At 58.0% G+C, this 457439-nt stretch carries 435 protein-coding genes, 2 tRNA genes and 3 pseudogenes (2 of these 440 only partly in view); 213 read left to right on the top strand and 227 right to left on the bottom strand.

Going from position 1 to position 457439, the window contains the following annotated elements:
- Together metH and ACHZBF_RS16800 are read left to right on the top strand one after the other, a co-directional pair.
- Positions 1 to 1526 carry the final stretch of a methionine synthase gene (gene metH, locus ACHZBF_RS16795; RefSeq protein ID WP_321529074.1) on the top strand. 2182 nt of this gene lie to the left of the window's left edge, so 1526 of the gene's 3708 nt are visible here — the last part of the coding sequence; the start codon falls outside the window, past its left edge; its stop codon occupies positions 1524 to 1526.
- 263 nt (positions 1527 to 1789) lie between these two features.
- Positions 1790 to 2254 carry a peroxiredoxin gene (locus ACHZBF_RS16800; protein ID WP_029132287.1) on the top strand — a complete coding sequence of 155 codons (465 nt, stop codon included), beginning with the start codon at positions 1790 to 1792 and terminating at the stop codon, positions 2252 to 2254.
- Here the strand turns inward: ACHZBF_RS16800 and ACHZBF_RS16805 are convergent.
- Positions 2246 to 2938 carry a pseudouridine synthase gene (locus ACHZBF_RS16805; RefSeq protein WP_335342984.1) on the bottom strand — a complete coding sequence of 231 codons (693 nt, stop codon included), beginning with the start codon at positions 2936 to 2938 and terminating at the stop codon, positions 2246 to 2248. The genes ACHZBF_RS16800 and ACHZBF_RS16805 overlap by 9 nt on opposite strands.
- A gap of 79 nt (positions 2939 to 3017) precedes the next feature.
- Here ACHZBF_RS16805 and ACHZBF_RS16810 point away from each other — a divergent pair, with 79 nt between their 5' ends.
- The 9 genes from ACHZBF_RS16810 (at position 3018) to ACHZBF_RS16850 (ending at position 11105) form a co-directional block, all read left to right on the top strand.
- A complete protein-coding gene (locus tag ACHZBF_RS16810; RefSeq protein WP_273440240.1) occupies positions 3018 to 5345 on the top strand; it encodes an ATP-binding response regulator in 2328 nt (775 codons plus the stop codon).
- A 73-nt stretch (positions 5346 to 5418) separates the two neighbouring features.
- Positions 5419 to 6297, top strand: a complete 879-nt coding sequence (locus ACHZBF_RS16815) for a response regulator (protein ID WP_321529075.1) — start codon at positions 5419 to 5421, stop codon at positions 6295 to 6297.
- Positions 6298 to 6316: 19 nt separating this feature from the next.
- Positions 6317 to 6655, top strand: a complete 339-nt coding sequence (locus ACHZBF_RS16820; RefSeq protein ID WP_029132284.1) for an ArsR/SmtB family transcription factor — start codon at positions 6317 to 6319, stop codon at positions 6653 to 6655.
- Positions 6656 to 6708: 53 nt separating this feature from the next.
- The gene (gene zapE, locus ACHZBF_RS16825) at positions 6709 to 7812 is read left to right on the top strand and encodes a cell division protein ZapE (protein WP_321529076.1); all 1104 of its coding nucleotides are present in this window, start codon (positions 6709 to 6711) and stop codon (positions 7810 to 7812) included.
- Positions 7809 to 8009, top strand: a complete 201-nt coding sequence (locus tag ACHZBF_RS16830) for a SlyX family protein (protein WP_321529077.1) — start codon at positions 7809 to 7811, stop codon at positions 8007 to 8009. Before zapE ends, ACHZBF_RS16830 begins: the two co-directional genes overlap by 4 nt.
- A gap of 325 nt (positions 8010 to 8334) precedes the next feature.
- Positions 8335 to 8553, top strand: a complete 219-nt coding sequence (locus ACHZBF_RS16835; protein ID WP_029132281.1) for a hypothetical protein — start codon at positions 8335 to 8337, stop codon at positions 8551 to 8553.
- Positions 8554 to 8556: 3 nt separating this feature from the next.
- Positions 8557 to 9756, top strand: coding sequence for a DUF2325 domain-containing protein (locus tag ACHZBF_RS16840; protein WP_029132280.1), 1200 nt, complete (start codon positions 8557 to 8559; stop codon positions 9754 to 9756).
- On the top strand, positions 9746 to 9910 hold the full coding sequence (locus ACHZBF_RS16845; protein WP_157606703.1) for a hypothetical protein: 165 nt from the start codon (positions 9746 to 9748) through the stop codon (positions 9908 to 9910). Before ACHZBF_RS16840 ends, ACHZBF_RS16845 begins: the two co-directional genes overlap by 11 nt.
- Before the next feature lie 103 nt (positions 9911 to 10013).
- Positions 10014 to 11105: an Opr family porin gene (locus ACHZBF_RS16850; protein WP_321529078.1), complete on the top strand. Its 1092-nt coding sequence runs from the start codon at positions 10014 to 10016 to the stop codon at positions 11103 to 11105.
- A 228-nt stretch (positions 11106 to 11333) separates the two neighbouring features.
- Here ACHZBF_RS16850 and hemE read toward each other — a convergent pair whose 3' ends face one another.
- The 15 genes from hemE to ACHZBF_RS16925 form a co-directional block, all read right to left on the bottom strand.
- The gene (hemE, locus tag ACHZBF_RS16855; RefSeq protein WP_321529079.1) at positions 11334 to 12431 is read right to left on the bottom strand and encodes a uroporphyrinogen decarboxylase; all 1098 of its coding nucleotides are present in this window, start codon (positions 12429 to 12431) and stop codon (positions 11334 to 11336) included.
- A gap of 152 nt (positions 12432 to 12583) precedes the next feature.
- Positions 12584 to 13108 carry an iron transporter gene (locus ACHZBF_RS16860; RefSeq protein WP_273440251.1) on the bottom strand — a complete coding sequence of 175 codons (525 nt, stop codon included), beginning with the start codon at positions 13106 to 13108 and terminating at the stop codon, positions 12584 to 12586.
- A gap of 85 nt (positions 13109 to 13193) precedes the next feature.
- The gene (locus ACHZBF_RS16865) at positions 13194 to 14654 is read right to left on the bottom strand and encodes a 4Fe-4S binding protein (RefSeq protein WP_321529080.1); all 1461 of its coding nucleotides are present in this window, start codon (positions 14652 to 14654) and stop codon (positions 13194 to 13196) included.
- Complete coding sequence (locus ACHZBF_RS16870; protein WP_273440253.1) at positions 14651 to 15835, bottom strand: FTR1 family iron permease; 1185 nt, start codon at positions 15833 to 15835, stop codon at positions 14651 to 14653. The genes ACHZBF_RS16865 and ACHZBF_RS16870 overlap by 4 nt, the downstream gene beginning before the upstream one ends.
- Positions 15832 to 16242 carry a hypothetical protein gene (locus tag ACHZBF_RS16875; protein ID WP_321529081.1) on the bottom strand — a complete coding sequence of 137 codons (411 nt, stop codon included), beginning with the start codon at positions 16240 to 16242 and terminating at the stop codon, positions 15832 to 15834. The genes ACHZBF_RS16870 and ACHZBF_RS16875 overlap by 4 nt, the downstream gene beginning before the upstream one ends.
- A gap of 345 nt (positions 16243 to 16587) precedes the next feature.
- Positions 16588 to 18039 carry a glutamate synthase subunit beta gene (locus ACHZBF_RS16880; protein WP_029132274.1) on the bottom strand — a complete coding sequence of 484 codons (1452 nt, stop codon included), beginning with the start codon at positions 18037 to 18039 and terminating at the stop codon, positions 16588 to 16590.
- A 2-nt stretch (positions 18040 to 18041) separates the two neighbouring features.
- Positions 18042 to 22682: a glutamate synthase large subunit gene (gene gltB / locus ACHZBF_RS16885; protein ID WP_321529082.1), complete on the bottom strand. Its 4641-nt coding sequence runs from the start codon at positions 22680 to 22682 to the stop codon at positions 18042 to 18044.
- Positions 22683 to 22929: 247 nt separating this feature from the next.
- The gene (locus tag ACHZBF_RS16890; protein WP_321529083.1) at positions 22930 to 24696 is read right to left on the bottom strand and encodes an AAA family ATPase; all 1767 of its coding nucleotides are present in this window, start codon (positions 24694 to 24696) and stop codon (positions 22930 to 22932) included.
- Positions 24671 to 25771 (bottom strand): 3-dehydroquinate synthase, encoded by a 1101-nt coding sequence (gene aroB / locus ACHZBF_RS16895; RefSeq protein WP_273440257.1) that lies wholly within the window; start codon positions 25769 to 25771, stop codon positions 24671 to 24673. The genes ACHZBF_RS16890 and aroB overlap by 26 nt, the downstream gene beginning before the upstream one ends.
- Positions 25772 to 26005: 234 nt before the next feature.
- Positions 26006 to 26524 (bottom strand): shikimate kinase AroK, encoded by a 519-nt coding sequence (gene aroK / locus ACHZBF_RS16900; protein WP_273440258.1) that lies wholly within the window; start codon positions 26522 to 26524, stop codon positions 26006 to 26008.
- A 183-nt stretch (positions 26525 to 26707) separates the two neighbouring features.
- Positions 26708 to 28894, bottom strand: coding sequence for a type IV pilus secretin PilQ (gene pilQ / locus ACHZBF_RS16905; RefSeq protein WP_321529084.1), 2187 nt, complete (start codon positions 28892 to 28894; stop codon positions 26708 to 26710).
- A gap of 7 nt (positions 28895 to 28901) precedes the next feature.
- Positions 28902 to 29435 (bottom strand): pilus assembly protein PilP, encoded by a 534-nt coding sequence (locus tag ACHZBF_RS16910; protein WP_157606702.1) that lies wholly within the window; start codon positions 29433 to 29435, stop codon positions 28902 to 28904.
- Positions 29435 to 30019, bottom strand: coding sequence for a type IV pilus inner membrane component PilO (locus tag ACHZBF_RS16915; protein ID WP_029132267.1), 585 nt, complete (start codon positions 30017 to 30019; stop codon positions 29435 to 29437). Before ACHZBF_RS16915 ends, ACHZBF_RS16910 begins: the two co-directional genes overlap by 1 nt.
- Entirely contained in the window at positions 30016 to 30573 is a 558-nt protein-coding gene (locus ACHZBF_RS16920) for a PilN domain-containing protein (protein WP_029132266.1), read from the bottom strand. Before ACHZBF_RS16920 ends, ACHZBF_RS16915 begins: the two co-directional genes overlap by 4 nt.
- A gap of 1 nt (position 30574) precedes the next feature.
- Entirely contained in the window at positions 30575 to 31651 is a 1077-nt protein-coding gene (locus ACHZBF_RS16925) for a pilus assembly protein PilM (RefSeq protein ID WP_029132265.1), read from the bottom strand.
- A gap of 226 nt (positions 31652 to 31877) precedes the next feature.
- Between ACHZBF_RS16925 and ACHZBF_RS16930 the strand changes: the two genes are divergently transcribed.
- Together ACHZBF_RS16930 and ACHZBF_RS16935 are read left to right on the top strand one after the other, a co-directional pair.
- Positions 31878 to 34262 (top strand): penicillin-binding protein 1A, encoded by a 2385-nt coding sequence (locus tag ACHZBF_RS16930; protein WP_321529085.1) that lies wholly within the window; start codon positions 31878 to 31880, stop codon positions 34260 to 34262.
- A gap of 15 nt (positions 34263 to 34277) precedes the next feature.
- Complete coding sequence (locus ACHZBF_RS16935) at positions 34278 to 34883, top strand: hypothetical protein (protein WP_273440263.1); 606 nt, start codon at positions 34278 to 34280, stop codon at positions 34881 to 34883.
- Here ACHZBF_RS16935 and ACHZBF_RS16940 read toward each other — a convergent pair.
- The 4 genes from ACHZBF_RS16940 to hemW all read right to left on the bottom strand — a co-directional run bounded on the left by ACHZBF_RS16940 (position 34880) and on the right by hemW (position 38632).
- Positions 34880 to 36175, bottom strand: coding sequence for a citrate synthase (locus tag ACHZBF_RS16940; RefSeq protein WP_029132263.1), 1296 nt, complete (start codon positions 36173 to 36175; stop codon positions 34880 to 34882). The genes ACHZBF_RS16935 and ACHZBF_RS16940 overlap by 4 nt on opposite strands.
- Positions 36176 to 36659: 484 nt before the next feature.
- Positions 36660 to 36863: a 50S ribosomal protein L31 gene (rpmE, locus tag ACHZBF_RS16945; protein ID WP_029132262.1), complete on the bottom strand. Its 204-nt coding sequence runs from the start codon at positions 36861 to 36863 to the stop codon at positions 36660 to 36662.
- Positions 36864 to 36962: 99 nt separating this feature from the next.
- Complete coding sequence (locus ACHZBF_RS16950; RefSeq protein ID WP_037374633.1) at positions 36963 to 37331, bottom strand: DUF3135 domain-containing protein; 369 nt, start codon at positions 37329 to 37331, stop codon at positions 36963 to 36965.
- 137 nt (positions 37332 to 37468) lie between these two features.
- Positions 37469 to 38632, bottom strand: coding sequence for a radical SAM family heme chaperone HemW (gene hemW / locus ACHZBF_RS16955; RefSeq protein ID WP_321529086.1), 1164 nt, complete (start codon positions 38630 to 38632; stop codon positions 37469 to 37471).
- 130 nt (positions 38633 to 38762) lie between these two features.
- Between hemW and ACHZBF_RS16960 the strand changes: the two genes are divergently transcribed.
- Positions 38763 to 39953 (top strand): amino acid aminotransferase, encoded by a 1191-nt coding sequence (locus tag ACHZBF_RS16960; protein WP_288102843.1) that lies wholly within the window; start codon positions 38763 to 38765, stop codon positions 39951 to 39953.
- Between the two features lie 86 nt (positions 39954 to 40039).
- On the opposite strand, the gene mdh is transcribed toward ACHZBF_RS16960, so the two are convergent.
- Positions 40040 to 40972, bottom strand: coding sequence for a malate dehydrogenase (mdh, locus tag ACHZBF_RS16965; protein ID WP_029132259.1), 933 nt, complete (start codon positions 40970 to 40972; stop codon positions 40040 to 40042).
- Between the two features lie 294 nt (positions 40973 to 41266).
- On the opposite strand from mdh, the gene ACHZBF_RS16970 reads away from it, so the two are divergent.
- Both ACHZBF_RS16970 and ACHZBF_RS16975 read left to right on the top strand, forming a co-directional pair.
- Positions 41267 to 43555 (top strand): NADP-dependent malic enzyme, encoded by a 2289-nt coding sequence (locus ACHZBF_RS16970; RefSeq protein ID WP_321529087.1) that lies wholly within the window; start codon positions 41267 to 41269, stop codon positions 43553 to 43555.
- A 280-nt stretch (positions 43556 to 43835) separates the two neighbouring features.
- The gene (locus ACHZBF_RS16975) at positions 43836 to 44909 is read left to right on the top strand and encodes a TRAP transporter substrate-binding protein (protein WP_321529088.1); all 1074 of its coding nucleotides are present in this window, start codon (positions 43836 to 43838) and stop codon (positions 44907 to 44909) included.
- Between the two features lie 80 nt (positions 44910 to 44989).
- On the opposite strand, the gene ACHZBF_RS16980 is transcribed toward ACHZBF_RS16975, so the two are convergent.
- Entirely contained in the window at positions 44990 to 46369 is a 1380-nt protein-coding gene (locus ACHZBF_RS16980) for a TRAP transporter large permease (RefSeq protein ID WP_321529089.1), read from the bottom strand.
- The gene (locus ACHZBF_RS16985) at positions 46366 to 46920 is read right to left on the bottom strand and encodes a TRAP transporter small permease subunit (RefSeq protein WP_321529090.1); all 555 of its coding nucleotides are present in this window, start codon (positions 46918 to 46920) and stop codon (positions 46366 to 46368) included. The genes ACHZBF_RS16980 and ACHZBF_RS16985 overlap by 4 nt, the downstream gene beginning before the upstream one ends.
- A 200-nt stretch (positions 46921 to 47120) precedes the next feature.
- Between ACHZBF_RS16985 and ACHZBF_RS16990 the strand changes: the two genes are divergently transcribed.
- The 4 genes from ACHZBF_RS16990 (at position 47121) to ACHZBF_RS17005 (ending at position 50323) form a co-directional block, all read left to right on the top strand.
- On the top strand, positions 47121 to 48509 hold the full coding sequence (locus ACHZBF_RS16990; RefSeq protein ID WP_321529091.1) for an FAD-binding oxidoreductase: 1389 nt from the start codon (positions 47121 to 47123) through the stop codon (positions 48507 to 48509).
- 8 nt (positions 48510 to 48517) lie between these two features.
- Complete coding sequence (locus tag ACHZBF_RS16995; protein ID WP_321529092.1) at positions 48518 to 49156, top strand: alanyl-tRNA editing protein; 639 nt, start codon at positions 48518 to 48520, stop codon at positions 49154 to 49156.
- 8 nt (positions 49157 to 49164) lie between these two features.
- Positions 49165 to 49833 carry a pseudouridine synthase gene (locus ACHZBF_RS17000; protein ID WP_321529093.1) on the top strand — a complete coding sequence of 223 codons (669 nt, stop codon included), beginning with the start codon at positions 49165 to 49167 and terminating at the stop codon, positions 49831 to 49833.
- Between the two features lie 109 nt (positions 49834 to 49942).
- Complete coding sequence (locus tag ACHZBF_RS17005) at positions 49943 to 50323, top strand: response regulator (RefSeq protein WP_321529094.1); 381 nt, start codon at positions 49943 to 49945, stop codon at positions 50321 to 50323.
- Positions 50324 to 50338: 15 nt separating this feature from the next.
- Here ACHZBF_RS17005 and uvrD read toward each other — a convergent pair whose 3' ends face one another.
- From uvrD to ACHZBF_RS17020, 3 genes are all read right to left on the bottom strand, one after another.
- Positions 50339 to 52504, bottom strand: coding sequence for a DNA helicase II (gene uvrD, locus ACHZBF_RS17010; RefSeq protein ID WP_029132250.1), 2166 nt, complete (start codon positions 52502 to 52504; stop codon positions 50339 to 50341).
- A gap of 417 nt (positions 52505 to 52921) precedes the next feature.
- Positions 52922 to 54487, bottom strand: a complete 1566-nt coding sequence (locus tag ACHZBF_RS17015) for an AMP-binding protein (protein WP_321529095.1) — start codon at positions 54485 to 54487, stop codon at positions 52922 to 52924.
- A 172-nt stretch (positions 54488 to 54659) separates the two neighbouring features.
- Positions 54660 to 55211 carry a hypothetical protein gene (locus ACHZBF_RS17020; protein ID WP_321529096.1) on the bottom strand — a complete coding sequence of 184 codons (552 nt, stop codon included), beginning with the start codon at positions 55209 to 55211 and terminating at the stop codon, positions 54660 to 54662.
- 163 nt (positions 55212 to 55374) lie between these two features.
- Here ACHZBF_RS17020 and ACHZBF_RS17025 point away from each other — a divergent pair, with 163 nt between their 5' ends.
- The 5 genes from ACHZBF_RS17025 (at position 55375) to gorA (ending at position 60238) form a co-directional block, all read left to right on the top strand.
- Positions 55375 to 56490, top strand: a complete 1116-nt coding sequence (locus tag ACHZBF_RS17025) for a Glu/Leu/Phe/Val family dehydrogenase (protein WP_321529097.1) — start codon at positions 55375 to 55377, stop codon at positions 56488 to 56490.
- 226 nt (positions 56491 to 56716) lie between these two features.
- Positions 56717 to 57646, top strand: coding sequence for a LysR substrate-binding domain-containing protein (locus ACHZBF_RS17030; RefSeq protein ID WP_321529098.1), 930 nt, complete (start codon positions 56717 to 56719; stop codon positions 57644 to 57646).
- A 144-nt stretch (positions 57647 to 57790) separates the two neighbouring features.
- Positions 57791 to 58000, top strand: coding sequence for a DUF2061 domain-containing protein (locus tag ACHZBF_RS17035; protein WP_029132246.1), 210 nt, complete (start codon positions 57791 to 57793; stop codon positions 57998 to 58000).
- A 38-nt stretch (positions 58001 to 58038) separates the two neighbouring features.
- Positions 58039 to 58782, top strand: a complete 744-nt coding sequence (locus ACHZBF_RS17040; protein WP_273440292.1) for a glutathione peroxidase — start codon at positions 58039 to 58041, stop codon at positions 58780 to 58782.
- A gap of 64 nt (positions 58783 to 58846) precedes the next feature.
- Complete coding sequence (gorA, locus tag ACHZBF_RS17045) at positions 58847 to 60238, top strand: glutathione-disulfide reductase (RefSeq protein WP_321529099.1); 1392 nt, start codon at positions 58847 to 58849, stop codon at positions 60236 to 60238.
- Here gorA and ACHZBF_RS17050 read toward each other — a convergent pair.
- Complete coding sequence (locus ACHZBF_RS17050) at positions 60235 to 60438, bottom strand: hypothetical protein (protein WP_029132243.1); 204 nt, start codon at positions 60436 to 60438, stop codon at positions 60235 to 60237. The genes gorA and ACHZBF_RS17050 overlap by 4 nt on opposite strands.
- Before the next feature lie 31 nt (positions 60439 to 60469).
- Positions 60470 to 61441: a Vgb family protein gene (locus ACHZBF_RS17055; RefSeq protein WP_051301802.1), complete on the bottom strand. Its 972-nt coding sequence runs from the start codon at positions 61439 to 61441 to the stop codon at positions 60470 to 60472.
- A 168-nt stretch (positions 61442 to 61609) separates the two neighbouring features.
- Between ACHZBF_RS17055 and ACHZBF_RS17060 the strand changes: the two genes are divergently transcribed.
- The gene (locus ACHZBF_RS17060; RefSeq protein ID WP_029132242.1) at positions 61610 to 62191 is read left to right on the top strand and encodes an NnrU family protein; all 582 of its coding nucleotides are present in this window, start codon (positions 61610 to 61612) and stop codon (positions 62189 to 62191) included.
- Positions 62192 to 62375: 184 nt separating this feature from the next.
- Here the strand turns inward: ACHZBF_RS17060 and ACHZBF_RS17065 are convergent, their stop codons facing one another.
- From ACHZBF_RS17065 to ACHZBF_RS17115, 11 genes are all read right to left on the bottom strand, one after another.
- On the bottom strand, positions 62376 to 63041 hold the full coding sequence (locus ACHZBF_RS17065; protein ID WP_051301801.1) for a hypothetical protein: 666 nt from the start codon (positions 63039 to 63041) through the stop codon (positions 62376 to 62378).
- Between the two features lie 133 nt (positions 63042 to 63174).
- Complete coding sequence (locus ACHZBF_RS17070) at positions 63175 to 63537, bottom strand: thioredoxin family protein (protein WP_321529100.1); 363 nt, start codon at positions 63535 to 63537, stop codon at positions 63175 to 63177.
- 71 nt (positions 63538 to 63608) lie between these two features.
- Positions 63609 to 64943, bottom strand: coding sequence for a sensor histidine kinase (locus tag ACHZBF_RS17075; RefSeq protein ID WP_321529101.1), 1335 nt, complete (start codon positions 64941 to 64943; stop codon positions 63609 to 63611).
- A gap of 238 nt (positions 64944 to 65181) precedes the next feature.
- Positions 65182 to 65697 carry a hypothetical protein gene (locus ACHZBF_RS17080; RefSeq protein WP_029132239.1) on the bottom strand — a complete coding sequence of 172 codons (516 nt, stop codon included), beginning with the start codon at positions 65695 to 65697 and terminating at the stop codon, positions 65182 to 65184.
- Positions 65698 to 65813: 116 nt separating this feature from the next.
- Positions 65814 to 66410 carry a YhgN family NAAT transporter gene (locus ACHZBF_RS17085; RefSeq protein ID WP_037374631.1) on the bottom strand — a complete coding sequence of 199 codons (597 nt, stop codon included), beginning with the start codon at positions 66408 to 66410 and terminating at the stop codon, positions 65814 to 65816.
- A 158-nt stretch (positions 66411 to 66568) separates the two neighbouring features.
- Positions 66569 to 67288, bottom strand: coding sequence for an SIMPL domain-containing protein (locus tag ACHZBF_RS17090; protein WP_029132237.1), 720 nt, complete (start codon positions 67286 to 67288; stop codon positions 66569 to 66571).
- A gap of 309 nt (positions 67289 to 67597) precedes the next feature.
- Entirely contained in the window at positions 67598 to 68320 is a 723-nt protein-coding gene (locus tag ACHZBF_RS17095) for a DnaJ domain-containing protein (protein ID WP_029132236.1), read from the bottom strand.
- 187 nt (positions 68321 to 68507) lie between these two features.
- Positions 68508 to 69215 (bottom strand): P-loop NTPase family protein, encoded by a 708-nt coding sequence (locus ACHZBF_RS17100; protein ID WP_029132235.1) that lies wholly within the window; start codon positions 69213 to 69215, stop codon positions 68508 to 68510.
- 508 nt (positions 69216 to 69723) lie between these two features.
- Positions 69724 to 70197 carry a periplasmic heavy metal sensor gene (locus ACHZBF_RS17105; RefSeq protein WP_029132234.1) on the bottom strand — a complete coding sequence of 158 codons (474 nt, stop codon included), beginning with the start codon at positions 70195 to 70197 and terminating at the stop codon, positions 69724 to 69726.
- The gene (locus ACHZBF_RS17110; protein ID WP_321529102.1) at positions 70194 to 70649 is read right to left on the bottom strand and encodes an anti-sigma factor family protein; all 456 of its coding nucleotides are present in this window, start codon (positions 70647 to 70649) and stop codon (positions 70194 to 70196) included. The genes ACHZBF_RS17105 and ACHZBF_RS17110 overlap by 4 nt, the downstream gene beginning before the upstream one ends.
- Complete coding sequence (locus ACHZBF_RS17115) at positions 70646 to 71251, bottom strand: RNA polymerase sigma factor (protein ID WP_051301800.1); 606 nt, start codon at positions 71249 to 71251, stop codon at positions 70646 to 70648. Before ACHZBF_RS17115 ends, ACHZBF_RS17110 begins: the two co-directional genes overlap by 4 nt.
- A gap of 719 nt (positions 71252 to 71970) precedes the next feature.
- Here ACHZBF_RS17115 and ACHZBF_RS17120 point away from each other — a divergent pair.
- Genes ACHZBF_RS17120 through ACHZBF_RS17145 form a run of 6 tightly spaced genes read left to right on the top strand, consistent with a single transcriptional unit; the run spans position 71971 to position 76124 of the window.
- Positions 71971 to 73452, top strand: a complete 1482-nt coding sequence (locus tag ACHZBF_RS17120; RefSeq protein WP_321529103.1) for a hypothetical protein — start codon at positions 71971 to 71973, stop codon at positions 73450 to 73452.
- A 9-nt stretch (positions 73453 to 73461) separates the two neighbouring features.
- Positions 73462 to 73923: a sulfur oxidation c-type cytochrome SoxX gene (soxX, locus tag ACHZBF_RS17125; RefSeq protein ID WP_245621653.1), complete on the top strand. Its 462-nt coding sequence runs from the start codon at positions 73462 to 73464 to the stop codon at positions 73921 to 73923.
- A gap of 10 nt (positions 73924 to 73933) precedes the next feature.
- Positions 73934 to 74824 carry a sulfur oxidation c-type cytochrome SoxA gene (soxA, locus tag ACHZBF_RS17130; protein WP_051301799.1) on the top strand — a complete coding sequence of 297 codons (891 nt, stop codon included), beginning with the start codon at positions 73934 to 73936 and terminating at the stop codon, positions 74822 to 74824.
- 18 nt (positions 74825 to 74842) lie between these two features.
- Positions 74843 to 75310 (top strand): thiosulfate oxidation carrier protein SoxY, encoded by a 468-nt coding sequence (gene soxY, locus ACHZBF_RS17135; RefSeq protein ID WP_321529104.1) that lies wholly within the window; start codon positions 74843 to 74845, stop codon positions 75308 to 75310.
- Between the two features lie 18 nt (positions 75311 to 75328).
- Complete coding sequence (soxZ, locus tag ACHZBF_RS17140; RefSeq protein WP_273440312.1) at positions 75329 to 75643, top strand: thiosulfate oxidation carrier complex protein SoxZ; 315 nt, start codon at positions 75329 to 75331, stop codon at positions 75641 to 75643.
- A 13-nt stretch (positions 75644 to 75656) separates the two neighbouring features.
- Positions 75657 to 76124 (top strand): hypothetical protein, encoded by a 468-nt coding sequence (locus ACHZBF_RS17145; RefSeq protein ID WP_037374630.1) that lies wholly within the window; start codon positions 75657 to 75659, stop codon positions 76122 to 76124.
- Between the two features lie 265 nt (positions 76125 to 76389).
- On the opposite strand, the gene ACHZBF_RS17150 is transcribed toward ACHZBF_RS17145, so the two are convergent.
- From ACHZBF_RS17150 to tnpA, 4 genes are all read right to left on the bottom strand, one after another.
- Positions 76390 to 78912 (bottom strand): EAL domain-containing protein, encoded by a 2523-nt coding sequence (locus ACHZBF_RS17150; RefSeq protein WP_321529105.1) that lies wholly within the window; start codon positions 78910 to 78912, stop codon positions 76390 to 76392.
- A gap of 223 nt (positions 78913 to 79135) precedes the next feature.
- Entirely contained in the window at positions 79136 to 80713 is a 1578-nt protein-coding gene (tnpC, locus tag ACHZBF_RS17155) for an IS66 family transposase (protein ID WP_321528838.1), read from the bottom strand.
- A 24-nt stretch (positions 80714 to 80737) separates the two neighbouring features.
- Positions 80738 to 81094, bottom strand: a complete 357-nt coding sequence (tnpB, locus tag ACHZBF_RS17160) for an IS66 family insertion sequence element accessory protein TnpB (RefSeq protein WP_321528839.1) — start codon at positions 81092 to 81094, stop codon at positions 80738 to 80740.
- The gene (gene tnpA / locus ACHZBF_RS17165; RefSeq protein WP_321528840.1) at positions 81094 to 81390 is read right to left on the bottom strand and encodes an IS66 family insertion sequence element accessory protein TnpA; all 297 of its coding nucleotides are present in this window, start codon (positions 81388 to 81390) and stop codon (positions 81094 to 81096) included. Before tnpA ends, tnpB begins: the two co-directional genes overlap by 1 nt.
- Positions 81391 to 81706: 316 nt before the next feature.
- On the opposite strand from tnpA, the gene ACHZBF_RS17170 reads away from it, so the two are divergent.
- The gene (locus ACHZBF_RS17170; RefSeq protein WP_321529106.1) at positions 81707 to 82339 is read left to right on the top strand and encodes a sce7726 family protein; all 633 of its coding nucleotides are present in this window, start codon (positions 81707 to 81709) and stop codon (positions 82337 to 82339) included.
- Between the two features lie 22 nt (positions 82340 to 82361).
- On the opposite strand, the gene ACHZBF_RS17175 is transcribed toward ACHZBF_RS17170, so the two are convergent.
- The 6 genes from ACHZBF_RS17175 to ACHZBF_RS17200 form a co-directional block, all read right to left on the bottom strand.
- Positions 82362 to 83399 carry a beta family protein gene (locus tag ACHZBF_RS17175; RefSeq protein WP_321529107.1) on the bottom strand — a complete coding sequence of 346 codons (1038 nt, stop codon included), beginning with the start codon at positions 83397 to 83399 and terminating at the stop codon, positions 82362 to 82364.
- Positions 83399 to 83938, bottom strand: coding sequence for an ImmA/IrrE family metallo-endopeptidase (locus ACHZBF_RS17180; protein ID WP_321529108.1), 540 nt, complete (start codon positions 83936 to 83938; stop codon positions 83399 to 83401). Before ACHZBF_RS17180 ends, ACHZBF_RS17175 begins: the two co-directional genes overlap by 1 nt.
- A gap of 1 nt (position 83939) precedes the next feature.
- Complete coding sequence (locus tag ACHZBF_RS17185) at positions 83940 to 84581, bottom strand: hypothetical protein (protein WP_321529109.1); 642 nt, start codon at positions 84579 to 84581, stop codon at positions 83940 to 83942.
- Between the two features lie 255 nt (positions 84582 to 84836).
- A complete protein-coding gene (gene glmS, locus ACHZBF_RS17190) occupies positions 84837 to 86663 on the bottom strand; it encodes a glutamine--fructose-6-phosphate transaminase (isomerizing) (protein WP_029132226.1) in 1827 nt (608 codons plus the stop codon).
- Between the two features lie 215 nt (positions 86664 to 86878).
- The gene (glmU, locus tag ACHZBF_RS17195; RefSeq protein ID WP_029132225.1) at positions 86879 to 88243 is read right to left on the bottom strand and encodes a bifunctional UDP-N-acetylglucosamine diphosphorylase/glucosamine-1-phosphate N-acetyltransferase GlmU; all 1365 of its coding nucleotides are present in this window, start codon (positions 88241 to 88243) and stop codon (positions 86879 to 86881) included.
- Between the two features lie 44 nt (positions 88244 to 88287).
- Entirely contained in the window at positions 88288 to 88767 is a 480-nt protein-coding gene (locus ACHZBF_RS17200; RefSeq protein ID WP_029132224.1) for an FKBP-type peptidyl-prolyl cis-trans isomerase, read from the bottom strand.
- A gap of 398 nt (positions 88768 to 89165) precedes the next feature.
- Between ACHZBF_RS17200 and ACHZBF_RS17205 the strand changes: the two genes are divergently transcribed.
- From ACHZBF_RS17205 to ACHZBF_RS17220, 4 genes are all read left to right on the top strand, one after another.
- Complete coding sequence (locus ACHZBF_RS17205) at positions 89166 to 90167, top strand: TRAP transporter substrate-binding protein (protein ID WP_321529110.1); 1002 nt, start codon at positions 89166 to 89168, stop codon at positions 90165 to 90167.
- Between the two features lie 124 nt (positions 90168 to 90291).
- Entirely contained in the window at positions 90292 to 90882 is a 591-nt protein-coding gene (locus ACHZBF_RS17210) for a TRAP transporter small permease (RefSeq protein ID WP_335342827.1), read from the top strand.
- Positions 90883 to 90884: 2 nt separating this feature from the next.
- On the top strand, positions 90885 to 92243 hold the full coding sequence (locus ACHZBF_RS17215; protein WP_029132222.1) for a TRAP transporter large permease: 1359 nt from the start codon (positions 90885 to 90887) through the stop codon (positions 92241 to 92243).
- 68 nt (positions 92244 to 92311) lie between these two features.
- On the top strand, positions 92312 to 92791 hold the full coding sequence (locus tag ACHZBF_RS17220) for a universal stress protein (protein WP_029132221.1): 480 nt from the start codon (positions 92312 to 92314) through the stop codon (positions 92789 to 92791).
- A 190-nt stretch (positions 92792 to 92981) separates the two neighbouring features.
- Here ACHZBF_RS17220 and ACHZBF_RS17225 read toward each other — a convergent pair whose 3' ends face one another.
- The 14 genes from ACHZBF_RS17225 to ACHZBF_RS17290 form a co-directional block, all read right to left on the bottom strand.
- Positions 92982 to 94352 (bottom strand): sigma-54-dependent transcriptional regulator, encoded by a 1371-nt coding sequence (locus ACHZBF_RS17225; protein ID WP_335342826.1) that lies wholly within the window; start codon positions 94350 to 94352, stop codon positions 92982 to 92984.
- Between the two features lie 39 nt (positions 94353 to 94391).
- Complete coding sequence (locus ACHZBF_RS17230) at positions 94392 to 96266, bottom strand: ATP-binding protein (protein ID WP_321529111.1); 1875 nt, start codon at positions 96264 to 96266, stop codon at positions 94392 to 94394.
- 244 nt (positions 96267 to 96510) lie between these two features.
- A complete protein-coding gene (locus tag ACHZBF_RS17235; RefSeq protein WP_029132218.1) occupies positions 96511 to 96933 on the bottom strand; it encodes a F0F1 ATP synthase subunit epsilon in 423 nt (140 codons plus the stop codon).
- A gap of 19 nt (positions 96934 to 96952) precedes the next feature.
- Complete coding sequence (atpD, locus tag ACHZBF_RS17240; protein ID WP_029132217.1) at positions 96953 to 98329, bottom strand: F0F1 ATP synthase subunit beta; 1377 nt, start codon at positions 98327 to 98329, stop codon at positions 96953 to 96955.
- Positions 98330 to 98416: 87 nt separating this feature from the next.
- Positions 98417 to 99277: a F0F1 ATP synthase subunit gamma gene (atpG, locus tag ACHZBF_RS17245; RefSeq protein ID WP_321529112.1), complete on the bottom strand. Its 861-nt coding sequence runs from the start codon at positions 99275 to 99277 to the stop codon at positions 98417 to 98419.
- Between the two features lie 37 nt (positions 99278 to 99314).
- Entirely contained in the window at positions 99315 to 100856 is a 1542-nt protein-coding gene (gene atpA, locus ACHZBF_RS17250; RefSeq protein WP_321529113.1) for a F0F1 ATP synthase subunit alpha, read from the bottom strand.
- A gap of 13 nt (positions 100857 to 100869) precedes the next feature.
- Complete coding sequence (locus ACHZBF_RS17255; RefSeq protein ID WP_029132214.1) at positions 100870 to 101409, bottom strand: F0F1 ATP synthase subunit delta; 540 nt, start codon at positions 101407 to 101409, stop codon at positions 100870 to 100872.
- A gap of 9 nt (positions 101410 to 101418) precedes the next feature.
- Positions 101419 to 101889 (bottom strand): F0F1 ATP synthase subunit B, encoded by a 471-nt coding sequence (locus ACHZBF_RS17260; protein ID WP_029132213.1) that lies wholly within the window; start codon positions 101887 to 101889, stop codon positions 101419 to 101421.
- Positions 101890 to 101947: 58 nt separating this feature from the next.
- On the bottom strand, positions 101948 to 102187 hold the full coding sequence (gene atpE, locus ACHZBF_RS17265; RefSeq protein WP_046860058.1) for a F0F1 ATP synthase subunit C: 240 nt from the start codon (positions 102185 to 102187) through the stop codon (positions 101948 to 101950).
- Between the two features lie 57 nt (positions 102188 to 102244).
- A complete protein-coding gene (atpB, locus tag ACHZBF_RS17270) occupies positions 102245 to 103105 on the bottom strand; it encodes a F0F1 ATP synthase subunit A (RefSeq protein WP_321529114.1) in 861 nt (286 codons plus the stop codon).
- 27 nt (positions 103106 to 103132) lie between these two features.
- Positions 103133 to 103501 carry an ATP synthase subunit I gene (locus ACHZBF_RS17275; RefSeq protein WP_051301795.1) on the bottom strand — a complete coding sequence of 123 codons (369 nt, stop codon included), beginning with the start codon at positions 103499 to 103501 and terminating at the stop codon, positions 103133 to 103135.
- A gap of 147 nt (positions 103502 to 103648) precedes the next feature.
- A complete protein-coding gene (locus ACHZBF_RS17280; protein WP_029132209.1) occupies positions 103649 to 104533 on the bottom strand; it encodes a ParB/RepB/Spo0J family partition protein in 885 nt (294 codons plus the stop codon).
- A gap of 52 nt (positions 104534 to 104585) precedes the next feature.
- A complete protein-coding gene (locus tag ACHZBF_RS17285; RefSeq protein WP_321529115.1) occupies positions 104586 to 105371 on the bottom strand; it encodes a ParA family protein in 786 nt (261 codons plus the stop codon).
- 176 nt (positions 105372 to 105547) lie between these two features.
- Positions 105548 to 105841 carry a hypothetical protein gene (locus ACHZBF_RS17290; RefSeq protein WP_029132207.1) on the bottom strand — a complete coding sequence of 98 codons (294 nt, stop codon included), beginning with the start codon at positions 105839 to 105841 and terminating at the stop codon, positions 105548 to 105550.
- A gap of 179 nt (positions 105842 to 106020) precedes the next feature.
- Here ACHZBF_RS17290 and ACHZBF_RS17295 point away from each other — a divergent pair, with 179 nt between their 5' ends.
- Entirely contained in the window at positions 106021 to 106401 is a 381-nt protein-coding gene (locus ACHZBF_RS17295) for a DUF3461 family protein (protein ID WP_273440340.1), read from the top strand.
- 9 nt (positions 106402 to 106410) lie between these two features.
- Here ACHZBF_RS17295 and ACHZBF_RS17300 read toward each other — a convergent pair whose 3' ends face one another.
- From ACHZBF_RS17300 to ACHZBF_RS17340, 9 genes are all read right to left on the bottom strand, one after another.
- The gene (locus ACHZBF_RS17300) at positions 106411 to 106860 is read right to left on the bottom strand and encodes a YaiI/YqxD family protein (protein ID WP_273440342.1); all 450 of its coding nucleotides are present in this window, start codon (positions 106858 to 106860) and stop codon (positions 106411 to 106413) included.
- 281 nt (positions 106861 to 107141) lie between these two features.
- Positions 107142 to 107792, bottom strand: a complete 651-nt coding sequence (gene rsmG / locus ACHZBF_RS17305; protein ID WP_321529116.1) for a 16S rRNA (guanine(527)-N(7))-methyltransferase RsmG — start codon at positions 107790 to 107792, stop codon at positions 107142 to 107144.
- A complete protein-coding gene (gene mnmG / locus ACHZBF_RS17310; RefSeq protein WP_273440346.1) occupies positions 107789 to 109660 on the bottom strand; it encodes a tRNA uridine-5-carboxymethylaminomethyl(34) synthesis enzyme MnmG in 1872 nt (623 codons plus the stop codon). The genes rsmG and mnmG overlap by 4 nt, the downstream gene beginning before the upstream one ends.
- Before the next feature lie 78 nt (positions 109661 to 109738).
- Positions 109739 to 110848 (bottom strand): ABC transporter permease, encoded by a 1110-nt coding sequence (locus tag ACHZBF_RS17315; RefSeq protein ID WP_321529117.1) that lies wholly within the window; start codon positions 110846 to 110848, stop codon positions 109739 to 109741.
- Positions 110849 to 110853: 5 nt separating this feature from the next.
- Positions 110854 to 111966: an ABC transporter permease gene (locus ACHZBF_RS17320; RefSeq protein ID WP_321529118.1), complete on the bottom strand. Its 1113-nt coding sequence runs from the start codon at positions 111964 to 111966 to the stop codon at positions 110854 to 110856.
- Entirely contained in the window at positions 111963 to 113681 is a 1719-nt protein-coding gene (locus tag ACHZBF_RS17325; RefSeq protein WP_321529119.1) for an ATP-binding cassette domain-containing protein, read from the bottom strand. The genes ACHZBF_RS17320 and ACHZBF_RS17325 overlap by 4 nt, the downstream gene beginning before the upstream one ends.
- A gap of 11 nt (positions 113682 to 113692) precedes the next feature.
- Positions 113693 to 114712, bottom strand: coding sequence for an HlyD family efflux transporter periplasmic adaptor subunit (locus ACHZBF_RS17330; protein WP_321529120.1), 1020 nt, complete (start codon positions 114710 to 114712; stop codon positions 113693 to 113695).
- Positions 114713 to 115011: 299 nt separating this feature from the next.
- Entirely contained in the window at positions 115012 to 115239 is a 228-nt protein-coding gene (locus ACHZBF_RS17335; RefSeq protein ID WP_029132198.1) for a hypothetical protein, read from the bottom strand.
- Between the two features lie 64 nt (positions 115240 to 115303).
- Positions 115304 to 117325: a sodium-translocating pyrophosphatase gene (locus tag ACHZBF_RS17340; RefSeq protein ID WP_273440356.1), complete on the bottom strand. Its 2022-nt coding sequence runs from the start codon at positions 117323 to 117325 to the stop codon at positions 115304 to 115306.
- A gap of 528 nt (positions 117326 to 117853) precedes the next feature.
- On the opposite strand from ACHZBF_RS17340, the gene ACHZBF_RS17345 reads away from it, so the two are divergent.
- The 4 genes from ACHZBF_RS17345 to ACHZBF_RS17360 are packed head-to-tail and all read left to right on the top strand — an operon-like array spanning position 117854 to position 121683.
- The gene (locus tag ACHZBF_RS17345) at positions 117854 to 118771 is read left to right on the top strand and encodes an AAA family ATPase (protein WP_321529121.1); all 918 of its coding nucleotides are present in this window, start codon (positions 117854 to 117856) and stop codon (positions 118769 to 118771) included.
- Positions 118768 to 119715 (top strand): DUF58 domain-containing protein, encoded by a 948-nt coding sequence (locus ACHZBF_RS17350; RefSeq protein WP_321529122.1) that lies wholly within the window; start codon positions 118768 to 118770, stop codon positions 119713 to 119715. The genes ACHZBF_RS17345 and ACHZBF_RS17350 overlap by 4 nt, the downstream gene beginning before the upstream one ends.
- The gene (locus ACHZBF_RS17355; RefSeq protein WP_321529123.1) at positions 119712 to 120170 is read left to right on the top strand and encodes a TgpA N-terminal domain-containing protein; all 459 of its coding nucleotides are present in this window, start codon (positions 119712 to 119714) and stop codon (positions 120168 to 120170) included. The genes ACHZBF_RS17350 and ACHZBF_RS17355 overlap by 4 nt, the downstream gene beginning before the upstream one ends.
- Positions 120115 to 121683 carry a transglutaminase TgpA family protein gene (locus tag ACHZBF_RS17360; protein WP_321529398.1) on the top strand — a complete coding sequence of 523 codons (1569 nt, stop codon included), beginning with the start codon at positions 120115 to 120117 and terminating at the stop codon, positions 121681 to 121683. Before ACHZBF_RS17355 ends, ACHZBF_RS17360 begins: the two co-directional genes overlap by 56 nt.
- 66 nt (positions 121684 to 121749) lie before the next feature.
- On the opposite strand, the gene rbr is transcribed toward ACHZBF_RS17360, so the two are convergent.
- From rbr to ACHZBF_RS17375, 3 genes are read right to left on the bottom strand one after another with little or no spacing between them, the layout of a single operon-like run.
- The gene (gene rbr, locus ACHZBF_RS17365; RefSeq protein WP_321529124.1) at positions 121750 to 122328 is read right to left on the bottom strand and encodes a rubrerythrin; all 579 of its coding nucleotides are present in this window, start codon (positions 122326 to 122328) and stop codon (positions 121750 to 121752) included.
- Between the two features lie 46 nt (positions 122329 to 122374).
- The gene (locus tag ACHZBF_RS17370; protein ID WP_321529125.1) at positions 122375 to 123274 is read right to left on the bottom strand and encodes a DMT family transporter; all 900 of its coding nucleotides are present in this window, start codon (positions 123272 to 123274) and stop codon (positions 122375 to 122377) included.
- An 11-nt stretch (positions 123275 to 123285) separates the two neighbouring features.
- Complete coding sequence (locus ACHZBF_RS17375) at positions 123286 to 124395, bottom strand: NAD(P)-binding domain-containing protein (RefSeq protein WP_321529126.1); 1110 nt, start codon at positions 124393 to 124395, stop codon at positions 123286 to 123288.
- 159 nt (positions 124396 to 124554) lie between these two features.
- Here ACHZBF_RS17375 and ACHZBF_RS17380 point away from each other — a divergent pair, with 159 nt between their 5' ends.
- Complete coding sequence (locus ACHZBF_RS17380) at positions 124555 to 125409, top strand: paraquat-inducible protein A (RefSeq protein WP_273440371.1); 855 nt, start codon at positions 124555 to 124557, stop codon at positions 125407 to 125409.
- On the opposite strand, the gene ACHZBF_RS17385 is transcribed toward ACHZBF_RS17380, so the two are convergent.
- Entirely contained in the window at positions 125396 to 125965 is a 570-nt protein-coding gene (locus ACHZBF_RS17385) for a nuclease-related domain-containing protein (protein WP_321529127.1), read from the bottom strand. The two genes, ACHZBF_RS17380 and ACHZBF_RS17385, sit on opposite strands and share 14 nt — an antisense overlap.
- Before the next feature lie 253 nt (positions 125966 to 126218).
- On the opposite strand from ACHZBF_RS17385, the gene ACHZBF_RS17390 reads away from it, so the two are divergent.
- Both ACHZBF_RS17390 and ACHZBF_RS17395 read left to right on the top strand, forming a co-directional pair.
- Positions 126219 to 126473 carry a hypothetical protein gene (locus ACHZBF_RS17390; RefSeq protein ID WP_273440375.1) on the top strand — a complete coding sequence of 85 codons (255 nt, stop codon included), beginning with the start codon at positions 126219 to 126221 and terminating at the stop codon, positions 126471 to 126473.
- Positions 126470 to 129298 (top strand): EAL domain-containing protein, encoded by a 2829-nt coding sequence (locus ACHZBF_RS17395; RefSeq protein ID WP_321529128.1) that lies wholly within the window; start codon positions 126470 to 126472, stop codon positions 129296 to 129298. The genes ACHZBF_RS17390 and ACHZBF_RS17395 overlap by 4 nt, the downstream gene beginning before the upstream one ends.
- Before the next feature lie 237 nt (positions 129299 to 129535).
- Here ACHZBF_RS17395 and mnmE read toward each other — a convergent pair whose 3' ends face one another.
- The 4 genes from mnmE to rpmH all read right to left on the bottom strand — a co-directional run bounded on the left by mnmE (position 129536) and on the right by rpmH (position 133216).
- Positions 129536 to 130915 (bottom strand): tRNA uridine-5-carboxymethylaminomethyl(34) synthesis GTPase MnmE, encoded by a 1380-nt coding sequence (gene mnmE, locus ACHZBF_RS17400; RefSeq protein ID WP_335342985.1) that lies wholly within the window; start codon positions 130913 to 130915, stop codon positions 129536 to 129538.
- A complete protein-coding gene (gene yidC, locus ACHZBF_RS17405; protein ID WP_321529129.1) occupies positions 130896 to 132599 on the bottom strand; it encodes a membrane protein insertase YidC in 1704 nt (567 codons plus the stop codon). Before yidC ends, mnmE begins: the two co-directional genes overlap by 20 nt.
- A 96-nt stretch (positions 132600 to 132695) precedes the next feature.
- On the bottom strand, positions 132696 to 133067 hold the full coding sequence (gene rnpA, locus ACHZBF_RS17410) for a ribonuclease P protein component (protein ID WP_273440379.1): 372 nt from the start codon (positions 133065 to 133067) through the stop codon (positions 132696 to 132698).
- Positions 133068 to 133081: 14 nt separating this feature from the next.
- Positions 133082 to 133216 (bottom strand): 50S ribosomal protein L34, encoded by a 135-nt coding sequence (gene rpmH, locus ACHZBF_RS17415; RefSeq protein ID WP_084609721.1) that lies wholly within the window; start codon positions 133214 to 133216, stop codon positions 133082 to 133084.
- Positions 133217 to 133745: 529 nt separating this feature from the next.
- On the opposite strand from rpmH, the gene dnaA reads away from it, so the two are divergent.
- The 4 genes from dnaA to gyrB all read left to right on the top strand — a co-directional run bounded on the left by dnaA (position 133746) and on the right by gyrB (position 140070).
- Entirely contained in the window at positions 133746 to 135104 is a 1359-nt protein-coding gene (gene dnaA / locus ACHZBF_RS17420; RefSeq protein ID WP_321529130.1) for a chromosomal replication initiator protein DnaA, read from the top strand.
- Between the two features lie 225 nt (positions 135105 to 135329).
- Positions 135330 to 136430 (top strand): DNA polymerase III subunit beta, encoded by a 1101-nt coding sequence (dnaN, locus tag ACHZBF_RS17425; protein WP_321529131.1) that lies wholly within the window; start codon positions 135330 to 135332, stop codon positions 136428 to 136430.
- 76 nt (positions 136431 to 136506) lie between these two features.
- Positions 136507 to 137571, top strand: coding sequence for a DNA replication/repair protein RecF (gene recF / locus ACHZBF_RS17430; RefSeq protein ID WP_321529132.1), 1065 nt, complete (start codon positions 136507 to 136509; stop codon positions 137569 to 137571).
- 93 nt (positions 137572 to 137664) lie between these two features.
- Positions 137665 to 140070: a DNA topoisomerase (ATP-hydrolyzing) subunit B gene (gene gyrB, locus ACHZBF_RS17435; RefSeq protein WP_273440383.1), complete on the top strand. Its 2406-nt coding sequence runs from the start codon at positions 137665 to 137667 to the stop codon at positions 140068 to 140070.
- Between the two features lie 184 nt (positions 140071 to 140254).
- On the opposite strand, the gene ACHZBF_RS17440 is transcribed toward gyrB, so the two are convergent.
- The 4 genes from ACHZBF_RS17440 to glyQ are packed head-to-tail and all read right to left on the bottom strand — an operon-like array spanning position 140255 to position 144654.
- Positions 140255 to 140965, bottom strand: a complete 711-nt coding sequence (locus tag ACHZBF_RS17440) for a lysophospholipid acyltransferase family protein (RefSeq protein ID WP_321529133.1) — start codon at positions 140963 to 140965, stop codon at positions 140255 to 140257.
- 5 nt (positions 140966 to 140970) lie between these two features.
- Complete coding sequence (gene gmhB / locus ACHZBF_RS17445; RefSeq protein ID WP_273440385.1) at positions 140971 to 141522, bottom strand: D-glycero-beta-D-manno-heptose 1,7-bisphosphate 7-phosphatase; 552 nt, start codon at positions 141520 to 141522, stop codon at positions 140971 to 140973.
- Positions 141523 to 141581: 59 nt separating this feature from the next.
- Positions 141582 to 143729: a glycine--tRNA ligase subunit beta gene (gene glyS, locus ACHZBF_RS17450; protein ID WP_321529134.1), complete on the bottom strand. Its 2148-nt coding sequence runs from the start codon at positions 143727 to 143729 to the stop codon at positions 141582 to 141584.
- Entirely contained in the window at positions 143722 to 144654 is a 933-nt protein-coding gene (glyQ, locus tag ACHZBF_RS17455) for a glycine--tRNA ligase subunit alpha (RefSeq protein WP_321529135.1), read from the bottom strand. The genes glyS and glyQ overlap by 8 nt, the downstream gene beginning before the upstream one ends.
- 379 nt (positions 144655 to 145033) lie before the next feature.
- Here glyQ and ACHZBF_RS17460 point away from each other — a divergent pair, with 379 nt between their 5' ends.
- The 8 genes from ACHZBF_RS17460 (at position 145034) to ACHZBF_RS17495 (ending at position 153368) form a co-directional block, all read left to right on the top strand.
- Entirely contained in the window at positions 145034 to 146077 is a 1044-nt protein-coding gene (locus tag ACHZBF_RS17460) for a tRNA (5-methylaminomethyl-2-thiouridylate)-methyltransferase (protein ID WP_321529136.1), read from the top strand.
- Positions 146074 to 146307, top strand: coding sequence for a sulfurtransferase TusA family protein (locus ACHZBF_RS17465; RefSeq protein WP_029132175.1), 234 nt, complete (start codon positions 146074 to 146076; stop codon positions 146305 to 146307). The genes ACHZBF_RS17460 and ACHZBF_RS17465 overlap by 4 nt, the downstream gene beginning before the upstream one ends.
- Positions 146308 to 146311: 4 nt before the next feature.
- Positions 146312 to 147463 (top strand): cation diffusion facilitator family transporter, encoded by a 1152-nt coding sequence (locus ACHZBF_RS17470; RefSeq protein ID WP_321529137.1) that lies wholly within the window; start codon positions 146312 to 146314, stop codon positions 147461 to 147463.
- 352 nt (positions 147464 to 147815) lie between these two features.
- On the top strand, positions 147816 to 149222 hold the full coding sequence (gene glnA, locus ACHZBF_RS17475) for a glutamate--ammonia ligase (RefSeq protein WP_029132173.1): 1407 nt from the start codon (positions 147816 to 147818) through the stop codon (positions 149220 to 149222).
- Positions 149223 to 149294: 72 nt separating this feature from the next.
- Entirely contained in the window at positions 149295 to 150089 is a 795-nt protein-coding gene (locus ACHZBF_RS17480; RefSeq protein ID WP_273440389.1) for a DUF4124 domain-containing protein, read from the top strand.
- A 369-nt stretch (positions 150090 to 150458) separates the two neighbouring features.
- Positions 150459 to 151553 (top strand): nitrogen regulation protein NR(II), encoded by a 1095-nt coding sequence (gene glnL / locus ACHZBF_RS17485; protein ID WP_321529138.1) that lies wholly within the window; start codon positions 150459 to 150461, stop codon positions 151551 to 151553.
- A complete protein-coding gene (gene ntrC, locus ACHZBF_RS17490; RefSeq protein WP_321529139.1) occupies positions 151540 to 152946 on the top strand; it encodes a nitrogen regulation protein NR(I) in 1407 nt (468 codons plus the stop codon). The genes glnL and ntrC overlap by 14 nt, the downstream gene beginning before the upstream one ends.
- A gap of 23 nt (positions 152947 to 152969) precedes the next feature.
- The gene (locus ACHZBF_RS17495; protein ID WP_321529140.1) at positions 152970 to 153368 is read left to right on the top strand and encodes a hypothetical protein; all 399 of its coding nucleotides are present in this window, start codon (positions 152970 to 152972) and stop codon (positions 153366 to 153368) included.
- A gap of 63 nt (positions 153369 to 153431) precedes the next feature.
- Here the strand turns inward: ACHZBF_RS17495 and ACHZBF_RS17500 are convergent, their stop codons facing one another.
- From ACHZBF_RS17500 to ACHZBF_RS17510, 3 genes are all read right to left on the bottom strand, one after another.
- Positions 153432 to 153950, bottom strand: coding sequence for a peroxiredoxin family protein (locus tag ACHZBF_RS17500; RefSeq protein ID WP_029132168.1), 519 nt, complete (start codon positions 153948 to 153950; stop codon positions 153432 to 153434).
- Between the two features lie 47 nt (positions 153951 to 153997).
- Positions 153998 to 155260 carry an HDOD domain-containing protein gene (locus ACHZBF_RS17505; RefSeq protein WP_273440394.1) on the bottom strand — a complete coding sequence of 421 codons (1263 nt, stop codon included), beginning with the start codon at positions 155258 to 155260 and terminating at the stop codon, positions 153998 to 154000.
- Between the two features lie 112 nt (positions 155261 to 155372).
- Entirely contained in the window at positions 155373 to 156338 is a 966-nt protein-coding gene (locus ACHZBF_RS17510) for a dihydroorotate dehydrogenase (protein ID WP_321529141.1), read from the bottom strand.
- Between the two features lie 17 nt (positions 156339 to 156355).
- Between ACHZBF_RS17510 and trmL the strand changes: the two genes are divergently transcribed.
- Positions 156356 to 156820, top strand: a complete 465-nt coding sequence (gene trmL, locus ACHZBF_RS17515; RefSeq protein ID WP_321529142.1) for a tRNA (uridine(34)/cytosine(34)/5-carboxymethylaminomethyluridine(34)-2'-O)-methyltransferase TrmL — start codon at positions 156356 to 156358, stop codon at positions 156818 to 156820.
- Between the two features lie 8 nt (positions 156821 to 156828).
- Here the strand turns inward: trmL and ACHZBF_RS17520 are convergent, their stop codons facing one another.
- The 4 genes from ACHZBF_RS17520 to ACHZBF_RS17535 all read right to left on the bottom strand — a co-directional run bounded on the left by ACHZBF_RS17520 (position 156829) and on the right by ACHZBF_RS17535 (position 159342).
- Positions 156829 to 157836: an NAD(P)H-dependent glycerol-3-phosphate dehydrogenase gene (locus tag ACHZBF_RS17520; RefSeq protein ID WP_321529143.1), complete on the bottom strand. Its 1008-nt coding sequence runs from the start codon at positions 157834 to 157836 to the stop codon at positions 156829 to 156831.
- Between the two features lie 6 nt (positions 157837 to 157842).
- Entirely contained in the window at positions 157843 to 158322 is a 480-nt protein-coding gene (gene secB, locus ACHZBF_RS17525; RefSeq protein ID WP_029132163.1) for a protein-export chaperone SecB, read from the bottom strand.
- A 43-nt stretch (positions 158323 to 158365) separates the two neighbouring features.
- Positions 158366 to 158788 carry a rhodanese-like domain-containing protein gene (locus tag ACHZBF_RS17530; protein WP_273440398.1) on the bottom strand — a complete coding sequence of 141 codons (423 nt, stop codon included), beginning with the start codon at positions 158786 to 158788 and terminating at the stop codon, positions 158366 to 158368.
- Between the two features lie 260 nt (positions 158789 to 159048).
- A complete protein-coding gene (locus tag ACHZBF_RS17535; protein ID WP_037374648.1) occupies positions 159049 to 159342 on the bottom strand; it encodes an ArsR/SmtB family transcription factor in 294 nt (97 codons plus the stop codon).
- A 439-nt stretch (positions 159343 to 159781) separates the two neighbouring features.
- Between ACHZBF_RS17535 and gpmI the strand changes: the two genes are divergently transcribed.
- Genes gpmI through ACHZBF_RS17560 form a run of 5 tightly spaced genes read left to right on the top strand, consistent with a single transcriptional unit; the run spans position 159782 to position 165293 of the window.
- The gene (gene gpmI / locus ACHZBF_RS17540) at positions 159782 to 161359 is read left to right on the top strand and encodes a 2,3-bisphosphoglycerate-independent phosphoglycerate mutase (RefSeq protein ID WP_321529144.1); all 1578 of its coding nucleotides are present in this window, start codon (positions 159782 to 159784) and stop codon (positions 161357 to 161359) included.
- Entirely contained in the window at positions 161359 to 162657 is a 1299-nt protein-coding gene (locus ACHZBF_RS17545) for a murein hydrolase activator EnvC family protein (protein WP_321529145.1), read from the top strand. Before gpmI ends, ACHZBF_RS17545 begins: the two co-directional genes overlap by 1 nt.
- On the top strand, positions 162654 to 163979 hold the full coding sequence (locus ACHZBF_RS17550) for a S41 family peptidase (protein ID WP_029132160.1): 1326 nt from the start codon (positions 162654 to 162656) through the stop codon (positions 163977 to 163979). Before ACHZBF_RS17545 ends, ACHZBF_RS17550 begins: the two co-directional genes overlap by 4 nt.
- A 1-nt stretch (position 163980) precedes the next feature.
- Positions 163981 to 164799, top strand: a complete 819-nt coding sequence (locus ACHZBF_RS17555) for a divergent polysaccharide deacetylase family protein (protein WP_321529146.1) — start codon at positions 163981 to 163983, stop codon at positions 164797 to 164799.
- A complete protein-coding gene (locus tag ACHZBF_RS17560; RefSeq protein ID WP_321529147.1) occupies positions 164745 to 165293 on the top strand; it encodes a DJ-1 family glyoxalase III in 549 nt (182 codons plus the stop codon). Before ACHZBF_RS17555 ends, ACHZBF_RS17560 begins: the two co-directional genes overlap by 55 nt.
- On the opposite strand, the gene ACHZBF_RS17565 is transcribed toward ACHZBF_RS17560, so the two are convergent.
- Complete coding sequence (locus ACHZBF_RS17565) at positions 165290 to 166414, bottom strand: 6-phosphofructokinase (RefSeq protein WP_029132157.1); 1125 nt, start codon at positions 166412 to 166414, stop codon at positions 165290 to 165292. The genes ACHZBF_RS17560 and ACHZBF_RS17565 overlap by 4 nt on opposite strands.
- A gap of 115 nt (positions 166415 to 166529) precedes the next feature.
- Here ACHZBF_RS17565 and ACHZBF_RS17570 point away from each other — a divergent pair, with 115 nt between their 5' ends.
- The 3 genes from ACHZBF_RS17570 (at position 166530) to ACHZBF_RS17580 (ending at position 172295) form a co-directional block, all read left to right on the top strand.
- Entirely contained in the window at positions 166530 to 167990 is a 1461-nt protein-coding gene (locus ACHZBF_RS17570; protein ID WP_321529148.1) for a formylglycine-generating enzyme family protein, read from the top strand.
- 199 nt (positions 167991 to 168189) lie between these two features.
- Positions 168190 to 170916, top strand: a complete 2727-nt coding sequence (locus tag ACHZBF_RS17575; RefSeq protein ID WP_321529149.1) for a DUF2339 domain-containing protein — start codon at positions 168190 to 168192, stop codon at positions 170914 to 170916.
- The gene (locus ACHZBF_RS17580) at positions 170913 to 172295 is read left to right on the top strand and encodes a DUF3999 domain-containing protein (RefSeq protein WP_321529150.1); all 1383 of its coding nucleotides are present in this window, start codon (positions 170913 to 170915) and stop codon (positions 172293 to 172295) included. The genes ACHZBF_RS17575 and ACHZBF_RS17580 overlap by 4 nt, the downstream gene beginning before the upstream one ends.
- Before the next feature lie 45 nt (positions 172296 to 172340).
- On the opposite strand, the gene ubiB is transcribed toward ACHZBF_RS17580, so the two are convergent.
- From ubiB to hslV, 6 genes are all read right to left on the bottom strand, one after another.
- Positions 172341 to 173996: a ubiquinone biosynthesis regulatory protein kinase UbiB gene (gene ubiB, locus ACHZBF_RS17585; protein ID WP_029132156.1), complete on the bottom strand. Its 1656-nt coding sequence runs from the start codon at positions 173994 to 173996 to the stop codon at positions 172341 to 172343.
- Positions 173993 to 174625, bottom strand: a complete 633-nt coding sequence (locus ACHZBF_RS17590; RefSeq protein ID WP_037374626.1) for a ubiquinone biosynthesis accessory factor UbiJ — start codon at positions 174623 to 174625, stop codon at positions 173993 to 173995. The genes ubiB and ACHZBF_RS17590 overlap by 4 nt, the downstream gene beginning before the upstream one ends.
- Before the next feature lie 15 nt (positions 174626 to 174640).
- Positions 174641 to 175390, bottom strand: coding sequence for a bifunctional demethylmenaquinone methyltransferase/2-methoxy-6-polyprenyl-1,4-benzoquinol methylase UbiE (gene ubiE, locus ACHZBF_RS17595; protein WP_029132155.1), 750 nt, complete (start codon positions 175388 to 175390; stop codon positions 174641 to 174643).
- 206 nt (positions 175391 to 175596) lie between these two features.
- Positions 175597 to 175962, bottom strand: coding sequence for a gamma-butyrobetaine hydroxylase family protein (locus tag ACHZBF_RS17600; RefSeq protein WP_029132154.1), 366 nt, complete (start codon positions 175960 to 175962; stop codon positions 175597 to 175599).
- 11 nt (positions 175963 to 175973) lie between these two features.
- On the bottom strand, positions 175974 to 177302 hold the full coding sequence (hslU, locus tag ACHZBF_RS17605; protein ID WP_029132153.1) for an ATP-dependent protease ATPase subunit HslU: 1329 nt from the start codon (positions 177300 to 177302) through the stop codon (positions 175974 to 175976).
- A gap of 12 nt (positions 177303 to 177314) precedes the next feature.
- A complete protein-coding gene (gene hslV / locus ACHZBF_RS17610; RefSeq protein ID WP_321529151.1) occupies positions 177315 to 177860 on the bottom strand; it encodes an ATP-dependent protease subunit HslV in 546 nt (181 codons plus the stop codon).
- Between the two features lie 318 nt (positions 177861 to 178178).
- Between hslV and ACHZBF_RS17615 the strand changes: the two genes are divergently transcribed.
- Together ACHZBF_RS17615 and ACHZBF_RS17620 are read left to right on the top strand one after the other, a co-directional pair.
- Positions 178179 to 179174: a nucleoid-associated protein gene (locus tag ACHZBF_RS17615; RefSeq protein WP_321529152.1), complete on the top strand. Its 996-nt coding sequence runs from the start codon at positions 178179 to 178181 to the stop codon at positions 179172 to 179174.
- A 186-nt stretch (positions 179175 to 179360) separates the two neighbouring features.
- Entirely contained in the window at positions 179361 to 179825 is a 465-nt protein-coding gene (locus tag ACHZBF_RS17620; RefSeq protein ID WP_051302633.1) for an acyl-CoA thioesterase, read from the top strand.
- 93 nt (positions 179826 to 179918) lie between these two features.
- On the opposite strand, the gene ACHZBF_RS17625 is transcribed toward ACHZBF_RS17620, so the two are convergent.
- Complete coding sequence (locus ACHZBF_RS17625) at positions 179919 to 180722, bottom strand: ferritin-like domain-containing protein (protein ID WP_321529153.1); 804 nt, start codon at positions 180720 to 180722, stop codon at positions 179919 to 179921.
- A 149-nt stretch (positions 180723 to 180871) separates the two neighbouring features.
- On the opposite strand from ACHZBF_RS17625, the gene ACHZBF_RS17630 reads away from it, so the two are divergent.
- Complete coding sequence (locus ACHZBF_RS17630) at positions 180872 to 182419, top strand: bifunctional GNAT family N-acetyltransferase/carbon-nitrogen hydrolase family protein (protein WP_288104942.1); 1548 nt, start codon at positions 180872 to 180874, stop codon at positions 182417 to 182419.
- Between the two features lie 18 nt (positions 182420 to 182437).
- Here ACHZBF_RS17630 and xerC read toward each other — a convergent pair whose 3' ends face one another.
- From xerC to ACHZBF_RS17660, 6 genes are all read right to left on the bottom strand, one after another.
- Positions 182438 to 183355, bottom strand: coding sequence for a tyrosine recombinase XerC (gene xerC / locus ACHZBF_RS17635; RefSeq protein WP_037376002.1), 918 nt, complete (start codon positions 183353 to 183355; stop codon positions 182438 to 182440).
- The gene (locus tag ACHZBF_RS17640; protein ID WP_029134688.1) at positions 183355 to 184035 is read right to left on the bottom strand and encodes a DUF484 family protein; all 681 of its coding nucleotides are present in this window, start codon (positions 184033 to 184035) and stop codon (positions 183355 to 183357) included. Before ACHZBF_RS17640 ends, xerC begins: the two co-directional genes overlap by 1 nt.
- Positions 184032 to 184862 (bottom strand): diaminopimelate epimerase, encoded by an 831-nt coding sequence (gene dapF, locus ACHZBF_RS17645; RefSeq protein WP_321529154.1) that lies wholly within the window; start codon positions 184860 to 184862, stop codon positions 184032 to 184034. Before dapF ends, ACHZBF_RS17640 begins: the two co-directional genes overlap by 4 nt.
- Before the next feature lie 8 nt (positions 184863 to 184870).
- Positions 184871 to 185014, bottom strand: coding sequence for an LPS translocon maturation chaperone LptM (lptM, locus tag ACHZBF_RS17650; protein WP_084610245.1), 144 nt, complete (start codon positions 185012 to 185014; stop codon positions 184871 to 184873).
- Between the two features lie 200 nt (positions 185015 to 185214).
- Positions 185215 to 188067 (bottom strand): class I adenylate cyclase, encoded by a 2853-nt coding sequence (locus tag ACHZBF_RS17655; protein ID WP_321529155.1) that lies wholly within the window; start codon positions 188065 to 188067, stop codon positions 185215 to 185217.
- 10 nt (positions 188068 to 188077) lie between these two features.
- Positions 188078 to 188911, bottom strand: a complete 834-nt coding sequence (locus tag ACHZBF_RS17660) for a sensor domain-containing diguanylate cyclase (protein WP_029134809.1) — start codon at positions 188909 to 188911, stop codon at positions 188078 to 188080.
- 190 nt (positions 188912 to 189101) lie between these two features.
- Between ACHZBF_RS17660 and ACHZBF_RS17665 the strand changes: the two genes are divergently transcribed.
- Positions 189102 to 189512 carry a hypothetical protein gene (locus tag ACHZBF_RS17665; protein ID WP_321529156.1) on the top strand — a complete coding sequence of 137 codons (411 nt, stop codon included), beginning with the start codon at positions 189102 to 189104 and terminating at the stop codon, positions 189510 to 189512.
- A gap of 88 nt (positions 189513 to 189600) precedes the next feature.
- Here ACHZBF_RS17665 and ACHZBF_RS17670 read toward each other — a convergent pair whose 3' ends face one another.
- From ACHZBF_RS17670 to argH, 4 genes are all read right to left on the bottom strand, one after another.
- Positions 189601 to 189972, bottom strand: coding sequence for a nucleotide pyrophosphohydrolase (locus ACHZBF_RS17670; RefSeq protein WP_029134810.1), 372 nt, complete (start codon positions 189970 to 189972; stop codon positions 189601 to 189603).
- Positions 189965 to 190375: an HIT domain-containing protein gene (locus ACHZBF_RS17675; RefSeq protein ID WP_029134811.1), complete on the bottom strand. Its 411-nt coding sequence runs from the start codon at positions 190373 to 190375 to the stop codon at positions 189965 to 189967. Before ACHZBF_RS17675 ends, ACHZBF_RS17670 begins: the two co-directional genes overlap by 8 nt.
- A gap of 3 nt (positions 190376 to 190378) precedes the next feature.
- Complete coding sequence (locus ACHZBF_RS17680; RefSeq protein WP_029134812.1) at positions 190379 to 191182, bottom strand: enoyl-CoA hydratase; 804 nt, start codon at positions 191180 to 191182, stop codon at positions 190379 to 190381.
- Positions 191183 to 191611: 429 nt separating this feature from the next.
- A complete protein-coding gene (argH, locus tag ACHZBF_RS17685; RefSeq protein ID WP_321529157.1) occupies positions 191612 to 192997 on the bottom strand; it encodes an argininosuccinate lyase in 1386 nt (461 codons plus the stop codon).
- Positions 192998 to 193166: 169 nt separating this feature from the next.
- On the opposite strand from argH, the gene ACHZBF_RS17690 reads away from it, so the two are divergent.
- Both ACHZBF_RS17690 and ACHZBF_RS17695 read left to right on the top strand, forming a co-directional pair.
- A complete protein-coding gene (locus tag ACHZBF_RS17690; RefSeq protein WP_029134814.1) occupies positions 193167 to 194216 on the top strand; it encodes a sensor histidine kinase in 1050 nt (349 codons plus the stop codon).
- A 110-nt stretch (positions 194217 to 194326) separates the two neighbouring features.
- On the top strand, positions 194327 to 195064 hold the full coding sequence (locus tag ACHZBF_RS17695; RefSeq protein ID WP_273440423.1) for a LytR/AlgR family response regulator transcription factor: 738 nt from the start codon (positions 194327 to 194329) through the stop codon (positions 195062 to 195064).
- Between the two features lie 33 nt (positions 195065 to 195097).
- Here ACHZBF_RS17695 and ACHZBF_RS17700 read toward each other — a convergent pair whose 3' ends face one another.
- Complete coding sequence (locus ACHZBF_RS17700; RefSeq protein WP_321529158.1) at positions 195098 to 195994, bottom strand: sensor domain-containing diguanylate cyclase; 897 nt, start codon at positions 195992 to 195994, stop codon at positions 195098 to 195100.
- Positions 195995 to 196167: 173 nt separating this feature from the next.
- On the opposite strand from ACHZBF_RS17700, the gene hemC reads away from it, so the two are divergent.
- The 4 genes from hemC (at position 196168) to ACHZBF_RS17720 (ending at position 200611) form a co-directional block, all read left to right on the top strand.
- Positions 196168 to 197094 (top strand): hydroxymethylbilane synthase, encoded by a 927-nt coding sequence (gene hemC, locus ACHZBF_RS17705; protein WP_029134817.1) that lies wholly within the window; start codon positions 196168 to 196170, stop codon positions 197092 to 197094.
- 10 nt (positions 197095 to 197104) lie between these two features.
- Entirely contained in the window at positions 197105 to 197893 is a 789-nt protein-coding gene (locus ACHZBF_RS17710; RefSeq protein ID WP_245621795.1) for a uroporphyrinogen-III synthase, read from the top strand.
- 244 nt (positions 197894 to 198137) lie between these two features.
- Entirely contained in the window at positions 198138 to 199319 is a 1182-nt protein-coding gene (locus tag ACHZBF_RS17715) for a uroporphyrinogen-III C-methyltransferase (RefSeq protein WP_321529159.1), read from the top strand.
- Positions 199316 to 200611 carry a heme biosynthesis HemY N-terminal domain-containing protein gene (locus tag ACHZBF_RS17720; RefSeq protein ID WP_321529160.1) on the top strand — a complete coding sequence of 432 codons (1296 nt, stop codon included), beginning with the start codon at positions 199316 to 199318 and terminating at the stop codon, positions 200609 to 200611. The genes ACHZBF_RS17715 and ACHZBF_RS17720 overlap by 4 nt, the downstream gene beginning before the upstream one ends.
- 111 nt (positions 200612 to 200722) lie before the next feature.
- Here ACHZBF_RS17720 and ACHZBF_RS17725 read toward each other — a convergent pair whose 3' ends face one another.
- Complete coding sequence (locus tag ACHZBF_RS17725) at positions 200723 to 201736, bottom strand: CDP-6-deoxy-delta-3,4-glucoseen reductase (protein WP_321529161.1); 1014 nt, start codon at positions 201734 to 201736, stop codon at positions 200723 to 200725.
- Between the two features lie 68 nt (positions 201737 to 201804).
- Here ACHZBF_RS17725 and ACHZBF_RS17730 point away from each other — a divergent pair, with 68 nt between their 5' ends.
- Positions 201805 to 202668: an SDR family oxidoreductase gene (locus tag ACHZBF_RS17730; RefSeq protein ID WP_321529162.1), complete on the top strand. Its 864-nt coding sequence runs from the start codon at positions 201805 to 201807 to the stop codon at positions 202666 to 202668.
- A 146-nt stretch (positions 202669 to 202814) separates the two neighbouring features.
- Here the strand turns inward: ACHZBF_RS17730 and ACHZBF_RS17735 are convergent, their stop codons facing one another.
- The 7 genes from ACHZBF_RS17735 to ACHZBF_RS17765 form a co-directional block, all read right to left on the bottom strand.
- Complete coding sequence (locus ACHZBF_RS17735; RefSeq protein ID WP_029134822.1) at positions 202815 to 203444, bottom strand: nucleotide-binding protein; 630 nt, start codon at positions 203442 to 203444, stop codon at positions 202815 to 202817.
- Positions 203445 to 203509: 65 nt separating this feature from the next.
- On the bottom strand, positions 203510 to 204988 hold the full coding sequence (gene ubiD / locus ACHZBF_RS17740) for a 4-hydroxy-3-polyprenylbenzoate decarboxylase (RefSeq protein WP_321529163.1): 1479 nt from the start codon (positions 204986 to 204988) through the stop codon (positions 203510 to 203512).
- 182 nt (positions 204989 to 205170) lie between these two features.
- On the bottom strand, positions 205171 to 205977 hold the full coding sequence (locus ACHZBF_RS17745) for a TIGR04211 family SH3 domain-containing protein (protein WP_321529164.1): 807 nt from the start codon (positions 205975 to 205977) through the stop codon (positions 205171 to 205173).
- Positions 205974 to 208007 (bottom strand): oligopeptidase A, encoded by a 2034-nt coding sequence (gene prlC / locus ACHZBF_RS17750; protein ID WP_321529165.1) that lies wholly within the window; start codon positions 208005 to 208007, stop codon positions 205974 to 205976. Before prlC ends, ACHZBF_RS17745 begins: the two co-directional genes overlap by 4 nt.
- A gap of 108 nt (positions 208008 to 208115) precedes the next feature.
- Entirely contained in the window at positions 208116 to 209072 is a 957-nt protein-coding gene (locus ACHZBF_RS17755; RefSeq protein WP_321529166.1) for a GIDE domain-containing protein, read from the bottom strand.
- Positions 209069 to 209644: a LemA family protein gene (locus tag ACHZBF_RS17760; protein ID WP_029134827.1), complete on the bottom strand. Its 576-nt coding sequence runs from the start codon at positions 209642 to 209644 to the stop codon at positions 209069 to 209071. Before ACHZBF_RS17760 ends, ACHZBF_RS17755 begins: the two co-directional genes overlap by 4 nt.
- Before the next feature lie 205 nt (positions 209645 to 209849).
- A complete protein-coding gene (locus ACHZBF_RS17765; protein ID WP_321529167.1) occupies positions 209850 to 210326 on the bottom strand; it encodes a hypothetical protein in 477 nt (158 codons plus the stop codon).
- A 150-nt stretch (positions 210327 to 210476) separates the two neighbouring features.
- Here ACHZBF_RS17765 and ACHZBF_RS17770 point away from each other — a divergent pair, with 150 nt between their 5' ends.
- Positions 210477 to 211010: a gamma carbonic anhydrase family protein gene (locus ACHZBF_RS17770; RefSeq protein WP_273440434.1), complete on the top strand. Its 534-nt coding sequence runs from the start codon at positions 210477 to 210479 to the stop codon at positions 211008 to 211010.
- Positions 211011 to 211144: 134 nt separating this feature from the next.
- Here ACHZBF_RS17770 and aroE read toward each other — a convergent pair whose 3' ends face one another.
- A complete protein-coding gene (gene aroE, locus ACHZBF_RS17775; protein WP_029134830.1) occupies positions 211145 to 211957 on the bottom strand; it encodes a shikimate dehydrogenase in 813 nt (270 codons plus the stop codon).
- Between the two features lie 60 nt (positions 211958 to 212017).
- Entirely contained in the window at positions 212018 to 213031 is a 1014-nt protein-coding gene (gene hemB, locus ACHZBF_RS17780) for a porphobilinogen synthase (RefSeq protein WP_029134831.1), read from the bottom strand.
- A 156-nt stretch (positions 213032 to 213187) separates the two neighbouring features.
- Here hemB and ACHZBF_RS17785 point away from each other — a divergent pair, with 156 nt between their 5' ends.
- Positions 213188 to 213529 carry a thioredoxin family protein gene (locus ACHZBF_RS17785; RefSeq protein ID WP_029134832.1) on the top strand — a complete coding sequence of 114 codons (342 nt, stop codon included), beginning with the start codon at positions 213188 to 213190 and terminating at the stop codon, positions 213527 to 213529.
- Positions 213530 to 213798: 269 nt separating this feature from the next.
- On the top strand, positions 213799 to 214458 hold the full coding sequence (locus ACHZBF_RS17790; RefSeq protein WP_273440437.1) for an MlaC/ttg2D family ABC transporter substrate-binding protein: 660 nt from the start codon (positions 213799 to 213801) through the stop codon (positions 214456 to 214458).
- Positions 214459 to 214879: 421 nt separating this feature from the next.
- Here ACHZBF_RS17790 and tsaC read toward each other — a convergent pair whose 3' ends face one another.
- On the bottom strand, positions 214880 to 215446 hold the full coding sequence (tsaC, locus tag ACHZBF_RS17795; RefSeq protein ID WP_321529168.1) for an L-threonylcarbamoyladenylate synthase type 1 TsaC: 567 nt from the start codon (positions 215444 to 215446) through the stop codon (positions 214880 to 214882).
- 12 nt (positions 215447 to 215458) lie between these two features.
- Positions 215459 to 215959, bottom strand: a complete 501-nt coding sequence (purE, locus tag ACHZBF_RS17800; protein ID WP_029134834.1) for a 5-(carboxyamino)imidazole ribonucleotide mutase — start codon at positions 215957 to 215959, stop codon at positions 215459 to 215461.
- 209 nt (positions 215960 to 216168) lie between these two features.
- On the opposite strand from purE, the gene ACHZBF_RS17805 reads away from it, so the two are divergent.
- From ACHZBF_RS17805 to ACHZBF_RS17825, 5 genes are all read left to right on the top strand, one after another.
- Positions 216169 to 217884 carry a tetrathionate reductase family octaheme c-type cytochrome gene (locus ACHZBF_RS17805; RefSeq protein ID WP_245621797.1) on the top strand — a complete coding sequence of 572 codons (1716 nt, stop codon included), beginning with the start codon at positions 216169 to 216171 and terminating at the stop codon, positions 217882 to 217884.
- A gap of 5 nt (positions 217885 to 217889) precedes the next feature.
- Positions 217890 to 218555 (top strand): cytochrome b/b6 domain-containing protein, encoded by a 666-nt coding sequence (locus tag ACHZBF_RS17810; protein ID WP_029134836.1) that lies wholly within the window; start codon positions 217890 to 217892, stop codon positions 218553 to 218555.
- Between the two features lie 198 nt (positions 218556 to 218753).
- A complete protein-coding gene (locus ACHZBF_RS17815; protein ID WP_037376129.1) occupies positions 218754 to 219128 on the top strand; it encodes a VOC family protein in 375 nt (124 codons plus the stop codon).
- A 25-nt stretch (positions 219129 to 219153) separates the two neighbouring features.
- Positions 219154 to 219816, top strand: coding sequence for a 2OG-Fe(II) oxygenase family protein (locus ACHZBF_RS17820; protein WP_321529169.1), 663 nt, complete (start codon positions 219154 to 219156; stop codon positions 219814 to 219816).
- Between the two features lie 171 nt (positions 219817 to 219987).
- Complete coding sequence (locus ACHZBF_RS17825; RefSeq protein ID WP_273440441.1) at positions 219988 to 220911, top strand: MBL fold metallo-hydrolase; 924 nt, start codon at positions 219988 to 219990, stop codon at positions 220909 to 220911.
- A 19-nt stretch (positions 220912 to 220930) separates the two neighbouring features.
- Here the strand turns inward: ACHZBF_RS17825 and ACHZBF_RS17830 are convergent, their stop codons facing one another.
- Entirely contained in the window at positions 220931 to 221782 is an 852-nt protein-coding gene (locus ACHZBF_RS17830) for a DNA ligase (protein ID WP_321529170.1), read from the bottom strand.
- A gap of 305 nt (positions 221783 to 222087) precedes the next feature.
- On the opposite strand from ACHZBF_RS17830, the gene ACHZBF_RS17835 reads away from it, so the two are divergent.
- From ACHZBF_RS17835 to ACHZBF_RS17850, 4 genes are all read left to right on the top strand, one after another.
- Positions 222088 to 222627, top strand: coding sequence for a thioredoxin family protein (locus ACHZBF_RS17835; protein ID WP_084610272.1), 540 nt, complete (start codon positions 222088 to 222090; stop codon positions 222625 to 222627).
- Positions 222628 to 222643: 16 nt separating this feature from the next.
- Positions 222644 to 223948 (top strand): TolC family protein, encoded by a 1305-nt coding sequence (locus tag ACHZBF_RS17840; protein ID WP_051302683.1) that lies wholly within the window; start codon positions 222644 to 222646, stop codon positions 223946 to 223948.
- Positions 223945 to 224712 carry an efflux RND transporter periplasmic adaptor subunit gene (locus ACHZBF_RS17845; protein ID WP_321529171.1) on the top strand — a complete coding sequence of 256 codons (768 nt, stop codon included), beginning with the start codon at positions 223945 to 223947 and terminating at the stop codon, positions 224710 to 224712. The genes ACHZBF_RS17840 and ACHZBF_RS17845 overlap by 4 nt, the downstream gene beginning before the upstream one ends.
- A 136-nt stretch (positions 224713 to 224848) precedes the next feature.
- A complete protein-coding gene (locus ACHZBF_RS17850; protein ID WP_029134849.1) occupies positions 224849 to 225271 on the top strand; it encodes a DUF4399 domain-containing protein in 423 nt (140 codons plus the stop codon).
- Here ACHZBF_RS17850 and ACHZBF_RS17855 read toward each other — a convergent pair.
- Together ACHZBF_RS17855 and ACHZBF_RS17860 are read right to left on the bottom strand one after the other, a co-directional pair.
- The gene (locus ACHZBF_RS17855) at positions 225258 to 226271 is read right to left on the bottom strand and encodes a TIR domain-containing protein (RefSeq protein ID WP_321529172.1); all 1014 of its coding nucleotides are present in this window, start codon (positions 226269 to 226271) and stop codon (positions 225258 to 225260) included. The genes ACHZBF_RS17850 and ACHZBF_RS17855 overlap by 14 nt on opposite strands.
- A 21-nt stretch (positions 226272 to 226292) precedes the next feature.
- The gene (locus tag ACHZBF_RS17860) at positions 226293 to 226703 is read right to left on the bottom strand and encodes a zinc ribbon domain-containing protein (protein ID WP_084610273.1); all 411 of its coding nucleotides are present in this window, start codon (positions 226701 to 226703) and stop codon (positions 226293 to 226295) included.
- A gap of 197 nt (positions 226704 to 226900) precedes the next feature.
- On the opposite strand from ACHZBF_RS17860, the gene ACHZBF_RS17865 reads away from it, so the two are divergent.
- The gene (locus tag ACHZBF_RS17865) at positions 226901 to 229636 is read left to right on the top strand and encodes a patatin-like phospholipase family protein (RefSeq protein ID WP_321529173.1); all 2736 of its coding nucleotides are present in this window, start codon (positions 226901 to 226903) and stop codon (positions 229634 to 229636) included.
- Here ACHZBF_RS17865 and ACHZBF_RS17870 read toward each other — a convergent pair.
- Positions 229608 to 230591 carry an N-acetylmuramidase domain-containing protein gene (locus ACHZBF_RS17870; protein WP_084610275.1) on the bottom strand — a complete coding sequence of 328 codons (984 nt, stop codon included), beginning with the start codon at positions 230589 to 230591 and terminating at the stop codon, positions 229608 to 229610. The genes ACHZBF_RS17865 and ACHZBF_RS17870 overlap by 29 nt on opposite strands.
- A 218-nt stretch (positions 230592 to 230809) precedes the next feature.
- Positions 230810 to 231205, bottom strand: coding sequence for a hypothetical protein (locus ACHZBF_RS17875; RefSeq protein ID WP_029134852.1), 396 nt, complete (start codon positions 231203 to 231205; stop codon positions 230810 to 230812).
- Between the two features lie 114 nt (positions 231206 to 231319).
- On the opposite strand from ACHZBF_RS17875, the gene ACHZBF_RS17880 reads away from it, so the two are divergent.
- From ACHZBF_RS17880 to ACHZBF_RS17905, 6 genes are all read left to right on the top strand, one after another.
- Positions 231320 to 231748, top strand: a complete 429-nt coding sequence (locus ACHZBF_RS17880) for a hypothetical protein (RefSeq protein WP_245621800.1) — start codon at positions 231320 to 231322, stop codon at positions 231746 to 231748.
- Positions 231749 to 231998: 250 nt separating this feature from the next.
- On the top strand, positions 231999 to 232643 hold the full coding sequence (locus ACHZBF_RS17885; protein ID WP_029134854.1) for a TorF family putative porin: 645 nt from the start codon (positions 231999 to 232001) through the stop codon (positions 232641 to 232643).
- A gap of 299 nt (positions 232644 to 232942) precedes the next feature.
- Positions 232943 to 234520 carry a methyl-accepting chemotaxis protein gene (locus ACHZBF_RS17890; protein ID WP_029134855.1) on the top strand — a complete coding sequence of 526 codons (1578 nt, stop codon included), beginning with the start codon at positions 232943 to 232945 and terminating at the stop codon, positions 234518 to 234520.
- A gap of 76 nt (positions 234521 to 234596) precedes the next feature.
- On the top strand, positions 234597 to 235004 hold the full coding sequence (locus ACHZBF_RS17895) for a VOC family protein (protein ID WP_029134856.1): 408 nt from the start codon (positions 234597 to 234599) through the stop codon (positions 235002 to 235004).
- 52 nt (positions 235005 to 235056) lie between these two features.
- Positions 235057 to 235539, top strand: coding sequence for a MaoC/PaaZ C-terminal domain-containing protein (locus ACHZBF_RS17900; RefSeq protein WP_321529174.1), 483 nt, complete (start codon positions 235057 to 235059; stop codon positions 235537 to 235539).
- Positions 235540 to 235715: 176 nt separating this feature from the next.
- Positions 235716 to 236186, top strand: coding sequence for a hypothetical protein (locus ACHZBF_RS17905; RefSeq protein WP_273440452.1), 471 nt, complete (start codon positions 235716 to 235718; stop codon positions 236184 to 236186).
- A gap of 8 nt (positions 236187 to 236194) precedes the next feature.
- Here ACHZBF_RS17905 and ACHZBF_RS17910 read toward each other — a convergent pair whose 3' ends face one another.
- The 8 genes from ACHZBF_RS17910 to arsN2 all read right to left on the bottom strand — a co-directional run bounded on the left by ACHZBF_RS17910 (position 236195) and on the right by arsN2 (position 243703).
- Positions 236195 to 237676 carry a DUF294 nucleotidyltransferase-like domain-containing protein gene (locus ACHZBF_RS17910; protein ID WP_321529175.1) on the bottom strand — a complete coding sequence of 494 codons (1482 nt, stop codon included), beginning with the start codon at positions 237674 to 237676 and terminating at the stop codon, positions 236195 to 236197.
- A gap of 15 nt (positions 237677 to 237691) precedes the next feature.
- Positions 237692 to 238069 (bottom strand): response regulator transcription factor, encoded by a 378-nt coding sequence (locus ACHZBF_RS17915; RefSeq protein ID WP_321529176.1) that lies wholly within the window; start codon positions 238067 to 238069, stop codon positions 237692 to 237694.
- Entirely contained in the window at positions 238044 to 240821 is a 2778-nt protein-coding gene (locus ACHZBF_RS17920; protein ID WP_335342986.1) for a sensor histidine kinase, read from the bottom strand. The genes ACHZBF_RS17915 and ACHZBF_RS17920 overlap by 26 nt, the downstream gene beginning before the upstream one ends.
- On the bottom strand, positions 240818 to 241015 hold the full coding sequence (locus ACHZBF_RS17925) for a hypothetical protein (protein WP_321529177.1): 198 nt from the start codon (positions 241013 to 241015) through the stop codon (positions 240818 to 240820). Before ACHZBF_RS17925 ends, ACHZBF_RS17920 begins: the two co-directional genes overlap by 4 nt.
- A 386-nt stretch (positions 241016 to 241401) precedes the next feature.
- On the bottom strand, positions 241402 to 241785 hold the full coding sequence (gene gloA / locus ACHZBF_RS17930) for a lactoylglutathione lyase (protein WP_321529178.1): 384 nt from the start codon (positions 241783 to 241785) through the stop codon (positions 241402 to 241404).
- Positions 241786 to 241819: 34 nt separating this feature from the next.
- Positions 241820 to 242461 carry a lysophospholipid acyltransferase family protein gene (locus ACHZBF_RS17935; RefSeq protein WP_321529179.1) on the bottom strand — a complete coding sequence of 214 codons (642 nt, stop codon included), beginning with the start codon at positions 242459 to 242461 and terminating at the stop codon, positions 241820 to 241822.
- An 86-nt stretch (positions 242462 to 242547) separates the two neighbouring features.
- A complete protein-coding gene (locus tag ACHZBF_RS17940; RefSeq protein ID WP_273440458.1) occupies positions 242548 to 243105 on the bottom strand; it encodes a DUF1285 domain-containing protein in 558 nt (185 codons plus the stop codon).
- Positions 243106 to 243277: 172 nt separating this feature from the next.
- Complete coding sequence (arsN2, locus tag ACHZBF_RS17945; protein WP_037376136.1) at positions 243278 to 243703, bottom strand: arsenic resistance N-acetyltransferase ArsN2; 426 nt, start codon at positions 243701 to 243703, stop codon at positions 243278 to 243280.
- A 149-nt stretch (positions 243704 to 243852) separates the two neighbouring features.
- Here arsN2 and ACHZBF_RS17950 point away from each other — a divergent pair, with 149 nt between their 5' ends.
- The gene (locus ACHZBF_RS17950) at positions 243853 to 245217 is read left to right on the top strand and encodes an MATE family efflux transporter (protein ID WP_321529180.1); all 1365 of its coding nucleotides are present in this window, start codon (positions 243853 to 243855) and stop codon (positions 245215 to 245217) included.
- A 31-nt stretch (positions 245218 to 245248) separates the two neighbouring features.
- On the opposite strand, the gene ACHZBF_RS17955 is transcribed toward ACHZBF_RS17950, so the two are convergent.
- Entirely contained in the window at positions 245249 to 245602 is a 354-nt protein-coding gene (locus ACHZBF_RS17955; RefSeq protein WP_321529181.1) for a GFA family protein, read from the bottom strand.
- A gap of 215 nt (positions 245603 to 245817) precedes the next feature.
- Between ACHZBF_RS17955 and ACHZBF_RS17960 the strand changes: the two genes are divergently transcribed.
- Positions 245818 to 246177: a hypothetical protein gene (locus ACHZBF_RS17960; RefSeq protein WP_321529182.1), complete on the top strand. Its 360-nt coding sequence runs from the start codon at positions 245818 to 245820 to the stop codon at positions 246175 to 246177.
- Positions 246178 to 246287: 110 nt separating this feature from the next.
- On the opposite strand, the gene ACHZBF_RS17965 is transcribed toward ACHZBF_RS17960, so the two are convergent.
- The 5 genes from ACHZBF_RS17965 to ACHZBF_RS17985 form a co-directional block, all read right to left on the bottom strand.
- Positions 246288 to 246977, bottom strand: a complete 690-nt coding sequence (locus ACHZBF_RS17965; protein ID WP_321529183.1) for an MOSC domain-containing protein — start codon at positions 246975 to 246977, stop codon at positions 246288 to 246290.
- Positions 246978 to 247067: 90 nt separating this feature from the next.
- Positions 247068 to 247559 (bottom strand): NlpC/P60 family protein, encoded by a 492-nt coding sequence (locus tag ACHZBF_RS17970; RefSeq protein WP_321529184.1) that lies wholly within the window; start codon positions 247557 to 247559, stop codon positions 247068 to 247070.
- Positions 247560 to 247707: 148 nt separating this feature from the next.
- Positions 247708 to 248532 (bottom strand): class I SAM-dependent methyltransferase, encoded by an 825-nt coding sequence (locus ACHZBF_RS17975; protein ID WP_321529185.1) that lies wholly within the window; start codon positions 248530 to 248532, stop codon positions 247708 to 247710.
- Positions 248533 to 248637: 105 nt separating this feature from the next.
- Entirely contained in the window at positions 248638 to 251760 is a 3123-nt protein-coding gene (locus ACHZBF_RS17980) for an efflux RND transporter permease subunit (RefSeq protein WP_321529186.1), read from the bottom strand.
- Positions 251757 to 253109 (bottom strand): efflux RND transporter periplasmic adaptor subunit, encoded by a 1353-nt coding sequence (locus ACHZBF_RS17985; RefSeq protein ID WP_321529187.1) that lies wholly within the window; start codon positions 253107 to 253109, stop codon positions 251757 to 251759. The genes ACHZBF_RS17980 and ACHZBF_RS17985 overlap by 4 nt, the downstream gene beginning before the upstream one ends.
- Before the next feature lie 351 nt (positions 253110 to 253460).
- Here ACHZBF_RS17985 and ACHZBF_RS17990 point away from each other — a divergent pair, with 351 nt between their 5' ends.
- Both ACHZBF_RS17990 and ACHZBF_RS17995 read left to right on the top strand, forming a co-directional pair.
- Entirely contained in the window at positions 253461 to 253868 is a 408-nt protein-coding gene (locus ACHZBF_RS17990; RefSeq protein WP_273440468.1) for a MerR family transcriptional regulator, read from the top strand.
- 85 nt (positions 253869 to 253953) lie between these two features.
- Entirely contained in the window at positions 253954 to 255423 is a 1470-nt protein-coding gene (locus tag ACHZBF_RS17995; RefSeq protein WP_321529188.1) for a GGDEF domain-containing protein, read from the top strand.
- A gap of 24 nt (positions 255424 to 255447) precedes the next feature.
- Here ACHZBF_RS17995 and topA read toward each other — a convergent pair whose 3' ends face one another.
- The 4 genes from topA to ACHZBF_RS18015 all read right to left on the bottom strand — a co-directional run bounded on the left by topA (position 255448) and on the right by ACHZBF_RS18015 (position 260695).
- Positions 255448 to 257727, bottom strand: coding sequence for a type I DNA topoisomerase (gene topA, locus ACHZBF_RS18000; RefSeq protein WP_321529189.1), 2280 nt, complete (start codon positions 257725 to 257727; stop codon positions 255448 to 255450).
- A gap of 145 nt (positions 257728 to 257872) precedes the next feature.
- Entirely contained in the window at positions 257873 to 258349 is a 477-nt protein-coding gene (locus tag ACHZBF_RS18005) for a Smg family protein (protein ID WP_029134874.1), read from the bottom strand.
- A 90-nt stretch (positions 258350 to 258439) separates the two neighbouring features.
- The gene (gene dprA, locus ACHZBF_RS18010) at positions 258440 to 259630 is read right to left on the bottom strand and encodes a DNA-processing protein DprA (RefSeq protein ID WP_321529190.1); all 1191 of its coding nucleotides are present in this window, start codon (positions 259628 to 259630) and stop codon (positions 258440 to 258442) included.
- A 27-nt stretch (positions 259631 to 259657) separates the two neighbouring features.
- The gene (locus tag ACHZBF_RS18015) at positions 259658 to 260695 is read right to left on the bottom strand and encodes a LysM peptidoglycan-binding domain-containing protein (RefSeq protein ID WP_321529191.1); all 1038 of its coding nucleotides are present in this window, start codon (positions 260693 to 260695) and stop codon (positions 259658 to 259660) included.
- 131 nt (positions 260696 to 260826) lie between these two features.
- Between ACHZBF_RS18015 and def the strand changes: the two genes are divergently transcribed.
- The 11 genes from def (at position 260827) to glcF (ending at position 274972) form a co-directional block, all read left to right on the top strand.
- Positions 260827 to 261354 (top strand): peptide deformylase, encoded by a 528-nt coding sequence (def, locus tag ACHZBF_RS18020; RefSeq protein WP_029134877.1) that lies wholly within the window; start codon positions 260827 to 260829, stop codon positions 261352 to 261354.
- A gap of 76 nt (positions 261355 to 261430) precedes the next feature.
- Positions 261431 to 262369 carry a methionyl-tRNA formyltransferase gene (gene fmt / locus ACHZBF_RS18025; protein ID WP_321529192.1) on the top strand — a complete coding sequence of 313 codons (939 nt, stop codon included), beginning with the start codon at positions 261431 to 261433 and terminating at the stop codon, positions 262367 to 262369.
- A 240-nt stretch (positions 262370 to 262609) separates the two neighbouring features.
- The gene (gene rsmB, locus ACHZBF_RS18030) at positions 262610 to 263920 is read left to right on the top strand and encodes a 16S rRNA (cytosine(967)-C(5))-methyltransferase RsmB (protein ID WP_321529193.1); all 1311 of its coding nucleotides are present in this window, start codon (positions 262610 to 262612) and stop codon (positions 263918 to 263920) included.
- Positions 263921 to 263968: 48 nt separating this feature from the next.
- Positions 263969 to 264523, top strand: a complete 555-nt coding sequence (locus ACHZBF_RS18035; RefSeq protein WP_273440476.1) for a DUF4390 domain-containing protein — start codon at positions 263969 to 263971, stop codon at positions 264521 to 264523.
- Positions 264505 to 266736 carry a sensor histidine kinase gene (locus ACHZBF_RS18040; protein WP_321529194.1) on the top strand — a complete coding sequence of 744 codons (2232 nt, stop codon included), beginning with the start codon at positions 264505 to 264507 and terminating at the stop codon, positions 266734 to 266736. The genes ACHZBF_RS18035 and ACHZBF_RS18040 overlap by 19 nt, the downstream gene beginning before the upstream one ends.
- Positions 266733 to 268100 carry a sigma-54-dependent transcriptional regulator gene (locus ACHZBF_RS18045; protein ID WP_321529195.1) on the top strand — a complete coding sequence of 456 codons (1368 nt, stop codon included), beginning with the start codon at positions 266733 to 266735 and terminating at the stop codon, positions 268098 to 268100. Before ACHZBF_RS18040 ends, ACHZBF_RS18045 begins: the two co-directional genes overlap by 4 nt.
- Before the next feature lie 197 nt (positions 268101 to 268297).
- Positions 268298 to 269671: a Trk system potassium transporter TrkA gene (trkA, locus tag ACHZBF_RS18050; protein WP_321529196.1), complete on the top strand. Its 1374-nt coding sequence runs from the start codon at positions 268298 to 268300 to the stop codon at positions 269669 to 269671.
- A 66-nt stretch (positions 269672 to 269737) separates the two neighbouring features.
- Positions 269738 to 271189, top strand: a complete 1452-nt coding sequence (locus ACHZBF_RS18055; RefSeq protein ID WP_029134883.1) for a TrkH family potassium uptake protein — start codon at positions 269738 to 269740, stop codon at positions 271187 to 271189.
- A gap of 9 nt (positions 271190 to 271198) precedes the next feature.
- Complete coding sequence (glcD, locus tag ACHZBF_RS18060) at positions 271199 to 272683, top strand: glycolate oxidase subunit GlcD (protein WP_321529197.1); 1485 nt, start codon at positions 271199 to 271201, stop codon at positions 272681 to 272683.
- Positions 272684 to 272690: 7 nt separating this feature from the next.
- Positions 272691 to 273755, top strand: coding sequence for a glycolate oxidase subunit GlcE (gene glcE / locus ACHZBF_RS18065; protein WP_321529401.1), 1065 nt, complete (start codon positions 272691 to 272693; stop codon positions 273753 to 273755).
- Positions 273755 to 274972 carry a glycolate oxidase subunit GlcF gene (gene glcF, locus ACHZBF_RS18070; RefSeq protein WP_321529198.1) on the top strand — a complete coding sequence of 406 codons (1218 nt, stop codon included), beginning with the start codon at positions 273755 to 273757 and terminating at the stop codon, positions 274970 to 274972. Before glcE ends, glcF begins: the two co-directional genes overlap by 1 nt.
- 84 nt (positions 274973 to 275056) lie before the next feature.
- Here glcF and ACHZBF_RS18075 read toward each other — a convergent pair whose 3' ends face one another.
- From ACHZBF_RS18075 to ACHZBF_RS18095, 5 genes are all read right to left on the bottom strand, one after another.
- Positions 275057 to 275422 (bottom strand): response regulator, encoded by a 366-nt coding sequence (locus tag ACHZBF_RS18075; protein WP_273440480.1) that lies wholly within the window; start codon positions 275420 to 275422, stop codon positions 275057 to 275059.
- Between the two features lie 5 nt (positions 275423 to 275427).
- Positions 275428 to 275961 carry a sigma-70 family RNA polymerase sigma factor gene (locus ACHZBF_RS18080; protein WP_037376142.1) on the bottom strand — a complete coding sequence of 178 codons (534 nt, stop codon included), beginning with the start codon at positions 275959 to 275961 and terminating at the stop codon, positions 275428 to 275430.
- Between the two features lie 217 nt (positions 275962 to 276178).
- Positions 276179 to 277543: a sigma-54-dependent transcriptional regulator gene (locus ACHZBF_RS18085; RefSeq protein ID WP_321529199.1), complete on the bottom strand. Its 1365-nt coding sequence runs from the start codon at positions 277541 to 277543 to the stop codon at positions 276179 to 276181.
- Between the two features lie 60 nt (positions 277544 to 277603).
- Positions 277604 to 278008 carry a DUF423 domain-containing protein gene (locus ACHZBF_RS18090; protein ID WP_321529200.1) on the bottom strand — a complete coding sequence of 135 codons (405 nt, stop codon included), beginning with the start codon at positions 278006 to 278008 and terminating at the stop codon, positions 277604 to 277606.
- Entirely contained in the window at positions 278005 to 278559 is a 555-nt protein-coding gene (locus ACHZBF_RS18095; RefSeq protein WP_321529201.1) for a hypothetical protein, read from the bottom strand. Before ACHZBF_RS18095 ends, ACHZBF_RS18090 begins: the two co-directional genes overlap by 4 nt.
- A 406-nt stretch (positions 278560 to 278965) precedes the next feature.
- Here ACHZBF_RS18095 and aprB point away from each other — a divergent pair, with 406 nt between their 5' ends.
- The 5 genes from aprB to ACHZBF_RS18120 all read left to right on the top strand — a co-directional run bounded on the left by aprB (position 278966) and on the right by ACHZBF_RS18120 (position 285957).
- Positions 278966 to 279433, top strand: coding sequence for an adenylyl-sulfate reductase subunit beta (aprB, locus tag ACHZBF_RS18100; RefSeq protein ID WP_029134891.1), 468 nt, complete (start codon positions 278966 to 278968; stop codon positions 279431 to 279433).
- Between the two features lie 56 nt (positions 279434 to 279489).
- Positions 279490 to 281487 carry an adenylyl-sulfate reductase subunit alpha gene (gene aprA / locus ACHZBF_RS18105; protein ID WP_321529202.1) on the top strand — a complete coding sequence of 666 codons (1998 nt, stop codon included), beginning with the start codon at positions 279490 to 279492 and terminating at the stop codon, positions 281485 to 281487.
- Between the two features lie 324 nt (positions 281488 to 281811).
- The gene (locus ACHZBF_RS18110; protein ID WP_029134893.1) at positions 281812 to 282699 is read left to right on the top strand and encodes a YkgJ family cysteine cluster protein; all 888 of its coding nucleotides are present in this window, start codon (positions 281812 to 281814) and stop codon (positions 282697 to 282699) included.
- A 368-nt stretch (positions 282700 to 283067) separates the two neighbouring features.
- On the top strand, positions 283068 to 283715 hold the full coding sequence (locus ACHZBF_RS18115; protein ID WP_335340066.1) for an RT0821/Lpp0805 family surface protein: 648 nt from the start codon (positions 283068 to 283070) through the stop codon (positions 283713 to 283715).
- 202 nt (positions 283716 to 283917) lie between these two features.
- Positions 283918 to 285957, top strand: a complete 2040-nt coding sequence (locus ACHZBF_RS18120; RefSeq protein ID WP_321529203.1) for a V-type ATP synthase subunit I — start codon at positions 283918 to 283920, stop codon at positions 285955 to 285957.
- A gap of 127 nt (positions 285958 to 286084) precedes the next feature.
- On the opposite strand, the gene ACHZBF_RS18125 is transcribed toward ACHZBF_RS18120, so the two are convergent.
- Positions 286085 to 286486, bottom strand: coding sequence for a bacteriohemerythrin (locus ACHZBF_RS18125; protein WP_321529204.1), 402 nt, complete (start codon positions 286484 to 286486; stop codon positions 286085 to 286087).
- A 209-nt stretch (positions 286487 to 286695) separates the two neighbouring features.
- Positions 286696 to 287142, bottom strand: coding sequence for a hypothetical protein (locus ACHZBF_RS18130; RefSeq protein ID WP_321529205.1), 447 nt, complete (start codon positions 287140 to 287142; stop codon positions 286696 to 286698).
- Positions 287143 to 287323: 181 nt separating this feature from the next.
- Between ACHZBF_RS18130 and ACHZBF_RS18135 the strand changes: the two genes are divergently transcribed.
- The 3 genes from ACHZBF_RS18135 to ACHZBF_RS18145 all read left to right on the top strand — a co-directional run bounded on the left by ACHZBF_RS18135 (position 287324) and on the right by ACHZBF_RS18145 (position 289063).
- Positions 287324 to 287851: an RNA polymerase sigma factor gene (locus ACHZBF_RS18135; protein ID WP_321529206.1), complete on the top strand. Its 528-nt coding sequence runs from the start codon at positions 287324 to 287326 to the stop codon at positions 287849 to 287851.
- 1 nt (position 287852) lies between these two features.
- On the top strand, positions 287853 to 288407 hold the full coding sequence (locus tag ACHZBF_RS18140; RefSeq protein ID WP_029134897.1) for a hypothetical protein: 555 nt from the start codon (positions 287853 to 287855) through the stop codon (positions 288405 to 288407).
- A gap of 206 nt (positions 288408 to 288613) precedes the next feature.
- The gene (locus tag ACHZBF_RS18145) at positions 288614 to 289063 is read left to right on the top strand and encodes an OsmC family protein (protein WP_321529207.1); all 450 of its coding nucleotides are present in this window, start codon (positions 288614 to 288616) and stop codon (positions 289061 to 289063) included.
- Positions 289064 to 289252: 189 nt separating this feature from the next.
- Here ACHZBF_RS18145 and ACHZBF_RS18150 read toward each other — a convergent pair whose 3' ends face one another.
- The 5 genes from ACHZBF_RS18150 to ACHZBF_RS18170 all read right to left on the bottom strand — a co-directional run bounded on the left by ACHZBF_RS18150 (position 289253) and on the right by ACHZBF_RS18170 (position 296252).
- Positions 289253 to 290683 carry an SLC13 family permease gene (locus tag ACHZBF_RS18150; RefSeq protein WP_321529208.1) on the bottom strand — a complete coding sequence of 477 codons (1431 nt, stop codon included), beginning with the start codon at positions 290681 to 290683 and terminating at the stop codon, positions 289253 to 289255.
- Positions 290684 to 291153: 470 nt separating this feature from the next.
- Positions 291154 to 292053, bottom strand: coding sequence for a CoB--CoM heterodisulfide reductase iron-sulfur subunit B family protein (locus ACHZBF_RS18155; RefSeq protein ID WP_029134900.1), 900 nt, complete (start codon positions 292051 to 292053; stop codon positions 291154 to 291156).
- Between the two features lie 16 nt (positions 292054 to 292069).
- Positions 292070 to 292693 (bottom strand): 4Fe-4S dicluster domain-containing protein, encoded by a 624-nt coding sequence (locus ACHZBF_RS18160; RefSeq protein WP_321529209.1) that lies wholly within the window; start codon positions 292691 to 292693, stop codon positions 292070 to 292072.
- Positions 292694 to 292705: 12 nt separating this feature from the next.
- The gene (locus ACHZBF_RS18165; RefSeq protein ID WP_321529210.1) at positions 292706 to 294961 is read right to left on the bottom strand and encodes an FAD-dependent oxidoreductase; all 2256 of its coding nucleotides are present in this window, start codon (positions 294959 to 294961) and stop codon (positions 292706 to 292708) included.
- Positions 294962 to 294965: 4 nt separating this feature from the next.
- Positions 294966 to 296252 (bottom strand): CoB--CoM heterodisulfide reductase iron-sulfur subunit A family protein, encoded by a 1287-nt coding sequence (locus ACHZBF_RS18170; protein WP_321529211.1) that lies wholly within the window; start codon positions 296250 to 296252, stop codon positions 294966 to 294968.
- A gap of 514 nt (positions 296253 to 296766) precedes the next feature.
- Here ACHZBF_RS18170 and ACHZBF_RS18175 point away from each other — a divergent pair.
- Both ACHZBF_RS18175 and ACHZBF_RS18180 read left to right on the top strand, forming a co-directional pair.
- Positions 296767 to 298602, top strand: a complete 1836-nt coding sequence (locus ACHZBF_RS18175) for a hypothetical protein (RefSeq protein WP_321529212.1) — start codon at positions 296767 to 296769, stop codon at positions 298600 to 298602.
- A 112-nt stretch (positions 298603 to 298714) separates the two neighbouring features.
- Positions 298715 to 299239: a TIGR02281 family clan AA aspartic protease gene (locus ACHZBF_RS18180; protein WP_321529213.1), complete on the top strand. Its 525-nt coding sequence runs from the start codon at positions 298715 to 298717 to the stop codon at positions 299237 to 299239.
- A 74-nt stretch (positions 299240 to 299313) separates the two neighbouring features.
- Here the strand turns inward: ACHZBF_RS18180 and ACHZBF_RS18185 are convergent, their stop codons facing one another.
- Together ACHZBF_RS18185 and ACHZBF_RS18190 are read right to left on the bottom strand one after the other, a co-directional pair.
- The gene (locus ACHZBF_RS18185; RefSeq protein ID WP_029134906.1) at positions 299314 to 299793 is read right to left on the bottom strand and encodes an HU family DNA-binding protein; all 480 of its coding nucleotides are present in this window, start codon (positions 299791 to 299793) and stop codon (positions 299314 to 299316) included.
- A 292-nt stretch (positions 299794 to 300085) separates the two neighbouring features.
- The gene (locus tag ACHZBF_RS18190) at positions 300086 to 301645 is read right to left on the bottom strand and encodes a gamma-glutamyltransferase family protein (protein ID WP_321529214.1); all 1560 of its coding nucleotides are present in this window, start codon (positions 301643 to 301645) and stop codon (positions 300086 to 300088) included.
- A 485-nt stretch (positions 301646 to 302130) separates the two neighbouring features.
- Here ACHZBF_RS18190 and ACHZBF_RS18195 point away from each other — a divergent pair, with 485 nt between their 5' ends.
- The 4 genes from ACHZBF_RS18195 (at position 302131) to djlA (ending at position 312359) form a co-directional block, all read left to right on the top strand.
- Positions 302131 to 307158 (top strand): SUMF1/EgtB/PvdO family nonheme iron enzyme, encoded by a 5028-nt coding sequence (locus ACHZBF_RS18195; RefSeq protein WP_321529215.1) that lies wholly within the window; start codon positions 302131 to 302133, stop codon positions 307156 to 307158.
- 491 nt (positions 307159 to 307649) lie between these two features.
- Positions 307650 to 307925 carry a hypothetical protein gene (locus ACHZBF_RS18200; RefSeq protein ID WP_037376145.1) on the top strand — a complete coding sequence of 92 codons (276 nt, stop codon included), beginning with the start codon at positions 307650 to 307652 and terminating at the stop codon, positions 307923 to 307925.
- Complete coding sequence (locus ACHZBF_RS18205; protein WP_321529216.1) at positions 307925 to 311437, top strand: PAS-domain containing protein; 3513 nt, start codon at positions 307925 to 307927, stop codon at positions 311435 to 311437. The genes ACHZBF_RS18200 and ACHZBF_RS18205 overlap by 1 nt, the downstream gene beginning before the upstream one ends.
- A 121-nt stretch (positions 311438 to 311558) precedes the next feature.
- A complete protein-coding gene (gene djlA, locus ACHZBF_RS18210; RefSeq protein WP_273438577.1) occupies positions 311559 to 312359 on the top strand; it encodes a co-chaperone DjlA in 801 nt (266 codons plus the stop codon).
- Positions 312360 to 312566: 207 nt separating this feature from the next.
- Here the strand turns inward: djlA and ACHZBF_RS18215 are convergent, their stop codons facing one another.
- The 6 genes and pseudogenes from ACHZBF_RS18215 to ACHZBF_RS18240 form a co-directional block, all read right to left on the bottom strand.
- Positions 312567 to 312728 (bottom strand): DUF411 domain-containing protein, encoded by a 162-nt coding sequence (locus ACHZBF_RS18215; protein WP_394707586.1) that lies wholly within the window; start codon positions 312726 to 312728, stop codon positions 312567 to 312569.
- Positions 312729 to 312738: 10 nt separating this feature from the next.
- Positions 312739 to 313038: pseudogene (locus ACHZBF_RS18220) on the bottom strand (DUF411 domain-containing protein); the annotation flags it as partial.
- On the bottom strand, positions 313035 to 314246 hold the full coding sequence (gene serB / locus ACHZBF_RS18225) for a phosphoserine phosphatase SerB (RefSeq protein ID WP_288107184.1): 1212 nt from the start codon (positions 314244 to 314246) through the stop codon (positions 313035 to 313037). The gene serB and the pseudogene ACHZBF_RS18220, both read right to left, overlap by 4 nt.
- A gap of 123 nt (positions 314247 to 314369) precedes the next feature.
- Positions 314370 to 314660 (bottom strand): YcgL domain-containing protein, encoded by a 291-nt coding sequence (locus ACHZBF_RS18230; protein WP_321529218.1) that lies wholly within the window; start codon positions 314658 to 314660, stop codon positions 314370 to 314372.
- 31 nt (positions 314661 to 314691) lie between these two features.
- Complete coding sequence (locus ACHZBF_RS18235; protein WP_029133692.1) at positions 314692 to 314958, bottom strand: GIY-YIG nuclease family protein; 267 nt, start codon at positions 314956 to 314958, stop codon at positions 314692 to 314694.
- A gap of 29 nt (positions 314959 to 314987) precedes the next feature.
- Positions 314988 to 316100: a PilT/PilU family type 4a pilus ATPase gene (locus ACHZBF_RS18240; protein ID WP_051302244.1), complete on the bottom strand. Its 1113-nt coding sequence runs from the start codon at positions 316098 to 316100 to the stop codon at positions 314988 to 314990.
- A gap of 203 nt (positions 316101 to 316303) precedes the next feature.
- On the opposite strand from ACHZBF_RS18240, the gene ACHZBF_RS18245 reads away from it, so the two are divergent.
- The 4 genes from ACHZBF_RS18245 to ACHZBF_RS18260 all read left to right on the top strand — a co-directional run bounded on the left by ACHZBF_RS18245 (position 316304) and on the right by ACHZBF_RS18260 (position 322215).
- On the top strand, positions 316304 to 317104 hold the full coding sequence (locus ACHZBF_RS18245) for an MOSC domain-containing protein (protein WP_321529219.1): 801 nt from the start codon (positions 316304 to 316306) through the stop codon (positions 317102 to 317104).
- 215 nt (positions 317105 to 317319) lie between these two features.
- Complete coding sequence (locus tag ACHZBF_RS18250; RefSeq protein ID WP_084610040.1) at positions 317320 to 318045, top strand: TetR/AcrR family transcriptional regulator; 726 nt, start codon at positions 317320 to 317322, stop codon at positions 318043 to 318045.
- Positions 318038 to 319141, top strand: coding sequence for an efflux RND transporter periplasmic adaptor subunit (locus ACHZBF_RS18255; RefSeq protein WP_029133690.1), 1104 nt, complete (start codon positions 318038 to 318040; stop codon positions 319139 to 319141). The genes ACHZBF_RS18250 and ACHZBF_RS18255 overlap by 8 nt, the downstream gene beginning before the upstream one ends.
- Positions 319138 to 322215, top strand: coding sequence for an efflux RND transporter permease subunit (locus ACHZBF_RS18260; protein ID WP_029133689.1), 3078 nt, complete (start codon positions 319138 to 319140; stop codon positions 322213 to 322215). Before ACHZBF_RS18255 ends, ACHZBF_RS18260 begins: the two co-directional genes overlap by 4 nt.
- Positions 322216 to 322233: 18 nt before the next feature.
- On the opposite strand, the gene ACHZBF_RS18265 is transcribed toward ACHZBF_RS18260, so the two are convergent.
- The 8 genes from ACHZBF_RS18265 to ubiK form a co-directional block, all read right to left on the bottom strand.
- A complete protein-coding gene (locus ACHZBF_RS18265) occupies positions 322234 to 322551 on the bottom strand; it encodes a cupin domain-containing protein (protein WP_051302242.1) in 318 nt (105 codons plus the stop codon).
- Between the two features lie 56 nt (positions 322552 to 322607).
- Positions 322608 to 322877 (bottom strand): RNA recognition motif domain-containing protein, encoded by a 270-nt coding sequence (locus ACHZBF_RS18270; protein WP_029133688.1) that lies wholly within the window; start codon positions 322875 to 322877, stop codon positions 322608 to 322610.
- A 111-nt stretch (positions 322878 to 322988) separates the two neighbouring features.
- Entirely contained in the window at positions 322989 to 323816 is an 828-nt protein-coding gene (locus ACHZBF_RS18275) for a 23S rRNA (adenine(2030)-N(6))-methyltransferase RlmJ (RefSeq protein ID WP_029133687.1), read from the bottom strand.
- A gap of 159 nt (positions 323817 to 323975) precedes the next feature.
- Positions 323976 to 324335, bottom strand: coding sequence for a hypothetical protein (locus ACHZBF_RS18280; RefSeq protein ID WP_029133686.1), 360 nt, complete (start codon positions 324333 to 324335; stop codon positions 323976 to 323978).
- Positions 324336 to 324508: 173 nt separating this feature from the next.
- Positions 324509 to 326428: an ATP-binding cassette domain-containing protein gene (locus ACHZBF_RS18285; RefSeq protein ID WP_321529220.1), complete on the bottom strand. Its 1920-nt coding sequence runs from the start codon at positions 326426 to 326428 to the stop codon at positions 324509 to 324511.
- A gap of 114 nt (positions 326429 to 326542) precedes the next feature.
- Complete coding sequence (locus tag ACHZBF_RS18290; protein WP_321529221.1) at positions 326543 to 326998, bottom strand: hypothetical protein; 456 nt, start codon at positions 326996 to 326998, stop codon at positions 326543 to 326545.
- Positions 326999 to 327114: 116 nt separating this feature from the next.
- Entirely contained in the window at positions 327115 to 328626 is a 1512-nt protein-coding gene (locus ACHZBF_RS18295; protein ID WP_321529222.1) for a YifB family Mg chelatase-like AAA ATPase, read from the bottom strand.
- A gap of 64 nt (positions 328627 to 328690) precedes the next feature.
- A complete protein-coding gene (ubiK, locus tag ACHZBF_RS18300; RefSeq protein ID WP_029133682.1) occupies positions 328691 to 328948 on the bottom strand; it encodes a ubiquinone biosynthesis accessory factor UbiK in 258 nt (85 codons plus the stop codon).
- A gap of 288 nt (positions 328949 to 329236) precedes the next feature.
- Here ubiK and glnK point away from each other — a divergent pair, with 288 nt between their 5' ends.
- From glnK to speA, 5 genes are all read left to right on the top strand, one after another.
- A complete protein-coding gene (glnK, locus tag ACHZBF_RS18305; RefSeq protein ID WP_029133681.1) occupies positions 329237 to 329575 on the top strand; it encodes a P-II family nitrogen regulator in 339 nt (112 codons plus the stop codon).
- A 38-nt stretch (positions 329576 to 329613) separates the two neighbouring features.
- Positions 329614 to 330891: an ammonium transporter gene (locus tag ACHZBF_RS18310; protein ID WP_029133680.1), complete on the top strand. Its 1278-nt coding sequence runs from the start codon at positions 329614 to 329616 to the stop codon at positions 330889 to 330891.
- Between the two features lie 190 nt (positions 330892 to 331081).
- On the top strand, positions 331082 to 331753 hold the full coding sequence (locus tag ACHZBF_RS18315; protein ID WP_157606803.1) for a GGDEF domain-containing protein: 672 nt from the start codon (positions 331082 to 331084) through the stop codon (positions 331751 to 331753).
- The gene (locus ACHZBF_RS18320; RefSeq protein WP_321529223.1) at positions 331740 to 332273 is read left to right on the top strand and encodes a DUF4124 domain-containing protein; all 534 of its coding nucleotides are present in this window, start codon (positions 331740 to 331742) and stop codon (positions 332271 to 332273) included. Before ACHZBF_RS18315 ends, ACHZBF_RS18320 begins: the two co-directional genes overlap by 14 nt.
- 123 nt (positions 332274 to 332396) lie before the next feature.
- The gene (speA, locus tag ACHZBF_RS18325) at positions 332397 to 334274 is read left to right on the top strand and encodes a biosynthetic arginine decarboxylase (protein WP_029133677.1); all 1878 of its coding nucleotides are present in this window, start codon (positions 332397 to 332399) and stop codon (positions 334272 to 334274) included.
- Between the two features lie 20 nt (positions 334275 to 334294).
- On the opposite strand, the gene ACHZBF_RS18330 is transcribed toward speA, so the two are convergent.
- A complete protein-coding gene (locus tag ACHZBF_RS18330) occupies positions 334295 to 336946 on the bottom strand; it encodes a bifunctional diguanylate cyclase/phosphodiesterase (RefSeq protein ID WP_321529224.1) in 2652 nt (883 codons plus the stop codon).
- Between the two features lie 59 nt (positions 336947 to 337005).
- Positions 337006 to 337632, bottom strand: a complete 627-nt coding sequence (locus tag ACHZBF_RS18335; RefSeq protein WP_321529225.1) for an HAD-IA family hydrolase — start codon at positions 337630 to 337632, stop codon at positions 337006 to 337008.
- Between the two features lie 283 nt (positions 337633 to 337915).
- Here ACHZBF_RS18335 and polA point away from each other — a divergent pair.
- Positions 337916 to 340650: pseudogene (polA, locus tag ACHZBF_RS18340) on the top strand (DNA polymerase I).
- Positions 340651 to 340939: 289 nt separating this feature from the next.
- On the opposite strand, the gene yihA reads toward polA, so the two are convergent.
- From yihA to leuS, 22 genes are all read right to left on the bottom strand, one after another.
- Entirely contained in the window at positions 340940 to 341566 is a 627-nt protein-coding gene (yihA, locus tag ACHZBF_RS18345; protein WP_029133674.1) for a ribosome biogenesis GTP-binding protein YihA/YsxC, read from the bottom strand.
- A 70-nt stretch (positions 341567 to 341636) separates the two neighbouring features.
- Positions 341637 to 342101 (bottom strand): bacteriohemerythrin, encoded by a 465-nt coding sequence (locus tag ACHZBF_RS18350; RefSeq protein ID WP_321529226.1) that lies wholly within the window; start codon positions 342099 to 342101, stop codon positions 341637 to 341639.
- A gap of 137 nt (positions 342102 to 342238) precedes the next feature.
- On the bottom strand, positions 342239 to 342721 hold the full coding sequence (gene moaC / locus ACHZBF_RS18355; protein WP_029133672.1) for a cyclic pyranopterin monophosphate synthase MoaC: 483 nt from the start codon (positions 342719 to 342721) through the stop codon (positions 342239 to 342241).
- Complete coding sequence (locus tag ACHZBF_RS18360) at positions 342718 to 343251, bottom strand: metallophosphoesterase family protein (protein ID WP_029133671.1); 534 nt, start codon at positions 343249 to 343251, stop codon at positions 342718 to 342720. Before ACHZBF_RS18360 ends, moaC begins: the two co-directional genes overlap by 4 nt.
- Before the next feature lie 270 nt (positions 343252 to 343521).
- A complete protein-coding gene (ppa, locus tag ACHZBF_RS18365) occupies positions 343522 to 344070 on the bottom strand; it encodes an inorganic diphosphatase (RefSeq protein WP_321529227.1) in 549 nt (182 codons plus the stop codon).
- Positions 344071 to 344339: 269 nt separating this feature from the next.
- Positions 344340 to 345596 carry a 6-phosphofructokinase gene (locus tag ACHZBF_RS18370; protein ID WP_029133669.1) on the bottom strand — a complete coding sequence of 419 codons (1257 nt, stop codon included), beginning with the start codon at positions 345594 to 345596 and terminating at the stop codon, positions 344340 to 344342.
- Between the two features lie 65 nt (positions 345597 to 345661).
- Positions 345662 to 346006, bottom strand: a complete 345-nt coding sequence (locus ACHZBF_RS18375) for a hypothetical protein (protein ID WP_029133668.1) — start codon at positions 346004 to 346006, stop codon at positions 345662 to 345664.
- 477 nt (positions 346007 to 346483) lie between these two features.
- Positions 346484 to 347827: a metalloprotease PmbA gene (pmbA, locus tag ACHZBF_RS18380; protein ID WP_029133667.1), complete on the bottom strand. Its 1344-nt coding sequence runs from the start codon at positions 347825 to 347827 to the stop codon at positions 346484 to 346486.
- A 22-nt stretch (positions 347828 to 347849) separates the two neighbouring features.
- Positions 347850 to 349292: a metalloprotease TldD gene (gene tldD, locus ACHZBF_RS18385; protein WP_029133666.1), complete on the bottom strand. Its 1443-nt coding sequence runs from the start codon at positions 349290 to 349292 to the stop codon at positions 347850 to 347852.
- 144 nt (positions 349293 to 349436) lie between these two features.
- The gene (locus ACHZBF_RS18390; RefSeq protein WP_029133665.1) at positions 349437 to 350258 is read right to left on the bottom strand and encodes a carbon-nitrogen hydrolase family protein; all 822 of its coding nucleotides are present in this window, start codon (positions 350256 to 350258) and stop codon (positions 349437 to 349439) included.
- Between the two features lie 173 nt (positions 350259 to 350431).
- The gene (locus ACHZBF_RS18395; protein WP_321529228.1) at positions 350432 to 354790 is read right to left on the bottom strand and encodes a YhdP family protein; all 4359 of its coding nucleotides are present in this window, start codon (positions 354788 to 354790) and stop codon (positions 350432 to 350434) included.
- A 169-nt stretch (positions 354791 to 354959) separates the two neighbouring features.
- A complete protein-coding gene (rng, locus tag ACHZBF_RS18400) occupies positions 354960 to 356414 on the bottom strand; it encodes a ribonuclease G (protein WP_029133663.1) in 1455 nt (484 codons plus the stop codon).
- A 9-nt stretch (positions 356415 to 356423) separates the two neighbouring features.
- Positions 356424 to 357011: a Maf family protein gene (locus ACHZBF_RS18405; protein WP_321529229.1), complete on the bottom strand. Its 588-nt coding sequence runs from the start codon at positions 357009 to 357011 to the stop codon at positions 356424 to 356426.
- A 198-nt stretch (positions 357012 to 357209) separates the two neighbouring features.
- A complete protein-coding gene (gene rlmH, locus ACHZBF_RS18410; RefSeq protein ID WP_029133661.1) occupies positions 357210 to 357680 on the bottom strand; it encodes a 23S rRNA (pseudouridine(1915)-N(3))-methyltransferase RlmH in 471 nt (156 codons plus the stop codon).
- Positions 357681 to 357833: 153 nt separating this feature from the next.
- Positions 357834 to 358061, bottom strand: coding sequence for a hypothetical protein (locus tag ACHZBF_RS18415; RefSeq protein ID WP_029133660.1), 228 nt, complete (start codon positions 358059 to 358061; stop codon positions 357834 to 357836).
- Between the two features lie 149 nt (positions 358062 to 358210).
- Entirely contained in the window at positions 358211 to 359182 is a 972-nt protein-coding gene (locus ACHZBF_RS18420; protein WP_321529230.1) for a helix-turn-helix transcriptional regulator, read from the bottom strand.
- Positions 359183 to 359210: 28 nt separating this feature from the next.
- Entirely contained in the window at positions 359211 to 359570 is a 360-nt protein-coding gene (rsfS, locus tag ACHZBF_RS18425) for a ribosome silencing factor (RefSeq protein ID WP_321529231.1), read from the bottom strand.
- Between the two features lie 74 nt (positions 359571 to 359644).
- The gene (gene nadD / locus ACHZBF_RS18430; protein ID WP_321529232.1) at positions 359645 to 360259 is read right to left on the bottom strand and encodes a nicotinate-nucleotide adenylyltransferase; all 615 of its coding nucleotides are present in this window, start codon (positions 360257 to 360259) and stop codon (positions 359645 to 359647) included.
- Positions 360260 to 360299: 40 nt separating this feature from the next.
- Positions 360300 to 361571: a glutamate-5-semialdehyde dehydrogenase gene (locus tag ACHZBF_RS18435; protein WP_321529233.1), complete on the bottom strand. Its 1272-nt coding sequence runs from the start codon at positions 361569 to 361571 to the stop codon at positions 360300 to 360302.
- An 86-nt stretch (positions 361572 to 361657) separates the two neighbouring features.
- Positions 361658 to 362683: a DNA polymerase III subunit delta gene (holA, locus tag ACHZBF_RS18440; protein WP_029133655.1), complete on the bottom strand. Its 1026-nt coding sequence runs from the start codon at positions 362681 to 362683 to the stop codon at positions 361658 to 361660.
- Between the two features lie 20 nt (positions 362684 to 362703).
- Complete coding sequence (locus ACHZBF_RS18445; protein ID WP_029133654.1) at positions 362704 to 363204, bottom strand: LPS-assembly lipoprotein LptE; 501 nt, start codon at positions 363202 to 363204, stop codon at positions 362704 to 362706.
- A 43-nt stretch (positions 363205 to 363247) separates the two neighbouring features.
- On the bottom strand, positions 363248 to 365848 hold the full coding sequence (leuS, locus tag ACHZBF_RS18450) for a leucine--tRNA ligase (RefSeq protein WP_321529402.1): 2601 nt from the start codon (positions 365846 to 365848) through the stop codon (positions 363248 to 363250).
- Positions 365849 to 366100: 252 nt separating this feature from the next.
- On the opposite strand from leuS, the gene ACHZBF_RS18455 reads away from it, so the two are divergent.
- Entirely contained in the window at positions 366101 to 366628 is a 528-nt protein-coding gene (locus ACHZBF_RS18455) for a zinc ribbon-containing protein (RefSeq protein WP_029133652.1), read from the top strand.
- 497 nt (positions 366629 to 367125) lie between these two features.
- Here the strand turns inward: ACHZBF_RS18455 and rpmG are convergent, their stop codons facing one another.
- The 3 genes from rpmG to radC all read right to left on the bottom strand — a co-directional run bounded on the left by rpmG (position 367126) and on the right by radC (position 368416).
- Positions 367126 to 367281, bottom strand: coding sequence for a 50S ribosomal protein L33 (gene rpmG, locus ACHZBF_RS18460; protein WP_029133651.1), 156 nt, complete (start codon positions 367279 to 367281; stop codon positions 367126 to 367128).
- An 11-nt stretch (positions 367282 to 367292) separates the two neighbouring features.
- The gene (gene rpmB / locus ACHZBF_RS18465; protein ID WP_029133650.1) at positions 367293 to 367529 is read right to left on the bottom strand and encodes a 50S ribosomal protein L28; all 237 of its coding nucleotides are present in this window, start codon (positions 367527 to 367529) and stop codon (positions 367293 to 367295) included.
- 212 nt (positions 367530 to 367741) lie between these two features.
- Positions 367742 to 368416 carry a RadC family protein gene (gene radC / locus ACHZBF_RS18470; protein ID WP_029133649.1) on the bottom strand — a complete coding sequence of 225 codons (675 nt, stop codon included), beginning with the start codon at positions 368414 to 368416 and terminating at the stop codon, positions 367742 to 367744.
- 126 nt (positions 368417 to 368542) lie between these two features.
- Here radC and coaBC point away from each other — a divergent pair, with 126 nt between their 5' ends.
- The 5 genes from coaBC to slmA all read left to right on the top strand — a co-directional run bounded on the left by coaBC (position 368543) and on the right by slmA (position 374430).
- Positions 368543 to 369751, top strand: a complete 1209-nt coding sequence (coaBC, locus tag ACHZBF_RS18475; RefSeq protein ID WP_273438528.1) for a bifunctional phosphopantothenoylcysteine decarboxylase/phosphopantothenate--cysteine ligase CoaBC — start codon at positions 368543 to 368545, stop codon at positions 369749 to 369751.
- Positions 369729 to 370187, top strand: a complete 459-nt coding sequence (dut, locus tag ACHZBF_RS18480; protein WP_029133647.1) for a dUTP diphosphatase — start codon at positions 369729 to 369731, stop codon at positions 370185 to 370187. Before coaBC ends, dut begins: the two co-directional genes overlap by 23 nt.
- A gap of 126 nt (positions 370188 to 370313) precedes the next feature.
- Positions 370314 to 372833, top strand: a complete 2520-nt coding sequence (locus ACHZBF_RS18485; RefSeq protein WP_321529234.1) for a phosphomannomutase/phosphoglucomutase — start codon at positions 370314 to 370316, stop codon at positions 372831 to 372833.
- A gap of 99 nt (positions 372834 to 372932) precedes the next feature.
- On the top strand, positions 372933 to 373829 hold the full coding sequence (gene argB / locus ACHZBF_RS18490; RefSeq protein ID WP_321529235.1) for an acetylglutamate kinase: 897 nt from the start codon (positions 372933 to 372935) through the stop codon (positions 373827 to 373829).
- Between the two features lie 10 nt (positions 373830 to 373839).
- Positions 373840 to 374430, top strand: a complete 591-nt coding sequence (slmA, locus tag ACHZBF_RS18495; RefSeq protein WP_029133644.1) for a nucleoid occlusion factor SlmA — start codon at positions 373840 to 373842, stop codon at positions 374428 to 374430.
- A 144-nt stretch (positions 374431 to 374574) separates the two neighbouring features.
- On the opposite strand, the gene ACHZBF_RS18500 is transcribed toward slmA, so the two are convergent.
- Together ACHZBF_RS18500 and pyrE are read right to left on the bottom strand one after the other, a co-directional pair.
- The gene (locus ACHZBF_RS18500; protein WP_029133643.1) at positions 374575 to 375576 is read right to left on the bottom strand and encodes a DUF4124 domain-containing protein; all 1002 of its coding nucleotides are present in this window, start codon (positions 375574 to 375576) and stop codon (positions 374575 to 374577) included.
- A gap of 87 nt (positions 375577 to 375663) precedes the next feature.
- A complete protein-coding gene (gene pyrE / locus ACHZBF_RS18505; protein ID WP_029133642.1) occupies positions 375664 to 376305 on the bottom strand; it encodes an orotate phosphoribosyltransferase in 642 nt (213 codons plus the stop codon).
- 27 nt (positions 376306 to 376332) lie between these two features.
- Between pyrE and ACHZBF_RS18510 the strand changes: the two genes are divergently transcribed.
- The 10 genes from ACHZBF_RS18510 to hisD all read left to right on the top strand — a co-directional run bounded on the left by ACHZBF_RS18510 (position 376333) and on the right by hisD (position 385153).
- Entirely contained in the window at positions 376333 to 377988 is a 1656-nt protein-coding gene (locus ACHZBF_RS18510) for an AmpG family muropeptide MFS transporter (RefSeq protein WP_335342987.1), read from the top strand.
- An 11-nt stretch (positions 377989 to 377999) separates the two neighbouring features.
- A complete protein-coding gene (locus ACHZBF_RS18515) occupies positions 378000 to 378626 on the top strand; it encodes a DUF72 domain-containing protein (protein WP_321529236.1) in 627 nt (208 codons plus the stop codon).
- A 112-nt stretch (positions 378627 to 378738) separates the two neighbouring features.
- A complete protein-coding gene (locus ACHZBF_RS18520; protein ID WP_037375279.1) occupies positions 378739 to 379560 on the top strand; it encodes an ABC transporter ATP-binding protein in 822 nt (273 codons plus the stop codon).
- Positions 379554 to 380333 (top strand): lipid asymmetry maintenance ABC transporter permease subunit MlaE, encoded by a 780-nt coding sequence (gene mlaE / locus ACHZBF_RS18525; protein ID WP_029133638.1) that lies wholly within the window; start codon positions 379554 to 379556, stop codon positions 380331 to 380333. The genes ACHZBF_RS18520 and mlaE overlap by 7 nt, the downstream gene beginning before the upstream one ends.
- Before the next feature lie 3 nt (positions 380334 to 380336).
- Positions 380337 to 380813, top strand: coding sequence for an outer membrane lipid asymmetry maintenance protein MlaD (mlaD, locus tag ACHZBF_RS18530; protein WP_029133637.1), 477 nt, complete (start codon positions 380337 to 380339; stop codon positions 380811 to 380813).
- A complete protein-coding gene (locus ACHZBF_RS18535) occupies positions 380806 to 381414 on the top strand; it encodes an MlaC/ttg2D family ABC transporter substrate-binding protein (protein ID WP_288104981.1) in 609 nt (202 codons plus the stop codon). Before mlaD ends, ACHZBF_RS18535 begins: the two co-directional genes overlap by 8 nt.
- On the top strand, positions 381415 to 381723 hold the full coding sequence (locus tag ACHZBF_RS18540) for an STAS domain-containing protein (RefSeq protein ID WP_029133635.1): 309 nt from the start codon (positions 381415 to 381417) through the stop codon (positions 381721 to 381723).
- 142 nt (positions 381724 to 381865) lie between these two features.
- On the top strand, positions 381866 to 383125 hold the full coding sequence (gene murA, locus ACHZBF_RS18545; protein WP_029133634.1) for a UDP-N-acetylglucosamine 1-carboxyvinyltransferase: 1260 nt from the start codon (positions 381866 to 381868) through the stop codon (positions 383123 to 383125).
- Between the two features lie 38 nt (positions 383126 to 383163).
- Complete coding sequence (gene hisG, locus ACHZBF_RS18550) at positions 383164 to 383808, top strand: ATP phosphoribosyltransferase (protein WP_029133633.1); 645 nt, start codon at positions 383164 to 383166, stop codon at positions 383806 to 383808.
- A 46-nt stretch (positions 383809 to 383854) separates the two neighbouring features.
- Positions 383855 to 385153, top strand: coding sequence for a histidinol dehydrogenase (gene hisD / locus ACHZBF_RS18555; protein ID WP_029133632.1), 1299 nt, complete (start codon positions 383855 to 383857; stop codon positions 385151 to 385153).
- A gap of 86 nt (positions 385154 to 385239) precedes the next feature.
- Here hisD and ACHZBF_RS18560 read toward each other — a convergent pair whose 3' ends face one another.
- Positions 385240 to 386385: a Do family serine endopeptidase gene (locus ACHZBF_RS18560; RefSeq protein WP_321529238.1), complete on the bottom strand. Its 1146-nt coding sequence runs from the start codon at positions 386383 to 386385 to the stop codon at positions 385240 to 385242.
- A gap of 82 nt (positions 386386 to 386467) precedes the next feature.
- Here ACHZBF_RS18560 and ACHZBF_RS18565 point away from each other — a divergent pair, with 82 nt between their 5' ends.
- The 6 genes from ACHZBF_RS18565 (at position 386468) to ACHZBF_RS18590 (ending at position 391129) form a co-directional block, all read left to right on the top strand.
- Complete coding sequence (locus ACHZBF_RS18565; protein WP_321529239.1) at positions 386468 to 387214, top strand: Nif3-like dinuclear metal center hexameric protein; 747 nt, start codon at positions 386468 to 386470, stop codon at positions 387212 to 387214.
- 197 nt (positions 387215 to 387411) lie between these two features.
- Positions 387412 to 387996: a ubiquinol-cytochrome c reductase iron-sulfur subunit gene (petA, locus tag ACHZBF_RS18570; protein WP_029133629.1), complete on the top strand. Its 585-nt coding sequence runs from the start codon at positions 387412 to 387414 to the stop codon at positions 387994 to 387996.
- Positions 387996 to 389213 carry a cytochrome b gene (locus ACHZBF_RS18575; RefSeq protein ID WP_029133628.1) on the top strand — a complete coding sequence of 406 codons (1218 nt, stop codon included), beginning with the start codon at positions 387996 to 387998 and terminating at the stop codon, positions 389211 to 389213. The genes petA and ACHZBF_RS18575 overlap by 1 nt, the downstream gene beginning before the upstream one ends.
- Positions 389210 to 389947, top strand: a complete 738-nt coding sequence (locus ACHZBF_RS18580) for a cytochrome c1 (protein WP_029133627.1) — start codon at positions 389210 to 389212, stop codon at positions 389945 to 389947. The genes ACHZBF_RS18575 and ACHZBF_RS18580 overlap by 4 nt, the downstream gene beginning before the upstream one ends.
- 150 nt (positions 389948 to 390097) lie before the next feature.
- Complete coding sequence (gene sspA / locus ACHZBF_RS18585; protein ID WP_029133626.1) at positions 390098 to 390721, top strand: stringent starvation protein SspA; 624 nt, start codon at positions 390098 to 390100, stop codon at positions 390719 to 390721.
- A gap of 18 nt (positions 390722 to 390739) precedes the next feature.
- On the top strand, positions 390740 to 391129 hold the full coding sequence (locus ACHZBF_RS18590) for a ClpXP protease specificity-enhancing factor (protein WP_321529404.1): 390 nt from the start codon (positions 390740 to 390742) through the stop codon (positions 391127 to 391129).
- 22 nt (positions 391130 to 391151) lie between these two features.
- Here ACHZBF_RS18590 and ACHZBF_RS18595 read toward each other — a convergent pair whose 3' ends face one another.
- Positions 391152 to 391496 carry a DUF3301 domain-containing protein gene (locus ACHZBF_RS18595; protein ID WP_051302235.1) on the bottom strand — a complete coding sequence of 115 codons (345 nt, stop codon included), beginning with the start codon at positions 391494 to 391496 and terminating at the stop codon, positions 391152 to 391154.
- Between the two features lie 213 nt (positions 391497 to 391709).
- On the opposite strand from ACHZBF_RS18595, the gene ACHZBF_RS18600 reads away from it, so the two are divergent.
- Together ACHZBF_RS18600 and ACHZBF_RS18605 are read left to right on the top strand one after the other, a co-directional pair.
- Positions 391710 to 392225: an O-acetyl-ADP-ribose deacetylase gene (locus tag ACHZBF_RS18600; protein ID WP_321529240.1), complete on the top strand. Its 516-nt coding sequence runs from the start codon at positions 391710 to 391712 to the stop codon at positions 392223 to 392225.
- Positions 392226 to 392270: 45 nt separating this feature from the next.
- Positions 392271 to 392498: a hypothetical protein gene (locus ACHZBF_RS18605; protein ID WP_029133623.1), complete on the top strand. Its 228-nt coding sequence runs from the start codon at positions 392271 to 392273 to the stop codon at positions 392496 to 392498.
- 305 nt (positions 392499 to 392803) lie between these two features.
- Here ACHZBF_RS18605 and ACHZBF_RS18610 read toward each other — a convergent pair whose 3' ends face one another.
- The 3 genes from ACHZBF_RS18610 to trmB are packed head-to-tail and all read right to left on the bottom strand — an operon-like array spanning position 392804 to position 394904.
- Positions 392804 to 393601 (bottom strand): ABC transporter permease, encoded by a 798-nt coding sequence (locus ACHZBF_RS18610; protein WP_273438507.1) that lies wholly within the window; start codon positions 393599 to 393601, stop codon positions 392804 to 392806.
- Positions 393601 to 394200: an ABC transporter ATP-binding protein gene (locus tag ACHZBF_RS18615; RefSeq protein ID WP_321529241.1), complete on the bottom strand. Its 600-nt coding sequence runs from the start codon at positions 394198 to 394200 to the stop codon at positions 393601 to 393603. Before ACHZBF_RS18615 ends, ACHZBF_RS18610 begins: the two co-directional genes overlap by 1 nt.
- Positions 394201 to 394205: 5 nt before the next feature.
- On the bottom strand, positions 394206 to 394904 hold the full coding sequence (trmB, locus tag ACHZBF_RS18620; protein ID WP_273438503.1) for a tRNA (guanosine(46)-N7)-methyltransferase TrmB: 699 nt from the start codon (positions 394902 to 394904) through the stop codon (positions 394206 to 394208).
- A 161-nt stretch (positions 394905 to 395065) separates the two neighbouring features.
- On the opposite strand from trmB, the gene ACHZBF_RS18625 reads away from it, so the two are divergent.
- The 5 genes from ACHZBF_RS18625 (at position 395066) to ACHZBF_RS18645 (ending at position 400088) form a co-directional block, all read left to right on the top strand.
- Positions 395066 to 396901 (top strand): AMP-dependent synthetase/ligase, encoded by a 1836-nt coding sequence (locus tag ACHZBF_RS18625; RefSeq protein WP_321529242.1) that lies wholly within the window; start codon positions 395066 to 395068, stop codon positions 396899 to 396901.
- A gap of 70 nt (positions 396902 to 396971) precedes the next feature.
- Positions 396972 to 397045 (top strand) — tRNA-Gly (locus ACHZBF_RS18630).
- A 34-nt stretch (positions 397046 to 397079) separates the two neighbouring features.
- Positions 397080 to 397388 carry a putative signal transducing protein gene (locus tag ACHZBF_RS18635; RefSeq protein ID WP_273438501.1) on the top strand — a complete coding sequence of 103 codons (309 nt, stop codon included), beginning with the start codon at positions 397080 to 397082 and terminating at the stop codon, positions 397386 to 397388.
- A 157-nt stretch (positions 397389 to 397545) separates the two neighbouring features.
- Positions 397546 to 399660 carry an AsmA family protein gene (locus ACHZBF_RS18640; RefSeq protein ID WP_029133555.1) on the top strand — a complete coding sequence of 705 codons (2115 nt, stop codon included), beginning with the start codon at positions 397546 to 397548 and terminating at the stop codon, positions 399658 to 399660.
- A 143-nt stretch (positions 399661 to 399803) separates the two neighbouring features.
- Positions 399804 to 400088, top strand: a complete 285-nt coding sequence (locus ACHZBF_RS18645) for an Lpp/OprI family alanine-zipper lipoprotein (RefSeq protein WP_029133554.1) — start codon at positions 399804 to 399806, stop codon at positions 400086 to 400088.
- A 352-nt stretch (positions 400089 to 400440) separates the two neighbouring features.
- Here ACHZBF_RS18645 and ACHZBF_RS18650 read toward each other — a convergent pair whose 3' ends face one another.
- The gene (locus ACHZBF_RS18650; RefSeq protein WP_335342988.1) at positions 400441 to 401439 is read right to left on the bottom strand and encodes a L,D-transpeptidase family protein; all 999 of its coding nucleotides are present in this window, start codon (positions 401437 to 401439) and stop codon (positions 400441 to 400443) included.
- Between the two features lie 102 nt (positions 401440 to 401541).
- Between ACHZBF_RS18650 and mutY the strand changes: the two genes are divergently transcribed.
- The 5 genes and pseudogenes from mutY (at position 401542) to ACHZBF_RS18675 (ending at position 403758) form a co-directional block, all read left to right on the top strand.
- Positions 401542 to 402639, top strand: coding sequence for an A/G-specific adenine glycosylase (gene mutY / locus ACHZBF_RS18655; RefSeq protein WP_321529243.1), 1098 nt, complete (start codon positions 401542 to 401544; stop codon positions 402637 to 402639).
- Positions 402614 to 402874, top strand: coding sequence for an oxidative damage protection protein (locus tag ACHZBF_RS18660; RefSeq protein WP_321529244.1), 261 nt, complete (start codon positions 402614 to 402616; stop codon positions 402872 to 402874). Before mutY ends, ACHZBF_RS18660 begins: the two co-directional genes overlap by 26 nt.
- Before the next feature lie 145 nt (positions 402875 to 403019).
- Positions 403020 to 403095 (top strand) — tRNA-Phe (locus ACHZBF_RS18665).
- 108 nt (positions 403096 to 403203) lie between these two features.
- Complete coding sequence (locus ACHZBF_RS18670) at positions 403204 to 403485, top strand: BrnT family toxin (RefSeq protein WP_273438493.1); 282 nt, start codon at positions 403204 to 403206, stop codon at positions 403483 to 403485.
- Positions 403478 to 403758 (top strand): annotated as a pseudogene (locus ACHZBF_RS18675) (antitoxin). Before ACHZBF_RS18670 ends, ACHZBF_RS18675 begins: the two are co-directional and overlap by 8 nt.
- An 11-nt stretch (positions 403759 to 403769) precedes the next feature.
- On the opposite strand, the gene ACHZBF_RS18680 reads toward ACHZBF_RS18675, so the two are convergent.
- Positions 403770 to 405158, bottom strand: coding sequence for an integron integrase (locus ACHZBF_RS18680; RefSeq protein WP_321529245.1), 1389 nt, complete (start codon positions 405156 to 405158; stop codon positions 403770 to 403772).
- Positions 405159 to 405705: 547 nt separating this feature from the next.
- Between ACHZBF_RS18680 and ACHZBF_RS18685 the strand changes: the two genes are divergently transcribed.
- Positions 405706 to 406410 (top strand): hypothetical protein, encoded by a 705-nt coding sequence (locus ACHZBF_RS18685; protein ID WP_321529246.1) that lies wholly within the window; start codon positions 405706 to 405708, stop codon positions 406408 to 406410.
- Between the two features lie 88 nt (positions 406411 to 406498).
- Here ACHZBF_RS18685 and ACHZBF_RS18690 read toward each other — a convergent pair whose 3' ends face one another.
- Together ACHZBF_RS18690 and ACHZBF_RS18695 are read right to left on the bottom strand one after the other, a co-directional pair.
- Entirely contained in the window at positions 406499 to 406804 is a 306-nt protein-coding gene (locus ACHZBF_RS18690) for a type II toxin-antitoxin system RelE/ParE family toxin (protein WP_335342989.1), read from the bottom strand.
- On the bottom strand, positions 406782 to 407003 hold the full coding sequence (locus ACHZBF_RS18695) for a TA system antitoxin ParD family protein (protein WP_321529247.1): 222 nt from the start codon (positions 407001 to 407003) through the stop codon (positions 406782 to 406784). Before ACHZBF_RS18695 ends, ACHZBF_RS18690 begins: the two co-directional genes overlap by 23 nt.
- Positions 407004 to 407150: 147 nt before the next feature.
- On the opposite strand from ACHZBF_RS18695, the gene ACHZBF_RS18700 reads away from it, so the two are divergent.
- The 3 genes from ACHZBF_RS18700 to ACHZBF_RS18710 all read left to right on the top strand — a co-directional run bounded on the left by ACHZBF_RS18700 (position 407151) and on the right by ACHZBF_RS18710 (position 409628).
- Positions 407151 to 407933, top strand: a complete 783-nt coding sequence (locus ACHZBF_RS18700; protein WP_321529248.1) for an integrase — start codon at positions 407151 to 407153, stop codon at positions 407931 to 407933.
- A gap of 46 nt (positions 407934 to 407979) precedes the next feature.
- Complete coding sequence (locus tag ACHZBF_RS18705; protein WP_321529249.1) at positions 407980 to 408690, top strand: hypothetical protein; 711 nt, start codon at positions 407980 to 407982, stop codon at positions 408688 to 408690.
- 74 nt (positions 408691 to 408764) lie between these two features.
- Complete coding sequence (locus tag ACHZBF_RS18710) at positions 408765 to 409628, top strand: PIN domain-containing protein (RefSeq protein ID WP_321529250.1); 864 nt, start codon at positions 408765 to 408767, stop codon at positions 409626 to 409628.
- A 63-nt stretch (positions 409629 to 409691) separates the two neighbouring features.
- Here ACHZBF_RS18710 and ACHZBF_RS18715 read toward each other — a convergent pair whose 3' ends face one another.
- Positions 409692 to 410099: a hypothetical protein gene (locus ACHZBF_RS18715; RefSeq protein ID WP_394707587.1), complete on the bottom strand. Its 408-nt coding sequence runs from the start codon at positions 410097 to 410099 to the stop codon at positions 409692 to 409694.
- A 93-nt stretch (positions 410100 to 410192) separates the two neighbouring features.
- On the opposite strand from ACHZBF_RS18715, the gene ACHZBF_RS18720 reads away from it, so the two are divergent.
- From ACHZBF_RS18720 to ACHZBF_RS18735, 4 genes are all read left to right on the top strand, one after another.
- Positions 410193 to 410666 (top strand): hypothetical protein, encoded by a 474-nt coding sequence (locus tag ACHZBF_RS18720; protein ID WP_321529252.1) that lies wholly within the window; start codon positions 410193 to 410195, stop codon positions 410664 to 410666.
- Between the two features lie 465 nt (positions 410667 to 411131).
- On the top strand, positions 411132 to 411428 hold the full coding sequence (locus ACHZBF_RS18725; protein WP_321529253.1) for a hypothetical protein: 297 nt from the start codon (positions 411132 to 411134) through the stop codon (positions 411426 to 411428).
- Between the two features lie 104 nt (positions 411429 to 411532).
- Entirely contained in the window at positions 411533 to 411928 is a 396-nt protein-coding gene (locus ACHZBF_RS18730) for a tautomerase family protein (RefSeq protein ID WP_321529254.1), read from the top strand.
- Between the two features lie 91 nt (positions 411929 to 412019).
- A complete protein-coding gene (locus tag ACHZBF_RS18735; protein WP_321529255.1) occupies positions 412020 to 412352 on the top strand; it encodes a hypothetical protein in 333 nt (110 codons plus the stop codon).
- On the opposite strand, the gene ACHZBF_RS18740 is transcribed toward ACHZBF_RS18735, so the two are convergent.
- Positions 412353 to 413213: an IS3 family transposase gene (locus ACHZBF_RS18740; protein WP_321529256.1), complete on the bottom strand. Its 861-nt coding sequence runs from the start codon at positions 413211 to 413213 to the stop codon at positions 412353 to 412355.
- On the bottom strand, positions 413210 to 413521 hold the full coding sequence (locus ACHZBF_RS18745) for a transposase (RefSeq protein WP_321529257.1): 312 nt from the start codon (positions 413519 to 413521) through the stop codon (positions 413210 to 413212). Before ACHZBF_RS18745 ends, ACHZBF_RS18740 begins: the two co-directional genes overlap by 4 nt.
- Positions 413522 to 413860: 339 nt before the next feature.
- On the opposite strand from ACHZBF_RS18745, the gene ACHZBF_RS18750 reads away from it, so the two are divergent.
- The 3 genes from ACHZBF_RS18750 to ACHZBF_RS18760 all read left to right on the top strand — a co-directional run bounded on the left by ACHZBF_RS18750 (position 413861) and on the right by ACHZBF_RS18760 (position 415001).
- Positions 413861 to 414139 carry a hypothetical protein gene (locus ACHZBF_RS18750; protein WP_321529258.1) on the top strand — a complete coding sequence of 93 codons (279 nt, stop codon included), beginning with the start codon at positions 413861 to 413863 and terminating at the stop codon, positions 414137 to 414139.
- 63 nt (positions 414140 to 414202) lie between these two features.
- Positions 414203 to 414499 (top strand): hypothetical protein, encoded by a 297-nt coding sequence (locus ACHZBF_RS18755; protein ID WP_321529253.1) that lies wholly within the window; start codon positions 414203 to 414205, stop codon positions 414497 to 414499.
- A gap of 97 nt (positions 414500 to 414596) precedes the next feature.
- Positions 414597 to 415001, top strand: coding sequence for a hypothetical protein (locus tag ACHZBF_RS18760; RefSeq protein ID WP_273440638.1), 405 nt, complete (start codon positions 414597 to 414599; stop codon positions 414999 to 415001).
- A gap of 77 nt (positions 415002 to 415078) precedes the next feature.
- On the opposite strand, the gene ACHZBF_RS18765 is transcribed toward ACHZBF_RS18760, so the two are convergent.
- A complete protein-coding gene (locus ACHZBF_RS18765) occupies positions 415079 to 415384 on the bottom strand; it encodes a type II toxin-antitoxin system RelE/ParE family toxin (RefSeq protein ID WP_335342989.1) in 306 nt (101 codons plus the stop codon).
- Positions 415362 to 415583 (bottom strand): TA system antitoxin ParD family protein, encoded by a 222-nt coding sequence (locus tag ACHZBF_RS18770; RefSeq protein ID WP_321529247.1) that lies wholly within the window; start codon positions 415581 to 415583, stop codon positions 415362 to 415364. Before ACHZBF_RS18770 ends, ACHZBF_RS18765 begins: the two co-directional genes overlap by 23 nt.
- A gap of 138 nt (positions 415584 to 415721) precedes the next feature.
- On the opposite strand from ACHZBF_RS18770, the gene ACHZBF_RS18775 reads away from it, so the two are divergent.
- The 10 genes from ACHZBF_RS18775 to ACHZBF_RS18820 all read left to right on the top strand — a co-directional run bounded on the left by ACHZBF_RS18775 (position 415722) and on the right by ACHZBF_RS18820 (position 422456).
- Positions 415722 to 416120 carry a hypothetical protein gene (locus ACHZBF_RS18775; RefSeq protein WP_321529259.1) on the top strand — a complete coding sequence of 133 codons (399 nt, stop codon included), beginning with the start codon at positions 415722 to 415724 and terminating at the stop codon, positions 416118 to 416120.
- A gap of 64 nt (positions 416121 to 416184) precedes the next feature.
- Positions 416185 to 416739, top strand: coding sequence for a hypothetical protein (locus tag ACHZBF_RS18780; RefSeq protein WP_321529260.1), 555 nt, complete (start codon positions 416185 to 416187; stop codon positions 416737 to 416739).
- Positions 416740 to 416836: 97 nt separating this feature from the next.
- On the top strand, positions 416837 to 417316 hold the full coding sequence (locus tag ACHZBF_RS18785; protein WP_321529261.1) for a hypothetical protein: 480 nt from the start codon (positions 416837 to 416839) through the stop codon (positions 417314 to 417316).
- A 79-nt stretch (positions 417317 to 417395) separates the two neighbouring features.
- Positions 417396 to 418573, top strand: a protein-coding gene (locus ACHZBF_RS18790) for an IS3 family transposase (protein WP_321528446.1) whose coding sequence is annotated in 2 segments (ribosomal slippage) — positions 417396 to 417681 and positions 417681 to 418573 — 1179 coding nt in all. Because the reading frame shifts where the segments join, the coding sequence is not laid out codon by codon here.
- A gap of 85 nt (positions 418574 to 418658) precedes the next feature.
- Positions 418659 to 419150 (top strand): hypothetical protein, encoded by a 492-nt coding sequence (locus tag ACHZBF_RS18795; protein WP_321529262.1) that lies wholly within the window; start codon positions 418659 to 418661, stop codon positions 419148 to 419150.
- A gap of 195 nt (positions 419151 to 419345) precedes the next feature.
- Complete coding sequence (locus tag ACHZBF_RS18800) at positions 419346 to 420422, top strand: transposase (protein ID WP_321529263.1); 1077 nt, start codon at positions 419346 to 419348, stop codon at positions 420420 to 420422.
- A 12-nt stretch (positions 420423 to 420434) separates the two neighbouring features.
- Positions 420435 to 420878 (top strand): transposase, encoded by a 444-nt coding sequence (locus ACHZBF_RS18805; protein WP_321529405.1) that lies wholly within the window; start codon positions 420435 to 420437, stop codon positions 420876 to 420878.
- A gap of 554 nt (positions 420879 to 421432) precedes the next feature.
- The gene (locus ACHZBF_RS18810; RefSeq protein WP_321529264.1) at positions 421433 to 421711 is read left to right on the top strand and encodes a hypothetical protein; all 279 of its coding nucleotides are present in this window, start codon (positions 421433 to 421435) and stop codon (positions 421709 to 421711) included.
- 201 nt (positions 421712 to 421912) lie between these two features.
- Positions 421913 to 422194 carry a type II toxin-antitoxin system mRNA interferase toxin, RelE/StbE family gene (locus ACHZBF_RS18815; protein WP_321529265.1) on the top strand — a complete coding sequence of 94 codons (282 nt, stop codon included), beginning with the start codon at positions 421913 to 421915 and terminating at the stop codon, positions 422192 to 422194.
- A 1-nt stretch (position 422195) separates the two neighbouring features.
- Complete coding sequence (locus ACHZBF_RS18820; RefSeq protein WP_321529266.1) at positions 422196 to 422456, top strand: helix-turn-helix domain-containing protein; 261 nt, start codon at positions 422196 to 422198, stop codon at positions 422454 to 422456.
- Positions 422457 to 422517: 61 nt separating this feature from the next.
- Here ACHZBF_RS18820 and ACHZBF_RS18825 read toward each other — a convergent pair whose 3' ends face one another.
- Both ACHZBF_RS18825 and ACHZBF_RS18830 read right to left on the bottom strand, forming a co-directional pair.
- Positions 422518 to 422835, bottom strand: coding sequence for a CcdB family protein (locus tag ACHZBF_RS18825; protein WP_321529267.1), 318 nt, complete (start codon positions 422833 to 422835; stop codon positions 422518 to 422520).
- Entirely contained in the window at positions 422835 to 423080 is a 246-nt protein-coding gene (locus ACHZBF_RS18830) for a type II toxin-antitoxin system CcdA family antitoxin (RefSeq protein WP_321529268.1), read from the bottom strand. Before ACHZBF_RS18830 ends, ACHZBF_RS18825 begins: the two co-directional genes overlap by 1 nt.
- Positions 423081 to 423202: 122 nt before the next feature.
- Between ACHZBF_RS18830 and ACHZBF_RS18835 the strand changes: the two genes are divergently transcribed.
- The 3 genes from ACHZBF_RS18835 (at position 423203) to ACHZBF_RS18845 (ending at position 425844) form a co-directional block, all read left to right on the top strand.
- Positions 423203 to 423772 (top strand): uracil-DNA glycosylase, encoded by a 570-nt coding sequence (locus ACHZBF_RS18835; RefSeq protein WP_029134571.1) that lies wholly within the window; start codon positions 423203 to 423205, stop codon positions 423770 to 423772.
- Between the two features lie 366 nt (positions 423773 to 424138).
- On the top strand, positions 424139 to 425134 hold the full coding sequence (locus ACHZBF_RS18840; RefSeq protein ID WP_321529269.1) for a threonine ammonia-lyase: 996 nt from the start codon (positions 424139 to 424141) through the stop codon (positions 425132 to 425134).
- 65 nt (positions 425135 to 425199) lie between these two features.
- Positions 425200 to 425844 carry a Vat family streptogramin A O-acetyltransferase gene (locus ACHZBF_RS18845; RefSeq protein WP_394707596.1) on the top strand — a complete coding sequence of 215 codons (645 nt, stop codon included), beginning with the start codon at positions 425200 to 425202 and terminating at the stop codon, positions 425842 to 425844.
- Positions 425845 to 425854: 10 nt separating this feature from the next.
- Here ACHZBF_RS18845 and ACHZBF_RS18850 read toward each other — a convergent pair whose 3' ends face one another.
- Positions 425855 to 426025 (bottom strand): hypothetical protein, encoded by a 171-nt coding sequence (locus ACHZBF_RS18850; protein WP_321529271.1) that lies wholly within the window; start codon positions 426023 to 426025, stop codon positions 425855 to 425857.
- A gap of 533 nt (positions 426026 to 426558) precedes the next feature.
- On the opposite strand from ACHZBF_RS18850, the gene ACHZBF_RS18855 reads away from it, so the two are divergent.
- Both ACHZBF_RS18855 and ACHZBF_RS18860 read left to right on the top strand, forming a co-directional pair.
- Entirely contained in the window at positions 426559 to 427284 is a 726-nt protein-coding gene (locus tag ACHZBF_RS18855; protein ID WP_321529272.1) for a class I SAM-dependent methyltransferase, read from the top strand.
- A gap of 204 nt (positions 427285 to 427488) precedes the next feature.
- Complete coding sequence (locus tag ACHZBF_RS18860) at positions 427489 to 427857, top strand: YajD family HNH nuclease (RefSeq protein WP_029134566.1); 369 nt, start codon at positions 427489 to 427491, stop codon at positions 427855 to 427857.
- Positions 427858 to 427920: 63 nt separating this feature from the next.
- On the opposite strand, the gene ACHZBF_RS18865 is transcribed toward ACHZBF_RS18860, so the two are convergent.
- Positions 427921 to 429081, bottom strand: a complete 1161-nt coding sequence (locus tag ACHZBF_RS18865; protein WP_051302586.1) for a DUF484 family protein — start codon at positions 429079 to 429081, stop codon at positions 427921 to 427923.
- A 117-nt stretch (positions 429082 to 429198) separates the two neighbouring features.
- Here ACHZBF_RS18865 and ACHZBF_RS18870 point away from each other — a divergent pair, with 117 nt between their 5' ends.
- Positions 429199 to 429657, top strand: a complete 459-nt coding sequence (locus ACHZBF_RS18870; RefSeq protein WP_273439564.1) for a hypothetical protein — start codon at positions 429199 to 429201, stop codon at positions 429655 to 429657.
- A 71-nt stretch (positions 429658 to 429728) separates the two neighbouring features.
- Here the strand turns inward: ACHZBF_RS18870 and nudE are convergent, their stop codons facing one another.
- Positions 429729 to 430274, bottom strand: coding sequence for an ADP compounds hydrolase NudE (gene nudE / locus ACHZBF_RS18875; RefSeq protein ID WP_029134565.1), 546 nt, complete (start codon positions 430272 to 430274; stop codon positions 429729 to 429731).
- A 50-nt stretch (positions 430275 to 430324) separates the two neighbouring features.
- Between nudE and yrfG the strand changes: the two genes are divergently transcribed.
- Positions 430325 to 430978, top strand: a complete 654-nt coding sequence (yrfG, locus tag ACHZBF_RS18880) for a GMP/IMP nucleotidase (RefSeq protein ID WP_321529273.1) — start codon at positions 430325 to 430327, stop codon at positions 430976 to 430978.
- A 478-nt stretch (positions 430979 to 431456) separates the two neighbouring features.
- Here yrfG and ACHZBF_RS18885 read toward each other — a convergent pair whose 3' ends face one another.
- Both ACHZBF_RS18885 and rhlB read right to left on the bottom strand, forming a co-directional pair.
- Positions 431457 to 431834, bottom strand: coding sequence for a YkgJ family cysteine cluster protein (locus ACHZBF_RS18885; RefSeq protein ID WP_321529274.1), 378 nt, complete (start codon positions 431832 to 431834; stop codon positions 431457 to 431459).
- A gap of 3 nt (positions 431835 to 431837) precedes the next feature.
- Positions 431838 to 433199 (bottom strand): ATP-dependent RNA helicase RhlB, encoded by a 1362-nt coding sequence (gene rhlB, locus ACHZBF_RS18890; RefSeq protein ID WP_321529275.1) that lies wholly within the window; start codon positions 433197 to 433199, stop codon positions 431838 to 431840.
- A gap of 177 nt (positions 433200 to 433376) precedes the next feature.
- Between rhlB and trxA the strand changes: the two genes are divergently transcribed.
- From trxA to ACHZBF_RS18960, 14 genes are all read left to right on the top strand, one after another.
- On the top strand, positions 433377 to 433709 hold the full coding sequence (gene trxA / locus ACHZBF_RS18895) for a thioredoxin TrxA (protein WP_394707588.1): 333 nt from the start codon (positions 433377 to 433379) through the stop codon (positions 433707 to 433709).
- A 180-nt stretch (positions 433710 to 433889) separates the two neighbouring features.
- Complete coding sequence (rho, locus tag ACHZBF_RS18900; RefSeq protein WP_029134561.1) at positions 433890 to 435146, top strand: transcription termination factor Rho; 1257 nt, start codon at positions 433890 to 433892, stop codon at positions 435144 to 435146.
- Positions 435147 to 435546: 400 nt separating this feature from the next.
- Positions 435547 to 436263: an N-acetylmuramate alpha-1-phosphate uridylyltransferase MurU gene (gene murU / locus ACHZBF_RS18905; RefSeq protein ID WP_321529276.1), complete on the top strand. Its 717-nt coding sequence runs from the start codon at positions 435547 to 435549 to the stop codon at positions 436261 to 436263.
- A complete protein-coding gene (locus ACHZBF_RS18910; RefSeq protein WP_321529406.1) occupies positions 436247 to 437272 on the top strand; it encodes a M14 family metallopeptidase in 1026 nt (341 codons plus the stop codon). Before murU ends, ACHZBF_RS18910 begins: the two co-directional genes overlap by 17 nt.
- A 168-nt stretch (positions 437273 to 437440) precedes the next feature.
- Positions 437441 to 437731, top strand: a complete 291-nt coding sequence (groES, locus tag ACHZBF_RS18915; protein ID WP_029134558.1) for a co-chaperone GroES — start codon at positions 437441 to 437443, stop codon at positions 437729 to 437731.
- A gap of 53 nt (positions 437732 to 437784) precedes the next feature.
- Positions 437785 to 439437 carry a chaperonin GroEL gene (gene groL, locus ACHZBF_RS18920; protein WP_029134557.1) on the top strand — a complete coding sequence of 551 codons (1653 nt, stop codon included), beginning with the start codon at positions 437785 to 437787 and terminating at the stop codon, positions 439435 to 439437.
- Between the two features lie 469 nt (positions 439438 to 439906).
- Entirely contained in the window at positions 439907 to 442753 is a 2847-nt protein-coding gene (gene glnE, locus ACHZBF_RS18925; RefSeq protein WP_321529277.1) for a bifunctional [glutamate--ammonia ligase]-adenylyl-L-tyrosine phosphorylase/[glutamate--ammonia-ligase] adenylyltransferase, read from the top strand.
- A gap of 327 nt (positions 442754 to 443080) precedes the next feature.
- Positions 443081 to 444004: a branched-chain amino acid transaminase gene (locus ACHZBF_RS18930; RefSeq protein ID WP_321529278.1), complete on the top strand. Its 924-nt coding sequence runs from the start codon at positions 443081 to 443083 to the stop codon at positions 444002 to 444004.
- Positions 444005 to 444226: 222 nt separating this feature from the next.
- Positions 444227 to 445222 (top strand): mitochondrial fission ELM1 family protein, encoded by a 996-nt coding sequence (locus ACHZBF_RS18935; RefSeq protein WP_273439549.1) that lies wholly within the window; start codon positions 444227 to 444229, stop codon positions 445220 to 445222.
- On the top strand, positions 445204 to 446319 hold the full coding sequence (locus ACHZBF_RS18940; RefSeq protein WP_321529279.1) for a glycosyltransferase family 4 protein: 1116 nt from the start codon (positions 445204 to 445206) through the stop codon (positions 446317 to 446319). The genes ACHZBF_RS18935 and ACHZBF_RS18940 overlap by 19 nt, the downstream gene beginning before the upstream one ends.
- A complete protein-coding gene (locus tag ACHZBF_RS18945) occupies positions 446316 to 447134 on the top strand; it encodes a polysaccharide deacetylase family protein (protein WP_321529280.1) in 819 nt (272 codons plus the stop codon). Before ACHZBF_RS18940 ends, ACHZBF_RS18945 begins: the two co-directional genes overlap by 4 nt.
- 14 nt (positions 447135 to 447148) lie before the next feature.
- On the top strand, positions 447149 to 448156 hold the full coding sequence (locus tag ACHZBF_RS18950) for a glycosyltransferase (RefSeq protein WP_321529281.1): 1008 nt from the start codon (positions 447149 to 447151) through the stop codon (positions 448154 to 448156).
- Positions 448144 to 449166, top strand: coding sequence for a mitochondrial fission ELM1 family protein (locus tag ACHZBF_RS18955; protein WP_321529282.1), 1023 nt, complete (start codon positions 448144 to 448146; stop codon positions 449164 to 449166). Before ACHZBF_RS18950 ends, ACHZBF_RS18955 begins: the two co-directional genes overlap by 13 nt.
- A gap of 148 nt (positions 449167 to 449314) precedes the next feature.
- Positions 449315 to 450418 carry a polysaccharide pyruvyl transferase family protein gene (locus ACHZBF_RS18960; protein WP_321529283.1) on the top strand — a complete coding sequence of 368 codons (1104 nt, stop codon included), beginning with the start codon at positions 449315 to 449317 and terminating at the stop codon, positions 450416 to 450418.
- Positions 450419 to 450517: 99 nt separating this feature from the next.
- Here the strand turns inward: ACHZBF_RS18960 and ACHZBF_RS18965 are convergent, their stop codons facing one another.
- From ACHZBF_RS18965 to rfaH, 4 genes are all read right to left on the bottom strand, one after another.
- Complete coding sequence (locus ACHZBF_RS18965; protein ID WP_321529284.1) at positions 450518 to 451747, bottom strand: O-antigen ligase family protein; 1230 nt, start codon at positions 451745 to 451747, stop codon at positions 450518 to 450520.
- Between the two features lie 335 nt (positions 451748 to 452082).
- Positions 452083 to 453012: an LpxL/LpxP family Kdo(2)-lipid IV(A) lauroyl/palmitoleoyl acyltransferase gene (lpxL, locus tag ACHZBF_RS18970; protein ID WP_273439541.1), complete on the bottom strand. Its 930-nt coding sequence runs from the start codon at positions 453010 to 453012 to the stop codon at positions 452083 to 452085.
- Positions 453013 to 453019: 7 nt separating this feature from the next.
- On the bottom strand, positions 453020 to 454774 hold the full coding sequence (gene msbA / locus ACHZBF_RS18975) for a lipid A export permease/ATP-binding protein MsbA (RefSeq protein WP_321529285.1): 1755 nt from the start codon (positions 454772 to 454774) through the stop codon (positions 453020 to 453022).
- A gap of 376 nt (positions 454775 to 455150) precedes the next feature.
- Positions 455151 to 455645: a transcription/translation regulatory transformer protein RfaH gene (gene rfaH, locus ACHZBF_RS18980; protein WP_321529286.1), complete on the bottom strand. Its 495-nt coding sequence runs from the start codon at positions 455643 to 455645 to the stop codon at positions 455151 to 455153.
- A 335-nt stretch (positions 455646 to 455980) separates the two neighbouring features.
- On the opposite strand from rfaH, the gene ACHZBF_RS18985 reads away from it, so the two are divergent.
- A complete protein-coding gene (locus ACHZBF_RS18985) occupies positions 455981 to 456337 on the top strand; it encodes a MarR family EPS-associated transcriptional regulator (RefSeq protein WP_273439538.1) in 357 nt (118 codons plus the stop codon).
- 124 nt (positions 456338 to 456461) lie between these two features.
- Positions 456462 to 457439: the 5' portion of a Gfo/Idh/MocA family protein gene (locus tag ACHZBF_RS18990; RefSeq protein WP_273439537.1), read on the top strand. 72 nt of this gene lie beyond the right edge of the window; the window shows 978 of its 1050 coding nt (coding positions 1-978); it begins with the start codon at positions 456462 to 456464; its stop codon lies beyond the right edge, outside the window.

Consider the following 457439-nt stretch of genomic DNA (forward strand, 5'->3'; position numbering starts at 1 on the left):
CAGTGGCCTATCTGGAACCCTTTATACAGGCCGAGAAAAGCGACAGCAACAGCCGGCCCAATGGCAAGATCCTGCTCGCCACGGTGAAGGGCGACGTGCACGACATCGGCAAGAATATCGTCGGCGTGGTCCTGCAGTGCAACAGCTACGAAGTGATCGACCTGGGGGTGATGGTGCCGGCCGAGACCATCCTGCAGAAGGCGGCAGAGCATCAGGTCGACATCATCGGTCTGTCCGGGCTGATCACACCCTCCCTGGAGGAGATGGCGCACATCGCCCGGGAGATGGAGCGGCTGGAGATGCGTATTCCGCTGCTGATCGGTGGCGCCACCACCTCGCTGATTCATACTGCGGTGAAAATCCACCCCAGATACAGCGGCCCCTCGGTCTATGTGCCGGACGCCTCGCGCGCCGTGGGCGTGGCCAGCAGCCTGCTCTCCGCCGAGCGGCGGGACGAATACATCAGCCAGATCAACAGCGAGTATGCCGATGCCCAGGCGCGCCGGGCCAGCCAGCAGGAAAACCGCAACCTGGTCTCCCTGGCGGAGGCGCAGGCCAACCGGGTGCCCATCGACTGGAGCAGCTACCAGCCACCGGTGCCGGCCCGACCGGGTATCCGTCTGCTGGAGGATATCGACCTCGCCAGCCTGGTTCCGCTGATCGACTGGACCTTCTTCTTCCACGCCTGGGAGCTGCGCGGCAGTTATCCGAAGATTTTGCAGGACCCGGACAAGGGCGAAGAGGCACGCAAGCTGTTCGACGACGCCCAGGCCATGCTGGAACAGATCATCGGGCAGAAGTGGCTGCGCGCCAACGCCATGATCGGCATCCTGCCGGCCAGCAGCGACGGTGATGACGTCATTGTCTACCGGGACGAGGCGCGTACCGAGGTGGCTACCCGGTTCCATTTTCTGCGCAAGCAGGGCAAGCAGCCGGCAGGGCGCTATAACGACTGCCTGGCGGACTTCATCGCCCCGCAGGCCAGCGGGGTGAAGGACTACATTGGCGGCTTCGCTTGCAGTGCCGGCATCGGCATCGACCAGAAGGTCGCGGAGTTCGAGGCGAATCACGACGACTACAGCGCCATCATGCTCAAGGCGCTGGCCGACCGGCTGGCCGAGGCGCTGGCGGAGCAGATCCATCTGCAGGTGCGCCGGGAGTTCTGGGGTTATGCCGCCAACGAGGAGCTGGATACCCGGGCCCTGCTCAAGGAGCAGTACCAGGGCATCCGGCCGGCCATCGGCTATCCGGCCTCCCCGGACCACACGGAGAAACGCATCCTCTGGGAGCTGCTGGATGTGGAGGAGCAAGCCGGCATCTGGCTGACCGAATCGATGGCCATGGTGCCGACGGCGGCCGTCAGCGGTCTCTACTTCAGCCACCCCGAGGCGCGCTATTTTGCCGTCGGTAAACTGGCACGGGATCAGATCGCAGATTACGCCGGGCGCAAACAGATGGACCCGGCCGAGGTGGAGCGTTGGCTGGCTCCGAATCTGGGTTATGACCCCGAACCGGCCGGGGATTGATTAAATACAACCCGGCTTTCACCGATTTAAATCACTGACGGAACCGGGCGGCCACAGGGGCTATTACTGCCTATAAGGCGGGCCTTGTTCATCACCAGATGGGCGACACAGTCCACGGCGTCCGCGGGGCGCCCGATGATGCCGGGTCAGCGCCTATTCAGCCCAACCGCGAATTCCGCGACAAACCAGAGGTTGACGTGCCGTTGCAACGGCAATAGATTCAACACTCATAACAAGAGTGACCGGACACCTGAGGAGGAGTCATGCTGAAAGTCGGTGATCAAGCGCCGGATTTTGCCTTGCCCAATGCGGACCTTAATAAATCCGAACTCGGTGACTATCTGGGCAAACGTAATCTGGTGCTCTATTTCTATCCCAAGGACAACACGCCGGGCTGCACCATCGAGGCGCTGGAGTTCTCAGATCTGATGGATGAATTTCAGGCGGCAGAGACCGACATTCTGGGCGTCAGCATGGACAACTGCCTCAGTCATGGTGATTTCCGCGATAAGAACGGCCTCACCATCGGCCTGCTGGCCGACATCGACGGCACTCTCTGTCAGGACTATTACGTCTGGAAGGAGAAGGAGGCGCATGGCGAGAAACGCATGGGTATCCTGCGCTCCACCTTTATCATCGACAAACAGGGCGTCATCCGCCACGCTCTCTATGACGTCAAGCCCAAAGGGCACGCCCAGGTGGTACTGGAACTCGTCAAGTCACTCTGAGCCAAACCCGAGACGCTCGAACAGACCCGCCAGCTCCGTATCCGGCCGCGTTCCGATTGACAGGGCAACCCCGCTGTAGGGATGTACAAAGTTCAGCTCCGCGGCCATCAACAGCAGACGACAGATCCCGAACCGGTCCCTGAATAGCTGGTTATGCCGCCCGTCGCCGTGCGTGGTATCCCCTACAATCGGATGAAAGATGTGTTTCATGTGTTTGCGGATCTGATGCATGCGCCCGGTCTCCGGGCGCACCTCCAACAGAGAATAGCGTGCACTGGCATAGCGCCCGACGGCTATCGGCAGCTCCACGGTAGCCAGCCGGCGATAACCGGTGACCGCCGCTTGCGGTGCCTTGTGGGCCTCCTCCCGCAGGGGATAATCGATCACATCCGACTCGGCGGTATAGCCCCTGACCACCGCCAGATAGCGCTTTTGCACCTGGCGCTGTTCAAACAACTGCACCAGCCGTCGCGCCGCATCCGAATCCAGGCCGAAAATCAGCACCCCGGAGGTCGGCCGGTCCAGGCGATGGACCGGATAGACCCGCCGACCGATCTGGTCACGCAACTGCTGCAGCAGGAAACGGCTGTCCTCGGAGATACGGGTGCGGTGCACCAGCAGGCCGGCCGGCTTGTCTACCGCGATATAGTGTTCATCCCGATACAGGATCGTCATCTCGCTCATGGGCGCATCATGCCACACTTTGCGGATAGGCATGGCTTGGGTTAATGTGCCTGCACCGGCAGCCGCTTGACTACAAGATGTGAAACTCCGCACCCAGATACTGCTGTTTTTCTTCGCCTTCGCCCTCACCCCGCTACTGATTGCGGTGGTGATCAATCTGCCGTTGGTGCTGGAGCGCATGGACCTGTTTTATCAGAAGGCGCATCTGCAGAATCTGCGCGCCGACTTCCGCGATCTGGATCAGCACCTGGCCAGTCGCCACGAGATGGTGCGATTGCTGGCCAAGCTGCCGGAACCGGGCACGGTGCTGGGTATCAGCGACGAGAACAACAGCGACAAAAATATCGATCTGGCCCGCACCCGCTATATCCAGTGGATCAACCAGATCCTCCACGAGCAGCTGGACATCGTGCAGATTGTGTTTCTCGATGCCCAGGGCGATGAGCAGTTCTGGCTCGACCGGGACCGGGAGAACCAGTCCTGGCAACCTACCGTGCGACGTCCCGGCAGGGCGCCAAAGGCCCTGATCAGTGCCGCGTTGCAGGCGGAGCCGGGCCGCGTACTGGTCAGTGCGCTCAGTCTTAACCCGGATGCGGGCGCGCTGGACCCGCGCCGTTTCATGACCCTGCGCCTGATCACCCCAATCTTCAGCCAGGAGAGTGGGGCCCCCATCGGCGCCGTGATGCTGAATATCGATGTGGGCGGTATCGCCCGCTTCTACCGCGACACCCTGTGGGTAAACGATGACGGTGACTTTCTGGAGATCCCCGCCCCCGGCACCCCCACCGGCAACGCCTTTGAGCGTTATCCCGGCCTGCAGCCACTGTTTGCGGAGGAGAAACCGGCGCTCTGGAAAGGGCACGATGAGCAGATCATGTGGGTGCCGATGTTCCGCACCGAGCAGTCCCGGTCGCTCTGGGTCGGGCGACTGGTGGATCCCTCGCCCATTGCCGAATTCCGCAACGCCCTTACCCTGCGCGTGCTGAGCATTGTGTTTCTGTTGATGCTGGCCACCTGGCTCGCCTCCCGCTGGCTGGCGAAGCGGGCGGAGCGCCTGAGCCGTGAACTGATCGACGGCATCCAGCAGATCCTGGAACATGAGGCGCCGGTCACTTTCGACTGGAAAGGCCCCCAGGAGCTGAAACGCCTGGGGATGAATCTCTCCCGCCTGGCAGAGGAGCATGGCCGCACCTCACGTAACCTGCGGGCCCATGCCCGGGAGCTGGAGGAGTCCAACCGCTACAAGTCCCAGTTCCTGGCCAACATCAGCCATGAGCTGAAGACGCCGCTCAACTCCATCCTGCTGCTCTCCAAGCTGCTGGCCGGCTCCAGGCAGGGGCTGAGCGAGGATCAGATCAAGCAGGCACGGGTCATCCATGAGGCGGGCAGCGATCTGCAGGCGCTGATCGACAATATCCTGGACCTCTCCCGCATTGAGGCGCGGCGTATCCCGCTACATGCCGAAACCGTCAACCTGACACCCCTGCTGCACGGCCTGGTTGAGCTGGTCCAACCCCAATTCGACGCCAAGGGGCTGGCGCTGCGGCTGGAGATTGCCAGCAATGTCCCGGAGCAGATCATCAGCGACCCGGAAAAACTGCGCCAGATTCTCAAGAACTTCCTCTCCAATGCGGTCAAGTTCACCGAGGCGGGCGAGGTAGTGATCCGGGTGGTCGTTGCCGATCCGGCCGACGCGGAGTCCTATGCCCTGCAGATCAGCGTGACCGACAGCGGCATCGGCATCCCGCCAGCCAAGCATGCCGAGATCTTCGAGGCGTTCAAGCAGGCCGATGGCGCCACCAACCGCCGTTATGGCGGTACCGGCCTGGGTCTCACCATCAGCCGGCAACTGGCCGGGCTGCTGGGCGGGGAGATACGACTGCACAGCAGCCCCGGTCAGGGCAGCCGGTTCACGCTGCTACTACCCGCCAAACTGGATCCCGAGCAGCCCGCCACGCCTGTATCGGAGACAATCACCAGCCCGGAACTCCCCGCGCCGGCAGAGGCCGATCCGGCCGACCACTACCTGGGCAGGCACTCGCTACTGGTGGTGGATGCCAATCTGCACAACCTGTTGCAACTGACCCCGCTGCTGGAACAGGCCGGCCTCAAGGTCACGGCGGCGGAGGACGCCGGCGAGGCGATCGAACTGATGGCCGATGAGCCATTTGCCCTGGTGTTGATTGACATCATTCTGCCCTGCGAGGAGTGCTGTGATACGATCAAACGTATTAAACAGACCCAGCGGCTGCCGGTGATTGCCATACTCGCCGGACCGGCCCCGGAGATTGAGGCGGCCTGTCGGGCAGCCGGTGCGGACGCCCTGATCCAGCGGCCGATTGATCGTGGACAGTTGCACAGGCTGCTCGCACAATATCTACCAGCGGAAGTTGTAGACAGCAAATGATGAAAAATTGCCAGGAGAGACAATTTTCACGGCCACAGGCCGCCCGCCAGGGTGCGGCACAGGGATGTGCCGCATGAACCGCTACAGCGGGTTTACCCTCCTGGCCGTGGACGACCACGCGCACAACCTCTTTACCCTGCGCACCCTGCTGCTGCAGCATATGGACGTGACCATACTGGAGGCCACATCCGGACAGCAGGCGCTGGACATCGCTCTGGGTGACACCCACATCGACCTGATTATTCTCGATGTGCAGATGCCAGAGATGGACGGCTTTCAGACCGCCTCCATGCTGAAGATTCGCAAAAAGACCCGGGATATACCGATCATCTTTCTCACCGCCGCCTTCAAGACCCAGGAGTTCCAGCAGAAGGGCTATGAAGTGGGTGCGGTGGATTATCTGTTGAAACCGATTGATGACAATCAGTTGATCAACAAGATCAGCACTTATTTCCGGCTGATCGAGAAAGAGCGCAACCTCAACCGGGTACTGGAACAGAAGGTGGCGGAACGCACCGCGGAGCTGGCACAGGCAAAGCAGCACCTGGAAAACATTATCAACTATATGGGCGAGGCGCTACTGGTGCTGAGTCCCGATGGCAAGGTCCGCGAGGTCAATCCGGCCCTGCGGCGCATGCTCGGCTATAGCGATGAAGAGCTGCTCGGCATGGGCATCGGTGATATTTTTGAAGAGGAGGGCGACGAACAGGCCGGCGCCTTCATGGGTACCTGGCTGGAGGCACTGATCCGGGTCGGCGCCCTGAACCAGATCGAGGCCCGCTTCATCACCCATGACGGACGACGCATTCCGATCCTGTTCTCCCGGACTGCGGTGAAAAATGAGCATGGAGAGATATCCGATATTTTATGTATTGCCAAGGATATGAGCGGCTATATCCGACAGGATGAGCTGTCAGAGGATAGTGCATCCAGCATAGATATGCCCTCTTGAGTTGTAAAAGGAGTCAATCATGAGTGACCAAAGCCCACCCCTGGATAATGAAGACACCACCCTGACCGCCAACGCACTCAAGGCGATGGCCCATCCGCTACGCTGGAAAATCCTCTGCTCACTGGGCGATGATGAACTGTCGGTCGGTGAGATCGTGGAGCGCACCGGCACTTCGCAGAGCAATATCTCGCAACACCTGGAGCAGCTGCGCAACAAGAATATCGTGATCTCGAGAAAGGAGGCCAACCGCATCTACTACCGGATTCGCAACGGCCAGTTGCTGACCCTGATCGGTACCATGCGTACCGTCCTTTGTCCTGCCAATCTGGATGAACGCCATCCCCACGAAAAGGATTAGGTCACCAGGTCCAAACCAGGAATTTTTTACTTGAATCCGGTATTCTTGGCCGGATGACACCCGAGCAATTTTACCAGCACCAGCTGCAACAGAATGCGGTAGTAGCGGACCCGGACCAGGCGGCCGTGGTCGCTGAACTCCAGGCACTCTATAAGCGGCTGATTCAGCCGGCGCCTCCCCCCCCCGAACCGGACCTGCTCAGCCGGCTGTTGAAACGCACGCCTCAGCGGGAAATCAACCCCGCCACCGGTCTGTACCTGTGGGGCGGCGTTGGCCGGGGTAAAACCTGGCTGGTGGACCTGTTCTTCAACCAACTGCCGTTTGATAACAAACTGCGCATCCATTTTCACCACTTCATGCGCAATACCCATGAGTCGCTCAGCCGTCTCAAGGGGGTAAAAAATCCCCTCGACCGGGTCGCCGAATCCCTGGCCGCCCGTACACGCATCCTCTGCCTGGACGAATTCATTGTCACTGATATCGGCGATGCCATGATCCTGGCCCAACTCCTGAAGTCCCTGTTCAGTCGCGGCGTCACCCTGGTCACCACCTCCAACACCGCACCGGACAACCTGTATCGAAACGGCCTGCAGCGAGCCAGTTTCCTGCCCGCGATCGAGTTGATCAAACAGCACACCCGGGTGATTCACCTGGATAGCACAACCGATTACCGGCTGCGCTACCTGCAACAGGCCACCGTCTACCACACACCCTTGGGAGCGGCGGTTAATCAGCGCCTGATTGAAGAGTTCGAACAACTGGCACCCGAACCGGGCCAGAGTGGCGGAACAATCTCCTTGTACGGGCGTGAAATTCCCGTCCAGCGGCTGGCGGACGACCTGATCTGGTTCGACTTTTTCGCCATCTGCGGCCCCCCACGCAGCCAGGCCGACTACCTGGAACTGGCACGCTGTTACCATACCGTGATCATTTCCGATATTCCGCTGCTGACCGGTGAGCTGGACGATGCGGCACGCCGCTTTGTCTTCCTGGTCGATGAGTTTTACGATCGGGGGGTCAAGCTGATCATCAGCGCGGCAGCTGGTCCGCTGGATCTATACCGGGGCGAGCGGCTGAAAGCGGAGTTCGAGCGGGCCGTCAGCCGGCTGCAAGAGATGCAGTCGATTGAATATCTGTCACGGGAGCATCGTGCATGACCAATGAAATAGTCGATTTACAGACCCGCATTGCGTTTCAGGAAGACGCCATCCACCAGCTCAACCTGACCGTCAGTCAGCTGCAAAACCAGCTCAATACCCTGCAACTGGCCATCAAAGAGCTGCATCTGCGGATGCAGAACCTCACACCACCGGAAGACGGAAGCGGCGGACACGAGATCCCGCCGCATTATTAACCCGCATTGTTCACCGCGAAACCCCGCGGACGCCCCACCCCCATCCCGACAGGCAAGTTTCGCGCGCCCATCAATTGCAATCGTTCAGGTTCGTTGGATTAGGCCAGGATAATCCGACCCGCGAATCCGCAGGCGGGCCGCGTTAGCCTGTTGGGGTTCGCAAGCTCACACCAACCTATGGGCTCATATGCTTCCCGGACACAGCAAAACAGTATGGGTAATCCCGGTTAACGCTCGTCCCATTGTTAAATAAATAATCCATTACATCTTGACACTTAAACGATAATGATTATCATTAACTGCCAGATCACAAGGAGACTGAATCATGCAATGTGTCATCGATGCTTGGCTGGAGCGCAGCGACCCGTGCCTGCGGCTGCTGGATGCCGAAACCGGCCAGGAGATACTGCGTTGCGGCGCCGGCTGGATTCTACCCCTGCTGGAGCGCGGCGACCTGACCCTGGAAGATATTCAGGACGAAGGACTGAGCTACGCCGAGCGGTTGGGCCTGCCGTTTGACCAACCCACATTCCGCGCCCGCTAGTCCATGTGCAATCTTCTAAAAAAGCGCTTCGAGCCGCCCCGGACTACCGTTCCAAGGCGCCTGAAGCTGTGGGAGCTGGAGCACCGCTTTCACTGTGCTGTCCTCGGCACCTGCCTGACCCTGCCTGAATTGCACAGGCTCATCCGCCAGGCGGGCATCGAGCTGGAACCCAAACACAGCGACTATGACGCCCACACCGCTCTGGTTGGCAGTGCGGGCCGGGAGTGTCGTGCCGCACGACTGCTCACCCGCCTCCTGGATAGAAAATTCCGCGCAGCCATCAATCAGCTTGCCAAATGCGATAATCAGGATCTTACCGGCTATTGGCAGCAGGCCCTGCAAACGGGCAATATCGCGGGTCCTTTCTGGGCGTTGGCCACCCACCCACAGATCAGTACCACCTTGATGCAGCGTATCTACGGCGATGTACATATGCTGTCGCATCTGGCCGGTGCCGCCAATCGCGCCAACCTGAAGCGGCTTGCAGCCCTGGACGCCAATATCACCGAATTGCGTGCAACGGCAGTGCGTGCCCGGCGCCAACACCATGAACAACTGGCACAGAAGGAGGCAGTCATCCAGGAACTGGAGGCACAGCTGCTGCGCCGGCTTGCCCGCGACAAACCGGCAATTGAGAAGGACAATGCGGCGTTGAATGAACAGCTTGCCGCAAGTCGCCGGGAACTGAGCCAAGCGGTACGCCAGCTGGAGCGAACCCGGCGCCGGCTCACCAACCTGACTCGACGTAACGAGCAGCTGCAACAGCAACGAGCCTCCGCCTATACAGCATTAAGCAAGCTGGAAGCAGAACAGCAGGCCAGCGAACTGGCCCTGCACCAGCTGCTGGGGAGCGACGAGACACCGGACCAGCCGACCACCGACCTGTGCGGCCGGCAGATCGTCTACGTAGGCGGGCACCCCTCCCTGTCACCCCACTTCCGCGCCCTGGTGGAGAAGTTCAGGGGACGCTTTGAGCACCATGACGGCGGTATCGAGGAGAGCCGCGCCAACCTGCACTGCCTGCTGAGTAAGGCGGACATGGTGTTCTGCCCGGTCGACTGCATCAGCCACGACGCCTGTCTGAAGGTGAAACGCTTTTGCAAGCAGAACGCCAAGGCCTTCATACCACTTCGCAGCTCCGGCCTCTCCGCCTTTGCCAGGGAGCTGTCCCAATTACCGCTAACTGATACTTATGAACAATAGGCCACTGGATGCCATGTCAATAAACTCCGCCATTAAATCGACCATCCTTAGCCGGCGTGATCAACCACCGGGCGGACGCTCAACCGGACTGTTCTGGGCTACCGCCCTGACCGCGCTCCTGCTGGCAGGACTGGTAGCCCCTGCCGGGATGTAGGGAGCACATCAATTCTTTGAATTGACGGGTACGCACCTGTCCACCGAGCGTGGCAACAACCGATACAACTCTATCAACCTATCCACAGACACAAGGGGACAACGTGAAAAAACACTATCTAGGTGTAGCGATCATCTCGCTACTGACGTCGTACGGCGCACAAGCCGACAATCTGTCCGACGCCTTTAAAAACGGCACCGTCAGCGGTGACCTGAACCTCTTTTACAAGGGCATCGACAACCGTAGCAGCACGGACAGCGGCTACGGCACCGGCTTTCTTGGCCTGAAATATGAGACGGCGCCACTGAACGGCCTGCAGATGAGCCTCGCCTTGCGTCACGGCAGCGAGCTGGACGAGGACAACCCGGGCGATTCGGACGAGGGCGTCGGCACCCTGGTGACCGAGGCCTATCTCAGCTATCGGGGCGATGGCTTCGGCGCCGTGTTGGGTCGCCAGGCAGTTGATTTGGAGTGGGTCGGGGATTATCACGAAGCCGTGACCCTGACCAGCGATATGCTACCGGCCACGGAGCTCACCGCCGGCTACAGCCGCAGTCTGGCGGTTGCAGACGAGGACGATCTGCAGCACAGCTTCACCGATATCGGCGATAACGGTGCCTGGTTCCTGGATGCCAAGGTCAGCCCGGCCGAGGGACTGGTGCTTAATCCCTACTATATCCACGTGAACGATATTTTCGACGGCCTGGGTCTGAAGGCCGATTTTGAACACGCCTCCGGCCTGGGCCTGACCGCCCACTATGCCGCCTCGGACGTGGAAGTGGCTGGCGAGGCGGACGGGGCCATTCTGCACCTGGAATTGCGCGGCACGCTGGGCGGGCTCGCATTGGCGGCCGGTTACATCGACACCGACAGGCAGGGCGGCGTGGGCCACCTGGACGACCTGGGCGAAAACATCAATCCGCTGGAGGATGGCAATCAGGTCTACGTCGCCGATGCCCAGACCTGGTACCTGGGCGCCGAGTACAGTATCGGCCACGCCACCCTGGGACTGATAGTCGGCCACAGTGACTATGCCGGCAACAGCGAGGAGCGCGAGATTAATCTGGCCCTCGGCTACGATCTGGCGGACATCGCCGAGAACCTGAGCGTGAATCTGGTCTATGCCGACATCGATGCCGACGCCAACATCGATGATTATGAAAAACTGACCCTAATGCTCAGCTACGGTTTCTGAGCACGTGTGGGGGCGCCTACGGGGCGCCCTATGATTGAGGATACGGGCATAAGCATCGCAGGTTGGGATGAGGAACGAATCCCAACAACAGGGATCGATCATTTCCGGGATCAGGATTTAACCTCCGGATGTCGGGTTTCGCAGCATAAATCCATCCCAGAACAAAAAACCCCGGCCGGTTTCCCGGTCGGGGTCATTCAGGATCATGGTTTTAACGGACGGCGAGGCTCAATCACTACCCCAGCTTTTCCCTTTTACCCCGGGGCTATGGTAGGCCTGACTCAGTTCATGCACCGCCTCGACCAACACCCCGGCATGTTCCGGGTTTACATCAGGATGGATGCCGTGGCCAAGGTTGAACACATGTCCGGGACCGTGACCGTAGCTGGCCAGTACCCGGCCCACCTCTTCACGGATACGTTCGGGTGCGGCATAGAGGATGCTGGGGTCCACGTTACCCTGCAGCGCCACCCGGTCCTTGACCCTTACCCGGGCATCGGCCAGATCGGTGGTCCAGTCCACGCCCAGGGCATCGCAGCCGGTGCGGGACATGGCATCCAGCCACTGACCACCGCCCTTGGTGAACAGGATCACCGGCACCTTGCGGCCCTCGCTTTCACGCACCAGCCCCTGAACAATGCGCTCCATATAGGCCAGTGAAAACAGCTGGTAGTCGCGTGGACTCAGCACCCCGCCCCAGGTATCGAACACCATCACCGCCTGCGCCCCGGCGGCGATCTGGGCATTCAGATAACTGATCACCGACTCCGCCACCTTGCCCAGCAGGCTGTGCATCAGGTCGGGCCGATCGAACATCATCTCCTTCACCTTGGCGAAGTTCTTGGTGCTGCTGCCCTCCACCATGTAGGTGGCCAGGGTCCAGGGACTGCCGGAGAAGCCGATCAGCGGCACCCGTCCATCCAGTTCACGGCGGATGGTGCGCACCGCATCCATGACATAACCCAGGTCGTCTTCCGGGTCGGGCACGCCCAGCGCGGCGACCGCCGCCTCGTCCTGCACCGGGTTTTTGAATTTCGGACCCTCTCCCTCGGTAAAATAGAGGCCCAGGCCCATGGCATCGGGGATAGTGAGGATGTCTGAGAACAGGATGGCGGCATCCAGGGGAAAACGCTCCAGCGGCTGCAGGGTTACTTCACAGGCCAGCTCCGGGTTCATGCAGAGATCCATGAAACTGCCGGCCCTGGCACGGGTGGCCCGATACTCCGGCAGATACCGTCCCGCCTGGCGCATCATCCAGACCGGGGTCATGTCCACGGGTTCACGCAGCAGGGCGCGGAGAAATCGATCGTTTTTCAAGCTGGACACAGCGCGTTTCCTTTGTTGACACCAAGAGACCACCGGCCTCTGTTGCCGGTGAGAGGGCGAGTTTACACCTAAATAGCCAATGACACACGGCGCCAGTGGCAATCCATGGCGCCGTGTGTCTCCACATGGCTGGTCAGGCCAACGGCAACCCCTCAGTAATCGCCTTTCTTGCCCACCCCGACAAAGGCGAAATCCCACTCCAGATCAAACGGTGCCCACCAGGCACCGACACCGGTCTCCTTGTCGGTATGCCGATAGAACCCATTATAGGCCGGTGGCTTGATGTGGTACTTGAGGTGGTACTTGCCGGGACCGTTCAGCTTGATGTTATCCGCATAGTGGGGGCCGTCGGAGGCCACCATGGGCATGAAACTGCCGGTCGTGGACCAGTCACCACCCTGCTGGGTGATGGTGTAGCTGATGTCCAGGTAGGGTATCCATTCCCCCTCACCAAAGCCGTTCTGGTTGCCCTTAATGGCGTGTATATCTGCCTCCAGGTGGATATCGGCCTTGTCCATGCCGGGCAGCATCGGCTCCATCATGGTCGGCTGCAGGTAGACCGCCGCGACCTCCATGCCGTTCAGTTCCACCGGATCACCGATCGGCTGCTCGCCGGCGATAACCATTCCACTCCCCAACAGGCCCGCCAGGGCCAGACTCAATGCATTTCGTTTCATATCGAACTCCACTATTATTAATACGACTCATTCGCATTGTTGAGCCAAAAAAAACCCCGCCAGAGACCTCCCCGGCGAGGCAAGACTAAATTCCAAATATGGCCGGCCACCAGGCCAGCCCCACCAGCATGCTACCAGTCACTCCCGGCAACAGCGGCACCCACAATCCGGCACCGCACAATCCCTGATTGAGCAGGATCTGCCGTCCCAGATAGAGGCTCCAGAGTAACCCAAGGCAGAACAGCCCCCCCTTCAGCAAGCCAACCATGGCATCGGACAGACCCAGTGTGATGAGCGGGGCAAACAGCTCACCGCCCAAACCCAACACCAGCGAGACCATGGCCACCGGTGCATACTGGTAACCCAGCTCGACAAAGCGCTCCACCAATCCACGGCCAGCCCCCAGGCGACCCGCCAGCCAGGCCGACAAGCCGGTGGTCAGGGACAACACCAGGCTGAGCAGCAGCATCACCGCCAGCATGAAACCGACGATCATGGAAAAATCGAGCCAGTTGAACACCTCGCGCCGCTCCGGGTGCACACTCATCAACCACCTGGGGCCCGACTCGCCAATCCAGTACCAGCCATGTCCAATGAACCAGCTACCCACCGCCTGGCGCAGCTGCTGGTACTGGGGCAGCACCAGCCAGAGAAAACCGCCCAGGGCGATCCCAGTCCCCATGAACAAGAAGACCACCTCGTAGGGGTTGGGATGATGTCGGCGAATCTGGGCAATCTCCTCACCCGGCGGCCGTAATCGCAGGTAGAGCCCGCCGCGGGAGTGGGGATTGACGCAGCGGAAACATTCGATGCAGTGGCGCGACTCCTCCTTGCGCGGGATATCGATCATGGTCGGGCAGACACCCTTCTCGGTGAAGCGGTCTCCGCCGGGCTTCTTCCGCTTGGGGGCAAACTGCACCGCGCCGATGCGGGAGAAGACGCCCAGCAGCAGGCCGATCGGGCACATGTGGCGACACCAGGCCCGCTTGTTCCGGCCATAGACAAACCCCAGCAGTATCGCCAGCAGCAGGGTGCCGCCAAACACCTCGGCCACTGCCTCCGGGTGATCCCGTACACCCACCGTCTGGCCCAGCAGGGTGATCAGCAGGAAACTGATTATTGGCGTGCCTTCCCAGCGCACCCAGGCCGGGATCGGTCGTTGCAGACCCTTTTTGTTGGCCCATTCGGAGGCCGCCCCCATGGGACAGAAGATGCCACACCAGCTGCGCCCGGTAAAAATCACCGATATGAACACGAGCGGAAACCAGAGACCCCACATGGCGTAATTGGCGAAGCGGGTGAAGTCGTTCAGCGGGGTAGCGTTTTCCGCGGCTTCCGGGAGAAACAGCGGCAGGAAGATGACGGCGAGGAAAAACAGAAACATGCCGGCATGCAACCACACCAACCGATCACGCTGGCGCACGAAAAACGCCTCCACCGGCCCGGCGATACGGGCATCCACGGTTCCCGGAATCCGTATCGGCAGGGACGCCAACTGTTCAGCGGCCAGGCTCCCAGTCAGTTTCTGTTGCGCAGGTGCATTCACGACCCGGCCCCCGCCGGTGCAGATCGACGCCGATGCCACCACCAGGCGATAGCCAGGGGTAGCGGAATGATCAGCAAGAGCTGGGCGGTCAGGGTCTCCAGGGTAGGATAAAGACCCAGCCAACTGATCCTGGCGAACCCATCAATCGGGGTAATCCCCAGCCAGCCGGCCTCTTGCAGCTCCAGTACGCCATTGCCGGCAAAGGTGACGGCGAGATAGTAGAGCAGCACGGCGGTCAGGGTGAAAAACAGCCCAATCGGCAGCCGGAACGAGGCCGCCTGCATCAGCCGGTAGAGCAGCAGCAGAGCTCCCAGGGCCAGTGCAAACCCGATCAGCAGTGGCCACCACTGACCATTCGCCTGACCGTTCAGGGCCTGGTAGAACAGTACTGTCTCGGCACCTTCACGATAGACCGCCAGGAAGGCGGCCAGGCCAAGCGCAAAGGTACTGCCCTTCGACAGGGCACTGTTGATCTGCGCATGGATAAAGGCCTGCCAGCGGGCCGCCTCGCTCTTCGAGATCAGCCAATAGCTGACGTAGAACAGCACCGCCGAGGCCAGCAGCATGGTCACCCCTTCCAGGGCCTCACGGCCGGCGCCGGATATCTGTAGCACCACACCAAACAGCCAGGCGGTCACCAGACTGGCCAATAGCGCCCAGGCTGTGCCGTGATAGACCACGCGAACCTGATCCACAGCCCCCTGTCGGCGCAGGTAGGCCACCAGTGCGGTGATGACCAGCATCGCCTCAAACCCCTCGCGCAACAGGATCAGGAACGACTGCACTAGCAGACCCCAAAAACCGTCTTCTGCCGGCTTCTGGGCATCGGCAACCTGTTGCAGATGAGTCCGCAACTCCTGCCAGGCCACCCGTACTTCATCAGCGGCGCGTTCACGGGAGGCCAGCCCGATGACCTTGCCGAAACGGGACTCCAGTTCACTTTTCAACGCCGGGTCCCGCATGCCGATGGCCGCCTCCATGCCGCTTCCCTCAAAGATATCGAAATAGAGCCCGGACACGGCATCCGCCGTACCCATGCCATTCTCCGGGAGATAAGCAGCCACGAACTGATCCCCCTGGCGAGACAACTCGGTCACCACGGCACGAAAATCCGGTGTCCCTTCAGCCCCGAAGCAGGCTGACGGAATGAGCAGCAGGAGCAGCAGCCAACGGATAGTCATTGATTCACCCTGAACACTTCCAGGGGGATACCGGCCTGGTCCAATAATGCCGCATCCCGCCGCATCGCCAGCCGTATCGAATCAGCAATGGCGCTCACCTCCGCGCCATCCAACCCCTTCTGGATCGTCTTGCGCAGATCACCAAACTGCCGCTCTACCTGATAGGTATGCCTGGCCCCCAACTCCATGCGCATCGCCGCTTCCATCTTGCGTTCTTCAAAAACGCCGAAGTAAGCGCTTACAACTGAGCGCTTGGCCTGTTTGACGTCGCCAGCCAAATAGGATTGCTCGGCCACGTCGATATGCCGTACTACCTCCTCGGCCACGCCCGACCAACCTGGAAGCTGGTCAGCCCAGCCGATAGCAGGCAACAGTAAAATCCACAGAGAAAGAAAAGCGTTTTTCATACCACCTCGTTGACGCATGCGCCATTCATCGACACTCCAGCGGAGTCGGCGAAGAGTGCCACTGGAAATAATGATATGCGAATGGTAACGATTCGTAATAGCGATATCAACAAGAATTTATTCACACCCGCAGAATGCGGATGCCCAAACAACCTCGACCGCCGCCCGGTTGCCGATAATGCAGTGCACACCTAGTACTAATCGATTCCGGAACAGGGGGAATACCGGTCAGGGACAAACCGGATACGGCACACCCTTTACACCGCCAGTGAGACAGACACAAAAAAAGGGCGATGGCCTTAGCGGCCATCGCCCTTTTTTCCAATCGCCTCCGGCGATAACTGGCTAGCGCGGCAGTTCCGAACCCCCCATCAGGTATTCATCCACGGCACGGGCACACTGGCGGCCCTCACGAATGGCCCACACCACCAGGGATTGCCCGCGGCGCATATCGCCTGCGGAAAAAACCCCACCGATGGAGGTGCGATACGCCTCAACCCCTTCGGTCTCTCCCTTGACGTTGCCACGGTCATCCAGATCCACCCCCAGCTCATTCAACATGCCCTCATGCACCGGGTGCACAAATCCCATGGCCAGGGTCACCAGGTCGGCCTTCAGCTCAAATTCGGAACCGGCCACCTCGGTCATTTTCCAACCACCCGGCTCGGCCTGCTGCCACTCCACCTTGATGCAGCGAACGGCCTTTACATTGCCTTTTCCGTCATCGATAAACTCCTTGGTAGCGACACTCCACATGCGCTCACAGCCCTCTTCCTGGGAGCTGGAGGTGCGCATCTTGTTCGGCCAGTAGGGCCAGACCGTCAGCTTGTCCTCTTTCTCCGGCGGTCGCGGCATGATCTCGATCTGGGTGACGCTTTCTGCGCCCTGGCGATTGGAGGTGCCGATACAGTCGGAACCGGTATCACCACCGCCGATCACCAGCACATGCTTGCCCGCGGCGGAGATAAAGTCGTCACCTACATCGTCACCCTGCACCCTGTGACTGTTCATGCGCAGAAAATCCATGGCGAAGTGGACGCCGTTCAGCTCACGACCAGGCACCGGCAGGTCCCGTGGCTGCTCGGCACCGCCGGTCAGCACCACCGCGTCAAACTTGTCCACCAGGGTCTTGGCGGAAATGTCGATACCGATGTGCGTGTTGGCGTGAAACTTGACGCCTTCCGCCTGCATCTGCCCCATTCGGCGGTCGATCACCTTCTTGTTCAATTTGAAATCGGGAATCCCGTAGCGCAACAGACCGCCAATCCGGTTCTCTTTCTCAAATACCGAGACCGAGTGGCCCACTCTTGCCAACTGTTGTGCGCAGGCCAGACCGGCCGGTCCGGAGCCGACGATGGCCACCCGCTTTCCGCTCTTGTGACGGGCGATCTGCGGTTGAATCCAGCCCTCTTCCCACGCCTTCTCAACAATCGCCAGTTCGATACTCTTGATGGTCACCGGCTCGTCGGTCAGATTGAGCGTGCACGCCTCCTGGCAGGGGGCGGGACAGATGCGTCCGGTGAACTCGGGAAAGTTGTTGGTGGAGTGCAGGACTTCAATGGCCGATTTCCAGTCCTTGTGATAAACCAGATCATTCCAGTCGGGGATAATATTATCCACCGGGCAGCCCTTGTGGCAGAACGGGATGCCGCAGTCCATACAACGTGCACCCTGGATGCTGAGCTCGTCACTACTCAGTTCAATCGTAAACTCATTGAAATGAGTCAGCCGGTCGGCCACCGGCGCATAGCTGCGATCCTGACGCGGATACTCCTTGAATCCTGTTGGCTTGCCCATGATTAATGATCCCCCTTGACAACTTCATTACTTCTCGCCTGCGCCACCTGCATCTCAAGCAGGGCACGACGATAATCCACCGGCATAACCTTGACGAACTTCGGCAGATACTCACTCCAGTTGTCGAGAATCTTCTGTGCAACTGCGCTATTGGTGTAATGCAGATGGTTCTGAACCAGCTGCCTGAGACGAATGGAATCGAAGCGGGTCATATCATGACTGACATCAACACGCCCCTTGGTTTCCAGGTCACCACCCTGGTGATCCAGTGTCTCCAGGGCATCGTCCTCATCCCTGATCGGCTCCAGATCGACCATGGAGAGATTACAACGCTGCTCAAAAGTACCGTCCTCATCCAGCACATAGGCGATGCCACCCGACATGCCGGCGGCAAAGTTTCTTCCGGTTGAGCCCAGGCAGACTACCACGCCCCCGGTCATGTATTCACAGCCGTGGTCGCCGACTCCTTCAATCACCGCTGTCGCGCCGGAGTTTCTCACTGCGAAACGCTCGCCACCGACACCCCGGAAATAGCATTCGCCTTCAATGGCGCCATAGAGCACGGTATTGCCGACGATAATGTTCTCTTCCGCCTTGTCGATGCCCGATTCTGCCGGCGGGTAGACCACGATGCGGCCGCCCGATAACCCCTTGCCGACGTAGTCATTACCTTCACCCGCCAACTCGATGGTCACACCCTTCGCCAGCCAGGCGCCCAGAGACTGCCCTGCCGTACCCTTGGCCTTGATGTAGATGCTGTCGTCCGGCAGGCCCGCATGACCATATTTCTCTGCAACCCGACCCGACAGCATGGTGCCGAAGGTGCGGTTGTAGTTGTGGATATCGATCTCGATCTTGACCGCCTCACCCTGTTCCAGAGCCGGCCGGGCCATCTCGATCAACTGATGATCGACCGCCTTGTCCAGCCCGTGGTCCTGGGTCTCGGTATTACAGATCGCCACGCCCTCCCCGGCCACCGGTTTGGCCAGAATGCGCGAGAAGTCGAGCCCCTTGGCCTTCCAGTGGGTCACCGCTTTACGGGTATCCAATCGATCGGTCTGGCCGATCATTTCATTGACCGTGCGGAAACCCAGCCTGGACATCAACTGGCGCACCTCTTCGGCAACGAAGAAGAAATAGTTGATCACATGCTCCGGCTTGCCGGTGAAGCGCTTGCGCAATTCCGGATCCTGGGTTGCGACGCCGACCGGGCAGGTATTCAGATGACATTTACGCATCATGATACAGCCCTCGACAATCAGCGGTGCGGTGGCAAACCCAAACTCATCCGCGCCCAGCAGGGCACCGACCACCACGTCACGCCCTGTCCGCAGGCCACCGTCCACCTGGACAGAGATACGGCCACGCAGCTTGTTCAACACCAGGGTCTGATGAGTCTCCGCCAGACCGATCTCCCAAGAGGAGCCGGCATGTTTGATGGAGGTAAGGGGCGAGGCGCCGGTTCCACCATCAAAACCGGAGATGGTGACATGATCGGCATGAGCCTTGGACACGCCGGCGGCCACGGTACCAACACCGACCTCGGAAACCAGCTTCACCGAGATGCGGGATTTCGGCTGCACATTCTTCAGGTCGTGGATCAGCTGCGCCAGATCCTCGATCGAATAGATATCGTGATGCGGCGGTGGCGAGATCAGCCCCACGCCTGGCGTGGAGTGACGCACCCGGGCAATCTGGGCGTTCACCTTGTGGCCCGGCAATTGACCGCCTTCGCCCGGCTTGGCGCCCTGTGCCATCTTGATCTGAATATCGTCCGAGTTAACCAGGTATTCGGTGGTGACACCGAAACGACCGGAGGCCACCTGCTTGATAGCGGAGCGTTGCGGATTGGCCGACCCGTCCGGCAGCGGATTGAACCGGCTCGGCTCTTCACCGCCTTCACCCGTATTGGATTTCCCGCCGATGGCATTCATCGCCATCGCCAGGGTGGAGTGGGCCTCATAGGAGATCGAACCGAAGGACATTGCCCCGGTGGCGAAACGCTTGACGATCTCCTTCGCCGGCTCAACCTCGTCCAGCGGGACCGGTTCACTGGCCCAGTTGAAATCAAACAGCCCGCGGAAAGCCAGCAGACGCTCGTCCTGTTCGTTGATCAGGCGCGAAAACTCCGCATAACTCTTGGCGTCGTTGGCCCGTGAGGCGTGCTGGACCTTGGCGATGGAGTCCGGCGTCCAGGCGTGCTCTTCGCCGCGTTGCCGGTAGGCGTAGTCGCCACCCACATCCAGATGCTTGCGATAGATCGGATTATTTCCGTAGGCGTTGGCATGCAGGCGCAACGCCTCCTGCGCAACTTCGTCCAGTCCGGCGCCTTCGATCATGCTGGAGGTACCGGTGAAATACTGCTCAACAAAGCTGCTGGAAAGACCCACGGCATCAAAGATCTGCGCCCCACAGTACGACTGATAGGTGGAGATGCCCATCTTGGACATGACCTTCTTCAGGCCTTTGCCTATGGCCTTGATGTAACGTTTCTGCGCGTCCTGGAAACAGGGCTGCTCCGGCAGCGAGGGCAGCAGGGACTGGATGGTATCAAATGCCACGTAGGGATTGATCGCCTCGGCGCCATAGCCTGCCAGGGTGGCAAAATGGTGTACCTCAAGCGCCGCGCCGGTCTCAACCACCAGCCCCGACTCGGTACGCAGACCCTTGCGGATCAGATGGTGATGCACCGCCGACACCGCCAGCAGGGCCGGGATGGCAATATTGTCCGCATCGACCCGGCGATCGGAAAGGATCAGGATGTTGTACCCCTCCAGCACGGCCTTTTCCGCGGCATGCCCCAGTGCATCCAGCGCCAGTTTCAGGCCCGAGGCACCCTTGGCTGCCTTGAAACAGATATTCAGGGTGCGGGTACGGAAGGCACCACCCGTATTATCTTCAATGTTGCGAATCCGCTCCAAGTCGCTGTTGGTCAGGATCGGCTGGTGCACCTCCAACCGCATGGCCGGTTTGCTCTGGCCAATGCCCAGCAGGTTGGGGCGAGGGCCGATCAGCGAGACCAGCGACATCACAATCTCTTCACGGATCGGGTCGATGGGCGGATTGGTCACCTGGGCGAAATTCTGTTTGAAATAGGTCGACAGGTGCCTTGGCCGATTGGAAAGCACCGATGGCGGATTATCCGCACCCATGGAGCCGGTCGCCTCCTGGCCGGTCAACACCATTGGCGTCAGCAGGAATTTGATGTCTTCCTGGGTGTAGCCAAAGGCCTGCTGGCTGTCCAGCAGGGTCTCTGGGTCCGGTGACATGGCACCCACCACTTCCGGCAGATGATCCAGGTGGATCTGGGTCTGATCCAGCCAATCCTGGTAGGGATGTTCAGCAGAGAGCTGCTCCTTGATCTCGGCATCGTCGATAATGCGCCCCTCTTCCAGGTCGATCAGGAACATTTTGCCCGGCTGCAGGCGCCATTTCTTGATAATGCGCGCTTCCGGGATATCCAGGACACCCATCTCCGAGGCCATCATCACCATATCATCGTCGGTGATCAGGTAACGGGCGGGGCGCAGGCCATTGCGATCCAGGGTCGCGCCAATCTGCCGTCCATCGGTAAAGGCAACCGCCGCCGGCCCGTCCCACGGCTCCATCAGGGCCGCGTGGTATTCATAGAAGGCGCGCCGGGATTCATCCATTAACGGGTTGCCCGACCAGGCCTCCGGAATCAGCATCATCATGGCGTGGGCCAGGGAATAACCGCCCTGCACCAGCAGTTCCAGGGCGTTGTCGAACGACGCGGAGTCGGACTGCCCCTCCGGGATCAACGGCCACACCTTGGCCAGGTCGTCCCCCAGGATCTCCGAGGCCATGGAGTGCTTGCGCGCCGCCATCCAGTTGACATTACCGCGTAAAGTATTGATCTCGCCATTGTGGGCGATCATGCGGAACGGATGGGCCAAATCCCAGGTCGGGAAGGTATTGGTGGAGAAACGCTGGTGCACCAGCGCCAGCGCCGACACCATGCGCCCATCCTTCAGGTCCGGATAATACTCACCCACCTGATCGGACAGCAACATGCCTTTGTAGGTAATGGTGCGGGAGGAGAGGGAAGTGAAATAAAAGGACTCACCCTTCTCCAGGCCGTTCTCTCGAATCACCTTCTCAATCTGTTTTCGAATGACAAAGAGCTTGCGTTCAAACGCGGCCTGGTCGGAACAATTCGAGCCACAGCCTATAAACACTTGTTTTATATGAGGTTCGGTCGGTTTTACACTATAGCCAAGTCCCTGGTTATCCACTGGAACATCACGCCAGCCGATAATGCTCTGTCCCTCGTCCTCGACGAAACGGCTTACCGTACCTTCGGCTCGCGCCCTGGCGGCCTCATCACGAGGTAGAAACAGCATGCCAACGGCATACTCGCCCGGTTCCGGCAGGTCAAAATCCAGCAGTTCCCGGAAAAAGGCATCAGGTATCTGAATTAGTATCCCGGCACCGTCACCGGCACGTGGATCTGCGCCAACCGCACCACGGTGCGTCAGCCGTTCCAGTATCTCCAGCCCCTGCTCAACAATCTTGCGGCTCTTGCGGCCCTTGATATTGGCGACAAAACCGACGCCACAGGCATCGTGTTCGTTACGGGGATCATATAGTCCCTGCTTCGTTGGCAAAGCGCCTTGGCCCATCGTAAACCTCATCTTATCGGGGCAGAATACGGCAACAACTGCTCTCTACCCGTTGTAAACATGGACGTAAGACCCGAAAAATCGCACTTCGGGGTTCGTCCAAACTGGCTGAAGAATGCCCATCACCAGGAATTCCGGCCGGACAGAACCCTGCAGGATAATGGAAAACTCCGCTCCAGGCCAGTCATTTGCTAAACGGCTTTAATTTCCTCTGATGGGAGGGGGTATTCAGGAAGCGACCGATCCTCTACTTACCTACAACCGCCTGGATAGAGGCATAAGTGCGCGGCCAGACATCGCTATTCCGCAGAGCGGGCGGCAAGGTCTCCCGGGCCTTTAATGCGGCGGACCTGTCGGCATAGACACCGTAGACCACCGAATACCAAGGCTGACCCGACCGGAACGTCTTGAAGTAGGCGACATCGCCCTTCAACCGGTGCTGATCGATAAACCGTTTAGCCGCTGCCCCGTCCCGAACACCTACCAGCTGCAGTGTGTAGGCGCCGGGCCTTTGGGTCAATATCCATTTTTCGTCCTTGACAGACTTTTCAGCCGTCGTTTTCACCGAAACCGGGGGCTCTGGCAACACCTCAACCACCGCGGCTTCGGCAGCTGGCGGACCCGCCTGCCCAACCTCTGCAGATTCAGCCGGGGCAGGTTGTGCCGGTTCATTACCGATGGGCATTTCTGCCGGAGCCGGCGCTTCCGTCGGCGGCGAATCGGTTACCGTTGCAGTGACCGCAGCGTTAGTATCGGTTACCGTCCCAGTGACCGCAGCATCAGCCGGAGGCGTAGCGACTTCCGGCGGCACGAACTCATCGACAGCGACCGGGGAAGGTGCCACCACCTTGGGCTCGACCAAGGGAACCGCCTCCTGTTGCGGTTCGCCTGGCGCCAACCCAGACATTCCCGAGTCCTCTATGGGGGTGATTATCTCGGTGGGCATCTCTTCAGGGGGGGGATCCACTGGCGTAGATACGAGACTTGGTGGTTCCACGCTATTACCCGGCTCAGGGAGCTTCAAGGGGCGCAATCCGTCCTCTCTGGGCATCGCAGCATCTTCTGCCACCGGCTCCGTACCGGTCTGATCGAACAGGCCATTTATCTCATCCTGAAAAATCAGTGTCAGCAGCAATAGCAGCCCCAACAGAGGGGCACCAACCAAAACAGATACCGGCAGGTCCGCCAGAATTGTCCTGACATCAATGGTTTTTTTTCTGCCTGTCTCAGCTACGGTTTCCACGGCTCGATCCGGGGCAACAGCAAAAACGCTTTGTAATTGCGCTTCCAGTACTCCCGGCACACCCGCCGATTCCTTGATAATTCGCTCTATTCGGCCCGCTGCCAGCTTCAACCCCCGCTGCTTGTCCTCCAAATCAAGCAGAAAGCCTATAAATGCTTGCGCTTGCGCCATATCGAACAGCGGCATTTCAAGGGACTGAACGCTCTGCAGATTCATCGCCTGCAGTTGCGGCGTCTGAAACTGGGTGTTGATTTCTGGTGTGGCAAACAGCACCATCCGAATCAGCGCCCTGTTTCCAGGGCGACGTTCAAACAAACGGAACAGTGCAATCAGCGTCGCTACAGGTAACAGATGGGCATCATCGATCACAATGATCGGCAAACGCCCGGCAGCTTGCAGCATCTCAAAGCGCTTAAGCAATTCATCGATATTCATCGCCGCCGAATCGGCTAATCCGAATCTTCGAAAAAGGAGCGAAAAGAACTGATCCGGCTGCAGCATGTGATCCGCATTCAGACAACAGATCACCCACTCATCGCGGGACAGCTGACGAAACTGCTGCAACAACGTACTCTTTCCGGAACCATCAACCCCCTTGATCAACAGTATTTTTTCACTGTTATCAGTAAGGTGTCTCAGCAGATCCAGTCTCTGCCTGAGTTCCGGGGTTGAGAAAAAAGTCGCGGCTCTCCCCTGGGCGGAATCACTGCCATGCTCGCGAGAGGGTATAGCACTCTCTTCAGCGTCAGCCGCTCGTTCTTCCATACTCATTCAGGGTTACCTTCAAAAGGTCCGGATCAAAATCATCGGTCACTACTGAATAGCCCAGCCGCCGCATCAAAACCAGGCGGATCTTCTGCGCAAGTACCTTTTTATCCACGGACATCAGCTGCATAAACTGTTCAGCATTTATGTTATTCGGGGGATATATTGGCAGTTCGGCGCGGACAATTAATGAGGCGATCCTGGCTTGATCGGATTCGGTGATCCATCCCAGCCGGCGTGACAAATCTGCCGCCATGCAGATACCGGCACCGACCGCCTCACCATGCAGCCACTCACCATAGCCCATGCCGGTTTCAATCGCATGGCCGAAGGTGTGTCCCAGATTGAGCAGGGCGCGATTGCCCGCCTCGCGCTCGTCCGCCGCGACAACACTGGCCTTATCACTGCAGGAGCGCTCGATTGCATAGGCCAGCAATGCCTGGTCACGGGCCATTAATCCGTCCACGTTCTGCTCCAGCCAGGCGAAAAAGTCGGGGTCGCCAATCAGCCCATACTTAATCACCTCGGCCAGTCCAGCGGAGAGCTGCCGATTATCCAGCGTGGACAGCGTTTGTATGTCGGCAATAACGCATTGTGGTTGATAGAAGGCGCCAATCATGTTTTTGCCCAGCGGATGATTGACCCCGGTTTTACCGCCAACCGATGAATCCACCTGGGCCAGGAGCGTAGTCGGCACCTGAATGAAATAGACTCCGCGCTGATAACAGGCAGCGGCGAACCCCGCCATATCGCCAACCACACCACCGCCTAATCCGATCACCGTACAGCGTCTGTCGAACCGGTTTTCCAATAACGTATCAATAATCTGCTGCCAGACCGCCAGGGATTTATACTGCTCCCCATCCGGCAGAATGACCGTCTGGACCTGATACTCCTGAAGAGCCGATTTAACCGCCTCCAGATAGAGCGGGGCCACCGTGGTGTTCGACACGACCAGCACCTGCTGTCCATGAATATGAGGTCGGTAAACCGCGCTGTCGCCGATCAGATTCGTACCAATATAGATGGGATATGAGCGCTCGGCGAGATCAACGTTCAAAATGCTGGTTGGATTATTCATTACCTGATCTATTTATCAATCTCTTTCACAGATACCAAGGGCACAACGAAACGAGAATCTAAAACTCTAATACCAGCGCAGGCCTCTAGTGTGTGTGATGACCAGGGATCTGCCCGTAACATTTGACCGTTCATTTACCTTGCATGTTTTGCGACCTTGCAAAAAAATCGAGATAAATTCCTGGCATGCCAAAAACGGCATTCTGACCACTAAACCCTGAAAACCCAACTGGATTCACTCAGGCCTGAGCTTTCTGACAATCTCGTTGGCCACCGCCGAGGCGCTACGCTTCTCCGAGGTCACAACGATATCCGCCGTTTCCCGATACAGCGGATCGCGCTCCGCCATCAGTGCCTGCAATGTACCCAATGGGTCTTCCGTCTGCAGTAAGGGCCGACTCCTGTCGCGCAAGGTACGCTCATACTGCTGTTCCGGACTGCAGTATAGATAGACGACAAAACCGCGACTACTCAAGTTACGGCGATTGTCCGGATTAAGGATGGACCCTCCTCCAGTGGCCAGCACCAGACTGCCACGCTGGGTAAGATCATCAATCACGGCACTTTCGCGCTTGCGAAACCCCTCTTCGCCCTCATAATCAAAGATAGTGGGAATATCGACACCTGTGCGCCGCTGAATCTCATGATCCGTATCGTCGAAGTCCAGACCAAGCAGTGAAGCCACCTGACGGCCAATGGTACTTTTACCCGCCCCCATGGGCCCAATCAGAAAAATGTTGTTAGGATGATTCATAGACAGCTAGGTATGCCAGATTTTGTAGCGGCAGACAATGAAAAAGGGGCCATCAATATTAATTGCCAGACATTTTGAGGGCAATGGCCCGGCCACCCCCTTCCTAAACCGCTATTGTCGACCCAAAACAAGAAGGGTCTATCCAAGATAGACCCTTCTTGGTTCAGCAAATAGCTCCGCACATCAACGGGCGGAGAGGGTATCCTTGAGAATCTTCGGGGTCACGAAGATCAGCAGCTCCTTATTCTCATCTCTGCGTAACTCCTGCTTGAACATGAAGCCGACATAAGGAAGGTCGCCAAAGAAGGGAACACGCTCCTTACTGCTGGACTCCGTTCGCTCAAACACACCACCCAAAACCACCGTCTCACCGTTTTCAACCAGCACAGACGTCTCTATCGCCCGGGTATCTACCGGCGGAACACCCAATACAGAGCGCGAAAAGTCGGGATTATCCTTGGTGATATTCAGATCCATGATAACCCGGTCATCCGGGGTGATATGGGGCGTCACCTCAAGCTTCAGTACTGCCTCCTTGAAGGATACCGAGGTCGCACCGCTGGAGCTGGCCTCCTGATAAGGCACTTCTACACCCTGCTTGATCACCGCAGTACTCTGATCCGAGGTAACCACCCGGGGACTGGAGACGATTTCGCCCTTGCCTTCCTGCTGCATGGCCGACAGCTCCAGTTGCAGCAGATAGGAACCCAGCTTTCCGGCGATAAAGTTTATCGCTCCGCCTCTGGATGCACTCAGTGTCTGGGGCAGATTCACCAGCAAGCCATCAGTCCCCGACCCGGCAGGAGACTCCAATGTCCCTTCATGAAGACCCGCCGTGCCACCAATGTAGCCATCCTGGGTGCCGTTGATATCCAGGAAGTTGCCGTCCTGCTTGAGGTGGGTACTCAAACCAAACCGCACACCAATATCCTTGGCGAAATCATCGTTGGCAATCACCACGCGTGACTCAATCAGGACCTGCCTGACAGCCACATCTAGCCGGTTGATTAACCTGCGTATATCATCCAGCTTGGCCGCCGTATCCCGCACCAACAGGGTATTGGTTCTTTCGTCGAAAGTGACATTGCCGCGATCCGGTGTTAACAGCTGATTGCCTTCCGCCTTCAGCAGCTTCTGGATATCCGTCGCCTTGGCATAATTGAGCTGTATATACTCTGAAAACAGCGGCGCCAACTCTTCTATCTGCCGCTGGGACTCCAGCTCCAGTTTCTCGCGCGCGGCGATCTCTTCGGTGGGCGCGATCAGCAGGACATTGCCATTCTGACGCATGGAGAGCCCGCGGGTTTTCATAATGATGCTGAGCGCCTGATCCCAAGGCACATTCTTCAACCGGAGTGTGATGTTCCCGGTGACCGTATCCGAAGTGACCAGATTCAGTCCGGTAAAATCCGCCAACAACTGCAGGACGGCGCGCACCTCGATATCCTGGAAATTGAGCGACAGCCGCTCACCCGTGAAGGTCTCCTTACGGCGCTGGATCTCCTCTTTTTCCTCTTTGGTCAGCGCGCGGAATTCAACGGTAAAGAGGTCATTGGCCTGATAGGCAAGGTGTTCATACTCGCCCGTTGCCATAATCTCAATATGGACATTCTCACCCTGGCTGGTCACTTCGAACTGCTTCACCGGCGTGGCAAAATCGCCCACGTCAAACTTGCGCATCAGGCTCTCTGGAAGTGACGTATTCAAAATATCCAGGACAACCCTGCCGCCCTCTTCGCGCAAATCCACGGCTGCCGTGGGATTGCCCAGGGTCAGAATCACCTGTCCCTCACCCCCATCGCCACGTCGGAAGTCCACATTGCGCAAGCTATCGGCCGATTGTGCAGCATTACCTCGGGGAGTGGACATTGCGGGCGTGGCTGTGGCGACACCGGTTCTGCTTGCCGCTACCCGGGCACCGCCTTTGATGGTGATCTCCAACTGATTTCCATTCACCACAATGTCATGGCCTGTCGACTCGATCAGGTTAACCACTACCCGGGTGCGGTCTCCCGCCTCAATGGCCGTTACGCTGCGCGCCATGCCAATTCCGATGGCTTGGGTTTTACTATCCAGGCCGTTGGACATACCGAAAAAATCCAGCGCAATGCGTGCCGGGTTATCGGTAGTGAACATTTGCGGTTTTTCCATCGGCCCCTCCGCACGCAGGGTGATAACGACATCATCACCAGGCAATGCAGAAAAGGTTAACTCTTTCAGGACATTATCTGCCGCATAAACAGGTGCTAGTGAAACGAAGAATAGAAGACAAACAGCCCAGAACGACCGCAGGGAAATTATGGAACCTGACACAGCACTGCCAGCATGGTTCCACTGTTTTGCATCGAGTGGTTTATTATTCATTAACATAGCCCTGTTACTCTCCTGCCAATGCCAAGGAGGCCTGCCGCTCACGGTATCCTCCCTGGCCGTCCGGAATAATCTCCGTCAACTCAACCTGGGTTTCACTGATCTGGGTTATCTGTCCATAGTTGGAGCCAAGATAATTGCCCGCCTTTACCCGGTGAATTGTCTTCTCTTGTGTCTGTATCAACGCCCAGGTGATACCCAGCTGTTCAAGCAGCCCCACCATCCGCAGCGAATCGAGCGGATAACTCTCCAGCTCTTCCTTGCGGCGGTTGAAATCGGGTGACAACCCATTGGCCGCATTCTGTCCAGCCGTCTCCTCCCCCTGACTTTGAGACTCAAATGGGCTTCGCCGTCCATCGCTGATATAGGTAAAAGTTTCTATAGGCTTAATCTCGGGCAGCGGCTCAATATGCCCCGCTTTCCTGGATTTCACCTCGTCCACATAGCTCTTCAGATCGTGCATGCTCCTGTCTGCGCAGGCCGACAACAAGAGAGCCGGGAACAGCACCGCAGCGAGACGAATGAATTTTTTACTCAACATCAATTCGCCTCCTCTTCCAGATAGCGGTATGTCTTTGCCGTTGCCGACATCACCAACACACCCTCTTTACGCGGTGTAACGGAAACATCATGAATGGTCACAATACGCGGCAGTGCCGCCAAGCCACTGATAAAGGCACCCAGCTCGTGGTAGCCGCCAAATACCCGCAGTTGTATCGGCAATTCAGCATAAAACTCCCGTGGAACCTCATCCTGTGGATCAAACAGCTCAAACTCCAGCCCGGAAGCGAGTCCGGTTTGCGAGACATCCACCAGCAGGTCCGCCACCTCGGTCTTGTTCGGCAACTGTCGCAGCATGGCACCAAAAGATTGCTTCATCTCTTCCAGCTGCTTCTTGTATTTCTCCAGATTTACTGCCTTGGCCTGCTTGCGCTCAAACTCTACCCGCAATGCCTGCTCTTTCTTCTCCGCCGTCTCCAGGTTGAGCAACTGCTCTTCGGTATTGAAATAATACCAACCAACCCCTACACCAACGCAGAGCAGAAGGATAATGAACGCCTTTACAGGTGTCGGCCAATTGCCGATATTATTTAGATCGAGTTCATTCAACTCCTGAAGGTTCATTGCTGACCCCCTTTATCCTTGTTGTGGTCAATCTGCTTGGCCATCAGGGTGAATGTGCCCTTGGATTTTTCAGTACTTGTGATCACCTGGAGGGAAGGGCCGCCCAGCCAGGCCGACGACTCGATGTTTCGCATATAGGCGGAGACCCGGGCGTTGGACTCGGCTATCCCGTTCATTGTCACCCCATCGCCCTTTTGTTCCAGCTTGGTAAGGTGGGTGCCATCCGGGATGGTCGTGACCAGCTCATCAAACAGGTGGACAATCTGCGGCCTGCTCCCCTGCAACGACTGAATGACATTCATACGGGCGATCAGCTGAGCCTTTTGTTTTTCCAAATCCTTGATTTCATTTATTTTTTTATCGACTATTGCAATCTCCTGTCCGAGATAGCCGTTGCGACCCTCCTGGTGGCTGATCATGTCTTCAATATAGAAGTGAACCCCACCACAAGCGCCACCTGCTAAAATCAGGGCAAGCAGTACCGACATGCCAAAATCCTTTTGGCGCTTTTTTCTAAGGTTCTCCCGCCAGGGAAGTAGATTAATATGGGCCATATTAGTCGAAACTCCTTAATGCGAGTCCGCAGGCAATCATCAGCGATGGCGCATCGTTACTTAACCCCTGGGGTTTTACATTGGATGAAACAGACATATTTGCGAAGGGATTGGCGACAATCGTCGGCGTGCCAATTTTCTCTTCTATCAATTCATCGACACCCGGGATCGAGGAACTCCCGCCCGCAAGGATGATATGATCGACGCTGTTATAGGCACTGGACGAGAAGAAAAACTGCAGCGAGCGGCTGACCTGCTGCGCCATTGCATCCTTAAACGGCTCCAGCACTTCAGGTACGTAATTGTCGGGAAGTCCACCCTGACGTTTGGCCATACCGGCCTCCTCATGCGAGAGACCGTAGCGTCGCTGAATCTCCTCAGTCAGCTGTCTGCCACCGAAGTTCTGTTCCCGCGTATAGATGATCTTGCCATTTCGAAGAACATTGAGCGTGGTGGTGGTGGCCCCGATGTCTGCAATCGCAACCGTCTGATCATCGCCACCGTCCGGCAGTTGATCAACGATCTGGCTAAAGGCATTTTCCATTGCATAGGCTTCAACATCAACAACACTGGCAGTCACCCCGGCTATTTCCAGGGCCGCAACACGGTCATCAACGTTCTCGCTACGGGAAGCAGCCAGTAATACATCCATCATTTCAGGGTTCTTCTCGGATGAACCGAGAATCTCGAAATCCAGATTCACCTCTTCCAGCGGATAAGGGATGTACTGATCGGCTTCGAGTTGAATCTGACTCTCCATCTCAGCATCGGAGAGCGATGCGGGCATGGTAATAATCTTGGTGATTACTGCTGAACCGGAAACAGCCACGGCCGCCTGACGCGCCTTGCTGCCGGATCGCCTGATCACGTTTTGGATCGCCTGCCCAACGGCATCGACATCGGCGATATTCTTCTCTACTACTGCATTTGCCGGCAACGGCTCGACAGCATAGGCCTCAACCCTGAATTGGGCGCCCGACCTGCCTGATGATTTACTCAACTCAAGCAGTTTTACTGCCGTCGAACTGATATCCAGCCCAAGCATTGCCTGCTTCTTGGATCCGAAAAAAGGGACCATCGCGTTTCCTTTCTCGCAATTATAATATGGCTTTACGGAGAACTTTTAGGTTTTCCTTTAATTAGAATAGTTAACTATATAGCAGTAAATGATTTTCTTGTGAAGTATTTTTTCTCTAAGACTGTCACAACAACACATTTTTGTTAATATAGCCACGTATCCCCCGGACAATATATTCTGGATCCCCATCAATACACAATCCGTGAACTGGCTCATGAAGTGGTTAATGAAACTGATCAGGTTTTTCCTTTGGCTCGGCCTGCTGGGATCCATCGCCGGCGCAATCGCTGTTGCGTCACTCTACTACTATCTTGAACCCTCACTCCCCTCCACCGAGAATCTGAAAAGCGTCAAATTTCAGGTTCCGTTACGCGTTTACTCAAGCGATCACAAACTCATTGCCGAGTTTGGTGAAATGCGCCGCATCCCTCTAAGCTATAATGCCATACCCGAACCGATGGTTCAGGCTTTTTTAGCCGCCGAGGATGATCGTTTTTTTGAGCATCCGGGTGTCGACTACAAGGGATTGATGCGGGCCGCCTACCAATTGCTACTTACCGGTGAACGCCGGCAGGGCGGCAGCACTATCACCATGCAGGTAGCACGAAATTTTTTCCTTTCCAGCGAAAAGACCTTCACACGCAAGTTCAGTGAGATTTTTTTGTCCCTTCGCATAGAGAATGAACTGACAAAAGAGGAGATACTGGAGCTATACCTTAATAAGATATATATGGGCAATCGTGCCTATGGGGTTGGTGCTGCCGCCATGGTCTACTACGGAAAAACGGTAGACCAGCTGACACTGCCACAGATCGCCATGATTGCGGGCCTGCCCAAGGCGCCTTCCCGCTACAATCCACTGGCCGACCCTGAGCGGTCGCTACAAAGAAGGGACTATGTACTCGGACGCATGGCGAAGCTTGGCTTCATCACTGAACAGGAAGAGATGGCGGCCAGGGCAATACCAATCACTGCATCACTGCATACCGCCCAAACCGAGGCCGACGCACCCTATATCGCCGAAATGGTCAGAGCCGAAATGTTCGACCGATATGGCAACGACGCCTACACCACCGGCTTTAACGTCTACACCACCATCGACAGCAAACTACAGTCCGTCGCCAACCGGGCTCTGAGAAACAATCTGCAAGCCTACGATCTGCGGCATGGCTATCGCGGCGCCGAACAACACCTCAATCTCTCTGGCAACGAAGACGACCACACACTGGATGCACTCCTCAGGGATCACCGGATCGTCGGTGACCTGCCGCCCGCCATTGTCACCGGCATTGAAGAAAAAAGCGCCACTCTCTATCTCGGAGAAGGCCGCTATGAAACCTTGTCGTGGGAGGGACTGGAGTGGGCGCGACCGTTTAAAACTGAAAACAGGGTTGGCCCTAAACCCCAACGCGCGGATGAGATCATTAAGCCAGGAGACCTGGTTCGGGTGCTGGCAGAAAGCGGGGATGACGGAGCAAGACTCCGACTTGCTCAGATACCTGCAGCCGAAAGTGCCTTTATATCACTTCATCCGGACAATGGAGCCATCCAGACACTGTCGGGCGGATACGACTTCTATCACAGCAAGTTCAACCGGGTTACACAAGCCATGCGCCAGCCTGGCTCAGGCTTCAAGGCCATCATCTACTCCGCGGCACTCGAGGCAGGCTTCACCGCCGCCAGCCTGATTAACGATGCTCCCGTTGTGTTTGACGACCCCAGCCTGGAGGGCGCCTGGCGCCCGGAGAACTACAGTGGAAAATTCTTTGGCCCTACCCGGTTAAGATATGCATTAACCAAATCCCGAAACCTTGTTTCAATACGCCTGCTACGATCCATGGGCATCGAACACGCCCTGGAGCACGCAAAAAAATTCGGCTTCAATCCAGACGACCTGCCGCACAACCTCTCACTGGCACTGGGCAGCGGCGCAGTCACACCATTACAAATGGCATCGGCCTACGCAATCCTGGCGAATGGCGGTTTCAGGGTGGAACCCTATTTCATCAGCCGCATCGAAAGAGACAATGGCGAGCTGATATTTCAAGCCACGCCTGTCACCGTCTGCGACGGCTGCACAGAAGAGAATTCCGCGGGCCTGCCGATTGCACCACGGGTTATCTCCCCCCAGAACCACTACTTGATGAATTCAATGATGCGTGACGTGATATCCCGCGGCACGGCGATCAAGGCCCGCTCGCTCGGACGCTCGGACCTCGCCGGCAAAACCGGCACCACCAACGACCAGCGTGACGCCTGGTTTAACGGCTTCAATCGATCTCTGGTGGCAATCACCTGGGTTGGGTTTGATTCATCCAAACCGCTCGGGCGAGGTGAAGTCGGTGGGCGTGCCGCACTGCCGGCATGGATTGAATTCATGCAGACCGCATTAAACGATGTTCCCGAACAGCCGCTGAAAGTCCCAACCGGCATGGTCACCGTACGGATCGACCCCAAGACGGGAAAGCGCGCAAGTGTCGATCAGGATGATGCAATTTTTGAGGTCTTTCGCAGTGAAAATGCCCCACGGGAAAGCTCCAGCGAGGCCGCTTCCAATACCGACCCGGGCAAACCCATTAAGGGTACTGCCAGCGAGGAGCAGATTTTCTAACCAAGGAGCATCGACATGCCGCGTCGTTCAGCACCCCGCGCGCTCAGGCATCAGATCGCTATTGAGGCGGCGCAATTAATTGCCGAGCAGAGTGACCTCAGCTACGCCCAGGCCCGCAACAAAGCCGCCAAGCGGCTGAGGTGCACGGACCAGCGGCAGCTGCCGGAAAACCGCGAAATCGAGCTGGCATTAAAAAACCACCTGCAGCTGTTCCAACCCACCGCCCAGGCAACACAACTGCATGAACTCAGAAAAAGTGCGGCGGAGGCCATGCGGCTTTTCAGCCCCTACCACCCACGTCTCATCGGTCCGGTACTGACCGGCGTTGCAAACCAGCACACTCCGGTTACGCTTATTCTCTTTTCCGACACTGTTGAATCCGTAGCGATCGCACTGATGGACTGGAAAATCCCGTGTCGACAACGTGAAGTAACACTGGATTACAGCAACAAAAAGCGCGTTATGCGGACAGTATTCAGCTTCCATGCCGGCGAACACCAAATTGAGCTGCTTGTGCTGCCGGAGTCGGAACGCCACAACCTGCCCCTGGACCCGACAGAAGGACGCCCCCAGAAGGGGGCGTCGCTGGACCAACTATTGACGCTGCTCGCGTCCGACTAACGCTTGCTTACCGGAACATAATCGCGCTTCGGGGCACCGGTGTAGAGCTGACGCGGACGGCCGATGCGGAACTCGGGGTCATCCATCATTTCCATCCAGTGAGCAACCCAGCCAACGGTCCTGGCCACGGCAAACATCACCGTGAACATGCTGGTGGGAATGCCCAGCGCCTGATAGATAATGCCGGAGTAGAAGTCCACATTCGGATACAGCTTGCGCTCGACAAAGTACTCGTCCTCCAAGGCCACCTGCTCAAGGCGCAGGGCCAGTTCGAACAGCGGATTGTCGTTATCCTTCATGTTCTCAAGCACCTCATGGCACACCTCACGGATCAGGGTGGCGCGCGGGTCGAAGTTCTTGTAGACACGGTGACCAAAGCCCATCAGGCGGAACGGATCGTCCTTATCTTTGGCCTTGGCGATGTACTTGTCGATCTGGGAGACATCACCGATCTCATTCAGCATATCGAGCACTGCCTCATTGGCGCCACCGTGAGAGGGCCCCCACAGAGACGCGATCCCAGCTGCAATACAGGCAAACGGATTGGCCTGGGAACTGCCTGAGAGACGCACGGTCGAGGTACTGGCGTTCTGCTCATGGTCGGCATGCAGAATAAACAGCGTGTTGATCGCCTTCACCGCAACCGGATCCGGTGAGTATTCCTCACAGGGATTGCTGAACATCATGCGCAGGAAGTTTTCACAATAGTCCAGATCATTTCGCGGATAAATGAAGGGTTCGCCAACATTGTGCTTGTAGCTGGCCGCCGCGATGGTCGGCATCTTGGCAATCAATCGGTGGGCGGAAATTTCACGATGCCGTGGATTATTGATATCCAGGGAATCGTGGTAGAAGGCGGAGAGTGACCCCACCACGCCGACCATAATACCCATCGGGTGTGCATCATACTGGAAACCGTCGAAGAAGTTCTTCAAGGTCTCCTTAATCATCGTGTGGTGACGAATGGTGTTATCAAATTTCGCCATCTCTTCGGCAGAAGGCAGGTCGCCGTACATAAGCAAGTAGGCCACCTCGAGAAAGCTCGCCTCCTTGGCCAACTGTTCGATGGGATACCCCCGATAACGCAGGATACCCTTATCACCATCGATATAGGTGATGGCACTTCGGCAACTTGCCGTAGCCACGAAACCGGGATCATAGGTAAACATACCGGTGTGCTTGTAAAGGGTCGAGATATCCGCGACTTCCGGCCCTTCGGTGCCCTTGTACACAGGCAGATCTACAGAGGTTCCATCCACTTTGTTGGTTAAGGTTACTTTTTTATCTGACATAAGTTCACTTTCTCCTGCCATAAACTGGCTAACTGGCCTTTTATATAACAGTCGGCCGATCAGAACAACCCTTAAGCATGTAACCGGACGATCGTCCAACATGCATTACCTCTAAACTGCCTGGCAATTTGACCACTTTCTAAACGAAAATTTGCCAACACCCGGCTGCAGGGCAGAATTCCCAAAATTTTGCAAGTGCAGCAATGCTACCAAAATTATATTTGGACGCAATGACTGCATTTTTTAATACAGCACATTGAAATATTGAATACTGCCGAATACCGAAGGCGAAGGGATTGTCGATGGTCCGTTAAGCGCAGACGCGTTAAAGCATAGACCATCCACTAAATAACAACACTCTTTTAAGATACGCGCCATCCAGCACATCTGCGCATCCCTGCGCTCCACACTATCGGAAGTCTTTTCAAGCAAAAATAAAAGGCACCGAAGTGCCTTTTATTTGATTTCCTGCTTTGCGCTACGCTTAACCGCGCGAATAACGCTTGCGGAACTTGTCTACACGACCAGCGGTATCCATAATCTTCTGTTTTCCGGTGAAGAACGGATGGCAGGCTGAGCAGACTTCCACGTGCAGATCCTCACACAGCGCCGAACGAGTGGTAAACTCGTTTCCACAGCTGCAAGCCACTTTAATCTCTTCGTACTGGGGGTGGATATCCGCTTTCATGACAGCCTCTGAATAAACTCAAACTACCCGCATAATTAAGACGGGGTGAACGGGGCATTATAGCCAAGACCGACACATCACGCAAGACACAAGCCCGACCTACCGTCCAGGACCACGTCCGGGAACCAACGGAATCACCTTCGCTGAACGCCCTCTACTCATGGCGCCGGAGAACCCTTTGTTAGTAAGCTCGTGGAGTCGTTCAACCAGCCCCCCTTCGCCCATCATCTGGTCCCACATCATCCTGGAAATCCGAATACAGGCTCCCATGGGGCTTTTACAGCGGCGGCGCTCCTGATCAATGCGCCACTGCAGTCGGCGCAGCCGATCCTGCTGTTCTTCAGGCGCCTGCTCAATAACCTGATTGATTGTCGCCCTGCGCAGCGCTTCAAACGCCGACATATCGGTGTTGGCCAACTTCAGCCACTGATCAAAATCCACCCTCTGTCCATTACCCGCCGAATCCATTGCTCATCCCTCCTCACCGGCACGCCGCTAATCCCCAAACGGCAACCAGTTCACAGCCCCATGATGAAATCCTAGCACACGGATATTGCTGCTGCTTTCAGACCCCTCTCCCTATCCACTTATACATGACCGCACATTTAAAGTAGCCCGGCAACCACGTCATCCAAAAATAGCCAACCGGATTCCGATGCCCTGATGATGCCGTCCTCATGCAACAGTAGCCCGCGCCCGAGTAATTCATCCAACCCGGCCCACAAATCAGCCTCGCCCAACCCGGTCCTTTCAGGGAACAATTCCACGGCAAAACCCGCCTTTAGCCTTAGGGCATTCATCATAAATTCAATCAGCAGGTCTGCAGGCAGAAGCTGCCGGCGGCCCGATACCGCTGCCTCACTACCGGCTTTCCGCAGATACTCATCCGGCTGCCTGACACGCCACGCACGCTCAACAAGCCAGGAGGAAGAATCTGTGAGCTTGCCATGTGCTCCAGCGCCTATGCCGATGTAGTCGCCAAATCGCCAATAGTTGAGATTGTGCCGGCAAGCACGGCCGTTACGCATGTAGGCCGACACCTCATACTGCTGATAGCCGGCATCCCCCAGCAGCTGGCGGCCCGCCAGTTGAAAATCATGCGCCCTATCTTCACCCGGCATGGCCACAGGCGGTTGACGATGGAATGGGGTATTCGGCTCAAGGGTCAATTGGTAATAGGAGATGTGATCAGGGCTGGCTTCAATGGCCAGACGCACATCCTTACAGGCCATCTCCAGGGTCTGCCCCGGCAAACCGCTCATCAGATCCAGATTGATTGAATCAAAACCGGCAGACCGGGCGCTTTCAATCGCCGCAAACACCTCCTCCGGGCCATGTATCCGGCCAAGCCGCTCAAGGGACTCCTGATGAAAGCTCTGCACACCGATGGAGAGGCGATTCACCCCTGCCTCCCGATAACCGCGATAACGCCCCTGCTCCAGCGTGCCGGGATTCGCCTCCAGGGTCACTTCCATCCCGGCACCACAGCGCAAACGCGCCTTAACACCAATCAGCAGCCGATGGATTGACTCGGCGGAAAACAGGCTCGGGGTACCCCCACCGATAAACAGACTGTGCAATTCACGGTCGCCGGTCGCGTGGCGCGACAGCTCATAATCGAGATCAGCGAGCAGGGCTTCGATATACGCTCCTTCCGCCAAATCCGTCCGCACCTGATGAGAATTGAAATCGCAATACGGGCACTTTTGTACACACCAGGGCAGATGAATATACAACCCCAACGGCGGCGGTAGCGGCCTATGACTCATCAGATATTCCTCTCGCTCACAACCATCAAAATCGGTTTTCACCCCATCAACATTAAGCGCTTTGCAACGCTACCCACAGGGAGTAGCATATTGGCCCATTTGTCATTAAATAGCTCGCATGAGGGGAAAAATGTTTGAACAGCTCAGCGCCGCACCGGCCGATCCCATCCTTGGTCTGACGGAAGCCTTCAAAAAGGATACCCGTACCGACAAAATCAATCTCGGTGTCGGAATATATAAGGACGAGGCGGGCACCACTCCTATCCTCTCATGTGTCAAAAAAGCCGAAGAGCGGTTGCTGAGCCAAGAGACCAGCAAAAGCTATCTGAGTATTGAGGGCACCCCCGAATACGGGCTGGGCGTCCAGCGCCTGCTGTTCGGCAGCGACAGCGATATCATCCGTGCCGGCCGCGCCCGTTCGGCCCATGCACCTGGTGGCACCGGCGCCCTGCGCATTTGCGCCGAGTTCATCGCCCGGCACATGCCGAGCAGACGCATCTGGGTCAGCAACCCGACCTGGGCCAACCATGGCAACATCTTCCAGGCGGCTGGCCTGGAAGTGGCCACCTATGACTATTACAACGCGGAAGCCAAGGACAAGGACTTCGCGGCCATGAAGAATTCGCTGCAGCAGGTCGCCGCCGGGGATACCGTGCTGTTTCACGGTTGCTGCCACAATCCGACCGGCATCGATCCCACCGCCGACGAGTGGGAAGAGTTGGCCAGGCTCTCCGCCGCGGGCGGCTGGCTGCCTCTGTTCGACTTCGCTTACCAGGGTTTCGCCAAAGGGATCGAGGACGATGCTGCCGGCCTGCGCATCTTCACCGAGCACAACCCGGAACTGCTGGTGGCCAGCTCATTCTCCAAAAATTTCGGGCTCTATAACGAGCGCGTAGGCGGCATCACGCTGCTGGCAAAAGAGGCCGACCAGGCCGATAACGCCTTCAGCCAGATCAAATCCATCATTCGCGCCAACTACTCCAACCCGCCGTTCCACGGCAGCGGCATCGTCACCACCATCCTCAACAACGCCTCGCTGTATGCGGAGTGGGAGAAAGAGGTGGCGGAGATGCGTGACCGTATCCAGGCGATGCGCGATCTGTTCGTCGCCACACTGAAGGAGAAGGGGGTTGATCAGGATTTCAGCTTTATCAGCCGTCAGTGCGGCATGTTCTCCTTCTCCGGCCTGAACCCGGATCAGGTGAAACGCCTGAAAGATGAGTTTGGTATCTATATTGTGGGCTCGGGCCGCATCAGCGTTGCCGGCATGACGCGCAACAACATGGACGCACTCTGCAGCGGTATTGCCCAGGTGCTGTAAACGGATAACCTGCAACGGCAGGGTATCGCCCAACAAAAAACGCCCGGTTTGACCCGGGCGTTTTTTGTTGGTCTGTCAGTCAACAATCAGCTGTTGGCAAACTCCACACCCTTGGCGATATTACCCTCCAGGGTCGGCAACATCTCATCAAACAGTTTCTGCTCATAGGCGCTCAGGGTGCCGGCCGGGAGGATCTCTTCAACACCGTTTTTGCCCAGACGGACCGGGAGGGAGAGGAAGCGGGTCGGCTGATTCTCCACCTCGACATAGGTGCAGACCACGGACTCCTGGCCATTCAGGGCATCCAGCAGGGTCAGGGCAAAACGGGCACCGGCATCCGCCATGGAGAGAGTTGCGGAACCGCCACCAGCCTTGGCCTCAACCACCTCGGTGCCGGCATTCTGAATTCTTGGGGTCAGGCTCTCGATCTCTTCCTGGGAGAACTCAATACCAATCTGGGAAAGCAGTGGCAGGATGGTGTTACCGCTGTGACCACCGATCACCGGAATATTCAGGCTGGTGGGGTCCAGACCCTTCAGTTCCGCCACGAAGGTGTTGGAACGGATGATGTCCAGAGTAGTGATACCGAACAGTTTGCGCTTGTCATAAACACCGGCCTTCTTCAGAACTTCAGCCGCGATGGGCACGGTGGAGTTTACCGGGTTGGTAATAATTCCGTAACAGGCGTTGGGGCAGACTTTTGCACCGGTCTCCACCAGCGATTTCACAATACCGGCATTGACGTTAAACAGGTCATCACGGGACATCCCCGGCTTACGCGGTACACCGGCCGGAATAATTACGATATCGCTATTCGCCATCGCCGCTTCCAGCTGATCAGCGCCGTGACCCGAAACCTTCACCGGCGTCGGGATGTGACTCAGGTCCGCCGCAACACCAGGTACCATAGGATTAACATCGTACAACGCCAGCTCTGAACCAGCAGGCATGGCATTTTTGAGTAGGAGGGCCAGTGGCTGACCGATGCCGCCGGCAGCGCCAAGAACGGATACCTTCATGAGATTAATCCTCTGCAGTAGTGTTAGGGGTTTACTTAGAATAGCTGAAAATCGGACGAAATATTACGGCATTTCCACACAAGAATCCATGCTCGCAGGGAAAAACCGCAGAAATAATAGGACATTCATACTAATTTTCCATAAAAATCCGGAAATAGTCGAAAAAATAGCCCTAAAGCAACAAAATTCGGGTTACTATTTATTTGCATTGGTATAATCTATTCGATAATTCTATATTCATTATTTGTTTTTTTAATCTAAAACCCACAACCCCGTATATATAAGGAATAGAACATGACAGACGACCTGCGCGAGGCGTCACTCGATTATCACCGCTTTCCGAAGCCAGGAAAGATGGAGATCGTTGCCACCAAAAAAATGGTCAACCAACGCGATCTCGCACTCGCTTATTCGCCCGGCGTGGCCGCCGCCTGTGAGGAGATTGTCCGTGACCCCAATGAGGTAGCCAGCCTCACCTCCAGGGGTAACCTGGTGGCCGTCATCACCAACGGCACCGCCGTACTGGGTCTTGGCGCCATCGGTCCATTGGCAGCCAAGCCGGTCATGGAAGGGAAGGCCGTTCTGTTCAAGAAATTTGCCGGTGTCGATGTGTTCGATATCGAGCTCAATCTGAAAGATCCGGAAAAAATCATAGAAACCGTTGCCGCCATGGAACCGACTTTCGGCGGCATCAACCTGGAGGATATCAAGGCGCCAGAATGTTTCGAGATTGAGCGCCGACTGCGGGAACGCATGAACATACCGGTGTTCCATGACGATCAGCACGGCACCGCCATTGTAGTTGCCGCCGCGGTGCGCAACGGTCTGCGGGTCGCAGGTAAGAAAATTGAGGAAGTGCGGCTTGTCTGCACCGGTGCCGGCGCCGCGGCACTGGCCTGCCTCAATCTACTGGTGAGCATGGGGCTTAAAAAAGAGAACATTCGGGTCGTTGACCGGGACGGCGTAGTCTACAAGGGTCGCAAAGAGGACATGGACCCCTACAAGGAAGCATATGCGGTGGAGACCGACCAGCGCACCCTGGATGAGGTCATCGAAGGGGCCGATATCTTCATGGGCCTCTCGGGACCCGGCGTATTGAAACAGCACCAGGTAAAGAAAATGGCCAATCCGCCGTTCATTCTGGCCCTCGCCAACCCGACACCGGAGATCACTCCGGAAGAGGTGCTCGCGGTCGCACCGGATGCCATAATTGCCACCGGACGTTCCGATTACCCGAACCAGGTCAACAATGTGCTCTGTTTTCCGTTCCTGTTCCGGGGCGCCCTGGATGTGGGTGCCACCACGATTAACGAGCACATGAAAATCGCCTGCGTTGAAGCGCTCGCCGACCTGGCGATGAAAGAGGCCTCCGACCAGGTCCAGGCCGCCTACGGCGGACAGGCGCTGCAGTTCGGTCGTGAGTACCTGATCCCCAGACCGTTCGATCCGCGACTAATGACCGACCTGCCGCCGAAGATCGCCCAGGCGGCGATGGACTCCGGCGTGGCCACCCGCCCGATCCAGGACTTCCATGAGTATCGCCGCACCCTGAGAGAATTTGTTTTCCGCTCTGGCTTGGTGATGAAGCCGGTATTCGAACGGGCCATCTCCAATCCGCAGCGTGTGGTATTCGCGGAGGGCGAGGCGACCCGGGTATTGCAGGCTGTTCAGGTGTTGGTGGATGACGGCATCTGTAAACCCATCCTGATCGGACGTCCGGAGGTGATCGAAGAGAAAGCCAAGGGTCTTGGACTGCGCTTCCGACTCGGCCAGGATGTCAAGGTCGTGAACATGAACGACAACCCGAACTTCGAGCGGGACTGGCAACACTACCATGAGATCGAGGGACGCAACGGTGTCTCACCCGCATTCGCACGCGGCGTGGTACGCACACGCTCCACGGTGTTGGCGGCACTGCTGACCCGGCAGGGCGACGCGGACGCCATGATCTGTGGCGTGGAGGGTGCCTACATCCAGCATCTGAAATATATCCGCAGTGTCATCGGTATTCGTGAAGACACCACCGACTGTTCGGCCATCACCATGCTGATTCTGTCCAAGGGTACCTTCTTCCTGACCGATACCCATGTGACCCCGGACCCCTCGCCAAAGCAGATCGCCAAGAAGACGGCCATGGCGGCAGAAATAGTCAGACGCTTTGGCATGTCACCCAAGGCGGCCCTGTTGTCACACTCGAACTTCGGCAGTCGGGATAATGCCTTCTCTCGCAAGATGAAGGAGGCGCGCAGAATTCTGCATGAGCAGTATCCCGGTGTGGTTGTTGAGGGTGAAATGCATGCCGACTCGGCGCTCTCTGATGAAATCCGTGACAAGATTTTTCCTCACTCCCGCTTCAAGGGGGCGGCGAATCTGCTGGTCATGCCCAACCTGGATTCTGCCAATATCTCCTATAACATGGTGAAGATGTTGGGCGAAGCTGTCCCGGTGGGACCGATGCTGACCGGATTGAAATATCCGGCCCATGCAGTGTCCGACTCGATCACCGTACGCGGCATTGTCAACATGAGTGCGGTGGCGGTGGTTGACGCTATTGACTGGAAGACAACCCACGCGGCAGGCTAAACGGCATAACCGATAGTCTGCATCGTCAAGGGCGTGTCCGAGCAGATCGGGCACGCCCTTTTAGTATCCTTTAATAATTGTTCGACTCTATTTTTGGCATTGAAAAATATTTACGTCTGCAACTGTTACGCACATCGACAAGGCGGCAATATTGCACTAAACACTTATTCTTACGGGTGTTATTAAATCAAGAATCTATTTGCACTCACTGTGCCGATCGCCTATATATAGGTCTCTACACTGTTCGAATAATAATGTTACCAAACCAGAGGAGATCCAGATGAAGCGTCGTGATTTTCTGAAAAAGGCAGCCGTTGGAGCCGTGGCCGCTGGCGCCGCTCCGGCCGTACTCGCCCAGAGCAACAAAAAGATTCGCTGGAGAATGGCCACCAGCTGGCCAAAGGCGTTTGACACCATCTATGGTGGTGCCGTAACCGTTTCGGAGCGCGTAAAAGCCATGACCGGCGGTCAGTTTGAAATCATCCCTTACGCCGGTGGTGAGTTGGTGGGCGGCCTTGAAGTATTCGATGCCGTATCCCAGGGCACGGTGCAGATGGGACACACAGCCTCCTATTATTACATCGGTAAAAATCCCTCCCTGGCATTCGATACCGCCGTACCGTTCGGCCTCAACTATCGCCAGCAGAACGCTTGGCTTTATAACGGTGGCGGTCTGGAGAAGCTGCGTAAAATTTTCGCCGCCCACAACATCGTCAACTTCCCCGCCGGCAACACCGGCGTGCAGATGGGTGGCTGGTTCCGTAAAGAGGTCAACACGGTTGCCGATCTGCAGGGCCTGAAAATGCGTATCCCCGGGCTGGGCGGCAAGGTAATGAGTCGTCTCGGCGCCACGGTACAGGTCCTGCCCGGTGCGGAGATCTATCCGGCACTGGAGCGCGGTGTTATTGATGCCACCGAGTGGGTGGGCCCCTATGATGACGAGAAGGCCGGCTTCTACAAGGTGGCGAAATATTACTACCACCCGGGCTGGTGGGAGCCTGCGCCGACTCTGAGTATCTATGTCAACCAGAAGGCCTGGGACAGCCTGCCGAAAGAGTATCAGGAGATTGTCGCCTCCGCATCCGCCGAGGCCAACCTGAACATGATGGTGGACTACGACTCGAAAAACCCGGTCGCACTGAAGAGTCTGTTGGACAAGGGTACCGAGCTACGTGAATACTCCCAGGAGATCCTGGAGGCAGCGCGTAAAGAGGCCTATGCACTGTATGACGAGCTGTCGGCCGAGGATGCGACATTCAAAGACATCTACGAAGGCTGGCGAGCATTCAAGGCGGAGTCTGATCCGTGGTTCAGCACCGCTGAGACATCCTACGCCAGCTTCAATTTCAAGTAATCAAGCCCTGGCGTATAACCCAAAAAAAGCCCCATCTCCGCAAGGAGATGGGGCTTTTCATTTAGCAACCAACAGCTCTGCTAATAGGATTGGCCGATACCCATGCTCAACAAGCCGGTCACCAGCTGCGGATAGTAGAACAGCGCCAGCAAGCCGATCAGCTGAATCACAATGAAGGGAATGGCCCCACGGTAGATATCCGCCGTGGAAACCGATGCGGGCGCTACGCCGCGCAGATAGAAGAGTGAGAAGCCAAACGGCGGCGTGAGAAAAGAGGTTTGCAGATTCATGCCGATCATAACGCCGAACCAGACCAGGGCCATGCGTCCCGGCTCATCAAATTCAGCGAACATCGGTGCCAGAATCCTCACCACCACCGGTGCCAACAGGGGCACAATGATAAAGGCAATCTCGAAGAAATCGATAAAGAAGCCCAGAACAAATACGGCGAGATTAACCAGGATCAGGAAACCGATGGCACCGCCGGGCAGGGAAGTGAGCAGATCCTCCACCCAGAGATCGCCATACAGGCCGCGGAACACCAGCGAGAATGCCTGGGAACCGACCAGGATGAACATCACCATACTGGTGAGCTTGGCCGTTTCCGTCATACTATCCAGCACCGAACTGAGGGTCAGACGCCGTTTCAACACAGCCAGAATCATGGCACCGACCGCACCAAAGGCTCCCGCCTCGGTCGGTGTTGCCCAACCGGCAAAGATACTCCCCAGCACCACCACAATCAGCGCCAGCGGCGGGATCATCACCAGGCCGATTTCGCGACTCAGCTTCTTGCCTTCCATGGCACGTGCCTCTTTCGGCATGGCCGGCGCCAGTTTTGGCCGGGTTATCGCTACCAGTCCGACATAGGCCATATACATGGCCGAGAGCATCAGACCGGGAACCAGTGAACCGACAAACAGATCGCCCACCGGCGCACCCAACTGGTCGGCCAGCACGATCAGCACAATACTGGGGGGGATGACCTGACCCAGGGTACCGGAAGCGGAGATGATGCCGCAGGCCAGCGACTTGGAGTAGTTGTACTGCAGCATGATGGGCAGGGCAATCAGCCCCATCGCCACCACAGTAGCGCCGACCACACCGGTAGCAGCAGCCAGCAGGGTACCCACGATCACCACCGAAAACCCAAGCCCGCCCCGCACCCGACCGAAGGCGATACCCATGGTCTTCAACAGGTCTTCCGCCAGCCCCGTTCGCTCCAGCAGCATGCCCATCAGAATAAAGAACGGCACCGCCAGCAGGGTATAGTTCTGCATCACCCCGAAAATACGTTGCGACATGGCCTGGAGCAGGGCGAAATCTAGCAGTTCCATGTTGATACCGATGGCCGCAAAGGCCAGCGCCGTACCGCCCAGCGCAAAGGCTACCGGATAGCCGATAAAGATCAGCAGCAGCGCAGCCCCGAACATGATCGGACCTAACAGATCAGGGTTCATATACCTTCCTCCTCACGTGCCTGGGGGAAGGGGATAAGACCCCTGAGAAACGCAATCTGCTTGATCAGTTCACTGAGACCCTGAAAGATCAGCAGAACAAAGGCGATGGGTATGACAGACTTGATCAGATAACGTGGCAGGCCACCCGGGTCCGGGGAGCCTTCCAGAATGGCCCAGGAGTCAGCCGCGTAACTGTAACTGACCCAAACGATCAGGACCGACAACGGCAGCAGAAACAGGCAGGTGCCGAAAATATCAATCCAGGCCTTGCCCCGTTCCGAAACCCGCGAATAGAGAATATCCACCCGCACATGGGCCTGATGTTTCAGCGCATAACCCGCACCCCACAGAAACACCAGGCTGAACATAAACCATTGCGCTTCGATATAGGCATTGGAACTCAAGTCCATACCGATCGTCTGGCTCAACTTGCGCGTAACAGCGTTGTAGACACCCAACAGCACCATGATCAGAACCAGCCAGGAGATCAGTCGGCCGACCCGTTCATTCACGGCATCGATAATGCCGGAAAAACGTAAAAGTTTTTGCATAGAGTAGAACCCCTCGGGGCAATTATTATGGGATACTGCGGCCAGGCCCTTGAACAATACAAGATTCAACGGCAGGAAACCACCTCCATGCCAACAATGCAATTGGCACGGAAACCCCTCAAAGACCACGCTTTATCTTCGCTGGATTGTAGGCGAAAATTCCTTGGGTAATCTTCGGCCATCTCGGGTACATCGACACCATGAGCACAAATTACGGCGCTGTAGAAAATGCACTCCCCGCACTGTCCACACTGCTGGGCGAGAGACTCTCAACCGCGCCAGCGGTCCGCGAGCATCACGGACATGATGAGTCAGGCTTCCAGACCGTGCCACCGGATGCGGTGGCCTTTGCCCACAGCACGGAGGAGGTGAGTGAGATCATGCAAATCTGTGCCCGCCACAAAGTGCCGGTGATCGCCTACGGCACCGGCACTGCCATCGAAGGGCACGTGCAGGCACTGCGCGGAGGGGTCTGCATCGACCTGAGCCAGATGGATCGGATTCTGCAAGTCAATCAGGAGGACATGGATTGCACGGTACAGGCCGGCGTGACCCGGTTGCAACTGGAGAGTCATCTGCGCGATACCGGCCTGTTCTTCCCGGTCGACCCGGGCGCCAACGCCTCCCTTGGCGGCATGGCGGCGACCAGCGCCTCGGGGACCAACGCGGTGCGCTACGGCACCATGAAGGAGAATGTACTCTCACTCAGGGTGGTGATGGCGGACGGACGCATCATCCAGACCGGCACCCGGGCAAAAAAATCCTCCGCCGGCTACGACCTGACTCACCTGTTTATCGGCTCGGAGGGTACCCTCGGAATCATTACCGAAGTGACCCTGCGGCTGCACGGCCTGCAGGAGGCGATCTCTTCGGCTGTCTGCGGCTTCCCGAGCGTGGATGATGCCATCAATATGGTGATTCTCACCATTCAGTCGGGTATACCGGTCGCCCGCATCGAACTGCTCGACGCATTGATGATGCAGGCCATCAACCGCTACTCGAAAATGGACTATCCGGAGCAACCCCACCTGTTCCTCGAGTTTCACGGCAGCGAAGCCAGCGTCAGGGAACAGGCCGAGGCGGTGCAGGGCATCGCCAGTGAATTCAACGGCAGCGACTTTACCTGGACCACCCGCAGCGAGGAGCGCAACCGGCTGTGGAAAGCCCGTCACGACGCCTACCCTTCAGCACTGCAACTGCAGCCGGGCACCCGGGCCATCACCACCGATGTCTGTGTGCCGATCTCCCGTCTGGCGGAGTGTATTCGCGAGACCCGCCTGGATATCGACCGGGCCAGCATGCCCATTGTGATGCTGGGTCACGTGGGGGACGGCAATTTCCATCTGGCCATCCTGCCGCACCCGGATCGCCCCGAGGATATCGACGAGGCAGAAGCACTGAATCACCGGCTGGTGCGCCGCGCCCTGGCCATGGACGGCACCTGCACCGGCGAGCATGGCATCGGGCAGGGCAAGATCCAGTTCCTCGAGGAGCAGAACCCGGAAGGAGTGGTGCTGATGCGCCAGATCAAACAGACCCTGGACCCGGACAATCTGCTCAACCCGGGCAAAGTGCTGCGTATGGACTGAACGACGCCATGGTGGAAAAAGTTTTCTGGCAAGACCCTTATCTGTCGCGACTGGAGGCAACGATTGCTTCTGTCAGTGACAACGATGTTACCCTGGACCGGACCATCTTCTACGCCTTTTCCGGCGGCCAGGAGAGCGACCGGGGCAGTATTGGCAATTGCCCGGTTGTGGCCGCCAGCAAACAGGGCCATGAGATCATCTACACACTGGAACCGGGGCACCCGCTCAAACCGGGCGACAGGGTAGTGGTCGAAATCGACTGGCTGCGCCGCTATCGACTGATGCGTCTGCACTTTGCCTGTGAACTGGTGCTGGAGCTGGTCTACCGGGCACTACCGGGGATTGAAAAGATCGGCGCCCATATAGCCGAAGAGAAGGCGCGGATCGATTTTCTGTATAGCGAAAGCCTGGGCGGCTTGCTGCCGAAGCTGATGGCACAGGTCAATGCCATAGCTGAACAGGATTTAGTAATTACCAGCGACTACAGCGACCCGACTAAAGAGAAGCGATACTGGGCTATTGAGGGCTTTTCCCGCGTCCCTTGTGGAGGCACCCATTTGAACCGGACCGGAGAGATCGGCGCCGTCACCCTGAAGCGCAAAAACCCCGGCAAAGGCAAAGAGCGTATCGAGATTCGGGTGGAGTGATACCAGCGATGCAGGCCGATCTTGGAAAATACCAGCCGCCACCGGATGCCGGCCTCGACATCATCTATCAGGACGACGCGCTGCTGATTCTGGACAAGCCCAGCGGCCTGCTCTCGGTGCCCGGCCGGGGTGAGGAAAAACAGGACTCCCTGGCCCTGCGGGTGCAGGCCAGGATTCCCGACGCCATGATCGTGCATCGTCTCGACATGGCTACCTCCGGCATCATGGTAATGGCGCGTGGCCGGGAAATGCACCGCGCCCTGAATCGCCTGTTCCAGCAACGGGAGATCGGCAAACGCTATATCGCCATCGTGGACGGCCGGCTCGATCCGCCAGCCGGGACCATCCGCCTGCCGCTCATTACCGACTGGCCGAACCGGCCAAGGCAGAAGGTGGACCACGAGACGGGCAAACCGTCCATTACCCACTATCGGCTGTTGAGCTATCAGCCGGAAAAAGAGTGCAGCCGGGTGGAGCTGGTTCCGGAAACCGGCCGCTCGCATCAGCTGCGGGTGCACATGCTCGCCATTGGTCATGTGATTATTGGCGATAACCTGTATGCCGACCCTGCATGCCGGCAACAATCACCACGCCTGCTGTTACATGCCTGTGAACTCTCCCTGCTTCACCCCCTGAGCGGGAAACCGATGCGGTTTCAATGCGAGCCACCGTTTTAGCCCGCCGGCACCGACCAAAAGTACCCACGGTTGAAATCTCTGCCATAATTACTGGGGATAGCGTCGGCAGTCGACTGAATATCAGGCTGAAATAAAGGAATATGCATTCATGGCCGGACACACCTTATTGCTGTTGGAAGATGATGAGCCGTTAAGGGAATATTACAGTCTGTCGCTGCAAGCCCATCACTATGAAGTGATTCAGGCTGACAACAGCAAGGATATCCTGAAGCTGGTGGAACGCTACCAGCCGGCGCTGATCATCACCGACCTGGTAATGCCGGATCACGACGGCCTGGAAGGCATCTTCAAACTGATCAGCGAATACAAAATCCCGGTGATCGTTATCTCCGCCTACCCGGAATTTATCCAACTCGCGAAACCGGTGGTCGCCACCACCTATGTCAAACCGCTATCCGCCGATGCCCTGGTGCGTGCCGTGGAGAATATCCTCAACCCGCGGACGCATGCCCAGCAGAACGGGAAATAACCTGGGGAAAAACTGTCAGATCGGTTGTAGATTGGCATAGGCCACTACCAGCCACTTGGCACCGGCCTGTTCAAAATTGACCTGGACCCGGGCACTGCCGCCCTGACCCTCGGCATTCAACACCACACCCTCGCCGAACTTGGGATGCAGCACCCGCTGGCCCAACTGGAAGCCGCAGGCGTCATCCGCAAAGCCGGTTGATGCACCACCATAAACCGGGCGGCTGACCTGAGGCCGGGAGCGGATCTCTCGTACCAGCTCACCGGGAATCTCCCGCAGGAAACGCGAGGGCAGGGGATAGGACTCACTGCCGTGCAATCGCCTACTCTCGGCATAGGTGAGGTAGAGCTGCTCCATGGCCCGGGTCATGCCCACGTAACAGAGACGCCGCTCCTCCTCCAGCCGTTCCGGATCTTCTGCCGACATGCTGTGGGGGAACAGCTTCTCCTCCACCCCGGCGATAAACACCAACGGGAACTCCAGCCCCTTGGCCGAGTGCAGGGTCATCAGTTGCACGCAGTCTTCAAACTGGTCACCCTGATTCTCCCCGGCCTCCAGCGCCGCATGGGAGAGAAACGCCGACAGCGGGTCCAGCTCATCCTCATCCGCGGCAGTTTCATAGGTAAACTCCCGGGCTGCATTGACCAACTCCTCCAGGTTCTCTACCCGATCCTGTCCCTTGCCGTCACGGCTTTTGCGGAAATGCTCCGCCAGTCCGGCCACCGTGATCACCTGATCGGCCAACTCGTGCAGCGCCAGTCCCTGGGTACCCACCCGTTGCTCGGCGATCAGTTCCAGAAAACCATTTAGCGCGCTGGCCGCACGTTTGGCCATGGCGCCGCCCTGGACCAGCTCATGAGCGGACTGCCACAAGGAGCAGCCGAAGTCGCGGGCATGGGCACGCACCGCATCCAGGGTGCGTGGACCAATACCACGGGGCGGCTGATTGACCGCCCGTTCAAACGACGGGTCTTCCTGGGGGTTGGCCAACAGGCGCAGATAGGCGAGGGCATCCTTGATCTCGGCGCGCTCAAAAAAGCGCAGGCCGCCATAGACCCGGTAGGGCAGCTGGGCCTGGATCAGTGCCTCTTCGAACTGCCGCGACTGGGCGTTGGAGCGGTAGAGGATGGCACACTCATCCCGGCGGTGACCCTCCTCGGTAAAGTGACGAATACGCTCCGCCACAAAGCGCGCCTCATCCACCTCATTGAAGGCGTTGTAGAGCAGGATCGGCTCGCCGTCACTGCCGTCGGTCCAGAGCTCCTTGCCCAGCCGCGAGGGATTGTTGGCGATAACCGCGTTGGCTGCCTTGAGAATGGTGGCGGTGGAGCGGTAGTTCTGCTCCAGCCGCAACAGCGGTGCCGCGGGGAAATGCTTGCGAAAATCCCGAATATGCTCCACCCGGGCACCCCGCCAGCCATAAATGGACTGGTCGTCGTCACCCACCGCGAACAGATTGTTCTGTTCGCCCGCCAGCAGACGCAGCCAGGCGTACTGGATGGTATTGGTATCCTGGAACTCATCCACCAGGATATGCTGGAAGCGTTCACGATAGTGGTGCAGGATATCCGGCCGGTCGCGCAGCAGTTCATGGGCGCGCAGCAGCAGCTCGGCAAAATCCACCACACCACCTCGTTCACAGGCAGCCTGATATTCGCTGTAGATACGGATCATGGTGCGCTGATAGGGATCGCCCCCATCATCCATATGCTGGGGCCGCACCCCCTCATCCTTGCGCCCGTTAATGAACCACTGTGCCTGGCGCGGCGGCCAGCGCGCCTCATCCAGATCCATCGCCTTGAGCAGGCGCTTGATCATGCGGTACTGATCGTCGGAATCCAGAATCTGGAAACTCTGCGGCAGACTGGCATCCTTCCAGTGGGCACGCAGCAGGCGGTGGGCGAGGCCATGAAAGGTGCCGACCCACATGCCCCCCACCGGCTGGCCCAGCAGGGTTTCGATACGCCCCTTCATCTCCCGGGCCGCCTTGTTGGTGAAGGTAACCGCCAGGATATTCCAGGGCGCCGCGCCCACCACCTGCAGCAACCAGGCGATCCGGTGCACCAGCACCCGGGTCTTGCCACTGCCGGCACCTGCCAGCACCAGCATACCACCCGGCGGGGCGGAGACCGCCTCGCGCTGGGCATCATTCAAACCTTCGAGAATATGTGAAACGTCCATCGGATTATCTTAACAGTGGTTGCCCTGGATCACGACCGCTTGTGTGGACACGGCTAACGGGATAAAGCGAATGATTGGTTGACCGCTGTCATTCCCCCATTGAACTCCATGTTTTATAAAGAAGCCGTATGCAACGAAAGTGAACCAACCAGAAGTTGCCTTGAAATTAACAATAAATCCCGCGTACAGGGAGTCACGCACTGGGGATCCGGGATGGAAGCTCACGGGCATTGTTCGCGTTATGCCCGTTTTTTTTGGCTCTGTCCCAACGACGATCAGGCTTGGCGATTTGCCCGGTAGGTGCGGCGCCCTCGCCGCGAATTCGGCCCGGAGCGGGCCTCCTACAGATCAAACCCACACCGGCGACCAGCCGTATCGGCAGGAGCGGCTTCAGCTGCGAATTTCCAGGGGTCGCCGCTACATCTCAACCGCCACTCCATAACGCTCGCGTAACAGCGGCTTCTCAATCTTGCCCGTGGCGTTGCGCGGCACATTATCAAAATAGAAGCGTCTGGGTCGCTTGTATCGGGGCAACCGCTCCGCATAGGCCACCAGCTCCTGCTCCGTCAGGCTGCGCCCCTCCTTGAACTGGATAATCGCCGTGACCAGCTCTCCCAGGCGCTGATCCGGGGTACCGATCACGGCAATATCCTGAATGCTCGGATGTTCAAGAAAATAGTGCTCCACCTCCAGTGGCGAGACATTCTCACCACCGGTGATGATCAGGTCTTTCTTCCGATCCACCAGCCAGATGAAGCCCTCTTCATCCATCCGCGCAATGTCGCCGGTATGCAGCCAACCGTTACGGATAGTCTCGGCGGTTGCTTGCGGATTACGGTAATAGCCTTGCATCACCCCGGGACCTTTCACCAGCAGTTCGCCGGCCTGTCCCGCGGGCAACCCGTTGCCCTGTTGGTCGACAATACAGGCCTCCCAGTCGAACCCGGGCTTGCCGATAGCACCGACCTTGTGACCGTTACCCATGCCGAGATGGACACAACCGGGGCCGCTGCTCTCGGTCAGGCCATAGTTGGTATCGTAATCGTGGTGCGGAAACAGCTTGCGCCACGCCTTGATCAGATTGGGAGGCACCGGCTGGGCGCCGATATGCATCAGTCGCCACTGGTCCAGCCGATAGCGACCGAAATCGAGCTCTCCATTCTCCCAGGCGATCAGGATATCGTGGGCCCAGGGCACCAGCAGCCAGACAATGGTGGCCTGTTCCTCGGAGACCGCCTCCAGAATCCACTCCGGCCGCGCGCCTTTCAGCAGCACCGCCTTGGCACCAACCACAAAATTTCCGAACCAGTGCATCTTGGCACCGGTGTGGTAGAGCGGCGGGATACAGAGAAAATTATCTTCATGGGTCTGCCGATGGTGCTGGTTCTCCACATAGCAGGCGTGCTCCAGGTTGCGATGGGTCAGGCTTACCGCCTTGGGCAAGCCTGTAGTCCCGGAGGTGAAGTAGAGCGCCGCGTTATCGGTGATTTCCAATCGGATTTCGGGTGGCTCGTCGGCAACTCCGCTGACAAACCGGGCATAGCCAACGGCGAACGCAGGGCAGTCACTGTCCGGTCCGATATAGACATAGTGGCGGATGGTTCGATCAAGCGCCGGTTTCACCGCCTCTATGCGCTCAATAAATTCCGGCCCGAACAGCAGCACGCTGGCCTCGGCAATCTCATTGCAGCGCTGGATAATTTCGGATTCAAAGCGAAAATTGAGTGGGACAGCGATGGCGCCTGCACGCAATATGCCGAAGTAACAGGGCAACCACTCGATGGAGTTCATCATCAGATGCAACACCCGGTCGCCCGGTTTCACGCCCCGTGCGATCAGGGCATTGGCAAAGCGGTTTGCCTCCCGGTCAAATGCACGCCAGCTGATCTCCAGTCGGCTGTTAGCGGCGGGATCACGCTCCACCAGCGCAATCTCGTCGGCATACATACGTCCGTTGCGGGATAAAATCTCGGTAATCAACATCTCTGGGGCTGGCCTGTCACTCGGTTAACGGTGACCCCTGAAACAGCCCCTTACGCTAACCCACTAAGCAGCGAATGGGGGCTGAAAACAGCACAGGTCTTACCGGCTAATCTACCACAGAAACCAATGTTGATGGGCCCCTCTAACACCGGAACTCTTTACCCATCTCTCTCTAGGGCTCGATGGTGGCGATAGCACCCAGTGCCGCCTCGATCTCTATGTACAGCGGCAGATTTGCCTCTGTCAGATCGGCCATCGAATCGAAACAGCGCAATCGCATCACATTGGGCTGCTTATCGGACGCGAGCCAGAGATCGTAATAGCGAGCCACCGTGGGTTGCCCGCCATCCGAATGTCTAAGGGAGAGAGCCAGGCTGGCAACCTGCAAATGCGGCTGTCCAACGATCGCAGTCTGACCCTGCTGAACCCGGCGCACGGTAAAACGATCAGGCGCTATCTGCTGCGGTTCCTGTTTCAGATCCCGCACCTCGAAACTGCAACTGGGCCAGTACTGATTCAGATCGGAAAAATCGGTCACCACACCACGCTGGACAAATACCCGGGTATGCCCCGGCCTGATCTCCAGCGGCTGATTCAGGGTTAACTGGCTGCCCACCGGGACCCGGTAAAAAGGCGAGGCCGGATCCCGGATAGACGATTGGGTACAGGCGGTCAGAAGGAACAGCGCGGCCAGGACCAGGCCCGGTTTCATCAGGGTGTTCATATTACGCCTCTCGTGTTGGCTCTAATCCGTAGACAGAACAGATCGGACGGGGTTTCATTAAAGTATACGATCAGAATCACATGAAATCCCATCGCCAACGCCGAACGGGACGGCAGATGTATATTCTATGCTTTACTTACATTGACAATAGGAGGCCACGGTCATGAGCGAAGCATTTGATCAGGCGGATGAACTGGGACCCGCCAAGATCATTCATGTCTATGAACCGACCCATCAGCTTAAAGGCATCCTGGTGGTGGACAACGTGGCCTGCGGCCCGGCGATCGGCGGCCTGCGCATGGCACCTGATGTGAGTACCGGGGAGTGCGCCCGGCTGGCCCGGGCCATGACCCTGAAGAATGCCGCCGCCGGACTCTCTCACGGCGGCGCCAAATCGGTCCTGTTCGGCGATCCCCGCATGCCACTGCAGGAGAAGGAGCAGCTGATTCGCGCCTTCGCCTGTGCGCTCAAGGGCAACGACGAATACATCTTCGGCCCCGACATGGGTACCGACGAGACCTGCATGGCCTGGGTCCAGGATGAGCTGGGTGGCCGTGCCGTGGGACTGCCCAGGGCCCTTGGTGGCATCCCGCTGGATGAGCTCGGTGCTACCGGCTGGGGGTTGAGCAGCGCCGTGGATGCCGCCATGGAGTATGTCGATTTCACCCTCGATGGTGCCCGGCTGGTGATCCAGGGTTTTGGTTCCGTCGGTATCCACGCGGCACGTTTCCTGGTGCAGAGGGGCGCTGTGGTAGTGGCCGTGGCCGATTCCCGTGGCGCGATCCATTCACCCGGCGGACTTGACCTGGAGAAATTGATCAGACTGAAAAGTGACGGGCGCGGGGTCAACGAATACCCGCAAGGGGAGAAACTGCAAGGCGATGCGGTAGTGGGTGTCCCCTGCGACATCTGGATCCCGGCAGCGCGCCCGGACGTGGTACACGGCGGCAACGTGGACCAGATGGACGCCCGGCTGGTGGTGCAGGGCGCCAATATCCCGTTTACCCGGGAGGCAGAACAGCGTCTGCACCAGCGCGGCGTGCTGGTAATCCCCGATTTCATCGCCAACGCCGGCGGCGTGATCTGCGGCGCCATGGAGTACCGGCACATGAGCCAGGGCGCTGCCTTCCAGGCGATAGCCGAGAAGGTGGGCAACAACACCCGGGAGGTGCTGGAGCGGGCAGGATCACAGCAGGTTCCACCCCGCCAGGCGGCGGAAACGATGGCCGTTGAACGGGTCCAGGGGGCGATGGCGACCCGGCGTTGGAACCTGTTCTGATGGCACCGGCCACGGTAATGGACCGCAGCACGTGACGACCCTTTGCCAAAGCAACGCATACCTGTGTGACGAGACACCGCTGGCCGGCGACACTGTTTCGCAATTGCTGCACTTCAGCAACCTCTGCATAATGCGTGCGAAGCGGGAGAAGAACCCCGACTCTGCCGATTGATAAGCCGTACCAGTCATATATACTCAAATCATCGATTTCATCGATGGTAAACTCATGAACCTGCGGGACCTGAAATACATCATCGCGGTGGCTGAAACCCGGCACTTCGGCAGGGCGGCGGAGCACTGCTTCGTCAGCCAACCCACCCTCAGCGGCCAGATCAGGAAGCTGGAGGAGGAGCTTGGCGTAACCATATTCGAACGCAGCAACCGCTCGGTAGCGATCACCCCGGTGGGCCAGGAGATCCTGCACCATGCACGGCAGATCATGGAGCAGGCGGAGGCGATCCAGCAGGTGTCGAAGCGCCACCAGGACCCCTTGGCCGGGCCCCTGCGCATCGGCGCCATCCCCACCCTCAGTCCCTACCTGATGCCGCTGATTCTCGCGCCACTCAAGAAGCGCCACCCGCAGATGCAGCTGGTGCTGTCGGAGGAGATGACCGGGACCCTGCTGCAGCGCCTGCAGCGGCACGAGATCGACGCCGCGCTGCTGGCCACCCCGGCGGATTCGCCCGACCTGGATACCCTGCCCCTGTTTGACGAGCCGTTCTGGGTCGCCTATCCGCGCAACCATCCGTTCTACACCCGGGAGAAGATCACCCAGTCCGACCTGGACAGCGAAAACCTGCTGCTACTCTCCGAGGGCCACTGCCTGGCCGACCAGGCGATGGCGGTGTGCCACCTGCAGCAGCGCCAGAGCGAGGGGGAGATGGCGGACCTGCGGGCAGCCAGCCTGGAGACCCTGATTCAGCTGGTGGGCGCCGGTTACGGCATCACCCTGATCCCGGCCCTGGCCATGCGCGGCTCCTGGGCCAGCGGCAGCGGGGTAGTGGCCCAACCCCTGGCCTCGGCGGACGCCTCGCGCCAGGTGGCCCTGGTCTACCGCCACAGCTTCCCGCGCCAGGCCGCGCTGCGGGCCCTGGCCGCCGTCATCCTCGACAACCTTCCCAATACCGTCACCCCGCTCGACCCGTCACAGGCCTGACCCCGAAGGCCCGCTCCGCCGTTCGCATAATGATAGGTATTACCTATCGATAAAACAGTTACTAACGATTTTACCAATTTACTGCCAACCCCGATAATCCTTCCAACGTCAGCAAACAAGCAACGCTGGCAGGAGGGTAAGCCAATGACCAAGACATTCACCTTTGCCGCCGTGCACTTCAGCGTCGCCTTTTCGGTGGCCTACCTGATGACCGGCAGCGTGTTGGTGGGGGGCGCCATCGCCCTGGTCGAACCGGCCATCAACACGGTCGCTTACCACCTCCATGAACTGTTCTGGAAGCGGTGGCAGCAGACGCCCGGGAGCGACGTCGGCAACACCGTCCACTTTGCTTGAAACCGACAAACCCTTAACTGAACGAAACGGAGAAAATCATGTTTGAGAATCGCCAAGGCAACAACGTACCCCAGGTCACTTTCCGCACCCGCCAGAACCACGAGTGGGTGGATGTCACCAGTGACGAGCTGTTCAAGGGCAGGACCGTGGTGGTGTTCTCACTGCCGGGCGCCTTCACCCCGACCTGCTCCTCCACCCACGTGCCGCGCTACAACCAACTGGCACCGGCCTTCAAGGCCCAGGGCGTGGACGAGATCATCTGTGTCTCGGTCAACGACGCCTTTGTCATGAACGAGTGGAAGGCGGAGCAGCATGCCGACAACATCACCTTCATCCCGGACGGCAACGGCCACTTCAGCGAGGGTATGGGGATGCTGGTGGACAAGGAGGAGCTGGGCTTCGGCAAGCGCTCCTGGCGCTACTCGATGCTGGTGAAGGACGGCGTGGTGGAGAAGATGTTCATCGAGCCGAACAAGCCGGGCGACCCGTTCGAGGTCTCCGACGCCGACACCATGCTCGACTACATCGCCCCCAACGCGGAGAAGCCGAAGGACGTCACCATCTTCACCCGTCCGGGATGCGAGTTCTGCGTACGGGCCAAGGGGATGCTGCATGACGCCGGCCTGTCGTTCGAAGAGCTGGTGCTGAACCGGGATTACACCGAGGCAACGCTGAGGGCGGTCGCCGGCCAGTCCACGGTACCCCAGGTGTTCATCAACGGTGAGCACATTGGCGGGTCGGAGGCCCTGGAGGCCTACATGGCCCAGGCCAAGGCGGCCTGACAACAACCCCGGGGTGGCCCGACTGACGGGCCGCCCCCCTCATCAGACTATCAAGGAACTCGCCATGAACAGACAGGATTACGACCTGATCGCCATCGGTGGCGGCAGCGGCGGTCTCGCGGTCGCCGAGCGGGCCGCCCAGCTCGGCAAGCGGGTGGCCCTGATAGAGGGACACCGCATCGGCGGCACCTGCGTCAACAACGGCTGCGTGCCGAAGAAGGTGATGTGGTACGCCGCCCAGCTGGCCCACGCGGTGGACGACGCCGTCGACTTTGGCATTCCGGCCCGGCGCACCGCCACCGACTGGCAGAAGCTGGTGGAAGGCCGCGAGCAGTACATCGCCAACATCAACCGTTACTGGGACGGCCACGTGGAGCAGAGCGGCATCGACCGGATCCAGGGTTTCGCCCGCTTCGTCGACGCTGAATCCGTGGAGGTGGACGGTGAGCGGTACAGCGCCCCCCATATCGTGATCGCCACCGGCGGCAAGCCGATCGTACCGTCCCTGCCCGGGGCCGAGCTCGGCATCACCTCGGACGGCTTCTTCCAGCTTGAGGAGCTGCCGCGGCGGGTGGCAGTGATCGGCGGCAGCTACATCGCGGTGGAGCTGGGCGGCCTGCTGCGGGCGCTCGGCTCAAAGGTCTCTATCGTGGCCCTGGAAACGCAGTTGATGGAGCGCTTCGACCCCATGATCAGCGAGGTGCTGACCCGGGAGATGACCCGGCAAGGGATCTCGGTCCACACCGGTTTCCAGGTCAACGCCCTGGAGCGCTGCAATGACGGCATCGCCCTATACGGCGAGGGTGACCAGGCCCTGAACGGCTTCGACCAGGTGATCTGGGCGGTGGGCCGCGCGGCCAACACCGGCAATCTCGACCTGGCGGCGGCCGGCGTCAAGGCGGAGCGGGGCGGGTTCATCCCGGTGGACGGGTTCGAGAACACCAACGTGCCCGGCATCCATGCCATCGGCGACATCACCGGGCGCATGGCCCTGACCCCGGTGGCCATCGCTGCCGGGCGCAAGCTGGCCGAACGCCTGTTCGCGGGCCGGCCCGAGAGCCGGGTGGACTACGACAACATCCCCAGCGTGGTATTCGCCCACCCGCCGGTGGCCACGATCGGGCTCGGTGAACCCGACGCTCGACAGCGCTACAGCCAGGTGACGGTCTATGAGAGCCGCTTCACCCCCATGCGCCACGCCCTCTCCGCGCAGGAGCACACTACCGCCATGAAGCTGGTGTGTGCCGGCGAGGATGAGCGGGTGGTGGGCATTCACATTATCGGCGACAACGCGGACGAGATGCTGCAGGGTTTCGCGGTAGCGGTGAAGATGGGGGCCACCAAGGCCGACTTCGACGCCACCATGGCGATCCACCCCACCAGCGCCGAGGAGCTGGTGACGCTGAAAGAGCCGGTGCAGCGGGAAGCCGGGGTGGAGTGGCGGGAGGCCAGCTAAACCAGGTGGGCAAACGGGGTAGGCAAAGGGCGCAGGGAGGCGCCCGTTTCCTTTTTCCCGGGCTGCATCTCATCCCGTGACGCCGGCCACAGGCCGTAGCGACGATAGATCTGCCGCTCACCCTCGATGAACAACTTCAGCACCGGCCGGGTGAACACCCGCTTACGCCGCTCCAGTTCATCCACCGCAAGGGTATTCATGGTGTCGATACAGCCCGTCGCATTCCAACCCTTACTCGGTAGCAGTGCGAATCACCGCCAGCTTGTCATTGGCCGATTGTGGCAGCCAGACCTCTCCCTCGCGGCCGTGGATCTGACGTACCGAGGCATTCGCACTCGGCAGACTAAACCGGGTGAAATTCTCACCATCCGGATCAAAGCGCCATATGGCATCGCCACCGAAATCGGACAGCCACACCCGGTCCACCACATCGATATAGACCGCATAGGCCCGCGGGCGGTCACCGGGGAGCCGCCACTCGCGCCACTGCCCGGTGGCGGTGTGATAACGCCCGAGCTGACCCGCGTTCCATTCACTGACCCAGATGTGACCTTTCGAGTCGCCCCAGACCCGCCGCGCTCCCTGTCCCGGTGTCGGCGGCTCTATCACCTCCGCCGCCCCCGTATCGGGGTCAACCCGGGCGATGTGCGAGCCGGCAAGCGAGGCGTAGTAGACTTTGCCATCCGCTCCAGTGCAGATGCCATAGGGTCCGCGCCCGCGTGGCGCCTCGAATACCTTCATCTCTCCGTTGGCCGGATCGAGGCGACCATAGTAACCGGCCTGGCCAGTGAACCAGAGAATCCCCCGCGGATCGAAGGTGGCGGTATTCAAATTCATATAAGGTGTCCCGGAGGGCGGCGCGAAGCGCTGGACCCGATCGGTCTGGGGGTCGACCCGAACAATGGCATTGAGTCCCGAGTCGGTGATCCAGGGGGCGCCATCAGGGCCGACGATAACACCGTGGGGGCTCGACCCATTGCCCAGGGGGATATGTCGGGTAGCCCCACTGGCCGGATCGAGCCAGCCCAGGGCTCCGGCGCGCTGGGCGGTGTACCAAGCCCCGCCATCCGCCGCCGGGGCCACGTCGTGCGGGTGATCCCCATCCGGCAGTATGAACTCCTCCACCTCCGCCCCGGCTGCCGCCATCGCCAACAGGGTGAGCACCAACAGCACCACCACATTGACCACTTGTCGCGGGAACATAGCCACACCTCCATTCTAACGAACTGATAATCTCTTCAGAGTATAGATCTCTCCCGCAAACAGCCCTGCCGCAGGCGACAGGCGTGGTCTCACCAGACAAACGCCACACTGGCCCTACGCCGACGAGCTGCTAGAGTTAATAACTGTATTCTTGCTGAGGTTTATCCCATGACGCTGCTGATTGCCGGACTCGCGCTTTTCTTCATCAGCCATTCGATCTCGATAATCAACGAGCCCTGGCGCAACCGCATGGCCGCGCAGCTTGGGGAGACGGTTTGGCAGGGACTTTATGGCCTGGTGGCACTGGCCGGGTTGGTGTTTATCGTCTGGGGCTATGGCCTGGCGCAGCAGACGCCGGTCCCACTGTACACGCCACCACCCTGGGCCCGGTCGGCGAATCTGCTGCTGATGCTGCCGGTGTTCCCGCTACTGGTCGCCACCTATTTTCCCGGCCGCATCGGCGCGGCCGTCAAACACCCCATGTTGCTGGCGACCCTGCTCTGGGCCCTGGCTCACCTGTTGGTCACCGGCACCCTGGCGAGTCTGCTGCTGTTCGGCTGTTTTCTAATCTGGGCAATCGCCGACCGGCTCTCCATGCGGCAGCGGGTGCAGCGCCCGCTCCTGGGAGCACCGCCCTCCGCCTGGAATGATCTCATCGCCCTACTGGCCGGTCTGGCACTCTACGTCAGCTTCCTTTTCTGGCTGCACGGCTGGCTATTCGGCGTAGCACCGATTGTTCAAACGTTCTGAACAGAGCCGATCTCACCGTCAGCCGCGAGCTATGTGCTTGGGTTCAAAAGATGCACGCCGGGTATCTCGTCGGCTTATTGCCACTCCTGCTTAAACCACGGGTATTGATGCACCGGAAACAGCCACCACCGGAAGAGGAAGACCGCAGAAATCTCTAATGTGGAAGCTGATACCAAAGCAGGCGCTATCCACCATTGAGATAGAACCATAGAGGAACGGGGGCGACCGCCACGACCAACAACATGAGATAACCCCAATAGGGGATAATCCTGCTCATCCCCACCAACAGACCGATCCCACCGCCACCACCAATCAGCGCATTTCCCGGCATATTCAGAGCCACTGCAATAGTCAGATAACGATGATTAACCAGAAACAGCGCCACCTTGTCCGGCAGTCTATCCTGCAGCAGTTTGAGACGCTCAGCGCGGCGCAGGGGTTCCAGCTGCCGCACCAGCGCGCACGCCCTGTCGAGGTGGAGCCACTGAAGAAATCGACACACTAGCCCGGGCGGGATACGCCGCCCCACGAGGTAACTGATCGACAACGCCGCCAAGGTCGAGAGATAAACCAGCGCAGCCCCTTTACTGCCAAACAGCATCATCAGGCCAAGACCAATCTCGATACCCGGCATGAATGGTGCCGCCATCAATAGAATATAGATCAGCACAACCCCCAGCATTAACAGATCAAGCAGCTGCCCGTGTTGGGGAATAATCTGCTGATCGATCCACTCCTCCAGCCACTCGCCGGTGAAGTGAAGTACAATCAGTATTACAAAGAGCAGGCTGACCTTGACAATGCGTATCCGCCGGGTGGATCGGATCGATAATTGAGTTTCTGATGTCATGCCATACCCACACGCGCACGGGCAAAGCCATTGCGGCCTTGTTCTTGCTGAATGTACGGAGTTATCCCTGAGTTTAGCAGCTCCATCCCCGGCGCTCCCGATGACACTGCAATCCGAACCAAACGCTGGCACTCTATCGGGTTGTCATCCACAATTCATAAAGGCGTTCGATTCGCGAGCAAAGTTCCTGGAAACTAAAATTCCGCGCCAGCTCCAGGTGTATCTGCCCGTCAATAAACAGCTTCAGCACCGGCAGACTGAATACCCCTTCCTGAGCGCAGATCTCCGGGCTCTGCTCACAATCAATATACGCCAGTAAAATTTCCGGAAAACGCTCGGATACGAGCTGTTCAATCTTTGGTTTGATCGCCTGACAGACGCCGCAATGGGCACCACCGAACAGGACCAACAGTGCGCCAGCCTGCTTCCGTTGCTGAAATTTATCCGGTGTGGAAAGGATCTCCATCGAGTGCGATAGCTGTTTTTCAAGAGACATATGGGTACTCCCGTGACTGCCAAACTGCTACCGTCTCCCGCGCAACGCCGGGATATTCAATGGCGCTGGTATCAGAGGTCCCATTCGGCACTCAGAACGGCGCCGCCGGATGGGTTTGCCTGTACGGTAAACACACCACCGGACATCAGAATACGCTGGCTGGCTATCGACAGATCCGGTTCCAGTGGCGCAGTTGCGGACATGGCGGAGTCGGTAATCTCCAGCCGCAATAGCGCACCGGATTCACGCAATACCAGTTGTATCGTCCGTGGCACGTTGCATCGGGTCATCGCCGCCAGTGCTTCCTGCACCGTGCGATACACAACCACCCGAAGTTGTCTCGGTATCCTCTCCTCGTCAACGGTTACCTGCGCCTCGACGGAAATTTCCGGATAGATCTCCGACAGCTGGCGCGACAGCCAGCTAAGGGTAGCTCCAATCCCCAGATCATCCAGGCTGGGCGGACGCAACTGCATCGCCATGGTGCGCACTTCCTGAATCGTGCCCTGTATTACCTTCACCAGCCCATCGAGTTTCATGGCCTGCCCCTCATCACCGTTGGCCGCTGACTGCTCGGCGATTTCAAGATGAAACTTGATGGCGGACAGGGTCTGCGCTATTCCCTCGTGCAGTTCGATCGCAACCCGCTTGCGTTCAGTCTCCTGTGCATCGAGCAACTGGGCAGAGAGCAATTCAAGGGTTTTATTACGCTCGGCAATAGTGAGTTGCTGACGCGCGATAATACGACCGGCACGATGCACCACGGTCAACAGCAGGGCATACAGCAGTAAAAAGATCGTCCCGGTGCCGATAACAATCAGCACCTCCATATGCGAGATATCAGCCACCAGCGGATTGACATCGGTATAGATTTCGAACACCCCGATTTCCGCAGCGTCCGAGTCCCGGCCTACTGGCATATAGGTCTGAATCAGATTGTCCTCTTCCGTTTCCTGATCGAAGAAATTGAAGTGGTCACGGAAGATAAGCTTACTGGTAATATCCCCACCCCGTGCCACAACAAAAGCGGGATTGTCACTCTGATCTCGGCCTATCTGGCTCCGCTTGGTGGAAAACACGACGATTCCGGCCTGGTTGTAGACTTTGATTCGCACCACGCTGGTATTGCGCAGAACGGCTTTCAGCTTCGCCTCCAGTGTCTCTATCTCGGTATCGGTGGCCTGCGACCCCGTGTTGGCACGACGCAGAAACAGGGCGAGTTGTTCATGCACCGAATTGAGTGCAGTCTGCGCCAGACCAATATTTTGTTGTTCGCCCAGGTCCACCAGCTCTGCTATGGCGGTCTGGCGGTACAGCAGCGTCACCAGTGCTGCGGCGACAACAATACCCAGCAAACTGGTTACAGAAAAAAACGGTAGTAGTTTGAACGGTTGGTATTTAGGCATGCGCTGTATTCCCGGCAGATAAATGACGCAGACAGTGCATCAGCCTGCTTCCGATGCTGAATTATTCGGCAATAGGGCGGATTTCCACTTGGTACATTGCTGCTCTTTTAGGAGGCATCCCCAGCCATTGGCTGACAAGAGTCAGCCGTTAATGTTTTCTTGATCTTACAACTAGAACAACTGTGCATGATAGATATATCTGTTCCGCTAATCCCTGAATGAATAGTTAGCCTGTTCACTAAGGATACAACTGTACAATACCGCTCTTTCCCGCGAAATCGCCAACGATCCAAATTTGCTCGAACGGATGATCCACAGGCACGTCAATATGATGATGTAATGCTGTGATGTCATCCGAATGCCATGACGGATGGGCGTTGCGGATAACCAGCCACACCCGTTTGGTTTTATAGCGTTTGGTGGATTTATTACTCAGTATACGGTTAAGTGCATTCAGCAGGCGATGGTGAGGGTTCGTTTCCTTTTCCAACTTGCGCAATTCCCGCCGGGTTTTATCACTCAGGTTTCGGCCGAGAATTTTCATGGCCTCCTGCTCGGTACCATAAAGATGGGCAATTTCCAGATCCAGCCGCTCACCTTCAAATTGACAGGATACATCGGGCTTTATCGGCCGGTTGTGCCAGATGTGCCGAATCGGTTTGCCGGTGTCATGTTCATACCAGCGCATGAAAATCTTAGCCGCCTGATGCTCTAATCGAATTTTCTCTTGTTTACTTGTTTCATTATCCGGCATGGTCTTGATTGTGATCGATTGTTGTATGTCATCGTGTCGAATAAATGTACATTTCACATAGCCAGTGTAGGTTTTTATAACACTCCATGGTTGAAATGATAGCCGGCCACGTCTCCTCAGAAGCTTTCAACGAAATCCCGTATTCCATTTAAAAGCATCTGCGTGGCAAGTATAACCAGAATCATGCCCATAAGGCGCTCCAGCGCCCGCGCCCCCCGGGTGCCGATGACGGTAAGCAGATAAGGCGATATCACGAGTAAAATCGTTACCCCAAACCACGCAAGAAACAGTGCAATACTCCATTCAAGGATCTGATCAGGCTGATTGGAACTCAGGAGCAACAGAACGGCAATGGTCGACGGTCCCGCAATCAGCGGAACGGCAAGCGGCACGATAAATGGATCAGCGTAATCAGCCTCATCATCTGTTGCCTGACCCGGAAAGATCATCCGCAAGGAGATAATAAAGAGCAGAATACCACCCGCTATACTCAACGATGGCTGGGATAACCCAAGAAATCCGAGTATAGCGTTACCGGCAAACAGAAACCCCAGCAAGACAACCAGTGCTATCAGCAACTCGCGGGCAACGACTGCGGTGCGGCGGCGCCGGTCCAGTTTGGAAAGCACTGCATTAAATACCGGTACATTACCCAGTGGGTCCATAATCAGGAACAGCGTAACCGCTGCCGAAATGATTTCACCCCAATTCAAGATGAACCCCCTGGTTATTATGGTTGATGCCTAACTGCTCTGCGGCAGCAGAGAAACAAATTTCGTTGCGTGTGATTTTACCTGTTTTCAATATTTCTCATTACTCGGCACACTAATGGGTGACGGAAAGTTCGTCATTTGAACAGGCCCTTCTATCCTTAATCCGATAAGTAATATTCGACTGTGGACACCACCCGAACTTTCTTAATATGCGGGTTGTTCTTGTCTCGTGCAGTTATGCTGAACTGTCCTTGTGATGCTCTCTTGATTTTTCCCAATCGGCTTTGAGAATCTGATGCGAATTTCTCCGCAACCTCTCGCGCCTTTGTAGTGGCCTCTTCAATCATCTCGGGCTTAACTTCATTCAACTTTGTAAAGATGTATTCTGTCTGTGACTCGTAGTTGCCACCGGTAAAGACAATACCTTGCTTACCAAGCGCTGATAATGAACCCATTAGGGATCGTACGGAGTGGATATTTTTTGAATAAACGGTGACCGTTTGAAATGCTGTATAACGAAACTCCGGCTTGGCATTATTACCATACTGTTGCGCCGATTTATCGGTTATGGCTGGTGATGTAAAAGTCACTTCCTCTGCGCCAATCCCGTTCGTAACAAGGAACTTTCTGATTTTTGAAGTATTTTCCTCGAGTAAATCGTACAGGCTTTCCAGATCATTTCCTGCTGCGGAGAACTGAATGGGCCAGATGACGATATTGGCGTCATATTCACGTTCTGACAATCCTTTAACCGTCACACTTCGGTCGTACTGCTTGAATTCAATCGCGGCATTACCTAACAGATAACCCAAAGCAGACAATCCGACGAATATAAAAGCACCCAATATAAAGGCGCCGGCCTTACCAGCTGTTTGCACTTGATTCTCCTTGATGCATTTCAATGCAGTACCCGAATCCTGACAATCCGGTGCCGACCAGCCACGACCAGCGACTGGTCATCAACATACCCATGCGGGTGCCTTCCATATAATAGCCGTGTAAATTTTCAAAATATCAACTTTCTTGGTGATTTTTTCACGATTCAATTCGTTGACTATATCTATCTCACGAATGTTTCGCCAACAGGGCAATTCAGGATTTTTCCTCCACCCGTCGCTGAACAGGACAAATGACACGACCGCCTTGTCAAACCTCCGGCACTCTGACTTACCCGGGCCGTTGGCGTACTACTGTTTACCCAGCAGAACCTCCTTGGCCCGATTGATTTTTGAAGCGAGGTAGGTGGAGCCGCCGCGATCGGGATGGAGCTTCTGCATCAGGCTGCGGTGTGCCGCCCGGATCTCTTCCTCATCTGCACCTTCTTCCAGTCCAAGAATTTCATACGCCTCGCGATGCGTCATCCCACCGGAGACCTCCGCTGCCTGGGAGTCCGCTTGCGACTGTTGCCACTCATCACCATGGACCCGGCCCAGATAGGCGCGCAACAGTTGTGCAGACTCTTCATCTTCCCGGGTACACTCGGTCAGCAGTTCCAGGAGTTGATCGAGCGTGAGCTGGTTCAAACTCCTGCCGGCAAAGGCACCTTCCAGCACGTTTCCGTTCATCTCTCCCGTATCGTGATCCAGGGTCATTCTTAAAAAGCGGGTTTCGACGATTGACTGCTGTCCGGCAGATGGTCCCGGGCCGGCTTGCCCGCTCTTGAACTGCCTGTAGATGCGCTGGATAAATGGCAGATAACCCAGCAGTGAAATCATACGTCGGGCAAACGGCAATAACGCGCCCACCAGTGCGAACACCCAGTTCAGGCGACCGGTTGCCGCCAGTCCGATGAACAGGATGCCGAGGGTCACCGCGGCCGCCTGCAGCCGGGTTTTGGGGGGTAGTTTGAAAAACCAGCGATACGCGACATATAAACCGACAATCGCCGCCAGAATAATCAGTATACGCACGGGCACTTATACGCCTTGTTGCCGACGGATATCCATGGGATATCCAATTTAATAAGGCGGTCCACCGCCCCTTAGTTGAAATATTCTAACGATTGGCCGAGCGGAAAGCTCGTGTTTTCCACTGGCGTATGGATGACGACCGGCGAGTTTACGGCCTGCAGGCATGGAGGCTCAGATACGCGCCCCACTAGCCCTTATTGATCTGGCGGGTTAATAACCTGGTCATTCCCCCGCGTGCCTTACTGAAGTTTTCCAGTGCCCGCCGCCCTCCCGCCGCGTAGACGGCAACCGCGCTCAGCAGGTCTCGGAGTTGTTGGGCGCTACTGGCATCGAACGGGCAATAGGCTCCATCGGTCAGCCGGGCTATCTGTTTGAATGCGCGTTTCGCAACCACGTAATCCCCCTCCTGGAACAGGAACACCGGCACGTTATGCAAGCCCAGTTCACCTGCCAGTTGGCAAAGTTCATCAACTTCCTCTTCCAGGCAGTCTCCCACAAATACCACCGCATCCACCTCTTTCTGCCTGGTTTCAGTAATTGCATGCTGCAGAACCCTGCGTATCTGGGTGTGCCCCCCCAGACAGCGTACGGCCATCATGCGATGCTGCAGATCCGTTTTATTGGACAACCATTCACTGGCGCTGAATTCGTTGAATCCCCGGTAGTAGCACAACTGGATGCTGAGGCCGCCGAGCGCCGCGGTCTCTTCAAACATCTGGGCCTGTATATGGCAGGCCTGGTCCCAGGTGGGTTCCCGGCTGGCCGTGGCATCCATGGCAAATATCAGTCGGCCAGTTCGGCTCGCCGGCTTCCTGGCCGGCGTTGTGGCCACTTTATGCAAAAATGCGTCAACCTCCGAACGGCTGGATCTTTTTACGAGCTTATCCTTTGTCATTACCCTCTCGGTGTATCTGAATTCAACGGCTACTTCATCGCAACAGAATCCAATTGGAATTATCCCAATCGCGGTAGCGGGTTGGCGCTATCACTACAGTGCATCGATAATCCCGTTTCTTGTCAGCCGCCAAATCGCCACTCAGGCTGAGTCGATCCCATCTGATGTGAAAATCATCCGATCCTTGTCCTTAAGTTTGGCTTGGTTTCTCTACAGGTCAAGCTGAGCATGCCAGTCCTGTTCATGTTGTTTTCTGGATGGTTGGTGGCCGGCAGGGTATAGCATGGCCGGGCATAGGGAGGGGCAGGTGACTTTTCTTACTCCAGTTCTCTGGGAATTACCCGACGCCGGCAAACCGCCGAATTATCAAAGCCCGTTTAAAGACATCTGTCCGATCGTATCTGTATTCCGCCGTTGACTGGCCGACCGCCCGGCAGTCATCTGGCCAGCTATGACACGCTTTTTCAGTATCCGTCGGATCTACCGGATGCTGTCGATCCTTTGATATTCATTCCTCCCTGATCATCATCTGTTCGATTGAAGCCAGGGGGTACTGGGTAATGAGCAGGTCCTCCAGCATGTTGCGTTGCCGTTGGTTCAGTATCTGTCGTTCACGCATCAACTGGTCTATAACCACATGTTGTTGTATCGATTGTTGCTCGGCTATCTCATCGCGCAGGGACTCAATTTCGGCAATATCCGGGTCATCAGAAAATATCTCGCGTATCATCAGTTCGCGATTGTTCCTGATAATTGCCCATGAGTTTTTCAGTTCGCTTAGAAATACCTGTTCGTTGCTTCTCCATTGAGAAAACTGCCGCTGGTCGAGTTCAAGGTGGTTAGCCAAGGCAGTATGCCCGTGCTGTATTGCCTTTGCACCAAACAAGTCACCCGCCGTTCGGCCAACAACTGATGCAATGACCCCAACATTGATAAACAGTGACAGTACCAAGATCACCGGCATTATATAACGCTTGATCATATGCGCTTTCCTATAAAACATGTGGCATGTTCCAGGTTGATGCTTCCAGGCGGGATGAAAGAGAACGGCGCCATTTGTGCTGCCTGTGTAAACGTGAGATCGACCTTTACTTCGTCAACTACAATATGATTTCCCAGATTGATACCGACAACAAGAGCAAATGATGCAGCCAGTCCATAGGATAACAACCGACCATTTAGCCAATTTCCGGGCCGCCGTAGACCAGGTTTCGTATTTAACCGCTCTTGAATCTCCGGAATAATGTTTATTCCAGTAGATTCTGCCTGCATGGCGGAAAACTCATTGCTCAATTGAACAAGTCGATCATGGTGTCGCCTGCAATATACGCATTCTGCCACGTGGTTGCTGATCGCCTCCAGCTCACTCCCGCTCATTTCATGATCCACATAGGCAGAAAGTGTCTCAAAATCCGGGCAACTGTTTCTGTTCATTGGTTACTCTCTACATCATCTATCTGATCAAGCCCGGATACCAGGCCGTATCGTGCTCTCGCGATCCGGGATTTTACCGTTCCTTCGCTAATGTCCAACGCCTGCGCAATATCCGCATAAGACATTCCCTCCAGTTCGCGTAGTAGCAGGGCCTGCCGAAAAACCGGGGGGATCTGTTGAATCAGTTTGATCATAGTGGTGCATCGTGCCGATGACATGTACTGACGCTCCGGATCCATGGCATCGATCAAAGTGTGGTTAAGGCTTTCTATCGGTACTTGAGTATACAACTTGTTTCTTCGCAGATAATCTATGGCGGAATTACTCGCTATTCTAAACAGCCATGTTCTAAAAAGGGCATTTGGCTGCCACTTCTCCAGGTTTCTATATGCGCTTATAAATGTTGTCTGGCATATATCCATAGCATCATCCGGGCAGCTGATCATTCGTAATACATAGGTGTATATCCGGTTTTGATACCGCCGCATTAGCTCTGGAAATGCAGCGCTGTTACCCGCTTTCAAAAAGGCAACACAATCTTCATCGGAAAATTGCCGCAAATCGTCTGCCTGCCCCGGAATATGGTGTTCTATAGCAATCACCGTTACCAAATATGTATTGTTATTGCCTCTTCCAGTGAGCCTTTAATCCGCTAACACTCTAACGAGCCATCCTCCATAAAGTTCCCGCTCTCCAGTCAAAAAGGGTGCCCGGCCTCAAAAATCGGTATTTAGTCTCTTGCAGCATTCAATCCAATGAACACGGATGCCGCACATTCTCTAGTGTCTCCAAACTGACCTGGGTAAGGCAACAATTCGTTTTCGCTCTTTCTAAAACAGCCCGCTTAGCCTGATATTTATCATTAGATGCGGTGCAAGTATCCCTATCCAATGAACGATCCGGCGTCATGTACTGGTTTACGATACCGTCACCAATGCGTTGTTGGAAAGGCTAAGTAGGACTGGTGCTTCAGTCTCTCTGAATTACGTGGTTCCAAAACGCTTTCCTGGAGTTTTGGTAATGCGTATCGGCCGCCAACTGACAATTATCAATATATCTTGGCTGTTTATGCACGGCGACAAATGGTTCGATGCAATGGAAGTGTTAAGAAGTTTTGTCTGATCCGATTTCAACCACGCTCGCTACAACCAGAGTTAATTTTTTAAAAAGAAACGGTTAGTAAGAAATGTGTTTGCATTCCAAACTACGGGAAATACAAAACCATTCACCCGGATAAATATTGGAGGAACTTTTCTTAATCCTGCTCGTTTCAGTTACTACCACCCCATCAGAGGGTAGGAATAACTAAAAAGGAGGCGTGATGAAAAAAGTCCCAAATATAATAACAGGGGGAATTGCGGCACTGCTGTTCTCGCAAGGCAGTTTCGCTGCGAACTGGATTGCTATACAAGGTACCGAGCCAGAAAAAGTATCTCACCGCTTATTCGGTGCCGTTTCGTTACAATACTCCAACTACGTTGGTTGTAATCCACTCTCTGGCATGGCAAGGCCGAACGGTACGCCCACGGGAGATCTCAATAGCGGACCTGGACTGAATAACGGTTACTACGTCAACAATTGCAGGGTTGGGCCGGAGTTGCACCACGACAACAAGGGTTTCAACCTGGATGCCTTTGTCGTTGGCCTCAGGGGAAACATTATTCCAGGAAAGATCAACTACTTCCTTACTACGAATTTTGGTATGAACGGTGCCACCTACGAACCGCTCAACACCAATCGTAAACATCTCGTTTCCCTGACCGACGCCAGCGTAACGCTAAACTATATTCCAGGCGCACGCCTCCGATTAGGGCTGTTTAAAAAACCCGGTCCGGAGGAGTTGTTGGAGTCTATTAGAACGAAGGATTTCATCTATCTAACCGACTTCGTCAGGCGCGACCAAGTCGAGCGATTTGTCAACGGCAGTGCCAAAGGAACCAATCCTATCGCCGGCCAGGGATATGCCGGCAGCATTTCCACCCAGGGATATGATTCGGACGTGGGCCGTGACTGGGGCATCCAGGCATTTGACTCGTTCAATACTGGAAAGTGGACGCACACCTATGCTGCAATGATCGGTAACGGCAATGGCATACATCATTCCGACAATAACAATGAAAAGGATCTCAACCTCTACTTCTCCTCGGAATATGATCTTCCGGGTGGAAAAGGCGCCATGAAGAATGGTGTCAAGTTCTACGCATATCACCAGAGTGGCGTAAGAAACTATATCGTGGATGCCCAGGGGACCAAGAGCGAGGACTTTGACCGGATACGCTACGGATTCGGCGTGCAGGCATTAGGGCGATTTTTTGGCGAAACCGGCCACAAACACCGACTGGGAATGGACTTGATGTTTGCAGAGGGAATGATCCTGCAATCTGCCACATCGAGCTGTACTGACTGTCCGTACGGCGGGCAGTTTCAAATAGCATCCGAGAGAGAGAACAAGGCCAAAGGCCTGACGCTGGAATATGGATACTATCTGAATAAGAACTGGCAGTTCGATGTTCGCTATTCAAGAAACAACCTGCTGTACGAGACGATCAATAACAGCTACTGGTCCGATTCCGATGAAAGAATCATCACCGAGCTTGCACTCGGCACTACCTACCACATTGCACCTAAAACCAGTCTGACGCTGAACTACGTATTCCGGGATTCCGAAGCACCGAATGCGGTGACCACGACCAGCGCCAATCCGGCGGCGATCAACAATGCCCTTGTCAAAACAAACAACGCTGAAAACTCCACGAGTACGATCGGCGATGTTATTGGCCTGCGTCTGCGACACATTTTCTAGGGGAGTACGATGAAGAAGATATTACTGGCCGCACTGATGGCAACGCTTTCCGCCTGCGGCACTGTGCAACAACCTGTTAATACCAATAGCGCATCGACCTCTCCGATGAAGTTTCCCTGCCTGAGTTACAGCCTCTCCTGTGGTGAGATACCGGTCAGGAAGCCGGTCAAAAAACCGTTGTCAGGCGAGTTGTCCGGCAACAGCGAGGAGGGCAGGAATATCGCGTTTACAAAAACCCGCGGCAACTGCCTTGCCTGTCACAGAATGAAGGGGGGTACACAACCCGGCAGCCGTGGGCCGGACTTGACCAGCTACGGGAACCTTGGAAGGAGCGACGCAGAAACCTTCGCGCTGGTTTATGACATGCGGTGGCGCAGTCCGGATACCCTGATGCCTCCAATGGGGACCAATGAAATACTGACTGAGCAGGAAATTCGCGATGTTGTCGCTTTCCTCCAGTCTTCGAAATAGGGGGCGGATAATGAAAATATTGACATTAATTGCGGTAACGGCGTTACACGCTATCTCTTACCCGGCTCTTGCCGAGACAGACTTCAATACTCATCCGAGATTTGACATTGATCCAAAATTGGGTGTTGCGGGCGATTTTTCCGGAACTTATAAATACTGGAAAGACACCCAGGCAATAGAACAGTTTGCCAGCATCCAGACCAATTCAGATAACGAATGGAAAATGAATGGCAAGAACATGGATATTGTCGAGGACGACTTTCACCCCGGACACCTGGCTGTTGATGAAGGGGAGAAACTCGTCAACCTTTGGGAGCACAGGGAAGCGGGATTCAAATCGTGCCTGGGTGCCGGTACCACGACCCTGGAAGGGATCGCGGCCAACTATCCCATGTACGATGCGAAGCTGGGAAAAGTACTTACACTGGAGGCACGTATTGAGCACTGTGCAAAGAAGGTGCTCTGGCAAAACTTCAAACAGGGATCACCCGTAAACGCAAGCATTGCCCTGTACCTGAAATCTCTGAGCGATGGACTCCCGATACAGATCGATGTTGATTCCGGGCCCATGAAGGAGGCCTACCTTCGGGGTGAAACACTGTTCTACAAGCGTATCGGCCAACTCAACTTCGCCTGCGCTTCATGTCATACCCCGGGAAGCATCATGGGCAATAGGTTGCGCGGGGAGGTTCCCAGTACACCCTTCGGCGATGTCAGTCATTACCCGACCTACCGCAGCCCGGTGGGTGAAGTGGAGGTATTGCATAAACGCTTTATGCGCTGCCTGAAACAGATGCGAGCCAAACCGCTGAAGCCCGGTGATCCTGCCTACGTGGACCTGGAGGTATTTTACACCTCGATGTCCAACGGCTATCCGATCAAGGCTCCATCCATCCGTTAACAAAAGAGGAGTACTAGAGTGAATTACAACAGGCGAGAGTTCATAGAGGCACTGGCTATAGGGGGCGGTAGCTGCCTTGTTGCCATGACGGGTGTGAACATGGCGAACGCGGTTGAACTACCCGGAAGCGACGGACGCTTTTCTGCTTCAAACGTCGAGGGGGTGCTGTCCGAGATCGGCGCAGCAGGTGCAAAACAATCCAGCGATATCAAGATAAAGGCACCGGACATTGCCAGCAATGGATCCATGGTTTCGGTTGCCGTAACCAGTAATCTGCCTGATACCGAGTACATAGCGCTGATCGCAGATCATAACCCGCACCCATTGATTGCAGAATACTACTATTCCAAGAAGGCCCAGCCTTATGTTTCGACACGAATCAAAATGGCCAAAACTTCCCAGGTACGCGCAATCGTCAAGGCCGGCGGTCAATTTTACTACGCGAGCAGCGAGGTAAAGGTGACTATTGGCGGTTGTGGCGGCTAAACAGTAAAGGAAACCGATATGAGTAACACAATGAAGGTTCGTGTGAAGAATAAAAATGGCGTAGTCGACGTCAAGGTAATTATCAACCATCCGATGGAGAATGGCCTCCGGCTTAACCCACAATCAGGCAACAAGATCCCGGCCCACTTTATCAATCAGTTCATAATTTTGGTCAACGGTGAAGAGGCTCTGGTGTCACGCTGCACCGGCGGCCTCTCCAAGAACCCGTTTTACGGCTTTAAATTGAGTGATATGAAGCCGAACGACAGGATTACCGTGAACTGGACCGACAATACTGGCCAGTCAGGCAGCGCAGACGCCGTCGTTAACTGATGAGGATGATGTAATGAGAAGTAAGGCTATATTCGCGGTATTCAGTGGTTTCCTGATGACACTGGCATTCAACACATCACACTCAGAAGTCAAAAACAGCGGTACCCTGGAGGATCCGGACACCCGTGCCATGCTCGCACTACCGGCCGACGAGCGTCACCTGGTTCTGGTGGAGATGCGCAACTTCGTCGTCGCCATGCAATCCATTCTGGACGGGCTCGCGCGTGACGACATGGAGCAGGTGGCCAGCGCCGCCAGGACGATGGGCAGCGGAGCGGCAAACGAAATTCCACCCCACGTGGTGGCCAAACTGCCTGAAACCTTCAAGCAGTTGGCCGGGAAGGTACATACCACGTTCGATGCAATCTCTATGGACGCGGAAGCGATGGGCGACATGGGACACACCGTGGGACAGTTGTCAGAGCTGACAAAACACTGTGTTGCCTGCCATGCCATCTACCAGGTGGACCGGCTTCGATAAGCGCGGCCTTGTCAATCTTGCTGTATACCCAAAAAGGAGAGTCAGGTTTGAGGTAAATCCATCCAACACTTGATGCCGGCTTCTGCCAATTGGCGGGGCCGGCTTTTTTCAAGCTGTGGGAGCAGGGCGACTGGCGACTGAGTGAGGGCTTCGATCAGGCAAATAATGCCACCGTTTTTAGTTGTAAATAAATCACTCAGACGACTTAAACTGAAAAAATAAATTCGCTGTATGGCGAAGAGCTTCTCCGGGCTCTCAATTGTAGTTAATCCTTTTGCAACAATGCTTCAACTTCCTTGAGCGGTACTGGCTTGCCAAACAAGTAGCCCTGAAAGGCGTGACAGCCATGCTTGGTTAGAAAGTTCATCTGTTCCCTGGTTTCAACCCCTTCAGCAATCACGTTCAACCCCAGAGCCTTGGTCATCCCTATGATGGCTTGTACGATGGCAGCATCACTTTGGTCGGTGGTGATGTCGGACACGAAGGAGCGGTCGATCTTGACCTCATCCAGCGGCAGGCGTTTCAGATAGGCTAGCGACGAGTAGCCGGTGCCGAAATCATCCATCGAAAAGTTCACGCCGAGCTGCTTTATTTCGCGCATCTTGGCAATGGCTTCCTGTATGTTTCCCAACACGGTGCTCTCGGTCAGTTCCAACTTCAGGTGGGAAGGTTTTGCACCGCTTTCCAGCAATACGCGTCGCACTTGGGCGACAAAATCAGCCTGGTGAAACTGTTTTGCGCTAACGTTTACTGCCAGTATCAAGTCTTGGGTCAACGCGTCTTGTTGCCAGGCCTTGAGCTGGGCGCAGGCAGTCTGCAAGACCCATAGCCCTATCGGCAGAATCAATCCGGTTTCCTCGGCCAGCGGAATGAATTGGTCAGGAAACACAAATCCGCGCTCGGGATGTTTCCAACGCAACAGCACTTCCGCGCCGATTGTCTTGCCACAACTGTTAACCTGTATCTGGTATTGAAGCAGGAATTGCTGCTTGGCGATCGCCTGTCGTAAATCCGTTTCAATGGCTAAACGCGTGTCCAGCACCGCTTGCATCTTTGGATCAAAAAAGCGAACGGTATTGCCCCCCGCCGCTTTGGCCTGGTACATGGCCACATCGGCATGCTTAAGCAAATTTCCCAAATTTTCGTTATGGGCGCGGAACAGTTCAATGCCGATACTCACCGTAGTATGGTGCTCCTGACCTTCCAACATATATGGCCGGCTCAACTCGTCGCGGATTTTTTCTGCAACGATTTCAGCGTGAGTGGCGGCCTCATCCGGCAGGAGACTCAGATCTTCAAGCACTACCACGAACTCATCACCACCCAACCGTGCCACGCTGTCACCTTCACGAACGCAGAACTGCAACCGGCGTGCGACCTCGACCAACATCAGGTCACCCATCGCATGACCCTTTGTGTCATTTATCTTTTTAAACAGATCCAGATCCAGAAACAGCACTGCGCCATGTCGGCCGCTGCGTGTGCTGATCGCTGTTGCCTGCTGTAAACGATCCAACAACAGGCGGCGATTCGGCAAGTGAGTGAGCGGATCATAGAAGACCAACTGATGGATTTCCTGTTCAGCCTGCTTGCGCGCTTCAAACATGGCATTAAGGCCATCGCCTACCAGGCTGAGCTCATCACGTGTGTCGATTTTGACTCTCTGGTCCAGGTCGCCTTCGGCAAATGCGCGTGCTGAATGAATCAACGAATTGACATTGCCGATAATGGCGTAGTAGATACTGACCGAGATATAGACTATCAGCAGCATTAGTAGCAAGGCACTGCCAACACTCAGATATAGCGTATTTTTTGCCTTGGCAATACGCTCCTCAATAAGATTTTTGGCAGCGGGCATCAGCACCTGGTGCATTTGCGCGTAGCCATTGTTGATCTCGGTGGTGGCCATATCCATGAATATCTCCGGGGGGGTAACAAAGTTGCCGGTGAGGATATCTGACTCCACGAGTTTGATTATCTGCGTCGTTGAATCGTCAATACCCGTATGTGCCGCCCTGAGTGATATCTCCGCTGTCGGGGTGTAATAACTGGTCTTATCGATTCGGTTCGAGACTTCACGGTGGGTACTTTCAAGTTCAGCAATCAGGTTGTGTATGGTGATTATCTGGCGTTCGGTAATCTGTTTGGCAGCCAGAATGAAGGTTCCGTATGCACGGAGCTGGCCGAGGTGTTCAACTACGTGCGGAATTTTGTTGACGGTCGTATCAATCAGATAGAACGTGGCGAGTTCCGCATCCGTGATCAGCGCATAGTCATCAGCAATAAGCTCCTTGAATAACTGGACCTGCTCGATCAAGCGGGTGTGTTGGGTGAAATTCCCATACGCCGATTTGTGAAGACCATCTATACGTAACCGCTCCCATTCCGCCTTGATATGCCGGAAGCCTTCGCTGGAGATCAGGTGGGCAGGTAATTTTCTTTCCAGTACGCTGAATGCATCTGCGACTTCCCTTTCCTTGGCGGCTCGCCTGCCCTCCATAATATCGGCTCCCCCGAGCAGCGCAGACGAGATTCCGCGGTGTTGCTGGAGGTACTGTATGGTTCGGGAAACCGGCTCAATCAGCACCAAGCCTTGCAGCTCCCGTTTCGATAAACGGATAACCTGGTCAAGGCTGGCAAACAGGCTGTACACCACTACGGCAATCGCCACCAACGACATCAGCCACAGCAGGGTAAATTTTTTGGTAAACCCAATGCGGTTCAGCAGCGTAATGGTCGGGATAAAGATCGGCCGTATGGCTTCTCCAATACTGCTATTGCCCAACATTGGTCCTCCCATCCTGTTTCGCCACAGAATACCTCTCGCAGAATGCTACTTTTTGGTAGGTAGACTGTAGGTTTATCTTTTCAGCGACGGCGGGGGAAAGGCAGTCATAGGGTAAACACTATATTGCAGTCCGGCTAGGATAGTTTCTGTTAGGCCGGAGACTTTGCGTCCATACTTTTCAATATGTTGGTAAGCGGTCATTAAACCCCGTCTTGCAGCAGAATCACGTCCTCACTAAGCTGTCACCATTCAAGTTCCACGGTAACAGCGCTTCGATCTCATCCAGGCTTTGTGTCGCAGGCAGCTCTTTAAAAATCCGTTTCAGATAACCATAAGGTTCCTGTCCATTGGTCTTCGCAGTTTCGATCAGGCTGTAAAGCGCCGCACTGGCCTTGGCACCTCGGTCTGTGTCACTGAATAGCCAGTTTTTTCTGCCAATGACAAAGGGGCGGATCGCGTTCTCAGCGACATTGTTATCGATCGACAGACGACCATCTTTGGTATAAACGGTCAGCTTGTCCCAGTTCTTGTCCAGATAGCCCAGGGCTTTTCCCAGAGCACCTTTCGGCAGTACATGATGCAAGGTCTTATCCAGCCAGACGCGGAGCTGCTCAAGCACCGCCACGCTCTCCTGCTGGCGAACCTGTTGACGTACTTTCGGTGGCTCGTCCTTGATGCGGCGTTCGATATCATAAAGTTTACTGATATGGCTTAACGCCATATCCGCCTTGCCCGCCTTGGGCTTTTTGCCCTGGGGTGCCGCTGCCTTCTGTGCCTCGATAAACTTCCGACGTGCATGTGCCCAGCAGCCCAATGGCGTGATGCCCTGGGTTTTGCCTAGCGCGTGATAACCGGCATAGTCATCGGTTTGCAGATAACCTTCAAAGCCATCCAGGAGTTGTTCGGCAACGCTTCCGCTGCGGCTTGAGGCATAGTCATAAAGCACGATCTTCTTATCTGGCGGGCCACTGACACGCACCCACATGTAGGATTTGCTCTGGGGTAATCGGCCTTCTTCCTTGAGTACTTGTACCGGGGTCTCATCACAATGGATGATCGGCCCTGACAGCAGTTGATCGTTGAGCAGATTCAGCAGCGGTTGGACTAAGGTGCCGCATTTAAGCATCCAGCCAGCCAGGGTATTGCGCCCTAACGTAATACCACTCCGTTGCAGGATCTGCTCCTGACGATACAGTGGCAAAGCATCTTGATACTTGGCAATCGCCACATGGGCTAACAGACCGGCGCTGGCATTGCTCTTAGGAATCGGCTGTGGCGGCAACGGCGCAAGTTGCACACCCGCCTCGCAAGTCTGACAGGCGTATTTCTTACGCACATGGACCAGTACCCGCACCTGGGCTGGAATGATATCCAACTGTTCACTGGCCTCTTCGCCGATAAGGGTGCGCTGACAACCGCAGGGACAGGTCTTCTCGGCTTCTGGCAGATCATGTTCGATGCGGATACGCGGCAGTTCCGACGGCAGGGGCTTGCGTCCACGCGGCTTTTGCTTGGCGGTAGACGGCCGACTTTGGCTGGCCGGTACTTCGTCAGCAGGCGCCTCGCTTTCCTCACACAGCAGCTCGGCCTCATCAAACAGTTCCGCTTGTTCCGATACCTTCTCACTACGGGTGCCAAACTGGCGATGGCGCTGTAAACGAATATACTCTTCAAGCAGGGCAATGCGCCGTTCCTTACGGCTGATTTTCTGCGTTTGGTTGCTGAGCATTAACTGCTGCTCAGCAATGATTTTCTTCAGTGCGCCAACATCATCAGGCAGGTTTCCAACAGCAGCTTTCATGGCGGTTATTTTACCGCATAATGCCTAGATTACCGAGTCAAAATACACACGTTGATGGGGTTTGTTGTTCCAGATATCAAAACCATCCAAGAGCCAGTTTAACTCCTGACCGCTGAGTGATAAGGGCGCATCCGTGTTCATCGACGGCCACTTGAAACGCTGCCGTTCCAGGCGCTTGTACCAGACAATGAAACCATTACGTTCCCAGCACAGCATCTTGATCTTATCACGGCCGCGATTACAGAAAACAAACAGGGCTTGGATATTGGGTGATAGCGCCATCTCCCGTTCGACCAAGGCCGACAGACCATCAATGGATTTACGCATATCCACTGGATCGGCATACAGGTACACTTGTACCGACTCGGATGGGCGCAACATCACCGTGCCCCCAGCAGGTTGCGCTGAACTACCGGCAAGACCTGCTCCAGCGAACCAACCGGCACCTCCAGGCGCAGACCCCGGACCGATATCACAATCATTGTCTCAACATGGCGATTGGACATAACAGGAATCAGTTTACCGGCCACAGCCGGTGTGGCCAGGCGTTTGCGCCAGTAACCGAATGTGGAAAACTTCAGATCATGTTGTTTGCAGTAGGCCTGCTGGGTCAGCCCGCTCTGTTTCCAATCGGAAAAATGCGCTTTCCAAAAGACTGCTTTCTCTCCACTATCCATTCTATTCTCCCCATGAATTTGAAGGTCGCAGCATAGAGGAGAGGCCGCCTAAAAAAATAGATGGGGTTTATTGATCGCTTACATATGTTGGCCAAGTAATATGCACAATACTTTCTTAAACAAACAGGGTCAACCAGATCGAAACGCAACATGGATGGGCAATCGCTGTGGGAATACCACTATTTTCCGGGGAGATTACCACAGGACCTTGAGGATTCAATTACCGCGCAACCGCAGAGTCACCGTCAAGAAAAGTGCAAAAAATTTTTGACGCTACCTACTGATCTCTTCGATTCTAGACATTATAATGTGCGTTATGCGTGAATCCGCTATCAAAGTAAAATTTATCGATTTCCTTCTAAATGGATTAATAAATTCTGACGCACTGATAGTAAACGAGATGTCATTCGCTGATAGTAGCAGACGTGCGGATCTGGTGACTATTGGGGATTATCTTGAAGCCTATGAAATAAAAAGCGAAAAAGATAGCTTAGATAAATTGCCTGAACAACTGAAGGATTACGATAAATATTTTCATTCCGTTTATGTCATTTGCCACAAAAGCCACCTGAAAAATGTACAAAACATTAGTCGTAAATTTGGTATCTATGTGATCACCGAACGAGGTGTCACGAAAATTCGAAAGGCAAGGAGAAGAAAGAAAATTAAAGTGAAGTTTTTACTTGATTATTTGGACCGGAACTCCCTAGCATCCCTTATAAAGGAAAAAACGCTTTCATATCGATTCATTATAAACCTTCCCATCAATGATTTTAGGGAAAATATTGAAGGAAAAATAAAGTATGACCATTTGTATCCCGCAGTAAGAAAATACTTAGTCAATAAATACCAACCTTCCAATAATCAATTTTTATCAGAGAGAGGAAAAGTCACTGTAGAAGAAGATCTCTTGCTCTTAAAAAAAACTTCTCAAACTATCTCTAATTAGAACCTAATATGCATTAGTTTGATTATGTAGCGATATAATGTTTAGACATATGAATATTCATCCGGACCGCGATCCAAAATGAAGGGCTTAATCCGCCTGGATTTCCTTCAGCTGCTTGTCTCACCTGTTCATGTCCCCAGCAGTCAAAACTTGAATAGCGCGGGTGGGCAATCATTTCTTTTGCTGCTCTAACATAACCCCCAGCTTGTCTTCTGTACCGAGTGTAGATAATTGAGTCATTCAGGGAAATATCTACGCGAGGAACCCATGTTCCTCCTCGAGCCTGATATCTTTTAGGGTGAACAGACGCATAATCCCCATAGCAAATCCAATACCCTTTTCCTTTCAAATCTAAATGTAGCTTTTTTTCTAACAATGGGATAGTACCGTGATCGTCATAACAGCCGGACAGTTGAACAACCGACGCTGGAAAAGAAGAAGCACACACAACAATCGACCAAGGTTCAAAACCTACTGGTAGATCCTGATATCTTTCGACAATCTGTTCTAAAATTTTCTGGTATTCTTCTTCGATTATATAGTCAGCATCAAATACCAAAATCAGCTGATCATCGCTAGTTAATACGGATCTTATGATTTCAAGATAATCATTTATAGATGAGTCGTCTGGTTGTACTCGAAGAGCTAACTTTGTGTGATTAGAAAGTAGCTGCTGAACTTCTTGTTTTATTACACTTTCATGGGTATCTTCATAGAAATGAATTGCCGGAACAATATTTAGATCCGGATATTCACCAAGAAATTCTATCCAGTTTTGGAACCCGCCGGTTTCATCCAATAAATCATCGATCTGATCATTAGAGAGATCTTCATGGGCGGTTAAATCCAATATGAATGGAATATCTTTAACTATTTCTGATATCTGCTCCATCCTGCGATGAATATTTCCATCAGGTGCATTTTTAGAACGCCTAGATCGTGTAAGCTCAAATACAGGAGTAGTCGCCGCTTTTACGTCTTCTCCTAGATAGGAATATCCCTTTAGCTCAGCATCAGTTGATTTGATAATCGGTACGTAAGTAGGGCGTATATATTCCATTACAAACCATGACCAGAAAAACCTAAATTCTTGGCCCTGATCCTAACAGCTAATGCAGATACATTAAAGCGCGAAGCAATTTCTTCCACTTGATCAGAACCACGAGAAATAAATTGGCGAAACTCATCTTCTGGCATTAGCAAATCTGCTGCAAATGCATTTGCCTCTGCCTCTTCAGGATTACTATCCATATTTCGATAAAGAATTTTATCGACAAATTCACGTCCATTTTTTTGATGCAAAACAAAATGTCCAAGTTCATGTGCCAGAGTAAAACGCTGGCGACGTGGGTGATGCAGGTTGTTCACACCAATTACCCAATGCCCATCCATTCTCTTTAGGTACCCTGAAGTTTCATCATCCAACGCTTCGCGACGTATACGAATATTCAGGATCCGAATCAGACCATCGATATCCAATGGAAGATCGTTTAATCCATGCCTTTTCGCCAATGAGATAAGTTCCCGTGCGGAGCTGCAGCGAGATATATCGCGCACAGGAGCAACCCTTCTTGGATTTTTCCGCCTCATAACAGCCATACTAACTCTCTCCTTCATTACTAATCGTAATGTGCTCGTTTGAACCCTCCATCTCATCACTGTCGATCAAAGACAATTTATCTTCAATCACTTTCAAACGAACTTCTAACTTCTTACTCCAATTTTTAATCTCATCTAAGCGGTCTCCACTCTTGCCAATCTGCTCCATACTTTCTTCAAGAAGAACTAAATCGGACTTTAGCGACTCTCTAAGTTCTTTAGTTTTCTTATTCGTCTGGTCATCTAACAAGTCATAGAAAGCCTGTGATTCAAAAAACCTTTTAACTACTTCACTTGCTTTTGCTTCAGCAACAGACTCAGACCCTGCCCGCACATACATAAAAGCAACAACACCAAGAATACCTATAATTACAACCAAAAATTCAATAATTCCTGAATAGAAATTACTAATATCACTAATTAAATCGCCTGTGTTAACAACATACCCTTTTTCTATCAGATTTTTTATTTGAATAGCATCTGAAACAGGAACTTGGCCACCATCCGGGGAATTAAATAAATAGCCATGCGCATTTAAAATTGTGAGCTCTATGGCGTCCCCACCTATAAAGAAAAAAGTTACAAATAAGAACAATGTAGTACCTAGAGCACTACCGATTAATATTAATATTCCTTTTACCACCTTAGTTTTGCCTTTCCTTGTTTGAGTGCTATTAACACCCTTATGAATTCGAGAGTCGATTGCACCCCCTTCATATAGAGGCACTACGACCCAAATAATATACTAAACAGAACATAAATAGAACATAATCTAAGATTAGAGCATCTGATCTAAAGTTATCCTATAGCTAAGGAAATAACTCAATTTGATAGCCTTAACTTCAAAGATGCGGACAATATCGCTTCTGAAGTACATTATCTAAATAGCCGATGATAATTACTCCACCGTCACCGACTTGGCCAAATTCCTCGGCTGATCCACATCGGTGCCCTTGAGCAGGGCGACGTGGTAGGAGAGCAGTTGCAGCGGCACGGTGTAGACGATGGGGGCGGTGGTGGGGCAGATGTCGTCCAGGGTCAGGCTCTGGTAGTTGTCCAGCTCGATCTTCACCCGTTTGTCACTGAACAGGAACAGCTCACCGCCACGGGCGCGCACCTCCTGCAGGTTGGAGAGAACCTTCTCCAGTAGCGGATCATCGGGCAGGGCGCAGACCACCGGCATCTCGGCGTCCACCAGGGCCAGCGGGCCGTGTTTCAGTTCACCGGCGGGGTAGGCCTCGGCGTGGATGTAGGAGATCTCTTTGAGTTTCAGCGCCCCCTCCATGGCGATGGGGTAGAAGGGGCCGCGCCCCAGGAACAGGGCGTGGCTGCGCTCGGCAAAGCCGGCGGCCATCTGTTCAATTTCATCATTGAGTTGCAGCACCACTTCCATCTGGCGGGGCAGGGCGTGCAGTTCCTCCACCCATTCGGTCAGTTGTTCCGGGTCGACTCCCTGGCGACGTGCCAGCGCCAGCACCAGCAGCCGCAGGGCGACCAGTTGGGTGGTGAACGCCTTGGTGGAGGCGACGCCGATCTCGGGTCCGGCTCGGGTCATCAACGCCACGTCGGATTCGCGCACCAGAGAGCTCTCCGGCACATTGCAGATCACCAGGCTGCCGAGGTAGCCCTGTTCCCGGCTGCCGCGCAGGGCGGCCAGGGTGTCGGCGGTCTCCCCCGACTGGGAGATGGTGACAAACAGGGTATCCGGCGACACCACGGATTTGCGGTAGCGGTATTCGCTGGCGACTTCCACATTGCACGGGATGCCAACCTCCTCGAACCAGTAACGGGCCACCATGCCGGCGTGGTAGGAGGTACCGCAGGCGATGATCTGGATGCGCCGGGTCCGGTCCAGCAGCGCCTTGGTCTCGTAGCCGAAGCTCTCCTCCAGCAGGCGGCCCTTGTGGATGCGTCCTTCCAGGGTCTCGGCCACCACGGCGGGCTGCTCGAAGATCTCTTTCAGCATGTAGTGGCGGTAGGGGCCTTTGTCGGTGGCGGTCGGATTCAGCTTGGAGGAGACCACCGGACGCTCCACCGGATTTCCCTCGCTGTCGAACACCTGCACCCCTTCACGCCGCACGTCGGCCAGGTCACCCTCTTCCAGGAAGATGAAGCGCTGGGTCTCGGTGAGCAGGGCAAACACATCGGAGGCGACAAAATTCTCCCCCTCGCCCAGACCGATCACCAGCGGCGAGCCGGCCCGGGCCACCACAATGCGGTCCGGGTCATCGGGGCTGGCGACCGCCAGGGAGTAAGCACCCACTAGGCGGCCAACCACCGACCTGAATGCCCCACAGAGGTCGTTCCCCGCCTTCAGGGCATCCGCCAGCAGATGGGCAATCACCTCGGTATCGGTCTCGGAACTGAACCGGTAACCTTTGGCCGTGAGCTCTTCGCGCAGTTCGGCATGGTTCTCGATAATGCCGTTATGCACCACCGCGACCTGCTCCCCGCTCATGTGAGGGTGGGCGTTGCGCTCGGCCGGCATACCGTGGGTGGCCCAGCGGGTGTGGGCAATACCCAGTTCGCCTGCGATGGGGTTCTCCTCCATGCGCTGCTGCAGGGAGGCGACCTTGCCCACCGAGCGGATGCGCTGGATGCGGCCTGAGCTGTCACGTATGGCGATACCGGCCGAGTCGTAGCCGCGATACTCCAGTCGACGTAGTCCTTCGATCAGGATGGGGGTAATGTTTCGCCGCGCCACGGCGCCTACGATGCCACACATGGTTGGTTTTCCTTTTCTTTCTGGTGAGGACGCTGAGTCTGCTCACCGCTTGTTCATGACGTAGCGTAGGAAGAACGGGTTCTGAATGGCTATCGCCATCGGCTGTAATCCCCTCGTCCTGTCCTTCTCCCCGAGGGAGAAGGGACGCTTTGAATACCATTAGAACAAAACTGCAATGGTTTCCTACCTGATTCGGGCCAAGCAGACCGCCCCGGTCAGTCGCCCTGCTTCTCCGGCCGCTTCCAGCCCTTGAGGCTGAGCTGCTTGGCGCGGCTCAGGGTCAGGGTGTCTGCCGGGGCATCCCGGGTGATGGTGGAGCCGGCACCGATGGTGGCGCCCGCACCGACCTCAACCGGCGCCACCAGTTGGGTATCGGAACCGATAAAGGCGTTGTCGCCGATCACGGTGCGAAACTTGTTCACCCCGTCGTAGTTGCAGGTGATGGTACCGGCACCGATATTCACTGAATGGCCGATGGTTGTATCACCGATATAACTCAGGTGGTTGATCTTGCTGCCGGCGGCCACGTCGCTCTTCTTGATCTCGACGAAGTTGCCCACATGCACCCGCTCCGCCAGCGTGGTGGCGGGGCGCAGCCGGGCAAAGGGACCGATGATGGAGTCCGCGCCAACCTCCGAGTCCTCGATCACACAGTTCTCCTTGATCCAGACGCCATCGGCAATATGGCTGTTGCGGATCACCGTATTGGCACCTACCCGCACGCCGTCACCCAGGGTAACTTCGCCCTCAATCAGCACATTCACATCCAGCTCTACATCCTGTCCATGCTGCAAGCGGCCACGCAGGTCGAAGCGGGCCGGATCACGCAGGGTGATCCCCTCACGCATCAGCTGTTCCGCCTGCACCTGTTGGTGTCGACGCTCCAGCGTGGCGAGCTGAACCCGGTCATTCACCCCTTCCACTTCAAAGCTGTCGACGGGGTGCGCGGTCTTTACCTCAACGCCTTCATCCACTGCCATCGCCACGACATCGGTGAGATAAAACTCGCCCTGGGCATTATTGCTCTCCAGCCGCCCGAGCCAGCCGGCGAGCCGCGCCCGGTCGGCAATCAGGATGCCGGTGTTGATTTCTCGGATACGCTGCTCGATTTCCGAGGCATCTTTCTGTTCAACAATTCGGGTGACATGCCCCTCGACCCGCACGATACGGCCATAACCGGCGGGATCGTCCAGGGTGACGGTGAGCAGCGCCAGCGCGGTATCGTGGGATTGTTGAATCAGGCTGTTCAGGGTCGTTTGCTGGGTGAGGGGAACATCGCCATAGAGCACCAGCACCCGGTCCATATCGGCCATGGCGAACATTGCCTGCTCGACCGCATGACCGGTTCCGAGCTGTTCGGCCTGTTCTGCCCACACCAGGGTTGGATCATTAATCGCCTGCTGTACCTGATCGCCGCCATGGCCGTAAACCACCACCACCTTGTCCGCGCCGAGCGCCTTGGCGGTGTCTATCACGTGCCCCACCAGCGGCCGGCCGGCGATGCGGTGCAACACCTTGGGCAGTGAAGATTTCATCCTTGTCCCTTGTCCTGCGGCAAGGATCACAACACCCAGCTTCATAGTTATCTCTCTTAAAATTCGCGATCTGGTCGGCCGGTGGCCGATTAGTTGATGGAACAGCCGCCCTCGGGAGGGGTCATGTCATCTATGGTAGCGTCACGCACCTCCACGATCTTGACCATCACCTTCAAAGTCTTGCCCGCCAGCGGGTGATTACCGTCCACGGTCAGCTTGTCGCCTTCGATCTTGCTGACGTAGAAGGTGCGGGCCTCGCCCTCCTGATTCTGCATCTGCACCTCGGCACCGAGCTGGCGGAACTGGGGCGGTACATTCTCGATATCGTCGGTAAAGGTGAGCTCCGGGTCATGCTCTCCGAATCCATCCTCCGGCTCCACGATCATCTCCACCTCGTCACCCACACCCTTGCCGGCAATTACCTTGTCCATGCTGCCGATCAGCTCGGTCTCACCGCCATGGACATAGCTGACGGGGATATCATTCTGCTCGAGCACATTACCTTCCATGTCGGTGATGTGGTAGGTGAGAGAGACAAATTTTCCGGGTTTGATGACTTCACTGGACATAACATACTGCTCCGCTTGAATGAATAGAGCCTCCCGTGGGGAGGTTCGTGAGTATATCATCCGCGGCGCACCGCTGACTAAACCGGCATTGCAATTTGCCTCCAGGCAAGCGACATCCAGCCGCCCGAGTCGTTAACCGCTGATCCGGACCCGGCTTTCGGCGGTTGACCAGCCATTCCACAACACCGGATGGGTGGATTCCCACCCATTTGCCTTATCGGACTGAACCGAGCCATTCCACCATAACCATTAAGGATCAACGGGTTATCATTAAAAACCGGCGCCAGCTAACATCTGGCACCCCGTTTGCTAACCTTAATAGACCAGCCCGGCACCCGATGTGACAGAGGAGACGCCCGGCCTGGACCATTAAAGACATCCCTATCAGGAGGAATCCAATGCACAAAGCTCTGATCGGCCTCGCCGTTACCGCAGCACTCACCATCTCATCTTCCGCTGCCTTCGCTAACTGCGATCCCGGCGAATTGGTGATCAAGTTCAGTCACGTGACCAATACCGACAAGCACCCCAAGGGTATCGCCGCCGCCCTGCTGGAGAGCCGGGTCAATTCAGAAATGAACGGCAAGGCCTGCATGCAGGTCTATCCGAACTCCACTCTTTATGATGATGACAAGGTACTGGAGGCCATGCTGAACGGTGATGTGCAGTTGGCGGCACCTTCGCTCTCCAAGTTCGAAAAATTCACCAAGAAGTTCCGCATTTTTGACCTGCCGTTCCTGTTTGAAGACGTGGACGCGGTGGACCGTTTCCAGAATTCCGAAGCCGGTGAAAAGCTCAAGGGTTCGATGAAAAGACGCGGCCTGCTCGGACTTACCTACTGGCATAACGGCATGAAACAGCTCTCCGCCAATCGCCCGTTGATCCACCCGGACGATGCCAAGGGCCTGAAATTCCGCGTCCAGGCATCGGATGTGCTGGTGGCTCAATTCGAACAGCTGGGTGCCAACCCGCAGAAGATGGCCTTCAGCGAGGTGTACGGCGGACTGCAGACCAAGGTGGTCGATGGCCAGGAGAATAGCTGGTCCAACATCTACGGTAAGAAATTCTTCGAGGTACAGGACGGCGTGACCGCCAGTAACCACGGTATTCTCGACTACCTGGTGGTCACCTCCGGTGAGTGGTGGGATGGGCTGCCCGCAGACATCCGTGGCCAGCTCAGCCAGATCCTGCAGGAAGTGACCGAGACTCGTAACTCCGAATCTGCCAAGGTCAACGCCCAGAGCATGCAGCACGTGATCGACGCCGGTGGCGTGGTACGTACCCTGACTCCAGAGCAGCGCCAGGAGTGGGTAGACGCCATGAAACCGGTCTGGAAGAAGTTTGAAGATGATATCGGTGCCGACCTGATCGAGGCAGCCGAGGCTTCCAACAAGAAGTAAGTGGTTTTACTTTGTAACCAGGCGACCGCCAGATGTGGTCGCCTGGATTTGACAATACTCAGCTTAAACTGCCTTTGAGGACGCCGTGATGCACCCCTTACCCCAGTCCAGGTTCGCCAGAGCCATGGATCAGATAGAGGAGACAGCAATAGCAATCTGCCTCGGTCTGATGACGCTGATCACCTTTGCCAATGTGATCGCCCGCTATCTGTTCAACAACAACATTCTATGGGCTCTGGAGGCCACGGTTTTTCTGTTCGCCTGGCTGGTGCTGATGGGCTGCTCCTATGGGGTGAAAAAACAGTTCCATATTGGTGTCGACGTGGTGATTAACATGGTGTCACCCAAGGCGCGCCGGGTGATGGCACTGCTTTCGGTCACCGCCTGCCTGGCCTTTGCCATCCTGCTGCTGGTCGGTTCCTGGGACTACTGGTACGCCTTTGCCACCAAGCGCGCCTTCCTGGAGACCAACGACGTGCCGATGCCCGACTTCCTGCAGTTTTTTGCCACCTGGCTGAATGAGGGGGAGCTGTACGAGAAGATGCCCCGCTTCATACCTTACGCCGCCTTGCCTCTGGGCATGGGGCTGTTGACCCTGCGCTTTCTTGAGGTCGCCTGGAAGGTGATCAAGGGCGAACAGGACTCCATCATTGCCAGCCATGAGGCTGAAGCGGCCGTCAGTGAACACCCACATCATCGTGAAGGAGAGAATTAATAATGGATATTCTGATTCTCTTCGGCATGGTGATAGGCCTGATGCTGATCGGCGTACCCATCGCCGTCTCTCTGGGCCTCTCCAGTATCATTTTTCTGTTTATGCACTCGGAGGCCTCACTGGCCTCGGTTGCGCAAACCCTGTTTTCGGCCTTTGCGGGACACTACACGCTGCTGGCGATCCCTTTCTTCATTCTCGCCTCCAGCTTTATGTCCACCGGTGGCGTAGCCCGACGCATTATCCGTTTTGCAGTCGCGGTAGTCGGCTGGTTTCCCGGCGGGCTGGCCATGGCATCGGTGTTCGCCTGCATGATGTTCGCGGCCCTTTCCGGCTCCTCTCCTGCCACCGTGGTAGCCATTGGTAGTATCGTCATTGCCGGCATGGTCAAGGCCGGTTACACCAAGGAGTTTGCGGCCGGGGTCATCTGCAATGCCGGTACACTGGGCATTCTGATACCGCCGTCCATTGTGATGGTGGTCTATGCGGCAGCAACCGACGTGTCGGTGGGCCGCATGTTCCTGGCGGGTGTCATTCCCGGCTCACTGGCCGGCGTGATGCTGATGATCGGCATCTATATCGCCGCCCGGGTAAAGGGCCTGCCATCGCAGCCATTTGCCGGTTGGGGCGAGGTGTTCGAATCTGCCCGTGACGCCGGTTGGGGCCTGATGCTGATCGTGATTATTCTCGGCGGTATCTATGGGGGTATTTTCACCCCCACCGAAGCGGCCGCAGTTGCAGCGGTCTACGCCTTCCTTATCGCCAATTTCATCTACAAGGACATGGGGCCACTGGCAACCAAGACCAGGGGTAACTTTTTTACCGCCTTGATCACCGTCTTCTGGCACAAGGATACCAAGCACACCCTGTTCGAGGCCGGCAAGCTGACCATCATGCTGCTGTTTATTATCGCCAATGCGCTGATCCTCAAGCACGTGCTGACCGAAGAGCGAATCCCGCAGATGATTACCGAGGCGATGCTCTCCGCCGGCTTTGGGCCGATCATGTTCCTGATCGTGGTGAACGTGCTGCTGCTGATCGGCGGCCAGTTCATGGAGCCGTCCGGGCTACTGATCATCGTGGCGCCGCTGGTGTTCCCCATCGCCATGACACTGGGCATTGATCCGATTCACCTTGGCATCATTATGGTGGTCAACATGGAGATCGGGATGATTACGCCTCCGGTGGGTCTTAACCTGTTCGTAACCGCCGGTGTTTCACACATGTCCATGATGCGGGTGGTCAAGGCGGCAGCGCCCTGGCTTGGCATCATGTTCCTGTTCCTGATCATCGTCACCTATGTGCCCTGGATCTCCACCTGGCTACCGACCATTATGATGGGGCCGGAGATCATCACGAAGTAACGCGGGAAACAAAGCGCAGGGTTTAGTAAAACCCTGCGCCTTTCGTAACAACTTTCGAGATTGATACCATGAAGATTCCAACATTCAAGACCATCCTCTACGCCACTGACCTGGGCAAAAAAATGCGTCCGGCGTTCCGCCATGCCATCAGCCTTGCGCAACAGTATCAGGCCAAGATCATCATGCTGCATGTAGCTGAACCCATTGGAAATACCGGCATGGCGGTGCTTGAGCTCTATGTGCCGGACATGAGCGATGATTTTGAACAAGAGGAGTTACGGGGAATCCTCAGCCAGATGGAGAAGCGCCTGGAGGACTTCTACACCGAAGAACTGGGTAAGGATTCCGACCTGGTCTCCGATGTGGCCGTCGTAACCGGTCGGCCCGCAGAAGAGATCAAAAAATATGCTGCCACCCATGACGTTGATCTGATTGTGATGGGCACCCATACCAGTTCAAGCTTCGGTTCCTCTCTACTGGGCTCGACCGCGCGCAAATTGATCAACATCAGTGATCGCCCGGTGTTGGTAGTGCCGGTGGGAAAGTGAGTTCGCCGGATTGAAACCGCTCTGGTAAAACGCAACCACTGGCTTGGTGGCAACATGACGCGGGCGGCTTCGGCGGTCCGCGTTTTTTTATCGCGATCGGATTGGTTTGTGTCACCCGGAGTGCGGGCGGGCCTGGGGGAAACCGGCCCCCGGCCGGTTGGTGATCAACCCTTGGGAACTGGGCCTTGCGTCACTTGAAATTGCTTTTATCCAGGCCGTATTTGCGCATCTTGTCATAAAGGGTTTTTCTCGGTACACCCAGCGCCGACATGGTGGCCTTGATATTGCCCTTATGACTGATCAGTACCTGCTCGATAATACTCTTCTCGAAACAGTCCACCTGTTCCGGCAATGTCACTTGATGTTCACCCTGCTCATCATCGGTGCCATGCAGTAACTGCTCCAAATCGTAACCGCAGCTCTCTCCCAACAGGGTGTAGCGTTCGGCGACATTGCGCAGCTCACGCACATTGCCGGGCCAGTTGTGGGTCAACAGGATGCGAATCTGATGGCCGGAGGGGAGGGGGGCTTCCATCTGGTAACGGGCATTGGCTACCAGCAGGAAGTGGTGGAACAGCAGCGGAATATCCTCCCGCCGGTCCCGTAGCGGAGGTATCTCCAGCGTCACCACGTTGAGACGATAAAGCAGGTCCTGGCGAAAGCGGCCCGTCTCGCAGGCCTCTTTCAGGTCGATCTTGGTAGCGGCGACCACGCGCAGATCCAGCGGTATCAGATTATTGGAGCCGAGCCGTTCTACCACACGCTCCTGCAGTACCCGCAGCAGGCGTACCTGCACCGGCATCGGCATGCTCTCAATCTCATCCAGAAACAGGGTGCCACCGTTGGCGTGTTCAAACTTGCCGATGCGTCGCTCGTTGGCGCCGGTGAAGGCACCCGACTCGTGGCCGAACAACTCGCTCTCGATCAGGTTTTCCGGTACCGCGCCGCAGTTGATGGCGACGAAGTTTTTATCCCGTCTCGACGAGTGTTCATGCAACGAGCGCGACACCAGCTCCTTGCCGGTGCCGGTCTCGCCCAGTACCAGAATATCGGCAGCCGCATTGGCCACCTGGGCGATGGTGGCACGTAGTTTCTGCATAGCCGGGGTGCGCCCAATAATGCGCGGACCCGGCACATCCTGCGCCTCCAGTTCGCGCCGCAGGCAACGGTTCTCCAGGGTGAGTGCCCGCTTGTCCACGGCACGGCGCACGGTCTCGATCAGCTTCTCGGCGGCAAAGGGTTTCTCAATGAAATCATAGGCTCCGTCCTGGATGGCGCTCACCGCCATGGTGATATCGCCGTGACCGGTTACCAGGATAACTGGAATGTCCCGATCGATCTGCAACGCTTTTTCCAAAAAGGCGAGACCATCCATCCCCGGCATCTTGATATCGCACACCACCACGCCAGGCCACTCCAGTGACAGCAGGGGTAGCACCTTCTCCGCGCCATTGAAACTCTGCACCTCAAAGCCGGCCAGCTCCAGGGTCTGCTGGTTGGCCATGCGGATGTGCTTCTCATCGTCTATGAAATAGATTATCGGATCGGAATTATTCATCATCTGCTTAAATTGGTTTTCCGGCCGGTATTTTTGATCGGCCTATTTGCTCAACAGCTCTTGTCTGGGTTGATTTTCAGTCACACTTGAGAGATCCAGTTGCAGGGTAAACACGGCGCCACCTTGCTCCCGGTTACCGGCGGTCAGTGTCCCATGCATCATCTCTACAATGCGATAGGAGATGGAGAGGCCGAGACCCAGTCCCCGGTCCTCCGATTTTGTAGTGAAGAACGGATCAAAAATGCGCTCCAAATTTGCCTGTTCAATCCCGGGTCCGTTGTCCAGTATCTCAATAATCGCCTTTCCCTGCCTGGTACTCACGGCAATCTGAATCCAGCGCTGGGCCTGCAGCTCCACTGCATGTACCGCATTGGTGATCAGATTCACCAGCACCTGCTCAAGTTGCACCATGTCTGACATGACATAGAGCTCTTCCTCCGGCAGCCTTCTACGCAGCTCGGTCTCCGTATCCTTCAACTGGGGACCGACAATCTTCAGTGCATTTTCGATCACCGCCTGCAGCGATACACTGACAATCCGGCCGGATGTCTTGCGCGAGAAAACCTTTAGCTGGCGGCTGATTTTTGCCATACGCTCGGTCAGTTCAGCAATCTGCTCCAGATTCCAGCTCGCCTCTTCCTGGCGGTTGCGGGTCAGCAGCGCCCGGGCATTGTCGGCATAGGAGCGGATCGCCGCCAGCGGCTGATTCAGTTCGTGGTTGATACCGGAGGACATCTGACCCAGGGCCGCCATCTTGGCGGCCTGAATCAGTTCGTCCTGGGTCTGGCGCAGCGTCTCATCGGTACGCCGGTGCTCTTCGATCTCTCGAATCAGTCGGATGTTGGCCTCGGTGAGATCGGCGGTACGCTCTTTTACCCGGCGTTCCAGCACCTGCTTGGCGCGTTTTTCAAAACGTTCGCGCTCTTTGATGCGGCGACTTCGCTGAAAAAGATAAAGCACCAGAAAAACGATCGCTATATACAGTATGGTGGCGAACAGCAGGGACTTCAGCACCTGTGAATTCACCACGCCCAGGCTGGCGAACGTGTGGACACGCCAGCCCGCTTCCGGCATCTCCTGCACCAGCATCAGGTGGTCGGACTGACGGGGCTCACCCATATTTACCACTTGCGCCTGCTCTGAAAGTTGGTCTTTTCGGGTAATCGCCAGGGTACCAATTTCAGCGTTCCCATAGCGCCGACTGCTGTGAATTCTTTCAATCACGGACTTGTCCAGCGGGTAAAGGCTCTTGTAACGCCAGTCGTCATTGGTGGAGATGAAAATAACACCATCCGGATCGGTCACGACAAAATCTTCTTTGAACGAGCTCCAGCTCTCCTCAAAACCGATCAGTTCGATTTTCATTACCACGGCGCCCTGTATCTTCTCCTTGTCGCGCACCGGATAGGCGAAATAGTAACCCCGCTTATTCGAGGTGGAACCGAGGGCAAAATAGCGCCCCAGACGGCCCTTCATGGCTTCCTGAAAATAGGGTCGGTAGGAAAAATTTCTGCCGACAAAGGGACGCTCGGACAGCCAGTTGGAGGCCGCTATGGTCCACCCTTCCGCATTCATCAGATAGGTATCCGAGGCGTTGGCGACCTTGTTGATGGTTTCCAGATAACGGTTAAGCGCGGTGATGGTGTTGACGTCATTGGGATATTGCAGAAAGTTGAGCAGCAGGCTGTTGGTGGCCAGCAACTCCGGCAGAAACTCATACTTCTCCAGTTGGCCCTGCAGATTGGCCACGAACAGTTTCAGTTGGTGCTGGTTTTGTTGCTGCAGGTTTTCCAGGGCAATCTGCCGCGACCAGTGGGCCGTCAGCCAGAGTATCAGCACCAGCAGTGAAATCACCACCACCAGCAGCAACTGGCGATGGGATTTTTTCAGGCTGAAATGGGCAAATTTAATTTCCATAATCCGACCTGAAGTATAGGCCTTCAAGAGCGATTATTCCCGCCTCCGATCGCCATTGAAACGGCTCCGCCTCTCTCGGGCATCCCGGCCATTCGGCCCGGGGCATGCCTGTAGGAGCGGCACCCCGCCGCGATCTTTTCCCAATTCCGGACAGTCCGGGCGGTCTGTACGCAATCGCATGAGTGTGAACCGCAGCGAAAAAAAACCCCGCCGAGGTGGCGGGGTTCTTCTGCACAGCGCTGGATCAGGACTTCTTGATCTTGCGTAGCTTCTCGATCGCCCGCAGCTGGGCTACGGCCTCGGCCAGTTCGGCCTGCGCCTTGGCATACTCGAACTGTTCCTTCTGACCGGCCAGCGCTTCTTCAGCCCGGCGTTTGGCTTCGATGGCGGCGGCCTCATCAAGATCGGCTGCACGGACGGCCGTGTCGGCCAGTACCGTCACCACATGCGGTTGAACCTCCAGAATGCCGCCGGAGACGTAGAAGTGCATCATCTCCTTACCGTTGTCCACTCGCACATCACCCGGCTTCAGGTGCGTCACCAGCGGCGTGTGTCTTGGGGCGATACCCAATTCACCCATCACGCCGGGGGCGTAGACCATCTCGGCCTGGCCGGAATGGATCGCTCCCTCTGCACTGACGATGTCGACATGTATAGTCATGGCCATTTAGTTTCTCCGGACTTGATTAGTCGCCTGCGCCACGCTCGACAGCTTCCTCGATACCGCCGACCATGTAGAAGGCCTGTTCCGGCAGATGATCATACTCACCGCCCAGGATCGCCTTGAAGCTGGCGATGGTGTCCTTGACCGATACGTATTTACCGGGACTGCCGGTGAACACCTCAGCCACGAAGAAGGGCTGGGAGAGGAAACGCTGCATTTTACGTGCGCGGGATACGGTCAGCTTATCCTCTTCGGACAACTCATCCATACCCAGAATCGCGATAATATCCTTCAGCTCCTTGTAGCGCTGCAGGGTGCCCTGTACACCACGGGCCACGCTGTAGTGCTCCTCGCCGACGATGTGCGGATCAAGAATACGCGAGGTGGAATCCAGCGGGTCCACCGCCGGATAGATACCCAGCTCGGCAATCTGACGGGACAGCACCAGGGTCGCATCCAGATGCGCGAAGGTGGTGGCGGGGGAGGGGTCGGTCAAATCGTCCGCCGGTACATAGACCGCCTGAAACGAGGTAATTGATCCGGTCTTGGTAGAGGTAATACGCTCCTGCAAGACGCCCATCTCGGCCGCCAGGGTCGGCTGATAACCTACCGCGGATGGCATACGACCCAGCAAGGCCGATACCTCGGTACCTGCCAGGGTGTAACGATAGATATTATCAACGAACAACAGTACATCACGACCCTCGTCACGGAAGTTTTCCGCGATGGTCAAACCGGTCAGCGCCACACGCAGACGGTTACCGGGAGGCTCGTTCATCTGGCCGTAAACCAGGGCTACTTTATCCAGTACGCCACCCTCAGCCATTTCGTGGTAGAAGTCGTTACCTTCACGGGTACGCTCACCGACACCGGCGAATACGGAGAAACCGGAGTGCTCCACTGCGATGTTACGGATCAGCTCCATCAGGGTTACGGTCTTGCCTACACCGGCACCACCAAACAGTCCGACTTTACCACCCTTGACGATCGGCATGATCAGGTCGATCACCTTGATGCCCGTCTCCAGGATTTCGGTGGCCGTGGACTGATCTTCCAATTTCGGTGCGACGCGGTGGATCGGCATGAACTCTTCGGTCTTCACCGGACCTGCCTCATCCACCGGATTTCCCAGCACGTCCATGATGCGGCCCAGGGTGCCCTGGCCGACCGGAACGGTTATGGGAGCGCCCGTATTGACCGCCTCAACGCCACGCTTCAGACCGTCGGTTGAACCCATCGCAATGGTACGGGCGATGCCGTCACCCAATTGCTGTTGAACTTCAAGGGTCAGACCCACTTCTTCGATCTTCAGCGCATCGTAGACCTTCGGCATATGACCCATGGGGAACTGAACGTCCACCACAGCACCGATGATTTCCACCACTTTACCCGAACTCATCTCTGGTTCCTCTTGTCGCTGTCGACGACTCTCTAATGTTTAAAAACTTAACCTGTTCTACACCAAGGACTTATACGACGGCGGCACTTATACTGCCGCGGCGCCGGCCACGATCTCGGAGATCTCCTGGGTGATAGCTGCCTGACGCGCCTTGTTGTAGACCAACTGCAGCTCATCAATAAGGTTACCTGCGTTATCGGTCGCTGCCTTCATGGCCACCATTCGTGCGGACTGCTCGCAGGCCCCGTTCTCCACCACCGCCTGGTAGACCAGGGATTCGATGTAGCGGGTCAGCAGGCCATCCAGAACCTCTTTGGAATCAGGCTCGTAGATATAGTCCCAGTGATGCTTCAGCTCCTGATCGCTCTGACCGGCGATCGGCACCAGCTGTTCAATGGTTGGATCCTGGGTCATGGTATTCACAAACCCGTTGTAGGCCACGTAGATACGGTCGATCTCACCATTCTCGTAGGCATCAAGCATCACCTTCACGGTACCGATCAGCTGCTCGATATGGGGAGCGTCCCCCAGATGCGTGGCCTGGGCCAGCACCTTGCCGCCAAAGCGCTTGAAAAAGCCCAGCGATTTGGATCCGATGGTGCAGAAGTCAACCTGAATACCTGCTTCCTGCTGCTTTCTGATCTCCCTGACCAGCTTGCGGAACAGGTTGCTGTTCAAGCCGCCGCAGAGCCCACGGTCCGAAGAGATGACGATATAGCCGACCCGGCTGACATCGCGCTCCTTCATAAAGGTGTGGGTATACTCCGGATGCGCATGGTACAGATGGCCGATGACGTTCCGCATCTTGTCCGCATAGGGACGCGTCGCGTTCTTCCGGTCCTGCGCCTTGCGCATCTTGGCAGCTGCCACCATCTCCATCGCAGACGTAATCTTCTGCGTATTCTTGATGCTGGCAATCTTGGTGCGTATCTCTTTTGCGCCTGCCATGATTAAACCTTATCTTTCAGCTTTATGGACGTCATGCTTACCAGGTGTGGTTGGCTTTGAAGTCCTTGATGGCGTCATGCAGTGACTTGGCAACTTCGTCATTGTAATCGGCCGATGCGTTGATCTGATCGCTCAGTGCCTTCTGGTTGCTGCCCATATACGAGTGCAACGCCGCCTCGAAATCAACGATCTTGTTGGCGGGGATATCATCCAGATAGCCTTCGTTTGCAGCAAACAGTGAGGTGGCCATCTGAGCAATGGAGAGCGGGCTGTACTGCGGCTGTTTCATCAGCTCGGTGACACGCTCGCCACGCTCCAGCTGGGCGCGGGTAGCATCGTCCAGATCGGAGGCAAACTGGGAGAACGCCGCCAGCTCGCGATACTGGGCCAGCGCCAGTCGTACACCACCACCCAGCTTCTTGATGATCTTGGTCTGCGCCGCGCCACCCACTCGGGAGACCGACAGACCGGCGTTGATCGCAGGACGGATACCGGCGTTGAACAGATCGGCCTCGAGGAAGATCTGGCCATCGGTAATGGAGATCACGTTGGTCGGCACGAAGGCGGACACGTCACCACCCTGGGTCTCGATGATCGGGAAGGCGGTCAGTGAACCGGTCTTGCCCTTCACCTCACCGTTGGTGAACTTCTCCACGAACTCGGCATTGACTCGCGCGGAGCGCTCCAGCAGACGGGAGTGCAGGTAGAACACGTCACCGGGATAAGCTTCACGACCGGGGGGACGACGCAGCAGCAGCGATACCTGACGATAGGCCCAGGCCTGCTTGGTCAGATCGTCATAAATGATCATGGCATCCTGACCGCGATCCCGGAAGTACTCGCCCATGGTGGCGCCGGAGTAGGGCGCAATGAACTGCATCGCGGCCGAATCCGCTGCGGGTGCAGCCACGATGATGGTGTGTTCCATGGCGCCGTGCTCTTCGAGCTTGCGCACCACCTGCGCGATGGTGGAGTTCTTCTGGCCCACCGCCACGTAGATACACTTAACGCCGGTACCCTTCTGGTTGATGATGGCGTCGATGGCGATGGCAGACTTACCGGTCTGGCGGTCGCCGATGATCAGCTCACGCTGGCCGCGACCCACCGGTACCATGGCGTCGATCGCCTTGAGGCCGGTCTGTACCGGCTGGTCAACCGATTTACGCTCGATCACACCCGGCGCCACTTTTTCGATTGGAGAGGTTTCGGTGTACTCGATGGCTCCCTTGCCGTCCAGCGGGTTACCCAGGGAGTCAACCACGCGCCCCAGCAGGCCCTCACCAATGGGCACTTCCAGTACGCGGCCGGTGCACTTGACCGCATCGCCCTCGGTAAGGTGGGTATATTCACCCAGGATTACCGCGCCCACGGAGTCGCGCTCCAGGTTCAGTGCCAGACCAAAGGTGTTGCCGGGAAACTCCAGCATCTCGTAAGACATGGCGTCTTCGAGACCGTGGATGCGGGCAATGCCGTCGGTCAGACTGATGATGGTGCCCTCGTTGCGGGCTTCAGTCTTCAGATCGAACTTTTCGATCCTGTTTTTGATCAGTTCGCTGATCTCGGATGGATTGAGTTGCATGATGGCTTCTCGCTTAGATTCCTAATTCGTTCGCCAGTTGCTGCAGCTGCCCGCTGACGGAACCGTCGATTACCATGTCACCGGCACGAATATGAACGCCGCCTATCAGCTCTGCATTCTCTTCGCTTGTGATGGTAATGTCGTATCCCAGTTTGGCTTTCAGCGCATCGGCTATTTGGGTTTCCTGAGTCGGCTCCAGGGCAAAAGCAGAGGTTACGTGCACATGCTGTATCCGCTGGCTTTTGGCCTTCAGTTGCTCATAGAGTTTGGCGATCTCACCCGCCAGGGTAAGACGACCATTCGCTATCAGCACCTTGACCAGGTTCTTGCCCTCTTCGGTGAAGTGGTCACCGCCAATTTCGATAATCAGATCCGTCAGGCTGGATCTGTCGAACTTGGGATTGGTGATAACCCCGGCCATGGTTGGTTCGCCAACCACTGCCTCAAGAAACTCAAGAGTTTCCGACCAGGGACCTAGTGCATCGGTCTCTTTGGCCCGGTTAAATACCGCTTCCGCGTAAGGACGGGCTATTGTGGTTGTTTCTCCAGCCATAGCAGCGCCTTAGATCTGTTGAGCCAGTTGTTCGACGATATCCTTATGGGCCGCAGCATCAATCTCCTTGCGAAGAATCTTGCTTGCACCCAATACCGCCAGCTCAGCCACCTGTTGACGCAGCTGTTCACGAGCACGATTGGTCTCCTGCTCGATCTCCGCCTGGGCAGCGGCAAGAATACGTTCGCTTTCGGAACGTGCGTTGCCTTTGGATTCATCGACAATCTCGGAAGCACGCTTCTGAGCCTGGTTAATGATTTCTGCCGCCTGGCCTTTCGCTTCGCGGATGGCCTCTTTGGCGCGTTCCTTGGCCAACTCCTGTTCGTGCTGACCGTGTTCCGCGGCTGCCAGGCCGTCTGCAATCTCCTTTCGACGAGTGTCGAGGGCGCCCATGATGGGAGTCCAGACGAACTTCATCGTGAACCACACAAACACCGCAAAGGAGAGAAGCTGACCAATAAGAGTCAGATTTATGTTCATCCCGGATTTACCTCGCTTTTGACGAGATGATAGTCAGTATGTTCGTTGGTAGCCAAAATTATCCGGCAACCGCGAACAAGACGTACATCGCCAAACCAACAGCGATCATGGGGACGGCGTCAACCAGACCCATTACGATGAAGAACTGGGTACGCAGCATTGGAATCAGCTCAGGCTGGCGGGCTGCACCCTCGAGGAAACGTCCACCCAGCACACCGATACCGACTGCGGCGCCCAGTGCACCCAGGCCCATCATCAATGCACCAGCAATGTACAACAGTGCAGTTGCTTCAGTCATTTCTATCTCCCGTTTGTCGTGAGGTTGTAAAGTTAAACGAAAAAACTACGAAAAAAATTAATGGTCGTTATGCGCCATATCCAGATAAACGATAGTCAGGGTCATGAAGATAAACGCCTGCAGCGTAATGATCAGGATATGGAAGATCGCCCAGCCCAGCTGCAGCACGCCGCCGAACAGTCCCAGCACCACACCGGCGTTGTACATGATGGCGATCAGGATGAAGATCATTTCACCCGCATACATGTTGCCGAAGAGTCGCAGTGCCAGTGAGATCGGCTTGGCAATCAGGCTGACGAACTCGAGGACAAAATTGATCGGGATAAACAGCAGTTTCACGATCGGATTGTCGGAAGAGAAGGGCTGCAGAGTCAGTTCACCCATGAATCCACCCACACCCTTGATCTTGATACTGTAGTAGAGGGTGAGCATGAAGACACCAATCGCCATGCCAAAAGTGGCGTTGGGATCGGTCGAGGGAACGACTTTCATGAAGTGGATGCCGATGGCACCGGCCAGGTAGGGAATCACGTCAACCGGCACCAGGTCCATCAGGTTCTGCAGGAAGATCCAGATGAAGATGGTCAGGGCCAGCGGGGCCACCAGCGGGTTACGGCCGCTGAAGGAGCCGCGCACGCTGTCATCGATAAACTCAACCAGCCACTCGGCGAAGTTCTGCATGCCGCCGGGCACACCGGCGGTAACGCGATCGGCGATCTTCTTGCCGAAATAGATGAACAGACCGCCCAGCAGGATCGACCAGAACATGGTGTCGACGTGGATGGCCCAGAAACCCATCTCCTTGGCTTCAGCCGCGCTGTGGGCAAGCCCCCAGGTACCGTCAGAATGCTGGCCGAAGGTCAGGTTGGTCAGATGGTGCTTAATGTATTCGCTAGAGGTAAGGGTATCGCCAGCCATTGTGCTATCACATAACCAAATTTATTGTTAATCCAATAGTTGAACCACTGCGATCGGCATCAGCTGTACCAGCAGAAAGATGCCAAACAGTGCGCCAACACTCAGCGGCTTGATCCAGAGGATGGCCCCTGCAAAAAGCAAACCCGTCAACACGAGTTTCAAGATCTCTGCGCCATAGAAGCGGGCCAGCAGTCTGCCCGGCTCCTGGGCGGTGTATCGGACAAATATCCGAAAGGCGAAAAAGGCGTTCGCCAGGGTTGCTATCAGCCCCCCCGCAAGCCCGGAATAGGCATAAACGTCGCCCGCAACCATCAGCAGAAGCAGGGCCGCAGTCAATGTCGTTACCAATTGTGCCAGGACGGTGCGATAGGCTTGGCGCTTATCTGCCAGATGCATCAAAACGATCCCCAGCAGTTAAAAACCGCACTTAAAAAGCCGGCGCAGTATAAATGTTGCGTTGTATAAGGTCAAACGATGGGCGAATAAATTTTTTGATTGGAGCGTGAAAAACGATTGATGGTTTCCCGCCCCATGCTGATCGGATTACTGAATATGCTCCAGAATCCCGTCCAGCTCATCCAGGCTGTTGTAGCTGATCACCAGCTTCCCCTTGCCGCCACCGCCCTGTTGCAGCTTGACCCGGGCGCCAAGGCGCTCGGTGAGGTCGGTTTCCAGTGAGCGGATATTGGGATCCTCCCGTAGCGGCTGTTTCGCCTTGGTCGGCTCAGCGCTTTCGCCCTGCAGCCGCCTGACCAGTTTTTCCGTCTCCCGTACGGAAAGGCCCTGCAGACTCACCTGGCGCGCCGCCTCACTCTGCAGTGCATCCTTCAGGCCGAGCAGGGCGCGGGCGTGGCCCATCTCGATGCGTCCCTCCTCGATCATCGCCTTCACATCCGGATTCAGTTCCAGCAGGCGCAACAGGTTGGTCACGGTAGTGCGGGACTTGCCCACCGCCCGGGCAATCTCCTGGTGGGTCAGCTCAAATTCGTTCAGCAGCCGGTGCAGGGCACCTGCCTCTTCCAGCGGGTTGAGGTCATCGCGCTGGATATTTTCGATCAACCCCATGGCCATGGCGGTCTGATCATTGACGTCGCGAATGACGACCGGTATCTCGCTCAGCCCGGCCTGTTGCGAGGCGCGCCAGCGTCGCTCGCCGGCGATGATCTCATACTGGTTGCCATCCACCGGGCGTACCACGATGGGCTGTACCACGCCCTGGGCAGCGATGGAGTCGGCCAGTTCCTGAAGACTGTCGGGATTGAAATCCCGCCGCGGCTGATAGCGGCCGCGGCGGATCAGGTCTACCGGCAGGCTGGTGAGACTGTTGGCCGAACTGCCCGTCTCGGATGTCTGCTGCTCTTCCTTGTCAGCGCTGTTCCCCAGCAGGGCGTCCAGTCCGCGTCCGAGGCCTCTTTTTTTTGCTGCCATGTTCTAGTTCCGAAAATGCGCACGCCGCCAAGCGTGCGGGATCTTGTCTTGTTCAGGCTGGCGCAGCCATGCGTTTTTCCTGTCTGCGCATCAGTTCGCTGGCCATGGCGAGGTAGGATACCGCGCCGCGCGACGCCTTATCATACAGCAAAACCGGCAGACCGTGACTCGGCGCCTCGGCCACCCGGATATTGCGTGGAATGATGGTGCGGAACACCTGGTCGCCAAAGTGGTGGATCAGCTGAGCCGATACCTCGTTGGTGAGGTTGTTGCGTGGGTCATGCATGGTACGGACAATGCCGTCGATCACCAGCTGACTGTTGCGGCTGCCCTGGATCTGCTTGATGGTATTGATCAGGGCGGACAGACCTTCCAACGCATAGTATTCACACTGTAGCGGGATCAGCACGCCATCGGCCGCCACCAGGGCATTGACCGTCAGCATATTCAGCGAGGGAGGGCAGTCGATGACGATATAGTCATAGCGATCCTTGGCGCCAGCCAGCGCCAGGCTCAGCCGCTTCTCCTTCAGCGGGACGTTCATCAGCCCCACCTCGGCCGCCGTGAGATCGGCATTGGCCGGCAGCACATCGAAGCCGGCGGCGGGTGTTTTCACCACGGTGTCGCTGAAACTCGCTTCGCCCAGCAGCACATCGCAGCTGGAGTTGTCGAGATTGTGTTTGTCCACACCGCTGCCCATGGTGGCATTGCCCTGTGGATCCAGGTCCACCAGCAACACCTTCCGTCTGAACGAGGCCAATGACGCCGCCAGATTCACCGCCGTGGTGGTCTTGCCGACCCCACCTTTCTGATTTGCGACACAGATTATTCGACCCATAGCCCATTTCCGCGCTAGTACCCGGCCATCCCAGGTTCCCAAAAACTTACCCGTCCCGCGTTGTCCAACGGGCCGTTCAGAATATCAGAAAGCGGGGCAGATGCACGAACTTTGACCGGATCACCGGGGCTTTTGTGTGCAAGTTGGGCAATCGGCTCCCCATCCCGGTCCGGCCATCACTTGAACAGATCTTCCGCCGCCTGCCGCTGATCCCCGCCGGCGGCTTCTCCAGCTCCCTTGAGATCGGCGGTCGGTTCAAAAAAGTCACAATAGTTGGCGCGGGTCTTGTCCTGCACCTTTTCCGCCTGCGGCTCCCGGCACTGGTTGGTGAAGGCCGGATCATACCAGCGGCAGTTCCTGCACACCCGGGTCGGCTTACCACACTTCAGACAGATCGTCTCACGGCCATACTCGTGAACCGACAGTTCGCTACCGCAATGCCAGCATTTACCCGCCACGCTTGATGTCATGTCCCGCCTCGCTGCCCGGATTCTTGTGATGCTAAAGATTATCGCTCCTGGATTCCACCACCGGCAAGCCGGTTCCGGTCACCAGCTTCCCCCGGCTTGCAGTTCCCCCGGCACTAACGCATATTTAAAGACCACTGACCCATCACCCGGAGACGCCGTCCGACGGCAAGGAACTATCCATGTATGAGACATTGAGAGAGCTGGGCGTTACCGACCTCGACCAGATCGAACGCTATACCCTGCGGCAGGAGGGCGATGAGGACATTCTGAAAATCTATTTCAAGCGTAAAAAAGGCGAGCTGTTCGCCCACAGCATGAAGTTCCGCCACGGCCGCGCCAAGAAGATGGTGCAGGTGGACAGCGGTACCCATAAATACAAAGAGATCAGCGAGATCTCACCCACCATGCTGAAACTCTCCCGGGAGCTGGACAAGCTGGTGCAGCATGATGAGAGCGTGTCTGATTTCAAAAAACGCATCCTGGGCGATATCGACCACCTGGAAAAGGTGATGGTGCGCAAACTGGATCAGCTCCGATCCGATATCGAAAACCTGGAGTAGGGGTCCGGATCAGGGGCCGCCCCGGGCCAGAAAGCGATCCAGCTGATTGGCAAAGGCCTGACGATCCCCCTTGTCCAGGGCCGGCGGACCACCGGTGTTGACCCCACTGCCGCGCAGTTCGTCCATGAAATTCCGCAGGGTCAGCCGTTCGCGGATATTCTCCCGGGTATATAGCTCACCCCTCGGATTCAGCGCATAAGCCCCTTTCTCAATCACTCCGGAGGCGAGCGGTATATCGGCGGTGATCACCAGGTCACCGGCCTCAGCCTGACGAATAATCTCATTGTCCGCCACGTCGAAGCCGGCCGCCACCTGGATGGAGCGGATAAAGCGCGAGGGCGGCGTTCTGACCGGCTGATTGGCTACCAGAATCAGCGCTATTTCCAACCGCTCGGCCGCCCGGAACAGGATCTCTTTGATCACATTGGGGCAGGCGTCCGCATCAACCCAGATCTGCATGTTGTTCTCCCCTGAAACCGCGAGTGAACGCGACTGAATACGAATGGTTAATTCTGAATTCCCCGATTTAACCGCGAAGAACGCAAAGTGCGCAAAAAGATACCGTGGCTTACCTGCATTTTCGGTCCAATCCGGCAGATGAAGAATCAAGAGAATACAAATCGGTGTTTTCCTTCGTGCTCTTTGCGTCCCTAGCGGTTGAAATGAGGGTTTTTAAAAGTTGATCCGCTCCGGTTGGTGGCGGCGGCGTCCACGGGACGCCCTATGGCGATGTCCGTCGCCTATCCTGTCCGGCAACCCGGTTCCACCAGCAGGGCGTGGCGCTGGCCGTCACTGCCGGGCACGCTCAATGCCGCGACCTCGACCCGGTAACCTTGGGCCGCCAGTTCAGCGATTTCATCTGTTGGCACAGTCCCTTTCATCGCCAGCAGCCGACCCTGGTCGGCCAGCAGATGCCGGGTCAGTTGCACCATCCTGGGCAGGGCGGCAAAGGCACGCGAGGTGATGGTGTCAAAGCCGGCATCCGGTTGATAGGCCTCGACGCGGGTGCGCACCACCTGCACATTATCCAGTCCCAGGGCCACCACCGCCTGCTGCACAAAGCGGGTTTTCTTGCCGTTGGAGTCGATCAGCACAAACTGCCGATCCGGCTGGGCCACGGCCAGCGGTATCCCCGGCAGCCCAGGGCCGGTGCCCACATCCAGCACCCGCTCACCCTGCACAAGGTTCAGAATGGAGAGGCTGTCCAGCAACTGGCGGGGGACCATCTCGCCCGGATCACGTATGGCCGTGAGGTTGAATGCCTTGTTCCACTTCAACAGCAGGGCAAGGTAATCCAGCAACAACTGCTGCTGCCGCTCGGACAGATCAATCGCCATGACCCGCAGTCCCTCACTCAGTTGGTGCCGCCACTGGTTCTGGTGATCGGTCATGATTTACGCTTCAGGTGAATCAGTAACAGTGAGATAGCGGCCGGCGTCAGGCCCGGAATCCGGCTCGCCTGACCGATGGTGGCCGGACGGCGCCTGATCAGTTTTTCCCGCACCTCGGCGGAGAGTCCGCGCACGGCCGCATAGTCGAAACTGTCCGGCAGTTTCAACGCGTCATTCGCCTGCAGCCGGTCGATCTCCACCTGCTGACGCTTGATATAACCGGCATAGCGGGCCTGGATCTCCAGCTGCTCTGCCGCTTCACCGTCGCCCAGCGCGGGGCCCAGGGAGGGCAGGCCACAGAGTTGTGCATAGTTCACATCCGGCCGGGCCAGCAGGTCCAGCGCCCGGGTCTCCTTGGATATCGGGCTGTCGAACAGCGCCGTCACCTGTTCGGCCAGGGGCGTGTTGGGTTGCACCCAGATATCCCGCAGCCGCTGCTGTTCGCGTTCGATCGCCTCGCGCTTCTGTTCAAAACGCTGCCAGCGTTCATCCGCCACCAGCCCCAGCCGGCGCCCCTGTTCGGTCAGACGCAGGTCGGCGTTGTCCTCGCGTAACAGCAGCCGGAACTCGGCGCGGCTGGTGAACATGCGGTATGGCTCCTGGGTCCCCTTGCTGATCAGGTCATCCACCAGTACGCCCAGATAGGCCTCATCGCGGCGCGGGCACCACGCCGCCTGGTCACGTAATTTCAATACCGCATTGAGTCCGGCCAGCAGTCCCTGGGCCGCCGCCTCTTCATAGCCGGTGGTGCCGTTGATCTGGCCGGCAAAGAACAGCCCCTCGATAAAGCGCGTCTCCAGGCTGGGGCGCAGATCCCGCGGATCGAAGAAATCGTATTCGATGGCGTAACCGGGGCGCATGATGCGGGCCTCGGCAAACCCCTCCATGGAGCGCACCAGCGCGTGCTGCACATCGAAGGGGAGGGAGGTGGAGATGCCGTTCGGATAGACCTCGTTGCACTCCAGCCCCTCCGGTTCGATGAAGATCTGGTGTGCACTCTTGTCGGCAAAACGCACCACCTTGTCCTCGATGGAGGGGCAGTAACGCGGCCCCACGCCCTCGATCACCCCGGTGTACATGGGCGAACGGGACATGCCGCCGCGGATGATCTCGTGGGTGCGCTCGTTGGTATGGGTGATGTGGCAGCTGACCTGGCGCGGGTGTTCCTCCCGCGAGCCCATGAAGGAGAAGACCGGCGCCGGGTCGTCCCCGGGCTGCTCGGCCAGTCGGGAGTAGTCGATGGTGCGGCTGTCGATGCGCGGCGGGGTGCCGGTCTTCAGCCGCGACACGTTGAATGGCAGCTCACGCAGCCGGCGGGAAAGCGCATTGGCCGGGGGATCACCGGCCCGTCCACCCTCGTAATTGTTCAGTCCGATATGGATGCGCCCGCCAAGAAAGGTGCCGGTGGTCAGCACCACAGCGCGTGCCTGGAACTTCAGCCCCATCTGGGTCACCACGCCGGTAACCCGCTCCCCCTCCACGATCAGGTCATCCACCGCCTGCTGGAACAGATCCAGATTCGGCTGATTCTCCAGGGCAAAGCGGACCGCCGCCTTGTAGCGCACCCGGTCCGCCTGGGCGCGGGTGGCCCGCACCGCCGGCCCCTTGCTGGCGTTGAGGATGCGGAACTGGATACCGCCCCGGTCGGTGGCCCGGGCCATGATGCCGCCCAGGGCATCCACCTCCTTCACCAGGTGACCCTTGCCGATACCGCCGATGGCGGGATTGCAGCTCATCTGTCCCAGGGTCTCGATATTGTGACTCAGCAGCAGGGTGCGCGCGCCCATGCGCGCCGCCGCCAGGGCCGCCTCGGTACCGGCGTGGCCGCCACCCACCACAATCACCTCATAGCTATCGGAATAAAACATGATTACTCAAAACAAAACGATTCAGCCGGCTAGTGTACCCCCTGTGGGCATCCGGCTGGAACAGGCAGCCGGGCGAACTCAATACAGGCGATGCCGGAACAACCAAGCCGCCGCGCTCACGGTGCAGCCGGCGATCAGCGCCAGCGGCCACAGCTGATGCACCAGTATCGACAGCGGTGTCCCTTCCAGAAATACCCCCCGCAACACGATCAGAAAATAGCGCAGGGGATCGAGCAGGGTGATCATCTGCACCGCCCAGGGCATATTGGCGATGGGCGTGGCGAAACCGGACAGGATGACCGCCGGCACCAGGAACAGGAAACCGCCAAGCAGGGCCTGCTGCAGGGTTACCGCCAGTGACGAGATGGCGAGTCCGATACCGATAGCCGCCAGCAGGAACAACACCAGCCCGAGGTAGAGGACACCCAACTCACCCACCAGCGGCACGCCGAACCAGACCTGGGCCAGCAGGATCACCAGGCTCCCTTCGGCCAGCCCCACCACGAAACCGGGTGTCGCCTTGCCGATCAGGATCTCAAACGGTCGCAGCGGCGTCACCAGCAGTTGATCAAAGGTCCCTTGCTCCCGCTCCCGGGCCACCGACAGGGAAGTTACCACCATGGTGACCACCAGGGTCAGCAGGCCCACCAGTCCGGGAATGAAGAACCAGCGGCTCTCCAGGTTGGGATTGAACCAGGCACGACTCACCAGGTGGGCCGGCGGTGCATCCAGCCCGTGCTGCGCAATCCACCGTTCATTGAAGCTGCCGATTACCGTGCCGGCATAGTTGACCGCAATCTGCGCGGTATTGGAATTGCGTCCATCCACCAGGACCTGCACCTGGGCCGGTTCGCCGGCGGCCAGCTTTTCGCTGAAGCGCGGTTCCAGCTGGAGGACCAGCAGTACCTCGCGGTTGTCCAGCAGGTCCGCGATCTCATCCTGTCGTTGCACGATATGTCGCAGCTGGAAATTGGGCGAGCCCGAGAATGTCGCCATCAATGCCCGGCCGGCCTGGCCCTGGTCCCGGTCATAGACCGCGTAGGGCACATGGTTGAGGTCGAACGAGGCCGCATAGCCGAACACCACCAGCTGAATCAGTGGCGGCACAATAGTGACAAAGCGGCTCTGCTTGTCCTTGAACAGGGTCAGGAACTCCTTCACCACCAAGGCCAGAATACGTTGCCACATAGCGATCACTCCAGCCGCTTGTGCATGCGCCGGCGCGCCAGGCCGAGGAACAGCAGCGCCATCGCCAGCAGCGCCAGGGAATTGGGCACAATCACCCCCCAGACATCACCGGCCAGGAACAGGGTCTGCAGGATGGCGACAAAATAGCGCGCGGCGACCAGATGGGTAACCCACTGCACGGCGACAGGCATGGAGTCGATATCAAACAACATGCCGGAGAGCAGAAAGGCCGGCAGAAAGGTGGCGACGATGGCCACCATGCCGGCCACAAACTGGTTGCGGGTGGTGACGGAAATCAACAATCCCATGCCCAGGGCGACCAGCAGATAGAGCGCCGAACAGGCGGTCAGCACCCAGAACGAACCGCGCAACGGCACCAGGAACAGCCACAGCGCCATGGCCACGGAGAGGGCCATGCCGCCCATGCCCAGCACGAAGTAGGGGAGCACCTTGCCGATCAGCACCTCGCGCATGCTGACCGGGGTCACCAGCATCGCCTCCAGGGTGCCGCGCTCCCACTCACGGGCCATCACCAGGGCGGTCAGCAGCGCACCCACCAGGGTCATGTTGATCGCCACCAGGCCGGGCACCAGATAGTTGCGGCTGCGCAGCCCCGGGTTGAACCAGATCCGCGGCTGCAGCATCACCGGCTGGCCCAGCGGCCGGGCCCGGGCATCCAGTTCCCGCTCCAGCCAGTTACGCCAGGCCCCCTCGACATAGCCCTGCAGCAGGCGCGCCGAATTGGCATTCACACCATTGACGATCAGCTGGATGGGCGCGCCCACCTCGCCCCGCAGACGCGCCGCGAAGTCGCCGGGGAGCACCACCACGCCATCCACCTGGCCGGCACCAAGCGCCTGCTGGGCAGCGGCCCGATCGGGAAATCGTCGGGGTGCAAAGTAGCGCGAGTGGCGGAACACCCCGATGAAGCTTTCCGCCTCGGCACTCGGTTGCTCCACCACCAGACCCAGGGGTACATCCGTGGCATCCATCGACACCCCGTAGCCGAACAGCAGCAGCAGAAACGCCGGCATCAGAAAGGCGATTGCAATGCTGCTGGGATCACGCAGCACCTGCAGGAACTCCTTGCGCAACAGACCACGGACCCGCCGGTTCACGCCGCCTCTCCATCTTCGATCAGGGCGATAAAGGCCGCTTCCATGGTAGCGTCCGACGCCGCACTGCCAAGCGACCTGACCTTCACCTCGGCCGGCGTGCCCAGGGCCAGTAGCTCACCCTCCGCCATGATTGCCAGGCGGTCGCAGTACTCCGCCTCCTCCATGAAATGGGTGGTCACCAGTACCGCCACCCCGGCATCGGCCAGGGCGTTGATGTGCGACCAGAATTCGCGCCGGGCCAGGGGGTCGACCCCGGAGGTCGGTTCGTCCAGAAACAGGATATCCGGTTCATGCATCAGCGCGCAGGCCAGCGCCAGGCGCTGCTTGTAACCCAGCGGCAGGTCGCCACTGGCAGCGCCGACAAAGCCCTCCAGATCCAGGTCATGCAGCGCCCAGGCCATGCGTTCCCGGCGCCGCGTGCCGCGCAGGCCATAGGCCCGACTGAAAAACTCCAGATTCTGTTGCACGGTGAGGTTGCCGTAGAGGGAGAATTTCTGCGACATGTAGCCGATACGAGCACGCGCGGCGGCCGGCGCCCGCCGCAGGTCCACCCCGGCCACGCTGACTTCACCACCACTCACCGGCAACAGGCCACAGAGCATGCGGAAGGTGGTGGTCTTGCCGGCGCCATTGGCACCGAGCAGGCCGAACACTTCACCGGCAGCCACGGCGAAACTGACATCCCGAACCGCCACGAAATCACCAAACCGCCGGGTCAGTCCGGACACGCTGATGGCGTCACCGGGCGTGACCTCATGCGGTACGGGTCGCAGGACCTGCTGAAGGGACCCGCTGTCACGCAACAGATCGATGAACCCGTCCTCGAAGCGGGGGGACACCGCCTCGCAGTACGCACCCGAGAGGTCGTCGGCATCCAGTTTCGGTGGTTCGGCATGCTGCATCACCAGCCGCACCGCCTGCCCCTGCACCGTGGCATCGAATACATCCGGCAGCTTCGCCAGGCGGGCCTGCAGCCGGCGCGGCAGTATATCGGCCCGCCGCACCCTGAAGCTGCGACCCCGCAGCGGTTCGCTGAAGGCCGCCGGCCGGTCATGCCCCACCACCTCGCCCTGGTGCAACAGGATCACCTCGGCGCAGCGTTCCGCCTCATCCAGATAGGCGGTGCTCAGCAGCACGCTCATGCCCTCCTGCTCCACCAGGCGGTAAACGATCGACCAGAGCTCGCGGCGCGACAGCGGGTCTACCCCGACCGTCGGTTCATCCAGCAACAGCAGCCGGGGCGAACGCACCAGGGTGCAGGCCAGGCCCAGTTTCTGTTTCATACCGCCGGACAGCTGTCCGGCCAGGCGCCGGGTAAACTTGCCCAGGCCGGTCATGTTGAGCAGCTCGTCGTAGCGCTCCCGCCTGTTGGCGGGTGGCACGTTCTGCAGGTCGGCATACAGGTCCAGATTCTCCTGCACCGACAGATCCTCATACAGACCAAACCGCTGCGGCATGTAGCCGATCTGTGATTGCACCGCCAGTGACTCGCTGGCAACGTCCTGTCCGAGCACCCGGATGGTGCCGCTATCCGGCAGCAACAGGCCGGCAGCCAGACGCATCAGGGTGGTCTTGCCGGCACCGTCCGGTCCGATCAGTCCGGTCACCACGCCGGCAGCCACCTGCAGATTGATATCCTGCAGCGCCTGAACCGTGCGCCCGGGCAGTCGGAACGACTTGGAGAGTGCCTCGACTTCCATGACCGGCTTCGACATGGTTGTCGCGCCTATGGACCGCAACCGGGAGTCGCGACGGCTTCCCGGTCAAGATCCAGCGTGACCGTCACCGGCATGCCCAGACGCAGTTCATCCTGGGGATTACAGACGAACACATGAACCTGATAAACCAGGTCAGCGCGCACCTCTTCGGTCTGTACCTGCTTGGGTGTGAACTCGGCGCTGGGGGAGATATAGCCGACCCAGCCAGGGTACTGTTTGTCGGGAAAGCTGTCGCTACTGACCGCGGCCGGCATGCCCTGGCGAATCCGCCCGAGATGGGGCCCATCCACATAGACCCTCGCCCACAGCGGTTCGGTCAGCGCCAGGGTATAGACCGGACGCTGTGACGAGGCCATGTCACCCGGCTCCAGAATACGGCTCTGGATCACCCCGGCCGCCGGGGCGTGCAAGGCCGCTTCGGCCAGGTTTCTTTCGGCCAGTGCCAGGTCAGCCTGCAGAGCGCCCAGGGTAGCCTGGGCGGCCGCCACATCCTCGGCGCGCGGCCCGGCAACCGCGAGTGCCAGTCCGGCCTCCACTGCCTGCACCCTGGCAACAGCCGCCTCGGCCACGGTCCTGGCGTTGTCCAGATCCTGGGGAGATGCCAGGCCCTTTTGTGCCAGATCCTGCTGCCGCTGAAGGCTGCGTCGGGCGTTCAGCGACTGGGCCCGCGCCTCCTGCAGTTCGGCACGCAGCTTGTCGATCTCCTCCGGGCGGGTACCGGCCAGCAGGGCATTCACCTGCTGCTGCTGCGCCTCGACCCGGGAGGCAGCCGCATTGCGCAGTGCCTCAAGTTGACTGGTCTCCAGTTGCGCGAGCGGCTGTCCCGGCTGCACCCGGGCGCCTTCAGACACCGTCATGTCGACAATGCGTCCATTGGCATTGAAGGCCAGATTGACCAGGCGAACCTCAATGTTTCCATAGAGGTTCAGCTCTCCCGTTGCCGGCGGCGCACTGCCGTTTGACCACCAGAACCAACCCCCGGCTCCCAACAGGGTGATCAGGGACAACATCAGCAATGCTTTTTTCACGCGGGCTCCTCCGCTCCATCCTGGACAAAATTTGCTGTGGCGATAGGGATTGCCGCCAATCGCCGCTGCGCATCGATAACCGCATCAAAGTGAATTCGAATTGCGACAAGGGGGCGCCACCTGTGCCGCCTGGCACAGAAACAGTCCGCTAGTGTACCGCTACAAACAGTGGGCTGAAACCAGGCAAGCCTGACAGGGACAAACCGGGCAGGGAACCGGCAGCCAGGGTGTCGGGAGGGGAAGGGGATAAATGGTTGTAGCCTACCCCGGCCACGGAAGGTGGCCGAGGTCGCTACCGTTCAACTTTCGGACAGCTCCTCATGCCAGCCTGTATCCAGGCCGAATTCGAAGGTATGCATCCGGTAGCCTTCCGGAAAGGCGGCTTTCAGCCGCCGTTCAAACTCCGCATACACCTCTGTCTTGTGCTGCTGCACATCATAGTCGCGGGTGCCTGACTCCACTTCCGGCACCTCCAGCTCCATCTTGAACTCGATCTCCGGTGCCAGTTGAATTCTGACTTTGCCCATGGTGTTTCCTCCTGTTCCGGGAAGTGTTGGCCGGGAACACCCGGCCAGACTTCACGGCGTGCGATTACATTAAGGGTACGATCATCAGTGCCACGATGTTGATGATCTTGATCAACGGGTTGATGGCGGGACCAGCGGTGTCCTTGTAGGGATCACCCACTGTATCGCCGGTGACTGATGCCTTGTGCGCCTCGGAGCCCTTGCCGCCATGGTTGTCATCTTCAATGAACTTCTTGGCATTATCCCAGGCGCCACCACCGGTGGTCATGGAGATGGCGACAAACAGGCCGGTGATAATGGAACCCAGCAACACTCCGCCCAGCGCTTGCGGACCCAGCATCAGGCCCACCGCCAGCGGCACGGCAATCGGCAGCAGGGAAGGGAGCACCATCTCCTTGATGGCTGACTTGGTCAGCATGTCGACGGCACGGGAGTAGTCCGGTTTTGCGCTGCCGTCCATGATGCCGGGAATCTCCTTGAACTGGCGCCGCACCTCGCGCACGATGCCACCCGCTGCACGGCCTACCGCTTCCATCGCCATGGCACCGAACAGGTAGGGCACCAGGCCGCCGATAAACAATCCGACAATCACCAGATGGTTGGAGAGGTCGAAGGTCAGGGCCTCACCGGTATGATGGGCCAGTTCCCGGGTATAGTCGGCAAACAGCACCAAGGCCGCCAGGGCCGCGGAACCGATAGCGTAGCCCTTGGTCACCGCCTTGGTGGTGTTGCCCACGGCATCCAGCTCATCGGTGGTGTTGCGCACCTCGTTGGGCAGGTTGGCCATCTCGGCAATACCGCCGGCGTTGTCGGTGATCGGTCCATAGGCATCGATGGCGACGATGATCCCGGTCATTGACAGCATGGAGGTGGCGGCAATGGCGATACCGTACAGCCCGGCCATGGAATAGGAGACCAGGATACCGGCACAGATAACCACCAGCGGAGCCGCCGTGGAGCGCATGGAGAGCGCCAGGCCGGCGATGATATTGGTGCCGTGACCGGTGGTGGAGGCCGCCGCCAGCAGACGCACCGGCCGATAGTCGGTCGAGGTGTAGTAGTCCGTGATCATTACCAGCGCAGCGGTAATGATCAGTCCGATCAGGGCCGCACTGTACAGATCCATCACCGCATAGGTGGCATCACTGCCCATCAGCCACTGGGTCACCGGATAGAAGGCGATGGCCGACAGGACAGCCGAGACACCCAGGGCGCGGTACAGCGCATTCATGATCTTGCCGCCTTCCTTGACCGAGACAAAGAAGGTACCGATGATCGAGGTGATGATGGAGATCCCCCCCAGTACCAGCGGCAGCAGGGCCGCGTTGGGGTTGTCCGCGAATATCAGCGCACCCAGCATCATGGTGGCGATGGTGGTCACTGCATAGGTCTCGAACAGGTCGGCCGCCATGCCGGCGCAGTCACCCACGTTGTCGCCCACGTTATCGGCAATCACCGCCGGATTGCGCGGATCATCCTCCGGGATACCGGCTTCCACCTTGCCCACCAGATCGGCACCCACATCCGCACCCTTGGTGAAGATACCGCCACCCAGACGGGCGAAGATGGAGATCAGCGAGCCACCAAAGGCCAGACCGATCAGCGGAGCCAGCTTTACCGGCTCACCCACCGGGGTCATGCTGAGCAGCCAGCCATAAAAACCGGCCACCGCCAGCAGGCCGAGACCCACCACCAGCAGACCGGTGATGGCGCCGCCCCTGAAGGCCACGGCCAACGCCGCATTGAGTCCGGTCTTGGCCGCTTCGGTGGTGCGTGAATTGGCCCGCACCGAGATATGCATACCGATATATCCGGCCAGGCCGGAGAAGATGGCGCCGATGGCAAAACCGACCGCGGTGGTGGAGTTGAGCAGCACGAAGATCACCCCAAACAGGATCACCCCGACAATGCTGATCGCCATATACTGACGATTGAGGTAGGCCGATGCCCCCTCCTGGATCGCCAGGCTGATACTGCGCATCTCTTCCGATCCCTCCGGCTTGGCCAACAGCCAGCGAATGGAATAGACGCCGTAGGCGATTGCCCCGACGGCGCATAACAGTGCAAAAACAAGACCCGATGTCATGTATACCTCCAAAAATCGTTTTTGATTTAAGGCCGGGCCATTTTAGTTATGGTGATAGGGATATAACCCGGCAACTGCTTGCCAGGCAGAGGTTCCTGCAGTGTCTGATTATTATGGTCACCGCAAGCTACGGTTCGATTTACTCTGAGATATCTGAACCTGACACTGGCAAACGGACCCATCCTAGTCCTGGAACTGAACCGGCGATAATCAGAATTCGCTTTGCAACAATTAAAAAAAGCTATGTTGCATTTGCAGCATGTTAGTAGATAAGGATGTGCTGAATTCAGCAAAGACGCGGCTTCCAGCCGCTGCTGCTGTGCAGTATATGGCGTATTTTTCAGACAGTGAAAACCCCGTTTACACTGGTCAAATTATTCCGGGTCTAAAAAATTGCGAGTGATTTGACGAATCCAAACCGGATACGGGTGTCTGTTTTTCCTAACCGATCGACGCTATGGGAATCATATTGTCGGGAACCTCACAAAAAGCTGATACTCTTCCAGCTATTAAAAAACGGGAGTAAACATGAAGCAGTTGCTGGATCAGGCGGTGATGCAAGCGGGTAAAATCATTGTCGGCAAGGAGCAGACCCTGCGGCTGGCCCTGACCTGTCTGCTGGCCAACGGCCATCTGCTGATCGAGGATCTGCCCGGGGTCGGCAAGACCACCCTGGCCCACACCCTGGCCCGGCTGCTGGGACTGCAGTATCAGCGCATCCAGTTCACCAGCGACCTGTTGCCGGCGGATATCATCGGCGTCTCGGTCTACCATCGGGGCGACGAATCATTCCAGTTTCATCCGGGACCGGTGTTCACCCAGTTACTGCTGGCGGATGAGATCAACCGGGCCACACCCAAGGCACAGAGCGCATTGCTGGAAGCGATGGAGGAGCGACAGGTAACCAGCGACGGCATGACCCGTAGCCTGCCACAACCGTTCTTTGTCATCGCCACCCAGAACCCGGCCCACCAGATCGGCACTTTCCCGCTGCCGGAGTCGCAACTGGACCGTTTCCTGATGCGGATCCACATCGGTTACCCGGATGAGCGGGCGGAGCGGATACTGCTGAGTGGCGAGGACCGGCGCAATCTGCTGGAACAGCTCACCCCCTGCCTTACCCTGGAACAGCTGCGCGACTTGCAGCATCAGGTAACCCAGGTGCATGTATCGGACGCCCTGCTGGATTACATCCAGGCCCTGCTCAAATTCAGCCGCAACAGTCCGCGCTTCCATCACGGACTGTCACCCCGTGCCGGCCTTGCCCTGATCAACAGTGCCCGCGCCTGGGCGCTGCAGGCCGGTCATGCGCAGGTGCTGCCGGAAGACGTGCAGGCGGTGCTCAACGCCACTGTCGCCCATCGGCTGCACTCGGGCAGCGACACCGGCGTGACCGAGGGGCAGGGGCTGGCGCAGTTTCTGCTGGAATCCGTGCCGCTGCCATGAGGCTGAAGATCCCGGAGCGGTTTATCCGGCGCTGTCGCAGCGACGGACGGGGCGGGGCCACGGTCGGCGCACAACAGATCTACATCATTCCCACCCGTCAGGGCCTCGGTTTCGCCCTGCTGCTGCTGCTGATGTGGATCGGTTCCATCAACTATGCCAATAATCTCGGTTTTCTGCTCACCTTCCTGCTGGCCGGCCTCGGTCTGGTGGCGATGTTGCACACCTGGCGTAATCTGCTGGGGCTGACACTTCGCCCGGGACACAGTGCACCGGTATTCAAGGGCCAGCAGGCCTGTTTTGAGATCCAGATCAGCAACTCCCGGGACATTGAACGTCCGGGCGTCCTGCTGAACTTTGCAGCAGGTGATCCGGTCGCCGGCGACCTTGCACCACACAGCGAACAGACCTTTAGCCTGACCACTCGCGCCGAGCGGCGCGGCCGTTTACCCATGCCACGCTGTACCCTCAGCACCCGCTATCCACTCGGTCTGCTGTATGCCTGGAGTTATCTGGAACTGGCTGGTGAAGTCCTGGTTTACCCCGCGCCCGGACCGCACACCGCTATCACCAGCCAGCCCAGCTACCAGCCAAGTCCGCATGGAGACAAGGGGGTCGGCAGTGATGATTTCATCGGCCTGCGCAGCTACCGGCCCGGCGACTCGCCCCGGCAGATCGATTGGAAGGCCCAGGCCCGGGAACAGGGGCTGCATACCAAGCAGTTCGGCGGCGATCGGGCCGATCTGCTATGGATTGACTGGGAGCATTACCCCGGAATGGAGACCGAAAGCCGGCTCAGCGCCCTGTGTCGGGCGGTGCTGGAGGCGACCGAACAGCATCAGGCATTCGGGCTGCGCCTGCCAAACCTGGAGTTGAAGCCGGCCCGGGGCGATGCGCAACGCCGGGCCGCGCTCGCCGCACTGGCCCTGTTTGGTGAGCAGACATGAATCCACCCCCCCTCAACCACCGGTCGTTGCTCCCCCTCAGTCTGATCACACTGCTGGTGGTGGCACCCCATTTTGCCCGGCTGGACCCGCGCATCAGCCTGGTATTTATGGCAGTCATCCTGTTGCGCGTCACCAGCCTCTATCGGCCGCGCCTGCGGCTCGGCCGCTGGCTACTGCTTGGAATCACCCTGGCCAGTGCCGTGCTGATCCTCTCACTCTACCCGCTGCTGATGGGCCTGCCGGCCAAGGTCGCCCTGCTGTCCCTGATGATGGGTCTTAAGCTGATGGAGTGCCGACGACGGCGCGATCTCTATGTGGTGGTATTTCTCGGTTACTTCACCCTGATCACCCACTTCCTGTTTGATCAGGGGATGTTGCAGGTGGCCTATTGTGGTGGTGATGGTGATCGCGCTCAGCGGCCTGTTGATCGAGGCCGGCCGTGCCGAGTCCCGTAGTGGCTGGCCGCTGCATTCACTGCGTCTGGCCGCCGGCATGACCGCGCAGGCGCTGCCGGTCATGCTGGTGCTGTTCTTCCTGTTCCCGCGCCTCAATGGACCGCTGTGGAATCTTGGCGTGGACAACTCCACCGGCCAGACCGGTCTCAGCGACAGCATCACCCTGGGCAGCATCAGCCGGCTGATTCGCTCCCGGGCCGTCGCCTTTCGGGTCGATTTTGATCAGGCCATGCCAGCGCCGCCGCTGCGCTACTGGCGCGGACCCGTACTCTGGCATACCGACGGGCGGCGTTGGGGCCGTGCCGATCTGCCGAAGACGGCTCTAGTCAGCTACCGTAGCGACGCCCCACCGGTCAGCTATCAGGTGACCCTGGAACCCTCACCCAACGACTGGCTCTACGCGCTGGATCTGCCGGAATCCCTGCCCGCCGAGGCCAGCCTGCTGGCGGACTTTCAGATCACTGCCAAGGATATCCGCCAGCGGCGGTATCGCTATACCGCCAGCTCGCGCCTGCAGTACCACACCGGTACTTTAAGCGAACGGCAGCGCCGGCTGGGGTTGCAACTGCCCGACACGGTGACCCCGCGTATGCGGGCACTGGTGTCCCGTTGGCGAGCCGAATCCGCTGACGATCGCCAGCTGGTCAACCGGGCACTGCAATTCTTCCGCAACGAGCCCTTCCACTACACCCTCAACCCACCCCTGCTGGAGACCAATCCGGTCGACCAGTTTCTGTTCGACAGCCGCCGTGGCTTCTGCGAGCACTACGCCACCAGCTTCACCCTGCTGATGCGACTGGCCGGTATCCCGGCCCGGGTGGTGACCGGCTACCAGGGCGGCGAGCGCAATCCCCTGGGCAATTACCTGATTGTGCGCCAGTCGGATGCCCACGCCTGGAGCGAGGTGTGGCTTGAGCAGAGCGGCTGGACCCGGATCGACCCGACGGCCGCCGTGGCCCCCGAACGCATTGAACGCACCTTTGAATTCGACCTGCAGGAGAATACCGCGCCGGGCAGCCCGGTCATCTTCTCGGCCGGTGATCACGATCTGCTGAACAGGCTGGCAAAACAGTTCGGGCTGGGGCTGGATGCGGCCAATGCCTCCTGGCACCGCTGGATTCTGGGCTACTCCAGTCAACAGCAGCAGCGCCTCCTGCAACTGCTGGGCTTCGGCTCACTCTCGGCATTCAAGCTGGCACTCACCATGGTGTTGGCCGTCGCCGCGCTGGTGCCACTACTGATCCTGCTGATGCGCTGGCGCGACCGGGACAGACCCGACCCGGTACAGCGCGACTATGGGAAATTCTGCCGCCGCCTGGCGCGCAAGGGGATAGCGCGCCTGGCCCACGAGGGGCCGCAGGATTTTGCCCGGCGGGTGATCCGGCAACGACCCGATCTGCAGCGACCGGTGAGTGCCATAATCGATCTCTACATCGCGTTACGTTATGGCGCCGAAGATGACCCGGAACAGCAGCGCCGGTTGCGCCAGCTGGTGCGAAATTTCCGCGCCTGAACCGGGGCGACAGAACGCGTAGTAGGGGGCAGGCCCCTGTGCCTGCCCCCTGTTTGGGTACCGCTCCTACCAGTTCTCGCCCAGCAGTTCGAAATGGGCCTGGGGATGGAGGCAGGCGGGGCAGACGTTGGGGGCCGCCTCACCCTCATGCAGATAACCGCAGTTGCGACAGCGCCAGACCACCTTGCCGTTGCGCTTGAACACCAGGCCCGCCTCCAGGTTGTCCGCCAGGGTCTGGTACTGTTTGTGGTGCTGTTTCTCGGCAATACTGATCGCCTCGAATGCCGCCGCCACCTGCTTAAAACCCTCTTCCCGGGCAACCTTGGCAAAGGCCGGATACATGTCGGTCCACTCATGCTCTTCACCGGCGGCGGCGTGACGCAGGTTTTCCAGGGTGGTGCCGGTCAGACCGGCGGGGAAGGTCTCGGTGATCTCCAGATCGCCACCCTCGAGAAAATTGAAAAAGCGCTTGGCGTGCTCCTTCTCCTGGTTGGCGGTCTCTTCAAAAATGGCGGCGATCTGCACCAGCCCCTCCTTGCGTGCCGCACCGGCAAAGTAGGTATAGCGGTTGCGCGCCTGCGACTCGCCGGCAAAGGCGGTGAGCAGATTCTTTTCGGTTTGTGTTCCCCGGATACTCTTGTTCATGTTGTGACTCCAATGAAACCAGATTTTTTCTATGTTTATTTTACCGTCATTGTCTTTGGGAATACCACCTGGAGACATAGGTGGCGAACAGGATGGCGAGGAAGATGGTGGTCATGCCGATCACATGGTAGGACTGGAACTTCTCACCGAGGAAGATTACCGCCAGCAGGCTGGCAAATACCGAGATCAGATTGGTGAACAGTCCAGCCTGGTTGGCACCACCGAGCAGCACCGCCTTGTTCCAGAAATAGTAGGAGAGCAGGGAGGGGAAGATGGCTACATAGCCGAGGATCAGTGCCGTATCGCTGTTCAGGCTGAAGGTCTCGCGGCCGCTGATGTCCCAGAGATAGAAGGGCAGAATGCCAAAGATGCCGATCAGAATCAGCAGCAGCAGCAAACCAAGCTTATCCAGCTCTGGCGGCAGTTTTTTCATCAACACCGAATAGACGGCAAAGCCGAACACGGCCGTCAGCATCAGCAGATCACCCGGGTTCAGCTGCAAGCTTGCCAGTATCTGGAGATCGCCCCGGGAGACCACCCAGCAGACACCCACCAGAGCCAGCAGCATACCCAGCTTCTGCAACCAGTTGGCGCGCTCCTGGCCAAACAGCCAGGTCAGCAGAAACACCTCCAGCGGCATGGTGGCGCTCACCACCCCCACATTGATGGCAGTGGTGAACTGCAATGCTACATACTGCAGCGAGTTGTAGAGCGAGACACTGAGCAGGGCGAGCAACAGCAACAGCCACAGATGCCGGCGGTAATAGGCCAGATCCCGCAGGCAGGCACGCCAGGCAATTGGCAGCAGGATCAAAAACGCCAGTACCCAGCGCCAGAACGAGAGTTCGATCCCCGACATGTAGTTGAGGGCGAACTTGCCCACCACCGCATTGCCGCCCCAGAACAGGGTGGTCAATACCAGCAGCAACGCCGGCCGTTCAAACAAGCCCGGCGAACTCAATCCAGCCCGGACTCGAAGTGAGCGGTCGTTACCTCAAGCAGAGCCGAGTCGCGAATCTTCTCCGGCAGCGAGGCGACACAGGCGGCGATCACTGCATCCGCATCCGCGCCGAACGCACCCCGCTCGGTCATGAAGCGGTCCAGATCCGCACTGCCGCTACGGATCATTTCCCTGGCCATCGCATGGGTGGCCAGGGTCTGCCCGGGATAGCGGTTCAACAGATAGGAGAAGGTGAAGGCGGTATTGGTCATGGCCTGGATGGAGATCCGCGACAGTCCGGCCGCCACCGCCAGGCGGGCGGCGTAGATCGCATCGACGACCGCGTGGTGGATGCTGAAACCCTGCTCCCAGTTGTCTGTCGCAATGCCCTTGCTGAGTCCGAGCTCCCACTGCCGGGTGCCGCCGGCACCGCCGTTGAGAAAAGCGAGATAGTCGAACTGCTCGTCGCCCCCCAGCCTGCCCTGATTGAAACAGTCGGCATGGATGGCAGCAGCAGTGGCAATGCCGTTCAGGCCATTGAACACCATGTGGTGACCGACCAGCTTGGTGATGGCTCCCGCCGCCGGGGAACTGCCAAAGTATCGGGGATGCCCCAGCCGCTGCAGCAGCGGCAGCAGGCGCTGATAAATCGCCGCATCGCCACTGGCCAGGATCAGCATCCCCTTGGGATCGGACCCACCCAGCTGAGCCCCCAGGGGTCCCCCGGTCAGGGGATAGTTGACATAGTCCACCTGTTGACTGGCGCAGAAGCTGGTCGCGGCCTCGGCGAAGTCGGGGCTGACGGTAGAGAGATGCAGGATGAAGGGACGGGTGGTCGATACGGCGCGCAAAAGGTTCGTCAGCTCGCTGATGATCGCCACATCGTCACCGTTCTTGCCGGCACAGACCACCACGCCATCCAGATCGCCATTGCCCGCCAGCTGTTGCAGAGTCGGCACCAATTCCGCGCCATGCGCCTGCCAGTCCATCCGGTACCTGTCACGGCTGCCACCCTGGGTGCCACGATCCTGCACCCGCAATACCCGGGCGGGTCCATCGGCGGTCAAATGAGTAGCGGCCGGACCGGCCATCATTCCCAGTCCGCCTACATAAGCAAGTTTCAACATGTTGTTTTCCTGTGCCGGTATGCGATTTCGTCGCCCATCTTACCAGATCACGGCCCCGCTATACCGGTACAGATGGCTGGGTATTCGCCGGTTTGCAATCCCCTGAGTTTCCCCGATAGAGTAGGGCATCTTGAGGCCGGAATCGGACAGGGTTAATTGATGAACAAGCCACTGAACCGGCTGCTGCTGGGCCTGCTGCTGATCGGGTTGGCGGGTTGTGCCTGGAAAATCTGGGAACAGGCAACCGCCTATGAGCAACAAACCCTGGCGATTATTCAGCAGTTGCAGACCACCAGTCAGCTGGAGAGCAGCGGTCGGCAGTTACTGGAGGCGTTGAGTTTCGGCCTTTATGACGGATACAGCCAACAGCTCGAGGAGCTCAATCAGCAGAAAGCGCTGCAGGCCGCCTACAAGGAGTCGGTCAATCAACTGACGGCACTGTTTCTGATTGATTCCGGGCTGTTGCTGTTGCTTGCCTGGCTGCAACGGCGCAGCGCCGGCGATCTCGGTTACGCCATGCTCACGGTGGGCGTCATCTCCCTGGTGGTCGGTCTAACGACACCGATTCTCTCCGTCGAGGTAAGCAAGACGTTGCCGGTACTGGGTGAGACCGTGCTGCAGTTTCAATCCAAGGGGATACTCACCACGGTCAGCGGCCTCTGGGAGCATGGCAACCTCTGGCTGGCGCTACTGCTGCTGCTGTTCAGCGTGATTCTGCCGTTGCTAAAGACCGCTGTCGCCTGGCTGACCCTGTTCAGCCGCACCCACCATCTCTCCCTGCGCGGACTGCACCTGAGCCACCATCTGGGCAAATGGTCCATGGCCGATGTCTTTGTGGTGGCCATCCTGGTGGCCTACTTCTCGAGTAATGCCGGCGGGTTGACCCACGCCGAGGTGCAGGCCGGCCTCTGGTTCTTCGCCCTCTATGTGGTGCTTTCACTGCTCGGTTCACAACTGATCAGCCTGCAACTCCGGCAACTGCCGGAACAGGATCAATCACTCAGTTCACCCTGAGCATGCCGGCCTTGGCCAGCAGCAGTTCCCAGGCGGTTTCAAAACGCGGCGGGACCACCTGCTTGCGCCGCCGTCGCGGCAGGTCATTCACCAGGCAGGCGCCGTCCGGCTTATCTTTCGGAAAAGCGCAATCGCCGGCAAACAGGACAATGCCGCTGACCGGGATGTTCGGCACCAGGGATCGGACCGTGGCGCAGATCAGTTGCAGCTCATGCAGCGGATTATTAAATCGGTGCGAGGTACCGCGCAATACCTGGGTCCACTGATCGGTATCCTTGCCACCAAAGATATTGCCTTCATACCAGTTGACCGTCACCAGCAGGATTCCCTTGTGGGTCAACACCACGTAGTCAGCCACCAGTACGCCATCGATACCGTCGGGTACCATCAGGTCATGATGCACCTTGGGTCCCAGGCGCCGGATGGCCTGGCCGATCTGCCGCTGCTTCAGGGAGGCGGCCAGACGGCGCCGGAAAACGATGACCAGTATCAGCAGGGCAATGGCCGACAGGGCCACCACCAGCCATTGGTACTGCATGGGGGTGAGGGAGAACATGGTTGATTATAAAAGCCTGTCCAGGGAATGTCGTAAACTCACAATATCCGGCTGATGCCTGATCTGTCAGCCGCGAAGTTTGGCCAACAACGCCGACAAGGACAACCCCTTTGTGAACTTTTGTGACCTATAGCCGGGCATCACCGGCCTTTCTTAACGGATAGATGGATTTGGGGATTCACAGCGGTTACCCTTCATTGTATGTAGTGGACAAGCTGAATCTTGTCAGTTAATGGAAACCGATGGAGATCCCATGCCACGCGCCTTCCTGGTCTGTCTTGGCCTGCTGTACAACCAGTTTTCGGCCTACCCGGCACATGCGTCGGATGCGCTAAAATTTGCGGTCCTCAACCCGCACCCGGCAACCTTGGTGAAACAGGTACCCGCCATACTGGACAGCACCGACGAGGTCATAAGGAATCCGCTACCGCTGGCCTTTGTTCCTGCCACCGAAACCGATTATATCCCCAACCGCCGCTTCTTGCGTGAACAGGACAGGCCGCAATGAGCCAGTACCAACGCCTCTCCCTGTTCTGGAGACTGTTTCTGCCGATCGCCCTGGTGGTCCTCTGCACCGGAAGTTTACGCACCTGGATGTTCCTGAACGAGGAGCGTGTCGCCCAGACCCAGGCCATGCAGAATACCCTGGCGGTTGCAGCAGCCACCCTGCACCCGATCGTCACGAAAAGCGTCAACATCAGCGACTACAGCAGCATCCAGGAGCAGCTGGACCGGGAGGTACAGCTGCGCCCCTACCTCAGCCGTGCCGAGTGGCGAATGGGGCGGGGACAGCTAATTGCCAAAACCGTACCCACTACCCAAACCGTACCGTCCTGGTTTATTCGACTCTCCGGCATCAAGGGCTGTGAGCATCGCCAGCAGGTTCAGTCGGGCGGCGCGGACTATGGCGAATTGATTCTGCACTGTGACGCCACCCTGCCGCAGACCGAAACCTGGCAGCGGGCGCTTAACCGGGTGGCGACCCTGGGTGGCGTCATCATGGTGCTGTTTATTATCCTTGCGCTCACGCTGCGCACGTCACTTGTTGCGCTCACCCAGCTGGTGGACGCCTATCGCCGCTTCCTGAAAGACCACCATACCCGGGTTGCCGTGGGCGGGGCACGGGAAATTCAGCAACTTGGCAGCGCCTTCAACGCCATGGCCGATGAGGTGGAAGCCACGCTCAAGGCACTCGCCGAGGCACAGGGACGACTGCAGAAAGAGGCGGAGTTAAACCACGTCACCCTGATGTCCATCGGCGACGGCGTAATTACAACCGATCCCGCCGGCCTGGTGACCCAGATGAACCCGGTAGCCGAGCAACTGACCGGCTGGCCAGTCATGGAGGCCGTACAACAACCACTGACCGAGGTATTCCACATTGTCCAGGAGGGAACCCGGGAGACCGCTATCAACCCGATTTTTCGGCTTGCAGAAGCGAATACTGTGACCGCACTGGAGACCCATATGCGGTTAATCGCCCGTGACGGCAGCGAGACACCAATCGAAGATTCGGCCGCACCCATACTTCGTGAAAATGGCGACATTATCGGCTACGTACTGGTATTCAGTGATGTGAGCGAAAAAAAGGCCCTGCAGAAAAAAATCGGTTGGCAGGCTACCCATGACGCCCTCACTAAATTGCCGAACCGGGCATTGCTGGCTGATCGGCTGAATCAGGCGGTTGCTCGCAACGACCGCAGTCAACTCCTCCTGGCGGTGGGTCTGCTGGACCTGGATGAGTTCAAGCCGGTCAATGATCGTCTGGGCCACGCCTGCGGCGACCAATTGCTGAAATTGGCTACCGCACGGATGCTGGAAACCTTGCGCGCCACCGACACGCTGGCACGTCTGGGCGGTGACGAGTTCGTCCTGGTGCTGTCCGACCTCACGTCTCTGGACGAGGCTGAAACCATCTTTGGACGCCTGCTCGATCGCCTGGCAGAACCCTATACACTGGATGGCGAGGTGGCGCAGCTAACCGCCAGTCTGGGCTTTACCCTCTATCCGCTGGACCAGACCGACCCTGACACCCTGTTGCGCCATGCCGACGAGGCGATGTACACCGCCAAACATTCGGGCCGTAACCGTTACCAGCTGTTCGATGCCCAGCACGATCAGAAACGTCAGGCACGCCAGGAGCAGACCAAAGAGATACGGCTGGCGCTGGCGGCGGGGGAATTCGAGCTGTTCTACCAGCCCAAGGTGGATATGCGCCAAGGCAGGGTGACGGGATTCGAGGCGCTGGCACGCTGGCGCCATCCGCAACGCGGCATTGTGCCTCCGGGGGAATTCCTGCATCACATGGAGGACAACGAACTGGGTAGCAAGCTGGGACGCTTTGTCCTGGACACGGCTCTCGGCAGGGTCGCCGAGTGGCGCCGGGCAGGCCTCAACGACTGGTCGGTGGCGGTAAACATTGCGCCCCAACATTTTACCGCCCCCCATTTCCTTGATGACCTCAAGGACGCCATCGCCCGTCACCCGGACGTCCCGCCCCAATGCCTGGAACTGGAAATCGTGGAGTCAGCCGCCATCGCCGACCTGCACCACGCCGCCAGGGTCATTGCCGCCTGCCATGAATTGGGCATCCGCCTGGCTCTGGATGACTTCGGCGTGGGGTATGCGTCTCTTTCATATCTAAAGCGTCTGCCGGTGGATGTGCTCAAGATCGACCAGAGTTTTGTGCGCGACGTGCTGGACGACCCCGGCGATCTGGCCGTGGTGGAGGCGGTGATCACGCTCTCGACACTGTTCGGGCGCGATGTTGTGGCGGAGGGGGTCGAGGTAGCCGAACAGGGGGTATTGCTGCTGCGTCTGGGCTGTCATATCGCCCAAGGTTACGGCATCGCCCGCCCCATGCCGGCAGACGAAGTTGCCGGTTGGGCCGCGACCTGGCAACCGGATCCGAGCTGGGCGCTCTGGGCCAATACGCAGTGGGAAATGAGTGACTTCCCGCTACTGGTGGCACAATACGACCATCAGCGCTGGATAAAAAGCGTGCTCAACACCCTTGATGGTGGCCGGCTGTCGATTACCCAACAGGAGCTGACCAATCACCGCGCCTGCCGGCTGGGCCACTGGTATGAAAATCATGGCCGGCGGCGTTATGGCCATCTCACCACATTCCAGGAGATGGAACCGTTACATGCCGAGGTCCACCGCACCGGTCAGGAGATTCTGCAGCTGAAGGCGGAAGGCCACCTGGCGGAGGCCGAGACACAGGCCCGCTACCTGACGGAACTTAAGACACGTATCCTGGACTCACTCGCCAGCCTGCAACGGGAAGTGATGCGGACAGGGGTCGGTGCCGGGAAAAACCTGCCGGCTTAGGAAAGGCTATGTCCCGGTTACCTGCTGCATAAGAAGTGATCTTTTTGTAGAAGCGGATTTATCCACAAAATTCGCGGCTGAAGTCACTCCTATCGCTACGCTTGGTCGCCGCAGGGGGCTTTGACCTGTAGGCGGCCCGCCCCGGGCCGAATTCGCGGCGAGACGCCGCTCCTACTGGGCAAATTACCAGGCCAAAACAACACCAACGCATAATTGCGACAGAACCTTAAGAAGGCTCTATTTGCCAATACAAAAACTGCTGAAGATCTGCCCCAGCAGATCATCGGCGGTGAACTCGCCGGTGATTTCACTCAACGCCTGCTGGGCCTGACGCAGATCCTCCGCCAGCAGCTCGCCGGAACCCTGGTCCTGCAGCGCGGCACGACCAGTAAGTAGGTGCTCACTCGCGCGCTGGATGGCGTCCAGATGCCGGCGCCGGGCGATGAATTCACCCTCCTGCCCGCTATTGAAACCCATGCACTGTTTCAGGTGTTCCCGCAGCAGGTCGATTCCTTCCCCGGTCTTGGCGGAGAGTGCGATCTCGAATCCGGCGGCCGTTTCCCTGACAGCCGCCGCTGTCCCGCTCTGATCGATCTTGTTACGGATAAAGGTGACCGGGATGCTACCTGGCAGCAGGCTGGAGTCAAACGCCCGGTGTTGTGGATCCAGCTTGTCATCAAAGATCCACAGAATGCGATCCGCCCGGGCAATCTCCGCCCGGGCCCGGCGTATGCCTTCCTTTTCGACCGCGTCGCTACTCTCCCGCAGGCCGGCGGTATCAACAAGATGCAGCGGCATGCCGTCGATCTGTATCTGCTCCCGCAACAGATCCCGGGTGGTGCCGGGGATATCGGTCACGATGGCCGACTCGCGACCGGCCAGACTGTTCAACAGACTGGATTTGCCCGCATTTGGCAGACCGGCGATCACCAGGGTCATGCCATCGCGCATCAGCCGTCCCAGCTGGGCACTCTTGCGCACCGCCTCGACCGCGTCGATGATCTCCGCCAAGTCCCCCGCCACCTTGCCATCGGATAGAAAATCGATCTCCTCCTCCGGAAAATCGATGGCCGCCTCCACGTACATGCGCAGCAGAATCAACTGCTCCACCAACTGATGAATACGCCGGGAAAACTCACCTTCCAGGGAGCGCACCGCCAGACGGGCGGCGGCGGCCGTGCCGCTCTCGATCAGGTCGGCGATCGCCTCGGCCTGGGCCAGATCCAGCTTGCCATTGAGAAAGGCGCGTTGGCTGAACTCGCCTGGCCGGGCCAGGCGCACGCCACAGGCCAGGACACGCTGCAGCAGCAGATCCAACACCACCGGGCCGCCATGGCCCTGCAGCTCCAGCACATCTTCACCGGTAAAGGAGTGGGGTGCGGGAAAGAACAGCACCAGCCCCTCATCGAGGACTTGTCCCTCGGCATCACGAAAACGGGCAAAGCGGGCTAAGCGGGGTTCCGGCAGGCTTCCGGTGAGGTTGATGGCAACGGTGGTGGCCAGCTTCCCGGAAATGCGGATGACGCCGACCCCGCCCATACCGGGCGGGGTCGCAACCGCGGCTATCGACTCCTGTGCATCCACAGGACTGGTTGGATCAGGCCTTGGCGGCGGCATTCTCAATCTGGCGGGTGATGTACCATTGCTGCGCAATCGACAGCACGTTGTTGGTCACCCAGTAGAGCACCAGACCTGCCGGGAAGAAGGCGAAAAAGACGGTAAACACTACCGGCAGCGCCATCATGATTTTGGCCTGCATGGGATCGGGTGGTGCCGGATTCAGCTTCTGCTGGATGAACATGGAGACACCCATGATCAGTGGCAATACGAAGTAGGGGTCCTTGATGGAGAGATCCTGTATCCAGAAGATGAACGGCGCCTGGCGCAGTTCCACGCTCTCCAGCAATACCCAGTAGAGGGAGATGAAGACCGGGATCTGCACCAGGATTGGCAGACAGCCACCCAGCGGATTGATCTTCTCTTTCTTGTACAGCTCCATCATGGCAGCGTTCAGACGGGTTTTGTCCTCGCCGAAGCGATCCTTCAGGGCCTGGATGCGCGGCGTCATGCGACGCATGTTGGCCATGGATTTGTAGCTCGCCTCGGATAGCTTGTAGAACAGCGCCTTGATCAGCAGGGTCAGCAGGATAATGGAGAGGCCCCAGTTGACCACCACACCCTGAATCTGCTTCAGCAGCCAGAAGATCGGCTGGGCAATGACGGTCAGCCAGCCGTAATCGACGCTCAGATCGAGTCCCTTGGAGATCGCCTTCAGTTCATCCTGCAGTTTGGGACTGGCGACAAAACCACTGCTGAAGGTGTGGTTGGCGCCCTGTTCGACCGTTACCGCCGGTGTGTAGGCGCCCAGGACATAGCGCTTGCCGGGCAGCACATTGGTGTAGAAGGTGTCAGTCTGATCTTCAGGCGGAATCCAGGCACCGAGGAAATAGTGCTGCAGCATGGCGATCCAGCCGCCTTTGACGTCACGGGAGAGCTTGGACTCTTCCATATCCTCAAAAGAGATCTTCTCGTATTTGTTCTCTTCGCTGTAGATGGCGCCGCCGGTATAGGTATAGAGCAGTTTGGAAGCGGCACTGTTGTTTTCCGGTGGTGTGCGCATCAGCTGGCGGTATTCCCGGCCGACCCAGGGCTTGCCGGAGCCGTTCTGCAGAATATGTTGGACCGTCACCAGGTAGCTGCCGCGCTGATAGGTATAGCGCTTGGTCACCGTGACCCCTTCCGGGCTGGTCCAGTGGAGGTCGACACTCAACTGGTCCGCTCCGTCCGCCAGTTCATAGCTGTTACTGCCGGCCTGATAAGGGGTCTCATGACTGGGTGCCGTGCTGCCTTCACCGGCAATCAGGCCGGATTGGGCGACGAACAGTTCCGGCACCTCCGGTTTCATCAGCTGGAAGCTGTTCTCCTTGTCTCCCAGGGAAGCCGGATAGTCATTGAGAAAAACCTTCAGCACATTACCGCCAACCGTGCCGATCTCCATGGTATAGAGATCGGTTTTGACCGTGATGGTCGGTACCGCGGGACGAGAGGTGTCGGTTGTCGACATGGGCACTGCCGCGGTCGAGGAAATCTCCGGCACCGAAGAGGGTGTCCCGTTGTTTCCAATGGCTGGTGACGCCGGAACCGCACTTGGCACGGAGGAAGTGGTATCGGCCTGGCCGGTACTTGTCTCCGTTGTCACCGTGCTCTGTGGCTTGGCGCCATAATCCTTATCCCACGCCTGCCAGAGCATCATCAAAATGAAAGCCAGTGCGAAAAACAGTATCAGGCGAAGGTTATCCATGGACTATCTCAAACTCGAATTAGGAAGTTGCGTCGGCCAATCGGCAAAGGCCGTATTATGGACTGAAATCATGCTTAAGCGGAGTCTTTTCCGATCTCAATTCCTGACAGCCGATATTGCCTGCACAGCCTTTGTCCAGTGCCGGTCGAGAGAGTCACGCAGTTGATGCATATTGGAAAGGTCAATTCCGCGAGCACACATAACAACCAGATCCAAACCCGCCAAATCGTGCTGCTTGAGTCTGAAACTCTCCCTGATCAGTCGCTTGACCCGATTTCTGTCAACGGCCCGCTTCAGAATTTTTTTGGCTACCGCTGTTCCCAGGCGTGCATTCATCTTGCCATTAGCCAGAAATAGAACGGTAAAACAGCGGTCTGACGATCTGCGGGAATTCTGGAAAACCCGCTGGAATTCAGCAGGTTTAAGCAGCCGCAGATCCCGACCGAAACTTGCCTTGCGATCTTGCAAAGCAGTTCAGAAACTCAGGGTGCCAGACGGTCACGTCCCTTTGCACGACGCGCATTCAGTATCTTGCGGCCATTGCGTGTAGCCATACGCGCACGAAATCCGTGATTACGCGCGCGCTTCAAGTTGCTCGGCTGAAAAGTTCTTTTCATGACAAATACCAGGTAATTAAATAAGCAGGGCCTGATCTAAACAAGCACAGGAAAAAGCCCCTAAAAAAGGGCGCGTATAGTACGATGCGATGATAGCAAATGTCAACAATAATGCGCCCCAGCATTTTCGGCTAACCCGCTGATTTCTCAGAAACTATGGACTCGCGAATGTAGGGACCTGAAAATCGGCTGACGATTGTCATCAGGAGTTGTCCAATCTGCTGAAGATAAACCAAATCTTTATAAAAAACAGTTTTTTAGCCCCTGCTCTGACCATACCGACCTGATATGGACAATACATTTTATCCCTGGGCAATAGCTATGGATAAGCCATAAAAAGCGGAGTAAACTTTTGCCTCCGCAGTTCAGATCACTTCACCCTGATCCCAAGGATCATGGCCGGGTCGCTGTGGCATATGGATTTATGGCATGCAGCAAAGTGGACCGGCAGCGATTGTCGCCGGGGGTCCCCGCATCACCACGAAAAGAGAAAATCCTTTCTCATTTTCAAAAAAAGAGTGGATAAAGCGTGAATTTTTGGAGCAAGTGCACTGATCGCCTCGAGCATGATCTGCCACAACAGCAATTCAATACCTGGATTCGCCCACTGCAGTCTATCGAGGATGCACACAGCATTCGCTTGCTGGCGCCCAACCAGTTTGTCCTGAACTGGGTACAGAACCACTATCTCAACGAGATTACCGAGTATCTGCACAGTATCGCGGGGACCAACGCACCCGCTATTTCTCTGGAAATCGGTAGCAAGGGCAATACACAAACCAGCGTGGATACCAGCCAGGATTCAGCGCCAAATCATCGGCAGAATCCGCGACCGGGTGTGCGTCAGAGCGAGGACGCACCGATGCCAAGCAATCTCAATCCCAACTTTGTTTTTGATACCTTTGTCCAGGGGAAATCAAATCAATTGGCCAGAGCGGCCTCGATTCAGATCGGCGAGAATCCCGGTACCGCCTACAATCCGCTGTTCATCTACGGTGGTGTAGGGCTGGGTAAGACCCACCTGATGCATGCTGTCGGCAACATGATTGTTAAAACCAATCCCCATGCACGGGTCGTCTATGTACATTCCGAAGGTTTTGTCGCACAGATGGTGAAGGCGCTTCAGCACAACACCATCGATGAATTCAAGCGCCGATTTCGCAGCGTAAACGCACTGCTGATAGACGATGTCCAGTTTTTTGCCGGCAAGGAGCGGTCGCAGGAGGAGTTCTTCCACACCTTCAATGCACTGTTTGAATCCCAGCAACAGATTATTCTCTCCAGTGACCGGTTCCCCAAGGAGGTATCCGGCCTTGAAGAACGACTCAAATCCCGATTCGGCTGGGGACTGACGGTCGCTATCGAACCTCCTGACCTTGAGACGCGCGTCGCCATTCTGAAAAGCAAGGCAGACCAGCTGTTTGGCGTGGATCTGCCCAATGAAGTGGCCTTTTTCATCGGAAAAAGGGTGCGCTCCAATATCCGGGAATTGGAGGGCGCCCTGCGTCGAATTATTGCCAACGCAGAATTTACCGGCCGGGATATCACGCCGGAATTTGCCAAGGACGCCCTGCGTGACATGCTGGCCGCGCAGGATAAACAGGTTACGATCGAGAATATCCAGAAGACCGTCGCAGAGTATTACAAGATCAGGACGTCCGAATTGTTATCTTCCAAGCGGAGCCGCACCATCGCCCGACCGCGCCAGATAGCCATGACGTTGGCAAAAGAGCTGACCAATCATAGCCTGCCGGAAATAGGCGAGGCTTTTGGTGGACGCGACCATACGACCGTACTCTATGCCACGCGCAAGATAGCCGAGCTGAAGGAAGGCGACAATCGGGTTGAAGAGGATTATGGAAACCTGTTAAGAACTCTCACCAGTTAATGTGGATAAACTGTTGATGTTTTTGCAACAAAACAGCATGCTTTAGTTATCCACAGCTGATCAACATCTCTTAGTATCACTCATACGGATGTTATCAACAGAGAAAATTCATTCTAACTATATGAAAAATAAGAAAAAATACTGTTTGATCAACAATAAACCCGCTGTGTAATAATAACAGTAAATTTATATAAATATATTATATCTATTAAAGAGTACTTCGCCATGAAGATCGTTACCACAAGGGATAATCTGCTTAAACCACTTCAACAGGTCGGTGGAGTTGTTGAGAGAAGACAGACCTTACCGATTCTCGCGAATGTCCTGATCAATGCAGGCAATGGGAAAATCAATATCACAGCAACCGACCTCGAGGTCGAGATGAAAACGACCACCGTTGTCGATTGTGATAACGAAACGGATTTCACACTGCCCGCCAGGAAACTGCTGGATATCTGCAAGGCACTGCCGGAGGAGTCCACGATTGAATTGAATGTGGAAAACGAGCGGGTGGTAATCAAATCAGGGAGAAGTAGATTCACTCTTGGTGTCCTGCCGGCCAACGACTATCCGTCTATCGAGCCATCGGCGAGCAGTCATCGATTTACCATCACTCAGAAACTATTAAAACGACTGATAGAAAAAACCCAGTTTGCCATGGCGATTCAGGATGTACGCTACTACCTGAATGGTCTGCTTCTGGAAATGAATGAAGGACTGATACGCGCCGTGGCAACGGACGGACATCGGTTGGCGCTCAGTGAAGCAGAGTGTGTGCTGGGTCAGGAGACGGGACTGCAGGTGATATTGCCCAGAAAGGCCGTTCTGGAACTCGCCAGGCTCTTGAGTGATTCCGAGGAGTTGATAGAAATTGATGTCAGTAGCAATCACATAAGATTTACCATGGGCGAGACCAGCTTTACTTCAAAACTGATTGATGGGAAGTTCCCTGACTATCAGCGTGTCATCCCGATGAACACGGACAAGGAGATTACCGCAGACCGGGATCAACTGAAGCAAGCCTTGATGCGCACGTCCATCCTTTCCAATGAAAAGTACCGTGGCATAAGATTCAACTTTTCCAGTGGCCTGTTGAAACTGCTGGCGCATAACCCGGAACAAGAAGAAGCCGAAGATGAAATGGAAATCAACTACCAGGGTGATGAACTGGTCATCGGCTTCAATGTTGGATACCTGATTGAAGTGCTCAATGTGATTGAAACAGAGTCTGTAAAATTGTCCCTCAGTGATTCCAACAGCAGCTGCCTTATCCAGAACATGGATAGTGAACAGTGCCGCTATGTCATCATGCCGATGCGCCTCTAAACTCTCAAACCGGGACTGGTGTCAGTGCCAGTCCCGCAACCGTATATCCCATCCCCCGGAATAACGGGAACACCCCGTGACCATCAAGCAGCTAAAAATCCAAAATCTCAGAAATATTGCTGAGGCGGATATTCAATTTTCGGACGGCATCAACTTCGTCACGGGAAAAAATGGTTCGGGAAAAAGCACCTTGCTGGAAGCGATCTATATGCTTGGCAGAGGTCGTTCTTACAGAACGGCAAAATTTGGTCCAGTAGTTAGACATGGCGAAAAATTCCTGACTCTTTATGCCGTCTCCTCCCTCGAGAGGGAGCATCGTATCGGGATACAAAAAAGCGCGACACAAACAAGTATCAGAGTCGACGGGGAAAATGCGACCCGTCTTTCCTCTATCGCCAAGATGACTCCACTGCAGATCCTCACTCCGATGTCTCACGAAATACTCGAACGCGGCCCGGAGTATCGCAGGCGATTTTTGGAATGGGGGGTGTTCCACGTGGAACCATCCTATTTCACCGTCTACAAAAAATTTACCAAAGCCCTGAAGCAACGGAACATTGTGCTTAAAACTGCTCCAGATACGGTGGCAAGCTGGAATCATACATTGGGTATGTTGGGGGAAGAGTTAAACAAATTACGTGAGAAATATTTTACCGATCTGCAAATCGCTCTCGCGAATGAATTACGGGCACTCGATATTCAAGGCAATATCCAGATGTTCTGGAAGAGGGGGTGGGAAGACGGCTCACGACTAGAACAGGTGCTAGGAGATAAACAACCCTCGGATATAAGGCAAGGATATACTCAGGCGGGCCCACAGCGTGCAGATATAAAATTGATGTTTGATCAGCGTTCCGCATTTACATCGATTTCACGCGGTCAACAAAAGATGATCATCACATCCCTGCACCTTGCACAAGCTGCAATCACCAAACGGTCTACCGGTAACCACCCAATACTCCTGTTCGATGATCTTGTGGCAGAACTCGATGTGGATAACAGAGATAAACTGTTGCAACGGATAAAACAGATCGGGTGCCAAGCCATTATTACAACTACCGAAGAGATATCGAACGACCGGTATCCTGGATGCGTCATTATTCGCGTGGATTCCGGTGATATACAAACAACCAATCTTTGATGATGACATGTTCCACGTGGAACAGTTGTGATTAATGAATAAATCTGAATGCGGCATGGTGTATAATGAGCCGTTCGAAAATAGGAGTTTTATATGAGCTACGACTCGTCAAATATCAAGGTGTTGAAAGGTCTGGACGCGGTGCGCAAACGGCCTGGTATGTATATTGGTGACACTGATGATGGCACCGGACTTCACCATATGGTGTTTGAAGTCGTGGATAATTCTATTGACGAAGCACTTGCTGGCTATTGCACCGAGATTACCGTGGCGATACTGGATGATGAGACCGTCAAAGTTACGGATAATGGCCGAGGAATCCCTGTAGATATTCACCCGGAAGAGGGACGCTCCGCTGCCGAAGTGATCCTGACAGTCTTGCATGCTGGAGGCAAATTCGATGACAACTCCTACAAGGTTTCCGGGGGGTTGCACGGGGTCGGCGTATCGGTGGTGAATGCCCTATCTGAAAATCTGAAACTTTACATACATCGGAATGGACATACCCATTACCAGGAGTATGTACATGGTGAACCGCAAGCACCATTGGCCGTGGTGGGAGAAACCGATAAATCGGGTACGGAGATTGTATTCAGGGCCAGCAAGCAGACATTTACCAATATAGAGTACCACTATGACCTGCTGGCGAAGCGCCTGCGCGAACTGTCATTTCTGAACTCGGGAGTTCGTATAAGACTGTCCGATGAACGCAACGATCGACAGGATACATTTGAATATGAGGGGGGTATCAAGGCCTTTGTTACCCATCTAAACCGCAAAAAGACACCGCTGCATGAAACGGTTTTTGACTTCTCTATAGAAAAAGATGATGTGGTCGTGGAACTGGCCATGCAGTGGAACGAGTCATATCAAGAGAATATTTTCTGTTTTACCAATAATATTCCACAGCGCGATGGGGGGACACACCTTGCCGGTTTTCGTGCGGGCCTGACTCGAACCCTCAATCAGTATATTGATCAAGCTGGATTGGATAAAAAACAAAAAGTTAACACCTCCGGTGATGATGCCCGAGAGGGGTTGACGGCGGTCCTTTCAGTCAAGGTGCCTGACCCGAAATTTTCATCCCAGACAAAAGATAAACTGGTCTCTTCCGAAGTGAAGGGGATCGTGGAGTCCGTGCTGGCAGAACGGCTTGGCTCCTTCCTGCTGGAGAACCCGGGAGAAGCGAAACAGATCGCCGGGAAAATGATAGAAGCGGCCCGTGCCAGGGAAGCAGCAAGAAAAGCGCGTGAAATGACCCGCCGTAAGGGCGTACTGGATGTTGCTGGATTACCGGGAAAACTTGCTGATTGCCAGGAGAAAGACCCCTCATTGTGTGAAATTTACCTGGTGGAGGGCGACTCAGCCGGCGGTTCCGCCAAACAGGGCAGGGATAGACGTACCCAAGCAATCCTGCCGCTGAAAGGAAAAATCCTCAATGTGGAGAAGGCACGTTTCGATAAGATGCTCTCATCCGCTGAAGTAGGTACGCTGATTACCGCACTGGGTTGCGGAATCGGCCGCGAGGAGTTTGATCCGGATAAATTGCGCTACCACCGAATTATCATCATGACGGATGCGGATGTGGATGGAGCGCATATCCGTACGCTGCTGTTGACCTTCTTTTACCGGCAGATGCATGAATTGATAGAGCGCGGACATGTTTATATTGCCCAACCTCCACTGTATAAGGTGAAAAAGGGGAAACAGGAGCAGTACCTGAAAGATGACAATGACCTGAATGCTTACCTGCTTCAGGCGGCACTGGATAATGCGGAACTCTACGTCAGCAAGGATGCGCCGCCCCTGTCCGGGCTCTCCCTTGAAGAGCTGTCCAAACAGCATCTCTCCACCATGGCGACCGTGAAGCGAATTGGAAAACGCTATGATGCCTCGGTGATTGAAAAACTGATCTATATGCCCAGGCTCACGGATGAGTTGATAGCTGATCAGCCTGGCTTCGATAATTGGCTGAGGGAGCTGGAGTTGCGCCTTAATGCGGAACAGAATATCTCCAACCGATTTGAGATTGGCTCTCAGCCGGCAACGGATGATCAGGTGGCACAAATCAATGTTATTCAGTATGTTCACGGGATAAACACGGAATCGGCTATTCCACTGGATTTTTTTGGCAGCAGTGATTATCGGAGAATGGCTGAAATGGGTGAAAAGCTGGATGGGTTACTCTCTGATGGCGCTTACATAAAGCGCGGCGAAAGACAGAGTGATATCAGCAGTTTTTCCCAAGCCCTGGGTTGGCTAATGGATGAGGCGAAGCGGGGACAACACATTCAGCGTTATAAAGGCCTAGGAGAGATGAATCCCGACCAGCTCTGGGAGACAACGATGAACCAGGAGTCGCGGAGATTGCTGCAGGTTAACATTGAAGATGCTGTCGGAGCGGATGAGATATTCACAACGCTCATGGGCGATCAGGTAGAACCGCGAAGAGACTTTATCGAGAAGAACGCCTTGACGGTAGAAAATCTCGACGTCTAAGACTATTCATCGCTGTGACTATAAGGCGCTGTTGTGTATGGGTCGAACCGGGGTCAAGTTCATGGATGAATCCGTTGCCCGGGTAATAGGTAACTAAAATCAAATAAAAAGGGCCGATAAGGCCCTTTTTTGATTTCGCTGAAAGCTACCTGCACTATGATAATAGTGAACACTTACACTCCGTCTACTGTATGCGGGACATGGTCTGCTCTATCCAGGTTTCTACTTCTTTGTTGATTTCGGCAGCCTTTCTTCCGGCTGTGTGGATGGGGTCCCCGACGACGATCTTGATAACACCCGGGTATTTGCGAATATCGCGGCGTCGCCAGAATGATCCCGCATTGTGGGCAATGGGAATTACCGGTGCTCCACTCTTTTCGGCAAGCAGTGCGCCCCCCATACCGTAACGCTTGCGCTCACCCGGGGCGACCCGCGTTCCCTCCGGAAAAATAACCACCAGTCGGTGCTGCCTTAACCGTTCCAAGCCGATATCTATGACTTGACGTGCCGCCTTGCTGCCGGCTTTGCGATTGATGGCAATCGGCTGCACGGTAGCGGCCGCCCAGCCGAAAAAGGGTACCCACATCAGCTCCCGTTTCAGCACCCAGGCCTGTTCGGGGGGAAGCAGCCAGCGCAACGCCATGGTTTCCCATGCTGATTGATGTTTGGCCAGAATAATGGCGCCGGATTCAGGGATTTTTTCCAGACCGTCAATTTCGTAATCGAGGTTACACAAAAGCTTAAGAAACCAGATATTGACCCCGCCCCAGGCATTGGCAATCTGGCAACGTTGGCGATAGGGCAATAGCCAGCCAATGATTGATAACAGGCCGGCCAATACCACGGTAGAGAACAGCAGGCTCACCAGATAGAGTAAAGATCGAATTAATATCATTGCATTTATTCTTCTTGTTTCAACAATTCAGCCACTGCATCGCTCAAGTTGTCATAAATTGGAATTGCGGGATCGAGCTTGGGATCAGCTTCCGTTTTAGCGCCTTTACCGGTGCGTACCAGGATCGGCCGTGCACCGACCGCCATCGCCGCCTGTAGGTCGCGCAGACTGTCACCGATACAGGGAACTTTTTCCAGACTGGTATAGAAACGATCAGCGATTTGAAGTAGCAGACCGGGCTTGGGTTTTCGGCAATCACAGCCCGATTTTGGACCATGCGGGCAGAAAAACAGCCCATCGATACGCCCACCCTCGCTGGCCAGCGCCAGATTCATCTTGCGATGGATGGCATTCAGGGTATCGATCTTAAACAGTCCACGTGCCAATCCGGACTGATTGGTGGCGATCACCACCCGATAGCCCGCCTGGTTGAGTTTCGCAATGGCGGTCAGGCTGCCCGGAATGGGGATCCATTCATCAGGAGACTTGATATGAGTATCCGAGTCCTCGTTGATGACGCCGTCGCGATCCAGGATTATCAGCTTCGTATTATGCATGTAAGTATGTACTTACTACGGCTATATGCTTCATTTTCTGGACCAGGGTCACGTTAAACTTACGCCTGAAGTAGGGAAATGTCAGCAATGCCGAGAAACAGTGTGCTTAAACGCTTAAGCAGGGCCAGTCTGTTGGAGCGGATCGCCGGGTCGTCCGCCATCACCATCACCTGATCAAAAAACTGATCCACGGGCGCCTGTAATGTGGCAAGGCTCTGCAGTACCTGCTCATAAGAGGCTTCCGCCATCAGTGGCGCAATCTCATCCGCTTTCTGCTCGATTACCGCATAGAGCGCCTGTTCCTGTGCCGAGTCAAACAGCTCTGGATTGACCGCCGCCGGTATGGTTTGGTCACTTTTCCTCAGTATATTGTGAATGCGCTTGTTGGCTGCCGCCAACGCCTCGGCCGCATCCAGAGTGCGGAAGGTCACCACGGCCTGTATGCGCCGATCAAAATCGGCAATCGAGTCGGGTTGGGTGGCGGCAACGGCTTCGAACAGATCGACCGGGATCTGTTGCTCAAGGTAGATACCTTTCAGGCGTTCCAGCATAAAGCCATAGACCTGTTCGGCACAATCGGGCTCTGTAATCGCCGCTTGCAGTTGCTCCGTGGCCTTTACCAGCAGTTGCCGGAGGCTAAATGTAAGTGAGTGCTCACGTATGATGCGTAGTGCACCCAATGCGGCACGGCGCAGTGCAAACGGGTCCTTGTCGCCGGTCGGTTTCATGCCGATGCCGAAGATCCCGACCAGGGTATCCAGGCGTTCGGCCAGAGACAGTGCGATGCCGGTGCGGGTCCGGGGCAGGGTATCGCCGGAGAAGCGAGGCATGTAAAACTCGTCCAGCGCCTGTGCGATCTCGTCGGATTCGCCATCCCGTTTCGCCTGGTAGCGTCCCATGATGCCCTGCATCTCGGGAAACTCGAACACCATCTCGGTCATCAGGTCACAACGGCTCAGCATGCCGGCCTTCTCCGCCGCAGCCCGGTCCCCGCCGATCTGGTCGGCAATGATGCCTGCCAGAGCGGCGACCCGGACACTTTTGTCATGCATGGAGCCCAGCTTCTGCTGAAACAGAACGCTCTTGAGGGAGTCGATGCGGCTGTCGAGGGTGCGTTTGCCGTCCTGTTGCCAGAAGAACATGGCATCGCTCAGGCGGGGTCGTACCACACGCTCGTTACCCTCCTTGATCAGTTCCGGCTTCGGACTGTCGATATTGGCTATGGTGATGAAGTGATTCATCAGCCGATCCTGCTGGTCAACCAGATGGAAATATTTCTGGTTCTTCTTCATGGTGCTGATGAGCGCCTCATGGGGTACTTCCAGGAAACGCTCCTCAAAGCCTGCCGAGATGGGTACCGGCCACTCCACCAGACCGGTCACCTCGTCTAGCAGGGCCTCGTCGATTGGCGCCCGGCCACCAATGGCCTCGGCAGTCTGGGCAACCTGCTGGCGGATCTTTTCCCGGCGTTGGTTAAAGTCTGCGATCACCCGGCCCTGTTCCTGCAGTAGCTCGACATATTGGGCCGGATTCTCAATACGGATAGGCTGGGGGTGGTGGAAGCGGTGGCCCCGGGTCAGATTGCCGGCATCGGTATCCAGCAGTCGACAGGGAACCACTTGCCCGCCCAACAGGAACAGCAGCCACTGTACCGGACGCACAAACTGCGCCTCTGATGCGCCCCAGCGCATCCGCTTGGGAATGGGCAGGCGGTTGAGCGCCTCCTCGGCAATCGCGGGCAGCAGCTCCGCGGTTGGTTTTCCCTGCTCCTGAAGCTTGTAGACCAGCCATTCGCCCTTATCGGTAGTGAGCCGTTCCAGTTGGTCGACGCTGGTGTTACAGGAGCGGGCAAATCCCTGTGCTGCCTTGGTCGGGTTGCCCTCGGCATCGAAAGCGGCCTGAACGGCAGGTCCCCGGCGTTCGGTCTCGCGATCCGGTTGGGCTGTGCTACAGGCCTCTACCCGCAGGGCGAGCCTTCGCGGGGTGGCATAGGCATGCACCGCTCCATGTTGCAGGTTGGCGCGCTCCAGACCTTCCACAAATGTGGTGGTCAGGGCATCAGAGAGTTTTTTCAGGGCGACCGGAGGCAGTTCTTCGGTGCCGAGTTCAAACAGCAGATCGGCACATTGACTCGCGCCTTCCACGGCGCGATCCCCGCGGGAGGCCTCCGGCCGTCCAATTTCATTCCCGACGAAATTGTCAGCCATGGGCCAGCTCCTTCGAATTCTTCAGCATGGGGAAGCCCAGTTTTTCCCGGGCATCGTAATAGGCTTGGGCGACAGCCCTGGCCAGGGCGCGCACACGCAGTATATAGCGTTGCCGTTCGGTCACCGAGATGGCGTGCCGGGCGTCCAGCAGATTGAACGCATGGGATGCCTTCAATACCTGTTCGTAGGCGGGTAGCGGGAGGCCCAGCTCGATCAGCTTGCTGCTCTCCTTTTCACACTGGTCGAAATAACCAAACAGGAATTCCACATCCGCGTGTTCGAAGTTGTAGGCGGACTGCTCTACCTCGTTCTGATGGAACACATCGCCATAGGTGACCGGACCCTGGGGACCCTGGGTCCAGACCAGATCGAATACACTCTCCACATTCTGCAGGTACATGGCGATACGCTCGAGGCCATAGGTGATCTCACCGGTCACCGGCCGGCAGTCGATACCCCCTACCTGTTGAAAATAGGTGAACTGGGTGACCTCCATGCCGTTCAACCACACCTCCCAGCCCAGACCCCAGGCGCCAAGCGTCGGCGATTCCCAGTTGTCCTCGACAAAACGGATATCGTGCACCTTGCTGTCGAGACCGAGCATCTCCAGGGAGCCCAGATAAAGTTCCTGGATGTTCAGCGGCGACGGTTTCAGCGCCACCTGGAACTGATAATAGTGCTGCAACCGGTTGGGATTGTCGCCATAGCGGCCATCGGTGGGGCGGCGAGAGGGCTGTACATAGGCGGCATTCCAGGGCTCCGGTCCGATGGAGCGGAGGAAGGTGGCGGTGTGAAAGGTTCCGGCGCCCACCTCCATGTCATAAGGCTGCAGGATCACACAACCCTGTTCCGCCCAGTAACGCTCGAGGGCAAAAATCAGGCCCTGGAAGGTGGAGGAGTCAGGGCCATTGTTCGAATTCGTCATGGTTCAGGTTAAGGCTCTATATGAAAAGGAAAAAACGGATCGCGCCAGTATATCGTTTTGACGCTGGATTGTTGAGTCTTTGACCTTCGGGATCACTCGCCTCATTGACCCGGTTCTATATAAATCCTCGCAAAGACACAAAGATAGCGTATCGGCTCCAGATCCCGGTCTTCCGGCACTCTGGCTGTCTTCGCCAGAACAGTTTTGTCAAATGACGCTGCCTGGTTAATCCTGTCACCGATCCAGAGAGCGCGGAAACGGGTCTTGTCAGCCGGTGCGGATGCCCAGCCGGCTTCCGTGAATTGAACATTTCTTTGAAGTGAGGTGAGCCAACAGCATACAATATCAGGCCGAGACGCCTCCAGACTTTAATACCATCATGACTAGACAACGCAAGGCCGTAGCCCTCATCTCCGGTGGCCTGGACTCATTGCTGGCCGCCAAAGTGATCCAGCAGCAGGGAATCCATGTGGAAGGAATCAACTTCTTCACAGGGTTCTGTGTGGAAGGCCACACCCACGCCATACGCCAGAAGGACCGGGCCAGGCCCAAGCGCAACAACGCCCTGTGGGTGGCCGAACAGCTGGGAATCAAGCTGCACATTATCGATATTGTGGAGGAGTACAAGGACATCGTGTTCAATCCCAAACACGGCTATGGGGCGAACCTGAATCCCTGCCTGGATTGCAAGATCTTCATGGTGAAGAAGGCCCAGGAGTGGATGGCAGAAAACGACTTCGATTTTATCATTACCGGTGAAGTGGTCGGTCAGCGCCCCATGTCCCAGCGCAAGGACACCATGCCGGTGGTGGCGCGGGATTCCGGGGCGGCGGATCGCCTGGTCCGGCCGCTGTCGGGCCAGAACCTGCCGGCGACCCTGCCGGAGCGCGAAGGTTGGATCTCCCGGGACAGGCTATACGGATTCAATGGCCGCAGCCGCAAGCCACAGATGGCGCTGGCGGAAGAGTTTGGGCTGAAGGATTATGCCCAGCCGGCCGGTGGCTGCTGTTTTCTGACCGATGCGCAGTATTCGGTCAAGCTGGCCGACCTGTGGCGGGCGCGGGGTGAGAAACAGTATGAGATGGATGACATCATGTTGTTGAAGGTGGGACGGCACCTGCGACCACGGCCGCACTTCAAGGTGATCATCTCCCGCGAAGAGGGTGAAGGTAACTTTCTGCAAGGGTATCGCAAGCAGTTTGTGAGTCTCCTCACCACCAGCCATGCCGGACCGTTGGCACTGTTGGATGGAGCAGTGAATGATGACGATATTGCGCTGGCAGCCCGGCTGGTGGCCCGCTACAGCCAGGGCAAGCAGGCGGATCTGGTGGAATTGACGGTTACCGGCCTGGATGGCCGCCAGCAGCAGTTGTCGGTCAAGCCACTGGGCGCGGACGAGATTCCCCAGGAGTGGTACATATGAAACCTGTGATTGTGGATGCACGGCGGCTGCTCTGCCCGATGCCGGTCATCCGGGTGCAAAACCGGGTCAAGGAGTTGCCACCGGGTACCCGGGTCGAGGCCATCTGTACCGATCCCGGTGCACTCAATGATATTCCGGCCTGGTGTCGCATCAATGGCCATAAGCTGATCGAGACGCGCACGGAAGATAACGAGTACATCATCGTGGTCGAGGTGGGTGAGGACAGCTGACCCAATGAATCAGGTTATCGATCCAAAGCGCCTCCGCTATCAGGCCATCCAACGTGTCACCGTAGTCGGTGTGTTGGTCAATCTACTGCTGGCCGCGAGCAAGACCATTATCGGTATTGCAGCCCAGTCCCAGGCGCTGGTGGCGGATGGCATACACTCACTTTCCGACCTGTTATCGGATGGCCTGGTCTACTTCGCCGCCAAACAGGCTAATCATGGCCCTGACGAGGCGCACCCTTACGGCCATGGCCGGTTTGAAACCGCGGCGACCCTTGGCCTGGGCATCCTGCTGGCGCTGGTGGCCATCGGCATTACCTGGGATGCGGTGGGGCGGCTGTTTACCCCGGAGGCCCTGCTGCACCCGAAGCCGCTGGCTCTGTATGCCGCCCTGTTCTCCATAGTGGCCAACGAGGCGCTCTACCATTACACGGCGGCGGTGGCGCGCAAGATTAAATCAGATCTGTTGCAGGCCAATGCCTGGCACCACCGATCGGACGCCCTCTCATCGGTGGTGGTATTGATCGGCGTGGGTGGGACCATGGCCGGACTGCCATATCTGGACGCCATCGCCGCTGTCGGTGTCGGCCTGATGATCGCCAAGATCGGCTGGGATCTGAGCTGGCCGGCATTTCAGGAACTGGTGGATGAGGGGCTGGACGAGGAGCGTCTGGAGAGTATCCGCGCGATTATCCATCAGATCGGCGGTGTCATGGATATCCATATGCTGAGGACCCGCCGGATCGGTGGTGAAGCGAGCGTTGATGTACATATTCTGGTCGAGCCCTGGCTGAGTGTTTCAGAGGGCCACATGATCGGGCAGATGGTGATCGATCGCCTGCTGGATGAGATTACCGAGGTGATGGACGTCACGGTGCATATCGATCCGGAAGATGACGAGAAGGCAATACCCTGCGAGGGTCTGCCGCTCAGGGCGGAAGCGGAAAAACTGCTGTCGCAGCAGTGGCGCGGTATTCCCGGCGCGGAAAAACGGCGGCGGGTCGTGCTCCATTATCTGGCAGGGAAAATCAATGTGGATGTCTACTTCTCCCTGGACGATTTGTCAGACGGAGAGGCGCAGGAGAAATTTACCCGGACACTCCAGGAGAAGGCGGCCGAGCGGCCGGAATTTGGAGTGGTCAGGGCCTATTATGGGTAACCGCACCATTATGGTGCATATACGGCCGCACTCGCTTTATTTTGGTGCGTCTGCCCTTTGGGGCGAAGCCGGGATGCGTCCTGGGGATACGCGGGCTCAACGGGACTGTTACTGCGCAAGGTGTGCTAATCCCCTGTAATCATTTCTGTTTCCCGCCCCTGGTGGAATCGTAGTAAAATCCTCTGTCCGGTTGGGGAGGGGGAGTCAACAGATACCCTAACCGTGGCACAGTACTTGCTAAACACAGGACATGCTTTGGTGCCCCGTAGGGGTGTCCCAAATCGCAAGAATCTTTAATTGATGGCCACGCTGTGGTCCGCATAATCTCAAATACTAACTGCTGGAGAACCTCATGGCCTCAAAAGTCCTGAAGATGATCAAAGACAACGAAGTGAAGTTCGTCGATTTCCGCTTCACCGATACCCGTGGTAAAGAGCAGCATGTCTCCGTACCGGCTCACACCATCGATGAGGACCTCTTCACCGACGGCAAGATGTTTGATGGTTCCTCCATTGCCGGCTGGAAAGGCATCAATGAATCCGACATGGTACTGATGCCGGACCCCGAGACCGCGGTGCTGGACCTGTTCGCGGATGAAGTGACCCTGAATATCACCTGCGACATCCTGGAGCCCTCCACCATGGAAGGTTACGAGCGTGACCCCCGCTCGGTGGCCAGACGTGCCGAGGCTTATCTCGCCTCCACCGGCATTGCCGACGCCGCATTTTTTGGCCCTGAGCCCGAGTTTTTCATCCTGGACGATATCCGCTGGGGAGCCGACATGAGCGGCGCCTTCTACAAGATTGATTCGGAAGAGGCTGGCTGGAACTCCGAGCGTGTCTATCAGGATGGCAACATCGGCCACCGTCCGGGTACCAAGGGCGGCTATTTCCCGGTACCCCCGGTCGACTCCCTGAACGATATCCGTGCCGCCATGTGTCTGGCGATGGAAGAGATGGGCGTCCCGGTCGAGGTGCATCACCACGAAGTGGCCACTGCTGGACAGTGCGAAATCGGTACCAAGTTCAGCACCCTGGTGCAGCGCGCCGACTGGGTGCAGGTACAGAAGTACGTGACCTGGAATGTGGCCCACGCCTATGGCAAGACTGCTACCTTCATGCCCAAGCCGCTGGTGGGCGATAATGGTTCCGGTATGCATGTGCACATGTCCCTGGCCAAGGGTGGCGAGAACCTGTTTGCCGGCAACCTGTACGGCGGCCTGTCCGAGACGGCCCTTTACTATATCGGCGGGGTTATCAAGCATGCGCGTGCGCTGAATGCCTTTACTAATCCCTCCACCAACTCCTACAAGCGACTGGTACCGGGTTTTGAAGCACCGGTGATGCTGGCCTATTCCGCCCGTAACCGTTCCGCTTCCATCCGTATCCCGTTCGTCAACAGCCCGAAGGGTCGCCGCGTGGAGGTCCGCTTCCCGGATCCTACCGCCAACCCCTATCTGGCCTTTGCCGCCCTGATGATGGCTGGTCTGGACGGTATCCAGAACAAGATCCACCCGGGTGAGGCGATGGATAAGGACCTGTATGACCTGCCCGCCGAAGAGGCCCTGTCCATCCCAACCGTCTGCCACAGCCTGGACCAGGCGCTGGAAGCACTGGATGCTGACCGCGAATTCCTCACCGCTGGTGGCGTGTTCACGGACGATCTGATTGACGGATTCATCCGCCTGAAAATGGATGATGTGACCCGTCTGCGCATGACCACCCATCCGGTGGAGTTCGACATGTACTACAGCCTGTAAACGGACGGTAGTAACCGTGCTAAAAACGCCCCCGAATCGGGGGCGTTTTTTTTCCAAGGTGCATCGCCGGGAATGACGCTTGTCACCGTTTTGATACGCCTGATCGAGAGAGCTGTTGAGGCGGCACCGGCAGTGAGCTATCCTCACCCTATGAGAAGCGTCTTCTTCATCTGTTTGATGTCACTGGCACTCTGTGGTCAGGCGGCCATCTATAAATGGGTTGATAGCAGGGGTGACGTGCATTATTCCGACACTCCGACCCGGGATTCCGAGGAGATCAAGCTCTCGGACCCTACCATATACACTCCATCAAGTACCGGTTCTCAGAGCGGCAGTGCCGCCACCGGCACAAGGCCGCCCGAGGGCATAAACTACAGCAGTTTCGTTATCCTTGCGCCAAGCAACAATGAGGTGGTGCAAGCGAATGGCGGATCTATCACCATCCGTTTTCAGGCACAGCCGGGATTGCAACCGGGGCACTATATACAGGCGGTCCTGGATGGGCGGATTCTTGATCAGCGAGTCACCGGCGCGACCCTGCAGCTGAGCAACGTCGAGCGCGGCGGGCATATGGTGCATGCCAGTATCCATGATGCCGCCGGTCGTCTGTTGGTCCGCTCCAATATTGTGCAGTTTTTTGTCCGCCAGGTTTCTCTGGTGGAAGATGGCAAGACCCCTGAGCCGCCGCCCTCCGGTAGCGGTAGCAATGGTGGCGATGCACCCCAGTATAAGCCAGGAGATGCGCCGGACTATTCCGGCAAGCCAGCCGCCAATCCCGGTTCTGATGCCAGTGATTACAATTCACCACGCAAACCCATCTCCTCTACGCCGGGCCAGTCCAATCCGGCGTTCAAGCCCAATTATTAGGCCTTTTCCAGCATAAGGCTCGGTACTTTTGTCGGAGACCCTCTGTTTCCGATCAAGCCCCGCCTGAGCTTTCACAGAATTGCCTGATTTCTCACCACCACCCACAAAGGGTTCTCCACCCGCGCACAGACCGCTCCTACAGGACACCCCTCGAAACCAAATCCATACCCGGGCATCACCCGCAGATAGCCAATTATTGCCCGTATTTCTGCTCGGTCTCTATTGTCCGTCCCATCCATGCACTAAAATAGTGCATGGATGGAGTGATGCGCGAACCCGCAGTTGCACCAGATATCCCGCCACTCCTTGCTTCCCGGCGAAAAGTATGTGCATACGACTCTTGGTTCGTTTTTTGCAGCAGGTAAAGCGATGAAGGATATGATTCACACCACAGAGATTTCCCGGCAACGGATACTCGAGAACCTGAGCAGTGCCGTATTGCTATTCGACCGGTCGCTTTGCCTGCAGTATATGAACCCGGCGGCGGAGATGCTGTTTGAAGTCAGTTTTCGCCACATGCTGGGTAACCCGGCTGAATCACTGATCCAGTGTCCCGAGGGAGTGACCCGCCAGCACCTGGAGCAGGCGTTGCATACCGGTCACCATTTCACCGAGCGTGAACTGAGCCTGCCCCTGCCGGATGGCAAGCGGGCCACCGTGGATTGCACGGTAATACCGCTTACCGACAGTGAGGGCGATGCAGGGTTGCTGGTGGAGATCCAACAGATAGATCGCCAGTTGCGCATCAGCCGTGAGGAGCAACTGCTGTCCCAGCATCAGGCCGCCCAGGAGCTGATCCGGGGGCTGGCCCATGAGATCAAGAATCCGCTGGGTGGGCTGCGTGGCGCGGCCCAGTTGTTGGAGCGGGAGCTGGTCGATCCGGGGCTGTGTGAATATACCCAGATCATTATCAACGAGGCCGATCGGTTGAAGAATCTGGTTAACCAGATGCTGGGGCCTGATCGTCTGCCCAATCTACGGGAAGTGAACATTCACACACTGTTGGAACGGGTACGCAACCTGGTGCAGGCGGAATCCGGGGAGCGGATTTCCATTACCCGGGATTATGATCCCAGTATCCCTGATCTCTACGTGGACAGCGACCGGATCATCCAGGCGTTGCTGAACATCCTGCGCAATGCCGCCCGCGAGATCAGTAACCATCCGGAAGGCCGCATCGTGCTACAGACGCGGATTCTGCGCCAGTTCACCATCGGCAACCGGCGTCATCGCCTGGTGGTCCAGATAGGTATCGAGGACAACGGGCGGGGTATTCCGGAATCGATTCGCGAGAAGCTTTTTTATCCCATGGTGACTGCCAGCGAGGATGGTGTCGGTCTCGGCCTCACCATCGCCCAGTCACTGATCAATCAACACGGCGGGCTTGTGGAGTGCACAAGCGAGCCGGGAAAGACACTTTTCAGTGTGTTGTTGCCAGTGGAGAATCCAAATGCCGCCAACTAACTCTGTCTGGGTCATTGATGATGACCGGTCAATCCGCTGGGTGCTGGAGAAGGCATTCGAGAAAGCGGGTATGGCGGTGAAAAGCTTCCCCAGCGCCGATGGGGTGATGGAGGCGCTGGGTCTTGAACAGCCGGACGTTATTGTCTCCGATATCCGCATGCCCGGCATGGACGGGCTCTCGCTGCTGGAAAGAATTACCGCCGCCCATCCCAATCTGCCGGTGATCATCATGACCGCTCACTCTGATCTGGACAGCGCCGTGGCGGCCTTTCATGGGGGGGCCTTCGAGTATCTGCCGAAACCGTTTGATGTGGATGAAGCCGTTGATCAGGTGTCGCGTGCCTGCCGAAAGAGCCGTAGCAGCCTGGCTCAGGTGGACGAGCTGCAGTCCAGCCCGGAAATTATCGGTGAAGCGGCGGCCATGCAGGAGGTGTTCAGGGCGATCGGGCGGCTGGCCCGCTCCAACATCACGGTGCTGATCAATGGTGAATCCGGTACCGGCAAGGAGTTGGTTGCCCAGGCGCTGCATCGGCACAGCCCGCGCGCCAAACAGCCATTTATCGCCCTGAATATGGCGGCCATTCCGAAGGACTTGATGGAGTCGGAGCTGTTTGGCCATGAGCGGGGTGCCTTTACCGGTGCCCAGGGACGCCGGGTCGGCCGCTTCGAACAGGCGGATGGCGGCACCTTGTTTCTGGATGAGATTGGCGATATGCCACCGGAACTGCAGACCCGCCTGCTCCGAGTATTGGCGGATGGTGAATTTTACCGGGTCGGTGGACATGAGCCGGTGAATGTGGATGTACGTATCATAGCCGCCACCCACCAGAATCTGGAGCAGCTGGTTAAGCAGGGGCGTTTTCGTGAGGATCTCTTTCACCGGCTCAATGTGATAAGGATTCACATCCCCTCGCTGCGTGAGCGACGCGAGGATATCGGACTGCTGATGCGTCATTTTCTATCCCTGGCCGCGGAAGAGCTGGGAGTGGAGAGCAAGACCCTGCTGCCGGAGACCCTGGCTACCCTGGAGCGATTGAATTGGCCGGGTAATGTCCGGCAACTGGAGAATACCGCCCGCTGGCTGACCGTGATGGCCTCCAGCCAGGAGGTGCATATCAAGGACCTGCCGCCGGAACTGCTGGAGTCGGAGGAACCCAGGGCCCAGGGCGATGACTGGCGCGCATCGCTGCGCAGTTGGGTGCGCACGCGGCTGCAGCAGGGACATGAGGCGTTGCTGGATGAGGCAACCCCGGTATTTGAAACCATCATGATTGAGTCGGCCCTGGAGCAGACTGGCGGTCGAAAGCAGGACGCTGCTAAACTACTGGGCTGGGGCCGCAATACCCTGACCCGCAAGATCAAGGAGCTGGGTCTTGAAGGTAGTGATGTATGACAGCAAACTTCTAGGAATATCAAATGGATAGCAGCAGTATTGAATTATCCGGCTCGACCGTTGAAAGCATTCGGGTAGAGGGCGGCACGGTCACTGTGCGATTCTCCCCCGCCCATATTGTCAAGACCATCTCCGGCTCCGTTGAGCGAACTCGCTGGCGACAATCAGGCGAGCTGGTGTTTACCGACGCAGCGGTGGAGGAGGCGCCACCCGAAACCCCCGCTGTCTGCGAGGGTGGGGATGTGGGACAGAGCGTCTATACCTACCGGGATATGATACCGCTGCCGTTCGAGGGTCGGGGCCGGGTCTATTGTGACCTGCGCTTAACCGGGACGGATCAGCATCTGAAGGTGGTCGGAGAGGCGGTTAAACTGAACATGGAAGATCGTCCCTACTACATCGAGCATATCCGCCCGAGCTGACCCCGGGACTGGTCGGTTGCGGGGTCCGATTGGATACAGCACCCGGCAGGTACCGGGTGATCGCTAGCGCGGTAATCCCAGACCCCTGATAGGGACCAGCAGCTCCGGTGCATCCCACTCCCGGCTACCCAGGGCCCGGTAAACCAGGCGGCCCTGTGGATCCACCACATAGGTTATCGGCAGGCGCGTGGCCTTCCATTGGGTGGAGACGGTGCTGTCCGGGTCGAGCAGGACAGGAAAATCCAGAGGCTGTTCCTGCAGGAACTTTTCCACCTTGTCGGCCCGCTCGCCTGAATTGATGGCGATCAGCGCAACATCATACTTTTTCAGCCAGGCGGCGGCCCGGTTGAGTGAGGGCATCTCGCGACGACAGGGGGGGCACCAGGTAGCCCAGAAATTGACCACCAGTACCTTACCACGGTAGTCGGCGAGGGATATCCGGTTACCCCCGGTATCCTGCAACGTGAAGGCGGGGGCCTCAGTCGGGGGATCGACCGGGGTCAGCAGGCGGGCGGCGGACGCGGAACCGGCCGTCAGCAGCAGCCCGAGGAGGAGGGTGAAGAAAACCTTCAGCGCATTCATTCAGCTTTTCCAAAAGGTTGGGGTTTACGATTTTCCGTGGTCAGGTATCAGATGTTCAGCAAGGACTGGGCGTGGGCAATCTGGTCCTTGGCCTGTTCCAGGATCTTCAGGCTCATGCGCGGTGTCAATTCACCCAACTCAAGACGCCTGTGGGCCGGTACCTCGTCAATCGAGGGCAGATGCCGACCCTTGTTGTCGCCGATATAGCTGTGCAACTGGGCGATAATCACCAGATCGCAGTAATCGGGTGCAGTACCCTTGTTACGCATCCACTCTTCCGCCTCCAGCGCCGTAATGACAAAATCCGAGGGAAAGCCCCATTTATTCAGAATCATGCTGCCGATTTCCGCCCGCAGGTTGTGCACAGCCCGGTCCAGCGGTTCCTCGTGCATGGCCTCATCGGGAAAATTTTGCGCATAGTTGAGGATGGCCACAACTCCGATATCATGCAGCAGACCCACCAGCATGGCGTGTTCGGCCTTGAACCGGGAATCCTGTTTGGCCAGAACATAACAGATGGCGGCAACACGTGTGCTGTGTTTCCAGAGCGCCTTCATGCGGTTATTCAGCAGCGCTGAATCGGTCTGGAACAGCTCCCGCAAGGCGAACGAGAGCACCAGTTTGTGGGTCACATCACCCCCCAAACGGACTACTGCACCGCTACAGGTTTCCACCGGATTACGCCGGCCATAGATTGCGCTGTTTGCCGCCTTGATCAGTTTGGCCGTGATCACGGGATCGATCTGGATGATCTCGGCAATGTCATGGGCGTCACTGACACCGTCCTCCAATGCCCGGCCAATGCGGATGGCAACCTCCGGCAGGCTGGGCAGCTTCAACCGGTCCTGCTTCAGGTCGGCCAGCAGCAGGGTTGAGAGTTGATCCTCGAAAGCACTGGATTCGTTCTGAAAATCGCCACTTACCTCATAGCCCTCGACCCCGCTGGCTGAGCCGTGGTTCTGGGCGATATCCTCAAGATAAGCATTGTCTATCACCAGATAGCGCACGGCAGAGTGCGCCATGACCCGGTATTTGCGGGGCCTCAACTGGGCGATGGGTGATTTTGCGGAGGCGTCATCGGCCTTGATCTCACGCCGGTGATTGTCAGCGGAGTCGAGCACCAGGGTCCCCTGCAGCAAAAAGTAGGTATTGTTATCATCACTGCCGAGCTCGATCAGCACCTCCTTCGGAAGTGCCGTCCTGATTTCGGCAACACCGGCAAGCAGAACCTGCTGCTGTTCGCTGAGCGCCTGCAGCGGGATAAAGTGTTTCAGCTCATCGGTAGTGGGACGAATTGATTTGCGATCCATTTGCTAAACCCTGTAAACGTCTTCCCGTCCTCTCCGGAACCGGGCTCTGATTGATCCGATTGACCTGCACGGAAACAACCTTGGCGGGTTGTAAACTTACCTGTCGGTCTGTTCAGCAGCCGTTTTTTGCCGGCCGGGGACTATTCAGCGTCAAGGTACCGGTCAACTGCCTGACTGATGGCAAGTCGTGTCTTTCAAGATAGGCTTTTATACCATGGTTTATCTTGCCGCAGATCAAGGGGTCATAAAAGAGTGCGGTACCGATGCCGACCGCGCTGGCGCCGGCAATCAGAAATTCAATGGCGTCTTCGGCACTGGTGATGCCACCCTGGCCGATAATGGGAATTCCGTGATCGCGGCACACCTGATAGACCTGATGGACCTTCAGCAGGGCGACCGGTTTGATGGCCGGACCGGACAGTCCGCCCTGATTGTTGCCAATGATGGGTGTGCGACTTTCGATATCGATGGCCATACCCATCAGGGTGTTGATCACCGCGAAGGCATCGGTGCCGGCCTCGATACAGCCGCGGGCGTTGGCGGCGATATCGGTCTGATTAGGCGAGAGCTTGGTGATCAGTGGCTTGCTGGTAAGCCGTCGGCACGCCTCGACCACGCGGGCGGACATGGCCGGGTCATTGCCGAAGGCGACACCCCCTTCCTTGACATTGGGACAGGAGATATTGATCTCGATGGCATCGATAGGGGAGTCGTCGAAGCGGCGGGTCACCTCTTCATACTCCTCGACGGTGGAGCCGGAGACATTGGCAATAAACCGGGTTTCGGAAAAGTCGAGGGTCGGCAGGATCTCCCGCACCACCTTGTCCACGCCGGGGTTCTGCAGCCCGATGGCATTGAGCATGCCCTCGGGGGTTTCATAGATGCGGTGCGGCGCGTTACCCAGGCGCGGCTCGCCGGTGGTCCCTTTCAGACAGATCGCCCCCGCATCGCGGTTGCTAAAGCCGGCTACCCGTGTGTACTCTTCGCCGAAGCCGACACAGCCGGAGAGCAGTACCAGGGGTGTGTTGAACCTGAGTCCACAGAAATCAACGGCAAGGGGCGAGTCACTAATCGTCATCAAATGGTTCCAATGTCATGTTTAATGTAGCGCTGTATGAGCCGGAAATCCCGCCCAATACAGGTAATATCATACGCCTCTGTGCCAACAGCGGCAGCCGGCTCCATCTTATCCATCCACTGGGCTTCACCCTGGAGGACAAGCAGTTGCGGCGGGCGGGTCTGGACTATCACGACCTGGCCTGTCTGCAGGAGTATGCGGATATGGCCGAGTTTCTGTCACAGCATGGCCAGCAACGGTTGTTTGCCTGTTCCACCCGGGGCAAGCGCTGTTACAGCCAGGTCACCTATCAGCCGCAGGATATCCTGTTGTTCGGACCGGAAACCCGGGGTCTGCCCCAGGCCCTGCTGGACCAGCTGCCGCAGGAGCACCTGATCCGGGTCCCGATGCAGGCAGGCAACCGCAGTCTGAATCTCTCCAACGCGGTGGCCATCATCCTCTACGAGGCCTGGCGCCAACAGGGATTTGCCGGCGCCCGATAGCCGCGTGTTCAACCGGCCTCGGGTCGGGGATCCCGGTCCAGCAGCGCCTGCACCGCGGTCCGGGGATCGAGACCCTCATAGAGGACGCGCTCAATCTGCTCGGTGATCGGCATCTCCACGCCCAGGGCACAGGCCCGGTGGTAGATCTCCCGGGTGGCCATAATCCCTTCCACCTCCTGACCGATCTCCTGCCTGGCCTGTTCGATGGTCAGTCCACGTGCCAGTGCCAGGCCCATGCGCCGATTCCGCGACTGATCATCGGTACAGGTCAGTACCAGGTCCCCCATACCTCCCAGACCGATAAAGGTCTCCATCTTTCCGCCCAAGGCCAGACCCAGGCGCATGATCTCATTCAGTCCCCGGGTGATCAATGCGGCCCGGGCGTTGGCGCCGAAGGCAAGACCATCCGAGATACCGGCACCTATTGCCATGACATTTTTGGCTGCGCTGCCGATCTCCAGTCCGATCACATCATTGCTGGTGTAGGCGCGGAAGCAGTCGGAGTGGAGATAGCCGGCGATCCGCTCGGCGAAATCCGTCGAAGCGGAGGCGACGGTGACGGCTGTCGGCAATCCGGCCGCCACCTCTTTCGCAAAACTGGGGCCGGAAATGACCGCCATGGGGCGCCCCGGGCCCAGAATTTCCTCCGCCACCTCGTGGAGCAGACGCCCCGAAACGGGTTCCAGCCCCTTGGTGGCCCAACACACTCCGGCGGTGTCCGCCAGCAACGGGGCAACGGTCTTGAGGACTGATGCAAAGGCGTGACTGGGCACAGCGATCAACACCTCATCAGCGCCACGCAATGCCGCCGCCAGGTCAGCCGTCGGGGTTAGCTTTTCCGGGAACTGGATACCCGGCAGAAAGGTGCTGTTTTGACCTTCCTGTGCCAGCTTGTGCACCTCATCAGGCAGATGTCCCCAGAGCCGCACCCGGGCGCCATTGCGCGCCAGCAGGATAGCCAGGGCGGTACCCCAGGAGCCGGCGCCGATGACGGCAAAGACGGGCGGTCCGGACATCGGCAATCAGTGGGTTGCCGGCTCTGCGGCCTGCTGCTGATTAGCCTGTTCATGCCGATGCTGGGCGTACAGCTGATCGAAGCTTACCGGTGTCAACAGGAGTTGCGGGAAACTGCCCTTGCTGACCAGGTCGGAGACGACCTCCCGGGCATAGGGAAACAGGATATTGGGGCAGTAGGCACCCATCATGTGCCCCATCTCCTCCTCCGGGAAGTTACGCACGGTAAAGATACCGGCCTGCTGCACTTCCACCAGATAGGCGGTCTTCTCCGCCAGTTTTGTGGTAACGGTGACCGTCAGTACGACTTCGAACAGGTCATTGTCCAGCTTGGTGACGTTGCTGTTCAGGTTCAGGCTCGACTCCGGTTTCCACTCCTGGGTAAAGATGGCGGGAGAGTTGGGTGTCTCGAAGGAGATATCCTTCACATAAATACGCTGCAGTGAGAACTCGCGGCTCGGTTCGGTCGCTTGGGCATTTTCTGTCATGGCTTGAATCTCGGTTGTCAGTCAGTCTTGTGGAAACGGAGGGTTATTTTTTGCTGATGGGCAGGCTGTCACTCTGCCAGGCCAGCATTCCGCCCTGCAGATTATAGACCTGCTCAATTCCGGCATCCCGGAGAACCTTGCAGGCAGCCGCAGATTGCGCACCGGAACGGCAGACGACAATAATCGGCTTGCCCTTGTGCTTGGCCACCTGATTGATCTGATTCTTCAGGGCCGTGGTGGGAATATTGATGGCATTGACGATATGGCCATTGTTGAAATCGCCAATTGGCCGCACATCCACGACCACGGCGTCCTCACGATTGATCAACTGGGTTGCCCGCAAAGGCGCAACGGAGGATTTGCCCCCCATGCTGGCCAGCAGATTCTGGACGATCAATACCAGCACCACCACCAGGGCGGAGAATAGGATAATGTGGTTTGTGATGAATTCGATAAGTTGTTGCATGAATCTCGGCTGCCGGATCTGGTTAATAAAGGGGTCACAAGGGAGGCACATTCTAGACCAGGGGGCTGGGCGGTACCACGGTTTGTGCAGGAAATCGTAATACCGTCTCCGGACCGGGGCCGGCTGGCGGGTAAATCGGGTGTGGTGTCGGTGGCATGGGCAAGGTTTCCGTTCCAGGCATGCCCTTTCACCCGACCCTAAAGCAAAACGGGAATACAAGCTTCCCGTTTCGTTCCGAATTCCGGCATTTATGCGCCCGATCAGTGTCCGTGTGAGCAGAACACCTCGCGCATCATGCCGATCAGCTTCAGGGTGCGTGAATCGCTGACCCGGTAATAGACCCGGTTGGCATCCTTGCGGGAGGCCAGGATCCCCTTATCCCTGAGAATGGCCAGATGTTGTGAGATATTGCTCTGCGAGGTGCCCACATGCTCGACAATCTCCTGAACGCTCACCTCTTCATCACCCAGGGTGCAGAGGATCTTGAGTCGCAGGGGGTGCGACATGGCCTTGAGCGAGCGGGATGCGCGCTCGATATCCTCATCATCGGCCATCAGGTCGACATCGCCATCAAAATTGTGTCTCGACTCAAGCACAGGGACCTTGGGGCTTCCAAATTTATGTTCCATACACACCGGACCTTGGTTAATACAACTGTAATGATCTAAATCGACAAACGTTGGATATCAGATAATGGGCATGGACCCATGGTTAAGCGTGACAACAGGGGCTGAGACCCCACTACAGCCTATCTCCGGTACTGCTGACAACCGACTGAAACACAACGACTCTTTATAAAGATACAATAATAAACTGTTTTACGTAAATTTATCCCGTTTTTCAATCAGTATAAATAGTTTTCCCATAATTAATGTCTGGTTTTAATCTTGCAGACTTAATGTTGAAGTAGCCAAAATAGTGTAATATCGCGGCTATTTTCAATGAGTTAGCCTTAACTTTAGGCGGACCACTCAAGCGGAGTCGGAAACGGACATGTCGTTCAGAGTAAAACCTGCAGTGCTGCTGATCATGGATGGCTGGGGATACAGTGAGGATCCCCGGTCCAATGCCATTATGGCCGCCGAAACACCGGTATGGGATCGCCTGTGGGAGCAGTGTCCGCATACCCTGATCAGCACCTCCGGTGCAGAAGTGGGGCTGCCGGATGGCCAGATGGGCAATTCCGAGGTCGGGCATCTCAATCTGGGCGCCGGCCGGGTCGTCTACCAGGAGTTTACCCGGGTCAGCCGTTCGGTACGCACCGGCTCTTTTTTCACCAATCGAACCCTGGTCGACGCAGTCGACCGCGTTATTGCAGAGGACAAGGCGGTGCATATCCTGGGCCTGCTCTCCCCCGGCGGGGTGCACAGCCATGAAGAGCACATCCACGCCATGGCCAGGCTGGCGGTGGAACGTGGCGCCTCGCGCGTCTATGTGCACGCGTTCCTGGATGGCCGGGACATGCCACCCAAAAGTGCGGCCGCATCCATTCAGTCGCTGAATCGGGTATTTGCCGAGCTGGGGAAAGGGCGGATCGCCTCTATCGTCGGGCGCTTCTATGCGATGGATCGGGATAATCGCTGGGATCGGGTACAGCAGGCCTACGACATGCTGGTGCTGGGCCAGGCCGAGTTTTCAGCGACGGATGCGGAGACGGCCCTGCAGCAGGCCTATGACAGGGGTGAAACGGACGAGTTCGTCAAGCCCACCTGTATCCTGTCGCCCGGGGAGGCGGCGGTTACCATTGAAGACGGGGATGCGGTTCTGTTCATGAATTACCGCTCCGATAGGGCCCGGCAGTTGACCCGCTCGTTTATCGATCCGGGGTTTGAAGGCTTTGTGCGCTCCAGGGTTCCCCGCCTGAGCAGTTTCGTCAGCCTTACCGAATACAGCAAGGAATTCGACATCCCGGTGGCCTTTCCATCCGAGCGGCTGGAAAACGTCTTCGGCGAATACATCTCCAAACTCGGACTGCGGCAACTGCGCCTGGCCGAAACCGAGAAATATGCCCATGTCACCTTTTTCTTCAATGGTGGACGTGAACAGGTGTTTGAAGGCGAGGAGCGGATTCTGATTCCCTCACCCAAGGTGAACACTTACGATCTGAAGCCGGAGATGAGCGCCCCGGAAGTGACGGACGCCCTGGTTGATGCGATCAAGAGCGGCAAATATGACGCCATTATCTGCAACTATGCCAATTCCGACATGGTGGGACATACCGGCAAATTTGCTGCGGCAGTCGCGGCTATCGAGGTATTGGACCATTGTCTGGGGCGGGTGGTGGAAGCGCTCCGCCAGGTGGGTGGCGAGATGCTGGTCACCGCCGATCATGGCAATGCCGAGCAGATGGAGGATGCGGAAAATGATCAACCGCACACCGCCCACACGCAGAACCCGGTACCCTTGCTCTATGTGGGCCGACCGGCCCGCCTGGACAAGAATGGTGCCCTGTGTGACATCGCTCCGACCCTGTTGACCCTGATGGGGCTGGCGGTGCCTTCCGAGATGCGGGGACATAATCTGCTGGAAATGACCGAACAGGATGACACGACCGGTTTACAAAAGGGCTGATGGCTCCTGACTCCTTCCGGCGGATGGCGATTGCCCTGATGCTGCTTGTGGCGGTTCCGGGCGGTCTGTCGGCCGCTTCCGAGGAGGAGTTGATCAGCAGCCGGGAAGGGGAGCTGAAGCAGCTGCGGGGGGAGATCTCCACGTTGCAGAATCAACTCGGCGGTCGCGAGCGCGAGCGTCAGGCCCTGCAGGGGCAGTTGCGGCGTGCGGAAACGGAGATCGGCAAGACGGCACGTCATCTGCGGGTACTGGCCACCAGCCTGGAGCGGCAGCAGCGCCTCCTGGATCAACTGCAGGAAGAGCGCAACGGTCAGCTTAAGGCACTGGAAGCCAACCGCCTGGCCTTGAAACAGCAGATGCGCTCGGCCTACGCCATGGGCAGGCAGGAGCGCCTGAAGATCCTGCTCAATCAGCAGGACCCCGCCGTGGTAAGCCGCCTGCTGGTCTACTACGACTACTTCAACCGATCCCGTGCCGAGCAGATCAGCCGGCTGGGCAAGGCGCTGGAAGCGCTGCAGGAGACCGAATCCACCATACAACTGGAGAGTGAACGGATGCGCGAGACCCAGGCGCGGGCGCTGGAGGAGCAGCGCAGCCTGGATCGGGAACAGAACCAACGACAGCAGGTACTGGCGTTGCTGAATCAGGAGATCGAAAGCAAGGGGCAGATGCTCCAGGGCTACAAACAAAATGAGCGGCAACTGCAAAGCCTGGTTAAAAAGCTGCAGTCAGAGCTTGCCAGCCTGCCGATCGAAACTGAAAAACACAAGCCGTTCAAACAGCTGAAGGGCCGTCTCAAGTGGCCAGCCAAGGGGCGGCTGGCCACCCGTTTTGGAGATTCCAGGGCCGGAAACCTGAAGTGGGACGGGGTGGTGATAGCCGCCAGCGAGGGGGTGGACGTCCGGGCGGTGCACCATGGCCGGGTCGCCTTCGCCGATTGGCTGCGTGGTTTTGGCCTGTTGTTGATTATCGATCACGGCGACGGCTACATGAGTCTCTACGGCAATAACCAGAGCCTGTTCAAGGAGGCCGGTGACTGGGTTGAGCCCGGCGAGCCGGTCGCCCTGGTGGGTAACAGTGGTGGCCAGACCAATCCGGGGGTATATTTTGGTATACGCTACAATGGTCGACCGGTGAATCCCAAACAGTGGTGTGAGGCGATACGTGGCAACCGGGTAGGCGACCTGGGACACCCGTCCTTAATGGAACCGGTGCAACTGGCCACCCTGCACCATTCCGGTTCCTTAGTCAGTAAAACGATGCCGGTGCGGCAATCGAAGCAGAGAAGCAAGGTATGAAGAGAAGATTTGACTTGGCACGTTTACTGATCCTGGGTTTAATCCCGGGCGCTCTGCTGATCCTGGCTTCGGGCGCCTTTGCCGAGGAGCCCAAACCACCACTGCCAATGCAGGAGCTGCGCGCCTTTGCGGAGATATTCGGGCGCATCAAGGAGAACTATGTCGAGCCGGTGGATGACAAGTCCCTGCTGGAGTATGCCATCCGAGGCATGCTGGCCGGGCTGGATCCCCACTCCTCCTATCTGAATGAGGAGGAGTTTGCTGATCTTCAGGCCGGTACCAGTGGAGAGTTCGGTGGTTTGGGGATCGAAGTGGGGCAGGAGGACGGCTTCGTCAAGGTCATATCGCCCATTGATGATACGCCGGCCCAGCGGGCAGGCGTCAAGGCCGGTGATCTGATCATCCGGCTGGATGAAAAACCGGTCAAGGGCATGAGTCTGGAAGAGGCGGTCAGCCTGATGCGCGGCAAGCCGGGCACCGAAGTGATACTCACCATTGCCAGGGAGGGTGAGGAGAAGCCGCTGCGCATCACCGTGGTTCGGGACATCATCAAGGTGGCCAGCGTCAAGGGGCGGATGCTGGAGGAGGGGTTTGCCTATGTGCGGCTTTCCCACTTTCAGGCCCGCACCACGGATGACATGCTGAAAAAGATCAGTCAGTTGAAGGCGGAGTCCAAGGACGGCATCAGGGGTCTGGTGCTGGACCTGCGCAATAATCCCGGCGGCATTCTGAATGGGGCAGTGTCCATCAGCGACGCCTTTCTGACCGATGGAATTGTGGTCTATACCCAGGGGCGCAACGAGGAGTCACGGCTCGATTTCAATGCCGCGCCGGACGATGTGCTGGATGGCGCACCAATTGTGGTGCTGGTCAACGGCGGTTCCGCTTCCGCCTCGGAGATCGTTGCCGGGGCCCTGCAGGATCATCGCCGGGCCATCATCATGGGGAGTCAGACCTTTGGCAAGGGGTCGGTGCAGACAATTATCCCGGTCAGCAAGACCGCCGCGGTCAAGTTAACCACCGCGCGCTATTTCACCCCGTCCGGCCGCTCCATCCAGGGAGAGGGAATCAAGCCGGACATTGTGCTTTCCGATGCCAAGCTGACCCGTAATGAGACAGACGAGTCCACCCGCATCAAGGAGGCCGATCTGGCCGGCCACCTGGAGAACGGCAACGGCAATGCGGCACCCGAGGCGGATCCGGCCAGGCCCACCCCGCCGGCGCCGAAGGTCGCGCGTGTGCCGGATATTGAGGACGACTATCAGCTGAGCGAGGCCCTCAATCTGTTGAAAGGCATCAGTATCTATAACAGCTGGAATTGAGATGGGCCGCGGAAAGGTGCCTCAGCTGACACTCCTGCTGCTGTTGCTGGGCCTCTCCGTATCGGTGTGGCCGGCGGGGCAGTCGCCCCAGCCGGTGATCACCATTATTATTGACGATATGGGCAATCACGGGGGCTGGGGTGATGCCGCCCTGGCCATTCCCGGCCCGGTCACCTACGCCTTCCTGCCCCACACCCCACATGCCGACCGGCTGGCACAGCAGGCGCATGCCTCGGGCAAGGAGGTGATGCTGCATCTGCCGATGCAATCCCATGAGGGTAATCGGCTTGGTCCCGGCGCACTGACCCTGCACATGACCGAGGCCGCCTTCAAGCGCACCCTGATTGACAACCTGAATGCCATCCCCCATGCCCGGGGACTCAACAATCACATGGGTAGCCTGCTGACCCGGCATCCCGGTGCCATGGCCTGGCTGATGCAGGGGCTGCGTGAGCGGGGTGATCTGTTCTTCGTCGATAGCCGCACCACCCTGGCGACGGTGGCCCGGCAGCTGGCGCTGGAGTATGGCGTGCCGAGTGCCAGCCGGGACGTGTTTCTGGACAATGACCGCAGCCTTGAAGCCATTGACCGGCAGTTTGTCCAACTGCTGAAGCGCGCCCGGCGTCAGGGCTATGCGATTGGTATCGGACACCCCTATCCCGAAACCACCCAGGTGCTGGCGCGCCGGCTGGGGGAGTTGACGTCAGCGGGTATCCGGCTGATACCAGCCTCGGAAATGATTGAGTACCAAAGGAGCAGAACGCTATGGCACGCATCCTCGTCCCCCTCGCCCACGGTTGCGAAGAGCTCGAAGCCGTAACCATTATTGATCTGCTGAGAAGGGCCGGCCTGGAGGTGGTCAGCGCCGGGCTCGAGCCGGGGCCGGTCAAGGCCAGCCGCGGCGTTGTACTGCAGCCGGATGTGCTGCTGGACGCGGTGCTGGATCAGCCCTTCGACATGGTGGTACTGCCGGGTGGACTGCCCGGTGCCGATCACCTGGATCGGGATCCGCGGATTCACGCCTTGCTGCGGCGGGTGGCGGCGGATCGGGGCTTTATCGCCGCCATTTGCGCGGCGCCCAAGGTAGTGGCCAATGCGGGGCTGCTGAAAGGCCGCCAGGCGACCGGCTACCCGGGAGTGCTGGAGAGCCTGCAGCTGCACGATGTTCGGGTTGGCTCGTCTGCCGTGGTCCGGGATGGGCCAGTGATCACCTCCCGGGGACCCGGCACCGCAATAGATTTTGCCCTGGCACTGATCGAGGCCCTGGCGGGCCGGGAGAAACGCGACGAAGTGGAGGCCGGACTGGTCCGCTAATCGCCCAGATTGGTGCCGACCCGTTTGGCACTGACGATCCAGGGATGATCCAGCGGCACCAGTTTTTTGCGTCCCGCCACCTCCTCCAGCGGTACCGGGACCGCCTGCTCCCCGGCCGCGGCCACCATCACCCCGTACTGCTCCCCGGCCACCAGGTCGGCACAGGCGCTGCCCAGGCGCGTGGCCAGCAACCGGTCGGCTGCTGACGGCGCGCCGCCCCGTTGTACGTGGCCGAGGATGGTAACCCGGCTCTCCAGGCCGGTGAGTTGCTCCAGCTGCTCGGAAAGCTGTACCGTGTGATTGCCTAGGTGGTCCGCCTCCAGTGTGGCGAGCCGCTGTTTTGCCCGGCGTTTCTCCTTCTTGTTTCGGGCAGCTTGTTTCTGCTCTTCGGCGGCCCGGATCAGGAGTGTCTGCTCCAGCGAGCGGGCGCCTTCGGCCACCGCCACGATACTGAAGCTCTTGCCGTGCCGTACCCGCTGGCGGATGGCCTCGGCGACCCGCTGGATGTCATAGGCTATCTCCGGCAGCAGGATCACATCGGCCCCGCCGGCGATCCCGGCGCCCAGGGCTAGCCAGCCGGCCCGGTGTCCCATGATCTCCACGACGATAATCCGGTGATGGCTGTGGGCGGTGCTGTGCAGCCGGTCGATCGCCTCGGTGGCGATGCCCAGCGCGGTATCGAAACCGAAGCTGGTGTCGGTACAGGCCACATCGTTATCGATGGTCTTCGGCAGAGTGATGATGTTGAGACCCTGCTGCTTCAGGTGCAGGGCATTTTTCTGTGTGCCCCCGCCGCCCAGGCAGATCAGCACGTCCAGTCGGTTCTCCCGGTAACTGCGGACAATGGTTTCGGTCATGTCGGTGGGTCTGCCGTCCATCAGCATGCGGTGGGGCTTGTCGCGGCTGGTGCCGAGGATGGTGCCACCCAGGGTCAGTATGCCGGACAGTCGGTCCCCGTCCAGGCGCATGGAGCGGTTCTCCATCAGGCCGCGAAAACCGTCGCGAAAGCCGATCATCTGCATGCCGTAATGACCCTGCACACTCTTGCCGACGCCGCGAATGGCGGCATTAAGTCCCGGACTGTCACCCCCGGCGGTCAATATACCTACCCGTTTACTCACTGTTTTTATCCTGGATTAGTCAAATCGGTTTATGACAAGATAACAAATAATGTGCGCCAACAGCAGAAGCGAACCCACCGGTCGGCACAATATAATAAAAGCCAGGGAGGTATTGATGTCCTTGCGATTCGTTACCCTGTACGTTCTGTTGCAGATGGTATTTCTGAGCACTGCCGGCTACGCCAATACCACCGGGTATGATGTGGTGACGCTGAAGAACGGTGATATCTACAATGGCACGGTGGCGCAGCCGCGCTTCACGTTGAAGACGGATTATGGTGTGGTGTCCATCCCCTACGCGCGGATGGCGCGTTTGCTGCTGGGCGACGATGGCGAGCCGGACCGTATCACCACCCATTTTGGTGACCGCTTCAGTGGCGAGTTACAGGAGCGTGAATTGACCATGCTGCGTGTGCTGGATCCGACACTGCCGGTGGCTGTGGAGGAGATCCGGGAGATTCAGTTTGCCCACCGTACCCTCAGGCCCAAGATCTATAGAGCGCCCGATATCGTCATTACCCAAAACGATGACAACTTTTCCACCCGGGTGATATCGGAGGAGTTACTGATGACCAGTCGGGACGGGCTGAAAATCACCAATTCTTCTGATATACAGCTCTTGGACGTGGTGTCTCTGAACGAGGGTGAGGATTATCTGGCGCAGATCACCAGCAATGACGGCGAAATAGTCCAGGGAAAATTCACCCAGCCTGCAGTGACCGTTGAAACCCGTTTCGGGAGCCGCCTGGAGATACCATTTGCCCATCTCAGCCGTTTGGCGTTGCGGGTTAACCACTCCGGTAAGCGCACCCGCTTTCTCTCTGTGCTGCGGGTTAACCCGGCCGACCTGATTCAGGACAGTATGCGGGACGGTTCGCTGGGGCCTCAGATGATTGCCATTGGCGGCGGTAGTTTCTCCCGGGGCGATCTGCAGGGAGATGGTGATAGCGACGAAAAGCCCCCGGTAAAGATCCGGCTTGCGCCCTTTGCCATCGGCATCTATGAAGTGACTTTTCGGGAGTACGACCAGTTCTGTGACGATACCGGACGTGGCAAGCCGGATGACCAGGGGTGGGGGCGCGGCAGCCGGCCGGTGGTGAATGTCTCCTGGGAAGACGCCAATGCCTACGCCGAGTGGCTGAGCCGGCGCACCGGGCAGCGTTACCGCCTGCCCACCGATGCGGAGTGGGAGTATGCCGCGCGGGGCGGCACCAGCAGCCGCTTCTGGTGGGGTAATGAAGTCCTGCCCAGCCGTGCCAACTGCGCCGATTGCGGCAGTCTTTGGGAGAGCGAGATGAGTGCCCCGGTGGGACGGTTTCCGCCCAACCCCTTCGGCCTGCATGACACCGCCGGCAACGTCTTCGAGTGGGTGGCCGATTGCTGGAGGGACAATTTTTCCGCCGAGACCGGCAACGACACCCCGGCCGGGGATGGGGAGTGCGGCAAGCGGGTCATCCGCGGCGGTGCCTGGAGTTTTCCCGTGCAAGAGGTGCGCTCGGCCAACCGCTGGAGGGATTTTCCCACCCGGCGCAGTGATGACACCGGTTTCCGCCTGGTGCGGGAGCTGGACGACTGAAACGGTTTTTTCCGGAGCCGCATCGCTGCTTTGCCGCGACCCACAATAACAAGGTTTTGTATCAGGTGTGGAGGATGCCCGGTGGTCGTGGCAGTCAACCCACCTGGCGACCGGGCCTTTCCTGCGGCTGTTCAAAAAATAACGTGTTGCTTCGTGGTACCTTTTACCACAACAGAATTTACCCAACAGAGGAGTGTTCATGGCCTATATCCTGGCATTACTCGGTGGCGTGATCGCCATCGGGGCTCTCGGTTTTGAGGCGGCGGTATTTGGCGCATTGATCGGCTTTCTGCTGGGTACGGCCTATAGCCAGGGGCAGCGTCTTGAGCGGCTGTCGCAGGAGGTGATACGGCTACGGACAGTGCTGCTGCGCGGTGCACCGCCACCGGTCCAGCCCGCGGCAACGGCCGCAGGGGCGGCAGAGCAGGCGTCTGAGCCGGAAAAGGCCGGGCGGCAGATGCCCGAGGAGCTCGATTTCGAGCTGGAGTTAGCGGAGGAGGCGCCTGCGGCATCGGGAGCCCGGCCTGGCCCGCCGGGCGGGCAGGTCAAGCGACAGCCAAGCCGGACGTCGGCCAATATTTTCGACAAATTGACGGCCCTGGTCCGGGACTACTTTTCCGGCGGCAACCTGATTGTCCGGGTAGGGGTGATCGTACTCTTTTTCGGTGTCGCCTTTCTGCTCAAGTACGTCGCCGAGCATAGCTGGGTGCCAATCGAGTTCCGCCTGATGGGGGTGGCGGTCGCCGGCATGGGAATGCTGATCCTGGGTTGGCGGTTGCGTAGCCGACGGGTGCTCTATGGGCTGGCATTGCAGGGCGGTGCCGTGGGCCTGCTCTATCTCACGGTGTTTTCCGCACTTCGCCTCTACAGCCTGATGCCGGCACCGGTGGCCTTCGGTCTGCTGCTGCTGTTCGTGGTTCTCAGCGCCCTGCTGGCCCTGTTGCAGAACGCCAGTTCGCTGGCCATACTGGCCAGCGCCGGCGGCTTTCTGGCCCCGGTGCTCACCTCCACCGGTGAGGGGAGCCACGTGGCCCTGTTCAGCTATTACCTGTTGCTCAATGGCGGCGTGCTGGCGATCGCCTGGTTCAAAGCCTGGCGCCTGCTCAATCTGGTCGGCTTTGGCTTTACCTTTGTGATCGCCTCACTCTGGGGCTATCAATATTACCGTCCCGAATTCTTCACCAGCACCGAACCCTTCCTGATCGCCTTTTTCCTGATGTATGCGGCCATTGCCGTGCTGTTTGCCTTCAGACAACCTCCCAACCTGAAGGGCGTTGTGGACGGCACCCTGGTGTTTGGCGTGCCGCTGGTCTCGGCCGCCCTGCAGGCGGCGCTGGTCAGGGATATGGAATACGGACTGGCTTTCAGCGCCATCGCCCTGGGTGCTTTTTATATCGTGCTGGCCACCCTGCTGTTCAAGCGGGGTGGCAGTGCGTTACGCATGCTGTCGGAGATTTTTCTTGGTACCGGCGTGGTGTTTGCCACCCTGGCCATCCCGTTTGCGCTGGAGGGCCGGCTCAGCTCCGCCTTCTGGGCGCTGGAGGGGGCCGCCATGATCTGGATCGGCATCCGCCAGGAGCGGCGGTTACCGCGGCTGTTTGGTCTGGCACTGCAGCTTCTGGCGGGACTGCTCTACCTGGAAGACAGTCGCTGGATCAGCGATGCGCTGCCCTTGCTCAACAGCCACTTCCTGGGGGCTGCCCTGATTGCGCTGGGTGGGCTGTTTACCGCCTTCTACCTGGATCGGCATGCGGACAAGCGCGCATCCTACGAAGGATGGGCGCCGCCGCTGTTTTTCCTCTGGGGAGTGACCTGGTGGCTGGCTGCGGGTATCCAGGAGCTGGATCGCTTCTCCTCCGGCAGTGATGAATGGGCCTGGCTGTTGGCCCTGCTGGCGCTAACCGCACTGCTGGGGGAGTGGCTGCGGGTGCGGTTGCCCTGGGCACGGATCTGGTGGATCACACTTGGCTTGCTGCCGGCCCTGGCGGTGGTGGCGCTGGGGCTCTGGCTGGATGAGCCCCACCCGCTGGTCGGCGCGGTTACAGTCGGGTGGCTGTTGGCGTTTGCGGTCCAGTACCGTTTGCTATATCGGCTGGATGCCCGGGAGTTCAGTGCCCGGCCACTCTGGCACGGCGGCAGTTTCTGGCTGCTGACCTTCCTGCTCACGACCGAGGCGTCCTGGCGGCTGGATCAAGCGGTTGCCGGCAACCACCTGTGGGAGATGATTCCATGGGGTGCCGTGCCGGTGGTGCTGGCGCTTGGCTTGCTGACCATCGGACAGCGCCTGGCCTGGCCGGTGCAGCGGCATATCCTGATCTATAACATCCAGGTGATGGCACCGCTGGCGGTTTATCTGCTGGGCTGGGCGATGCTGGCCAATGCCGTCAGTCCGGGCAACCCCTGGCCGATCGCCTATCTGCCGGTACTCAATCCCCTGGACCTGACCATCCTGGCGGTGCTGTTGCTGCTGCTCAAGTGGTGGCAACGCATTGGCGACTGGCTGGAGCAGCGGGGTGTACAGGCCGGATATTACTTCGCAGGCCTCGGGGTGGCCCTGTTCTTCTGGTTCAACGGTATGGTGGTACGCGCGGTACATCACTGGGGTGGTGTACCGTTCGCCCCCGATCTGCTGTTCCGTTCCCAGGTGCTGCAAGCGGCCATTGCGGTACTCTGGGCGACCCTTGGACTCGGCAGCATGCTGGCCGGTACCCGCACTGGTCGTCGGCCGCTCTGGCTGGCGGGGGCCGGATTGATGGGGCTGGTGGTGCTTAAACTGTTCCTGGTGGATCTCTCCAATACCGGCACCGTGGCCCGTATTGTTGCCTTTATCGGGGTCGGGCTGCTGCTGCTGATCGTCGGCTACTTCTCGCCGGCACCGCCGCGCCGGATTGTCGAGGCCGAGTGGACCAGCAAGGAGGAGGTATGAGATTTTTCTGCCTGATTTTGGCACTGCTGTCCTGCGGCGCGCTCCTTGCCGAATCGCCCCGCGAGCTGGAAAAGGGGGATTTCGCGTGGGGTATCCAGCTTGAACCGGGCACCGGGAGTCCGCTTTATCAACTGCCACTGCCGTTGGCCGTTTATCAGGGGGTGAGCCGGGCCGACCTGGGCGATCTGCGGCTGTTTAATGGCAAGGGCCATCTGTTACCCCATGAGCTGTCGCTGCCGACGCTCCAGCTGCCGGGCCGGGAACGGCGCCAGCCGGTGGCCCTGTTTCCGCTCTACGGCAGCCGGGAGGCGGATCTGCAGCTGCTCTCCATGCGGATCAGCCGCAGCAACCCCGCGGGGTCAATGAGCCTGGAGCAGCACCAGATTCAGCGCACCCGCGACGAGGTGTTGCGCGGCTATCTGCTGCAGCTCTGGCAGGGTGATCAGCGGCCGGCCATCCAGCGGCTGCAACTGCTCTGGCCTGAACCGCCACAGGGTTTCATACAGCGGCTGAAACTGGAGCAGAGTGACGACCTGGATCAGTGGCGCCCGGTTGCCGTGCCGGCGGTAATGGCCGATCTTGCGTATGCCGGCGAGCGCCTGGTCAAGGCGGAGATCCAGCTGAACGGGCAGACGCAACGCTTTCTCCGGCTGACACCGGCCGAGGGCGATATGCCGCTGGAGCTTTCCGCTATTGATGCGGTGATGATTGACAGCAGCCCGGCCGCCCGGCCCCAGGAAGAAGCGGTGATTGAGACCATCCACAGGGGTGAGCAGGCGGGCGAGTACCTGTTTGAGATCCCCGGCCCTCTGCCGGTCAACAGGATGGATCTGCTGCCGGCGGAACCCAATACCCTTACCCGTGCGACCCTCTATTCACGGGCCACGACAGACGCACCCTGGCTACGTCGCAGCCAAGGCACGATCTACCGGTTGCTGGTGCAGGGGACGCCCCTGGAGCAGACCGCCCTTAGTGTCGGCCGCGTCAATGACCGCTACTGGCGGTTGCTGGTGGATGCCGCGGGTGGCGGGTTGGGTGAACAGAACCCCCTGCTCAGAGTGAGCTGGATTCCCCACCAGTTGCGCTTTTCCGCCCGGGGTGAGGGTCCGTTCCTGCTCGCCTACGGCAGCGTCCTGGCCGGACCGAATCCGCCGGGGTCGTTGCTGAGCGGCTTCAGCCAGTCGGAACAACAACGGCTGGTGAGCGAGCAGATCACGGCGGGACAAGCGTTTGCCCTGGCGGGCCCCGCTGCACTGACCCCGCAACGGGTGTATGACTGGAAGCAGTGGTCGCTCTGGGGGGTACTGGTCCTGGCCACCCTGCTGTTGGGCTGGATGGCCTGGACGACGTTGCGGCAGATGATTAAACCGAGTGCGTAAGGGGATCGGACCCCGAGTGGCCGACAAGAAGCAGTGGCTGAGGATTCAGGCCTTGAACCAGGTGCGGATCAGGGCAAAACCGCCCAGCGCGGAGAGGCCCAGGCCGGTCGAGGTGACAGCGGTGGCCGGCAGCAGCTGACCGGGACCGAGCAGTAGCAGCAGGGTGCCGGTGAGCAGCAGACTGGCGCCGCTGATGGCGGCCAGCAGATGGCGCTGGTGGCGCCGCGCATCTTTGCGCAGCTGTTCCAGCTCGGCCGATTTCCAGTTCAGTTCCAGGCGCCCCTCGGAGGCGTCCCGCAGCACCTTGTAGAGCAGGATCGGCATGTCGGCGGCATACTCGGTCATCTGCGGCAGGTTCTTCTTCAGCTTGCGGGTGAACGCCTTGGGTCCCACCTGCTCCTTCATCCAGCGCTCCAGGAACGGCTTGGCGGTGGCCCACAGGTCCAGTTCCGGATAGAGCTGACGGCCCAGCCCCTCGATATACAGCAGGGTCTTCTGCAGCAGCACCAGCTGGGGCTGCACCTCCATGTCGAAGCGGCGCGCGGTCTGGAACAGGTTGAGCAGGAAGTGGCCGAAGGAGATCTCACTCAGGGGCTTGTTGAAGATCGGCTCGCAGACCGAGCGGATGGCCGACTCGAACTCCTCGACCCGGGTCCCCTTGGGCACCCAGCCGGACTCCACGTGCAGCTCCGCCACCCGGTAGTAGTCGCGGTTGAAGAACGCCAGCAGGTTCTCCGCCAGGTAGCGCTGGTCCTCGGTGGTGAGGGAGCCGACGATGCCGAAATCCACTGCGATATAGCGACCACCCGGCTCCACGAAAATATTGCCCGGGTGCATGTCGGCATGGAAGAAGTTGTCCCGGAACACCTGGGTAAAGAAGATCTCCACCCCCTGGGTGCCGAGCTGTTCCATGCTGATACCGGCCGCTTTCAGGGCCTTGATATTGCCCACCGGGATGCCGTGGATGCGCTCCATCACCAGCACATTGGTGCGGGTGTACTCCCAGTAGATCTCCGGTACGAACAGAATGTCACTGCCCTCCCAGTTGCGCCGCAGCTGGGCGGCGTTGGCGGCCTCGCGCTGCATGTCCAGCTCATCCAGGATGGTCTTCTCATAATCCCGCACCACTTCCACCGGACGCAGGCGGCGGCCATCTTTCCAGTAGCGGTCGGCCAGGCCGGCAATGATATAAAGCAGTCCGACATCGCGGCGGATCACCCGTTCGATATCCGGGCGCAGCACTTTCACCACCACCTTGCGGCCGTCCTTCAGCTCGGCAGTATGCACCTGGGCGATGGAGGCCGAGGCGAGGGGTTTCTCGTCGAATGAGTCCAGTACATCCTCGATCGGGTGGCCAAACGCCTGTTCGATAATGCGCCGGGCCTGCTGGCCGGAGAAGGGCGGTACCGCATCCTGCAATTTGGCCAGCTCGTCGGCGATGTCGGCCGGCAGCAGGTCACGGCGGGTGGAGAGGATCTGGCCGAACTTGATGAAGATCGGCCCCAGATCCTCCAGCGCCTGGCGCATGCGCACCGGGTAGGCGGGCAGGCGGTTTCTCCGCAGCCAGTAAAACGGCGACAGGTAGATCAGGAAACGCACCGGGCGGAACAGGTGGGTGGCCAGGATCACCTCGTCCAGACCGTGGCGCAACAGCACCCAGTTGATATGCAGCAGGCGCAGCGCTTCGGCGGGACGGATCACCGGGACTCCTCGTGCGGTTTGTTTTTGTTTGATTCCAGCAAGGCCAGCCGCGCCTCCAGGCGTTCGATGCCGTCTCGAAGTTCATCCACATCGGCCAGGAACTGTTCGACCTCGCTCCGTTCCGGGAGAATCTTCAGCTCCTTCTGCAGTAGTTCCTGCAAGTCCAACTCCAGGCTATCCAGGGCGCGTCGGCCCCGGTCGGACATATTCCGGAACACCCCGGCCACATCCCCGGCCACCAGGCTGCCGGTATAGTGGGCCAGCTGCGCCTCCCAGTCGATGGACATGCCGCCGAGGATCTTGCCGAATTGATGGGCCAGTTCGGTATCGCCGCTGATTTTGACCGCGCCGGAGAACAGTTGGTCGGAACTGGCCTTCTGGTTGCCCATACGGGCCAGGGCGAGTGGGGTACCACGCAGGGTGCAGTCCGGTTCGTCCTCACAGCGGGAGAAAATCTGCACCCCTGACGGCCCCGGTATCAGATAGAGGGTCTGGCCCAGACCGGCCAGCTCGAAGGCGATCACCTTGCCGTGCAGCCGGGCCATCTTTGCCGAGGCGGCCGGGTCCAGATTCAGATATTGATTGAGGGCCTGTTCCAGGCCGGCAGTGGCAACTCCCGAGAGGCTCATTCTGTGCTGTCCCGGTTACAGTTTGAAACCACGATGGACGGCGACGATGCCGCCGGTCAGGTTGTGGTAGTCGCAACGCTCGAGGCCCGCCTGCTCCATCATTGCCTTGAGGGTCTCCTGGTCCGGATGCATGCGGATCGATTCGGCCAGGTAACGGTAGCTCGCCTCGTCGTTGGCGACCACCTTGCCGATTTTCGGCAGCAGTTTGAAGGAGTAGAGGTCGTAGGCGCTCTGCAGCGGCTTGCCCTGGGGGTGGGAGAACTCCAGCACCAGTACCCGGCCGCCCGGCCGCAATACCCGGGCCATCTCATTCAGGGCCTGTTGCTTGTCGGTGACGTTGCGCAGGCCGAAGGCGATGGTGATGCAGTCGAAGCTGTTGTCGGGGAACGGAATGTGCTCGGCATTCACCTGGGTGTACAGCACGTTGCCCACCAGGCCCTCGTCGGCCATGCGTACCCGCCCCTGGTTGAGCATGGCGGCGTTGATGTCGGTCATCACCACCAGGCCCTCGGGACCCACCAGCCCGGCAAAACGGGCCGCCAGATCACCGGTACCGGAGGCCAGATCAAGGATCTTCTGGCCGCGGCGGATGCCTGCCAGCTCCACGGCAAAGCGTTTCCACAGCCGATGGATGCCGAACGACATCAGGTCGTTCATCAGGTCATAACGGGTTGCCACCGAGTCGAAAACGGCCCGCACGCGTTGGGCTTTTTCCCGCGCATTGATGGTCTCGAAACCAAAGTGGGTGGAATTATTCTCCGTCATGTTGCTGCCTTGAACAGATTGGGTGGTGGATGCAGTGACTGCTGAATGGGCAGAGTGTATCGGTTTTTCGCCGATTCAGGAACAAACGGGCGGTAAATGCCCTGCCTGTAGGAGCGGCGCCCCGCCGCGAATCGGCCCGGGGGCGGGCCTCCTACAGGTTGATTTTTGCAACCATCGGCCTGGCCGCCGCCGACACGGACGCTGTCTCAGTTGGCCGCCTTGCGCTTGTGCCCGGCCGCTTCCAGGCGATTGAGATAGCTCTGCCAGTTCTGTTCATAATTGATACCGAGGCTGTAGAGATACTCCCAGGAGTAAATGCCGGTATTGTGTTCGTCATCGAAGTGCAGGGCCACCGCATAGTTGCCCACCGGGGTGATCTGGGCGATGTTCACGTCCTCTTTGCCGAGCTGCAGCACCTCCTGCCCCGGACCATGCCCCATCACCTCGGCGGAGGGGGAGAAGACCCGCAGATATTCGCACGGGAGTTCGAATTTGGCGCCGTCGTCAAAGCTGACTTCGAGTACGCGGGAGTGCTGGTGAAGATTCAGTTCGGTGGGTACGTGTTTGGACATCTCATCTACTCCTACAGGATGAACCGGCTCAGGTCCTCATCCGAAGCCAGCTCGGAGAGGTTGTTGTCTACATAGGCGGCATCGACGGTCACGCTGCTGCCGGGCACCTCGGTGGCGGTGAAGGAGATCCCCTCCAGCAGCCGCTCCATGACCGTGTGCAGGCGGCGTGCGCCGATGTTCTCGGTGCCCTCGTTCACCTGCCAGGCCACTTCGGCAATGCGCCGAATGCCCTCTTCGGTAAAGGAAAGCTTGACCCCTTCGGTGGCCATCAGGGCGATATACTGGTCGGTCAGGGAGGCATCCGGCTCGGTCAGGATGCGGATAAAATCCCCGGTGGTCAGCGCGTCCAGCTCCACCCGGATCGGCAGGCGGCCCTGCAGTTCGGGTATCAGGTCGGACGGTTTGGCCAGGTGGAAAGCGCCGGAGGCGATGAACAGGATGTGATCGGTGCGCACCATCCCGGCCTTGGTGGAGACGGTACAGCCCTCCACCAGGGGCAGCAGGTCGCGCTGAACGCCCGCCCTGGAGACGTCGGGTCCGCCGTGCTCGGAGCGGGCTGCCACCTTGTCCAGTTCGTCCAGGAATACAATGCCCTGCTGTTCCACTTTCTCCAGGGCGTTTAGTTTCAGGTCCTCGTCATTGACCAGCTTGGCCGCCTCCTCGTCCTGCAGGATGCGCAGGGCGTCCTTGATGCGCAGCTTGCGCTTGCGGGTGCGTCCGCCGCCGATGTTCTGGAACAGCCCCTGCAGCTGACTGGTCATCTCCTCCATGCCCGGCGGCGCCATGATCTCCACGCCGAGACTGGCACCGGAGACCTCAATCTCGATCTCCTTCTCATCCAGCTCGCCGTTGCGGATCTTGACCCGGAACTTGTCCCGGGTGGAGGCCCCCGCCGCGCTGCCGCTGTCGCCCTCCCAGCTGGTGGGACGTGGCAGCAGGGCATCCAGTATCCGCTCCTCGGCGGCGTCGGCGGCCCGGTCCCGGACCTTCTCCAGTGCCTGCTCGCGTACCATCTTCATGGCCGAGTCGGCCAGATCGCGGATGATTGAATCCACATCCCGCCCGACGTAACCCACTTCAGTAAACTTGGTCGCCTCGATCTTGATGAACGGGGCGTTGGCCAGCTTCGCCAGTCGCCGGGCGATCTCGGTCTTGCCGACCCCGGTGGGGCCGATCATCAGGATATTCTTCGGGGTGATCTCGTTGCGCATCTCGGGATCGACCTGACTGCGCCGCCAGCGGTTGCGCAGGGCGATGGCGACGGCGCGCTTGGCCGCCGACTGGCCGATGATGTGCTTGTCCAGCTCATGAACGATCTGTTGGGGGGTCAATTCAGGCATGATGTTCCGGTATTACTCTTCCGCATCGAGTTCTTCGATGACGAGGTTATGGTTGGTGAAGACGCAGATATCGGCGGCGATGCCGAGACCCTTCTCGACAATTTCCCGGGCGCCGAGATCGGTATTGTGCAGCAGGGCCTTGGCCGCCGCCTGGGCAAAGGGGCCACCGGAGCCGATGGCCATCAGGTTGTCTTCCGGCTCGATTACATCGCCCAGCCCGGTGATCATCAGTGAGGCGGTCTTGTCCGCCACCAGTAGCAGTGCTTCGAGCTTGCGCAGGGTGCGGTCGGTACGCCAGTCCTTGGCCAGTTCGACGGCAGCGCGCATCAGGTGACCGTGGTGTTTCTCCAGCTTCGCCTCGAAGCGTTCGAACAGGGTGAAGGCGTCGGCGGTGGCGCCGGCAAAACCGGCCAGGACCTGGTTCTTGTAGAGCCGGCGCACCTTGCGGGCATTGCCCTTCATCACGGTGTTGCCCATGGAGACCTGACCGTCGCCACCGATCACCACCTTGCCGTTGCGGCGGATTGAGAGAATTGTTGTGCCCCTGATCGGCTCCACTGCACTGCCCCTTGTATATTAGTAATCGCTATTCTAACCGATCCAACATGGGGAGAATAACCGCCAATTTCAAGGCTAATGTCACGGGAACTCCGGTCCTGCGGTTTTATGGGTATAATCCGCGCCGAGCCGGAGGAGTACTACGTCAATTCGATAATGTACTTTTGTAGGGTGGATAAGCGACAGCGCATCCACCGCGGCAATGGTGGATGCGCCTACCGGCTTATCCACCCTACAAACCTGATTTGATTCGCTCCCAGTGATTTTCGATTCAAACGGATAAACCAGCCAGGCTTCTGGCCTGTTCGCGGAGTAGAAATGGCCATCACCCACTGCATTACCCATCAGATCCATCCGGATGAGAGCGGCGCACCGGTGCTGCGTCTGCGCGCCTCGGAACTGGCCGTCGATGAACCGCTGGAGACGCTTGCCGCGGACCTGAAGCGGGCCTATCTGAGCCGTATCAATCGTGAACATGGGCGTTTCTCGGATGAATCCCTGCAGTGCGGTCTGGGCCACTGGTTGGAGCAACTGGCTGGAGAGAGGCAGGATTTTGTCGGATTCAGCGAACAGTTGGCCCAACAGCTGTTGCAACTGCTCCTGGAGCAGGGCGGCGAGCTGCGCGGGCATCTGATCCTGTTCATGGAACAGCAGTATGAGCAGCAGGCAGTCTATCTGTTTGTCGTCAACCAGCGTATCGCCAACCGGATCAATGAGCGGCAGGAGGTGGAGCCGGTACTGACGCTGGATTTTGGCGCCTCGATGATGGCGTTGAAGGTGGATTTGACCCAGTGGCGCGACGGCGAGGGCGGTGCCTACCTCTCCATGAGTCCCTCCCGGAACAAGGGCATGGCCGAACTGCTGCAGCAACTGGTCGGCTTCAGCGCCGGCGTGGACAAGGCGGCGGCCACGCGGGATTTTCTCGAACGCATCGAGACCTTTTCGCAGAAACTCCCCGAGGAGCAGGTAAACGATTTTCGCAGCCAGGTGGTCGGCTACTGTGTCGAACAGGATCTGCAGGATGCCCCGGTCGCCATCAGCGGACTCTCCCAGGCCCTGGACGGGGTAGACGCGGCGGCCTTTTCCAGCTATCTGGCGGATCATCTGCCGGAGGGCGGCGGGCCTCTGCTGCTGGACCGCAGGAGCCTGCAGCGCTATGTGAAGTTCGCCGGTCGGGAGCGGGATCTGGCGATCAGCTTCTCCTCCCATCAGCTGAACAAGCGGGTACACTATCAGGCCGAAACCGATACCCTGAGTATTACCGGCCTGCCGAAGATGTTGCGCAGCCAGCTGTTGGGGCATGTCGAGGAGTAGTCGACGGGTCGATTGTTAATGATCGGGTATCGTTACGACATACTCTGGGTTGTGTCCAGTCGCGCGGTAGTCAGCCCCGGTTGTCGGGTTACGCCTTCGGCTGACACGATCTACTGTTTGGTATCGTAAGACCCGGCGAATAAGCCACATTACCGAGAAATTTGTGAAATCAGCGAGTAAAGCACTATGAAGAGAGACGATGCCCTGCAGATACGCCCGGTGGGCGATGGTGAAGGACCGGTCTTTGTGACCAAACGACTGGTCCGTTTCAGCCATGTGGACCCGGCGGGGATTGCCTATTTCCCGCGTATCCACAACTTCATCCACGAGGCGTTTGAGGATCTCTGGGAGGAGTATATCGGGGTGCGCTATTTCTACCTGATCCAGGATCTGCGCATCGCCTTTCCCATGGTGCATACCGAGGTGGATTTCCGCCAGCCGCTGCGCTTCGGCGAACGCCCGGAGATCCGGGTCTCCTGTTTCAAGCTGGGGCGCAGCTCCCTGGGGCTGCACTACCGGATCTTTGTGGATGAGCGGCTCTGTGTCGATGCCCGCACCACCACCACCTGTATCGATGCCGATAAGTTGAAGAGTCAGCCGGTACCGGCGGAGTATCGCGCCTTCTTCGAGCGGATCTATTACCCGGAGTGAATCAGCACCGGTGGTCGGGTTACGCCCTTCGGGCTAACGCGACCTACAGCAGGCCTGTAGGTCGGATTAGCGCAGCGTAATCCGACAAATACACTAAATCCCACCCCCTGCCTCCAGCCGGGCCAGCTCATTGTCACTGAAGCCGCACTGGCGGCGCGCTTCATGATTGAACGGGCCACGCGGAATATGGCCGAGATAGCGCTGCAATAGCTTGAAAAAGGTATCGTCCGGGTCCAGTCCCTGCTGTTCGCAGCGGTAGCGGAACCAGCGGGTGCCGGCGCTGACGTGGCCGATCTCGTCATTGGCGATGCGGGTGAGAATGGCCGCGGTTTTCGAATCCCCCAGCTCACGAAACTTCTCCAGGGTGCCGGGAATCACATCCAGCGCCCGCGCTTCGAACACCCGGTGCACAATCCCCATGCGGTCCATCAGGTCATGGGCGGTCTCCACGGCGCTGCCCCACAGCTCGTCATGGGCGCTGAAATCGCCGTAGTCGAACCCCATGGCGCGCAGCTGGCCGCGCAGCGCGAGGAAGTGCTCACTCTCCTCGCCGGCGCACTGCAGCCAGTCCTCGTAATATTCGCGGGGCAGGCCGCGGTAGCGGTAGATGGTGTCCCAGGCCAGATTGACCGCGGTCAGCTCGATATGGGCCAGGGCGTGAATCAGGGCGGCGCGCCGGGTGAGTGAGCCGAAGCCTCGCTTGCTGACCTGCTGGGGCGGCACCAGTAGCGGCCGCTCCAGGCGGCCAGGCAGCATGAACTGCTCGGGCTCGTCATCGGCATCCCAGCAGAGCTTGCCCGCCCGCCAATCGGCGACCAGGGCCAGCGAGGCGTCCAGCTTCTCATCCGGATCGGCGAGCAGAAAGCAGTGTTTGGCGGCGGCGAAGAGATTGGTCAAGCCGGACTCCCGGGTGTTGGTTGCTGGTCGCGGGTGATCTTCCGTTGACCGCGAGCCACTATTGTAACGGGTGTGACTGCCGCCAGACAGATGAACTGGCATATACTGGAGGCATAGATTCAAGCGGTTGCTACCGGGATGGAAAAAACATGCGTGAAAATAATGAGACCCACCTGATTTTACGCGTTATTGCGCAGGAGGATTATTCCCAGGTTGCCGAGTTGATGGACCTGGTCTATGCGGACATCGGCGGAGCCTGGCCGAAGGAGACTATCCAGGCGCTGATCAAGTCCTTTCCGGATGGCCAGATCTGCATTGAGGACAAGGGGAAGATTGTCGCCGCTGCCCTGACCATCAAGGTCGACTACCATCGCTACTCCTTCGTGCACAAATACCGGGATCTGGTCAGCGACCAGCACATCGCGCGGCACAATGAAAAGGGTGATGCCCTGTATGGCCTGGATGTGTTTGTGCATCCCGATTATCGTGATTTTCGTCTCGGTCGGCGCCTGTATGACGCGCGCAAGGAGTTGTGCCGCGCCCTGAACCTGAAGGCGATCCTGGCGGGTGGTCGCATACCCGGCTATAAAAACCACGCCGGGGAGTATACGGTCGCCGAGTATATCGACAAGGTGAAACGCCGCGAGCTGCACGATCCGATCCTCTCTTTCCAGCTGGCCAATGACTTTGATGTCAAACGGCTGATGCATGGTTATCTGCCCCAGGATACCAAATCGAAGGGCTTCGCCACCCTGCTGGAGTGGAACAATATTCTGTTCGAGGAGGATGGGGATTTCACGCACGGGGCGGAGAAGGCGATTGTGCGTATCGGTATTGTGCAGTGGCAGATGCGGGCGGTGATTTCGCTCGAGGACCTGCTGAGCCAGGCCGAGTTTTTTGTCGACTCCCTGTCCGACTACCAGTCCGATTTCGCCCTGTTTCCGGAGTTTTTCAGCGCCCCGTTGATGGGACTGGCCCGGGATAAGAATTCGGTGGAGGCGATCCGCTTTCTGGCCGGTTTTACCGAGCAGATCAAGAACCGCTTCTCCCAGATGGCGGTCAGCTACAACATCAATATCATCGCCGGCAGCATGCCGCTGATGGAGGGTGACCGGCTCTGCAATGTGGCCTATCTGCTGCACCGGGACGGCAGGGTGGACGCCCAGCACAAGATACACATCACCCCCCATGAGAAGCGTGACTGGGTGATCGACGGCGGCGGCGACGTGTCGGTGTTTGATACCGACGCGGGCAAGGTCGGCATCCTCACCTGTTATGACGTCGAGTTTCCCGAGCTGGCCCGCCTGCTGGCCGACCAGGGGGTGCAGATCATCTTTGTGCCGTTCTGGACCGACACCAAGAACGGCTATCTGCGGGTGCGTATCTGTTCCCAGGCACGGGCCATTGAAAATGAGTGCTACGTGGCGATCGGCGGCAGTGTCGGTAATCTGCCCCGGGTGGATAATGTGGCGATCCAGTATGCCCAGTCGGCGGTGTTTTCCCCGTCCGATGTCTATTTCCCCCACGATGCGACCATTGCCGAGGCGACGCCGAATGCGGAGATGATCCTGTTTGCCGATGTGGATCTGGAAAAGCTCAAGCTGTTGAGTACCGAAGGCTCGGTGACCAATCTCAAGGATCGCCGGCTGGATCTCTACCGGCTGGGTCTGGACAAGCCGCTACCGGTCGACGAGTGACCGGAGGGCGCAAGCGGCTCAGGGGTCGTGCTTTTTTCTGCGGGCCCGTGGGTGGGCGCTGTCATAGACCTGGGCCAGGTGCTGGAAATCGAGATGGGTGTAGATCTGGGTGGTGCTGATGTCGGCATGTCCCAGCAGTTCCTGCACCGCCCGCAGGTCGCTGGAGGACTCCAGCAGATGGCTGGCAAAGGAGTGGCGCAGCATGTGCGGATGAAGGTTCTGCCGGCAACCCTGTTTCAGCGCCCACTGCCGCAGGCGCTGCTGGATGGCGCGGGGCTGCAGTCGGGTACCCCGCTGGCTGACGAACAGGGCCGCTTCGTCTGCCTTGGCCAGACTGCTCCGTACCCGTTTCCAGGCGTCGATGGCCGCCAGCGCCTTGCCGCCCACCGGCACCCGCCGGCTCTTCGCTCCCTTGCCGGTCACCTCCAGGGTGGCGTCATGCGGATCGATATCCCGCAGATTGACCGAAACCAGTTCGGCCAGCCGCAGGCCGGAGGAGTAGAGCAGCTCCATGATGGCCAGGTCCCGCAGTTCCAGGGGATCGTCGCTCGCCACGTCCAGCAGGCTGCCCAGTTGATCGGCATCCAGGGTGTCAGGGAGGTGCCGTTCTGATTTCGGTGCGCGAATCCCGGTGGCGGGACAGCTCTTGGCCATGCCCTCACGTATCAGGAACCGAAACAGGCTGCGCAAGGCGGAGAGTTCACGCTGCAGGCTCTTGCCGGAGATGCCGCTGCGATGGCGTTTCGCCACGAAGGCGCGCACCTGGTGGGGCGTCAGCTGGTCCCAGTCGTTCAGCTGCTGATCCCGGCACCAGCCACTGAGCCGGTCAAGGTCACGCCGGTAGTTGCTCAGGGTGTGGGCGGCAAGGCGCCGCTCGAAACGGAGATGGGAGAGGAACGCCTGCAGCCCGTGTTGCAGCGGGTCCGGGCGTGGCATCAGCTGCCCGGTTCCGACACCACCTCGAGGGTCTTGCTGACGATCTCGCCGAGTCGGATCAGATAGTCGGTTCCCATGCCGGGATGGAAGCGGTGCTCACTGTGGCTGCCGATGGCCAGTACGCCCAGCAGTCCCTCACCCTTGATCGGGATCAGGGCGGTGGAGGCGATATCCTCGGCCTGGGGGCCGAACAGGTATTTCAACTGTCCGTTGGGCAGCCTGCCACAGCGTGGCCGGTTGCTGTCGAGAAAATCCCTGAAGCCGTCCAGGTCCGGGTTGGTCGACTGCTCCACCTCACTGGCACTGTAGAGATGCAGTTCCACCGCCTCGGCGCGAAAGTCATCATGCAGCAGGTCCTGCAGGGTGTTGATCACCTCTTCGAAATCGCAGCACTCGATCAGTTTCACCGTGAGGTGGTGCAGCCGCTCGTTCAGCAGCTCATTCTCCCGGGCGATGGCGACAAACTCCTCCAGCTTGCGCCGACTCTGCTCGGCCTGTTCGCGTAGTGCGGCGACCTGGCGTTCAATCAGGGAGACCGCGCTGCCGTTGCTGTGTGGCAGCTCCAGTTTGGTCAGCAGGTCGGGATTGCGGTCAAAAAAATCGGGATGGTCATTCAGAAATGCGATCAGGTTCTGTTCCATTTGTGGATAATCCGGGGTTGGCTCGGGTTGTGAACTCATAGATCGATGTTTCCTTCAAAAACCGAAGCGGCCGGACCATGCATCAGGACAGGCGCCTGCTCGTCCGCCCACTCTATCATAAGCGCCCCGCCGGGCAAGCTGACCTTGACACTTTTGTTAAGCAGTCCGCGCAGCCGCCCCGATACCACCGCCGCGCAGGCACCGGTGCCGCAAGCCAGGGTCTCGCCCACGCCGCGCTCGAAAACACGCAGGGCAATCGCGTCCGCAGACAGGATCTGCATGAAGCCCACGTTGACTCGCTGGGGAAAGCGGGGATGCTGCTGCAGGGCGGTGCCGATACGCTCCAGCGGGGCATTTTCCAGATCATCCACCACGATCACTGCATGAGGATTGCCCATGGAAACTGCCCCCAGGGTGATCGTTTCACCCAGCACCTCGACCGGGTAGTCGGCGGCCTGCCGGTCGGCCACAAAGGGTATGCGGCCCGGTTCCAGGAGCGGGACCCCCATGTTGACCCGAACCATGCCATCAGCCTCTACGAAGAGTTTGATAATGCCGGCCTTGGTGCCAACAGTGATCTCCTGTTTTTCTGTCAAGCCCTTGTCGCGCACATAGCGGGCAAAGCAGCGGGCACCGTTGCCACACTGCTCCACCTCATCGCCGTCGGCGTTGAAAATACGGTAATTGAAGTCGGTATCCGGGAGGGTGGGTGGCTCCACCAGGAGAATCTGATCGCAGCCGATGCCGAAGTGGCGGTCACCAATCAGGCGAAACTGTTCAGGGGCCAGCCGCAGCGGCTGGGTGAAGGCGTCGAAAACGACAAAATCGTTACCCAGCCCATGCATTTTGGTGAACGCATATTGCATGACAGAGACTAGTTATCCTTGGCCTCTTCCTGCTGCTGGGAGGCCGGGTCGGGGAGATAGAGCGGACCTGATTGTCCACAGGCGGTGAGCATGCTGCCCGTCCCCAGGACCAGGATGACAAGCCAGAGAAGATAACGAGACCAGCAGAACATGGTGTGTTGCTCCGAAATTTTTATCAGGCCGCATTGTAACCCTGGCGGGAGCCAAACCCAACCGGATTCCCGAGCGGCCGCCCCATGGCGTTGACTGAGGTTCCGAACATAGGGTGGGCCATGTCCGCCTACGGTGCCCGCGGGGCACCCAATGAGTGGTTTCCTGGGCGGGCTGGAAGGTGTTAGGTTCGGGTTTTGCGCTAGCGGGACAGTTTCATCAACGCCTGGTTGAGTCGTCCCTCCAGCCGCTTCTTGAATTTCAGCAGCTGGATGGTGGTGGCGTTCTCCTCCGTACCGAAGCCGGCGAGTTCCAGGCTGGTCAGGTAGATGGGATAGGCCTTGTGGCCGATGCGCTGGTCCAGCAGATGCTGCGCGACCACGCTGTAGAGCTCCGCTCCATACTCCAACGAGCTGAATTCGCGATCGCCGCAGACCAGCAGGTGGGGTGCCTGGTTCAGGTCCAGGCCTTCGCTGATCAAGCGCAGCTCCATATAGCTGTCGGGCAGACGATGCCGCGGCGGGGTGCGCGGTTCCGCCAGATACTCACCATCCCGGTTGCGTTGCAGGTGGTAGAACTCCGGCGCGTCCAGCAGATAGCGGTGGGCGGGCTGGTCGCCGGGCAGGCTCAGGCTGCGCAGCAGCAGCATCCCCTTGAGAAAGCGCTGCTGCTGCACCAGCAGATAGTGTTCATCTGCTTCCTGCATCTGTTGATGAAACAGCGCGCCATGCTCATCCAGGATGTAGAGCTCTGTCTGGCCTTTCCGGGTGCTATAGAAAACCTGAATCGCGCCGGCCCGGTTCAGGCGCATGATACAGGGCAACGGGGTCGCGGCGAGGCTGAGGCTGTCGATGGTGGTGGGGCGGAAGCTGTGCTGGGGTTCGGCCAGAATATCCAGCGCCTCCTGTTCGCCGGCGATCGGGAAGTAGGAGAACTTTTCATTCTGGTAATGGATCAGGTAGAAATCATCCTCGATCTGTTGCAAATAGCGGCTGTTGAGGCCGCTGCCCGCCGCGCTGAAGCAGTTCAGCACATCATTGAACAGCTTTTCGACCCGCCTGGCGGTGCTGCCGCCGCGTACCGAGTTAAAACAGTGTGCGGTGGCGCGGGGTGGCTGTTGGGCAGCGTTGCCTTGCAGCGCCATGCGCAGATAGTGGCACAGGCACTCCAGCAGTCCCCGGGTTCCCTGGTGGTAGGTGACCAGGGTCTCCCCCCAACTGGTGGTGATCAGCTGTTCCACCGTCTCCACCAGTGAGCTGTGTGCCGAACCAAAGCTGAGGGGGTCGCTGCGCTCGGTGGTGAGCTGTTTTCCGACCTTTGCCAGATAGGCCATCGGGTCGATGCCGGTGTTGAGAAACAGGGTGCAGGAGAGGGCATAGGGCGGCTGTTTCAGCCGTGCCATCGGTACCGGTACGGACTCATGCGGCTGATAGATATTGCTCAATGCCCCGAGTATGGCCCCCAGCTCCGCCTGACGGACCGGATTCTCCTGCGGATACAGGGTGACGATGGTCGTCAGATTGATTAACCGATTCAGATGACACCAGGCCAGGATCTCGCTGAGACAGGCGGCGGTCTTCAGCGGGCTGGTGACCCGGGCCGCCTGCTCATTCACCTCGCCCAGGTAGAGGAACCAGGCGTATTGCTCGCCCTTGGTGCGGGCGTAGTGAAGTGAAATGCGCGCCTCGTAGAGGCTGCGGGTAATGCCGGGATTGATGCTGTCGATCTTTCCCGGGCGCTTCTCCAGGGCGGTGTAGAGCTTGCGCCCGAGCAGGCTGATCTCTTCCGGATCGATGGCTTCGGTGGAAGCGTATTCGCGGGCAAAGTCGGTCAGCAGTCGATAGCTGTAACTGAGCTCGCGCACCAGGTTGTTGCGCTCATCCATCACCTGGTCGATCTTCCAGCTGTGGCGTGAGTCGAGATTGACCAGTTCACCCTGGCGCCAGCCCCAGTCCTTTGTCAGTGCCTGCAACACCTCCCGCTTCCAGTCGTCCCGCGGACGCAACCGCTCCCGGCTCAGGGTCTGTTCGGATTTGAAATAGAGACAGCGCCGCGCCAGTTCCAGGCGCTCTTTTTCTCCCCGACCAAGCAGATACTGTTCGACCCGCTGGTACATCAGCACATAGGGATCCAGCTTGCGCAGATCGAAGTCGCCACTGTAGATGGCCTGTTTGGTCTCATGGCAGAGCCAGCGAATGTCGGGATAATCCCGGGCGTAGGCTTCGGTCAGAAACAGTTTGAGTATGGTCTTGTAGGGTGACTCGATCCCCTTGAACAGCTGCCAGTGGGCGGCGCCCAGAAACTCCTCCACCGGGATCGCCTCCAGGCTGCCGAAGTCGAGGCAGTCGAGCGGATCGATAAAGCGCTTGTGGAACAGCATGCTGACGTACCGGGTGTAGTTCGCCTCCTCTTCGGGCGGGACCATCCACCAGACCGGATAGCGCCCGGCCAGCAGCACGCCGGTGCGATAGAACTCCTCCAGCAGCAGGTGCGGCTGGGTGGTGCCGCTGCTTTCATGGGACAGGGTGTCCAGCTTGCCGCCGCGAAAGGCGTCCACATCCATGAGAAAGAAGTGGACTTCCAGATTCAGCTCTTTGCCCCAGGCCTCGATCTTGCGTGCCTTGAGGCGCAACAGATCGCGCGCGGCTCGGTCCAGTTCCGGATCGTGGCAGAGCCAGATATCGAAATCGCTGCCGCGGGTATGGGCAATGCTGCCGATACTGCCCATCAGGTAGAGCGCCTGGATGTGAAAGCGGCGGCGTGCACGCTTTTTATACTCGAAACTGCGACTCAGCTTGCGGGCGAGTCGCAGCACCGCCTGGGTCGGGGCGTAGTCGGGAATGCCGATGGGTGTATCACTGCCGGCAAAGCCCGGCAGTGTGGGGTGGTTGATGTGGAACAGCAACGGCAACAGATCGATAAATATGCGCTGGTTCGGTGTCAGCTCCCGGGTGATTATCCGCAGCCGCTCACGGTGCAGGCCAAGGAAGCGCCGGCGCACAGTCAACAGCTGCTGGCGACCGATGCCGTCTTCGTATGACACTGCCTCGGCCATGTCCCAAACCTCAGGCTTGGCCGCTGGCGGCTTCGTTTTCTGCCAGGTTAATGAGTGCCTGCTTCATCAGCAGACGGGCATCCTGACCTTTGTGCCACTCGGCCAGACCAAATAGCAGTTCCAGGGAGTCGCCCGCATACGGGGCGGGAAGCGGCACCTCGGAAAAGCCGGCCAGCACCTTGTCCATCAGGTCCTTGCCGTGCTGCAGGCTGGTCTCCGGCAGGATGATGATGAACTGGCTGTGCTCCCAACGGGCAATCAGATCGACCCAGCGCAGGCGGTCGCGCAGATAGCGGCTCACCTCCAGGATAATCTCATCCGGGATTGCTGTTTCGTCACGTTTGTCGAGCAGATGAATCACCGCCAGGCTGAGTGGATTCTGGTAGCGGCGGCTGCGGGCGACCTGGGTATTCAGGGTACGGGTGAGGGATTGGCGATTGGCCAGGCCGGTCAGTTCGTCGGTAATGGCCAGCTCCTCAACCTGCTGATTCAGCCGCTGGTTCTCCTCCCGTAGCCGCATCAGCTCGGTTACGTCCTGGAAATATTTAATGGTGTGAATTGCCGGCTCGGCGCCATCCCGGGTTTCAACAGTGCAGTGCAGCCAGCGCTCCTGCTCGACTCCCGTACCGAACAGGTGCATCAGCCCCGTGCCCTTGAACAGCCCGCGATGGGTAGTGAAGGGAAACTGCTCCCGATTCTGTCCCACCAGTTGATCGGCCTTCAGGCCCAGCATGCTCTCCAGGGCCGGGTTGAGCCAGTTGATAGTGCCACTCTGATCGAAAATCAACACACCACAGGGGACATTCTGCAGTGCCTGGTAAATAATACTGCTTGATTGAGTCAAAACTTAGATCCTCCGATCTGTATTCTCTGGTTGGCGGCCTGTCATCCCACTCTCCAGCGACTGTCGATGGAGACAAAAAAGATTTCCCGTTAACACACTATAGTGCGTCCGTTTATGCTTAAACTTTAGAACTCAACTTTCAGAATAGTCTATCTTTTTTAATAGAATTCCCGCTGACAGAGGAGGCCGGATGGATTCGCGCAAGATCATGCCGGATGCCCAACTACACCCGGGAGATCCGCTTTGGCGGCGGGTGCCCACCGCAGACCGGGGTGGCCAGAACCTGGTTGATTTTATGCTGCTGATTCCAGGGTTGAAGCGCTGGGCCCCGCACCGGCGGGAACAGCTGTATGGGGAGCTTCGGGAGCTGTTCAGCCAGCATTCGGACCGGGTGGTGTTCGCCGATCTGAACATGAAACTGAATCTGCTCTGGATCAGTCATCGCCAGGGCAAGGGGATCTCACTGACCCTGTTTGAGGCGATTCGGGAGCGCGTTCCGGAGGCCGTGCTGGTGGCGAGCCAGGCCGAGGTTCAGTTGGGTCTGCGGGAACGGGCACGGCGGCGCTGGGGCATCCGGCTGCTGCTGGGTCGGGATGGGTGAACGGGCGGCTGAGTCATCTGGTGATGCGCCCACCGGGTTATCGGCCGTACAAAACTCACCATACCCTGTCGGTTTAAACTGTTACGCCCTATTCGTCGTCGTATTCATCAGCCCGGCGGGCATCGCCATACACCTTGTCAGCGGGATAGCGTGACTCATTGATGGCTATCTTGCGCTGGGCCGCGGCGATCAGGTCGATATCCAGCCGTTCTGCAGTACGGATCAGGTAAATCAGGATATCCGCCATCTCCAGGGCCACCTGTTCCCGTTTCTCCGGCGACAACTGGTGGCTCTGCTCCTCGCTCAACCACTGGAAGTGCTCCACCAGCTCGGCGCACTCGGCGATCAGCGCCATGGCCAGATTCTTGGGCGAATGAAACTGTTCCCAGTCACGTTTCCGGGCAAAGTCCAGCAGTCGTGCGTTCAGTTGGGCCAGCGAGTCGGTTGTCTTTTCATTCATCGGTAAACCACACCTGCAGTTCGGCGATACGTTGCTGCAGATCGGCCTCCGCGTAGGGCAGCCTTTCGCCGCAGCCCCAGACCGGTCCCGGCCAGCAGGTATCATCCTTTCGTCTTGCTACCACATGCCAGTGCAGCTGGGGCACCAGATTGCCCAGGGCGCCCAGATTGATCTTGTCCGGCGCATAGCACTGTTCCAGGACCCGCGCGGCATGGCTGCTCTCGATCGTCAGCAAGCGCTGGTCGCTCTGCTCCAGCTGGTGAACCTCGGTCACCCCCGGCCGTTCGGGAACCAGGATCAGCCAGGGGAAGCGTCGGTCGTTCATCAACCGCACCTCACACAGGGTCAGGTGACAGATCGGCCGGGTGTCCGCCGCCAGCCGGGGATGGAGTTGGAACGTCACCGGCTAGCGGTCCCGCCAGTTGGGCGGGCGTTTCTCGGTAAAGGCGTCGATGCCTTCACCCACGTCCTCGAACATCATGTTGTCCGCCATCGCCTCGCTGGCGAACTGGTAGGCCTGCTCAACACCCATCTCAAGCTGCTTGTAATACATCGCCTTGCCGAGTGCGACCGAGGCGCTGGATTTGTCGCAGATGGTGCGGGCCAGTTTCAGTACTTCAGCGTCCAGCTGTTCCAGCGGCACGGCGCGGTTGATCAGGCCTTGCGCGGCGGCCTGCTGGGCCGGTATAAAGCCGCCGGTCAAGAGCATCTCCATCGCCTGCTTGCGGCCCACATTGCGCGACAGCGGAACGCTGGGGGTGCCACAGAACAGGCCCACATTGATGCCGGAGACGGCAAAGCGCGACCCCTCTTCGGCAATTGCCAGATCACAGGAGGCGACCAGCTGACAGCCGGCCGCGGTGGCGATGCCGTGTACCCGGGCAATCACCGGTTGTGGCAGGCTGCTGATACGGGTCATCACCTGGCCGCAACGGGTGAACAGCTGCTGGAAGTAGGCGCGTTCGTTCTGGGTGCGCATCTGCTTCAGGTCATGTCCGGCACAGAAGGCGCGGCCGTTGCCGGCCAGCACCACCACGCGCACGCTTTTGTCCTCGGCGATGGCGTCCAGATTGGCCTGCAGGGCATCCAGCAGTTCTTCCGAGAGGGCGTTGAACTGGTTGGGACGATTCAGCGTCAGGTAGGCGATGCCGTCGCGGTCTTCGCGCAGCACCAAGGCGTCGTCTGCGGCGGTGGTGTTGGTTTGTGTCATGGCTCCTCTCCTGTGGGTTACTGGGTAACTATACATGCTGCGGGCGGGAAAATGCAGGTTGACGGTGTCAGGTGGCGCTTCAGCGACCGATCCACCTGTAGGAGCGGCGCGGCGCCGCGATTTCGGCTCGAGGCTGGCCTCCTACATGCCAGGCGTTAACCTGGGCAGGCGAGTACGGTGGGCACGTCTGTTTCCTCGTTCCCACGCTCTGCGTGGGAATGCATATGGCCGCGCCCCGTGCGCGCGCCTTAACCCACTGTTTGGCGGCTGCGGATCCGTTGGGTTACGCGGCGCTCGGGCATGGTCATTTTCTGAAAGCGTAGTGCCTGTACGCCGCTAGCCCCAACCTACGGGCTACCTGTCATGGGTAGCCCGCATGGAGCACAGCGGAATTCGTGGATTACTTGCTGCCACCACGATAGCAGGCGTTTACTCACTGGCTAGCCGCTGGCGGGCGCGTGCAATGGCCGCCCGTACCTGGGCTGGCGCGGTACCGCCGATATGGTTGCGGGCGGCCACGGAACCCTCCAGGGTCAATACCTCGAATACATCGTCATCGATCTGGCTGGAGAAACTCCGCAGCTCCTCCAGGCTGAGATCGGCCAGGTCGCAGCCCTTGCTGACACCCAGCGCCACCGCTTTTCCCACCACTTCGTGGGCGTCGCGGAACGGGGTGCCCTTGCGCACCAGGTAGTCGGCCAGATCGGTGGCGGTGGCAAAACCCTTCATCGCCGCCTCGCGCATGCTCTGGGGTTTGCAGGTGATGGCCGGGATCATGTCGGCAAACACCTTGAGCGAGCCCTTCAGGTTGTCCACGGTGTCGAACAGCGGCTCCTTGTCCTCCTGGTTGTCCTTGTTGTAGGCCAGTGGCTGGCCCTTCATCAGGGTCAGCAGACCGATCAGGTGACCGAAGATACGGCCGGTCTTGCCGCGCACCAGTTCCGGCACGTCGGGGTTTTTCTTCTGCGGCATGATAGAGGAGCCGGTGCAGAAGCTGTCCGAGAGATCGACAAAATTGAACTGGGCCGAGGACCAGATGATCAGCTCTTCCGACATGCGTGACAGGTGCATCATGATCAAGGCCGCGGCGGCACTGAACTCGATGGCGAAGTCCCGGTCGCTGACTGCGTCCAGGGAGTTTTCGCTCGGCCGCTCGAAGCCCAGCAGCTGGGCGGTGTAGTGGCGGTCGATGGGGTAGGTGGTGCCAGCCAGGGCGGCCGAACCGAGCGGCATGACGTTGACCCGCTTGTTGCAGTCGGCCAGACGTTCCCGATCCCGGTCCAGCATCTCGAACCAGGCCATGAGGTGATGGCCGAAGGTGACCGGTTGGGCGGTCTGCAGGTGGGTGAAGCCGGGCATGATGGTCTCCGCTTCCCGCTCCGCGGTATCCAGCAGGGCCTGTTGCAGGCGCAGGATCTCGCTGCGGATAATCTCGATTTCATCGCGCAGATAGAGCCGGATATCGGTGGCCACCTGATCATTGCGCGAGCGCCCGGTATGCAGCTTCTTACCGGCATCGCCGATGGCGCGGGTTAGGTGGGACTCCACGTTCATGTGCACATCTTCCAGCTCCACCGACCAGTCGAACTGACCGGATTCGATCCGGGCCTGGATCCGCTCCAGTCCGGAGATGATGCTGCCACGCTCGGCCTCGGTCAGAATGCCGGACTTGGCCAGCATGGTGGCGTGGGCGATGGAGCCCTGGATATCATAGCGGTAGAGGCGCTGATCGAACTCCACCGAGGCGGTGAAAGCCTCGACAAAGGCGTCGGTGGGTTCGCTGAAGCGGCCGGACCAGAGTTTTTTATCGCTCATGAGATAAATATTCCTGCGTGAGTGTGAAGCATTGGATAGATCGCCCGTTAAGAGAGTGTAAGATACTGGCTTGTGCCTGTGGCCCGCCAGGCCGCCCATCCGCCAGAGCGGTGCAATTGTATCAGGATTCCGGGCAGCGTTAAGTCAAACAGGGGGAGATGCCAGGGCGATGACGCAGAAAGGATCAAAGGGGCGGGTGCCGGAACGGCGCCAGACGGCCTATCTGCCGAACTTCTGTAGCATCCGGATGGTGTTCGGGGTGGTGATCTCGGCCGAACTGCTGGCGGTGATCCTCACCCTGGCATCGATCGGCTCGTTTCAGGAGTTTGCCGGTGAGCTGAGCCTGCGTTCGCTGTATATCCAGTGGATCGCGCTGGTCGGCAGCGCACTGGTCTGCCTGCTGCGACCCTGGATCATTCACCTGCGGACCTGGCAGGTCGGCCTGATTATCTGGTGCAGCCTGATGGGCGTGACCCTGATAATCTCACTGCTGGCCATCTGGACCCTGGGGATGTCCGTTGGCGATGACTTTCTGCTCAAGAGCCTGGTGATCAGCGCCATTGTCTGCGCGGTGCTGATGCACTACCTCTCTGTCCAGTATCGCTGGCGCCTCCAGGTGGAGGCCGAATCGAAGGCCCATCTGCAGGCGCTGCAGTCGCGCATCCGCCCGCATTTTCTGTTCAACAGCATGAACACCATCGCCAGTCTGACCCGCACCGACCCGGCCCTGGCGGAAGAGGTGGTGTACGATCTGTCCGACCTGTTCCGCGCCTCGCTCGCCAATGCCCAGCGCATGTCCAGTCTGGGTGAGGAGATAGAGCTGTGCCGGGGTTATCTGCGCATCGAGGAACAGCGGCTCGGTGAACGTCTGCGGGTGACCTGGGATCTGGAGGCGCTGCCGCTGGATGCCGAACTGCCGGCACTGATCCTGCAGCCGCTGCTGGAGAATGCGATCTACCATGGCATTGAGCCGTCAACCGAACCGGGCCTGATCCATATTACCGGACGCTATCGGCGCAAGCGGGTCAATATCAGCATTCGCAATACCCTGCCGGTGGCCGGCGCCAAGGCGCAGCGCTCGGGTAACCGCATGGCGCTGCAGAATATCCGCGAACGGCTGCAGGGCTTTTTCGATGAGGAGGCCTCCCTGAGCGTCAGTGAAGTGGATGGCGAACATCAGGTGCGGGTGGTTTTCCCCCACCCCTGGAATGAACAGTGAAACGCGCAAATGATATCCTGATGATCCATCCGGCCAATCCATGATCAGGAAAAATATTTGTTGTGTATAAATGGCAACTGACACTCGCTGAGTCTGGTGGGTAATCAAGAATGAAAATATTGATTGTTGATGATGAGGCCCATGCCCGGGCGCGCCTGCGCAGTCTGATCGACGAGATCGGGCCGCCCTGGCGCGTGGTGGGGGAAGCCGACAACGGGCAGGATGCCCTGCAGCGCGTTCGGCTGGGCGAAGTGGATCTGGTGCTGATGGATATCCGTATGCCGGGGATGGATGGCCTGGAGGCGGCCGCCGTGCTGGCTGGGCTGGCGACCCCCCCGGCGGTGATTTTTGTCACCGCTTATGACGAACATGCCCTGGCGGCCTTCGAGCGCCATGCCGTGGATTATCTACTGAAACCGATACGCCGCGAGCGGCTGCAGCGGGCGATCGAAAAGGCGGTCACCCTGAACCGGCCCCAGTTGCAGGCTCTCCAGGCGCTGCAGGAGCAGCCGGACGATGCCTATATCAGCGTCAGCTTTCGTGGCGGACTACAGCGTATCCCGATCAGTGAGGTGATCTATTTCCAGGCCGACAACAAGTATGTGACGGTTTGTCATGCCGCCGGCGAGGCGCTACTGGAGGAGTCGCTGAAGTCTCTGGAAGAGCGCTTTGCGCAGCGGCTGATTCGCATCCATCGAAACGCCCTGATCGTGCGGGAGCGCCTGCTCGGCCTGAAGCGTCTCGGCAACGGTGCCTGTGCGGTATCACTGGCAGGCAGTGCTGCCGAACTGGAGGTGAGTCGGCGGCACCTGCCGGAAGTGCGCAAGCTGCTGCGCGGCAGGATCTGACAAGCCGGTTCCAGTGGCCGGGACCGGGTGCGGCTATTCCGCCAGGACCGCCAGGCTGCCGGTTTTTTTCTTGGCCTGGTACATGGCCAGGTCGGTGCGCTTGATGAAAACCCCGGCAGGCTCGTCATCCTTGTATTCTGCAATCCCGATACTGAGCGCAACAGGATTGCCGTTCTGGGTGACTTCAACCAGATTGCTTGGCATATGCCGGCCGAAATAGTCGATCAGTCTCAGGGTGAGGCTGTCGGCCTTCTGTCGCGGGGTCTCCGGCAGCAGCACCATAAATTCGTCGCCGCCGTAGCGGAAACCGTAATCGCTGTTGCGCAGAATTGCGGAAATCGCCTCGCCGACGTAGCGCAACGCCAGATCCCCCTCCACATGGCCCAGGGTGTCATTGACCGATTTGAAGTTATCCAGGTCGATACAGATCAGGCTGAGCGGGTGGTTGTAGCGCCTGCTGCGGGCGATTTCCTGGTTCAGCACGGTATGGAAGTGGCGCTGATTATAGAGCCCGGTCAGGCTGTCGGTGACCGACAGCAGCTTGAGTGAGCGTTCCAGCGCCAGGCGTTCGGTCAGGTCCCGAAAAAAACCGATACTGCCCACTTCCCGGCCCTGTTTTTCCACCAGGCTGGCAGAGAGCTGAATCGGGATCAGTGTACCGCTCTTGGATTGCAACTGGGTTTTGTGGCCGATAATCTGGCCCTGGATGCCGTTGTTTGTCTGATACATCAGGCGCTTTATCTCCCGGGCGCATTCCCGGGAAGAGTAGAGTTTTGCAACCTGCATTTGTCCGACTACCTCCTCTCTGGAGTAACCGAGCAGATGCTCCGCGGCGGGATTGAACAGGGTGATGATACCGTCCCGATTAATGCCAATGACCGGATCGGGACAGATAAGCGCGAGTTCGTTGTTGATCAAGTTAATTGCCATGCAGTTGATAAGTCACTTGGGTGTCGGGCCACCCTATCGGCCGGGTTCGAATAACCTTGAGCTTTTATCAGGTATTGCATGTGTCGCTATACGGGAGGTTAAATAAGCGGTTGCTGTTTGCCTGTATCAGCCAGAGGTTATAGCATGCGCCTTTTTCCACCGAGAAAACCGTGATGTCCCAATCCCTACGTATCGCCACTCGAAAATCTCCCCTGGCCATGTGGCAGGCAGAGCATGTCGCCAAGTTGCTGCGGCAGGCCCATCCCGGACTGCAGGTCGAGTTGATCGGTATGAGCACCCAGGGCGACAAAATCCTGGATACGCCGCTGGCAAAAATCGGCGGCAAGGGGCTGTTCGTCAAGGAGCTGGAACAGGGCATGCTGGAAGGGCGGGCGGATATCGCGGTTCATTCCATGAAGGATGTTCCTGTGGAACTGCCCGAGGGGTTGCATCTGGCGGTGATCATGGAGCGCGAAGACCCACGCGACGCCTTTGTCTCCAATCGTTACAGCCGGTTGGAAGATCTGCCCGAAGGATCGGTGGTCGGCACATCCAGCCTGCGTCGCCAGTGCCAGTTGGCCGATCGCCGGCCGGACCTGAAGATCGCCCCCCTGCGGGGCAACGTGAACACCCGCCTGCGCAAACTGGATGAGGGAGAGTTTGATGCCATCATCCTGGCGACGGCCGGCCTCAAACGGCTGGGTTTTCAACAGCGTATCACTTCATATATAGAGAGCGGTGATAGTCTGCCGGCCATCGGCCAGGGGGCCATCGGCATCGAGTGCCGAAGTGACGATGAACGGGTCAACGCCTTGATTCAGCCGCTGCATGATCCCGAGACTGCCTGCTGTGTGCTGGCGGAACGGGCCATGAATCACCGGTTGATGGGCGGTTGCCAGGTGCCGATTGCCGGCTTTGCGGTGCTCAACCATGGCAAGCTGTTCATGCGTGGCCTGGTGGGTGAGCCGGATGGCAGCCGCATCATGCGCGCCGAAATCAATGGGCCGGCTGGTGAGGCCGAGGCGCTCGGCATTGCTGTGGCGGAGGATCTGCTCGGCCAGGGCGCGGATCAGGTGCTCAAACACCTTTACCAAAACTGAGTTTCAGGTCATGTCCTTTATCACGTCTCCCACAGAGTGCAGTCTGTCCGGTCTCGGCGTGCTGGTCACCCGTGCCACACACCAGGCCGCCACCCTGTGTCGTCTGATTGGTGCCCGGGATGGTTTGCCCCTGCGTTTCCCAACCGTGGAAATTACCGATCCGCCCGACGTGGCGCAGGTCGCTGAACAGCTGTCGCACTTCGCCGACTACGATATGGCCATTTTTGTCAGCCCCAATGCGGTGCTCTGGGGCATCAAGTTGTCGCCGGAGCAGAAGCTGCCGGCCGGCGTTGCCCTGGCGGCGGTCGGTAAGCGTACTGCCCAGACGCTGGCCGAGTCCGGTTATCCGGTGGATGTGGTGCCGGAATCCTCATTCGATAGCGAGGGCCTGCTGGAAACCCCTGAGCTGAAGGATGTCACCGGCAAGCGGATACTGATCCTGCGCGGCAACGGCGGCCGCGAATTGCTGGCCGAGGAGCTGGCCGAGCGCGGTGCGACGGTGGATTTTGCCGAAGTCTATCGACGTGCCTGTCCCACAACCGATCCTGCGCCGCTGATCCAGCGCTGGCGGGATGATGTGGATGTGGTCACGGTCACCAGCAACATCCTGCTGGACAATCTCTTCACCATGCTGGGTGAAGAGGGGCAGCCGCTGTTGCAACAGACGCCCATGATCGTAATCAGCGACCGCATGCGTCAGCGTGCCCGGGAGCTGGGTTGTCGCGAGGTCTACCTGGCGCGAAGCGCGGATGAGCAGGATCTGTTCGAGGCGATCTGTCTCTGGGCCAGCAACCGCTGAGTAATGATATAGTCTCCTGGCGCACTGGCGGTCGCGAGTTGCACGCAGTATTCCGCTTCGTGCCGCTTTGCTAGACTAGTTAAGGACTCCATGCGGTGATCTGTAGTCGCCGAAAAACAGCCATCATCCGGCGCCACAAAAGGTGACCGCTGTTTGAGCAACCAGGGCGGACGGGCCAGGAGTCGGGCAATATCTACACCAACCGGCCGGTCCGGTTGCAACACACATCCAGACGGAAAAGTGAATGAGCAATAAAGACGCGAAAGATCCAGGCAAGGATGAGGGAGCGGCGGCGCTGCAACAGGCGTCGCAGATCGAGGATGCCGAAATCATTGAATCGACCCCGACCAAACAGGCGCCTTCCGGTACCAGCGCTTCACGCCTGCCCCAATTGTCCCTGGCACTTTCACTCATTGCGCTGGTCCTGCTGTTTGGGGCGCTGGGTTACGGCTATCAATACTGGACCGGGCTGCAGGCATCACTGTTGCGGATGAACGAAGAGCTGGGCAAGGCGGATGCGCAGCAACAGGCGCTGCAAGGCAAACTGTCGGTCGTTGCCCAGGCGTTCGAACAGCAGAAGCAGGAGATCGAGAATCAGCGCAGTGCGCTGGAACTGCAGGAGCAGAAGCTGGTCAGCGAGCGTGAGCGGCTGAGTCAGCAGGCCAGTGAGATGCAGCAGTCACTGGAATCGGTTTACAGCCGGGTCGGTCGCAGCAGCAATGCCTGGATGGCAGCGGAGGCGGAGTACCTGATGCGGGTGGCGAATCACCGGCTCCAGCTGGCGGGGGATGTGGATACCGCGATCCGGGCACTGGAGGCTGCGGATGGCCGTCTGCGCGACAGCGGCGACCCGGGTTGGATCGAGGTACGCGAGCTGCTGGCAAAGGAAATAGCCACCCTGAAAGGAGTAGGGCAGCTGGATCGGGTCGGTCTGGCAGCGAGACTGAATGGACTGAAGGAGCAGGTGAAGGCGCTGAAAATGCTCGGACTCAGTTACACACCCGCCAAGCCGGAGCAGGGCGACGGCCAGGCGGACAGCGCGCAACGCAGTGTGGAGACGCTGCTGAAGGATGGCTGGGAAGGCTTCAAGTCGGTCATGGTGATCCGCCATCGCGACAAACCGGTCAGCGCCATGCTGCCGCCGGAACAGCAGTTTTTCGTCTACCAGAATCTGCAGCTTCAGCTGGAGGCGGCCCGCCTGGCGCTGCTGAAAGGGGATCAGCAACTGTATGGCTCCAGTCTCAAACAGGCGGCTGCCTGGATCGGTGAGTTTTTCGATGCCGATGCGACCGCCACCCAGGCCGCCCAGAAGGAGATCAGTGTGCTGCAATCGGTTGACGTGCATCCCCGGCTACCGGATATCTCACTCTCCCTGGTGGCGCTGCAGGCACGCGTCAAGGCGACCGGTGACGAGGGCGCCAGATGAGAATACTGATACTTGGATTGCTCGGGCTGGCCGCCTCTGTCTTGTTGGCGCTGGCCGTGAAAGAGGACAACGGCTACATCCTGATCGGCTATGGTCAATGGACCGTGGAAGGGAGTCTGGCGTTCTTCCTGCTGATGAACCTGTTGCTGTTCGGTGCACTCTACCTGACCCTGCGAATAATCTCACGGCTTGGCGCCACCCCCCGAAAATTGCACGACTGGCGTGAGCACCGCGGTGCCAAACGTGCCCGCAAGGCCTTGACCCAGGGACTGGTGGAGTTGTCCGAAGGCAACTGGAAGCGGGCCGAGCGGGATCTGGTGCGCTTTGCCGGCAAATCGGAAACACCGCTGCTCAACTATCTGGCGGCGGCCCGTTCCGCCCAGCAACAGGACGCCCATGAACGGCGCGATCACTATCTGCAGCTGGCCCATGAAAGCATGCCGGAAGCCGATGTGGCGGTTGGCCTGACCCAGGCGGAGCTGCAGCTAGACCATGCCCAGCTGGAGCAGGCGCTGGCCACCCTCAAGCATCTGCGTGAAATCGCCCCGCGCCATACCCATGTGCTGAAGCTGCTCAAGGAGTTGTACCAGCGGTTGGGTGACTGGCGGGAAATGGGCCAGCTTTTACCGGAGCTGAAGAAGCGCAAGGTGGTAGAACCGGATGAACTGCAGGCGCTGGAATTGCGGGTCTTCCAGAATCAGCTCACCGTGGCGGCTCAGGATGAGAATCTCACCCAGTTGCAGACAGTCTGGAACCGCATCCCCGCGGCTATCCGGTTCCGCGAGGAGATGGTCACTACCTATGTCAATCACCTGATGAACAGGGGCGAACACAATCAGGTTGAACGGGTTTTGCACGACGCCATTGACCGCCATTGGAGTGACGATCTGGTTGAGCTCTACGGCCGGGTCCCGGCGGATGACAGCGCCCGTCACTTGTCCATGGCCGAGGCATGGTTGAAGAACCGGCCACGCAGTCCTGTGCTGTTGCTGACCCTGGGTCAGCTCTGTCTGGGTAACAAGCTCTGGGGAAAGGCCCGCACCTATCTGGAGGCGAGTATCGGTATCGAGCCGAGCAGCGCCGCCTACCGGGCGCTGGGCGCGCTGCTGGAGAAAATGGATGAAAAAGAGAAGGCGCTGAGCTGCTTCAAGGCCGGTCTGGAACTGAGCAGCGACCATCCGGCGCCGATGGCACTGCCGGCCTCGCTCAAGCTGCCGGCCGCCAAGCCGGACAACGCCGAAGCCGGCAGTGCGGAGACGCGACCCAAGCTCGAGGTCGTCAACAAGCAGTAAGACATTTGAAGAGTAATCGACCTGTAGGAGCGGCGCCTCGCCGCGATAATCGGCCCGAGGCGGGCCTCCTACAGGGTGCTTCGGCTCCTGATGCTCCCCGGACGCCGCCCGTCATTTATTCGGATTGTCCTGGGCCCACTCGAACACGTCTGAATACATCCGTTCCCGATCCAGACCGGCGCGGGCAAAGGCGTCACGGGCGGCGAAGATCATTACCGGCGGGCCGCTCATGTAGAGATCGTACGGGCTCATGTCCGGGTGGTCGCGCAGCACCGCCTCATGCACAAAGCCCCGTTCTCCCTGCCAGTCCGCATCCGGTTCCGAGAGCACCGCCTTGAAGCTGACCCGGGGATGCTCCCGCGCCCACTGTTCGGCCAGTTCCCCCAGGTAGAGATCCTGCTTGCTGCGTACCCCCCAGTAAAGGTGAATAGGACGCGGGTCCTTGATATGGAATGCGTGCTCGATCACCGCCTTGAGGGGGGCGAAGCCGGTGCCGCCGGCCATGAAGACCAGCGGCCGGTCGGAATCTTCCCGCAGATAGAAGCCGCCCATGGGTGCGGCTATCTCCTGGCGGTTGCCTACCCGCATCCGCTCGAAAACATAGTCGGTAAATTCGCCGCCGGGGACATGGCGAATATGCAGTTCAATCAACTCATCGTCGTGCGGGGCATTGGCCATGGAGAATGCGCGGCGCCGACCATCTTCCAGGATAAAATCAAGATACTGGCCAGCCAGATATTGCAGCCGCTCATTCTCCGGCAGGCGCAGGAAGACACGCATCACGTCATGGGAGAGCTGGTCCATCTGCTCCACCGAACAGATCAGGTTACGAATCTCCTCGTCCGCCTCGGTCTCTATCTCGTGGGCGCGCAGGGTGATATCGCTGCTGGGTATCGCCTGGCAAGTCAGGCAGTAGTCATCCGGCCGGTCGCTGGTGATTATCTCGTCGTCGTCCGGATAGATGACGCTGCCGGATACCAGGGTACTCGCACAACTTCCACAGGCGCCGTTGCGGCAACCGTAAGGCAGGGAGACGCCATGGCGGTCGGCGGCCTCCAGGATGGTCTCGCCCCGTTCTGTGGTAAAACTGTGTCCACTGGGTTCTACTGTTACTACAAAACTCATAAAATTCCTTCGCTTTTCATCAGGGTATCGGGAAATTCTCTACTATTTTACTGCGAAATACAAAGATCATGACGCATAAAGTGATTATAGGCTGTGGCTATCTGGGACAACGGGTGGCACGGGCCTGTCTGCAACAGGGGCTGCCGGTGACCGGTGTGGTGCGAAGCACGGCGAGTGCCGGGGCCCTGCAAGCGGCGGGGTTGCAGGCCAGGGTGCTGGACCTGGATGTGCCGTCGGACAGCCTGCCTGCACTGCGGGATACCGAACTGTTCTACTTCGCCCCGCCCCCCCGACAGGGGACGGAGGAGACACGGGTGCGCCGGTTGATCGCCGGTTTCGAACAATCCGGCCACCCGCGCAGGGTGGTCTATCTGAGCACCACCGGGGTGTATGGTGACTGTGCCGGTGCCTGGGTGGATGAGACGCGGCCGGCCAATCCCCAGGTGGACCGGGCCAGGCGGCGCTGGAGTGGGGAGCAGCGGTTTCGTGCCTGGAGTCGCGCCAGTGCTGGCGAACTGGTGATCCTGCGGGTGGCGGGTATCTATGGCCCGGACAAGCTGCCGCTGGCACGGCTGAAACGGGCAGAGCCGACGGTGCGGGAGTCCGAGGCACCCTATACCAACCGCATCCATATCGACGACCTGGTACAGGTCTGTCTGGCGGCCATGGCCCGGGGTGGTAACGGCGAGATCTACAACGTGAGTGATGGCGCGCCCGGTAATATGACCGACTACTTCAACCGGGTGGCCGACTGGGCCGGGTTGCCGCGTCCGCCACAGATATCCCTGGCGGAGGCGCAGTTACAGCTCTCCGCCGGCATGCTCTCCTATCTGCAGGAGTCGCGGCGCCTGGATAGCGGCAAGCTGCAACGGGAATTGGGCGTGGAGTTGCGCTATCCGGATCTTCGCAGCGGCCTTGAGGCGTGTCGTTAAGGTCAGTCGCTTAGTTCGTGCCCACCCCACCAGGCTGGTATTACGATCTTGCCGCGAATCGGCTCGCGGGTGGGCCTCCTAAGATGGCATCGCACAAAAACGGCTGTTGGGATTCGTTCCACTCATCCCAACCTACGCGCTGCACGCTAATGCTTCTCCAGCCACTCCAGAATCGGGTCCCACAGCTCGATGTCCTGCCACACCTGGGACGGGGCCATCTCGAAGATTCCCAGACCCCGTTCGGCGGCGCGGATGTAGTTCTGGCTCTCCCGCAAGTGGGTCAGAAACGGCAGCTCCAAATGGGCCAGGTACTCCTCCAGTTGTCGGTAGATCAGGGTGTTCTCCCGGGTCCGGTTGGCAACGATGGCGATTTTGGTCTGCTTGCGTGACACCCTACCGCTGCTCAGCAGCTCTTCCAGAAAACGGCGGCAGGCGCGCATGTCGATGGGGGAGGGAAGCACCGGCACAATCAGTGACTGCACCTGCTTGAGCATCCTGTCGATCTCGGCGCCATGGGTGCCGGCAGGGGCATCCATGATCAAAAAATCGGTGCCGCGGGCCGGTTTCACCACGCCCTTTGTTGCATCAATCGCCTCGATGTCCGGAATGCCTTCGTAGTCCTTGCGGGCTTCCAGCCAGTCCAGCGAAGATCCCTGGGGATCGAAGTCGGCAAGTGCCACCGTTGCGCCCTCATCGGCAAACCAGGTGGCGATATTGGTCGCCAGTGTGGTCTTGCCGCAGCCCCCCTTGGCATTCATCAACATGATGGTGCGCATGGTCACTCCTCCTCGGTTCTTGTTTTCAATGGTCCGCAATTATAGCCATAGACCGGTGTGACGATTCAATCACCCGGGAGATTAATGTCCAGACTGCGCCAAATTTCATCCACCCGCTGTTGCACGGCCGCATCCATGGTGATGGGTCGGCCCCATTCGCGTTGTGTCTCGCCCGGCCACTTGTTGGTGGCGTCGAAACCGATCTTGGAGCCGAGGCCGGAGACCGGTGAGGCGAAATCGAGGTAGTCGATCGGCGTGTTTTCGATCAGGGTGGTGTCGCGAGCCGGGTCCATACGGGTGGTCATGGCCCAGATCACGTCGTTCCAGTCGCGCACATTCACATCATCATCGGTGACGATGACAAACTTGGTGTACATGAACTGACGCAGAAAGGACCAGATGCCGAGCATCACCCGCTTGGCATGGCCCGGGTACTGCTTCTTCATCGACACCACTGCCATGCGGTAGGAGCAACCCTCCGGCGGCAGGTAGAAGTCGGCAATCTCCGGGAACTGTTTCTGCAGGATCGGCACGAATACTTCGTTCAGGGCCACTCCCAGAATGGCCGGTTCGTCGGGCGGGCGACCGGTATAGGTGCTGTGGTAAATCGGCTCCCGTCGGTGGGTGATGCGCTCGATGGTGAACACCGGAAAGCTGTCCACCTCGTTGTAGTAGCCGGTGTGATCGCCAAAGGGTCCTTCAGGCGCCATATCATCAGGATAGAGATAGCCCTCCAGCACGAATTCGGCCGACGCCGGGACCTGCAGTTCATTGGTCAGGCTGCGGGTCACCTCGGTGCGGCTGCCGCGCAGCAGACCGGCAAAGGCGTATTCGGACAGGCTGTCGGGTACCGGGGTGACCGCAGCCAGGATGGTGGCCGGGTCGGCGCCCAGGGCGACGCTCACCGGGAACGGCTCGCCCGGATGGCGCTGCTGCCAGTCGCGGAAATCCAGTGCCCCACCCCGGTGTGACAGCCAGCGCATGATCACGCGGTTCCTGCCGATCACCTGCATGCGGTAGATGCCCAGGTTCTGCCGGCTCTTCTCCGGGCCTCGGGTGATCACCAGGCCCCAGGTGATGAGCGGGCCGGCATCGCCGGGCCAGCAGGTCTGGATCGGCAGTTGTGCCAGATCGATCTGATCCTGTTCCAGTACAATCGACTGACAGGCGGGGTGCTTGATCTCCTTGGGCGCCATGTCCAGCACCTTGCGGAATACCGGCAGCTTGGACCAGGCATCCTTCATCCCCTTGGGCGGTTCCGGCTCCTTGAGCATGGCCAGCAGCTTGCCCACCTCGCGCAGTGCCTCCACCGACTCCTCGCCCATGCCGAGGGCGACCCGGCGGGGCGTGCCGAACAGGTTGCCCAGCAGCGGGAAATCGGAGCCCTTGACCCGCTCGAACAGCAGCGCGGGGCCACCGGCACGCAGGGTGCGGTCACAGATCTCGGTCACCTCCAGATAGGGATCCACCTCGATGCTGATCCGCTTCAGCTCCCCCAGGGCCTCCAGTTTTTCAATAAAGTCTCGCAGGTCCGAGTATTTCATATTCTTCTTACCTGTTTACCCACCTGACCTGGCCAGGTGAGGGAAAAGTATTAGCCGCGAATGGATTTAATCCCGATTGTTGCAAAAATCAACCTGTAGGAGCGGCGCCTCGCTGCGAAATCAGCCTGGGCGGGCCTCCTACAGGGTGCCATGCCGGACTCCGACCCCAGCGTCTTGGGCTGTCAGATACGGAAGCCGCCATAGCGTTTTGCCAGGCGGTAGTTTTTGAACGCCACGCCACCGATAAAGCTGAACAACATGGCCAGCAGCAACAGAGGCAGTTCCCAGGCCTTGAAGCCACTTGAGGGCTCCTCGGTCGCTGTCGTTGTTTCCATTGCGCCGGCGAGCCGGGCGATCTGTTGCAGGCGCTGTTCGAGCTGCCGGTTGACCTGTTGGGCGGTTTCCAGTGCGCTGCTCTCCCGGGTCAGCTCCGCCTCACTCGAGGCGGTCTCCGCCAGCTGCTGCTCCAGTTCGACAATACGCTGGGCCAGCGCTTCACTGTCATTGCCGGCGCCGTTGTCGGTGGGCCGTTCATTTTTCAGCAGGGCGTTTTCCGCCTGGGCGTCTGCCAGCTGCCGTTTCAACGCGTTTAGTTCCGGGTCATCCCTGCTGCCGTTCCCGCCGGGCTGCTCCTTTCCCAGCGCCTTGAGCTGGCGCTCGGCATCGCGCAGCTGTTGCTGCAACTGGCTGTTCTTTGCCTGCAGCTCCAGCAGCATGATACGGGCCGGTTTCTCGTCGGTGATGAAGCGGCTCTCCACCCAGCCCTCGCTGCCGTCACCCAGTCGTACCCGGGTAAAATCACCGCGCTTTTCCAGTCGCTCCAGCGGGGTGTCGCTGGGTAGTACCCGGGTGGGCTTTCCGGTGCTGTCCGGGTCGGGGTAGAGGCCGGCCAGCAGCTTGTCGGTGATGCGTGCCCCCTGGGCCATGCCGACTAATACCAAACTTATCAGCAGGGTCAGCAGCAAGCCATTCCATCCGCTTCCCTTCATGTGCTGATGCCGCTGTGGCGCAACAGGGCTTCGATCTGCGGCTCGCGACCGCGGAAGGCGACGAACAGCTCCATGGCATCCTTGGAGCCACCCTGTTCCAGGATGTTGTGCAAAAATGCTTGTCCGGTCGCCCGGTCGAAAATGCCGTGTTCCTCGAACAGGGAGAAGGCGTCGGCGGAGAGCACCTCGGCCCACTTGTAGCTGTAGTAGCCGGCCGCGTAACCGCCGGCGAAGATGTGCGAAAAGCCGTGGGCGAAGCGGTTGAACGGGGGCGGGATGATTACCGCCACCTGATCGCGCACTTCGCCGAGGATCTGATAGATCCGGCCACCCTGTTGCGGGTCGTACTCGCGGTGCATGCGGAAGTCGAACAGGCTGAACTCCAGTTGCCGCACCATCTGCATGCCGGACTGAAAATTCTTCGCCGCCATCATCTTTTCATACAGCACCTGGGGCAGCGGCTCGCCGCTCTCATAGTGGGCGGCGAACAGGTCCAGCGCCTCGCGCTCCCAGCACCAGTTCTCCATGAACTGGCTGGGTAGCTCCACAGCGTCCCAGGCGACGCCGTTAATGCCGGCCACTCCCGGATAGTCGACCCGGGTCAGCAGATGATGCAGGCCGTGGCCGAACTCGTGGAACAGGGTCTCCACCTCGTCATGGGTGAACAGGGCCGGCTTGTCGCCGACCGGTGGCGAGAAATTGCACACCAGGTAGGCGACCGGTATCTGGTCGCAGCTGGGGGTGAACATGCGCACGATGCACTCGTCCATCCAGGCGCCACCGCGCTTGTTCTGGCGGGCATAGAGATCGAGATAGAACTGGCCCTGCAGCTGGCCGTCGGTATCGCGGATCTCGAAGAAGCGCACCGTGGGGTGCCAGCCTTCAAATTCCGCGACCTCACTGATCTTGATGCCATAGAGTTTATGTACCACCGCGAACAGGCCGTTGAGCACCCGGTCCTCCGGGAAATAGGGTTTCAGCTCTTCCTGGGTGATGGCGTAGCGGTGCTGGCGCAGTTTCTCGCCGTAGTAGCCGATGTCCCAAGCCTCCAGCTCTGTCACGCCGTGCTGCTCGCGGGCGAAGTCGGTGAGCTCCGTCAGCTCCTTCTGTGCCTGGGGGCGGGAACGCTCTGCCAGATCGGTTAGAAACTCGATCACCCGGTCGGTACCGGGCGCCATTTTGCGCGCCATGGAGCGCTCGGCGTAGTTGTCGAAGCCGAGGACCTGCGACTGCTCATGGCGTAGCCGCAGGATCTGCTCCATCACCGCGCTGTTGTCCCACTGCCCGGCATGTGGTCCCTGGTCCGAGGCGCGGGTGGCGTAGGCCTCGTACAGTTCCCGGCGCAGTGCCCGGTTGTCGGCATAGGTCATCACCGGCATGTAGGAGGGGAAGTCGAGGGTCAGTAGCCAGCCGTTTTCGCCGCGCTGTTCGGCGGTCTGCTTGGCCAGGCCCAGGGCGCTCTCCGGCAGGCCGGCCAGCTCGGTCGCATCGGCGATCAGCTTGCTCCAGGCGTTGGTGGCGTCCAGCACGTTCTCGCTGTACTTGCTGGTCAGACTGGAGAGCTCCTGGCTGATCTCCTTGAAACGCTGCTTTTTGTCGGCCGGCAGGTCGACACCGGAGAGGTGGAAGTCGCGCAGGGCGTTTTCCAGCAGCTTGCGCTGCGCGCCGTCCAGTGTGGCGTCGTTCTCATACACGGATTTGTAGGCATCGCAGAGCGCGGCGTTCTGGCCCATCTCGGTGCCGTAGTCGGAGAGTTTTGGCAGGCAGGCGTTATAGGCCTGGCGCAGCGCGTCGCTGTTGAGCACCGAGTTGAGATGGCTGACCGGGGACCAGGTGCGGTTGATACGGTCCTCCATGATTTCCAGTGGTTCCACCAGGTTGGCCCAGGTGAAGGGTGGTGTCTGAGCCAGCAGTCTCTCGGTCAGGGCGCGGCTCTCGGCCAGCAGTTGGTCCATGGCCGGCTCCACATGCTCGGCGCGTATTTTGCTGAAGGGAGGCAGTCCCTCCAGGTGCAGCAGGGGGTTATCCATGGTGTGCAGGTTCTCCAATGAGTACGGCTTTGGGTGGTTATTCTGACATAAATCCACCCACGGGGTGAGTGTGGTGCCCGCCGCCCACGGGGCGCTCTGTCAGACGAACTATTGGACCGGGCGCAGGCTGAGCAACCAGATGGCAGCACTGCCGGCAAAGAAAAACAGCGCGATGGCACCGAACGCCTTGAGCCGAAAACGCCGCACCAATTCAAAATCGGCCAGGGTGGAGAGCAGGAAGGGGTGGCGGCTGGAGTTGGGCGAGCGCAGCGTGTGCTGCACCAAATGGCGCTGCTGTTCGGCATGGGCCAGGCGTGCCTGGGTCTGTGCCGTCTGGCGTACCATATCCCACTCGCGCGTATCGATCTGACCATCGCGGTTCAGGTCGAAGCGGGCCAGCAGCTGCGCCCGGTCCTGTTTCCATTCGCGCAGCAGACCCCGCATCCACTCACTCTGGCTCTGCCGGTGATCCAGATCATCCAGGCTCTTGAACAGGCCGATGGCATAGAGCCGGTCGCCGGGGTAGAGGCGCTCTTCGGTATAGCGGTAACGTCCACTGCCGATCTCCTGGCTGAGGAATCGGGCCAGCTTCAGCAGTGGTGTCTGTTTCACCCGCTGCCGGCCGGGTGCGCGATTCACCGGGTAGCGCTCACTGCCATACCAGACACTGCGGTCGCTGGGGGTTACCTCGGCCCCCTCGGGATCGATCAGGCAGTGACCGGTCTCATCCTCCAGCAGGAACAGGGCGTCGCTGGTATCGCTCTCCACCGTGCGCCAGTTCTTGTCGCCGCTTTTCTCGATCTTATAGCGGTACCAGCAACAGTCGATACCGGTCAGTGGGGCAAACACCGGTTCACCCGCCATCAATCGGGCGTTGCCCACCAACTCCACATAGCCCTGATGGGCGGAGCGGATCCTCGCCGTGGGCGCATCCTCGATCAGACGGGCGCGACCCAGCCAGCGAAAGGCGTAATAGAGACCGGCCAGGGCGGCAACAGTACAGAACAGTTGCAGCGCCCAGAACTCAAAGTGAGATAGATGGATAAACTGTTCGCTCAGGCTCATCCGTTGAACAGGGATTTCAGGTCCACATCCTGTTTCTCCTCGGCGGAGAACTCTAGCAGCTCGGCGGCCTTGAAATTGAACATCCGGGCAATGATCAGGTCCGGGAACTGCTCGATGCGAACATTGTTGTTATTGACGCTCTCGTTGTAGAACTCGCGGCGGTCGGCAATGCTGTTCTCCAGGCCGGAGATGCGGCTCTGCAGGTGCTGGAAGGTCTCGTTGGCCTTCAGCTCGGGATAGGCCTCGGCCACCGCGAACAGGTTGCCCAGTCCCAGGCGCAGCTGGTTCTCCGCGCCACCCAGGGCACCGATATCGCCCTGCTCCCGGGCACTGGAGACGGCGGCCCGCGCCTGCATTACCCGCTCCAGGGTCTCCTGCTCATACTGCATGTACTGCTTGCAGGTCTCGACCAGCTTGGGCAGTTCGTCGTGGCGCTGTTTCATCAGCACATCGATATTGGCCCACGCCTTGGTGACGCCGTGTTTCAGATTGACCAGGCCGTTGTAGATGGCGATGCCATAGAAGGCGATGACGACTAGAATCCCCAGCGTGACAAATGTACCTATCTCCATAGTGGCTCTCCAGATGAGCGTTTTTTGTTATGCGGTCACTATACTATCCGCAGTCTGTTGGAAAATGCGCGGCCGAATTGAAAAGGGGTGCATTGGCTCACTTCCAGCTACATGCTATTTCACCCGCCACGGCGGCAGATGTTGGGTGCGCCTGGTACTGTGTCGGCCGGGGCGCTGAATGCTTTACAGGGGGTGCGGAGCGCTACTATTCCCGTGTCAGCCGCTTGTCTATGCGCTTGCCCAGAAAGCAACCCAGCAGCAGTTTGGAACGCTCCGCGATGGAGGCCTCACTGAGGCGCCGCTCCCGCAGCAGCAGCCGATCCATCAGGAAGGACTCCTGGTAGAGGATGTTCTCGACCGGCGGACTGTAGGGGGTGTCAATGGTGATGCGGGCGATACGCCCCAGGTTGATGCCCCGGCCGTCGTCCAGCAGGATCAGGTGCGGGGCCAGTCCCCGGGCCGGGTCGGGACGCGGGAACTCCAGTACGTCAATCAGTTCGAACGGGGTGTCCGAATAGCGGATGCCCATATGGATATCCTCCGGCTTCAGCTCCACCAGATAGATCTCGCTACCGATCGACCGCCGTAACCGCTCCACCTGCTGGCTGTAGTCGGCCGAGGGCCAGATCCGTTCCCGTTCCTGCCTCTCGAACGCCATCCCACGGCAGTTGTCCCGCTCCATTCAGCCTCCGCCTGACATCAGTTTTACTGAACAGCATAGCTGTTTTGGATCAACGGCTAAAGTGCCGTTCAGCCGCCAAGGTTTTGTTCCGGCAGCAGACCCAGTAGACTACCCGCTCCGCGCAACTGAAGCCCGCAACAGGAGATCCTCATGTCCAATATCCGCCCCTTCGACGGCATGGTACCCAAACTGGGTGAATCGGTCTGGGTTGATCCGAGTGCGGTGGTCATCGGCGATGTGGAGATTGGCGACCAGGCCTCGATCTGGCCGATGACAGCGGTACGCGGTGACGTCAACAGCATCCGCATCGGTGAGCGCACCAATATCCAGGACGGCAGTGTGCTGCATGTCACTCACGCCAACCCGGCCTCGCCGGGCGGACACGCCCTGACCATTGGCAATGATGTGACGGCGGGACACAAGGTGCTGCTGCACGGCTGTACCATCGGCGATCGTTGCCTGATCGGCATGGGCTCGATCGTGATGGACGGGGCGGTGCTGGAGTCCGACATTATCCTGGCGGCCGGTAGCCTGGTCACCGAGGGGAAGCGGCTGGAAAGCGGATATCTCTGGTGCGGCTCGCCCGCCAAGCGGCTGCGCAAACTGACCGACGAGGAGCTGGCCTTTCTGCCCTATGTGGCGGGCCACTATGTCAAGCTGGCGGAGAAATACCGCGCCGGCTGATGTTTCGGTGGTGAGGTAATATTTCGTCGAATCCGTAGGGTGGATGCGCCGATGCTTATCCACCCTACAACTTTCCATCCGCTTCCGCCGCTTCCTCGGTCGAGTCGTTTCCCGAGGTCGGCCAACGGACGTATTCAGCGCAGACTGGCGATCACCGGAGCGGTGTCGGGACGCACCCCGCGCCACAGGAGGAAGGATTCGGCGGCCTGCTCCACCAGCATGCCCAGGCCATCCAGCGCCTTGCCGGCCCGGTGACGCTGGCCCCAGCGCACGAAGGCGGTGGGTTCGCTGGCGTACACCATGTCGTAGGTCCAGCCGCCGGCTGTCAGGATACCGCTGGGTAGCGGCGGCACCTCGCCCTGCAGACCGGCCGCCGTGCCGTTAATGATCAGATCAAACCGGTCACCCTCCAGTTCATCCAGCCCACAGCCCCGTATCGGACCCAGGGGTTGCAACGTGGCGGCCAGCCGGCGCGCCTTGTCGGCGGTGCGGTTGGCGATCACCAACTGTTCCGGGCCGCACTCCAGTAGCGGTCGCACCACCCCTTTCGAGGCACCCCCGGCCCCCAGCAGCAGGATACGGCAGCCGCTCAGCAGATAGCCGTGATTGACACTCAGGTCCCGTACCAGCCCGGCGCCGTCGGTGTTGTCACCGCGCAGGCGTCCAGCGTCCAGTGGGACCAGGGTGTTGACCGCCCCGGCGCTCCCGGCGCGGGGCGTGCGTTCATCCGCCAGCGCCCAGGCCTGCTCCTTGAACGGGACGGTGACATTGAGTCCACGCCCGCCGCCGGCGAAGAACTTCCGCACATCTTTGTCGAATCCATCCAGGCGGCCAAGCAGTCGCTCATAGGTCAGGTCCATGCCGGTCTGTTCGGCAAAGGCCCGGTGGATCAGTGGCGATTTGCTGTGTTCGATGGGGTTGCCGATGACGGCGTATCTATCGGTCATGGTCTGGTTCTGCGTTGGAAAAGGGGGGGCGGCGTCAGGCCCGACACCGCCCCCAGATGGTTATTCCGCCAGCCACTCGGCCGCCGTTTTGGCGAAGTAGGTGAGGATGCCGTCGGCGCCTGCCCGCTTGAAGCAGAGCAGTGATTCCAGCACCACCGCCCGCTCATCCAGCCAGCCGTTCATCGAGGCCGCCTTGAGCATGGCGTATTCGCCGCTCACCTGATAGGCGAAGGTGGGTACGCCAAAGTTCTCCTTTACCCGACGCACGATATCCAGATAGGGCATGCCCGGCTTCACCATCACCATGTCGGCGCCCTCATTCAGGTCCAGTTCCACCTCGCGCAGCGCCTCGTCGGAGTTGGCCGGGTCCATCTGGTAGGTGTATTTGTTACCGCCGCCCAGATTGGCTGCCGAGCCCACGGCGTCGCGGAACGGGCCATAGAAGCTGGAGGCGTACTTGGCCGAGTAGGCAAGGATGCGGGTATGGATATGGCCGGCCGACTCCAGCGCCGTGCGCACCTCGCCGATGCGCCCGTCCATCATATCGGAGGGAGCCACCACGTCGGCGCCGGCAGCGGCATGGGAGATGGCCTGGCGCACCAGTACCTCCACCGTCTCGTCATTCATCACGTAACCCGATTTGTCCAGCAGGCCGTCCTGGCCGTGGGTGGTGAAGGGGTCGAGCGCCACGTCGGTTATCACCCCCAGATCGGGCAGGGCGTCCTTCAGCGCCCGCACCGCACGTTGGGCCAAGCCATCCGGGTTGAATGCCTCCCGCGCATCCAGCGACTTGGCGCTCTGGGGGGTGACCGGAAACAGCGCCATGGCGGGAATGCCCAGTGCGGCCGCCTGCCTGGCCTCCTTGACCAGCAGGTCGATACTCATGCGCTCCACGCCGGGCATGGAGGTCACCGGCTCCCGCTCACCGCTCCCTTCCAGGACGAACACCGGGTAGATAAAGTCAGCCGGAGTCAGTCCGTTTTCGCGCATCAGGCGGCGGGAAAAGTCATCCCGGCGCATGCGGCGGGGACGGGCGGCGGGATAGCGGGCGGATAGGGCGGTTTTACTCTGCATGGGTGAAGCTCCATCGTACAGCCGGTTGAAGGGTCTGGATATGCTGAACAGTCCCATACGATACCGCACCACCCTGCGCGGCTCCACTCAGAGTTGTCCGGATGTGCTATCTTTCCCGGGTTTTTGTCAGCAGATCGGTGGTACGTGGAGTCGGGTATGCAAAAGTCACCCTATATATTTGATGTGGATGTCGAGGGGTTTGACCAGCAGGTGCTGGAGGCGTCGGAAAAGCGGCCGATCCTGGTGGATTTCTGGGCCGAGTGGTGTTCTCCCTGCCTGGCTCTGGCGCCCGCTCTGGAGCGGGTGATAGACGAGCGTGCGGGGGAGGTGTTGCTGGCCAAGGTGGAGGTGGATGACAACATGAAACTGGCCGGTCATTTCCGCCTGCGGGGTTTCCCCACGGTAATCCTGTTTTATCGGAAACAGGAGTTGGGCCGTTTCAGTGGGGCGCGAGCCGTCCACTGGATTGATGAGTGGATTGATCAGCATCTGGGCTAAAAATTCCCGGGGCGGATTGCGATAATCCGGCTTTCTGAAAAATCCTACAGCTCTCTCGGGATAGTTGTGCAGGGGTGTTGGGGGCTACGGCTTACACTCTTCCCGTGGTAGTCGGCGCCTATCCGAAGCCAATTCTTTTTTCCGGAAAACGGCCCGGACACGCTCAAGAAAGTCAACGGATGTCCGCTACAGACTAGGTTGCCCACTTATCGGGACAGATTCTAATTAACCCTGGAAAGGGATCAACAGGGCCTACGGAGACAATAACCATGGGAAAAACAGCTCTGATTTCAGTTGCACGTCGTCAGTTTATTCTGTTGATGTTGCTTGTCTGCCTGCCACTCACTGTTGCCGCGACAGAGTTGGCCGGACCTCAGCAGGTGATTCAGCGTATCTCGGATCAACTGCAGCAGATTCTGATGAATAACCAGGAGCGGATGCTGGAGGATCCGGCATTTGTCTATCAACTGGCCAATGAGGTGCTGATTCCCCATGTGGATTTCGGACATGTATCCAGCCTGGTGCTGGGAAAATACTGGCGCCGGGCCACGGATGAGCAGAAACAGGCGTTTTCTCTTCAGTTCCAGCGCCTGCTGGTCAGGACTTACTCCACTGCCTTCAAGGAATTCCAGGGTTGGGAGATCAGCTACACCCCACTGCGCATGAATGAAGGGGACAGTGACGTGTCGGTACATACCCAGGTGAAGCGCACGGGTGCGCCGCCGGTGGATGTGGTCTATCGCATGCACATCCAGGACGGTGACTGGAAGGCGTATGACGTAAAGATCGAGGGGATCAGCCTGATCACCAATTACCGCTCCAGCTTTGCCAGAGAGGTGCGTCGCAGCGGTATGCACGGCCTGATCCAGCGAATTACCGAGCTCAACGACAACCGGGTAAAACAGGTGGCTGACAATAGTGCAATCTGAAGATTTGGACCTTGCACAAACAGCAGAAAGTCAAAAAAACGCCTACAGTTTTATCAAGGATAGTCGCTATAACCAGTGAAGGTTTTGAAGATCGTCTCCAGGCTGAACCCAATGTTGCAAAGGGTACATCGTCGCATTAAGGGGGCTGTCATTTCAGCTCCTCAATGCAACTCCTCCGGCGCTTAAAACGGCGCTTTCGGGCTCATCCCCTTCCCAGATGAGTCCGTTTTTTTTTGTCTGTCCCGGTGACCTGCCGCATGAAGGGTGGCCTTTTTGTAGGAACGGCTGGCCGCCGGAGTGGGTTTGATCTGTAGGAGGCCCGCCCCGGGCCGAATTCGCGGCGAGGGCGCCGCTCCTACCAGACCACTCATCCGCGACATATTGTCCCTGACTTGGTGGGGCGTGATGCCCCTATGCGATATTAACCGCGAATGATCCGGCCGGTGGCGCCGTCCCGGATGGTCGAGGGGGCGCGACTTTTTCCCAGCGGCGCATGGATGATGCAGTCCACGTGATTGCCCAGTCGCAGGCGCACCTGCAGCGCGGACCGGGCCGGATGCTGGCCGCTGCGGTTGGCGCTGGTGGACACGATGGGGGATTCGCAGGCCCGACACAGGGCAGCCGCCAGCGGATGGGCGGTGACCCTGACGGCGAGGGTGGCATGAATACCGGTCAGCCAATATGGCAGATGGTCGGCGGCCGGCAGCAGCCAGGTGTTGGGTCCCGGCCAGCTGGCAAAGATCCGGTTCATCAATGGCTCGGCCAGGGGTTTGATGAAGGGGCGGAGCTGGTTGAAATCGGAAGCGATCAGAATCACGCCCTTTGCAATCGGCCGCTGCTTCAATTTCAGCAGTCTCTCCATCGCCTGCCCATTCAGGGGGTCGCAACCCAGGCCAAAGACCGCCTCGGTGGGGTAAGCGATGAGGCCGCCGCTGCGGACACAGCGTGCGGCCTCGCGCAGTTTCCAGGGGATGGTCGGATGGCTCATCCGTCGCCTGGTCTAGAGGGATGCCTGCAGTTTGGCGTCTTTCTCTATAACTCCGGCTGCGTTGGCCTCGCGGTCTGCCCTGATCCTGGTTGCCAGATCGGGGTCCGACAGTGCCAGAATCTGTGCCGCCAGATAGCCTGCATTCTTGGCGCCGGCCTTGCCCACCGCCACGGTGGCTACCGGAATGCCGCCGGGCATCTGTACGGTGGAGAGCAGTGCATCCATGCCCTGTAGCGGGCCGGCGTCCAGCGGGATGCCGATCACCGGTTTCAGGGTCAGGCCGGCCACGGTGCCGGCCAGGTGGGCTGCCAGTCCGGCGGCGCAGATAAAGGCGGCACAGCCCCGGGTGTCGGCGTCCTTCACGTAGCTGTGGGTGACGTCCGGGGTGCGGTGCGCCGAGGTGATTTTTGCCTCAAACGGGATGCCGAGGGACTTGAGAACATCCATCGTAGACTGAAGAACCGGCAGGTCCGAGTCGGATCCCATCAGAACTGCGATAAAAGGTTTGCTCATGGTTCACTACCCAAAATCAATTAAAAACGAGCAAGCAACGATACCGGATTTTATTTTGCCAGGCTACGCCCCAACTCGATTTGTCAGGTAGAAAAGAATCACATTCTTTATGAATTATCAATGCATCGAACAGGGTTTCTCTGTTCATATAGGAAAAATAGTGCAGGAGCTGGCTTCCTGCACTGGCTGATAAATCAAAGGAAGTGTCGATGATGTATGCGAACAAGCGATTAGTCGATCCGGCGGCCTGGTTGCTGGCGTTGCTGTTTCCCACTTTGCTTATCCTGGCGGATGCCCATGCGGCGGCGGAGATCGAGCGGGGTATTAACGAATATGCCGATACCAGCCAGTCTCACCTGAAGTCGCCGGATGACCCTCCGGCCGTGGTCCGGGTCAGCAGTTCCACCGCCGATCACGCGGAGTTCAAGGAGCTGCAGGGACCCTTCGGCAGTGGTCCGGAGGTGACCAAGGCGTGCCTGGGCTGCCATAACGAGGCGGGTCATCAGTTTATGAAAGGCATTCACTGGACCTGGGAATACCAGCATCCGGTGACCGGCCAGACTCTGGGCAAGAAGCACCTGGTCAACAATTTCTGCACCAATGCTCGGGGCAACGAGGGGATGTGTGCCCAGTGTCACGCCGGTTATGGCTGGAAGGACGACAGCTTCGATTTCAGCGATCAGGGCAACATCGACTGTCTGGTCTGTCATGACGCCACCGGCAGCTATTACCGGACCCCCAACTCCCAGGGTAATGCCGCCTGCTCCGTCATGTTCGAGGGCAAGCAGCCAATTGATTGGGCCAAGGTGGCGCAGAGCGTGGCCCTGCCCGACCGCTCGAACTGCGGCACCTGCCACTTTTATGGGGGCGGTGGCGACGGGGTCAAGCATGGTGATATGGATTCATCGCTGAAGCATCCGGACAAGGCCCTGGATGTGCACATGGACGCCCAGGGCCTCAATTTCAGCTGTACCGAGTGTCACCAGGGGGAGGGACACCAGTGGTCCGGCAGTCGCTACAACATGGATGCCAAGGACAGTGAGGGCACCGGCAAGCCGGGACAGCGTCGTCAGGTGGCCACTTGTGAAAGCTGCCACGGCGACACCCCCCATCCGGGCAACAACCTGAAAGCGGTCAAGCTTAACGGGCATACCGACCGGGTCGCCTGCCAGACCTGCCATATCCCCACCTTTGCGCGTGGCGGTGTCGCCACCAAGACCGACTGGGACTGGCGAACCGCCGGCAAGTTGAAGGACGGTGAAGGCTTCAAGCTGAAGGAGTACACCCAGGGCAACGGCGAACACCGCGCCACCTACAAATCGATTAAGGGTGATTTTAAATACGGTGAAAACCTGAAGCCCAGCTACGCCTGGTTTGACGGTGTGATGAACTACACCACCATCGACACGAAATTCGACCCGCAAGCGGGCCCGGTAAAAATCAACAGCTTCAACGGTGCCTACGATGACCCGGCATCCCGCATCTGGCCGTTCAAGCAGATGCACACCACCCAGCCCTACGACAAGGGCAACAACACCCTGGTCTACATGCACCTGTGGGGCGACGATCCGGACTCTTTCTGGGGCAACTACGATTTCGGCCGCGCCATCAAGGTGGGCATGGAGAGGAACGGCAAACCCTACTCCGGGGAGCACGGTTTTATCGACACTGTCTCCTATTGGCCCATCACCCACATGGTGGCCCCCAAGGAGCAGGCGCTGGCCTGCGCCGAGTGCCACGCCAAAGAGGGTCGCCTGAGTGAGCTGAACGGCTTCTACATGCCGGGACGTGACGGCTTCGGCTGGCTCGACATACTCGGCTATATGGCCGTGATCGGTGCGTTGTTGGTGGCGCTTGGACACGGCATGGTGAGGATTGTGATGTGCAAGAAGCGGGTCACCGAACATTGCAAGGACGGGGAGTAATCGACATGGCAAAACGAGAGAAACATGCAGTAACCATCTATACCCGTTATGAACGCTTCTGGCACTGGACCCAGGCCCTGCTGATTTTCCTGCTGGCGTTCACCGGTTTCGGCCTGCACGGTACCCACCATCTGCTGCCGTTTTCCAAGGCGGTGATGCTGCACACCTTCGCTGCCATTGCACTGATCCTGCTGTGGATCTTTACCACATTCTGGAATTTCACCACCGGCAACTGGCGCCAGTTCCTGCCCAACACCAAAGGGTTGTTCGCGGTCATCCGCTACTACGCCTGGGGTATCCTGTTTGGTGAGGATCATCCCCACAAAAAGACCCTGCGGCGCAAACAGAATGCCCTGCAGGGGCTGGCCTATCTCACCTTCATGGTGCTGATTGGTCCGGCGCTCTGGCTCACCGGCATTATTTACCTGCTGTACGATCTCTGGAACGAGATCCCCGGCGCTGCCAATGGCCTGTTCGTGGTCGCCTTTCTGCATACCGCAGCGGCGTTCCTGATGGTCACCTTCGTCATTATCCACATCTACATGACCACCACCGGCAAGACCCCGCTGCACTACATCAAGACCATGATCAGCGGCGTCGAGCGCGTCGAGTTGACCGAGGTGGAGCGCGCCTATCTGGCCGAGGAGCATCCGGAACGGCTGAAGGAGTAACGGATGGGCGTGTATCGGTAGTGATTGATGCGGTTCACCGATACAAGCCGGGTGCCAGCTCTCCCTTACGATGGTCGCACCCGTAGGGCGCCCCGTGGGCGCCATCGATCGATTCGGTTAACAGCCATGGGCCGAGTCATCGGCCCGCCTGCTACGGACTATGCTTAAGAAGCAGTCTGTCAGTTAGAGGTGATGGCGATGGATAACACCGATCAGCGGCCCCCGCTCTGGGTGGGTCATATTTTCCTGGCGACCAACCGGCTGGCTCAGACCGCCGGGTTCATGCGGCAGATTGGTATGCGCCCGGTGACCCAGGGCGATGAATACGCGGTTTTTGAACTGCGCGGCGGTACTCACCTGGTCCTCTCTCTGGTAAAACAGCTCACCCCGGCCGAGGCCGATTTTGATCTGATGGTGGATGACCTGGAGGCGACTCATCGCCGGTTTGCCGAACTCGGACTGAATCCCTCACCCATCGAGCCGGGTAAAATCCATGCCAGCTTCAATATCCAGGAGCCGGCCGGCAACCGCATTCGGGTACTCTCCAGTCACGTGGGGAAGAATCCGGTATAACCCCCGGGGGCATCCGGAGGGGCGCATGAAAGAAGGCCCAGGGATCAAAAATCGGCTGCCAGCCTGGATGGCGAAGGTGGAACAGCTCGGCCTGTTCCCGACTCCGGTCTGGACATTCCATCTGACCACGGAGGCCCGGGAGCGGATAAGCGGCGAGCTTGTCCCGCTGCTCGACCGGCTCCGCCCCGCGCCCGCGGAACGGGCAACGGACCGGGGTTGGCAGTCGCCACAGGATCTGCACCGGCAGCAGGAGTGCGCCACCCTGATAGGCTGCATCAATGAGAGTATTGCCAGTGTCCTGCGCTATCTGAAGATTGGCTATGACGTGTTCGAGATCACCGGTTGCTGGGCCAACGTGAACCCTCCGGGCGCGGCCCACCGCAGCCACAGCCACCCCAACAACTACCTCAGTGGCGTCTATTATCTGCGCGTCCCCGCGGGTGCCGACACCATCAACTTCCACGATCCCCGGGTACAGACCGCTATCATCCGTCCACCTGTCACAGCGCTGACCGCCGCCAATACCGATCAGGTCGTGGTGCGGGTGGAACCCGGGAGCCTGTTGCTCTTTCCCGCCTGGCTGGAACACTCGGTCGATGCCAACGGCAGTGACAGCGAGCGTATCAGTATCAGCTTCAACATGATGTTTTCCGCCTTTGCCGAACAGCTGGGCAAGCCCTTGTGGTGAATGGCGGGAGCGGATTTCCCAGGCAGGTTGCCAATACATCATGTCCCGGTCATGCCAACCAGCCCCGCCACTGTTTTCTCTGTTTGGGCGTGGCTTGACTGGACACCCTTGGCGTGTACAAATGGATCGACCCATACCCGGGTGTAGTCAGTAAAAGGTCAAAAAAATTATATGAAGATTATCCGTATCCTCCTCCCAGTCATGCTGTTCATGTTAACCAGCCCGTCAAGCGCGGCGGATGACTTGGCACTGCAGAAGATTGCCGACAATGTCTATGCAATTGTCGGTGAGCTGGGGAACCGCACACCGGAGAACCTGGGCAACAATGCCACCTTTGGCTTTGTCGTCACCGCGGCCGGTGTTGTGCTGATCGACTCCGGCGGTACCTTCCAGGGGGCGCAGCGACTCCATCGGGTGATCAAGAGTGTCACCGATAAACCCGTTGTCACGGTGATCAACAGCGGCGGTCAGGACCACCGCTGGATGGGTAACGGTTATTTCAAACAGCAGGGCGCCCAGGTCCTGGCCAGTGCGGATGCGGTGGCTGACCAGCGGGCCCGCAGTCGGGACCAGTTCATCCTGCTGGGCAACCTGGTCGGCCAGGAGGGGCTGGCGGGAACCGAGGCGAATTATGCAGACCAGACCTTCGGCGATAAAACCCGGTTTGAGACCGGTGGCGTGGTGTTTGAAATCTACCATGCCGGGCAGGCGCACACGCCGGGTGACAGCTATATCTGGCTGCCCGAACAGCAGGTGATGTTCACCGGCGATATCGTCTATACCGAGCGCATGCTGGGCGTGGGCGGCCAGTCCAACAGCAAAAGCTGGATCAAGGTCTATGAATCCATGGCGGCCTTTGCACCCGATGTGGTAGTGCCCGGCCATGGCCACCCCACCACACTCGAAAAGGCTGATGCAGATACCTACGGCTACCTGAAGTTCTTACGCAACAGCGTGGCGGAGTTTTTTGGCAACGGCGGGGACATTTCAAAAATCGGTACCGTCGACCAGTCCCGCTACAATTACCTGCTCAATTTTGAAACCCTGGCGGGAAGAAACGCCCAACAGGTATACACCGAGCTGGAATGGGAGTAGCTGGGAGGCGAATAACCCTCTAGCGGGCCACGCCGCGAATGCGCCAGAACACCGGAAAACGCGGCTTGCCATGGCGGGTCCAGCCGTGGTGCTTAAAGGTAATGGTGCTGCCGATAGAAGGCGGGTCGCGCCGTTCGGCATCACTCAATCCCGAGCCGACGGCAAAGCGGGTGCCGTCCGGCAGTTCCACTTTGAGTGAACCCACCATCCCTGTGTACTTACCCTTGCCGGGGTTGTAACCCACCACCTTTGCCTCGGTGTCGTCAAAGCGCTTGTACTTGCGCAGATGCTCGCTGCGTCCCGACTGGTAGGGGGAGGCGGCAGCGCGCAGCATGACCCCCTCGCCATCCTGCGCCTCAATGGTATCCAGCACCTGTTCCAAATGCGGCCGTCCCGTACAGCGGGTCTGTGTTGCAATCCTGACGGAGGAAGGTGGCTGTTGCGCCAACCACTGCTCGATCACCTTAATGCGCTCCTCAAATGGCCCCGCCTGTCCCGGCGCATCGAAAATCAGGTAGCGGACCTCCTTCCAGCCTGGCCCGGGTTTGCGGTCACGCACGGTCGCCAGCGTCACCGCGAAGCGGCCACGCCCGGCCCATAGCTCACCGTCAACCGGGAATGGCGGCAGGCTGGTACGGAAAGTTACCGGTAGCGCAAGGGCCTCACCGCCCCGGCTCAGCATCCGCGTGCCGTCCCAGTAGCCGCGCACCCCGTCGTACTTCTCGCTCAGCCACCAGCCGGTTGGGTCATCGCCTGGATTCCACACCGTCGCCAGCATCAGTTTGGGCGCATCAGCGCTGACAGGACTGCCGGGAAAGAACAGACCAATCAGGCACAGCATTAAAAAAGAGAAATGAAGAGAGAGTCTCATGGCGTAACAAGCTCCTTTTGTTGCGCAATGTAGCAATGGGTGAATTTTATGCGGTATCCGGAACCACATCGCGCACGGTAACGCGGTGTGGTAGTTGTTTCAATACGCGCCCCCACGTGGGGGGGCGACACGCGGCTTTGGTGATTCCGGGGAGGCCAATTGGTGAAAACCACTATCTCTTGGCAGCGGATCAGCGGATATACTGCGGCCATGTCCTCACGGTTGCTGGGTGTTTTGCGTTCCAGCGGGCGAGGGGTGACGGATAACTAGAAAAGTGTGACAGCGGTTAAGGAGGAGGTGTGACGATGCGACCTGTGCAACGGTTCGGTCTGGGCCTGGTGCTCTCCCTGGTAATGCTGGTGGTCCAGGGTGGTGTACCGCGCGATCCCGGCAATTTCTTCGATCAGACTCTGGGTGATTTCCGCGAGGAGCTGGAGACGGCCCGACAGAGCGGCAAGAAGGCCGTCCTGATCATGTTCGAGATGGATGAGTGTCCCTTCTGCCACCGCATGAAGCAGACAGTGCTGAATCAACCGGAGATCCAGGATTACTTCAAACAGCACTTCCTGGTGTTGAGCGTCGACATCGAGGGTGATGTGGAAATCACCGACTTCAAGGGCGATGTCACCACCGAGAAGGATTTCGCCTTCAAGGGCAACCGGGTGCGGGCAACCCCGGTGTTCGCTTTTTTTGATCTTAATGGCGACCCGATCAAGGGAGCCCGCTACACCGGTGCCACCAAGGGGCCGGAGGAGTTCCGCTGGTTTGGCGAATACGTGGTGGATGAGGTGTTCCGGGAGATGAGTTTCACCCGCTACAAGCGTGCTCGATTGCAAACCCAATGAACGGCGGAAATCGATAATGAAGAGACGGATACGCAGCCGGCTGTGGCCGCTGGCGTTGTTGCTGGCGCCGGTGCTGAATGCCGAGGAGGCGCGGCTGCCGGAGCCATTGACTCTGGAGTACGCCCTGGCGCTGGCTGATGAGGCGCATCCTGCGCTGGCACTGCAGCAGGCGAGGGTGGATGAGAGTCTTGCGCTGCAAGAGTTGAGCGAGTCTGAGGATGGCTGGAATGTCGGTCTTACTGGTTCATTACGCGCGGTACATCCCTCCCATCGTGCCCTCGAGAGTAGTAGTAACGACAGCAGCCTGCGCCTGAAAATGCGTAAGCGGCTGTACGACTTTGGCCACAGCGAAGCGACCCGGGAGGCATCTGATGCCGCGCTGGCTGGCAGCCGCTGGTCCTATCTGGAGGTACGCCAGCAGCGTCGCCTGGAGATCATGCGTGACTATTTCGACGTGTTGCTGTCGGACCTGGAGTACAACCGCGATAACGAAGCAATGACCATGGGTTATCTGCACTGGGACAAGGCCCGGCAGCGCAATGAGCAGGGACAGCTTTCCGATATCGAGGTGCTGGAGCTGGAGAGTATTTTCCAGCAGCGGCGCACCGAATGGCAGCGCAGCAGGAACCGGCAGCGCGCCAGCCGACTGAAGCTGGCCATCAGCCTGAACCATCCGCAACAACTCTCCGGTACCCTGGTCCGTCCACCCCTGCAGCTGGAACGCGAGCTGCCCGAGGTGGCTACCCTGACCGAAGAGGTGCTGAACAACAACCCGCGTCTGCGCGCCCTGCGCCGTCAGGTGGCCGCGGCCCAGGCCGGCGTGCGTGCGGCGAAAACCGATCATGGGCCGACCATACATGGTGAGCTGGAGGCAGCAGCCTATAACCGGGTCACCAGCACCCGTGACCCGCTGGCCGCAGCCCTGGTGATCGAGGTGCCGCTGTTCAGCAGCGGGTATGATGCCGCGCTGGCCGGGCAGATTGCCCGCCTGCATCAACGGCAGGCGTTGCTGGCCAGCGGCGAGCTGGAGCTGCGCCAGGCGGTACTCGATCTGTGGCTGGAGATCCAGGTGCTGCAGAACCGGCAGAAGGAGCTGGCGGTCCTGGGCGCTTACCGCGATCTCTACATCGACCGCAGCCGGGCCCTGTACGAGTTGGAGGTGAAATCGGACCTGGGTGATGCACAGGCGCAGATATCCGACTACCAGTTGCAGCAGGCGCAGGCCGATTACGCGCTGGCCATGGCCTGGGCCAATCTTGATGCCCTGCGCGGTCAGCTGATCAAACCCGAGGCAATGATCGAAGAGGAAAAACCACAATGAAGCGGATACTGCTAGTGCTGGTGATGTTGTCGTTTCACTCCGCTGCGGTAGCGGAAACCCTGCGCGCCAGCCTGGACTGGAGCCAGCGGGTCACCCTGGGGCTGAGCGTTTCGGGGGTGATCGCCCGTGTCGCCGTGCAACCCGGTCAACGGGTCGAGAAAGGCCAGCTTCTGGTGGCGCTGGATGACCAGCACCTGCGTGCACGCATTGCCCGTGCCGAGGCCGAATTGGAGGAGGCGCGGCAGAGCCGGGAGGAGGGCGTGCGGGAGCTGCAACGGGCCACCGAACTGTATGACCGCACGGTGCTGTCGGACCATGACCTGCAACTGGCCCAGATCGGCGAGGCGCGGGCCAGGGCTGCCTGGCACAGGGCGCAGGCCGATCTGGCCGAGGCGCGCGTGCTGTTGCAGCAGAGCCGTATCCCGGCACCCTTTGCCGGGTTGGTGGTCGCGGTGACCGCTCAGCCAGGGCAGGCGGTGATAAGTAGGTTGCGCGCCGAGCCCCTGGTCGAGCTGGCACAGGACAGTCCGCTGCTGGCCCGGGCTGCGGTCAGCGCCGAACAGGCGGCTCGTTTGACACAAGACAGCGTTGTTCAGGTTGAAATCGGTGGTCGGCAGCTGGATGCCAGGTTACGCCATATCGGACTGGAGCCACTGAAGGTTGACCAGACTGGGCCGCTGTATGAACTGCAGGTGCTGTTTGATCGCCCCGATGCCTTCAGCGCCAGGGCTGGCCTGCCGGCACTGATCCATGTGTCGGAATAACGCTATCGATTGACACACTTTTTCCAGGTAATTGGCGTCCGTTTCCCCGTCTATTATCAATCTGTGTATCCCACATCTGCATTGCCGGCCTCGCCGTGCAATGCAATGTCTAGTGTGTGGCATTCAAGGAGCGATTATGAACAGGCATCACCTCTCACTGCTGCTGTTACTGTTGTTGATCACCACCCCCGTGCTTGCGGAGATGGCACGCACGCCCTCGCCGGAGGACGCTTCGGTCTATATCATTTCACCGGCTGACGGTGACACGGTACCGAGTACATTCACCGTGCATTTCGGCCTGAAAGGGATGGGCGTCGCACCTGCGGGCATCGACAAGGAGAACACCGGTCATCATCACCTGCTGGTGGACGGCAAGGCGATGCCAATGATGGACCAGCCGCTGGGTACGGATATCAAGCACTTTGGCGGTGGACAGACCCAGACGGAACTGACCCTCACCCCCGGCCAGCACACGCTGCAACTGATCCTCGGGGACAAGGCGCATGTCCCGCATGATCCGCCAGTGGCGTCGGAAGTGATCACCATCACCGTGCAGTAGCACCGCCATCGGCCGGTTGGCCGCACTGGATGCAGAACCGGTTGCCGGCAACCAGTTCGGTGCCGCAGTGGATGCAGAATCTGAGCCGAGCGCCCTGTGGTAGCGGTGTGTCCGGTGAAATGTTCTTGTTGAGAGCCTCAATCAGCAGATCAACGCCATTATGAAAAAAGGGCTCGCCGGGTATGGGGATGGCGTTGAGATAGGCCAGCAGCTGCAGGCTCTCCGGCAACTCGTCCGCATCGGGCATGGTGCTGTTTTTTACCAGTACCGGGATGATCGGGATCGCTTTGTTCAGGGCGGTTTCGATCTCCATCCGAAGCGGATCCGTGGCCAGTTCCAGGCGGCGTTCGCCCTTGGGATTTTTTGCGTTCAGCCACTGGTTGCCGATAATCGCCACCAGCACGTGGCAGTGGTCGATGGTGTTGCTGATATGTTCGCGGAAATCGACCCCGGCCGGTATGGAGTCGACATCCCGAAAGATGGTCTCCTTGCCAAACTCACTGATCAGACGGTCACAGATTCTGCCGGTGATTTCCCGACTGTCTTCGCGCCGATAGGAGACGAAAATACTACCTGAGCACTTTTTCCGTGCCACACCGGCTGGCGGAGTGGTGACGGGCGCCGCCGCCCGTGGGGGTGGCGATGGCGGTTGGTCCGCGGTTGCTTCCACATAGAGATACTGGCCAGGCTTGATCACTGAGTTGATGGATTTTTCAATTCCTTTCAGACTGAAAATCTCTTTCAGATTTTCCGGTGAGCGGTCCCCGCAAACCAGTTCAAGGGTCTGATTCGGCGCCAGGTGGATCTGCAGCGGCTGACTTTTATAGAGGTCCAGCTTGATGCCGATAAGATGGGGACCGGCAGGCACCTTGAACTGTTTGGTCTGGCCCGACTTGATCTTGCCGACCGGCTGGTTGTCCAGGGTGATGGTGAACTGCCGGAGCTGGTTGGAGCTGGTTTTGTTACGACGCAGGGTGATGAAGGCTGGCGGATTGTTCATCGGTTTACCTTTCCCGCCCGGTTACATTTCACCGCTGATGATGAGATAGAAAACCATGACCGCGATACTGCCGTAAAGCCAGAGCTTGCCCACATCCTTTTTGGCCTCCGATTCACCCTGCACCAGGTAGATGATGCCCATGATCAGTCCGATGAACGGAATGAACAGGGTAGCGAACAGTATCCCGTATTTCATACCATCCGAGACGGTCGCCGGGTCTGCGCCGATCTCGATAACCGGGTCGGTCTGGTGGCTGCCGGTGGTGCCTGATGCGCTTGCCAGCGGATGCCGGCAGTTGCCGCAGAATCGGGCATTGTCTGGGTTTTCTGTTCCACACTCCGGACAAAACATGCCGCTCCCTCCCTGTTTTTGATGCCGTGATTCACAAGGCCAGTCCGCCTGAATGGGGATTTCACCACTTGATCGGGCCATTGCGGATCACAACTGAAATTGTAGACCACTGATCTCGCAACGGCAGATCGAATCGGATTGTGGGCAATTCAGGCTCTCCGGGTCTGACAAGGGTGACGCATGGTGCGGAAAGCGGTCGACTATACTCAGCCTATGACCGTGCACAGGTACCGGTTTGAGGTCGGGGCTGTTTCCCGGCAAAGGGAGATTGCAGCATCGTGGAAAAGCGTAAGGAGATCAGTTCAGCACTGATTGGCAAGGCGCAGGCGGTACTGCGTGGTCGGGCCATGGCGGTCGATGATGTGGACCGGTTGTCCAGGGAGCTGATTGAGGTCGATCTCCACTACTGGGCCCGGCGCCTGTTGCTCAAGGTGCTGGTGCGTAGCGATATCCAGCGCGCCCAGCGTATTCGCCTGGTGCAGGGACTGGCCCTGGCGACCTATAAGGATTGCACGCTGTTGCAGCTGACGGCATTTGACCAGGCGCTGGAGCTGCTGGCGTCGGAGTTTGATCTTGGGACAACGCGGGACCAGGAGACCCTCGGCCTGGTCGGCGCGCTGTACAAAAGACGCTGGCGTATTGATAACCGGCGCCAGTGGCTGGAACAGTCGCTGCACTATTATCGGCGGGGATTTGAGTGCGGGGTTGCCGGGGATGCCGGTTACACGGCCATCAATGCCGCCTATATCCAGGATGTGCTGGCCTGGCTGGAGAGCCGCTCCTACCCGGTGAACAACGCCATCGAGAGCGCGCAGGCACGACGCAGCGATGCCTTGATGATGCGACGTAGAGTTATCGAAGCACTCGACCCACGCCTGCCGCCCGCCGACCAGACTGGCAGCCAGGACTACTGGCTGCTGGCAACCCTGGCGGAGGCTTGCCTGGGCGTGGGGGAGACCGGGCGTGCCGACAGCCTGCTGACGCGGGCTGCACAACTGGACGGGGTGCCGGACTGGTGGCGCAAAAGCACGGTTGAGCAGCTTGTTCATCTGGTGCAAGTGCAATCCCCGCTAGAGGATTCGGAAAAGATTCACAGCTCCGACTCGTGGCGGGCTATCGTCTCACTGATGGGCGAATCGGCCAGCCGGGCAATGCAGACCCTCGCCTCGGGCAAGGTCGGACTGGCCCTCTCCGGTGGCGGTTTCCGTGCCTCGTTTTATCATCTGGGGGTGTTGGCCAGACTGGCCGAGCTGGACATGCTGCGTCATCTGGAGGTGCTCTCCTGTGTCTCCGGCGGCTCCATTGTGGGTGCCCACTATTATCTGGAGCTGCGCCGCCTGATGCAGTTCACCCGGCGCCCGGCCGAGCCGACAGAATCTGGCCTGCGGGATGACGAAATCAGCCAGCAGGATTATCTCGACCTGGTGGACAAGCTGATTAATGATTTTCTCGACGGGGTGCAGAAGAATCTGCGTATGCGCGTGCTGGCCAATCCCTGGGCCAATCTCAAGATGCTGTTTCTGCCCACCTACTCACGCACCGAATACCTGGGCGAGCTGTATGAAAAACACCTCTATAGCCGGGTTGATGACGCCGGGCAGCAGCGACGCTCCCTGGATGAGTTGTTCATTCAACCGCCGGACGAGGCTGACGACTTTCGCCCCGGCAATGTCAACTGGCGGCGCTGTCACAAGATTCCCCAGCTGGTACTCAATGCCACCACCCTGAATACCGGTCACTTGTGGCAGTTCACCGTCAGCTGGATGGGTGAGTCACCCAATATCGTCAACCGTGAATTCGACAAGAACCCGCGTCTGCGCCGGCTCTATTATCAGGAGGCGCCGGAACCGCGCTATCGGCATTTCCGGCTTGGCCATGCGGTGGCGGCCTCCTCCTGTGTGCCCGGCCTGTTTGAGCCGATTGAACTGCCGCGGTTGTATGAACAGAACAATATCCGGCTGGTTGACGGCGGGGTATATGACAACCTGGGTGTGGCCGCGCTGACTGAGCAGGACTGCGCCGTGATGATCGTCAGCGATGCCAGTGGTCAGTTGAACCCCGACGACGATCCGGCCGGCGGTATTCTGGGTCCGGTATTGCGCAGTATGTCGGTAATGATGGGGCGCATACGCGGCAGTGAATACGAAGACCTGCACGCACGAAAATCCAGTGTGCAGTTGAAGGGCATGACCTATGTGCACCTGACCCAGGGCCTGGACGGGAAAGAGGTCGACTGGAAGGGGAGCGGGGTGCCCGCCGAACCGGCGACGGCGGCACCGGTCACCGGTTACGGCGTACGCAGGGACGTGCAACAGCGCCTGGCCATGATGCGCACCGACCTGGATTCGTTTACCGATGTGGAGGCCTTTGCACTGATGAACAGTGGTTACCACGCCATGTCGCGTGCGGCCGGCTCACTGAAATCATTCCCGTTGATACGGGATGTGACCCGCCCCTGGTCCTTCCGTCAACTGGATGGGGCGATGCAGTCCACCGCCACGACCGGGAACGGTCTCAGCGCGGCGGCCCTGGACCGCCACCTCGGTGTCTCGCATATGAAGTTTTTCAAGGTGTGGCACCTCCATGGTGCGCTGGCGGCGCTGGCGGTTACGCTGGCCGTGCTGCTGCTCGGCGGGTTCGGCTACTGGGTCATCAACGGGCTGCTCAACAATCCACAGATGAGCCTGATGGAGACGGCATCGGTACAGGCCCTGCTGGGTTGGCTGCACCGCTCGTTGACCCTGGGCAACCTGGCCGGTGGCGTGATGATGTTGCTGGCCGGCTACCTGGTATTGGCCCTGTTTGGCCAGCGTTTCGGCAAGCGCATTATGCAGTTTTTCAAGTTGCGCTCGATTCTGCGCAGGGCGGCCATCGGCGTGGGAATCGGCCTGATCGGATGGATTATCCCCACACTGCATCTGCTGCTGTTCGATCGCCTGTTCCTGCGCCTGGGACGACTGCGCTCACCCGACCGCCGGGCAGGCGTCATGACATCAGCAGACGGAACTCCCTGAACCAGCGGGCCAACCGTTCGTGGTAGTGGTGGGCGGCGTATTTCGGACCATTGTAGAATCGCGCGACCCGGTGAAAATCGGCCTCGGCGGGGTTTTGCTTTTGGATCTCTGTGCGGCGCGGCTTCAGGAAACGCGCCACATAGGCCACCTGCTCATCGACCGGGGCGGTAAACAGCGTGCGCGCATCCGGCGCGCCAACCGCGCGGTAATTGCACCCCATGATCTGGCCCAGCCCCAGGCTCATCGACTGCATGCGCAGCTCCTCCAGATCGCTGTCGGGATGGAGAGAGTTGAGGCGCGACAGATAGTGCTGTTCGAAGCGTGGACGGATAATCCCCGCTGTCTCCTGGCGGATAATGGACAGCACCCACTCGGGCCGGATGTCGATCCCCTCCTGTTGTTGGGCCCGTGAAGCGGCCACGGCGGCATCGCCATAGCGATCCAGAATCGCGCGGCAATCGAGGAAGCGGTTTTCATGCAGGGCGTTGAGGTGGAAGATCGCCAGGTCGATGTCGCCTGACATCACCTGATTGTGTTCACAGCGCTGGTAGGCCGCCAGCAGCATTGCCTGCAGTGTCGCCTGGTCCAGGGTGGTCTCAGGGATAGTATCGATCAGACGACCGGCGCTGTTCCATTGACAGGGATAACAGAGCGCTGCGCGGGATATTTTTCCACCGAGCTGGTAGTCGTATTTGAACTGGGCGACCCCCCGGTTGGTCCCGCGGCCGAAGTCGCCGTCGATCAGAAAGGCGCCGCTGGCGGCGGTGGAGTAACCGAGAAAAATCATCAGCCGTTGCAACGCCTTGATGGCGGATTCGCCGGCCGATTTCCGGGTCAACCGAATGTCGGAGGCGAGTAGCCTTTTCAGTGCGCTGCGCCAGATGCCGTCCTCGTCGGCAGGGTGCGTAAGAATCTGCTGAATACGCGGATCGTTGACGAGCGAGACGATGTCCATTTTGATGCCCCCATCCTCTGCCTGACTGTTAAGAGGATAGCAGTGTGCGGCCGCCGAACCAGGGGTAGGTCTGCTCAGCCGAAAGCGTAACCCGACGGGTCGGGTGCGCCACCGTTTCACAACCTCGCAACATCTTCGTCGGATGACGCTGCGCTAATCCGACCTGTGTCGCGAATAACGTAGGTTGGGTTTCCGGCTAACCCGACAGGCGGAACCGGTTATTCGCTGTTATCCGGCTCGTACATGGCGTGAAACCGCTCCGCTGCCATGCAGTAGCCATCGGTTTCGTCCGGCTGGTTGAACACCAGATAATCACCTGCGGCGAAGTGCGACTCGCCTTCGCGGGTTTTCAGCGTGCCCGCATGCTCGGTCCTACGCGCCCACACCGGTGTCGACTTGATAAAACGACCGGGGGAGACCTGTCGGTAAGTGCGGGCAAACACATCGGCGGCGACGGTGTAGATGTCACCCGCGTTGTCGACCAGCCAGTCACCGGGCTGGCCATGTTGATTGCCCCCCCATTTGCGATAACGGAGGCCCTCGGTGTCCAGCGCCAGTTTGATAGCGGTAACCGCCTGGTCAGGACGTTTGCGGAAGCGGCGAAGGGTGGCCATAGGCTGAATTTAGCACGCCTTGCAGAATCTGCCGAATGGGGGGAGTCTATGGCGTTGAAGTGTGCCATTCTGCGCCTGGAATGGAGCCCGGCAAATAATCTTCCGAGGTGTCCCGTGTCCTACCGATTCCATCTGACGACTGTCCCATTGATCCTTCTCCTGGCCACACCGGCCGCTGCCGAACCGGATCCCAGAATCCTGGTTGAGTTACCGGCTCCCATGCAGGCGCATATGCTGCAGAATATGCGCGGCCATCTGGAGGTACTCGATCGATTGTTACTGCTGCTTGCGGAAGGGCGGCTGGATGCGGCCGCTGACCTGGCCGAATCGGAACTGGGCATGAGCTCCCTGGAAAAGCATGGCGCCAGCCATATGGCCCCGTTCTATCCTCAGGGGATGCAGCAGGCCGGTACCCGGATGCACCGTTCCGCCAGCCGTTTTTCCCGCATCGCCCAGGAGGGTGATGTGCTGGCGGCTTACAAATCACTGCGCGAGATCACCGCGGCCTGTACCGCCTGCCATGCGGGCTACCGGGTGCGTTGAGCACGCTGCCGGATGGTGACCCGTTTGAAGCTAACGCTGCCCCACATTGAAGCAATGCCTTTTGATTCTTTCGCTGCGCTGCACAAATCGAGTGCGGCCTGTCTGCGTTCACGGCCAAGCTGGAATACTAACTGTTTGTAATATAAAAATTATTTTGATTTGGCACAGGCCGTGCTGAGTGAAAGTGAGTCGACCATGTCTGCGTGGTTTTTTACTTGATACATCACTCTGCAATGAAGGTAAATTCAACATGAAACTGAAAAAACTAGCTATCGCCGGCGCGCTGCTGGCGGGTACATACAATGGGCTGGCGCTGGCTGAGGGGCCGATCAGCGCCAATGTGGCGTTAACCTCCGACTACGTCTGGCGTGGTACTTCCCAGACCGATAACGGGCCGGCCATTCAGGGCGGCTTTGACTATGCCCACGCCAGCGGTTTCTATATCGGGGTGTGGGGGTCCAATGTCGATTTCAAAAGCGATGCCAATGTGGAGCTGGATCTGTACGGTGGCTACAGTACCGAATTTTCCAGTGGCCTCGGGTTGGATGTGGGCGTGATTCATTATGACTATCCCAGCGAGTCGGATCTCAATTTTGAAGAGGTCTATGTGGGCCTGAGTTACGACTTCATTAGCGCCAAGGTCTCCCATGATCCGGACAATGACAACACCTACTGGGAGGCGGGTGCAGAGTTTGCCTTGCCGCAGGGTTTCGGTCTGGGGCTGCATATCGGCTATAACGATCCCGATGCCGGTGAGGAGGTGACGGACTGGAAATTGGGTGTCACCAAATCTGCTCTTGGTGTCGATTTTGAACTGGCCTATACAGATACCGACAGTAGCAGTAACTCACTGGCGGATGGCCGTGGCATTCTGACCATTTCAAAAAGCTTCTGAATACATCCTGCCGGGGCGGCTTTTGTCCGCCCCGCATTGCCCATCGGATCGGAATTGCGTGGCAGCCTCGCTTTTGGGGGCGGCCTGTCATCATAGTGATATATCTCCAGGGCATGCAGTTTGGGGCTGTGTCATGGATAGACAGGCTGTGTGCGGTTGACATAAATCAAAGCGAACGCACAGGAATGTCAGTTCATAATCAAGTTATTTCTCCCCGGGCCGCTCTATGTCAGTACATGAATAAACAGCGCCGATGTCGTACCCATGAATTTTCACCAGTGTGCAGAGAATAATAACGTATGAAGATTAATCATCCGGTAACCGATGTGGAAAAGCAGTTCAACATCGATGCAAACATACTTTCCACCACAGATCTGAAGGGGGCCATTACCTATATCAACCCCGACTTTGTCGACATCAGTGGCTTTGCGGAAAATGAGTTGCTGAACAAGAACCACAACGTCGTCCGCCATCCGGATATGCCGCCTGCCGCGTTTCAGAATCTCTGGGATACGGTTAAATCCGGAAAAGCCTGGATGGGCCTGGTGAAGAACCGCTGCAAGAACGGTGATTACTACTGGGTCGATGCCCTGGTCACGCCTATCGAGCTCAACGGACAGGCATTTGAGTACCAGTCTGTTCGCTATAAACCGGAAAAAGCGTGTGTCACACGGGCAAGCCACTTATACAAAAGGCTGCAGGAAGGGAAAAACTATAAACCGAGTCTGCGTGCCCGGCTGGGCGTGCGCAATCTGCTGATTCTGTCAAACCTGGTGGCGCTGCTGCCGGCAGCACTGACCAGCCTGACGGAGTCGCTGCAGGCCTACAGTGTGGTGGGATGGCTGCTGAGTGCCGGACTGATCGTCATCGCCAATACCCTGGTGATGTTGCCGCTGGCAGCCCTGGTCAAGCGCGCCAGGTCCATATTCGATAATCCGTTGATGTGCAAAATTTATACTGATCGGGATGATGAATTCGGTCAGATACAGGTGGCGATGCGCATGCGCCGTTCCAAACTTAATGCCGTTATCGGCCGGCTTTCAGATACCACCCGAATCTTGCGCGAGACTGCGGATGTCACATCGGAGGCGGCCAATCGCACCAGCCAGGGTGTAAGCACCCAGCAGTGCGAGATTACCCAGGTGGCCACGGCGATGACGGAGATGTCAGCCACGGTTCAGGAGGTGGCGAGAAACGCGGCCATGACCGCTGAGCACACTGCCGCCAGTCAGCGGGAGAGTCAGGCCGGACAGGGGGTCGTGGAAGAGGCGATTAGTGCCATCCATCATCTCAGTGAAGAGATCCAGCAATCCTCGGGGGTGATCCAGCAGCTTTCCGGCTACAGCGAAAATATCGGCAGTATTCTTGCCGTGATCAAGGGCATTGCCGAGCAGACCAACCTGCTGGCGCTCAATGCCGCCATTGAGGCGGCGCGTGCCGGTGAACAGGGGCGCGGATTTGCCGTGGTGGCCGATGAAGTGAGGACCCTGGCCAGTCGCACCCAGGAGTCGACCCAGGAGATTGAGAAGATGATTGACCATCTGCAGGGTGGCGCCAGGGAGGCGGTGCAGGTCATGGACCGGAGCCAGGCGAGTGCCGGTAACTGCGTCGATATTGCCGCGCGCGCGGGTGAGGCGTTGCGAACCTTGACGAAAACCATCAATACCATCAGCGACATGAACTTCCAGATAGCCACGGCTTCCGAAGAGCAGAGCGCGGTGGCGGATGATATTCAGAAAAGCATTGTCAATATCAGCCAGGTTTCCGAAGAGACATCACTGGGTGCCAGGCAGAGTGCCGCCGCCACGGAACAGATAGTTCAATCCATTATCCGGCTGGATGGACTGGTGGATCAATTCATGGACAAGCGTGGCTGATTCACCGGGCCCGGCGTGCCATCCCGTGAGTGATTTCCGCTATGCTTAGCCCCATAGCCGCACCAATGGAGGGCAGATGAAACCGCGAATCAGCATGATCACCCTGGGTGTCGGGGATCTAGAAAAGTCGGTCCGATTTTATGAGGATGGACTGGGCTTTCCGCGCATGGAATCGCCGCCCACGGTGGCATTTTTTACCCTGAATGGCAGCTGGCTGGGACTCTACGGCCGTGAAGCCCTGGCGGAGGATGCCCAGGTTTCGGCGCAGGGCAGCGGCTTTAACAGCTTCACCCTGGCGCACAATGTGGAGAGTGAGGCGGAAGTGGATGCGTTGCTGGCGCAGGCGGTCTCCGCCGGCGCGACCCTGGTGAAACCGGGGCAAAAGGTTTTCTGGGGTGGCTATTCGGGTTACTTTAAGGACCCCGATGGTCATCTCTGGGAGATTGCCCACAATCCGTTCTGCTGGATCGGGCCCAGGGATTGACCGGTTTTCAGGCGGATGAAAGGCCGCCACCCCTCCAGAAACAGGTAAGTCTATGCATGAAAATGAGCCCGCGGTGGCCGGTGTTTTCCCGGATATGCTCTGGTTTGAGGACTTCACGGTCGGCCAGGTGTTTGAATATGGTGATTGGGAGATGCGCCGTGAGGAGATGATCGCCTTTGCCAAACTGTATGATCCGGAGCCGTTTCACCTGGACGAGGCGGCCGCCGTTGCCCAGGGCTGGGGCGGACTGATCGCCTCCGGCCCGCAGGTGGCGGCCATCTGGCGTCGCCTCAGCAAGGAGGCGTTTCCCAACGCCAGCACGGTGATCTCTCCCGGCTGGGACAACATCCGCTGGCTGAAACCGGTGTTTGCCGGCGACCGGCTGTCGGCCCGGACTGAAATCGCCGAGATGCGTGAACTGGGCAGCCGTCCCGGCGAGGGCATGATCAAACTTCAGAACGAGATGCGGCGCCAGGGGGATGAGGTGGTGTCGACCCTCAATTCCACCTGGTTTGTCAGGCGAAATCCCGCATAGGGAGCTCGGGATCGATTCTTGGGTAGCGACCGCTCCGCCGCGAAAACTGCTGGCGCCTATACTTTTCCTTACGGTAACAATTTCTATACTGGGCGCTGTGCAGTTGGGTAGGGTGGATAAGTGAGCGTGCATCCACCAGAAAAGTGAACCGGCCGGCCTGACATTTGGGAGTGGTTATGAAAAAACGGACTATGGTAATTCTCGGGCTGTGCCTGCTGGTGCTGGCGGGTTGCGCGTCTGTCCAGGAGCGGCGTGATCGGCGTATTGCGGAAAACCGGGAGCTGTTCGACTCGTTCCCGGAAGAGATCCAAGCCCAGGTGAGGCAGGGCAGCGTCGAGGTCGGATTTACCCGGGATATGGTGCGCCTCGCCTGGGGGCCACCGGACCATGTCTTTACCCGCGTGACCAAGGAGCGGCGTGCCACGATTTGGGGCTATACCCGGACCAGATACTATCCCTACCGGGACCGCATGAGCATTCCGGTCTATTTTATCGACGGCAACGGACGGCGGCGCATCCGGTATCACAGTGTCTGGATCAACTCGGAGACCCAGGAAGAGTACACGGTGGCGCGGGTGGAGTTTGTCAAGGGAGAGGTCATCGGTGTCGAGCAACTGCTTACCGATGGCGCGGCGGACGCACTCTAACCGGCGGGTTACAGGCCATGTTGCAACTTCAGCCGTAGCTGGAGTTTCTTGGCCTGCTTGAACGCCTCCTTGAGCATCAGCCGGTGCAGTTCGTTCAGGGTATCGGGATCGATGCGATTGGTATCGTCCGGGTCCTCCGCCAGCAGTTGCTGGCGGAAGCGGAAGCGCTGGATCAGATAGAAAGATTCCACCTCGCCGGCCACCTGTTCGGCTGACAGATTGAGGGGCTCCGCCACAGCCCGCAGGCGGTCGCCTGTGCTGGTTGCCCAGACCCCGTACATCAGGCTCCAGATCCGCGCCGCGTCGACAAACGGCCGCGCCCCGAACCGTTTCAGGTCGATGCTGTGGGGGTGCTCCACGTCACCGTCATAGACAAAACCGCCGGTCCAGCCCAGCGGTGGGGCACAGGTTAGGGCCTCCTCCGCCAGGGCGCGCAGGAAGCGGGGGTGTTCCGGAGGTTGCGGCAGCAGCCAGTTGCGCAGCTCGTCCACCAGTTCATAGCGCCCGTACAATGGCCGGAAATCGAAAAAGATGGTGCTGTTCAACAGTGCCTTCGGGTCGGGCGTGCGCATCCAGGCGCTGAAGCGTGTCTGCCACTCTTCCAGACTCAGGCACCAGGCCGGATTACCCGCCATGATGCCGCCCCGGCAGAGGGTGAAACCACAGGCATCCAGACCCTTGTTGACGGCACGGGCAAAGGGCAGAAACGCCTCCCGCAGTTCTACGGCGGCGTCGGCGTCATCCGCCTGGAACACCAGACCGTTGTCCTGATCGGTGGCGAAGGTCTGCTCCAGCCGTCCCTCGGAACCCATCACCATCCAGCACCAGGGTACGGCGGGCAGGTCGAACTCATCCTCGATCAGTTCGATTACCCGCATCACTACCAGATCATTCAGGGCGGACATCCAGTGGCAGATGGCCTCGGCACTCATGCCGCCGGTGAACAGTTCACTGCCCCGTTGACGGATGGCGCTGGCGGCCTGCGCCATCTGCCCCACGTCCATGGCGGCGGTGACCGATTCGGCCAGCAGATCGGCCCCGCCGCCGCGCAGGCCAAACAGGTCGGCACGGGAGATCACGTTGTAGAGGCGGCCGCCGGGCTCCAGCAGCACGATATGCCGGATGCCCCTTTTCGCCATCAATACGGTGGCCCGGTGTGCCGGGGCGTCGGCCGGCAGGCACAGGGGTGCGGCCGTCATCATGCCGGCGACCGGTTCGTCCAGGCCGCCACCATCCAGGGTAATGGCATACACCAGGTCATTCAGGGTGACGATGCCGAGCGGCAGTTGCTCCTGGTCATCCACCACCACCAGGGTGTCTGCCTGTCGCTGGTTCATGCCCGCCAGGGCTTCCCGTACCGTGGCGGAGGGGGGCAGGGTCAGGGGCGGGCGCGGGGCCAGTTGGCGCAGTGGACCTTCGACAAAGCCGGGTCCGGATGCCTGGCTGTAGGCGCCGCTCATTCCGAGACTTGCTTCTTTGTCATTATCCATAGCGGGAAGGCCTCATTATTTTGCCGGGGGTTCCAGCAGCGCCTTTATCTGGCTGACCAGCTCCCGGGTCGAGAAGGGTTTGGTGATGTAGGCATCGGCACCCAGTGCCAGTCCCTTCTCTTTCTCTGCGTCACGGCCCTTGGCGGTCAGCATGACAATGCGGACATCCGCCAGTGCCGGGTCCTGCCGGACCGCTTCACAGACCTGAAAACCGTTCAGCTTCGGCATCATGATGTCGAGCAGCACCAGGTCCGGCCGGTCGCTCTGGATCAGCCTTAACCCCTCTTCGCCGTCATGGGCCACCGACACCTGGTAGCCTTCCCGGCGCAGCAGGTAATCGACAGAGATGGCGATATTTTTTTCATCATCAACGATCAGTATATGTTGGCTCATCACTTGATCCTGTCTCGCTTGCCGGCAACCTGTTGCTGCCTTTTGGCATCCTAAAGGAGAAGATAGCACCCTTTCCGGGATGGCTCTCAACCCACAGGCGCCCGCCAAAGTGTTCAATGATCTGGCGGCTGATCGGCAAGCCCAGGCCTGTGCCCATGGGGTTGGCGACGCCGTCGCTATCGCCGCGCTGGAATTTTTCAAAGATGATCTCCTGCTGGCCTGCTGTGATACCGGGGCCGTTATCCGCCACGCTGACCTGGTAGTCTTGCTGGTCTCTCGTCAGCGTGATGGTTATCTTGCCGCTGTCGGCGGGGACAAATTTGACTGCATTGGAGAGCAGATTGAGCATCACCTGGAGTAGTCGGTCACGATCCGCCCAGACCCGGAAATCGCCTTCGGGAATGACCGTTTCGACCTTGGTGCCCTGGTCGCGGAACAGCTGGCCGGTGGTCTCGATAGATTGCCGGATCAGCTCGGCGAGGTCCACCTCGCCGGTGGTCCATTCACCACGTCCGGATTCGATCCGGGCCAGGTCCAGCACCTGGTTGACTAGGCGGGTCAGCCGCTCGGTTTCGCTGACTATGATGCCGAGAAAGCGCTTGCGATCGTCCAGTGCCATGCGGGGATCGTCCAGCAGCATCTCAGAGAAAGCGCGGATCGAGGTCAGGGGCGTGCGCAGCTCATGGGTCACCGAGGACATGAAATCGTCCTTCAGCTGGTCCAGCTCCTGCAGCCGGGTATTGGCCTCGCGCAGCTCGGTGGTGGCGGCCTCCAGCTCCAGGGACTTCCTCTCTAGCTCCTTGCTGTAGGCGCGGATACGCGAGGCCTCATCCAGAATACCCATCACCTCGTCGAGGCCCAGGGGCTCCTCCTGTGCGACCGAGGCGACCATTACCCGGGCTGAGGCACTGCCGATGGCGCCGGTCAGCAGGGTTTCGGCAAAATGCACCGTCTCCGCGTCTGCCGGCTGTGCCGGGCCATAGGTTTTGCCCCGTTTACTGGCGAATTCGGCAAACGCCGTATCCACCTTGTGGCGTCCCAGAAAGCGGCTGGCCAGTCGCTTCAGTTCAATGACTTCGGCATTGCCGCGCCACAGGCCGATAGCCGGTCGATCATATTTCATGGCGTCCACAAACAGGCTGGCCTGGGCGGTCTCCTCGGCATTCGGTGGTTTCACCAGGGAGACCGTCAGGTAGGTGCCGATATTGGCAGTGAGGCTCCAGAACAGACAGTGGCTGATCTCGTTCATTCCCTCCAGGCCAAACAGGGCCTGGGGTTTCAGCAGTTCGATACCGAACGGACCGTATTCAAGAAACGCCGAGGGCAGCCAGCCGGACTTGGCAAAGGACGGTATCAGCAGGGTATAGAGCCAGATACTGAAACCGGCGCCCAAGCCGGCCAGGGCGCCCGCCTGGGTGCCGCCGCGCCAATACAGGCCGCCGAGCATGGTGGGGGCGAACTGGGCCACCGCGGCAAAGCTGATCAGGCCGATGGAGACCAGTGCATAGGCCTCCCCGGCGACATGGAAATAGGTATAACCGAGTAGCAGGATGCCGAAGATTGCCCCGCGTCGAACGCGCAGTAAAACCTTGGTGAGATCCGCGGGCGCCTTTCGGGTACGCCAGTAACGCAACAGTGCCGGCATCACCAGGTCGTTGCAGACCATGGTGGAGAGGGCGATGGTCTCCACGATCACCATGCCGGTGGCCGCCGACAGCCCGCCCAGATAGGAGAACATGGCGAGCCACTCCTGGCCGTGGGCGATCGGCAGGGTCAGCACGAAGGTGTCGGCATCGACACGGCCATCGGGAAACGCCAGTTGACCCGCCAGGGCGATGGGCAGAACGAAAATATTGATCAGCAGCAGATAGAGCGGAAACAGCCAGATGGCGCGGGAGATGTGGCGTTCGCTGCTGTTCTCCACCACCGCCACCTGAAACTGGCGCGGCAGCAGTATCACCGCCATGGCGGCAAGAAAGGAGAAGGAGAACCAGTTCTGGTCGGAGACCGAGGAGGCGTTCAGCATGGACTGCAGCAGGCCGGCCGCCTGCGCCTGCTGCATCACATCGGAAAAACCCCGGTAGAGGCTGAAGGTGACGAACAGGCCGACCGCGGTCAGGGCCGCCAGTTTGACGATCGATTCAAAGGCAATGGCCGCCACCATCCCCTCGTGCCGTTCACTGGCATCCAGGTGGCGGGTACCGAACAGGATGGTGAACAGCGCCAGCAACAGGGCCACATAGAGAGCGGTGTCCTGCCAGAAAGGCAGGGTGGTGGCGTTGCCCGGCATGTTGATAGCCGGGTAGTGCATCAGGATAGTGAAGCTGTTGGAGACTGCCTTCAGCTGCAGGGCGATGTAGGGCACCACGCCAACCACGGCGATGACCGTGACCAGCCCGCCCAGCAGGTGGCTCTTGCCGTGACGTGACGAGATGAAGTCGGCGATCGACGTGATGCGCTGGGATTTGCTCACCCGGATCATCTTCAGCAGCAGGAATACCCAGAGAGCCGCCCCCAGGGTTGGACCCAGGTAGATCGGCAGGAAGCCGATGCCACTTTGCACGGCACGACCGACACTGCCGTAGTAGGTCCAGGCGGTGCAGTAAACCGCCAGCGACAGGGCGTATACCGTGGGGTGGGCGATCACCGAGCGGCCCTGATCGGCGCGCCGGTCGGCCCAGTAGGCGATGGCAAACAGCAGACCGAGATAGACAAACGAAATGAGAATGACCAGCGGGCCGCCGAGCATCATTTCTGACTGCCGATAATCAGGGCCATGGCGATGATCAGCAGGGCCCAGACGGTGAACAGGTAGAGATAGATGAGGGGGATACCGAACCAGAACTCCGGCCGGTCGAACAGGGAGACGATGGGTGAAAACAGCAGCAGCATGCCGGCCAGAAACACCGCCAGCAGTCGTTGACTGGTCAGAATCGCCCGCCGCATCCGAGCCCCCTCGTTAGTGACTTTTATTCACTTGAGTATAGGATAAAGAAACGGACTGGAGTTGCAATACAGGCGGACCGAATTGATCAAGCCGCCGTGCCAGCTTTGTAGGTTGAGGTGAGCGGAGCGAACCCAACATCATGGCGTACACGCATGAATTTCCGTTGGGGTTCGCAGGCTCACCCCAACCTACGTGCTGATGAGGTCGCCGTACCGGGGAATGCGGATTGATTGTCGGATTACGCTGCCGCTAATCCGACCTACGGTCTAGCGGTTTCGGGTGCGGTGAACGTGGATTGATTGTCGGATTACGCTGGCACTAATCCGACCTACGGCCATAACCATGGTAGGTCGGGTTAGCCGAAGGCGTAACCCGACAAAACTGGCTAGCGCGCCCCGATCAGCTCGATCGGATAGCCGTCCGGGTCCTCCACAAAGGCGATGATGGTGCTGCCGGCATTCATCGGCCCGGCATCGCGCAGGATCTTGCCGCCCTGGGCCTTGATCTGCTTGGTGGCCTGATAGACATCATCCACTTCGATGGCGATATGCCCATAGCCGTTGCCCAGGTCATAGCTGTCGACGCCCCAGTTATAGGTCAATTCGATCACGCTCTGTTCCGACTCGTCGGCGTAACCGAGGAAGGCGAGGGTGAATTCGCCCTCCGGATAATCCTGCTGACGCAGTAACCGCATCCCCAGGATCTGGGTATAGAAGTCGATCGACCGCTGCAGATCGCCGGTACGCAGCATGGTGTGGAGTATTCTCATCGGTCTCGCCTCTGGGTTGTGGTGGTTGGTTTGATTATCGCGCCTGATCCTGCCGGGGCAAGGGGTTTTCCAGCTCTTCCCGCAATCGGATCGGGGTGTGGTTTTCCGGGTTGGCGCCGCTGACGTCGGCATAGAAGGCGCGAATCCGCTCCATGTCAGCCGGGATATTACCCGTCGGCATAAAGCAGAGACCGACACGGGCGGTCTTGCTGGAAAAATCCAGGGAACCGCACAGCAGCGGTACTCCTGCCGCCCGGGCAATACGGTAGAAACCGGATTTCCAGTACTCGCGCCGGCCTCGGGTGCCGTCCGGGGTGATGGCCAGCACCATACGGTCGGCCGCCTGGAGCTGTTGCGCCAGTTGCTCGGCAACGCCGGCCGGGTTGGAGCGATCCACGCCGATCCCACCCAGCCAGCGCATGATGCCGCCATGGGGCCATTGGAACAGCGTATGCTTGCCGACCCAGGTGATCCGTACCCGTAGCAGATAGGTGACGGCGATGCCGACAGGAAAATCCCAGTTGCTGGTATGGGGTGCCCCGATCAGCAGGAATTTTCCACCCGGGGGAATTTCGCCTTCCACCTTCCATCCCAGCAGGGTCAGCACCAGCCGTCCGATCCAGTAGCTGATCAGGCTGGTGGGCTGGCAATCATGGGTGATACGGGAACTGCGCACGGGCTACTCTACAGGATCCTGGGCATGTCCAGTTGGTCGGCGTTTATCCAGGGACCCGGACATAAGGGTAGGGGCTGATGCACGGGTCACTCGTCGATAGAGCCCAGATCAAACCGGACCCCCTGACTGGTGACTCCGAGATGGCTGTGGCCATCCTGCCTGAACAGCTCGCCAATATCCACCAGTGCCATGTAGACGTTGCGGCTGATCAGTGCGTCCAGGTTGTCGCGGAAATGAATATAGGGGCGCGGTTGGCCGTTTGTGGGGTCAAACTCCACCCGGATCGGGTGCTCGGCATCGGCCACCACCTGTTCGCCCAGGTTGGTGGTGAACAGCAGGCTGGGCTGTGGCTCTGTGAGCTGCTCCACTTGCACTGCCACGAAGGGGGCGTCGTCCACCCGAATCCGCATCTTCTCGGCCGGGGTGAGCAGATAGTATTCACCGTCTGCTTCGCGCCGCAACACCGAGGCGAACAGTTTTACCAGCTGCTCGCGCCGGAATGGACTGCCCTCGTGATACCAGGTTCCATCACTGGCGATGCGGATATCGATATCGCCGCACAGTGACGGGTTCCACGGTTGCCGGGCGGTGCTGTTGGCTTCCCGGGTTTTGATCTGATCAAGGATGTCGTCGAGTCTGGGCATGGTTGTCTGTGGTTGCCGATATCGAATGGATTATCTCAGAGAATAGCCGAGACCGGGAGCCGGAACTGATCCCATCAACAGCGGCCGGAGTCTGGCCATCCCCATATCAAGGGAAAAGTTCACAGGACTTGCCGGTTTGTCTCCGGCCCTGCGGGAACCCCAGTGATACCGCTCAAAGTTTGCGGCACAGCAGGGTGGCATTATCGGGACAGAGGTGTGTGAACTCGCGGGTGCGGCGAATGCTGTCCGGTGCCGCGTCCCGGGCGATGGCAAAAAAGCCCAATCGCTTGAAATACTCAGCGGCGTCGGTGGTCAGCAGATAGAGTGCCATGGCGCCCTGCGCGGCCGCGGCTTGCTGGATATGACTCACCAGTTGCGCCGCCAGTCCCCGGCCCCGGTATTCGGGTCGCACCATCAGGGAGCGCAGCAAGGCATCGGTTGCGTGCAGCTCGACCCCGGCCACGCCAGCCGTCTTGCCATCCATTTCGATCAGGTAGAAGCGGGCCAGCGGGTTGTCACCGATATCCTCAATCGGCAACCCGGCGGGTTGCAGCAGTTGCCTGACGATATTGAGATCGGGTGCGGGTATGATGTGCATCGGTTGTACCTGTTTCTTTTGTCATGAGTGTAGATGGCCCGTTCCCGGGTCGGAAGGCCTGTTTGCAACGGGCGCCGCTCCTGCCGATATTTGCGCCCTGAACGGCCCGTATGGTTTGGCCAAATTGTTTTATATCTTGAGATTTTGTTATGCCGCAATGGTTGAATCTATGGCGACGGGAAGCCGTTCCCACCCTGTTGCTGGCTGCTCCCCTCGTGGTGGCGCAGTTGCTGCAGGTGGGGATGGGCTTTATCGACACAGTAATGGCGGGGCGGATCAATGCATCGGTGCTGGCGGCGGTCGGTCTGGGCTCCTCGCTCTGGGGGCTGATGCTGCTCGCCTGTATTGGCTCGACGCTGGCTATTTCGCCCCTGGTGGCGCATCTGAACGGAGCCGGCAATGACCGGGCGATTGCCGCCGAGTTCCACCAGGGACTCTGGGTAGCGGTCCTGGTCGGGGTGGTCGCGGTGCCCCTGACCTATGGCATGGCGGCAGTCCTGCCGCTGCTGGCGATCGATCCCGAGATCGCTCCCCTGGCCGGTGACTATCTCCGGGTCAGTGCCTGGGGCATGCCGGGACTCTGTCTCTATCTGGCTCCCCGCTATCTGAATGAGGGGTTGAGCAACACCACGCCGGTGATGCTGATCCAGTTCCTGCTGCTGCCGCTGAATATTCTGGGCAACTACCTGTTCATGTTCGGCGCTTTCGGCTTCCCGGCCATGGGCGCCGCCGGGGCCGCGCTGTCGACTGCCATCGGCCTCTGGTTGGGGGCGGTGATGATGTTCCTCTATCTTGTCCGCAGCCGGCGCATGCGGCACCTGTCGCTGTTTGTGGCATTCTCCGGTCCGCGCCTGAAAGAGATCTGGCGCATACTCAAGCTGGGTTTGCCGATCGCCGTCTCCATCATCATGGAAGTGGGTATGTTCAGCGCTGTGGCGGTCCTTATGGGCAGCCTGGGCAAGGTGGAGATGGCGGCTCATCAGATCGCCCTCAATTATGCCGCCATGATGTTCATGCTGCCGCTCAGCATCTCCCAGGCCATCACCATCCGGGTTGGTCATGCCGCCGGTGCCGGGGATCTCCCGCTGGCGATTATCCGTGGCCGGCTGGGCGTGGTCATGGCGGGCGGCATCATGGCGCTGTCGGCCACCCTGCTGCTGCTGTTTCCGCAACTGATCGTGGCCCTCTACACCAGCGACGTCGCCGTGGCCGAGATGGCCATGACCCTGCTGTTCGCGGCGGCCCTGTTCCAGTTTTCCGATGGACTGCAGGTTTCCGCCTCCGGTGCACTGCGCGGACTGAAAGACACCGCCGTGCCCATGTTCATCACCATGTTCGCCTACTGGGTGATCGGCTTCCCCACCGCCTGGATCATCGGTATTGAGTGGGGCGTCGGTCCGCAGGGTCTGTGGGGAGGGCTGGCGGTGGGCCTGACCACCGCCGCGTTATTGCTGAACCTGCGCTTTTATCTGCTGGGTCGGAAGAAGTGTTACAGCGCTGCCGCACAGCGCTAGTTGGCTGCAAACGGCCAGGCCCGACAGACTCCTAGAGGCTCTTGCCGTCAAATACCTTGCTTTCCAGGCTAAAGGGATCGACTCTGTCGATACATCCCAGGTTGACCCGGAAATGGCCGGGCATGCGCAGGGTTTCGTTGAACGGGTAGATACCGCACTGTTTGCAGAAGTAGTGCTTGGCCACGCCGCTGCCGAACTTGTAGAGGGCCAACGCACCCGGCTTGGCGTCTATCTGCAGATCCTTGGCCGGGATGGTGAAGTCGGACATCAGCGCCCCTTTGCGGATGCAGATGGAGCAGTTGCAGTGCAGGCCGCCGGTGATCTCGTCGTGCTCGAAGGAAAAACGGATATCACCGCAGTGACAGCTGCCGTTATAGGTGGTCATTGACGGGCTCCCCTGGATTATGTTTGTTCTGGTGGAATCGGACGGTAATTGTATTGGATCAATCATCTGTTTTAGTGCATGTGCTAGGATTCACTACGGGAGTGCCGGTTTCGGCACTGACTGAAGTATAGCCGGCAAGTCGTGAAGGTCCACTGAGTGATCAACCAGGTCGTGTTGGGCGGGCCTCGACTGAACGGCTTTTGGAGTATGGCACGATGTCAGAGTCTGTTTTGGAGAAGCGCGATCAGATTATCGCGGCACTGGATTACCCCCGGCTGCTGATGGAGCGGGAGATCAAGCAGCGGGCCTGTCCCGAGCACTATCGGTTCAATGAGCAGGTGGCGGAGTGTAACGAGTGCCTCTATATCCTCGAGTGTCAAAGTTACAGCAAGCAGCTGGCGGCGCCGACGCTCAAGCGGGCATCATCCAGCGAACTGCTGCGGATGCTGCGGTTTGGTTTTGAGTATGTCAGTTATCAGTTGAACCGCCAGGATCATGATACAGCGCAGTGTGAATGTGACCAGTGCGTCTGGATCAGGTCGGTAGCACCGCTGCTTGATGCAGCCGCCGCTTGAACACAGCACCGATTGGCTGACCGCACAGTGTCAACGGGGTGCTATTAGACCGCCTGACCCCGCCCGCAGTCTCCTCTGGTCCTCCCCGTGTTGGTACCGATGCCCCGCTGTCATTGCCGATTGAACAGCCGCCTGGACCAGTGCTCCGGCTGGCCGCTTTCCAGACGGTTGGCGGCGTGCCGTTTCCAACCCGTCGAGAGAGTCTTGTGTTCGGCCAGCAGTTCCAGGTCCTCGCGGCAGAAAGGCCGGTTGTAAAGGATGTCCAGGCAGGTGTGCACCGACAGATTGGAGCTGGAAAGTTCATGCAGTGTCAGGCTGTCATCGGGATCGACCAGGCCTTGCTGCAGTACCCGAAACAGCCAGCCGGTGCGTCCCGAGGTCTGCATGATGAGCGACATTTGGGGATAACCGAAACGGATATTCAGCTTGTAACAGGGTGAACGGGGCTGGCTGACCTGCAGCACCGCCTCTCCCAGGGTAAAGATATCGCCAATATTGATCTGTTCTTCGTTCAGGCCGGTGTCGGAGAGATTCTCGCCAAAGGCCCCGGCAACGAGCGGAGTGGCCGCTGGCGGCAGTTCCATGGCCTGCCAGAACTCGTCCCAGTAGGCGTAGTGTTCCCGGGGATAGTAGTGCAGGGCACGTTCCAGTCCGCCGTGATGGCGCTGGTCCTGTTGCTGGTCGCCCGCCAGACCCTCCAGGCCACAGTGCAGCGGACCGTTGATCGGCTGTTTGTCAATGGCGCTCTCGGTGCTGCTGTCCAGCGGCGCCGTGGTTCCGATGAATATCAATGTGCTCATAACGCCTGTAACCGTGGGTTTGTGGTAATCGAATGTACACCAGCCATAGCATCGTAACCGGTGACGGATCAGGGGCAGTCTCGGCGGCTGTTACAAAACCCGCCTGGATTTCCAGTACGCGGATTGCCAATACGGGCTGTCCAGCGGCGAGATCATGACGCCACTGCTTTTCGAGGCATGTAGAAAGCGGTTTTGTTCCAGGTAGATTCCGACATGCCGTGTCTTGCCGTCGATCCTGAAAAATACCAGATCTCCAGTCGCCAGCTCCGACTGCTGGACCGGCTGGCCCACCGTCGCCTGCTGCCCGGTCGTGCGCGGCAGCGTCACGCCCAGCTGGGACCGGTAGGTGAGCTGGACGAAGCCGGAACAGTCAATGCCCCGACGGCTCTGGCCACCGATGCGATAAGGCGTTCCCCGCCACTCCTGATGTTGTCTGTAGAGCCGGCCCAGAAGCGTCTGATCAACGTCCGCGGCGCTGCCGGGTGAGGTTATCGGTGACGCGGGAGCATGCCTGGTGACGGGCGCCACACCGCTGCAGGCTGTTAGCAGCATCAGCAGGGGAATCAAGGTCAATCGGCGCATCGGCTGTCCGTCGTTGTCTGTCTCCGCCGGACAGGTCTCCTGCCGCCGGGCTTGTCACTGTATTTTGAAATAATAGCAGTGATTGCCGTTGATCTGGCTCCGTTGTCGTCAGCGCTTACCAAACTGGGTCGCTGCAACGGGCAGTGGATCAATCAGCTGCGGCATCATCATCTTCCGTGGCGACCGCTTTATCCACCCGCCCCTTGATCGCCCAAGCCCGTGCACGGAGTTTGATGGAGCCGTCACTGGCGGTGGGAAGACGCGCTTTCAACAGGTCACGCAGGGCCGCTTGATCCGCTTCCGGCTGTGACAACAGATAGGTTGGGGCGGTGCCCTGTCCGGCCAGGAAGGGCGCCCAAAACTGCTCAAAGTCCGGAAACTCCTGGGTAATTTCAAATGAGGTAACGGTGATGTCGGTAAGCCCGGCATCGCTGAACAGCAGCCGCAGCGCCGGCTTGTTGCAGTCGGCAAAGCGCTTGCCTTCATGCATCACATCGGCCATCAGATTGAGCTCGACCGCCGCCTCCCAGAAATGGTGCAGCATCTCCATGCTGCCGGCATAGTCCCAGACATAAGCGGCCACCGTGCCGCCGGTGCGGGTCACCCGCACCATCTCCTGCAGCGCCTCATCAGGGGCCGGCGGAATGTTCAGCAGCAGGCCGGAGACGGTGATATCCACCGCATTGTCATCCACCGGCAGCGCCATGGCGTTGCCGACCCGCAGCTGTATGCCCTGTCGCAGGCGCATCTGTGCGCTCTTGATGAAGCTTTCCGACTGGTCCACGGCATACAGTGCAGCCGGTTTGTAATGGTTGAGAATAATGTCGCTCAACGGGCCGGTACCACAGCCCACGTCCAGCCAGCGCAGTTCCGGTTCCGGGTCCAGCCATTCGAGGAACGGTTTGGCGACCATCCGGCTCCAGCGGCCCATGTACAGCTCATAGGCATCGCCCGATTCCCAGGTTACTTTCATATCAGCCAGCTCCAGATTGATTCGATATTTGTTTCAAGTTTGTACCAATCCGTGGATTAATAAAAGGCATGAAATGATTGTGCGATGGCCGGACCGGAATGCGGATCATGCCGAATCGCCCTCCATGGTTGCCAGCTCTTTGGCGGTGGTGGAGATGCCCAGATCATGCAGTATGCTGAACAGGGCGGGTACCACCAGCAGTACCAGCAGAGTAGTGGTCATCAGTCCGAAGACGATACTGGTGGCCAGTGGCACCAGTACCTGGGCCTGCATGCTCTTTTCCAGCAGCAGCGGTATCAGCCCGGCAATGGTGGTGATGGAGGTGAGCAGTACCGCCCGGAAGCGGTCGCGGCTGGCCATCTTGGCCGCCTCCACGATATGGTGTCCCTCCCGCACCCGCAGCTTGAGAAACTCCACCAGCAGGATCGAGTCGTTGACCACGATGCCGGCCAGTGAGGTAAAACCGATAACACCGGGCATGGTGAAGCTGAGTCCCATCAGCAGATGACCCCAAATCACGCCGATCAGCGCCAGTGGAATGATCGACATCACCACCAGGGGCTCCACGTAGCTGCGAAACTGGAAGCTGAGCAGGATGAAAATGCCCACCAGGCCAATTGCGAAGCTGCGCAGCATGGAGCCGCCGGTCTTGGCGGTGTCCTTGGATTCCCCTTCGATCAGGGCTTCAACCCCTGGATAACGATTGAGCAGATCGGGTATGAAGTTGGCCAGCGTGTGGTTGATGATCTCCCTGGCGTTGGTAACCCGGGTGTCGAGATCGCCGCTGACAGTAACGGTACGTGCCCCGTCGACCCGCAGAATGCGTGAAAAACCACGCGACGTCTCGATCTTTGCCACTGCGTTCAGGGGGACCGGATCGCCCGACGCGGTGACAATGTGAAATCCTTCCATATCGGTCAGGTTGGCGCGGTCATCTCCGGCCAGCCGCACGTCAATCTCGTAGGCCTCGGGGCCGACCTGGATCTCACTGGCAGTGGTGCCGTAGAAGGCGGCCCGCAGCTGGGTGGCGATGGTGGAGGCGTCCAGCCCCAGTGCCAGGGCCCCGTCCCGCAGGCGCAGTTGCAGTTCCGGTTTGCCGGGGCGCAGGTTGTCCGACAGGTCGAAAGTACCCCGATAGCTGGCGAGCCACCCCTGCAACTCCAGTGAGGCCTGCTTGAGCTGGTCGAGGTCGGGGCCGGTGAGGCGGATCTCCAGTGGAATACCGCCCGGACCGATGGTCGGCTCTTTGAAATTCATCGCCACCAGGTCCGGGATCTCACCGGTGCGCTCACGCCACAGGTTGATATAGTCGTCCAGATGGCCGTTGCGCGCTTCGGCGGTGAGCAGGTCCACCGTCACCGTGGCCAGATGGGGGCCGCTTTCATTGGCATCCAGATTGTGGTTGAAGCGGACCTGAACATTGCGCACCAGCGGCTGTTGATCGGGCTGCAGGGGAGTGAAGTGATCATCCACCACCCGAATGGCATCGGTCACCTGACGGACCACTGCCTCGGTCCGTGACAGCGGGGTGCCCTGGGGCAGCAGGATGCGCGCCTCGATGATGTCGCCTTCGATATCAGGGAAGGACTGGAATTTGAGCTTGCCACCCACCAGCATGCCGATGCTAAGCAGGAACAGGGCGATGACGATACCGATAAACCAGTAACGCTGATGGATGGCCCAGTCCACCAGATGGCCCACCGTGTGGTCGCGGAAGTGGATCAGGCGACTGTCGAATGCCTGACGGAAGCGGCTCGCCTCCTGCTCATGGTGTTTGAGCGCATGCGCCAGGTGGTGGGGCAGAATCAGGAACGCTTCGATCAGGCTGACCATCAGCACCAGCAGCAGCACCATGGGGATAAACTGCAACACCTTGCCCATGTGGCCGGAGAGGAAGGCCAGCGGGCCGAACACTGAAACGGTGGTGAGAAACGAGGCGATGACGCCGGGTGAGACCTGGCGGGTACCCTCGATGGCCGCCTGCATGGCGCTCTTGCCCCGGCGCAATTGGGTGGCGATGTTCTCGGCGATGACGATGGCGTCATCCATCAGCAGGCCGATGGCGATCAGTAACGCCACCATGGTGATCATGTTGATGGTCAGGCCGAGGACACTCATGAAAAACAGGGCGCCCAGGAAGGAGACGGGCAGGCCCATGGCGACCCAGAAGGCGAAGCGTCCCTGAAAGAACAGCCACATCACCAGGAATACCAGCACCAGTCCCTGGCCACCATTTTTCAGCAGCAGGCTGAGGCGGTCCTTGACGATGGAGGAGCGGTCCTGGGTGATATGAAACTGCACACCCTGCGGGGCGCCGGGACGCAGGTCCTGTTCCAGGAAACGGCTCACCGCATCCATCACCTTGATGGTGTCCTGCTGCTTGGTCTTGATCACCTGGAGCAGGGCGGCGCGCTGGCCATTGAACAGCACCTTCTCTTCGTCCAGCTCAAAGCGATCGCTGATGGCAGCGATGTCACCCAGCCGGATCTCCGCACCCGAGTTGGCGCTTACTATGGTCAGATCGGCCAGCTCCTGGGGGTTGCGCCGCAGATCCGTGAAGCGGATCAGCAGGTCGCGATCAGCCGTTTCCAGTGAGCCGGAGGGCAGGTCGATACCCTGACGCCGGACACTGTTGGCCACATCCGACATGCTGATGCCGTATTGCAACAGTGCCCTGGCCGGCACCTCAATACGCAGCTGGTGGTCGGAAAAGCCGTTAATTTCGACCTGCGAGATCTCTGGCAGGCGCTGCATGCGTTCCTTGACCTGTTCCGCATAGGCCTTCAGGTCACTGCTGGACATGGGGCCGGTAATGGCGATGGCCACCACGTTGTCGGTGCGCCCAAGTTCCTTGATCACCGGCAGCTCGGTCTCTTCGGGGAAGTTGCTGATGGCGTCGACCTCGCTCTTGATGTCGTCCATGAAGCGGGCAAGATCACCCCCTTCCACCATCTCCGCGACCGCTATGGCGACCCCCTCCCGTGCCTCGCAGCTAAGCTCCTCCACCTCGCTGACGCCGTCGACGGCATCCTCCAGGCGCTGGCAGATCGCCTCTTCCACATCTTCTGCGCTGGCCCCGGGGTAGGCGACGGTAATCTGTAGTTGCTGCGCGGCGAAATCGGGAAAGGTCTCCCGCTGCAGGCCGGGCAGGGTGGAGAGTCCGAGTACGGCCAGGAACAGCATCAGCAGATTGCCGGCCGTGGGGTGACGGGCGAAGAAGGTGATCATGGCGTCATCTCTCCACGCGCCGAACGTACCAGTTGCTGTTCAGTCGCCTGGTCCTGAACCGGGTTGAGCAGCATGCCCTGAATGGCGGGAACCAGGTCGGAGATCACTACCCGCTCGGCCGGTTTGAGTCCGGATTCAATGGTCGCGAAGCCGGGCTGCAGCATGCCGACTTTTACTTCTCGGATATCCAGGCGCTGCTGTTCGTTCACCACGTAGAGCCGGCCTGCATGCAGGGCGGAGCGCGGCACCACCAGGCTGTCGGGGCGGGGTCGGCCAGCCAGTGTGACCTGGACAAACAGCCCCTTTACCAGTGGCGGGCGACTGCCGGGCAGTACATTGGCATAGGGCTTGTCCACCTCGACAATGACGCCGACGGTGCGGGTCTTGGGATCCAGGGTATCGCTCAGTCTGGCAAAGCGGGCCTGCCAGGAGGCGCTTAGCCCCGTCTCCTGCAGCGTGGCGGTGGCGCTCAGCCCGATCTGCTGCATCGCCTCGGCGGGATTCAGGTTAAGTACGTCGATGGCGCGGCTGGCGTGCATCAGGTGGCTCATCTGGTTGATGGGGATCTGGATCTCGATCTCGGCCTTGTCCAGGTCGTCGGCGGCAACCAGCATCTCGCCTTCCCGGACATACTGGCCCTGCTCCGCGTTGACCTCGGCGATCCGGCTGGTGAAGGGGAGGCGGATTTCGGTATTGGCCAGGCTTCTGCGCGCCGTGGCCAGGCTGGCCCTGTGGCGTTCCAGTTGCGCCTCCAGCAGCGCCTTCTGGCTGGGGAACAGATTCAACGTGTTGATCTGTGTCTGGACGCTCTGTTGCTGGGCCAACAGGCTGCGCTCCTGGCTCTCCAGGTCGGAGCGGCTGATGCCGCCCTTGCCTACCAGTTGGCGCTTGCGCTCCAGCTCTTTACGGTTCAACGCCAGGGCGGCCTGTTCAATCTTCAGTGAGGCCTCGGTATTGGTGGCCTTGGCATCCAGTTCGTCAAGCTGGGCCCGGGTGGCCTGGATGTCCGCCTCGGCCTGGGCGATGGCGAGTTCATAGTCGGTCGGATCGATACGCAGAATCAGGCTACCGGCGTCCAGAATGGCCCCTTTTTGCAGAGCCGGATGTTTCTCGACGATTTTACCCTTGACCTGGGCTACCGCCTCCCAGGTCCGGCTGGGTCTGACGGTGCCGTGGCCCTTGGCGGTCGGTATAACGGTGATGCGGGGGGCGCTGATCACGCGGACCAGTCGCGCCTGCTCCAGCCGCGCTTCCTGCACCGGTGGATTGCTGCTCTTCTTCAGTGCCATCAGGGCGGCGATACCGGCAATGACTGGGATCAGAATGACCCATTTTCTGCTGATGGGCATGATGTTAAAACTCCGGGGGTAGACTGTTTTTGTTGGACGATTTTATGACGGGCAACTTCAGGGTATTTCCAGATAGTCTAGAGTGATAATAGAAGTTGCGTTGATTCTACTCGATGCGAAAGATCAAGCCAGATGGTTTTTAGTCGATTCGGGTAAAAAGAGCAGAAATGATTGATATTTGTCATCGCTGCGGGTTGTAAAAAGTCACATATCTAAGTGCCTCTTCGGTAGAGAAAAAACGCTTGGGGAAAGCCTGCCGCCATCTGCCGAATTCAGTTGACCCTGCAGCGGGTTTAGGCTTTAGAGTCAACCTTGTATTCACTTGAAATATAGAGTGATGAAAGGAGATTTATGGATGATGTATTGACCATAGGGCAGCTTGCTCAGCGGGCGGGTATCGGCGTTTCAGCGATACGCTTTTATGAGCAAAAGGGGTTGATAGACGGGCCGCCCCGAAACAAATCCGGTTACCGCCTCTACTCCCAGAAGATGGTAGAACGGGTACGTTTCATAAAGAACTGCCGGGATCTGGGGTTTCCGCTACGCAGTGTGGCAGAACTGCTGAAACTCTGTTATCCGGATAACAGCGAGATCGAGTGCCCGGTCGTACAGGACCGAATCCAGAAACAACACGAACTGGTATTGAAACAGTTTGAGGAGTTAAACCGGCAGCGGGCAAAGCTCGAACGACTGCTGGATGCCTGCCCCAACGGGAATAACGGACAGGGGTGTGACTTCATCCAGATCATGCTCGACTAAACGAGAGACTCTCTCCGGGATGGATGTGAGGCCAGGGAGTGTCGGCTTCTTCCCGGGATAGGGACAGTCAGGGGACGCTAGATACATGGAACCAGAGGCTCAATACTCCTTAACCCGGCCATGGCCCGGGTTGCTTGCCCTGAGTCACGGACGCGGATTTGTCCCGGTGGTGATACTGTTTCTGTCTGGTTTTGCGTATTACCTGCTGGGATTGGTCGGATTGCACTTCAGCCATGAGCTCCAGGGATTTTCAGCCGTCTGGATTCCATCAGGGGCGGCTTTTTTCATGGTGCTGTTGGGTGGCTACCGCTGGGCGGTCGCCCCCCTGATCGGCATGTCTCTGGTGGCGACTCATCTACAACTCCCGTTGGCCATGGGTGCCGGGGCGACGCTGGGTGCCACCCTCGAGGCGCTGTTGCCGGTCCTGTTGCTGCGCACGCTGGGCTTCGATCCGAGGTTGGAGCGAATTCGTGATGTGATGCTGTTTATCGCTATGGCGGTGGTGCTGGGGCCGGTATTTACCGCCACCCTGGGTACCCTTGGGCTCTGCTACTCCGGTATGACCCTCCAGGCCGGGCTGGCGGATATCTGGCTGCTCTGGTGGCTGGGCAACAGTGTGGGGTGTCTGGTTATTGCCGGAGTGCTGCTGGTCCTGGCCACATCTGTTGAGAGTACGGCGACACCCAGGTGCCGCCTGTTTCTGTTGTCGCTACTGGGCGGGGTGGCGCTGACCAGCATGCTGAGTGTCATGCAGCTGTCAGTGGGCCAGCCGACGCTGCTGCTGTTTGCCCTGGTTCCATTGATCGTCTTTGCCGCCACCTACTGTGGCCGCCAGGGTGCCACGCTGCTCGCGTTCGGTGCCACCGTGGCTTCGCTGATGACCAGACATTACGTTCCACCGGATGTCTATGCCTCCCACATGGTGGGGCTGTTCAGCCTTGATGTGGCGCTGATCTGGGTGGCGTCCTTTACCGGTCTGGTGGTGGCCTCGGCCTATTCCGAGCATGGCGTGAGTGCCATGTATGCCCGTCTGGCGGAGCGCGATGGCCTGACCAGCCTGATCAACCGGGCAACCTTTGAGCAGCGGCTGACACGTGCTATCGATAGCGCCCGACGGGACGGCAGAACCCAGGTGCATGCCCTGATGTTTATCGATCTGGACGATTTCAAGCAGATCAACGACCGGTTTGGCCATGCGGTAGGCGATCGGGTGCTGCGCCGGATCGCCCGGTTACTCATGTCCCAGGTACGCGGCCGGGACACGGTTGCCCGGCTCGGGGGAGACGAGTTTGTGATTCTGCTGGAGAATTGTACAGCTGGGAGTGCCCGCCAGATGGCGGAGCGGATCGCTGTCGGTGTCAGGGGGGTCGCGGTCGCTGTCGGGGAAGGGATCTGCCAGGTGACCTCCAGCATTGGCGTGGTGCCGATCGGTGCCGGGACCGGCTCCATGGAGGAGGTCCTGGCGGCGGCGGACGGTGCGCACTACCGGGCCAAGGACGGCGGAAAAAACCGGGTGCATGACCTCACCATGGAAGCGTTGCCGGATGAAGGTTGAAGAGCAACACCAATCCCGGGTTGATCAGGACTCCTCGACCGGCTCCGAATAGGAGCACTCCTTCTGTGGGCAGACCTTCTCGGTGCCCTTTCGCTTGGTGGTCTTGATGGTGAGAACCGGCCAGCCACAACTGGGGCAGGGTTCCGCGATCGGCTCATTCCAGGTGGCGTAATCACACTCCGGGTAGGTGGAGCAGGAGTAAAATATCTTGCCGCGGCGCGATTTGCGCTTCATCAGCGTGCCCTTGCCGCATTTGGGGCAGTCGACGCCGGTATCCTCGGGTTTTTCCAGCGGTTCAATGTGCCGGCAGCTGGGGTAGTTGCTGCAGCCGATAAACTTGCCGTATTTACCCCGCTTGATCACCAGATCGGACTGACACTCGGGACACTTTCTCCCCTCGACGATGGTCGGCTCCTCCTGCTCCTTCTTGTCGCCATTCAGGTCGCGGGTGTAATCGCATTCGGGATAGTTGGTGCAACCGATAAAGCGGCCGTGACGCCCCAGCCGGATGGAGAGCGGCTTGCCGCAAGTGGGGCATGCCTCATCCAGCGCCTCATGGGTTACGTCACTGCGTTTGACATTCTCCTGGGTGTGGTCGATGCGCTCCTTGAACGGTGCCCAGAACTGACGCAGCAGCGGTATCCACTCCTGTTCGCCGCGCGAAATGGCGTCTAGTTCATCCTCCAGCCGGGCGGTAAAGTCGTAGTCCACATAACGGGTGAAATACTGGGTCAGAAACTTGTTGACCACCCGACCCACGTCGGTGGGATGGAAGCGCTTCTTCTCCAGCTGCACATATTCGCGGTCCTGCAGGGTGGAGATGATCGAGGCGTAAGTGGAGGGGCGGCCGATGCCGTGTTCCTCCAGCGCCTTGACCAGGCTCGCCTCGCCGTAACGGGGCGGTGGTTCGGTAAAGTGCTGTTCCGGGCGGATCTTATTTAGGGTGATCTGCTCGCCTTCCTTGAGGGGCGGCAGCAGCTTTTCGTCGCCGTCTCCCTTCTTGGCGTCATCGACGCTCTCCATGTAGACCGCCATGAACCCCGGGTTGGCCACGGTCGAACCGTTGGCGCGGAAGTTGTTGCCCTCGCCACAGGAGAGATCCGCCGATACGGTGTCGATGGTGGCGTGGATCATCTGGCAGGCGACGGTGCGCTTCCAGATCAGCTCATAAAGCCGGTACTGGTCCTTGGTCAGGTGATTGAGCAACGATTCGGGCGTGCGCTGTACCGAGGTGGTGCGTATCGCTTCGTGCGCCTCCTGGGCGTTTTTCGACTTGGTCTTGAAGCTGCGCGGCTGCTTGGGCAGTTGATCGGCCCCATACTGGCCGATGATGAATTCGCGCAACTCGGCGATGGCGTCATCGGACAGGTTGACCGAATCGGTACGCATGTAGGTGATGAGACCGGTGGCGCCGCTACCGGTGTCGATGCCCTCATACAGCTGCTGCGCGGTACGCATGGTGCGCTGCGCGGTGAAACCGAGCTTGCGGGCCGCCTCCTGCTGCAGGGTTGAGGTGGTAAAGGGGGCCGCCGGATTGCGTTTGCGCTGTTTCTTCTGGACCTTTTCAACCGTCAGCTTGCCGCCGGCTGCCGTCAGCAACTGCTGTTCCGCCGCCGCCGCCGCATCCCCGTTGTTGATATCGAACTGATCCAGCTTGGCGCCCTGGTAATGGGTCAGTTTGGCGCTGAACGGCTGCTCCTGCTTGGTCAGGTCCGCCTCGATAGTCCAGTACTCCCGGGCGACGAAGGCCTCGATCTCCTCCTCTCGCTCGACAATCATGCGCAGGGCCGGGCTCTGCACGCGTCCGGCCGAGAGTCCACGGCGAATCTTCTTCCACAGCAGTGGTGACAGATTGAAGCCCACCAGGTAATCCAGGGCGCGCCGAGCCTGCTGGGCATTGACCAGATCCATGGACAGGTCGCGGGGTTTGGCCACCGCCTCCTGCAGCGCTTTCTGGGTGATCTCATTGAAGACCACACGCTGCACTTCCTTGTCCTTCAGCAACTTGCGGTTTTTCAGCAATTCATAGAGATGCCAGGAGATCGCCTCGCCTTCGCGGTCCGGGTCAGTCGCCAGCAGCAGGGCGTCCGACTTCTTCAGTGCCTTGGCGATGGCCTGTACATGCCGGTCGTTGCGTTCGATGACCTGGTATTTCATGCTGAAATCGTTGGCGGGGTCCACCGCGCCCTCTTTCGGCACCAGATCCCGGACATGGCCATAGGAGGCCAGCACCTCGTACTCCGGGCCCAGGTACTTCTTGATGGTTTTACACTTGGCGGGTGATTCTACAATTACCAGCTTCATCGGATCGGTTCAGTTGTCCATTATGTTGTCAGCTAAATTAAACAATGCAGGCAGATGATGGTCTGTCCGCAATCGTTATTAACTGGTACAAAAATATTGTTGTTTCGATAGGAGCCCGGCAGGCCCTGGCTCCTGGTTCGGGTGATCAGTGCAGATAGGCAGGAATATCGTTGTACACTAACTCTTCCATCTGCGCAAAGGCGCTCTCCTGGCCTGGCTGGTTGATCAGTACCATCAGTACGACCCATTTGATCTCGTCAACCCCGATGGTATGGGTGCCCAGGGCGATAGCCCGGTCGATCACCAGTTCACGACCGGTCGAGTCAAGAATGCCGTTCTGTTCCAGAAACATCAGCAGCCCGCGTGAATCGGTATCGATGCGGCGTTGCTCTTCGGGGGTGTAGATGCGCATGGCCCCCTGGGGCTGATGGTGGAAATTTTCCGGTGCCTGTCGCTCGGCAAGCTCATCCATCCACTGGAAGGCCTTGTTGACCTCCTGTTCCGGGAAGCCGGCCTGGATCAGTTCATCATGGATCTGACCCTGGTCAGAAATAGAGTCCTGATCACTGTCCATGTAGTTCTCATAAAGGTAGATCAGGATATCGACTACGTTTTCGTTCATGCTGCGTCCTTCATTGGGAGCCTGTTGGTCAAGCCAGACGGCTCCTGGCAATGCCGATAAATGCCGGTAAAAACCGGGAAAAACTGCAAACTATAGTGGTTCAGTGCCCATCTTTCCGGTTCGACAATAACGTCCGCCGGGCGCAGCTGAGACAAAACCTTCAAGCTCAAGTAACAGAAGCATGGAGGAAACCGCGTCCGCGGTCAATCCGCTGCGCTGAATCAGCAGATCGACCGGTGTCGGATCAAAATCCAGGGCGGCCATCAGCAATTGGTACTCCCCGTCCCATCGTCTCGGCGTGGACTCCGCCTCGGCAGCGGGCTTCTCAAGGGGCACTTTCAGGAGGGTGCCGAGCAGCGGGCTTAGCTCCTCCAGGATGTCTTCTGCTGTCTCCACCAGCTTGGCACCCTGGCGGATCAACGCATGACAGCCCCGGGCCAGCGGGTTGTGGATGGAACCGGGTACGGCAAATACCTCGCGCCCCTGTTCCGTAGCCAGCCGGGCGGTAATCAGGGAACCGCTCTTCTGCGCCGCCTCCACCACCAGGGTGCCGACACTGAGGCCGCTGATGATGCGGTTGCGGCGGGGGAAGTTGGCCGGGAGCGGGGGTGTGCCGGGGGGGAGTTCGGAGATTAACGCGCCCTGTTCGGCAATCCGGTGGGCGAGATCGCGATGGCGGGCGGGATAGACCCGGTCAAGACCGGTGCCGGTAACCGCCAGTGTGGGGGTCATGGTCTCCAGGGCGCCGCGATGTGCGGCGCCATCGATACCGGCAGCCAGTCCACTGGTGATGGCCAATCCGGCATCGGCCAGAAAACGGGCAAAATCCAGCGCGGTCTGCTGCCCGCTTGGCGTGGGATTTCGCGAGCCGACAATGGCCAGCTGCGCCATTTCCAGGGTCGCTGCGTTACCTTGTACAAACAGCAGGGGTGGTGGGTCCGCTATCTCCCTGAGCAGCGGGGGGTAGCGCGCATCACGCAGCGTGAGGAGTGTTCGGTTGTCGCCCTCCAGCCAGCGCAGATCCTGTTCCACCTGATCCCAGTCGGGGCCACGCAACCAGGCGATGCTCTCCTGCCGGAGTCCGCTATGTGCCGGGTGTTGGGCGCCGAACAGGGGGCGCGGGTCGCCCCCGCTAAAGCCCAGCAGCCGGTTGATGCCGCGGCTGCCAAGCCCCGGGGTGTGCAGTAGTGCCAGCCAGTAGCGGAGGTCGGCCGTCTGATGTTCGCAGTCTCCTTCCCTGGTCTGCCGAGTGGTTTCGTCACTCCTCTCCTGAATGGACATCGGGTCGCGGCTTTCCTCCGTCAGTGGCTATGGATTGCGTACCCGGTCAAGCACATGAATGGCACGTGAGGCCTTCATGACCAGGGCGAAGCTGACGCGGTCGAAGGTGCGGAAAACCATCAGGGTGCCGGCCGGTTCGTCCGGCAGCGTAACGGTATCGCCGCGGGTCTTGGAGACGATATCCCGGATGGTCTCACCACGGTGGTCAATAGTCAGTACGTTGCCGGCTTCAAGGCCGTCGTCGGCGCCACGGTCCAACACTACCACGTTAAACTGGCCGATCTGGCTGACGCCGTTAAGCACCCCGATGATGCTGCCTTTGACATCCTGCTTCGGTGCCGCGGGGAAGAAGGTGTTCAACGGAGTATCTTCCGACACCGGCAGCAGTCGGTCGCCCTTGACAGTCTCCAGCTCCATGTCGTTGAGCATCAGGGTCGCCGGGTCGCCGGGCTGCAGCAACTCGCTGCTGCTGATGTAGAGTGCCTCGTAGCCGAGAATTTCACCGGTCTCCGCATCCTTATACGCGTCTCCCGGCCGAACCACATCGAATTTTCTGTTGTCAGTTGTATCGATGGACCGGACGTAGGCCTTGATGTCATTGCTGCCGAGGATATGCTCATCGGCGAAGGCGACCACATAGGGGGCGCTGTCCAGTTCCTCCTGCTCCATGACATAGGGGCGGGTCAGGAACTGGTGAATGGCATCAATTGGAATGGCGGGGATGGCTCCGTCCAGCGGTGTGGAACGAACCTGGGGTGACAGATGCACCATGGAGCCGCGCTGCAGGCTGAGGCGCGGCTGGCCGTTTACATAGGTCATTGTGATAATATCGCCCGGGTAGATCAGGTGCGGGTTGGCGATCTGTGGATTGACATGCCAGACGTCGGGCCAGAGCCAGGGATCCCGGAGGAATCGTCCGGCGATATCCCATAGGGTGTCCCCCTTGACCACCACATAGCGATCGGGATGGTTGGGATTGACGGCGACCGTATCGGCAGCCAGTGCGCCCCATGAGATGAGCAGGCCGAATACCAGGCAGGCGAGCTTGTTGCTAGACGTAAACATGGCGATCCCTTTGCGTTGACTGTTTGTTCCAGTGACCAGGAAATCGGGCCGGATGGATGGGCCAGAATCCTGTATCATCATAATGTTAGAGAATTATTCTATCTTTGTACTATAGATTGACGGAAAACCCAATGGCAATTCTGAACATACTTCATTTTCCTGACCCAAGATTGCGTAATAAAGCACAGGTTGTGAAATCTTTTGACGATGATTTGCGCAAACTGGCCGCCGATATGCTGGAAACCATGTATCAGGCGCCGGGTATCGGGCTGGCGTCAATTCAGGTGAATGATCCCCGCCGGCTGGTTGTGATCGATGTCTCGGAGAACCACGATGATCCGCTCTGCCTGGTCAATCCGGAGATCCTGGAGAAGCACGGTGAGCACAAAATGGACGAGGGGTGCCTGTCGGTGCCCGGGGTCTATGAGCCGGTCGTGCGGGCGACCGATATCAAGGTGCGGGCGCAGAACCTTGACGGGGAAATTATTGAATTTGAGGCGGATGACCTGCTGGCGGTCTGTATCCAGCATGAGCTGGATCACCTGGATGGCAAGCTGTTCATCGATAATCTGTCCAGTCTGAAGCGGCAACGCATCCGCAAGAAACTGGAGAAAGAGGACCGGCAGGCGCAGCAGGATGCCGTCGGCCAAGCGCTTTGAGTAGCGCTATAACGGTCTACGGACAGCTCCTGATTCCCAATCGGAATGGCCCGTGTGGCCGCGAGAACAACCAATAATGAGTAGTCAGCTGAAGATTATTTTTGCCGGAACCCCGGAGTTTTCGGTCGCCCCGTTACGTGAACTGATCCGTTCCCCGCACCAGCTGGTGGCCGTCTACACCCAGCCCGACCGGCCGGCCGGCCGCGGCCGAAAGCTGACAGCCAGTCCGGTCAAGCAGTTGGCCCTGGATCATGCCATCCCGGTTTACCAGCCCAGGAACTTCCGCGAGGAGGCGGACCTGGCCGCACTGGAGGCGCTGCAGGCCGATCTGATGGTGGTGGTGGCGTACGGCCTGATCCTGCCCCAGCGGGTACTGGATGCCCCCCGGCTCGGCTGTATCAATATCCACGCCTCGTTGCTCCCACGCTGGCGTGGGGCCGCGCCGATCCAGCGTGCGGTGCTGGCCGGAGATGAACGCAGTGGTATTACCATCATGCAGATGGAGGCCGGACTGGATACCGGGCCGATGCTGCTCAAACGGGAGATCGAAATCGGACCAGACGAGACCGGTGGCGCCCTGCATGACCGGCTCTCGGAGCTGGGTGCCGAGGCACTGATGGCAGCGTTGCCGGGGATTATTGACGGCACACTGCAGGCCGAGCCACAGCAGGATGCGCTGGCCAACTACGCCCGCAAGCTGGAAAAGGCCGAGTCCACCCTGGACTGGCGCCGGGATGCGCTGGCGCTGGATCGTCAAGTGCGTGCCTTCAATCCCTGGCCGGTAGCGCAGACCTTGATGCAGGGAAAGGTGCTGCGTATCTGGGAGAGCGTACCCATTTCCGGATCGGCCGACGCACCACCCGGGACGGTCGTCGCCTGTGACCGTGCGGGTATTGATGTGGCCACCGGGGACGGGCTGTTGCGTATCCGCTCGCTGCAACTGCCGGGCAAGCGGGCCATGAGCGCCGCCGATTTTCTCAATGCCCATGACCCGCAAGGGATGGTGCTGGGTTGACCCGTTCAGCCCGGATTCCCCGATCCAGCCGCGAAGAACGCAAAGTGCGCAAAGCGATACAATGGCGTACCCCTGGTTCCGTGGCTTCCGGGATATGCGCAGGATTGACGGTCAAGTCACGGATTCAGGTTGCCTTCATTCCCGGTCTAATCCGGCAGGCGAAGGATCGGGAAAGTACAATTCGGTATTTTCCTTCGGGCTCTTTGCGTTCTTGGCGGTTAATATGAGGTTGTTAGGTTCATGAATGGCAGAACCCCAGACCCGGGCAATCCGCGGGTGGCGGCGGCACGACTGCTGCGCCAGTTGGCTGACGGCCGGTCGATATCCGACCTGCTGGAGCAGGGGCTGGAGGCGGTCTCCCCACGGGACCGGGGGTTGGTGAAGGAGTTCTGTTTCGGGGTTGCCCGCTGGCGCCCGCGGCTGGAGCGGATTGCCGGTCAGCTGCTGAGTAAGCCGATCAAGCCGAAAGAGGGCGAAGTGCAGGCGCTGATCCTGCTCGGCCTGTATCAGTTGATCTATATGCGGGTGGCGCCCCACGCTGCGGTGGCCGAGACAGTGGAAGCGGCCCGGTTGTTGCGCAAGGCCTGGGCGGTGGGACTGATCAATGCCCTGCTGCGTCGCTTCCAGCGGGAGCGCGAGACGCTGCTGGCGCTGGCGGATGCCGATCCCCTGGGTCGTTACGCCATGCCCGGCTGGCTGCTTGAGCGCATCCGTACAGACTGGCCGGAGCACTGGGAAGCGATACTGCAGGCGACCAACTGCCATCCCCCAATGAGCCTTCGGGTTAATCTGGCGACCAACAACCGGGAGCAGTACCTGTCTCTGCTGGCGGCGTCGGGCATCGAGGCGGCGCCCATTCCCCATGTTCCTTCCGGTCTGGTACTCGACACACCGATGGATGCGGAAGCGCTGCCTGGATTTACCGAAGGCCGGGTCTCGGTTCAGGATGGCGGGGCACAGCTGGCGGCGGTGTTGCTGGACCTGCAGGCCGGCCAGCAGGTGCTGGACGCCTGCGCCGCGCCGGGCGGCAAGTCAGGCCATATCATGGAAGCGGCCGCTGTGCAGCTCACGGCCATGGATCTCGATCAACGGCGACTTGAACGGGTGCGCCAGAATCTGCAGCGGTTGGGGGTGACGGCGGCGGTTGTACAGGGGGATGCGGCCAAGCCGCAAGGCGCCTGGGCCGACAGGCAATATGATCGCATCCTGCTGGATGTGCCCTGCTCGGCCACCGGCGTAATACGCCGGCATCCCGACATCAAATTGCTGCGCCGGGCACAGGATATCCCCGCCCTGGTGAAGATTCAGGGCGAAATTCTGCGTGCCGTCTGGCCGCTGTTGAAGCCGGGCGGCCTGTTGCTGTACGCCACCTGCTCACTGTTGTCGGATGAAAATGAGGAGCAGGTGCGGCGCTTTCTCGAGCAGGCGCCGGATGCCCGGGAGCGGGTGATCATGGCCGACTGGGGGCGCTGTCGCCCGGTGGGGCGGCAGACGCTCCCGGGCGAAGCGACCATGGACGGCTTTTACTATGCCTGTCTGGAGAAAATCTAGCCGCAAATGCGTACCTTCCAGCCAACAATTACTCGCCGGGCGTGGACCATGGGATGGGCGGGGTGGCTGTGTCTGCTTCTGGTCGCGCTCACCACCAGCAGCCCGGCCGTGGCCAAGGCGTTCGAAGTGGAGGGGTTGACGGCGCGCGAGGTTGAGGGTGTCTATCTGATGGATGCGACAATCCTTTATCAATTCAGCGATGAGGCGTTGGAGGCACTGGAGAGTGGAGTGCCCCTGACCCTGGAGGTGCATATTCAGTTGCGCCGGGAGGGTGCCTGGATCTGGGAGGCGGACCTGCTGGATGCCCGGCTGCGTTACCGGATACTGCATCAGGCGCTGCATGGCCTGTATCAGGTGACCGATCTGTCGAATGGCACACAACAATACTTTGCCACCCGCAAGGCGGCCTTCACCGCCCTGGGGCGGATCCAGGATGTACAGCTGATACAGGCGGAAAAACTGCAATCGGGCGAGCGCTACAAACTGTCACTCAGGTCCAGCCTGGACATCGAGGCGCTGCCGCTGCCGCTGCGCCCCCTCGCCTATCTGAGTCCGGCCTGGAATCTATCCAGTGAGTGGAGCATATGGCGCCTGCAACCCTGAAAAAACTCACCGGTGGCGCACTGCCGGTCACCGCCTTGCTGGCGTTGGTGCTGGTTTCACTGCACTTCATGAGCGGTGCCCTGCAGAACACCGAGGAACTGAGCCGGCTGTTTATCCCCCTGCTGGTAACCAGTGTGCTGGGCCTGTTCGCCATGGTGATCGTGGTCAGCTTCAATATCGTTCAGCTGGTGGCCCGTTATCGGCGCCAGGCGGCCGGTTCCAGGCTGGCGTTGCGGCTGGTGGTGGTATTTGTGGCGCTTTCACTGGCGCCGGTGGCGGTGGTGTACTACTACTCGCAGCAGTTTCTTCTCAAGGGGATCGACAGCTGGTTTGACGTGCATATCGACCAGTCCATGGAAGATGCCCTCAGCCTGGGGCGGGTCTCGCTGGATCTGCACAAGCTGGAGCGTCTGAAGGTGGCCCAGCTGTTGCTGAACGAACTCTCCGGTTCCTCGGTGGCCGGACTGAGTCTGAGTCTGGAGGATCTGCGCGAGCAGTTTGGAGCCAGCGAACTGGTGTTGATGGATGCCGGCGGCCGGGTAATCGTCAGTGTTAACGCCGATCCCAGCATCCTCACTACCAGTAAGCCGGATGGGGCGATGCTGCAGCAGGTCCGTTCCGGAGAGGATTATGTCGGGGTGGAGCCGAATCTGAAAGTCGAGGGGCAGCTGGAAGTGCGGGCGGTGGTGGCGGACCGGATTCGCAACCGTCTGCTGCTGGCGCGTTTTCCAGTGTCCCGCTCCATTGCCGATCTCACCACCAAGGTGGAGGGGAGCTACAGCCGCTACAAGGAGCTGACCTTTCTGCGCAAGAGCCTGAAAAGCACCTTTACCCTGTCGCTGGCGATGGTGCTGCTGTTCAGCTTGCTGGCGGCAATCTGGGCCGCCTTCTTTACCGCCAGGCGTCTGGTGAAACCGGTGGCCGGTATTGCGGAGGGAACCCGGGAAGTGGCGGAAGGTAACTACGGTCTGCAGCTGCCCCTGCCCAAGGCGCGTGACGAACTCGGTTTTCTGGTTGATTCGTTCAACTCCATGTCCCGGCGTATAGCCCGCTCCCGTGATGAAACGGCGCGCACCCAGCGCCAGGTGGAGGCGCAGCGAACCTATCTGGAGACGGTACTCGGGCGCCTCTCGTCCGGGGTGATTTCACTCGATGCGGCGGGACATCTGCGCACCGCGAACCAGGCGGCGGGAGAGATCCTCAAGGTGGATCTGTCGCTGATGTTGGGGCAGGATGTCGATGCGCTGGCCCTGGCGTCCCCCCGCCTGCGACAGTTTATCGAGGCCGTACGCGACCCGGTGGAGCAGGAGCAGCGTGACTGGCGTGGCCAGATCACGCTGATCGGCGGTGAAGGGCGCCAGGTGCTGCTCTGCCGGGGTACCCCCCTGGCCCAGCCGGATGATGAGTCGATGGGCTATGGGCTGGTGTTTGATGATATTACCAATCTGCTCAAGGCCCAGCGCGACGCAGCCTGGGGTGAGGTGGCACGTCGTCTGGCCCACGAAATCAAGAACCCGCTCACTCCGATTCAGTTGTCGGCGGAACGGTTGCGGCATAAATACCTGAAGAAGATGGAAGGCAAAGATGCGGATGTGCTGGATCGCGCCACCCACACCATCGTCTCCCAGGTCGAGGCGATGAAAGAGATGGTGAACGCCTTTTCGGATTATGCGCGCCCATCCCGGATCAACCCGCAGCCGGTGCATCTGGATGCGTTGGTCCAGGAGGTGCTGGACCTCTATCGCAGTGCCGGCCTGGTAGCCGGGCTGAAGGCCCGGCTGAATGCCGGTGAGACCCGGGTGGAGGCGGACCCGGTAAGGTTACGTCAGGTGGTGCACAATCTAATCAAGAATGCCCAGGAAGCGGTGAGCGTGGTGGATGACCCGAGAATAGAAGTGAGTACCGAGTTAAAGGCGGGAAGTGACTGCAGATTTGTTCAGTTGGAAGTGGTGGATAACGGACCCGGTTTCGAAACCGAGATTCTGGCTCATCTGTTTGAGCCTTATGTCACTACCAAGGCCAAGGGCACCGGGCTGGGACTGGCGGTGGTGAAGAAGATTGCCGAAGAGCACGGCGGTACCATCTGGGCCGAAAACCGCCCGGGAGGGGGGGCCAGCCTGATCCTGAGACTGCCCGCCATCGGTGCGGATGAACAATATGCAGGCTGTAGAGATCTGCCTGCCGGATCGAACACAAGGAGCAGAACCCAATGAGTGCATCGCATATCCTGGTGGTGGATGACGAGCCGGATATTCGCACCCTGGTGAAGGAGATCCTGGAGGATGAGGATTACACGGTCGCCATGGCGGAGGACGGCGCCAGCGCACGCAAGGCGTTGCGCGACCGGCGGCCGGATCTGGTGCTGCTGGATATCTGGATGCCGGATGTGGATGGTATCTCGCTGCTCAAGGAGTGGTCGGATGGGGAGGGCATGCCCTGTCCGGTCATCATGATGTCCGGACATGGCACGGTTGAAACTGCCGTGGAAGCCACACGCCTGGGCGCTTACGATTTTCTGGAGAAACCGCTGTCGCTGGCCAAGCTATTGTTGACCGTGGAGCGGGCGCTGGAGGTGGATAAGCTGCAGCAGGAGAATATCGGGCTGCGCCGCCACACTCAACATGTGGTGGAGCCCACCGGGCGGAGCGCTGTGATCCAGCGCCTGCGGGAACAGGTCAAACGTATCGCCCAGCATGATACCTGGGTGCTGATCACCGGTGAGCCCGGCTCCGGTCGCGAGACCTTCGCCCGTTATCTGCACTCCCAGAGCGTGCGCCGGGACCGGCCGTTCATTGATGTCGGCGTCTCCTCTATATCCCGGGGCAATTCCGCACGGGAGCTGTTCGGCAGTGAACAGGGCGGACAGATCCACTACGGCGCCCTGGAACAGGCACGCGGCGGTACGCTGTTTCTGGATGAGGTGGCGGATATGGATATCGAGGCCCAGTCCCAGCTACTGGGGGCGCTGGATGGCGGGGCTTTTCTACGGGTCGGTGGGTCGGAGCCGGTACAGATAGATGTGCGCATTATCGCCGCCACCCAGAAGAACCTGCAGGATGAGGTGCAGGCCGGCACTTTCCGCGAGGACCTGTTCTACCATCTCAATGTGGTGCCCCTGCACATTCCGCCGCTGCGTGAGCATCGGGAGGACGTGCCGGAGCTGCTGGCCTATTATGTGGACAGTTACGTGGCTCATGAAAAACTGCCCTATCGGCGGTTTGATGTGCGGGCGCAGAACTTTCTGCGCAATCACAGTTGGCACGGCAACGTGCGCGAGCTGAAAAACCTGGTGCAGCGCCTGCTGATCCTGGGGGCTGGCGACGAGATTACCCAGGACGAGGTGGAGGCGGCGCTGGGCAGTGTCGGTCTGGCGCTGGAGAGTGGGGCGCGTTTCCCGGTCTCCTTTGACCAGCCCCTGCGGCAGGCGCGGGAGGCGTTCGAGAAGGCCTACCTGGAATATCAGCTGGAGAAACACGCCGGCAATGTCAGCCAGATCGCCCAGGCGTCAGGCATGGAGCGGACTCATCTCTACCGCAAACTGAAAACACTGGGCATTGATGTGAAGGACAAACGGTAATAAGCTCGCCGCTTTGCACCGGCTGGCTGCGCCGGCAGATCAGGGAGGGCACGTTTTTTGTGCCCATGCGGATGTGGCCGAACTGAATGACTGTGTGGGCATACACGACGGTCCATGCTGCTGATTCTGCACCGGCCAGCGTTCAGGCGCGCCGTGGTGGCGGATCGACTCAACCCGGAAAGTAACAGAAAGAAATAATGAAAATAATCATCCTAGGCGCCGGGCAGGTGGGGACATCGGTGGCCAACAACCTTGCCTCCGAGGCGAACGATATTACGGTTGTCGACCAGGACGCCGATCTGCTCAGGGAGCTGCAGGACCGGCTCGATCTGGGTACCGTGCAGGGACATGCGGCGCATCCGGATGTGCTGATGCGGGCCGGTGCCGAGGATGCCGATCTGATTCTTGCCGTGACCAACAGCGATGAAACCAACATGGTCGCCTGTCAGGTGGCCTACAGCCTGTTTCGCACCCCCACCAAGATTGCCCGGGTACGCGCCCTCGGCTTCACCAAGTATCCTCAGCTGTTCTCTCCCGAGGCGATGCCGGTCGACGTGTTGATCAGCCCGGAGCAGCTGGTGACCGACTACATCATGCGCCTGGTCGAGAACCCCGGCGCCCTGCAGGTGCTGGACTTCGCCGGTGGCCGGGTGCGTCTGGTGGCGGTGCGCGCCTATTACGGCGGGCCGCTGGTGGGCAATGAGTTGCGTACCCTGTATGACCACATGCCCAACATCGAGGCGCGGGTAGCCGCCATCTACCGCCAGGGGCGGGCGATTCAGCCGGAAGGCGACACTATCATCGAGGCAGACGACGAGGTCTTCTTTATCGCGGCCAAGGAGAATATCCGGGCGGTGATGAGTGAGCTGCGGCGTCTGGACAAGCCGTTCAAGCGACTGATCTTCGCCGGTGGCGGCAACATTGGTATGCGCCTGGCGCACGCCCTGGAGCGCGATTACCAGGTCAAGCTGATCGAGCGTAACCGCGAGCGGGCCCAGAAGGTGGCGGAGGAGTTGCCGAAGACCATCGTGCTGCACGGCGACGTGGCCGACGAAGATCTGCTGATGGAGGAGAACATTGAGGGCACCGACGTGTTCTGTGCCGTCACCAACGATGACGAGGCCAACATCCTCTCCGCCATGCTGGCCAAGCGGCTGGGGGCGCGCAAGGTGATGGCGCTGATCAACCGCGCCGCCTATGTCGACATGGTGCAGAGCGGACCCATTGATATCGCCATCTCGCCCCAGCAGGCCACCATCGGCAGTCTGTTGACCCATGTGCGCCGGGGCGATGTGGTGATGGTGCACTCGCTGCGGCGCGGCGCGGCGGAGGCGATTGAGGCGGTGGCGCACGGCGATCCCAGTTCATCGAAGGTGGTGGGCCGGGCGATCGAGGATATCAAGCTGCCGAAGGGGACCAATATCGGTGCCGTGGTGCGTGGTGACGCGGTACTGATCGCCCATCACGACACGGTCATCGAGTCGGAAGACCATGTCATCCTGTTCCTGGTGGACAAGCGGCAGATCCCGGATGTGGAGCGGCTGTTCCAGGTGGGCATTACTTTCTTATAAGGGGGCGGCTCGGGACGGGTGGCTGGCCGGGGGTCAGGCAGCGCGGTACCGGGATAGCTGAGCGATATGCAATTCAGTGCCATTCAACGCATACTCGGAATCCTGTTGATGGTGTTCAGCGTCACCATGTTGCCGCCGATGCTGGTCTCTATCTGGTATGACGACGGTGCCTACACCTCTTTTCTGATCGCCTTCATCATTATCCTGATGGTGGGTGCGGTCTGCTGGATCATGGTGCGGGACCAGACCCGGGAGCTGCGTCTGCGGGATGGTTTCATGGTAGTGGTGATGTTCTGGACCGTTCTGGGCATCGCCGGTTCGCTGCCCTTTACGCTTGCCGTCGACCCGCACATGTCGCTCACCGATGCCGTGTTTGAATCGATCTCGGGTCTGACCACCACCGGTTCAACGGTGATCATGGGGCTGGATGAACTGCCGCGGTCGATTCTCTATTATCGGCAGCAGCTGCAGTGGTTGGGCGGCATGGGCATCATTGTACTGGCGGTCGCGGTGTTGCCGATGCTCGGCATCGGTGGCATGCAGCTGTACCGAGCCGAAACCCCCGGTCCGATGAAGGATACCAAGCTGACACCGCGCATTACCGAGACGGCCAAGGCGCTCTGGTACATTTATTTGGGCCTGACTATAGCCTGCATTCTGGCCTATTGGTTGGCCGGCATGTCGCTATTCGATGCCGTGAGTCACGCCTTTTCCACTGTCGCCATCGGTGGCTTCTCTACCCACGACGCCAGCATCGGCTATTTTGACAGTACCCTGATCGAGATGATCGCCGTTCTGTTTCTACTGCTTTCCGGGGTCAACTTCGCGCTGCATTTTATCGCCATTAACCGGCGTAATCCCCGGGTCTATCTTGTCGACAGCGAGTTCCGTTTCTATCTGCTGGTGCTGTTGTTTGTGGCTCTCGTGGTGAGCGTAACCCTGCACACCACCGGCACTTATGAAGACTGGGGCGAGGCCTTTACCAAGGGGCTGTTTCAGGCGGTCTCCATCGGCACCACCGCCGGCTTCACCACCGCTGATTACTCCCTCTGGCCCGGCTTCATTGCCATTGTGCTGCTGTTTACCAGCTTCATCGGCGGCTGTGCCGGATCGACTGGCGGCGGCATCAAGGTGATCCGCTTCCTGTTGCTGATCAAACAGGGCTTGCGGGAGATCACCCGACTGATCCATCCCAGCGCCCAGATTCCCATCCGGGTGGGCGCAAAGACCATAACCCCACGGGTGGTGGAGGCGGTGTGGGGCTTTTTCGCCCTTTATGTGGCCAGTTTCACCTTCATGTATCTGGCGCTGGCGCTCACCGGTCTGGATCTCATGACCTCCTTTTCAGCGGTTGCCGCCTCGATCAATAACCTCGGGCCGGGGCTGGCCTCGGTAGGGCTCAACTATGCAGGCCTGAACGATCCGGCCAAATGGATTCTCTGTTTTGCTATGCTGTTGGGACGACTGGAGATCTTTACTCTGCTGGTGCTGTTGTCACCGGCCTACTGGCGAAAGTAGTAACCCCCCATGAGCCATACCCCGAATATTGACAAACCCGCGCTGATCAGGGCGCTGCAGCAGCAGCTGCCCACCGAGCTGATCCTGCATGAACAGGAGGCACTGCGCCCCTATGAGTGCGACGGACTCTCGGCCTATCGCCAGGTGCCCCTGCTGGTGGTGCTGCCGGAAAACGCCGAACAGGTACAACGGGTGATGCAGTGCTGTCACCGGCTTGGGGTGCCGGTGGTGGCCAGGGGCGCGGCGACCGGCCTGTCCGGTGGCGCCCTGCCGCTGGCCGACGGGGTGTTGATGAGCCTGGCCAAGCTGAATCGGATTCTGCACATCGATCCGCTCAACCGCACCGCACGGGTACAGCCCGGTGTGCGCAATCTGGCCATCTCCGAGGCGGTGGCCGCCCAGGGGCTCTACTACGCCCCTGATCCCTCGTCCCAGATCGCCTGCACCATCGGGGGTAATGTGGCGGAAAATTCCGGAGGGGTGCACTGCCTCAAGTACGGGCTGACCGTACACAATGTGCTGCAACTTAAGTTGGTGACGGCCGATGGTGAGCTGATCACCCTGGGAGCCGAGGCGCTGGATGCCCCGGGTTTTGACCTGCTGGCGCTGCTGATCGGCTCTGAGGGGATGCTCGGTATTGTGGTCGAGGTGCTGGTGAAACTGCTGCCGACGCCCGAGCGCGCCCAGGTTCTGCTGGCCGCCTTCGACGACGTCAGCAAGGCGGCCAACGCGGTGGGCGACGTGATCGCCGCCGGGATCATCCCGGCCGGCCTGGAGATGATGGACGGGCTGGCGATCCGCGCCGCCGAGGATTTTGTCCATGCCGGTTATCCGGTGGATGCCCAGGCTATTCTGTTGTGCGAGCTCGACGGCGCCAATGAAGAGGTCTCGGCCCATCTGGCCCGGGTACGCCAACAGCTGCTGGATTCCGGCGCCACCGAGGTGCGCACGGCGCGTGATGAGGATGAGCGGACCCTGTTCTGGAAGGGGCGCAAGTCGGCCTTCCCGGCGGTGGGGCGGATCTCGCCCGATTATTACTGCATGGACGGCACGGTGCCACGCAAGCGGCTGGCCGAGGTGCTGCTGGAAACCAGCCGGCTGTCCGAGCGCTACCAGTTGCCGGTGGCCAATGTATTCCATGCCGGTGACGGCAACCTGCATCCGCTGATCCTATACGACGCAAACCAGCCGGGAGAGCTGAAGCGGGCCGAGGATCTGGGCGCCGAGATCCTGGAGTTGTGCGTGCGGGTGGGAGGCACCATCACCGGTGAGCACGGGGTGGGGCACGAGAAGATCCATCAGATGTGTGTTCAGTTCAGCAGTACCGAACTGAATCAGTTCCATGCGGTGAAGAAGGCCTTTGACCCCCAGGGGCTGCTCAATCCCGGCAAGGCGATTCCCCAGCCCCGGCGCTGCTCCGAGTACAAGGCGCTGGGGTCGGATACCCTCACCGCCCCCAGCGCCCGGGATCAGGGTGCCAGGAAGGGGGTATAGCATGACGATGCCATCCAGTGATATCAGCCAGGCTTTGATCCAGGCCGTTACCGAGGCGGCCGATCGGCGGCAGCCGTTACAGCTTTGCGGTTCAGGCAGCAAGGACTTCCTGGGCCGCACGCCTTCCGGCACGTCGCTGGATCTCACCGGGCACCGGGGTGTGATCAATTACGAACCACGCGAACTGGTGATCACCGTCCGGGCCGGTACCCGTCTGGCCGAATTGGAGGCCCTGCTGGCCGCTGAGGGCCAGATGCTGCCGTTCGAACCGCCCCATTTCAGTCCGGCCGCGACCCTGGGTGGAACTGCCGCCTGCGGCCTGTCGGGGCCACGCCGTCCCTATGCCGGAGCGCTGCGGGATTTCGTCCTGGGCGTCACCCTGATCAACGGCCGGGGGGAGCGGCTGCGCTTTGGCGGCGAGGTGATGAAGAATGTGGCCGGTTACGATCTTTCCCGTTTGATGGTGGGAGCAATGGGTACGCTTGGCGTGCTGCTGGATGTCAGCATGAAGGTGTTGCCGCTGCCCGAGGTGGAGCGCACTCTGGTGCAGGAGTGTGATGAGCTCCAGGCGATTGAGCGGATGAACCGGCTGGCTGGCAGCCCGCTGCCGCTGACGGCGGCCGCCTTTGACGGGCTGAAACTCTTTTTACGCCTCGCCGGGTCCGAGCAGGGTGTGGCTGCCGCCCAAACCCAGCTGGGCGGAGAGGTTCTGCCGGATGGCGAACGATTTTGGCACCGGGTCCGGGAACTGGAACACCCCTTTTTCGGCAATGACCGACCACTCTGGCGGCTCTCGGTAGCGCCCGGATCACCGCCGCTGGCCCTCCCCGGCAAACAGTTTATCGATTGGGGAGGCGCCCAGCGCTGGCTGGTCACCGACCAGTCCGCCGAGCGGGTGCGGGAGCGCGCCATACAGCACGGTGGCCATGCCCAGCTGTTCCGGGGAGGTGAGCGCACCGGGGAGGTTAATCACCCGTTAGCCGGGCCGCTGCTCCGACTGCACCAACAGCTGAAGCAGGCCTTTGATCCGAAGGGGATTTTCAATCCGGGTCGGCTCTATGCGGGGTTCTGATGCAAACTAACCTGCCGCGCGATTTTCTCAATACACCGCATGGCCAGGAGGCGGATGCCATCCTCAGAAGTTGCGTGCATTGTGGTTTCTGCACCGCCACCTGCCCCACTTATCAATTGCTGGGAGATGAGCTGGACAGTCCCCGGGGGCGTATCTACCTGATCAAGCAGGTGCTGGAAGGGGAGCCCGTAACCGAACGGACGCAGCGCCACCTGGATCGTTGTCTCACCTGCCGCTCCTGTGAGACCACCTGTCCATCCGGGGTACGTTATGCGCGACTGCTGGATATCGGTCGGGGCATGGTGGAGCAGCAGGTGGGCCGTCCCCTGTTTGCCGGAGTGATGCGCTGGGGGCTGCGTCACGTGCTGCCCTATCCAAAACGCTTTGCCCTGGCGCTCGGGCTGGGGCAACTGTTTCGACCACTGCTGTCGGCCAGGCTGAAACAGAAGCTGCCTGCCAGGGGTGCCCCATCAGTCCGGCCAATTACCAAGCATGCGCGAACCCTGCTGGTGCTGGAGGGGTGCGCCCAGTCGGTAGCGACGCCCAATACCAACGCTGCCGCTGCCCGGGTGCTGGACCGGTTGGGGATTTCGCTTATCTCACCGACCGGTCAGGGCTGTTGTGGCGCCGTCAGCCAGCATCTGGCGGCGGAAGCCGAGGCAGCCGGGTTCATGCGCCGTAATATCGACGCCTGGTGGCCGCATATCGAATCCGGGGTTGAGGGCATCCTGATCACTGCCAGCGGTTGTGGCACCCAGGTCAAGGAGTATGGCGAGTTGTTGCAGCACGATCCGGCCTATGCCGCGAAGGCGCGGCGGGTCTCCGAGCTGGCCCGGGATCTGTGCGAGGTGCTGGAGACGGAGCCACTGGAGACATTGTCGATTGCCGGGGCTGGCCGGCAAATCGCCTACCACTCTCCCTGTTCGTTGCAGCACGGGCAACAGCTGGCCGGCCGCGTCGAGGCGGTTCTGCTTCGTCTCGGCTTCGAGCTGACGCCGGTGGTGGACAGCCATCTCTGTTGCGGCTCGGCCGGCACCTATTCGATTCTGCAGCCCGCACTCTCGCAGCGGCTGCTGGATAACAAGCTGGCGGCGCTGGAGGCGGCCGGTCCGGAGTGTATTGTTTCCGCCAATGTGGGTTGTCAGCTGCACCTGCAAGGCGGTGCGCAACGGCCGGTAAAACACTGGATCGAGCTGCTGGATGAGGCGATGGTCTGATCCGGGGTGCTCATAGGGCGGGTCGTACCCGCCGCATCGGTGATGGAATTTCGTTTAAAGTCTGTTACGCCCGCCGGGAGCTGTTTAGTCGACCGGCGTTGCAGCATACGACTGAAACAGTCGATGCAGTTTTTTGGCGCTGACCGGCTTGGGTTCAAAATGGCAGAGTGAGTGGTCGCACTCCTCCGCATTGAGATAGCCGCTGCTGAGAATGATCCGCATAGCCGGGTTGAGTGCCCGCAGCCGGCTGACCAGGTCCATCCCGCAGCCGTCCGGCAGATTGTAGTCCAGTAGTCCCAGGTCGACCTTTCCCGACCGGGCGGCCTCGATGGCCGCTGTGCAGCAGTCGGTGGCGGTGACCCGGTAGCCCAGCTCTTCAAACTCCCAGGTGAGCATCTGCCGCAGGGCGCGGTTGTCTTCCACGATGAGCAGATGTTGAGTGCGATTCATTCGGTTCAGGCCACCAAGGCTTCCCTAAGTTTGTTGCGCGCCCGGAACAGCCGGGTGCCGACGCCTGCTGAGGTAATGCCCAGTTTTTCGGCGATCTCTTTCTGAGAATAGCCCCCAATCACCTGATGCACCAGCGGTTCCCGGTACTCGGCCGGCAGTTCCTCTATTGCCCGGCGCAATACGAACGCCTCGGTGGAGGTGTCGTAGTAGTTGTCGTGCGACTCCAGGGTTTCCAGGGGGATGTCTGACTCCTGCAACTGTTTGCGCTCAAAACGGCGGGCATTTTCACGCCGCAGTATGGTGAACAGCCAACCCTTTGCCGCCTTCGGGTTTTGCAGATTATGCAGGGATTTCCAGGCCCGTAGCAGGGTCTCCTGCACCAGGTCCTCGGCGGTGTGCGGGTCGCCGGCAAGCCAGTGCGCATAGCGTTGCAGGTCCTGGGCGTAGCCACTGACCAGTTCGTTGAATTGGCGATTATTGTCGTGGCCGGTTTCGGTGGCTGCTTCGTTCCAGTTCTGTACCAGGGCGAGATTACTCATCACTATTAATCCTTGCGTGTGTTGTAAGTGGGTGTTTGCAAGGAGATAGAGCAGGAGCTGTGCCAAGATTATAACTCATTGATTAACAATGAATTAATAGAATTATTGGAATGAGTATTGTAATGAAGTGTTGTAACGAAACGTTAAACGTAACGATCTGATGCGGGGCCGGCGGGAGTGGGCAGACACGGGGGCCTGCCCCTACAAGAACCAGAGATCAGGGGAGGGTCAGGTCGTATTTCTTGATCTTGCGATCCAGGGCGGGGCGGGAGATGCCCAGTATCTCGCAGCTGTTGCCCTTGTGTCCCCCGGTATGGTCAAGCACCCGCTGGATATGCTCGGCCTCCACTTCATCCAGCGTCCGTTCCACCGGGGTGGTGCCGGAGCCGCTGGTTGTGGGCGGGGAGCCGGTGGAGCCCTGTTGCCTGAACAGCAACAGATCAGGTGTCAGGACATTGCCCCGGGCATGCACCAGCGCCTGGGTCAGCAGATTCTCCAGTTCCCGTACATTACCCGGCCAGTCATAGCCCTTGAGTGCCGCCAGGGTGGCGTCGGTAAGCTGGGCGGCCGGTTTATGGATCTTGCGGGCGATGCGTGCCACCAGCGCCTCGGTCAGCAGTGGGATATCCTCCAGTCGCTCGCGCAGCGGCGGCAGATGGATGGAGATGACCTTCAGTCGGTAGGTCAGATCCTCGCGGAAACGGCCGGCGGCCGCCTCGGCGAAAAGGTCCCGGTGGGTGGCGGCGATAATGCGGGCGCTGGAGCGTATCTGCTGACTGCCGCCGACCCGCTCAAAGGTCTGCTCCTGCAGTACCCGCAGCAGTTTCGCCTGTAGCGGGGGAGCCAGTTCCCCAATCTCGTCCAGAAACAGAGTGCCGTCCTGGGCCAGTTCAAATTTTCCCTGCTTGCGTTCGCTGGCCCCGGTAAAGGCCCCCTTCTCGTGACCAAACAGCTCGCTTTCCAGCAGGGTGTCGACAATGGCCGCGCAGTTGATCGCCACAAAGGGACCCGCTACCCCGGAGTGGGTGTGGATCAGTCGGGCGACCACCTCCTTGCCGGTGCCCGACTCCCCGGTGATCAGCACGGTGGCATTGCTGCCGGCACTGAGTGCGATCTCCTTGCTGACCTGGAGCATCGCCTCGCCTCGGCCGATCAAGTCCTGGTGTGCTTTGGGTTCCACGTCACTGGATTGCAGCGCCTTGACCTCGCGCGACAGGCGTTGGTTCTCCAGCACCCGCTCCACCACATGCTGCAACTCTCCGAGTTTGACCGGCTTGTGGATGAAGTCGGCGGCCCCCAGCTTGATCGCCTCGATGGCCAGCTCCAGGTCGTGCTGGCCGGTCATCATGATCACACTCTGGTTCAGCGACTCTTCCCCGATGCTGTGCAGCAGATCGATGCCTTTGCCGTCCGGTAACTGCTGGTCCAGTAGCAGCAGGTCATAGGCGGATGCCCTGATCCGGTCGAGTCCCTCAGCGCAACGGTCGGTCCCTTCCACCAGAAAGCCCTGCTCCTCGAAGTGGAGTTGCAGCATTTGGTTCAGTGCGTCGTCGTCCTCGATGATCAGCAGTCGGGTGGTCATGGGTTAGCGTGTGCCTCCTGGCGCCTAGCATAGCGTAAACAGGCGGTGGCGATCTGGTACCTATGGGCCATTTGTTCGGGGTAGCCGGTAAAGGGCATAGCCGAGTGCGGTCCAGCCGGCCAGCAGGGAGAAGCCGCCAAACGGCGTAATGGCGCCGAGCATTGTGATCCCGGTAACGGCCATCAGGTAGAGACTGCCGGAGAACAGCAGTATGCCCAGCAGCATCAGCCAGCCGGCACGCTTTATCCAGCGGGCGGCCGGCAACTGGATGCTGAGCAGGCCAATCGCCAGCATGGCCAGTGTGTGCAGACCCTGGTATTGAATCCCGGTCTGCCAGACGGTCAGCATGTCACTGGTCAGGGTGTTGCGTAGAGCATGGGCGCCAAAGGCCCCCAGGGCAACCGTAACAAAGCCACTGATGGCGGCGCAGAGTAGCAGGCGGCGGCTTGCGGTGATGGCGTTCAATGGGCCTGCTTCCGGCCCAGTTCGCTGAGGATGTCGAGGACCAGCTGGCGGGTCTGCTCATTCATCCCCTTGCACAGTTTGTCTGCGTCCCGCTCACCGTTGATCAGCGGCCGGATCACCGCTGCCAGCCGGGACATCGGGCCGCCGGCGCGGCTCATCTGCTCGGCCATATTGGAAATCAGGGTCAGGGCCTCCACGTTGCCGCTGGCGGCGGCCTGGATCATGCCGGCCAGCCCGGGGGCCGCGAGGGTCGGTTCCGGTCGTGCGTTGGGGTCGGGCAGGGTGGCCGGGTCCTGCAGGCCGCGCAGGATCGCCTCGGCGATCACCCGGTCCTCCTCATCCAGTCCGAGCAGGGCGCCGGTGTCGCGCTGACCGTCGGCGATTCGCCGCACGGCCCGCACCAGGGCGCTCCAGCCGCTCGTGTCGGCCTGCTGCAACAGCGTTGCCAGTGCGGCCCGGTTGTGGGGCTGCTGGGCCAATTGCACAACCTGGCAGATAAAAGGGGCGTGCAGGGTGATGATCTGTTGATGCTTGGGTGGCAGATTTTTCATGGCAGTCAGTGCGTTAAATGGACATTCCCCACCATAACCGAGGCGCGGGCGGGAGGGAAGTCCGGCTACGGGCGGGGCGTGTCATCAGTTGCTTATCCAGCGAATAAACAGGGCTTATGCACCGCCCAAAACTATTGTTTGGCACTTTTATTAGCAAATCTTTATGTTGTCACTCCTGATTTCTGGAATGCTCCGCTGAAAGTTGCCTTCTCTGTTTGTCTTGCAGGGTTATCGAGAGAGTTACCAGAGTAAAAATCCGCAGGGTCAGCGATCCGAGAAAGGTCGCTATCTTCAGGGATAACACAGATTGAGATTCTTCCCGGCAATCCGGGTATCGACTCGAGAAAACGCCACTGAAGTCTGGTGGTGATTTTAACACTGCAGTGAAACTAGGAGAAAAAGTACCATGCCTACATTTGTGCGTACTGATAAGTGTGATGGCTGCAAGGGTCAGGACAAGACCGCTTGTATGTACATCTGCCCGCATAACCTGATGAAACTGGATATGGACGGTTCATTGACCGGTCATGCCATGAAATCGTTCAACCAGGAGCCCGATCAGTGCTGGGAGTGCTACTCCTGCATCAAGATCTGCCCGCAGCAGGCCATCGAAGCGCGTCCTTACGCCGATATCGTACCGCTGGGCGCGTCTGTTCAGCCACTGCGTGGTACCGACTCCATCATGTGGACCATCAAGTTCCGCAACGGCACCATGAAACGCTTCAAGTTCCCCATCCGTACCACCCCGGAAGGTTCTATCGATCCTTACGGTGGCAAGCCAGAGGCTGATATTTCCAAGATCGCTGAATCCGGCTTCTTCGTACAGGTCAACGGCTACCGTGCTGGCGACCCCAGCGAGCTGATCAAGAAGTAAGCTGCGGCATAGCCGAACTGTATTTGTAAAGTTTTTAGAATAAAGAGGAAATTCAAATGGCTGGTGAATTCGGAAATCCTGAAGTCATCGAGGAAGAGGTAGACATCCTCATTATCGGTGGTGGTATGGGCGCCTGTGGTGCAGCTTATGAGATCGGCCCCTGGGTCGACGCTGCCAAGAAACAGGGCGTGGATATCAAAGTCAAACTGGTCGACAAGGCCGCCATGGATCGCTCCGGTGCCGTGGCACAGGGTCTGTCCGCTATCAACACCTACATCGGTTCCGAGCAGGACCCCGCGGATTACGCCCGTATGGTCTCCAACGACCTGATGGGTATCACCCGTGACGATCTGACCTACGATCTGGGCCGCCACGTGGACGAGTCTGTGCACCTGTTCGAGGAGTGGGGTCTGCCGATCTGGAAGACCGACGAGAACGGCGAGCGTTTCGACGGATCCAAGGGCATGACCCCGTTGAAAGACGGTGGTAAGCCAGTACGTTCCGGTAAATGGCAGATCATGATCAACGGCGAATCCTACAAATGGATCGTTGCTGAGGCGGCCAAGAAAGCCCTGGGTATCGAAAACATCCAGGAGCGTGTCTTCATCGTCAAGCTGGTCAACGACAAGAACGACAAGAACCGCGTTGCCGGTGCTGTCGGTTTCTCTGTACGTGACCACAAGCTGTTCGTCTACAAGTTCAAGGCCTGTCTGCTGGTTGCCGGTGGTTGTGTCAACATCTTCCGTCCCCGTTCAGTCGGTGAGGGTCAGGGTCGTGCCTGGTATCCTGTATGGAATGCCGGTTCCACCTACTCCATGGCTGCAGAGGCTGGCGCTGAGCTGACTCTGATGGAAAACCGCTTCGTACCGACCCGCTTCAAAGACGGTTACGGTCCGGTCGGCGCTTGGTTCCTGCTGTTCAAATCCAAGGCCACCAATGCGTTTGGTGAAGTCTACATGGACCGCAACAAGGAGATGCTAGACGACTATCCTCCTTACGGTCAGGCGGCTGTTCCTGCTTCCTGTCTGCGTAACCACCTGATGCTGAAAGAGATGCGTGAAGGTCGTGGTCCGATCTGGATGGACACCGTCACCGCACTCGCCAACCTGCGTGAGACCCTGACCCCCCGTGAGGTCAAGCATCTCGAAGCAGAGGCCTGGGAAGACTTCCTGGATATGTGTATCGGTCAGTGTGGTATCTGGGCTGGTGAGAACATCGAGCCGGAGAAGAAAAACTCCGAGCTGATGCCGACCGAACCGTACCTGCTGGGTTCACACTCCGGCTGCTGCGGCATCTGGGTTTCTGGTCCTACCGATGTCGGCGCGCCGACTGACGAGGCCATGGACGGTGTGCCCGAGCATCTGCCGAAGGGCTGGAACTGGGGCTATCGTGGCATGACCACGGTACAGGGTCTGTTCACCGCTGCTGACGGCGTGGGTGCATCCGGTCACAAGTTCTCCTCCGGTTCACACGCCGAGGGTCGCATGTGTGCCAAGTCCATGGTGCAGTTCGTCATGGACAACAAGGATCACACCCCGGAGCTGGATACCAGTGTTGAGGACCTGGTGACCGAGATCTATCGTCCGGTGCGTAACTTCCTGGAATTCAAGGATTACACCACCGCGATCGACGTCAACCCCAACTACATCACTCCACGTATGCTGCAGTTCCGTCTGCAGAAGATCATGGATGAGTATGTTGCCGGTGTGGCCACCTACTACACCACCAATGAGCACATGCTGGAGCTGGCTGAAGCCAAGCTGGGTATGCTGAAGGAAGACTCCCTGAAGATGCGTGCGAAAGATCTGCACGAACTGCTTCGCGCCTGGGAGAACTACCACCGCATCCTGACTGCTGAAGCACACATGAAACATATTCAGTTCCGTGAAGAGTCCCGTTATCCCGGTTTCTACTACCGCATGGATAAAAACTTCGTGGACGAGGAGAACTGGAAGTGCTTCGTGAACTCCGTCTATGACAAAGAGACCAAGACCTGGACCTGCTTCAAGCGTGCCCATGTCGATCTGGTCGACAAGTCCAAGCTGTTCAAATAAGCTTTATTTGACAGCCTGATGGCAAGGAAGTCCGGGTGTCGCAAGGCGCCCGGACTTTTTTTGTCCAGGATGGACTTATGCCGCGGACGACTCCAGGGATGGCAGCCAGCGGCTCAAGGCCTCCCCACGGGGTGGCAAACCGGTTACTATCAGCGGTCTGTTGGTAGGCCGTAGGTTGGGGTGAGGAACGAACCCCAACAACATAGCTGAACACTGACGTAATGGTTTAGTATTACCGGAGAAATCAGGACGCATCGGCCCACTCCGTCCCCGCCGGTGGATTTCTTGTCCCTGTTGATTTACACGCTGCAAACCGAGGCTCCCATGAGCGAAAAATTCGATGTTCCATTTCAAAGTAACGTAGTGCCCACCATTCTGGAGCTGGGCTCCACCCTCCAGTTCAAGTGCCACAAGGGGATCTCCTGCTTCAACGCCTGCTGCCGCAATGCGGACATCACCCTGACCCCCTACGACATTATTCGCCTGAAACAGCATCTCGGAAAAAGCAGTACCGAGTTTCTCAAGGAGCACACCGTACCGTTCCAGATGGATCAGGACGGCTTGCCCGGCGTCAAGCTGCGTACCGATAATGACGGTGCCTGCCTGTTCATGACCGACGAAGGCTGCAGCGTCTACAAGGACCGCCCCACCGCCTGCCGTTACTACCCGCTGGGTAACATGATCCGCCTGGATACTGGTGCCAAGACCGAACACGTCGACTACGTTCTGATCAAAGAGGATCACTGCAAGGGGCATGAAGAGGATCGGAAACTGACTGTGCAGGAGTACCTGATTGAGCAGGAGACCGCCCAGTACGACGAGATGAACCGTGAGTGGCAACAGCTGATGCTGATGAAACGCTCTGGTGGCCCCAGTGTCGGCAAGCCGCCCGAGGCGACTCTGCAGATGTACTTCATGTGCTCATTTGATATGGAACGTTTCCGCCGCTTTGTGCTGAGTGACAACTTCAAGGCCACCTACGACCTGGAGGATTCGCTTTATGAAGTGCTGGCAAAAGAAGATGTCTCCCTGATGCAGTTCGGTACCCGGCTGATGAAACAGGTGTTCTTCGGGCTGCGTACCATCCCCGAAAAGAACGGGGTGTGGGAGAAACGCATGGATGAGCGCCAGGAGGTGTGGGAGGCGCGTCGCCAGGCCGAGATCCAGCGGCAGCAGCGGACTGAAGATGAGCGGTACAGTGGTGATGATTGATATGCAGGCCGCTATTTAAGCGATCTAGACGACCCCACAACAAACGGCCCTATTACGGGCCGTTTGTTGGTCTGGGCCGACATGTTCGGTGTTATGTGCGGTTTAAAGAGCGTAGGCCTAGTCTATAAGTTGCCAGTATTCCCCTTCTAATACCGGAGAACGAGCGTTTTATCAGCACGTCCGATACAGGTTCGAATCTCAATTCGCTACCACTCTTGTGGGGCACAGACCGGCAACCCTATTTTTTTCCTTTTTATAGTTGGTCCGTGAGTTGCCCTAGTATGGGAATTGTGCTGTTCAGCTAATATTCATATTCAATACGATATTCTGAACGCCGGAATCGGACGCAAACTTCAAAAGGAATAGTTATGGATAGAAGAGCCTATAATCCTGTATTGATCGCCACCCTGTTAACCTTGTGCTTTAGCTTAAATGCACAGGCATATGATCGGGATGACAATCCACCCGGATGGCGTGGCGGTCCTGGCACGAACTGGGAGAACCCGCCAGGGCGAACCGGTGGTCCCGGGGCAACACCTGATCGTAAAAGGTATAAAGAGTACGGTTACCAAAAGCCAAGAGTGATTCACCGTGGCCACGACTACAAAATACCGGCCAATCGGATAAGGCATTATCGTGATATTGTTATTGTTCGTCCCCATGGCCATCTATACCCCGGTTATGGGCACTTCTCCCGCGACAATGATGCTTTCAAATGGCTCGCGTTTACAGCCATTACTATAAAACTGCTTGATAACCTGAACGAAGCTCAGCAGCGAGAGCATGAAGCGGCTCAAGTCCGGGCGACGTCGGCTCCGATAGGTGAAACTATTTATTGGAAAGAGGGGGGTGCATCAGGAAGTGTGACTACAACGCGGGAGGGAACCAGCACTTCCGGGCGTTACTGCCGTGAATTTCAACATGAAGTTACCATTGGCGGAAAGAAAGAGCGAGCCTATGGCACAGCCTGCCAGCAACAGGACGGTAGCTGGGAAATAATCTCTACAGGGGACTAATCGGCCAGCATAAGGGAGTTGCTTGTAGTAGTCGCAACCTGATCTGACGGTCACCGATTTTTAGGGTGACTGTCAGGTCAGATTCAGCCTGTGAACTTTTCCTGACATATTTGTTTCCGTCTTTCAGCGTGGCCGACGGTGATCAATGTGGAGGACTCGATAGAAGCGATTTATATACTTTCAATAGAGTCCGACCCCTTCCATGACCCAAGGTATACTGGGTGACTTGCTTCTGGTCTATCCGGCCTTGATACTGGGATTCAGGAAATCAAGCAGAAAGGTAGGCCGGGTCAAAACTTCACGCCGCTATGCTGATTGGGTGGAGTATTGGCTGTTTCGGGGGGTTACAAGGAAAACAAGCTTGCGAATAGTGGATAACTTGAGGGAACTCGTGCGGCCCAGGGAGGCGAGCTGGTTCGAGTTGTATGTTCCCAGAAACCAGACTGTCTACGCAATCGAGTCGCTTGCCGCTACCGGTGAAGTGCAACTCGAACCCGGTGCGCGACAGGCGTCCCACCTTCATCTGGAGAATATTCGCCAGTCGCTGTCAGAACTGGATGAATTCTGCAAGACCCATCAGATTGCACTGCCTGTTTACCAGGTTGCACCTTCAAAACTGATCTCATCACCAGAAGAGACTGCAGAGCAGGCGCTTTACTACGTGCGCCACTGGGGTGAACGTCTTGTTTCATTGCAAGAGGAGATGCACCGGCTGCAGCAGGAAAAGGAGAATCTGAGATTATTGCAGAAACTGCTGAAAGCGCTCCATGAAGATGACACTGGAATCGAACTGTTTGCACACCACGGTGATTTTCTGTGCAAGGGAATCTATGCCTGTCCGCACAGTCACCCGATGAATCCGGTTTTGAGCAAGATCGTAATTCGCTCGTATGTCCAGGACGAAATGGTGTTTTTCCTGTTTGCCGCACTTCCCGACCAGCAGACCGATGTCAATCACTTACTGGAGCAATCGGACTGTATCGAAGTAGATATTCCTGACTGGCTTCCTCCCGGAAGACCCGCACAAGAACAAGGCATTGCAGAGCGGCTGGCCACTATCGAGCACCTGTACCACGATATTCAGCACAAAATCGAGCTGCATTGGGCCAGTAGCGAGCTGAAAAAGACTCTGGCGAATGCCACGGTATTGCGCTGGTTTGTCGACAATGCCAAGGAGGTGACCGAGCACGGGGAGTACTGCCATGTAACCGGGTGGAGCTCCCTGGAAAAACCCGCCTCGGTGGAATCGGTTCTGGAAAGTGCCAATATCCATGCAATTGTTCGCCATCCGTTTCCGCCTCTGAACTCCCTGCCACCGGTGCGTATGCTGGAGACCTGGTGGAGTCGGCCGTTTCACCTGTTCCAGGCCTTCTCAGGCACACCGGGAAGCAACGAAATCGACCCGGGCTTTATTATACCGATCGTCGTACCCCTGCTTTTCGGTTTCATGTTTCCGGATGTCGGCCACGGGTTGATACTGCTGTTGGTCGGAATCTTTTTTGGCGTCCGACAGCGAAACATACGTTTCCTGATCCCCTGCGGTGCCTCCTCGATTATCTTCGGCATATTGTTCGGTGAACTTTTTGGAATGGAAGGGTTATTGCCGGCGTTATGGTTTCGTCCGCTTGATGAACCTCTGCGGGTATTCGGGGTTTCCCTGCTATTTGGCTTTGGGCTGATTTTGACCGGTATGGTTTTTTCCGCGATCGAGGCGAGGTGGCGCGGGTTGGGCCTTGAATGGTGTGCCAGGGAAGCGCCGATAGTGGGATTGTATATCACAGCCGCTATCGGCATATTTTTTCACACAGCATTGGTAGCAATGCCAGTTTTTCTGATCTGGTATCTGGCCGGTAGCTCCTGGGTGCAAAGCCGGCGTGGGAAAATAGAGATTTCAGTGACCATCGGAAGTCTGTTGCAGACTGTTTTTGAACTGTTGTTGAACAGTGTTTCATTCATGCGAATCGGCGCGTTTGCTCTGGCCCATGCCGGACTCACCATTACCGTCATCATGCTCGCAGACAATATAGATAACGAGGCGGGTTATCTCCTGGCTCTTGTTATCGGCCACCTGCTGGTAGTCGGAATAGAGGGATTGGTCGTCTTTATCCAGACCACACGTCTTATTTTCTTCGAGTTCTTTATCCGCTTCCTGCGCGTTGACGGCAGACCGCTAAAGCCACTGGCGCCACCGGGGATGAATAGAGTGGATACGAAGATCAAGAGTGTCAGATTCGATAAATAACAGACTAAAGGCGCAGCGAGGCAGGCCGGTCGCTTCTTACCTGCCTTGATCGATGAAAGCAAGCATGGGAAAAACGGGACAGATCTATTTCATCCGAAATCTCGGGCGGAGCAGCGCTCCTTAGTCGCTACATCACCCCAGTGAGCCATTCCCCCAGCTTCATATCAACAACCAGGATGTGCTCGGTCAGCCAGTGCTCCAGGTACTCGAAGTCCCCTTCGCTCATCTTTCCCCCATCCTGCAGGTACTTCTGCTGAAATGCGCTGGCACTTTCGATCAGTTCCCTGTGTTCGGCCTTGTGTCCGGCGAATTTCGGGTAGTTGTATTTCAGCATCAGGCGTTCTTCATGCCGGAAGTGCCAGATGGTGCAGGCGATCAGCTCCTCAAGTAAGGCTTCCCGGTATTCAGGGGATTCATCCTCCGCCACGGAACGGTTGAAGAGGTTAAGCAATTCCACCAGCCGTCGATGATCTTCGTCTATCTCATCGACCGTGACACTCAGCGTTTTGTCCCAAACCAGTTCTCTCATGGCACACCTCTAAACCGGGTAGATGTTCAACAGGTCACTGGCGGTCATATTACTCTCCCTGCCCACTGGTAGGAAGGGTATGGGGTTTCTCCAGATTTAAGGGTGATATGTGGGGTCCGATTGAATCTCCCCTGAATGCCGGGGTCGGGTCAGCCAACAATTGGGGGATTTACGTCGGGAAATATTGTCCGCCGACCCGATTACCCGGCTTATTTAAAGTGCTTCTGGTAAGTTTCCATCTGGCCTTTCAGTCGGATTGCGTTCTCTCTGGCTGATGCATAGTCGTCAGCTTTGGCCAATGCATTGATCGTCGGGACGTGCTCGTTCAGAAACACATGTAGCTGCTCATGGGCTTCGCCGGTCATGGTGCAGCCGGTGATAAGTTTCTCCATTTGCTGTTCAAGTGCCGTGCCTGCCGCATTCAATCCCCCAAGCGTTGAGTGATCAGCGGCAAAAAAGGTTTGCTGCATCATCTGTGACATGGTGCGGGTGTGATCGTCCATCTCCCAGCGCTCGCCATTGTTCAGACTCAGACCTGTTTGTGTGACGACTGACCCATGACTGTCATGTCCGTGACTGTGTTCTTCAGCGGTATACCCATGGTTGGCGAATGTGGCGGAAAGGGCCATCAGCGCTACCAGAATTGATTTCTTCATACTATCTACTCCTGAAAAATATTGGTTTGCTTACACCGGATAAAACGTTTTAGAAGTTGGTATTGTGACAAGTGAAATAAATATTTTTAGCCATAACACACCCGGCCATATAATTCGGCATGCGAAAATACTTTTGTCACAAAATGACCGGCTGCCCCGTATTACTGGTTGGGGGATGTGAATGACAGATGAGGAGCTGATGCGGGCTTACGTAGAGGGTGACGTGGATGCGTTCCAGTTACTCTATAACCGGCATAAGGCAAGAGTATTCGGTTTTCTTGTTGCCAGGTTGAAGAGCCGTGCGGAGGCGGAAGAGGTGTTTCAGGAGGTTTTTACCAAACTGCATGCTCATCGTTTGAAATACCGCAAGGATGCCCCTTTCCTGGCCTGGCTTTTTACTATCGTGAGAAACAGTCTGGTGGATCACGTCCGTAAACAGAATACGCGAGGAAAGTACCTTGAATTCAGTTCTGAAGCAGTAAATGCCGCTATGCATGAGCAGAGAGCCAATAAGGATGTGAGTGAAGCAATTGCCGAGTTGTCGAGTCTCAGTAGTGAACAACGCATGCTCTTGAGTATGCGTTTCAATGAAGATCTCTCGTTTGCGGAGATTGCCGAATCGATGGAGATCTCCCAATCCAATGCCAGGAAGATTGTCAGCCGAGCGATACAGAAGCTGCGGAGCCTGATGTCAGGCGAGGAGCAATAGCGTGAAAAATTCCCGCCTATCCGATATTGAAATAGAGACGCTGCAGGAGTTCTGTGAATTTGTCGAAGCTCAACCCGTGGAGCCCTCTCCCTCTGCTGATGCGCGAATTACAGCCCGGGTGAAACAGGATCTGCAGCCGTCAATCGGGTGGCTGTATGCGAAGTTCGCCACCATAGAGGCGGGTGCCGGTGTTGCCACCCTGTTTTTCTGCCCCCAGTTTGGATTTGCTTTTAGTGGCCATAATGCGTTCTTTCATGCCCTGCATGAGCAGACCGGTTTTTTCACCTTTTACCTGATCTGTGGCCTGCTGTTTGTGGTGCTCGGGGCAGCGATGAGTGCGCTGCTGCTCAGTTACAATGAGCTGAAGTCGATCAAAATGAGCAAGTATCTCTACTACCTGATGTTTGGTGTTGTTGCCTTCCTGTCATTTTTTGTGGCGGGTGCGGAGATCCTGTGGCTTAGCGCAATGCCTTGGATACTGGGTGCCTACCTGGGCAACCTATTGGGCTTTGGGGTGGTTGCACGTGTTCGCGAGACACGCCGGAGCGCTTATTGAGGAGCCGTGAAAAGTAGCCGAGTAACCACGTGGGCACAATTGAGGTGCCTACCCTGCATGACTTGCAAGACTGGAAAAAATGATCCAGGACGATCATAAATACGTTTTACTTCAGCGATTTGTTATCCTTGGTCCGATGACCAGCGTTACCAGAGCTGGAGCTTCTCACCCCCCTTGCACCATTCGACCCCGAGGTAGTGCTGTTTATGTCCGAACATAAAATAGATCTGGAGTGGCAGGGTAGTTCCCACTCACCCGAAGAGTCCAACTACACCCGTAACCATGCTGTTTCTTTCAGCGACACGGTTCAAGTCACGGTATCCTCTGCCCCGGAGTACAAAGGAGACCCGAACTGCCCGGATCCGGAACAATTGCTGACCAGCGCCCTGGCCAGCTGTCATATGCTGACATTTCTCGCCATTGCGGACCTCAAGGGCTTTCGCGTGGAGAGCTATCGGGATCGCGCCACCGGCTTTCTGGATAAGGGTGACAGTGGCCGCCCGCAGATTACCCGCATCGAGCTACGCCCGCGCATTGTTTTTGGCGGAGAAAAACAACCTGATGCAGCCGCTATTAAGCGAATACATGCCAGTGCGCACAAGAACTGCTTTATTGCGAATTCAATCAAAGCCAAGGTTGACGTGCTTGATACATAGCGCCGGGAGAAATCAGGGGCATGTATATTTACCATGAGCGTCAATGCCTGCCCAGAAGGGAATGTTTTTTCACCAATGCGGGAACTAACTGATTCAACCACTCCGTGCCTCGTAAAAGCAGAATATTGAGTCAGTAATTCGTTATGGACTCTGATCCCATTCGTCCAGTCCCCATCTGTCCCAAGGGCCTTATAACCAGCCCAGCAGACGCCACCAGAGATAATCCAGCGGCAGTAGCAACACGATAGTGACCAATGCCAGTAGCAGCGCCAGTACGATAGCCGGGCGCGTGCTTTCACCCGACAGCCGCATCGCTATCACCAATGGCGGTGCCTGGAAGAGCAGCAGCGTGGTGGAGAAACCCAATACCTGGGTCATCAATACGGTCTTGATCGGTAGCCCCGAGGCGAGGGCGATTTGATCGGCCAGCGGCGTCAGTACGGCCGGAACGCCAGGCTGTGTCGTTGCAATGCCGGTAACCAGCGAGATGAATGCCAGGGAGGTATAGTTCAGCAGGTTGTTCCCGGGTTCCAGCGGCAATATCGTGGTCAATTGTGTGGCGGCACGCGCTCCCAGTCCGGAGTGCGAGATCAGGGCCCCCATGCCCAGCACCCCGGCAATAAAGAACAGCGGGCTGTAATTGATATCGTTACTGAACTGCTGCGCGCTGATCAGGCCGATGCGCGGCAATAACAACAACATTGCCGCGCTCAGGGCTATCCATGCCGGAGAGATGTGGTGAACAAAATCGGTTAGCCAGAATGTCAGAGCCAGCAATAGTATTCCCGCCATTTTCCATTCGATGCGGGAGAGCGGCGAGCTGTTGTCGGTCCTGCCGGTGTAGGGTTTCGGCCGGTCGGGAAAGCGCCAGACGATCAGGCCGATGATCACCGCGGACTTCAACAGTCCAAGCACTGGAAAATGGAGCAGCAGATACTCGCCGTAGAGCGGGGCGATACCGAACAGGGTCTCGGATGTACCGACCAGGATCATGTTTGGTACATTGGCCGGCAGAATAGCGAAAGTGGGCACGAAAGAGCCAAAGGTGGCGGCCAGCAGCACACCAATCCGCCCATTTGAACCGGCGGCAAATCCGAACGACTCCGCCAACGCCAGGATGACCGGAACCAGCAGCACCACCACCCGCCCCATGGATGAGGGCATCAAAAAGCCAAGCAGCACGCCCACCAGCATGACGCCGCTGATCAGGCTGAGATAACTGCCGTTTAGCTTGAGAGCGATGCTGTGTGCCAGACGTTCGCTGAGCCCCGAACTTTTTGCCCCCAAGGCAATTACCAGGCCGGCGAATACCATCCAGAATGCCGATGACGAAAAACCGGAGAAAATCACACTTGATGGCGCTACCCCCACTAACATGGCCAACAGGAAAAACAGCAGTGCAGTGAGGTGCTCAGGCAGTTGTGAGGTGGCCCAGAGGCCGATGGCGATGATCGCCAGGCCGGCCGCTCTTCCCTGTGCCGTTGGCAACTCCAGCGGCGGCCAGCACAGTAAAATCAGACCGGTGATAGTGGTTACTCCTGCTATCACCAGAGGCATGCGGATACGTGGCAGTTTGTGACGAAGTGCCCCGGCGTGTTCTGCGGGCGGCGGTGTATGCATGTTGGATTTCCCGGCAGTGTTGCTGATGGATCTATTCTCCACGAATCTGGTGCGGCGGGTTTGCGATAAAATGCCAATAATTATCGGTAATCCGACAATTTTATCCTCTATCCAAAACAACAGCCGTCCGTATGTCAGACTCCAGTTGGTCCGCTACCTTGCCATGCGGCTCGATTATTCCCGGGAAACGGAAACAGACAGGCGGTAAATCCGGGATCAAATCGATCGCACCAGAATACCGGTGTGATCGTGGACAGTTGTCAACACCGGATGGAACCGATAAGACTGCCGTTGGAATCCGATACGGATTCCTGTTTCGGCGCCTTCCATGGTTTTACTCTGCTGATGCTGGCGATTTAGCGGGGCAATCAGGTCAGGTTGCCTGTTGTTGCCGACCGAGTAGCATAAAAACAAACGGCCCTCAAGTGAGGGCCGAAACTTCTTGTTATATTGATTGCTTTTTAGTGGAACTATTTACCGGCAATGTCTTCCAGTGACTTGGCGCGGATGATCTGGCCATCCAGTGCCGAGTCCTTGCTGTTGCGGCCGAAGGCGACGCTCATCAGCTGGCTGTAATAGACTACCGGCATGTTGAACTTGCTGCCGAAGCGGGCGTTGATCTGATCCTGGTAGATCTCCACGTTGGCCTGACACAGCGGGCAGGGGGTGGCGATCAGGTCGGCGCCATGATCATAGGCCGCCTCGATAATACCGTGGATCATCTCCTGGGACTTCTCCGGCTCGGAGAAGGCCAGGGCGCCGCCGCAGCACTGCACCTTTTTCTCATAGGTGGGGATGGAGTCGGCGCCCACGCTCTCGATGATGTGATCGAGATAGACCGGGTTCTCGAACGACTCCTCGGCAATGCCGAACGGGCGGTTGGTCTGACAGCCGACGTAGCTGGCGATTTTCAGACCTTCCAGCGGCTTCTTCACCTTCGCCTTGATCGCCTCGAAACCGATATCCTCCACCAGCACTTCCACCATGTGGCGTACCGGAGTCTGGTTGTTCAGTTTCAGGTTGATTTCGTTCAGCGCGGTGTTGGCGTCGCGGAACATGTTGGCGTCTTCATGCAGGCGCTCTTTTGCCTCGCGGGTAGAGAGCCAGCAGGCGGCGCAGGTGGCGATGATCTCCTGGCCGGGGTTGTGCTGCTCGGAGAGCGCGATATTGCGTGCCGACAGGGTCAGGCGCGGCAATTCGCCACCGCCGCCGTAGCCGATGGAGGCGCCGCAGCAGTTCCAGTCCGGGATCTCGTTGAGCTGGATATCCAGCTCGTCGCACATGGTCTGGGTGGCGCGCATCATGTTGGATGATGAGGCCCCTGTCTGTGAGGAGCAACCCGGGTAGTATGAGACTTCTTTCTTAGCCATCTTGGTCTGTCCTCACTTAGCTGTTGCCCTGGTATTTCGCATCTTCGATCTCCTGGGCCTTCTTGATCATCTTCTGCAGACCGCTGGTGTCCTTGATGCCGTGACCGCCAAAGAACTCCATGGCGTTCATGCGCTTGGCCTTCATCATGTTCTGGCCCAGCTGCTTGTTGGCGAGGGCGTTCTTGATGCCCTGGCCGAAGCCGTCCTTGAAATACATGGACAGCCCCAACTTAAGCTCATTCACCCGGCCCTTTTTCATCAGGTTGTCCCAGAAAATCTGCGAGAACTGTTGGGTCGGCTGATTTTTCGGCACCAGGCCCAGGCGTTTCGCATAATGCGCCAGGCCGTGCATGATGTGGGTGATGGGCAGGCCGCGCGGACAGCGTGCGATACAGTTGTAGCAGGAGGTGCACATCCACATGGCGTCGGAAGAGAGTACTGCCTCACGCTTGCCGGCGCGGATCATCATGAACAGCTTCTGTGGAGTGTGCTCCCAGGCGTTGCCCAGCGGACAGGAGCCGGCGCAGACCCCGCACTGCATGCACATCTTGACCCACTCGCCCTCTTCGACGTTGGCTTCAACCTCCTTCAGGAAGCTGTTGCGGTACCTTTCGGTCATTGCGGTATTTAAATCGCTCATAATCCGTATCCCCTAGAACTTGAACGGGCTCAGGCCGATCTTCTCGACCGTCTCTGCCATATCGTTGATCAGTTTGGGTGCACGCTCTATGTCGGTGATCGCCACCTCGTAGACCACGACACGCTCCGGCTCCAGGTTAAGCGAGGAGAGGGTGTCTCCCACCTTGCCCATACGCTCATGGGCCATGGCCGATCCACGCACGAAGTGACACTGATAGTCGTCGCCCTTGGCGCAACCCATCAACACAATGCCGTCATAGCCGCTGTTGAGTGAGTCGGTGATCCAGGAGAGGCTGACCGAACCAAGACAGCGTACCGGGATGACGCGGGCCCAGGGGTTGATCTCCACACCGTTCATGCCGGCCTGGTCGAGTGCCGGATAGGCGTCGTTTTCGCAGGCCAGCACCAGGATGCGTGGCTTTTCGTCGAACTCTTCAGGTACATCGACGTTCTTGATCTGCTGATTGACGGTCTCAACCGAGTAGTTCTCGAACGAGATCACGCGCACCGGGCAGGCGCCCATGCAGGTGCCGCAGCGGCGGCAGCGTGACTCGTTGAACATCGGATAGCCCTTCTCATCCTCGTTGATGGCGCCGAACGGACACTCCACGGTGCAGCGCTTGCACTGGGTACAGCCATCCATACGGAAGCTGGGGAAGGAGAGGTCGCCGGCACGCGGGTGGGCGGCCATGCCCTTGCCGGCATTCTCGGCGGCCTGAATGGCCTTCATCGCGGCACCGGCCGCGTCGTCCTGAGCCTGGCGCATATCCATCGGACGGCGCAGCGGCCCGGCGGCATAGATACCGGTACGACGGGTCTCGTAGGGGAAACAGATGAAGTGGGAGTCGGTAAACCCGTTCTTCAGGTGCGGCAGGTCAGTACCCTGGCGGTAGTCCAGGTTGAGGATCGAGTCGACGCTGACGCTGGGCGGCGGCGGGGTATCCTCCGCGGCCTCGGCGGCCTCGTCCTCTTCGTCGATCACCATCGGCACGGCGTAGGGATCGGGTCCGGAGTTGGGGATCATACCCACGTCCAGCACCACCAGATCAGCCTGCATGCTGGTCTCTTCGTCTAGAATCAGGTCCTGGAATTTCACCTCGAGGCTGTCACCAGGAACCACTTCGCTGACATTGCCCTTGGAGAAGGTAATCATCTTCTCCTGGCCGGCACGATAGAAATCCTCGCCGGCGGCACCCGGGGTGCGCAGGTTGTTGAACAGGATGGTGGTGTCACAATCGCTGTTCTGGTCCTTGAAATACATCGCCTGCTTGATGGCGATCAGATCACCGATACCGGAGTGGTAGGGGAGTTGTCCCTCTTCGGTGGAACTCTGGCCGACGTTCTGTACAAAGGCGACCGCCTTGACCTCTTTGCCGTCGGACGGACGCTTGATCGGTCCGCCGTTGGCATCCTTAACCAGCTTCTCCAGCTCGGCATTGGTGACAATGTCCGGACTTTTGCTGTAGCCGTATTGTGGCAGGTTAGAGGGATCGTACAGCTTGAAACCGGTGGCCTGTATGATGGCGCCAAAGGTCTCGGTGTTGACGGTGCCTGACTCGGTGGCGATATCCACGCTGAAGCGGCCGGGTGCGCCGGCGGTCCTGGCAACGGTGCTGTTGAGATGCACGGTGATCAGGTCGTTGGCCTCGATCGAAGCGATCATCTCGGCGACGCCGGTGTCCCTTGGCTCTTTATAAGGCGAGCGGGTGGGAATGGCCTTGCTGTAGTCGGCCGCCTGGCCGCCCAGTGCGCCCTGTTTCTCAACAATATGTACCGGATAACCGGCCGCGGCCGATTCGATTGCCGCGCTCATGCCGGTGATGCCACCGCCGACCACCAGGATGGTCTTGTTCAGGGTCTGCTCACCCGAGGCTTTGGGCATTTTCATGGAGCGCAGTTCGGCGCAGGCCATGCGGATGTAGTCATCCGCCATTTCCTGGGTGGTCTCCTGGTGCTCGGGTTCATCCGGGCGGACCCAGATAACACCCTCGCGCAGATTGGCGCGGGTCATGGCTACTTCGGTGAAGTTGAATGCCTCCACCTTGGCGCGGCGTGAGCAGGCGGCGATCATGATGTGAGTGGCGCCCTCATTGCTGATATCATCACGAATCAGCTGCACGCCCTCGCTGCTGCAGAGCATTTCATGCTGTTTACAGGACTGCATCTTCCCTTCACGGGTGGCAATCATCTCCAGCTGACTGGAATCCAGTCGCTCACCGATCCCGCAGCCTGTGCAGATATAACCGGCAAATTTCTTTTCGTCAGACACGTTGTTAACCCTCCGTTCCGGCGACTCGGTTGACTACCTGAATGGCGCGCAGAGCGGCGCCTGTGGCCTGTTGGACTGCGCGGTTCACATCCAGGGCATCGGAAGAGCAGCCAGCGGCGAAGATACCGCCGTTTTCCGTGGCTGGCTCAATAAAGCCCTCTTCGTTGATCACGATATCCACCGGGAAGCTCGACTTGTCGACGCTGGGCTGCATGCCCACCGCCAGTACCACCAGGTCATGTTCATTGGCGTAACGGTGATAGCCCTCGGTATCCACCCCGTTCAGAACCGGATTGCCGTTTTCCCGATTCTGGGTGATCGAGGCGACCTTGGATTTGATGAAGGAGACGTTGGGATTCTCCCGCACCGTCTGGTAGAAATCCTCAAACCGGTCGATGGCGCGGATGTCGATGTAGTAGATGGTGGATTTGCCCTCGTCGCCCAGCGCTTCCTGCACGTAGTGGGTCTGCTTCAGGGTGGCCATGCAGCAGATGCGTGAGCAGTGCAGCAGGTGGTTCTTGTCACGGGAACCGGCACACTGGATAAAGGCGATGTTCTTCGCCACCTCGCCATCGGACGGACGGACGATCTTGCCGCCGGTCGGTCCGTTGGGATCGGCCATGCGCTCGAATTCCACATTGGTGATGACATTCTGGAAGCGGTCGTAGCCATAGGGCTGGATCTTGTTGGCATCGTACGGCTGCCAACCGGTGGCCCAGACCACGGCGCCGGCCTTGAAGGATACGGTCTCTTCCTGCATGTCGAGATCGACCGCGCCTGCCTTACAGGCGGTCTTGGCCTTCTCCGCATCCTCGGTACCGAGAATGGCCGGGTCAATGACATAACGCTGGGGATGGGCCATGCGGTGCGGCAGGTAGGCACCCTTGCGCTTGCCCAGACCGTAGTTGTACTCATCGTCAAACTCGGCACTGACCGCCTTGGCGCAGTCGCCGCAGCCGGTGCAGTTGTCATTCACATAACGGGGGCTGATCTTTACGCTGGCGGTGTAGTTGCCCGCTTCGCCCTGAATGTCGGTCACCTCGGCCATGGTGAGGATGGTCAGATTCGGGTTCATCTTGGCCCGGCGCTGATTGATCTCCAGTCCGCAGGTGGGATAGCAGAGTTTGGGGAAATATTTGTACAGCTGAGTGACACGACCACCAACATAGGGACGCTTTTCAACCAGAACGACCTGCTTTCCGGTTTCGGCGGCTTCCAGGGCAGCGGTAAGACCGCTGATACCGCCACCGACCACCAGGATGGTCTGATTGGTTGCAATTACTTCCGTCATGGATTTTCCTCCGTCGCGGAAAGGGTTCAATCGATAAGCTGGGCTTAGGATTCTGTCGGGCCTAACACCGATCTACTGCGGCTTTCCCTCGCTACGATCGGTCAAGCCCGGCAGATTCCTAGGGGTCCCGTCTGGGATGTTCAGTCACCATAACAGGGTACGTAGAAACCCATAATTTAGAATTTGGTAAGATACTCTTCTTGGTTCCATCCCGCCAGATCAAACGGGCGATCTATCAATCGAAATTTCCAATGACTCCATAGGCATGTTATATGAAGAATCTGCTGCATATAAACGGAGTTGATGGCATGAACCGGGCTATACTTTTAAGTGTGTAGGAAGCTTAATAGGATAGAAGCCGGCAGACCGGAAATGGTCGGGCTGTCGCGAGTCCTTTGATCTGGATATGCCCGGAAGCAGAATAACACAGGGTTGCGTAGAGTGAGCGGAACTTTCGCAGTACGCGGAAACATAACAAACGCGCTTATATCAAGAATGTAAAAGGTGAGCGGCTGTGGTCAATCATAATAATCCCTATCTCCTCCCCAAGCGTGTCCCGCCGGCCAGCGGTGACGATACTTTTGAACCCAAGCGATTCAGGCAACTGATTGAGCAGTTGCCGATCGGCAATATTGGTCAGGTATCCCAGAGTCTCCATCATCTGCTGAAACAGATGAATGCCACGGTGGTGCCTGTATCCAGTCGGGCAAACAACCTGGAGTTGATGATCAAGCCGTTGTTAGTAGCCATGGATGTGTTGGCCAAGGGCTTTTCCAGAGAGCCGCTACCGCTCAACAAGCGGGCCGCCATGTTGTCCGAGATGCACGAGAGCCTATGTATTCTGGCGACCCAGGGTTACAAGGTGGTCCTTGATCAGTATCACCATGAATCCTTCACCAGTCAGTTTTTACACAAGTCCAGCCGTGCCATTGCCCTGCATCGGGTACTCTATTTTCTTGGCCGGAGCCTGTTGCATGCCTACCAGCTTTATCGGCCGGCCCCCCCGTACATCTGGCAGGAGATTCATGGAATCCATCGCTATGCGTTTGACCTCAAGCTGGCCGAGCGCGAGATGGACAATGAGGACCAGAGCCTGCGCCAACAGTCGTCAGTAAGCGATCTCTACAAACAGATCCTGCTGCTCTCCCTGGCGGGCCCCTACCGACTGATGCAGGGTGAAGTGATACGGGTTTATCAGGCATTGTCGCGCTGGGCACCGGATGCGCAACTGCTGGACCTGGGTAAGTCCAATGGTGATGCCGGCCCCTTTATAGTGGATATCGGTATCGATGAGGCACCGCGCTATATGGGGGCTGAGCGGGATCATCAGGTGCTGCGCGGGTGGGTGCTCGACACCGGTAACATGGCGGTTCGGTTGGCTGATGAGTTGCAGGCAACCGCCGCCATGCACGGTGCCATGCGGCCACAGGATTCACCGGATAAACTCTCTCCTGATCTGCTGGCGCGGTTGATGCTGACCTGGGGAATCGGCTCCAGGCGTGTGGCCGAGCGGGATGAAACTCAGGGTGAGGTGGCGCTGATCTGTGGTTTGCAGATGATCTATAACGAACTGGGCGGTGAGCCGTTGCCCAATGCCGCCGGTAAGCCGGGGGCGTTTGGTATGACGAAGCCCGGGGAGGAGGCCGAGAAACCCAGAGGCATACCACAAGCCCTGCTGGAGTCTGATGAGTATGTCATTCAGGACGATCCGCAGCTACAGAGCATCCGGCGCTGGATTTCCGACAACAATGCGCCTGCCATGCAGGCGGCCACACCGGCACCAGTGCCTGCAGCAAAACCCGGAGACGAACAACCGGCCAAGCCTGTTTTCCGGACCTGTCCGGTATACAACGAGAGCAGCAGCGGTTACCACCTGGGATGGGGGCTTGGCGCGGAAGCGTCTATCAGCGTGGGTGAACTGGTAGCGGTGCCCCATCGGGATGCCGACGGGGTGGAGTGTCTGCGCCTGGGCGTGATTCGCTGGATGCGGGTTGAGCGTCCGGATGTGATCGACTTCGGCGTGGAACTGATCATGGGTGATGCGCAGCCGGTTATTTTTTACCGCCAGTGGGGGCGGGGCAAGCAGGACGGGTATTGGCCTGGCCTGCTGCTGCAGCGTCCAAACGAGGATCAGACGGTTATTACCGCCCCGTTCTATTCCGAACAGGGACAGCGCACCTGGCTGATCTCACAGGGTGAAAAGCGTCAGATAACGCTCAGCAGGGAGATCGAAGCCACGGCGTCCTTTATTCAGTTTTATTATCATGATTCAGCTCGGCCCAAACGCGAAGAAAGCGCTGACGACAAGACAGACGAGGCGGATTTTGAGCAGCTCTGGACCAGTCTCTGATGTCGCTCTGCCCTCCATGCCTGACAGGTGAACAAGTCCGGGGTTGAACTCCTGCCATCTGCGCAATGTCTGCAGATAAGGTCAGGTTGTAACGGGTATTGGTGGAGGTGTAATGAACCACGGGCAGGGTAGAGAGACTGGTGGTATCGGGAGATGGATGATGATTCTCTCCTGGGTTTTACTGCTGGCGCTGATGTCATACCTGTTCAGCGATATCCTCGAGCGACAGCACAATCCCAATGAAGCGCCGGTGACCCTGCGTGATGATCAGGGCAATACTCAGGTTGTATTGAAACGCAATCGGGCCGGCCATTATGTGGCCAGTGGTCGCATCAACGGGCATCCGGTGCTGTTTCTGCTGGATACGGGAGCAACCGATGTGGCCATCTCCGATGAGCTGGCCGAGCGACTGAGTCTTCCCAGAGGTCGACAGGTGTTCAGCCAGACCGCCAACGGCACCGTGGTCGCCTGGCAGACGCGGTTATCTGAAGTTGGATTGGGTGAGATCACTCTGAGCGATGTCAGGGCAAGCGTCCTGCCAACCATGGCGGGCAACGAAGTATTACTGGGTATGAGTTTTCTGAGGCGACTGGAGTGGACGCAGCGAGGCGACGAGCTGACGCTGAAGAAACTGTGACCGGCGCGACCGGGATCACGACAGGTTGAAATGAAACGGACGGCTACTGCATGACAGGCCGTCCGTTTTTCCTATCAGGCGACGGTATCTTTCAGTGCCTTCAGGGCGGTGACCTTGACCACCGTGGTTGCCCGCTTGGCGGCAATCTTGATCGGTTCACCGGTCGCCGGGTTACGACCCATACGGGCCTTGCGCGCCGGTTTGACCACGCGGCGGACTTTTACCCCGGTTTCAGGAATGGCGAATTCACCCGATCCACGACGAATCATGTGGCCCTTGACCAGCCCGCCCAGTGAGTTGAAAACATCCCCAACCTGTTTGCGGGTAAGGCCGGTCTCTTCGGCAATCGACTGAAGGATCTGGTTCTTGGTCTGTTTGGCCGCAATGGCTTTAGGTTTTGCCGGAGCGGCAGCTTTCTTGGCTGGAGCCTTTTTCGCGGCGGCTTTCTTGGCGGGTGCCTTTTTAGCAGCGGCTTTTTTGGCGACAACCTTCTTCTTTGCTACGGGTGCTTTTTTAGCAGCAGTTTTTTTTGCAGCTTTTTTCTTGACGGCCATGGAAAACTCCTGAGTTAGACCTGATGAGTGCGCGCTAAACATAGCATAGATTTAAGGTTTTCCAAGTGTTTCAAGACAGAAATGCGCTAAAAACCGGTCTTTTTCACGTTTTACAGGTGCCATGGCCAGCTGTATATGGGCTGGACACGCGAGCAGCTCTTGAAAACCAGTGGTCAAAATGATTCAGCAACGGCAGGCGATAGCGGATCCAGCAGTCGACGAATCGGGTATCTGTGCAGGGCGGGGTTTGATATTTACGCTGCCCCTCGCTTACCCAAGTATGGGTTAGGGCCTATACCCGATAGCAGACCCCGCCCCTGCGGCTGTCGCCGCTGCCTGAAAGCTGTCCATTGCGTTTACGCATCACCGAGTGAGCCCCGCCAAAAAACAGGTTCTTGTCGGGCCAGCACCGAATGTCGGCAAACTCCTTTCGCAACGCCTGGATGGCGTGGGTGGATGGTCCGGCTTCAATGTTCAGCAGGTCGGACTCGAAATGCATACGTGGCTGTTCAACCGCCTGCTCGATCTCCATGCCGAAATCGATCAGGTTGACCAGTACTTGCAGAATGGCGCTGCGAATCCGGTTCGAGCCTCCCGAACCGACGGCTATGGTGTCGCCGTCGGGTGTGATGACCAGGGAGGGAGACATCATTGAGGCGATGCGCCGATTGAGGGGCCACTGATTAAAGCCGTGCGGATTGATATCTTCCTCGCCGAGCATGTTGTTCAGCATGATGCCGCAGCCGGGCAGCACATAGCCGGAGCCTTCCCCGTTTGACAGGGTCATGCTGGCCAGGTTGCCTTCGCTGTCGGCGATACTGATCTGGGTGGTGCCACGGGAGAACCCTTTATGGTTGCGCATCACCTCGCGATAGCTTTCGATAAACTCGCTGGAAAGGATCTCGTGCTCGATGTTTGTGGCCGGGCCTGAACCGAGCTCCCGGTCGTTGCGCAGTTGCTGGGTCAGCTTCATGGCATGACCGATGCGGCCCAGATGGTCTGCGCTGTTTACCGGGTACCGCCCCAACTTCTCCTGCTCCAGCAGTGCCAGGGTGAAGGCGATCAGGATGCCGCCGATGGCGGGTGGCGGGTTGGTGAAGAGTTGGCTGTTGTGATATTTCAGAGTCAGCGGAGAGCGTCGCGCTACCCGGTATGACTCCAGGTCGGTCCGGGTAAGGCAGCCGCCATGGGCATGGCAGTCGCTGGTCAGTTGACGTCCCATCTCACCCTGGTAAAACAGCTCTTCACCTTCCAGGGCCAGAATCTCGAAGCCATCCGCCATGGCGGGATTGCACACCGTTTCATCCAGTTCAGCGATTGCCCCGGGTTTCCGGCTGCTGGCATGCAGCTGTAACGCCTGTGGGCTTGACTGGATGATGGGTGAAACAATCTCAGCAATATAGTGCTGAAAGCTGTTCAGCCGGACACCGCTACGGGCTGCCTCGCAGGCCGGTTGGATAATTTCTCGCAGTGGCATTCTGCACAGGTCGCGGTGGATGGCGAAAGCTCCCTTGATAGCCCCTGGAGTTGCAATCGATCCCATGCCGATATGAAACTCCTGCTGGGCCGTGCCGAAGTCGGCGACAATGGGGAAAAAATCGAGTTCGGATTCAACCGGTCTGCCGTGAGGTGTCTGGGCAAAAAAATCATACAGCAGCGGCTTTGCTCCGGCAGTCCGAGCCGTCAGAAATCCACCCCCGCCAAGAGACGCCAGTACCGGTTCCGCAACGCAGCCGGCAAACATGGCCGCCAGGGCAGCATCAAAGGCATTGCCGCCGGTCCGCAAAATTTCTGTCGCGGCGCGGGCGGTGACTGGATGGCCGGCTGCCACGATTCCTGCTGCTTTCTTCATTTATGCTGTTCTCGGGTTGAATCTGTGGCATCTGTTCAAGTATTGGTCTAATAATGCCGATAAACTCGGTAATTCCACTGGGTAGTTTCCATCCTGAAGCGGCTGTAGGCAAGGCGGTGGGCGGGAGTTTCGCCAATTATTCAGTGATGTTCGGATCAATGAAAATTCAGCAGCGGAAAACTGTATCGTCGATGCTGTCCGGGAGATGCACAGATTGCCAGGCCGTTTTGATTGCCCGTCGATTCAGTATTTACAGGGTTTCCCGGCGGGTTGACAACAGTGGGTTTTATCCCGGGGGGATGGCTTCCTCGGCGGCCCGGAAGCCAGGATAGTCTGTTCTATGCTTTGTCCGTGGCCAAGTGCTGCAACACGCAATGCGGGGCGATCGGGAGTGATGCGCCGCATTGTGATTTGAACCTGTCATCTGGCAGTCCAGGGTGCATGACGTGTGGACGTCATCCGGGTGAGCTTTCGAGGGATTGGGTATGGCGGTAGTGCCAAAACAGAATGGCTTGAATATATTGCGGAAACTGGTTCCGCTGAACACGCTCACAGAAGAGACGCTGGCCGAGCTGATGGAGGCGGTTGCGTTTGAGAAAATTGCCAAGGGCGATTTTCTGTTTCGCGCGGGTGATACCGATCCTGAACGGATCTATCTGCTGTCGGGAAAAGTTGCCCTGCTGGAGCACGGCAAGGAGATCGACACTGTCACCGCCGACAGCAATATGGCGCGCTATCCCATTGCCCATCATATTCCACGCAAGTTTTCCGTCCAGGCCACAACCAAGGCCGAGATTGTGCGCATCGACAGTCACCTGCTGAGCGATCTGTTGACCCGTGGCGGTAATGCCCTGTACCAGGTAGAAGAGCTGAATGCGGATGCGGACGATGACTGGATGAGTCAGTTGTTGCAGTCACCGGTTTTTCAGCGCATACCGGCGGCCAATATCCAGAACATCATGATGCGCATGGAAGAGGTACAGGTTTCGGCCGGAGAGATGGTGATTCGCCAGGGTGATGAGGGGGACTACTTCTACCTGATTAACCGGGGGCAGTGTTCAATCACCCGGCAGCGGGGCGATGGCGAAATCGAAGAGATCGCACAACTCGGTGCAGGCTACTGCCTGGGGGAGGAGTCACTGCTCTCCGGGCAGCCGCGAGGCAGCACGGTATCCATGCTCACGGATGGCGTTCTGTTTCGCCTGGGGAAGAAGGATTTTGTTGAATACATCAAAATGCCGCTGGCCAACGCCATCAGCTATGACGAGGCGCTGAACCGGGTGGAGAAGGGTGCCGTCTGGCTGGATGTCAGATCCCCTCATGAGCATCAGCGTATTCATATTAAAAAAAGCAAAAATGTTCCATTCAATAACCTGCGTTCTGCATTACCGGAACTTGATACGGATAAAACTTACATTGTTTATTGCCAGGACGGTCTGGTCAGTTCCACGGCCGTGTACCTGCTCATGGAGCAGGGGCTGGATGCCCTGGTGCTGGAGCGTGGCCTTGAGTCGGTTCCTGACGATGCGGTGAAGCGGGACAAGTCCCGAGATGGCGCGGAGATAATTAATCTGCGACCGGAAAAGGATAATTTGCCGATAATCGAACATGGTACCGGTTCAACACCGGATGATGAGGCCGGGTTGCTGCGGGAGCGCCTGCAGAAAACCGAAACCCAGGCTCAGGAACAGTTGCAGCGGGCGCGCAAGCTGAAGCTGATGCTGGAAAAGCTGAAAGGGCGCCTGGCCGAGGCGGAAAGCGGTGAAGCGCGGGCGAGTGAAGAGAGTCGCCGGTTGGCGGCTGATATAGAGAAACTTCAGGACCAGCTTAAAGAGCAGGAGAAAGCCGGCGCGAATTTGAAAAAGCAGCAGTCGTCCATAGAGGCCCAGCTGGCAGGGGTGACGGGTGAGCGAGATCAGCTGCAGGAAGAATTAAGCAAGGTGTGTCAGCAGGTCGGCAAACTTGAAAAACGCCTGGAGACGAAACAACAGGATGAGATGCAGCTGAAGGCATCCCAGACCGAGGCCGAGGCCGAACTGGAGCGGATTAACAGCGAAAAGAGCGCGTTGGCTGAGGAGGCTGAAAGGCTTCAGGGTGCGCTGCATGAGGCACAAGCTGAGCTGCAGAAACGCTCCGCCGAGCTGACACAGTCGCAACAGGCGATGGAGGAGGCGCTGGCGAAGCAGCAGGATGAGTCGCAGTTGAGGGCATCCCAGGTCGAGGCCCGGGAAGAGCTGCAACGGGCACTGACTGACAGCCAGGCCGAACTGGAGCGGATTAGCAGCGAAAAGAGTGCGCTGGCAGAGGAGACTGAAAGGCTTCAGGGTGCGTTGGATGGGGCTGAGGCTGAGCTGCAGAAACGCTCCGCTGAGCTGACACAGGCGCAACAGGCGATTGAGGAGGCGCTGGCGAAGCAGCAGGATGAGTCGCAGTTGAGGGTATCCCAGGTCGAGGCCCGGGAAGAGCTGCAGCAGGCACTGAACGACAGTCGCACCGAGCTGGATCAGCTCAGTGCGGAAAAATCCGCCCTGGAACAGACGGCCGGGCAACTTAGGGAGGCGCTGGATGGGGCGCAGGCCGAGCTGGAAAGGTTGCGCGATGAGCTGGCGCAGTTTCAACAGTCGTCCCGGGAGGCGTTGGCGAAACAGCAGGCCGTGGAGAGTACCCTGCAGGAACTCCAGGAAGAGGCGGCGGCGCTGCGCCGCGCCAATCAGGCGGTGCAGCAGGAAGCGGAGGAACAACGGGGTTCCCTGACCGAGGCGTTGGCGGAGGCCACCAGCCGGATCGAATCACTGGAAGAGAGCCTGGCGGAGCGTGGCGACGATGATGCCGCGCGACTCGAGGCGCTGGACACGGCCAAAAAACAGCAGCGTTTGGATCATGCGGAACTGGAGCAGTTGCGCAATGAGCTGGAGGGAGCCAGCGCCCGTATCTCGGAGTTGGACGCTGAACGGCAGGCCCTGCAACAGGCGCAACGCCAAAGACGGAGCGAGCAGGAGGCCAAGCTGCAGCAGTCACTCTACGAGGCGGTGGAGGGGCGCAGTCACGCGGAGTCCGAGCTGCGGATCGCAACCGATGAGCGGGACAGGGTGGCAGCGGAGCTGAAGGTGCTGCAGAAGAGCTTTGGCCAGCTGCAGCGACTGGTCGATGAGCGTGACAACATGCTGGTCGAACTGCAATTGCAGATACAGCAGAACAAGCATACAGAAGTTGAGGATCATTTGGCGGTTGGCCAGCAGCAGGCAGAGCTGGACCGGCTCACCGCGGCGCTGGATGCGGCGAACTCCGAACTGGAATCAGCCCGGCAGGCGGTTCAGGACAAGGCGCGGTTGCTGGAGGACCTGCAGCAGACGCTGGATACGGAAAAGGCCGCGGCGGAGAGGATGAATGCCCAGCTGGAGGCGTCGGAGCAGGCGCTGCTCGGGGTGCAGCAAGAGCAGGAGCGGCAGGCTGAAAGTATCGCCAGCCTGAGCGACGAACGAAACCGCCTGGAACAGCAGCTGGAGAGTGACCGGCAGCGCATAGACGAGCTTGAAACCCAGCTGGCGGCGGTGCAGCCTGATGCCTCAGAGCTGGATGCATTACGCGAAGAGCTGGCAGAGGTGACTGCGGCAAGAGTTGCTGCCGAAACCGCGCTGGCAGAGTCTGTCCGGATGAGCGACAGCAGCCCGGCAGAACGCAACGAAATCAAGGCGGTCCAGGCTGAACTGGAGACCCTGAATGATGCGCTGGATGAGGCGGACAAGGCCTACGAGGCGCTTGACCGGGAGAAGGCTCAACTGCAGCAGGAGCTGGAGCGGTTGCAGGCAGAGGCGTCAGGAACTGGAGACCATGCGGGGCTGATTGCGCAGAAGGAGGTGGCGGAGCAGGAGGTGACGCGACTCTCCCGGGAGCTGGAGCAATTGCGTGAACAGGCCAAGGCTGACGTGGCCGCAGCGGAGAGTGCCTCTGATGAAGCGCCGGCGGCGCGAGTTGTGGAACTGCAGGCGGCGCTGGAGCAGGCGCATATCCGGCTCAAGGAGCTGGAACTCGGCAGCTCCGCCGATGCGGCGGAGTGTGAAGTACTGCGACAGGATATCGACAAGCTGAAGCGTTCGCTGGATGAGCGCAGCGCAGAGCTGGAGCGGACACGCAAAGAGAGCCTGTTGCTGGAAGAGAAGACCGAAGAGCGTAATAGCGAGATAGATCGCCTCAAGCTGGCACTGGAGGCGGCCCAGGTGGACGCCGATGAGGCGGTATTTAAAAAGGAGGAAGCGCTGGCGGCGCGCAAACAGGTAGAGGAATCACTGTATGCGCTGCAGAAACAGGTTGAGCATGGGCGACCCAGGGATGATCTGCTGGACAAGCGGCTGGCCGCGTCGGTGGATGGGCTGGATGCCGCGCCGGGTGGTACCAAACAGAAGCTTGTTGGTGCTCTGGTGGGCGCGGTGCTGGCGTTTGGGGCGGCGGAAGTACTCTCCATGCTGGGGGGCAATGGTGAGATCATCAGTGCATTCCTGGATAAAACAGGCGTCGAGACAACTGCCGCGCCTGGGCAGGCTGCGCCAGTTCAGCAGATCGCTTCGCTGGCTACATCGGATTCAGAAAAGATGCCGGCACAAATCCCCTCCGCTGCGGCGCGGCAGGAACCCGACAAACCACCAGCGGCATCACCGCCCCTGGTCGCTGAACAGCCCCAGATTGCCCCGGCACCGACGGTTGTGGCCAAACCTGCAGCGGTTGTAACCAAACGTGAACCGGTTGTCGCCAAAGCGCCGCCCAAGCCCCGGGGGCCGGTTACCGGGGCGCGGATTCAGGATCGGCTGGCTGATGGCGGAAGCGGTCCGGAGCTGGTCTATATTCACGGCGGTACATTCCAGATGGGCAGCCGTATCAACCAGCTTGCCAGTGAAGAGCAGCCGGTGCACGAAGTGAATCTGAACAGCTTCAGTATCGGGCGCTATGAAGTGACCTTTCGTGATTATGAACAGTTTGCTGCCGCCACTGAGCGTCCCTTGCCGGATGATCTTGGTTGGGGCCAGGGTCCGCGACCGGTGATCAATGTCAGTTGGAACGATGCCCGAGCCTATACCGAATGGCTGAGCGAACAGACCGGCCAGCGCTATCGCCTGCCGACCGAGGCGGAGTGGGAATATGCCGCGGCGGCGGGTACCGATACGCCTTATTGGTGGGGGTTTGAGTTGGGTTCCGGTAATGCCAACTGCTTCAATTGCGGCAGTGAATGGGATGGGGCGTCAACCGCGCCGGTAGGTCGCTTCGAGGCCAATCCGTTTGGTCTGCACAACACCGCCGGAAACGTCATGGAGTGGGTGGAGGACTGTTATCACAACTCCTATGACGGGGCACCGGTGGACGGATCAAGCTGGCAGGAGCCGGCGTGCCGCGAACGGGTGGTCCGGGGTGGTGCATTCAACAAGCCGGGAGAGAGTCTGCGGGTCACCCGACGGGGACGGCATGATGTGGATGCCCGACTGCTGGTGCTTGGCTTCCGGGTGGTCAGGGAGGTGCGGTAGGAGTCTGTCGGTTCAGCCCCTTCATGACCAAGTAAAAGACCCGAGACGCTGCAGCGTCTCGGGTCTTTTTTACGCCGGTTAGCGCACTGTTTGATTATTCAAAGAAACTATCGATAGGTTTCAGCATGAGATCGGATTTCAGCCATGCCGGCTCATGTTTTTGCACAAGCGGGACCTCCTGAAGTTGAAGTATGGGGTGCAGGATGTCGGCTGGTCCGTCTCTGAGGACCGGGGCTGGCCGCTCGGTGGAACGTTTCCGCTGGAGTCGTTCGCTGCTGGCCATGTCATATACACAGATCATTTTGCACTCCCCTGGAGTCGGTGGACTGATTGATCTCACTATATTTAGCGGACCCCGAGAGCAAACCTTTAGGGCTTTATTCATCCCGCGGTGCTGACCCGCCGACCTGTCGCGGGAGCAACGGGTGGCGCCCACGCCACCCTGATCACCTATACTGTGACTGAAGCAGTCTCGCGGGCGCAGAGCGGATATGGCAACAGAGCGAATCAAAGTCACGGCAAAAGGCAGCGGACGGGCGCGTTTGCTGGTGGCCGCCCTGATCGGAGCGCTGATGCTCAATCCGCCTCTTCTGGAGATATTCTCCGGCGTCACGGCTATACGTCCGCTGGGCTGGCCGTTGGTGATTTTCTATATCAATCTGATCTGGCTGTTACTGATTCTCCTGGTGGTCTATCCGAAAGCCTGGCGCTTGCTCAGACATGCCTGGCGATCCAGGTTGCGGGCGTTGCGTAAAGGGCGGGGTTGATGCCATTTGTCTGGCTGGCCTTTTTTACTTCCCTGGCCTACCTGGGGCTGTTGTTTCTAATTGCCCACTATGCCGACAGGCGCGCCAGGCAGGGGCGCAGTATCGGCGCCAATCCCTATGTCTACTCGCTCTCCCTGGCGGTCTACTGCACCTCCTGGACCTTCTACGGCAGTGTCGGCCGGGTAGCGACCGATGGCATCGGTTTCCTGCCCATCTATCTGGGGCCCACCCTGCTGTTTCTGGTGGCGCCGTTTCTGTTGCGGAAGATTCTGAAAATCGCCGAGGCGCAGCACACTACCTCGATTGCCGATTTCATCTCATCCCGCTATGGCAAGAGCCAGCGGCTGGCTGGTCTGGTGACGGTGGTGGCGGTAATCGGCATCATGCCCTACATCGCGTTGCAGCTGAAGGCGATCTCCACCAGCTTCGACATTCTGGGCAGCTATCCGGTCATCAGCACCTATCTTCCCCACACCACCAGTGTGCTCAATGACAAGGCGTTCTATGTCACCATCCTGCTGGCCCTGTTCACCATTCTTTTCGCCACCCGCCGCCTGGACGCCTCGGAGCACCATGAAGGGCTGATGGTGGCGATCGCCTTCGAGTCGCTGGTGAAGCTGTTTGCCTTTATCGCGGTCGGGGTCTTTGTCACCTATTTCATGTTTGACGGCTTCGAGTCGATCTATGACCGGGTGGCGGCGGATGCAGAGCTGGCGTTGCTGATCTCCGGGCAGGCGTTGTTCGATAACGGCAGCTGGACCTTTCTGATGATACTCGCGGCACTGGCGATCTTCTGCCTGCCGCGCCAGTTTCAGGTCACGGTGGTGGAGAACACCGATCGTTCACATCTGGACAAGGCGATGTGGCTGTTTCCGCTCTACCTGCTGGTGATCAATTTCTTTGTATTGCCGATCGCTATTGCCGGTCTGGTCACCTTCCCGCTAGGGGCGGTCAACCCCGACACCTTTGTGCTGGCGCTTCCGATGTCGGCGCAACAGCCGGCCTTGACGCTGCTGGTCTATATCGGCGGTCTTTCGGCTGCCAGTGGCATGGTGATCGTGGCGGCGGTGGCACTGAGTACCATGATCTGTAATGACCTGATTGTGCCGCTGCTGATACGTCTCGGCCTGTTCCATTTTGGCCGTGAGGCATCTGACACGGCGACCGGTATGCTCAAGGCGCTGCGGCGGATCAGCATTTTGGGGGTGCTGTTTCTGGCCTACAGCTATTTCAAGATTATCGGTGACTCCTATGCCCTGGTGACGATCGGACTGGTCTCCTTCGCGGCGGCGGCCCAGTTCGCGCCGCTGATTGTCGGCGGTGTGTTCTGGAAAGGGGCGACCCTGGCCGGCGCGCTGGCCGGTCTGACGAGCGGTTTTCTGGTCTGGGGTTACACCCTGGTCTTGCCATCCTTCGCCCAATCGGGCTGGCTGCCGTTGTCGATTGTCGAGCAGGGACCGTTCGGCTTTACTTTGCTTAAACCTCAGGCGCTGTTCGGGGTGAGCTGGGACAACCCGCTGATACACAGCCTGTTCTGGAGTGCCTTTTTCAATATCGGCTGCTATCTGATGGTGTCGCTGTTTACCCGTCAGAGTCTGATCGAGCGGACCCAGGCGAGAGCGTTTGTGGATGTGTTTTCCGCGAAGAGTGATTATGTGACCCGCCCCTGGGAGGGACAGATCAGCATCGCCGATCTGCAGCGGACGGTGGAACGGTTCGTCGACCGCGATCGGGTGGTGCGACTGTTTGGCCGTTATCGTGATGGCGGCGTTCCGGGTTACTCACCCGGTATGGATGCCCCGGCCGATCTGCTGACCCAGGTGGAGAAGCTGCTGTCCGGGGTGGTGGGTTCGGCCTCCGCCCGGGTGCTGATCAATACCAGTCTGCGCCGCACCAATATCAATCTGGACAGCGTGTTGGATATTATCGATGAGGCCTCCTCGGCCGTGGAGGGAAGCCGCGAGGTGCTGAAGTCGGTGATTGAAAATGTCGATCAGGGCATCTCCATGTTCGACCAGGAGACGAATCTGGTGGCCTGGAACCGGCGTTTTGTGGAGATCTACGGGATTCCGGAGCAGATGTTGCGCAGTGGCGTCACCCTGGGGGATATCTGCGGCTACAACATCGATCAGGGTGAATACGGCATTGTCGAAGACCGCGAGGCCTTCATCCGGCAATACATCAAGGATACTTTCAGGCCGCAGCGCGTGGTGTTTGAAAAGGTACGGCCCAACAAGACCGTACTGGAGCTGTGCCGCATCCCCCTGGCGGCGGGTGGTGTGGTGACCACCTACACCGATATCACCCAGCGCAAACAGGCTGAACTGGAGTTGACCCGGCTGCGCAACCTGCTCGGCAACATCATCGATTCGATGCCGTCGGCACTGATCGGTATCGATGTGGCGGGGTGCATCACCCACTGGAACCGGGAGGCGGAACGGATGAGTGGCATCAAGGCGGCCGCCGCCATAGGCGAGCCGCTGTCCCGGTTGATTCCGCGGTTCCCGGACGTGTTGCAGAAGGTGGAACGGGCCATCGGGGAGTTGTCGCCGACCCAGGAGACCAACCTGCGCTGGGAAGATGCCAAGGGTGAAGTCCACTACATGGATGTCACCATTTATCCCCTGCTGGCCGAGTCCGTGGAGGGGGCGGTGATCCGTCTCGACGACGTGACCGAGACGGTGCGTATGGAAGAGATGATGGTGCAGTCCGAGAAGATGCTCTCGGTGGGCGGGCTGGCGGCCGGTATGGCTCATGAGATCAATAATCCGCTGGCCGGTATCGTACAGAGTGTGCAGGTGATGAACACCCGGCTGGGACCGGACATGGCAAAGAACCGCCAGGTCGCCGAAGCCTGTGGTACGTCCATTGAGGCCATCGATGACTACATGGAACAACGGGGTATATCGCCACTGCTGGAGATGATCTCCGAGTCCGGCAAGCGGGCGGCAAAGATCGTCAGCAGTATGCTCAGCTTCAGCCGCAAGAGTGATCTGAAGTTTGAACTGCGGGATCTGCGTCTACTGCTGGATGAGACGGTGGAGATCGCCTCGAATGATTACAATCTGGACAAGCATTATGATTTCAGGAAAATTGCCATTGTTCGTGAATATGCCGAGGAGCTGCCGGATGCCTGGTGTGAAGGGGGGCAGATCCAACAGGTGCTGCTCAACCTGTTGAAGAATGGCGCCCAGGCAATGTTTGAAGCTGCCTCAAGTGCGGGGCAGACAGGACGTAATGACCGCTTTATTCTGCGCGTCTACCGCGATCGCCAGTGGGTTTGTGTCGAGATCGAGGACAATGGTCCGGGTATGAGTGCCGCCGTGCGGCGGCGTATCTTTGAACCGTTCTTCACCACCAAGGAGGTCGGTTCCGGCACCGGCCTCGGCCTGTCGGTCTCCTACTTCATCATTACCCAGAATCATCGTGGCAGTATCGAAGTGAAACCGGTGAGAGAGGGAGGCAGCTGTTTCGTTATTCACCTGCCGATCGACCCGCCAGAGCGGGTCTGATTCACACCCGATCCGCAGAAAGTGGCTGTGCGGCTGGATCGGCTCCGCCGGCTGTTGTATTGTCGTCGGCGGGATCGCCGGACCGCGTGATCCCGTATCTGCAGAATGACAGGAGGCTCCTTTGAGCTGGTGGGGAAAATTGGCCGGCGGCGCGTTCGGCTTCATGGTGGGCGGGCCGATCGGCGCGCTGCTCGGGGCCGTCTTGGGCCATAATCTGGATAAAGGTCTCAAGGGGCTGGGCGGTGATGAACGACTTCCCCCGGGTGACCAGGAACGGGTTCAGACCGCCTTCTTTACCACCACCTTCTCGGTTATGGGGGCCATTGCCAAGGCGGATGGACGGGTCTCCCCCGATGAGATCGCGCTGGCCAACTCGGTCATGGCCGAGATGGATCTCAGCGAGGAGATGCGTAAGACCGCCATCAATCTGTTCAATCAGGGCAAGGCGGCAGGGTTCCCCCTGGATGAGGTGCTGGAGCAGTTCCGTACCGAGTGTCACGGTCGCAACACCCTGATTCAGATGTTTATCGAGATCCAGCTGCAGGCGGCCTATGCCGACGGCTCGCTGCACAAGGCGGAAGAGCAACTGCTGCTGAATATCTGCAAACGGCTGGGCATCCCCGAGTTTGTCTTCCGGCGTCTGGAGCGGATGATTCGCGCCGAGGGCCATTTCAGTGGCCGACAGCGGGCCGAAGCGAAGCCGGCCGGGCCCTCCCTGCCGGATGCCTACGCCATACTCAATGTCCCGTCCGGAGCGAGCGACGCGGAGGTGAAGAAGGCCTATCGGCGTCTGCTCAGCCAACATCACCCCGATAAGCTGGTTTCCAAGGGCCTGCCGGAAGAGATGATGAAGATGGCAACCCAGAAGACCCACGAGATCCGCCAGGCCTATGAGCGGGTTAAAGAGGCACGCGGTATTTAGGTTTCAATCGAGGCCTTGGCCCGTAGGTCGGATTACGCTGCGCTAATCCGACAAAAAAGCCTACGGCCGCGGAGCGGTTGCATGCCAGATGCCCGGTTCGGAGGTATGGAATCCGGCCCTTCGTTCGGCTCGGTTAATGGCCCTCGGATATGTCGGGTTACGCCTACTACGTCTGCCATCCTTTCGTGACGCTACCTGCGCCAGGCTTCAATAGTCGGCAAAGACCCGGCTGTTGCCCGCGCCATCAAAGGTGAGCACCTGGTAGGGGTCCTTGCGCGCTCCCTCCATGCCGGGCGAACCCATGGGCATGCCGGGCACGGTCAGTCCGGCAACCGCCGGTTTTTTCCTGCAGCAGGCGGCGGATATCATTGGCCGGCACGTGCCCCTCGATCACATAGCCGGAGACCTCGGCGGTATGGCAGGAGGCGTGTTGCGGTCTCACCCCGAGTGACTGCTTGACCTGATCCATGCGGGACGTGTCATGGGCCTGCACCTCGAATCCGTTGGCCTTCAGGTGTTTAATCCAGGCGCTGCAGCAGCCGCAGGTGGGCGATTTGTAGACGGTGATGAGTTCCCCCGCCACGACGTTGGTGGCAGCCAGGCCCAGCAGGGTGGTTGCGATCAGTTTTGCTATCGGTTTCATCGGTTTTTTCCAGGTTGTGCTGAAAGAATAGCTCATTTGACCTCGCGGTCACGTACACCGAGCAGATAGAGAATGCCATCGAGTCCCAGGGTGGAGATGGCGTGGCGGGCGTTTTCCCGCACCACCGGCTTGGCGTGGAAAGCGACGCCGAGGCCGGCCAGGCTCAACATCGGCAGGTCATTGGCGCCGTCGCCCACGGCGATCACCTGTTCCAGGCTGATGCCGAGGTCGCGTGCCATCTGCTGCATCAGTTCGGCCTTGCGGGCGCCATTGACGATTTCGCCTTTTACCTCGCCGGTAAGCCTGCCGTTGCGGATATCCAGCTCGTTGGCGGAGAAGAAGTCAACGCCCAGTTTTTCCTGCAGGTGGCGTGCAAAATAGCTGAAACCGCCGGACAGGATGCCAACCTGATAACCCAGCCGCTTCAGGTTGGAGATCAGGCGCTCGGCGCCCTCGGTGATCGGCAGCCGCTCCGCAATCCCCGCCAGGACCGACTCGTCCAGCCCCTTGAGCAGGGCCATGCGGCGGCGAAAACTCTCGTTGAAATCGATCTCTCCCTGCATCGCCGACTCGGTGATGGCGGCCACCGCGTCGCCCACCCCGGCGGCCTTGGCCAGCTCATCGATCACCTCCACCTGGATCAGCGTGGAGTCCATGTCGAATACGATCAGGCGGCGGTTGCGGCGGTACAGGTCGTCCGCCTGGAACGCCACATCCACTGCATCCCGGCTACTGATCTCCAACAGGTCCTGGCGTAACGCACCCAGGTCGGCGGGTTCGCCGCGCACCGTGAATTCAACGCAGGCGCGGCGGTGCGGGTTGGCGCTACGCAGAGAGAAGCGTCCCGACAGCCGGGTGATGCCGTCAATGTTCATGCCGTGACCGGAGACCACCTGGGCCACGTGGGCGATAGTGCTGGCACTCAGTTTGCGGCCCAGCAGGGTGACGATATAGCGCAGCTTGCCCTGGTGGCTGACCCAGGTCTCGTACGCCTCCTCGTCGATCGGGGTAAAGTTGATCTGCAGGCCCAGCTGGTGGGCCTGAAACAGCAAATCCTTGATCACCGGGCCGGACTGGGCCTCGGGCGGGATCTCCAGCAGCATGCCCAGCGACAGGTGATCGTGGATCACCGCCTGCCCCAGATCGAGGATATTGATCCGGTGATCAGCCAGTACCCCGGTGAGGGAGGCGGTCAGGCCTGGGTGATCCTTGCCGGTGACGTTGAGCAGGATGATTTCACGCATGGGTTAAACCTGGAGTTGCTATTGCCTGGGTGCAAAGATTATGAAACAGAAAAACCGGCACTGTATTGGGAAGAGCTTGGCCTGTAGTCGTCGTTGTGAAAGATCTACAACGCCCGGGTCGGGTTAGATAGTCTCGCCGTCGTACAGATCGGGCATCAGGTTGGGCGGCATCTGCAGATGGTAGCCGATGTTGCGCAGGTTGCCGATTACCTTGTTCACATCTTCGCGTGCCAGATGGCGGTCGGGATGCAGCTCCAGCTCCATTACCGGCAGCGGGGTGCCGAAGCGTTTCAGCAGCGCCTCTGGAATGTCCTCAAAGGCGTCCTGGCGGGCGAGATAGAGATACATCTCGTCTTTTTTACTGCTGCGGTAGATCCAGCAGGGTGTTGTGGCATCGTTGGCGGTTTCAGTCATGGCTTAGAGAGCGGGAGGAAAAAACACTATTCTAGCGCGAATTGTCCGGCCGCGCAGAGATCAGCCGGCGCTTCTGGGTCGCGCTCAGCTGTTTAATCTCCCATTCCCGTCGACAGGCGGCCGCGCGGGAGTCTGCGGACTCCTGGTAGGCGAGGGTCAGGGGGCGCCGCACCCGGGTGTATTTGGCGCCTTTCGAGCCGTGATTGTGCTCGTGCAGGCGCCGCTCGAGATCGGTGGTGATGCCGGTGTAGAGGCTGCCGTCTCCGCAGTGGAGGATATAGACCGTCCAGTTTTGCATGCTTGGGCGCCGATCCGTGGCCGCCGGGATCAGAAGAACTCCTCATCAGAGATGGCCATGGCGCCGCCACCCTCCACACTGCCGCTCTCCGAGAGCCGGATCTTGAGTGACAGATTGTTGCGTGAGTCGGCATTGGCCAGGGCCTCTTCCAGGGTCACCTTGCCGTCCTTGTAGAGTTTGTAGAGTGCCTGGTCGAAGGTCTGCATGCCGCGCTCGTTGCCCTGCTCCATGGCCTCCTTGACGGCGTGAATGTCGCCCTTCTGGATCAGCTCGGCCACGAAGGTGGTGAGCAGCATGATCTCCACCGCCGGTACCCGTTTGCCGTCCTTGCTCTTGATCAGGCGCTGCGAGATGACCGCCTTCAAATTCAGCGACAGATCCATGAACAGCTGATGGTGGGCCGAGTCCGGGAAGAAGTTGACAATGCGGTCCAGCGCCTGGTTGGCGTTATTGGCATGCAGGGTGGACAGGCAGAGATGACCGGTCTCGGCGTAGGCAATGGCGTGCTGCATGGTCTGGCGGTCGCGGATCTCGCCGATCAGGATCACATCCGGTGCCTCGCGCATGGCGTTTTTCAACGCTACCTCGTAGGAGAGTGTATCCAGTCCCACCTCGCGCTGGTCCACTACCGACTTTTTGTGTGTATGCAGGAACTCCACCGGGTCTTCAATCGTGAGGATGTGGCCGGTGGCGCTGGCGTTGCGGTGGTCGATCATGGAGGCCAGCGAGGTGGATTTGCCCGAGCCGGTGGAGCCCACCACCAGGATCAGACCACGCGGCATCATGATCAGCTCTTTCAGTGACTGCGGCAGATTCAGCTCCTCGATGGTCGGGATATCGCCCTTGATATAGCGAATCACCATCGACACATCACCGCGCTGGCGGAACACGTTGACACGAAAGCGTCCCAGCCCCTTCATGGAGACGGCCAGGTTGCACTCCATGGTGCCCTCAAATTCGGAGATCTGGTCATCACTCATGATCGAATAGGCGAGCTTGCGTACCGCGCCGTGCGCCATCGGGGTGTCACCGATCGGCATGGTGCGTCCCTCCGCCTTCAAATTGGGTGGTGCGCCTGTGCTGAAAAACAGGTCAGAACCGTTTTTCTGAACCATCAGCTTCAGGTAGGGGATGATCTCCATAATTATTTTTCTCCGGCGGGCTGGTTCACAATCAATTCTTGTCCCATTATAGGCGGCAGGTTTGCATGAGAATGAAGGGCGGGTTTCAAGGATATTTGTGAAGCTGATCACGTCAGCCCCTGTGGACAAATTATACCGGTCCGGATAATACGACTATTCCACGCCAATCCGTGCCGATTGCCCGTCAGCCCAAAGGAGAATTCATGAGCCAACTGACCCTCAGCGGACTCTTTTTTTACCCGGTAAAATCCCTGCGGGGTATCTCTTTGGAGCGGGCACCGGTGGATAGCCGGGGCATTCACTATGACCGACACTGGATGGTGGTGGATGGGGCCGGAAAGTTTCTCACCCAGCGCCAGCACCCCCGCATGGCACTGGTCCGCACGGCCCTCACGCCGGGTGGACTGCGTCTGTCGGCGCCCGGTATGCCAGACCTGGATGTGGCTTTCGAGCCGGAAGGGGTGTCTGAAGCGGCAGTCCAGGTGTGGGGGGACCAGTGTCTGGCACGCAGTGCCGGTGAGGCGCCGGCTAGCTGGCTGAGCCACTATCTCGGCATGGATTGCCGGCTGTTCTTTATGCCGGAACAGACCGAGCGACCGGTAGATCCCACCTATGCCGCTCCAGAGGATCGGGTCGGTTTTGCCGATGGCTTCCCGTTTCTGCTTATCTCCCAGGCCTCGCTGGATGATCTCAACCGCCGCCTGGATGAAGCGCTGCCGATGATCCGTTTCCGCCCCAACCTGGTGGTGTCCGGCTGCGAACCCTACGCCGAGGATGGCTGGCGGCGTATCCGCATTGGCAAGGTCATCTTTCGGGTCGCCAAACCCTGTTCCCGCTGTGTTATTCCCACCATCAATCCGGAAACGGGAGAGAAGGGGGTGGAGCCGTTGCGTACCCTCAACCGTTATCGGCGTGAGGGTAACAAGGTCTACTTTGGCCAGAATCTATTGCATGACGGGGCCGGCGAATTGAAGCTCGGCTCGGTGGTGGAAGTGCTGGAGTAGCAGCGCCATCCCGCTGCTGTAGATCATCCTCAAAGGGCTGTGATAGCACCACCCAGACCTCCGCCGCCAACTGTGCCACCCTGGGCAACCGTCATGTCCCTATCCCGCGTGGTTACGGATCCTGTCTTTCGCCGGGCGCAAGCGCGGGGCTTGTAGCGGCCTGAGAAGCGGTCTAGAATACGCCTGACCGACCGGTCAGTTCTTTAGGGATTCCGATGCCACATATTCAATCCAGGCCTGTCCATGCGTGTTCACAGGATGAGGGGCAACTCTCTCCCGGAGGACAGGCGATTCTCGATGTTGCCGCCGGCCTGTTTTCCGAAAAAGGTTATGACGCCACCTCCATGAGTGCGGTGGCGCGCAGTGCCGGAGTGAGCAAGGCTAACGTGTTCCACCATTTTCGCAGCAAGCGTGAACTCTATCTGGAAGTGATTCGTGAAGCCTGCCGTGACAGCAGCGCGGCGTTGCGGCAGGGACGGGTGCAGGGGGGCACGGTAGCCGAGCAACTCTCCTCCTTCTTGTCTCATCATCTGGAAACCCTGCTGCGCCGTGAACAGGTCTCCCGCCTGGTGGTCCGGGAAGTGATGGAGTCCAGCCCCGAGGGCGGCAAGGAGCTGGCCGAACAGGTGTTTTTCGAAGGCTTTACCGAGTTGGTGGAGATCGTGCGTGAAGGTCAGGCGAGCGGGGAGTTTCGCCGTGACCTGGATCCGGCCCTGCTGGCGCACCTGATCATCAGTACCAACGTGTTTTTCTTCCAGAGCCGCAACGTGCTGCGCCATTTTCCGTTTGTTGATTTTGCCGACGATCCGCAGCGTTTCGTGCGTATGGCAGCCGACCTGCTGTTCCATGGTTGCCTGCGAAATCCGCCAGACGAAATGCCCGGCGACGCTACCGGCAACCCGGCCTTACCCGTAATTTCTCAGGAAAAAGTTCATGATTAAACGGCTGATACTTGTTCTTCTATTGTTTGGCGGCGCCGCTGCCGGTGTCGGTTACTGGAAATACCAGAAGTTCCAGCAGATGAATGCGCAACTGACTGCACCGCGCCCTCCGGCCGTCATCGCCTCGGCCCTCGTGCAACAGGAAAACTGGCAGCCGATGCTGCGCGCGGTGGGCAGCCTGCGTGCACAGAGTGGCATCCAGGTGACCAACGAGGTGCCGGGAATTGTCAGTCTGATCGGGTTTGAGTCCGGCCAGGCGGTGGCGGCCGGAGCCGTTCTGCTGCGCCTGGAGGATTCGGTGGAACTGGCCACCCTGGAATCGCTCAAGGCCGACCAGCGCCTGGCCGAGGTGCAGTACCGGCGCACCGCCGAACTGATGCCCAAGCAGGCGGTTTCCAAATCGGAATTCGATATTGCCAAGGCGACGTTTGAGAGTGCCCAGGCCAAGGTGGCGCAACAGCAGGCGACGGTGCAGAAGAAGGTGATCCGATCGCCGTTCGGCGGCATCCTTGGTATCCGCCAGGTCGACCAGGGACAGTTTCTGCCTGCCGGCACGTCGATCGTCAGCCTGCAGGCTCTGGACCCGCTCTACGTGGACTATGCGTTGCCGGAGCGTGAATTCAGCAAAGTCGCCCCGGGCCAGACGGTGCAGCTGAGGGTCGGTGCCTATCCGGACGCCCAGTTCATCGGTAGCGTCAGCGCCATTGATGCCGGTGTCGACGAGGGTAGCCGCTCGATCCGGGTCCGGGCCACGGTACCCAACCGGGACAATCTTCTGCGTCCCGGCATGTTCGCCGAGGTCGAGACCTTGATGCAGCAGGAAAGTGCCGTGCTGACGGTGCCGCGTACCGCCATCAGCTACAACACGTATGGCAATTTTGCCTATGTTATCGATAAAACCGAGAGCGGAGGATTGCGGGTGAAGCGACGCCAGGTCGAGACCGGGGCGGTTCGCGAGGGGCGGGTGGCGGTCACCCGGGGGCTGGAGGCCGGTGAGCAGGTTGTTCGTGCCGGACTGGTCAAGCTGCGTGACGGGCAGTCGGTTACCATTGATGACTCCGTGCAGCTGGACAACGGTAAGGTTGCCGAACAATGAAATTTACCGACATCTTTATCAAGCGCCCGGTCCTGGCGTCCGTGGTCAGTCTGCTGATCCTGATAGTCGGCGTGCGTTCCCTCGGTCTGCTGGAGGTGCGGCAGTATCCGGTCATCGACAGTACCGTAGTCAAGGTGACCACCAACTATCCGGGGGCCAGTTCCGATCTGGTGAAGGGGTTTGTCACGACCCCGCTGCAGCAGGCAATTGCCGAAGCCAATGGTATCGACTATGTGTTTTCCACCAGCAGCCAGGGCAGCTCTGCCATTGAAGTGCATATGGAGCTCAACTACGACGCCAATGCGGCTGTCGCCGAGATCCAGGCCAAAGTGGCCAGTAAACGCAATGTATTGCCGGCGGACGCCCAGGACCCGGTAATCGAGTCCAGTACCGGTGACTCCACTGCCCTGATGTATGTGGCTTTTTACAGCCAGGAGATCTCCCGGGTACAGCTTGCCGACTATGTAGTCCGGGTAGTGCAGCCACAGTTGCAGGCGTTGCCCGGTGTAGCCAAAGCGCGCATGTTTGGTCAGCAGTTTGCGATGCGCATCTGGCTTGATCCGCGGCGCATGGCGGCACTGGGTGTGACTGCCGATGATGTGGCCAACGTGCTGCGGGCCAACAACTACCTGGCCGGCGTGGGATCAACCAAGGGCAAGTACGTGGCGGTGGACCTGACCGCCAGTACCGATATCAACCAGGCGGAGGATTTTGAGCGACTGGTAGTGCGTAGCGGCAACGGTACCCTGGTGCGGCTGGGCGACATTGCACGCACCGAGCTGGGCGCTGAGAACTACGACTCGACCGCCTGGTATAGCGGTATCCCGGCGGTATTCATTGCGGTGGAGCAGGCGCCGGGATCCAACCCGCTGACCGTGGCTGGACTGGTGAATGATGAGGTGCCGAAGATCCGCTCCCAGTTGCCGGAAGGGATGCAGGTAATGATCCCCTATGACGCCAGTACCTTTATCCAGGACTCTATTGATGAGGTCTACGGCACCATTATCGAGGCAGTGGTGATTGTGCTGTTCGTAGTCTACCTGACCCTCGGTTCGTTTCGCGCGGCCGCGGTGCCGGCAGTGGCGGTGCCGCTCTCGCTCATCGGCGGTGCCTTTATTATGCTGCTGCTGGGCTACTCGCTGAACCTGCTGACCCTGCTCTCCATGGTGCTGGCGATCGGCCTGGTGGTGGATGATGCGATTATCGTGGTGGAGAATGTGCACCGCCATATCGAGCGGGGCGAGACGAAATTCCATGCCGCCATTTATGGCGCGCGAGAGATGGCGGTGCCGATTATCGCCATGACCACCACCCTGCTGGCGGTATACGCGCCAATCGGCTTTATGGGTGGATTGGTGGGTACGCTGTTTACCGAGTTTGCCTTCACCCTGACCGGTGCGGTCATTATCTCCGGCATCGTGGCGCTCACCCTCTCTCCGGTGATCTCCGCCCATGTGCTGAAGCCTCACGGCACCCAGGGACGCTTTGAGCAGCGGGTTGAAAAGTTCTTCAACTGGCTCTCCGACGTCTATCGGCGACTGTTACATGGCTCGCTCTCCACCGTGTCGGTGAGCGTTATACTTGCCCTGCTTACCCTGCCGGCCATCTACCTGATGTTCATCACCAGCCAGAATGAGCTGGCACCGACGGAGGATCAGGGCATTCTGTTTTTCCAGGCCAGCGGACCACGCACCGCGACCCTCGATTATCACCGCGCCTATGCGCGGCAGATTCAGGAGGGTTTTACCAAGATTCCCGAATTCAACGATGGCTTCTATATCCTCGGCCGTACCCAGGATACGGTGTTCGGTGGCTTCAAGATGACCTCCATCAGTCAGCGTGAGCGCACCCAGATGGAGGTCCAGCCGGAGGTGCAGGCCACCCTGGACAAGGTGGCGGGTTTCCAGACCGTGGCCTTTCCAAGGCCCAGCCTGCCCGGTTCGTCCGGCGGACTACCGGTGCAGTTTGTTCTTACCAGCGACCGCACTTATGAAGAGATCGCTGCACTGGCAGACCAGATTATCGGTCGCGGGATGGCCAGTGGCAGTTTTATGTTTCTGAAGAAGTCGGTCGATATAGATCGCCCCGTTACCCGCTTGCTGGTCGACCGGGATCGGGCGGGCGACCTGGGTATCAGCATGTCGGAAATCGGCCGCAATCTGGGCACCATGCTGGGCGGTGGTTATGTCAACTGGTTCAATCTCGATGGCCGCAGCTACAAGGTGATTCCACAGGTCGAGCAGGCCTACCGTCTCAACGAGGCGATGCTGGACGATTACTATATCCGTGCCGACGGCGGGGATCTGGTGCCACTCTCCAGTGTGGTCAGTATGGAGAGCAGTGTCGAGCCCTCAAAACGGACCCAGTTCCAGCAGCTCAACTCAGTGGCGGTGGAAGGGGTGATGTTCCCCGGGGTCAAGCTGGGGGATGCGCTGGCGTTCCTTGAAGCCCAGGCGCAGGAGTTGCTGCCGAAAGGCTACAGTTATGACTATGCCGGCGACTCACGGCAGTTTGCCCAACAGGGCAGTGGCCTGGTGGTCACCTTTTTCCTGTCACTGCTGGTGATCTACCTGGTGCTGGCTGCCCAGTTCGAGAGTTGGCGCGATCCGCTAATCATCCTGATCTCGGTGCCCCTGTCAATTGCCGGTGCGATGCTTTTCATTACCCTGGGCATGGCCTCGGTCAACATTTATACCCAGGTCGGCCTGATTACCCTGATTGGCGTGGTGGCCAAGAACGGCATCCTGATCGTGGAGTTTGCCAATCAATTACAGATCAACGAGGGGCTGTCGAAACGCGAGGCGGTGGAGAAGGCGGCTGCCATCCGTCTGCGGCCGATTCTGATGACTGCCGTTGCCTTGATCGTGGCCATGTTCCCACTGCTGACCGCGAGTGGTCCGGGTGCGGTCAGCCGGTTTGATATCGGCCTGACCATCACTACCGGCCTGGGTATCGGTACCCTCTTTACCCTGTTTGTGTTGCCGGCGTTCTATCTGTTGCTGGCACGGGACCATGCCAAGGCCCAACAGGCGTTGGAGCAGGAGGAGCAGGAGGCGGATGAGCTGGCCGGGTGAACCGTAGCGACTAACCGGTCACGCGCCTGGCTGTCTGGATGATATATCCAGCAGGGTGGCCGGTTCATCGAAGGTTTTCCAGCCGTGCGGTTCGCCCGCGGGTATGAAATAGGTTTGGCTGGGGCTGAGCAGTTTCCGTTCACTGCCGATGAACATCTCGATGCGACCGGCCATGACCACGCCACACTGATCGTATGGATGCAGGTGGCCGCTGTCTTCTTCACCCGCCGCGATCTCCATATAGGCCATAATCAGCTGTTCACCCAGTTCTGCCCGGCTGTTGATGCCGGGGCGAAATGCTTCCAGCTCCAGGGAGTTCAGGTTCCAAAATGCCATCGTTTGCTCCTGGTTATCGAGTTGCTTGATGTCCTGGTCCGCGGCCCGGGGGTTGGCTATGCGTCCGTACGTCCCGGCTTCGCTGGTGGTGTCTCGGCTTTTTTTACCCGCATCCGGTTGCCAGCCACCTCTTGCCCATTCAGGCTCTTCATCGCCGCCTTGGCCTCCCCCGGCTTGGGCATATTAACGAAACCAAAACCCTTTGACTGACCACTCTCCTTATCCAGCACCAGGGTGCAGGACTGTACCTGGCCGTAGGCTTCGAACAGAGCACGGAGCTCAGCCTCGGTGGTGCTGCGGGCGAGGTTGCGTATCAGAAGTTTCATGGGGTCACCGTATAGTCAGAAAGTCGGCTGATTATACCTCCTGTCGTGTCAGGGGAGGTTTTTTTGTATGGGCAAGCTGAAACTGTTCGCTCTAAACATCGCCCTGGCGCATCAGCCGGCCCCGATCTGCTCGATGCGATAAAATCCCCGGTCGGAGGCCAGTTGCCGTTGCAGCGCCGGCAACAGGTCAGCCATCTGCCGGGGCAAGACCCAGGGCGGGTTGATGGCGATCATGCCGCTGGCGGTCATGCCGTGCTCACGGTTGTCTGCTTCCAAGCCCAGCTCAAACTGCCAGATATCCTTCATGTTGCTGGTGCGTAATTGCCTGACCAAGCGGTCGATCCAGTCACGTTGTACCACGGGATACCAGAGTAGGTAGGTGGCATTGGCCATACGCTTGTATCCAGCCAGCAGCGAGTCCACCACGGTTTGGTACTCACGCTTTACCTCATAGGCCGGGTCCATCAGCACCAGGGCCCGCTTTTGTGCGGCCGGTAACTGGGACTTCAGGGCGTGATGTCCATCACTCTGTTCAGCGCGCACACGCCGGTCTTTGGCAAACAACCGGGCGAGTTTGGGGTAATCGGTGGGGTGCAGCTCAAATAGCCGCAACTTGTCCTGGTCGCGCAATAAATCGGCAGCAATCAGTGGAGATCCGGGGTAGATGCCCTGTTTGCCGTAGCGTTCTACCAGTCTGCCATAGGGGGCAAAATCCGCCGGCAGTTGCTGTAACTGCAAGGCCCCCGCACCCTGTGCATACTCATTGGTCTTGCGGCTCATGGCGTTGTTGAGCGGATAGCTGCCCGCGCCGGCGTGGGTGTCGATATAGAGCAGTGGCCCCGGTTTCTGCAGCAGATACTCCAGGCTCTTGACCAGCACCAGATGTTTAAAGACATCGGCAAAATTGCCGGCGTGGAAGGCGTGGCGATAACTGAGCATGAAGTTGAACCGGGTGCCGATGAGAGTGGGTCAATGTGCACTGAAAGGGCATTTTGCGCAAGCGAGTCGCGAGCGGGAAAGTCCGCGATGTGAATGGCGCTGTCGTCAATCCAGGTTGCGCCGCGAGCCGGTTATTGCCTCCAGTCAGATTGATCCGGTTCAGAACTGCTCGTTTCGCACCAGCCAATTTCGACTCGGTGTGTGGCCGGCTCCGAGAGCAGCTTTAATAACACTGGTGGTGGCGGCAATCGCCTGCTGGATCGCTTCGCGCTCGGACCCATAGGATGTCCGGGCGGGAGACAAGGGAGCAGTCTGCATAGGTGTGAAGACATGATGGCTCAGTTCAAAATGGAACGGTGTATCCGGAATGGCGGTGCTTTTGTAAATTTTTATCTTCAGCTCTGGATGAAACAGGGCGTGCCCCAGATTCAGCAATAACTTTACTTCGCGAATTAAAACAGCGGATTCCATCACCTCGCTGTTTTCTTTCAGAACCCAGACTACGTCATCAACGGACATCTTTACTCTCCTGATCGGATGCGCCCTGTCACCAGGCTGACCGGTGGCTTTGTGAAGCGCCTTTCCAGCGCGCCCGTTGCTTCATCGTATGCGATCCTGTCGCTGGTGGCCAACAGCAGACATGGAGTGAGCCCCTTTGTCTTGTCTGTTCGGATCTTCCGCCTTGGTCGTGATCAAGCTTGTTCGCTGTTCAATGCTTCCTCGGCCGACTCCAGTGCTTCACACGCCTCCAGCCACGCCTCTTCGACCTGGTTCAGCTGCTGGGTGAGCTGGCTCTTGTCCGCCAGGAGCTGTTTCAGCTGTTCCTTCCGGCTGGCCTCGTAGAGGGTGGGATCGGCCAGGGCGGTTTCCAGGATATGCTGCTTGCCGGTCAGTTGCTCCAGCAGCTTTTCCTGTTTCTCCACTGCCTTGCGCAGGGGTTGCAGCTGTTTCCGGCGCTCCGCCTCAGTCCGTTTTCGCTCCTTGCGGGCGCTGGCGCTGTGCTCGATTTCTGCACCGCTTTTCTCCTGCCGCTGGTCGGCGCCGCGGTTGTCGGCCAGCCAGCGGGGGTATTCATCCAGATCGCCCTTGAACTCGTCCACATTGCCGCCGTGGACCAGCAGCAGCTGATCGGTAGTGGTGCGCAGCAGGTGCCGGTCATGGGAGACCACTACCATGGCCCCTTCAAAATCCTGCAGCGCCTGCCCCAGGGCGTGGCGCATCTCCAGGTCCAGGTGATTGGTCGGCTCGTCCAGCAGCAGCAGGTTGGGGCGTTGGTAGACCAGCAGGGCCAGCACCAACCGCGCCTTCTCGCCGCCGGAGAAGGGGGCAACCGGGCTTTCTGCGCGCTCCCCGGCAAAGCCGAAGCCACCGATGAAATCGCGCATCGCCTGTTCAGTTGCCTTGGGATCGAGCCGCAGCAGATGGGCCAGAGCGCTGTCGTCCGGGTTGAGCTGATCCAGTTGATGCTGGGCGAAGTAACCGATCTTCAGATCCTGCGCCGTCTCCCGTTTGCCGCCGTTCGGCTGGAGTTCGCCGGCCAGCAGTTTGATCAGGGTCGACTTGCCGGCGCCGTTGGGCCCGAGCAGGCCGATGCGATCGCCCGGCGAAAGGTTGAGGGTGACCCGGTTGAGGATCTGCCGGTCGCCATAACCGGCGCAGGACTCCAGCAGTTTCAGCAGCGGATTGGGGGTCTTTTCCGGTTTTTTGAAGCTGAAGTGGAAGGGTGAGTCCACATGGGCCGGGGCGATCAGCTCCATCCGCTCCAGCGCCTTGAGTCGGCTCTGGGCCTGGCGCGCCTTGGTCGCCTTGGCGCGGAAGCGTTCCACGTAGCTGCGGATGTGGGCCACTTCCCGCTGCTGCTTTTCAAAGGCCGACTGCTGGTTGGCGAGGCGTTCCGCCCGTATCCGCTCGAAGGCCGAGTAGTTGCCGGTATAAAGGGTGATACGCCCCTGCTCGATATGGGCAATGTGGCTGGTGACGGCATCGAGAAAATCCCGGTCATGGGAGATCAGCAGCAGGGTGCCGGGGTAGGCCTTGAGCCACTCCTCCAGCCAGATGACCGCGTCCAGATCCAGGTGATTGGTGGGCTCATCCAGCAGCAGCAGGTCGGAGCGGCACATCAGGGCGCGGGCCAGATTGAGGCGCATGCGCCAGCCGCCGGAGAAGCTGTTGACCGGATGGTGCTCTTCACCCGGTCGGAACCCGAGTCCGTGAATCAGCCGGGCGGCACGGGAGCGGGCGGTATAGCCGCCGATGGTATCGAGCCGGGCATGCAGGTTCGCCACCTGCTCGCCCTGGTGGGCTTGCTCGGCCTGGGCCAGTTGCTGTTCGACCTGGCGCAGCTCTTCGTCGCCATCCAGCACATAGTCGATCGCCAGACGCGGATCGGCCGGTGTCTCCTGGGCGACATGGGCGATCACCCAGTCCCGGGGGCGGTAGAAGTCGCCCCCATCGGCATGTAACTGGTCGCGGATCATGGCGAACAGGCTTGATTTGCCGGTACCGTTGGCGCCGGTGATACCGACCCGCTGGCCGGGATGGATGATGAAGCTGGCGTCGGCGAAGAGCGGTTTCACCCCGCGCCGCAGGCTAAGTTTATCGAATCTGAGCATGGCGGCGGATTCTACCGCTTTCTGCGCCGGAGCGGGAGCGCCGTGGTTGAAAGATCGGTCGCGATTACCGCATATGGGTAAATTTGACGGTCTTCCTGGATGTGCTCGCCGGGTTCAAGGGGTGGCGGGTGCCTGTCGGGTTTGGGCCGCCAGCACGTCATAACCCTTCAGCTGGTATTCGGCAATCTCAATCGAACGGTCGTATTGCCGGTTGAGTTGGCCGATGGCCTGCGTCTCTCCCCTCTCCCAGGCACGTTTGGCAAACGCCTCGGACAGGGCGATGAAGATGCGCTGGGTGTGGTAGTGGGTCAGGTCGTGGTTCGGTTTGTGGGACTGCAGGCGGTTCAGTACCTGAAACTTCTGCAGTAGCTCGGTGTGGTAGGCGCGGTTATAGAACAGGTCGGCGATCTCGGTCTGATCGCATTTTTTTGCCACTTGCCGTAGCTGTTGCGGGTTGTATTCACTGCCGTGGGTGAAGGGGTGGTCGCAGTCGTCGGGGTTGGCGGCTGATTCGCTCAGGCTGAACAGGCTGCCGGCCAGTCCCAGGATAAGCAAGCTGCGATATTTCATGCGACACCTCCCGCCAGACATCGATACATTTTCCGGTCTTTAAAGTATCAGTGTAGTCAGAATCCTGTGTTTGTGTTCGGCAGGGTTATTACTGCTTGACGGTGTAGCTGCTGCATTCAGTTTCTTTGATCCAGGCGCCGGTAGCCGATGGCTTCGCTGAGGTGAGACGGTTCGATGGCGTCGGCTTGTGCGAGGTCGGCAATGGTGCGGGCCAGTCGCAGGATACGGTGATAGGCGCGGGCGGAGAGGCCCAGCTGATCCATGGCGCGGATGATCAGATTACGTGATTCATCGGTGAGCTGGCAGGTCTCATCCAATCGGCGCCCAGCCAGCTGGCTGTTGGGGCAACCGTTGCGTGCCATCTGCCGCTGGCGGGCCTGCTCCACCCGTGCACGTACCGTTTGGCTCTGCTCGGTGGGTGACGGACCGCCGTGACCCAGGGCGTGGGCTGGCAGACGGGGGACTTCAATGGTCATGTCGATGCGGTCCAGCAGCGGCCCGGAGATGCGGCTCCGATAGCGCGCCACCTGGTCACTGCTGCAGCGACAGGGCTGGCCGCTATTGTCCCCCAGATAACCGCAGGGGCAGGGATTCATCGCGGCGATCAGCTGAAAACGGGCCGGAAACTGCTCCTGGCGGGCGGCCCGGGAGATGGTCACCTGGCCGGTCTCCAGCGGTTCTCGCAGTACCTCCAGCACGCGGCGGTCGAACTCCGGCAACTCATCCAGAAACATCACCCCGTTGTGTGCCAGCGAGATCTCGCCGGGTCTGGGATTACTGCCACCGCCCACCAGGGCGACGCCGGAGGCGGTGTGATGGGGTGTGCGAAACGGGCGCTGTCGCCAGTCGCTGGCGGAAAAGCCCTGGCTGCTGATGGAGCGGATGGCGGCCGTCTCCAGCGACTCTTGTTCACTCATGCCGGGCAGGATACCGGGCAGGCGCGAGGCGAGCATCGACTTGCCGGTACCGGGCGGACCTATCATCAGCAGGCTGTGACCGCCGGCGGCGGCGATCTCCAGTGCCCGCTTGGCGTGCTGTTGTCCTCTGACCTCGGCCAGGTCAGGGTGGTGGGTTGTTTCGGCGGGGACGCAAGGCGCTTCAAGCGGCTCAACGGCGTCACCCTTGATCAGGTGGTCGCAGACGCTCAGCAGATGGTTGGCCGGGAACAGCGGGATTCTGCTGACCAGGGCGGCTTCGGCGGTGCACTCCTGCGGCAGGATCAGGCCGCGTCCGGCATCCCTGGCCGCCAGGGCCACCGGCAGGACACCCTTGACCGGGCGGAGGGTGCCGGAGAGGGCCAGTTCGCCAATGAACTCATACCGGTCGAGGGTCTGGGACGGGATTTGTCCCGAGGCGGCCAGGATGCCGAGGGCGATGGCCAGGTCAAACCGTCCCCCCTCTTTCGGCAGGTCGGCGGGGGCAAGGTTGATGGTGATGCGGCGCGGTGGAAATTCGAAACCGGAGTTGATCAGGGCGCCGCGTACCCGATCCTTGCTCTCTTTAACCGCCATTTCCGGCAGGCCGACAATGGAGAGGGCGGGCAGGCCGTTGGCCAGGTGAACCTCGATGGTTACCAGAGGTGCGTTAATGCCGCTGCGGGCGCGGCTGTGCAGGGTAGCGAGGGACATGTTCACCTTCCATGGTGCGTGTCGGGCCGCTCGTCACTGAACGGCGATGGTTGTTATTGGGCGTTCAATCAGCAGATGGCCTGGTATCTGCTTCCAGTTCGGCGATGCGACGTTCCAATCCTTCCAGCTTCTCCCGGGTCCGCAACAGCACGGCGCGCTGGATCTCGAACTCTTCCCGGGTGACCAGTTCCAGGTGGCTGAGCCCCGCCTCCAGCGCTGACCGCAGGTTTTTCTGCAGATCTTCCTGCAGCAGTTGCAGACCGACCGGGACGCTGCCGGCCACCCGTTTGGCGAGATCGTCTAAAAGCTTGGAATCAATCATGGGCGCAAGATAACGGGGGTGGGCGCGGTTGTCCAGTCCCGCGGACTGCGAAGCGGGCGCGTGCCGGCAGTTTTTGTCTGCACCATATTGGTGCGTATATCTGATGCAGCATCCTGTTGGTGCACAGGTTTTTATGTCCCTGTCCCTGTGTGTTGGTTAATTAATTGATTATAAATGAAAAACTTCTGTTGGCACGGGAGCTGCAAATAAGAGGGCAAGCCGGACTGGAGCTTCCGGTCCATTCACCAGAATGGCTAACCATCTTAATTAGCAGCAGGAGAACATGTAATGAAACTGGTTTCTGCAATCATCAAGCCCTTCAAGCTGGATGACGTACGCGAAGCGCTTTCCGAAATCGGCGTGTCCGGTATCACCGTCGTTGAAGTGAAGGGATTCGGTCGTCAGAAAGGTCACACAGAACTCTATCGCGGCGCCGAGTATGTGGTCGATTTTCTGCCCAAGATTCGGGTGGATGTGGCAATCGCCGCAGACAAGCTGGATCAGGTGATCGAGGCGATCAGCGAGGCGGCCAAAACCGGCAAGATCGGTGACGGCAAGATTTTCGTCTCGAGCCTGGAGCAGGTGGTGCGTATTCGCACCGGTGAAACCGGTCCGGATGCACTCTGAAGCCAATCGATCCGTTTAATAACTTAGAGGTTAATGTTATGGAAGAGATACTCAATCTTCGCTACGCCCTCGATACCTTCTACTTTCTGGTATCCGGTGCGTTGGTGATGTGGATGGCGGCAGGGTTCGCCATGCTGGAGGCGGGTTTGGTGCGGGCCAAGAACACCGCCGAAATCCTGACCAAAAACGTCGCGCTGTTTGCCATCGCCTCCATCATGTACATGCTGATGGGCTACGGCATCATGTACCCGGAAGGGGGTAACGGGGTGATTCCCGCCTTTGACCTGTCGTTTATGTTTGGTGGTGATAACGATGCCGGCGCGGTCCTGAAGCAGGGTGCGGATGGCTGGTATGACGGGGATTACTACTCCGGCATGTCCGATTTCTTTTTCCAGGTGGTGTTTGTGGCGACCGCCATGTCCATCGTCTCCGGTGCCGTGGCCGAGCGTATGAAGCTCTGGAGCTTCCTGCTGTTTGCCGTGGTGATGACCGGCTTTATCTACCCGATGCAGGGCTACTGGAAGTGGGGCGGTGGTTTCCTCGACGCACTCGGCTTCCAGGATTTCGCCGGTTCGGGCGTGGTTCACCTGGCGGGTGCCTCCGCCGCGCTGGCGGGTGTGCTTCTGCTCGGTGCGCGCAAGGGCAAGTACGGACCCGACGGGCAGATCCGGGCGATCCCCGGTGCCAATATGCCGATGGCGACCCTGGGCACCTTTATCCTCTGGATGGGCTGGTTCGGTTTCAACGGCGGCTCGGAGCTGGTGCTCTCCAACGTGGGTGAGGCAAATGCGGTGGCGGCGGTGTTCGTGAATACCAATGCCGCGGCGGCCGGTGGTGTGGTGGCGGCCCTGCTGACGGCGCGCGCCATCTTCGGCAAGGCCGATCTGACCATGACCCTGAACGGCGCGCTGGCTGGTCTGGTGGCGATTACCGCCGAGCCGTTGGCTCCCAGTCCTGTCTGGGCCACGGCGGTGGGTATGGTTGGCGGCGTGCTGGTCGTGTTTGCCATCCTGTCGCTGGACAAGCTGAAGATCGATGATCCGGTCGGTGCCATCTCGGTCCACGGGGTGGTGGGCATGTGGGGTCTGCTGGCTGTTCCTTTCTCCAATAGCGACGCCTCTTTTGGCGCCCAGATTACCGGTCTGCTGGTGATCTTCGGCTGGACCTTTGTGGCCAGCTTCCTGGTCTGGCTGGTTCTTAAAATGACTGTCGGTATTCGGGTCTCTGAGGAGGAGGAGTACAACGGTGTGGATCTCAGCGAGTGTGGGCTTGAAGCCTACCCCGAGTTTGTCGGGTCACGCGGCTCCGGTATCTGAGTCACGAGCTCAATGCGATGTTTGGGGCGCCCATGTGGCGCCCCTTTTTTGTGATTGGGGGAGGTTCGCGGACAACCGCATGGTCGTGGGAAGTAAGGGGCATATTCTGACGGACCTGTGGTTAAATGCTGCAACTTGGCCGCCTAATCCGTAGAATCAGTGTTTCCACGGATCCACTGTTATGATTTGCATGCGCGATAAAGACCATAAAAAACCGCAATGTCCCGTTGGCGAGCCCCGCTGTGAGCATATTGATTCCCTGATGGCGCTGCGTGAAGAAGTGGAGACGCTTGCGGATCTGGTGCTGACCGATCCAATGACGCGGTTGTTCAATTATCGCCATTTTTCCCAGGCGCTGGAGCAGGAACTGGAGCGAACACACCGCACCGGTCAGCCGACGGCCTTGATCATGCTCGATCTCGATCACTTCAAGCGGGTCAATGACACCTGGGGCCACGAGGCGGGGAATCGGGTCCTGCGCCATGTGGGGGAACTGATGGTTACCCTGTTGCGCAAGATTGATATTCCGTGTCGCTATGGTGGTGAGGAGTTTGCCCTGATCCTGCCGGGTACGCCACTGCCCCGGGCGGTCAATGCGGCCGAGCGGCTGCGGACGGCTATTGAGGAGACTCCGGTGATGCTGGAAGAGAAGCCCCTGCTGGTAACTGCCAGCATGGGCGTGAGCGTCTACCAGCGCAGCAGCAATTTGTCTGCGGACTCTTTTGTGAAGCAAGTGGACGCCCTGCTCTATGTGGCCAAGACCCAGGGGCGTAACCGGGTGGCCCATCCTGACCTGGAGAGCATGAAGCCCAAGGGGCAGGTGGGTGCCGATGAGAAGGCCGCGCTCTATGGGCCCGATTAAGCGGCAGGCTGAAAATGGATCGCACGATGAGGCGCTGTCAGGGATGAACCGGCGAGCTATCTTTCTGCTGTTACTGCTGATGAGCGTCGTGTGGCTGGATTCAGCCCATGCGGCGGTGTATCGCTGGGTCGATGCGGATGGCCGTACCCAGTTCGGCGACCGGCCCCCGCCAGACCGGTCTGCCGAGCAGGTGCAGATCAGGCAGCAACCGGTGCCGGATGAGGCCGGTGCGCCGATGAGTGACCAGCAGCGGCGGGAGTTGCGACAGAAGATACTGGACGCCTACCGGGAAGAGCGCGAGGAGAAACGGCAGGCGCGGGCGCAACGGGTTGCGGAAGAGGCCAGGCGCAAGATGGCCTGTGCCAGGGCGAAAGACCGCGTGCGGGAATACGAGGCCGCGGCCGGACTGTATGAGTTGCAGCCGGACGGGTCGCGCCGTTATCTTTCGGACGAGGAGTTTCGCGCCTCCCTGCGGAGGGCGCGGGACGAGGTAAAAAGGAACTGTCGCCAAGGTGACTGATTCCGCCCATCCAAATCCTGACCGGCGGACAGGTTTTTTACTATTTCCTTATATGATGTCTCTATATCATCCGTCCTGATCGGTTATCATACGCCCATCTTTTCGCCGCCACGTAGCCTACCTATGAAACACAAGATACACATCGTTCCCCAAGATTATGGCATCCACCGCTGGGGGGACGGATTCTTCGGTATCAACGAGCAGGGGCATGTAGTGGCCCGGCCGATCCGCTCCGGTGATGTTGAGATTGATCTCTACCGACTGGCCCATGAAGTGAAGAAGACGGGGTTGTCGTGGCCGGTACTGGTGCGCTTTACCGATATTCTGCACGAACGGGTGTCGGCTCTGTGCGGTGCATTTGCCAGCGCCATGGATGAGTTCGATTTCACCGGACACTACATGGCCATCTACCCGATCAAGGTCAACCAGCAGCGCAGCGTGGTGGAAGAGGTGTTGGCCAAGGAGGAGGGGAGTGTCGGGCTGGAGGCCGGCAGTAAGCCGGAGCTGTCGGCAGTGCTGGCGCATGCCCCGCTGGGCGGGGTGATCGTCTGTAACGGTTACAAGGACAGCGAGTATATCCGCCTCGCCCTGATCGGTCTCAAGCTGGGACACCGGGTCTATATCGTTATTGAGAAACTCTCCGAGCTGGAGCTGGTGCTGGCGGCAGCCGAGGAGCTGGGCGTGGAGCCGCTGTTGGGTGTGCGGGTGCGGCTCTCATCATCCGGCACTGGTTATTGGCAGGACTCGGGTGGTCAGAAATCAAAATTCGGCCTCACCGCCATGCAGGTTCTGAAACTGGTCAAGCGGCTCGACTCGGTGGGCAAGCTGGACCGGCTGCAGCTGCTGCACTCCCATATCGGTTCACAGATTCCCAATCTGCGGGATATCCGCCGTGGCATGGGCGAGGTGGCGCGGTTTTTCGGTGAACTGCACCGTCTCGGTGCTTCGATCAAGGTGGTCGATGTGGGCGGCGGCCTGGGCGTGGATTATGAGGGGACCAGCTCACGACACGACTGCTCTATGAATTACAGTATGGAAAGTTATGCACGCGAGGTAGTGAAGGCTATTGCGCGCATCTGCGGTGAGCAGGAGCTGCCGCACCCCAATATCTTCAGCGAGTCCGGCCGCGCCATGACGGCGCATCACGCCATGCTGATGGTAAACGTGATTGACAGCGACCCCTCGCCGGAGACCCTGGACAAGATCAATTTGCCGGCGGATGCACCGGAAGTGCTCTGTTCGCTGGCCGAACTGGTGGGGCTGGATGACTACTCGGTTTCTGAACTCTACCAGGAGGCACGTCATGGGCTGGAAGAGGCGCACGACATGTTCGAGAGAGGTGTGCTGGATCTGGAACAGCGGGCTCTCGCCGAGGGGATATTCAACACCATCTGCAGCCAGTTGATGCCGCGCCTGAGCAGCAGCTCGCGCCGTCACCGTGAACTGCTGGACCAGTTGCGCGAGCAGCTCTCCGACCGGCTGTTCTGTAACTTCTCCCTGTTTCAGTCGCTACCGGACGTCTGGGCAATCGACCAGGTGTTCCCGGTGATGCCGCTGCATCGCCTGAACGAGGAGCCGAAGCGCAGCGCCGTCCTGCACGACCTGACCTGTGACTCGGATGGCTGTATCGAGAACTATGTCGACCAGGATGGCGTGGAGAGCACCCTGCCGGTGCATCACCTGATCCCCAGCGAGCCCTATCTGCTGGGTATCTTCCTGGTCGGGGCCTATCAGGAGATCCTGGGCGATATGCACAACCTGTTCGGTGATACCGACGCCGTGAATCTGGAGCTGGATGAGAAAGGCGGTTATCAGCTGACCCAGCCGGAGCAGGGTGACTCCGTCGACGAGCTGTTGCGTTATGTCCATTTCTCACCCGAGGTGATGCTGGAGAAGTACCGGGAGAAGATGGCCGCAGCGGGGCTTGGCAACGAAGAGACGGAATCCCTGTTCAGTGAACTGGAGGCCGGCCTGCATGGTTATACCTACTTCGAGGAGTGATCCCGGGTGTTGGTGTCACCTCAGGTACTGTTTCGCGGGGGGGCGGGACGTTTCGGTTGAGTCGACGAAATGTCGTCCTGGGTGACGCTGGTATGCCAGAAACCCTGGCGGATCATTTCTGATATCTCATCAGCGGAGATCGGCTTGCTGTAGAGGAAGCCCTGCATTTCGTCACAGTTTTCCTTGCGCAGGAACTGCATCTGCTCCTCGGTCTCCACCCCTTCAGCCAGTACCCGCAGATTGAGACTGTGGGCCATGGCAATAATGGCCCGGCAGATGGCGGTGTCGTTGCTGTTGCTTGGCAGATCGCGCACGAACGACTGGTCGATTTTCAGCAGGTCGATTGGCAGCCGTTTCAGATAACTCAGCGAGGAGTAGCCGGTACCGAAGTCATCCACCGCCACTTCCAGCCCGATATCGGCGAGCCTGACCAGTACCTCCTCCATGAATTCGGCGTTCTCCATCAGACTGGTCTCGGTGATCTCCAGCTCGATACTGTTGCCGCAGTTCCTACAACACCCGGTGATTGCCTTGACCCGGTCAAAAAACTCCTGCTGCTTCAGCTGCAGGGTCGATACGTTGACCGAGATGCGCAGCCCGGTGATCCCCTGCTTGCCCCATTGAATCGCCTGTTGGGTGGCGATAGTCAATACCTGCTCCCCGAGCTGGTGAATCAGTCCGGTATTTTCCGCCACCCGGATAAAGGTACCGGGTGAGATTATGCCCAGCTCCGGGTCATTCCAGCGGGCCAGTCCCTCCAGACCGACGATAGCGCCGGTGTGCAGGTCGAACTGGGGTTGATACAGCAGCTTGAGGGCGCTGTTTTCGATGGCTCGCCGCAGGGCGGTCTCCACCTCCAGATTCCAGTGGAATGGCTCACTCATGTTGGAGTCAAACAGCTGATAGTTATTGCCTCCCAGCTCCTTGGCCCGGTACATGGCGGTGTCGGCGAATTTGATCAGATCATCCACCGTGGAGCCATTATCCGGGAACAGGGCGATACCGATACTGGGGGTGAGATAGAGCTCATGCTGGTCCAGCTGGATTGGGGATTTGAAAACCTGCAGGATCTTCTCGGCTACCAGCACCGTATCAAAATCTTCGTTGACGTCCTGCAGTATCACGGTGAATTCATCTCCACCCAGGCGGGCCAGGGTGTCGGTCTGGCGGACGCACTCCTGCATGCGCTTGGCGGCCAGGGCCAGGGCCTTGTCGCCGCTGGAGTGTCCCAGGGTGTCATTGATATTCTTGAACCGGTCAAGATCGATAAACAGCAGGCCAAGCAACTGGTTGTTGCGTCCGGCATATTTCAATGCCTGATCCAACCGGTCATTGAACAGTTGACGGTTGGGCAGCTTGGTCAGTATGTCGTAATAGGCCAACCGGTGAATGCGGTCCATCACTTGTTGTTGGCGTGCCACGTCGGAATAGATACCGAGATAGTGCCCGGGCTTATTGTCACCGTTTTCCAGGGCGATAATGTTGAGCCATTCGGGCAGGATGGTGCCGCTCTTGTTCCTGTTCCAGATCTCTCCCGACCATTCGCCCTGCTGATTAATGTGATTCCACATATCCGTAAAGAAGCGGCTGTCGTGATAACCGGAATCCAGCAGGCTGATGTTCTTGCCCAGCAGTTCGCCCAGGGAATAACCGGTGTTGTTAATGAACGCCGGGTTGGCTGAGACTATGCGTCCGTCCTTGTCGGTAACGACAATGGCATCGGGTGAGTGCTGAATCACCTTGGCCGCCAGCTTCAGTTCATGCTGGCTGATTTGGCGTTCATCCAGAATGACCTTGCCGATCAGCGCCGTGGCGCAGATGGTGCCGAAGTAGATCTGTAGAAACACCACTGCGAAGCGGTCCTCGCCGCCGCTGAACGGGCCGTAGCCCAGGGTGGTGCCGGCGAGTGCGGACACGGCCATAAACAGGGTGAGCAGCGAGGTGGTGCGAATGTCGAATCGCAGGACACACCAGACCACCAGCGGTGCCAGCATAAAAGTGATGGGTGAGTGCTGCAGATGCTCGGGCAGATAGCCCCCGAACAACAGCCCACAAACCAGCAACGTGGCGATAGCCAGAGCGAGCCATTCAACAACCGGGCGTGTTGTGCCTGCCACGTGCTGTGACCGCCAGGTCATCAGTAGCGGAGTCAGGATCAGTATGCCGACCGAGTCGCCCACCCACCAGGTCCCGATGGAGCTGGGAAGAGTGGCGGTGGAAAGGGTGCCGGTACGCCACAGTATAAGACTACCGATAATGGCGCTGAACAACGGGGCAATGGCCACGCAGAACAGCAGGAAGCGGGCGAAGTGTACCGGTTTGATGAGCAGTTTACGGGGGGCGGAAAACTGGACCATCAGCCAGTAACCGATGATCGCTTCCAACAGAATGCCGATGGACAAACCACCGCTTACCATCCAGCTATGATCATTCAGCAGCGCAGTGGCCAGCGCGCCCAGCAGGATGCCGGGGAGTACCGCATAACCGTGGAGGAGGATGCCGCCGAGGGCGATGCCCGAGGCAAACCAGATTGGGGAAACGTTGCCTTCCAGTGAAGTAAACAGCAGGCTGATCTGCGCCGCGAGGAAATAGACCAGGCCGTAGATCAGCCAGGGGGGGATGCGGATGTTTCTGTTCACTTCCTGGTTCATGGTCTCGGCGGTCCGTTCCATCCTGGCGATGCCTTGTTACCCGTTGAAAGCCTGTTGTAGTTCAGTCAGCGATGTGAGGGTCAGGTCCGGTTGCCTGTCCCAGGGGTCAAAATGATTGGCACTGCTGCGCCTGATCCATGCCGTGCGCATGGAGACTGCCATCCCGCCCAATAGATCGAACGGGTTGCTGGAGACCAGGCAGCTGTTGTCGGCTGTGGCACTGCTTCTGGCCAGGAAATGGCGATAAACCGCCGGATCCGGCTTGAAGGTGCGGATCTCATGACGCTGATGATATCGATAAAGGCGTGGCGGATGCCGGCGGAGTCGAGTAGCGCCTCCAGGTCATCCGGCAGGCCGTTGGAGAAGGCATAGAGGCGGTGACCGGCGGACTTGAGTTGCTCCAGGGCCGTCGGGACATCCGGGAATGCGGGCAAGCGCCGGTACTCGTCCAGTAATGTCTGTGCCGCCGCGTCGCTGATCGGCAACTCCAGTTGTGCCGAGGTATACTTCAGCGCCTGTCGGGTACAGACGGAAAAGTCCACATAGTCCCGCATCAGCCCGCGGCGGAACGAGTACTCCAGCTGCTTGTCGCGCCAACGGCTGGAAAACAGAGACGCCTGGTCTCCTACCAGCCGGTTCAGGCTCTGGGTGATGCCGGCGGTATCGATCAGGGTTCCATATACATCGAAGGCGAATGTCAATGGCATGCGGACTCCTTGTCCACTAAATTAGTATCTATTTAGCACACTGCTGTTGTGGATAAAAGCTTTTATTCTCACGGAGTTATCCGGTAGTCGATCCTGTCAGGGTGTGAGCTTCGGGTATGAACCTAGTATAGGGCGCGTCCCGGTAACCGGTATTTTTTATACGTATTGGAGTAGCCGGTGGTGCAGGCTGGATGGCCGCTCTTGCGGTCGGTGGGTATCAGCGCAGGGGCGCGATAGGGTATCCTGCGGCTTCATTGTTGAGACTCGGAATAGAAGAGAGAAGATGACTTCAGAAACCCCGTTTGTCCTGGTGGATGGCTCCTCCTACCTGTTTCGCGCCTACCACGCATTGCCGCCATTGACCAATTCCCGTGGCGAGGCGACAGGCGCCATCGTGGGGGTGGTGAATATGCTGCGCAAGCTGATCAGCGAGTACCGGCCGACCCACATGGCGGTGGTATTCGATGCCCCGGGCGGCAGTTTCCGCAATCAGATGTATGACCAGTACAAGGCCAACCGTCCAGCCATGCCGGAGGAACTGAGGGAACAGATCGAGCCGTTGCACCGGATTGTAGAGGCGATGGGGTTGCCGTTGCTGGTGGTGCCGGGAGTGGAGGCGGATGATGTCATCGGTACCCTCGCCACCCGGGCATCGCAGGTCGGCATGCATACCTTGATCTCAACGGGTGACAAGGATCTGGCCCAGCTGGTGGATGGCCACGTTACCCTGATCAACACCATGACCGACAGCCGCATGGACCGGCAGGGGTGATGGACAAGTTCGGTGTCACACCGGAGCAGATTATCGACTACCTGGCGCTGGTGGGCGACTCCTCGGACAACATACCCGGCATTCCCAAGTGTGGGCCGAAGACAGCGGTCAAGTGGCTCAGCGAGTATGGCTCGGTCGAGGGGATCAAGCAGCATGCTGCGGAGATCAAGGGTAAGGTGGGGGAGTACCTGCGGGAGCACCTGGACCAGCTGGATCTCTCCCGGCAACTCACCACGATCAAACTGGATATCGAGCTGGCGCTGGGGCCGGACGACCTGCGGCCTACTGCGCCGGACCTGCCGGCGTTGCGTGAATGGTATGGCCGGATTGAGGCGCGGCGGCTGCTCGAGGCGCTGGAGCAGGAGGCCGGAGGCGCGACTGCCACTACCGATATCGACGCTCCCGCGGATGACACCCCGAATGGCCGGGGTGATGCCGATTATCAGCAGTTGCTGGATCAGGCGGCGTTCAACGGCTGGCTCGAGCGGTTGCGCGTGGCGGGCGAGTTCGCCTTTGATACCGAAACCACCAGCCTGGACTATATGCAGGCGGAGCTGGTCGGCGTCTCGTTTGCCCTGCAGCCGGGTGAGGCGGCCTATGTGCCGGTGGCGCACTGTTATCCTGGGGTGCCGCAGCAGCTGGAACGGGACTGGGTGTTGGAACAGCTCAAGCCGCTGCTGGAAGATCCGCAATGCCGCAAGATCGGTCAGAACCTGAAATATGACATGAGCGTGCTGGCCCGCTACGGTATCGGCATGCAGGGCATTGCCTACGACACCATGCTGGAGTCCTATGTGCTGGACTCCACCGCTACGCGCCACGATATGGACTCGCTGGCGCAAAAATACCTTGGCCTCAAGACTATTAAATATGAGGATGTGGCGGGCAAGGGTAGCAAGCAGCTGCGCTTTGATCAGGTGCCGCTGGAGCAGGCGACTCCCTATGCGGCGGAAGATGCCGATATCACCCTGCGGCTGCACCAGGCGCTGTGGCCGGCCCTGGAGGCGGAGGGCAGTCTGTCCGGCCTGTTGCGGGAGCTGGAAGTGCCGTTGGTCCCGGTGTTGTCGCGCATGGAGCGTTGCGGGGTGCGCATCGATGGGGCGCTGCTACGCAAGCAGAGTCACGAGCTGGCCGGCAGAATGCACGAACTGGAACAACAGGCCTATGCCGTGGCCGGGCGCAGTTTTAATCTCAGTTCACCCAAGCAGATCGGGCAGATCTTTTTCGAAGAGCTGGAGCTGCCGGTGGTGGCCAAGACCCCGAAAGGGGCACCCTCCACCGCCGAGTCGGTGTTGCAGGAGCTGGCCGACCAGGGCTACGAGCTGCCGGCGCTGATCCTGGAGCACCGCGGCTGCGCCAAGCTCAAATCCACCTATACCGACAAGTTGCCGCAGATGGTCAATCCGGAGACCGGTCGGGTGCACACCTCCTATCATCAGGCGGTGGCAGCCACCGGTCGCCTCAGCTCATCGGATCCCAATCTGCAGAATATCCCGGTGCGCAGCGAGCAGGGGCGGCGGATTCGTCAGGCCTTTATCGCCGAAGAGGGGTGTCGCATCGTGGCGGCCGACTACTCGCAGATCGAGTTGCGCATCATGGCCCACCTCTCCGGTGATGCCGGCCTGCTGAAGGCGTTTGCCGCCGGCGTGGATATCCACCGGGCGACCGCGGCCGAGGTATTCGATACCGGCGGTGCCGACCAGGTCACGCCGGATCAGCGCCGTTCCGCCAAGGCGATCAATTTCGGCCTGATCTACGGCATGTCGGCATTCGGTCTGGCGCGGCAGCTGGGTATCGAGCGGGGAGCCGCCCAGCAGTATGTGGACCTCTATTTTGACCGTTATCCCGGGGTGCGCGCCTACATGGAGCGGATGCGCGAGGTGGCCCATGCCAGGGGTTTTGTGGAGACGGTGTTCGGTCGCCGGCTGCACCTGCCGGAGATCAATGCCCGCAACAAGATGCGCCAGGCAGCCGCGGAACGGACGGCCATCAATGCGCCGATGCAGGGCACCGCCTCGGATATTATCAAGCGCGCGATGCTCGAGGTCGATGGTTGGATTGAAACAGAGCGGCCGCCGGTGAAGATGATCATGCAGGTGCATGATGAGCTGGTATTCGAGGTGGCCGAGGCCGATCTGCAGCCGGTCTGTGAGCGGATTCGCGGCTATATGGAATCAGCCGCCAGCCTGGCGGTGCCGCTGCTGGTGGATATCGGCATCGGCAATAATTGGGACGAGGCGCATTGACCCAGTAAAACAGTCGGCATTGAACTATTTGGAATTTATGCTATCTCATTAGATAGCGCCAGCTGGCGCGGTCACTTCTCCCCAAGTGACCTGTCCCCGACGACCCCATGTCGGGATCTAGGACCCTGATCACCTTGACTCCCCTTGGGTGACAGGGTCTTTTTTTGCCCTGGGATGGCCGGGAGCGGCTTTGTACCGGGATGGGCTGAAGTCGTGGAGAGGGCGTTAGAAGGCGGGCTGGGCCCGCTGTGGAGGTATCTGCCTGTGGCTGGCGGTGGGCGCGGCCCACTTATGGCTGCTCCGATGGAGCAGGTGCTTTATCCAGGCCCAGCCACTTGTCGAGCATGGCGTGAGCCTGGTCAATACCCTGGTGCTTGAGGGCGGAGAAGAGTTGCGCCGAATGGATGCCGTTGATCTCTTTCAGGGCCTTCTTCACCTGTAGCAGGCTTTTCGCTGCCGCACCCCGCTTCAGCTTATCCGCCTTGGTGAGCAAAATGTGTACGGGCAACTGGATCTTGCCGCTCCACTCCAGCATCTGCAGGTCAAACTCCTTCAGGGGGTGACGCACGTCCGCCAGCAGGATTACCCCGCGCAGGGATTTGCGTTGCTCCAGGTAGGCGGCCAACTCCGCCTGCCACTGCAGTTTGATCTTCTCCGCGACCTTGGCATAGCCATAGCCCGGCAGGTCCACCAGCCGGTGCTCCTGGTCCAGGGCGAAAAAATTGAGCAGCTGGGTACGTCCCGGCGTCTTGCTGGTCCTGGCCAGGCTTTTTTGTTGGCACAGGGCGTTGATGGCGCTGGATTTCCCGGCATTGGAACGCCCGGCAAAAGCCACTTCGGCACCGGTATCGGGTGGAGATTGTTCCAGTTTGGCGGCGCTGGTGAGAAATTTTGCCCGGTGGTAAAAGCTGTTCATTGCATTGGTCTATGTGGGAAAGGTTGCGAACTTACCCCAATTATTGCGCCACCGCCAGCAATCTGCCCTCCTAACCGCGAATATTGGACCAGAGCCGCTCGACCCAGGAGCGATTGCCGAGTTTTGGGTTGGCCCCGGCGGCGAGGAAAAAACCGCTGTACTGCATATCCTCTTCCATGATGTGTTTGGAGAGCCATACCTTGAGAAAATGCATCAGCTCAAAACCGATGGCATGCTTGCCGGTGGCGATCTTGTTCTGCAGGTCGACCATCTGTTCGGTCAGCTCTTCATGCAGATCGTGGTGTTCCGCGTAACCGGGGAAGTTGAGGATGCGCATCAGGCTCTCTTCCACCGCGAAATGGATGCGGGTGTATTCGGCCAGTTCAGCCAGGATGCCTTCCACCACAGCACTGCCGTGACGCTGGTGGATGGCGTCATGCATACGGTTGATCAGTCCGACCAACACCTTATGCTGTTCATCGATCTCTTCAATTCCGACGCTCAGCTCATCGGTCCAGGTTATGAAGTTTCTCATTGATCGCTCCCAGATAAACGGGGGCTTTGGCGCTACGCCAATACCCATAAATATCGCATGGATATTAGTGGGTAACGGCGGCTAAAGAAAACGCTGGATGGGTGTTGTGTTGATGGATGTCAGGAAAATCGCTGATATTACTCAGTGCTTCTCTGCCAATGGCCCGATTTGCCGCCGGCCTTTTCCAACAGGCGAACCTGTTCGATCGACATGCCCCGGTCAACCGCCTTGCACATGTCGTAAATGGTAAGCAGGGCCACCTGGGTCGCGCACAGCGCCTCCATCTCCACGCCTGTCTGCCCCCGGGTCTTGACGGTGGCGACGCAGTGGACGGCGGACTGGTCAGGCTCTGGTGTCAGATCGATGTTGACATGGGTCAGCGCCAGGGGATGACAGAGCGGAACCAGGTCGGCGGTCTTTTTGGCCGCCATGATGCCGGCTACCCGGGCAATGCCCAGTACGTCGCCTTTCTTGTGATCGCCCCGCTGGATCAGCGCCAGTGTTTCGGCGCGCATGAAAATACGGCCTTCCGTGATGGCGGTGCGCTGGGTCTCCTGCTTCTCGCCCACATCCACCATGTGTGCCTCGCCGGATTGATTGAAGTGTGTCAGCTCGCTCATGACTGGTGCTCAATGCTCTTGGGGATTTCGTGGAATTCAAAGCTCATGGTAGCAAGATCGGCCATGATGTAGGTAGCCGGGGAGCCGCCTACACCACCGACGGTACCGGGATTGACCAGCAGGGTAACGCCGCCACGAATATTGGGGATCTCCTGCACCTTGACCTTGTGGCTGTGACCGCAACAGACAAGGTCCCAGTCACCGGTGGCCGCCATGGCCCGGGCATAGTGCGGATAGTGGACCAGGAAGATTTTTTTGCCGCCCAGCTCAAGCCCGGCATCCATACCGTAGTAGCGGATGATGTTTTCCGGATCATTGGCCATCTGGCCGAGGGTGAACAGGTCACCGGTGTTGTTACCGTGGATCACGTGGGTAGGAAGGTGATGTTTTTTCAGGCATTTCAGCGTGCTGGGGGCCACCACATCGCCACAATGAACCACAGCCTCGGCGCCGCGGGTGCGGGCCTCGGCGACGGCGTAATCGAGTAGGGGTATGTGGTCGTGACTGTCGGACAGTATACAGATTTTCATGCGGCACATCCCTGTGCCGCACCCTGACGGGCGGCCTGCGGCCGTGAAAATTGTCTGTCGTGCCAATTTTTCATGCGGCAGGCACATCCCTGTGCCGCACCCTGGCGGGCGGCCTTCGGCTGTGAAAATTGTCTTTCCTGCAAATTTTTCATTGGGTTCCCGTTGGAGCGCCATCGCTGGCGCGATGACGCTGCCCGTCCGGGCAGCGTCTGGTCACCATTCAATGATGTCGTTCCTATCCTGCCAAGAGCCCAACAGGCTCCGAATGGGTTAGAAGTTTGGTTTTTCCGGTGCGTCGTTAAACATTTTGATGCTATCTTGGATCTCTTTTTTGGCCTTGTCAACGCCGCCCCAGCCCTGCACGCGCACCCATTTGCCTTCCTCAAGATCCTTGTAATGCTCGAAGAAGTGGGAGATCTGGTTCAGGGTGTCTTCACTGATATCACGGAAGCTCTCCACCTTGCGATAGCGCTTGGAGAGCTTGTCGATTGGCACCGCCAGGACCTTTGCGTCATCGCCGGCCTCGTCGGCCATCTTCAGTACGCCGATCGGGCGACACTTGATCACCGAGCCCGGGATCAGCGGGTATTTGGTTACCACCAGCACGTCGACCGGGTCGCCGTCGGCGGAGAGAGTGTGGGGGACGTAACCATAATTGCATGGATAGCGCATGGAGGTGGACATGAAGCGATCCACAAACATGGCCCCGGTCTCCTTGTCCAGCTCATATTTGACCGGATCGGACTGTGCTGGAATTTCGATGATGACGTTGATCTCGTTGGGTACATCGCTACCCGAGCTAACTCTATCCAGATTCATGGGTTCTCGCCGTACTAATAAAGTGAAAAAGAGCCGACTATTAGACCTGACCTAAGGCTTTTTTTCAAAAGATCTTATAATTCTAGGTGATATTCCCATAAGTTACTTAATGGATTTGGCCCGGATGGCGGTGGTTGTAGAGGTGCCGTGAGGCTAGTTATCCCGGAATCCGGGGATAGGATGTGCTGAGCACAACGATGCGTATCGGTCGCGATTGACGCGGGTCGCTCTACTCACCACATCCTATGGATTCACGGAATTATACCGGTTCAGAGTTCAAATCCGGGTAGCTTTTTCTCCACGATAGCGTTTTTCAGGGTCACATAGCGGGGCATGCCGTTATCGTCGTACTCCGGATAGGCCTCGCCCTTGATCAAGGGATAGAGATACTCCTTGCACTTGTCGGTAATGCCGTAACCGTCTTCGGAGATGAAATCCATCGGCATCATCTTCTCCACATTGGCAACCTCGCTCAGTGGGGCCTCACCGATATGCCATTTGTAGGGCGTGGAAGATTCCCGTACCACGGTGGGCATGATGGAGTTCTTGCCCTCCAGTGCCTTTTCAACGGCGGCCACACCCAGTGCATAGGCCTGCTCCACATCAGAGGCGGAGGCAAGGTGACGGGCGGCTCGCTGCAGGTAGTCGGCCACCGCCCAGTGGTATTTGTAGCCCAGCGCATCCTTGACGATGTTGGCGACTACCGGTGCCGCCCCACCCAGCTGGGCGTGGCCGAAGGAGTCCCGGGTGCCCTGCTCGGCGAGAAATTTGCCGTCCGGCCAGTGGCAGCCTTCGGAGACCACGATGGAGCAGTAGCCGTGCTCCTTGACCTTGGCATCGACCGCCGCCAGGAACTTCTCCTGGTCGAACTCCACCTCGGGGAACAGGGTGATGACCGGGATGCCGTAATCCTCGACCAATGCTCCGGCGGCGGCGATCCAGCCGGCGTGTCGCCCCATCACCTCGATAACGAAAATCTTGGTGGAGGTGGCGGCCATGGAGCGCACATCGAAACTGGCCTCCAGGGTGGAGACGGCGATGTATTTGGCCACCGAACCGAAGCCGGGGCAGTTGTCGGTGATCGGCAGGTCGTTGTCCACAGTCTTGGGGACATGGATGGCCTGGACCGGAAAGCCCATCTTTTCCGACAGCTGGGAGACCTTGTAACAGGTGTCTGCGGAGTCGCCGCCACCGTTATAGAAGAAGTAGCCGATGTTGTGGGCCTTGAATACCTCGATCAGCCGCTCATATTCGCGTCGGTTCTGCTCCAGGCTTTTCAGTTTGAAACGGCAGGAGCCGAATGCGCCGGACGGGGTGTTGCGCAGCGCGCTGATCGCCTCATCGGATTCCTGGCTGGTGTCGATCAGCTCCTCAGTCAGGGCGCCAATAATGCCGTTGCGGCCCGCATAGACAGTACCGATCTTGTCGGCGTGTTTGCGAGCGGTCTCGATTACACCACAGGCCGAACTGTTGATGACGGCGGTGACGCCGCCCGATTGTGCATAGAAAGCGTTTTTCTTGGTCATGCTTTCAATCTTCCTCTCAGTAGGTTTTAGTAATGATTTTTTCTGCCGGGCGGGCGGTTGCCGACTTAGATGTCGCCCCGCTCCTTCGCTTCAAAGTCGGCCTGGGCCTGCAACAGCGAAACCGCACACTCGGCGATATCGGTATATTCGTAGACCCCGGTGCCGTATTGACGATAGGGCTTGTAGAAGAACTGGCTGCGGTAATTTTTGTCGCCGGTCTTGAAAATGACAAAATGACAGCCGTCCCACTGCCAGTACCAGACCGGACAGGCGCTCAGCTCCCGGTCGGAGGGGCGCAGACGGATCTCTGAATCGGCCAGTTGCAGCTCCACCTCCTGATTGTAGCGTTCGCGCAGGGTGGTGCGAATAATCCAGGTTTCGTTGTCGGTGATATCAGGAATGGTTTGCATGGTTATCCGGTTATCTTATGTCTTATTGATGATGCATAAGGATAACCTATCCAGAGTATCCTTGCCCAGTGGCGTGTGAATCCGGGTAAAAAATTGCTATTGACTTAGTGGGAATGATCCGTTTACTGTAGCGAACGCTTTGCACTGCCGCCAATGCAAATGTTGGATGTGGGCATGGAAAAAGCTAATTCATTTTTAATATCAAAGAATTAGAAATTGATAAAAGGTTGGCCGCGAGTTATGTTTGGCCGAACTTAATGGATAGTAGGAGGGGGACCGGTCCTGTCGGACCGTTGCCGTAAGGCGCCGTACAGACTCAAGCCGCCGTTAATCATAGAGTGGCCGGTCTGATAACAACAGGCAAAGAAAAATAAGAACGTCCTGGACGTATCTGCATATAAGCCTGGAGGAGTGCTAATTGGGACCTGTTGGTCCCGTTTCTTTTTTCAGCACCTGGAATTTCCGACCCGATTGATTTCACTCACCGGCAATGGTCATCTGCTCGATCAGCAGAGAACCGGTGCGGATGCTGCTGCGTCGCTCTTCGTCGTTGCCAACCGCCAGCAGCTGGCTGAACATCTGTTTCAGGTTGCCGGCGATGGTGATCTCTTCCACCGGAAACTGGATTTCACCCTGCTCCACCCAGAACCCGGCAGCACCCCGTGAGTAGTCGCCGGTGACCATGTTGACGCCGTGGCCCATCATCTCCGTGACCAGCAGGCCGGTGCCCATTTCCCGCAACAGTCCATCCAGGTCCTGTTCACCCGGTGTGATACTGAGATTGTGCACGCCGCCGGCGTTGGCGGTGGACTGCAATCCCAGTTTTCTCGCCGAGTAACTGCCCAGTAGATAGGTCTGTAGAACGCCGTCCTGAATGATCGACTTGTCATAGGTGGCGACCCCCTCGCTGTCGAACGAGGCGCTGCCCAGTCCTCCTGGTATCCGGGGTTGCTCCTGAATCTGGATATGGGCGGGAAAAATCGGTTCACCCAGATGATCGAGCAGGAAGCTGGCCTTGCGGTACAGGCTGGAGCCGCTGATGGCGCTGATCAGGCTGCGCAACAGGCTGCCGGCGATGTCGGCGCGAAAAATGACCGGTGCCTGCCGGGTGCTGAGCTTGCGCGCGCCCAGGCGGGCCAGGGTACGCTCGCCGGCTTTTCTACCCACATCAAACTCCGATTCCAGGTCTTTGGCGTCACGGCTGACGGTATACCAGTAGTCCCGCTGCATGCTGCCGTTCTGCTGGCCGATCACCGAACAGCTGAGGCTGTGGCGGCTGCTGGGATAACCGCCGATGAAGCCGTGACTGTTGCCGTAGACATGCAGGCCGCTGTGGCTGTTGACGCTGGCCCCTTCGGTGTTGCTGATGCGCGGGTCCAGCTCCAGTGCGGCGCTCTCGCAACGCTTGCCCAGTTCGATTGCGGTTTCCGGGGTGATATCCCAGGGGTGGTAGAGGTCCAGGTCGGGGATATCGGTGGCCATGCGGTCGGCATCGGCCAGGCCGCTGCAGGGGTCGTCATTGGTAAAACGGGCGATGTTGCAGGCGGCCCGTACCGTGTCCCTGATGGCCTCCGGTTTGAAGTCCGAGGTGCTGGCGGTGCCCTTGCGCTGTCCGAAGTAGACGGTGATCCCCAACCCCTGGTCACGGGTATGTTCGATGGTTTCCACCTCGCCCTTGCGTACGTTGATGGCGAGGCCGCTGTCGCTGGAGACGGCAGCCTCCGCGGCGCTGGCACCCTGTTGCCGGGCCTCGTTCAGCAGGTCGTTAACCATCTGTTCAAGCTGCGCCTGGCGCGCTGATATCTGATACTGCTCACTCATGGATCTGTCTCGCTGCAAGGGTTCAGGCGCTGGTGCCGCCGACGGTGAGGTTGTCTATTTTCAGGGTGGGCTGGCCGACCCCAACCGGCACGCTCTGGCCGTCCTTGCCGCAGGTGCCGACGCCGGCATCCAGTTCCAGGTCATTGCCGATCATGCTGACCCGGGTGAGCACCTCCGGACCGCTGCCGATCAGGGTGGCGCCCCGCACTGGCCGGGTCACCTTGCCGTTTTCGATCAGGTAAGCCTCGCTGGCGGAGAAGACGAACTTGCCCGAGGTGATGTCCACCTGGCCGCCGCCGAAATTGACGGCGTAGAGGCCCTGTTTGACCGAGGCGATGATCTCCCCGGGATCGTGCTGGCCAGGCAGCATATAGGTGTTGGTCATGCGCGGCATGGGCAGGTGGGCATAGGACTCACGGCGGCCGTTGCCGGTGGAGTTGACCCCCATCAGATGGGCATTGTGCTTGTCCTGCATGTAGCCCTTGAGGCGGCCGTTCTCAATCAGTACCGTACATTGGGAGGGGGTGCCCTCGTCGTCCATGTTGAGTGAGCCGCGCCGACCCGGCAGGGTACCGTCGTCCACTACGGTACAGCCGTCTGCCGCGACCTTTTCCCCGATACGGCCGGAGAAGGCGGAGGTGCCCTTGCGGTTGAAGTCGCCTTCCAGTCCGTGGCCGATCGCCTCGTGCAGCAGGATGCCCGGCCAGCCGGCTCCCAGCACCACGGTCATGCCGCCGGCCGGCGCGTCTTCCGCCTCCAGGTTCACCAGCGCCTGACGCACCGCCTCCCGGGCATAGCCCAGGGCGCGCTCCTCGTCGACAAAGAACTGGAAGCTCTCACGCGCACCACCGCCGCTGGAACCCTGTTCACGGCGTCCATCCGCCTCGACAATCACGTGCACATTGCAGCGCACCAGCGGGCGCACATCGCCGCACAGGGTGCCATCACTGGCAGCTACCATCACCACGTCATGGGCCGCCACCAGACTGGCGATCACCTGCTGCACCCGTGGGTCCTGACGCCGTGCCTCGGCGTCCAGCTTGCGCAGCAGGCCGATCTTCTCATCCTCGGTCATGGTCTCCAGGGGATTGAGCGGGGCGTAGAGCTGGCGTTGCGGGGTGGTGCGACTCAGCCGGGTCTGGCCCTGGCTGCCGGCGCGGGCAATCGCACGGGCGGTGCGGCCGGCCTCCATCAGGCTCGGCAGGGCAATCTCATCGGTATAGGCGAACCCGGTCTTTTCGCCACTGATGGCGCGCACCCCGACGCCCTGCTCGATGTTGTAGTTACCGTCCCGGATAATGCCGTCCTCCAGCACCCAGGATTCAAGCCGGCTGGCCTGAAAATAGATATCGGCGGCGTCGATCTGTGAGGTGAGCAACTGATCCATCACCCGATCGAGGTCGCTGTCGCTCAGTGAGGCGGGCGCAAGGAGGGTGTTATGTGCGATTTGAATGGCGTCTGACATGCTGATGTTTGCTGAATCCTGCTGTTGCTGAAGCCGAGGAGGCCTCAGGCTTAAGGTTGAATCAATGAATATAGTCCATGAACCCCTACAGGGTCGCTTCGTCCGGTGCTGTCGTTGTCTGTTAGGGTAGACCGCGCCGGGTTGTTAGAGTTTTCGGTGATTGATGGTTGGAAAGTTGCGTCGCAGCGAGGCGAGGTAGCCGAGGTCGAGTTTACAACTGACCGAACCGGTTCCTCGGGGCACCTGGGCCAGGATGTTTCCCCAGGGGTCCACGATCATGCTGTGGCCGTGGGTTTCACGGCCGTTGATGTGAAATCCACCCTGGGCGGCGGCGACCACGTAGGAGAGGTTTTCAATCGCCCGGGCCCGCACCAGCGTATCCCAGTGAGCCTTGCCGGTAATGGCGGTAAAGGAGGAAGGCATGCAGGCGATCTCCATGCCCTTGTCCAGCAGTTTGCGAAACAATTCGGGAAAACGCAGGTCGTAGCAGACCGCGATACCCAGCTTGCCGAAGGGCGAGTCGAGCACCACGATCTGCTCGCCCGCCTCAATGGTTTCGGATTCCGCGTAGCGTTCGTTGGCCTCGACCAGGTTGACATCGAACAGGTGAATCTTGTCATAACGGCCGACCCGTCTGCCCTGGTCGTCGTAGACGATGCAGGCGGCGCGCACCTTGCTGTTGTCGTGCGCTTCCAGCGGGATAGTGCCGCCTACCACCCAGATCTCATGACGCTTGGCCAGCTGGCGGAGAAACTCCTGCAGCGGGCCGTCATGGTCGATTTCCCGCAGGGCGCAGAGATCCCGGTCCCGTTTGCCCATGAAGGCGAAGTTTTCCGGCAATACCACCAGCCCGGCACCATTCTCCACCGCCTCGGTGACCAGCCGTTCCACCTCCAGCAGGTTGGCGCTGACATTGGGTCCGGTTGCCATCTGTATGGCGCAAACTCTGTTTTTCTCTCTGCTCATGTTGGACGCGTATTTTCCCTGGGGTTCAAAGACAACGACCGCTGCTGCGGTCTGTCCGGAGCATAGCATTAACCCTGACTTCGGACCAAGTAGGGGCAGGCACGGGGGCCTGCCCTAACGGTGCATGACCCATCCCGGAATAGTTGAGGGGCGTTGCAGCACGAAACTTTTGTTCACGGCTTGTCCGGCGTGGACTGTGGATAGGTGGGGCCGGTGGGTTTGACCTTCTCCAGCAGGCGGGAGAAGAACCCGGAGGGTTTGTCCGTCTTTTCCTCCGCCGGTGCTGTGCCTGTGCCGGCAGTTTCCGTGCCCGAGGTGTCGGGTGTTGCCGAGGGGGGCTCCTCACCAACTAAACCCTCGGTGGGATCTGGTTCTTCGGCAGTAGCGGTGGGCTCCTGTCCTTGCTGTGCCTGGTTGCCGCCTTCCTGATTGTCCCGTGTTTTCGGTGTCAGTATCGGCTCGTCCCAACTGCCGGTTGCCATGTATTCCAGCCGGGTGACCCGGTCGATGGAGTCGCCCATCAGTTGCTGGGCCAGGAACAGGGCGGCACCGACCGCCGGTCCACCAGCGATGGCGCCGGCCAGGGGGATGCTGGAGGAGATTTTCGGGGTAATGGTCACCAGAGCGTCAAAGTCTTCATCGCCCAGGCCAATCCGACCCGAGAGCTCAATGTTGGCTGAAGGGCCTTTCATACGGAAGTTGTTGGTGTAGGCATCACCGGTATCCAGCAGGAATTCGCCTTCGATACTGTCGAAGGCGAAACCCTTTTTGAAGATGTCGCTGAAATCGAGTGTCAGGCGGCGTCTGAGTGCCCCCAGGTTGAACAGACCGAACAGCCGCCCTACGCCGGGGTCGACCTTCAGAAAACGGCCCTTGCCAACCTGTATCCCCAACTGGCCACTCAGTCGCCGGGTACTGAAGTCGACGGGTGATCCCTGCCAGTTAAGGCGGCTGTCGAGCTCAACCGGTGCGCCATCGATGTTGTCTGACAGCTGCATGTCCCTGAGTGCGGCGCCGAGGTTGCGGCTGGAAAGTGCGATATCAATCCGGGAGCTGGACTCCGGGGCCTGATCCAGCTGCCAGTTTCCGGTGGCCGAGAGTTGCAGTCGATCCGAATTGAGCGACAGGGTCTGCAGTGTCAGGCCATTGTCACGACGTTGGGTAATCAGCTGCAGTTTGCCAAACGGTTTGCCGTTGATGTTGACCTTGGACACCTGCGCCTCGATGGCTGGTATCCGGTTTGGATCCAGTTGTTCCTGTGCCTTCCGCGGCGTTGTGTCCTGGGTGTTGAACAGGTTGTCATCAATGGTCAGGTTCAGGTGATCGAGGGTCAGTCTGATGGGGGCCTCCAGCAGACGCAGCGGCACCACGACTTCGCCGGCAAAGTGGCTGCTGCTGAATTGCCCCTTCCGTTCCCGCTGATCACGCGCCAGATCAAGATTAAAGTCGGTCACCGCCATCTGTTTGTACTGCAACTGATCGGCAGTCAGCAGGAGGCGTTGCGGCATGGCCGTTTCGGTGTCGCTTGCGGGGCTGTCGAGCATACCCAGCCAGGGATCCAGTCGCAGGCGCTTGAGTCGGGCGGTAACTGCAGTTGAGCGGGAGGGTTTATGCGGTAGCAGGATAGCGCCCTCGGCCCAGTCGCTGATGATATTTCCTTCCCAGTGAGTGTCTCCCCGGTTCAGCGTGAGACCTACCTGGTCTGTCTGTTGTGGGCCTATCTCCAGTTTATCTATCTCCAGTGCCAGACGATTGAGCGGTGGCAGCCGCGGGGCGGATTCCGTTGACTTGAGGCGGTCAAGCCAGGGCAGCAGTTGGAGTCGCTCCAGTCGTCCGGTCAGCTCAAGCCCCGCGGATTTTGGCAGTTTTGCCAGCTCACCGCCCAGTACAATGCCGCCGCGCTGGAGTTGGGGCTGGTCAGGTCGGCTGCGATCGATGGCCAGCGCCATGTCGATGCGGTTGTCATAGCGGATGTGCAGTTGTTGCTCCGATTTGCCGCCGAGCCGGGTCTCCAGCAGCAGTGGCTGTGATGTATCCGCCTCCTTGCCCAGCGGCGCTGGCTGGTCGATGCGGATGCCAACCAGATCCGTGCTGGCGCGCACCGCTACCGGGGCATCCGGCCCGGCGGCGATATGGGGTATATCCAGGTCCAACTGCCAGTGGCTGCTGCCCGAGACAAACGTACCCAGATCGATCGACGGGAGCTGCCGCTGCAGGGTGCTGACGGGGACCGCCCCCGTGGCAGTAATGCGGGTGGCGTTACGGTTTGACTTGGGGGTCGAGACATCGACACGGATCGGTTGGTCAAACACCTTGCCGGTGATGCCTTTGGCAAAGATGTGATCCTGATCGAACTGCAGATCACCGCGGATATCGCTCAGCGCCATCTGCCACTGGCTCAGTCGTAGCGTGGAGTCAAGAAAGCCGAGCCGGCCGTCCAGCTTGAAATCCGAACCATCATCGATGGGTAGGCTGAAGGCGAGGTCGAGTCGGGTCATGCCGTCGCCTTCCAGGTCTTTTACCAGGGGAGCGAAATCGGTCTTGAGGGGAGACTCCAGGAGCAGGCGGAGGTGATCGGTGAACGGCCCCTCTACGCTGCCGTTGAGTTCCAATGGCGAGGTGAGCGCCAGCTCGGAGATCCTGGCGTGGGCGGCGCTGAGCCGGCTGTCGAGGATCTCGCCACTGCTGGCCCAGGCATCAAAGCTGTTGTTGAGGAAGCGCACATCGGCATTCAGACTTCTCAGCGCCGGCCATTCCGGCCAGTAGTCTAGTTGCAGATTCTCTACCTTAAAAAATACCTCGAAGCGTCCGCTCTGGGTCTTTTCGAAGGGAAAGTCCGCCAGTGGACCCCGTACCACCACGCTCCCTTCGGTGACATGGCCGCTGCCGATGCTGCGATCCACCCAGGCGACCACGTTGTCGCCCATGATGCCCGCGGGCAGATAGCGGTGGGTGGTGCTGGCGTCGCCATCCCAGAAATCGCCCTGCAGATCCAGGATTGGTGATGCCTGATCAGCGCCGGGAAGGGTCATGTGTATTCGGCTCAGGGTGTGAATATCGTCGTTTTCCGCCAGCAGCTTATCGGTTGAAATGACCAGATCACCCTCCTGCCCGTATTGCCAGGTCAGATCGCCCTGCAGACGCCGCAGCACCAGGGGGTCCCGGAACAGGTCGGCAAAGTCCAGGGAGACATCTGTTGCGTCGAGGGCAATGGTGCCTTGCCGGGCATCCATCCAGAAGGCCAGCGGCAGGTTATGAACCCCTGGCAGGCCTTCCCAGGGCTGGGAGGTGAATTCTGTGATTTCGCCACTGGCCGACCAGCGGTCGCCCTGCTCCCGCTGCTGGAAGTCCAGCCGCAGGTTGTTCAGGCTGCCGTTTGCCTTTACCTGCTTCAGCATCTGCTCAAGGCCGCTGTTGGGCAGTGGGAAGAGTGTGCTGATGGCATGAATATCTTCCACGCGCAGTCGACTGCTGCCGGCGCGGATACGCCAATCGCCCTGCTTATCCTGCAAGGCGGTGACACCCACCTGTGACCTTGGCCAGTCGCGGCCATTGCGCTGGATCTGCAGGTCGACCAGGTCCAGCTGCCAGCCGTCGGTTTGGCGCTGCAGACGGAGGGCTCCCGCAGCCTTGTCCAGGTTCAGTGTGCTGGCAGTTTGCTCCGGCTTACTGGCCTGTCGGGTAATGGCAACCTGTTCCCAGCGGGTGGTTCCTTCCAGGTTGATCAGGCCCTTGTGGTCCCACTCGCCCCAAAGTTTTATCTCCGCCTGACGGTTGCTGAAACGATACTTTTCCGCTACCCGGCGATTGAGCAGGAAGGCCAGGTCGATGCCGCTGCTCTGCATGTAGCTGCTGGCGCTCCAGGTGTTGATCTTGTCCAGCTGGCCGCGCAGGTCGATGGCCAGTTCTATCTGGCCAGGGCGTTCCCCCGGCAGGGTGATGCTGCCGTTCAGTTGATGCCGCGCGCCGCTGTTACGCAGTCTCAGGTTGACGTCAGTCAGTCGCAGCGGCGGGACGTTGATCATCTGGTCCTCCCAGATGAGCTCGCCTTTTTCCAGGCTCAGATGGGTCGGCAGGAGAAATGCCGAACTTCCGTCGCCGGGGTTGATCTCATTCAGTTCATCCAGATTGCCGACGGTGATGGAACCGTTCTGCCGACGTATGACCCTGAGCCTGGGTGAAATGAAGGAGACCTTGCGCACCACCGGGGTCAATTGGCGCAATGAGTCAATCAGTCCAATGGTAATGCGCACCTCTTCCAGATAGAGGGTGGGCTTATGGCTCTCGGGATTGATCAGCTGCAGGTCGTAGAGGATCAGCTCCGGACCCACGCCCCGCCAGTTGCCCCGGAGCCTGCCCACTTCGACTGGCTGTCCCAGCAGTTCGCTGGCCCAGTCGGCCACGTCGGCACGATATTGCGCTGCCAGGGGGGCCAGCAGTCGGCCGGAGATGACCAGTAGTCCGGTCAGGATTATCAGCAGGATCAGCAGCCGTCGGGCGGTTCTGAGTGAAAAATGGTAGAGGCGCTTCATCTGGTCCTGTTAAACAAATGCACGGTGCCAACCCTCGGGAACAGGGTCAATTTTTCCCATGACTGTAGTGCTGTTTCGCTCAGACACGGTAAGGCCAGGGCGCTCGATGCACCATATCCGGCAAAAAAATGGCCTTTGTCGCTCTGTATCAGCATAGCGTCAGCAGACCCTAGATCAGCACCACATCATAGTGTTCCTGGCTGTACAGCGACTCTGCCTGCAACCGTATGGTTTTACCGATAAAGCTGCCGAGTTCCGCCAGGGTGGCGGATTCTTCATCCAGCAGCCGGTCCACCACTTCCTGGGAGGCTAGCACCAGCAGTGATTCCACATCAAACTGCCTGGCCTCGCGAAGGATTTCACGGAAAATCTCATAGCAGGTGGTTTCGGCGGTTTTCAGTGAACCACGACCGCCACAGCAGGGGCAGGGCTCGCAAAGGATATGCTCCAGAGATTCCCGGGTGCGTTTGCGGGTCATCTCCACCAGACCGAGTGATGAGACTTCGGTGATGTGGGTCTTGGCATGATCACGCGCCAGGCATTTCTCCAGTGCCCGCAGCACCTGGCGCTTGTGCTCATCCTCCACCATATCGATGAAGTCAATAATAATGATGCCGCCGAGATTGCGCAGGCGCAGCTGCCGGCAGATCGCCTGGGCCGCCTCCATGTTGGTCTTGAAAATGGTCTCTTCCTGATTGCGGTGTCCGACAAAGGCGCCGGTGTTGACGTCGATCGTGGTCATCGCCTCGGTCTGGTCGATAATCAGATAGCCGCCGGACTTGAGCACCACCTTCTGCTCCAGCGCCTTCTGGATCTCGTCTTCTACGCCGTACAGGTCGAAAATGGGCCGTTCGCCGGGATAGTATTCGATCTTCACCGCACTGTCGGGGATCAGTTTTTCGGCAAACTGGGTCAGTCGCTGCCAGCTCTCCCGCGAATCGATGCGCAGGCGTTCCACATCGGCCGTGATCAGATCACGCAGGGAACGCAGATAGAGGGGCAGGTCTTCATGGATCAGTTGTCGTACCGGTGAGGTCTGCAGCCGGTCCTGGATGGCGTGCCAAAGCCGTGTGAGAAAGCGGATATCCGATTTCAGCGTCTCTTCATCCACCCCTTCGGCGGCGGTACGAATGATGAAATTACCGCTCAGTGAGGAGTCACCAAAGAACCCGGTGACGATCTCGCGCAGCCGGTTGCGCTCGGCCTCGTCCTCGATTTTCTGTGATACCCCGAGGTTTGTCAGTTCCGGCATAAAGACCAGATAGCGGGAGGGAATGGAGATGTGGGTGGTCAGTCGGGCGCCCTTGGTGCCCAGTGGGTCCTTCACTACCTGGACAATCACCTCGGCGCCTTCGCGAACCAGTGAGTTGATGTTGCTGTCACTGTTGACCGAATCGCCATTGCTGATGTCTGAGGCATGCAGGAAGGCGGCACGTTCCAGACCGATGTCAACAAAGGCCGCCTGCATGCCGGGCAACACCCGGCACACCTTTCCTTTGTATATGTTACCGACCAGCCCCTTGCGCTGGGTGCGTTCAATAATGATCTCCTGCACCACGCCGTTCTCAATAACTGCGACCCGGGTTTCGGGCGGTGTGACGTTGACCAGTATCTCTTCACTCATGGACTATCTCTATTGGTAATCGAGTGGGGTGATTCCCGCCCGCTGCAGTAGCTCGCCGGTTTCGAACAGTGGCAGCCCCATGACGCCGGAGAAACTCCCTTCCAGCCGGGAGATGAACAGCGCCCCCATGCCCTGGATTGCATAGCCACCTGCCTTGTCCGCCGGTTCATTGCTGTCCCAGTAGGCCGCGGCCTCCTGCGGCTGAATGGGGCGGAAACTGACCTTACTGACGCTCAGCCGCGTCTCTTCCCGTTGATCGATCAGGGCGACTCCGGTAAGGACCTTGTGGGTGGTGTCAGAGAGCAGTTCCAGCATCGTGATGGCGTCATCCCGATCCCGTGGTTTACCCAGAATCCGTCGGTTTACCACGACCGCAGTATCGGCCCCCAGCACTGGCATTGGTGTTTTCTGGTTGGTCGCCTGCCGGCCGGCCCGGGCCTTCTCCAGGGCCATGCGAATGACATACTCGGATGGCGCTTCTCCCGGCAACGGGGTCTCATCGATGGTGATGCCCACTACTGTGTGGTGGACCCCTATCTGCAACAGGAGTTCACGCCGTCGCGGTGAATGGGAGGCAAGATAGATCAGCGGCTGCATGATAAGCCTGTGTTTCTGCTTCTGGATGAACCGGTAGTTATTCTAACAGCGCGTCATTAATTATTATCAGGTCCCGGGATGGCTTCCTGTCCTGCCCGGAGCTCCCATTGACCTTAACCGCTAACCCTACACCAGTGAGAAAATGAAAGACAGTAAAGAATGTCCTATGGATCTGCGGGATGGGAGAGGGATCGCGCTTCAGGCGCGGTGATAGGGGTGATTGCGCAACAGGCTCCAGGCCCGATAGAGCTGTTCCGCCACCACCACCCGTACCAGTGGGTGGGGCAGGGTCAGTGGCGACAGGGACCAGCGACCGTCCGCCTGCTGCAGGCAGGTCTCGGCCAACCCCTCCGGACCACCCACCAGAAGCGCGATGTCCGGGCCGGCGGCCATCCAGTCGCCGATCTGTGCGGAGAGCTGTTCGGTGCTCCAGGCCTTTCCCCGGACATCCAGGGCAATGATACGGCATCCCTTGGGGATCGCTTTCAGCATCCGCTCCCCCTCCTCCCTGACGGTGCGCGCCACATCGGCGCTTTTGCCTCTGTGGCCGGGGGCGATCTCGACCAGTTTAAGGCCGCACTCCAGCGGCAGGCGTTTGGCATACTCCTGATACCCCTCCTGTACCCAGCGGGGCATTTTGTTTCCGACGGAGATGAGGTGGATGATCATGGGCTGGGGAGGTCTCACCATAGTTGCTTGCGATGGGGCTGCCGGGGGCATTGTAACAGGGAAAGCGGCAGGGTGGTTTGCGGTTCCAGACCCTATTGAGCGGGTTTTCGCCGAAGTGACCTGTCTGCGATGTGGCGGCTGAAATCAGCCGGTTTACTCTCCCAGTCGGTTGACACCGAACAGGATGGCCAGGAACCAGGTGATCCGCCGTGGCTGTATCATGAACCAGCCAACCACCGGCAGTATGCCCAGCAGGAAGAAACCGGTGGTGTAACAGTCACGGGGCAGCAGGCCCAACAGGATAAGCCACAGACATAACCACAGCACAAACAGCAGGCTGAGTCGCTGAACCAGTTTTGACAGGTTTTCCGGGGTCGACATGTCGGCATTCCATGCAAGTTTTGTCGGGTCCGGGGGGTAGGGGACCTTTAATGATTTGCGGGTCACACTGGCCCGGTCTGTCCCGCAGGGTAGTCCGTCTACCAGGGGAATCCCGTTCATTATAAAGAACTGAATTCGGAATGTGTAGTCTATTTTTTCTGGTACTGCGCCAGGGTGGCGGAGAGTTGTTCCTGTACCTTCTGGCGCAGTGGGCCGGGGGCTAGCACCTCCACATCGGCGCCATATTTGAGGATGTCCATCAGCAGTTCCCGGTCGTTTCCATAAGGAAACTTCAACTCATAGTGGCCGGTGCCGGAGAAGAATCCCTCCTGCTGGGGGTGCCATGTCTCCTTTGCAACCCAACGCGCCCGCAGCGGATGGAAGCGCAGGTGGGCAGTCTGTGCCGCCTGGCCGGAGAAGATGCCGTAGCTGGCGTTGAAGTGTTCGTTCAGCTCCTCTTCGGTCTGTTGTACGGCCGCCTCCGGGATGATTCGTGCGCTTTCGATGGCGTCCAGTGCGAAGGTCCGCAGCCCCTCCCGGAGATGGCACCAGGCATCCAGATACCAGTTGTCGCGGTAGTAGGTGAGGCGCTGGGGTGACAGGTTTCTGCTGCTGGTCTGGTCGCTGCTGCGCTGGTAGTAGTTGATCTGCAACCGCTTTTGCTGTGCCAATGCGGTGCTGATGGTCTGGAATTGGTCACCCGCCGGGCGCGAGGCGGCCCGCAGGATGCGGACCCGCTGGCACAGCGATGCCCCGCCCATCCCCTGCGCATTGAGCAGCGCTTCGATACGGCTCTTCAGCGGCGCAAGCTGCTGTTCAAGCAGGCCCGGCTGGACATTCTCCAGCAATTGTTGCGCGCTCAGCAGGGCATGCAGTTCGCTGCTGTTGAACCAGACGCCCGGTAATTCGTACATCTCCCCTTCATTGGGATCGTAGAAATAGCCGTTCAGCTCCCGGTCATATTTGATCGGCGCATTGAGGTAGAGCCGCATGGCTTCGATGATCCGCTTGGCGGTGGCGCGCGAACACTCCAGCTCCTGTTCTATGCGCTGTCTGGGAACCGGGTAGCGGGCGGCGCTGAGCAGTTTATGCAGATCAAAAATGCGGTCGAATCGATCCATCGGTGAGGGTTGGTGGGTAGATGGGGTGTCAGTGCCGGGTCGCTTTCTGCGCGCTGTCCGCCGGTATGTCGAGATCCCACAGCCGCTCCAACTGGTAGAAGTCCCTGACCTTGGTCTGCATGACATGAACCACCACGCCGTTGAGGTCCACCAGCACCCATTCGCCCTCTTTCAGTCCCTCAACGCCCAGGGGCGTCTCACCGGCATCTTTGGCCTGGAAGGCGATGGTTTCCGCGATGGAAGTGACGTGTCGGTTGGAGGTGCCGCTGGCAATGATCATCAGATCGGTGATGCTGGTCTTGCCCCTGACATCAAGGACTTTGACATCGAGTGCCTTCATGTCGTCAAGAATTTTCAATATGAGGTCGCGAAGTTCGTCTGTCTGCATGTCTCTCTACGCTGTGGTTGATAATGAATACTGCTGAATCAATTTTATATTAAAACGGCCGCCGCCACAGAATTTTACCCGGACCGATAAAGTCGTTTCTGCCGGATCAGTTCCAGTACCGCATCCGGCAGCAGGTAGCGGGGGGATTTGCCCTGGCCCAGCATCTCCCTGATTCCGGTCGCCGAGATTTGCAGCTGGGTGACCGGTAACGGCAGAATCAGCCCGGCCGCTTGCTGCTTCAGCGCCGCCGGGTTGTGGGTGAGGCGTTCGTGGTAGTGTGCGGGTTCGGCTTCCCCGGGGCGCTGCATTACCACCAGATGGGCCAGTTCGAGGATTTCATCCGGCCGATGCCAGGTGTGGAAGCCGTTGAAGGCGTCGCTACCCAGCAGCAGGCAGAAGGTATCACCCGGCTGCTCGGATCTAAGTGACCGCAGGGTATCCAGGGTGTAGGATTTGCCGCTGCGCTCCAGCTCCCGGGTGTCGACCCTGAACAGGGGATTGTCGTCCACGGCGGCATGCAACAGGGCCAGCCGGTCGGCCGGTGAGAGGGTCGGATGGGCGCGATGTGGCGGGTCACGCAACGGGACCAGCCTGATCTCTTCCAGCCCCAGGGTCTGCTGTACATCCAGTGCAGTTCGCAGGTGGCCGTAGTGGATGGGGTCAAAGGTGCCGCCGAGTATCCCGATCATGGTTCGTCCGTTGGCTCCCCGGAGGCGGGGGGGCCGGCCGTCAGGTGCGAATGTGACCATCGCCAAGGACGATGTATTTGACCGAGGTCAGTCCCTCCAGTCCCACCGGACCGCGGGCATGGAACTTGTCGGTTGAGATACCGATCTCGGCGCCCAGGCCATACTCGAAGCCATCGGCAAAGCGGGTGGATGCGTTGACCATCACCGAACTGGAATCCACCTCGGTGAGGAAGCGGCGTGCCCGGGTGTAGTTCTCGGTAACGATGGATTCGGTATGCCCGGAGCTGTGGGTGTTGATATGCTCGATTGCCTCGTCCAGATCCCGGACCACCCGAATCGACAGGATCGGTCCCAGGTACTCGGTATCCCAGTCGCTATCGGTGGCTTCGTTACACTCTTCCAGGATCTCCCGGCAGCGTGCGCAACCGCGCAGCTCAACCGCCTGCTCGGTATAGGCCGCCGCCAGCATCGGCAGGATATCCTCGGCAATGGCGTCGGCCACCAGCAGGGTCTCCATGGTGTTGCAGGTGCCATAACGCTGGGTCTTGGCGTTGATGGCGATATCGAACGCCTTGGCAGTATCGGCCTGATCATCGATATAGACATGGCAGATGCCGTCCAGGTGTTTGATGACCGGTACCCGGGCGTCTTTTGCAATGCGCTCAATCAGTCCCTTGCCGCCACGGGGGATGATCACATCGATGGCCTCTGGCATGGTGATCATGGCGCCGACTGCCGCCCGGTCGGTGGTGGCGACCACCTGCACAGAATCGCCCGGCAGGCCGGCCTGCTCCAGGCCGCGCTGGATGCTGGCGGCGATTGCCTGGTTTGAATGGAAGGCCTCGGAACCGCCCCGCAATACGGTGGCATTACCCGATTTCAGGCACAGAGCGGCTGCGTCCGCGGTGACATTGGGTCGTGATTCGTAAATGATGCCGACCACGCCCAGGGGCACCCGCATGCGCCCCACCTGGATACCGCTGGGACGGTAGTTCATATCAAAGATTTCACCAATTGGATCGGCCAGGGCGATGATCTGCTGTATCCCCTCGATCATGCTGTCTATACGCGCCGGTGTCAGCTCCAGGCGGTCCAGCAGGGCGCTGTCCAGGCCCTTGGCTGTGCCGGCTTCCAGGTCTCGCCTGTTTTCGCTCATCAGCGCCTCACGATTGGTCTGAATGTCAGCCGCGATCGCCTGCAGTGCGGCGTTTTTGCTGGCGGTGGAGGCTGCGGCGAGGCGGCGCGAGGCGGCCCGGGCGCGTCGCCCAAGGTCGGCCATATAGGCGGAGATGTCGATGATTTCACTGGACATGAGGGTCACGCTGGTCGGTGTTCTCTGGAAATGGGTGCAGTCTAGCAAATTGTGCCGCGCTTGGGTGAGCAATCTGTGGTGGACGGTTAGCCGCTGAACAGCTGGGCGCCGGCCATCCCGCTGCCAATGCGTTGCAACAGCAGCCAGGGGTCCTGCCGGTCCTGGCCCTTGATCGCACGGTCGGTGAGGCTGCAGAGCTGCATGAGTTGCCGCCACTGGCCGATGTTCAGGCGCTGCAGTCCCTTGCCGACCAGTGGCTTGCGCTTGTCCCAGACCTCCCGAGCCCCGGCGACCACCTGCTGTGGTGAGCGGCCCTGGGCCACTTGCTGGGCCAGCGAGCAGAGCATGCGGATCTCGCGTGCCAGGGCCCAGAGTACCACCGGGGCCGCCGTACCTTCCGCCTTCAGACCGTTGAGCATGCGCACGACACGGCCGACCTTGCCCTCCAGTGCGGCGTCCACCAGGGCATAGACATCGTAACGGGCGCTGTCCGCCACCGACTCCTGCAGATTTTCCAGGGTGATCACGCCACTGCCGTGCAGCAGCTTCAGCTTGTCAATTTCCTGGGCGGCCGCCAGCAGGTTGCCCTCGATCCGCTCGGTCAGCATGGCAACCACTTCGGGGCCGGGGGTGAGACCGGCTTGGCGCATGCGCTGCTCAATCCAGGGGTGCAGGCGGTTTCCCTCAATCGGCCAGATTTGGATGAACACGCCCCGGGCCTCCAGTGCCTTGAGCCACTTGCTGCTGATCTGGCCCTTGTCCAGCTTCGGCAGGGTGATCAGCAGCAGGGTGTCCTCGGGCGGACGGGCGGCATACTCACTGAGCGCCTTGCCGCCCTCCCGGCCCGGCTTGCCGGACGGGATACGCAGGTCGATGATCCGCTTCTCGGCGAACAGCGACAGGCTGTTCGCTTCGGCAATCAGTTCGTTCCAGTCGAACCGGGCACCGGCCTCCAGCACATCCCGGCCGCTGTAGCCCTGGGCGCGGGCGAGGGCACGGATGCTATCGGCGGTGTCGTTCATCTGTAGCGGCTCATCGCCGCTGATCAGATAGATCGGGGCGATCCCCTGACGCTGGATATGGCTGGTCAGTTCGTGAGGGCGGACGCGCATGGTGGCAGGCTGTGTTCCGGTTACAACTGGGCTTGCAGCCGCCGCATGATCTGGGACGCCAGGTCACGTTGCAGATCCTTGCGCAGGGTGCCCTCTTCCTGCTGCTTGCCCAGTACCTGGGTTTCGCTATTCAGGTAGGTGGTAATGGTGTTCACCATCTGCGGCTCGACCAGGGCAGTGCCATCGGCGGCGATCAAGGCAAAACGCGCCCCCTCATGCAGTTCGTATTCCGCCACATTGCCGTTGCCATCCACCGACAGCACGCGCCGGTCGCTGGAGCGGTTGTCGATCTTCAGGGTGCTGGCGGCGCCCTTCGATTCGGTCGCCAGCGCAATATCACTGAAGCTGAGGATCTGTGACAGCTCCCTGCGCAGTTCGTCGTACTCTCCCAGGCCCTGGATGTAGACTGGGCCGATGTTACTCGGGAGCGCAACGCTACCCCGGAGCTGGAAGCCGCAGCCCTGCAGCAGAAGCAGCGTCAGTGACAGCAGTGCGAGGCCGAAAATCTTTTTGCCGATCATGTTGTTCTCCCGGTTCCGCAGACGCGGTCTGCTCCCTTCATGCTTATTTTGCGACAATGTTAACCAGTTTGTTGGGCACCACGATAATCTTGCGGATCTGCGCATCCCCGATGAACTTGCGGGCATTGGGGTCCGCCACGGCCTGCTGTTCAATAGTGCTCCGTTCGGCGTCGGCGGGTACCTCGATCTTGGCCCGCACCTTGCCATTCACCTGTATTACGTACTGGATGTGCTCCTGCACCAGCGCCGCCTCGTCCGCTTGTGGCCAGGGCGAATCGAGAATCTCTTCACCAAGACCCAGTTCGCGCCACAGCTGATGAGTGACATGGGGGGCGATCGGACCGAGCAGGCGCAGCACGATGCTGATACCTTCGCGCAGCAGGGCGCCGTCAGCCGGGCTGTCGCCCAGCTTGTACAGGGTGTTGATGATCTTCATGGCGGCCGAGACGACGGTGTTGAACTGCTGCCGGTCATAGTCGAAGCCGGCCTGCTTCAGGGCCGTGTGGATCTCGCGCCGGGCGGCCTTCTGGTCGTCGTTCAGCTGGTCGGGGGTGTTATCGGCCTCGCTGATCCGGGTCTGCTGGTTATAGGCCAGCGCCCAGAGGCGGCGCAGGAAGCGGTTGGCCCCTTCGACGCCCTCGTCCGACCACTCCAGTGACTGGTCCGGTGGCGAGGTGAACATGGTGTAGAGTCGCACGGTATCGGCACCGAAGCGGTCTACCAGGGACTGTGGGTCCACCCCGTTATTCTTCGATTTGGACATCTTCTCCACGCCGCCGATGGACACCGGTTGGCCGTCCGCCGCCAGGGTGGCGCGAATCACCCGGCCCTTGTCGTCGGTTTCGGTGACCACGTCGGCCGGATTGAACCAGCTCTTGCCGCCGTCACTGTCGTCGCGGTAGTAGGTCTCGGCTACCACCATGCCCTGGGTCAGCAGTTTGGTGAACGGCTCGCTGTTGTCTATCAGCCCGACATCGCGCATCAACTTGTTATAGAAGCGGGCGTAGAGCAGATGCAGGATGGCGTGCTCGATGCCGCCGATATAGTGATCCACCGGCAGCCAGTAACGCGCCCGCTCGTCCAGCATGCGGTCCTCCGCATCCGGGCAGGCGTAACGGGCGAAATACCAGGAGGACTCCATGAAGGTATCGAAGGTGTCGGTCTCGCGCTCGGCCGCGCCGCCGCACTCCGGGCAGCTGGTCTGGTACCACTCCGGCATCTTTTTGATCGGCGAACCACCGGTGGCGTCAAACTCGATGTCCTCCGGCAGCACCACCGGCAGCTGTTCCTTTGGCACCGGCACAATGCCGCACTGGTCGCAGTGCACCATCGGAATCGGCGCCCCCCAGTAGCGCTGGCGCGATACGCCCCAGTCGCGCAGCCGGTACTGCACCTGCTTCTCACCCAGGTCCTTGGCATTGAGGTCGGTGGCGATGGCGTCCACCGCTTCGCTGTAACCCAGGCCGTCATAGTGCTCTGAGTTCACGCAGACGCCCCGTTCCTTGTCCGCATACCACTCCTGCCAGGCGTCAGTGGAAAAAGTCTCCCCCGGTACCTGGATCACCTGGCGAATCTCCAGATCATAGGTCTGGGCAAAATGGAAATCCCGCTCGTCATGGGCCGGCACGGCCATTACCGCGCCTTCGCCATAACCCCAGAGCACATAGTTGCCGACCCATACCGGTATCTGTTCGCCGGTGAGCGGGTGGGTTACCGACAGGCCGGTCGGTACGCCCTTTTTCTCCATGGTGGCGAGGTCGGCCTCGGCCACCCCACCCTGGCGGCACTGCTCGATGAATGCGCTCAGTTCAGGATTGCTACGGGCGGCATGTTGGGCCAGCGGGTGCTCCGCCGCCACCGCACAGAAGGTGATGCCCATGATGGTGTCGACACGGGTGGTGTAGACCCACAACAGATCATCCTTGCCGTCCAGGGTATAGGGGAAGGCGAAGCGTACACCGTAACTCTTGCCGATCCAGTTGCGCTGCATGGTGCGCACCTGCTCCGGCCACTCCTCCATACGGTCCAGTTCATCCAGCAGTTCATCGGCGTAGTCGGTGATCTTGACAAACCACTGCGGAATCTCGCGCCGTTCCACCAGGGCGCCGGAGCGCCAGCCGCGGCCGTCGATCACCTGTTCATTGGCCAGCACCGTCTGGTCCACCGGGTCCCAGTTCACCACCGAGTTCTTGCGATACACCAGCCCCTTCTTGTACAGCTCGGTGAACAGCCACTGCTCCCACTTGTAATATTCCGGCTTGCAGGTGGCCAGCTCCCGGTTCCAGTCGTAACCGAAGCCCAGCTGTTGCAGCTGATTCTTCATGTAGTCGATATTGGCATAGGTCCACTTGGCCGGGGCCATGCGGTTCTTGATAGCGGCTCCCTCGGCAGGCAGGCCGAAGGCGTCCCAGCCCATTGGCTGCAACACGTTTTTTCCCAGCATGCGCTGATAGCGGGCAATCACATCCCCGATGGTGTAGTTGCGCACATGTCCCATGTGCAGCTTGCCGCTGGGATAGGGGAACATGGAGAGGCAGTAATACTTCTCTCTGGAGGGGTCTTCGGTGGCCTGGAAGCTACGGTTCTCGGTCCAGTATTGCTGGGCTTCAGCCTCGATGGATGCTGGGGTGTAGGTCTCTTTCATTGTCAGGGTGGGCTTGCCGGTTGATAGCATGGATTAAACAGGCAAGGATACCCTACGGCAGGGTAGACATGAAGGCATATCGTCGTCTTCAGTGGTGGGAAGAGGATCTTTCCGCTCCTGCGGCCCGGAATTGATCAAGTTGAGGGCGTAAACAACCTCTGCCATCTTGAGTTCTGCCGAACTTGGTGTACAAAGTAGATTAGGAAGTGTGAATTTTGAAGTGATTTGGCAGGCAGAAGTAAGGGATATGATATGACCAATAAAGACGAGAAAGATCCGGTTGAGCGCATGGTGGATGCCTATGAGCGCATGCTGGAGTATGTGGATGATGTCATCGGCAAGGCGGAAAAAACCACCCTGCCGACCCTGAAGAAGAGCCTCGATGCCGCCCGGGAGAAGGCGGTGGAGCTGAATGAGCTGACCCGTGAAGAGGCGGAAAAGATTGCCGCCTACGTTGAGCGTGACATGAAGGAGGCGGCCCATTATCTGGTAGAAACCGGCGATGAGTTCAGGGAGTGGTTTCGTTTTGATGTGAAGTTGATTGAGGGGCGTCTCATGGAGATGTTCGCGTCGGTCGCCGACCGAACCCGGTTGGAGTTGGAGCGCTTCGCCAATCAGGCGCGTGAGGCGGCTGTTTATCGGACCGGCGAGATCACCGGGCCGGGTACCCTGGTGTGTGACCAGTGTGGCAAGGAGCTCCATTTCCACAAGGCGGGGCATATTCCCCCCTGCTCCAAGTGTCACGGCACGATCTATCGGCGCGGCGCGGAGAGAAGCTGAGCGCGAATAGGGCGGTGGGCGCTTCCACCGATCCATGGCCTGAATGAACTTGAATTTCTCGAATCAACCGCGAAGAACGCGAAGTGCGCAAAGAGGTATAATAGCTAACCTTCATATCCGTCCTTAGGTCCGTAAACGGTGCATCCCTGCGCCACTCTTCCGGGCCCATTCGGCAGGTGAAGAATGGAAGTAACACATATGGGTGTTTTTCTTCGTGTTCTTGGCGGTTGAAATCAGGTTTTAGAACAAGCCCGCCCCACGAAATGACTGACAGTCATACAGCCCTGGACCAACCTGGGTGGGCGTTAGCCGCTGCGCAGCTCATGCCGGGGGGCTGCCACGGCCGTTTCGGCCTCGCAGCACAGCCAAACGCTTACCTCGCCCATGGCGCGGACGCTCGTCAATCAAGCAGTCAGATCCTCTCTCGCAAGCATTTATGCATTGGACAAAAAAACCCGCCGGCGAGGGGCGGGTTTTTGATGCCGGGAGAAGCCGGACTACTTGATCTTGGCTTCCTTGTACATCACATGCTTGCGGATTTTCGGGTCAAATTTCTTGATCTCCATCTTTCCAGGCATGTTGCGCTTGTTCTTGGTAGTAGTATAGAAGTGCCCGGTACCGGCACTGGATACGAGTCTGATTTTATCACGCATGACTGTTCTCCCTAGACCTTCTCGCCACGGGCGCGCAGATCAACCAGAACCGCGTCGATACCCTTCTTGTCAATGATGCGCATGCCGCTCGCGGAGACGCGCAGGCGAACCCAGCGATTCTCGCTCTCAACCCAGAAGCGGTGCTGATGCAGATTGGGCAAGAAGCGGCGACGGGTCTTGTTGTGGGCGTGGGAAACATTGTTCCCTGTCACAGGACGCTTGCCCGTAACCTGACACACTCTGGACATGGTTAAATCCTCGAAAAACCTGGTTTTTGCGACCCTGAATACCAGGGTGCTGTGAAATCTGTTACACCCCGTCGGGGTGAAGAGGCGGATTTATAGCAAAAAGATTTTTGGCTGACAAGTTTTTCTTCACCTGTTTTTTCTCATGCCGGCTTGGCGGGGTATCATGGTTAGGTTGATATATTTAATTAATTCAATCAGTTGTGTTCTATTTTCTATATCTCGCCCAATTCCGCCAGAGAACAGATTTCGCCGCTGCCAATAATAATGTGATCCAGCAGGCGGATATCCACCAGCTCCAGCGCCGACTTCAGCCGGCGGGTAATCGCCCGGTCGGCCTGGCTCGGTTCCGCGACCCCGGAGGGGTGGTTGTGGGCCAGGATCAGCGCGGCCGCATTGTGGCTCAGGGATTGTCGTACCACTTCGCGGGGGTGCACGCTGGCGCCATCAATGGTACCCCGGAACAGCTCCTCGTATTCGATCACCCGATGCCGGTTATCCAGAAACAGGCAGGCAAACACCTCATAAGGGTAGCCTGCGAGGCGGGCGCGCAGATAGTCGCGCGTCTGCTGCGGGCTGGTCAGCACGTCTGCGCGGTGGATCTGTTCCCGCAGGTGGCGCCGGCCCATCTCCAGGACCGCCTGTAGCTGGGCGAATTTTGCGCTGCCGAGGCCATGGCTGCTGCAGAAGCTGGCTCGATCGGCAGCAAGCAGATTGCCCAGCCCCTTGTGCTGGTCGAGCAGTTCACGCGCCAGATCCACCGCGCTCTTGCCGCGTACCCCGGTGCGCAGGAAGATGGCCAGCAGCTCCGCGTCGGACAGGGCGCAGGGTCCCCGTTGCAGCAGTTTTTCCCGTGGCCGCTCATCCGCCGGCCAGTCTGTAATCGCCATACATACCTCCATGTAGTTTAGGCAATAAAAGAGTATCAAGTATACGATGCGGGTTCCAGATGGTCGTTCATTCAGTTAACCTTGGCGCTGAATATTCCATATAAGCAGGTTGAGACAGATCGCCCTATGAATGTACTGGCTGGAAAAAAACTGTTACTCGGGGTTACCGGGGGTATTGCGGCCTATAAATCGGTTGAACTGGTCCGCCTGTTACGCAAGTCTGCCGCCGAGGTGCAGGTGGTGTTGACCGGGGCGGCCAGTCAGTTTGTCACGCCCATGACTTTGCAGGCGGTATCCGGCCGCCCAGTCCGGCAGGATTTGTTCGACCCGGCCCATGAAGCGGCCATGGGGCATATTGAGCTGGCCCGCTGGGCCGATCTGGTGCTGGTGGCACCGGCCAGTGCCAGTTTCATGGCCCGGCTGGCGAATGGTTTTGCCGACAACCTGCTCTCTACGCTCTGCCTGGCCACCGCGGCACCGATCGTTCTGGCGCCGGCGATGAACCAGCAGATGTGGCAAAACGCCGCCACCCGTGACAATGCCTCGTTGCTGGTGCGGCGGGGTGTCGAATTGTGGGGGCCGGCATCCGGTGATCAGGCTTGCGGCGAGGTGGGTCCGGGGCGGATGCTTGAGCCGGAGGCGCTGTTGAGTCAATTGTGCTCCCGGTTTACACAAGGCCCATTGGCGGGAGTCCGGGTATTGTTGACGGCGGGGCCGACCCGGGAACCACTGGATCCGGTGCGGTTCATCGGCAATCGCAGCTCGGGTAAGATGGGTTTCGCCCTGGCGAGGGCTTTCACCGGGGCAGGAGCCCGGGTGGAGTTGATTGCCGGCCCGGTAACACTCGACACGCCAGCCGGGGTGGAAAGGGTCGATGTGGAGACTGCCGGCGAGATGGAGCAGGCGGTAATGGCAAGGGTGAAGGGGTGTGACATCTTTGTCGGCTGCGCCGCCGTGGCGGATTACCGTCCGGACGCCGTCGCCGACCAGAAGATCAAGAAAAACAGTGATCGGATGGAGATCCGGCTGGTACGCAATGCGGATATTCTGGCGGGCGTGGCGGCCCTGCCTGATGCGCCCTTCACGGTCGGTTTTGCCGCCGAGACCCAGGATCCGGAGGAGTATGCCGAGAAGAAACGGATCGCCAAGCGGGTGAACATGATCGCGGCCAACCTGGTGGGTGCCCGACAGGGTGGTTTCGAGCGGGATGAAAATGCGCTGACTCTGATCTGGGAAGGGGGGCGTGAACAGTTGCCCATGACTGACAAGGTGAGTCTGGCGGAAAAACTGGTATCACTGATTGCGGAACATTATGAAAACAGACATTCAGCTTAAGATTCTCGACTCCCGTCTGGGGGACTCCTTTCCATTGCCGGCCTATGCTACCGAGGGGTCGGCCGGAATGGATCTGCGCGCCATGCTGGAGCGGCCATTGACGATTGCGCCAGGCGAGACACACCTGATCCCCACAGGCATGGCTATTCATGTGGAGGATCCCAAGCTGGCGGCTGTGATTTTGCCGCGCTCCGGTCTGGGTCACAAACACGGCATTGTGCTGGGTAATCTGGTGGGGCTGATCGACTCCGATTATCAGGGCCAGCTGTTTGTCTCCTGTTGGAACCGGGGCAGTGACAGCTTTCTGATCGAAGTGGGTGAGCGTATTGCCCAGCTGGTCATCATTCCGGTGGTCAGGGCGGAGTTTGAGATCGTTGAGGAGTTTCAGCAGTCTGACCGGGGCAGTGGTGGTTTCGGTCATTCCGGGAGACATTGAGCTGATTCAGGCGGTAGGGGATTGCCTGATGGCATGCCGATGTGTAATGCGGCCAATTAAAAGTACACGACTCAGGGGCTGCGCAGTCAATAAGGCCTGCGGTGGGGGAAGTTCAGGGATCTGTTTATGTTAAAACGAAAAAATAATAACCCGGCAGGGGATGATGCGGCGGCTAAAACCGGTGTTGTGGCAGGAGTCGGCAGTGCCGGCCGCTATTTCAATATTGCCTTGCTGATGTCGCTGGCGATTATCGCGGTGGCTGCTGCTGCTATTCTGTTTCTGCAGGCTCAGCGAGACCAGCAGCTGGGACTTAGCCAACTGCAACAGATCACCGCCAGTATCGCCAGGCGGGTTTCGGAGCGGGTGGAAAACCGGCGGACCCTGTTGCTGGGACTGAGCAGAAGCCAGGATGTCCGGGAACCGCTGCTGGGCGAGGATGTACCGCGGATGCACGAGCAGGAGCGCAGACTGCTGCAGCTGTTGCCGGACGCCTTGCGGGTTCGGCTGCTGCCCAAGGGCTGGGACGAACTGGATCCGGATGCCACTCCACCCTTCAGTTACGCCTCGCTGGATATTCTTCGTGGCGCGGAGCGTAGCGGTGCGCCTTCACCGGCCGAGGTGCATCTGTTCGGTACGCCTCAACAGCATGTGGCGATGGCCGTTCCTGTGTTTTCCGCGGACGGGGGCCCCGTGATCGGTGTGCTGCATGTGGCTTATCCATTCAATAGCTTGCAGCAGACGCTGGCGGAATTACCTGTTTTGGCCGGCCGGGTTGAGTTGCAGCAGGTGGTCAAGGGCACCCCGGTGGTACTCTCCGCCGCAGGATTGTCGGTGGCGGAGGTGGCCGGTATGCAGGCAATCGATGGCACAATCTGGCGCGTTGCCTATGCCGCGCCGACAGTGGTGTTCCTGGGTGATGAGGCGCAAATACAGCTACTGGGCATACTGCTGATTGCCGCCCTGCTTATCGCGGCAGTGCTCTGGTTCCAGGCGCGCCACCTCAAGCAGGCGTTGCGCACTGACCTGGAGTCAATGTTCAGGCTGGTGGAAGTGCTTAAAAGTGGCTCGGTGGGACGAATCAGTCAGCCCAGGCTGGAAGAGTTCGGCCATGTGTTCGGACTGATCAGGCAGGTGTGGCATCAGGCGGGCAGAAAGGCGGCCCCGGCCGAACCGGCGGTGAAAGCCGCTGCGGATGAAATGCTCATGCCCGGGCTGGAGGCGTTTGATGATGATCCGGACGAATCCGGATCCGGTTTTGCCGAGGTGCTGGAATCACTGCCGGACTCAATCTTCCGCGCCTATGATATCCGGGGTGTGGTGGGTGAAACCCTGACTGAACAGATCGTTTATGAGTTGGGCCGGGCCATCGGCAGCGAAGCCTATGAGCAGGGTGAACAGACGGTGATTGTTGCCCGCGATGGCCGCCACTCCGGCGCCGCCTTCAGCAAGGCGCTGAGCGAAGGGCTGATGGCCAGTGGGCGGGATGTACTGGATATCGGCATGGTGCCGACACCGGTGCTCTATTTCGCCACGCACTTTCTCGGCAGCAAGACGGGCGTAATGATTACCGGTAGTCACAACCCGCCGAATTACAATGGACTGAAGATCGTCATTAATGGCGCGGCCCTCTCTGGTGATGCGATCAGCGGCCTGAAGCAACGCATCGAGCGACAGGATTATCAGCAAGGCCGGGGCTCGCTGCATGAGCAGGATCTGCTGCCCGACTATATTGAACGGGTGGTGGGGGATGTGCAGTTGAGTCGTCCGCTAAAGCTGGTGGTGGATTGCGGCAACGGTGTTGCCAGCGTGGTGGCACCGGCCCTGTTTCAGGCCCTTGGCTGTGAGGTCACGGCGCTCTACTGCAAGGTGGATGGCGATTTTCCCAATCATCACCCGGACCCGGGCAAGCCGGAGAATCTGGCGGACCTGATCGTGGCCGTGCGGGAGCGCAAGGCCGATCTGGGTGTGGCGTTTGATGGTGATGGTGACCGGTTGGGTGTTGTCGATGGCAACGGCAAGGTTATCTGGCCGGATCGTTTGCTGATGCTTCTGGCACGGGACGTGTTGAGCCGTCAGCCTGGTGGAGACGTGATTTACGATGTGAAATCGAGTCGTCATCTGGCTGATGAGATTCTCTCCTATGGCGGCCGTCCGATTATGTGGAAGACGGGACACTCGCTGATCAAGGCGAAGATGCGTGAAACCGGTGCGCTGCTGGCGGGTGAAATGAGCGGCCATATCTTTATTCAGGAGCGCTGGTACGGATTTGACGATGGGTTATACTCCTGCGCCAGATTGCTGGAGCTGCTGTCGAGTGAGCCGGTGCCGGTCACCGAGATATTCGACAGCTTGCCGGAAAGCGTGTCGACGCCTGAACTGAATCTGGCTTTTGACCAGGAAGGGGCGAATTTCGCGCTGATGGAGAGTTTGGCCGGGCAGGCGGATTTCACCGATGCCAAGATAACGACCATCGATGGTCTGCGGGTCGAATTCGAGGATGGCTGGGGGTTGGTCCGGCCCTCCAATACAACTCCCTCGGTGGTGTTTCGGTTCGAGGCGGACAGCGAGGCGGCGTTGGCGCGGATACAGCAGCAGTTCCAGCAGTGGCTGTTGCGTGTGGACCCCGGACTGAACCTTCCTTTTTGATCCGGCTATTACCGCAGTGCATCAGGCAGACAGCCAAGTATGGTCGGATCAGTATATGCTCCGGCATATTTGTTATTTGAGAGAGAGACGGAACCTAGCATGAGTTTAACCCCCGAATCGGCACACAACGTGGCCCATGTACTGACCGAGGCGCTGCCCTATATTCAGCGCTTTCGCGGCAAGACCGTGGTGATTAAATACGGTGGGAACGCCATGACCGAGGCCGACCTCAAGGACGGCTTTGCCCGTGACGTGGTGCTGATGAAGCTGGTGGGTATCAACCCGGTGGTGGTGCATGGTGGCGGGCCGCAGATCGGCAATCTGCTGGGCCGTCTCGGCAAAGAGAGTGAGTTTGTGCAGGGCATGCGGGTCACCGACAGCGAGACCATGGATGTGGTGGAGATGGTGCTGGGCGGCCAGGTCAACAAGGAGATTGTCAATCTCCTGAACCAGCACGGCGGTTCAGCCGTCGGCCTGACCGGCAAGGATGGCGGGCTGATTCATGCCCGCAAACTGATGTTGAAACGGACTTCGCCCGAACTGCAGGCGCCGGAGATTATTGATGTGGGGCACGTGGGCGAGGTGGCCAGTATCAACAAAGCGGTGGTGGATATGCTGGTCAGCGGTAATTTTATCCCGGTGATCGCACCCATCGGTGTCGGTGAAGACGGCCGCTCCTATAACATCAACGCGGACCTGGTTGCCGGCAAGATGGCGGAGGTGCTGCAGGCGGAGAAGCTGATCCTCCTGACCAACACCGCGGGGCTGCTGGACAAGCAGGGCGGTCTGCTGACCGGCCTCACCGCCAGCCGGGTCGACGAACTGATTGCGGATGGCACCATCCATGGCGGCATGCTGCCGAAGATTCGCTGTGCCCTGGACGCGGTCAATGCCGGGGTCAACTCCTCGGTAATTGTGGATGGCCGGGTGAAGCACGCGGTGCTGCTGGAGTTGTTCACCGACCAGGGTATCGGCACCCTGATCAAGTGCCGGTGAGACTGTCCGGATGAATCAGAAAGTATCCCGCAAGCAGCAGATTCTTGAATCACTGGCGGCAGAACTGGAACGCAGTCCGGGTGAGCGCATCACCACGGCGGTGTTGGCACGCTCGGTGGGGGTCTCCGAGGCGGCCCTGTACCGGCACTTTGCCAGCAAGGCGAAGATGTTCGAAGGGTTGATCGGGTTTGCCGAGGAGTCGGTATTTGCCCGTATTAACCAGATCCTCGAAGGTGAAAAGGAGACGCGTAGCCGCTGTGCCCGGCTGCTCTATCTGCTGCTGGTCTTTTCCGAGCGCAATCCGGGTATCACCCGGGTGCTGCTGGGCGATGCCCTGGTCGGCGAGACCGAGCGGCTGCATCAGCGGGTGGAGCAGTTTTTCGCCCGTCTGGAGACCCAACTGCGACAGGTGCTGCGCGAGTCGCGGATGCGCGATGACGACCTCTGTGTGGATGCGGAGAGCGGTGCCGCGCTGATGTTGTCCTTGATCGAGGGGCGCATGCACCAGTTCCTGCGTACCCGCTTCAAGGTGTCACCGGCCACTGGCTGGGAGTCGCAATGGACGATTCTGGAGCGCGCGCTGTTTCAATCGGCGGCCTGAGATCCGCCGCCGACCCGGATCCCTGCAGGAGGCCCGCCCCGGGCCGATTGGCCGGGGCATCGGTCATCGAACGATTATCGCGGCGGGGCGCCGCTCCTACATGATGGGGTTGACAGGTGCGGCCTCTCCATCGGGCCGCCTGCCTCAGTTGGCGGATTGAACGCGCTTGGATTCGGCCAGATAGTCGCGGAAGCCGGTGCGGATCTTCTCCACCGCTTCGGTGTTGCACAAGTCGATTCCGCGCGGCGAGGGTTTGCACTGCAAGTCCATGAACAGCTCCGCGCCGGGTCTGTCCTTGTAGACAATGCGCGAGGCGGTCAGGCTGATGTCGTCATCCTTCAGCGGGGCGGCGGACATGATAATGCTGTCGCTGAGCATCTGCAGCCGGGTGGTGGCAAATTTACGCACGTACTCTTCAACCTTGATCCAGGCCTGGTCGCAGGCGCGGTCATCCTCACACACCACCACGGTATCCAGTAGCGAAGCGGTCTTCTCCTGGTTGAGTTGCGGGTCGGCGTTCTCTTCGCGCAGGTTTTTCAGACTGCGGAAACGGGCCAGGTCCTTGGACGCACTGTTGCGGATTGCCTCCTTCTCCTGCTCTTTCTGAATGATCGTGGTATAGCTGTCGCGCAGTTGGGCGCGGGTGTTTTCGATATCCTTGAGCAGATTATCAGAGAGCCGCTGGCCTTGCCGTTCCATGGAGGCTGCGTTCTGCTGCATTTCGGCCAGGCGGTTTTTCATGCGGCGGATATTGCTGCGGATCACCTGGATATTGGAATCGATGGCGGCCAGCTTGCCGTTGCGGGCCATGAGCAGATCGTCTTCCGTGCGGAATGTCCGCAGCAGCACCTGGTCCTTGGCGTGCTGTATCTCGATCAGCCGCTGTTGCTCCGCACGCAGTTTCTCAAGCTCCTGTTCCCTGGCGATCTCCTCCGCAGTCTTGGCTGCCTGAACGCGTTCCACTTCGCGGCCGGTTTCGCTCAGTTCGCTGCGGGCGCTGCGGGCGTGTTCCGTGGGCACCCGGTCGGAGAGATGAACATTCCCTTCCGCATCCACCCAGCGATAGATTTTGCCCGCCTCGGCCGCTGGGGCGAGGAGCATGATCGCGGTAAGTAATCCAATGGGTAGTCTGTAGGTTCTGCTCATATAGATCGGTGATGCTGGTGCTCGGTCGTCTGTTTGCGGGCTGTGTGCACTATCAGATAGATTGGGGACTATGTAAAGTCCATCCGGTCACACACCGTATTGATCGCGATAAGCGCGGATCTGTTGCAGTGACCCCTCAGCATCCGGCTGTTCCGCCAGATACTCTACCAGATGCTCCAGCCGGACGATCGCCGCTACCGGCATCCGGTAGTCTTTTTCGACCTCCTGAATGGCCGAGCACTCCCCGGTTCCCCGCTCTTGCCGGTCCAGGGCGATCACTACCCCGGCCGGGGTGGCGCCCTGGGCATTGATAATATCCATCGACTCGCGGATGGCGGTGCCGGCGGTGATGACATCATCGATAATCATGATGCGACCCTCCAGCGGGTGGCCGACGATGCTGCCACCCTCGCCGTGATCCTTGGCCTCTTTTCTGTTAAAGGCGTAGGGGATGTCGATGTTGTGGTGATCATACAGTGCCGCGGCGGTGACGGCTGCCAGGGGAATGCCCTTGTAGGCCGGTCCGTAGAGGACGTCAAAGCGGATGCCGGAGTTGACGATGGCCTGGGCGTAGAATTTCCCCAGCCGAGCCAGGCTGGCGCCACTGTTGAACAGGCCGGCGTTGAAGAAGTAAGGGCTGATCCGACCGGACTTGAGGGTAAACTCGCCGAAACGCAACACCCCCACGTCAAGGGCAAAATCCAGGAAATCTCGTTGATAGCTTTGCATGTCTGACTCCAATTACGGGAGGGCAAATTGTCCGTTCCCTGCGGTTGTGATGCAAGGGGAGAAAGGGTGGTAGTGCGGATCGGTCACTATTATCAGGTACAATCCCGCGCTGAAATCTCTTTCAAGGGCGGAGTGTTCCAGGCGATGGTGACAGAGGAGGGCAGAGACTGGGCGGCTACGCTGCGCGCGTACCGGCACCCGAAGGTGCTGGTGATGCTGTTTTTCGGGTTTTCTGCCGGTCTCCCACTATTGCTGATTTTTTCCACCCTCTCGCTCTGGCTGCGCGAAGCCGATATCGACCGCTCTACCGTGACCTATTTCAGCTGGGCGGCACTGGGCTATTCGTTCAAATTCATCTGGGCGCCGCTGGTGGATCGGCTGCCGCTGCCGCTGTTGACTGCCCTGCTGGGACGTCGTCGAGGCTGGTTGCTGCTGGCGCAGCTGTCGGTAATCGGCGCTATTTCCTGGATGGCCTTTACCGATCCGGCGGAAAATCTGCACATGATGGCGTTTGCCGCGGTGCTGCTGGGATTTTCCGGCGCCACCCAGGATATTGTCATCGATGCCTATCGCATCGAGTCGGCCGAACGGGAGCTGCAGGCCCTGATGGCCTCCATGTATATCGCCGGTTACCGGGTGGGGATGCTGGTAGCGGGTGCCGGCTCGCTCAAACTGGCGGTCTGGTTTGGTGCCGAGGGGGGCTACAACTACAGTGCCTGGCAGTGGACCTACCTCTGCATGGCGGCAGTCATGTCCATTGGCCTGATCACTACGCTGCTGGTGTCGGAGCCGAAGGTCGAGTCCGGGCGTCCCGTCCTGTTCCACGATGCCTTCGACTATTTGCGCTTCCTGTTGCTGTTTCTGCTGGCGGTATCGGTTTTCGCGGCGGTCTTTTTTCTCAGCGCTGATCGGGTCGCTGCCGCCAAGGCCGACTGGGCGGCCGCTTTGCCGCAGGATTCCCTGCTGATCGGTTTTGGATTGGAAGGGGGGCGCCTGCTGCTGGCCGTGCTTCTGGCCGGGCTGGCTGCCCGTTTGGGTGTTGCCCTGGGCCTGGTCCGCGCCGCGGTGCTGCGTGAGACCTACCTGGAACCGGTGGCCGATTTTTTCCGCCGTTATGGGCGAGTGGCCCTGTTGGTGCTGGCGCTGGTCGGCCTCTATCGGGTGTCGGATATCGTGCTGGGGGTCATCTCCAACGTGTTCTATCAGGACATGGGCTTCAGCAAGGATCAGATCGCCGACATTACCAAGACTTTCGGCCTGGTAATGACCATACTGGGCGGATTTCTCGGTGGCATGCTGACACTGCGTTATGGTGTGATGCGTATTCTGTTTGTCGGGGCGCTGCTCTCGGCCGGGACCAATCTGCTGTTTCTGCTGCTGGCGCGCAGTGGCGCGGATGTCTCCCTGTTGATACTGGTCATCACCGCCGATAATCTCAGCGCCGGACTGGCCGGTGCTGCCTTTGTCGCCTATCTCTCCGGACTGACCCACGTCGCCTTTACCGCCTTTCAATATGCCCTGTTCAGCTCCCTGATGACGCTGGTGCCGAAACTGCTCGGCGGTTACTCGGGCAGCCTGGTCGATGCCTTCGGCTATGAGCGCTTCTTTCTGTTCACCGCCGTTCTGGGGCTGCCGGTGTTGCTGTTGATTTATCTGGCAAGTCGTTATGCCGCTGCTGAGTGAGGGAATCCGTTATGGTGTCTGAATTGACGATTGGGGCGGTGGGTTGGGATCACTCCGCCTGGAGCGAACAGTTCTACCCCGATGATCTGCCGCCTGAGTGGCGGCTCAGTTATTACGCAAATGAATTTCAGACGGTAGTGCTGCCACTCGAATGCTGGTTGGCGGGTGATCATGAGCAGCTTGATGGCTGGCGTGAGGATGTGTCCGACCGATTCCACTTTGTTCTGGATATTACCGGGATGGCAGCCGGCGATGTGGAGGCAATGGGGGTGCTTGGTCGCTGTCAGGCGGCGTTGGGTGATCGGCTGGCCGGTGCCGTCTCCTGGATGCCGCTCACCGAACCTGTACGCGAACGGGTGCGAAGCCGGCTGGGAGAGGCGCGATTTCTGGCGGTGACGGGCTCGCTGGAACAGGAGCCGGCTGTGCAGGTGGCTGAAGATGGGATTACGCTCTGCGCCCTGGTTGCCGGCGAGGCGGTGTCTGACCTCAAGTCGCTGCGCTCGGTGCTGGAATCGTTGTCCGTCCGGATCAGGGGGGCGGTATCGCCCATGCTGTTTTTCTCCGGGCGGCCGCCGCCAATCAAGGTGATGCGGGAAGCGGCAATTTTGTGGCAGCTGCTGAGTGGATTGCAGCGTTAGGGATTGTTGATCGGGCTTGACGCTGTTGATTCCAAAAGGTGAGAATGCTCCTTTTGCCTGCCGTGCGGGTGGAAATATTCAATGGAGTGAGCAGTTGGAGCGTGGATCAGATATGGTGGGTTCGGTTGACAAGCAGGTGCCGCTGGTCAGTATCCGGGGGTTGCGGTTTTCCCGCGGCAGTCGGGTCATTTTTGATGGCGTGGATATCGATATCCCGCGTGGCAAGATTACGGCCATCATGGGGCCGAGCGGCACCGGTAAGACCACCCTGCTGAAACTGATCGGCGGGCAGTTGCGTCCGTCGGCCGGGACCATCCATGTGGATGGGCAGGATATCCATCGGCTGGGGAACCGGGATCTCTACCGACTGCGCATGCGCATGGGCATGCTGTTCCAGAGCGGCGCTCTGCTGACCGATATTAATGTGTTCGAAAATGTCGCCTACCCGTTGCGGGAGCATACCAATCTATCCCCCTCGATGATCCGCAAACTGGTGCTGTTGAAGCTTGAGGCGGTAGGTCTGCGCGGGGCGCGCGATCTGATGCCCAGCGAATTGTCCGGCGGCATGGCCCGGCGGGTGGCCCTGGCGCGCGCTATGGTGCTGGATCCGATGATGATCATGTATGACGAGCCGTTCACCGGCCAGGATCCGATCTCCATGGGGGTGCTGGTGGAATTGATTCGCGCTCTGAACGACGCCAGCCGGCTGAGCAGCATTATCGTCTCCCACGATGTTCAGGAGACATCGGCTATCGCGGATCTTATCTATGTTATCTCCAATGGCAAGGTGATCGAGTCAGGCCAACCGGAAGCGATGATCAACTCGGAGTCGGCCTGGACCCGCCAGTTTATGCAGGGGCTGGCGGATGGTCCGGTGCCGTTTCACTATCCGGCCGCTGAACTGGCCGAGGATCTGCTGGGGGAGTCATGTTGAACGTTCTGGCGCAGTTGGGGCGAGTCGGCATCGGCGTGCTGGAGCGGCTGGGGCGTGGACATCTCCTGTTATTGGGTATCCTGCGTGGATTGCCGGACCTGTTGCCCAGACCGGGCCTGCTGGTAAAACAGATCTATTCCGTCGGTGTGCTGTCTATACTGATTATCAGTGTGTCCGGTCTGTTTGTCGGCATGGTGCTGGGTCTGCAGGGCTACTATATCCTCTCCCAGTTTGGCGCCGAGCAGACGCTGGGGGTGATGGTGGCCGCATCACTGGTGCGTGAACTGGGGCCGGTGGTGGCCGCGTTGCTGTTCGCCGGACGCGCCGGTTCGGCATTGACGGCCGAGATCGGGCTGATGAAGGCAACCGAACAGCTTTCGGGTCTGGAGATGATGGCAGTGGATCCGGTGCGGCGCGTGCTGACCCCGCGTTTTTTTGCCGGTTTTATCTCCATGCCACTACTGGCGGCCCTGTTCAGCGCCCTGGGTGTGGTGGGCGGCTACTTTGTCGGGGTCGGCTTGCTGGGGGTGGACGACGGCGCCTTCTGGGCACAGATGCAGGCCAAAATCGATCTGCATGAAGATGTGTTCAACGGCGCGATCAAGAGCGTGGTTTTCGGGTTGGTCTGTACCTGGATCGCCCTGTTTCAGGGATTTGACGCGGTTCCGACTTCTGAGGGCGTGAGCCGGGCAACAACCAGGACGGTGGTCCACTCGTCACTGGCGGTATTGGGACTGGATTTCATATTAACGGCACTGATGTTCGGGGATTGATTGATGATACATAGCAGGACGATAGAGATTCTTGTCGGTGCCTTTATGGCGGCGGGACTGGTCGCTTTCTTCTTCCTTGCGATGCAGGTGAGCAATTTGAGCGCCTCCAGCAATGGTGAAGGTTACGATGTGACCGCCCGGTTTGATAATATCGGCAGTCTGAAGGTGCGCTCGCCTGTCACCATGGCCGGGGTGCGTATAGGCCGGGTCAGCGCGATCGGCTTCGACCGGAAAACCTACGAAGCGGTGGTCACGTTGCGCATCGATGCCCAGTACAATGTGATTCCCGAGGACAGTTTCGCCAAGATTTTCACGGCGGGACTGCTGGGTGAGCAGTATATCGGTCTGGACCCGGGCGGCAGTGAAAAGTATCTGCAAGGCGGTTCCGAAATCTCCCTGACCCAGTCAGCGCTGGTGCTGGAGGAGATTATCGGTCAGTTCCTATTCAGCAAGGCGGAAGAGGGTGGCAAACTTGAATAAACAATACTTGACCGGTTTGTGGCTGGTGCTGCTGTTGTTTCTGGCCACGCCCGCGTTCTCGGCGGCGGTGCCCGAAGAGATTGTGCGCCAGACATCTGACCAGATGCTGGCCGAGCTGATCGACCGCAAACCGGAGTTGCAGGCGTCGCCGGGGAAAATTTACGACCTGGTCGAGCATATCGTACTGCCCCGGTTTGATTTTCAGCGTATGTCGCAGCTGGTGCTGGGCAAGTACTGGCCGCGTGCCAGTGATGGCGAGAAAGAGGCCTTTGTGAAGGCGTTCCGGCAACTGCTGGTGCGCACCTATGCCACGGCCTTGCTCAACTACTCCGGCCAGGAGATTGTCTATCTGCCTTCGCATCAGGGGGCGGATAGGAATGAGGCCACGGTGAACACCCAGGTTCAGGCATCCGGTGCACTGCCGATACCGATCGACTATCGACTTCATCTCAATGGCGAAGAGTGGAAGGTCTTCGATGTCTCCATCGACGGCATCAGCCTGGTCTCCAATTACCGCTCCTCGTTTGCTTCCCAGATCAGGCGACATAATTTGTCCGGGTTGATCGAGAAGCTCGAGCAGCGCAATGAGCAGAGGAACTGAATGTCTTCCGTGCAGGCCGCGATCGACGATCAGGGTGTCATGCAGTTATCCGGTGATCTGGTATTCGCCAATGTGACGGCGCTGTTGGGCCAGATAGAGCGACTGCTCGGTGGAGTCAAGAAGGAATCGCTGGTGATTGACTTGTCCCGGGTGGGTGACGTGGACAGCTCCGGGTTGGCGCTGCTGCTGGAAGTTCTGGAGCGCGCCCGGCATCATGGAGTGACACTACGGATCCGGTCACTGCCGGAAGCACTGCTGGGCATTGCCCGGCTGAGTAATGTGGAAAAGCTGTTGTTGCTAGAGAGCTGAGTGGGTGTCGAACCGGGCCTGGTAAGAGACTCCTCTGTCTACGCCTTTCGATTTAGCGCTTTTTCTCATAGAATAACCGGTTCCTTTGGGCTTATGTCCTTCCTAGTCGGTGTACTTCGGTGCCCAGAAAAATGGTTCTTAGATGGATAAACTGATTATCACTGGCGGCGCGCCGTTGTCCGGCGATGTACGTATTGCCGGTGCCAAGAACGCCGCACTGCCGATCCTTGCGGCGACCCTGCTGGCTGACGGTCCGGTAACCATCGGCAATGTGCCCCATCTGCACGACATCACCACCACCATGGAGCTGCTTGGCTACATGGGGGTGCAACTGGTGGTGGACGAACGACTCTGCATCGAAACCGATACCAGCAGCATCCGGGATTTTCATGCCCCCTACGAGTTGGTAAAGACCATGCGCGCCTCCATTCTGGTGCTCGGTCCCCTGCTGGCGCGATTTGGACGGGCGGATGTCTCTCTGCCTGGCGGCTGTGCCATCGGTTCCCGGCCGGTCAATCTTCATATTGAGGGTCTGCGCGCCATGGGTGCCAAGATCGAGGTGGAGAATGGCTATATCCGTGCCTCGGCAAAAAAACTGCGCGGCGCCCGGCTGATTATGGATGTGGTGACCGTGACAGGCACGGAAAATCTGATGATGGCTGCTACCCTGGCAGAGGGCGAGACGGTTATTGAGAATGCGGCCCGGGAACCCGAAGTGGTGGATCTGGCCGACTGTCTCAACAAGATGGGCGCCAAGATCAGCGGTGCCGGTACCGATACCATTGTCATCGAGGGAGTCGATCGGCTGATCGGTACCCACTACGATGTGTTGCCGGATCGTATCGAGACCGGCACCTATCTGGTGGCCGCGGCCATAACCGGCGGCAAGATCCGCGTAAGGGATACCCAGCCGGCGCTGGTGGAAGTAATCACCCATAAGCTGCGTGAGGCGGGTGCCGAGATCGAACAGGGAGAGGATTGGATCTCCCTGGATATGCAGGGCAGGCGCCCCCGGGCGGTGGATATCCACACGGCGCCCTACCCGGCGTTCCCCACCGATATGCAGGCCCAGTTTACGGCGTTGAACTGTATCGCCGAGGGAGTGGGCACCATTACCGAAACGGTGTTCGAAAACCGTTTCATGCACGTGCAGGAGATGCAGCGCATGGGTGCCAACATCAAGCTGGAGGGCAATACGGCCATCATTGCCGGGGTCGACCGGCTGACCGGGGCGCCCGTCATGGCCACCGATCTGCGCGCCTCCGCCAGCCTGGTGCTGGCCGGCCTGGTGGCGGATGGCGAGACTATCGTCGATCGGATCTATCATATTGATCGGGGCTACGAGAATATCGAGGAGAAGCTGGCGGGACTGGGCGCCCAGATCCGCCGCGTGCCCAAGTAGCCGCTTGAGCATACTGGGCGACAGACCGGAATGAGCAGATGAATTTTGACACCCCGATTACCATCGCCCTCTCCAAGGGGCGGATTTTCGAGCAGACGCTGCCACTGCTGGCGCACGCCGGTATCGTACCGACGGATGACCCGGAAACCAGCCGCAAGCTGATCATGGATACCAATCACCCCCAGGTGAAGCTGGTGATCATCCGCGCCACCGATGTGCCCACCTACGTGCAGTGGGGCGCCGCCGATCTGGGGGTTGCCGGTAAGGATGTGCTGCTGGAGCATGGCGGCGAGGGGCTGTATGAACCGCTGGATCTGCAGATTGCCCGTTGCCGCCTGATGGTGGCGGGTGCGGCGGATGCCAGTCTGGAAGGCAACCGCCTGCGCATCGCCACCAAGTATGTTGAATCGGCGCGGCGCTACTTTGCCGCCCGTGGTCAGCAGGTGGAGATCATCAAGCTGTACGGCTCCATGGAGCTGGCGCCGCTGGTGGGACTGTCGGACCTGATTGTAGATCTGGTCGAGAGCGGCAATACCCTGAAAGCCAACGGACTGGTGCCACTGCAGCATATTGCCGACATCAGCTCCCGCCTGGTGGTCAACAAGGCCTCCTGGAAAATGAAGCACGCCACCGTCATGCAGCTGTTGGACGCCCTGCAGGAGGCGATCGCCAGGGCGGCCTGAGTTGTTCCGCGTCACACCCTGAGTTTTTTTGAGTTTAGGATTGATCATGTCTGAAATACGTCAGCTCTCCACCACCGATAGCGATTTTCAGCAGCAGTTGGACCGGTTGCTGGCCTGGGAATCGGTCTCTGACGGCGCGGTCAACAGTACCGTCAATGAAATCATCGCCAATATCCGCCAGCGCGGGGATGAGGCGCTGCTGGAATACACCAACAGGTTCGATGGCTGGAACGCCGCCGGCGCCGCCGACCTGGAAGTGCCGCTGGCACGGCTGGAACAGGCCTGGAACACCATTCCGGAGGCGCAGCAGACGGCGCTCAAACATGCCGCCGAGCGGGTGCGGATTTATCATGAAAAACAGAAAGGGGAGTCCTGGAGCTACCGGGAGGCCGACGGCACCCTGCTCGGCCAGAAAGTGACGCCGCTGGAGCGGGTGGGGCTCTATGTGCCCGGCGGCAAGGCAGCCTATCCCTCGTCGGTGCTGATGAACGCCTTGCCGGCCAAGGTGGCGGGAGTCAGCGAGCTGATCATGGTGGTGCCGACACCGGGCGGTGAACTGAATGAACTGGTCCTGGCGGCAGCCCACATCTGTGGTGTTGACCGGGTGTTCGCCATCGGCGGCGCCCAGGCGGTGGCCGCGCTGGCCTACGGAACAGGCCTGGTGCCGCCAGTGGACAAGGTGGTGGGGCCGGGCAATATCTACGTGGCCACCGCCAAGCGGGCGGTGTTCGGGCAGGTCGGTATCGACATGGTGGCCGGGCCCTCGGAGATCCTCGTGGTATGTGACGGCCAGACCGATCCCGACTGGGTGGCGATGGACCTGTTCTCCCAGGCGGAGCACGACGAGGATGCCCAGTCGATCCTGATCTCACCGGACGCGGATTTCGTGGCCCGGGTCAAACAGAGCATCGACCGGTTGCTGCCGACCATGGAGCGTGAGCCGATCATCGCCACAGCTCTGAAAGAGCGCGGGGCACTGATAGTCTGTCGCGATATGGATGAGGCGTGCCGGGTCTCCAACCACATCGCGCCGGAGCATCTGGAGCTGTCAGTGGCTGATCCGTTGACCCTGGTGGAGCAGATCCAGCACGCCGGGGCCATCTTCATGGGGCGTTACACGTCCGAGCCGCTGGGTGATTACTGTGCCGGCCCGAACCATGTTCTGCCCACATCGCGGACCGCGCGTTTCTCATCACCCTTGGGTGTGTATGATTTCCAGAAGCGCTCCAGTCTGATCATGGTGTCGGATGCCGGTGCGGATACCCTCGGCCGGACCGCTTCCATATTGGCCCGCGGCGAAGGACTGACGGCCCACGCGCGCTCCGCCGAGTACCGATTGAAATAGCGAGAAGATCGATTCCTCGTTCCCACGCTCTGCGTGGGAACGCAAAAGGGCTATCGCATCGCCCCACGTGGCGAATCGGCGCCGGCCTACTGCTGTCGCGGATCCATCAGTGGACGTTCGCTCACCTCGACCTGTAGGTCGAACGGTTCCTGATTGCGCCAGCCTTTAATCCGTACCTTGTCTCCCGGCGGAACGGCGGCAATCAGGTTGAGAATGTCGTGAGCGTTGGTCAACGGCTGGTTGTTGATGGTTGAGATCACGTCCCCCGGCGCCAGACCGGCCTTGTCGGCCGGCCCACCCTCCAGCACCCCCGAGATCAGCACACCGCTGCCCGCTTTCAAGTTGAACGACTCGGCCAGTTCCGGGGTGATGTCCTGGCCGGCGATACCGAGCCAGCCACGCACCACGCGACCCTGTTTCAGAATCTGCTCCATCACGCCTTTGGCCAATGCCACGGGAATGGCAAAACCGATGCCCTGGGAGCCGCCGCTCTTTGAGAAGATAGCCGTGTTGATGCCCACCAACTGGCCGTGGGCGTTAATCAGTGCGCCGCCGGAGTTGCCGGGATTGATGGCGGCGTCGGTCTGGATAAAGTTCTCGAAGGTGTTGATGCCGAGCTGATTGCGCCCGGTGGCGCTGACAATGCCCATGGTGACGGTCTGGCCGACGCCGAACGGGTTGCCGATCGCCAGTACCACATCACCCACCTGCAGTCCCTGGGAGTCTCCTACCGTGATGGTGGGAAGATCGTCCGCGTCGGTCTTCAGGACCGCCAGGTCGGTGTCCGGGTCCACCCCGGCGACCCGGGCGTCGAGGGTGCGGCCGCTGGAGAGCACGACACGGATCTGGTCGGCATCTTCAATGACATGATTGTTGGTGAGGATGTAACCGTTACCACTGATAATGACGCCGGAACCGAGGCTGGTCTGCAGCTTTTTTCTCGGGGGGGACTGGAAGCGATCTCCAAAAAAGCGCTGGAAAAACGGGTCGTCAAACAGGGATCTGCCGCGCTGCAGCGTTACCTTTGCGGTAAAGATATTGACCACCGCCGGGGCTGCCGACTGAACCGCGCCGGCGTAGGAGACCGGACCCTGGGTGAGTGCCATGGGGGGTAACGGGGCTGGCGTGAGCAGGTCTGCCGGTGGCGGTGTGGTGAACAGGGTGACGGCAAGGTAGGCGGCCGCCATGCCGGCGACGGCGGAACTGACGATATAGGTGAAGGCTCTTTTCATTGTCGAGTCAGGTTACACTGCAGCAGTTGAAAATGGATAACCTATTATGTCCCAACACAAAGGGTGAGGGCGAGGCTGATCAATGATTGATATTTTTGAACTAGAACGGTACTGCAACGGACTGCTCGATGCCGGTGGATTTGAAGATTACTGTCCCAACGGCCTGCAGCTGGATGCCGGGCGACGGGAGATCCGGCGCCTGGTGACAGGGGTTACCGCCAGTCAGGCGGTGATCGCGGCGGCGGAGCAGGCCGGGGCGGATCTGCTGCTGGTTCATCACGGCTATTTCTGGCGCGGGGAGCCTGCCCCGCTTACCGGCGTGAAGGGGCGGCGCGTGCGTCATCTGATCCGGGCGGAAATAGGCCTGATGGCCTATCACCTGCCGCTGGATGCCCATCCGGAGCTGGGGAACAATCGTACCCTGGGCGATCTGTTGGGGATCAGGCAGGGCCGCCCCCTGGCGCAGGGCCTGGTCTGGCAGGGGGAGTTGGAGGATGAGTTACCGGCCGCTTTGGCCCGTCGGATGACCCGATTGCTCGGGCGGGCACCACTGCTGATTGCGGCCGGCGACCGGCCGATCCGGCGTATCGGCTGGTGTACCGGAGCGGCCCAGGGGGCGATCGTGGAGGCCGCCGCTGCCGGGCTCGATGCCTTTGTCAGCGGTGAGATTTCGGAGTCCACGACTCACTTGGCCCGGGAGTTGGGGATTCACTATTTTGCCGCGGGTCATCACGCCACCGAGCGTTTCGGAGTACAGGCGTTGGGCCAGCACCTGGCGGAAAAATTTGCCTTGGATCATCTGTTTATTGATGATGACAACCCGGTCTGATCGGGCATTCCAAGGCCCTGACGCCGCGCCAATCGCCATCCCTCGCGACAGTCCAATCTTGACCTCGGCCGGCGCATGTAAGAGAATGCGCCGTCTATTTTGGGGTAAATATCAGCATATACTGATTTTCCTGCGCCAATTCTGCTAAGATTCGGCCGGGAATTTCAGCGTCCGGCTACTCCGGGAGTCTTATACTAATGAGTGTGGATCTAAAAAAGCGGCGGTTTCTTACCGCTGCAACCAGTGTGGTCGGTGCTGTGGGCGCCGGCTTTGTCGCAGTACCTTTTCTGAAGTCTTGGAATCCAAGTGAAAAGGCGAAGGCCGCAGGTGCGCCGGTTGAGGCCGACGTCAGCAAGCTGGAGCCTGGCCAGATGATGCGCGTCAAGTGGCGTGGCAAACCGGTCTGGGTGGTCAATCGCACAGAAAAGAATCTCAAGGATATGGAAGGGCTGGTCGATGTCCTGCTTGATCCTGATTCAGAGCAGCCGCAGCAACCGGAGTACTGCCAGAATCCCTACCGTTCGCGTAAACCGAAGTATCTGGTGGCCGTGGGTATCTGTACCCATCTGGGTTGTTCTCCCACTTACCGCCCCGATGTGGCGCCGCATGATCTGGGCGCGGACTGGGTGGGTGGTTTCTTCTGCCCCTGTCACGGTTCAAGATTTGATCTGGCCGGCCGCGTCTACAGCGGTGTGCCCGCCCCCCTGAACCTGGAAATACCCCCTTACTACTTCCTGACCGATACCCAGATACTGGTGGGTGAAGATGGAGGAGCTGCCTGATGAGCTTAATGACCTGGATTGATGAGCGCTTCCCGGCCACCAAGGTGTGGAATGAGCACCTGGCGGAATATTACGCGCCAAAAAATTTCAACTTCTGGTATTTCTTCGGCTCCCTGGCCATGCTGGTGCTGGTCAATCAGATCCTCACCGGTATCTGGCTGGCCATGAGCTACAAGCCGGATGCCATGCTGGCCTTTGGCTCGGTCGAGTACATCATGCGTGACGTGGAGTGGGGCTGGCTGATCCGCTATCTGCACTCTACCGGGGCCTCGGCCTTCTTCATCGTGATCTATCTGCACATGTTCCGGGGTCTGATCTACGGCTCCTACCGGGCGCCGCGCGAGCTGCTCTGGATCATTGGTGTGGTGCTCTATGTGCTGATGATGGCCACTGCCTTCATGGGCTATCTGCTGCCCTGGGGCCAGATGTCTTACTGGGGTGCGCAGGTGATTATCAACCTGTTCTCCGCCGTGCCGGTGATCGGCCCCGACCTGGGTGTCTGGATTCGTGGTGACTATGTCATCTCCGATGCCACCCTGAACCGCTTCTTTGCGCTGCACTTCCTGCTGCCGTTCCTGCTGGCCGCGGTGGTGTTTATCCATATCGTGGCGCTGCACAAGGTCGGTTCCAACAACCCGGACGGTATCGAGATCAAGAAGAACAAGGACGCGAACGGCATCCCGAAAGACGGCATCCCGTTCCATCCCTACTACTCGGTGAAGGATACGGTTGGTGTGGCCGGGTTCCTGTTCCTGTTCGCGGCAGCGGTTTTCTTCGCGCCGGAGATGGGCGGCTACTTCCTGGAGCCGCCCAACTTTGATCCGGCCGACCCGTTGAAGACGCCGCTGCATATCGCGCCGGTCTGGTACTTCACCCCGTTCTACGCCATCCTGCGGGCAGTGCCCTCCATGGCCGGTTCGGCCTTCCCTGGCGTATTGGCCATGGGGGCGGCTATCGTGGTGATGTTCTTCCTGCCCTGGTTGGACCGCAGCCCGGTCAAGTCGGTCCGCTACAAGGGGCCGATCGTGAAGGGCGCCATCGCCATCTTCGTGGTGGTGTTCATCCTGCTGGGTTGGTTGGGTACCCAACCGGTAACACCCTTTCTGACCTTGCTGGCGCAGATCTGTACTGTGCTCTACTTCGCCTTTTTCCTGTTGATGCCGATCTACAGCAAAATGGATAAGACCAAGCCTGTTCCTGAGAGGGTGACCCAATGAAAAAGCTGATTGTTGCATTTTTATTAGCTACGGCACCCCTGCTCGGTCTGGCGGCCGGCGGTGGTGTACACCTGGATGACGCGGATATCGATGTCTCTGATCAGGCATCCCTGCAGCGCGGCGCCAAGTTCTTCGTCAACTACTGCCTGAGCTGTCACTCGGCCAAGTTCCAGCGTTACAACCGGATGGCGCGTGACCTGGGCCTGACCGAGGACGAGGTGAAAGAGAACCTGATGTTCACCACGGACAAGATCGGTGACACCATGACTATCGCCATGAGTGATGCCAATGCGGAAGCCTGGTTCGGCGTGGTGCCGCCCGATCTGAGCCTGATCGCCCGGGCCCGGGGTGTCGACTATATCTACACCTACCTGCGCAGCTTCTACGTAGATGAGGCGCGTCCCTTCGGCGTCAATAACGTGGTGTTCAAGGATGTGGGCATGCCGCACGTGATGTGGGAGCTGCAGGGCATGCAGAAGGCCGTGTTCGAAGAAGTGGATGGCCAGCAGGTGGTCAAGGAGTTGGTTCCGGTCGAGGGTGCCGCCGGCAAGGGCAAGCTGAGTCCGGAAGAGTTCGACGGCGCGATGCGCGATCTGACTGCCTTCCTCAGCTATGTAGCCGAGCCGGTCCAGCTGGAGCGTAAACGCCTGGGTACCTGGGTACTGCTGTTCCTGGCGGTGTTCTTCGTGCTCTCTTATCTGTTGAAGAAAGAGTACTGGAAAGACGTCCACTGATCGTCTGCGTATCCGGTAACACGGGGGCGTACAGTTTATTGTATACTGTACGCCCCCGTTGCATTTGGGCAGCGGATTTTTTATTGCTGGGAGCCTGTCGGTCAAGTCCGACAGGCTCCCCGTTCCTGATACTATCCTGGAGTGGTTTGTATGGCCGTTGTTGCGAACAAGAGATCTGTGATGACCATGTATTCGGATCCGAGCAGCCCCTACAGTCATCGCGTGCGTCTGGTGTTGGCTGAGAAGAGTATTACCGTTGAGATCACGGATGTTGATCCGCTGAACATATCCGAAGACATCATGGACCTGAATCCCTACGGCACTCTCCCTACGCTGGTGGATCGGGATCTGACCCTGTTCGAGTCGCGCATCATCATGGAGTATCTGGACGAACGCTTTCCGCACCCGCCGTTGCTGCCGGTGGATCCGGTCTCTCGCGCCAGTTCACGCCTCTACATGCACCGCGTGAGCAAGGACTGGTACACTCAGATGGAAGAGATCCTGGCCGGTGGCAAGGGGGCGACCAAGGCGCGCAAGGAGCTGCGTGAGAGCCTGGTCGCTGCCGCGCCCATCTTTACCCACAAGCCCTTCTTCATGAGTGACGATTTCTCCCTGGTGGATTGCTCCATAGCGCCGCTGCTATGGCGTCTGCCGATGCTCGGTATCGAGCTGCCCGCACAGGGCAAGCCGGTACTGGATTATGCCGCCCGGCTGTTTGAACGCGAGTCGTTCCAGGAGAGTCTATCCGAGGTCGAGCGGGAGATGCGGGACTGATTACCGCCTGTCGCCATGCTGACTTCCAACCGCCCCTATCTGATCCGTGCACTCTATGAGTGGCTGGTGGATAACGATCTCACCCCCCACTTGCTGGTGGACGCGCAAAAAAAGGATGTGATCGTGCCCCGGCAGTTTGTCGAGGAGGGGCGGATCGTGCTCAACGTGACCCCGACCGCGATACGCGATCTGGCGCTTGGCAATGACTACATCACCTTCAACGCCCGGTTTGGCGGCACACCGATGGACGTGGTGGTGCCACCGGATGCGGTGCTGGGCATCTACGCCCGTGAGAACGGTCGCGGCATGCTGTTCCCGGAAGAGACGCCGTCCGATGAGAACGACACCCCGCCGGATGATGACCCCAAGCCGCCGCGTGACCGGCCAACCCTGAAGGTGGTCAAGTAAGGGCTCGCCGAGCCCCGATGCTTCAATGATCGGGCGGTTTGTGTCGAAATGGCACCACCCTGTCAGCTTCGCTGGGCAGGCCCAGACTGAACTCCTCCAGTTGGACGCCGACCAGTATCACGTGACCGTCACGACGTCCGACCCCCTCCTCGCTATAATCGAACTGAAACAGTCGTCGGATGCGGATACCCCGTTGCGTCCAGCGCAGCCCGATGCGCCGCAATGCCACTGTTTGGTCGAGAAACTGCAAATTGCGCTGCTCGCAGGCAGCCTGGCAGATGCCGGTGGCGATCTCGCGGGCGCGGGCACTGTCCAGCCAGAACCAGATCAGCAGGCCAAGCAGCAGTAGTGGGACAAGGGTGGTCATAACGGCTATGGTACAGAATAAACAGCTCGATGAAGAGTTAATGGTGTTCCGTTTCTCTCTCGCAAAGCCGCAAAGCGTACCCCGTGGTTTTCTTCGCACGCTTGGCGATTTGCGAGAAACCGATCCCACCCGGAAAGCGGATAGGCGGTGTTCGACCACTCACTTGCCAAATGATTTGACTCGACCCACCGGAGTACGCAGAGAACGAATGAGATGAGCCGCATCAGCATCATACAGGAAGACATTACCCGGCTGGCAGTGGACGCCATTGTCAACGCGGCCAATCCCAGCCTGCTGGGTGGTGGTGGCGTTGATGGTGCCATTCACCGGGCGGCGGGGCCGGAACTGCTGGATTACTGCAGAAAACTGGGCGGTTGTCCGACCGGGGAGGCGCGCGTCACGCCAGGATTCGATCTGCCCGCCACCTGGATCATCCACACGGTCGGTCCGGTCTGGCGCGGTGGTGATGCGGGTGAGCCGGAACTGCTGCGGGCCTGTTACCGCAACAGCCTGGCCCTGGCCAGGGAGAAGGGGTTGCAGCGTGTGGCCTTTCCCGCCATCAGCACCGGTGTGTATGGCTATCCCAAACGGCAGGCGGCAGTGATTGCGCTGGAGGAGATGGGCGTTGCCGAAGGGTTTGATGAACTGATTGCCTGCTGCTACAGCGAAGCGGATGCGGTACTCTATCGCTCGCTGATGGCGCCGGGTACAGAGCGCCCTATAGGTTGAATATAGGGCATCCCGTGGGCGCCGATTGGGAGGATGTAACTGAACATGGCCTGGCTGGATGAGTTTTCCCTGACCCTGATAATTATCGCCTGCCTGCTGCTTGGCCTGGCGCCCTTCACCCCTGAACCCCATGTCTGGGAGAAGCTGAAGATGCTGTTCAGTGGCACGCTGGTCAAGCCGCTGGATATGTTTGACCTGCTGCTGCACGGTGCACCTTTCGTGGTGTTGCTGCTGAAGCTGCTGCGAATGCGTCAGGCCGCCCGGCCGCGATAGTGACATAAGGCGCACAAATCCACTCAACTCAGGGGCTCGGTATCTTGTCAGAGATTCGGCCCGGGGCGGGCCTCCTGCGGGTCGTGCCACCAGCCGGTGAGAATCGCACCTTGTAGGAGCGGCGCCCCGCCGCGATTTTGACCGGGCCTGGCCGATTAGGATTGCAGGATGCGCTGAATGGCCGACCCAGCACCGTAGGATGGGCAAAGGAGCGCAGCGACGTGCCCATCATGCGCGCTTTCACGGCTGAAGCCGCTTGCCTTGGTATCGCCAAGCGGCATGCCACTCGCCCGGGCCATTTCTGCCTAACCACCGCTCAGCCGGTCAAGACGCAGTCGCTGGCGCTGGTCGAACAGCCGCCGGGAGCCGATCCATACCGCCACGATGGCACCCAGCCCGGTACCGACGGCGATCAGCAACAGGATCATAATCTGATATTTGGCCGCCTCCAGCGGGGGGCTGCCGGAGAGAATCTGGCCGGTCATCATACCGGGCAGGCTGACCACGCCGGCGGCGGCCATGGCGTTGATAATGGGTATCAGGCCGGAGCGCAGGGCGTCCCGCCGGATCTCGCGGATCGCCCGGTCCCAGTTCTCGCCCAGCATCAATTGTGCCTCGATCACGCCACGCTGTTGCCACGCCTCACGGGTCAGGTTGTCCAGCGCAATGGCCATGCCCGACATGGTGTTGCCCAGCAGCATGCCAAGTAGCGGGATCAGGTACTGCGGGGTATACCAGGGATCAACCCGGACCACCAGATGCACCGCCAGCAGGGTAATGCTGAAGGAGGAGATGAACATCGAGAGGGTGCCGATGCCGATGCCCCAGGGACCACGAAAGCGGCGCTTCTGCCGGGCCATCACCTCGTAACCGGCGACCATCAGCATGAACAGGGCCAGCGCCAGTATCGGCAGGGGGGCGCGCTGGCTGAACAGCGTATTCAGCACCAGGCCGAGCAGCAGCAGTTGCAGGATGCTGCGCAGCGCGGCGATCAGCAGTTGTCGCTCGACCCCCAGGCGGAGCCGCCAGGAGAGTGCCGCCAGTGCCAGCACCAGCAAGGCCGGAATTGACAGGTCGGAGGGAGTGAGGTGGATCAGCTCCATCAGGCGGCTTCCGCTTCTATTCGCCGGTTGCGGATGATCAGGTGGCGCTGGCCGACCCGGCGACGCTGCCGGGGATCGTGGCTTACCCAGAGTACGGCCGCACCCCGTTGTTCCGCATAGTGCTGCACCAGCCGTTCCACCCGGGAGCCGTTTTCAGGGTCCAGATTGGCGGTCGGTTCGTCCAGCAGCAGCACCGCCGGTTGGCGGTCCAGTAACCGGGCCAGGGCGAGGCGCTGGCGTTCCCCGCTGGAGAGGCGCGCGATCTGCCACTCCAGACAGGCCTCGTCCAAACCCAGTTCGGAAAGCAGCCGGGTGCCGGAACCGGTGAAGTGTTCCGCCACCCGGTCATGCCACCAGTGGCTCTCCGCCGGCAGCAGGCCGACATGTCGCCGCCACTCCGGTGGTGCCGTCTCATCAACCGCCCGCCGGTCAAACAGCGCAGTTCCACTGTGTGGATCGAGGTCGGCAATGGCCCGCAGCAACCGGGTCTTGCCGCTACCGGAAGGGCCGGTCAGGGTGACGCACTCACCCGCATCAATGGTGAGATCAACAGGCTCCAGACCGGCTCCCTGAAACTGTCTCAGTATCAGGCGGCCCATGCGAGCTACACCCCGCGCCGAATAAAGATCAGGTCCCAGACGCCGTGGCCCAGTCGATGGCCACGCTGTTCGAATTTGGTCAGCGGGCGGTAATCTGGCCGGGGGGTATATTGACCCGCACCGGCGCTGTTCTCAAACAGCGTGTCGGCAGCGGAGAGCACCGCCATCATCTGCAGGGCATAATCCTCCCAGTCAGTGGCGGCATGGAAAAAGCCGCCCGGCCGGATCACCCGGCCCAGTTCGGTGACGAAGTCAGGGTTGAGGATGCGCCGCTTGTGATGCCGCTTCTTGTGCCAGGGGTCGGGGAAGAATAGAAACAGCCCCTGCAGTGAGTTCGTCGGAATACAGTGCTTGAGCACCTCGATGGCGTCATGACGCAGGATGCGGATATTCTCCAGGCCCAGGGTCTCGATCCGGATCAGCAGATGCCCCGCACCCGGACCATGCACCTCGATGCCGAGATAGTTATGCTCCGGGTGTTCCTGTGCCATGCTGGCCAGGGACTCCCCGTTGCCGAAACCGATCTCCAGAAAGACCGGGTTGTCATTGTCGAACAGCGCGGAAAAATCGATCGGCTGGCCGTCGTAGTCGATGCCAAAACGCGGCCAGAGGCTGTCGAAGGCCCGTTGCTGGCCGACGGTGAGGCGGCCCTGCCGCAACACAAAGCTGCGGATCGGGCGATGCGGTTTTTCCTGTTCAGACATGCGGTTCGGGTCAGTAATCAAAGGGTCAGGGCGCGCAGGGCTTGGTCAGCCACCGCCATAAAGGTATAAAGACATTTTCAGCGGGATTCTACACGAAACCGGCACGGCCCGTGATCGGATATACCCGGCAAAATAATAACAGGGACCAGCGAGGTGAGGCTTTGAACCAGTGGAGTGAGGATCTGATATCGGTTGAACTGGCGAGAACCCTGGACGGCCTTTTTCAGCAGCGCGTCAGGCGTAGCCCGGAACGGACCGCCTACCGCCACTACGATCGTCAAAGTCGAGAGTGGCGGGACCATAGCTGGCGTGAGATGGGCGATATGGTCGCACGCTGGCAGGCAGTGCTGGCCGGAGAAAATCTGCGTCGCGGTGATCGGGTAGCCCTCACCCTGCGTAATTCCCCCGAGTGGGTGGCGTTTGATCAGGCAAGCCTGGGGATGGGGCTGGTGGTGGTGCCGCTCTATACCGACGACCGGCCGGATAACATCGCCTACATTCTGCAGGACGCCGCGGTGAAGTTGTTGCTGGTTCAGGATGGCGGCCGCTGGAAGCGGCTGGCCGAGGCGATCCCGGTCGAGGGTGCGTTGCAGCGTGTCCTGATTCAGGATGCCACTGACGCGGATGCCGCCCTGATGTCGGCTGATGCGCGTGTCAGACGGGTTGATGATCTGCTGCCGGCGGCGGTGCCGAAGATCCCGCCACGCAACGGTGATCCCCATGCCCTCGCCTCAATCGTCTATACCTCGGGTACCACCGGACGGCCAAAAGGGGTGATGCTGAGTCATCACAACATGCTCTCCATCGCCCACGCCTCGATCACCGTCATCGACTGCTACCAGGAGGACCGGTTTCTCTCCTTTCTGCCGCTCTCCCACACCCTGGAGCGGACCGCCGGTTACTACCTGCCGATCATGACCGGCTCGACCGTGGCCTACTCCCGCTCTATCGGACAGCTCGCGGAGGATCTGACGCTGCTGCGTCCCACGGTGTTGATTGCGGTGCCGCGCATTTTTGAACGGGTATACGGGCGCATAACCGACCAGATGCGGCAGCGGCCGTTACTGCCGAGGCTGCTGTTCCGTGCTGCCGTGCGGGTCGGCTGGAGTCGTTTTGAACGTGCACAACAGCGGGCGGGCCTGCGGCCCTCCATGCTGTTGTGGCCCCTGTTGGACCGCCTGGTCGCTTCCAAAGTGACGGCAAGACTGGGTGGGCGTCTGCGCATCGCAGTCAGTGGTGGGGCACCGCTCTCGGCGGAGATCGCCCAACTGTTCATTGGCCTGGGTATACCCATTCTGCAGGGCTATGGCCTGACCGAGACCAGTCCGGTGGTGAGCGTCAATCCCCTGGAAGACAATGACCCCGCCAGTGTCGGAGTGCCCTTGCGCGGTGTCGAGGTGCGCACCGGTGATGACGACGAGTTGCTGGTGCGTGGACCCGGTGTGATGCTCGGCTACTGGAACAACCATGCGGCTACCGCCAAGATGATCGATTCCGACGGCTGGCTGCATACGGGAGATCAGGCGCGCATTGAAAACAACCACATCTACATCACTGGCCGTATCAAGGATATCCTGGTGCTCTCCAATGGCGAGAAAGTGCCGCCGGGCGACATGGAGCTGGCCATTGCGCTTGACCCCCTGGTGTCGCAGGTGATGGTGCTGGGCGAAGGACGGCCCTATCTGAGTGCGCTGGTGGTGCTGGAGGCGGATCACTGGCCGGCGCTGGCGCAGGATTGCGGCCTTGATCCGCTGGCGCGTGACAGTCTGCGGCACCCCCGCGTGGTCGCTGCCGTTATGCAACGTATCAAGGCGATGCTGAAACAGTTTCCGGGTTATGCCAAGGTACGCCGGGTGACCCTGCAGCTGGAGCCCTGGACGGTGGAAAATGGACTGCTGACGCCAACGCTCAAGGTAAAGCGTGCCCAGGTACTGAAGCGAAATCACCAGGCCATCAATGCCATGTACCAGGAGGGGCCGACCCAGGGTAAGCGATGAAGAGGGGGGGTCGGCCATGTTGCGGTGCTTGCGCCCGACCCCCGGCAGCGCATAGAATCTGCTGCGCGATGCGGGTGTAGTTCAATGGTAGAACGGCAGCTTCCCAAGCTGCATACGAGGGTTCGATTCCCTTCACCCGCTCCAACTCCTTCCCTGGTATTTCTGTTGTAATCCGAATATGCAAAAACTCTACGAATGCCGGGACCGACTGCAGGCGCAGATGCTGCATGACGCCCTCGCGGCACATCATATCCGTACGGTTATTCTCGGCGACTATCTGAGCGGTGCGGCGGGTGAGTTGTCGGCCATCCAGTTTCCGGTGTTGTGGGTGGTAGAGGACGGGGATTATCCGCTTGCCCGGCAATTGATTGATCGATATCTCGGTGAACCTCAGCCCGATCGCTTGCCTTGGCGCTGCGGCCGCTGTGGTGAGATGGTCGAGGCCACATTCGATATCTGCTGGAACTGCTCGACACCCCGCGATTAAAGGTTAAAAACTGTTTCAGTTGGCGTTTTTGCTTCCGCTGTACGGTGGCACTGAGGCCGATTATGGTTCATGCTTAGAATTGCTTTGGGCCCTGCGATGCGCTTCCTGCGGGGCTTACGGGCGGATATAAGAACAGGACAATAACACGGAGTTTGCGATGGGTAAGTTATTCAAGGTACTTGGCGGTCTGGTGCTGGTGCTTCTGCTGCTGATCGTGGCGGCCGTCATCATCCTGCCCATGGTCATTGATCCCAATGACTATAAGGGTGAGATCGTCACCCAGGTCAAGGAGCAGACCGGAAGGGATCTGAAAATAGCGGGTGACCTGAAGCTCTCGGTCTTTCCCTGGCTGGGCATCGACATCGGTGGACTCGAGCTGAGCAATGCCAAGGGCTTCGGCGAACAGCCCTTTGCCGTGGTCAAAAGTGCGGCCGTGCGGGTCAAGTTGATGCCGCTGCTGAGTCGACAGCTGGAGGTGGATACAGTCGGCCTTGACGGACTGGTACTGAATCTCGCCAAGTCAAAAACCGGTACCACCAACTGGGACGATCTGGTCAAGGGCGGAGCACCAACCGAGGATGACAAACCCCAGGCAGCCAAGGGGAAAGGGCTGGAAGGCTTCGTGATCGGCGGTGTGGACATCAGCAACGCCCGTATCAGCTGGGATGACCGAAGTGCCGGACAACAGTATACGGTGGACCAGTTCTTCCTCAAGAGTGGCGCCATCCGTCCTGACAGCCCGGTGGATCTGGAGCTGGGTGCACAGTTGCAAAGCAAAGAGCCGGAGTTGAACGCCAAGATCAAACTGGACAGTACCGTCTCGCTGGATGAGAAGGCCGGTATGCTGCATCTCAAGGGTCTGAATCTGCAGCTGGATGCGACCAGTCCGCTGTTTCAAAAAGGCAGCATGAGCGCCAACCTGAAGGCTGATGTTGGTCTGGGTCTGAATGGCGAGACACTGTCGGTGGATGGACTCTCCCTCACATCCGATACGTTGCAACTGACCGGCAATCTCAAGGGCAACAATCTGGCCGCCAAACCGGCGTTCAGCGGCACCTTGAATCTGGCCGAACTGAATCTGCGGGAGTGGCTCACCGGGCAGGGCGTGGCGCTGCCCGAGACCGCCGATTCCCAGGTATTGACCCGTTTTTCCGCTGATCTTGAACTGGCGGCACAGGGTGATGTGACCCGGCTGAACAAGGTAGTGATTGCACTGGACGACACCAAAATCAACGGCAACGCCAGTCTGAAGGGGAGTGCGATCGGTTTTGACCTGGATGTGGACAGCATCAACCTGGATCGTTACCTGCCTCCAGTGAAAGAAGAGGCGGCCGCACCTGCCAAGACCGCCGACGCGAAGGGGAGTGGCGACGAACCGCTGTTGCCGGTTGAGCTGTTACGCTCGCTCAATCTCAATGGCTCACTCAAGATCGGCCAGATGGTCATCAAAAAACTGACGGCCAAACAGATTCTGGTCACTGTCAAGGCGAGCCAGGGAAAGATCACGACTGAGCAGAAGATCGGGGCATTTTACCAGGGCAGCCTTAACAGCGTGGTCAATCTGGATGTGGCCGGCAAGACACCGGTCATGCAGTTAGAGGAGCAGGCCACGAATATTCAGGCGGGTCCACTGTTGAAGGATATGATCGCCAAGGACAAGTTTGACGGCAAAGGGAATTTTCAGGCCAAGCTCCAGACCAGCGGTAACAGCATCAACGCCTTCAAACGTGGATTGAACGGCGATCTTGATTTTCGTTTTGAGAATGGCTCGGTCAAGGGTTTCAACCTGGCGCAGATGCTGCGGGAAGGGCAGGCCAAGTTGAAGGGTGAGAAACTGCCGGCCAGCGACGAACCACCTCAAACCGATTTCTCGGAGATGGGCGGTAGTGCCGTGATTCAGAACGGGGTGCTCAACAACCAGGATCTGCTGGCCAAGTCCCCCTTTCTTCGGGTGACCGGCGCCGGCAGTGTGAATCTGGTAGCCGAGACGCTGGATTATCTGGTTAAGCCGGTAATTGTCAGTACCGCAGCAGGACAAGGGGGTGAAGGGCTCGAACAGCTGAAAGGCATACCTGTGCCGGTCAAGCTGACTGGCCCCTATGCCTCGCCCGATTACAGCATCGATTGGGCCCAGGTGGTGACCGGTTCGCAAAAGGCCAAGCTGGAAGAGAAGAAGGCGGAGGTCAAGCAGCAGCTGGACGAGAAGAAGGATGAAGCCAAGCAAAAGCTGGAAAATAAGCTAAAAGATAAGTTGAAGGGGCTGTTTAACTGATTTTTAGTGCAGTTGTGTGATGTTTAGCGCTGAATTCATTTGAGAAGGGCGCAGCTATCCCATATCATATTGACAGGGATACTGCCAGGTTAGCACCTGGCGGGAACTGCGTGGTTAAAACAATACAAAACTAGGAGACGACGATGACCAAGAACACCCTAAAGAAGCTTGCCGCAATGGCGCTTACTCTGGGTTTGGTGACAGGCTGCGCCAGCACCGATCAACTGAAACAGATGCAGGCCGATATTGCTGACCTGAAAGACAGTTCCAGTGCAGCCATGTCAGCTGCAAATGACGCTAAACTGACTGCTGAAACCGCAGATCGCAAGGCGTCCGCAGCCATGAACGCAGCCAATGCGGCTCAGGCCTCTGCCGATGAGTGTGCAGAGAAGTGTGACCGCATGATGCAGAAATCGATGGCAAAATAAGTATTGCCTGAGATTGTGAAAAAGGCCCGGCGGCATGAAAATGTCGCCGGGCTTTTTTTATGGATCGGTGCCAGTAATCTGTAGGTGTTGTTTCGGTTTGGCGATTTGCCCAGGGAGGGGCTTATACCGTGAAGCACATGGATGTGCGTGAGCGGGGTTGCCCGGCAGGAGCGGCGCCCGCGCCGCGAATTCGGCCCGGGGCGGGCCTCCTACAATTCAATCTTACTCCAGCGGCCAACTGTATCGGTAGCAAAAGCACCGTAGCGCGGATGGAGCCGCCATCACCGAAACCGGAATTACCCCATGCGTTCAGGGTGGCGTAATCCGGGATTAGGGTTTGGACGGCGCCTGTTTATCGGCCCTGTGAATCGGATGCCACCGGCTCTGACTCGGAGAGCATCAGTGAGTGCGGTGCCGGCGTCGTTGACGGAATGGTCGGTGCAACTGCCGGTGTCACCGGAACCGGTATGCCCCGTTGTCCCAGCGCCGCCTGCTTCATCGCCTCCCAGTCCGGTTTCTGTTGGCTGTCGCCCAGGGCATTGATAATTGCCCGGACCAGCGGGGTGAAATTGATACCTTCCCGGCTGCGCTGCTCGCTCAGCGGTGGGTGTGTCTCGACGAACAGCCGGCCGTTTTCCCAGCCCGCCTTGTAGGGTTCGTTGATGATCCGTACCGGCGTATTGGGTGCAACCTGATCAAACAGGGCGGCAATGTCCTCGGGATAGAGGCGAATGCAGCCGTGACTCACGCGCATTCCCACCCCATAGGGCTTGTTGGTGCCGTGCAGCAGATAGCCCGCCATGCTCAGGTAGATGGCGTGTGTACCGAGGGGGTTGTCCGGTCCCGGTTTGACCACCTTGGGCAATGGGCTTCCCTTGGCGGCATGCTCCTGGCGGATCGACTCCGGTGGGTACCAGGTTGGCCCCTGTTGCTTGCGGGTTACCCGAGCGTTGCCGGTCGGCGTGCTCCAGCCTTCCCGGCCGATACCCAGTGGATAGGTGATGACCCGGTCTTCCCCCTTCGGGAAGTAATAGAGGCGCAGTTCGGCCAGATTAATCACGACGCCTTCACGTGGTCCCGGTGGCAGGATGAAGCGAGTGGGCAAGGTGACGCTTGTCCCCTCGCCGGGAAGCCAGGGGTCTACCTGGGGATTGCTTTCGGTCATCTCCGTGTAGCCAAGCCCGTTGGCCCGCGCGATGTCGGAAAAGGTGTCTTCGTAGCGGGTCTGGATCTGGCGGACTTCGCCAACAATATCGTTGCCGGGTGCGGGCAGTGGAAAACTGAGGGCATTGCCAATGCCGGGCAGGGTCATGGACAGGGTGTAGATAAAGACGGACAGTAGTGATTTCACGGTGATTAATCGGGTTGTTAAGCGTGCGTCTATTGTGACATAAAGCGTCTGAGTCGTCTGCGAAGCCGTCGGCAGGTGAGAGTTGGCAACCAAGGGGAGATCATGCGGCAGGACCCAAAAGAGTTTTCGGAGCAGATCATTGCCTGGTACAAACGCCACGGACGCAAGGATCTGCCGTGGCAGCAAAATCCCACCCCTTACCGGGTCTGGATCTCCGAGATTATGTTGCAGCAGACCCAGGTCGGCACGGTCATTCCTTACTATGAACGCTTCATGCAGCGTTTCCCTGAACTGCAACAGCTGGCGGAGGCGTCGCTGGACGAGGTGCTGCACCACTGGTCGGGTCTCGGCTATTACGCACGGGCGCGTAATCTGCACCGTGCCGCCAAATGTATTCTGGATGAACATGCCGGCCTTTTCCCCGTAACGCTGGCGGCACTGATGGACCTGCCGGGGATTGGCCGTTCCACCGCCGGGGCCATCCTGTCGTTGGCGCTGGAACAACCCTCTCCAATCCTCGATGGTAATGTGAAACGGGTATTGGCACGCTGCTTTGCCGTGCCCGGCTGGCCGGGCAAGAGTGCGGTGCTGAAACGGCTCTGGTCGCTGTCCGAGGAGCTCACACCGTCGCAACATACACGCGCCTATAACCAGGCGATGATGGATCTTGGGGCAACAGTTTGCCGCCGCTCAAGACCGCGGTGCGACGCCTGCCCGCTGATGCAGCAGTGCCGGGCAAGGGCCGAAGGTGAGCCCACCGCCTACCCACACTCCAGGCCGCGTGCCCGCCTGCCCAGCCGCAAGGTGGTAATGTTGCTGGTTCATGATGGCCGCGGTCGAGTGTTGCTCGAGTCACGTCCGCAAAGCGGCATCTGGGGTGGACTCTGGGGGTTGCCGGAATATGCCGACCGACAGGCGGCGGAGGAGGGGCTGGCGGTCTGGTTTGGTGATAACTATCAGGAGATTGCGGTCTGGCCGGAGCGGCGCCATAGCTTCAGCCACTTTCACCTGCTGATCACCCCCGTGGTGATTAAACTGGCCGGCCGACAGGAATGGGTCATGGATGGAAGCAGTAGAGTTTGGTATAACACTGATAAACCCGACCAGCGCGGCGTCGCCGCCCCGGTATCGCGTCTGATTGAAGAGCTAATACAGCGTTTAGAGGAGAGGGCCGATGAGCCGTATGGTGGATTGCGTTAAATTAAAAAAGTTGGCCGAAGGCCTGGAACGACCGCCTTACCCGGGCGAATTGGGTCAGCGGGTATTCGAGAACATCTCCAAAGAAGCGTGGCAGTTGTGGCTTCAGCAGCAGACCATCCTGATCAATGAGAACCGTCTCTCCCTGGCTGATCCCAAATCCCGCGTTTTCCTCGAAGAGCAGATGGTGAAGTTCCTGTTCGAGGGCGGTGGCACCCAGGTCAACTTCACTCCCTGATGTCACCCGGATGGGCAGGCCCGGCAATGGTGGTCTGTCCTTCCAGTGCGCTGGTGCGGCGGGTGAATATATGCAAAATCAGGCCGTTCCGCACATTTCCCTCTTGACTCAGGCAGCGCGTATCGGTTTAATACGCCCTCGCCAAGGCTAGGTAGCTCAGTTGGTAGAGCAGCGGATTGAAAATCCGCGTGTCGGCAGTTCGATTCTGTCCCTGGCCACCAAACACGCAAAACGGCCCGCATTTATGCGGGCCGTTTTGCGTTTTAGCTTTCGGTAATGTCCCGATGGATCGATGACAAAAGGCACACGTTGTGCTGGCTTTTTGGGGTATGAAAACCTTCGCATGGAATTCAGAGAAAAATGATCTTCCCAAAGCGAAACCAGGCATCTCTTTCGAAGAAATCGTTCTTAATATCCAGCTGGGAAATGAAGTCGATATCTTCGAATACCCGAATCAAGGGCGACATCCCGGGCAAAAAGTTTCGGTTGTGCTGGTCGAGTGTTACGCCTATCTCGTCCTATTCGTTGAAAGCGAGGAGGAGATTTTTCTGAAGACCATCATCCCTAGCCGAAAGGCCGCGAAGCAATATGTGGGTGGTTTAAATGAGTAAGCTGAAATTGGAAGAGAAAGAGATCCTGGAAGCATTCGAGGCGGGTAGGCTCAAGCGCGTCAAAAATGCCGATAAAGAGATTGATGAGCATCGGATCGTTGCGGAAGAGACTTTCAAAAAGGATGCGCGGATAATATTCGGCTGTCGTCGCAGGACCTCGGGGCGCTTCAGGCGCGCGCTCTGAAAGAGGGAATCCCCTATCAAACTCTGGTCTCAAGCCTGCTTCACAAGTTTGTAGATGGGCAACTCATCCATAAACCGGCTAACAATTAGATCCTCCGGGATTACTCCAGCCGGTCCAATGGGCTTGTCACACCGCCGCCGCCTTTTCCCAGTACATGGGTATAGATCATCGTCGTGGTCACATCGGTATGCCCCAACAGCTCCTGTACCGTCCGAATATCAGAGCCTGATTCCAGCAGGTGCGTGGCAAAGGAGTGGCGCAGCGTGTGGCTGGTGACACGCTTGGTGAGTCCCACTTCCACGGCCGTCTTGCGCACCGCCCGCTGGATGACCGACTGATGGATATGATGTCGGCGTAGTACGCCTGATCTCGGATCGGGAGCAATGCGGGTGGCCGGAAACAGATACTGCCATCGGAACTCCTTGGCGGCGTTGGGGTATTTGCGCTCCAGCGCCTCCGGCAGATACACGGCCCCGAAGCCAGCCTTGAGATCTTCTGCATGCTTGTCCGTTACCCAGGCGATATGCCGCTTCAGGTGACCGGCCAAGGCATCTGGCATTGGCACCACCCGGTCCTTCTTGCCCTTGCCCGCGCGGACAGTAATCTGGCGGTAGTCGAAGTCAAGATCCAGTATGCGTAGCCTGGCACACTCCATCACCCGCATCCCGGTGCCATACATCAATCGCACCATCAAGCCTGACACCCCTTGTATCCGGGCAAGAATCTGCGCCACCTCACGTCGGCTTAATACTGTAGGTATCCGTTTATAAGGTTTGGGTCGTTTGAATGTGCCGATGTCGCCCAGCGGCTTTTCCAGGACGCGGGCATAGAAAAAGACCAGTGCGTTCAGTGCCTGGGCCTGGGTTGCCCCGGAAACCTTGCGCCTAACGGCCAAATGCTCTAAAAAGGAAGACACTTCTTGCTCTGCGCGATTCTCAGGGAGCGAACTTTTGTGGAATCGAAGGAAACGATTGATCCAACCCAGGTAGCTCTGCTCGGTATTGATGGCCAGGTCGGCGACACGAATCGCCGCGATAAATCGGGCATAAACCTTCGGAAAGGCATTGCCCAGCAGATTGCCGGGCCTATCGGCACCCGCGTTGGTCGTCTCATAACTGCGGGCGACCGTTGGGTGGTGGTCGCCGAGCGGCTGCCCACCTTCGGCCCAGTGGTCCCAGTCAAACTCGCTCGCCCAGCCCGATTTCAGCATGTGTCTGAACAGCAGCCGCAAGGCATCCACTTTTTGCCGCAATTGCCAGGCGGAGAGCTGCGGGTTCAGTCCCTGTTTGGCAAACCAGTGTTCGATAGCTTCCGGGGTTTGGGTCCGGAGCTTCGCTCCGGGATGCGCATCAATGAACTCCTGGACATGTTTCCGGTACCAGGGCCGGGATCGCTCAGGAATATGAAACAGTTTGAGGACATCAATATACCGTTTCCAAAATCGTTCAACACTGGGAGAAATGGGTTGAGTGTCCGGATCAATAGACATAGCGGCTCCTTGCTGTATGAATCTCCAATAGAGAACAAATATAGAACAATAAGTCGCTTTTTACAAATAATGCGCGAGCAACATTTCTCAAGAAATGCGCGAGACGCATAATCAGCTGTTCTATGCAAATAGGCTAAATAAAACAACAACATACAGTATTTCTCCGAGCCTGAGACAGGAAAACAAAAGCAAGGATAAAAGAAGAAAAATCTGACGAAAGCTGATGAAAAGGAAGACAGGGAGTGATGAATAAAAATGGTACCGTGAAACCACGAGTTCACACGGTAAACGAGTTTTACCGGATGAGCACGAGGCTTCACGGCAAAGAATCCCTCCCTGCCAGGCACCAACGGCACTGCCACCGAGCACAAATCCAGTCCTCCCGTCGATCGCGTCTCCCGAAACTCACGGGGTGCGAAAAGGTAGCGAGTCGGATGTATGAAAGGCCCAGCATAGAACAACCCGTTGAAGTGGTCCGTGTGCTTCACTTCGTTCAGCTCACGGCCACTTAACATTAATCGTTAGCGCATAAAAGAGTGAAGAAGTTATGAATTCGGCTTTAGGGAAAATTACGGCACTGATTGGCTTGGCTGCAGGAGCTACGGCTCTTCTTCAGACTTTTAGCGTTGAGCCACTACCATCGGCCAATCTCGTTGTGCGATGCGCACCACCTAATCCAATGAGTACGATGTTCAATTTTATTGAGGAATTGAACGCATACAAAGGCGAGGTTGTTTACCTAAAAATGGATTATGATGCCGGCTGTAAAAAATGGACATATCCTCGCTCTATCAGTGAAGATGGAAATGTTGTTAGTTATGAAATTAACTGGGTAGATTTGGCGCGCACGGACGGACTGTTGGATGGCGCGCCAAATGGCAATCAGTACGCCGAAATCAGCCGCTGGATGGAGGAGCACTTCTGGAAAAAGTTGCCCACTTTGAAATTGAGAATGATAAATAATCATTCATATGGGGCAGTTAATCCAATAAATATCGAACTTTTTAATGCTCTAGGAATAACGGTTAATAGCAAGCCTATACTTAATCCTATGGTCTCAGCGCGGTTCAATGTTGAGGGTTTGTTCGATCAGGCTTCTGGGCCATTTAGCGTTTCATATTCGAAGGGTGATGGTACTCACGGGTATGAATTAACACCAGCCTTCGTTGACGATGTACTCCGAAAAAGGGTGGTGTGCACGTTGAAGGATTGGACAAAGGCAGAAAGGTTCCTATTGTGCCCATTTTTGTAAGCAGATATGAATATCCGAAGAGGCGCTAACAAAGCAAATCCAGCCGACGCGCTAAAGGCGCGCGCCGCTGATTTGCGACGTTACAACTCTAAGTGCGTCGTTTGATATCGCGGTAAAAATTTTCGTGGGAGCCAAGAGCCATTAACTCAAGAGTCAAAGTGCCATCGTCAAAACTATATCCGAGTAGGGTAAGTTGCTTATTCATCTTGAATTTGTACACGCGCAAAAATGCGAGATCTCCTTTCTTTTGTTCGCCGAGACTAGGCTTTGCCATTAATTCTTTGACGGCAGCATCAAGCTCTTTTTTTTGGTTTGGCTTGAGTTTCTTTACCGCCTTTCTAAAAGTAGGTGTTTGTAAAACACGAGATGCCCTAGCCAAAATCGTAGCTCTCAAGCTTGCCTGCTTCTCGCTCTGCGGCAGCAATAATTGCTTGTTTTACAAATTCATAGGGAAGGTCAGGGTTGTCCTCCATGATTTCACCAATCTTCGCCCAATGCTCAATTTGCTTCGGCGGTGTACGGTTGAGAGCTTTAGCCATGATCGTAGCTTTCTCAACAAGAGCTTGGTCTAATCGTACGCTGGTTGTGGCCATTTCATGCACCTCTGGAGAGTATTAAATGGATTGTAGCAAAACGCCACATTTGAGGCAAGTCGTAACAAGGCGCTGTTGTCGGACTGCTTTTCCGCTAGCGCTTCAAAGCAGCCGCAAAGCGCTGCGTTATGTGTATTGAGTGGCCACATGAATATATCGACTTATACTTTATTTAAAAAAGAAAGAAAGAAGCTTGGCAAGGTTGCCCCTTATGCTCCCTATGGATGGCAAATACTTAATAATACTCTCCCTATTGAGTGGTTCGCATATAGTCAGTTTATGCAGGAACATACCTCAGAGCTAGCCAATTCAATTAATGAGTTAAATCACCATATCGGATCTCTCATGGCATGGGAAGCAGTTATGCCGCATCTTAAAGAAAAAGAACTTAATCGAACAATTATTAATCATGTATCTCCTATCGCCACTCTTTCCCTATTAATGCCATATGCAATAAGGTCACGCTTTATATATTCAGTTGCACATTTATCTCATCAAGCAAATATGCTGAAAATAAATAATTGGGTCGATGATCTCCCAATAGATACAGAAATATATTTTAAACAAGCTGATGAGTATGGTCGGGAGTGGTCAGCATATTCAAAACTAAAAAAATCAATGGAAAAAATAGCAAACAAGCAGTATTCAACTGCTACGCATGATTTTCGTCATAGTTTTAATCATCGTTACTCACCACGAATTGAATTGGGACTTACAGGATTGGTAACAAGAATAGTTACAAGCGAAGGAGCTGTTTCTTACGGTTTCGGAGAAACTGAACCATTAAAGTTAAAAAATATAATTCCGGTACTACAAGAGCAACATCATCACTGCATTAATTCATATGAAAAATACCAGATATTAGTAAATGAGCAATCTGAAGCAATTAATCAACACATAACCAGATCTTCTAGCGGACACAGTCGCTGACGCGCCTGTTCCGCTAAAGTCAGCGTTATAACCATAAGGACTAATCGTGGAACTAGGAGACATACTAACAGGGATATTCACCGCAGCCATTCTGATATTTCTGAGAAGTGCAAACGTTCATGCTCAACGTCAGAAAATTGTTTCGACTCGGCTGGATTCATACCTCAGATACTGGAACAGGGTAATCCTTGACAAGGATTGGTTCGGTATTTTTTATGTTGGGGTTAAATGGAACGAAGAAATAAGAGAACTTGTCGCGAACGGGGGCACTCCTGAGGATATAGTCAAGTTAGACGCAGAGAAAAAGAAAATAATAGAAGAATTCAAAGAGCAACTAAAAGAAAACCCTTCATCACTCGAAGCAGAAGTGGTTAAGTCCCGGAAGTACATCAAGCAGTTGCCTGAGTCACTAAAAAACAATTTGATGTCACTAGTCGCAACAAGTAGCCAAAACATCATAGAAGGAAAAACTTTCATAAGTGATGAAGATGCAAGCCACCTTGATCCGTATATGGCTTCTGTTTCAATTGATCTAAAAATGAAACTGGTCAATCTAATGGGGGAAGCCGCGATCTTATTTGCCAAGATTTCGCACGACCCAGATAGCTTTAAGATAAAAGAGCATTCAGATCAAATATCTGAATTACTATGGCAAGGAATTTTAATATCAAAAGACATTGATACGTTATCTAAGCGGGTAAAGAAATACACGGAGAAAAGTGCATTCTCGCTTACTCTGATGAACGTGGGGTTATAACAAGTCAATTAAATCGCTTCGCTTGGACGCGCTTTGCGCGCCATTTATTGAGGCGTTAAATTTAAGAGAATGACATGGATGCATTGATTTTCATCGATACCAATATATTTCTGGATTTCTACAGAATAAGGAAATCAGATGTCAGCATGTCTTACTTAGAGTTGATTGATAAACATAAAGATCTCATTATTCTCGGTAGTCAGGTTGAAATGGAGTTTAAGAAGAATCGCCAAAAAGTAATACTAGAAACATTAAATAAATTTAAAAATCCCGACTGGAATAATTTAAGTGTACCTGCCCTCCTTTCAGAGCTTCAGGCGTCCAAGCAGATTGAAAAAAAGAAAAAAGAGATCTGCACACAACAAAAGAAAGTCACAGAAAAAATCATAAAGGTTCTAAAAAATCCTCCTAGTAACGATCCTGTATATCAAACTCTTCAAAGATTGTTTAAACATAAATCACCGTATAACCTGGATAGAAGCAAGAAAGAGCGGTACGCCGTAAGAAACCTAGCGAGAAAGCGCTTTGTTCTTGGGTATCCTCCACGAAAGAAGGAGGATAATTCTATTGGTGATGCTGTAAATTGGGAATGGATTATTAGATGTGCACAGGAAAGTGGCAAGCACGTAATTTTGGTTACCCGAGATACTGATTTTGGAGCGATAGTTAAAAACGAATCATTTTTGAATGACTGGTTAAGTCAAGAGTTTAAGGAGCGTGTGAGCAGGACAAGGAAAATAATACTGACTGAACGCTTATCTGTTGCCTTTAAAGCGGTAAAACTCACGGTGAGTAAAGCTATGGAAAAAGCAGAGGATGAAATTATAGAAGCAAATGAGGCCGAAGCATCTGAACCAGTAGGCAACCGATCGGCAGAGTTTCTTCGCCTGATAAAATTCTTTCAGGAGGCTTCCGCAAATGCGCAAAAGAATAAGTAATGAATTTAACAAGGCCTTCCATCGGACGCAGTCGCTAACGCGCCTGCCCCGCTGAAGGCAGCGTTAACGCTCAAAACTCATGGTCACGCCTGGTGCAATTTCCAGCTCATCCAGCTTGGGTCCGCGCCACAATCCAGGACCGGATTTCGTCCACCCTGCTGAGATCCGACCTTCTTCGATCAGTTCTTGCATCCGGTCATACAGTCCATCGTCTTTTGCTTTGTACATGCGTTCGAGTGCGCCCCACTCGCGCACCAGGGCAGACCACTCGGGATACTGCTCTGCCACCTCTGGGAGTCGGCCAACCCACTCCGGGAAATGCTCCAGCAGCCGCGAACACCGCCCGAAGTCGCCGGGGTCATGCGGTACGTCAGCGCCGTATTTCGGCGCGTCGCTACCTGTAAGCACGGAACAAATCGTTTTACTGCTCGTCCCAGTGTCGCCACTCAGTAGCCAATCAATCGGGGTCATATCTCACCTCAAAATGCGTTAACAATGCCATCATCGGACCCAGCACCCTGCGGGCGCTGGCCCGATGATGGCTGGCGTTAAGTGGATATAAACGTGGCAATTAGAAAGAGACCGAAGATAGGCGATGTAATCGAAATAAAGACTCCTAAAGGATCAGCTTATGCCCAGTTCACACACAAGCATGACACCTCGCCAAAATATGGCTCGCTTTTACGAGTGTTTACCAAACTACATAAGAAACGCCCATCAGATTTTCGCGAAATTATTGAATCTGAACCTCAATTTTTAACTTTCTTTCCACTTGGCCAGGCCTGCAATAGAGGCATAGTTGAAATTGTTTCAAACGAAGATATTCCTCTAAAGGCAAGAGATTTTCCAACCTTTAGAGCTGGGACTGCCAATCAAGAAGGGCATGTCGAAACATGGTGGCTCTGGGATGGCGAGAAGGAATGGAAGGTTGGTAAACTCAAACCTGGAATGGAAAAGCTACCAATAAGAGGTATATGGAACGACACAATGTTAATTCAGCGTATTGTCGAGGGTTGGTCACATGAAAGTGTCACTTAACAAGGTGCTGCTACGGAAAATTTGCTCGCTGTCGCTCCCAAATTTCCGCAGAGCACAGCGTTCTATGCAAATAGGCTAAATAAAACAACAACATACAGTATTTCTCCGAGCCTGAGACAGGAAAACAAAAGCAAGGATAAAAGAAGAAAAATCTGACGAAAGCTGATGAAAAGGAAGACAGGGAGTGATGAATAAAAATGGTACCGTGAAACCACGAGTTCACACGGTAAACGAGTTTTACCGGATGAGCACGAGGCTTCACGGCAAAGAATCCCTCCCTGCCAGGCACCAACGGCACTGCCACCGAGCACAAATCCAGTCCTCCCGTCGATCGCGTCTCCCGAAACTCACGGGGTGCGAAAAGGTAGCGAGTCGGATGTATGAAAGGCCCAGCATAGAACAACCCGTTGAAGTGGTCCGTGTGCTTCACTTCGTTCAGCTCACGGCCACTTAACATTAATCGTTATGCGTTTTAAAAGAAACATACAAAAGAGCCTTGGGATCTCATTATTTCCTGCTGCTCTGATTACTTTCATGTTGGATTATGGAAGTGCTGAGAAGACATTTATTACAAAGATATCTGGAAGGGAATCGGTAATAACAGGGCTAGATGGTATTGGTATGTATGTAAAGGAGCATGGATTCCTAGGCTATGTGGTAAGTGTTTTACCTACATTCATAGGAATCTTAGCTACTTTAATAATACTGGGCCTGGTGGAAACAAAGCTCAATGAAAAGAGAAAAAGTCGTCATATCAAGTAGTAGCACGCATAACCAGCGGGTCAAGTACGCCTGCTTCGCAGGCTGGGACCTCCGCTTCGCTACGGCCCCTTACCCAAATCGTTAGCTGTAAAAAAGGAGAATCAATGCCAAGTGTACTAATCGAAGTGCGTCAACAATACGCACCAGAAACTGAATCAGGAATAATGGAGGCTGTGCACGCAGCACTACGGGAGGCATTCAAAATACTTCCGGGCGATAGAAATGTGCGGTTACTGGTACATGAGCCACATAGGTTTCAGTGTCCTCCTGATCGGGAGAAACAGGAGTATTACACGCACATAAGTATTGATTGTTTTGCGGGCAGGTCACTTGAAGCAAAGCGGAAACTGTACAAAGCCATAGTGAATAACCTGTCTCAGTTTGATATTCCTGCAAATCACGTCAAAATCATGTTGCGAGAAATTACGGCGGAAAATTGGGGCATACGTGGTGGCCAAGCGGCATGTGATGTTGATCTTGGTTTTGAGGTTAAAGTGTAATCTACAGCTAACAAGGCAAATTCACATGGACACCAAAAAGCGTCGCTGCGCTCTGCTTTTTGGTGCCAGTGCTTTACGACGTTAGGCCAACATGACAAACGGGCACGGAATAGAAACACCGGCAAATAAAATAGCTACTGCTCAAGCAACTCTAAGCCTTGCTTTTAGGTTGAGTGCAGAAGTGGAAGCTGGCCGCATTAATAAAGAGATATTCAACCGTGTAGTGGAAGTTCATACGGGTAGTACTGGCGTGACGGTTCCAGGCTTTCCTGATGGAACAGAATCAGACTTGAAGCTTGGCATAGCTAACATCGTACTCATAGCGCTAAGCGCGTCTGCCCTAACTGTAGATGAAACACTTGACGAAGTATTTGGCAGTTTGGCGTCAGAATCTGACGTTCCCCCAAAAAAACGGAGCGTTTAATTATGAGGCATGTCTTGCCTCGAATTCCATCGGGCTGACATAGCCCAGATAGGAATGTCGTCTTTGCCTGTTGTAGAAAATCTCAATGTACTCGAACAGGCTCCTTTTGGCGTCTTCCTGGGTACGGTAGTCTTCGTCATCGACCAACTCCGTTTTCAGGGTACCGAAGAAGCTTTCCGCCACGGCATTGTCCAAGCACTCACCCTTTCTGCTCATACTACACACCAAGTCATGGCTCTTCAGCAGTTTCTGGTAATCGGTAGACGCATAGGTGCTGCCCTGATCCGAGTGAACTATCACCGAACCCAGCTTGCCCCGCTTCCATACGGCCATTCTCAGTGCATCCTGAACAAGAGTCGTATTGTTCTTATCACTCATTGACCAGCCCAGCACTTGCCGTGAAAACAGGTCTATCACCACAGCAAGATATAACCACTCCTGACGCGTCCGGATGAATGTGGTATCCGATACCCAGGCTTGATCAGGCTTATCTGTTGAAAAGCACCGCTGAAGCCTATCAGGGGCTGGCTGTAGGGTATTCTTCGAGTCCGTTGTGATAACAAACTTCTTTGCCATTTTCGATTGAATGCCGTGGCCGCGCATCAGCCGGGCTACGCGATTCCTTCCAACCTGGTCTCCCGAATCCACGAGGTCTTGATGAATACGGGGTGAGCCGTAAATCTTGCGACTGGCTTTGTGAAACTGCCTGATCTTGGCCACAAGCTGGCGATTTCGCCTTGCCCTGACGCTTTCTGGACGGTCCCGCCAGTCGTAATAGCCGCTGGAGGATACCCCCAACACCTCGCAGAGGCGGGATACCCTGAATTCTTTGCTGTGAGCTTGAATAAATGCGTACTTCACTTGAGCTCCTTCGCAAAGTACGCTGCGGCCTTTTTTAGGATTTCTATCTCCTCCTTCAGCCTCTCATTCTCCTGCCGAAGAGTGGTCATCTCACTTTGGTCTTCTTTCTTCGGCCTGCCGCGATGTCCTGCAAATGCTGCCTCTCCTTTTGCCTGGATCTGGTCACGCCACTTGTAGAGTTGATTGCGCCGGATGCCTAACTCCATGGCAACCTCCGATGCTGGCTTATCTGATGATTGCATTAGCCGCACCGCCTCTTCCTTGAATTCTTTTGTGTATTGCTTGTAGGGCCTACGTTTTGCTGTCATATGGAAACTCCTATTTCGACATAGTGTCGCTCAATAAAAGTCTCCGTTAAACTGGGGGAGCTTCAATCCGACCCAAACAGAAAAGCTATTAGGGTAATGGTTAATCAATTACGTAACGCCTTTGCACATAACCCATGGAGACCCAAGTGGGTGGTATTTGAGAAATATCGGAATATCTACCCCATAGAGCTTTACGATGGAAGTAAATTCAAGTTTGATGCAAGGGCACTAGATGGCGATGGTATAAAACCAGAACAAGTGGGGGGTTTAGAGTTTTGGGTTAAATTATTACAACATTGTGAGAAAGCTGTTAGCTAATCTCAATACAAGAATGCTGAGGTGAAAATGAAAATAATTACGAGCGTTTTGCTTTTATTACTACTTTCGGCGTGTGCTGCCATCGCTCCAAAACAATTTATTGGCCCAAGCGGAAAAACTGCTTATTCAATGCGTTGCAGCGGCATGGGGCGCACACTTGATGCATGTTACCAAAAAGCTGGTGAAGTATGTCCAAATGGGTACACAATTATTGATCGCGCATCGGGAACGGTAGCAGTGCCAGTCAATGGTTCTATTATGGCCGCCCCTCAGCATAATCTGGCAATAGAATGCAAATAGGCCTAACAATGGCTTGCAGCGGACGCAGTCGCTATCGCGCCTGCCCCGCTGAAGCCGGGCGTTATGCGTTTTAAAAGAAACATACAAAAGAGCCTTGGGATCTCATTATTTCCTGCTGCTCTGATTACTTTCATGTTGGATTATGGAAGTGCTGAGAAGACATTTATTACAAAGATATCTGGAAGGGAATCGGTAATAACAGGGCTAGATGGTATTGGTATGTATGTAAAGGAGCATGGATTCCTAGGCTATGTGGTAAGTGTTTTACCTACATTCATAGGAATCTTAGCTACTTTAATAATACTGGGCCTGGTGGAAACAAAGCTCAATGAAAAGAGAAAAAGTCGTCATATCAAGTAGTAGCACGCATAACCAGCGGGTCAAGTACGCCTGCTTCGCAGGCTGGGACCTCCGCTTCGCTACGGCCCCTTACCCAAATCGTTATAGGTAAAAAAACATGGATAGATTTATCTCATTAATATTGTTCTTAGCTCTACTATCACCGCTTTCATATGCTGGCGAGCCACAGAGAGACAAAGGTATTTCTGTTCACGCATTACCGAAGCGCGTTGCTGACATATCCGATCAGCCATGGGGGTTTCAGGTATCGTACGCTGCCTATCTAAAACCTGAGCCAGGGCAGCCAGTTCTACAATCACTAAACGATGTCCTCGAATACATTAACAAACAAGATCAATCTGTTATTGAAAATGGTCTTTGGGTAGTAACTACACACCCATCATCCTATTCTGAAAGTGAAATAGAGCTTCAAAACAAAGTTAAAGCTGAGTTACCTAAAAATAATATCCCTCTTTTCTGGGTTAGAGGCTCGCAACTTAAAAACGGGTTTAAACGTTATTAACAAAAAACCTATAACAAATCGTTCGTGTTGGACTCGCGCAAACAACGCGCTCACCACACAACTCAAACGTTACAACTCTAAGTGCGTCGTTTGATATCGCGGTAAAAATTTTCGTGGGAGCCAAGAGCCATTAACTCAAGAGTCAAAGTGCCATCGTCAAAACTATATCCGAGTAGGGTAAGTTGCTTATTCATCTTGAATTTGTACACGCGCAAAAATGCGAGATCTCCTTTCTTTTGTTCGCCGAGACTAGGCTTTGCCATTAATTCTTTGACGGCAGCATCAAGCTCTTTTTTTTGGTTTGGCTTGAGTTTCTTTACCGCCTTTCTAAAAGTAGGTGTTTGTAAAACACGAGATGCCCTAGCCAAAATCGTAGCTCTCAAGCTTGCCTGCTTCTCGCTCTGCGGCAGCAATAATTGCTTGTTTTACAAATTCATAGGGAAGGTCAGGGTTGTCCTCCATGATTTCACCAATCTTCGCCCAATGCTCAATTTGCTTCGGCGGTGTACGGTTGAGAGCTTTAGCCATGATCGTAGCTTTCTCAACAAGAGCTTGGTCTAATCGTACGCTGGTTGTGGCCATTTCATGCACCTCTGGAGAGTATTAAATGGATTGTAGCAAAACGCCACATTTGAGGCAAGTCGTAACAAGGCGCTGTTGTCGGACTGCTTTTCCGCTAGCGCTTCAAAGCAGCCGCAAAGCGCTGCGTTATGAGTACTTATGGAAGAGTTCCTGATTGGTTCCTTTAAGAATTCTTGGGCCTACTATCTGCTAGCGTTTGCGGTGGCCGAATTACTGCTTTTCTTAAAGGAAAGGAAGGGGCTAGTTCCAGAGATTATTGTGGCCTCTGTTATCTGTATCGCGCTGACCGTTCAGGGGCAATATCAAAGCCACAGTTCTTGGGCGGCCGAAAATCGACCAGTATTGCTCGCCCTGGTCAACTTTCTGAGCATAGTTATGCCGCTGTTTGTCTTTGTTGCTGTAAACGAATTGTTGGTGAAAATTCGGAAAGCGGTTCAGAAACATATCGCGCTTTTGGTTGTGGTGTTAGCAACGATGTTCGTTTGGCCTTTATGGGCTTTGTATGTTACGTGCGCAAGTGGATTGGACTGTTTGTGAAAAGTACTCATAACAAGGCGGCCAAATCGGACGGCTTCGCCGCCGCTTGCCTTGATCGTTAGCCATGAAAAGCAACCTCATAGCCATTTTGATCTATGTTTCTTCATCTTTGCTGGTGAATGCTGAGAGTCGTGTTTGGCTTGGCGCTGAACGAAATGATTGGGAGCATACGGAGTATAGAAAAGTAGAGAATGATTTTGGGGGCTCATTGGTAATTACTTCGGATCTAAATTGGCAGCAAAAATGGGAGACGCCGCCTGACAACGTGCCACCATTTGCAGAGGCAGAGACTGTTCGTGTTGGGGAAGGGATCGTCATACTTACTTTCTTCGTCAATCCCAAAGTTAATGAATATGGTCAAGCTAGCGTCCGTTGCGCACTAAAAGTTACGAGGCCCGATGGCACTGAAGCTGCTAACTACGAAAGCTTTTGGTGTTTAAACGATACACCAATGGGAGATATTAATAACGTGCGATTATCACCAGCTATTATCAATTTCATAGGTGAAGAAAGTGATCCTTTGGGGGAGTGGGTAGTGGAAGTAAATATTCATGATGTTTTAAGAAATACAGAGCTAAATCTTAGGAGGTCATTTACCCTGGAGCCAAGAAATGGCTAACAAGGCGCTGTTGGCGCTCACTATAGTTCGCTGGGACGCACTCGCTATCGCTCGGCGCCCCAAAGCTGGTCGTTAGCCGAACAAGTAGGAAAACTCAGTGCTAAAACTTTACAAAATTACAGATAACGAAAAGTTGTACTGGGAAACCTGGGACAATGATGATGGTACCCATACCGTACATTGGGGTGAGTTAGGGACGGAAGGACAGTCCAAAACAGTGAAATCATCTTTGTTTAAAAAAACTACCGATCTGATTCAAAAAGAAATAGATAATTTCGTTTCTGAAGGTTATCACCCAGTCGAGCCAGAAGACCACTATACACTTTTAATAGAGTATGAAGTGGATGGAATGGGAAATGGAGAAGACGTGGAAAAGCGTCATAGGCTTGAAGATAGAATGAATGAAACTCTAGGCTGGACAGGCCTTGGTGCTTGTGACGGTGGTAGCATTGGTAGCGGAACAATGGAAGTTTGTAACTTTGTAGTAGATTTCGAGGTTGCGAAAAGGGTTATTGAAAATGATCTTAAAGGCACAGAGTTCGAAAACTTTACGAGAATTTACGACGAAAATGCGTAAAGCGGCTAACAAGGCGCTCGTTCGGATGCTGAACATCCCCCACTAAAACGGACACTCATCTCTAACAGGAGGGTGTTCAATGCCAAGATACAATCAACCGAGGAAGACCTGGCGATACACGGAGGAGTTCAAGGCCAAAGCAGTACAGCTCAGTCACCTTGAGGGTGTGCAGGTTAAGGAGGTGGCCGAGACGCTCGACATTCACCCGTTTATGCTGTCACGATGGAGAAAAGAGTACCGGGAAGGAAAGATCGTGACAGACAAGCGTAGAAAAGTCACCAGCATCAAAAAGGAGAAACAGGAGCTGGATGAACTGAAGAAACTGCGAAAAGAGGTTGCCCGCCTGAAACAGGAGAATGATCTCCTAAAAAAGTGGCAACGGTTTCTTGCGGAGGAACATCAGAACGATATCGATTCATCGCGAGAAACCGGCAACTCGGAATAAGCTATTTGTGTCGCTGGCTGGGAGTGTCGAGGAGTGGATTCTATGATTGGCTCAAGCGGTCACCCTCACAGAGGCGCAAGGAAGATGCAGCGTTGGGGAAATGGATAGAGGCCATCCATGAAGAAAGCCAGGGCGTTTATGGGAGCCCACGAGTATTCCAGGCGTTGAAGCAGCAGGGGGTATTGGTTGGGCGCAAGCGTGTAGAGCGCCTGATGCGCGAAAAGCAGCTTCAAGGACGGGTTGTCCGAGTTACCCGGCGTTGTCCCGGCCTGAAGCGCTTCGTAGCCAGTGGCGAGAATCTTCGTTTGAAAGAGCCGGCCCCGACAGCCATCAACCAGGTGTGGGTAGCAGACGTCACCTATCTCAAGTTGGCCGGGAAATGGCGCTATCTGGCGACGGTACTGGATGTCTACAGTCGACGGATATTGGGTTGGTCATTGAGCAACCACCGAACGGTTGATTTGACCTTGTCGGCATTGAGAAATGCGGTAAGGGATCGGGAGGTAAAAGAGGGCCTGATCTTCCATACGGATCGGGGGATCGAATTTACCTCGCATCGCTTTCGGGATGAACTGAAGAGGCTGGGTATGCGGCCCAGTGTGAACCGGCCTGGGTGTTGTACCGATAATGCCCATATGGAATCATTTTTCCATACCTTGAAGGCCGAACTGATCCGAGGGAATGTGTTTCATAATGACAAGGAACTCAGGTATGCTCTCAACTATTACATCAACCGATTTTACAACCACCGCCGGATGCATTCAGGGATCGGGTACCTGGCACCCGCGGAATATGAAGCGATGACAGCGTGATAATTCATGTGTCCGTTTTATCGGGGGAAGATCATGCGTCGCCGCTACGCGGCTCCTTTCGGCTATGCGAAACGTTAGGCCTGATATGAAACAGCCGCTGTGGTTCAAATTGCTAGAGGAGAATCGTAAAGCCCGCTATGGGTTAACGTTGCCATTTCTGTTTGGTGCGTATCTCAGACAGGGCGTAGAAACTGATATTTCGGAGCAAGCGGTGGAGAAGCTAGTTGCGTCTATCGCCGAAGAAGCCCCTGATGGTGTCAGCGTCACGTTGCGGGTTTGTGATCGTCTGGAGGAGCCGGTGTTCACATCGGTTCACGCTCCATACAAGCCTTCCCAACTGCTCACGAAAGTACCTGGCCGGGATGGCGCTATTTGCACTCTCTACGTTGAACCGAAGGTAATGACTGAAAAGCCCGGGTCAATTGCGGAGCTTGCCGAGGTGTTCTGGAGCAGGTACCAAACTGAGTTGCAAGAAGAAAGATTTTCTTACTCTCAAGGGAGATTCGTGCAGTTCGCTCCAGAAGATCATGCTCTGATCGATAGGGCGGCCTCAAGAGAAGACGAAGAATGGGCCTAACAAAACGGTCAAGCCGTTCGTCGCTTTGCTCCTCACTCGGACGCTCAGCACTCCGCGCCTGCTCGGGCATGGCTTCGCCATTTTTGCCCGAGCAAACGCTCCATGCTGAGCGCCGCTTACCAGGGCGTTGAGGCTGTAGAAAAACCCCGTTATTGGGTAAAATCAGAAACACAATAATACCGGCAGGGAGAATGGATGATGGCCCGCTATAAGGAGTACAACTACGATCAAATGAAGATGATCCCGGTTGCCTTTGATCGCCAGATTCTCCCCGGCAGCTTTGAATATTCCCTCTCTTATTTAATTGATCATGAACTGGACCTGACGTCCTTCGATCGCCACTACCGCAACGATGACAATGGCCGCCCGGCCTATGACCCACGACTACTGCTAAAGATCATCATCCTGGCCTACTCCAAAGGCATCACCAGCAGCCGACAGATTGAACGGCTGTGCCGTGAGAACATCACCTTCATGGCGCTCTCGGCCGATACCCAACCCCATTTCAGTACACTGGCCGATTTCATCTCCCGTGCACCGGAAGCGATTACCGATCTGTTCAGCCAGATCGTATTGATGTGTGATCAGCTGGGTCTGATTGGCAAAGAGATGTTTGCCATTGATGGTTGCAAGCTACCCTCTAATGCCTCCAAGGAGTGGAGTGGCACCCATGCCGAACTGAAAAAGAAGCGTCAGAAGATTGATAGAGCGGTGCGCCGCATGCTGCAGCGACATCAAGAGCAAGACAATGCCGAGCTGGCACCGGACATACAAGCACGCGAAAAGGAACAGATCAAGAAGCTGCGGGCCGTCTCACGCAAGATCAAACACTTTCTCGATACCGAAACCGAGCGTAAGGGGATAAGCGGCAAAACGGTAAAAAGCAACATCACCGACAACGAAAGCGCCAAGATGAAGACCAGTCATGGCGTGATACAGGGCTATACCGGTGTAGCGGCGGTGGATAGCCAATGCCAAGTTGTGGTGCATGCCGAGGCCTTTGGGCAGGGTCAGGAACATGGCTTATTGAAGCCGGTCCTCGAAGGGATCAGAGAAACCTTCGTTGACACTGCATCAGAAAAGCAGTTGAAAAAGACCCAGATCACGGCGGACTCGGGTTATCACAACCGGGAGATGCTGGAATACCTGGAAGCGGAAGGTATCGATGCCTATCTGGCCGATACCGGATTCCGTTCCCGTGATCCGCGTTTCAAGGATCACAAATCCGCCAAGGAACGAAACAAGCGCCAGGACAAGGAGCGTTTCAGCTAGAGTGAATTCGCCATCGACCGAAAAAGCGAGACCTGTCGTTGCCCAGCGGGAAAGATAATGTGGCTCAAGGCCCGGCGCGCCCGAATCGGCCATCACCTGTTCATGCAGTTTCAGGGCTACGAGCACGACTGCAACGACTGTGGGTTGAGAAAGCGTTGTCTGCGGAATCCAAACCAGCCTACCCCACGCCAGATCAACGTCGCACTGGATATCACGCAGGAGCAAAAGGCGGGAATCATCGAGCGGATGAAGCGCAAAATAGACAGCCCGAAAGGCCGGCATATCTATAGTCAGCGACTGGGCACGGTGGAGCCGGTGTTTGGACACATTACGGATGCCATCGGCATCAAGCGATTTAGCCTAAGAGGCAAGCGCAAGGTGGATGGGCAATGGAAGTTGATGATGTTGTTACACAATATCTTGAAGATCCACCGGTATGGATGGGAATGGGCGTAGAAAGCAAGGAACGATGGCGTGTTGATCGCCATATAGATAAATCATCAAACAGCTACCAATAATTATGAAAGAGTGTCCTCGAGAATTCACCAGCCAGAAACTTGTTTGCGTTAGGCGGGTTTTTCGACAGGCTCGTTAAGCATAAATGAATAATTGGCAAAAATTTAGATTGGGGTTGGCAATACTAGCAAATACTATTGGAATGATTTGCTTTGCATTCTTTTTATGGTCAGGAGTCAATGTATTCACGGAAAATGATGCTCATTTGGTAGGGGAATATAATCTCATTGCATGGGCAACTCTGGTTTACTCCTTCGTTTTTTGCCTATTTGGCGTGTTTTTAACACTTACATTAAAACAAGCACTTACTAAAAGAGTATCTGTATTATTGTCTTCTCCAGCGCTTCTCTCGGGCTTGTCTTTGCTAAGTGTCTGGCTATTATCATTCGTTTATTGGCTATGGGTGGAACATGCTTAACAAAAAACAGCAGCCGATCCGTCACCGCTACGCGGCTCCTCTCGGCTGTGTTCGGCGTTAGAGCGTACAAAATTATATGGACGATAAAGCAGACAAGATAGAACATATTATGTTCTTTGTTATTCCCAATATTATTGGGATCATTGTTTATTTGCCCCTGCTCTTCGCTCTACTAATGAGCCTTGGTGCACCCGGTGGAGGGGAGAACTGGATCCATTGGTTCTGGGTGTCCTTAAACATTTTGCTCGGACCGTTGTGTTTGATCGGCCTCATTTTTAAAAAATACCGGCACTTAGGTTGGGTTGGATTTGGGCTTGTATTTATGGGGTTCTTTATCCTCGGGGCTTTAGGCTAATTCATAACCATGATATAGCAAATTAATGCTGAATATCACGATCATCATACCGATACGATTGGTCAAGCAAGCTCTAACAAGCGCCAGCACAATCGCACACTACGTGTGCTGGACTTGCAGCAAGCTGCTCGCCTGTGTGGCGGACGTTACGCATTAAAATCCTCGTGACATACTAAAAACAGTATATATACTATATATGGTATGTGGTTAATCTACGAACACCGAAAGGTCCCGAGGCAGCTGAGTAAGATTCCAAAGGAAATCTTGCAACGTTACGAAAAATGGAAAGATATAGCCCGGCTATCTGGACCTGACGGCTTAAAACTCATCCGTGGCTTTAATGATGAGGGCTTGAAGGGGGAATGGAAGGGATTTCGCTCGTCGCGACTAAATCAACAATACCACGTAATTTATACAATTGAACGCGACCATGTTCTCGTAAAAGTTGTAGAAGTAACTCCTCACGATTATCGGAGGAAATGATATGAAAGAGTACCAAAAAGCCAAGAAGACTACGGATGTATCGGTTGGTGATTCTGTTCGCATTATCCGTGAACTACAGGAGCTAAGCCAGAATCAATTAGCCGTATTGACCGGTATTCCACAATCTACTCTGTCAGCGATTGAGAATAATCGAGTGAGCTTGGGTGTTGAAAGGGCGAAGGTATTGGCGAAAGCGCTACACTGCCATCCTGCCGTGTTGGTATTTCCAGGCTGGGAGCTTGATGATAGTAAAGCAGCGTAACCAGTTGCATCAGCCGATACGCCACCGCTGCTGCGCGGCCGGCTTCCGGCTGTGCAAAGCGTTAAATGCCTGTAACCAGAAAGTCTATCGCGGCAACAATGTCATCTCTGCTTGAAGAGAGTGAGCATTCCTTCTTATTGAGGAAGTTGGCGGATACGCTTGTGAGCTGCTGAGTAAGGAGAGCAAATTTTTTATTTTTAATTTTTACGATGGGGCAAAGGTTATCGGGGTATCTCTTGTCGGATTTACTTATAGGCGTTAGCGGAATTACTACCCTGCTATTAAGCGTATCGAGTAGGCCATTCTGAATATCGACAAAATAGGGGTATGTCTTGTTGGTGTCGCTGTCCGTATTAACGTAGAGGTCGAATTGATCCATCAGAATACCCTGTGCTTGTCAGAGAAAAGACCATTTTGTTCTGCAAGTTGATTGCAGGCTTCAATGGCTTCTCGGTTATCCTCTAGCCATTGCTTGCGCCTTTCTTGGCGCACCTTTTCAGTTAGTGCCTGCTCAAGTGTTGCTGAAAGGTTTATGTTTAGGTTGCGAGCCTCTTCTAGTAACTCTTTGTTTATACTAAGATTAGCGGCTTTCTTTGGGGCTTTGCTGTCAATTACAGATTGCATTATATTCGCTCCCAGGATAGTTTATGCGCATAGGTAGTGCGCATAATGGTAGTTGGGCGCTTTTAACAAGTCAAGCAACCAGGCGGCTTCGCCGCCGGTTCTTTCCGGGTTATACGTAAAAAATGAACAACACCGATAAATGGCTGAATCTTCGGCACAGCATTAAGTCTTGCCAAAAGTGCGAGGGATTGAATTCTAAGGAACTCGGTACTGAAAATGCGCCTGGCTATGGAAATACTAACTCCCGAATCATTTTTATTGGCCAGTCTCTTTGCGGAAAGCCCTGCATAGAAGCCCAAATCCCCTTTACTGGTGGTTCTGGAAAATTGCTTGATCTAGCGTTTGAGCAGGCAAATATCGAGAAAAAGGACATTTACATAACCAATGTTGTTAAATGTCACCCGGATGGAAATCGCAAATCCGAGCCACATGAAATCGCTAATTGCAGTCCTTACCTCGAAAAGGAATTGTCTTGGTTATCTCCAAAAATCATTATTTGCTTAGGAAAAGACGCATGGACGCACATCAACCCAACTGTATCCCGTCCTTGTGTGAAAACAATGCACTCAGCGAATTCAGTCACTCACGTACACTTTGTTTATCACCCTTCATTCATTATGAAAAAGCCCAAGGCCGTACGTGAGGAGTACATCCGGAATTTGTCCAAGGTCATTGTGGAAGCAAATACATAATGAATAAGGTTGGATCGTGAGAGCGAAGTGAGCCACGATCTGAACCGTTTGTTGGAACAAGTGATTCAAGTCGCTCTGATCCTAACCCGAAAATCGGCGCGCTTTTTTGTGGCCTCGCTTCGCTGGATTTTACCGCAAAAACCACACCGTGTTTCAGGTCCGGTCACCGCTAGCGTTATGTGTAAAAAAACCAACTATCGAAGTCAAATCCTTCACCCGGAAAGTTTGCTGGTTAAGGAGGTGATCGTGACGCTGGACATACTCCCGACTATGCGGTCAGGATAGGGCAAAGAGGACCGAATAATAATTTCCTCTGACCAGCAAGGCCAATGTCAGCCTATCAAACCACCAGCTATGGAAAGACTAATGGACGATATCAAGCGCCAACCCATATCCCTCGCCGAAGTGATCCGTGCCCGTAAAGCCGTTTACAACAGACTCACGCCATCGCCCTTACTAGAATACATAGGGCTGTCTGAATTGATTGGTGCGAGCATCTACGTAAAGCATGAAAACCATCATCCAACAGGGAGCTTTAAAATTCGTGGCGGTGTTAATTTGATGTCCCATCTAAAGGCTAGGGATGTAACGGGGGTCATTACGTTTTCTACGGGGAATCATGGCATTTCAATTGCCTGTGCCGCTTCGTGGTTTGGGGTCGATTCAGTTGTGGTTGTCCCGCAAAATAACAATCCGGCAAAAAATAGAATGATCCGGCAGTCCGGCGCCGAACTGATTGAAGCTGGTGGTACTTTTGAAGAGGCGGCGAATGTGGTAGAGAGTTTGTGTGAAAGCAGGGGCCTATATTATGTGCATCCTGCGAATGAGCCACATCTGATTAATGGTGTTGGTACAGGATTTTTGGAAGTGATAGAAGATTTGCCTGATGTTGATGCCGTTATTGTACCGATTGGCGCGGGGAGTGAAGCCGCTGCCGCGATAACAACTCTCAAGAATATTAATCCGGGAATTGAAATCTACGCGGTTCAATCTTCCAGTTCTCAAGCGGCATATCTTTCCTGGAAGAAGGGAGGAATTATCGAAGCTCCCAATTCAACTTTTGCCGGCGGCTTTGCGACCGGGATAGCCTATGAACTGCCATTCAGTATTTACAAGGAAAACCTGGCAGACTTTGTCGTTCTTTCGGAAGAGGAGATTTATCAAGGCATCGCACTGGCAGGTTTTTACACACACAATCTGGTTGAGGGGGCCGGAGGCGCGCCGATTATGGCGGCGTTGAAATTGAAATATAAATTGAAAGGGAAGAAAGTGGTTTTACAGTTTAGTGGCTGTAATGCCTCTTCTGATGAAATCAGGCGAGCTTACCAACACTCGTACTTTTCTAGCGGATATAAAAAATAACGCCGTGGACTCGCCAGGCCTTCTGCAAGTTCTGGCGTCGACCAGGGTATATACCCATCGGAGGTATCAGCTTGAACGGACCAGACCCGGAAGATAAGGCGCCAATGAAAGGTTTTCCCCAGGTTGGCTACTTGAAGAATTTTATTTCTTGCGAAAACATCATTGTCGGTGACTATACCTACTATGACGACCCGGAAGGTCCGGAGCGGTTCGAGAATAATGTCCTGTATCATTTTCCATTCATCGGCGACAAGCTGAAAATTGGCAAATTTTGCGCCATTGCAAAAGACACCAAATTCATAATGAATGGGGCAAATCACAAGGTGTCCGGATTTTCTACCTATCCGTTTCAGATATTTGGCAACGGGTGGGAGCGGGTAATGCCGAAAGCGGGAGACCTACCCTACAAAGGTGACACTGAAATAGGTAGCGATGTGTGGATCGGGCATGACGCTACCATTATGCCGGGAGTCAGGGTGGGTAGTGGTGCAATCATCGCCAGCAAGTCGGTCGTTACGAGCGACGTGCCGGCTTATAGTGTTGTTGGTGGTAATCCTGCAAAAGTGATCAGGTATCGTTTCGATGAAGACACAATCAGGGAACTACTGGCGATCTCCTGGTGGGATTGGAGCGCAGAGAAAATAACTTCAAATCTCGAAGCCATAGTTGGTTGTGATGTTAGCGCACTTAAAAACGCAAAAGAGTTTTAATTGGAATAACTCAGGTCTGGTTAGTGGCGTAGGCCAATTGTCGCTGTGGCTTGAAGATCGAGACAACCCGCTTCATCACTATCATGTCACGGTATTCGACTCGGTGGCCGCTCTCGAACAGATCCGAGAGTCCGAGGCAATCAAGCGATTTGTCGATCGCCTTTTTCCCCATATTGCGCATAGCACCTATATATCGCCGGTGACAGATGTCTGGTTAGCAGATGGATTGGGGGTTAAGCCTGTCGCCTATCCGTAACGCTTATTGTTTGGTCAAGGTGCCGTGGAAGCCAGCTCTTTTGCTCACCCGTTGGTAAAGTTTCACGGATGCGCGTGTAGCGAAAGGAGGATTGCCAATGCGACCCACTTCCGTCCTCGCAGGTTAGTTCTTTACCCTGAAGAGATATCCGATGAAGACCATCCCGCGACCAGATTGGAGGTTTTGATCGTCAACTGATCAAGAGGGGCGACAAGCAGCCCCATGGGTATTGATGGCGGCATTATCCTTCTCTAGGCCGAGGAGATGATCCCGGTCGATTGAAGTAGCGAAGTCGGGTATATTCAAATACATTGAAATCTTCTATAACCGCTTACGAAGATGCGCTGTTTTGGGCTGCATCAATCCGGCAGAATTAGAGTGCAAGGCGTATTACCCATTGTCTACCTGTTGCGGATAAGAACACTGTACGAAATCACAATCATGAGTCAGATAATCGGATGAAAAATATTGAGTATGCAATCAAGGGATTAAGGGCACCGTTTTTTAAATTCCTGAACAAGGATAAGGAGAACTTTCATTGTCCTATTTGTAATTACGCAGGTCCATTTAAGGACAAAAATGTAAGACTGCATGCCAAATGCCCGAAATGTGGGGAGTTGGAAAGAGCAAGGCTTCAATATTTGGTTCTTCAGAATATATTTAAAAGTATCGATTGTTCTTCCCAAAGTATTTTGCACATCGCGCCTGAAAATGCGTTTAGAAAATTGTTCAGGAAAAAATTTAAAACTTACGTATCAGGTGACCTGTATCGTAAGGATGTAGATAAAAACTTTGATATTCAAGACATACCTTTTCCAGATGCCAGCTTTGATATGGTTTTTGCTTCTCATGTACTTGAATATCCAGATGATGACCTGAAAGCGATATCCGAGTTCAGAAGAGTTTTGAGGCCTAATGGTATCGCCGTATTGCCGATCCCCTTGGTACATGAAAAGACCAGAGATAGAAAAGACAGAGATAAAGTAACAAGGATGATGCATGAGGCAGGTTTGGATTATTTTGCCCGGTTCGAAGCGGTCTTTACAAAAGTAGAGATCCATAAATCGGAAATGTACCCCAAGGAGCATCAGCTATTCGTGTATCGGGGAGGCGGCGGCGAGGGATATCCCTTGGCAGTTGGTGATGGATGGTATTCTGATGTTGTACCTGTTTGTTATGTTTAGCTGGGCCTGAAGAACAAATGTTGCCGGACCTTTGCTTGCTGCACTTGCTCGGTATGCGGTTATATTTACGGGGCGATAATTGCCGAACTTGTCGAGCTATACTAGAGGCATCAGGTCACTTGGCCGCGGCGGTAAAAGGTAGTCACCGCTCATCATTTCCCGCAGGTGGGTGACAGTGGTTGCAATCATGTTAGGGTCTTGAAAATGGCATCGGATAATTCTACGAGTAAGCTGGATCGGGTCGTTGCGGACGCCAGACGTGCCCGCGAGGAGCGGGAAAAAGGTTATCGTGAGCGGGCGCTGAAGCTGTATCCCTGGGTATGTGGCCGGTGTGCACGGGAATTTACCCGCGATAACCTGCGGGAGTTGACGGTACATCATCGAGATCATAATCACGATAACAATCCCCCGGATGGCAGCAACTGGGAGTTGTTATGCATCTATTGTCACGACAATGAGCACTCACGCTATATTGATTCGGAGTATGGTGATGCCTCGGCTGATGCCCAGAAAAGCAGCGCAACCCATAACCCGTTTGCCGATCTTGCGTCCCTGCTGAAGGGTAAAAAGTGACAGTGGCTTTTCTGGCTTTGGCGGGGTGCGACGAGTCGGATTTCAGATAACCCTTACGCTGAATTAGTCGTTTATTTCAACTATCTCTTGCTCGTTCTTGGGTATGCTGGTCGGGTTCGCCAGTTGTACCCGGTTCCGCCCGGATTCTTTGGCCAGGTAGAGTGCATTGTCCGCTTCCTCGAGAAGTTGTTCGGCAATCTTCAGTGTGCTGTCACCGCTGCCTGATTGCAGGGCCGAAACTCCGATGGAGACAGTGACCTCGACGCTTTCACCGCCATGTATGGCAATCGGTTTGGCCTGGATTCGGTGGCGTATTCTTTCGGCCAGATTGCCCGCCTCGGTGGCATCGGTCTGAGGCAGCAGCAGGGTAAACTCTTCGCCGCCATAACGGGTGGCGATGTCGGACAGGCGCAGGCACTCCTTAACCCTGAGTGCCAGTTCGCGCAGTACGCTGTCACCGGCGCCGTGTCCATGCAGATCATTAATCTGCTTGAAGTGGTCGGCATCAATGAACAGGCAGCTCAGGGGGTGCTGGTAACGCAACGCCCGGGTGACCTCTTCCTCGAGTCGGCGCTCAAGATAGCGGCGGTTGTGCAGGCCGGTCAGGGCGTCGGTGAGTCCGGCGATCACCAGATGCTCCCGGTTGGCGGTGTTCTCCAGGCAGATGGCGCTGATGGTGGCCAGGCGGTTGAGGAAGTCGCTGGCGTGATGGCGGGTGAAGCGGTTGGGATCGTGGCTGCCAAGGCCAATGAAGCCGACCAGCTTGCCGCGTCGGATCATGGGCAGGATGGCGATGCTCTGCAAGGTCTCGGCGGCAGGAAACAGGATGGCGTGTTCATGGTCCAGGTAGGGTCCGAGCCAGGGGGCCTTGTAGCGGGCATGTTTGGGCGAGAAGGTGGCGATCTCATCGACGAAACGGATATCGGCCAGACTGTCCGGTTCTATTCCTGAATGGAGCAGCAGGTGCCTGAGTTCATGGTCAGGGTCATGCAGTATCAGCTGGATGTTGGGCAGGTCGAATGAAGATTTCATGCCATCGACCAGGCAGCCGAGCAGCTGGGGTAGGGATTCCGTTGCCAGCAGGGTCAGTTCGCGGTCGTGGAAGCGTTTTAATACCTCCTCGTTGTGGTTGGCCTCGCGGGTGAGGCTGTTCAACCGTTGTCGTAACTGGCGGTTGATGAAGGCCAGATCCGTCGGCGAAGGGTTGGTAGGCGTTTTTGGCATGCTGATAACTGTCGACCATCCAGGGTTGGGCGTTAGTTTTTCCATGTACATAATACCCGGTGCAGCGGTTTGTGCCAGTAACGGAATGTGACAATATTATAAAAAGGAGTATCAGGGATGAGACATCGACAGGGACGGAATTGCCTCAAAATGCGTAGCCAGGCCGCTATAGTTGGGGTTTGGGTCACATTTTTAATCAGCACCATGGCCTCGGGGCCGGTTGTTTCGGGAGTGTTTCGCTGTCCCGATGGTCCCGATGGGGTGATTTTTCAGCAGATCCCCTGCGCCCAGGGCGTGGAAGTTGAGCTGGATGTCCGCACCACGGAGTGGGTGGCGAGTCCCCGGGGGCGGTCGGGCCAGGGGCGGGGTTCCGCCAAGGCGGGTTCCAGGGACCAGGCCGCACTGGGAAGGGCGGCTCGTGCAGAACGCAAGCAGGAACAGGCATGCTGGAAAGCTGGCCAGCGGATTGAGCGGATCGAAGCAGAGCTGCGCCGAGGATACAAGCCCTCACGGGGCGAGCGGTTACGCCGACAGCGCCGTGAACAGAGTGACTATCTGCGGGAGTTTTGTCGTTAGGCTTCTTGGGGTTCCCCTGCCATGTTATAGGGCGCGCCCTGTGAGCCCAGCGCATGGAGTTGAGGCACCGGTTACCTGTGCCGCAGTCTTTCCCGGGCCAAAAACAGGGCCAGTTGTGATCTGGCCTCGGTAAAATCTGCCTGCGCCAGCAGTTGATCGAAATCGCGTAGTTTCCACGGGATCACTTCGATAGGTTCCGGTTCATCGCCGGGAAGGGGGTGCGGATAGAGATCCCGTGCCAGCACGATGTGGGTTGTGTGGTAGATGTAGCCCGGGGCGACACTGACCGAGTTGAGCAGTTCCAGCCGTTTGGCCGCATAGCCGGTCTCCTCCTGGAGTTCCCGGTTGCCGGCGGTGAGCGGCTCTTCACCCGGTTCTATATGGCCTTTTGGAAAGGCGAGTTCGTAACGGTTGACCCCCGCGGCATACTCGCGGATCAGCAGCAGCGTCTCGGCATCCAGCATCGGCACCACCAGCACTGCGCCCTCCTCGGAGCCGACCACCCGCTGGTAAGTGCGCTGTTGGCCGTTGGCAAACTCCAGATCTATCTCCTCGATATGAAACACGCCGGTTTCGTTGAGGGTGCGGCGATTGCTGATGCGGGGCGGTTTAGGCATGTTGGTTTCTTCTGTTGCTATGCGGTCGGGTTCCACTGTAACTTTACCCCATGATTGACTGGAACCAAATCGACACGATCCTGCTGGATATGGATGGCACCCTGCTGGACCTCCATTTCGACAACTATTTCTGGCTGGAACATGTGCCCCGGCGCTATGCCGAGAGCCGCGGTTTTTCACTTGAGCAGGCAAAAGCCGAGCTGCTTAGCCGATACCAGAGTGTTGAGGGTACCCTGGAGTGGTACTGTGTGGACCACTGGAGCCGCGAGCTGGGATTGGATATTGCCCTGCTCAAGGCGGAGGTAGATCATCTGATTGCAGTGCATCCCCATGTGGTGGATTTTCTGGAATCAGCGCGATCCTGGGAGAAGCGGATTGTTCTGGTGACTAATGCCCACCAGAAGGCGCTGGCGCTGAAAATGGAGCGCACCAAGCTACAGGGCTATTTTGACGCCGTGGTCTGCTCCCATGACCTGGGGCTGCCGAAAGAAGAGCCAACCTTCTGGGATAAGTTTCAGCAGATCGAGCCATTTGAAAAATCACGCGCGCTGTTTGTCGATGACAGCCTGTCGGTGCTTGAGTCGGCCCGGGATTACGGAATGGGTTATCTAATAAGAGTGTTGAAGCCCGACACTCGTGGCCCGGCGCGGGAGTCCGAGGGATTCATGGCGATAGAGGATTTTTCCGCTATCCTGCCGGGCTGACCGCAGATGCCATTGGTGAATGCGCCTGCCGGCTCATCCTCCTACATAAATGCGCAAAAAGGTGGACCAGCGCAGCCCATCCGGCACGTGCACCCGTAGGAGCGGCGCCCCCGCCGCGAATTCGGCCCGGGGGCGGGCCTCCTACAGGCGGATTCTTGCAATAACCGGGTAAATGTTCAAAGGCAGGGCGGATAAGCGCAGCCCATCCGGCACGTGCACCCGTAGGAGCGGCGCCCCCGCCGCGAATTCGGCCCGGGGCGGGCCTCCTACAGGGCGATTCTTGCAATAACCGGGTAAATGTTCAAAGGCAGGGCGGATAAGCGCAGCCCATCCGGCACGTGCACCCGTAGGAGCGGCGCCCCCGCCGCGAATTCGGCCCGGAGGCGGGCCTTCTACGGGCCGATTTTTGCAATAATTGGGTAAATGTTCAAAGGTAGGTGGATAAGCGCAAACGCATTCACCCTATCGGGTGGTGGGATCAGCGCTTACCCCAGCTTTTGAAGCGTTTCCTGCAATAGCTGAGCAGCTCTGCGTAATTGCGGAAGTGGAGCTCGAAGCCCGCCTCGGCCGGAGCGTCATATTCGCACCAGTCGTTGTCGTAATCGCGACAGATCTGTGGTCGTTCGTTATAGATGCCACAGGCACCGCCCGGCTGCAGGTGTTCACAGCGTCCCAGGAACATCAGGTACCAGTCACCCTCATCCTTGTAAAGCTCCACGCCCTGGTGGGAGACCTGCCACAGCAGATGGTCGAAGTCGGCCTTGGAGCGCGGTGCAACCCCCAGTGCCTCGGTGGTATAGGTGCAACAAATGGATTTGAGGCAGCGGCTGCACTTGTTGGTGACGGCCAGATCCATTTTTTATTCGGTATTGCTGGTCTGTTTCGGCTTTCTTCTGCGGCGACGTTTTTTCTTGGGCGCCTCGGTGCCGGTTGCCTGGGATTTGGCTGGTGCTGCGTCAGTCCGGCGGGCGGGTCGTTTACCGCTGCCGCTGTTACGACGTTTGTCCCGTTCCGGGCGATCCGGGATGATCCGGCTCTTTGGGTCGACCTTGAACAGCAGTTCCGTGGTTACCGGCTCCATCGGTATGCGATGGCCGATGTAGGCTTCAATATCCGGGAGGGAGAAGGCATGGGTCTCACAGGCAAAGCTGATGGCATCACCGCTGGCACCGGCCCGGGCGGTGCGTCCGATACGGTGGACATAGTCCTCTGCGTCGTCCGGCAGGTCGAAATTGAATACGTGTGATACGTCCGGAATGTGCAGGCCGCGGGCGGCCACATCGGTGGCAACCAGTACCGGCAGCCGGCCTTCCTGGAAGTCGCTCAGCAGGCTCATGCGCTTTTTCTGCGGCACGTCACCGGAGATTACCGCGGCGCCGATGCCGTTGCCTTCCAGATAGCCCCAGACCAGGTCGGCCCCGCGCTTGGTGTTGACGAAGACGATGGTGCGATGGGCGTCCATGTTTTTCAGCAGGCCGAGCAGCAGCGAGATCTTCTCGTCATTGGCGGTCATGTAGCAGGTCTGCTTCACCTTGTCGGCCGTCACCTTGTCGGTTTCGATCTTGACCGTGGTCGGGTTGTTCATGTGCTCGTAGGCCAGTTCCAGTACCCGAAACGAGAGGGTGGCGGAGAACAGCAGGCCCAGCCGCTCCTGTGGTGGTGGGCAGCGCCGCAACATGAAGCGGATATCCTTGATGAAGCCGAGGTCGAACATGCGGTCGGCCTCGTCCATGACCACTACCTGGGTAGCCTTCAGGTTGTAGATGTTCTGCTTCAGGTAGTCGATCAGGCGGCCGGGGGTGCCGATCAGGATATCGACGCCGTCTTCCAGCTGTTTGCGCTGCTGCTCATAGCCGGTGCCGCCGAAAACCAGTCCCAATGTAAGGCCGGTATGTTTGCCCAGGACCTCGGCATCCTTGTGAATCTGCACCGCCAGTTCGCGGGTGGGGGCCACAATCAGTGCTCGTGGCTGATTCTGTTTGCGTCCTTCGGGCGCCGGGTTGGTCAGCAGATGCTGGTAGGTCGCCAGCAGGAAGGCGGCGGTTTTGCCGGTGCCGGTCTGCGCCTGTCCGGCCACATCCTGTCCTTTCAGGGCAATGGGCAGGGTTTCTGCTTGAATGGGGGTGCAGAAGGAAAAGCCTGTATCTTCAATGCCTTGTGCGAGTTCTTTACACAGCCCGAAGCTGTCAAAACGGATATCCGTGAGGTGTTTGTCTGTCATGGTGCGCTAGGATACAGCAATTTACTGATGGTTTGGACTTGAAATGGTCAAAATATTGGGATCAAATAGATCCCTGTGTTTTGGAGATTCGAACAACAACAGATCCCAGATGTAACGATAAGCACCGGTGCAGCCCCGTACTTCGTGGTGCGATATCCCAACCGAATTTTGTGGAGAATGCTAGTGAGTGAACAGATTGTTCATGTGACCGACGATAATTTTGAGGCGGAAGTGTTGAAGTCAGATCTGCCTGTGCTGGTGGATTACTGGGCTGAATGGTGTGGTCCCTGTAAGATGATTGCCCCGGTGCTGGATGAGATTACCGGTGAATATGCCGGCAAGATCAAGGTCGCCAAGCTGAATATTGACGAAAATCCCAACACCCCGCCCCGCTACGGCATTCGTGGTATCCCCACTCTGATGTTGTTCAAGGATGGTGAAGTAGAGGCCACCAAGGTCGGTGCTGTGTCAAAATCCCAGCTGATTGCATTCATTGACAGCAATCTCTGAAACAGATCAAAACACAATTAATACTGGACGTACTCCGGGATGGTGCTAGAATTCGCCTAATAGCCCTCCCGTGAGTGCTAATACCAAGAAACCAATCACCCCAGAGCGATATCCCAATAACTCTGTTCCAAACGGGAACCCAAAGCCCGTTCCGTTCTTTTTTCAATCACGCATAACATCATGAATCTCACCGAACTTAAAAAGATGCCGGTTACTGAACTGGTCGAACTCGCCCAATCCATGAAGCTGGAGGGTATGGCGCGGTCCCGCAAACAGGATCTGATCTTCGCCATCCTCAAGGCGCACGCCAAGAAGGGCGAGGATATCCACGGCGATGGTGTCCTGGAAATTCTTCAGGATGGTTTTGGCTTCCTGCGCGCAGCGGACAGCTCCTACCTGGCGGGGCCGGATGACATTTACGTCTCCCCCAGTCAGATCAGGCGCTTCAACCTTCGCACTGGCGACACCATCTCTGGCAAGATCCGCCCCCCCAAGGAGAGCGAACGCTATTTCGCCCTGCTCAAGGTCAGCGAGATCAACTATGACAAGCCGGAAAACGCCAAGAACAAAATCCTGTTCGAGAACTTCACGCCGCTGTTCGCCAATGAGAAGTTCAATCTGGAGAAAGGCAACGGCAGTACCGAGGATATCACCGCGCGCACTATCGAGCTCTGTGCGCCGATCGGCAAGGGCCAGCGCGGCCTGATCGTCTCCCCGCCCAAGGCAGGCAAGACCATGCTGATGCAGAACATCGCCCAGTCCATCGCCTACAACCACCCCGAGGCCCAGCTGATCGTACTGCTGATCGACGAGCGCCCGGAAGAGGTGACCGAGATGGCTCGTTCGGTGCGGGGCGAGGTGATCTCCTCCACCTTCGACGAGCCGGCGGCTCGCCACGTCCAGGTGGCTGAGATGGTGATCGAGAAGGCCAAGCGTCTGGTGGAGCACAAGAAAGATGTGGTGATCCTGCTAGACTCCATCACCCGTCTGGCGCGTGCCTATAACACGGTGATCCCGTCATCCGGCAAGGTGTTGACCGGTGGTGTGGATGCCAATGCGCTGCACCGTCCCAAGAGATTTTTCGGCGCGGCGCGCAATGTGGAAGAGGGCGGTAGCCTGACCATCATAGCCACCGCTCTGGTGGAAACCGGATCGCGCATGGATGATGTGATTTACGAAGAGTTCAAGGGCACCGGTAACATGGAGATTCACCTGGATCGGCGCATTGCCGAGAAACGCATCTTCCCCGCGATCAACATCAATCGTTCCGGTACCCGCCGTGAAGATCTGCTGATGAAACCGGATGCGTTGCAGAAGATGTGGATCCTGCGCAAGATCCTGCACCCGATGGATGAGCTGGCGGCGATGGAGTTCCTGTTCGACAAGCTCAAGGACACCAAGACCAACGAGGAATTCTTCGCCTCGATGAAGGGATGATGCCCAGATCAGCGGGTTAAGTAGTGATAACAAGGCTGCCTCTTAGTAAGTAAGGGTGGCCTTTTTAATGGCTTTGTCCCAATTACGTGTTGGTGTTGGTGTTGTTTTGGCTTGGCTTGGCGATTCGCCCGGTAGGAGCGGCGCCTCGCCGCGAATTCGGCCCGGGGCGGGCCTCCTGCAGGTCAAACCCCTCTCCGGGAACCAAGCGTAGCGGTAGGAATGGCCTCAGCCGCCAATTTCGCGGATAAATCCGCTCCTACTAAAGACGGCCGCTTCTCATGCAACAGGTAACTGGGACATAGGATTTTTAATTGTCTGAATGGAAGAGGATCAATATCAACAGAGCGGTCCGGCTAAAGTTTGCCTAAGCGTCGTTCCAATTGACGATAGAGATTGATATATGGATAGCCGCTCGAACAGACCATTGTCACCGACCCACGCCATGATCCTGGCTGCCGGACGCGGTGAACGTATGCGCCCGTTGACGGACATCACCCCGAAACCGTTGTTACGGGTGGCGGGAAAGCCACTGATTGAATATAACATTGAGGCGCTGGCCAGGGCCGGTGTCCACCGGCTGGTGGTAAACCACGCCCATCTCGGCGAGCAGTTGGTTGATTTTCTCGGGGATGGAGCCCGATGGGGCGTTTCCATTGCCTATTCGGCGGAACCGGTGGGGGCGCTGGAAACCGGGGGCGGCATCTACCACGCCTTGCCGCTGCTAGGTGATGCGCCCTTCTGGGTGGTGAATGGCGATGTCTGGACCGACTATCCCTTTTCGCCACCACAAATGCCGGCCGATTCACTGGCTCATCTGGTTATGGTGGATAACCCCCAACACAACCCTCAGGGTGATTTCATGCTTGCCGATACCGGTCTGCTGTCAGACGCCGGGGATGCGTGCCTGACCTACAGTGGTATCGGCGTTTATCGGTCAGAGCTGTTTGCCACGTGCGCTCCTGGCGCCTTTCCCCTGGCGCCCCTGCTGCGGCAGGCGATGGCTGCCGGCCGGGTAAGTGGTGAGCATTATGCGGGGCGGTGGCTGGATATTGGTACGCCGGAACGTTTGCAGGATCTGGATGCGGAAATTCGGGGGCGTGATGCTGCAGGAGCTTGAGTCCCTGCCGGAAGGCCTGCTGGCCCTGGATGCCCAGGAGTTGGCGGCCGCCCTTCGCGCACCCACGTTGATCCATCTTCAGGGCAGGCAGTCGCCGGCCCTTTTTGTCTCCGTCCTGATGCACGGTAATGAGACCACCGGCTGGGAGGCAATACGTCAGCTGCTGAGTGACTACAGGGTGGGTGGTGGCAGCCGGGAGCTGCCGAGGTCACTTACCCTCTTTATAGGCAATGTGACGGCTGCCGCCGAAGGAGTACGCAGGCTGGATGGGCAGCCTGACTACAACCGGGTCTGGCCGGGCGGCGATGACCGGGAATCCCCGGAGGCACAGATGATGTGCCAGGTGGTGGAGCGCATGCAGTCACGTGGTCTGTTTGCCAGCGTGGATGTGCACAACAATACCGGTCTCAATCCCCACTACGCCTGCATCAACCGGCTGGATCACCCGTTTCTCCATCTGGCCGCCCTGTTCAGTCGCACAGTGGTCTACTTCACCCGGCCGACCGGGGTCCAATCTCTGGCCATGTCCCGTCTCTGCCCGGCGGTGACCCTGGAATGCGGCAAACCGGATCAGTCCTTCGGCGTCTCCCATGTGCGGGAGTACCTGGATGCCTGCCTGCATTTGTCAGCGCATCCGGATCACCCGGTGGCGGCCCAGGATCTGGATCTGTTTCACACGGTAGCCACCGTCAAGGTGCCGGAGTCGGTCAGCTTCGGCTTTGCGGATGCTGATGTGGATATCTCGCTGGCACCGGATCTGGAGCTGTTGAATTTTCGTGAATTGCCGCGTGGTACGGCGCTCGGGCGAGTGGTACAAGGGCTGGGCACCGGACTGACGGTGCTGGATGAGCAGGGAGCAGAGGTGTCCGATCGGTATCTGGAGGTGTCCGATGGGGAACTGCGCCTGCGGTTGCCGGTGATGCCGTCGATGATCACGCGGGATAGCCGGGTGATCCGCCAGGACTGCTTCTGTTATCTAATGGAACGTTACAACGATCATCTTCTCTGAGCCGACATAGGCGGGTCGTTACCCCGGTCCGGCTTTTTTCTGTCTGTTGCCCTTGACTCTGGATAAATCGACCCTATTATTAGCACTCAGTCTCGGTGAGTGCTAACAGTCTCGCCGGATAATAAAACACCAATTTGTGTAAACAGCCAAATCAGGAGAAATCGGTAGATGAAAATTCGTCCGCTGCAAGACCGTGTGGTCATTCGTCGTATGGAAGAGGAGCGCACCAGCGCTGGTGGCATCGTCCTGCCGGACAGTGCAACCGAGAAGCCGGCCCAGGGTGAAGTGATTGCCGTCGGTAACGGCAAGGTCCTGAGCAATGGCGAGTCTCGCCCACTGGACGTCAAGGTCGGTGACAAGGTCCTGTTCGGCAAGTACTCCGGCAACGAGGTGAAACTCGGTGAGGAGAGCCTGCTGGTGATGCGCGAAGAAGACATCATGGGTGTGATCGAGGGCTGATTCAGCGCCTCAGAGCCACTTAAATTTACTGAATTTCAAAGGAATACGTATCTATGTCTGCAAAAGAAGTGAAATTTTCCGATGACGCGCGTCAGAGAATGCTGCGTGGTGTCAATATCCTGGCCGACGCCGTAAAGGTCACTCTGGGTCCGAAAGGCCGCAATGTGGTGCTGCAGAAGAGTTTTGGTGCACCCACCATCACCAAGGACGGCGTCTCCGTTGCCAAAGAGATCGAGTTGTCCGACAACTTCGAGAACATGGGCGCCCAGATGGTGAAAGAGGTCTCTTCCCAGACCTCCGATGTGGCCGGCGACGGCACCACCACGGCAACCGTGCTGGCCCAAGCCATTGTACGCGAAGGTCTCAAGGCCGTTGCTGCCGGTATGAACCCGATGGATCTGAAGCGCGGCATGGAGAAGGGTGCTGCTGCGGCCGTCAAGGCGCTGGCCGAGATGTCCAAGCCCTGCGCCGATGACAAGTCCATCGCTCAGGTGGGTACTATCTCCGCCAACAGCGATGAGAACATCGGCGGCATCATTGCCGAGGCCATGCAGAAAGTGGGTAAAGAGGGTGTCATCACGGTTGAAGAGGGCTCTGCCCTGGAGAACAGCCTGGATGTGGTCGAGGGTATGCAGTTCGATCGTGGCTACCTCTCCCCCTATTTTGTTAACAACCAGCAGAGCATGTCGGTGGATCTGGAAGACCCCTACATCCTGCTGCATGACAAGAAAATCTCCAACATCCGTGATCTGCTGCCGGTACTGGAAGCCGTCGCCAAGGCCGGCCGTCCGCTGCTGATCATTGCCGAGGACGTGGAAGGCGAGGCGCTGGCTACCCTGGTGGTCAACACCATCCGCGGTATCGTCAAGGTCTGTGCCGTCAAGGCCCCCGGCTTCGGTGACCGTCGCAAGGCCATGCTGCAGGATATCGCCATTCTGACCGGTGGTACCGTGATTGCCGAAGAAGTGGGTCTGACCCTGGAAAAGGCCACCCTGAACGAACTGGGTACCGCCAAGAAGATCCAGATCACCAAGGAAGAGACCACCGTCATCGATGGCGCCGGTACCGAGAACGACATCAAGGCCCGGGTTGAGCAGATCCGTGCCCAGATCGAAGAGACCTCTTCCGATTATGATCGTGAGAAGCTGCAGGAGCGTGTTGCCAAGCTGGCCGGTGGTGTGGCCGTGATCAAGGTGGGCGCAGCAACTGAAGTCGAGATGAAAGAGAAAAAGGCCCGCGTGGAAGATGCCCTGCATGCTACCCGCGCTGCAGTTGAAGAGGGTGTGGTGCCCGGCGGCGGTGTCGCCCTGATCCGTGCCCTGGCGGCATTGAAGGACCTGACCGGTGACAACCATGATCAGGATGTCGGTATCAAGATTGCCGCTCGCGCCATGGAAGAGCCGATGCGTCAGATCGTGAGCAATGCCGGTAGCGAGGCCTCCGTGGTCGTGAACAAGGTGGCTGAAGGTGAAGGCAACTTCGGCTTCAACGCCTCCAACGGTGAGTATGGCGACATGGTCGAGATGGGTATCCTGGATCCCACCAAGGTGACCCGCACCGCGCTGCAGAACGCCATCTCCGTGGCTGGTCTGATGATCACCACCGAGGCTATGGTTGCTGATGAACCCGCCGATGACTCGGCTGGTGGCGGCATGCCGGATATGAGCGGCATGGGCGGCATGGGCGGTATGGGCGGCATGATGTAATCGCTGTCCCGGAGCTATCCGCTCTGATCAAAACCCTGCCTGGCGCTGCCCGGCAGGGTTTTTTTGTTTCGTTCCAATTTTGTTTTGGTGTTGTTTTGGCTTGGCGATTCGCCCATGGAGGGGTTTATACCGCAATGCACACGACTCCATGGATGGTGGCGATAGAGCGAAGCTGGAGGCCAGCGCCAAAGGATGTGCGTGAGCGGATTTGCCCGGTCGGAACGGTTTCAGTTGGTAGGTCGAATTAGCGACAGCGTAATCCGACAATCAATTCACGCTCCCGGTACCGGCGACCTCGTCGGGTTGTGCCTTCGGCTAACCCGACCTACACAGCTTTTGTGCGCACAGGCAGTCAGAGGATTCGGCCAAGCGAACGCGCATCCGCCATTCACCTTTGCCGGGAGTGGCGGTACGATGGGCGGTGCCCACTTCCGTGAACAATCCGACCAACCAGATTTTTGAGAAACCTATGCAGCCGTCTGAACACCCCGCACGAGAAGCAGAAAACAAATGGCGTCACTGGCAGTCTGTATCGCCTGAACTGGGCGCCGAGCTCTGTTCGGTGGCGGGATTCGAGGCGGAGTTGCTGAGGGTATGGGAAGGGAGCGACTTCGTTGCCCAGCACTGCCTGAAGCAGCCTGAGTTGTTGATGCGGCTGCAGCGTTCCGGAGTACTGGCGCACAGCTATAGCGACGGAGAATTGGATCGCCTGCTTGGTGCCAGGCTGGACGAAGTGACGGATGAGCCGGCATTGCACAGGGAGTTGCGGCGTTTTCGCAATGAGCAGATGGTGCGGATCATCTGGCGTGACCTGACCCAGGCGGCACCGTTGGCTGAGACTCTGGAGGATCTCTCGGCGTTGGCCGATGCCTGTGTGTCGCGGGCCCTTTCCCTGCTCTATGCCTGGCTGACGGAGAAGCAGGGCACGCCCCGTAATGCGGCAGGTGAGCAACAGTATCTGGTGGTGCTGGGCATGGGTAAGCTGGGTGCCCGGGAGCTTAATCTCTCTTCCGATATCGATTTGATTTTCGCCTACCCGGAGCCGGGCGAGACTGACGGCGCCCGCCCAACATCCAATGAGCAGTTTTTTATCCGTCTCTGTCAGCAGTTGGTCAAGGCGCTCAACAGCCAGACTGTGGATGGTTTTGTATTCAGGGTGGACGCCCGGTTGCGCCCCTTCGGTGATGCGGGGGCGCTGGCCTTGTCATTTGATGCCATGGAGACCTACTACCAGTCCCATGCCCGGGAGTGGGAGCGCTACGCCATGATCAAGGCGCGGGTGGTGGCCGGTGATGCGGCAGCGGGTCGGGAGATCATGGCCATGTTGCAGCCGTTCATCTATCGCCGTTATCTCGATTTTGGTGCCATCGAATCGATCCGTGACATGAAGCGGTTGATCGGTCGTGAGCTGAAACGCAAGGGCATGGCCGACAACGTCAAGCTGGGTCCGGGTGGTATTCGTGAGATTGAGTTTATCGGCCAGGCGTTCCAGCTGATTCGCGGTGGCCGGGAACCTGAACTGCAGATCCGACCTATTCTGCCGGTGTTGCAAGTATTGGGTGAGAAGCAGCAACTTTCTCCCGAAGAGGTTACGGAATTGACCGAGGCCTACCGCTTTCTGCGCTTGGTGGAGAACCGAATTCAGGCGTGGAAGGACCGGCAGACTCATCTGCTACCGGAGAGTGAATCCGGCCGCCTGCGTATTGCCCGCGCCATGGGGTATACCGACTGGGGGCAGTTCTTTGCAGTCCTGGAGCGGCATCGGGTCAAGGTCCAATCCCACTTTGATAATGTATTCGCGCTCAGTGAGGAGGTAACGGCTGATTTGCCGTTGCAGGCGGTCTGGGATCAGGAACTGGATGATGAGCAGGCCGCCAAACGATTGGAACAGTCAGGCTTCAGCGAGGGTGCGGTAGTGCTGTCCCGGCTGGAAAGTTTTCGTCAGGGACACGCCTGTCGCAGCCTGGGCACCCGTGGCCGCCATCGCATGGAGCAGTTGATGCCGGTATTGCTGGAGGCGGTGGCGCAATCTCCGGCTCCGGATGTGACACTGGAGCGGATACTCCGGATTATCGAGTCGATTGCCCGGCGCACCTCCTATCTGGCTCTGCTGGTGGAAAATCCCACCGCGCTCACCCAATTGGTCAAGCTGGCCGGTATCAGCCCCTGGATTGCCCAGCAGGTGGCCCGGCATCCGCTGCTGTTGGATGAAATGCTGGATCCGCGCAGGCTCTATACCCCGCTTAAAAGGGAGCGCCTGGAAGCGGAACTGGCAACAGCCTTGGCCGCCGTCGACAAGGATGATCAGGAGCAGCAGATGGAGCGGATGCGCCAGTTTACCCAGAGCAACATGTTGCGGGTGGCAGCGGCCGATCTCACTGGCGTGATTCCGCTGATGGTGGTGAGTGATTATCTCACCGAAATTGCCGAGACCATTACTTGCAAGGTGATGGAGCAGGCGTGGGATCTCCTGGTCGCGAAGCATGGCCGGCCCAGCAACGTCAGTGGGGATGGAAATGGCTTTGCGGTGATCGGTTACGGCAAACTTGGCGGGATTGAGCTGGGCTATGGCTCCGATCTGGATATGGTGTTTCTGCATGGCAATGACAACCCGAACCTGATGACGGATGGCAAACGCCCGGTGGCCAATGACCTTTTCTATGCCCGCATGGGTCAGCGCATGATTCATATGTATACCACCCGCACTCCGGCCGGCACGCTGTACGAGGTAGACATGCGCCTGCGTCCCAACGGCAATTCCGGCATGCTGGTCAGTTCGCTGGAGGCATTTGAGGAATACCAGAAAAACGCCGCCTGGACCTGGGAACATCAGGCGCTGCTGCGGGCGCGGGCGGTGGCCGGTGATCCGGCGGTGATCCAGCAGTTTCAGCGCATCCGCCGTGAGGTGTTGTCACGCGAGCGCGATCCGGAAAAGCTGCGTGCGGATGTGCGGGAGATGCGCGAGAAGATGCGCGGGTCGCTGGATAAGAGTAACGGCCAGCAATTTGATATAAAGCAGGGTGTCGGCGGTATCGCCGATATTGAATTTATGGTTCAATACAGCGTTCTGCGCTGGGCGTACAAACACCCCGATCTGCTTGATTGGACAGATAATATTCGTCTGCTTGACTCACTTGCGCGGCACCGTCTGTTTGAAGGGGAAGTTGCTGAACTCCTGGCTGAGAATTACCGGGCGTTACGTGCCGTCTATCATCGCAAGGCGCTGAGTGAGCTGCCGGGACTGGTTCCTGAGGATGAGTTGTTACGGGAACGGGAAGCGGTGCAGGCGTTGTGGCAGCGGCTGATGCTGGCGTGACTGGCCAGGTCTTGAGGTTGTGGTTCTGTTCCAGGTGTTGATGCCTAATGCCAAGCCCTGTAGGAGCGGTGCGCCCGCCGCGATAATCGACCCTATGGTGGTGCGCTGGCCAATCGGCCCGGGGGCGGGCCTCCTACAGGTGGGGCAGGAGCGGCTTCAGCCGCGAAATTAGCGGGCAGACTACGCTGTAGGGTGGATAAGCGAAAGCGCATCCACCACGGCAATGGTGGATGCGCCTACCGGCTTATCCACCCTACGAAACCCAGGCAGCCCCCTGTCGGGCAGATAGCTGATTATTTACAATATTGAGTTGAGTGGAGAGAATAAATGGCAAATTTCGCGGACCGTGACGGCTGGATCTGGCTGGATGGCGAGATGGTGCCCTGGCGCGAGGCCAAGGTGCATGTGTTAACCCACACCCTGCATTACGGACTGGGGGTGTTCGAGGGGGTCCGCGCCTACAAGACGGAGCAGGGGCCGGCGATTTTCAAGCTGGAAGAGCACACCCGACGGCTGTTTCAGTCGGCCCACATCATGGGCATGAAGATGCCCTACGACGAGGCCACCCTGAACCAGGCCCAGGTCGATGTGGTGCGGGAGAACGGGCTTGATTCCGCTTATTTGCGGCCGCTCTGTTTCTACGGTTCCGAGGGCATGGGTATCCGTGCCGACAGCCTCGGCGTGCATGTGATGATCGCGGCCTGGGAGTGGGGCGCCTACCTGGGTGAGGATAACCTGAAAAACGGCATCCGCATTCGCGTCTCCTCCTATACCCGCCATCAGGTCAACTCCATGATGTGCAAGGCGAAGGCGACCGGTAACTACATCAACTCCATGCTGGCGCTGCAGGAAGCGGTGAATGATGGCTACGATGAGGCGTTGATCCTGGACGCCAGCGGCTATGTGATGGAAGGCTCGGGTGAGAACTTCTTCCTGGTCAAGGATGGTGTCATCTACACCCCGGATCTTACCTCGGTGCTGAACGGCATTACCCGCAAGACCATCTTCACCTTCACCCAAGAGCTGGGAATTCCGATTGTTGAAAAGCGCATCACCCGGGACGAGGTGTACATTGCCGATGAGGCATTTTTTACCGGTACGGCGGCCGAGGTGACTCCGATTCGTGAGGTGGACAACCGCACTATCGGCAACGGTGGCCGTGGACCGATTACCGAAAAGCTGCAGACGCTCTATTTCGATCAGGTGCATGGTCGCCGGGCCGAGCATCCGGAGTGGCTGACCTACGTGTGAGCGCTCCTCAGAAACAGAGGACAGCTGTAGGTCGCGTTAGCCGAAGGCGTAACCCGACCGATAGAGCGGGTGCGCCGGATTACGCCGTGCTAATCCGGCCTACGATCTTGCGAACCGCATCCTACCAGTCCGGAGGTTGGTGACGGGCACGCCCGATTGCCCGAGGTCGGAGTCAATATTGCCAGGTTTTTTGGATTTCATCACGACGCAGCGGATTCAGATTTGACTCCCACTCTTCAGCAACAGAAAGCGCGCAGCGGCAAGCCGCTGGTCATCTGGCGGCTGACCGATGGCAAGCCAGGACATGAAAACCAGTCCCTCGGTCTGTGTCTGGCCCTGGCCCGACAACTGAGGGTTGATCGGCACGATATACCGGTAGGCGGCCGGCTGGGCCAGCTGACGCAGTGGCTGAGCGGCTGTTTTCCGCCAGGCCGCCAGTTGCCGTCACCCGACCTGATCCTGGGGGCGGGGCACCGGACCCACGTGGCGCTGCTGGCCGCACGGCGGGCTTTCGGTGGAAGAGCCGTGTTGATCATGAAACCCTCCCTGCCGCTTAGCCTGTTCGATCTCTGTGTGATCCCGGAGCATGACGGCGTGACTGGAGACAACGTATTCGTCACCAGAGGTGTGATGAACACTATCTCTCCCTGTAGGAGCGGCGCCCCGGCCGCGAAACAGCCGGCTGGAGAAGTTGCACCAGAGCGGGGTGACGCTTCGCAGGCACTGATCCTGCTGGGCGGAAACTCACCCCACTATATCTGGCGGGATGAGGCGGTACTGGAGCAGCTCGGGGCTATTGTACGGCAACAGCCTGAAGTGCGATTTGTCCTGAGTGACTCCCGCCGCACACCGGCAGGCTGTATGGATAAAATAGCCGCCCTCGAATTGGCCAATCTTACCTTGATCCCCTGGCAACAGACCGGCCCCGGGTGGGTGTCTGGGCAACTCGACTTGAGTCGCGCCGTCTGGGTCAGCGAGGATTCGGTCTCCATGGTCTATGAAGCCCTCACCTCGGGTGCGATGGTAGGGTTGATTACCCTGGAGCAGCAAAAAACCGGTCGTATCAGCCGCGGTGTGGAGCGGCTGATCGAGGGTGGCTGGGTGATGCCTTTCCGGCGCTGGCAGGAGACAGGCGCGTTAGCCGTGCCGCCGGGCCGCTTCAACGAGGCAGACCGCTGTGCCGATTGGATGGTGGAACAATGGCTGAGAAAAAACTGACCGTCCTGCAGATGCTGCCTGCGCTGGAAGGTGGCGGTGTGGAGCGGGGTACGCTTGAAGTGGCTGAGGCCCTGGCAGGCCGTGGCCATCGGTCACTGGTGATCTCCGCCGGCGGGCGCATGGTGCAGCAGTTGGAGGCGGAAGGGAGTGAGCATTTCTGCTGGCCGGTGGATCGCAAGACGCCCTGGACCCTGCGGCTGATCTGGCCATTACGGCGCTTTCTGAAAGAGCAGGGCGTGGATATCCTGCACTTTCGCTCACGGGTTCCGGGCTGGGTTGCCTACCTGGCCTGGCGGGGTATGGACCGGCACTCGCGTCCGCGATTGATCTCAACTGTACATGGGCTGCACTCGGTTTCCGCCTACAGCGCGGTCATGACCAAAGGCGAGCGGGTGATTGCGGTGTCAAAAACTGTCCAGCGATATATTCTGGAAAACTACCCGTCGACCCCGCCGGAGCGAATCAACCTGGTCTATCGGGGTGTGGACCCGGCGGCTTTTCCCTACGGATACAAGCCGGCAGACGAGTGGCTGACCAATTGGTATAAAGAATTCCCGCAGCTGCGGGGCAAGAAAGTTCTTACCCTGGCCGGCCGTATTACCCGACTGAAAGGCCACCATGATTTTATCGATCTGATCCAAATGCTTATCGAAGACGGTATGCCTGTGCACGGATTGATTGTCGGGGGCAAAGACCCCAGAAGGTTGGCGTACGCCGAAGAGTTGCAGGAAAAGATATCCAGCCTGGGTTTGCAGGGTGACATCACTTTCACCGGCAATCGCTCGGATATACGTGATGTGTATGCGGTTTCCGACCTGGTGCTCTCATTATCAACCAAGCCGGAGTCGTTCGGCCGCTCCGTATTGGAGGCGTTGAGCATGGGTGTCCCGGTTGTCGGCTATGATCATGGTGGCGTTGGCGAGATACTGAAGGCCCTGTTTGTTGAAGGACTAATTCCGTTGTCTGATATTGACCAGCTAAAAAACAGGGTCAAAAAGTTGTTGAACTCAAGGTGTTGTGTGGAAAAGAACAAGGTGTTTTTACACGCTTCAATGATTGAAAAAACCTTGGCGATTTATGCGGAGTGCTCACGATGACCGCATTGTTTCTTGTGCTGGCAGGTGCCGCGCTGTTGCTCTTTTCTCATCGCTACGCCTGGTGGCGTTCCGCTGTCGATTATCATCGCCCGAGAATCCTGATGTATCACATGGTGTCCAATCACCGACCGGGCGCACGCTTCAACAAGTTGCGGGTGAAGCCTACGATGTTTGAGCAACAGGTGCGCTGGCTGAAAGAGCATGGCTGGCACTTTGCGACCATGGGCGAACTGATGCAGAACCGTGCGTTGCCGAAAAAAACTGTGGCGATTACGTTTGATGATGGCTATGAGGATAATTATCTGCAGGCATTTCCTGTTCTGAAAAAGTATGCTGCAAAGGCGACGCTGTACCTGGTAGTCGACCGCTTTGACCGTGACTGGTCCACCAACAAGAAATCCCATCATGACAGCGGCGAATTGATGCAGGAGCCGAAGCTCACCGATGTGCAGGTCAAGGAGATGCTCGCTTCAGGATTGGTTGAGCTGGGTGGTCATACCATGACCCATGCAAACCTGATTCGACTGGATCGCGAAGATAAGGTCAGAGAGATTGTGGCTGCCAGGACGGAACTGCAGGAGAGCTTTGCACAGGACATCAGCAGTTTCGCCTACCCGTTCGGTATTTATGACGCGGAGGATGTATCCATTTGCGCCGATGCCGGCTTTTTATCTGCCGTGACCACGGTGGAAGGTATAGACCGGGATCGGTTTTCCAATCCTTATCTGCTGAAGCGGGTAAAGATCAGCGGCAAGGACTCCATGTTTGCCTTCGGGTTGCGCATGAAAACCGGCCTGCGAGGCTGGAAGCGATGAGGGTCTGTGAAATCATGGCTGGCAATGAGGATGGCGGCCTTGAAAATCATTTTATCGATTTGGCCAATGCGCTTGTCCGAAACAATGAAGTGCATGTAATCGCGCATGCCCGCTATGCGGAGAGGTTTTCAAATGAAGTCAATTTCCATCCGTTGGACTTGAGCCGTAGTAGAAAAAACCCGCTTACGCTTTATCGCTTGCTGAATATGATCAAGGCTATCAGGCCTGACGTTGTGCATGCGCATGCGAACAAGGCGGCGGCAATGGTTACGAGTTTGCGACGCTGGATATCCGCTCCCTGCGTAGCGACCATCCATAGCCTGAAACGCAATACCGGCATGTTTGAGCATTTTGATCACCTGATTGCCGTCAGCAAAGGTGTCGCGCGGGGGATCAGAAACCAGTCGGTGACGGTTATCTACAATGGTCGTAACCGATGTTCCGAAATCATTCAACGGTCGACCGATGTTGCGATGGAGGCAAGGACCATAACCTGTATTGGTCGCCTGGTGCATGTCAAAGGGATTGATGTGCTGTTAAAGGCGTTCAGTAAAATCGACAACCAGCGCGTCCAATTGCAAATCGTTGGGGAGGGTGATGCCCGGCATCACCTGGAGTCCCTGGCGGACGAGCTGGGGTTGGGCGAACGTGTCTCGTTTTTGGGAAACAGGGAGGATATCGAATCCCTGTTGGCGGAAACCGACCTGGTGGTTATTGCGTCGCGACGCGAAGGTTTTCCTCTGGTCTTGGTTGAGGCGCTGCTGTGCCACAGGCCCGTAGTCTCTACACGAGTACCGGGGGCAGCAGAAATCCTGCCCCAAGAGGTGTTGGCGGATATCGAAAACCCGGATAGCCTGGCGGACCGATTGAGCTGGTCTCTGGCCGATGCGCAGCGACTTGAGAAGACCTTTGTTCCCGTGTTCAAGTTTGCTGAAGCAGCATTGACACATGACCATCAGGTGTCGGCAACCGAAACGGTGTTGCAAGATGTAGCACGAAGAGGGAAGTTATGCGCAAGCTGACGGTGTGGTGCCTGAGCGATGGTGTTCCCGGACATTTTAATCAAACCAAGGGACTCATCAAGTCGCTTGAGCATGGCTTTAGAGTGGAGATGCTATGGATTGATAGCAGGCTCAAGGCCCCTCCTCTTAGAAAGTTGATGCGAAAACTGTTAAACAGTAATACACAGCGCTATGCCCGTTGGATTGAAAAACTGTATGCGACCCAAATACCCGCGAAAAGGGGATCACCGGATCTGATTGTTTCCACCGGTGGCAATACCGCCTATATCAATATCGCGCTGGCACATAAGTACAAATGCAAAAACTTCTTTATCGGGTCACTGCGTGGTCTGGATGCATCGCTGTTTACCAGAGTGTTTACTATTGAGCCGGTCGGCGCTGCCAACAATATAGTCATGCAGCTGGCGCCCACGCCGGTCGGTTGGTCTGAGTTGGAGGCCGCAGGCAAGCAGTTCAAAAATAACAGCAGCGATCATTTATGGACCATGCTGATAGGCGGGAGTACCCGGGAATACCGCTATGGGTCGCGTGACTGGTCTGATATTGCGGATTCCATGAATCAACTGGCAGCAAGGCATCATATAAAATGGCTGGTGACAACATCGCGCAGAACAGACGATGCGGCCGAGAAAATACTTCGCGAGCAATTGGATCCAGCTATTATTGCCGACGCAGTCTGGTATAAAACGGAGCCGCGTAAAATAATGGCCGCTTACCTCGGTGCGGGTGAACAGATATTTTGTACCGAAGACAGTTTGTCCATGCTGACCGAGGCGGTCAGTGCCGGAAAACCAGTCACCTCAATACAGCCTAAAGATTTTAAACCGGAAATCAGATATGAAAATGCGCTGTGCAGGCTGGTTGCGAAAGGTTGGATCAGCAGGGTTCCGGCCAGCGACCTGCTGTCCAGAGAATACGCTGAATCCACGAAACATACAGAAGATCCAAATATTCAGCTATGGCGGCAGATAAGTGAGTCACTGGATCTGTTATCCAAATCGTTGTCATAATCGTGGCGTTGCAGATGGGGTGATACAGGTGGCGACTAGGTATGGCTGTCTCCTGACAGATCTGGTGCCCAGGGCGGTGACCATGCGATGTGACATTTATATATGGCACGATCATTCGCAGTATGATTGATTAAAGGGTAGTCGGGGTATGAGAATCAGTATTTTAAACGATACCAGCAAGAATTCGAACTGGGGTTGTGCAGCCACAGTTCATGGCTTACGCCAGTCCTTGGCGGACGTGTTCAATCCTTCTGTCATGGACAGTATTGAATTACAGCCGCTCCCATATAAAAAAATAAAACTGCTGCGCAATCGTTCGGTAAGTGCGGTTGCCAGATGTCTGGCAGACCCGCAACACACAACAGGGCAATTAGCCACCCAACTGGAAAAGCTCAATTTTAAAAATACGGACGGTCCGTTACCGGATTTATTGGTTTTAAATGGCGAGGGGGGCATTCATTCTAAATCAGGACATCTGATGCGATTTTTGGGTGTCGCGAAATTGTTTAAGGAACTCGGTGCCAGGGTGTCGGCTGTAAACCAGTCTGTTGACCTGGGTGTCAATAGTAGAGAAGCCAAAATACTAGGTATTGTGTACCGCTCCCTGGATTTTGTAAGCGTGCGTGAACCAATATCCCTCAGATTGTTGCAACAGATTGGTGTTCACGATGCGGTGCTGGTGCCGGATGCCGCGTTTTCGGTGACGCTAGCGACTCAGGATGAAAAAAATGAGGTGGCATCCCGGCTGGAATTGCCCGAACGCTACGTATGCCTGACTGGTTCATCCGATATCACAAAAAGATCGGGCAACATATTTCTTAAATTATATGAGTGCCTCAAACAGGTATCCGGTCTGCCTGTTGTCATGATGGCCAGTACCAAGACGGACAAGGCACTTGCAAAGATTCTGCGGGCACATGATCCATCGGTAATGGTTATGACTGATGCCTATGATTATCGCAGTGCTCTGGCAGTCATCTCTGGGGCGGATCTGTTGGTCGGTGGACGCTTCCACCCGACTATCTTTGCCGCCAGGGAGGGAACGCCGGTTGTGCCATTTAAAGGGAATACGCATAAAATGGAGGGCCTGATGGAGCTTCTGTCTTATCCAATTGATCCGATCGACTGGCATGATTTGGCGGATTGTGAGACACAGATAAAATATGCGCTGAATGATCATCAGGCATTGGGGCAATTATTGGCAGTGAATAGCGAGCAGCGTGCTGATGAGGTTATTCGGCTTGCGGTATAGTCGATAACGTAAAATATTTTTGCACATATGCACGTAGTCAAACACTATTCGTCATCTGACTCGATTGCCACAAGAACAAGGTCTGTACAAGCGGAAGTTTCAGGTGGCGTGATTCTCCTTTGAAGGTCCAGGCGTATACAAGATGCTGGTTAAAAATAAAAATGCATAGAATGTGTGGTGGCTATATAGATACCAATTAACCCACATCACTGTCAGCCAAAATATAGGGAAGGCCACGCGAAAAGCTCGCAATGCATCGGTAGAGTGCCAGCCCTGCCACAACATATAGCCAAACATTGCCATAAATAGGGTGCCGCCCAGCAGGCCAAATTGCACCAGCATCACCAAGTACATATTGTGGGGTTGCGTTATATGCGTCTGATAGGCGCTGCGTTCATTTGCACGCGCATAGGCATCCAAATAGCTACCCGTGCCATGCCCAAACAACGGAGCTTCCAGGAAAGCATTGAAATAATTTATGTTGAGTGCGATGCGAATGCCCACTGAGCTGTTTTGTCCACCCTCTTCAAAATGCATGACTTCCTCGATGGCGAGGTCGGCTCTTTCCTGAAATACGGGTATAAATTGATAGGCCGAATAGAATAAAAGCGCGCTCGCCAACACAAATGTGACTACCCCGTTTAGCCAGCGCCGGCCAAAATACATCATTAACAGTACAAACAGTAGGACGAAAAAACCCACTTGCCCCCCGCGGCCGCCCGTGATCGAAAGGTTAACCAGCACCGCAACCAAAAATCCAATCACAGCTAACAAACGCCAGCGATCTTTTGGTCTATCAAACAGTAAGAAATGGACGAGCAATGCTGCCGTCAGTGATGCGTAAATTGTATAGTAGGGGTAGGACATAAAAGGCGACGGAATAGCATCCGTGGCTTTGCCGAACGGTGCTATAACGCCTAGCCAAAGCAGATACGAGGTCAGTTCACTCAATACCATTCCCAATAAAAATGCCGCGAGCAAAAACGGTACATTTTCCCGTCGCACGTACATCATAAAAAACGGTATAAGCAAAAACTTCCATCCGCGTGAAAAGGTTTGCCCCGCCATGTCGGTATCGCTTGTCCATAAAAAACCCAATATATGTAAAGCAACCAGGGCCAAGGCTATATAACTCAGCGGTTGCCCCGCCACCAAGGCGAGGCGTGCTTTATAACGCCGCTCCAGCAAAAACAGCAACAGAATAAAACCTAGCGAGATACTGACCAGGGCTGGTGAAAATGAAAGGCTAAAGCCCAGAATCCCCAAAAACCGCAGTGCCGTTTTATCAAAATCGAGTGTTGTTAAAAAGTCAGGGAGGCGGAACGTCATTTCTACACCTTTTTGCGCGGTCTTGTTGGGATGGGAATTTCTAAAAAAGAGGGAACTTTACATGCAGGTTGCCCGCATGCCAAGCGAGTCATTGTGGAGAATGTCGATTGCGGTATTGCGCTCTTCCTGTTGATGAAAATCGTGTCACGGTTGCATCTCATTTGAAGCATTCTACTGTCCCGCGCTGTCATTGCGACTTTTCTGCCGGTCGCTACGATGATTTATAAAATTATGGATCTGTAGTGGCGTATGATGACTGGTTTGTTGTCGGTCCACTATTAATTGCGAGTGAGTATATAAACACTCACTGCTCCCTTCCCTTGCTACAAGATATTTCAGTAAACTGCGGGTTCCCCGGCCGGTCGCGTCTTAAATCGTCGGTGAATCCAGAAATATTGTTCTGGTGCTTCCAGGATCGCCTGCTCCAGCAGGGTATTGAGGTGCCGGGTATCCTGTTCGTCATTACCGGCACCAAATCCTTCGAGTGGGGGGTGCACGGTAATAACATAGGTGCCATCAGCCTGACGCCTGGGGAAATAGGCGATTACCGTCGCCTTGCCCATGGCGGCAAAGCGCGAGGTGGCGGTTATAGTGGCGGCAGGGATACCGAAGAATGGGATAAACAGGGCATGATCCAGGCCGTAGTTCTGGTCATAGGCGTAGAAAATCGCCTGTCCACGACGCAGGCAGCGAGTCATGGTTCGGGTGTTGTCCCGTGTAAGCAGGGGGCCTAGTCGACGTTGGCGGGCTCGCAGCAGCAGCAGGTCCGACAGCGGGTTTTTCATGGGACGGTACAGTGCGCCGGTTGGGTTGTGCAGGCCCAGCATGTGTCCGGTCAATTCCATCATGCTGAAGTGTCCGGTGACCATCAGTAGCCCTTTGCCGCTTTCACGGGCTTGTTTAATGTGTTCAAGGCCGTCAATCCTGACCCGGCTTTTCAGTTCATCATCACTACCCCACCAAGATAGGGAGGTTTCGAAAATCCCCATACCGATCGCTTCAAAATGTTTTTTCAGCAGCTGTTGTTGTTGCTCGGCAGATAGATCAGGAAAGCAGAGGCTGATATTGGTGCGGGCAATATGTACGCGTCGTGGTAACAGGTATCGCGCGAGTCGGCCTAGTTGTCGGCCGATACTCAATTGGATGTTGAAGGGCAGTAGACTGAGCAGTCTGAGGACTCCCAGTCCGATCCAGGTGGGCCAGAAACGGGGGTGAATAAAACGTTGCCAGGGGAATCTGTCTTGCTGTGCAGTTTCGGTTGTCATGCGGTGTTTATCCAGCAGAAAACTGGAGTTGATGGAGTTTTTTGTAAAGACCGCCTTGAGCGAGCAGTTCACTGTGGGAGCCGGATTCAACAATATGCCCATCTTTCAGTACCACGATACGATCGGCGTTTTCGATGGTGGAGAGTCGGTGCGCGATGGTGATGGTTGTCCGGCCCGATCTGAGTCGGTCCATCGCCTCCTGGATCAGTTGTTCGGATTCCGTATCGAGGGCGGAGGTGGCCTCATCGAGGATCAGGATGGGGGCGTCCTTTAGCAGGGCGCGGGCAATGGCCAGGCGCTGGCGCTGGCCGCCGGAGAGTCTGACCCCGTTATCCCCGATGGTGGTGTCGAGTCCTTCCGGCATCCGCTCAATGAACTCCAGGGCATTGGCGGCACGGGCCGCTTCCCGGATCTGCTCATCCGTGGCTTGGCTGTTGATGCCGTAGGCGATATTGGCGCGAATGCTGTCGTTGAACAGGAAGACATCCTGGGACACCAGGGAGACGTTGGCACGCAGCACCGATAGAGGCAGGTCACAGATATCGGTCTGGTCAATCAGGATCTGGCCGCGGCTGGGCCGGTAAAACAGGGGTATCAGGCTGGCCAGGGTGGTTTTGCCGCTGCCGGAGGGGCCGACCAGCGCAATGTTTTCACCCGGTGCGACCTTAAGCTGGATATCGCCCAGGGTGGGAGTTGCCTTATCCTCGCTTTGCTCCCTGTGCTCCCCATAGTGGAACTCCAGGTCACGCCACTCCAATAATCCATTAGGTGACGGCAGATCGATCTTGCCCTGGTCCGGCTCCGGCTGCTCATCAAGCAGTTCAAATACACTTTCAGCTGCGGCAAGTCCCCGTTGCAGTTCATTATTAATGCTGGTGAGCTTTTTCAGCGGCGACAGGATCATGGCCATGGCGCCAAAGAAGGCGACGAACTCGCCGACGGTAAAGCTGCCGGTCGCCGACTGTTGGGCTGACAAGTAGGCCAATAACGCCAGACCACAGACTGCCAGCAGCTGATTTACCTGAACACTGCTGTTGTGAGCAAGCGCCGCCTTCATTTTGAATTGGCGTACCTTGTTGGCCGACTCGAAGAAGCGGCTTGTCTCATGTGCATGGCCGCCGAACAACTTGATTACCTTGTTGCCGGCGATCACCTCCTCCAGCACATGGGTCATCTCCCCCATGCGTTTCTGCAGCGAGCGGTTGATTATGCGTAAGCGCTTACTGACTACACGGACGAAGAATGCCACGGCGGGGATTAACGCGAAGGCGATCAGCGTCAGTCTCCAGTTGAGGTAGAGCATCAGGCCCAGCAAGCCGAGTATGGCCACCGAGTCCCGGACCAGGGTGACGATCACGGAAGAGGCCGAGCTGGTGAGCTGTTCCACATCGTAGGTCACCTTGGATAGCACCACGCCGGCCGAATGATTGTCATAAAAGCGGGTGGGCAGGACCAATAGCTTTTGCAGCATTAACTCCCGCAGATTGAGCACCACCCGGGTGGCCACAGACTCCATGGCAACCGAGCTGACAATAGTCGCCAGGCCCTGGATCAGGGCCAGACCGATCAACATCAGGGGTACCAGGATGATCATTTGTGGATCTTTTTCGACAAAACTGCCGTCCAGCAAGGGCTTCATCAGATAGGGCATGGCGGGCTGGGTGGCCGCCAGTACGATGGTTCCCAGGATGGAAACCAGGAATATCCGCCAATGCGGGCGGACATGTTGCAGGAGCCTTTTGTACTGGGCGAGGGATGTCATGTGATCGGCTGTTGCGCCAGGCGTCATTAAGTGGCTGTTTAAAAAGGCTTATTGGAGATGATGCAGGGCGCATGATAACCGAAAACCCCTGTCTGGTGCACCGGTTTTTCGGTATACATCTGATTTGTGTAGGGGGTGGAGTTTGTCTAACAGTACATAGTGCCTGTTTTTGAGAAAATCCGCGGGTGCGTCAAAGCTTCCGCCCCATATTTCCCGGGATTCGCAGGTCGTGTTAGCCGGTAGGTGTGACCCGACATATTCCACGGCCGGCATCCCATCTGAAATCTGGGATGGTTTAATAATTATATCGGTTCGGGATTAATTGAATATTTCGTCGCTGATAACCGCGAAGACGCACCACGCACCCAACGCCACGCTAAAGCGTGGCAATACTATCCGTTGGCACTTCGATACGATTCTGCTGGCCAATCAGATTAAGCAGGATAATCGCCCGGTTCTCCGCGCGTTGCTCGCTGAAAATGGCCTCATAATCGGCAAACGGGCCGCTTACCAGCCTTACCCGATCTCCTTTATTGAAGGTTTTGGCTGGTGGCCTGTGGAGGCCATCAGCCTCGGCCCTCTGTTGGATGGCCGTGATCAACTGATCGGAGATTATGGCTGGGTTCATCCCCACCCGCACCAGGGAGCTTACCCCTCGGGTCGATCGAATGGGGGTCCAGTCATCCAGCCCGGCGGTCAGGCGAATAAACAGATAACGAGGGAAAAGGGGGGCGGTGGGGGTACGAGCCTGGCTCGGTTGGCGGATTTCGGGAAGATAAGTGGTGTAACCTTGTCTTTCCAGCTGCTCACGAGCGGTTCTTTCCTGACGTGGTTTTGTGTGTATCAGGTGCCAGGCTGTTTGATTACTCATCCGGATTCCCTTTCTGAAAGAGATGTTTCTCTCCAGAGCCGTATATTGGCGATAAATCTGCGAATGTTCAACTATTGAACGCAAAAGGCGGTACTGGATGCCCTTATGTGGCGGGGTACTTGTTATCCAGAAAGATACTTATTCAAGCGTCGGAATGGGCGCAAGATCACCTTTCGGGGGTGTCCTGTCCGGTGGAATCGGTTATCATGTTCACGACTGAACAGATTCCCAATCTTGCAGGTCATCCAATCAATGCCGTGGTTCCGGGTTTGCGATAAGCGTAAATCCGTGCGGTAGCCTGCCCGAAGCAAACGTTAGCGGTCATATCACAACCCATGGCGAGTCGTCCTGCCTCAGTACAAGAAGATACCCGGTTCCGCGTATTGCGGCTTCTGGAAGAGAATCCTGACATGACTCAGCGTGAGATTGCCGAGGCGCTGGGAATTAGTCTGGGTGGGGTGAATTACTGCATGCGCGCCCTGATAGAGAAGGGCCTCGTTAAGATCCACAACTTCCAAAGCAGTAAAAATAAAATGGGCTATGTCTATCTGCTGACTCCAATGGGTATTGCGGAAAAAGCAGCGCTCACCACTCGTTTTCTCAAGCGCAAGATGCGGGAGTATGAATTGCTGAAGGCCGAGATCGAAACGCTTGAAAAAGATATTGAGCAGATGCGGATAAACGGGGGGTGAGGGATGTTTGATGTCAGAGTATCAGATAGCGTACGTCGATGGATCGACTCTTGTAGCGAGAATGCGCGGCGTCCTCCGAACCAGCAGTGATCAGATAATATCTGAATTTTAAGAGTACAAGAAAATGTTCCCAATTATTCAAGATAGAAAATTACGTATTGCCATTGTCGGTTGTGGTCGCATCTCCAAAAATCATTTTGGTTCCATTGAAACGCATGCTGAAAATGTTGAGTTGGCGGCCGTGTGTGACAACGACGCCAAAGTGCTCGCCGGACACATGGAGCGATATCAGGTGCCCGGGTACCAGCATCTCGAAGAGATGCTCAAAGTGGAGAAGCTTGACATGGTGGTCCTCTGCACACCGAGTGGTATTCATCCGGACCAGGCCGTACTGGCCGCACGATATAAAGTCCATGTGATGACTGAAAAGCCCATGGCGACCCGCTGGCAGGATGGTGTGCGCATGGTCAGAGCGTGTGATGAGGCTAATGTGCGGCTTTTTGTGGTGAAACAGAACAGGCGCAATACAACTTTGCAGTTGCTCAAGCGCGCCATCGGTGAGAAACGATTTGGCAAGATCCACATGGTCCACCTGAATGTATTCTGGACTCGCCCCCAGGATTACTACGACCAGGCGAAATGGCGTGGTACCTGGGAGTTCGATGGAGGGGCTTTTATGAATCAGGCCAGCCACTATGTGGATCTTCTGGATTGGCTGATAGGCCCGGTGGATAAAGTCCAGGCAATGATGAGTACCACCCGGGATATTGAGGTGGAAGATACCGGCGTCCTGAACCTTCGTTGGCGTAGCGGTGCGCTGGGCTCGATGAGCGTCACCATGCTGACCTACCCAAAAAACCTGGAGGGGAGCATTACGATCCTTGGAGAGAAAGGTACCGTGCGAGTGGGTGGGGTCGCGGTCAATGATATCCAGCAGTGGGAGTTTGATGAATCTTGCGATTATGATGAGCATATCCAGACCGCCAACTACGAAACCACCTCTGTGTATGGATTCGGGCATCCGCTCTATTACAAAAATGTGATTGAGGTGATGCGTGGAGAGGCGGACCCTGAGACTGATGGACGGGAAGGATTGAAATCA

The organism is Sedimenticola selenatireducens, from assembly GCF_963675335.2.
In the GTDB taxonomy this organism is placed as follows: domain Bacteria; phylum Pseudomonadota; class Gammaproteobacteria; order Chromatiales; family Chromatiaceae; genus Sedimenticola; species Sedimenticola selenatireducens.

Coding starts and splice junctions, on each gene's coding strand:
- ACHZBF_RS18035 (WP_273440476.1), top strand. CDS start 263,969: ATGGGATGGGCGGGGTGGCTGTGTCTGCTTCTGGTCGCGCTCACCACC.
- ACHZBF_RS18075 (WP_273440480.1), bottom strand. CDS start 275,422: ATGAATCGCACTCAACATCTGCTCATCGTGGAAGACAACCGCGCCCTG.
- ACHZBF_RS18950 (WP_321529281.1), top strand. CDS start 447,149: ATGGCTGGCAATGAGGATGGCGGCCTTGAAAATCATTTTATCGATTTG.
- ACHZBF_RS17460 (WP_321529136.1), top strand. CDS start 145,034: ATGACTAGACAACGCAAGGCCGTAGCCCTCATCTCCGGTGGCCTGGAC.
- ACHZBF_RS17885 (WP_029134854.1), top strand. CDS start 231,999: ATGAAACTGAAAAAACTAGCTATCGCCGGCGCGCTGCTGGCGGGTACA.
- gloA (WP_321529178.1), bottom strand. CDS start 241,785: ATGAGAATACTCCACACCATGCTGCGTACCGGCGATCTGCAGCGGTCG.
- moaC (WP_029133672.1), bottom strand. CDS start 342,721: ATGAGCGAGCTGACACACTTCAATCAATCCGGCGAGGCACACATGGTG.
- ACHZBF_RS18755 (WP_321529253.1), top strand. CDS start 414,203: ATGCGTTTTAAAAGAAACATACAAAAGAGCCTTGGGATCTCATTATTT.
- ACHZBF_RS18315 (WP_157606803.1), top strand. CDS start 331,082: ATGCGCGATAAAGACCATAAAAAACCGCAATGTCCCGTTGGCGAGCCC.
- ACHZBF_RS18540 (WP_029133635.1), top strand. CDS start 381,415: ATGTCTTCCGTGCAGGCCGCGATCGACGATCAGGGTGTCATGCAGTTA.
- ACHZBF_RS17395 (WP_321529128.1), top strand. CDS start 126,470: ATGAGCCAGTACCAACGCCTCTCCCTGTTCTGGAGACTGTTTCTGCCG.
- ACHZBF_RS17830 (WP_321529170.1), bottom strand. CDS start 221,782: ATGAGACTCTCTCTTCATTTCTCTTTTTTAATGCTGTGCCTGATTGGT.
- ACHZBF_RS17755 (WP_321529166.1), bottom strand. CDS start 209,072: ATGAGCCTGAGCGAACAGTTTATCCATCTATCTCACTTTGAGTTCTGG.
- ACHZBF_RS17835 (WP_084610272.1), top strand. CDS start 222,088: ATGCGACCTGTGCAACGGTTCGGTCTGGGCCTGGTGCTCTCCCTGGTA.
- ACHZBF_RS18375 (WP_029133668.1), bottom strand. CDS start 346,006: ATGCAAACCATTCCTGATATCACCGACAACGAAACCTGGATTATTCGC.
- ACHZBF_RS16925 (WP_029132265.1), bottom strand. CDS start 31,651: ATGGTCCCTTTTTTCGGATCCAAGAAGCAGGCAATGCTTGGGCTGGAT.
- hemC (WP_029134817.1), top strand. CDS start 196,168: ATGTCCCAATCCCTACGTATCGCCACTCGAAAATCTCCCCTGGCCATG.
- ACHZBF_RS18245 (WP_321529219.1), top strand. CDS start 316,304: ATGAGCCAACTGACCCTCAGCGGACTCTTTTTTTACCCGGTAAAATCC.
- rho (WP_029134561.1), top strand. CDS start 433,890: ATGAATCTCACCGAACTTAAAAAGATGCCGGTTACTGAACTGGTCGAA.
- ACHZBF_RS17995 (WP_321529188.1), top strand. CDS start 253,954: ATGGAACCAGAGGCTCAATACTCCTTAACCCGGCCATGGCCCGGGTTG.
- holA (WP_029133655.1), bottom strand. CDS start 362,683: ATGCGCGTCCGCCCTCACGAACTGACCAGCCATATCCAGCGTCAGGGG.
- ACHZBF_RS16975 (WP_321529088.1), top strand. CDS start 43,836: ATGAAGCGTCGTGATTTTCTGAAAAAGGCAGCCGTTGGAGCCGTGGCC.
- ACHZBF_RS17960 (WP_321529182.1), top strand. CDS start 245,818: ATGTCAGAGTCTGTTTTGGAGAAGCGCGATCAGATTATCGCGGCACTG.
- ACHZBF_RS16910 (WP_157606702.1), bottom strand. CDS start 29,435: ATGTTGAGTAAAAAATTCATTCGTCTCGCTGCGGTGCTGTTCCCGGCT.
- ACHZBF_RS17655 (WP_321529155.1), bottom strand. CDS start 188,067: ATGGCCGAGGCAGTGTCATACGAAGACGGCATCGGTCGCCAGCAGCTG.
- ACHZBF_RS18800 (WP_321529263.1), top strand. CDS start 419,346: ATGATGGCCCGCTATAAGGAGTACAACTACGATCAAATGAAGATGATC.
- ACHZBF_RS18120 (WP_321529203.1), top strand. CDS start 283,918: ATGACCCAAGGTATACTGGGTGACTTGCTTCTGGTCTATCCGGCCTTG.
- tnpA (WP_321528840.1), bottom strand. CDS start 81,390: ATGGATAGTGGAGAGAAAGCAGTCTTTTGGAAAGCGCATTTTTCCGAT.
- ACHZBF_RS18940 (WP_321529279.1), top strand. CDS start 445,204: ATGGCTGAGAAAAAACTGACCGTCCTGCAGATGCTGCCTGCGCTGGAA.
- ACHZBF_RS17810 (WP_029134836.1), top strand. CDS start 217,890: ATGGCAAAACGAGAGAAACATGCAGTAACCATCTATACCCGTTATGAA.
- ACHZBF_RS17020 (WP_321529096.1), bottom strand. CDS start 55,211: ATGAACACCCTGATGAAACCGGGCCTGGTCCTGGCCGCGCTGTTCCTT.
- trmB (WP_273438503.1), bottom strand. CDS start 394,904: ATGTCTGAACAGGAAAAACCGCATCGCCCGATCCGCAGCTTTGTGTTG.
- ACHZBF_RS17480 (WP_273440389.1), top strand. CDS start 149,295: ATGACGCTTGTCACCGTTTTGATACGCCTGATCGAGAGAGCTGTTGAG.
- murA (WP_029133634.1), top strand. CDS start 381,866: ATGGATAAACTGATTATCACTGGCGGCGCGCCGTTGTCCGGCGATGTA.
- ACHZBF_RS18205 (WP_321529216.1), top strand. CDS start 307,925: ATGCCATTTGTCTGGCTGGCCTTTTTTACTTCCCTGGCCTACCTGGGG.
- zapE (WP_321529076.1), top strand. CDS start 6,709: ATGACACCCGAGCAATTTTACCAGCACCAGCTGCAACAGAATGCGGTA.
- ACHZBF_RS18415 (WP_029133660.1), bottom strand. CDS start 358,061: ATGTCGACCCCGGAAAACCTGTCAAAACTGGTTCAGCGACTCAGCCTG.
- ACHZBF_RS17990 (WP_273440468.1), top strand. CDS start 253,461: ATGGATGATGTATTGACCATAGGGCAGCTTGCTCAGCGGGCGGGTATC.
- ACHZBF_RS18885 (WP_321529274.1), bottom strand. CDS start 431,834: ATGGATCTGGCCGTCACCAACAAGTGCAGCCGCTGCCTCAAATCCATT.
- ACHZBF_RS18745 (WP_321529257.1), bottom strand. CDS start 413,521: ATGACAGCAAAACGTAGGCCCTACAAGCAATACACAAAAGAATTCAAG.
- ACHZBF_RS17235 (WP_029132218.1), bottom strand. CDS start 96,933: ATGGCCATGACTATACATGTCGACATCGTCAGTGCAGAGGGAGCGATC.
- glmU (WP_029132225.1), bottom strand. CDS start 88,243: ATGAAGCTGGGTGTTGTGATCCTTGCCGCAGGACAAGGGACAAGGATG.
- coaBC (WP_273438528.1), top strand. CDS start 368,543: ATGAATGTACTGGCTGGAAAAAAACTGTTACTCGGGGTTACCGGGGGT.
- ACHZBF_RS18680 (WP_321529245.1), bottom strand. CDS start 405,158: ATGTCTATTGATCCGGACACTCAACCCATTTCTCCCAGTGTTGAACGA.
- ACHZBF_RS17920 (WP_335342986.1), bottom strand. CDS start 240,821: ATGATGCTCGGCGGCCCGCTGGTCATTCTCATTTCGTTTGTCTATCTC.
- aprB (WP_029134891.1), top strand. CDS start 278,966: ATGCCTACATTTGTGCGTACTGATAAGTGTGATGGCTGCAAGGGTCAG.
- mutY (WP_321529243.1), top strand. CDS start 401,542: ATGCGGCAGGACCCAAAAGAGTTTTCGGAGCAGATCATTGCCTGGTAC.
- ACHZBF_RS18240 (WP_051302244.1), bottom strand. CDS start 316,100: ATGGAGATCATCCCCTACCTGAAGCTGATGGTTCAGAAAAACGGTTCT.
- ACHZBF_RS17040 (WP_273440292.1), top strand. CDS start 58,039: ATGTTTGAGAATCGCCAAGGCAACAACGTACCCCAGGTCACTTTCCGC.
- ACHZBF_RS18055 (WP_029134883.1), top strand. CDS start 269,738: ATGCAATTCAGTGCCATTCAACGCATACTCGGAATCCTGTTGATGGTG.
- nadD (WP_321529232.1), bottom strand. CDS start 360,259: ATGATCGGGATACTCGGCGGCACCTTTGACCCCATCCACTACGGCCAC.
- petA (WP_029133629.1), top strand. CDS start 387,412: ATGAGTGTGGATCTAAAAAAGCGGCGGTTTCTTACCGCTGCAACCAGT.
- prlC (WP_321529165.1), bottom strand. CDS start 208,007: ATGGATAACCCCCTGCTGCACCTGGAGGGACTGCCTCCCTTCAGCAAA.
- hslU (WP_029132153.1), bottom strand. CDS start 177,302: ATGCCTGAATTGACCCCCCAACAGATCGTTCATGAGCTGGACAAGCAC.
- ACHZBF_RS17925 (WP_321529177.1), bottom strand. CDS start 241,015: ATGCGGCGGGCGATTCTGACCAGTCAACGACTGCTGGCGGTGTTTCTG.
- ACHZBF_RS17505 (WP_273440394.1), bottom strand. CDS start 155,260: ATGGATCGCAAATCAATTCGTCCCACTACCGATGAGCTGAAACACTTT.
- ACHZBF_RS17600 (WP_029132154.1), bottom strand. CDS start 175,962: ATGTCCAAACACGTACCCACCGAACTGAATCTTCACCAGCACTCCCGC.
- ACHZBF_RS17325 (WP_321529119.1), bottom strand. CDS start 113,681: ATGTCGAAGCCGGTCATGGAAGTCGAGGCACTCTCCAAGTCGTTCCGA.
- ACHZBF_RS17615 (WP_321529152.1), top strand. CDS start 178,179: ATGGCCATCACCCACTGCATTACCCATCAGATCCATCCGGATGAGAGC.
- trkA (WP_321529196.1), top strand. CDS start 268,298: ATGAAAATAATCATCCTAGGCGCCGGGCAGGTGGGGACATCGGTGGCC.
- ACHZBF_RS16875 (WP_321529081.1), bottom strand. CDS start 16,242: ATGAAAAACGCTTTTCTTTCTCTGTGGATTTTACTGTTGCCTGCTATC.
- ACHZBF_RS17495 (WP_321529140.1), top strand. CDS start 152,970: ATGGATAGCAGCAGTATTGAATTATCCGGCTCGACCGTTGAAAGCATT.
- ACHZBF_RS17975 (WP_321529185.1), bottom strand. CDS start 248,532: ATGAAAGTAACCTGGGAATCGGGCGATGCCTATGAGCTGTACATGGGC.
- ACHZBF_RS17350 (WP_321529122.1), top strand. CDS start 118,768: ATGAGGCTGAAGATCCCGGAGCGGTTTATCCGGCGCTGTCGCAGCGAC.
- dapF (WP_321529154.1), bottom strand. CDS start 184,862: ATGCAATATGCGTTCACCAAAATGCATGGGCTGGGTAACGATTTTGTC.
- dut (WP_029133647.1), top strand. CDS start 369,729: ATGAAAACAGACATTCAGCTTAAGATTCTCGACTCCCGTCTGGGGGAC.
- ACHZBF_RS17110 (WP_321529102.1), bottom strand. CDS start 70,649: ATGAACAGAAACAGTTGCCCGGATTTTGAGACACTTTCTGCCTATGTG.
- ACHZBF_RS16980 (WP_321529089.1), bottom strand. CDS start 46,369: ATGAACCCTGATCTGTTAGGTCCGATCATGTTCGGGGCTGCGCTGCTG.
- ACHZBF_RS17980 (WP_321529186.1), bottom strand. CDS start 251,760: ATGATCACCTTCTTCGCCCGTCACCCCACGGCCGGCAATCTGCTGATG.
- ACHZBF_RS17530 (WP_273440398.1), bottom strand. CDS start 158,788: ATGCAACAACTTATCGAATTCATCACAAACCACATTATCCTATTCTCC.
- ACHZBF_RS18780 (WP_321529260.1), top strand. CDS start 416,185: ATGAAAAGCAACCTCATAGCCATTTTGATCTATGTTTCTTCATCTTTG.
- ACHZBF_RS18560 (WP_321529238.1), bottom strand. CDS start 386,385: ATGAAAAGAGCCTTCACCTATATCGTCAGTTCCGCCGTCGCCGGCATG.
- radC (WP_029133649.1), bottom strand. CDS start 368,416: ATGGCGATTACAGACTGGCCGGCGGATGAGCGGCCACGGGAAAAACTG.
- ACHZBF_RS18815 (WP_321529265.1), top strand. CDS start 421,913: ATGTGGTTAATCTACGAACACCGAAAGGTCCCGAGGCAGCTGAGTAAG.
- ACHZBF_RS18760 (WP_273440638.1), top strand. CDS start 414,597: ATGGATAGATTTATCTCATTAATATTGTTCTTAGCTCTACTATCACCG.
- ACHZBF_RS16985 (WP_321529090.1), bottom strand. CDS start 46,920: ATGCAAAAACTTTTACGTTTTTCCGGCATTATCGATGCCGTGAATGAA.
- ACHZBF_RS17290 (WP_029132207.1), bottom strand. CDS start 105,841: ATGACATCAAGCGTGGCGGGTAAATGCTGGCATTGCGGTAGCGAACTG.
- ACHZBF_RS18095 (WP_321529201.1), bottom strand. CDS start 278,559: ATGAAAAATCTGCCACCCAAGCATCAACAGATCATCACCCTGCACGCC.
- tnpC (WP_321528838.1), bottom strand. CDS start 80,713: ATGAAAGCTGCTGTTGGAAACCTGCCTGATGATGTTGGCGCACTGAAG.
- ACHZBF_RS16805 (WP_335342984.1), bottom strand. CDS start 2,938: ATGAGCGAGATGACGATCCTGTATCGGGATGAACACTATATCGCGGTA.
- ACHZBF_RS17670 (WP_029134810.1), bottom strand. CDS start 189,972: ATGAATGAAAAGACAACCGACTCGCTGGCCCAACTGAACGCACGACTG.
- ACHZBF_RS18420 (WP_321529230.1), bottom strand. CDS start 359,182: ATGGATCGATTCGACCGCATTTTTGATCTGCATAAACTGCTCAGCGCC.
- ACHZBF_RS18200 (WP_037376145.1), top strand. CDS start 307,650: ATGGCAACAGAGCGAATCAAAGTCACGGCAAAAGGCAGCGGACGGGCG.
- ACHZBF_RS17275 (WP_051301795.1), bottom strand. CDS start 103,501: ATGCATCTGGCAGATAAGCGCCAAGCCTATCGCACCGTCCTGGCACAA.
- ACHZBF_RS17730 (WP_321529162.1), top strand. CDS start 201,805: ATGACGCATAAAGTGATTATAGGCTGTGGCTATCTGGGACAACGGGTG.
- slmA (WP_029133644.1), top strand. CDS start 373,840: ATGAATCAGAAAGTATCCCGCAAGCAGCAGATTCTTGAATCACTGGCG.
- ACHZBF_RS18810 (WP_321529264.1), top strand. CDS start 421,433: ATGGACGATAAAGCAGACAAGATAGAACATATTATGTTCTTTGTTATT.
- sspA (WP_029133626.1), top strand. CDS start 390,098: ATGGCCGTTGTTGCGAACAAGAGATCTGTGATGACCATGTATTCGGAT.
- ACHZBF_RS17385 (WP_321529127.1), bottom strand. CDS start 125,965: ATGTTCTCCCTCACCCCCATGCAGTACCAATGGCTGGTGGTGGCCCTG.
- ACHZBF_RS17715 (WP_321529159.1), top strand. CDS start 198,138: ATGAGCAATAAAGACGCGAAAGATCCAGGCAAGGATGAGGGAGCGGCG.
- ACHZBF_RS17230 (WP_321529111.1), bottom strand. CDS start 96,266: ATGGAAATTAAATTTGCCCATTTCAGCCTGAAAAAATCCCATCGCCAG.
- hemW (WP_321529086.1), bottom strand. CDS start 38,632: ATGAGTCATAGGCCGCTACCGCCGCCGTTGGGGTTGTATATTCATCTG.
- ACHZBF_RS17175 (WP_321529107.1), bottom strand. CDS start 83,399: ATGGAATATATACGCCCTACTTACGTACCGATTATCAAATCAACTGAT.
- ACHZBF_RS16870 (WP_273440253.1), bottom strand. CDS start 15,835: ATGACTATCCGTTGGCTGCTGCTCCTGCTGCTCATTCCGTCAGCCTGC.
- ACHZBF_RS17890 (WP_029134855.1), top strand. CDS start 232,943: ATGAAGATTAATCATCCGGTAACCGATGTGGAAAAGCAGTTCAACATC.
- ntrC (WP_321529139.1), top strand. CDS start 151,540: ATGCCGCCAACTAACTCTGTCTGGGTCATTGATGATGACCGGTCAATC.
- pyrE (WP_029133642.1), bottom strand. CDS start 376,305: ATGCAAAGCTATCAACGAGATTTCCTGGATTTTGCCCTTGACGTGGGG.
- ACHZBF_RS17345 (WP_321529121.1), top strand. CDS start 117,854: ATGAAGCAGTTGCTGGATCAGGCGGTGATGCAAGCGGGTAAAATCATT.
- ACHZBF_RS17205 (WP_321529110.1), top strand. CDS start 89,166: ATGCACAAAGCTCTGATCGGCCTCGCCGTTACCGCAGCACTCACCATC.
- ACHZBF_RS18445 (WP_029133654.1), bottom strand. CDS start 363,204: ATGATCGGCAAAAAGATTTTCGGCCTCGCACTGCTGTCACTGACGCTG.
- ACHZBF_RS18215 (WP_394707586.1), bottom strand. CDS start 312,728: ATGATATCCGCCGCCTGCTGCAGGAAAAAACCGGCGGTTGCCGGACTG.
- gmhB (WP_273440385.1), bottom strand. CDS start 141,522: ATGCATAATACGAAGCTGATAATCCTGGATCGCGACGGCGTCATCAAC.
- rbr (WP_321529124.1), bottom strand. CDS start 122,328: ATGAACAAGAGTATCCGGGGAACACAAACCGAAAAGAATCTGCTCACC.
- ACHZBF_RS18335 (WP_321529225.1), bottom strand. CDS start 337,632: ATGCCATTGACATTCGCCTTCGATGTATATGGAACCCTGATCGATACC.
- rsmB (WP_321529193.1), top strand. CDS start 262,610: ATGAATGGCAGAACCCCAGACCCGGGCAATCCGCGGGTGGCGGCGGCA.
- ACHZBF_RS16835 (WP_029132281.1), top strand. CDS start 8,335: ATGCAATGTGTCATCGATGCTTGGCTGGAGCGCAGCGACCCGTGCCTG.
- glyQ (WP_321529135.1), bottom strand. CDS start 144,654: ATGACGAATTCGAACAATGGCCCTGACTCCTCCACCTTCCAGGGCCTG.
- ACHZBF_RS16940 (WP_029132263.1), bottom strand. CDS start 36,175: ATGTCAGATAAAAAAGTAACCTTAACCAACAAAGTGGATGGAACCTCT.
- ACHZBF_RS18850 (WP_321529271.1), bottom strand. CDS start 426,025: ATGCGCAATATGGGGAAAAAGGCGATCGACAAATCGCTTGATTGCCTC.
- aprA (WP_321529202.1), top strand. CDS start 279,490: ATGGCTGGTGAATTCGGAAATCCTGAAGTCATCGAGGAAGAGGTAGAC.
- ACHZBF_RS17060 (WP_029132242.1), top strand. CDS start 61,610: ATGACGCTGCTGATTGCCGGACTCGCGCTTTTCTTCATCAGCCATTCG.
- ACHZBF_RS18180 (WP_321529213.1), top strand. CDS start 298,715: ATGAACCACGGGCAGGGTAGAGAGACTGGTGGTATCGGGAGATGGATG.
- ACHZBF_RS17285 (WP_321529115.1), bottom strand. CDS start 105,371: ATGGGTCGAATAATCTGTGTCGCAAATCAGAAAGGTGGGGTCGGCAAG.
- ACHZBF_RS17440 (WP_321529133.1), bottom strand. CDS start 140,965: ATGATATTAATTCGATCTTTACTCTATCTGGTGAGCCTGCTGTTCTCT.
- ACHZBF_RS18645 (WP_029133554.1), top strand. CDS start 399,804: ATGACCAAGAACACCCTAAAGAAGCTTGCCGCAATGGCGCTTACTCTG.
- ACHZBF_RS18575 (WP_029133628.1), top strand. CDS start 387,996: ATGAGCTTAATGACCTGGATTGATGAGCGCTTCCCGGCCACCAAGGTG.
- purE (WP_029134834.1), bottom strand. CDS start 215,959: ATGAGCAAACCTTTTATCGCAGTTCTGATGGGATCCGACTCGGACCTG.
- aroK (WP_273440258.1), bottom strand. CDS start 26,524: ATGAATCATCCTAACAACATTTTTCTGATTGGGCCCATGGGGGCGGGT.
- ACHZBF_RS18115 (WP_335340066.1), top strand. CDS start 283,068: ATGGATAGAAGAGCCTATAATCCTGTATTGATCGCCACCCTGTTAACC.
- soxX (WP_245621653.1), top strand. CDS start 73,462: ATGAAGAAGATATTACTGGCCGCACTGATGGCAACGCTTTCCGCCTGC.
- ACHZBF_RS18670 (WP_273438493.1), top strand. CDS start 403,204: ATGAAAACCTTCGCATGGAATTCAGAGAAAAATGATCTTCCCAAAGCG.
- ACHZBF_RS17520 (WP_321529143.1), bottom strand. CDS start 157,836: ATGTCCGGACCGCCCGTCTTTGCCGTCATCGGCGCCGGCTCCTGGGGT.
- ACHZBF_RS17770 (WP_273440434.1), top strand. CDS start 210,477: ATGTCCAATATCCGCCCCTTCGACGGCATGGTACCCAAACTGGGTGAA.
- ACHZBF_RS18735 (WP_321529255.1), top strand. CDS start 412,020: ATGACAAACGGGCACGGAATAGAAACACCGGCAAATAAAATAGCTACT.
- ACHZBF_RS18595 (WP_051302235.1), bottom strand. CDS start 391,496: ATGACCACCCTTGTCCCACTACTGCTGCTTGGCCTGCTGATCTGGTTC.
- ACHZBF_RS18255 (WP_029133690.1), top strand. CDS start 318,038: ATGATTAAACGGCTGATACTTGTTCTTCTATTGTTTGGCGGCGCCGCT.
- ACHZBF_RS18685 (WP_321529246.1), top strand. CDS start 405,706: ATGAATTCGGCTTTAGGGAAAATTACGGCACTGATTGGCTTGGCTGCA.
- mnmG (WP_273440346.1), bottom strand. CDS start 109,660: ATGTTTTATTCCGATAGCTATGAGGTGATTGTGGTGGGTGGCGGCCAC.
- ACHZBF_RS17260 (WP_029132213.1), bottom strand. CDS start 101,889: ATGAACATAAATCTGACTCTTATTGGTCAGCTTCTCTCCTTTGCGGTG.
- def (WP_029134877.1), top strand. CDS start 260,827: ATGGCAATTCTGAACATACTTCATTTTCCTGACCCAAGATTGCGTAAT.
- hisG (WP_029133633.1), top strand. CDS start 383,164: ATGAATTTTGACACCCCGATTACCATCGCCCTCTCCAAGGGGCGGATT.
- ACHZBF_RS18855 (WP_321529272.1), top strand. CDS start 426,559: ATGAAAAATATTGAGTATGCAATCAAGGGATTAAGGGCACCGTTTTTT.
- ACHZBF_RS17855 (WP_321529172.1), bottom strand. CDS start 226,271: ATGAACAATCCGCCAGCCTTCATCACCCTGCGTCGTAACAAAACCAGC.
- ACHZBF_RS17850 (WP_029134849.1), top strand. CDS start 224,849: ATGAACAGGCATCACCTCTCACTGCTGCTGTTACTGTTGTTGATCACC.
- ACHZBF_RS18145 (WP_321529207.1), top strand. CDS start 288,614: ATGTCCGAACATAAAATAGATCTGGAGTGGCAGGGTAGTTCCCACTCA.
- mlaE (WP_029133638.1), top strand. CDS start 379,554: ATGTTGAACGTTCTGGCGCAGTTGGGGCGAGTCGGCATCGGCGTGCTG.
- ACHZBF_RS18635 (WP_273438501.1), top strand. CDS start 397,080: ATGCAAAAACTCTACGAATGCCGGGACCGACTGCAGGCGCAGATGCTG.
- ACHZBF_RS17815 (WP_037376129.1), top strand. CDS start 218,754: ATGGATAACACCGATCAGCGGCCCCCGCTCTGGGTGGGTCATATTTTC.
- yidC (WP_321529129.1), bottom strand. CDS start 132,599: ATGGATAACCTTCGCCTGATACTGTTTTTCGCACTGGCTTTCATTTTG.
- rsmG (WP_321529116.1), bottom strand. CDS start 107,792: ATGACCGATCACCAGAACCAGTGGCGGCACCAACTGAGTGAGGGACTG.
- ACHZBF_RS18860 (WP_029134566.1), top strand. CDS start 427,489: ATGGCATCGGATAATTCTACGAGTAAGCTGGATCGGGTCGTTGCGGAC.
- ACHZBF_RS16820 (WP_029132284.1), top strand. CDS start 6,317: ATGAGTGACCAAAGCCCACCCCTGGATAATGAAGACACCACCCTGACC.
- ACHZBF_RS18700 (WP_321529248.1), top strand. CDS start 407,151: ATGAATATATCGACTTATACTTTATTTAAAAAAGAAAGAAAGAAGCTT.
- ACHZBF_RS18710 (WP_321529250.1), top strand. CDS start 408,765: ATGGATGCATTGATTTTCATCGATACCAATATATTTCTGGATTTCTAC.
- trxA (WP_394707588.1), top strand. CDS start 433,377: ATGCTAGTGAGTGAACAGATTGTTCATGTGACCGACGATAATTTTGAG.
- ACHZBF_RS18615 (WP_321529241.1), bottom strand. CDS start 394,200: ATGGGCCGCCTGATACTGAGACAGTTTCAGGGAGCCGGTCTGGAGCCT.
- ACHZBF_RS17840 (WP_051302683.1), top strand. CDS start 222,644: ATGAAGAGACGGATACGCAGCCGGCTGTGGCCGCTGGCGTTGTTGCTG.
- hemB (WP_029134831.1), bottom strand. CDS start 213,031: ATGCAGAGTAAAACCGCCCTATCCGCCCGCTATCCCGCCGCCCGTCCC.
- ACHZBF_RS17150 (WP_321529105.1), bottom strand. CDS start 78,912: ATGTTGGGCAATAGCAGTATTGGAGAAGCCATACGGCCGATCTTTATC.
- ACHZBF_RS17620 (WP_051302633.1), top strand. CDS start 179,361: ATGAAGAGAGACGATGCCCTGCAGATACGCCCGGTGGGCGATGGTGAA.
- ACHZBF_RS16990 (WP_321529091.1), top strand. CDS start 47,121: ATGAGCACAAATTACGGCGCTGTAGAAAATGCACTCCCCGCACTGTCC.
- ACHZBF_RS17360 (WP_321529398.1), top strand. CDS start 120,115: ATGGTGATCGCGCTCAGCGGCCTGTTGATCGAGGCCGGCCGTGCCGAG.
- hisD (WP_029133632.1), top strand. CDS start 383,855: ATGTCTGAAATACGTCAGCTCTCCACCACCGATAGCGATTTTCAGCAG.
- ACHZBF_RS17315 (WP_321529117.1), bottom strand. CDS start 110,848: ATGTGGCAACGTATTCTGGCCTTGGTGGTGAAGGAGTTCCTGACCCTG.
- ACHZBF_RS18965 (WP_321529284.1), bottom strand. CDS start 451,747: ATGACGTTCCGCCTCCCTGACTTTTTAACAACACTCGATTTTGATAAA.
- fmt (WP_321529192.1), top strand. CDS start 261,431: ATGAGTAGTCAGCTGAAGATTATTTTTGCCGGAACCCCGGAGTTTTCG.
- mdh (WP_029132259.1), bottom strand. CDS start 40,972: ATGAAGGTATCCGTTCTTGGCGCTGCCGGCGGCATCGGTCAGCCACTG.
- rlmH (WP_029133661.1), bottom strand. CDS start 357,680: ATGATCATCCACCTCATCTCCGTCGGAAACAAAATGCCCCGCTGGGTA.
- ACHZBF_RS17590 (WP_037374626.1), bottom strand. CDS start 174,625: ATGAGCCTCTCGGGAGTTGCCACTGCCGGCCTGGAACAGGCCCTCAAT.
- rsfS (WP_321529231.1), bottom strand. CDS start 359,570: ATGCAGACAGACGAACTTCGCGACCTCATATTGAAAATTCTTGACGAC.
- ACHZBF_RS18235 (WP_029133692.1), bottom strand. CDS start 314,958: ATGCAAAACTGGACGGTCTATATCCTCCACTGCGGAGACGGCAGCCTC.
- ACHZBF_RS18405 (WP_321529229.1), bottom strand. CDS start 357,011: ATGCAGCCGCTGATCTATCTTGCCTCCCATTCACCGCGACGGCGTGAA.
- ACHZBF_RS18015 (WP_321529191.1), bottom strand. CDS start 260,695: ATGTTTACGTCTAGCAACAAGCTCGCCTGCCTGGTATTCGGCCTGCTC.
- ACHZBF_RS16840 (WP_029132280.1), top strand. CDS start 8,557: ATGTGCAATCTTCTAAAAAAGCGCTTCGAGCCGCCCCGGACTACCGTT.
- ACHZBF_RS16960 (WP_288102843.1), top strand. CDS start 38,763: ATGTTTGAACAGCTCAGCGCCGCACCGGCCGATCCCATCCTTGGTCTG.
- ACHZBF_RS17710 (WP_245621795.1), top strand. CDS start 197,105: ATGTCCTTTATCACGTCTCCCACAGAGTGCAGTCTGTCCGGTCTCGGC.
- ACHZBF_RS17210 (WP_335342827.1), top strand. CDS start 90,292: ATGGATCAGATAGAGGAGACAGCAATAGCAATCTGCCTCGGTCTGATG.
- ACHZBF_RS17200 (WP_029132224.1), bottom strand. CDS start 88,767: ATGTCCAGTGAAGTCATCAAACCCGGAAAATTTGTCTCTCTCACCTAC.
- ACHZBF_RS18715 (WP_394707587.1), bottom strand. CDS start 410,099: ATGACCCCGATTGATTGGCTACTGAGTGGCGACACTGGGACGAGCAGT.
- ACHZBF_RS18835 (WP_029134571.1), top strand. CDS start 423,203: ATGAACAACACCGATAAATGGCTGAATCTTCGGCACAGCATTAAGTCT.
- ACHZBF_RS17820 (WP_321529169.1), top strand. CDS start 219,154: ATGAAAGAAGGCCCAGGGATCAAAAATCGGCTGCCAGCCTGGATGGCG.
- uvrD (WP_029132250.1), bottom strand. CDS start 52,504: ATGGACGTTTCACATATTCTCGAAGGTTTGAATGATGCCCAGCGCGAG.
- murU (WP_321529276.1), top strand. CDS start 435,547: ATGGATAGCCGCTCGAACAGACCATTGTCACCGACCCACGCCATGATC.
- ACHZBF_RS18640 (WP_029133555.1), top strand. CDS start 397,546: ATGGGTAAGTTATTCAAGGTACTTGGCGGTCTGGTGCTGGTGCTTCTG.
- ACHZBF_RS17500 (WP_029132168.1), bottom strand. CDS start 153,950: ATGAATGCGCTGAAGGTTTTCTTCACCCTCCTCCTCGGGCTGCTGCTG.
- ACHZBF_RS17845 (WP_321529171.1), top strand. CDS start 223,945: ATGAAGCGGATACTGCTAGTGCTGGTGATGTTGTCGTTTCACTCCGCT.
- ACHZBF_RS18580 (WP_029133627.1), top strand. CDS start 389,210: ATGAAAAAGCTGATTGTTGCATTTTTATTAGCTACGGCACCCCTGCTC.
- ACHZBF_RS17745 (WP_321529164.1), bottom strand. CDS start 205,977: ATGAAGGGAAGCGGATGGAATGGCTTGCTGCTGACCCTGCTGATAAGT.
- ubiK (WP_029133682.1), bottom strand. CDS start 328,948: ATGATTGATTCCAAGCTTTTAGACGATCTCGCCAAACGGGTGGCCGGC.
- rpmG (WP_029133651.1), bottom strand. CDS start 367,281: ATGCGTGATAAAATCAGACTCGTATCCAGTGCCGGTACCGGGCACTTC.
- ACHZBF_RS18290 (WP_321529221.1), bottom strand. CDS start 326,998: ATGAAATATCGCAGCTTGCTTATCCTGGGACTGGCCGGCAGCCTGTTC.
- ACHZBF_RS17725 (WP_321529161.1), bottom strand. CDS start 201,736: ATGAGTTTTGTAGTAACAGTAGAACCCAGTGGACACAGTTTTACCACA.
- ACHZBF_RS16915 (WP_029132267.1), bottom strand. CDS start 30,019: ATGAACCTTCAGGAGTTGAATGAACTCGATCTAAATAATATCGGCAAT.
- ACHZBF_RS17030 (WP_321529098.1), top strand. CDS start 56,717: ATGAACCTGCGGGACCTGAAATACATCATCGCGGTGGCTGAAACCCGG.
- ACHZBF_RS16920 (WP_029132266.1), bottom strand. CDS start 30,573: ATGGCCCATATTAATCTACTTCCCTGGCGGGAGAACCTTAGAAAAAAG.
- tsaC (WP_321529168.1), bottom strand. CDS start 215,446: ATGAGCCATCCGACCATCCCCTGGAAACTGCGCGAGGCCGCACGCTGT.
- ACHZBF_RS17380 (WP_273440371.1), top strand. CDS start 124,555: ATGAACAAGCCACTGAACCGGCTGCTGCTGGGCCTGCTGCTGATCGGG.
- glmS (WP_029132226.1), bottom strand. CDS start 86,663: ATGTGTGGCATCGTAGGCGCCGTGGCGCGGCGAAACATTACCCCCATC.
- ACHZBF_RS18600 (WP_321529240.1), top strand. CDS start 391,710: ATGAGCCGCATCAGCATCATACAGGAAGACATTACCCGGCTGGCAGTG.
- ubiD (WP_321529163.1), bottom strand. CDS start 204,988: ATGAAATACTCGGACCTGCGAGACTTTATTGAAAAACTGGAGGCCCTG.
- ACHZBF_RS17825 (WP_273440441.1), top strand. CDS start 219,988: ATGAAGATTATCCGTATCCTCCTCCCAGTCATGCTGTTCATGTTAACC.
- ACHZBF_RS17765 (WP_321529167.1), bottom strand. CDS start 210,326: ATGGAGCGGGACAACTGCCGTGGGATGGCGTTCGAGAGGCAGGAACGG.
- ACHZBF_RS17965 (WP_321529183.1), bottom strand. CDS start 246,977: ATGAGCACATTGATATTCATCGGAACCACGGCGCCGCTGGACAGCAGC.
- ACHZBF_RS18775 (WP_321529259.1), top strand. CDS start 415,722: ATGGAAGAGTTCCTGATTGGTTCCTTTAAGAATTCTTGGGCCTACTAT.
- groL (WP_029134557.1), top strand. CDS start 437,785: ATGTCTGCAAAAGAAGTGAAATTTTCCGATGACGCGCGTCAGAGAATG.
- ACHZBF_RS18870 (WP_273439564.1), top strand. CDS start 429,199: ATGAGACATCGACAGGGACGGAATTGCCTCAAAATGCGTAGCCAGGCC.
- ACHZBF_RS18320 (WP_321529223.1), top strand. CDS start 331,740: ATGGGCCCGATTAAGCGGCAGGCTGAAAATGGATCGCACGATGAGGCG.
- ACHZBF_RS17955 (WP_321529181.1), bottom strand. CDS start 245,602: ATGACCACCTATAACGGCAGCTGTCACTGCGGTGATATCCGTTTTTCC.
- ACHZBF_RS16880 (WP_029132274.1), bottom strand. CDS start 18,039: ATGGGCAAGCCAACAGGATTCAAGGAGTATCCGCGTCAGGATCGCAGC.
- ACHZBF_RS18825 (WP_321529267.1), bottom strand. CDS start 422,835: ATGGATCAATTCGACCTCTACGTTAATACGGACAGCGACACCAACAAG.
- ACHZBF_RS18170 (WP_321529211.1), bottom strand. CDS start 296,252: ATGACGGAAGTAATTGCAACCAATCAGACCATCCTGGTGGTCGGTGGC.
- soxA (WP_051301799.1), top strand. CDS start 73,934: ATGAAAATATTGACATTAATTGCGGTAACGGCGTTACACGCTATCTCT.
- ACHZBF_RS17065 (WP_051301801.1), bottom strand. CDS start 63,041: ATGACATCAGAAACTCAATTATCGATCCGATCCACCCGGCGGATACGC.
- atpD (WP_029132217.1), bottom strand. CDS start 98,329: ATGAGTTCGGGTAAAGTGGTGGAAATCATCGGTGCTGTGGTGGACGTT.
- ACHZBF_RS17910 (WP_321529175.1), bottom strand. CDS start 237,676: ATGGATAATGACAAAGAAGCAAGTCTCGGAATGAGCGGCGCCTACAGC.
- lptM (WP_084610245.1), bottom strand. CDS start 185,014: ATGTTCTGCTGGTCTCGTTATCTTCTCTGGCTTGTCATCCTGGTCCTG.
- trmL (WP_321529142.1), top strand. CDS start 156,356: ATGTTTAATGTAGCGCTGTATGAGCCGGAAATCCCGCCCAATACAGGT.
- ACHZBF_RS18910 (WP_321529406.1), top strand. CDS start 436,247: ATGCTGCAGGAGCTTGAGTCCCTGCCGGAAGGCCTGCTGGCCCTGGAT.
- ACHZBF_RS16970 (WP_321529087.1), top strand. CDS start 41,267: ATGACAGACGACCTGCGCGAGGCGTCACTCGATTATCACCGCTTTCCG.
- mnmE (WP_335342985.1), bottom strand. CDS start 130,915: ATGCCGCCGCCAAGGCCTGATCCAACCAGTCCTGTGGATGCACAGGAG.
- ACHZBF_RS17355 (WP_321529123.1), top strand. CDS start 119,712: ATGAATCCACCCCCCCTCAACCACCGGTCGTTGCTCCCCCTCAGTCTG.
- ACHZBF_RS17790 (WP_273440437.1), top strand. CDS start 213,799: ATGGGAAAAACAGCTCTGATTTCAGTTGCACGTCGTCAGTTTATTCTG.
- ACHZBF_RS17035 (WP_029132246.1), top strand. CDS start 57,791: ATGACCAAGACATTCACCTTTGCCGCCGTGCACTTCAGCGTCGCCTTT.
- glnE (WP_321529277.1), top strand. CDS start 439,907: ATGCAGCCGTCTGAACACCCCGCACGAGAAGCAGAAAACAAATGGCGT.
- ACHZBF_RS17575 (WP_321529149.1), top strand. CDS start 168,190: ATGGCCTATATCCTGGCATTACTCGGTGGCGTGATCGCCATCGGGGCT.
- ACHZBF_RS17940 (WP_273440458.1), bottom strand. CDS start 243,105: ATGCCCAGACTCGACGACATCCTTGATCAGATCAAAACCCGGGAAGCC.
- ACHZBF_RS18945 (WP_321529280.1), top strand. CDS start 446,316: ATGACCGCATTGTTTCTTGTGCTGGCAGGTGCCGCGCTGTTGCTCTTT.
- ACHZBF_RS17700 (WP_321529158.1), bottom strand. CDS start 195,994: ATGGCAATTAACTTGATCAACAACGAACTCGCGCTTATCTGTCCCGAT.
- ACHZBF_RS17340 (WP_273440356.1), bottom strand. CDS start 117,325: ATGACATCGGGTCTTGTTTTTGCACTGTTATGCGCCGTCGGGGCAATC.
- ACHZBF_RS18275 (WP_029133687.1), bottom strand. CDS start 323,816: ATGCTCAGTTATCGCCACGCCTTCCACGCCGGCAATTTTGCCGATGTC.
- ACHZBF_RS17680 (WP_029134812.1), bottom strand. CDS start 191,182: ATGACACAAACCAACACCACCGCCGCAGACGACGCCTTGGTGCTGCGC.
- ACHZBF_RS18695 (WP_321529247.1), bottom strand. CDS start 407,003: ATGGCCACAACCAGCGTACGATTAGACCAAGCTCTTGTTGAGAAAGCT.
- ACHZBF_RS17985 (WP_321529187.1), bottom strand. CDS start 253,109: ATGCCCATCAGCAGAAAATGGGTCATTCTGATCCCAGTCATTGCCGGT.
- ACHZBF_RS16800 (WP_029132287.1), top strand. CDS start 1,790: ATGCTGAAAGTCGGTGATCAAGCGCCGGATTTTGCCTTGCCCAATGCG.
- ACHZBF_RS18500 (WP_029133643.1), bottom strand. CDS start 375,576: ATGAGCAGAACCTACAGACTACCCATTGGATTACTTACCGCGATCATG.
- ACHZBF_RS17550 (WP_029132160.1), top strand. CDS start 162,654: ATGAAGAGAAGATTTGACTTGGCACGTTTACTGATCCTGGGTTTAATC.
- ACHZBF_RS17900 (WP_321529174.1), top strand. CDS start 235,057: ATGCATGAAAATGAGCCCGCGGTGGCCGGTGTTTTCCCGGATATGCTC.
- serB (WP_288107184.1), bottom strand. CDS start 314,246: ATGCGTGAAATCATCCTGCTCAACGTCACCGGCAAGGATCACCCAGGC.
- ACHZBF_RS18390 (WP_029133665.1), bottom strand. CDS start 350,258: ATGAGCAGAGAGAAAAACAGAGTTTGCGCCATACAGATGGCAACCGGA.
- atpA (WP_321529113.1), bottom strand. CDS start 100,856: ATGCAACTCAATCCATCCGAGATCAGCGAACTGATCAAAAACAGGATC.
- atpG (WP_321529112.1), bottom strand. CDS start 99,277: ATGGCAGGCGCAAAAGAGATACGCACCAAGATTGCCAGCATCAAGAAT.
- ACHZBF_RS16845 (WP_157606703.1), top strand. CDS start 9,746: ATGAACAATAGGCCACTGGATGCCATGTCAATAAACTCCGCCATTAAA.
- atpB (WP_321529114.1), bottom strand. CDS start 103,105: ATGGCTGGCGATACCCTTACCTCTAGCGAATACATTAAGCACCATCTG.
- ACHZBF_RS18770 (WP_321529247.1), bottom strand. CDS start 415,583: ATGGCCACAACCAGCGTACGATTAGACCAAGCTCTTGTTGAGAAAGCT.
- ACHZBF_RS18605 (WP_029133623.1), top strand. CDS start 392,271: ATGGCCTGGCTGGATGAGTTTTCCCTGACCCTGATAATTATCGCCTGC.
- ACHZBF_RS17690 (WP_029134814.1), top strand. CDS start 193,167: ATGACGCAGAAAGGATCAAAGGGGCGGGTGCCGGAACGGCGCCAGACG.
- lpxL (WP_273439541.1), bottom strand. CDS start 453,012: ATGACAACCGAAACTGCACAGCAAGACAGATTCCCCTGGCAACGTTTT.
- ACHZBF_RS16950 (WP_037374633.1), bottom strand. CDS start 37,331: ATGGATTCGGCGGGTAATGGACAGAGGGTGGATTTTGATCAGTGGCTG.
- ACHZBF_RS18270 (WP_029133688.1), bottom strand. CDS start 322,877: ATGAAACTTCTGATACGCAACCTCGCCCGCAGCACCACCGAGGCTGAG.
- ACHZBF_RS18515 (WP_321529236.1), top strand. CDS start 378,000: ATGGTGTCTGAATTGACGATTGGGGCGGTGGGTTGGGATCACTCCGCC.
- ACHZBF_RS17735 (WP_029134822.1), bottom strand. CDS start 203,444: ATGCGCACCATCATGTTGATGAATGCCAAGGGGGGCTGCGGCAAGACC.
- ACHZBF_RS16890 (WP_321529083.1), bottom strand. CDS start 24,696: ATGAGTATGGAAGAACGAGCGGCTGACGCTGAAGAGAGTGCTATACCC.
- ACHZBF_RS18985 (WP_273439538.1), top strand. CDS start 455,981: ATGGCGAGTCGTCCTGCCTCAGTACAAGAAGATACCCGGTTCCGCGTA.
- tldD (WP_029133666.1), bottom strand. CDS start 349,292: ATGTCAGACGCCATTCAAATCGCACATAACACCCTCCTTGCGCCCGCC.
- ACHZBF_RS17120 (WP_321529103.1), top strand. CDS start 71,971: ATGAAAAAAGTCCCAAATATAATAACAGGGGGAATTGCGGCACTGCTG.
- gpmI (WP_321529144.1), top strand. CDS start 159,782: ATGTCGTTCAGAGTAAAACCTGCAGTGCTGCTGATCATGGATGGCTGG.
- ACHZBF_RS18360 (WP_029133671.1), bottom strand. CDS start 343,251: ATGAAAATCTGTATACTGTCCGACAGTCACGACCACATACCCCTACTC.
- ACHZBF_RS17785 (WP_029134832.1), top strand. CDS start 213,188: ATGCAAAAGTCACCCTATATATTTGATGTGGATGTCGAGGGGTTTGAC.
- ACHZBF_RS18930 (WP_321529278.1), top strand. CDS start 443,081: ATGGCAAATTTCGCGGACCGTGACGGCTGGATCTGGCTGGATGGCGAG.
- ACHZBF_RS17875 (WP_029134852.1), bottom strand. CDS start 231,205: ATGGCCACCCTTCGCCGCTTCCGCAAACGTCCTGACCAGGCGGTTACC.
- ACHZBF_RS17075 (WP_321529101.1), bottom strand. CDS start 64,943: ATGCCTAAATACCAACCGTTCAAACTACTACCGTTTTTTTCTGTAACC.
- arsN2 (WP_037376136.1), bottom strand. CDS start 243,703: ATGCACATCATACCCGCACCCGATCTCAATATCGTCAGGCAACTGCTG.
- ACHZBF_RS18725 (WP_321529253.1), top strand. CDS start 411,132: ATGCGTTTTAAAAGAAACATACAAAAGAGCCTTGGGATCTCATTATTT.
- ppa (WP_321529227.1), bottom strand. CDS start 344,070: ATGAATCTGGATAGAGTTAGCTCGGGTAGCGATGTACCCAACGAGATC.
- ACHZBF_RS18610 (WP_273438507.1), bottom strand. CDS start 393,601: ATGGAGCTGATCCACCTCACTCCCTCCGACCTGTCAATTCCGGCCTTG.
- ACHZBF_RS17145 (WP_037374630.1), top strand. CDS start 75,657: ATGAGAAGTAAGGCTATATTCGCGGTATTCAGTGGTTTCCTGATGACA.
- ACHZBF_RS18955 (WP_321529282.1), top strand. CDS start 448,144: ATGCGCAAGCTGACGGTGTGGTGCCTGAGCGATGGTGTTCCCGGACAT.
- ACHZBF_RS16995 (WP_321529092.1), top strand. CDS start 48,518: ATGGTGGAAAAAGTTTTCTGGCAAGACCCTTATCTGTCGCGACTGGAG.
- ACHZBF_RS17720 (WP_321529160.1), top strand. CDS start 199,316: ATGAGAATACTGATACTTGGATTGCTCGGGCTGGCCGCCTCTGTCTTG.
- ACHZBF_RS18660 (WP_321529244.1), top strand. CDS start 402,614: ATGAGCCGTATGGTGGATTGCGTTAAATTAAAAAAGTTGGCCGAAGGC.
- ACHZBF_RS18960 (WP_321529283.1), top strand. CDS start 449,315: ATGAGAATCAGTATTTTAAACGATACCAGCAAGAATTCGAACTGGGGT.
- ACHZBF_RS18435 (WP_321529233.1), bottom strand. CDS start 361,571: ATGTCCAGTGAAATCATCGACATCTCCGCCTATATGGCCGACCTTGGG.
- argB (WP_321529235.1), top strand. CDS start 372,933: ATGAGTTTAACCCCCGAATCGGCACACAACGTGGCCCATGTACTGACC.
- ACHZBF_RS16860 (WP_273440251.1), bottom strand. CDS start 13,108: ATGAAACGAAATGCATTGAGTCTGGCCCTGGCGGGCCTGTTGGGGAGT.
- ACHZBF_RS18135 (WP_321529206.1), top strand. CDS start 287,324: ATGACAGATGAGGAGCTGATGCGGGCTTACGTAGAGGGTGACGTGGAT.
- ACHZBF_RS17570 (WP_321529148.1), top strand. CDS start 166,530: ATGTCCTTGCGATTCGTTACCCTGTACGTTCTGTTGCAGATGGTATTT.
- ACHZBF_RS17760 (WP_029134827.1), bottom strand. CDS start 209,644: ATGGAGATAGGTACATTTGTCACGCTGGGGATTCTAGTCGTCATCGCC.
- ACHZBF_RS16815 (WP_321529075.1), top strand. CDS start 5,419: ATGAACCGCTACAGCGGGTTTACCCTCCTGGCCGTGGACGACCACGCG.
- ACHZBF_RS18310 (WP_029133680.1), top strand. CDS start 329,614: ATGGAAGAGATACTCAATCTTCGCTACGCCCTCGATACCTTCTACTTT.
- ACHZBF_RS17015 (WP_321529095.1), bottom strand. CDS start 54,487: ATGTTGATTACCGAGATTTTATCCCGCAACGGACGTATGTATGCCGAC.
- ACHZBF_RS17555 (WP_321529146.1), top strand. CDS start 163,981: ATGGGCCGCGGAAAGGTGCCTCAGCTGACACTCCTGCTGCTGTTGCTG.
- secB (WP_029132163.1), bottom strand. CDS start 158,322: ATGACAGAAAATGCCCAAGCGACCGAACCGAGCCGCGAGTTCTCACTG.
- topA (WP_321529189.1), bottom strand. CDS start 257,727: ATGAAGCTGGTAATTGTAGAATCACCCGCCAAGTGTAAAACCATCAAG.
- ACHZBF_RS18195 (WP_321529215.1), top strand. CDS start 302,131: ATGGCGGTAGTGCCAAAACAGAATGGCTTGAATATATTGCGGAAACTG.
- ACHZBF_RS17640 (WP_029134688.1), bottom strand. CDS start 184,035: ATGAGTTCACAACCCGAGCCAACCCCGGATTATCCACAAATGGAACAG.
- ACHZBF_RS18045 (WP_321529195.1), top strand. CDS start 266,733: ATGAGTGCATCGCATATCCTGGTGGTGGATGACGAGCCGGATATTCGC.
- tnpB (WP_321528839.1), bottom strand. CDS start 81,094: ATGTTGCGCCCATCCGAGTCGGTACAAGTGTACCTGTATGCCGATCCA.
- dnaN (WP_321529131.1), top strand. CDS start 135,330: ATGAAGATCGTTACCACAAGGGATAATCTGCTTAAACCACTTCAACAG.
- ACHZBF_RS18485 (WP_321529234.1), top strand. CDS start 370,314: ATGTTAAAACGAAAAAATAATAACCCGGCAGGGGATGATGCGGCGGCT.
- yrfG (WP_321529273.1), top strand. CDS start 430,325: ATGATTGACTGGAACCAAATCGACACGATCCTGCTGGATATGGATGGC.
- pilQ (WP_321529084.1), bottom strand. CDS start 28,894: ATGTTAATGAATAATAAACCACTCGATGCAAAACAGTGGAACCATGCT.
- ACHZBF_RS18085 (WP_321529199.1), bottom strand. CDS start 277,543: ATGACCACCCGACTGCTGATCATCGAGGACGACGACGCACTGAACCAA.
- glnL (WP_321529138.1), top strand. CDS start 150,459: ATGAAGGATATGATTCACACCACAGAGATTTCCCGGCAACGGATACTC.
- ACHZBF_RS18130 (WP_321529205.1), bottom strand. CDS start 287,142: ATGAAGAAATCAATTCTGGTAGCGCTGATGGCCCTTTCCGCCACATTC.
- glnK (WP_029133681.1), top strand. CDS start 329,237: ATGAAACTGGTTTCTGCAATCATCAAGCCCTTCAAGCTGGATGACGTA.
- ACHZBF_RS17560 (WP_321529147.1), top strand. CDS start 164,745: ATGGCACGCATCCTCGTCCCCCTCGCCCACGGTTGCGAAGAGCTCGAA.
- rng (WP_029133663.1), bottom strand. CDS start 356,414: ATGAGTGAAGAGATACTGGTCAACGTCACACCGCCCGAAACCCGGGTC.
- glnA (WP_029132173.1), top strand. CDS start 147,816: ATGGCCTCAAAAGTCCTGAAGATGATCAAAGACAACGAAGTGAAGTTC.
- dprA (WP_321529190.1), bottom strand. CDS start 259,630: ATGTCCATTCAGGAGAGGAGTGACGAAACCACTCGGCAGACCAGGGAA.
- ACHZBF_RS17390 (WP_273440375.1), top strand. CDS start 126,219: ATGCCACGCGCCTTCCTGGTCTGTCTTGGCCTGCTGTACAACCAGTTT.
- ACHZBF_RS17025 (WP_321529097.1), top strand. CDS start 55,375: ATGAGCGAAGCATTTGATCAGGCGGATGAACTGGGACCCGCCAAGATC.
- groES (WP_029134558.1), top strand. CDS start 437,441: ATGAAAATTCGTCCGCTGCAAGACCGTGTGGTCATTCGTCGTATGGAA.
- ACHZBF_RS18155 (WP_029134900.1), bottom strand. CDS start 292,053: ATGGCTAAGAAAGAAGTCTCATACTACCCGGGTTGCTCCTCACAGACA.
- ACHZBF_RS18250 (WP_084610040.1), top strand. CDS start 317,320: ATGCCACATATTCAATCCAGGCCTGTCCATGCGTGTTCACAGGATGAG.
- ACHZBF_RS18230 (WP_321529218.1), bottom strand. CDS start 314,660: ATGACTGAAACCGCCAACGATGCCACAACACCCTGCTGGATCTACCGC.
- ACHZBF_RS17105 (WP_029132234.1), bottom strand. CDS start 70,197: ATGATCAAGCGTTATATAATGCCGGTGATCTTGGTACTGTCACTGTTT.
- ACHZBF_RS17100 (WP_029132235.1), bottom strand. CDS start 69,215: ATGACAAAGGATAAGCTCGTAAAAAGATCCAGCCGTTCGGAGGTTGAC.
- ACHZBF_RS17300 (WP_273440342.1), bottom strand. CDS start 106,860: ATGCAGATCTGGGTTGATGCGGACGCCTGCCCCAATGTGATCAAAGAG.
- ACHZBF_RS17665 (WP_321529156.1), top strand. CDS start 189,102: ATGGATTCGCGCAAGATCATGCCGGATGCCCAACTACACCCGGGAGAT.
- rpmE (WP_029132262.1), bottom strand. CDS start 36,863: ATGAAAGCGGATATCCACCCCCAGTACGAAGAGATTAAAGTGGCTTGC.
- ACHZBF_RS17080 (WP_029132239.1), bottom strand. CDS start 65,697: ATGCCGGATAATGAAACAAGTAAACAAGAGAAAATTCGATTAGAGCAT.
- aroB (WP_273440257.1), bottom strand. CDS start 25,771: ATGAATAATCCAACCAGCATTTTGAACGTTGATCTCGCCGAGCGCTCA.
- ACHZBF_RS17905 (WP_273440452.1), top strand. CDS start 235,716: ATGAAAAAACGGACTATGGTAATTCTCGGGCTGTGCCTGCTGGTGCTG.
- ACHZBF_RS17695 (WP_273440423.1), top strand. CDS start 194,327: ATGAAAATATTGATTGTTGATGATGAGGCCCATGCCCGGGCGCGCCTG.
- aroE (WP_029134830.1), bottom strand. CDS start 211,957: ATGACCGATAGATACGCCGTCATCGGCAACCCCATCGAACACAGCAAA.
- ACHZBF_RS18110 (WP_029134893.1), top strand. CDS start 281,812: ATGAGCGAAAAATTCGATGTTCCATTTCAAAGTAACGTAGTGCCCACC.
- ACHZBF_RS17280 (WP_029132209.1), bottom strand. CDS start 104,533: ATGGCAGCAAAAAAAAGAGGCCTCGGACGCGGACTGGACGCCCTGCTG.
- ACHZBF_RS18265 (WP_051302242.1), bottom strand. CDS start 322,551: ATGGCATTTTGGAACCTGAACTCCCTGGAGCTGGAAGCATTTCGCCCC.
- ACHZBF_RS18330 (WP_321529224.1), bottom strand. CDS start 336,946: ATGGAACGGACCGCCGAGACCATGAACCAGGAAGTGAACAGAAACATC.
- ACHZBF_RS17180 (WP_321529108.1), bottom strand. CDS start 83,938: ATGGCTGTTATGAGGCGGAAAAATCCAAGAAGGGTTGCTCCTGTGCGC.
- ACHZBF_RS17580 (WP_321529150.1), top strand. CDS start 170,913: ATGAGATTTTTCTGCCTGATTTTGGCACTGCTGTCCTGCGGCGCGCTC.
- ACHZBF_RS18395 (WP_321529228.1), bottom strand. CDS start 354,790: ATGAAGCGCCTCTACCATTTTTCACTCAGAACCGCCCGACGGCTGCTG.
- ACHZBF_RS18260 (WP_029133689.1), top strand. CDS start 319,138: ATGAAATTTACCGACATCTTTATCAAGCGCCCGGTCCTGGCGTCCGTG.
- ACHZBF_RS17255 (WP_029132214.1), bottom strand. CDS start 101,409: ATGGCTGGAGAAACAACCACAATAGCCCGTCCTTACGCGGAAGCGGTA.
- ACHZBF_RS18150 (WP_321529208.1), bottom strand. CDS start 290,683: ATGCATACACCGCCGCCCGCAGAACACGCCGGGGCACTTCGTCACAAA.
- pmbA (WP_029133667.1), bottom strand. CDS start 347,827: ATGAGTGAGCAGTATCAGATATCAGCGCGCCAGGCGCAGCTTGAACAG.
- ACHZBF_RS18455 (WP_029133652.1), top strand. CDS start 366,101: ATGACCAATAAAGACGAGAAAGATCCGGTTGAGCGCATGGTGGATGCC.
- ACHZBF_RS18350 (WP_321529226.1), bottom strand. CDS start 342,101: ATGAGAAACTTCATAACCTGGACCGATGAGCTGAGCGTCGGAATTGAA.
- ACHZBF_RS17070 (WP_321529100.1), bottom strand. CDS start 63,537: ATGTCTCTTGAAAAACAGCTATCGCACTCGATGGAGATCCTTTCCACA.
- ACHZBF_RS18280 (WP_029133686.1), bottom strand. CDS start 324,335: ATGTCCGTTGATGACGTAGTCTGGGTTCTGAAAGAAAACAGCGAGGTG.
- ACHZBF_RS17535 (WP_037374648.1), bottom strand. CDS start 159,342: ATGGCCGATGATGAGGATATCGAGCGCGCATCCCGCTCGCTCAAGGCC.
- ACHZBF_RS18080 (WP_037376142.1), bottom strand. CDS start 275,961: ATGAGTAATCTCGCCCTGGTACAGAACTGGAACGAAGCAGCCACCGAA.
- glcF (WP_321529198.1), top strand. CDS start 273,755: ATGCAAACTAACCTGCCGCGCGATTTTCTCAATACACCGCATGGCCAG.
- ACHZBF_RS18160 (WP_321529209.1), bottom strand. CDS start 292,693: ATGAGCGATTTAAATACCGCAATGACCGAAAGGTACCGCAACAGCTTC.
- ACHZBF_RS18285 (WP_321529220.1), bottom strand. CDS start 326,428: ATGCTCAGATTCGATAAACTTAGCCTGCGGCGCGGGGTGAAACCGCTC.
- ACHZBF_RS18125 (WP_321529204.1), bottom strand. CDS start 286,486: ATGAGAGAACTGGTTTGGGACAAAACGCTGAGTGTCACGGTCGATGAG.
- ACHZBF_RS17295 (WP_273440340.1), top strand. CDS start 106,021: ATGTATGAGACATTGAGAGAGCTGGGCGTTACCGACCTCGACCAGATC.
- mlaD (WP_029133637.1), top strand. CDS start 380,337: ATGATACATAGCAGGACGATAGAGATTCTTGTCGGTGCCTTTATGGCG.
- ACHZBF_RS17915 (WP_321529176.1), bottom strand. CDS start 238,069: ATGAGCCAACATATACTGATCGTTGATGATGAAAAAAATATCGCCATC.
- atpE (WP_046860058.1), bottom strand. CDS start 102,187: ATGACTGAAGCAACTGCACTGTTGTACATTGCTGGTGCATTGATGATG.
- ACHZBF_RS17510 (WP_321529141.1), bottom strand. CDS start 156,338: ATGACGATTAGTGACTCGCCCCTTGCCGTTGATTTCTGTGGACTCAGG.
- ACHZBF_RS17220 (WP_029132221.1), top strand. CDS start 92,312: ATGAAGATTCCAACATTCAAGACCATCCTCTACGCCACTGACCTGGGC.
- ACHZBF_RS17225 (WP_335342826.1), bottom strand. CDS start 94,352: ATGATGAATAATTCCGATCCGATAATCTATTTCATAGACGATGAGAAG.
- ACHZBF_RS18295 (WP_321529222.1), bottom strand. CDS start 328,626: ATGTCCCTCGCTACCCTGCACAGCCGCGCCCGCAGCGGCATTAACGCA.
- argH (WP_321529157.1), bottom strand. CDS start 192,997: ATGAGCGATAAAAAACTCTGGTCCGGCCGCTTCAGCGAACCCACCGAC.
- ACHZBF_RS17000 (WP_321529093.1), top strand. CDS start 49,165: ATGCAGGCCGATCTTGGAAAATACCAGCCGCCACCGGATGCCGGCCTC.
- ACHZBF_RS18830 (WP_321529268.1), bottom strand. CDS start 423,080: ATGCAATCTGTAATTGACAGCAAAGCCCCAAAGAAAGCCGCTAATCTT.
- ACHZBF_RS18795 (WP_321529262.1), top strand. CDS start 418,659: ATGAAACAGCCGCTGTGGTTCAAATTGCTAGAGGAGAATCGTAAAGCC.
- ACHZBF_RS18005 (WP_029134874.1), bottom strand. CDS start 258,349: ATGAACGAAAACGTAGTCGATATCCTGATCTACCTTTATGAGAACTAC.
- yihA (WP_029133674.1), bottom strand. CDS start 341,566: ATGAACAGCTTTTACCACCGGGCAAAATTTCTCACCAGCGCCGCCAAA.
- ACHZBF_RS17375 (WP_321529126.1), bottom strand. CDS start 124,395: ATGTTGAAACTTGCTTATGTAGGCGGACTGGGAATGATGGCCGGTCCG.
- ACHZBF_RS16935 (WP_273440263.1), top strand. CDS start 34,278: ATGCCGCGTCGTTCAGCACCCCGCGCGCTCAGGCATCAGATCGCTATT.
- ACHZBF_RS17860 (WP_084610273.1), bottom strand. CDS start 226,703: ATGGCCCGATCAAGTGGTGAAATCCCCATTCAGGCGGACTGGCCTTGT.
- gltB (WP_321529082.1), bottom strand. CDS start 22,682: ATGGGCCAAGGCGCTTTGCCAACGAAGCAGGGACTATATGATCCCCGT.
- glcD (WP_321529197.1), top strand. CDS start 271,199: ATGAGCCATACCCCGAATATTGACAAACCCGCGCTGATCAGGGCGCTG.
- ACHZBF_RS18370 (WP_029133669.1), bottom strand. CDS start 345,596: ATGACCAAGAAAAACGCTTTCTATGCACAATCGGGCGGCGTCACCGCC.
- ACHZBF_RS17055 (WP_051301802.1), bottom strand. CDS start 61,441: ATGTTCCCGCGACAAGTGGTCAATGTGGTGGTGCTGTTGGTGCTCACC.
- gorA (WP_321529099.1), top strand. CDS start 58,847: ATGAACAGACAGGATTACGACCTGATCGCCATCGGTGGCGGCAGCGGC.
- xerC (WP_037376002.1), bottom strand. CDS start 183,355: ATGCCACGCCCGGACCCGCTGCAACACGGGCTGCAGGCGTTCCTCTCC.
- ACHZBF_RS17465 (WP_029132175.1), top strand. CDS start 146,074: ATGAAACCTGTGATTGTGGATGCACGGCGGCTGCTCTGCCCGATGCCG.
- ACHZBF_RS17870 (WP_084610275.1), bottom strand. CDS start 230,591: ATGGACATCGTCTCGCTCGTCAACGATCCGCGTATTCAGCAGATTCTT.
- ACHZBF_RS18565 (WP_321529239.1), top strand. CDS start 386,468: ATGATTGATATTTTTGAACTAGAACGGTACTGCAACGGACTGCTCGAT.
- rpmB (WP_029133650.1), bottom strand. CDS start 367,529: ATGTCCAGAGTGTGTCAGGTTACGGGCAAGCGTCCTGTGACAGGGAAC.
- ACHZBF_RS17170 (WP_321529106.1), top strand. CDS start 81,707: ATGCGTGAATCCGCTATCAAAGTAAAATTTATCGATTTCCTTCTAAAT.
- leuS (WP_321529402.1), bottom strand. CDS start 365,848: ATGAAAGAGACCTACACCCCAGCATCCATCGAGGCTGAAGCCCAGCAA.
- glyS (WP_321529134.1), bottom strand. CDS start 143,729: ATGGCTGACAATTTCGTCGGGAATGAAATTGGACGGCCGGAGGCCTCC.
- rhlB (WP_321529275.1), bottom strand. CDS start 433,199: ATGACAGACAAACACCTCACGGATATCCGTTTTGACAGCTTCGGGCTG.
- ACHZBF_RS18520 (WP_037375279.1), top strand. CDS start 378,739: ATGGTGGGTTCGGTTGACAAGCAGGTGCCGCTGGTCAGTATCCGGGGG.
- glcE (WP_321529401.1), top strand. CDS start 272,691: ATGCCATCCAGTGATATCAGCCAGGCTTTGATCCAGGCCGTTACCGAG.
- soxZ (WP_273440312.1), top strand. CDS start 75,329: ATGAGTAACACAATGAAGGTTCGTGTGAAGAATAAAAATGGCGTAGTC.
- ACHZBF_RS18730 (WP_321529254.1), top strand. CDS start 411,533: ATGCCAAGTGTACTAATCGAAGTGCGTCAACAATACGCACCAGAAACT.
- gyrB (WP_273440383.1), top strand. CDS start 137,665: ATGAGCTACGACTCGTCAAATATCAAGGTGTTGAAAGGTCTGGACGCG.
- msbA (WP_321529285.1), bottom strand. CDS start 454,774: ATGACATCCCTCGCCCAGTACAAAAGGCTCCTGCAACATGTCCGCCCG.
- rpmH (WP_084609721.1), bottom strand. CDS start 133,216: ATGAAAAGAACTTTTCAGCCGAGCAACTTGAAGCGCGCGCGTAATCAC.
- ACHZBF_RS17215 (WP_029132222.1), top strand. CDS start 90,885: ATGGATATTCTGATTCTCTTCGGCATGGTGATAGGCCTGATGCTGATC.
- ACHZBF_RS17050 (WP_029132243.1), bottom strand. CDS start 60,438: ATGAATACCCTTGCGGTGGATGAACTGGAGCGGCGTAAGCGGGTGTTC.
- ubiE (WP_029132155.1), bottom strand. CDS start 175,390: ATGACGGAGAATAATTCCACCCACTTTGGTTTCGAGACCATCAATGCG.
- ACHZBF_RS18190 (WP_321529214.1), bottom strand. CDS start 301,645: ATGAAGAAAGCAGCAGGAATCGTGGCAGCCGGCCATCCAGTCACCGCC.
- ACHZBF_RS18185 (WP_029134906.1), bottom strand. CDS start 299,793: ATGGCCGTCAAGAAAAAAGCTGCAAAAAAAACTGCTGCTAAAAAAGCA.
- ACHZBF_RS17545 (WP_321529145.1), top strand. CDS start 161,359: ATGGCTCCTGACTCCTTCCGGCGGATGGCGATTGCCCTGATGCTGCTT.
- ACHZBF_RS17970 (WP_321529184.1), bottom strand. CDS start 247,559: ATGCGCCGATTGACCTTGATTCCCCTGCTGATGCTGCTAACAGCCTGC.
- ACHZBF_RS16830 (WP_321529077.1), top strand. CDS start 7,809: ATGACCAATGAAATAGTCGATTTACAGACCCGCATTGCGTTTCAGGAA.
- nudE (WP_029134565.1), bottom strand. CDS start 430,274: ATGCCTAAACCGCCCCGCATCAGCAATCGCCGCACCCTCAACGAAACC.
- ACHZBF_RS17805 (WP_245621797.1), top strand. CDS start 216,169: ATGATGTATGCGAACAAGCGATTAGTCGATCCGGCGGCCTGGTTGCTG.
- ACHZBF_RS18865 (WP_051302586.1), bottom strand. CDS start 429,081: ATGCCAAAAACGCCTACCAACCCTTCGCCGACGGATCTGGCCTTCATC.
- ACHZBF_RS17950 (WP_321529180.1), top strand. CDS start 243,853: ATGCCGCAATGGTTGAATCTATGGCGACGGGAAGCCGTTCCCACCCTG.
- ACHZBF_RS17005 (WP_321529094.1), top strand. CDS start 49,943: ATGGCCGGACACACCTTATTGCTGTTGGAAGATGATGAGCCGTTAAGG.
- ACHZBF_RS17335 (WP_029132198.1), bottom strand. CDS start 115,239: ATGGGCAAAGTCAGAATTCAACTGGCACCGGAGATCGAGTTCAAGATG.
- ACHZBF_RS16930 (WP_321529085.1), top strand. CDS start 31,878: ATGAAACTGATCAGGTTTTTCCTTTGGCTCGGCCTGCTGGGATCCATC.
- rfaH (WP_321529286.1), bottom strand. CDS start 455,645: ATGAGTAATCAAACAGCCTGGCACCTGATACACACAAAACCACGTCAG.
- speA (WP_029133677.1), top strand. CDS start 332,397: ATGAAACACAAGATACACATCGTTCCCCAAGATTATGGCATCCACCGC.
- ACHZBF_RS17470 (WP_321529137.1), top strand. CDS start 146,312: ATGAATCAGGTTATCGATCCAAAGCGCCTCCGCTATCAGGCCATCCAA.
- ACHZBF_RS18820 (WP_321529266.1), top strand. CDS start 422,196: ATGAAAGAGTACCAAAAAGCCAAGAAGACTACGGATGTATCGGTTGGT.
- ACHZBF_RS17895 (WP_029134856.1), top strand. CDS start 234,597: ATGAAACCGCGAATCAGCATGATCACCCTGGGTGTCGGGGATCTAGAA.
- ACHZBF_RS17630 (WP_288104942.1), top strand. CDS start 180,872: ATGCGTGAAAATAATGAGACCCACCTGATTTTACGCGTTATTGCGCAG.
- ACHZBF_RS18040 (WP_321529194.1), top strand. CDS start 264,505: ATGGCGCCTGCAACCCTGAAAAAACTCACCGGTGGCGCACTGCCGGTC.
- ACHZBF_RS18840 (WP_321529269.1), top strand. CDS start 424,139: ATGGACGATATCAAGCGCCAACCCATATCCCTCGCCGAAGTGATCCGT.